The sequence below is a fragment of the Synechococcus sp. UW69 genome (assembly GCF_900474185.1).
Classification (GTDB): domain Bacteria; phylum Cyanobacteriota; class Cyanobacteriia; order PCC-6307; family Cyanobiaceae; genus Parasynechococcus.
The window spans coordinates 1-441492 of record NZ_UCNW01000008.1; the positions used below are offsets into that span (position 1 = coordinate 1).

Sequence of the window (441492 nt, forward strand, 5' to 3'; positions counted from 1 at the left end):
ACTTTCACCAAAGATTGTGTCACCGTGCGTACTGCCTCTTAGGTCATCATTTCCCATGCCTCCATAGAGGAGGTCTTTGCCTCCGGATCCTTTCAAAGTGTCATCGCCCGCTATACCTTTCAAAGTGTCATCGCCAGCTCCACCTTTCATCACATCATTGGATGTGACATGGAATTTGTCGCCTTCAAAAAAAAGATTATCCCCGTTGTTCAATGATTCACCATCTTCAACGCCAAGACCTTTAAGCATTGGTTGATTTGGATATAGATCCTTGTACTTGCAGTAAGCCCATCTTTCCAACCTTATGTCCCCCCATAGGGCGACTTCATTCTCTGTTAGAAGGTGTAAGTTTTGAATTCCCCATGTTTCCAGGTCTGTCCAATTTCTTGTTACTCCTAGCTCCGCCAGCCTTGATTTATCTTGAGCAATAGATGTGTCAAAGCCGTTTTTTTGACTTGGTGGCACTTCTGCGGCTATTAACTTTCCTTCTAAGTCAAAGGTGTAAACCTCAAAAAAGTTTTGATCCAGCCTGGCCTCGCTTCTTATATTGTAAGAAGGGTTCGCTATTGTCCTTCTATTTTTTGCAATAAGTTTAATGTATGATCCCTCCTTTTCTGCAGAGTGAAAGTCCCAGGGGACGGATGAATAAAGCTGCTTGGTGAATCTTCTGCCGTCAGAGAGAGTAAAAAATATTTTTTTACCATTTAGCTGTGTGTATATTTGTTGTGAATTATCTGAAAGAAGGCCAAGGCTTCCTTCGGTCTCAAAAACTGTTTGCTGTATATATGTTGTATATGTCATTTTAGGCGCAATTCTGGGTTTATTCCGTTACCTTTTGTCTGTATTTTGTCCATCAAAATTCTGTGTATTTGTGGTTTGTTGAATTGACGATTAGGGCTTCTCCTAATTTTCTTTTGTAATTCTACAGGTTTCAGCGCCTCTCCAACTCATCACCGCATCGGATCCGTTGACGGTCGAGTTTGCGTTGAATGTGCGGAGTGATTCCCAGTTCAGCGGTGTCCCTGAGGTGATCCATGACGCGGGTGAGGTGTTTGACGAGCTGAGGTGAGTGGATCACCAGCAGAGTTTCATCGTTGGTGTGTGCAGCAGAGGGTGACCAGTTGAAGGACCCCGTGATCACTTTGCGTTGCTGTGGTTGAGCTGACTACGAAATTCCAGTGCAATTTTCCGAGCCCTAACTACATGCACATCACGGCGTGAAAACCCCCATAGCCTCTCTGCAGCTCTAAGGCTCAGCAGAAGCTCCCCAGCAAGGGTCCACTTGTTGCCAGCCCACGCGGTGCAACTCCTTCCAGAGCTGCTCTCCTATGTCTTCGGATTCAGCGCTCTAAACCCAATCGTCCGAGTACTGCGTCCTTTTGGCTGTCATCACAGCGTTGTCCTCAGCGAGGTGCTCTGCTGCCCACATGCCTTTGACCTCATGGCAGACGCCTTCTCGGTCGCAAACCCTGTAGAGCTCGAAGCCCTCTGGAGAGGTGGTGAGTTTGGTCTTGGTCCCTTTCATGCCTCTATCTCTGCTAACCCAATAAATAGGCAGCAAATCGAGTCCCGTATGGGCAAGTTGAGACAAAAAGTTCGGCTCGTTACATAACCTTGGGTGGCTTAACGATTCGGGTTGCAGCAGGTAACGCTGCTCTATCGACGGTCAGCCGAACTTCAATCGTCGGTTTCACCCATTGCAGTTCACGTGTACTACTGCTTACCTGATGGATAGCGACAAGAGAAGTGGAATGTCGGTTGATCATTCGGTCGTTACGCAACGGACTGACCGCGACCCACTGATCCTGCACGTCAAAGCAGGGATGACCGTGATCGTTGAAGAGAACGGTGACTGGTGGATGGGGGATGTCGTGTTTGTCGAAGCTGGAGCAAGGAACACCAAGGTTCCGACCCTTTTCCAAGTGGCAAATGTGGACACCGGTTTTATCCGTTGGATTAACGCCGACCTGGTGACCCATATCGTCCCCAGAATCCACGAAGCAGTAGCTGCTTAACGCTGCCAGTCAACGCGATATAACTCCTGCAAGACCTGCTTTGCAGCGTCCCTACTTAGGTGCACGCGTGTCTTGAGGAGTGGTGTCTATGGAGATTCTGTGCTGCACTCCTGCCGAAACTGCTGCAAAGCCTGTCCCAGTCTTGTTTTTTCCGATCAGTTGGTATCGATGGTCAGAAGAGTTGGTATCAAAGATTTTTTAAACTGGATGCACCACCGGATTGAGCGGCGCGGTCGAGTCGACAGCCGGTATGCGTGAACCCGAGTCATGCGATCTGTTGAAGGCCATCAGCGCCTAATACCAACCAGATACCAACCGCTCAAAACCGCTCTAACCCCATCTATATAAACAAATGCTGCAGTTCAGCAAATATCAGGGACTTGGCAACGACTTCCTGATTGTGGAGGGCCGGCAGGGACAACTGCCCGATGCCATCAGTGATCCCGATCCCGCCTGGGTGCGCCATATCTGCGATCGGCGTTTCGGTGTTGGCGCGGATGGCCTGATCCTGGCGCTTCCACCTCAGGCCGAGGGTGAACTGCGCATGCGGATCATCAATGCCGATGGAAGTGAGGCCGAGATGTGCGGCAACGGCATTCGTTGCCTGGCGCGTTATCTGGCCGATACCGATGGAGATGCGCCAGGACGAAGTTGGGACATCGAAACCCTCGCGGGAATGATTCGCCCTGAACTCATGGCGGACCGCCAGTTGCGGGTGGATATGGGGCCTCCGTTCCTCACGCCGGAAGGCATCCCCACAACACTGATGCCGGAGGACGGTCTGCCCCAGGGGGTGCTGATGTTGGAGGACGATCAACTGAGAGTGGCCGCTGTTGGTATGGGCAACCCTCACGTGGTGGTTCCCGTTGAGGATCTCGCCAGCATTCCCTTTGAGGCCTGGGGAGCTGCCCTGGAGGTGCATCCAGCGTTCCCGGCCAAAACCAATGTTCATTTCCTTCAGGTTCACAGCCGTGAGCGTTTGGAGATCCGGGTATGGGAGCGGGGTGCAGGTCCGACCCTGGCCTGCGGCACCGGAGCCTGCGCCACCCTCGTGGCGGCAGTGTTGTTGGGCCTCGCCGATGACTGTGCCGAGGTTCTACTTCCCGGCGGTCCGCTGATGATCGAATGGCGCGATCGAAGCGGTTCGGTGCTGATGACTGGACCGGCGGAGGCAGTGTTTGATGGTGTCCTGACGCCAGAGTTGGTTCCTGGTCCGTCTGCCGTAGCTCCCCAGGTCAGTCCCGTTAACCAGGTCAGCACCAATCCCTCACCCGCCAAAGAGGTGACGCCTGCAGCGAGTCCAGAGGACGAAGCGGCCGCCCTGGAGCAGGTGCAGAACTTTCTGAACTCCACCTCTCTCGATTCGATGCTCAATCTCGCCAGTGAGTCACTGGAGCAACGCACCAAGGCGCGGTTCGAGCGTGACACGCCCTGAGCTGTATCTCGATGCTGCCGCCACGACACCGCCGCTGCCGGAGGTGATCGCAGTCATGCAGCAGCTCCAGCAAACGGCCTGGGCGAACCCCAGCAGTCTTCATGGAGCAGGGCTGGCAGCTGCGGAGGCCCTCGAACGGGCCCGCTGGTGTACTGCTGATCGTTTTGGTGTCAGCGCGGATCAGTTGATCGTCACCTCGGGGGCGACTGAATCCGTCCATCTCGCCCTTCTCGGCAGTGCCGCGGGTCTTGCTCCCGGCCGTGTGGTGATCTCTGCAGTGGAGCATCCAGCGGTGATCGCTGCGGCTTACCAACTCGAGGCCCAGGGATGGAGCGTTGCTGAATGGCCTGTCGATGGGCAGGGGGTGGTGCGACTGAACCAACTCGATCAGCTGTTGTCTGCTCCGACGCGGTTGGTGTCCCTCACAGCTGCCCAGGGTGAGATTGGTGCGCTTCAACCTCTGATCGAGGTTGCCCAGGCCTGCCGCGAGCGCGGCATCGTGATCCACAGCGATGCCACCCAACTCGTACCGCAGGGCTGTTTCCCGTTCGAGCGGCTCGGGGTCGACTTGCTGACCCTCTCCGCCCACAAGTTCCGTGGTCCCCGCGGCGTGGGCCTGCTGATTCGCGCCCCAGGTGTTGCCCTCTCACCGCTCCAGGGCGGTGGTGGACAGGAGCATGGCCTGCGCTCCGGTACTGAACCCGTCGCTCTTGTCAGCGGTATGGCAGAAGCTCTGAAGGTGCTTCCAAGCTTTGACCCCGTTACGCATCCCGTACCCCCTGGCAGCGCAGTGAAGATCCGTCGCCAACGCGATCAACTGCTTGAGCGCCTACTGGAGCTTCCCCAGCTCCGGCTTTGCGGCCCCCAGCTGTCAGGCCGTCTGCCCCACCACATCGCGCTGCTGGTGAAGTCGACCGATGGCATGCCTCTGCCGGGTCGCGATCTCGTGCGGCGGCTTGCAGCGGCGGGTGTGGCCTGCAGCAGTGGCAGCGCCTGCAGCAGTGGAAGCAGCTCAGACAGTGTCGTTCTCACGGCCATGGGGATTCCCGAGCCTGAACGGCAGTCAGGGCTGCGCCTGACCCTTGGCCCATGGCTCTCTGATCAGGACCTCGACGCCGTTCCAGGCCGTTTTGAATCCGTATTGAGGGCTTTTCCCTGACATGCTTTGGCGATGACTCAATCCGACGCCCCCTGTCTCGACCTCCCCGCGGATCTGCTTGCAGCCGAGGAGGCTATGTTGCAAGCCGCCCTGGCAGCGGTGGGTTCTGGCGACGGCCAACGCTGGGCAGCAAGCCTGCGTTTTGAGGGGTTGCGACTGCTGCCGGTGGCGGTGCGGCTGGCCCGTGCACTCATCGCTACCGGTCAGCAGCTGGTGATGGTCTGGCCCGACGCCGGCGCTGCAGCCCTGGCGCGGCGTGATGCGGAGGACCTCAAAGACGTGATCCTCGACTTCAATCAGCTGAAACGCTCGGACAGCACAACTCCCGATACGCGCCTGCTCCTCGCGGTGAATCCTTCGCCCGCTGATTACGAGGAGTTCCAGGCCTTGTGCGAAAACCATGCCGGAGTGATCCTGATGCTGAATGGACGTCTTGAAGACGCCGCTGTCGGGATCGGCAGCGTGGCCCGGGAGCGCCGCAAGGGTTTCGTGGCCAGTTGGCAACAGGCCTATTGGCTCCAGCCGTTGGATGGAGGAGCGTTGATGCGCTGCTTCCCCGATGACTGGCGTCTCTATCGCCAGGATCCCGATGGGTACCGGCAATTGGAGGTGCTTCCCGAACGCCCGGACCCTGACACCACCGCAGCTCTGCTGGCTGGGGAAGATCCTGACAGCATCAAGCAACAGCTCTCCGGAGTTGATCGCTTCCTTGATGGTCTTCGCAATTGAGATGCGGTTGGCTTGATCCAGGATCAGACACTCTTTAAGGTTCGTGCCCAAGCTCCCCTTCGATGGTGCTCAACAGGCTGCGATCCTTTTCTCCCATCGATGCAGTGGCAGCTGTTGTCGCCCTGGCAGCTCTGGGTGGAGTGATCTGGTCCCCAAAGCTCTCTAATGCAGTCGCGAAAGCGACTGGTGCCGTGAAGCCTGTGCAGGTCAGCGTGGATGTGCGTCATCTGTACAGCGCCAATCCTGAGCAACTGCTGAATTCAGCCCGGGAGGAAGCGGCGCTCAACATCGTGATACGGAACCAACCGGCCGGCCGTGTGACTTTGGTTTCGGTGGATGACCTCACCAATTCCCTGACGGCAGTTCAGCCCGATGGTTCGGTGGTTGTTGCTGATGCCCCCAGCACCGCCCTCCCCCGACACGCTCGTTTTGTGATGGAGGCCAATGCGGAGATCAAACCTTCAGGTGTTGTGATCGGCGGGACCAAGCTCAAGGTGGGTGTCCCCGTCGAGCTTGAAGGACGTCTCTACCGCTTAAACGGTGTCGTCAGTGGAGTGACGCCTCTGTGATGCGCTCTGCTCTATTCACCCTGCTTTTGCTGGCGCCCCAGTTGCCTCTGAGGGCAGCAACTCCGTTGCTGGCACCTCCACCGGTGGTTCAACGCCAAGGCCAGGCGCTGCTCTCCGGTGGAGCGCTTTGTCCCGCATTGCAATCGGCCCTGGAAACCGCAGTAGGTCCGGAAAAGCGGGTGTGGAGCGTCAGCGTTGTGGATCAACGCGGCCAGTTGCTGGCTGATTTGAACGGGGGGGTTCCCCGTGTTCCAGCATCCAATCAAAAACTGGTCAGCACGGCCTTTGCTCTGGATCGCCTCGGTCCCGACTTCAGGCTGAAAACGCAGTTGTTGCGTCATGCCGATGGGACGCTTGAAATTGTTGGGGAAGGGGATCCCGACCTCAGCATTGCGGAGATCCAGAAGTTCGCCATGGTGGCGCTCGGCCAGGGCGGCTCTCGCACCCCGACCAGTCTTTCAACAGTGCCTGTGCAGTTGATGGTGCGAGAGGAACCGCGGCAGCGCTGGTGGCCCGCCGACTGGGACCCGGCGGATCGCTCTTATGCCTATGGCGCTCCGATCACCCGCCTCGCTCTCACCAGCAATGCACTGCATATGGCGGTGATGGATCCAGCGGCACGGTTGCAGCGGATTCTGAATTCCACCATCCGTCAGCAGGGGGGGCAGATCCGTCTTCAGATGGTTGACCAGCAGACCCGAGAAGCGGTAACTGCGCGGAGTGATGAAGCGAGTGTGGTGCTGCATAGCGAGGATTCAGCGCCGATGCATGCTCTGCTCAGCCTTGCCAACACGGAGAGCCATAACTTCACCGCCGAAGTACTGATGCGCGAAGCCGCAGACGCCTGGGATGTCAATCGTGCGGCCCTGGCTACCACCCGTTGGATGCAGGCGCAGGGACTTCCCATGACGGGTCTACGGGTGAGGGACGGAAGTGGACTCTCAAGGGGCAACCGTCTCACCAGTCGTTCCCTCTCCGTTCTGCTGTGGCGCATGGCGCAACATCCCCTGGGGGCCTACTACCAGGCGTCGATGGCGATCGCCGGGCAGAGGGGAACGCTGCGCAACTACTTCCGGGGTACGTCGCTCCAAGGGCGTTTTTGGGGCAAAACAGGAACCCTGACCGGTGTTCGCTCGATTTCGGGAATTCTTGAAACCGCTGATGGGCCTCGATACCTGAGCATGATCGCCAACGGGGCCTATGCACCCAACAGCGTGATGGGTGAAATCCTTCTGGCAAGCCAGCGGGTCAGCCGTTGCCCCTCATGGAACGCAGGCGGGACGCCGCACGGTGTGCCCGACTAATCGGCACGGTCTTGGAGTCCTCTCCACCGTTGGCCGCAGGGGTAGCTGAACGGATGGTCTGAATCTTGGATAGCTCCTGACGCCCGGCCATGACCACCTGGGCCATTTCTTTCAAACGCACTTCCAGCTCGCCCAGGGTCTGTTCCGCGTAACGGTTAGCGCCATCCTGAACACCTGCAGCCTCCTGACGGCTGCGCTGGATCAGCGATTCGCACTGCTGCTGGGTCTGCTGGCGGAACTGAAGCGCATCGTTGTGGATCCGTTCGGCCTCGTCGCGGCCTTCCTTCTGAAGGCGCAGGGCTTCACGGCGGATGGTTTCCAGGTCCTGCAGTGCTTGTTGGCGGGTGTTCTCGTGTTGCTCAAGATGTTGACGCTTGAGCTCGGCAATCTCCTTCTCCATCGACTGAAGCTGAAGCTGCGCCTGCTGGCGGTTGGCTTCATGCTGATCTGCGTGTTGCCGCTTGAGCTCAACAGCGTTTTTCTCAATCTGCTGGATTTGTTTCTGGGCCTGTTGGCGGCTCGCTTCGTGTTGTTCGGCGTGCTGACGCTTCAGTTCAATCGCCTCTTGATCCAGCTGCTGGCGACGCTCCAGGGCCTCCTGCTCCAGCTGCTGCCGGCGGGCAGAGAACTGTTGCTCCATCTGTGCCAGCTTGCTTTGCATCTCCTGTTCGAGCTTGGCGCCCTGCTGACGCGTCGTTTGAAGCAGTTGCTCACACTGCTGGCGGGTCTGATCACGCATCTCATTCACCTGCCGCTCCGCTTCCTGGCGGATGGCGGCATTGTTCACCAGCTGTTCGCGCTGGCGCTGGGCCTGATCAACGATCTCCTCTGCGCTCTTGCGGGCGGTGTTAATGAACTCGTCGCGCCGATCAATCAGCTTGGCGGCACGCTCAAGATCTGTTGGCAGTCCTTCCCGTACGGCATCGAGAAGCTCCACGGCATCTGTTTCATTGACCAGACGTCCGCCGGTGAAAGGGAGTCGACTGCCTTCCAGAACAACTTCCTCCAACTGGTCGAGTTGATCGAGAACGGTGAACCGGACGTCGTTCATCTCAGCTGGTTGGGAAAGCCGAATTAAAGAGCCTGTTGAGGTCCTTCGCCACCTCTGGCGGCACCATGTGGTCGATGGATCCGCCAAAGCGGGCCACTTCCTTCACCACGGAGCTGCTGAGGAAGCTGTGCCGAGCAGTCGTGGCCATGAACACGGTCTCCAGATCCTCCGCTAGCGACCGGTTGGTGTGGGCGATCTGTAGCTCATATTCGAAGTCACTCATCGCTCGCAGGCCCCGCAGGATTAAGTCGGCGCGATGGGTGACAGCGCAGTTCACCGTGAGGCCATCGAAACTGATCACCTCAACGCCAGACAAATGGTGTGTCGATGTGCGGATCTGTTCGATTCGTTCTTCGATCGTGAAGGCAGGTCGCTTGCTCGGATTGCTGAGCACGGCAACGACCACTTCGCCAAAGAGACTTACCGCCCGCTCAATCAGGTCCATATGACCGTTGGTGAGGGGGTCGAAACTGCCTGGGTAGAGCGCCCGCATCGGGAATCAGCGATGGGCGGATCCTATGCAGCGGATTGCTGTTTAGATTTCGTCCATCGCACCCGTGCCATGAGCCTCGACGCTGACGCCAAGAAGGTCCTGCTCCGCAAGATCCCCCATGGGCTTTTCATCTGCGGCGTTCGCAACGGCGATGAGGTCAATGGTTTCACCGCCAGCTGGGTGACCCAGGGATCCTTCGAACCACCTCTGGTGGTGATGGGCGTTCGAGCCGACAGCAGCAGTCACGCCATCATCGAAGCCACCGGCAAGTTCTCCCTGAATGTGCTGCGGGCCGACCAAAAAGATCTGGCTGCCGTTTTCTTCAAGCCCCAAAAGGCGCTTGGTGGTCGTTTTGAGGCGGCACCTTTTGAAGAGGGAGAGCTCGGCTTGCCTCTCCTCACCGATGCCGTCGGTGGTGTGGAGTGCGAACTCGTGGGGTCGATCAAGCATGGTGACCACACGGTCTTTGTTGGAGAAGTGAAAACAGCGCGTCTGATCGCTGATGGTGATGCGCTGAATCTGGCCAGCACCGGCTGGAATTACGGCGGCTGAGCTGACGAGGTGGATCCAGCTCCAGCTCCCGGTTCACCGCTGCTGACGCAGCCTGAACGTCTTGAACACCGCCTGAAGGAGATTCCCGCTGAACCGGGTTGCTATCTGATGCGGGACGGCGACGACCGGATCCTCTACGTCGGTAAGTCGAAGTCCTTGCGCAGTCGGGTGCGCAGTTATTTCCGCAGTCGGCACGATCTGTCGCCACGGATCCGCCTGATGACGCGCCAGGTCTGCGAGATCGAGTTCATCGTGACCGACAGCGAGGCGGAAGCCCTCGTTCTTGAATCCAACCTGATCAAGAACCATCAGCCGCACTTCAACGTGCTGCTCAAGGACGACAAGAAATACCCCTACCTCTGCATCACCTGGAGTGAGGCCTATCCAAGGATTTTCATCACCCGTCGCCGTCGTTTCCGCAGTCCCCTGGATCGCTTCTATGGGCCCTATGTCGATGTTGGGCTGTTGCGTCGCACGCTGTTCCTGGTGAAACGCGTCTTCCCGCTGCGGCAGCGGCCACGACCGATGTATCCCGACCGCACCTGCCTCAACTACAACATCGGCCGTTGTCCTGGGGTTTGTCAGGAAAAAATCAGCTCCGAGGACTACCACCGCACCATTCGCAAGGTGGCGATGGTGTTTCAGGGCCGCAGCGATGAGTTGCAACAGCTGCTTCAGGAGCAGATGGGGCGTTACGCCGAGCGGATGGATTACGAATCGGCAGCCCGCGTGCGTGATCAACTTCAGGGTCTGGATCAGCTCACCGCAGACCAAAAGATGAGCCTGCCGGACTCTTCCGTGAGCCGTGATGTTCTTGCCCTTGCGTTTGATGATCGGCTGGCGGCCGTCCAGCTGTTTCAGATGCGGGCCGGGAAGCTGGTGGGACGTCTCGGCTACACCGCCGATGCGTCTGGTTTGGAGCCTGGCCTGATCCTGCAGCGCGTGATTGAAGAGCACTACAGCCAGGTGGATTCCGTTGAGGTTCCGCCCGAGCTTTTGGTTCAACACGCTTTGCCCCAGCAGACGCTGATGGAGGACTGGTTGTCGGAACAACGGGAGCGTCGGGTGCAGATCCACTGCCCGCAGCGCCAGCAAAAGGCCGACCTGATCGAACTGGTTCAGCGCAATGCTGAGTTTGAGTTGCTTCGCGCCAAGCAGGGGCAGGAGAAGCAGTCTTTGGCGACGGAGGATCTGGCGCAGCTGCTGGAGTTACCGACCCCGCCGCGGCGGATTGAGGGGTATGACATCAGCCACATCCAGGGCAGCGATGCCGTGGCCTCGCAGGTGGTGTTCATTGATGGACTGCCCGCCAAGCAGCACTACCGCAAATACAAAATCCGCAGCAGCAGCATCCGAGCTGGCCACAGCGACGACTTCATGGCGATGGCGGAAATCATGCGTCGCCGTTTTCGACGTTGGGCTCGGGCGAAAGCTGAGGGGGTGGATGTGGGGGCGCTGCGACACAAAGGCGGCAGTGCGCTGCAAACCGACGGCCTTAACGACTGGCCCGATGTGGTGATGATCGATGGGGGCAAGGGCCAGCTTTCCGCCGTGATGGAGGCCCTGCGCGAACTGGATCTACATGAGGATCTGAACGTCTGCTCGCTCGCCAAACAGCGCGAAGAGGTTTTTCTCCCGGGTGAAAGCCAACCGCTGGAGAGTGAACCGGACCAGCTCGGTGTTGTGCTTCTGCGCCGGTTGCGGGACGAAGCTCACCGTTTTGCCGTCACCTTCCATCGCCAGCAGCGGGGAGAACGGATGAAGCGGTCTCGCCTGTCTGACATCCCAGGGGTTGGGCCGAAGCGGGTGAAGGATCTTCTGGCCCATTTCCATTCGATCGATGCCATCCAGTTGGCGTCGATCGAGACCCTCTCCAAAGCACCTGGTGTGGGCCCCGCGCTGGCCCGCGATATCCATGACTTCTTCCACCCTTCAGAGGACGGGGACGACGGTGTTGACGGGGCTGCTTTAGAAGAACAGCCTCAGGAACTCTCCGCATGATCCGTCATCTCTGCATGGCCCTGGCAGGAGTGCTTCTATTCGCCACCCCGGTTTGGGCGTCTCCCGGCCTCTGCACAGGGCCTGTGTGTGCCGACGGCATCACCCGCAGTGCCAAGAATCATTGGCAGTTGGTGCTGCGTCTCAACGACCAGCAAGGCCATCACGAAAAGGTGGTGATGAATTGCCGGGCCGGCCAGCTGAGCCCCATGTCCGGTCCTGTGGACCGGGCCTATGCCACCGCCCTCGGTCGTCGTGCCTGCCGTCTTGCGGGTGAGGACAGCTGACGGTGGACCTCAGCCTCGTTTTTCCCCATCAGCTGTTTGAGCATCATCCTGCGATTCGTCCAGGACGGCCCGTTGCCCTGATCGAGGATCCGCTCTTCTTTGGTTCCGACCCCACCTGGCCGATGCAGGTGCATCGGCAGCGTCTTCTCCTTCATCGAGCATCGATGACGGCCTACGCCGAGATGCTTCAAGCCAAGGGCCTCACCGTTCTTCGCGTTCTGCAGGGGCAGGTGGGCGACACCGCTGAGATCCTGGCTGATCTTGTGGCCCAGGGATACCGCTCTTTTTATCTGGCGGATCCGGTGGACGACGTCCTCTCGAAACGGATCTCAGCCTTTGCATCGCGGCATCAATGCGGCCTAGAAATCGTCCCCACACCGATGCTGCTCACCCCAGCTGCGGTGATCGATGAACACTTCGCTGCTGGCAAGAAGCCCTTGATGGGTCGCTTCTACGAGATGCAGCGCAAGCGACTGGATCTGTTGATCGAACCTGAGGGTGGCCCCGTTGGCGGGCGCTGGAGTTTTGATGCCGATAACCGCAAGAAGCTGCCCAAAGGCATCGTTGTTCCTGATCCACCAGTGGAGCGCTCGACGGCAGCCGTTGACCAAGCGCGGCAGCAGCTGATCGAGGAGGGTGTGGCTGGTATCGGCAGCTGGGATTCGTTTCATTACCCCGTGACCCATTTGGATGCTGCCCGCTGGCTGGATGCGTTTCTCGACCAACGGTTGCGAGAGTTCGGGGCCTATGAAGATGCGATCAGCACCCAGCACCGGGTGATGTGGCACAGCGTGCTCACACCGATGCTGAACATCGGGTTGCTCACGCCACAACAGGTGCTGGATCGCACGCTCGAGCGAGCTGCGAGCGGCGATGTTCCCTTGAATTCACTTGAAGGATTTCTGCGTCAGGTCGTCGGCTGGCGGGAGTTCATGGCCGCGATGTACCGGCGCCATGGGGTGGAGATGCGAAAGGGCAATTTCTGGGGTTTCGAAGACCGACCGATTCCCTCTGCCTTCTACACCGCATCAACGGGCCTGCCCCCGATTGATGACGCCATCCGTCATGCGCTCGAGACCGGCTACTGCCACCACATCGAACGCTTGATGCTCCTGGGCAACGTGATGCTCCTCTGCGGATTCCATCCAACCCGGATCTACACCTGGTTCATGGAGCTTTTTGTCGATGCTTACGACTGGGTGATGGTGCCCAACGTTTATGGAATGAGTCAGTTCGCCGATGGTGGGCTGTTCACGACCAAGCCCTATCTGTCGGGTTCGAATTACGTGCGCAAGATGTCGGACTACCGCAAGGGGGAGTGGTGCGACACCTGGGATGGATTGTTCTGGACCTTCATCCACCGCCATCAGGACTTCTTCCGTCGCCAATACCGGCTGGCGATGATGGCCCGAAACCTGGATCGCATGGGCCCTGATGCTCTCTTGGCCCATCAGCGCCGGGCCAGCGATTTTCTTGACGGGCTCACCTGAACCCTGCGTAAGGTCGCTTCAGATCGGCTGTGTTGATGACGTTCTCGCCCGAGGCCTACCTCTGGTTCAAGACCCTGCACATCGTTGGGGTTGTGGTGTGGTTTGCGGGCCTCTTTTATCTGGTGCGCCTGTTCATCTACCACGTCGAAACCGAGGAGCTGGCGCCGGAACTGCAACAGCCGTTCCGGGATCAGTACACCTTGATGGAGAAACGTCTCGCCAACATCATCACCACGCCCGGCATGGCTGTGGCTGTCTCGATGGCCATCGGCCTGCTGTTGGCTCAACCGTCTTGGCTTCAGCAGGGCTGGATGCACGCCAAACTTGCTTTTGTGGCAGCCCTGCTGGCCTATCACGTGTTTTGTTATCGGCTTATGGGCCAACTGCACGCGGGCACCTGCGCCTGGTCGGGCAAGCAGCTTCGGGCTCTTAATGAGCTGCCCACCCTGCTGCTGGTGATCGTGGTGATGCTGGTGGTGTTCAAGACGCAATTCCCCACAAGCGCGGCGACCTGGTTCATCGTTGCCCTGGTGGTGTTCATGGCCGCGTCGATCCAGTTCTATGCCCGCTGGCGGCGTCTGCGGGCTGAAGCCTCTGCTAAAGCCTGAGATGACCCACCCCCTCAAGGCCGTCCTCGAGCAGGTGGGACCGTCGAGCTGCCCCACCACGCACAACTTTCACTGCCACACCGTCTGCAGTGACGGAAGCCTCGAACCGCTCGAGCTCATCCAACAGGCCACCGAGCTGGGGCTCCAGCACCTGGCGGTGACGGATCACCACAGCTCCCAGGCCCACAGGGAGATCCGTGCCTGGTTAGATCAGCAACGCGGCGCCGGTGCTGTGTGTCCCATGGTCTGGAGCGGGATGGAAATCAGTGCTTTGCTGAAGGGATGCCTTGTGCATGTGCTGGCCCTCGGCTTTGAGCTGCACCATCAAGCACTTCAGCCTTACAACCGCGGTGATGCCGTCGTTGGTGAACCGTTGCGTGCCGAGGCGGTGGTCAAGGCCATTCATGCCGCCGGCGGATTGGCGATCCTTGCTCATCCCGCCCGGTATCGCCTTGACCATGACGTTCTGATCAACGAGGCGGCTCGGCTGGGTTTCGATGGGGGTGAGGCCTGGTACGACTACGACATGCAAACGACCTGGTCTGCCAGCCCGTTGATCTGCGACTCCATCGATCGTCAGCTCGGCAACCTTGGCCTTTTGCGTACGTGTGGCACTGATACCCATGGAATTGACCTTCGTGGCCGCTAAGTTCGGTCCATCTCAGTTCCGGTCGACATGGGCTTCTTGGATCGTCTGCTGAAAAAGGATTCCGCAGAGTCCGACTCCTCGATTGAGCCTCGCAAGCCAGCGAAGGAGAAGCCGGCGGAGTTCTTCCTCGATGCAGATTCCTCATCCTCACTGGGGGATGTGAACTACATGCGGGAGTCGAAAACGATTCGCCGCACCTTCCCCGGCACGGCTGCCAGCCCCGGAACGAAGGAACAGATCATGGAGGTGGCTGCCGAAACCGAGAAGCTTGAGAAGCGCAGCGAAGGCCTTGGCGGTGTCGTCAAGAAGGATGAATCCGTCAACATCACAGCCGGCATTCCCAAGCCGGTGAAGAAAACCTTTGCTGAACAGGTGAGCACGAAGGAGATGAGCCAGCGCCTCAAGGGCACGGCCATCACCGGGGTGAATACCCCTGCTGCGGCTGATGCAGCTCCTGTCGGTCGCAAGGAAGAGCTAAAGGCCCCGGCGGAACCGACGGCCAAGGTTGGCTCCTCTGCACCATCCTCCAAGCCTGGATCGATCGATCCCTTCCGTCAGATGGTCCGCGATCTCAACAAATAGAGCTGCCCCGTTCAATCTTGGCTTCGCTGCTGTTCACCAGCCGTTGCAGCAGCTGCAACTGTTCAGCAGTTGCGGTACCCCAAAGGCCTCGATTTGAGGCTTCCAAAAGTCGTTCCGCCATATCCCTAAGCACCCAGGGATTGCTGGTGCCTAGGAACTCCTGGATCCTGGGCTGGTTCAACCACTGGTCACAGAGTGCTCCGTAACACCAATCGGGTACACGATCGGTGGAGGCGTCATAGGCGAACAGGTAATCAAGACTGGCCCCCATTTCGAAGGCCCCCTTGTAGCCGTGTTGCATCATTCCCTCGATCCAGCGGGGATTGAGCATCCGGCTGCGAATCACCTTGTCGATTTCCTTCTCGAGATGGTGCATCCGAGGCCGTTCATGGCGTGAGTGGTCCCCAAACCACAGCTGCGGACGCGCCCCGGACACCTCTTCCACGGCTGCACTCAGCCCACCCTGGAACTGGTAATAGTCGTCTGAATCGAGCAGATCATGCTCGCGGTTGTCCTGGTTGTGCAGAACCACCTGCACCCTGCCCAGTGCCTGCTCGAGTCCGGAGCGATCAAGGCTGGGAGCGTCGGAGCCGTCATAGGACCACTGACTCCAGCTGAGGAAAGCCTGCGCGAGGTCCGAGCGTGACTCCCAGCTGCCACTGTCGATCAGGGCCTGAAGACCGGCTCCATAGGCTCCTGGGGCTGATCCATAGATGCGGCCCTGGGGTCCCCCTTCACGGGTCAGACCCGCCAGAGGATTGACTGAGTCCGGTTCATCGAGCACTGCGACCATCGACTGGGCTTGATGCACCCAGCCCACCAACTGGGGAAAGGCATCGCGGAACAGTCCAGAGATGCGCAGCACAACATCCACTCGCGGTCGACCCAGCAATCGAGCCGGAATGACCTCGAGATCCACCAACCGCCGGGTGGGGCCATCCCAGACCGGCCGAACACCGATCAGGGCCAGCAGTTGGGCGATGTCTTCTCCGCCATTGCGCATCGTGGCAGTTCCCCAGACCGATAAAGCCATATGGCGCAATGGCTCCCCTTGCTCCAGCAGATGAAGGTCCAGCAGCTGCTCCGCTGACCGACGCCCGAGATCCCAGGCCGCTTCCGTGGGCAAACCCCGTAGGTCGACCGAATAAAAATTTCGGCCCGTGGGAAGCACATCGGGACGTCCACGACTCGGAGCTCCTGAGGGTCCTGCTGCAATGCGCTGGCCTTGAATGCCCCGCAAGAAGGCCGATTTTTCGGCGCCGGCACAACCGTTCAAGCGGGGCCAGAGCTCGTTGCGGAGGTTGAACAGGCAGCGATCATCCGGGTCCCAGTTCTTGAAGGGTTCGGCCAGCCCGTCGCTTCGTTCTCCGTGGACAACCTGTCGAATCAACAGAAGCGCCTGCTGCTCAAGCCAGTCACAGCCATCTCCGACCCGACGGCAATCCGAGCCGCCCAGCCTGCTTAGCCGGTTCTGGTCCGTCTCAGACAGCCGCTCACCTTCATCCTGTTGCCAGGGGTCGAACGCCAGGCTCGCTTGCTGGGCCATGGCCTGAAGCAACCCTGGCTGACCTTGCCGGGGCGGTCGGGCGAGTGCGATCAGCAGTTCATCGGCGGCGGCGGCAGAAGGAGCGACGCCGAACCGATGCAGCCCGGTGCGGATCTGCGATTCCTTCAGTTCGCAGAGATAGGTCTCTGCCTGATCCAGGCAGGTCTCAAGGAGTTCCGGTTGACGTCGAAGCTCCTCCTCACTGGGAATTCCAGGCCAGTTGAGGGTCAGCAAGGTGGCATGAACCGACTGTTCCAGCACCCGCGCCCGTTCACCCCCGAGCTGACGAACCTCTACCAGTTCATCGAGAAGCCCTTCTAAGCGCTGCAATGGTCCATGCAGACCTGCACGGCCGAGAGGAGGTGTGAGGTGGTCCAGAACGACGGCGTGTCCACGTCGTTTGGCCTGGGAGCCTTCTCCGGGGTCGTTGACGATGAAGGGATAGAGGTGGGGGATGGAACCGAGGGCCAGGTCGGGGCCGCAGTTCTCGCTCAGTCCCACCGATTTGCCCGGCAACCATTCAGAACTGCCGTGTTTTCCCACATGCAACATCACCTGCGTCTGATGCACCTTGCGTAGCCAGAGGTATTGGGCCAGATAACGGTGCGGTGGTGGAAGATCTGGTGAATGAAGATCAACGATCTGATCAGCGTCGTAACCACGATCCGGTTGGATCAACACCAGCACGTGACCGAAGCGCAGCCCGTGAATCGCAAAACCCTTGCTTCCGTCCAGATCGCAGGCGCTCTCCGGCGGGCCCCAACGGGACGCGATCAAGCGTCGTGCCGGCTCAGGAATTGTGCTCCACCAGTCCAAATAGATGGCAAGGGGAAGATGATCCAGTGGCGGTCGGTTCTGTCCCTCCGGTGCATTGGTCCGTCCGGCCAGCAGCTGTTGCATCAAGGCATCCCCCGTGCTTGGCAAAGACTCCGTCCCGAGGCCATAGCCCGCTTCCGCTAGCCAGGTGAGCATCCGCCACGTGCTGTCAGGAGTGTCGAGACCGACGCCATTGGCAACACGGCCATCCCGGACGGGATAGTTGGCCAGAACCATGGCGATACGACGGTCAGCGCATGGCGTCTGGCGCAGCTCGATCCAGCGGCGGCTGTGCTCTGCAAGCCATCCAATCCCCCTTGAATCCGGCTCTAGGGAGGGAATGGCTGTGGCTAGAGGTCCGGTGGCCTTCCGGTGGTCACGAAAAGCGCACGGGCGCGTGGTGATCCGCGCATCCAGTTCCGGCATCACAACCTGCAGCGAAAGATCCATCGGATTGAGCCCTTGGCTGCTCTCCAGCCACTGGGCGCGGCTGCGGCTGCTGCTGAGCAGCTGCAACACCGGTCGATCCAGGCGATCCCACAGCGGACTGCCCAAGCCGGCTTGTTCCGCCTGGACCGAGGCAAAAGACGTGCCTGAGATGACGAGCTCTGCCCGTTGCTGCAGGAGCAGGTCATGCACTCCGGCCTGGACTGCGGGGTCTCGCAAGCTGCTGACCCAGAGCAGACAGGGTCGCAGTCCCTGCCTCCGCAGGGCTTCATTCAAGGCATCCGCCAGGGCGAGATCACCTGCTTGAAACTGGGCTCGGTAGAGCACCACTCCCACCGTGGCCCCGGATTCATCCCGCCAGTCCCAGGGCATGGGGTCCGGGCATGGCACCACCGCAATGCTCTTTGGGGACGGTGGGCTGCCGTCAAGCAGGGCCTCGAGGCATCGCAGCAGTTGGCCCATGTTCTCGATACCTCCCTCCCGCAGTAGTGCCGACAGCTGATCAGCTAGTTCAGGGCTGCAGGAGCCAAGTCCATGGAGTTCGTTGGTCTGGTCGGCGGTTCCGGCCAGGACGATCAATTCCCGGTGCGGTGCATCACTGCACCATCGCTGCAGCTGCTCGAACCCGTAGCTCCAGTGCCCACGGCTTCCCAGCAGTCGAACCACGATCAACTGAGCAGCCTGGGCGGTGGTGTTGAGGTAGTGGTCCAGCTGAGCTGGGTGTTCGAGACAACTCAGGGGCAACGCGCGGATCCGCTCGTTCCAGGCCGGGATGAGTGGAAGGCAGGCGTCGAGGCAACTGATATCTGTGCCGGCGCTGGTCAAGAACAGCACATCTGCGCCTGGCTGCTCGACGAGCACCACGTCTTCGGGTGGGTCCAGACCCGGACAGGTGGCAAGACGATGCATGGCTCCATTCTCCGTCTCGTGGTGCCCGGTGGTGAGAAGATTCAGCGATCGGATTCATCAAGGTGATGCATCAGTTCCTGCCCTATGCCTGGTTCCAGGGCCAGTGCGTTCCCTTCGAGGAGGCCAGGATCTCCATCGCCACCCACGCCCTGCACTACGGCACCGGAGCGTTCGGCGGGATGCGGGCCATTCCCGATCCGCAGAACAGCGACACGATGCTGTTGTTTCGCGCTGATCGGCATGCACGCCGCTTGAGCCAGAGCGCCAGGTTGCTGCTGACTGATCTGAGTGAGGAGACAATCCTCTCCGCACTCACCGCAATGCTGAGGGCCAACAAGCCTGACCAGCCGATCTATCTGAGGCCCTTCGTTTACACCAGTGATCTGGGCATCGCTCCGCGACTGCACAACATTGAGACCGATTTCCTGATCTACGGACTCCCCCTGGGGGATTACCTCTCCCCGGAAGGGGTGAGCTGCAGGATCAGCAGCTGGACCCGCCAGGAGGATCGCTCGCTGCCGTTGCGCGGCAAAATCTCCGGCGCTTACATCACCAGTTCGCTAGCCAAGACGGAAGCCGTACAGAGCGGTTTCGACGAGGCCCTGCTGCTGAACAGCCGCGGCAAGATCAGCGAAGCCAGCGGCATGAATCTTTTCCTGGTGCGCGATGGCCAACTGATTACGCCTGGGGTCGATCAGGACATCCTCGAGGGGATCACCCGCGCCAGCGTGATTGAGCTGGCGAAAGCGATGGAGATCCCTGTGATCGAGCGGCCAGTCGACAAAACCGAGTTGTTCATCGCCGATGAAGTGTTTCTGTCAGGCACGGCCGCCAAGGTGACGCCGATTCGGCAGATCGAATCCACGGTTCTGAACGCCGAGCGTCCCGTGATGAATGCTTTGAAGACCAAGCTTGTGGCCATCACCGAAGGTCGGGACCCCGCCTATGAGCACTGGGTGACCCGTATTCCGATCGCCTGAAGTTCGTCCTGAGCTTTTCCTAGGATTAGCTGTCTTCCCGGGAGTGAACGGAATGGTGGTGGCGCATGCAACCCGGCAACTCACCACCTCCCGCTTCCTGGACCATCTGCACGGTCCCGACAGGCCTGTTCTGGTGTTCGACGGTGCAACAGGCACCAGCCTTCAGGACCTTGGTCTCACGGCTGACGATTTCGGTGGGCCAGAACTGGAGGGTTGCAATGAAAACCTCGCCGTCACCAAACCGGACGCGGTTAAGGCTGTGCACCGCAAGTTCCTGGAGGTGGGCTGCGATGTCATCGAGACCGACACCTTTGGTGCGGCATCCATCGTTCTGGCGGAGTACGGCCTTGAGGACAAGGCCTTTGAGCTGAACAAACGGGCGGCGGAGCTGGCCCGGGAGATCGCCGATGAATTCAGCACCTCTGACAAACCCCGATTTGTGGCTGGGTCCATGGGACCAACCACCAAGCTGCCCACCCTGGGCCACATCGACTTCGACACGATGCGGGCCTCGTTCCGCGAGCAAGCCGAGGGCCTGATTGCCGGCAACGTCGACCTGTTCATTGTTGAGACGTGTCAAGACGTGCTGCAGATCAAGGCAGCTCTGCAGGGCATTGAAGAGGCATTTGAGGCCACCGGTGAGCGGCGGGCGCTGATGGTGTCGGTGACCATGGAAACCACTGGGACCATGCTCGTCGGCACGGACATCGCAGCGGTGGTGTCGATCCTGGAGCCCTTCCCAATCGACATCCTCGGTCTGAACTGCGCCACCGGGCCCGAGCAGATGAAGGAGCACATTCGCTACCTCTCGGAGCATTCCCCCTTCACCGTCAGCTGTATTCCCAATGCTGGTCTTCCGGAAAACATCGGTGGTGTGGCTCATTACCGCCTGACCCCGGTGGAGTTGAAGATGCAGTTGATGCACTTCGTTGAAGATCTCGGGGTGCAGGTGATCGGTGGCTGCTGCGGCACCACTCCCGCCCACATCGGCAGCCTGGCAGAACTTGCTCAGGAGCTCAAGCCAGCGGAACGCCCATCCCGCTGGCACTGCGCCACGGCTGAGGACGTTCGCCCCAGCCTCAACTATGAACCGGCCGCATCATCGATTTACGGCGTCACGCCGTATTACCAGGACAACTCTTTTCTGATCATTGGCGAACGGCTCAATGCCAGCGGCAGCCGCAAGGTGCGTGAACTGCTTGCGGAGGAGGACTGGGACGGTTTGGTGTCGGTGGCCCGCGGCCAGGTGAAGGAGAACGCCCACGTGCTCGATGTCAACGTCGACTACGTCGGTCGCGATGGCGAACGGGACATGCATGCGCTGGTGAGTCGTCTGGTCACCAACGTCAACCTTCCCCTGATGCTCGACTCCACTGAGTGGCAGAAGATGGAGGCTGGCCTGAAGGTGGCTGGTGGTAAATGCATCCTCAATTCCACCAACTACGAAGACGGCGATGAGCGCTTCTTCAAGGTGCTTGAACTGGCCCGGCGCTACGGCGCTGCCGTGGTCGTCGGCACGATCGATGAAGACGGAATGGCCAGAACGGCTGAGAAGAAGTTCGCGATCGCCCAACGGGCCTATCGCGACGCCCTTGAATTCGGCATTCCGGCCCACGAGATCTTCTACGACCCTCTGGCGCTGCCCATCTCCACTGGCATTGAGGAAGATCGCCTGAATGCCCGGGCGACCGTCGATTCCATTCGAATGATCCGGGAGAACCTCCCAGGCGTTCACGTGGTGCTGGGAGTCAGCAATGTGAGTTTCGGCCTGTCACCGGCGGCACGGATCACCCTCAACTCGGTGTTCCTGCACGACTGCTGCCAAGCCGGCATGGATGCGGCCATCGTCAGCCCCGCCAAGATTCTTCCGCTGATCAAGATCAGCGAAGACCACCAGAAAGTCTGTCGTGATCTGATCAACGACAACCGGCGCTTTGACGAAGGCATCTGCGTTTACGACCCGCTCACCGAGCTCACCACGCTGTTTGAAGGCGTCAGCACCAAAGAAGCCCGGGCGTCAGGCCCCTCATTGGCGGATCTCCCAATCGAGGAACGGCTGAAGCAACACATCATTGATGGGGAACGCATCGGCCTGGAACCGTCTCTCAATGAGGCGCTGCAGACCTATCCCCCCCTGCAGATCATCAACACCTTCCTGCTTGATGGCATGAAGGTGGTGGGTGAGCTGTTTGGCAGTGGCCAGATGCAGCTTCCCTTCGTGCTGCAAAGCGCCGAGACGATGAAATCCGCAGTGGCTCATCTGGAGCCGTACATGGAGCAGATCGAAGGGGAGAGCACCAGCAAGGGCAAGTTTCTGATCGCCACGGTGAAAGGCGATGTGCACGACATCGGCAAGAACCTTGTCGACATCATCCTCACCAACAACGGCTATGAGGTGATCAACCTGGGGATCAAGCAGAGCTGTGAAGCCATCGTTGAAGCCCAGCGCGAGCACCAGGCCGATTGCATCGCTATGAGCGGACTGCTGGTGAAGTCCACGGCCTTCATGAAGGACAACCTCCAGGCCTTCAATGATGCAGAAATCGATGTTCCTGTGATCCTTGGCGGTGCGGCGCTGACGCCACGCTTTGTTCAGAAGGATTGCCGCGAGGTTTACGACGGCAAGGTGATCTACGGACGAGATGCCTTCGCTGATCTGCGCTTTATGGACGCGTTGATGGATGCCAAGCGGAACGACAACTGGACCAACTCCAAGGGATTCCTGGCAGACGCACCTCAGGGCGTTGGCTTGGATGAAGAATCGAAACTCTCTGAGGAGGCTGTCGAGGCTTCCGCCTCCGCTACGGATGCTCCAGCAGCGGATTTGCCTCCCGTCACCTCAGATCGATCTGAGGCTGTCCCCGCTGAAGACGCACCGAAGCCGCCCTTCCTGGGGTCTGCTGTGATCACCGAAGACGACATCGACATTGCCGAGGTCTTTGACTACCTCGACCGCAATGCCCTGTTCGCCGGTCAGTGGATGCTTCGCAAAACGAAGGAGCAGAGCCGGGACGATTACGAGGCGATGCTGGCTGAGAAGGCGGAGCCGGTGTTGCAGGAGTGGATGCAGCGCTGCATCGACGAGTCACTCTTGACCCCGCGGGCGGTTTACGGCTACTTCCCTGTGGGGCGCGATGGGAACAGCCTCAGGGTGTTCGATGCCGATGGCACGAGGGAATTAGGCCGATTTGATCTGCCCCGTCAACGGTCCGGCAACCGCTACTGCATCGCCGATTTCTTCAATGATCTGGATTCTGATGGACGCCCCACCGACGTGCTGCCCATGCAGGCCGTGACCATGGGACAGAAGGCGTCAGTTGTGGCGCAGGACTTGTTCAAGGGCGATCGCTACAGCGACTACCTGTACTTCCATGGTCTTGCCGTTCAGATGGCTGAGGCGATGGCGGAGTGGGTGCACGCGCGGATGCGTGCGGAACTCGGCTTTGCTGATCCCGACGGCATGGTGCTGCGGGATGTTCTGGCTCAGCGTTATCGCGGAAGTCGCTACTCCTTCGGATATCCCGCATGCCCCAATGTGGCCGATTCCAGGCAACAGTTGGAGTGGCTTGATGCCGAACGGATCGGCCTCACGATGGACGCCAGCGATCAGCTCGAACCGGAGCAGAGCACAACAGCACTCGTAGCTCTTCATTCGCAAGCTCGGTACTTCAGCGCCTGAGCCAAGCAGGACGTCCCATAACCTGAGGCGCCCTGTTCTGTTCACCATGGCCATTGCCGGACCTGATGGTGTTGATGCCGCCATCAAGGCGGGTGTTGATCTGGATGGAAGTCCAATTCCCGAAGCAATGCTCGCTCTCTACAACCAGGTGATGGATCTTGAGAGTCAGCGTGCTCGTAGTGGTGTTGTTAAGTCGATGCGCAACCGGGTGGTCAAGACCGGAGCCAAGCATTTCGACCAGGAGACTCTGAATCAGAGGCTGCAGGAGGCCGGATGGGAGGGTCTGAAGGACAAAGAGATCGCCTTCTTCTACGGATGATTCCGGACTGATAGAGAGACTGCCTCTGCCTGACTCAGTCCTGGCAGAGCTTCTCCATGGTGTCGATCACCTCCTGCTGAAACGACTCCAGGGCGCTGGACTCACTCAGGTCAAGGCCTTCCCCTGCGGCGTTCTGGGCCAGGTCCTGGAAATGAAAAGCTCCCTCTCCATTGGCAAGGAACTCGATCGGTGAGCTTTCGCCGCTCTCGCGAAATGCATCGCAGAGCGCCAGAAACGCAGCGTCTTCAGTGAACTCCCAATCCATCGAGTGGACATGACTGAATGACCTTTAACCCGCTCCCCCAGGGGTTCGTCAACCGTCTGGAGTGAAAATGTGCCAGTCCTTGGGCAGACTCCCCTTCTCTCCAGCAGTCAGATGTCCAGCAATAGCCCCGAATTTTCACCGGCCAGCAACGTTCTCGGGGAACCGCTTCAGAGTTGCAGTTGCGAGCCGATGACGGGCTGGTATCGCAATGGTCTCTGCCAAACCGATCCAACGGATCACGGCCAGCACAGCATCTGCTGTGTGATGACCGAACAGTTTCTTCGTTACAGCAAGGCCCAGGGCAATGACCTGATGACCCCAGTGCCAGCGTTTCAATTCCCCGGGTTGAAACCTGGGGATCACTGGTGTGTTTGTGCACCGCGATGGAAACAGGCCTATGAAGACGGCGTTGCGCCCCTTGTCCGGTTAGAGGCGACAGAAGACACAGCTCTGAACGTGGTCAGCCTCGAGCAGCTGAAGCAACACGCTCACCAGTCGATCGACTGACCATCCCAAGCGAGAAAGCTTCCTGACTTGGCTGGGGTCTGTTGAAGCAGCACCTCGACCAACTGCCGGGCAGCTCGCTCGGGTTTGAACAACTTCTCGGGGGCGACAAAGCTCTGGAACGGACGAGACAACGCTGTGTCCGTTGTGCCCGGATGCAACAGGCTGACTGTGGCCAGGGGCCAGCGGCGGGACCATTCAATGCTCAGAGAGCGCAGAAGCTGGTTCTGCGCCGCTTTAGCAGCCCTATAGCCGTACCAGCCGCCACTGCGGTTATCACCAATGCTGCCCACCCGGGCACTCAGGCTGGCGAAATGGAATGGTTGATCCCGCTCCAGTAGAGGTTCAATCGCTTTGGCCAGGAGGATCGGAGCAATGGCATTGATTCCGAATTGCTGCTCCAACTGGAAGCGGACGACCTGTTGAAGACGTTTTTCTGGATGAAGCTCAGGTCCGTGCAGACGGCCGGCGCAGTTGAAGACCAACCTCAGGGGCAGCGTCTGTGTACGCAGCGTTGCGGCCAGACCGTCCAGATCGCTGTCGTTCTCGATGTCCAAACGCAGCGAGCAGGCTGATGGCCCATGACGTCCAGCCGTCAGAACCTTGAGGCCAGGACAGGACCGCCTCAGTTCCGCCGCGACCGCCGAACCGATGCCACCAGGACCGACCACCAAGGCCAGGCCAACCCAATCGGTCGAGGACGCTTCGACCATGTGATCTTGCTGCGGAGAGGAGTCCGTCTAACGGAAATCGGGCATCATCGGCTGCAAGCTCCGTCGAGCACCTTTGGTGGCGAATCGCAGTCGTTACTGGCCCCCTGCAGCGCTCGGAGCTCTGCTCATGGCGGCCTTGGTGGGCTGGCTTGCACGACCTCTCCCTCAGCAAGCCGACCAGAAGCCTCTCAGCCTGCTTGAGCTGCTCGAGGATGAATCAACCGATGCTGGCGCAGCCCCATCCAGAACGGCGGCCGTTCAAACACCTAAAAACGTCGTTCCCAAGGTGCCACTGGGGGCTGAAGCCGTTCCACTGGATATCCGAGTTGGTCTGGTCAGCCAGACGCCGGTCACAGCTTTCTGGCCGGGTCGCAACGTCCTGTGTCGCAACCATGCGGGCTCAGTGGTCCCTGTCCAGCAGTTGGGCAGAACAATCGCTTCATCCACCCAACAGGAGATTCACTGCTCCGGAGGGCACGTTCAGATCAATCATCAGCGCTATCTGGGGGATGTATCTCTGCTCAAAAGCCAACGTGATTGGCTCGCCGTGATTTCCCTTGATTTGGAAACCTATGTGGCCTCGGTCGTTGGTGCAGAAATGCCCAGTCAGTGGCACCAAGAGGCCTTGAAGGCACAAGCTGTGGCAGCACGCTCCTATGCCCTGGCGCATCTTGCAAGACCAGCAACAACGGCATATCACTTGGGCGACACGACACGCTGGCAGGTGTATTCGGGTGAGACAAGCACCACCCAGGCCAGTCGATCAGCTACTTGGGAGACCCGAGGGATCATCCTCAGTTACGCCGGTGGCATTGTGGAAAGCCTGTATGCATCTAACGAGCATGTCAGTGCTGAAGCCCATGGCCATCTCGGCGCAAGCATGAGTCAAACCGGGGCCCAGCAACTCGCCCGTCAAGGACTCTCCTTCAATGCAATTCTTGGCAGGTACTACACAGGAGCCTCACTGGCACGGTTGAAACGGCATGACCAGTGAACTGCTCCGACAAGCGAATGGCGTTGCGGCTGAGGCCAAAGCATCCGGAGCTTTGGTTCCGCTCAAGACCTCGCTAACGCACCTGATGGGAGAGGGAGGCACCAGCTTTGAGCTGCGCCATCTCCTTAGCGCAACACCAAAACACTTGCGAGCCGCAGGCCCCAAGCCAAATCCTTTCCTCCCCTGGGATCAACGGCTGGAGGTGGAACGGATCGGCGATTCGCACATGGTGATTCTGAACAAATATCCGGTTCAGTCCGCCCACATGCTGCTGATAACCCAGACCTGGCAACCCCAAACCGGTTGGTTGTCCCTTGACGATTGGCGTGCCCTCGCCTTGGTCGATGCAACAACCACTGGATTGTGGTTTTTCAATAGCGGTCCCAATGCTGGCGCCAGTCAGCCGCATCGCCATCTGCAGTTGTTACCTCGAGCAGCAGGGGAACCGATTTGCGCAAGGCAAGATTGGTTCCGACGTTGTGCTGCAGATCCAACGGCCCTGGCGGGTGACCCTCTGTTCCGGAGCAGCCGTGTTGCACCGCTCACTTCACCTCTGACAGGTGAAACGCTCCACCGGATCTATCTTTCGCTTGCTGGAGAACTCGGGCTGGGATCCCCGTCAAACGACAGCTGTCCAAGGGGTGCCTATAACCTTCTGCTGTCACGCCAATGGATGGCCATTGTTCGGCGTCAAACAGAAGGCATTCGTGGTTTCAGCGTCAATGCCCTTGGTTTTGCTGGGTCCTTGCTGAGCACCGATGAATCCGATCGTGAATGGATTCATCGATCAGGGCCAGAAGCCCTGCTTCGAGCTGTTGTTGAAGCGGTCTGAAGTAAGTGAGTCAAAGAGGCTCAGGCCTTGGCCTTTGCTTTCTCCAACTGGCTGATGATCACGTCGCGATAGTCGGAAGCCAAGTCGTGAAATCCCTGTTCAATCAAACCGGCGATGACGTCGATGGCTTCGTCTTCGCACTCGGGAATCAGCACCACCCCACGATTACGACCGAGGATCATCTTCTGAATGATCGATTGCATTTTGCGTGGTTTTCCTGAGGGGTCGGCGAGAACCTCCTCGGCAGGTATAAACCGAGCACGGTGTTTATTTTTGGAATTGATCTGTGCGATGAAAAGATACTGATTTCCGTTGATTTCTACCAATCCTCTGAATTCAGAGAGCTTGTCGCTGGCATCAACACAACAGAAATTGTTGTTCTGTGATGGTGATTCGCCATCAAAGCCACGAATTCTCGAGATCATCGCGTCGGCGTCGAAGGATTCTTGACCCAGGCGGGTCACCAGCAATTCACAGATGGCGCGCTGATTCAAGACCACTAAGAAATGATCTCCATTAGACCCGTTCTCAGTGCCCCGCTTTGTAGCGAGAGGAACAGGTCTCAAGGAGTACCGAATGGAGTTTGTGCCGTGGTGGCACGGATGCCAAGGCTTACCCCGCTCTGCCAAGGCTGGAGATGAGATCGACTCGCATCCTTTGAACAAGAAATGCCTCCAGCGTCGGAACCGTCAGATTCAGGACAACTTGCATCTGGTCCGTCCCATTGCGCGCCATTACGCCCTGCAAACAGGCCTCGAGCAAGATGATCTCCTGCAGGTGGGCTGTCTCGGACTGATCAAGGCTTCAAACCGATTTGAAACCAAGCGAGGAACAACATTCCCCAGCTTCGCTAAACCGCATATCCGGGGAGCCATTCTTCACTTTCTACGGGACAAGGTTGGTGTAATCCGCCTTCCAAGAGCCGTTGAGGAACGGGCCATGAGGATGCTGCGAAGCCCTGAAGGCTGCTTAAACGCTGCTGATGCTCTGGTCGTTCACCAGTACCGCAGCAAGCATCACTGGGTGGAGTTCAACGATGACCTGGTCGATGACACACCGCAGGGGATCGAATTGGTCGCACGTTCAGAAGCGTGGCAGCGGGTTCGAGCAATGTTCCTGAGGATTGGAACAGATGAACAACGTGTCCTTCAGATGGTTGTGATCGATGGAATGAGCCTTAGGCAGACAGCGCGACAACTCGGGATTTCAGCGATGACGGTTCAACGACGCGTCAAACGCGGCCTGAGAAGCCTCGCGAGCCAATTGAACGAAGATCACGCCGGGGTTTGAGTGTCGCGGTCCATTTGTTCCTGGAGTGTCTTGATGGCGGCGTTCAGCGCCGAAAGTTGCCGTTCAGCACTATCCCTCCAAAAACGCAGCATCGACAGCTTCCGCTCCTGATGGTGCCGGCGCAAGGTTGCGTGATCAGTGGTGCCGCTGCAACAGAAAGGAGGAAGCATGTCAGCAAAAGCAATCCCTTAGATCCTGACGGATTTTCAGACGTGATGCGACTCCTCAATCACTTGGCTCTCGCAGGAGGTGGACCTACGGTGTGGATTCAAAACATCTGCACTGTGGTGTCGACGTCCAAGCGAACACCACAACACCACGCCGCATGAGTCTCAGACGAGTCCCAATATTGGTCTTGCTCTGCGTCTCGTTTGCGGGACTTGAGTTTGGTTTGCAGGGGAGGAGCGAGGCATACGTCGCCTTGATGGCTGGTCAACGTGCACGCCCCTTAAACGGGACGTTTAACAACGTCCCGGTTCTGCATTCAAACCAGCCGGAGATTGTCACTGGTCCAGGGATTCTGGTGAACACAGCGCCCGGATCGGCCATCGCTGCTGAGTCCAATCAGCCGCTTCGCAACGCCGCTTACTCCTTCAACGGTGAGTTCGGCGTTCACATGCATCACAAGTACTACCCCCAGGACCTGTCAAAGCTTGGTGGACGTCGATCCAGGGGCTTGATGACCCTGGCTCTGATTGCAACGAATCCTGGATCGAAGCCAATCACGCTTCAATTCGACCGTGGTTCCGTCAAAAACAGTTTTGAGGCGCCGTATCACCCAAATCGCCTGATGGGGGTGAAGCCCCTGGGGAAGCGTCCCTGGAATACAGGACCGGGTGATGCCACTGCCGTTCAACTGCTTCGCGGTGAATTAGACCGCAAACTGCCCGATCGTCTTGAGATACCCGCTGGAGGACGACGGGTCGTGGTACGAACCGTGCTGCCTGCCCGTGGCATCGCCAACGGTCTGTTGAGGGGACGCAGCAATGGTCCTTTCACCATGGCTGTCGTTGCTGCTGAGCAATCAGCACAGGATTCCGATCTCTTTGCGGTGTTGCAGTCAGGTCACTTGGCGCCTGGACGGATTTATCTCAACCGTATTCGTGAAATCCAGCTGGGCAGGGTCTTCTCGCGCGTGGCTGGAGTGGCTCTCGGCGATGCCTACAAGGCCGAGATCCACCATGATCTCGGTCAGGGGGCACTCCATGTTCCCCTTACCAGTACGAAGCGGCATCACTTCGGCACGCGCGACATTCAGGTCAATCCATTAACAACGCGGATGGTGGATTCCGCTTTGAACAACGTTGGCACCTACGGCGTTCGTTACGACGTGACACTCAACCTTTCAGGTGCGGGCCCCCATCAACTGGTGCTCAGTCACCCGGTTGTTTCCGGAAAGAAAACGTTCACTGCCTTCCGTGGATCGCTGCAGATTGTTCAGGATCAGACGCTTCAGGAGGTCCATGTCGGCATGCGCTCAGGCGAGAGCCTGGCCCTGGCGGATCTCAACCTGGCTCCTGGAACAACAAAGGCTGTCAAGGTGAGTTTGGTTTACCCAGCTGATGCCACACCTGGCCACCTGCTGAGTGTTGTTCCCGTACAGCAACTGGCCATGCTTCACCGGCGCCAGCAGCAACAGCGTGACGCCCAGGTCAAACTCGCTGAAACCAAATCTCGCAAGGTGGGTCCCAAAACCGCACCGCCACAACCCCCGCTTACGCCTGTTGTTGTGAAGCCAGCTCCCATGCAGCAGAAGCGCAACACCGCACCCCTTCCTTCGACGCCTGCGATCGTGCCTGCCACCAGTCCTCGCTACAGCGAGGTGATCCAATCGCAGCAGCAGTGGTTGCTTCAGCTGCAGGGTCGATAACCTTCGCTGAGCAGGACTGAACTTTTGAGCGGCGAGGACTCAAAACGTCAACGGATCTCTGTCGAGATGTCAGAGCCCATGGTCGAGTTGATTGACCAACTCAAGGGTGAATACGGAGCACGCTCTCGGGGGCGTGTGCTCGAAATGCTTTTGCAGGATCTGCTCGATCCAGGCGATGGGAGCACAGGCCCTGAGGAAACATCCGTCAAGGACGAAGGTGAACCAGAGGCGACAACCAGCACTGATGAGATAACGAGTCTGGTTTTGATTGGCTCCGGAAGTCTTCTCCACAATGCAGAACCGAGCCAACCTCCCGATTCCAGCGCACCTTCCGCCAACGTTTCTTCGGGCATTGATCTTCCAGGTTTCGTGAGCAAGCGAACCGGTCAGCTCAAAGCGACACTCCGGTCGCCGCAGCAACGAGATTCCGCTCAGAACGATCCCTTGGTTTCGACGGTTGATCCTTCTGATTTACGAGATGCCAGTGCTGCGGCTGAAGATCACTGGAGATCTCTGTATGGACAACCACCGGGCCCCACAGTGATCGAAGCCTCCATGACATGGCTAGCCCGCGACGTCTGGTCCAGCACTGACGCCAGTGATGGCCGGCCGTTCACCTGGTCTGCGGCCAATGCTGCTGTTGAGACGCTTTGTGCTGGCTGGGAGTCCCGTGACCCTTCCCTAGGCCGGGTGATGGCCGTTGCAGGTGCGCTTGAGGATCCATTCGCCACCTCATCCCTGGCGGAACGCATGCCGACGTTGATCCGCCGGTTTGTCAATCGTTTTCGTCGCAGCCGTCAGGTCACCTCCTTCGAAACTCTTGAGTCCACGATGACGGTCCACGGAGCGCTCAAGCTCTTAGGCCTGTCCACGCGAGCGGGCACAGCGGTGACCTTGAGCTCCATTCGGGATGCCTATAAACAGCGGGCCCTGGAAGAACATCCCGATGCAGGCGGATCAACCGATGCGATGCGTCGACTCAATGAGGCCTACCGACTGCTGCGCGAGCTGTACCGCAATCGCTAGCGCAATCGTCCAAGGCGAGACGCAAGCCTGGATCCTCAATGAGTCGCATCTGAGACCTTTGCGCTACCCCTTTTCTTCCGCCCCATGGCTCCGAACAATCAACCAGGCACTGAGAGCCAGCATCACCACCGATCCACTGAGTGCCAGTAGATCGGTGGCATTTTTCACCTCAAAACCAATTGTCTTTTTGAACGCTGCGACAATCAGGCCGACAACAATCACGTTGGAGAGATTGTTTTTAAGGCTTTGCAGGCTGTTCACCGAAAGGATGTTGGTGTGTTGTTCAGAGCCTCCTTCAAGGCGTGGATCAAGGTCTGAAATCACCAATTCATAGATGCCATAGCCAAAGATGAGCAAGGCAATGCCGATGACGAAATAATCAACACCGCCCACCATCTGAGCGATGGTTTTGGCAGCGAAGCTTTTTGTGCTGAAGGGCATTCGCATGATCACGAGAAAAGCGTTAAAGACTTCAATCGCACCAATAACGAAGCAGCCGACGCTGCCGAGAAGGCTCAGCACGACGGGAACAATGCTGATCAGACGAAATTTCCAGATGAGCCGCTCAAACCGCCTTTCAATCCAACGGGCGACCATGGGAAATTCACAGCAGCCTCCACGGCTAGCACAGAACACAAAACGAACTCACTTGTCTCACGCGTGACTCATTAGCAGTCTCGCCTCATGTCTTATGCGCGAGGCTTGCTAATTAATAAGATCCCAAAAAGCTGTTTTTTTATTGGATCATCCCTGAGATGGATTGCAAACCATTCCAGCGAACAATAGTTCCGTTTGTCGTTCGTCCATGTCCAGTCCAGCTCTTGTGCGCAAGTCGCTAGAAGCATTGATTGCAGCCGGTTTGAGGCTCGCGTACCTGCTGTAGACACAGGTACGCGAGTTTTTGGTGCTGGATTTCGAGTTTTGGGGCCTATTCATGTGTATCTCGATTCCCGTACTGGAATTATCGCAAGACTCGCGCTGCGTCTTGAGCGAGTCAGCTGGGATCGCTCTGTGACTTATTGATCTCAGCCGCGTCTCGTTGTGAGTCTTGCGCTTTGTCTCAAAAGAGATCGCTGGGCATTAAAAAACCGGGCTCAAGCGCCCGGTTTTAAGTGATGAGGATCCTTGGATCAGGTTGACGTTTGCATGCCTTGAATCAGGTAGTCGAAATAAGGCGACGTGAGCTTCACCTGCTGTTCCGACAAAAGCGCCAGGGAGGCGTCCTTCATGCACTTGATGGCTTCCACCATGCCTGGCATCGGAACACCCAGGCTGTTGTACATCTCGCGTGCGCCCACCAAGCCGATCTCCTGGATCATTTCGGTGCTACCCGCAAGGACTCCGTAGGTGACCAAGCGCAGGTACCAGCTGTAGTCACGCAGGCACTGGGCGCGCTGACGTTGACCGTAGGCATTGCCGCCGGGGGCGACGTACTCCGGCTTACGACCAAACAACTGCTTGGCAGATTCGTCGACGATCTTCTTTTCGTTCTCGGTCAGAACCTTGACCACGGACACGCGCATGGCGCCTTGGTCAAGGAAATCCACCATCGTGCGGAGTTCGCCACTGGTGGGATACCGCAGATCGTCATCGGCCTGGAGGATGAGATCCCGGACAACGCTCATGGAACTGGGCAGGCTTCGTGGAGTTTAGTGGTCTCGACCCGTTCACCCGACCCAACTCCGCCCGGGTGTTACGCCATTGCAATGGCAGGGAACCTTGAGCATGACCTACGCCGACAGCTCGAACAGCAGTGATCCGCGGCCGGGGCTCACCATCGAGGTGGAATCTGTTGACCTCGACCGTGACGGAAAAGGACTGGCCCGTTGGAACAACTGGGTGATTGTCGTGCCTGATCTCCTGCCAGGGGAGCGTGCCATGGTTCAACTCCAGCAACGCCAACGTTCCCGCTGGCTGAGCCGACGCGTTGAGCTGCTCTCCGTCTCCGAGGTTCGGCGCCGTCCCCCTTGCATCCTTGCTGACGACTGTGGTGGCTGCACACTGCAACGTCTCGATGATCCAGCTCAGACCCGTTGGAAAGAGCAACAGATCCAGCAGACCATGCAGCGGATTGGAGGAATCAACCTTGCACCCGCGGCTCCCTTGGTTGATGCCGACCGTTGCTTCGGCTATCGCAACCGAGCCCTGATTCCTTTGAAGCGAGACCAGAACGGACGCCTGAAAGCTGGATACTTCCGTCCCAGGTCCCACAAGATTGTCAATCTGAATCACTGTCCGGTGCTTGATCCACGTCTGGATGCACTGTTGGAACCCATTAAAAAAGACCTTGATGCAGGGGGTTGGCCGGCCGACCATGACCTCATCGATGCCCAAGGTTTGCGTCATCTCGGCCTTCGTTTGGCCAGCGCCACTGGCGATGTGTTGATCACTCTGATCAGCAGCCATGGCCAACTTCCTGGACTCCATGACCTTGCCCAGACCTGGGTTCAGCGATGGCCTGAGGTGAAGGGTGTCTGCCTGAACCTTCAACCGAAGGCCAACAATCTCGTTCTCGGTCGAACGACCCACTGCCTCGCCGGTTCGTCGACCATCGAGGAACAGTTCTGCGGCATCAAGCTTTCCCTGAGCAGCACCACCTTTGTTCAGGTGAACACATCACAAGCGGAACGCATTGTTCAGCGGCTGACTGACTGGCTGTCGTTTCAATGTGATGGCGGAACCGTGGTCGATGCCTACTGCGGTGTCGGAACCATTGCTCTACCCCTGGCAAAGGCTGGCTTTCATGTTCAGGGTTTGGAATTGAATCCCGACTCTGTGGAGCAGGCTCGGCTGAACGCCATGCACAACGGCCTTTCCTCACGCTGTGAATTTCATCCAGGTGATGTGGCGGATTTGCTCGCCTCTCAGCTTGAGAACTGCCAAGCCCTCGTTCTGGATCCACCCCGACGGGGCCTCGATCGCCGCGTGGTAGCCAGCATTCTTGAGCAACCTCCCGCAGTGCTGGCTTACCTCAGTTGTGATCCCGCCACCCAGGCAAGGGATCTCAAAGAACTTCTTGCACCATCAGGCCCCTACGAGCTGGAAACTCTTCAGCCCGTTGATTTCTTCCCCCAAACAACTCACCTTGAGTCGTTGGCGCTGATGAAGCGAATCAGCTCCTGAGCTCGGCCTGAAACTGCTTGCTTAATGCAGCCCGCACCTTGTCGTGCACCGGCTGGATTTTGTCGTCAGTCAAGGTTTCGTTCTTGCCGCGATAGCGCAGACGAAAGGCCTGGCTGACCTTGTTATCACCGAGTTGCGCACCTTCAAACCGATCCACCAACTCCACCTGCTCCAGCAGAGGCTTGCCCGCTTTGCGGATGGCTTGAATCAGGTCCGCAGCTGCACTGGAACGATCGACGACGACGGCAAGATCCCGCTCACTGAAGGGCACGGTTGGGTATGCCTTGAAGGACGGGGTCCAGCGGTTGCTGCGGGTGGCGGCATCCAACAGACGCGTCAGATCAAGTTCAAACAGATATGTCGCTTCGGGAAGATCCAGCTCCTCAGCCAGGGCAGGGTGGAGTTGACCGAAACAGCCGAGGGGACGACCCTCCAGGACCAGGGTGGCGGCCCGGCCGGGATGCAGTCGTGGATCGTCAGATAAGCGATGATCAGACAGCTCAAGTTGCAGGGTTTCCATCACCCGGGTCAGAACACCACGGGCCTGGAAATAGTCCGGTGCCTGTGGCTTCCCACTGGTTCTCCAGATGGAGAGGCGGCGATCTCCGCAAATCACGCCACCGAGTACAGCTGTTTGGTTCACCGCTTCAGCTGATCCGCTGTAGGTGTTGCCGATCTCGAAGACGGAACACCCGCGCTGGGATGCCTTCAGGTTGCGCACGCAGATCTGAAGATGTTCCTCCCAGAGATTGGTGCGCAGATGGCTGGTATCGGCCAACAAAGGGTTACTGATGGCGATGCGCTGTTCTTGCTCTGAACTCGGAACAAGCGACAGGGTGGTCACTTCCTGAAGGCCCGTCGCACAGAACAGCTGCCGTAAGCGCCGTTCCGCCTGCTGGCGCGGTGTCAGTACACCTGGTTCCAGCGGATCAGGCAGATGAGTTCCGAAACGGTCGAAGCCGACCAGACGCGCAACTTCTTCAATCAGATCAACTTCACGCTGCAGGTCTTGGCGTCTTGAGGGTGGCGCTATGACCTGCCACCCCTCGTCAAGGGCTGAGAGTTGACAGCCCAAGGCTGTCAAACAGGTCTCGATGCTGCGGTCGTCTAGATCTTCAGCGCCATCCGGCCCGACGAGAGGGCCAAGCAGTTGATGCAGTGCATTGCGCCGCAACATCACTGGTGCGGGTTCAGCAGGACCATCCCCACCAACCCAGCGGCCCGTCTCGGTGCAGGCCAACTCCTTGTTTAACAACGCAGAGGCCCGAGCCGAACAAGCCAGGGTCATCTCTACGGGCAAGCCTTTTTCGTAACGGCTGCTGGCATCCGTTCGCAACCCGAGGGCCCGGGCGGACTGGCGAACCCGCGGCGGTGCAAACAGGGCGGATTCCAGCCAGATATTCCGTGTCTGGGCGGTCACCCCACTCTCGAGACTCCCCATGACCCCCGCGACGGCCACAGGACGGTCATGGCAGGTGACGACCTGAACGCGGCTGTCGAGGCTGCGCTTCTGATCATCCAGACCCACAAAGGTTTCCCCGTCGCGAGCGGGACGGACGGCAAAACTCTGGGCATCCACCGGTTGCCCTGTTAGTTGTTCCAGCGCATCGGCATCAAAGGCATGGAGGGGCTGCCCCTGCTCCAGCATCACCAGATTGGTGACGTCGACCACTGCATTCACGCTGTTCACACCACCGCGCTCAAGCCGCTGCTGCAACCAGGTCGGTGACTGCTTGGAGCCATCCACGCCCTCGATCCTGGTGATCGAGTAAAAGCAGCCATCCAGTTCCGTGGTCAGCGGTGTGGTGCTCGGATCAAGATCCAGCTGGGGCAGGCTCAAGCTCCCACCGGTCAGGGCCGCCACCTCGCGAGCAATACCCACCATGGACAGGCCGTCGGGGCGATTGGCGGTGATCGCCAGCTCCAAGACGGTGTCATCAAGGCCCAGCAGTGGTGCCACTGGTGCACCCGTCGCAGGCAGCGTTGCCTGGAGCTCATCAAGGATGGCGATGCCGTCGGATTGCTCCGTCAGGCCCAGTTCCGTTAGGGAGCAGATCATCCCGTTGCTGGCAACTCCGCGGAGTTCGCCGGCCTTGATCGTCAAACCAACGGCGGGGAGGGTCGCTCCGACCATGGCGACTGGAACATGAATGCCGGCGCGAACATTGCTGGCACCACAGACGATCTGGATCGGCTCCTGGGCACCGACATCGACGCTGCAGACGCTGAGCTTGTCGGCATTGGGGTGTTTGTCCCGTTCGAGCACGTGTCCGACCACCACGCCCTGGGCGCGCGCGCTGAGGTCATCAACGTCGTCCACCTCAAAGCCCGCCATGGAGAGACGCTCCGACAGATCGTCCACGGATTCATTCACCTGGACCAGCTGTTTCAGCCAGGAGATGGATACCCGCATCGGATCAAAGCCAGACAGCGCGCGATCTTAGGAAGTCCCCCTTGGAGTGCTGCTCAGAGCCTGTCGGGTCAGGGGGTAAGCTCGATGTTTGTCAATTCGCTTCGCACCTGCGGCGCAACGTCCTTTATGGCCAAGAACAAGGGCGTCCGGATCGTGATCACTCTCGAGTGCACCGAATGCCGGTCCAATCCCGCCAAGCGTTCACCCGGCGTGTCTCGTTACACGACGGAAAAGAACCGCCGGAACACCACCGAACGGCTGGAGATCAAAAAGTTCTGTCCCCACTGCAACAAGTCCACGCTCCACAAGGAGATCAAGTGACCTTGCAGGTCCGTCTTTCCTCCATCCGTTCCTGAGTCATGTCCAGCTCCTTCTTCAAGAAGCGTCTCTCGCCGATCAAGCCCGGTGATCCCATCGATTACAAAGATGTGGATCTTCTCAAGAAGTTCATCACCGAGCGGGGCAAGATCCTTCCCCGTCGCCTCACCGGTTTGACCGCTAAACAGCAGCGCGATCTCACCAACGCCGTCAAGCGTGCACGCATCGTTGCCCTTCTGCCGTTCGTGAACCCCGAAGGTTGAACCTCGGGCGTTGAGCAACTCCATCCAACCCGGAGACACCGTCGCGGTTGTTCTCAAGGGTTCCCCACTCATCGGCCGTCTTCTGTCCATCAAGGGCAGCAAGGCGGTTGTTTCTTTTGGCGGTCAACGTCGGGATCAGGGCCTCCCCCTGCGAGACCTGATTGCTATCGATCCGGAGCATCTTTTCGATAACAGCGTTCTGCCCGCCCCCGAGCAGGTGCAGGACAGCGCCCCATCAGCCCGGGCTGTTGTCGAGGCCTGGCAGCTGTTGGAAACGGATCAACCGGGGGGAATGGCTCGACTCAGCCTCTGCGAACTGGGAGAGCTTGTACTAACACCCCTCAACCTCGAAGGTTTGGCAGCACTGTGGAGCTGGGTGCAGGGGTCCCAGCAGTTGTTCCGCTGGCGTCGAGACCGCTTGCTCCAACCGCTGACCCTCGAGGAGCGTGCCAGCCAGCGGCGCCAGCGCCGTTCTGAGCGCCAAGCGCAAAGGAAGGAAGAACGGCAGCTCGAGTTGCTCCGAACGGAGCGCAGTCTCACAACCGATGAACAAGCCGAGCTGGGGCAGATCTGGATCGAGCGCTTCAGCCATTGGATTCAGTTGCTGAAAGAGAATCCTGCGTCAGTCGGCTCAGACCTCGAGCTTCAGCAATGGTCTATCCCGTTGTCGATTGGGTCGGACGCCGCCGATCTGCGGCACTGGTTGATCGTGCGTGGATTGCTCGATCCCAATCAACCGATCGCCCTGAGAGGCAGCGTCTGGTCCCGCAGCTTTCCCACCGACCTGGAGGCGGAAGCGGAACGTCTCGTTGCGCTCTCTGATGAGGAGCAACCGGGGGATGAGCAACGCATCGACCTCACCCACCTGGCGACCTACAGCCTTGACGATGCGGGCACCCGTGAAATTGATGATGCGCTGTCGCTCGAGCGGCGAGATGGATGCGATTGGATCTGGATCCATATCGCTGATCCCAGTCGTCTCATTGGTGCCGACTCTCCACTCGATCTGGAGGCCCGACGACGGGCAACCAGTCTCTACCTCGCCGATGGGGTCATGCCGATGCTGCCCCTCGTGTTGGCAGCTGGCCCCCTCAGCCTTCGTGCCGGTCAGCGATGCGCTGCACTGAGTGTCGCCGTCAGGCTTGGGGACGATGGTGCGGTGGTAGAGCACCGCATTGCGCGCAGCTGGATTCGACCCCGCTACGGACTGACCTATGCCGACGGTGATGAGCTCATCGATTTGGCCCCCCCTGGCGATGAGGCTCTCTCGGATCTGTCTCGACTGTTGCTGCAGCGAATGCGCTGGCGTCGCTCCAACGGGGCTGTGATGTTTGACCGGCCGGAAGGACGCTTTCGCCGCTGCGATGAATCGCTGACACTGCAGGTGATTGACCCGTCACCCTCCCGCTTGATGGTGAGTGAAGCGATGCTTCTGATGGGGGCAGTTGTGGCCAGCTTTGGGCAACAGCACGATCTCCCGCTCCCCTACCGCAGTCAACCTGCAGCGGAGTTGCCCTCCAGCGATGAACTCGATCGGATCCCAGAGGGTCCAGCACGCGATGCGGCGATCAAGCGTTGCTTGAGTCGCGGCGTACAGGGCACGCGACCGATGCCCCATTTCAGCCTCGGATTGGCCGCCTATGTGCAGGCGACATCACCGATCCGTCGTTACGCAGATCTCGTGACCCACCGGCAGATTCTTGCGCAGCTCTCTGCTGTTCAACCGATGGGGGAGGAGCGTCTTGGTGAACTGATCGACGATCTCGACGACCCTCTGCGCCAATCCATTCAGATCAGTCGAGAGGATCAACGCCACTGGCAACAGGTGTGGTTCGCCGAGCGTCAAAGCACCGTTTGGTCAGCAGAATTCCTGCGTTGGTTGCGCCCCCAGGATCGATTGGCCCTGGTTCATGTCAGCGACCTGGCGATGGATCTGGTGGGATGTGTCGCCTCCACAGACCCAGCTCCAGGCGACACTCTGGAGCTCAGGGTGGGTTGTGCTGATCCCGTGCGTGGGGAGTTGCAGCTTCTAATCGGTTAATCCAGAACTCCGGTGATCCGGACCCAGGGTCCCCATGGATTTTTGATCCCGCGCAGGTTCAGCCTCTGACCTGAGTGATCAGTGGAGGCAAGCCAGTGATGAATCGCTGGTTCCAGGGTGATGAGAGGCCAGCTTTCATCAGCGCTCTTCAACTCGTATCCCTCTGCGGCGTTGCCAGTGAGCACGCCATTTAATCCGATCTCATGCCGCTGGTTCGGCGCTTGATTCAACCCTGGCTGTTTCAGATCTCTTGATGGCAGGCCTGCCAATTCGGCCCATGCATCCAGTTGATCCGGCTGAGCCAAGCCCTGCTTCTGGGCCTCCGCCCAGTGCGGATGCCAGTGGGGCCAGTCCCAGATCGGGAGCACTGCAGCCGGGGCTTGTGGCTCGTCAATCAGGGCTGACTGGATCTCATCGACCGCCAGATCGCCAATGGCACATCCCTGTCGAACGGCCAGGGCCGCTGCAAGACCAGCCACCTGGCCCAGATTCAGAATCAACGGCTGCAACCGGGTTGCCCCGTTGGCCATGTGACTGACGCTGACTCCTTTCTCCGCTGTCACCAGGTTGGTAACGGAATCAGAGATCAGGGCATCGAATGGGATGCAGAATGGGGTACCGCTCCAACGTCCTCCCCAGCGCACACTTTTCGGAGCCAGGGGCCAGTCTTCACCGGGATAGTGATGGTCATTGGCGTAGGTCCCCACAGCGATGCTGGTGCAGCGTCCCTTGGCATCGATCGGGAGCGGTCCACGAAGGGCGCCCGTTGAGATCGGCAACAGGTCGCGTTCCGTCACCGTTGTTCTGCCGATCAAGCGCCGACTTTCACGCCAGTACGGCATCAAAGCCAGGCTGGGGTCTTCTCCCGGAAAGGCGTTGCCGGGGCCAATCCAACCGCCGCTGCATTCCGACAGCGCAGCGAGAAAATCCTTGCTGTGACGCTGCATCTCATGGGCCAGATCTTCGCGTTCCTGGGCATCGGCACTGATGGCCCGACCGAGTCCGTTGTGCCAGTCATTGCCCTTCAGGGGCCAGTTCACCATGACCAGGCCCCCCGGCAGACGGCCATAGGTCACAGTTTTTTCAAGGCCAAAATTGGCAGTGCTGCGCTGAAAGGGGGCCCGTGGAATTGCATTGAGGTGCTGCTGAGCGAGCTCCCCATGCAATTGCCCCATCACCACCCACGTCGGTGACTGAACCGGTTGGCGTTGGAAGAACGTCTCGTTCTCAAGCCTTGATTGCTCAGGTGCGCTGGGTTCATCCCAGAGCTCCTTGGCTTCCCAACCCCAACGGAAAGGGGCCGAAGTCTGGGCCAGCAGATCACCAAGGTCACTGCCATCAATAAAGACCTTCGCTGCAACGGTCTCGACGCCATCAACTCTGAGGATCTGAACTGAGTGGATGTGCCCCTGAAGGCAATGGACTTGCTCCAGCCTGCAGTTGGCCCGCCACTCAAGCTTCGGCTCAGACGCCACCCAGCGTTGCAGGATCTGTTCCGCTGTCTGCGGTCGGTATCCGAAACAGCTCACCCAGTTGTGGTCCAGGCCCGTCGGTTCCTCCAGTTCCAGCTGCCGAAGAAAAGCGCCCCACAGTCCGGTCTGCCAGCAACTCAACTCATGGCCATCCGGAGCACAGACTCCAGCCGAGCTCACCATGCCTCCAAGCCATGGCCCTGGGGTGAGCAACGTCGTTTCAGCCCCTGATCTCGCGCTTTGCAGGGCGGCTGCGACACCCCCGCAGCCTCCGCCCCAAACCACCACATCGCGGTGCGTCATGGAAACGGGCTTTTGGAGTGGATCGCGATGGGCATGATCGTTAGAGTCTGGCGTCGCTGCGGTGCAGCGGAGTTCGAGTTTTTCTGATGCCTTACACCCTTACGACTCCGCTCTATTACGTCAACGATCGGCCCCATCTGGGCAGTACCTATACGACCTTGGCCTGCGATGCACTGGCGCGGTTCGAGCGCCTATGCCTGCAGGAGGTCACCTTCGTCACCGGCGTTGACGAGCATGGGCAAAAGATTCAACGCACGGCTGAACGACAGCAGCTCAGTCCTCAGGACCACTGCGACCGCGTCAGCAGCCGCTACCGCGACCTTTGGAAGCAGTGGGGGATTTCAGAGGATCGCTTCGTACGAACCACCAACCCGCGCCACTTGAAGTTGGTCGAGCAGTTCTATGAGCGGGTCAAGGCATCAGGCGACATCGTTGTCGGCAATCAGACGGGCTGGTACTGCGTCGATTGCGAGGAATACAAGGATGATCCTGCTGAGGCGGAGTCCCCGTCATGTGCGATCCACCGCAAGCCTCTGGAATGGCGCGATGAGGAGAACCTTTTCTTTCGGCTTTCCCGTTACCAGTCCGCCATTGAAGAGTTAGTGGCTCGGGACGACTTCATCGCTCCCGCCAGCAGACGTCAGGAGGTTCGAAATTTTGTCGCCCAGGGTCTGCGGGACTTCTCCATTTCCCGAGTGAATGTGTCCTGGGGGCTGCCCGTGCCCGATCATCCCGGCCACACCTTCTACGTCTGGTTTGATGCACTTCTTGGCTATCTGACCGCACTTCTCGATGACGGAGAACCGGTGTCTCTCGATCGACTCGGCTCCTGCGGTTGGCCCGCTTCCGTCCACGTGATTGGCAAGGACATTCTCCGCTTTCATGCCGTCTTCTGGCCTGCCATGTGCATGTCTGCGGGTCTGCCGGTACCGCAAAAGGTTTTCGGCCATGGCTTTCTCACCCGCGAGGGGCAAAAGATGGGGAAATCCCTCGGCAACGTGCTGGATCCAGAATTGCTGCTGGAGCGATGCGGCACCGATGCCGTTCGCTGGTACCTGTTGCGCGATATCCAATTCGGGGACGACGGTGATTTCCAACAGCAGCGCTTTGTCGATTTGGTCAATAACGATCTGGCCAACACCATCGGCAATCTTCTGAACCGCACCTCATCGATGGCGCGTAAGTGGTTTGACGACAGCGTTCCCCCTGCCGGGGCTGCCACTGACCCTGACCATCCCCTGGCTCTGAAGGCCGCTGTAACCGTCAGCACGGTGATGGACGCCATGCCGAATCTCGCCTTCAAGACCGCGGCCGAGTCGATTCTTCAATTGGCGATTGCAGCGAACGGCCATCTGAATGACACCGCTCCCTGGAGCCGAATGAAAGAACCCGGCCAAGAGGCCAGCGTGGGCGAAGATCTTTTCGCTGTGTTGGAGACCACTCGCATCGTCGGTCTTCTGCTCGCTCCGCTGCTGCCAGATCTCAGTCAGCGCATCCTGGCCCAGCTGGGGCAGTGTCTTGATTCCAATAACTGGTCGAATCAGCTGATCTGGGGCAGGCTGAGCTGCGGTTCCGCGCTGCCCAAACCAACCCCGGTGATGCAGCGGTTGGAACTGGATGAACCGCTTTGAGGGGAAGCATGCATTGCCTGTCTCGCTGTGGTCTGACAGCAGCCCTCGTGGCAACCTCGCTTCTGGCCGCCTGCAGTTCCAGCCGGCAGCTCACGATCGAACCAACGCCTTCGTTCGTCTTCCGATCTCTGGATTTGAGTCAGCGAGCCGACAATGGGAATCGCGACTGGGATTTGACCAGCCCAGAGGCGCGCTACGACCTGAGCAGTCGAACCATTCGCGCCCGGCGCCCCCAGGGGATCTTGTATCGCGACGATCAACCGCACTACCGGATCACCGCTGATCTGGCCACGGTGTTGAGGGATGGTGAACTCGTCATCCTTGAAGGCTCGGTTCATCTCCGTCAGTTGAACCAACGGGGGTTAACGATCAAGGGGGACAACCTGATTTGGACGCCCACTCAGTCGCGGATGGTGATCAATCAAAGGCCGATGGCGAGTGATGGCCAGACGCAAATCCGTTCCCGTGAACTGGCCTTTCAACAGGACACGGAACTCTTGGTCTTCGATGGCCCAACAGAGCTGAAACGTCGAGACGAGGCAAGCGATGACAGCACCCCCACAGACGACAATCCTGATTCAACAGTGGTGCGTGGTGGCAGCGGCACCTGGAATTTGCGGAGCGGTCTGATGCAGGCTCTGGGCCAGGTTGAGGCTGTTCGACGCGATGGCCGGAAGCTCAGTGCTTCAGGGTTAAGTGGCAACACCCGCGAGGGATTTCTCGATCTACAGGAGCCGGTGACGCTTCTTCTCGAGAACGACCGTGGCACCATCACCGCCGGCCGAACGCGCTGGTTGTTCTCTGCGCAGCAGCTCCAGTCCGTGCAACCAGTTCAGGCTGAATTGCAGAACAGCACAGTTCAAGGCAAGGGTTTCAAGCTTGATGAACGCAGCGGCACGGTGATCATCCCCAGCGACTGTCGTCTGCAGCAGAAGCAGGAAACCCTCACAGCTCGCCGTTGCAGTTGGAACTGGAACAGTGAACGGGTCGTGGCTGATGGAGATGTGGTGTTGCGCCGAAAGAAACCGGAGCAGACCACGCGGGCCTCAAGGATGGAAGCCACGATCACTGACGATGGGGAGATCCGTTTCGGCCAACCGGGTCAGCGTGTTGAATCAACGATCAAGCTGAATCCCAAGACCGATGCGAAACGTCCTCGGTCTCCAGTGTCGTTCTGAGTCGCTGGGCCCATCCCTCCAGCCATCGCTCATCTGAGCGGCTGAAACAACGGGGCGACCAGCCCCCCACAATCACCACCCCCTGCTGTCCCATGGGGCACACGAGAATTGCTGGAAGCGACTGCAGCATCCCGTCAAATTCGGCCCGACCGGGAAAAAGTGTGGTGTTCACGAGAGAGATGGTCTGTTCACGGTCCATGGCTCGCTTGGTGATGGCTCCTGGTTGGAAGGGGTCCTGACTGATCAGGCCCCTTCGCAACACAACCTGCTGACGCCAAAGCACCAGAACCGAAGCAGCTGGAGTCGCTGTCAGAAGCATGTGACTTCCCCAGGCCAGCTCCTGTTTCTGAACATCGTTGAGCTGCTCGAACAACACCAGTCCCTGCTCTCCCTTCAACGACACCTTCTCAGCTGATTTCGGGTTGGCCCTTGTCCAGAGAATGGCTACCAACATCAGTCCCACCGATGCCATACCTGCCAGAACCTCTGCCCTTTGGAGGTCTGGTGTGACCGTTCCCGCTAACCCCGCATTTGTCACGGTCAGACCCAGCAACAGGAGCGCACAGATCAGAACGACACGGGCGGGGGCTGGCATCAACGATGGGGGCTGTCAGAACGCAATCATCCTGCTCAAATACGGACACGTGTGTCCCTGCCATGACGACTCAAGAGGCCTTTGCCGCCATAGCGCTAGCCGCTGTTGCCTGTGATGGAAGACTCGGGAGGGATGAAGCACACGCCCTCCGCTGTCAACTGGAGTACCGATCCCTTTACAGCGACAGTTCTGAAGCTGCGATGGGGCAATTGTTTGATCGGTTGCTGCTGCTGCTGAGGGACCAGGGAGTTGATGGTCTGATTGCATCCGCCCTGCCCCAGCTCAACGCAAGACAGCAGCAGTCTGCCCTTGCCGTGGCGGCTCATCTTGTCCATGCCGATCGCAAGGTCACTTCGGAGGAGACCGAATTCCTGGATCAACTCACCTCTCAAATGTCTCTGCCCGTCAACGAGGCCCGCATGGTCGTTCAAGCAATTGAGGCCCTCAACCGCGACATGCTGGACAGCTAACGGCAGACTGAGGAAGTTATAACGCTTGATGGGATGTCCCTTTCCGCCCGACGCCTGTTGGCCAGCCTGCTTAGTTTCGGGATCTGTCTGCTTCTCTTGGCCCCTGCCAGCTTCGCGATAGCTCCTGCTGCCTTAGGCGGAAGCCTGCCGGAGACACTGGTGATCGACGAAGCGGATGTGCTCAGCCGTGCCAGTCGTGGCGAATTGGAGGCGAAGCTACGCAGTTTTGATGATCAACGGGTGGATGCCCGTCTGATCACCCTGCGTCGCCTGGATTACGGCATCAGTTTGAACAACTTTGGTGAGGAACTTCTCGAAAGCTGGAGTTCTCCGACTGGCAATCCTCTCTTGTTGATGTTGATCGAAACTCAGAACAAGAAATCCGCCGTGGTTGCGGATCAGGAGCTGGAAGCTCAGCTCCCCGCCAGCCTTCTTTCCAGTACCGCCCGCACAACGATGACTGTGCCCCTGCGGGAAGGGGACCGCTACCGCCAGGCTTCCGTGGATGGTCTGACGCGTCTTTCGACAGTTCTCTCAGGTGGAGAAGACCCGGGCCCCCCGCAGCAAATTGAACGCGTCACCCTGCCCACCAACATCCCAACCAAGGCGGAAACCGAAGAGAGCGATGCCACCAAATGGGTCATCATCCTTCTGGTGCTTGGAACCATCATTCCGATGGCGACCTGGTGGGTGTTCTCGCGCTGATTGAACGATTGAGATGAGCCGCCGTAACTGGATCAATTTATTCAGCTCCAATCAATCTGTTGAATTCTCCAGTGATCTTGAGCGTGGTTATGAGGCGGCTCTGCTCATTCAGAGTCTGGAACTGGAGTATTACGGAGACCGGCAGATCCGCCCTGACCTCAAGCTTTCCGTACCGAGAGCTGTTCAGGCCACGATTCTGCGCCGGTTTAAAACTGCACTGGCCATTTGCCGCAATTCAGCGGTCAATCTTTCTGAACAACGGGCGCAACTTGATTCTCAGGAGCTACGGCAACTCCAACTGATTGAAACCGTTGTCAGCCGCTATGGACCCCGACGTTCGAGTGGCTCACCCTCTATAAGTCGTTCACCGGACGCGCTGCCCCGTTCACTTCTGGGTGTCTTTGACAGTATTCGACTGCAGTTGGATCCCTCAACTGAGGACAATGTTGTTGCAGGCTATCGACGCCGTCGTGACAGCACGCTGATCTCCCTGCGTGTTCTGCTCTTGCTGATTCTGGTTCCCTTGCTGGTTCAGCAGATCGCCGGCACGTATCTGATCTCACCTGCGGTGAATCACTTTTCACCTGAACTTCCGTTCCTCAGTTACCCCAAGCCGCAGCTCGAGGAAAAGGCGGCTGAGAAGCTTCGCCTCTACAAACAGGAGCTGGAATTTGATGCGTTTTTAAAAGGTGTGCCGCCTTTGGATGATGTCCAGTTGCGTGACCAGCTCACCGAGAAGGCGACGGAGCTCAAACATGATGCTGATGAGGAGAGTCTGAAGGCGATCAAAAACGTCTTTGCTGATCTCGCAGGTCTGATCGCTTTTGCGGTTGTGTGCCTGATCAGTCGCGACGAACTGCGGGTTCTCCGAGGATTTGTTGATGAGGCTGTATACGGCCTGAGTGATTCCGCCAAGGCCTTCGCCATTATTTTGTTCACCGACATCTTTGTGGGTTATCACAGCCCTGAAGGCTGGTCTGTCTTGCTGGATGGAATCGCAGAGCATTTCGGCCTTCCATCCAGCCAGAGTTTCGTCAATCTCTTCATTGCGACCTTCCCTGTCGTGTTAGCGACGATCTTTAAGTATTGGATTTTCAGGTATCTCAACCGCGTCTCTCCGTCGTCCGTTGCGACCTTGAAAGGTATGAATGGCGGTGGTTGATCCAACGGCCGCTAACGAGCCCATGGTTTCAAGTTTCAACAACGGTTTGATTCTGGTCAGCGGGCCAGCGCGCAGTGGCAAGAGTCGGTGGGCAGAGCATCTGCTGCACAACCACCCTGATGTGACGTACATCGCGACGGCAGCTGCCCGACCAGAAGACCTTGAGTGGCAGAAACGTCTTGATGCTCACCGACAGCGTCGTCCTGAGCACTGGGCTGTAGCTGAATCCGGTGCTGAGCTGGTGGAGGTCATTGAGACCCTGTCGCCAGGTCAGTCCGTGCTGATCGATGCCCTTGGTGGTTTTGTCGCACATCATTTGGAGCTCGATGCATCCGCCTGGAATCTGTTGTGTGAACGACTGATCGCTGCCGTCACGTCATCGCGCTGCACTTTTGTGCTCGTGATTGAAGAGACAGGATGGGGTGTTGTTCCATCAACACGTATTGGTGGGCTGTTTCGAGACCGTTTGGGAGCTCTCGCTCAACAGTTGGATCGTGTTGCCGATGCTGCCTGGCTTGTTCTCCAGGGACGGGCTCTTGACCTTCATGCCCTTGGACGTGTGGTGCCATGACTGAGATGGAGCCACTGCGTATTGCACTGTTCGAGCCACAGATCCCACCAAACACGGGGAATATTGCGCGTACCTCTGCTGCCTTCAGAGTGCCGCTGACGCTGATCGAACCCCTTGGTTTCAAGGTCGATGATCGAAGCGTTCGCCGTGCCGGTCTCGATTACTGGCCGCACGTACAACTCTCCATCGCCTCAGATTTTCCGGCATTCCAGTCACAACTTCTGCCGGAGCAGAGGTTGATCGGCTGTAGTCGTCGCGGTGGTGCATCACTCTCCTCATTTGAATTCAAACGGGGTGATGTTCTGCTGTTTGGACGTGAAGACACCGGTCTGCCGGACCCGGTTCGCGAGGCCTGCAACACCATTCTGACGATTCCGATGCCCGGTGCCGCCGATGACGCTGGACAGGGTGGCGTGCGCAGCCTCAATCTTTCTGTGGCCTGTGCACTAGTGACCTACGTGGCTGGTCAGCAGTTGAGGTTGTGGTGATCACACCACTGCTCCAATCCCCCTTGCGCTGTGATGTTCGGCTCGTTACCTTCAGCGCGTCTGTTGGGTTTCATGCGCGCACTGCTTGCCGTAGCAACTGCTGTAACCCCTGTTTTGACGCTGGGAGTATGGAGCTCTCTGCCAGGAATTGCTGATAACGCCACGTTCAATCTCGCTGAATTACCCCCACTCCCAGTTGTTGAGTCTCCAGAGCCAGTTTCTCTCGCCAGCACAACAGACACCACAACCCGGCTTTGGTTCAAAGTTCTCTCGTCGACCCCACTGAACAGATTCGCTGATTTGCTTCGGCTGGACGCACAGAAGCTTGCGACGTTGAACAGCGTTTCTCCGGATCATGTTTTCGAGCCAACCAGTTGGCTTGCTCTTCCTGATTCAGCTCGGGTGGTTGCTGTGACTCTGTCGTCTCTCGATCGAGCCAGTGAACGCAAAACGCTTCCTGTTTCGGCCCCACCTCCAGTCAGCACTATCGCGAAAATTCAGCAGGGTGATTCACTCGCTGCATTTCTCAAGCGCCATGGCGTGACCCAAGCGCAGTTGAAGACCTTTAATCCCGGTGTTCAGCTCAATGCCTTGACGGTCGGTCGAGAACTTCAGATCGCTAACGCATCCTCAGGTCAGTCTGTTCTCGCTGTTCGTCCGCTCCGGAGCGGCGGTGCTGCCTGGCCTCAGCAAGCTCCATTGTCGACAGCTGACCAGCCTGACAGCCTGAAGCCGCCGATTGTTGGTTATCAGTGGCCGACAAAAGGTGTGTTCACCTCCGGTTATGGATGGCGTTGGGGTCGGATGCACAAAGGGATTGACATCGCCAACAACACAGGAACCCCGGTTATCGCTGCACGGGATGGCATTGTCTCCTTCTCCGGCTGGAGCGGTGCCTATGGCTATTTGGTTGAAATCGCCCATAGCGATGGTGAATCCACCCGTTACGCCCATAACAGTCGCCTTCTTGTCAAAAAAGGCCAGGTTGTTCCCCGTGGCGCGCGTATTTCTCTCATGGGAAGTACCGGTCGAAGCACAGGGCCCCACCTTCACTTTGAAATCCGTCGTGCCGGTGGTGCAGCTCTCAATCCTCTAGTCAAGCTGCCTGCTCGAAAGGCTTGAGCAGATAACGCTCCAGTCGGAAATAACAAGCATCTGGCTTGTCCCCAGGTTTGTCCAAAAAATGTCAGAGGGGAGACTTGAACTCCCGACCTCAGGGTTATGAATCCTGTGCTCTAACCAGCTGAGCTACTCTGACGCAGGCCCTTCAGGCCAGTCCCCATCATACATCTCGGGGTTCTGGCTCAGCGCATGTCGATGGCATTGAGTCGATCGCGAAATGACTTGGGCTGATCATCCAGGTTGGCTAGAGCATCCACCTGGACCGTCGGTCCTGGTGCCGTAGCTGGCTCGACGTTTCGCGCTGGCGCCGAACGACGGGGTGAACCGCGATTGACACCCATACTCCTGAGCTGACCTGATCGTTGGTCACGATCCAAGGGCTTTTTGCGCAGATCTCCCTTCAGCTGGTTCAGCAGACGAAAATGTCCGGTAGCGCTGAACTTTCGAAGCAGTGAAGGGTCCCAGCTCGTGAATTGGTCAGTCATCGTCTGAGTTTATGGCGACGGACGGCCATAGCCGTGATAGGTTGAAAAGTGAAACTGGAAGTCGAATCGACTACGTATTAAGTCGGTTGCGGCCTTCAGGTCATTCATTCTCCCTCCAATCATGACCGACAACGGTTGCCTGCGTGTTGGCCAGCAGGCCCCTGATTTCACAGCTACCGCTGTGGTGGACCAGGAGTTCAAGGAAATCACGCTGTCCCAGTACCGGGGCAAGTACGTGGTGCTGTTCTTCTACCCTCTGGATTTCACCTTCGTCTGCCCGACTGAAATCACGGCCTTCAGTGACCGTTATTCCGATTTCTCCAGCAAGAACACCGAAGTACTCGGCGTGTCCGTCGACAGCCAGTTCAGCCACCTGGCTTGGATTCAGACAGCGCGCAATCAGGGTGGCCTGGGCGACATCAACTATCCCCTCGTCGCTGACCTGAAGAAGGAAATCTCCACCGCCTACAACGTCCTTGATGACGCTGAGGGTGTTGCTCTGCGCGGGCTGTTCATCATCGATCCCGATGGTGTGATCATGCACGCCACCATCAACAATCTGCCCGTCGGCCGCAACGTTGATGAAACCCTTCGGGTTCTCCAGGCCTTCCAATACGTCCAGTCCAACCCCGACGAGGTTTGCCCTGCCAACTGGACTCCTGGTGAAAAGACCATGAAGCCTGATCCCAAGGGCTCCAAGGAGTATTTCTCTGCCATCGGCTGATTGCTTAAGCAGGCCCTTTCACCTGTTACCTCGGCCCTACCCCTCAAACGGGTGGGGCTTTTTTCATGAGTTGCTCTAAGGCAAGGGACAAGCTTTGATCCATGGCGATTGAGCGACCATCACTGACAACGATTCGTGCCAGAGAGGGCAAGCCCACCTTGCTGGTGCGCAGATAAACCGGTTCGACGTAGAGAAGACCTTCGCCAAGGGGAAGCACCAAGAGATTGCCCTGGACGAGTTCAAGATCCCCCTGATCCCAGAGGCCAAACACCTTGCTGACTTCCGGATCCTGATGAATCAGAGCCTGCACCTGTTCAGGACCCAGAATGTTCTTGTCTTTCGGGAAATCGATCAGCTCCAATTCACCGTAGTGCTCGCCATCGTTTCGGGCAGCCAGCCAGGCGGTGAGATTAGGCCGTGCCAGTGGTGTTAGAGGCTGAAGCAGGAGAAATTCCGAGTTGTCATTGCCCTGAACCTGAGCCGTAACGTGATAGGGCTCCACGTTGACTTTCTCGCCGCCATAAATCTCACTGGGGACCTGCCAGACATCATCACCGCTGTAAAAGATTCTTGGATCTTCGACGTGATATCGCTTTAGCTGGTTGACCTGAACATTGAAGAAATCCTCAGGCACTCTGAGGTGATCACGAACCAGCTGCGGCATGGACTGCATGGATTCAAACAAGCCTGGAAATGCGTCATCCCAGCCGTTCACAATCGGATCATCCTTCTCTGAGATATAAAGATGAATACTGCCGTTGTAAGCATCAACGATGGCCTTAACCGAGTTTCTTAAGTACCGATCAGAATCGTCGGAAGAGACCGCCGCACTGTAGGCAAGCGTGGAACTGTGGGTATAACCTTCAACGACCCAATACTGATGCTGTTGACGTTGAGCGGATCGTGCTTCCATCGTTCCAGCCGATTCGGGATAAGTCTCCGGGATCGAAATCAGATAAGGATCGCCACGGAAATCAATGAATGGAGCAATTGCTGAAACACGGCTTCTCACTTCACGACGGATCAATATTTTTGAATCAGCGGAGATTGCTTTTGTCGTCAGCAGTCGCGGCTCATGGAGATAAACCGCCGCTGCACAACGCTGAAGCCAGGATCCAATAGGGATCCCACCTGAACCTCGATAGTGGGTCTCAACATTGAGATCTCCCTCGGGATAATCGAATTCCGGAATCTCTGTTGGAGCAACTGCATAGGGAGATGGGAGCATCCCGTAGTAGAGAGCAGCATCGCCAACAGGGATCGCATCTCTAACCTCGGATTGATCGATTCCAAGTGCCTCATTTCCCTTGATTCGTGTTTCTGTACCGAGATCACTGATGAAATATGAGGGCAGACCATCGTTGCTGCGTTCGTTCACAGGGCTAACGGTGAATCCATAGCCGTGGGTAAAGATGAAATGGCGGTTCTGCCACGTTTTTGATCGCCTCGGTAACGCTGACTGATCCAATTCACGTGCAGAAACAATCACCTGTTGAGCCGAATCGCTGTCTTGATTGAGCGGATAACGGTCTACCGCCGCATTCGAGAATCGGTAGTAGACCCGAAGCTGTTGCAGTTGCCGATTGGCTTCCAGCAAGGGGGCGCTATCCCACAGGCGCACATTGCCCAGAGTGCTGGCACCTTGCTTCAAATCCATAGCACTGAGCCTTGTCTTTGGTTCATAGACCTGACGTTCAATGTGGTCCAGCTGGAAACCCCATCGGGTGGCCTTAATTGCGTCTGCCAGATAAGGAGCTTGCAGATTGATCTCCTGCGGTCGGACCAGGAGCCAACGCGTCAGTGGCGTGGCCACCATTTCCAGCGCCACGAGCGAAGCCAACGTGAGAACAAGTCCTTGACGCAGGCGTTGGCGACAAGGCAAGAGCAGTGCCAGTGCAATCAAAACGAGCAGCAGCGTGGCAGCAGCCCGTAGCGGAAGCGTGATGTGAGCCTGAAGCCAGCCGGCACCAGCCACCAGTCCGTGTTGGCTCCAAAGCAATTGGTGCCTTGATAACCAGACCAACCCGGCCATTTGCAAAACCAGAACAGCTGACAGGAATCTGAGCAACTGAAGCTGTCGCGTTGCAAAGGCCGGACTGGCCCAGTCAGAGATGGCTTGCGAGTTAGCGAGACAACGCCAGAGTTCAAAACAGATGGTGAACGCGGTGCTCAGCACCAGCAGCTCCAGCCCCAAATGCAAGCCCACGAAGCGTCCCAGGCCGAAGCTGACATCCGCACCAAGCCTGGGATCTTGCAGGGAACTGTTCGGGATCCAAAGGGCTAATGACCAGATTCCCCACGCTCGCGCGACGACAAAAACTAGTGAACCTGCAACGATCCGTGCCAGCCAGGGGCTCGTTCGACGCCAGGCCATCGCCACGGTGATGAGCACTGCTTTGATGACAATCACAGCAGCCGTGATTCCGTTGTCAGGCAACAGGCTCGGCACCCATTCCCTCAGCTGAAACGGATCACGGATGGTCAGTGCCACCAGATCAAGGGTCAGCATTGTGCTGATCAGAACCACACCGCCACTGAGCAGGAGTGCTGTCCCGTAGGACCAACCGGTCAGGCGCCATCCCTGAGCTGACGTCAGGTTGTGGTGCTTGAACTGTCTTGACCAGGTCCGTGCTGCCATCAGTGGCAGCAGCGCCAACCCCGCAAAGAGAAACTGCAGAAGCCAGCGCTTCAGGAGAACGTCTGTCCAGCCGAACTGCTCAAACCAGAGCCACTCGATCTGCATCCGGGCTGCGACAACAACCAGCGGCAGCAGAAGGAGGAGGCGTCTCATGGCAGTCCGGCGATCTCGCGGAATCGATCACCGTTGATCGTTTCCTCGGCAATCAAAACTTCAACCAGGTGGTCCATCAACTCGCGACGCTGTTCCAGCAGAGTGATGGCCTGCGCCAAAGCATTCTTGGCGAGCTGGCGGATCTGGGCATCAATGGCCTGGCCAGTTGATTCGGCATAGCCAGGCCGTTGGTTGAACCAGTCACGACCGAGGAAGACCTCCGCTCCTGGCCCCTCAAGCGCCATCGGTCCGAGATTGGAAAAGCCGAAGCGTGTCACCATCTCGCGGGCCAGTTGAGCCACCATCTGGAGATCTCCACTAGCCCCCTGGGTGATCTCGAGGGAGCCGAAGACCACTTGCTCCGCTGCACGTCCACCCAGTGCCACAACCAGATCCGCCAGGCAGGACGCGCGGGTGATCAAACCGGAATCGAGCACCTCTTCGTCTGGCATGAAGCGGGTGTATCCACCGGCTCCGCCCCGAGGAAGAATCGTGACCTTATCCACCGCATTGGCGGCCGGCAGAAGGGTCGCCACCAGGGCGTGGCCCACCTCGTGGTATGCGATGAGGCGTTTTTTTGCGGTGTCCTGCAAGGGTCGGTTGCTCAGCCCCATGGTGATGCGTTCCAAGGCACCTTCCAGCTGAAACTGGCCGATGCGGAGCATGTTCTGACGTGCCGTGAGGATGGCTGCCTCATTCAGAAGATTGGCAAGATCAGCACCAGAGAATCCGGGGGTCCGGCTCGCCCAATCCGACAAAGAGACGGAGTCATCGAGGGGTCTTGTTCTGGCGTGCACCGCAAGAATCGCCTCACGACCACGCCGATCAGGTAGGCCCACATCAATGCGTCGGTCGAATCGTCCTGGCCTCAGGAGAGCGGCATCCAGCACATCGGCGCGGTTCGTGGCCGCAAGAAGGATCACCCCGGAGTTCTCCTCGAATCCATCCATCTCCGTCAGGAGTTGGTTGAGGGTCTGCTCACGTTCATCGTTACCGCCGCCGATTCCAGCCCCACGCTGACGACCGACGGCATCGATCTCATCAATGAAGACGATGCAGGGGGATTTTTCCTTGGCCTGGCGGAATAGATCGCGAACTCTGCTCGCGCCGACACCAACGAAAAGTTCCACAAATTCGGACGCTGCCATGGAGAAGAAGGGCACTTCCGCTTCTCCTGCAATCGCCTTGGCTAAAAGAGTTTTTCCGGTCCCAGGGGGGCCGACCAGCAGCACGCCTCGTGGAATCTTGGCGCCAAGGCGAATGAACGCCTCAGGCTGCTTGAGAAAGGTGACAACCTCTTCAAGTTCGAGCCGTGCATCGTTGATTCCGGCGACATCCTCAAAACGAAGCTGCAGATCTTCCTGTGGTTTCAACCGGGGCTGACTGCGCCCAAAACCCAGGGCACGATTCGCCATCTGTGCTGAACGTTTCAGCAAAAAAGACAAACCGACCACCACCAGGAGCACCAGGAACAGGGTTCCCACCAGTTCTCGACCTGCTTGTTCGCGTCGCACATCCACGACCGTCAGGGATGTGCCAGAGCTCTCGGCAGCTCGCAGGATCTGATTGTCGTTCGCGAAGACGGGAACCGTGATTCGTCGCCCGTCGTTGTATTGGACCCTGACCTCCCTCTGGCCCGGCACGAGATCCAACTGCTTGATCTGTTTTGCGTCGATATCCCGCAGCAGGGTGGAATAACTCACAGTGTCCTGTTTCTTCCAGAACCCCTGAATCGAGGAAGGTTGAACCTTCTGAGGGGCAGCGGAATTACTAGAGCTGTTCGAACCTGGTGCCACGTCAACGCTGCGCTTTGTTGAGCCTAGCGATTTGACGCAAGGGGGTTTCAAACGAGACAATCCCTGTTTGGAAATTCACCAGGCGCAATGGCCGTCCCGAAGAAGAAAACATCCAAGGCCAAGCGCAACCAGCGCAGCGCCACTTGGAAGGCCAAGGCTGCCGTCGCCGCAAAGCGTGCAATGTCTATCGGCAAATCCGTGTTGAGTGGCAGGGCTCAGGGTTTTGTCTACCCAGTGAGTGAAGCCGAAGACGGCGAATCCTGAATCGCATTGGGGAGGTGGATTCGCCGCAAGGTTCGATCCAGATCCACCTCCACAACAACATCTGCCAGCGTGTCTTGAAAACTGCTCGATGGCAGCGAGCAGAGGATCATGCGGATGAAGCGATCCAATTCCGAGGCTGAGAGGGATGCTCCCTTTTGAGCCTGCAGGGTTGCTTCCTGTTGTCGTTTCCACAGCAACGGAGCGTTGAAATCCGTCGCTCGCAATTGCCAGAGTTGATCGAAGCCATCCCAAATGGCTTCGTACTTGGCGAGCACCGGCTGCAGCTTCTGGCGCCACTCCAGCTCCTGTGGACTCAAGGGCGCGTCGAGATGAGGCTCATCTGAGGAGAGGCCACCGGTTGCTCTGCAGCCGACAAACCAACCCTCAAGAATCAAAAAGTCGGCGTCACAGCGTCGCCAACCGTTGCGATCTCCACGGCCATTTCTCTTCGCTTTGTCAAAGCAAGGCATCAACACGTCTTGGCCCTGTCGCCATTGCAGAAGGCAATCCTGCAGAAGGTTCAGGTCATGGCTGCCCGGAAGTGCGCGGGGCACACCCCAGGGGTTACCGCGCATTGCTGCGTCAAGCTGATCGGCTTCGAAATAAAAATCATCCAGTGAAACCACTTGAATCGATAGGTCCAAGACCTTTGCGGCGGCTTCAATCCATTGCCCAAGGGTGGTCTTACCGCATCCTGGGAGAGCACTGAGCCCCACCAGACGGCGTTGCCCGCGCCATTGGTTCGCCAGACTCAGAAGGGGTAATCCAATCGACCACAACCAATCCGGTGCTGCTTCGGGATGCCAATGGTCGAGAGCAACTTGATGGCGCTCCGTTTTGCGCTGTTCTGCGAACCAGGTCACTGCATCACCCAGATCAAGGTGCTGGAGCAACCGTTGCTGGTCGTCGCTCGGAATCAAACGTTGGCCCTCAGGATCCAACTTTGAAGGCCTCCAAAACAACGGCATAAACAAAACCGAGCCGCAGGTTGTCGAGCCAGGGGAGTCGACGGCGCCAGAGCACCAGCAGTTCACAGGCAATTAGGGCATAGAGGGCTGTGAATGTTCTGACCCCTACGGCATTCGCCAGATGCACTGTGAGATTGCTGCCGATAAAAAAGCCAAGCAGAAGAATCAACAACGACGCACTACGTCGCCACCAGGGACCAGACCAATTGCGTCGAAGGACTGCTCCCCAACTCTTCTGCAGGCCCGCCAGGCGTGTGCGCTGGATTGAGCTCATCGATCAGGCACCGACAGCAGAGTCTCCAAATACTTCAGCGTCACTGTTCCGTCCTGGCAAGTGGGACCCGAACGTACGGTCGCCGGCTCCCCAGGTTCCCCAAGGTGATCCAGCACGGCAGCTGCATTTTTACTGGCATCACGCAGGGCAGACGTATCCCAGGGGGAGGGGGTGAGCAGACAACACAGACCAGCTGCAGTTGCAGCAGAAAGACCCGCCGCTGAATCCTCGACAGCGAGACTTGCCGCTCCATCGGCGCCACTGCGGTTGAGGGCCAGCAGGTAGCCGTCCGGTGCAGGTTTGCCTGCTGAAACGTCGTCGGATGTCACGACGCCATCGAAGTGAGGGATGTCGTTCTGAATCTGCTCGAGAAGGGCCATCACGGAGGCGGATCCGCTTGAAGTCACAATCCACTGCTGCACCCCGGCGCGGTTCAGCTCCTTCAGCAGTCTCCTGACACCCGGGCGCAACTTCACATGGCCCTGACGGACGCGCTCCAGGTAATGCAGCCTTTTGCGATCACGCACTTGTTCCAATTGATCCTGGCTGAGCATCACCCCACGGTCTTCAGCGTGGACCTTCAGCCTGCGGAGCCCTCCAGGAATTGCCAAAAGCGTGTTGTAAAGCTCTTCATCCCAATGAAACGGAAGATCTAGCTCCTCGAAAGTCTTGTTAAAGGCTGGGCGATGACCATCCATTTCCGTGTCGGCCAAGGTTCCATCCACATCCCAAAAAACCGCTGAAAGCCTGTTCACCTTGATGACCAGCAACGGCACAATGCTGGGACATCACCGCCTGTTGCGTTCCCTTGCCGGCTGTCCCCCTCCACTGGTCCTGGTCCCTTCCGGCTGTAGTGGAACCATCGCCATTGCTGGGGCTTGATTTACCGCTGGCGTTGCGGTGTGTTCTGCGACGCAGGGGCTTCACGTCACGATCCGAGGCGGAAACGTTCCTCTCACCGAGTGATCTGCCGCCCACCAGCGATCACTTCCCTGATCTGGACCAAGCCTGTGCGCGCTTGGTTAAGGCTTGCCGTGCCAGAGAACGCGTAGCCATCTGTGGCGATTACGACGCCGATGGAATGACCAGCACAGCTCTCCTTTTGAGAGCTTTGGGCCCCCTTGGCGCCGATCCAGAGCCAGCGATTCCGTCACGGATGGATGAGGGATACGGCCTCAACCCAGCCATGGTTCAGCGGCTCTATGACGACGGAGTGCGACTTTTGGTCACCGTCGATAACGGTGTTGCCGCACGGGAAGCACTCGATCTCGCCGCCAGCTTGAACATGCAGGTGATCGTGACTGATCACCACACCATCCCGGCGAAACGGCCGCCCATGGCTGCCCTGATTCACCCAGCGACTACACCGGACGGCTCTCCTTATCGGGGTCTGGCTGGGGTTGGACTGGCTTATGTGCTTGCCCATGCCGTGGCCGAAGCCCTGAACAAACCTGAGGCCATCCGCGTGGCTCGGGATCTGTTCTGCATTGGAACTGTGGCCGATATGGCCCCCTTGGTAGGCGCCAACCGAAGCTGGTTGCTGGAGGGACTGAATCATCTGCATCGTTCCGAGTGCAGGGGATTGCAAGCGCTGCAGCGTCTAGCTGGTCTCGGGGAACGTCCGCTGACGGCCGAAGACATCGGATTTCAACTTGCACCACGCATCAATGCCGTTGGTCGCTTAGGAGAACCGAAGCTCGTTGTGGATCTACTCACAGCGGAAGACTCTGATTCGGCCATGGCGCTGGCGCGACGTTGTGATGATTTCAACCGCCAGCGGCGCGATCTGTGCGATGCGATTGAAGCGGAGGCCGTGGCCCTCGTGGAAGCGGAGACAAGTGATGCTCTCCCGTCATTTCTTCTATTGGCTCAAAGCCACTGGCATCACGGGGTGATTGGCATTGTTGCTGCGCGTCTGATGGAGCGATATCACCGACCCACCGCTCTCCTTGCCGGCGATGGTGATGGCTGTCTACGGGCTTCGGTGCGTGGGCCCGTCGGATTTGCTGTGGATGAGGCCCTCTCCAGTTGCAGTGATCTGTTGTCCCGTTTTGGAGGTCATCCCGCCGCCGGAGGTTTCACCGTGAAAGCGGAGCATGTGCATGCCCTGCATGAACGCCTCTGCGAACAAGCGGATGGTTGGCTGATGACCCAGGCCCTCGGCCGACCCGTTCAACCCGATGCTCTGCTGCATTTAAACGACGTGAACTGGGAGCTCTGGCGGCATTTGCAATCCTTGGCTCCGTTTGGGATCGGTCATCCGAAACCGTTGTTCTGGTCACGGGGCGTCAACGTTGAGGAGCGCCGTGACCTCAAAGGAGGACACCTAGCCCTGAGGCTTCGCCAGGGAGACAGCGAGCGCCGAGCCATTGCCTGGCGATGGGATCCATCGGCGGTCGTACCCGAATCCTGTGACGTGGCTTACAGCATTTCGATCAACCGTTGGCAGGGCGAACAGCGTCTTCAACTGGAGCTCAAAGCAATTCGCGCCCATACGGAGCTAGTGCTGATCGACCGGGGGACACGTCAGTACACAGCTTGCTGGACCGAAATGTCAGGTCTCACGCTCACCAATGGTGATGGGAAAACCTTGCAGGCAAAGATTGAACAAGAAAAATCCCTCACCAGTGACGACGACCTGGCGAGGGATACACGTGTCGTTCAGTTGATGGAAGAAGCCTGTCTTGGATTGGGGCTTCGTCCCTAAGCCGAGGCGATCAGAGCGCGCCGCGGCGGTAGAAGAGGATGAAGATGACAGCGGGGCCGGCAATGGTGATCAACGCCAGGGCGGCAAAGTTGGCGATCAGGTGAATGTCAAAGCCCATGACGATGCAGCGCTGTCCGAAATCTTTTCACCTCCCAGGCTACGGGGCTCTGTCCCGAGATCGACGAATTCGTTCCGCTCTCTGTGATGGCTTGTCACAGCCTCAGCGATGACCAGAGAGAAGCTTCAGTGGACCTGCATCAAGCACTGCGGTGCCTGTTGTCGACTCGCTCCGGAGGAACGTGCTGATGCTCTAGCGGCTTTGAGCGAAGATCAACAGCGCACCTATCTAGCCATGGTGGGGGCAGATGGCTGGTGCATCAATTACGACACGGGCAGGCAGCGCTGCAGGATCTACGACGAGCGTCCTGATTTCTGCCGCGTCAGCGAGCTGGGGCGGTTGTTTCACGTTCCAGATGATGCACTCGACGACTTCGCCATTGCCTGTTGCAACCAGCAGATCCGCAGCACCTATGGCGGCCGCAGTGGCGTGATGCGTAGGTTCAAGCGCGCGCAGACAGCGGGAGGTCCTGTTGACCAGTGAGCAAACAAGCAGCGAGTCGCGGAGCTTCGCTGCCGTGCTGTTCAGCACCTTCACAACCGTTTTTGTGGCTGAACTGGGTGACAAGACGCAGCTGGCGACGCTGCTGCTCTCCGCCCAGTCCGGCTCACCGGTGTTGGTGTTCATCGGTGCCGCGCTGGCTTTGATTGCGTCCAGCCTTGTGGGAGTCCTCGTGGGTCAATGGTTGGCCAAAACGCTTCCTCCTGAGCGACTGGAGCTGATGGCTGGACTGCTGATGGTGGCCCTTGGCATCTGGCTGGGCCTGCAAGCCGCCCGATCTTTATGGCTAAGTGCTGCGAGTTGACGATGGATTTTCCCCTTCTGATTTCCACCTTCTTGACCGTGTTCTTGGCCGAACTCGGTGACAAGACCCAACTCGCCACCGTCGCCATCAGCGGCACTTCAAATCGCCCTCTGGCGGTGTTTCTTGGATCATCATCAGCGCTTGTTCTCGCGAGCTTGCTTGGAGCATTTGCAGGAGGATCCGTCGCCACAGTGATTCCCAGCGACCTTCTCCAGTTGGTTGCTTCCATCGGTTTTCTCGTGATTGGTGGTCGCTTGCTGCTGCCTCTGTTCAGCGATGCTGAAAACTCCACAGACGGGGATCAGACTTCAGAGCCTTAAACTGAAGTTCGAAGGGTTGACTCAGCACGGCCAGCTGTTCGGCGTCGGCCACCCCTTCCTTCTCTCCCGGCCCTGATGGTCGGTTCCTGCGTACGCCACGATGAAATTCACGGTTGCCGATCTGCTGGATCAGCTCTCTACAGAGCATCCTTCTGAACAAGACCAGCTGGCCAAGATCCTGAAGCTCAATAAGACGGATCAAGCGTCGCTGGAGCTTGCAATCGCCTCACTGGTGAAGCTCGGTGTCGTTGAACGATCGAGCGAGGGTGGACTCAAGCGCCCACTTGAAAATGATCTGATTGATGCCCGACTGAGGTGCAGTAGCAAAGGGTTCTGCTTCGCCATTCGTGATGACGGCGGTGAGGACATCTACATCCGGGATCATCAGCTCAACCATGCTTGGAATGGTGATCGCGTGTTGGTGCGTGTAACGCGCGAGGGCGGACGACGACGCTCTCCTGAAGGCGGCGTTCAGTGCATCCTTGAGCGTTCAACCCGCTCTCTGCTGGCCCAGGTGGAGCAACAGGGCCAGCAGCTACTGGCATCACCCCTTGATGACAGGGTGCTGGCTGGTATCGAACTGCCACCAGAGGATTCCGAACATCTACCTGGAGAAGAGGTCTCAAGCGTTGTCGAGGTGCACATTGACCGCTATCCCGTGGCCCAGAACGCTGCTGCCGGTCGTGTGGTGCGCTCCCTCCCGCTCAACGGCGGCCCTGCAGCGGATCGTGACCTCTTATTGACCAAGGCTGGGCTTCAAGATCGTCCGGCGGCACCCCGTAGTTCTGGCAAAACTCCTGCGGCGAAGGGCCGTGTCGATCTGACAGGACAACCCTGCCTCCTTCTCAAAGGCTGGAATCAGGAGGATGCACCGGGCTTGCCGGCAGTTCATGTTGAAGCCAAGGATGGCGGATGCCGTCTATGGATCCACGTTCCCAGCGTGGGCGAGCGAATCGGATTAGGCAGCAGCCTCGATGTTTGTCTGCGAGATCGCGGAGAAGCGCTTTGCCTCGGTGAGGTCTGGCACCCCCTGCTAACACCCGCGCTTCACAAAGCGACGAGCTTCGCCACCGGCACAGATGTCGAGGCCATCAGCGTGCGACTGGACATCGGAGCCAATGGTGAACTCTGCGACTGGGAGTTCATGCTCAGCACGGTTCGCCCCACAGCCGAAGTGAGCGCTGATCAATTGATCGCTCTGGCGGAACGCAAACCAAAGGCTCGAAGCATTCCGGCGGCACTTAAGCCCATCAAAGATCATTTGGCTCAACTGGAGACCTTGCGGTTCTGCAGCACTCTCCTGCTGGACTACGAGCGCAGCCTCGGGGCAGTGCAACTGGACCTACGCCCACCCCAGCTTGAGGCGCTTGGTGATCTACGCAGTGCGGATCCATCCGGTCTTCGTCATCGCTGGGTTGACGCCTTCAACCCGGAGGATCCCCATGCGTTCCTCCAACCTCTGCTGAGGTGTGCCGATCGTGCCTGGACTGCACACCGGATTGATCTCCAATTGCCCGGGATCAGCATTCAGGCTGAGGAACCCGATGGCAACGTCTTGACCGATGTTGCCAAGACGGCCATCGCCTTGGACCTCCCCCTTGAACTTGATGACGAGGGTTGTCCGTCAGCGTCTGAGCTGATCCAGGTGTTCAAAGACAGCAGCCAACGACGGGTGCTTGAACAACAGCTCAGTCACGCGCTCCCTCCACTCAATTTTGCGGCGTCCACGGAGACGTCCCATGCAGAACAGGAGCCTTCCCCAGCAGAGGAAGGTGATCCAGCCAGCCATGACGCGTCACTCACCCCTTGGACCTGTGCCACACAGCATTACGGACACCTTGTCAATCAACAGATGCTCGTTGCACTGTTGACGGACGCCAAAGATCGTCCAACCGTGCGTCACAAGACGCGTTTGAAGCTTGGTTGCAAGGGAGCAGGCGCTGATCTGACTTGGCCCTTATTCACTGCATCTCAGGACGAGAAATTGAATGGGTTGGTCAACGACCGCACGGTGCAGCGGCTCAATTCGTGTCGCCGGCAGGTGCTGGAGCTGGAAAAAGATCTGCTGTCGATGATCCAGGCCCGATCAGCACAACCGCTGATCGGCCAGCAGGTGGAAGGCCGTATCAGTGGTGTTCAGAGCTATGGCTTCTTCGTTGAAGTGGGCGAGAGTCGGGTTGAGGGCCTGGTTCATGTGAGCTCCCTCAACGATGACTGGTACGAATACAGATCACGACAGAATCGATTGGTCGGTCGCAAGAACCGTCAGACCTATCAACTCGGCGATCAGGTTCAGGTGCGTGTGATCAATGTCGATGTTCTACGCAACCAGATCGATCTCGAGGTCATCAGTCAGGGCGATGAAGTCTCCACCGAGCTTGAACCGTCTGAGCCGCTGCCTGTTTCCCTCAGCGAGCGCTGAGTGATGCATCCCTACGTTCTGGCCGTCACCGGTGCGTCGGCACAACCCCTTGCCGAGCGTGCCCTGCAGTTGCTTCTGCTGCGAGGGCGCTCTGTCCATCTCGTTCTCAGCCACGGCGCCCATGAGGTCTTCCGTGCCGAACAGGGGCTGTCCATTCCCGTGGATCCCCTGAAGCAAAACGAGTTCTGGAGAGACAGGCTTGGCGTGGAGAGCGGAGATTTGAGATGCCATCGCTGGAATGATCAAGCCGCCTGCATCGCGAGTGGCAGCTACCGGACACGGGCGATGGTGATCGTTCCTTGCAGCATGGGAACCGTTGGACGCATTCACGCCGGAATTGCCGCTGATCTGATCGAACGCTGTGCGGATGTTCACCTCAAGGAGCGCCGTCCGCTGGTGATCGCTCCACGGGAGATGCCCTTCAACCTGATTCACCTCCGCAACCTCACTGGTCTGGCGGAAGCAGGAGCAACCATTGCCGCTCCCATTCCGGCTTGGTACACCCGGCCAGAGTCGTTGAACGAGATGGTGGATTTTCTTGTGGTGCGCCTATTCGATGGGCTGGAAGATGATCTTGCTCCGTTGAATCGCTGGAGCGGTCCACTGGAATGAGCACGCTTCAGCGGCTACTGCTGATCCCCTGCCTGGCTCCTCTACTGGCGTTGCTCGCCTTTTCTGCGACCAATGTCGGAGACAAGACTCGGCTTCGCTTGCTGGTTTGGACGACCCCAGCCATGCCCCTGGGTGCGTGGACCGCGCTCGCCGCCGGTGGCGGCGCTGCAGGTGCAGCACTCACAGCGTTCCTGTTGTTGCCAGCGCAACGTCCTCTCAGTCGCAAGCGCCATTCCCCTGTTCATCCCGACGTCCAAGAGACGGAATCAGCCGTCAACGATTCGCCCCGCCGATCCACTACGACCCCAGGCCCTGAAAGGGATGTGCGCGAACCGGCCCCCACGGTTTCTGTGGCTTATCGCGTGATTCAGCGCCCTTCGTCTGAGCCCCGGCATCCACAAACCTCAGCCGTACCGTCTCCCTCACAGCAGTTCAGCGACTGGGGGGATGATCCTGAAGCGAACTGGTAAGCAACGCACCAGGCTGCTTAAAGTTGCCGCAGTAACCCTGGATCGGTGAGCGAAACCCCTGTCGAGAAGGAGCCTTCAGGTCAAGAGACCCCTGCCAAGCCTGCGGCGAAAGCAAAGCCTCCGAAACCGGAGGACAAACCCTTCCCAGAGTTCATCGACTCGCTGTTTGTGCCGGCCGTCGCCAAACAACTGGCTGATCACAACATCACACCAGAACGGCTGGAGCGCGTGGATGGTCAGCGTCCCGTGGTTGGAGGGGATTGCCCAATGGTCATCGGCGAACTCCCTGGTGGACGCCGCTTCTGGCTCTGCTTCTCCAAGGCAGATATCAACAGCACAAAGGTGATTGCCTTGGCTGACCCCGGCAGTGATCCCACCCTGTTGGAAAGCTTCCTGATCGACGAAAAGCGGATGTCTCTGCCCCTTTTGGTCTCCCGCCTATTGCAACGCCTCAACGGCCAAAAGTGGTTGGGAGGTAACTAACCGGTCGTTTTGAGCTCGGGGGTCGTCCTGACACGCCTACATTGGCAGGATCGTGAAACGCAACTGATGGTCCCTCCCACCACCGTGGCCGAAGGCAGCGCTGTAGCCATCAAGGATCCTGTCAAGGACACAATCCTCACCCCACGCTTCTACACCACCGATTTTGAGGCGATGGCGGCGATGGATCTTCAGCCGAACGAGGCTGAACTAGAAGCCATCTGCGAAGAATTCAGGAAGGATTACAACCGTCATCACTTTGTTCGCAACGAGGAATTTGAGGGAGCCGCAGACAAGCTCGACCCGGAGACCCGCAAGGTCTTCATCGAATTCCTGGAGCAAAGCTGCACCTCTGAATTTTCAGGATTCCTTCTTTATAAGGAACTGAGTCGTCGGATTAAGGCCAAAAATCCTCTTCTTGCTGAGTGTTTTGCTCACATGGCTCGTGATGAAGCCCGTCATGCAGGCTTCCTCAACAAGTCAATGAGCGACTTTGGTATGCAACTTGATCTTGGTTTTCTCACCGCCAATAAGGATTACACCTTTTTCAAGCCAAAGTTCATTTTTTACGCGACATATCTCTCTGAAAAAATCGGCTACTGGCGCTATATAGCCATTTTCAGGCATCTCGAAAAGAATCCCGAAAGCAAGATTTTCCCGATCTTTAACTTCTTCGAGAACTGGTGTCAGGACGAAAACCGCCACGGCGATTTCTTCGATGCTCTGATGAAGGCACAACCCGATACGGTTCGCGGTCCGATCGCCAAACTTTGGTGTCGCTTCTTCCTTCTGGCGGTATTCGCAACCATGTACGTGCGTGACGTTGCCCGCAAGGAGTTCTACGAGGCCCTTGGCCTTGATGCGCGCACCTACGACAAAATGGTGATCGAGAAAACCAACGAGACATCTGCTCGCGTCTTCCCCGTCGTCCTCGACGTCAAGAACGAAAAGTTCTGGACTCGCCTTGAGCGCCTTGTTGCTAACAACAATGCCTTGGAGCAGGCCGACGCCAGCGATTCCATTGCTCCCGTCAAGTTGCTGCGGAAGCTGCCGTTCTGGATCGGTAACGGTGCCGAGATGGCAAAGCTATTTCTGATGCCAGCGATCGACAGCGAGCGTTTTCAACCAGCCGTGCGCTGAGGGTTATTCCCCAGCCAAATTCAGGAGTTTCCTTGACCAACGCCTTTTCCAATCAGTGGCGCGGACTTATGGAGTCCCTCTTGCATCGCGGCAGTGCTGCAGGCGCCGATCTGGTGGAAGTATTCCTCGAGCGAACAGATCACATCGGTTTGCTAGCTGAACAGGATCGGATCACCAGTGTCAATCCATCCTTTGCTCGTGGGGCAGGACTGCGGGTGTTCCGTGAAGGACGCGATGGCTTTGTCAGCACCAATGACCTCAGTGAAGCGGGACTGAAGCGTGCTCTTGACCAAGCCCTGGCCATGCTGGGACTTGAGCCCCAAGACCTCAGCACTTCCGCAGGTTTTGAAGGATTGAAGGCCCTGACGGATCACGGCTTGGCGAAGGCGGATTGGCTTGATCGCTGCCCTTCCCTGGATCAAGCCAGCCAATGCCTGCTGCAGGGAACTGCTCATCTCGAGCGCTTGGGCCAGCACCTACAGGTTCGCCGCGGCAGTTACGCCCGCGATTGGCAGGAAGTGCTGGTCGCTGCATCAGACGGAACCTTCGCGAGAGACATTCGATTGCATCAGTCGTCGGGCTTATCAGTCCTGGCTGCCGACGGAGATCACCGATCCAGCATTGGCCGCCGCTACGGCAGTTCCGATCGCCCAGACGACCTACGTGACTGGGATTCCGAAGCCAGTGCAGCAGAGGTCTGCAACAGCGCCGGCACGATGTTGCGTGCCGATTACGTGGATGCTGGACAAATGCCAGCTGTGCTGGCCAATCGCTTCGGCGGTGTGATCTTCCACGAGGCCTGTGGACACCTTCTCGAAACAACTCAGATCGAACGCGGCACAACCCCCTTCGCTGACCGTGTAGGTGAACTCATTGCTCACCCGGCCGTCACCGCAATCGACGAAGGCTTGAGTGGTGGATCCTTCGGTTCTTTGTCCATGGACGATGAGGGCATGGAACCTGAACGCACTGTCTTGATCAAAGACGGTGTGCTGCAGCGCTTCATCAGCGACCGTGCTGGTGAACTGCGCACCGGCCACAAACGCACGGGAAGCGGTCGACGTCAGAGCCATGCGTTTGCAGCTGCCAGCCGGATGCGAAACACCTTTATCGATGCTGGATCCCATTCGCCTGAACAACTGATTGAATCCGTGGATAGGGGTCTTTATTGCAAGGCCATGGGAGGCGGGAGCGTTGGTCCGACTGGCCAGTTCAACTTCTCCGTTGAAGAGGGGTATCTGATTGAGAACGGCAAACTCACCAAACCCGTCAAAGGAGCAACGCTGATCGGTGATGCCAAAGAGGTCATGCCACGGATTTCGATGTGTGCCAATGACCTTGAACTGGCTGCAGGGTTCTGTGGTTCCGTAAGCGGCAGTGTGTTTGTCACCGTGGACAACCCCACATCAAGGTTGACTCGATCACAGTTGGGGGCCGCTGAGGATGACCAGCAACAACAGCCTCAACGCCACACATCTACGAGATCGACTCCAGACTCTCGCCTCGCGAGAAGGGATTCGCTGTTGGGACCTCGGTGCTGCATGCAGCGACGATTGCTCTGTTCAGGTTGACCGGGGTGAAGCTAAGCAACTCAAGGCATCACAGCGGAGTTCCATCACAGTTCGCGTCTGGAACAGCGATGGCCTGGTCGGCATCACCAGCACCACCGACCTCTCTGATGGAGGGCTAGAGCAAGCTCTGGTCGGGGCCCATGCGGCCAGTCGTTTTGGCAACCCCGACGAAATTCCTCAGTTTTCACCTCTGGCCACGGCAGCACTGCCAGAACTGGATCGACCACTGCAACCCCGCCAGGGAATCCTCCCCCTGTTGGACACGCTTCGGGACGCAGAAGCAGACCTCTTGAGCCGCCACCGGGCCATTGAAACTGTGCCTTACAACGGCCTGGCGGAATCTCTATCCCAGAGCCTCTATTTGAACAGTGATGGGGCTCTGCGCCAGATGGAGCGCACCCAAGCCAGCCTCTATCTTTATGCCCGAGCCGAAGAGGCCGGCCGCAAGCCGCGAAGTGGAGGAGCCGTTCGTCTTGGGCTCGGCAGCAGCGAACTTGATGTTCAAGGCTGCATCAGCGAAGCGGTTGAGCGAACAATCAGTCATCTCGACTATCGGCCTATCGACACCGGCACTTACCGGGTCTGCTTTACACCGGAGGCTTTTCTTTCCCTGCTTGGTGCCTTTAGCAGCATGTTCAATGCTCGTTCGGTGCTCGACGGTGTGAGCCTGAGCCAGCGTGATTCGATCGGTTCCAACGTGGCAGTTCCCTTCTTGAATCTGCACGATGACGGACTTCATCCTGGCCATATCAGTGCCGCAGCCTTCGATGGCGAAGGTACGCCAACCCGTCGTCTTTCCTTGATTGAAGGAGGAACACTGAAGAACTTCCTCCACTCTGAAGCCACAGCACGAGCATTCGGCGTTGAGCCCACCGGCCACGCGGGGCTGGGAGCCAAGGTTTCGGTAGGTCCGGACTGGTTCGTGGTCGGCTCCGATCCAGAGGTGACGAGCGGCAGCAGCCTGAATCACCGCACAGAATCCGGGCCATTCGTTTTGATCGAAGATCTTTCTGCACTGCATGCCGGTGTAAAGGCCACCCAGGGATCCTTCTCTCTGCCGTTTGATGGTTGGTTGGTCAAGAACGGCGAAAGGGTTTCGGTTGAAGCTGCAACGGTTGCTGGTGACATCCGCACTGTTCTCAACGGTATTGCCCACCTTGAATCTGAAGCCGAAGTGACCCACCGCGGCGTGAGCCCTCACGTTTGGGTGGATGGTTTGTCCATCACCGGCGAAGCCTGACGTTGAGGATTCTGTTCTGGGGAACACCGGCCTATGCGGTGCCCACCCTTGATGCCTTGCATAAGGCTGGGCACACGATTGTGGGAGTCGTGACACAGCCGGATCGGCGGCGTGGTCGAGGGAAGCAACTGGTTCCTTCACCGGTGAAAGCGAGGGCTGAACAGCTGTCACTTCCGGTGTTTACACCGGTACGGATCCGACGGGATGAAGATTGCAAGGAGGAACTTGCTGCTCTCGGAGCCGATGCCTCAGTGGTGGTCGCCTTCGGACAAATTCTCCCCAAGGATGTTTTGGAGCAACCTCCCCTGGGTTGCTGGAACGGTCACGGATCACTTCTGCCCCGCTGGCGGGGTGCTGGTCCAATTCAATGGGCCCTGCTTGAGGGTGACGAGGAAACAGGTGTGGGGATCATGGCCATGAAAGAAGGGCTCGACACCGGACCTGTACTGCTCGAGCAGAGGATTCCGATCCAGCTGCTGGATACCTCCATCGACCTGGCTGAACGGCTGAGTTCCCTCACTGCAGAGTTGATGGTGCAGGCCATGCCATTGATTGAAGCGGCAGGTCCAGGACGAGAGCAAGAGAGATTGGCAAGGCTGAAGGTGCGTGCTCAGGCAGAGGAGTCGAGCTATGCACGCATGCTGGAGAAGCAGGATTTCAGGTTGGATTGGTCAGCCCCTGCTCTAAGCATTCACCGCAAAGTGATGGGGCTTTATCCCGGAGCCTTCACCCATTGGCAAGGCAAACGGCTGAAGGTGTTGCGCTGTGAACCGTTGATCGAACGGTTGAAGGATCAACTCAGCACAAACAGCCGCCAACTTGTAGGCCAATGGCCCACCGGTGGACATGCACCAGGGACAATCCTGGCGGTGCTTGAGGATCAGGGCCTGGTGGTCAGCAGTTCCGGCTGTCCTCTTTTGATTCGCGAAGCTCAGCTGGAAGGTAAGGCACGCAGCACCGCTCCAGTTCTGTTACAGCAACTCAAGGCCACCAGAGGAGATCGCTTCGACGTGGATTGATTCAGGATTCCGTGTACAACGAACGCGCTTGAGTCCAGACCTGGTCGAGATCCTGTTCGGAAAGTTGAAGGGCTTCGGGGAACATGCTGGAGAGCCATTGCTGCCGTTTCAAAAGGCTGTCGGCCTCAAAGAATGTTTGCTGAGACGCGAGAACTCTAAATTTGAGAAATTCAAGCAACCGTGCACGAAGCCGAATCGTGTTCACGAGTTTGATACGTCTGCGTTCATCTTGAAGATGAATTGTGCAGCCTTCGTTCACGCCAGTCAATCGAGGTGCGATCAGCTCCAATGTTGTTGGAGGTTGCCAGTGGCGTTGTTTTGTTTCGGGATGGGGATAATAAATCCATCCCCCGACAACCTCAGCTTCTCGTGCCTTGATTTGCACACTCCAGAACGAGAACGTTTCAGGAGGATGGATCTCTGTCCACCGAACTTTCTCGAACAGGTGATCTGGATTCGAAAGTGAAACTTCTAGGGGTGAAAAGTCAACATTCAACGTGCCAAAATAACAGTTAGTTAGGTCGAGACCCAATGCCATGAATACAGGAGTTTGCATTCGAATCGTTCCATCCGGATAAGGAGATTCGTTGCTTGTTCCGGAAGCGACACCATGGCCAGCGCAGAGACGCCCAGTGAGCCATTCAGCGTTCATTGGTCAACGAAGTTCATGATGACTGCAGCTTTCACAGGGTCCCTCGGGCCACACAGCACAGCGCAACAAAGGGCTGCGGGCATTGAAACGACAGTTTGGGTCGCCGATGACCCAGCCGTGTCGCCAGGGCGTTGCATCAGCAGGCCGAGACTGAGGTTTGACCATTAAGGCTACTGACGCCATGACATAGCGCCCGTTGCGTAGGGCGTAGCGGTGGCGACGTTGCATCACTAGGAATGATTCATCCTTGACGACGAGCCATCGTCCAGGGTGTGGTGGGTCTGCAAGATCAACGCGGTTGATTAAATAATCACCACTGACGTGGCGAAGCTCAACAAGCATGGCTTTCGTCTTGATCGAGATCACTGGTTCGAATTGACATTCCCCAAGCAAACAAAACCAATACAACCAGAAGCGTTAACCAGTCGGGTTGATTCAAGTCTGGAACGATGACGTGAACGATCAACCTAAAGGCAACGAAAGCAACGGCAAGGAAACCAGCTGTTTCAAGGCGTGGGTACAGGTCAAGCCAGCGAATGAATAGGGCGGACGTGAAGCGCAAAGCCACGATCCCGATAAAGGCTCCTGCACTGATCAGCAGGATTTGATCACTGATTGCCACCGCTGCGGCGACACTGTCGATGGAGAAGGCAAGATCAGTGAAGGCCAGAAGCAGAACGGTCTTGAGAAAGGGACGTTCACTGCGATCAGATCCATCGGCATCCAAAGCAGAGGCCAAATCGTCCGACCGGCTTTTGAAGTGATCCACCACAAGCCAAACGAGATAGGCAGCGGCGAAGAGCTGAACCCAAGTATTTTGCAAAACCCATTGGGCGACAACGATCAGGGCGATTCGCAACACCAGAGCCATGCCAATACCAAGGTTGAGCGCCAGTCGCTCTTGCTCTGGCTGACGACTACTACGGGCAATGGCAGCAAGAGCGACGGCATTGTCAGCCGAAAGGATCAGCTCCAGGAGCACCAGCACGGGGAGTAGAGCAAAAATCTCTCCCCATTGGTCGGCACCTTCAAAGAAATCCGAAAGCGAGGGGAGCGAAGTGATGTCCATGGCGGCAGCCTAGAAAGTGCAAGCGCTGTTCCATTGCGATGCAGATCCGGGCCGAGCTGTGTCACGTCGATACCCTGCGATGCATCGTGAGGGTTGAGGCATCGACTGACGGGGCTGTTTTAGGCAGCGCACTTGGCGAAGCAGCCACTGCAGAAGAAGCTGAGGAAAGGGCGTTACAACGTCTCAACACCAGGCTTCAGATCAGTCCTCCACAACGGCTGGAACAGGTTGCTGTCAGTCCCCAAGACAACGAAAGCTCAAAGGCAGCAGAGCATGTCGCGGTAGAGCGGCCTCGAAAGATTGAGGCGCCCGAGCCTGTTGCTCCTGCCCCCTCTGCCACTCCACAGATTTCCAACACCCAAGATCCACCTTCGGAAACACCGACGGATCCTGACGATTGGAGCGACGAGCTCACCGCCATCGACCTCGAAATCAGACGCATCGGTTGGACGCGAGAGCAAGAGCAGGCGTACCTCACGCGAGCATTTGGCCTTGGCAGCCGCCACAAACTCACGCGCTACGCCGATTTGGTGGCCTATTTGCGACAGCTCAAGTTGATTCAAGCTAACGATGATGCCTCCACCGCCCCGGCGCCAATCCGCCGTGGAGACTTGCTGAACCAGGGAGATTCGATGTTGAAGCAGCTTGGCTGGAACTCAGATCAGGCCCGTGCATTTCTTCAACAACATCTCGGCTCGACAAGTCGACAACAGCTCAGTGATGAACAGCTGCTTCAATTCAACATGCTCTTGGAGGAGCAGACACTCAAGTCATCGTAATTACCGAGTTGTCAGCCTTCTACTGCAAGCTATGACTGACTTTTGAGGGTCTTCTGCTCCACCGGTGTTGGGCATGGGTAGAACGTTGCTATGGACTCCACGCTGTTGATGTGGATCACCCGGCTTAGCCCTAACTGCTTGGAACGCTGTGGGTTAAAAGATCGGCGCGGATCTCCATCATTCCTGCTTTGACAGACAGGAAACGGATACTAATTTTTACTCTGGACAATGAAACCTGACAACGAAATTATCGACCGACGCCACGAAGCTATTAGTTCGTACGCACTGGCAGCAGCGAAGCGGTCTAGGCAACCGATGAACTCAAAAGAAGTAACCGCCCAATCCACACGGGAAATTAGACGGTTCAACACTTCTCGTCGGGCCTCGCTCTACCCGGCTTTCAGGACAACGTGCTCCTGACCATCAAATAATGACTGGCAAGAGTCATTTTTAGAGAACATTGACGAGCAGTATGCGTAATCCGCATGAACAGGTTGGCTAATGAATGAAATCAAAGTTCAAACAACGTTTTAATCAAAGATTAAATTCTCCTAAGCCGCTTTGATGAAACTCCCCAATTTCTGCGCACGCATAGACATGTGATATTGCACTCTGCTTGAGAAGCAGAAAAAAGCCTGCAAGTCACAGGCTTTACTCAAAGCATACGAATAACACATAGCGACGCAATAGATGCACTTATTTATAAGAATGTGTTAGCGCCAGCCACTTACAGGAAACGACAGGCTGCTGGGAAAACCGACGCTCAGCTCATCGAAACAATTGACTCTTCAGCCTCCGAGTTCACACAGAAGCACGCTTATGAACAACGATGGACTCGTCCCTGTGTCGCCGACGTGAAGCAGACGGTAATGACCGCTACCCAACACGCAGCGTGGACCTTGACGCTCTACTCCAACAACGTCGATGACGTCCTCCGTCATCCGTTGTGAGAGTCGTTATCTGCGGAGTGAACGCCATGCCTATCTGCACTGATCGAAAGGGACTGGGGCGATGAGCTTCATCACGAACGGTGCGATCGACGGGTCAAGCGTTGGTCTGCTGGCATCGCACAGGTGTTCACTCAGCTAGAAGCTGGAACAGGCATGGTTTGGTCACTGACAAGAGAGTTAGACCTGAGCAGGGTGGGAACAATTAATTCCAGCCTCATGCTTGGACGACGTTCAGCATTCGTAGCCGCCTTGGCAGCAGTTCAAGCTGTTTCGATCGGAGCTGAGCCTGCCCATGCTGCTCAAAATTGCGGTGCGGGGGGGCATTGGATTCAGACAGGACCAGCTCTTGGCGCTGGCTATTGCAAGCAACACCACAAGCACAAGCATGATCACTACGTGTGTGCCATTGGTTATCACTTCGCAGGGAATGGTCGCTGCGTAAGGAATGGGACCTGGCGGACAGGCCGCAGACCCGTCGAATGGGGCCCCTACTACGAACCTCGGAACAAGTCAGGGAGCGTCTCCTTCCAGGGGCCGCACGGAGGAGAGATCAAGTTGACGTGGTGAAGAAGCGGCAGCATTGGCACGCCTATACCAACTAGGCCTATCAGAAATCTCGGAACAAGCCGACATTTTGTGGATCTCGGGAAAGTGCTCACTGCGGCACTACACCCACGCACTTTTCGGCCCATCATCGAGTCGTCGGGTCGCTAGGTGGACCCGAAAGCCGGGCAGAGCGATGCCCGACGAGAGCAGCGATTTGGCCTCGGCTTCGGCCGGGGTCAAGTCCGTTCTTCCTTAAGAAATTTGGTGGTGTATCGCAAGACACTCCCTGGGCAATCAAGCTACTTACGTGGCCGAATCGCTCCGGTGATGCATCACCGTCGGCCACACAACATTCACTGATTCTCGGCCGACACCGCATCGAATTCGAAAGCTGAACTCTCAGCCATCGCTCACGAAATACATGTAGAGCCGTTTTAAAACTAAGAGGTTCCAACCACCCCAGACCCAGGCCAACGCTCAAAGCCTGGGTTTTTTATTGCGTTTTCACAGCTAATCAACGCCAAACCAACTGCCAACAGGTTGAAGGCCTAGCTCTGCTATCGGCAACCCGCTGCGCTGCAACGCTTTGTAGTAGCGCTGAAGCGCGCGAGCAAGCCATTGCTTGCCTCAATAGAGCCTCGGCGATTCAACGAAACAAATGATCGAGCCGTCACTAAGTCAGCCCTTTACTGAGATTTATGTAAAACGACATGCTTCTGGACGAGTACGCTCTTGGATCAATCAAATACCAAGGCTTCGACAAATAAAAATAAGCAATTGGACTCAGGAATGTTCCAATTCACTGACTTAAAACAGGTTTGCGGCAGGGACAGATACGGCGTCCATGCCGATTGCGGCAGAGTGAATCGTCTAAAACTCTGCGCATTCCGGCCATTTCCCCTGCTTCGTTCCTGAAGGGGGAGATGGCCCCTGTCTGTGGCCCCAGACACAGAGCTTGAATTCATACCATAAATATGAAGCTTATCTTTGATGAACTCAAGAGGTATTTCTGATCCACAAGAGAGACTCAATAAAAACATGCAAAGCTTGCATGTTGAATAGCATTACTTGAATCAATATTACATGTCAGGACAACGACTGTAGACAGGAAAAACCTGTCGCTCCATGCAATCTCAGCCCAATTTTCCTTCAGCAATCGCGATCGTTGCGGAGAGCTGCTGATAATAAAGATTCAGCAGCATGGCAGCGACTCCTTTGATCTCATCATGATCGGAAGCTGATTCAATTGCCGCAGCAAATTTCTGCTTTTCAAATTGCTGGTGAAGCGGAAGCGTCAAGGCGGATCACCAACCAAGCCAAAACTTACATCAAAGCGCCCCAATACGACGGCATCAGTTGATACGTCAAGTATTTGACTCCCTCTGTAACATATGAAAAAGCTTGAGTCCTATGGATCATGCGATTGCACACTTCTCCTATGACCTCACCGCATTGCGTTTGGAATACAAAACCACATGTGATGCACTAACGTACTGGCGTGGCGGTGAACCTGCAGAACAACAGTTCCTTTTGGAAAAAAAGCAAGAAGTTTTTCGTGCTCTGGCAGAAGCCAGCTTCAGTGATCAGATCTGGCACTAAAGAAGTTCTATCACAAGCAGTGTCTTTAGGGTGTAGTTACTAAGGAAACTCCTCATAACAAAGCTGCTGGAAAGCAGATGTCAACTGCGATAACTAAACTCAAGCTTTGTCTTGGGTTTTTGATACTTAATAACGTTCATAACCTGAAGACCAGTATTTTCAGACTTCCTTTCTTCAGCAAGAGCCTTGAGAATCATAGAACCGCAAGACTGCCAGTCTTCATTCACTTCGATCAACTCTTTAGCCCGAAGATAGAAATGGGCAGCCTTCTCGAGGTGCTTGGATTTCTGGTCAATCGCTTTTGTCACTGTCGACTCTGTGATGGTCTTTGCAACGTGTGGTCTTATTATACCTCATGCTTTGACTAAAACAAATCCTGTTCAGCACCTCGCAAGCAACTCATGAGCAGAAAATATTTAAAGTGGTTAGTTCATTCCTTTGTCTCTACTCAAGACCGAAGCATAAGAGCACATATGCCTTAAAGTTTTGTGGCTGGTGATCAGGGCTGTTTTAACCAACTTTTGTTGACTGATTGAATCCGATTCAGGACATGAAGATTGACGCCTAAGTCTAGGTGACATTATCGACGAGTTGTCTTATACAGAGCACGATGAACGAGGGGGAAAGCGTAAGGCATTTGTTTAATTTCTTGTTTGATTTTCGAAAAACATGCAGCAGACCCATCTGAGTAATCCTGCTCGACAACACTTTCTTTTGCTTGCTCTAACGAAAAGCCTTCACGCAGTTTTGCCTCTAGATTGTAAGCCGCTTCATAACTTTGGCAGGGTCCAGCATGGACCAGTGATTGATCACTGAACAACATCAGTGATAAAACAATAACATTCAAGAAGGGGCGTCTGAATTCAACTAAAGCATGCATATTTGAATACAATCGAAGGAACTGATAATCAGTGATGGCAGGCTATTGCAAGGTTGCAATGAAGCTGATCAAAATCCTTTCGTTGTGATCAGTGCTAAGAGCTGTATCAGCAGTCACTTTTGGAAGTAGTTTGCCAAATCATATTCGGCCCTAAGTCTCCATTCAAGATCTCAATGTTTTCAATCGTTACCTTAGTCATGTTTGAGGGAGTAGTTGGCGTTAAAATTAAACATGGAAGACCACGACCGTCTTGTCCGGCAGTTGATCAGTGTGCTTCGGGACGATATGTCCGAAGCAGGGCGCGAACTCAGGAATCGAAGTGCTTGGGATCTTCAATGCCCTGTCGTCATCATCGACGCCCGTACCAACCCGCATCGAATCGTCCGAACATCTGTTCGAGGCGTTACTGGTGCGATAGCCACAAGCAACGTCATCGACGATCCATTGATGCGCTCATTCCTTGAGCGGTTGCGTGAGGTTGGTGCGGATGAAGCTCTTGATGAGTTTATGCATGGTTCTGAAGCAGAACGGTTCTCCGAACTTTGGGACATTTACAACGATGAAGCACAACAACAGGGCTTAGCGGTTTGGTCCCACAGTGACGCCGCAAAATTTGTGCTCAAGTCGAAATCGTGCTTTGACGATGGCCAATTGGCCTGCATTGCGATCACAAAGGCTGATGATCGTGATGCCCACGACGTTCTGACCTTCTCAGTCGACGCTTGCTGGTTGTCTTGAGATGTAGCGAACCTCTGGACTCAAGCCAGAGCTCCGAAGCTTCGTCCAACGCAGCCTCGCGGTTTCTCAGACGACCAGAGGGCTCCTGCAAGTCAGGAGCGGATCAGTTGCAATACAACCAATAGTGCAGAAGCTCCAAGAACCCAATAGAGCCAGCTCAGCTGGGGAATCGTGATCGCGAACACAAGCCCGATCACAAAAAAAATCAGAAAACGGCCGAGGGTCATGAATGCACCATTACTTCCCTATTGAACCGAAAACCAGGCGCTAGGCCAGCTTCTCTGATTTGGATCTCGGAGGTGGTTGGGGATTGAACATGATGGGTATGGATGACGCGACGAGTACTGCTCCCACAGTCAGCAGCACAAACAAAGGGATCGGACGTACCAGTGGTTGACGCTGTAAGGGAGTCGCGCAGCTGGAACAAAACGGAATAACCCCCTTCGGAGGGTGCAGCACAAGCGCTGGACCACAACAGCAAGACGGGCAGCGATAGCGCGGCATCGACCGGTGGAACGTAGCTGATCGCATCTTATTGATTGAATAGGGAGTACTTGCCATAAATTTTGTAGTTGCAGCAAAATCACTAACTTGTGAAACTAGTGAGTGCCGACTGGGTTGGTATTCAGCTAGATGGCGACGATGTAGTCAATCAATTAATTCTGATCGGCCATGGATGATCTGTGCTCTTGTGCCTAAGCCTGCGCCATTGGTGGTGATTGAGTGTCATCCGTCGGACCGATCAAGACGCAATAGCCAAGGCGACATTGAGAACTGCTAGCCCTACCAGGAACACGCCTGCCAGCAGGGACGCTTCGGGGAAGTACTTGGCGATAACAAAGCCAACCCCAAGGAATACTGACGAGAGCAGGACGGCTGTGAGGTCAGTCGCCATGAACAGGAGCTAATGGGCCAATTCAGCCTGACAAAACTTCTTCTCAACCGTGACTGTTTCAGGCCACCCACCCATTGACCAGATCAGATCCGTCACCTCATCGGCATCGATCCATGGAATGATGCCGGTAGCGACGACAGCACCTGAAAGAGAGAATGCACCTTCAGGTCACCTGCGCCATCCTCCCAAAACGAAGTTGCCCCGTCCGCTAGTCCCCACCCTTACCACTCCGTTCTTCTGCATAGATCACAAAGTGACCTGATCAGACATGAAGGAACGGAGCAGTACAGCTTTTAACAGGAGCGCCGTGCTCGACAGACATCCCTCATCGGCTGACCAGTACGACTGACCTTAAAGATCAACTACATGGCGCGAAAACTGCTTCCTGGCTCAAGGTCCCACGTCCAACCAGCGAGTGCTTCAATCTGTTGGTCGTCCGATTTAATCAACATCTCAGTAAACTCTTCCATGATTGGATTTAGATCCTCGTCATTGATATCAATGTCTTTGGCTGCTAATAAGTACTTTGAAACCAAAAGCTTTCGAACTGTATTGATGTCAATCTGAGGGTGAGCACTCGTGACGCGAGTGATGCGGTCAGTGTGCTTGGTCATTGTTGTAGGCATACCGGTTAAAAACTAGATTCGAACAGGCCGCTGCATGTAGCTTTCGTTGCTTTTACGGGGATCATTAGACGCACTCCAAGCATCTTTTGAGATTATTGAAGAGTTCCCATTAATAAGAAAACAAGAGCTTCAGGGTGATATTGGCTTTTTAATTTCAAGCCTCAAACCGCTAGAAGACTGATCTCGCCGCTGGGCTTCTAAGCCTGCACTCATTGCAAATAATTAGTAGTGCTGACAAGAGGCTCTCGTCTAGAGACCCGACGAGGTGAACGGGAATGCACCCAACGGTTCGCTTCCTGGGTTGTTGTAGTGACAGCTGGTTGGCTTTCAGCTCGAACCTCACTTGACACCTGTGGATTGCGAAAATCGGTGATTGCCGAAATCTCCTCCATGCCGCTCCGTTCTCTGGTGACCAAGTTGCGGGAAACTGCACTCACCGGTGAGCTCGATGAGCGCTCCAGCCGCGCCGATCGTCTGTTGATGCGCGGAGCAGGCCGTTGCAGCCGTGCACTGGTCTCCAGTGCACTCGCCCAACGTCGAGGCACGCCTCTACTGGTGGTGGTCCCGACGCTGGAGGAAGCAGGGCGTTGGACGGCACTGCTGGAGTTGATGGGCTGGAACCAGGCAAGTCTGTATCCCACCAGCGAAGGTTCTCCCTACGAACCCTTTGATCCCACAAGCGAAATCATCTGGGGACAACTCCAGGTTCTCAGTGATCTGTTGGGTGATCCCGATGCATCGTCATGGGCCATCGTGGCAACGGAACGTTGTCTCCAGCCGCATCTCCCACCTCCAGATGCGTTGAAGAGCACGACTCGCACGCTTCGTAAGGGTGATGAAGTCGATCTGGAAGAGCTGGGCGAAACGTTGGCCCAGCTCGGCTACGAGAGAGTCACAACAATCGAGCAGGAAGGAAGCTGGAGCCGTCGGGGCGACATTGTCGATATCTTCCCGGTGAGCAGTGAGCTGCCTGTTCGGCTTGAGTTTTTCGGAGAAGAACTCGACAAGCTGCGTGAATTCGACCCAGCAAGCCAACGGTCACTTGATGCAGTCGATGCTCTTCGACTAACTCCAACGGGGTTCGGACCACTTGTGGCCGATCAGCTGCGCACGTTGATGCCTGATGGATTGGAGCGACTCCTCGGGAATCAAGCCACAGAACAACTTCTCGACGGTGGCACGCCGGAAGGCATGCGTCGGCTGATGGGCCTGGCCTGGGAGCAACCAGCCTCCCTGCTCGACTACATCCCCGACACCACAACAATCGTCATTGATGAACGTCGCCATGGAGTAGCCCACGGCCAGCAGTGGCTTGCCCACGTTGAAGAGCATCACCTTGAAATGGCTGCTGAGGCAGGTCTGGATCAATTCGAGTGTGAACAGATCTGGCCTGCAGTTCTGCATCGCAACATCAACGCCGCCTATGGGTTGACCGAGGTCTTCCATGGCTTCGACATGGCAGAACTGCTGGAGGTCGACCAGCACGCCAACAGCTTCGATCTGGCCAGCCGACCTGTCCCGGCCTATCCCAACCAATTCGGGAAGCTCGGAGAACTGATCAAGGGATTTCAGACCGAACGCACAGCTGTTTGGTTGATCTCCGCTCAGCCAAGTCGAGCTGTTGCCTTGCTGGAAGAGCACGACTGCATCAGTCGGTTTGTTCCAAACGCGGGAGATACCAACGCCATCTCGCGACTGATTGAGCAGAACACACCCGTTGCTTTGAAAGTGAGGGGGACTGCAGAACTGGAGGGGCTGCAACTGCCGGCTTGGCGGATTGCACTGGTGACAGACCGTGAATTCTTCGGACAGCAAAGTCTGAGTTCGAGTGGGTACGTCCGTCGTCGACGCAAGGCGGCCAGCCGCACCGTCGACCCCAACAAGATGCGACCCGGTGACTTTGTGGTGCACCGGAACCATGGAATTGGACGGTTCAAAGCCCTGGAAAAACTTGCGATGTCCGGTGACATTCGCGACTACCTCGTGGTTCAGTACGCCGACGGAATTCTCCGCGTCGCAGCCGATCAACTAGGGAGCCTTGGTCGATATCGCGCCACAAGTGAAACGCCGCCTCAGCTCAACCGCATGGGTGGCAGTGCCTGGAACAAAGCCAAGGAACGGGCGAAGAAGGCGGTTCGCAAGGTTGCCCTTGACCTGGTGAAGCTGTACGCGGAACGACAGCAAGCAGCTGGTTTTGCGTTCCCAACAGATGGCCCCTGGCAAGTGGAGATGGAGGACTCATTTCCCTACGAACCAACGCCAGATCAGCTGAAAGCCACATCCGACGTGAAACGGGATATGGAGAAAGAGGAGCCGATGGACCGGCTTGTGTGTGGTGATGTTGGCTTCGGCAAGACGGAAGTCGCTATCCGCGCAATCTTCAAGGCAATCACCGCCGGGAAGCAGGTGGCAATGCTGGCACCGACAACGGTGTTAGCCCAACAGCATTGGCGGACGTTGTCGGAACGCTTTGCGCCCTATCCGATCAAGGTGGCGCTGTTGAATCGCTTCCGCACAGCATCGGAGCGAAAAAACATTCTGGACGGACTCAAGCAAGGAACCATCGATGCGGTGGTGGGAACGCATCAGTTGTTGAGCAAAGGAGCCGCCTTCCAACAACTAGGCCTACTTGTGGTGGACGAAGAACAGCGTTTCGGGGTCAACCAGAAGGAAAAAATCAAAGTGTTGCGGAAGGACGTGGACGTTCTCACGTTGTCGGCAACGCCAATCCCCAGAACGCTGTACATGAGTCTTTCGGGGGTTCGGGAGATGAGCCTGATCACGACGCCACCACCATTGCGTCGCCCGATCAAAACGCACTTGGCCTCACTCGATCCTGAAGCCGTACGAAGCGCCATCCGCCAGGAATTGGATCGGGGGGGACAGGTGTTTTACGTGGTTCCCCGTGTGGAAGGAATCGAAGAGGTGGCCGCTGGCCTAAGAGACATGCTGCCGGGCCTGAAACTGCTGGTGGCCCATGGCCAGATGGCCGAGGGCGAGCTGGAAAGCGCCATGGTGGCTTTCAATGCCGGCGAAGCCGATGTGATGCTTTGCACCACCATTGTTGAAAGTGGCCTGGATATCCCTCGCGTCAACACAATCCTGATAGAAGACGCACACCGTTTTGGCTTGGCCCAGCTGTATCAACTGCGGGGCCGCGTTGGTCGCAGTGGAATTCAGGCCCACGCTTGGCTGTTTTATCCCGGAAACGCCTCGCTGAGCGATAACGCCCGTCAACGACTGCGCGCCATCCAGGAGTTTGCCCAGCTGGGCAGTGGCTATCAGCTCGCCATGAGGGATATGGAGATCCGTGGGGTGGGCAATCTGCTCGGTGTGCAGCAAAGCGGCCAGATGGAAACCATCGGCTTTGATCTCTACATGGAAATGCTGCAGGAATCGCTGGCCGAAATTCAGGGGCAGGACATTCCCAGTGTTGATGACACCCAGGTGGATCTTCCAGTGACCGCCTTCGTACCTGCCGACTGGATCACCGACCCCGACGAGAAAATCGCTGCCTACCGAGCTGCTGCTGATTGCCTAACGGCCGAAGCTCTCGTGGAACTTGCCGCGGGTTGGGCCGATCGCTACGGGGCACTGCCTGCTGCAGTTGTTTCTCTTCTCCAGTTGATGGAACTCAAACTTCTGGCGAAGCGCTGCGGCTTCTCCAGGATCAAACCGGAAAAACCCAACGTGGTGTTCGAGACCCCCATGGAAGAACCGGCATTCCGCTTGCTACGCCAGGGCTTACCCCAGCACCTGCATGGCCGTTTGGTTTATCAGGCCGGCAGTGGCATCCAACACAAAGTGATGGCCCGTGGTCTCGGCGTGCTGCCCATGGAGAAGCAACTCGAACAGCTGATGGAGTGGCTTCGATTGATGGCGGCCCAGATTCCCGATGCCGATGGCAAAACCGAGGCGCAGCGGCAAGAGGAGCTGAGTGCCAAGAATGCGGAAGTGGTTGAGGTCTGAGGCCTGAAGTCAATTCTGAGAAAAACGTTACCAACCACGCAATTCTTCGTTACAATGGCTGCATCGAAAACCGTTGGACATGGGTGAATTCGTCGAAATCGGTGCCGGTGGCGTCTCTCTGCAACTGATCAGCGGCGTTTTCTGTGCCACTGCACTCGGTGTCTATGCACTGTTTCAACCTGGAGCGTCCGACGATGACGACTCCAACGGTGGTGGCGGTGGTGGCTTAATGCAGCCAATCTCCTGATTTACGGCAAGGCGTAACTCAGATTGGCTTTGCCTGGTTGGTATGTTGTGCCAACTTCTGAGAGAGAGATTCGTTCAGTCAACGCAGTGATGGCTTGTACGTATTGTGAATCTTTTTCTGTACCCAGGTCCTCAATTTTGAAGTTATTGATTTCCTTTTTCTTGACGAGGGCTTCAATATCAGGTTTGATCCCAAACTTGTGAATATCCGTTCCATTCGGAGTTAGATATTTAGCAACCGTTACAGTCATGCCCGAGCCGTCAGCAAGTCCGCGAACTGCTTGAACTACGCCTTTTCCGTATGTTTTGGCACCAACCAATATGGCGCGACCATTATCTTGAAGTGCGCCTGAAACAATTTCACTCGCACTCGCTGAACCCTGGTCAATTAAAATCACAAGAGGTTTATCTGTTAAGGCGCTACCTGTGGCACGCCTGACATCGCGAATGCCTTCACGAGTTTTGGTGCTTACAATAATTCCTTCATTGAGCCACTGACGTGTTATTTCCACACTAGCTTCGAGAAGTCCACCAGGATTACTGCGCAGATCAAGAACATAACCATCAGCGTCAGAATTCTCTAATTCTTTAATCGCAGTGCTCATTTCGCGAGACGCCTTAGCATTGAACTGCTTGAGACGAATATAACCAACCTTGTAACCTTTGGGAGAAGTGTTCATCGAGCTTTCCACTGCATTAATCTCAATGCGTGCACGTTCAAGTGAAAAATCAATAACATCACCATCTCGACGAAGACCCAGCACGACGCTCGTTCCCTCAGGTCCGCGAATTAGTTTTACGGCATCTCCAGTCGACATCCCTTCCGTAGACACCCCATCGATTGTGACAATCACGTCCTTGGATTGAACACCGGCCCGAGAAGCAGGTGTGCCTTCAATCGGCGAGACAACAACGAGTTCCTCGGTTTCTTTGTCGAGACTGAGCTGAATCCCAACACCTAATAGTTCTCCGGATGTGTCAATCTGCATCTCTTTAAATTCTTTTGGATCCATAAAACGGGTGTATGGATCATCAAGGCTTGAGAGCATTCCTCGGATAGCCTCATAAGACTCCGTGGTTCCCAGGTAGGATTTACTCAGCAAATCAGCACGTAATTTTCTCCAGCTGTTCTCGTTGAAATCACCTGAAGAGTCGAGGTAATCGCGATAAACTATTTGCCAGACCTGATCAATTACCTCTTTGGGACTGTCAGTGATCGAGTCAAGTTGGTATGAGTAAGGAAGCGAAAAGCCCGGTTTGCTGAACGTAACAGCCGTAGTGATGCCACCAACTCCGAGCAAAAGCAGAAGGGGTGTTGAACGAAGAAATGACTCCAAAAAGCGACCTCGAGTCATTTCGTCTCCATGCTTACTCTCTAGCCTAACGAGATCAGGCGGGCTCAACCCAGCGACCGTCCTCTTTGATCAACTGGATCAGAGCCTCAACGCCATCAGCTTCCGGAACCTTGCCGATTTCTTCGCGACCGCGATAAAGAGCAATGGTTCCGGGCCCTTTACCGACATAGCCATAGTCCGCATCAGCCATTTCTCCAGGGCCGTTGACGATGCATCCCATCACGGCGATATCAAGACCTTGCAGATGCTGGGTCGCATCCCGCACTTTGTGCAACACCTCCTCCAGATTGAACAAGGTGCGACCACAACTGGGGCAGGCCACGTACTCGACCATGGTTTTGCGCAGTCCCAGGGACTGGAGGATCGAGTAACAGACAGGAATTTCCTTTTCTGGTGCTTCCGTGAGCGAGACCCGCAAGGTGTCGCCGAGACCATCCGCCAACAAAGTGGCGATCCCCGCCGTGCTCTTGATCCTTCCGTAATCTCCATCTCCGGCTTCCGTTACCCCCAGATGCAATGGGTAATTGAAGCCTTCCTTGTCCATGGTGTCTGCCATCAGCCGATAGGCCGCAAGCATCACTGGAGCTCGCGAGGCCTTCATCGAAATCACGATGTTGTGGAAATCAAGCTCATGGCAGATCCGAACGAATTCCATCGCTGATTCGACCATTCCCTCAGGGGTGTCCCCGAAGGTGAAGAGCATCCGCTCGGCAAGCGAGCCGTGATTGACCCCAATTCTCAGGGCTTTGTTCTGATCCCGCAGCAGGGTGACTAGGGGTTCAAAGGTCTCGCGGATGCGTGCACCAATGGCCTCGAACTCTTCCTTGGTGAACTCCTGCCGGTCTGGATCGGGTTTATCGAAAACAAAAAGACCTGGATTGATTCGAACCTTGTCGACATGCTTGGCGACTTCCAGGGCGATCTTGATGCCGTTGTGGTGAACATCGGCCACAAGGGGAACCGTGCAACCCTGCGCCCTCAGCGAAGCCCGGATCTTGGCCATGGCTTTGGCATGACCAATGGAAGGTGTGGTCACCCGAACGATTTCGCAGCCGGCCTCCACAAGTCGCAAGATCCCGGCAACCGACCCCTCAATATCGAGAGTGTCCTCATTGATCATCGACTGCACCACGATCGGGTGCTCACTTCCCACAGGCACATCCCCCACCATCACGGTGCGGGTTACACGGCGGTGGATCTTGGTGTCGTAACGCCGATCCAGGGCAGTCATGGAGCTGAGTTGGAAGCAGTCCAAGGCTCGCACAGGCGATGACGAATCGCGGCGAGATCCTGTCGGGTCAGATCTAGGGGAGCACCTGCCGCTTTGGAGGGATTCCGCAGAAGATACGAAGGGTGAAAAATCGGCATCACAGCCCGTCCATTCCAGCTCTGCCACTGGCCGCGTAACTGGGTCATGCCTCCTTTGATCCCGAGGATTGCTTCCACAGCGGTTGCTCCGGTGAGCACAATCACTTTGGGGTTCATGGCCTCAAGTTGAAGATTCAGCCACGGACGGCAGGCGGCCAGCTCTGCTTTCTTCGGTCGCCGGTTATTCGGCGGTCTGCACTTGATGGCATTGCAGATGTACAAATCACGGGAGGGGTCAAGGTCCGCCTCCCGTAGCAATTGATCAAGCGCACGACCGGAGCGACCTACAAAAGGGATGCCCTGGTCATCTTCCTGAGCTCCTGGGGCTTCACCAATCAGCATCAGATCAGCGTTTGGATTGCCGCGACTGATGACGACTGTCTGGCGCGTGCTGGCCAGTTCACAGGCCGTGCAGAGGTGGCAATTCTCCAGGCTTGAACCGGTCATGACATCGAATCAGCAGAGGCCAAGGGAGCCAACAGCAACAGTGGATTGCCCTCAGGATCCTTGATCCAGGCCTCGGCACCAAAGGCTTCGACCCGCGCTTCCTCCAGAAGTGATCCACCACGCTCAAGGGCCGTGCTGAGAAGACTTTGAAGCTCAGGCAGCGGATCTAGCGATGGATCCAAACGTAAACAAGGAGCCAACGCACGCCCACGCGTGGGAAAAGAGCGCTTGCGCGAGGGCCTGTAGATCTCAAGCCGAGTTCCATTGCCAAACTCAACGACGCAGTGGTGGTCTGCCATCCCAGGAATCAACCTGGCCTGGAACAAGTCGCTGTAAAAGCGGCCAAGGTTGCCGGTGTCATCAGCGGCCAGAACCCAACTGATCTGCATCGCGTTCATTTGTGCGGTGACATCAAGGTTGTCTGCGACACCATTTGAGGCAGGATGATGTCGTTTTAAACGCGCCGCGGGGAGGTGCGTTACTGATGCCACGCCCGCCAGAACTTTCCGATCGGGCCGTGGCCCTGAAACCGTCCTTGACGCTGGAGATCAGTGCCAAGGCCAAAGCGCTCCGCGACAGCGGCAAAGACATCTGCAGCCTTAGTGCAGGAGAACCGGACTTCAACACACCCTTGTTCATTGTTGAAGCAGCACAGCGGGCACTCGCATCAGGCTTCACCCGGTACGGCCCCGCATCCGGCGATCCCGATCTACGTGCCGCGCTCGCACACAAACTGACTGTTGAAAACGAGATTCCAACCCAACCTGAGCAGGTTCTGATTACCAACGGCGGGAAGCAGGCGATCTACAACCTGTTCCAGGTTCTGCTCAATCCCGGCGATGAGGTGCTGCTCTCTGCTCCTTACTGGCTGAGCTACCCGGAGATGGCTGCCCTGGCTGGTGCCAGCACAACCATCATCCCCACGAAAGCTGATGAGGGATTCCACCTGGATCTCGACTTGCTGGAGCAGCAAATCACCACCCGCAGCCGTCTTCTGGTGATCAATTCACCCGGAAACCCCAGCGGTCAGGTCATGCCACGGGCCGAGCTCGAGGCTCTCGCCGAACTTGTGGCCCGTCACCCCCAGCTGATGGTGATGAGCGATGAGATCTATGAATATCTCCTGGCTGACGGCCAACAGCACTGCAGCTTTGCTGCGATTGCCGAGGAGATCCGCGATCGGTGTTTCACCGTGAATGGTTTTGCCAAAGGCTGGGCCATGACGGGCTGGCGCCTGGGATACCTCGCCGGTGATGCAGCCGTCATCAAGGCCGCCTCAGCACTTCAGAGCCAGAGCACCAGCAATGTGTGCAGCTTTGCCCAACGGGGTGCCTTAGCTGCGATTGAGGGATCCAGGGACTGCGTTCGAGAGATGGCGATCAGTTACAACCATCGGCGCACGTTGCTCACAGAAGGACTTCTGGCGCTGGATGGCATCACGTTGACTCCTCCGCAGGGTGCCTTTTATGCCTTCCCGCGCCTGCCCGACGGGGCACCGGATTCCATGGAGTTCTGTCGCCAAGCCCTCGAACAGGAAGGCCTGGCTGTCGTCCCAGGCCTCGCCTTCGGCGACGACCGTTGCATCCGTCTGTCGTGTGCCGTTTCGGATGAGACGATCAACGATGGTCTGAAGCGTCTGAAGCGACTGCTCAGTGCCATCTGATCCACTCTGATCCTCTACGACCTCTGTATGTCTGTACGAGAACAGCGGGCCGTGATCGCCACCGGCCTGATCACTGGCCTGGCCATCGCGGCCAGCTGTGCTGCTCCTGAAAAAGACGCCAAACAGGCCGTCTTGCAGATCGGAGCCATCCCAGACCAGAACCCGGAGAAACTGAATCGCCTCTACGGCGCGCTCTCAGAGGAACTCAGCGAAAAGCTGGAGGTTCCCGTTCGTTATGCACCGGTCAGTAATTACGCAGCGGCGGTCAGCGCCTTCCGCACCGGCAGCCTTGATCTGGTGTGGTTCGGCGGACTCACCGGCGTGCAAGCAAGACTTCAGACGCCTGGCGCCCGCGTGCTGGCACAACGGGATATTGATGCCGAATTCACCAGCGTGTTCATCGCCAATGGCGCAAGTGGTTTACGCCCATTTACCAGTGCAGACCAATTGGTTGAGCTGAAAGGACGCCGCCTGGCTTTCGGTTCAGAGAGTTCCACCTCAGGCCGCCTGATGCCCCAGTACTTCATGGGGGAAAACGGCGTAAAACCTGACGATCTCGAGGGTGGAGGTCCCGGCTTTAGCGGTAGCCACGACGCAACCATCGCCGTGGTGCAAAGCGGTGCCTATGAGGTGGGTGCCTTGAATGAGCAGGTCTGGCGCAGCAATGTGAAGGACGGTCGTGTTGACCCCGACAAGGTGAAGGTGATCTGGAGGACACCGCCCTACGTGGATTACCACTGGGTGGTGCGCCCCGATCTTGATGCTCGCTTTGGCGATGGCTTCACCGACAACCTGCAATCCACGTTGTTGGAGCTATCGGCAGACACAGAAAAAGGTGCCGCGATTCTGGAGTTGTTCGGAGCGGAACGCTTTATCCCTGCTGAGGACGGCGACTACGTGATGATCGAAACTGTGGGTCGGCAGCTCGGCAAGATCCGTTGACGGCTCTGCTGGAGCTGACCCAGGCCTGCTTGGGTCAACGGCTCCAACCGATCACATTGACGCTACGCGCGGATGAGCGGGTGGTTTTGCTCGGTGCCAGTGGCGCCGGCAAAACCACTCTCTTGAAGCTCTGCAACGGGGCCTTGAGACCCGATGCTGGATCGGTGCACTGGTGTGGGCAACCCCATCAACACCTGTCGCGGCGGCAACAGCGGCGCATCGGCACGCTCTGGCAGGACCTTCGCCTGGTGGAGGAACTGAGTGTCATCCAGAACATCAACAGTGGAGCCCTCGGACGCCATGGTCTGCTCTGGGCTCTTCGAAACTTGATGGGTCCCCTCGAACAGGATTGCTGTCTTGAGGTGATGAACCAGGTCAATCTGGATGCCTCACTCTTAAATCAGCCCGTTCGAGAGCTTTCGGGAGGTCAGCGCCAACGGGTAGCCCTGGCCCGCTTGCTGCGTCAGCTGCCTGAAATGGTCTTGGCTGACGAGCCCCTTTCGGCTCTCGATCCCACCCTTGCGGACGATGTCCTCAACACTCTTCTGCTTTTACCGGCGTGCCTGATCAGCCTGCATCGCCCCGATCTAATTCATCGATTTGATCGGGTTTTGGGGCTTCGTCATGGTGCCTTGGTGATCGATGCGGCCCCGGAGACGATTCATCGTGATCAGATGGAATGGCTGTACGCATCACCCTGAAACCGGCGCTGCCGCTGATCCCACTGCTACCTGGCCTGAGCCTGCTTGGCATCGTGGCTGTGCTGTTCAGGGACGGTCATGGCGGAGGGCTGCCTCTTCTGCAGGAGTTCGCGGCTGCAGCGGTGCATCCGTCACTCGATCCCGTTGTGTTGGGAAGCTTGCTGAACGGTCTTCAAATCACCCTGGTCATCGCGTTGCTGTCGTGGGGAATCAGCAGTGTTCTCGGCGTGGGACTCGGTCTCCTCTGCTCCATCACCGTTTCGGAGATTGTGACGGGTGTGAGCTGGCCAGCAGTGCTTCTTCGTCGCTGCCTGGCCCCCCTGCGAGCTGTTCATGAACTGATTTGGGGGCTGTTGTTGCTCCAGGTGTTCGGGCTGAATGGCTGGGTTGCTGTCTGCGCTATCGCCATTCCTTACACGGTGCTGATGGCGCGTGTGATTGCTGATCAGGTGGACTGTCATGTCTCCCCTGCCCTCCCCGTGCTCAAGGGCAGCGGCGCCGCACCATGGGCCGTCATCCTCACGGGGCTTGTTCCTCCCCTGGCGCAGCCGCTTTGCAACCACGTTGGCCACCGCCTCGACTGCGCGCTTCGCTCAGCACTCATTCTTGGCGTGTTCGGCCTCGGTGGCTTGGGTACGGACCTCAGTCTCAGCCTGCGCTCGCTCCAGTTTCAGGAGATGTGGAGTGGCCTGTGGTTGCTGGCCATCGCCATGGTGATTCTCGATCGTTGCCTTCGAATGCTGCGTGGCTGGTCGCGGATGCTGATCATTCCAGTGCTGAGCCCTTTGATCGCCATCGCCTGGGGCACACACCTGGATCTGCAGCTGTCATGGCCTGTCGGCCAGTGGTCTGTGCTCTTCGCCAACGTGATGGATGGGTCGCAAGGCCTGAGTGCTGCCCTTGAGATCTCTTGGCCAGCGGTGATTGCATCAACGTTATGGATCACTCTGATCGCCGGTTGCATTGCCACGGGCTTGCCTCCTCTGCTGCTTCTGGTTTGGCCTGGTAAGACCAGCCTCCGGATCCAGGAGTTGCTGTGGGGAGCGTTGCGACTACTCCCGGCCCCGCTCACAGCACTGCTGTTGCTGATGTTGGCCAAACCGAGTCTGGCCCTTGCAGGGCTGGCCCTTGGGCTTCACCACAGCGGTGTGATGGGACGGGTGCTGATGGACGACATTCGAAACACAGGGTTGCGTTCCGCCCAGACGCTGAAGTCCTGCGGCGCTTCCCCACGGGTTAGCTGGCTTTATGGACCGCTGGCTGATGTCAGCCGCCCTTACCTCACTTATGCGATTTACCGAATCGATGTGATCCTGCGCGACACCGCAATCATCGGACTCGTCGGGGGAGCCGGCCTTGGCTGGCAACTGATGGAAGCCCTCAGTTCCTTTCACTGGTGGTTGGTGTTTTGGATCGTGCTGACATCTGCTGTGCTCACGCTGCTGGGTGAGAGCCTGGGCGAACGTCTTCAGGGGAGCTGGAACAGCCGAGCCATGGCGTTATGAGCAGTTCAAACGAAGCCCCCCGTCAGTTGATCGTGTTGGGGGACAGTGGGGTGCATGGATGGGGGGACCGAGAGGAGGGCGGCTGGTGTCAGAGGCTTCGCATGCGCTGGATGAATCTGCCTGCTGCTCCAGTCGTCTATCCACTGGGCGTACGCGGAGACGGCTTGGAACGCGTCGCGTCCCGTTGGCGGAGCGAGTGGTCCTGTCGCGGTGAACTGCGCCGACAGACACCTGGCGGGTTACTGCTCAGTGTTGGGCTCAATGACACAGCCAGAGTTGGTCGGATCGACGGCAGACCGCAGCTAGAGGTGGATGCCTATGCCTTCGGCATCAGCCAGCTCCTCGGTGAAATGGGGCGGGAGATTCAGGTCTTTGTTCTGGGCCTCACCGCAGTGGATGAGCACGTCATGCCTTTTGCCGGCTGCCTCTGGTACAGCAATCGGCAGATCGCAGCGACAGAAGCAGCCCTGGCGGAACAATGTCGCGAGGCGGATGTTCCCTTCCTGCCCGTGCATCAGGAGATGCAGGAGGAGCCCGACTGGTTGACCTGGATGGAACCCGATGGGATTCATCTCAACGCCGAAGGACACCGCTGGCTGGACCAGCGCCTGGATCAGTGGGCGCCGTTACGCCAATGGGCCGGACTCGCTCCGCTTAACACATCAACACCTATCAGCATGTAAACGACCCCCACGAGAACGACTAATGTGTGAGCCTCCTGACATTGGTGATCAGACTTGGGACCTGACCGCTCTGCAGAACGCGCTTCCGGCAATCACCCTGCCCAGCGCAAAACCACACTCAAGTGGGACGACAACGGTGAACTGACTGCCGTTGATATGGCACGGATTATTGACAGGCTCACCCAGCCAGAGCTTCGACGTTGCGATCTGGACCCGACCTGAAACTCAGCTTGGCGCCATCGCCTGCTTTGCGGACTGGTAGAAGCTCAGATCAATGTCAGAGCGTCCTTCTGAATTCGCCATCGCCTCAACGCGTTTGCGGACAGCAGGACGTACGAAGAAAGGAACATCTTTTTTAAGGGCTGCCAGGGCATCTGGTTGCCAGTCCATCCGACCAAAACCGATGCACCCATGATCCGGCACGAAAGTGCCGAATTGCGGCACCAAAGGGGCGACCGGTTGAAAGCGAAGCATTGAACCGTTGGATCAGTTGCACTGATCCCTTGATTTCACAACGTCACCTGCGGCAGGAATCCCGCCGCGTGCTGCCCCCCTGCATTGCGCGGCGCAATCAACAGGTGCTTGAACACCTCGGTCTGGCCCACTGCGCGGCCCGTCGCCAACAGAAACGCGGGCCTGAGGAATTTGACGACCTCATTCAGGAGTCGCGGTTTGGGTTGATTCGAGGTCTTGATCTGTTTGATCCACAACGGGGCATCCGACCCAGCAGCTATCTCCTTTCTCGAGCCACAGGTCAGATCCTTCATTACCGCCGCGATCGTTCTCGAACGATCCGAATTCCCTGGAGGTTGCGGGATCTGTACGCCGCAGGGAAGAAGATTCAACTCGATCGCGAACAGAACCAGCAACCGAGCCTCAGCGATCACCAGCTTGCCGACGCACTCTCAGTTCACCCAGAGCGTTGGGCCGCCGCCGTTCAGAGCCATGGGGCTAGCCAGGTCTTCGACCTGAGTGCCAGCCATATGGATCCAACACAACCTTGCGAGGACGATGAGCAACTGAACTGGCTGAAGAGCGTGATGCACCAGTTGGAGGGCACGCCAGGCATCGTTGTGCAGGCCCACTTGATCGAACGCAAGAGCATCAAAGACCTGGCTGAAGCCTTGAACTGCAGCCGTGCCTCCTTGCGGATTCATCTGAAAGTGGGACTGAAGCTCCTGAGGCAATGGGCCCAGCGCGATGGTCTGATCCCCATCCAGACAAGCTGATCAAAGCGCCATCAGCAGCATGGCCAGGAGAGCGGCCAACAGGGTCTGGAGAGCATTGACCAGCTCATTGCTCAACCAGGCCACGCGATCCTGCACGAGGGCGCCAAGCAGGCTTTCGGCAAGGGTGGCCAGCAGACCAACCACCATCACCAGCCCAGCCAAGGGCCAAGAGGGAAGCAGCTGAAGCGCCAGCATGACGAGTGTCATCACAATGCTGCCGACGGCACTCGCCAGCGTTCCCTCGAGGCTGATGGCCCCCTCCGTTCCCGGAGGGACAGGGCGCAGGCTAGTGATCAAAACCGTGGTGCGACCGAAGCGTTTGCCGATCTCGCTGCCAAAGGTATCGGCGAGCTTGGCGGCGAAACTTGCGGCAAAACCAACCATCAGCAGCGCGCGGGGCTCGACACCGGCACCGATGAGCAACGCCAGGAACGCCCCAACCGCTGCCGAACCCCAGACATTTTCCGGGCCGCGCTGGCCACCGCGGGCTTCGGCGAGGCCCCGGATCTGCTTGTTCTGAAAACCGATCTTGGTGACCAGAGTTCCCAGGCTGAGATAGGCCACAACGGCAAGCCAGCCCGACCAACCAAGACAACCCCAAAGGATCGTGCCTAGCGCTGCCGCGTGCACCCATCCCCTGCGGGTGAGCAAGGGTGTTCGCTGCGCCAAAGCAATCAAGACCGTGTTCACCACCAGGGCCTGAATCCAGAGTCCAGACATCACACCGTGTTGCAGTGCCCTAAGCATCTCCTGCCTTCGGGCTTGGCAGAGGGAGAATCGGTTTCGTTCGTTCTCTGGTCGACCGGATGGTGTTCAACAGAAACAAGGGCTTTTTCCTCACCCTGGATGACGCCGCCGCTCCGGCCACCCTTGAGGTGCCTCAGAAAGAGGCTTCCCAGGAGAAGCAAGCAACACCTGAGCCCTCGGTAGCCAGCACCACACTGGAGGCTCCCAAGCCCACAGCCACTGCTGCTGCCGCTGCGGCTGCTCCCAAGGCCGCCCCTGCTCCCAAGGCCGCCCCTGCTCCCAAGGCTGCTCCTGTTGCCAAGGCTGCTCCTGTTGCTGAACCCAAGGGTGAAGACCGTCCGCAGTCCTCATCTGGGATGACCACTGCGGAAGCCATCGCAGCGGAACTCGCCGCAGCGGACGCATCACGTCCTGCCGTGACCTACACAACCTTCGCTCCCAGCAACCTCGCCCCAGGTGGCGGATTGCGCCAGCGTAGCCGTCGTCCCGGAGCCGCTCTGAAATCCTTCCGAGGAATTGCTCAGGATCTGTTCAAGAGCTGATCAGCCCATCGCGCCAACGCACCAGTTCCACCGCACCCGCAACCGCCGCTGTGGAACTTCGCAGGATCGACGATCCCAGCTGGATGGGATGAACGCTTGCTTCGGTAAGCAATCTTTTCTCCGCGGTCGTCCAACCTCCTTCCGGACCGATCACCAACCAGGTGAGTTGAAGGGGGTCGCCTTTTTGGATCAACCATTGATTCAACGCCGGAGGTTCTATCTCACGGGTCACACCCACCAGACGCTGGCCTTGGTCATCTCCCATCCATTGGGATAACTCCTCCACAGCAAGCAGCTGTGGCATCCACAACCGCTCGCACTGTTCCACAGCTTCACGAACGATGGAGGCCCAGCGCTCCGGTCGATGTTCGGCCTGGGGAACACAGCGCTCACAACGGATTGGCTGAATGCGATCAATGCCGAGCTCGCAAGCCATCCGGATCACCTCATCCATCCCCCGCCGCATCAGGGCCACGGCCAAACCAAGCTGAGGTTGAGGCGGCGCCTCAATGTGCACCGCGGTCGGGTCGATCTCAAGCAGGTTGGATTCCAGCAGTTTTGCGACTGATAGACGACCGCGACCATCGGTGACATCCACCCGTCCACCACAGCGCAAACGCAACACCCGCCTGAGGTAATGCTGCTCTTCGGTGTTGAGCAGCACTGGGCCACCGGCCATCAAACGATCCGGCGTCAGGAGCAGCCTGCGGCGTTCAGCCACCAGCAGGGAAAACGCTGTCGGGATGCTCTTCCACCGGCCAATTCTCGTTGATCCCACCAACGACAAGCTCCTCGAGCTGCACCACGTCGGAATCCAACTGGCGTAGCGCATTGATCAGCACGTCAATCGCGACACCATCCGAGGTCCCGAGATCCACCCAGCAACGTCCCCATTCCTGCTGGTACTCCAGCTGCCCCATGTTGTGCATCAGGGCCGGCATCGCCGACTCAGCAGCAGCATCGTCATAGGTCATCCAACTCAGATCAGCCCCTGCATCATGGACCTGAAGGTTCTCGGCATTGAAGCCACCGAGACGTCCGATGACATACCAGCTATCGAACACACCATCGACATAATTCCGCTCCCCTTGACTGGGTGGTTCCGAGAATCGAATCCACAACCAGCAATTGAAGGGATCGACTTCACGAAAACGAATGTCCATGGGGCCATCGCGACAGCTACATCATCGTTCAAGCTGATCAAATGCTCGAGCTCTCAGGCATCACCTATGCACCCGCGACGGCTGGTGCTCGCATCCTGGACGGTGTCAGTTTTCAGACGCAAAAAGGACGACCGCTTCTGATCGCTGGAGCCAGTGGTTCTGGAAAGACCTCGCTGTTGGAGATCATCAGCGGACTGGGGTCGCCAACATCCGGCAGCATCCACTGGAATGGCAGTTCCATGAAACGCCGGCAGCTTCGCTGGCTTTGCGGCATCGTCTTCCAGTTTCCGGAACGCCATTTCCTCGGTCTGAGCGTCGCTCAGGAACTGCGTCTGGGGCATCGCCGACTCGGCCATGAGCAGGAAAACAACGTGCTGGCACGCGTCGGACTCAGCCAAATCGGAACCACGACGGCACCGGAACGACTGAGCGGCGGTCAACAACGGCGGCTCGCCCTTGCCGTTCAAATGCTCCGAGGCGCTGAAGTGCTGCTGCTGGACGAACCCACCGCAGGCTTGGATTGGTCGGTCCGTCGCGACGTGCTCGATTTACTCGCCAGCCTGGCCCGTGACCAAGTGCTGATCCTGGTTACCCACGAACCTGAACTCTTCCAGGACTGGGACTGCCAGCGACTGCGGTTGCAGGGCGGTCGGCTCGAACCGATGACTACATTGCCCTGAGCTTCCGAGAGGACATGGCCGACCGGCTGGTACGCGCAACAGCCGCTGAAGGCGGTATCCGGTTGGTCGCGGTCTCAACAACAAACATCCTGCGGGAGGCAAGGGAGCGCCATGGGCTGTCGTTCCTGACCAGCGTGATGCTCGGACGGGCCATGACTGCTGGCCTGATGCTGGCCAGTTCGATGAAGGTTCGCCACGCACGGGTGAATCTTCGTTTTGGCTCAGACGGACCGATCAAAGGCTTGATGGTGGATGCCGGTCGCAATGGAACTGTTCGCGGCTACGTCGGAGAGCCTGCTCTTGAACTCGATCCCATCAAGGACGAGACAGGCCATTTCAGCTTCAACTTCAAGGAGGCTGCTGGCACCGGCTACCTCCATGTCATGCGTGACGACGGGAAGGGTGAACCCTTCAACAGCACGGTTGAGCTGGTCAGCGGTGGCATTGGCGAGGATGTTGCCTCCTATCTGCTGCACTCCGAACAAACCCCTTCGGCCGTGTTTGTGGGGGAACAGATCAACAGCCAAGGCATCCATGCCAGTGGAGGGCTCCTGGTTCAGATCCTTCCCAAAGCTGCAGAGGAGCCGGCCTTGGTTGAGCTGATCGAACAGCGTTGCCGCGAAATTTCAGGGTTCAGTCAGCAGCTTGCCGAAAGTGGCGACCAGCTTGAGGACCTTCTTCGGGATGTTTTTCCCGACCTTGATCCCAAGCCCCTCGACGATGCCGAAGCAAGTCAGGAACTTCGTTTCTTTTGCCCCTGCAGCCGTGAACGCAGCAAGGCTGCTCTACTGCTGCTGGGCAGACAGGAGCTCTCTGATATGCGTGACAAGGATGGAGGCGCCGAGCTGACCTGCCATTTCTGCAGCAACCGCTATGACGTCAGTGCTGCGGAACTGCAGGAGTTGATTGATGCGTTGCCGGAAGCCGCCTGAGGCTTAAGCCAGAAAAAGAGCAGCAGCCCATAGCAAGAGTCCAGCCGGCAGTGCTTGGATCTGAAGAGGACTAAGCGCCAGCTGCTCGAAAGCGGTGGGAGACAGCGCCAGATTCAGCAATGAGCCTGCAGCCAAACCAATACTCAGCACGAGCAATGTCCATCCCAGGGATGCCAGCGGGCGACGACCACGGCGGATCTGACTGAGGAACACACCGATCGTGGCCAGAGCAAGGACAAGCTGAATGCTGGCGGCAGAGATCACCAGAAGAACGACGGCGATGATCCCGGCGATGATTCGCACTGAACGCCCCTGCCCCTCCACGAGGGCCCAGTCCGGCTTGAGGCCGGAGAGAGATTGGGAGGGATCCGGCAACTTGTTGCGGAGGTTCGCAAAGACATTGGTCATCGGAACCTGGGCAGGCAGCGAAGGCAGCGATCCTGCGGACGCCTCCCGTTCAGATGCTGTCGCTGCTGCTGCGCTGACTTGACCCTGCTGACGGTCACGGAGACGGACCATCAAAACAGCGTCATAAGCCGCCTCGATTTTTGCCCTGGCCTGATCATCTCCTGAGACTTCGGCCAAACATCGAACCTTGGCTGCTTGAACCTGTTCAAAACCAGCATCACGACTCAGGCCGAGACGAACGAAAGGATCATCCGAGCTTGCGTCGGGACCAGATTCACCAAGGGCTGCCATCGCGTCGATCCGGTTCTTCAGATGAGCGTATCGGGGACCGTTCAGAACAGGGGCGCACCGTGACGAAAACCTTCGCTTCGCTCTAGCCGGCTGCGGCAACTGAGGGCATCCACGCGGTTCAACCAGGAACGACGCTTGATCAACGGCATTTGTGGAGGCAGGTGGTACCCCTCGAGCATTTCCACTGATTCGTCATCGCCGCGAAAACACACGTATTCCGTGCCACCGTCAGCGTTGTTCTTCAGCAGCCAGAACGTACTCACGAGAGTTGTCATCGCAGCACGATTCTGGCGAGCGGGACGCGCAGGTGTGGGTGAGGCGACCCACTGCGGACAACGTCGCAAGGGTCAAAGACTGATCGGCTCCACTCCACTCACCACAGGGGCAACACTGCTGAGTTCAAGATCGGGATGATCCTGCTTGAGTTGATTGAGATTCCACTCGTTCTTGAACAGCAGAACAGGACGATTCCAGGCATCGCGGACGGTTTTGCAATTAAAAATCCGACCCACCTTGTCGAGTTCGGTCCATCCGCCGTTGATCCAACGCGCGACCTGGAAACCCATTGGCTCCAGACGAGTTTCCACGCCGTATTCATTTTCGAGCCGGTGCTGAACAACCTCGAGTTGAAGTTGTCCGACAGCGGCCAAAATCGGATCCCGCTTGCTCTCATCCGTGTCGTAGAGGATCTGCACCGCCCCCTCTTCCCGAAGCTCGTTCACCCCTTTACGGAAATTTTTGAATGCCGAAGGGTTGGGGTTCCGCAGCCAGCTAAAAATCTCCGGACTGAAACAGGGAATGCCCTCATATTCGACTTTTGACCCCACATAAAGTGTGTCTCCGATGGAAAACATGCCCGGATTGTTGAGACCGATCACGTCTCCCGGATAGGCATCCTCGACAACGGCTCGGTCTTGACCAAAGAGCTTTTGGGGTCGTGAAAGGCGAATGGCCTTGCCCGTGCGGGCATGCTTCACCGTCATGTCCTTTTCGAAACGACCACTGCAGACCCGGACGAAGGCCACACGGTCGCGATGCCTAGGGTCCATGTTGGCCTGGAGCTTGAACACGAAGCCGCTGAAACCCTCCCGCAGCGGATCCACCAGGCCATCGCTGCTGGATCGGGCGATGGGTCGTTGCGCCATCTCGAGAAAGGCATCCAGGAAAGGGCGAACCCCAAAGTTGGTCATGGCTGAGCCAAAGAACACCGGAGTGAGCTCACCGGCATGCACCATCTCGATATCAAGCTCGGCTCCAGCCGCATCCAGCAATTCCATCTCTTCAATGGCCAGGTCCAGGAGCTCGGCTTCCACCAGCTCCCGCAGTTCTGGATCCTCCAAAGAAAGGCGTTGCTCGCTGGCCTGTTTACCTCGCTCAGCGCGAGTGAACAGAACAACCTCACGGCTGCGACGGTCGATCACACCGCGAAATTGTTCCCCACTGCCGATGGGCCAGTTCACGGCCCAGGGTGTCAGACCTAACTCCGACTCAATCTCATCGAGCAGGGTGAGCGGTTCCCGACCCGGTCGGTCCATCTTGTTGATGAAGGTGAAGATCGGGATCTGACGCATGCGGCAGACCTCGAACAACTTCCGGGTCTGAGGCTCGAGACCTTTGGCAGCATCCTCAAGCATCACGGCGTTATCTGCCGCAGCCAGGGTGCGATAGGTGTCTTCAGAAAAATCTTGGTGACCTGGGGTATCCAGGAGATTGATGGTGGTGGCGTCGTAATCGAACTGAAGCACCGTTGAGGTGATGGAGATCCCGCGTTGTTTCTCCAGTTCCATCCAGTCGGAGGTCACCTTGCGCTGTTCACCCCGCGCTTTCACGGCACCGGCCTGCTGAATGGCACCGCCATAGAGCAGCAATTTCTCGGTGAGTGTGGTTTTTCCCGCGTCAGGGTGGGAAATGATTGCAAAGTTGCGACGGCGATCCACCGCTGAAGCGAGCTCCTCCGTCAGATCCCCGTCCGTTGTCGTCAGGCTTCCGCTCATCGGCTTGGTTCAACCCACTAAGCCTGACACCACCAGATAACGGTCGTCCTCCGCGGCCACCGCCAACTGGTCGAGACCCACCGTGCGGAGCTCCGCGGTGACCTCCTGAGGTTCGAAGGCCGCTGCCAGAGAGGCCGCGAAGTCGTGCTGCAACACCTGTGGAGCAGTCGGTAGGTGCTTCAACAACAGTTGCTGGACCTCAGCAGACGACGCCGGCCGCCGAAGATCTCGATGAAAAACTCGGCAACCAGGAGCAGCCAAACCTCGGCTGACCCTCCAAAGAAGGTCGGGTTGATGCAAGTGATGCAACAGGCTGTTGCTGACAACCAAATCAGCCTTCCCCAGAAGAGTTCCTTGCAGAACCTCCTGGAGGGTCAGACAAATGAACGAAATTTCCAGGCTTTGCCGCTGCGCCCGTTGGCGGGCCAAGACCAACATGGCTTCTGCACCATCAATGCCAATGATTCGTGCATGGGGAAAGAGTTCGGCAAGCCGAAGCGTGATGTTGCCCGGTCCGCAACCCAGATCAACCACCAGCGGCTGAGGCGGCAAAGGTGATGTGCGATCGATGAGCTGCTGGACCCCCTCAACAGTGGCGCGATCGCCTGAACTGAAGTCAGCGGCGGCATAGGCCTGAACCTGCGCATCACCGTTCATCAACTCAGGTTCTAAGCACCGCTGCATCATTTGCTGCCGATTCAGAGGCCAGTTTGAACGGGACACTGTTGATGGTGGTGAAGAGACCTTGCCGCCACCATTGGTGGCGTTAGGGTTTCGCTACTTGTCCTTTGATCCAGCACCGCACGTGACTCTCACCCCAAACCGTGTGGAGACCTCTGAGGGACCTGTCGCCGGGTTCGGCGACTTCCCCGCAACAGCACCAGCTGCCAACCCGGTCTTCTACCGCACCTACAGTCGGAAAACCCCTGGCGGCCGTGAGAGCTGGAGTCAGGTCGGCAGCAGGAACCTGGAAGGTCTCCGTGAGCTGGGCAACCTCAATGCCGAGGAAGTTGCCCTCTTGGCACGCATGCAAGCCGAGAAGAAAGCTCTTCCCTCAGGCCGCTGGCTGTGGATCGGTGGAACCCGGTGGATCGAACAGCCCGAGAACTTCTCCGGCTCATACAACTGCACCTCCACCAACCTCGTCGACTGGAAAGCCTTCAGTCTGATGATGGACCTGGCGATGATGGGCTGCGGTACGGGCGCCATCATTGAGCCGCACCTGATCGATCGGCTTCCTGTGGTGCGCAACACCCTTGAAGTCCTCAGCGTCAGCGACATCGGCATTACACCAGCAGCCGAGCGTCAGGATGCCTGCAGCCACAGCATTGATGGCAACAAGGTGACCATCAAGGTGGGCGACACCCGCCGCGGCTGGGTGGACAGCTATCAGCTGATGTTGGAGCTCAGCAGCGATGAACGCTTCAACGGCGATCCGATTCAGATCGTTGTGGACCTCAGCGATGTACGCCCCGTCGGGGAAACCCTGAAAGGTTTCGGCGGCATGGCCAATCCTGTGAAGTTGAAGGATCTCTACGGTCGTGTGGCCCGACTGCTCAACAAGGCCAAGGGACGCCGCCTGACTTCGGTGGAGTGCTGCTTACTCATCGACGAAGCCGCTGTCACGATCGTTGCCGGCAACATTCGTCGCAGTGCTGGCATGCGTCAGTTCGCTGCCGATGACTTGGCCGCGGCTTCCTCCAAGGACAACCTCTGGCAGCAAGACGAGGACGGCAACTGGCGGATCGATCCCGAGCGTGATGCGCTCCGAATGGCCAATCACACCCGCGTTTATCACACCCGACCCACCAAAGAGGTGGTGCACGCGGCGGTGACCAAGCAGTTCCAATCGGGGGAAGGCGCCATCCAGTTCGCCCCCGAAGCCATTGCACGCTCCAATGCCGATCTGCTCAGCACCCCTGAACTGCGCAGTGAGTTCATCGAGATTTACTGCGACCAAGGTCGCGAAGAGGCCGGTCGTTGGCTGGTCGACAACCATGGCCCCATCGGAACCGAGGAGCTGGAGCACCGCCTCAGCCGTTATGGGCTGAACCCCTGTGGCGAAATCCTCGGTGCCGACTTCCACTGCAACCTCGCAGAGGTGCATCTCAACCAGATCGACCCCAGCGATGAGGAAGGGCAGGCCGACGCCTTCCGCGCTGGAGCCCTGTCGGTGGCCTGTCTGCTCAACCATCGTTTCGAGGTTGAGCGTTATCGCCAGAGCCGTGAGTGGGACCCGATCGTGGGTGTCAGCTTCACGGGTCTGTTCGACTTCTTTGTTCATGCCTTCGGATCTGAATGGCTGCGCTGGTGGGAAGCCGGACGCCCCGAGACCGAGGAAGGCCTTCGCTTCAAGGAGCAAGAAGCCGCATACCTGAGCCGCTGGAAAGAGATCGTTAATCAAACGGTGTGGGATTACTGCGACCGCCAGGGCCTACGTCGTCCCAACCGCTGCACCACCGTTCAGCCTGCAGGCACGAAGAGCCTGCTCACCGGAGCAGCCCCTGGCTGGCATCCCCCCAAGGCTCAGCGCTTCATCCGTCGGATCACCTTCCGTAAGGACGATCCTGTGGCCATGGCTTGCATGGACTACGGCTACACCGTCGTGCCGTCACAGTCCGACAAGGACGAGGACGGTCGTTTGCTGAACGATCCCTTTGATCCCCGCTGCACCGAATGGTTGGTGGAGATCCCGACCGAGGTTAGCTGGGCGAATCTGCCTGGAGCTGATGCCGTGGACATCAATGGCTTTAGTGCCATGGCTCAATTCGATTTCTACATGCAGGTGCAACGGCATTACACCGCTCACAACACCTCAGCCACGATCGAATTCAGGGAGCACGAAATTGAACCCTTGGCCGAGGCTCTGCATCAGGCGATGGAGAACGGAGAGGGCTACATCTCTGCGGCACTCCTGGCCCGATTCGATGCCAATGCCACTTTCCCCCGCTTGCCTTTTGAGCCAATCGATTTGGCCACATATGAGGAGCTGCAATCCGCTGTAGTGAAGCGTCGTGTCAGCATTGATTTCTTCGAGGCGCTACAGCGTTACGACCAGGGTGAGCTAACCGAAGCCGGCCCTGCAGGCTGTGACTCCGACAAATGTCTTCTTCCTCTGGCCAAGCCTGAGAGCTGACACCTCATCACGTCCCGATAGAGTTGTTAGGTGTCTTCCGAGGCACCTGACACCCTCTGGAGAGGTGGTCGAGTGGTTTATGGCTCTGGTCTTGAAAACCAGCGTGTCTTCACGGGCACCGTGGGTTCGAATCCCACCCTCTCCGCTTTCAACTACAAAGCACCCAGCGAGTGCTGGAGAGCGTTTGGCGGACATCCGCAACATTCCATTAATCGCCAGAACGAACGACCTCTGCTCAGCATCCATGCCCACTGGGACGACTTCACGGATCTAAGGAATTTGGACACTTAGCCGCTATTGCCACCAGACAGCTGCCTAGCTATGAGTACATGCGTACTGCAAGCAAAGCAAGAGATGTCCGTTGATCACAGCATCCTCACCGTCAAAGCTGACGCCCCGTTCCTTTATGTCTGCCCTGGGCACTTCGTGATCGTTGGTGGTGACCACATCGAACAGGGTGATTGGTGGATGGGCCAGGTGATTTTTTGCGAGGGAAGTGCTCGTCACCCCAAGATCCCGTCCCTGTTCCAAGTGGCTGATGTCGATACAGGAGCGATCAAGTGGATTAATGCCGACGAGGTGACGGATGTGATTTGGTCAATGGATGGATGGCCTACCAGCACCCCCATTTACGAAAAGCACAAGGGATGAGGTCACGAGAAACGTGCCTTCTCCGAACAGCTGGAGGCTGATTGAAAAGGGGGAGACAGTGCCTAACATCCACACACTGGTGACGGATCACTGATTGGCATCTCCAGCAATTCAGGAGATCTTGCAGACTCCTGCTGATGCATGGTTTGTTGTGCTGGGTGAATCGCGTCTCAGTGCAGCGGAATGGCGGTTCGCCCTCAGGTCATTTACGGCCAAGGTGGCGGTCTTCTGGTTGATTGAGCTGGCGTTCTGTGAATGGGATCCGCAAAGGCGAGTTTGCGATCTGGTGGAGAAGGGCTTCTTCCCCTGCCTAATCACGTATGCGGTGATGGATTTTCTGGTGATCCCGCCGCTCAGGCGATGCTGGCACCGTTGATGGAAGTGCTGGCCAACCCAGCGCTATCAGCACTCCGTCGAACATTCGATCAGGGCGTCAGTAAAGCACTCCCTTCCACCACAACAGGCATTGCATTGACGGCCTCAACAGACATCCAAGTCCAGGAGCTTGGTATATCGAAAATACTGTTGAAGTATCAAAGAAATGTTTGTGGTCGACGGTGATGCACCACCGGAGCGATTCGACCACGCGCTCACATTGATAGGCGTGGAGACAATATGGAGTTCAGCACCAAATCTCTTAACAAAGAACGGACTTGACCCCAGTCGAAACAAGGGTCAAATCTCAGCTCTCGTCGGGCATCGCTCTGCCCGGCTTCCAAGCCCCATTAGCAGCTTTGGCATGACCACTATGGGCCGAAAAGTGTGTGATTTCGTTGAAGACAGCGACAATTTTTCGACATTCACAAATTCCGTTCGAGTCTCGGAATGATTCCCCTCTAGATGGCCTAGCCATGGTCGGATAAATAGACCGCCTAGGCACTAGGCAGACTCAATCCATCAGCAGGCGAGGCTTCGCTGACGTGCCAAAACAACACGAAAATCTCTGCAGAACAAAATCGCAGGCCATACAGCTTTCAGGCTTTGGCACTTAGTAGAAAGTATGTATGTCGAATGATGGACCGGTATCGATTCTTGCAATCACTCAGGACTGCGCTTGAGCATGGGAGTGAAGCCAACGATTGCGAAATTCCGGCCAAGCTAGACATCTATCGTGGCTTGAGACTTGAGTGAGCTTGGCCTGCTTAGGACGGACGGTCGATGCTGCTTCCGTCGAAGTCGAAGATGTAAGCCGACTCCTCCGTCACCAGTTGGCGTATTTCCTGACGGGGGATATAAAGCAACTCTGTCTCGCCGGCCTTGCAGGCTTCTGCATGTCGACAGTAGTAACAGGCATAACCAGCACAGGGTTTCTCGACCCTGGGGTCTTGATCGACGCAATGCTCTTCCATCAAGGAGCGCACAAGACGACAACAGAAATGCTGCTTCTGGATTTCCATCAACGTGAAATCCCTCAGCACATCTTGCATGCTGCGGTTCACCGAGGCGCAATACGCTTTCAGCAAAGTGTGCTCTGACTCGGCCATTTTGACGTTGACCACCTTGTCAGCATGAATTGCAGCCGCACCCATAGCGTCTCCAAGACTATCAATACATTATGACGACACCGCAAGGGTGTTGAATTTACTTTTAAAAACACATCCAACTAACCACGATCAGAGATCGCTCATCAGACTCAAAACATCTGAGACAGTTGGCTTCGAATTCAACGATCGACAACAGAAAGTTTGCTGCGGCGAGCCTAAGCCAAGGCAGTGAGTCTGAAAGGGTGAACAACACTTTTCCACGATCAACAAAACAACTGGTTAATTGCACAGTTCACACTATTCATGACAGGAGCATGAACCCTAGAGCAAGGCTTCAACCATTGTCAGTTAGAATCAATCACAGCAGTAATAACTGGGTCAACGAACATAACAATCGCGTACTTCCAGCAACGTATTGCTACAGCAACAGTGATAACCACGAAGTTCCTGTCAACCATTCAACCACTCTGTTGCTCAGGTAATTCGAACAAACTAAGCGGGACGCTGATCATCAATATTGGAAACAATCATGTCTCTGAACAATTCATTTCTTCGCCCTTTTGACATCCACCCACAGCAAGAGCTCATTGAATTAATGCCCTGATAGAACCAGAGATGCACAGGGGTGGGGCCGGCCCTGCCCAACGACGCAACAGCGCAGAGACGATCTTGGCCGTAAGGACAGAACAAAGCGCAGAGCCTCCATCGAGCAACCCAAAAGCAACCCTGCAGCTACTCCGAAGTTGCTTCTGGGTAACTTGTAGGTACTCTTGAGTTGCTTCGACAGCACACGGGTCATGATCAAAACTTCCACCCGCGAAACCCAGGTCAAGCTCACGGTCTCGGTTCCACCGAGCCTTCATGTTCTGCTACGCAGCTGGGCCCTGTGCGAAGGCCGAGAACTCACCAGTGTTGTGCTTCAGTGCGTTGAGCACTCAGTGCGCCAACTCAAGAGCAATGGCTCTATTCCCAGCGCAGCCATCCGTGCTTACGAGGGTGCCTGTGATGAACGCTTGGCTGTGGGAGGTCTTTGATCGTGCAGATCGAACGGATGGAACAAGCTCTCCAGGCGCCGGTCATGGAAGCAGTGATTGCCCTAAGCGAACGGGTGCAAACTCTTCAGGACAATCCCGAGGGGCGCATCTACACCGCGTATCGCGCCATTGATCAAACTCTCACCCTTGGCTATTGCGACAACATCGAAGCGATTGATCAACAGATCCGCGATCGCGATTTTGTCGTCCTCGCTAGTCGTCGGGGAACCCGTCGTGAGCAGCGGTTGCTTCTGCTTACCCTCAAAGAAATTGGGATCACTGGCAGCTATAGCGATAACTGCTTTAAAGCCTCACCCCACACCTTGATTCATCTCAAACACCTCGGCTGGCCTCTTGGCCGCTTGAAGCACAGCATCAACAACAGCAAAACCCGCAAGCGGTTCAACTCTGAGCGGTGATTAAGGAACGACTGCGTTGAACTAACGAGGCCACAGCAGCTGGATCTAATGCAGCTCGATCACCTGAATCCATGGCGCGATAAAGGTCTGCAACGGCCCAGGCCTTGGAGGCCGGTTCATCGAGGTGTCGAGGGATGAGATGCAGATGAAGGTGTTGGGCACCTTCACCGAAGGCGATCGCATACACGCGCTCGCACCCGGTGATCTGCTTCACAAGATGACTGGCATCTCTTACTGCGCGTCCCCAGTCTGAGGCCTCCGCCTCAGAGAAATCCACAGGTCCAGAACAGTGGCGTAGTGAATCAAGCAAGAGCCAGCCGGAGAATGGGGCTGGGTCTGGGTGATGGCGCAGCACCCAGAGCTCAGACCGCAGAATCTCATAACGCTGTCGGGCTTCAGGGTCGGCATGCAGCTGACAAATGGCACAGCTTTCCACGGAGATGGTGTTCAACGGTGCAGGGTTCAACGGCGCACGGCTCCACGGCCGTTGCCGATCAAGCCGAAGTCAATGATGAGTCCGATCAAAACCACCAACAGTCCACTGAAGGAGGAGACTCCTCCAAACGACGCCTCAGCCCAGCAATACCCAAGAGTTGTTGTGGGAAGAAACAACAGGCCAAGAACGGGAAGGACTGGATTGGGAACACTGGTGCCAGTGAATGGCTGCAGAACGAAGCTGCTGTTGATCAACCACATCAACACCAAGACCAGGCGTGGGGCAAGCAAGCCAATCGCTGCCAGAAGACACATCGCGGTAAAGACGCTGAGTCATCCATAGCGCCGTCACCGGAGCAGGAAAGCCTCGTCACCAGAAGATTCAGGTTTCGAAGGAACAATTCATCGCTAACTCGAATGGAACCGAAGCATCCGGCAGCGACAGGAGGGTGCTGGAAAGCATCGCCAGGTCACCGGGTTGGGTCATTTCTGCCGGTTGCACCGCCGTCACCGCACGAGCCATGTCGGTGTTAACCCAACTGGGGCAGATCGCGGTCACGCGAATCCCCTGGTCCCAGCCTTCATTGCGCATGCTCTGACAAAGCGCCATCAAGGCGTATTTGCTGACGGGGTATCCCGCCATACGCCCCTTGACGCGCTTGCCACTCATCGAGACCAGAACCTGAATCCGCCCATGGCCACAGGACGCCAAGGATGGCCAGGCGGCGCGAGTCAGCCACCAGGGTCCCATCACATTGACGGACCAGAGTTCATCCAGGTCGCGCTCTTCGCCATTGGCAAACAGCAGCGGGGTGCGACGCAAAATTCCAGCACAATGAATCAGGGTGTCGATCTGTCCCCACTGGTGAATGGTGGCCTCCACCCAGGCTTCAGCACTCGCGGGGTCCCTGGCGTCGTAGGGGTGATGGGCAACACGGTCGACATCAAGTTCGGCTCCCCTAAGTGAATCTGGATCTCGCAAGCCGAGGCTGAGACGATGCCCCTCATCAAGGAGCCGCTTCGCAATGGACCGACCGATACCCCGACTGGCTCCGGTGAGCAAGACAGTGCGTTGCATCAGGTCACGTTCAAGAGTTGATTGAGAAGAGATTGTGGCGTCGATGCATCCACCAGGAGCGCTCGATTTGGCATCGTCATGAATCCTGTCGAGACGCAGTCATCCAGAAATCTCAGCAAAGCGTCGAAGTAGCCATTCACATTGAGCATGCCGATCGGTTTGGCATGAAAACGAAGCTGAGCCCATGTCAGTGCCTCAAACAACTCCTCGAGCGTTCCAAGACCACCGGGCATTGCAATTACCGCATCAGCCAACTCAATCATCCGCGCTTTGCGCTCATGCATCGAGCCCACAACATCCAGACGGGTCAAGCCGGTATGCACGACCTCATCGAGCATCAACGGCTCAGGGATCACCCCGATCACCTCACCACCCGAGGCCAGAGCGGCATCAGCAACAGCACCCATCAAGCCAATCCGAGCTCCGCCGTAAACCAGGGCGATGCCTTTGGAGGCAAGCAAGGCGCCCAACTCATTGGCGGCAGTCTGGAACAAGAGAGACTCTCCACTCCGAGAGCCGCAATACACAGCGATCCGATGCATGACGCCCTTGCCGTGATCCGTCCATCTTCTCCTGCAGTGGCTGGCAGAAGCGACATCAATGCAGACAATCGCTACCAATGGCACCTTGTGACCATGACCTCGTCTCGCCTTGAACTGCTGAGCCATCACCGGATTCGTGACCCAAGGCTCGGCCTCAATGAACCTTCCGGGCTGACATTGAACCTTGATGGATCAGCGCTCTACACCGTCAGTGATGACACCAAGGCGATTTTCCGCCTTGACCTCAAGGGAAGGGTTGCGGTCGCCGACTCGTTCTTCATCGGCCTCGACGACCTGGAGGGGATTGCTATCCGCAACGACGAAAGTGAACTGCTTGTGGTGCAGGAGGCGACAAATTCACTCGTGGTGGTGGATCTCTACACCCGGCGTGAACGCTCTCGCCGCCCCCTGTCAGCCATGCGCAACTACGACACCATCGCGGCCTATTTCCCAGATCCTCCAGACAACAATGGGTTAGAGGGAATCACCGTAAACACCAGCAACGACCACGTGTTTGTCGTCAAGGAGCAACGACCAGGTCTGTTGATCGAACTCGACCCCGCTCTCACAACCATTCTTTCAACGAGGGTGCTGCAAGCAGGCCAAGGGTTCACTCACCCCAGGCTCAAGTCCGACAAGATTGATTTTTCCGGGCTGAGTTACGACAGCAGGAATGACACGATCTGGATTGCCAGCGACAAAGGTCAGTGCCTGTTCCAATACGACTGGACACGTGATGTTGTTCTTCAGCGCCTTGATCTCACCATCAGCACTGGAGCCAAGGAAAGGCAGATCCGCAAACCCGAGGGCATTGCCTTCGATCCGCAACGGAACAGGATGTATGTGGTGAGCGATCGTGACGCTGATCTCTACGTGTTCAAAGTCCATGACGACAGCTGAGCAGCGCAGAGTCCTGATCACTGGTGCAAGCAGCGGGATCGGGCTTGAAGCGGCAAAGATCCTGCTGGCCCGTGGAGATGAGCTGACCATCCTTTGTCGTAATGCAGAACGGGCCGGTCAAACCCAAGCAGCGTTGTCTGGATCTGTTCAGACCTGTGTTGCAGATCTGGCAGACCTTGGGTCCGTCGCGAAGGCGATCGACCACCTCCGTCAGAGCCAAACAACATTTGATGCGATGGTGCTCAATGCGGGGTTGCAATACGCCGGACATCGTTCCCCCCGTTGGAGTCAACAAGGCATTGAACTCACCTTTGCGGTGAACCATTTGGCCCATCAACTCCTGGTTGAAAGATTGAAGGAGCACGCCCGAGCCATCGTCATCACCGCCTCTGAGGTGCACAACCCATCCACTGGAGGTGGGCGGGTTGGCCAACCTGCAGGACTCGGCACGATGGAGGGCATTCACCAGGGGCCAGGGGCGGCCATGGTGGACGGCATAAGCCCTTTCAATGCTGATAAGGCCTACAAGGACAGCAAGCTCTGCAATCTGCTGATGGCCCAGGAGATTCATCGTCAAAGTCCTGGAGTCCCCGTGATGGCATGGAGTCCAGGACTGGTAATTCCTCGGACATCAGACGGTTTTTTCAGAAACAGTCGCCAAGCCAATCCCATGGGGCAGGCCTTGTTTGGATTTGTCGCCCGAGATCTATTGAGATTGACGGAAAGCGTTGAACAGGCCGGAGGTCTTTTGGTGCAACTCATCGACGAAGAGCTCAACCAGCCTGGATTCACCTACTGGAGCAACGGGCTGCTGGGGCCTGGACGACATCAATTCAGCCCAACTGAACCTTCCGAAGAAGCATCCGACAGCAGCAAAGCGACGACTCTCTGGACGCTGTCGTCCAAACTGATCAAGGCGACGCTTTCAACATAAAACTGTTGTTCAGCCCCATAGAAAGACACACAGACAACAGAAGTACTGATCAACGATGCGGTTCCAACAACCGCAATCACCCCAAAGCTGATCGTGACGGCAGAACGTCGGATCAATTTCCCGTCACTGACGGCTCAACCAAAAGCCAAGCTGAGGACGGGGTCCATCAGCGGGGCGACGATCATGGCTCCAATGACGACAGCCGTGCTGTTGGAGATCAACCCAAGGGTTGCGATCACCGCTGAACTGATCAGAAGAATCAAAAAGCCAAGCGAAGGCTTGGATGATGCGATCCGTGCTTCGTACAGCTCAGTACGCGGGACACGACTTTCAAGATGCACCGCCCAATGCCCCGACAAGCTCTCCAGCAAGTGCCCCAGCGCCTTTCGCCTCTCAAGAACTCACGTTCCTGAATTGTGCACAGAGTTCTGAACGACACAGCAGACTTCACGACGATCACCATCACGAGATGACGGGAGTGCTGGCGGCCCTCGGTGCAGCCATGGCCTGGACTGGAGCCAGTGCTCTTTGGCGTTCGCTATCGGGTCGGGTGACGGCGATCCGGCTCAATGCTTTGAAAAACGGCCTGGCCAGCCTGGTGTTTCTGCCGGTACTGCTCATGCTTCCGCGGAGTACCGAGGGAGAAGCTGTGTTGCTGCTGCTGATCAGCGGCTTGATCGGAATTGCTGCAGGAGACAGCTTTTACCTGGGTGCTTTACGTCGACTCGGCACCCGTCGAACCCTCACCGTCGAGGCAAGCGGTCCGGTGCTGGCAAGCATCGCTGGAGTCCTTGTGATGGGGGACAGCTTGAGTTCAAGGAACTGGCTTGGCGCCATCCTGGTGTCGGGCGCGGTTGTGCTGATCGCGTTACAGGCCAAGGAAGCAAGCCATCAACAAGAGGGTGAAATCGGCACCGAACTGAGCAGCGGTCTGATGTTGGCCCTCGTCGCTGTGATCTGTGGTCTGAGCGGGGCCTTTCTTGCCCGTCATGTCTTGATCAGCTCAGAACTGACGCCACTGCAGACGGCAGCCATTCGCTTGCTGGGGGGATGGCTTGGTCTGATCCCCGTGATGAAGGGGGCCTGGAGAAGATCAGCAATGACACGGCAGGAGCAATGGAAGCTTGTGGTCGCCACCCTGATCGGAACCAACGGGGGCATCCTGTTGCAACAGGTCGTGTTGCAGACCATGCCCGTTGGACAAGGCGTCACGTTGATGGCTACGGCTCCGGTGATGGCTCTTTTTATTGGCCGAATGGAAGGTGATCCGATTCAGCTCCCCGGAGCTGCTGCTGCAGTGCTGGCCTTGGCCGGTGTGGCCTGCACAAGCAACTGAAGAGCGGTTTCAACGGCCGAAGCTGCAGTGTTGTTCAACGCCAGCACCACAAGATCAGCACCGCAGCCAACCTCAGGACGCCAGGCATGGCTGGGGGCAGCTTCAAACCAGCTGTTCAGCCGTGGCCCCACCATCTGGACTTGAAGCGGAAGCGCTTTGCCCTGCAACCAGACGCGCCCTTTCAGACGAAGCACCTGCTGATCACGAACGAGGTTGGGCAGCAGCTGCTCGAAAGCCTGCCGATCTAGGGCGCCTTCCACGCGAACGTTGCTACCGACCATCTCGACGTGGGTGTGGTCGTGATGATCGTGGTCGTGGTCGTGGTCGTGGTCGTGGTGGTGCTCGTCGTGGTGCTCGTCGTGGTGCTCGTGCTCATGGCTCTGATGCGTGGCCTGGTGCTCCAGTCCCAGCACAACAGCCGTCTCCACCTGTCCCTGAGAGACCGGAAGCAGAGCAGTTCCCGGTCGGACTTTGTTGCTAATTCCCTCCTTCACATCAGCCATCGCCGAAGCGTCCAGACGATCGGCACGACTGATCAAGACCAGGTCAGCGGCCTGGAGTTGATCCTCAAACAACTCGTCGATGGCGGTGAGGTGATCGAGGCTGGGATCCTCGGCGCGCTGACGTTCAAGCGCATCGGCATCAGCCACAGGGCTGCCCTGCGCAAGGGCCTCGCCATCCACCAACGTCACCACACCATTCACATGAACACGGCTGCGAATGGCGGGCCAGTCCAAGGCCTGAAGCAAGGGACGTGGCAAGGCCAGGCCGCTGGTTTCGACAACAATCCCATCCAGCTGATCCGCCCGTTCAAGCAACGTCTCCATCGTCGGAAGGAAATCGTCCTGAACCGTGCAACAGAGGCAGCCGTTGTTCAGCTCCACCAGGCGGCCGGCCACATCCTCCTCAGGGCAAAAGCCACAACTGCGGATCAGATCACCATCAAGGCCCACACTGCCAAATTCATTCACCATCACCGCCAAACGCTGGCCGCCGCGGGTGAGCAGATGGCGCAGCACAGTGGTCTTACCAGCCCCAAGGAAGCCAGTGATCACGGTCACCGGCAGACGTTTTGGCATGGGAACTTAAGGACGACAGCCCAGGCTCTCACGGGTTGACACCCCGCTGATCGGGTTGGAGCCATCAGCCCTTGCGCAAAGGGCCCGCTGCTGAGGCAGATCGATCACGGCGTTGGTGAAATCAGCACCATCAATCTGCGCGTCGGTAAAACGGCTCTGCATCATCATTGCGTTGGTGAAATTGGCACCACGCAGATCGGCGCCTTCGAAGTGACTGGCAAAGCCGACGACATCGGAGAGGTTGGCGTCACGCAGATCGGCGCCCTGAAGTTGAGAGGTGTTGATCACAGCTCCCCGCAAATCTGTGCCGCTCAGATTCACCTCCCGCAGATCGGCCTTGAGGAACTCTTTCTCCTTGAGATCGAGGCCGTGCATGTCGGAGCTGATCTCCTGAACTGCAAACTGTCCGCGGAGTTCCGGAGCCGTGATGGCCTCGGCCGACTCAGGCCAGAAGATGGTGCTGAGACCCAGCAGGATCACCGCCAGCAGCGAGGCCGTACGTCGAAGGGCGCCCATGAGACCGGTAATTTGAGCAATCACGTTATGGCAAACACCAGCGGAGCGAGTCGTTATGGCCATGAGCCTGCGGGTGGTGGTTCCACCCCATCCCCTAATCGGTCATTGGCTGACGATGCTGCGGCACCGGGAAACCCCTCCAGCCCTTTATGCCACTGCACTGCAGGAACTGGGCCGCTGGCTCACCTACGAAGCCCTGCGGGACTGGTTGCCCCATCGTCGCGACACTGTGCCCGGGATGGACGGAGACACCGAAGGCACCATCGTTGAGGCTTCTGTGCCCCTGATCGCCATCCCAGTTCTTCCTGGTGGCCTCGAGCTGTGGCAAGGAGGACGATCCGTACTACCTGATGCATCCCTTTGTTTAGGGACATGCCCGCAGGAGATTGAGGCGAACGCTGGGGTGATTCTGTTTATTGATCAGATCCGCGATGGCCAGGCCACACTCCAGCTCCTGCAGGAGCTGCAAAACAAGGGTGTTGATGGGCGACGTCTGCGTTTAATCACCGCGCTGTGTGCCAGTCCTGGGCTGAAGCTATTGGGAGAAACCGTTCCCGACCTGACGCTGCACACTGCTTGCATCGACGAAGGTCTGGGTGAACAAGGCGAGATTCGTCCGGGAATCGGTGACCCTGTGCGACGGCTCAACCTCAGACATTGAGAGCGTGACTAACCTTCAGACAGGTTGATTGCACCCATGGCCCAGCAGCACGACACGGGCTCAGGCACCCTGGCAACGCTGGTCACCGGAGCAGTGCTCGGTGCCGCTGGTCTGGCCTGGTGGCTCTTGAATGAAGCCGACAGGCGTAGGCGCTATGGAGTGCAGAAGTCGATGTTGCATGCGCCGCGAATGCAAGACGGCTCTGAAGTGCTGGACAGCTCACCCAACGGTCACCTCGAGGAACGGGTGGAAAAACTGAACGCTGAGATCGCCCGCGTTCGCGCCCAACTTGAAGGTCTTGGTAGCGAAGGATGAGCGCTCGGTAGGTTGGCTTAATCGCCACTGGTCCGCTCCGTTCCATGCTTCGCTCTGACGCCGTCACCAAGGGGATTCAGCGGTCTCCCAACCGGGCCATGCTGCGGGCCGTCGGTTTTGGAGACAGTGATTTTGGCAAGCCGATCCTGGGCATTGCCAACGGCTACAGCACCATCACTCCATGCAATGTGGGGCTGAATGACCTGTCTAAAAGGGCTGAGGAAGCAGCCCGACAGGCCGGAGGCATGCCTCAGATGTTTGGAACCATCACGGTGAGTGATGGCATATCCATGGGCACCGAAGGGATGAAGTACTCCCTGGTGAGTCGGGAGGTGATCGCCGATGCGATCGAAACTGCCTGCAACGGCCAGAGCATGGACGGCGTGCTGGCTGTTGGCGGCTGCGACAAGAACATGCCCGGCGCGATGCTGGCCATGGCACGGATGAATATTCCGTCGGTGTTCGTCTACGGCGGCACGATCAAGCCCGGCAAGCTTGGCGGCTGTGATCTCACGGTGGTGAGCGCTTTTGAAGCTGTCGGCCAGCTGACCAGCGGCAAAATCGATGAAGCGCAGCTCACCGCGGTTGAGAAAAATGCCTGCCCGGGTGCTGGCAGTTGCGGCGGGATGTTCACCGCCAACACGATGAGTGCCGCCATCGAAACAATGGGTCTCAGCCTCCCCTACAGCTCGACGATGGCTGCGGAGGACGAGGAAAAAGCCGACAGTGCAGCCCGCTCCGCTGAGGTGCTGGTCGAGGCGGTGAAAGCCAATATTCGCCCCCTCGATCTGCTCACCAAAGAAGCATTTGAGAACGCCATCAGCGTGATCATGGCGGTAGGTGGCTCCACCAATGCGGTGCTCCACCTGCTAGCCATTGCCCGCACAGCCGGTGTCGACCTGAGCATCGACGACTTCGAGCGAATCCGTCAGCGGGTGCCGGTGATCTGCGATCTCAAGCCCAGCGGTCGCTACGTAACCGTTGATCTGCACAATGCCGGCGGTATCCCCCAGGTGATGAAGCTTTTGCTCGATGCCGGATTGCTCCACGGGAACTGCCGCACGGTCGAAGGAAAAAGCCTGAAGGAGCTTCTGGCGGACGTTCCAGGAGAACCACCCACCGGGCAAGACGTGATCCGTCCACTCAGCGACCCCATGTACGCCAAGGGACATCTGGCGATCCTCAAGGGCAACCTGGCGACAGAAGGCAGCGTGGCCAAGATCAGCGGTGTGAAAACGCCTGTGCTCACTGGACCGGCCCGGGTTTTCGAAAGCGAGGAAAAATGCCTGGCTGCCATCCTCGACAAGCAGATCAAAGCCGGTGACGTGGTCGTCGTCCGCTACGAGGGTCCCGTCGGTGGACCTGGCATGCGGGAAATGCTGGCTCCCACCTCAGCGATCGTGGGACAAGGCCTTGGGGACAAGGTCGCTCTGATCACCGATGGGCGCTTCAGCGGTGGCACCTACGGTCTCGTTGTGGGCCATGTCGCTCCGGAAGCCGCCGTCGGAGGAACAATCGGCCTGGTTCAGGAAGGCGACAGCATCACCGTCGATGCCGACCAACTGCTGCTTCAACTGAACGTGGATGAGGCCGAACTGGAGCGTCGTCGTGCGGGGTGGACCAAACCGCAACCGCGCTATCGCAACGGAATTCTCGGCAAATACGCACGGCTCGTCTCCAGCTCGAGCCGAGGCGCAACAACCGATCACGACGACTGAGTCAAACGGCCGGTTGCACCAGAGACCTTAAGCGTCGACCCAGCGCCTCCAAAGGAGTGGCATCCTGCGGCGCCGAGCAACGTTGGCCCGAGGCCCCATCCATCCAAACCGGATGTCGCCCGTGCCAGAGCATTGGGCGTTCGGGTTGATCCCACCAGCTGATCATCAGATTGATCTCATCACCACTCCGATAAATCTCCAGCTCAAGATCCCGATCGGGATGGCGCTGGCCATCGCCATCCCGGCTTTCAATCCGCACATGAAGGTCGTCGAGTTGCTCCGGAGCTGAGGGGTCAATTAAGACCACCGCATGGCTCCATGGCTTGAGGCAAACGTCGGCCGCCTTGGCGATCAACACCAGAAGGTCCATCGGTTCAGGGCAAGGCGCGGATGGATCGAATCAGCATTCGTATGGAGCCGGGGCGAAAGCCTGGATTGAGATCGCCCGCATCGCCGAACTTGGAGTGCAGCACCTGAATGCGCGTGATGCCACTGGGATCGAAGCGCAACGGCAAACCAACTGGCTTGGCACGCACCGTGGGCCTGAGCTCAGTAAAAGGCACCACCACGCGGGTCACCCCATCGGGATCAGTTACTGCATCAACCACCCAGCGCAGACCACCAGGAATCAATTCGGTGAGTCCCATGGCCCCATCCCGGCAACCGATGGCAATCTTCAGCGTTCGACCCTCCCCCTCCACATCCAGCTGCAGAGCGGAGAAAGGAGAAAGGTCGAGCGGGGGTTGGAGGCGGGGCGAGCGACAGCTGACAAAACCGCCACCGGTTTCCACCAAATCTCCCTCCAGAACGAGTCCTTCTGGGGAAACATGACAACCCGCACGGGATCGGCCGCCCATGATGGTGTCATTGAGGCTGGCCCAGTCAGCGAAATCGCTGCCCTGGAAAAGAATCTGTTCAGAGGCCGGCGGCTGCATCCTGATCAGCAAGGATCAGCACATCACTAGCAGGCTGAACCAAGCGTGCGGGAGTGCGATCGGCGGACTCAGAAGGATCCAGCAGGCGCCGCAGGGCTTCTTGCTTGCCGGCCCCACTCACCAGAAAAATCACTTGTCGGGCGGCACTGAGCACAGGAGCCGTCAAGGTGATCCGATCTAACCCCTTGCCACGACCAATGGTTGTCCAGCGATCCACAACCGTTGGAGCATCCGTACCGGGAAAAAGGGAGGCGGTGTGACCGTCGTCGCCCAGCCCAAGCAGCATCACATCAAACACGGGAGGGACACCCGAACAAAGGCGAGAGACCTGTTCAGCAAAAGCGTGAGCGCTGGCCTCCGGGCTCTCAAGTTCCACCGTGGGCACAGGGTGGAAGGAGGAAGAAGCTCCAGGCCCAGGGGCGAGCAGGGTGCGGCGCAACATGCCCGCGTTGCTGGATTCATCCTCAGCAGCAACCCAACGCTCGTCACCCAGCACCACATCCACCCGATCCCAGGGCAGCCTCTCCTGACCAAGCAGTGAATAGGCACTGGCAGGGGTACTGCCACCAGAGAGTGCGATCTGGCATCGGTCTCTTTGATCCAAGGCAAGATCGATCTGGGCAGCGATTGTTTCGGCAGCCCGGCGGGCAAGGTCCTGGGGATCCCTCGCCCGCTCGACGCGGTAGTTCGTCATGGCTGACCGCTCAGCTGAGCCATTCGGTGTGGAACGTTCCCTCCTTGTCGACCCGTTGATAGGTGTGGGACCCGAAACAGTCGCGCATCGCCTGAACCAGGTTCTGGGGAAGGCGACCTGAGCGGTAGCTGTTGATGTAGTCGAGGGTGCTGCTGAAGCAGGGAACCGGAATGCCAGCTTCGGCAGCACCGGCAACCACCTTGGCCAGGCCGGGGAGACGGCGGTTGATCTGCTCGGCGAACCAAGGATCCACCATCAGGTTGGGCAGTTGGGGATCAGCGTCAAAGGCATCCTGAATCCGCTTGAGCAGGCGCGCGCGAATGATGCAGCCGCCTTTCCAGATCTGAGCGATGGAAGGCATGTGGAGCTCATAGTCGAGATCCTGGGACGCAATGCGTAGCAGTTCCATGCCCTGGGCATAACTGGCGATGCAGCTCAGCACCGTGGCATCCATCAACGGAGACATGGCATTGTCAGGTGTCCCCAGATCAAAGTCCTTGATTGCGGGACCCTTGAGGATGGATTCAGCCGCCATCCGTTGGGGCCTCATGGAGCTCATCACACGCGCATTGAGCGATGCATAGATGGTGGGAACCGAAGCACCCATCTGCAGTGCAGTCACCACAGTCCAGAGGCCCGTACCCTTCTGGCCAGCCTGATCCGTGATCTTCTCGACCAGATCGGTTCCATCTTCAGGATCCTTGGTGCGCAGACACACCTCCGTGATCTCCACCAGGTAGGACGACAGCTCCTCAGTGGCATTCCACTGACCGAGAACATCAGCCATCTGCACACCGGTCATTCCCTTGACCCGCTTCATCAGGTCGTAGCCCTCGGCCAGGATCTGCTCGATGCCGTACTCGATGCCGTTGTGGACCGTCTTGACCAGATGACCTGATCCACCGGGGCCGATGTAGGTGACACAGGGGCCATCCTCGACCTGTGCCGCCATCTTGTTCACGAGGCTCTCGATGGCCTCATAGGAGGCTTTCGTCCCCCCGGGCATCATGCTTGGCCCCTCCAAGGCGCCTTTTGCACCACCGGAGACACCCATGCCGATGAAGCCAAAACTCTTGCTTTCGAGCTGCTTCACCCGGCGTTCGGTGTCGTGATAATCGGAGTTACCACCATCAATCAGCAGATCTCCTTCTTCCAAATAGGGAGAAAGCTGATCCACCACAGCATCAACTGCGGGGCCCGCCTTCACCATCATCAAAATCCGGCGGGGGCGTTCAAGTTTGCCGACGAAGTCTTCAAGATCAGTGGCGCCCTGGATGTTCTTCTCCCTGCCGCGCCCATTCAGGAAGTCTTCAGTCTTCGCATAGGTGCGGTTGTAGACAACGCTGGAGAAGCCATTGCGCTCCGCATTGAGGACGAGGTTTTCCCCCATCACGCCGAGACCGATGAGGCCGAAGTGAGACTTGGACATGGTCTGGAGGACCACTGACAACTGTGCTCAGTGTGTTGAGGCCGGACCGCTTCGACCGCAAATCACACAAGTTATGTCAGGAATGGGCCATCAGATTTCGGGGCAGATGGCCTTCCTGACAAGGGTTCAAATCAACGATCAGATCACCGTGCCATCGGGAATGGTGGCGTTTTTCTGAACAACCACAATGCCGTTGCGGATGTAGAAGCCCTGATCCGAACGATCCGCTTCCTCGACGTTGTCCTTGTTGATGATCGAGACACCCGAACCGATGCGAGTGTTCTTATCGAGGATGGCTCGTTTCACAGTGGTGCCCTTACCCACACCAAGTGGGATGCCACCGCGTTCCTGAAGAAGAGCGCGCTCTTCACTCGATTCGAAGAAATCAGAGCCCATCACCAGGGTGTCCTGAAGGACGACGTCACTTTCGATCCGGCTGCGCACACCAAGAACACAGTGGTGGATGCTGCAGGACTTCAAAATTGAACCCTCTCCAACGATCGAATTGGTGATCTGAGCGTCCACAAGTTTGCTGGGGGGCAAATAACGGGGACGGGTGTAGATGGGGAACTTCTCGTCGTAAAAGCTGAAGGGAGGCTTCGGTTGTTGCGTTAGCGCCAGATTCGCTTCATAAAAGGCACCGATGGTGCCGATATCTTCCCAGTAATCGTCAAACACATAACTCTGAAGATTGTCGCCCCTCGCGAGAGCCTCAGGAATGACTTCCTTGCCGAAATCCTTGTGGCCGGGATGCTTGTCGAGCAAGTCAAACAGGGTTTGACGGCTGAAGACGTAAATGCCCATCGATGCCAGATACGGCCTCTCCTTCGCGGAGTCAGCACTCAGACCGAAGCGTGAGGTATCAACAGCCATCTCGACGAGTGAATCCCCCTTTGGCTTCTCACGGAACTCCTTGATGGTGCCGTTTTCATCCGTGCGCATCAGGCCAAAGGCTTCAGCCTGCTTGGAATCAACAGGAAGAGCGGCAACAGTGAGGGCCGCGCCTGTGCGGCGGTGATGCTCGATGAAGCGGCTGTAATCCATCCGGTACAGCTGGTCACCGGAGAGGATCAGATATTCATCAACATCCCACTCCTGAAAGAGCCATTGGTATTTGCGTACAGCATCGGCCGTGCCACCAAACCAAGAGGGGCTGTCGGGCGTCTGCTGGGCCGCGAGCACCTCAACGAAACCTCCACCAAAGGTATTACTGAGGTTGTAGGTCTGGCTCAGATGACGGTTGAGCGACGCACTATTGAACTGCGTCATCACGTACATCTTGTTGATGTCGGAATTGATGCAGTTACTGATAGGGATATCAATCAGACGATATTTACCAGCCAAAGGGACAGCCGGCTTAGCGCGCATTTTGGTGAGCGGATACAGGCGCGTACCGGCACCTCCGCCCAGAATGATGGCCAAAACACGCTTCATGCCGCTATCCCAAATCGGCGTTGCCGCAAGAACTTACTGGAGTTTTTGGCTTAAGAACCGTCTTCGGGAAGAATCAGTCGAGATTACTGGGATTCAGTTCGGGACTGAAAGGCTCAGCAGCTCAAGACGGCTCCAAATTGAACAGTCTTTCCACGATCCGAAGTGCCTGTTGACGATCCTGCCGTGTCTGCGGAGCCCGCAGCTGAGTGACTGGGGTGTGGAGGATCTTATTGATGATCCCCTTGCTCAAGGCCTCAACAACCTTGCGCTCTCTGGCTGAAAAATCAGGCCCCATCCTGCTAAGGGCCTTCTGCAGTTCCTCCGAGCGGATCGATTCCATGGAGGAACGCAGCTGGTTGATAGTCGGCACTGCCTCGAGGCTGTCCCACCATTCCAGGAACTGCTGCGCTTCCTGCTGAAGCAACTGCTCGGCCTCTCGAGCGATGGCTTGGCGAGCTTCCTGATTGCGGGCGACGACCTCCTGAAGATCATCCACATCGTGGGATTCAACGCCGTCAACCTCGGCAGCATCTGCAGCGATGTTGCGGGGCACCCCGATATCAATCAGGCGAAGCTTGCTGCGACGGTTCAGTGGAGCCAGCCGGGACGCGTCAATGATCGGGTCATCCGCAGCGGTACTGGTAAACACCAGGGAACAGGTGCTCAGATACTGATCCAGATCTGAGAGCGGCCTGCACTGAACCGGAAGATCAGGGAAATCGGCAGACAGCTGTTCGGCACGGGCAACAGTGCGGTTCAGCAGCACCACCCCTGAAGCACCCTTGGCCTGTAAGTGCTGAAGCAGCAGACGGCTCATGCGCCCTGCACCAACCACAGCGATCTGCTCACTTTCCAGGGTGACCAGTTGATCAAGACCACGGGACTGCCCAAGCTTCAGCTGGGCAAGCTCAACGGCCGCTGAACTGATAGAAACGGCTCCCGTTCCAAGGTTGGTCTCACTGCGGACCCGCTTGCCTGTAGTGACAGCCTGGGTCAGCAAGCGATTCAGGATCGGGCCCAATGATTTGTGCTCTTGCCCGAGCCGCATCATCTTCTTGACTTGGGAGAGGATCTGTCCTTCCCCCAGCACAAGACTGTCGAGACCTGCTGCCACCCGCATCAGGTGGTCGACAGCGTCTTCGTGGTGAAAGCTGAACAGGTGAGGGGTCAGTTCACCTGTCTCAAGGCCGGAATGACTGCTGAGGAAGTCGCTGACAGCAGACACGCCGAGGTCGGGGTTCCGAACCAGGGTGTAAATCTCAAGACGGTTGCAGGTGCTGAGGATCGAAGCCTCGAGCACCTGCTCATTACCGCGTAGCGATTGGAGCGACGTCTCCATGGTCTGCTCAGGGATGCTGAGCCGTTCCCGGATTTCCACCGGTGCCGTGCGATGACTGAGGCCGACGACGGCAATATGCATGGAGACGTTCCTCTCAACCAGTTAGTGACGATCAGCTCAGAGCAATGCTCTGGGCACCGTCTTTGATGTGCACGGTGTTGGTGAAGCGGCAGGTGTTGTCCAGGTTGCTAATCACCAGGCTGCTGGTGCGTGTGCAGTCCGTTTCGAACTTAACTCCATTGAAGAGCAGACCATCAGTGATGCCGCTTCCTGCGAAACAAACATGCTCACCGCAGGCCAGTTCCTCAGCTTCGTAGACCTTGTCGGGATCGGTGATACCCATCTCAGTCAGACGCGCCAGGTTGCCCTCTTTGGTCATGTCAGCCCATTCGGAAGTTTGAGCCACAGCCGGGTCGTAAACCAGCTGGCCCTGGAAATGGCCACCGAGAGCGCGCATGGCAGCAGCAGAGATCACACCCTCCGGTGCTGCACCAATGCCCATCAGGCAGTGGGTACCAGTGCCGGCAAAGCCACAGGCGATCGCAGCCTGAACGTCACCATCAGAGATGGGTTGGATCCGTGCACCGGTGGCGCGGATCTCAGCGATCAGATCCTTGTGACGAGCACGATCCATCACAACGATGGTCAGTTCGTCAGGGGCAAGCCCCAGGCATTCGCTGAGGATCTTGATGTTTTCAGTGGCCGACTTGCGGATATCCACTTTGCCCTTGGCTGCCGGGGGCGCAGCCAGCTTCTTCATATAGAAGTCGGGAGCATTGAACAGACCGCCACGGTCGGATGCCGCAAGAACGGCCATTGAGCCACGTTGGTTGTAGGCACAAAGATTGGTGCCTTCGCAAGGGTCAACGGCGAAATCGACGCCAGGACCATTGCCAGTACCGACCTCTTCTCCGATGTAAAGCATGGGAGCTTCGTCGCGTTCGCCCTCACCGATAACGATGCGACCTTGCATTTGAATTTGATTCATGCGCTTGCGCATGGCATCAACAGCCAATGCATCCGCTTCATCCTTCAGACCTTTGCCGGAGAGCGTGGCGGAAGCGATGGCGGCTTGCTCGACGATCTCGAGAATTTCCTGAATGAGGGTCTGATCCACGGGACTCCGGATGGGGTGGTACGGGTTGGCGAGATCTCCTGGACGGGCAGTTTGCCGCCGCCGCAGTGGATCTCGACGTCTGAGCGCGGCTCACTGTATCAGTGGTTGCAGGAGTCCCTAAAATCACTCGGCATTTCGCGCTCCACATCCATGAGCACCAAGCCCCTGGTGATCTCGCCGTCGATCCTGTCGGCTGACTTCGCACGCCTCGGCGAAGAAGTGAAAGCCGTGGACGAAGCAGGTGCGGATTGGATCCATGTGGATGTGATGGACGGGCGCTTTGTCCCAAACATCACCATTGGCCCCCTGATCGTCGAAGCGCTTCGTCCCGTCACCCAGAAGCCGCTGGATGTTCACCTCATGATTGTTGAACCGGAGAAGTACGTCCCCGACTTCGCCAAGGCCGGTGCAGACATCATTTCGGTGCAGGTTGAAGCATGTCCACACCTGCATCGCAACCTCGCTCAGATCAAAGACCTGGGCAAAAAAGCAGGCGCGGTGCTCAATCCCTCGACTTCCCTCGACACCCTCGAGTACTGCCTTGAGCTTTGCGATCTGGTGTTGATCATGAGTGTCAACCCCGGTTTCGGCGGCCAAAGCTTCATCGAAAGCCAGGTACAGAAAATTCGCGACCTGCGCCGCATGTGCGACGAAAAAGGTCTTGATCCCTGGATCGAAGTGGATGGCGGCATCAAGGGTGCCAATGCCTGGAAAGTCATTGAAGCTGGCGCCAACGCAATTGTTTCCGGCTCAGGGGTGTTCAACCAACCTGATTACGCAGAAGCCATCAAAGGCATCCGGAACAGCAGCAGCAAAGAAGCTGTTCTCGCCTGATCCTCAGGTCGTTCGCGTGAATAGCACCAAGCCCGGCATCCATTGCCGGGCTTTTTTATGGCCGGCAGACACCATGACCTCAAGCGAGGGCTCAGGTGGGATGGTGGCTTGAGGCCCCAAAAAGATTCAACGATCGAGGAATCCACAGTTTCATCATCTCCAAAGATTTGGAGCCACGGTGCAGCAAAAGAGACTCCGATAATTGTTTTATGAACGTTGAAGTCAAGCTGGTTGCAGCATTCCTAGCCCTGAATGCTGGTGTGATTGCACTAGCTGTCGCTGGATATGCCAAGGGAGGTATGAACATCAGTGCCGTGCTTCAACACTTGAGCTCATAAGCCAGATGAAAAAAGGCAGTGGCCCACCACTGCCTTCTTGTTGATAACACCGGTCTACAAACAACGTCCAGCTCTCCGGCGTCTCCACTTGAGTTGAAATACTGATGCTTCAACCAATCGCCTGAACGATGGTGGAACTGTCGAAGTCGGAGGCGTCCAATGCGTGACGACGGTCCAACTCAGCAGAATCTAGAAGCTGCCTGACTGGCCTAACAAGCCACACAGCCAGACGCTTCGTTCAGCTTCAAAGAACGCCAACAAGGTTGAGGCCATCCCTGCTGGCAGGGGTGGCCTTCCTTTTTGAACATTTTACTTGTGCATAGCTTGCTGACATCAATGGCAAACTGGCAGCACATTGAACAAAGTATTCGTCTTGCCTCTAAAGATCGTTTGATAGTACGAACAAGGCACCAGAAGGAAGTAGACGTCTGGTCGGCCGAACAACTTGAGGACGGCAATCACCACAATCAGTGATATTGACCACAAAACAGAAATCGATATTATGAAAGGATGAAATAACGCGATGACCCACAGGTCATGGCGCGAGATTCACACATAACCAAGGAGAAGACAATGAGCAGACGAGGAATCCATCCACTTTTAAGGGGTCTTGATCGGCCTCAACGGATCGCACCCTCCATACATCCCGTCCAGCCATCTGGTTTGGAGTCGGCACAGCGGAAACGTTATCTCCGATCAGAAGCGGAGGAAGCAGAGAAATCCACCACAACTCTCAGACATTGCTCATCTAATTGAGGTGAAATCGCTCTAATGAGGCGCAAGCCAATCCAGGAGACATCTCATCTCTGCTGGATTGATGCCTTGCTCGATGAGTACAACACCTTAAGGCTGACGACGGCTTCACCATCTTCATCAAGTTCCAGTGCATCAGCAGCTCCATAGGCAAGGTCGATAACCGTGCCCTTCTTGAAGGGTTAACGGTCGTTGATCACGACAATCACACTTTCATTGGTGTCTCCTCGCTTCACTTTGACCTTTGCTCCCAAAGGCAACTGGAAGTGGGCTGATAAGAAGAGTGTGGGGGAGAGTCCACGTGGGCCTCGATCCCCCTCAGAGGTGGGGAGAGTCCGTTAGGCCTCGATCCCCTTGTGGCGGCCGCTTTCGCTGCCAGACCCACAAGTCCACCATGGTGAACATCGGCAGGAGCTAGCCCACACCACAGGTTTTCTTCAGACTGACGACATGCAAGGTTGATCGCGCCTGTCGCAGACAGCAATCCACCGCTCTGGAGGGAAGATGTACACCATCCATCTCACCCCCTAGAAAAAATATCGTTAGCAATCGCGTCTTTTTGACACAGGCTTACTTGAAAGAGATGTTGGCCGTTTTGGAGAAGCCATGAATATCTCCCTTGAGAGCAATTAAGTAACTCAAAGTTGGTATTAAGTGGATAACTCCATGCACCGCAGTGGGTTTACAAAACTCATCAGAGAAATACACCAACCGCAACGTTGGGCCTTCTGATGGTCTTTAGGTTTCTTCTGTTGGCATTCGCCGGAGCAACCGTCGTCTCTGTGGCTAACTCAAAAAAAGACTTCGCCCTTCTCGCAGGCACGTTCCTCGTTGGCCTTGGTGCCCTAGAAGCAGTGATGCATGTCTTTGGCGGCTGACTGAGGGATAGAAGGGGCCGGGGTCCGGCCACATCGGGAGTGGATTGCCCACTTTCCACTCGACAACAGACATTGTCTATTCCGTTACGGAACCGGATGTTTTTAGAGAAGAGCGGAAATAACCCCAGTTAGCACTGAGCCCAAATCACATCCTCGTTAAACATCGCTCTGGATGGGATCCGAATTGAATAAGTACCCGTTAATCACCATGATGAGCGCGATTACCTGTGTGCATCGTGAATGTCAAAAGAGCTCATCGACATCAAAATCCACTGCGACATCTGGCATTACTGGTGACGGGATCCGAGGTGTATTCAGGCCCGTTCAGATAGATCACCTGCCATAGCGCGGTTCAGGATGACCTGCTTGATCATGGCGCGGTCTCGTTCCACGTAGATCCTCGCCATGTGATCTGGATTCGACTTGGAGCGCAGGTTATCCAGAGATTTCTCAAGCTTGCCAACAACCTCTTCAACGTGAGCGCCAGGGTTGTCTCCAAAGCTGTCGTAGTTGGCCAAGACCTTGTCGAGTTTTTTGATCAAGCGTGTGGCGGCAGTCATTGATGGAAAAAAATTCTCGACAATTTTGGTCGTAGAAAGCTCTGTTCAACAACCTCGTCAGGCCCTCCACATCTTCCATAAGGCAGTGGTGTGTCATTGATTACACCCTCGTCCTCGGATCCCCCATCAGATTCCTCCTTTCCATGGGGGCTATCTCTCTAGCTCTCGCACCGGGAGCAGACCCACAGGAGAAATGGGAGAAGAAGGGGGCTAAACAACCTGATCACAAGGGGGAACGAAAGACACCAAGAAGCATGTCTTCGTCAGGAAGGCGAAAGCCAATGAGCATCGGATAGCACTGGGAACACTTCTCCCCATTGCCAGCACAATCAACAACGCTGTCAAAACAGAGCAAACCGGATCACCCGCATCAAAGAATCAGCTAATCATTTAACGCGGACAGACAAGACCTTGCAAGAAGATAATGGCCACTAAAGCAAAACAGCGAAGATCAATATTCGACCCAGAAAACACCTATAAATCATCAAAATCCAAGAAAAAGATTACTCGCGCCGATCACGCATCGCCAAAAGTTCACCCCAAGGTAATTCATATTCAGTCATTACTTGACCGTGAATACACAAGAACGAAACAGAGCATGCGGAAGAAATATTTTCAAGACGGGTATCCCGAAAATTGAAATCTCTATCGGAAAGATAATCCGTGTCAAACAACACCATCATTGGCGTGACTACGCGCCAAAAAACCAGCCATAACTATGCAAACCGATGCCTAGAAGATTGACGCCGATGTAGCAAACAGCAATCACGACCAGCCCCACCACAGCCACAAAAGCTGGACGCCGGCCCTGCCAGCCGCGGCTCAGACGCGTGTGCAGATAAGCCGCATAGACCAACCAGCAGATCAAGGCCCAGGTCTCTTTCGGATCCCAGCTCCAGTAGCTTCCCCAGGCTTCGTTCGCCCATACCGCGCCACTGACAATGCCAACGGTGAGCATCAGGAAACCAACCGTGATGGTGCGGTAGCTGAGACTGTCGAGTTGCTCATTGGTGCTCAGCTGCACCGATTGCAGCTGAACAGCACCGCCATTCCCTATCGAGGCCGCCTGCCGAAAGCCACCACTGCCGATCGAACTGCTGCGCAGCTCCAAAGCCTGGTCGCGATCCGTGATCAGCACCGCAAGGGACAGAAGCGATCCCACCAGCAAGGCGGCGTAACTCACCATGATCACGCTCACATGCATCACCAGCCAGCTCGAGCGCAGCGCAGGCACCAGAGGAGCCGCTGACTGCAATTGATCTGGTAGAGCAAAGCTGGCAAAGGCAATGCAGCCGAGCCCCATCGGTGTGGCCGCTGCCGCAACGATCGGGGAAGGCCAGGCACGCTCCACCAGCAACTGGGTGAGTGTGCAAGCCCAGGCCAAAAAGCAGAGCGATTCGTAGAGGTTGCTGATGGGAAAGTGCCCGGATTGCCACCAGCGCAGAATCAACTGGGCCGTGAACAGAAGGTTGGCCATCGCAACCAGCAGGCGCACCAGACCTCCACGGGACTGGCTCGACACCGCCCAGAAAGCCAAAGGCATGGCCACCAGCAGCAATACGAAGCCGGCAAAACCAAGGCTGGTCACCAGCTCAAAAGGCGTGTTCAGCACACCATTTCACGAAGAAATGCCATTCTGACTCGGCAGATCAACGACTGGCCTGTTTCAGCATCAGACCACCCGCACCCAGAAACAAAACCACAGGAAGCCATGCCGCCAGGAGGGGGGGAAGGGTGCCCTTCACTCCCAGCGAACTGAAGCTGAAGCCGATCACGTAATAAACGGCGATGATCCCAAGCGTGAGCACGAACGAAAAGCTGCGGCTGCTGCGGTAACTGGGCTGAGCACCGAGGGTGGCTCCAAACAGGCCGAACACCAGACAAGCCATCGGAACCGTGAACTTCTCCTGGATCCGAACACGGATCTTGCGAGCTTCTTTGATACTTCCGGCCTCCTCATAGACCCTCTGAGCCTGCAAGGCTTCGCCCACGGTCATGTTGACGGCATCTTGCTCAATCCCAGCCAGACGTACGGGTCCGGAGCCAAGGGGATAGACATAACGATCAAAGTCGGCCTTGGTCGAACTGCCATTGGCCGCCAAGGTCAGAATCTGCCCATCGAGGAAATCCCAGCTGGCCTGATCCTCATTCCAGATAGCTCTGTCCGCACGCAACATCTGCGTGAAACCAGATCGAGAGAAATCCAGAACCGTCACATCCACCATTTCGCCGTCCTGAAACTTGCGGGAATAGAAGAGTTGGTTCAGGCCCTTGCCGTCTTCCTCACCCTGCGAATCGATGCGGGTGCCGAAACGGGGATAAATGATGTCGCGACCTGTCTCACTAGCGAGTGAGCGGCCCAACGCCCGCTTCAGGGTGACCTCTGCATAGCGTTGGCTTCGGGGAACCACCACGTCGTTGAGAACGAAGGTGAACAGGGTCATCACCATCGAAAGAACGAGGGCAGCACTGATCATCCGCACCGTGGTGACACCGAGGCTGCGCAGGGCGGTGAGTTCACTGTTCGCCGAAAGGCGGGTGAATACAAACAGCGATGCCATCAGGGTTCCGATCGGAACGGAGAAGGCAAGCCAACGCGGGATGCTGAACAGCAGAACCTGCACCGCGATCGTGATCGGCAGGTTCTTGTCGACCATCTGCCGCACCAGCTCAAACATCACCCCGCCGGTAAGCAGCAGAAGGGTGAACAGCGCGATAAAGAACAGCAGAGGCCCCAGGAGTTCCTTGAGCAACCAGCGGTCAAGGAGAGCCAGCCGCATCCAGGTGGCCCGTTTAAAACGTTCCAAAATCACAGCTGGAATCCCTCCCCGAGGTAGTAACGCCGCACCTGGGGATCGGCTGCGACCTCATCGGAGCGTCCTGCAGCCAACACCGCTCCATCGTTAAGGATGTAGGCACGATCGGTGGTGGCCAGCGTTTCGCGCACGTTGTGATCGGTGATCAGGATGCCCATGCCCCGTGACCGCAATCCCTCAATCAGCAGTTGAAGGTCGGCGACAGCCAGGGGATCGACACCAGCGAAGGGTTCATCCAGGAGGAGATAAAGCGGTCCATTGACACCGGAGGCCAGCGCTCGGGCAACCTCACAGCGACGACGTTCCCCACCGGAGAGTTGGAAGCCACGGCGGTTCATGAACGCCGTGAGATGGAAGTCTTCAATCAACTGCTGGCGCCGGTCCCGCCGTCGTTCAGGGCTGAGATCGGTCTGCTCAAGAGCAATATCCAGATTTTCGCGCACGGTGAGATTGCGAAAGACACTGGCTTCCTGGGGCAGATAGCCCACACCGAGACGGGCCCGTTGCGGCATGGGAAGGTCTGTGACACGCCGACCATCAATAACCACATCACCCTGATCAGGGCATAGCAGACCAATCACCAGGTTGAAGGTGGTGGTTTTGCCGGCTCCGTTGGGGCCGAGCAACCCGACCACCTCGCCAGGAGACAGCGCCAGATCCAGATCCTTCACCAGCTGACGCCCCCCCAATGTGATGGAGACGTTTGACAGTTCCAGGGTCATGGCGCCACCGGTGTGGTCGCGGGGGCGCCATCCAGCACAGGCTGGCTGGGCTGAAGTGTCCATTGACTAAACACCTGCTGGCCAGGAAGGGGATTGGCAATCGCCCTTCCTTCCTCCAACAGGTAGGTGAACCGATCGGCACGGAGAAGATTGCCGTCGGTCTGGATCACGTCGACATCACCACTCAGCACAATCCGATCTTCTTCAGTGAAGTACTGCGCCTGACGGCTTGTGGCCACCAGGCCCCGGTCGGCATGAACCAAGCGAACGTTGCCACTGGCAGTGATCACACCCGTGCTGTTGTCTGCCGATTGCAGGTCGGATTCGATCGTGATCACACCTGCTTCAGCAGCTTGCTGGGACTGCGCAGGGAACAGAGGGCAAAGTGCAGCCAGAAGAGGCAGAAAGAGAAGAAGGCCCCCGGAACGGAGCATCGCCTTGGCTGCCACGCAATCAATCCACAGTTGGTTGAGGTTACCGGCGCTTCAGCTCTGCAACCGCAAAACAGGGACAGTGCATGACTCGGGATCCCCATCCAGCTGAAGTGCTTCAAGACGTTGCTGCGCCGCACCGCACAACGCCTCAAGATCAAGACCCAGATCGGGCGTACCTGGACGTTTCAGCCGTCCAAGCGCTTCGCCGTAAAGGATCGTTGCACCTCGCCGGTTGCCCCGTTGAAGATGCAACTGCGCGACAGCAACCTGCAGGATTCCCTGCAGGCTGCGCCGCTCTGGATCAGCCGTTTCATGCCACAGCTCCTCAAACACATCGTGGGCGGCGTACCACTCACCTGCGTTGAAGAGCTCCAGGGCCTGATGAAAGCGGGGATCCGCTTGGGGCATCAGCGCTTGGCCTTCGCCGGCTTCTTGCCAGGAAGCTTGCGCAGACGAATCGACTCCGGCGTCACTTCGAGCATCTCATCAGGTCCGATGTATTCCAGGGCCCGTTCCAGGGTCATCTGAACCGGTGCTTGCAGCGTGTCCAGTTCCTCCGCACCGGCGGAGCGCATGTTGGTGAGCTGCTTGGTCTTGCAGACGTTGATCTCAAGATCCTGGGGTCGGTTGTATTCACCGATGATCATTCCTTTGTAGACCTTGGTTCCCGGGCTGATGAAGAACTGGCCACGATCCTCGGCATTCTTCAGCGCATAGAAGGTTGCCGTTCCTTCTTCGAAGGCGATCAAAACACCGTTCCGACGGGTGTCGAAGTCACCCATCATCGGGCGGTATTCATAGAAGGAATGGCTCATAATTCCTTCGCCGCGGGTGGCCCGGATGAATTCACCCCGGAAACCAATCAGACCGCGGGATGGAACGATGAATTCCAGCTGGGTGCGGCCGTCAGCACTGGTTTCCATGTTCTGCATTTCGCCCTTGCGGGTGCCCAGTTTTTCGATGCAGCTTCCAACCGCTGGTTCAGGAACATCCATCACCAGGGTTTCAACGGGCTCGCATGGGGTGCCATCGATGGTGCGGTAGATCACCTGAGGCTGAGACACCTGGAACTCATAGCCCTCACGACGCATGGTCTCGATCAGGATGCCGAGGTGGAGCTCGCCGCGACCACTCACGGAGAAACGGTCCGGTGAATCGGTGTCTTCGACACGCAGGGCCACGTTGGTGAGCAACTCACGCTGCAAGCGGTCACGCACCTGACGACTGGTGACGAACTTGCCTTCCTTACCTGCAAACGGGGAATCGTTGACGACGAAGGTCATCTGCAAGGTGGGCTCATCCACCTTGATCAGCGGCAGAGCCGTGGGTTCATCCGGGCAGGCGATCGTTTCGCCGATATTGACGTCGTCAAAACCAGCCACGGCCACCAGGTCTCCGGCGAACGCCTCTTCGATCTCGATGCGTTGAAGGCCTTCGAAGCCCAGCAGCTTGCTGATGCGACCCTTCTTAACGGAGCCGTCGTCCTTAATCAGAGCAGCATTCTGGCCCTGTTTGATTTTTCCGTTGTGAACGCGACCAATGATGATCCGGCCGAGGAAGTCGGAATAATCAAGGGTGGTGATTTGAAGCTGGAGGGGCTTCTCGGGGTCACCAACCGGCGGCGGAACGTGGCGAAGGATGGCATCGAACAGCGGACGCATGTTGTCGCTGTCGGTCTTCATGTCGGGCTTGGCGAAGCCTCCGAGACCACTGCCGAACAGATAGGGGAAATCACACTGATCGTCGTCGGCCCCCAGTTCGATGAATAGATCGAGAACCTTGTCGACGGCGGTCTCGGGATCCACACGGGCACGGTCGATCTTGTTGACGAACACGATCGGACGGAGCCCTTGCTCAAGGGCCTTCTTCAGCACGAAGCGGGTCTGGGGCATTGGCCCTTCATTGGCGTCCACGATCAGCAGACAGCCGTCCACCATGCCCAGCACGCGCTCCACTTCGCCACCGAAGTCGGCGTGACCCGGGGTGTCAACGATGTTGATCCGCGTGTCGTTGTATGTGACCGCAGTGTTCTTCGACAGGATCGTGATGCCCCGCTCACGCTCCAGATCGTTGGAGTCCAATACACAGGTGGGCACCGCTTCGTTGTCGCGGAAAATCCCTGACTGCGCCAACAGCGAGTCGACCAGAGTCGTCTTGCCGTGGTCAACGTGGGCGATGATCGCGATGTTGCGGATCGCCTTGTTGTTGGCGCTCATGCGGGCTGACCGTAAGAATTTGTGAAGAACGCCAAAGGCGCAGTGCGACAGGTTATCTCAACGTGAGAATCGACTGGTGCGCTCAGGACCCCTGATCCGCAGACTGCCGCGGGTGACCCCGAGCTGGTGGTGGATCCGCTCCTGAGACCACACGTCCTGGGTGGCCATTCGACCCGCCATAGCCTCGGCATAAAGGCTGATCCGACGGCGTGTGGCGGCAGCATCCTCATCGAGGAGTTCAAGCCGAATCCTGCGCACGCCTGCCCGCAGCAGCGACGGAAGCGCTTCCACCCCGGATTGCGCAGTCCCATTGAAGAGCGTGTTGCGACAGCCCAAATCGGCACGCAGGGGATGGTCAACGCCACTGCGATCCCTCAGCGTTACGTGGTGCTTCTCGCAGGGACGACCGCAGTCGGTGTGGTCTTTTCCGTCGGACAAAAAGGCACAGAACAGGCAATGCTCCATGTGGAACAGAGGCATGTGCTGATGCAGGGTGACCTCCAGCAAAGCTGGATCAACAGCAGCCGCCAAATCCAGCAACTGCTGAAGGTTGAGGTCGTAACTGGCGGTAATGCGCTGCAGCTTCCAATGGTCGCGATACCAGTGAAAACTCAGAGGATTGGCAGTGTTGAGGGAAAAGTCGCCGATGCAGGGGGCCAAAGGGGTCAACACCTCCAGCTGATCGGCATTGCGCACCAGAAAACCGTCGGGGCGAGCGCGAATGAGTGGCTCAAGGCTCCAGCGTTCGTCGGGTCGTGTGATCCGTGCCCCGGCCAGCCAGAGTCCATCCGGCCAGCAGCCTCGCCCCATTGCCACCGCTTCCCGTAGCTCTCGGGGCTGTTCAAGGTCCGCAACCACCGACTGGACCGGCAGGCCCTCGTCGGAGAGATTCACCAGTGTCTGCAACTGCTCAAGACTGCGCACCAGAACAACCAGACCCGGCGCCGTCTCGCTCTGCGGGGCGAGAGATTGGGGACACATCCTGGCCAGCAGCTGCTTGGCATCCGCCCGTTCGTAAGCAGCCGGGATAGAAGCTGAGCCTGTTGTGTCGTCCAGCGAGGCCTCCAAAAGCTCAAGCAAAGCCCTGCGCATGCGGTTCAGCTCAGCCACAGGCAGGAAAAGATCTCCCTGCAGCTGTATTTCCAGAGACTGAAGCGACCAGCCTGTACCCCCCAGCCGTCCCAGTTGCTCCTGGAGCCGTTCACGATCGAGGGGGCGCTGGGAGGCTTGCTGCAGCGGCATCATGCTGCTGAGCTTGAGATCCAAGCCCTGCGGGGCCAGCAATTGCAGTTCGAGCGGTGCATCCAGCCGACCGGACACCCGCAGTGCCAGATCCCGGGACCGGGCCTCCACCGTTCTGCGCGCAGCACGCTGCCAACGGGACTGCCAGTCGGGGTCGCTGGTGAGCCACACCGACGCTCCAGGGCTCAAGCCAGAGAGATCCGCACGATCCGGACCCAGCCGCAGCTTCCAGCGTTCGGCACCCATCCGCTCACACACCATGATCCGGCCACCGATTTCCCGTGGTGGTTGCAAGGGATCAGACGAATGTTGTTCCAACACGAGCCCCTGACCAGGATGCAGCTGCTCTCGACTGCGAAGGTGCAACCAACCGCCCCGCTCAACCCGAAGCAGCTGCCCCAGCAGGGGACCACGCTTTTTGCTCCAGCGGCCATGCACAAGGCGACGGTGGTTCACCCCCTCCAGCCAACCGGTGGAGAGCCCCCTGGAAAACGCCAGCTCCAGCTGGCGTTGAACCTGCGGAGCCGAGACGGGGATCTGATCCAAGCGTTGCCGGTAGGCATCGGTTACAGCAGCCACATAGGCCGCATCCTTTAACCGCCCCTCGATCTTCAGACTGGCCACGCCGATCCGCTGCAACTCCGGCAGGAGCTCCCAGGCAGCAAGATCCTGGGGTGACAGCAGATAGCGCTGATCTTCGAGAGCGTGGGGCTCACCATCCACCACCATTTCGTAGGGGAGACGGCAAGCCTGAGCACATTCGCCTCGGTTAGCACTGCGCTGGCCGAGGGATTCACTCGTCAGACACTGCCCGGAATAGGCGACGCAAAGGGCGCCATGCACGAAAACCTCCAACGGCATCACGAGGTTCCGCTGGGCTAGCTGCGCCTGCAGGCGCTCGAGATCACGAAGGGCAAGTTCACGGGCCAGCACAACCCGCTGACAACCAAGCGCTGCAGCCTGGGCAATCCCCGCTGAGCTCGTAATCGACATTTGGGTGGAGCCATGCACGCAGAGATTCGGCACCAGGCGCTGAGCCAACCGACAGAGCCCAACGTCCTGGACGATCACCGCATCAACAGCCGCCTCGTCGGCAGCAATCAGCAACTGCGCCGCTGCCGCAAGTTCATCACTGAACACCAGCACGTTGAAGGTGAGGAAGCCCTTTACATCGCGCTGATGCAGCCATTGCATCACCTCAGGGAGGTCATCAAGTCTGAAATTTTCCGCCCGCTGCCGAGCATTGAAGGCATCAACACCGAAGTACACCGCATCAGCGCCGGAGGCGACGGCCGCCTGCATCGCAGCCCAGTCGCCGGCAGGAGACAGCAGCTCAGGGACGGTCAAGGATCGCGCCTAGAGAAGCGACGGGCCGCCTCAAAGTGACGCAATGCATCCGCATTGCCCTCATAGCGCCAATGCCAGGGTTCGTACATCACACCCTGCTGATTTCCCTGAGGGAAGGACAGAACAAAGTGATATCGAGCGGCATGGTCCTGCAGCCAGCGAAAAGCGTTGGTGTCTTGAAAGCTCTGGGAAAGGTTGGTTTCAGGAACCCGGCCATCACCAAGATCAACGGCATAACCAGTGCTGTGCTCGGAGTAGCCCGGTGGAGCCGATACCTGGGCACGTTCCTCTGCAGTCTGATTACGTTCCGAAGCCACATCAAAAAAAATGGACTCCTGCAGGGCCAACGAGCGAAACCCGCTGAGCAAGCGGAGATCGACACCGTCGGCCGCAGCGGAACGCATCATCGTGTCGAGGGCATCGGCAGCCTCCAAATTCAGTTCAATCCCAGGTTGAAACACGATGAGTTGATCAGGTTGCGCTTCGCGATAAGGGAAGTGCCCCAATAGCCGTCCATCCGCATCGGGACGTTCACGAAATCCTGAAATCTCGAGGGTCTGCGTGGGTTGCCGTCGAGACAACAGGGTGGGAGCGACCAGCACCGCTACCAGGGTTCCAGCACAGACAAGTACAAGTCCAAAAAGCAGACCAGCAGCGCCATTTCCCTTTCGTTGACGCGGCGGTCTTGTCCGACGGGCGACCGGAATATCCTCCCGCTCGGTGCGTCGCGCAGAGGAGGCCCGAACCAAAGCGCTGATGCGTGTTGTTTCGATCGTAAAGGCACTGGCCAGTTCGACCCACAAAGGTCGTTGTGACAGTGATAGCTTCAAAAAACAATCCAGCGGAGACGGGCTGAGATGTTGCGAGTTGCGGTGATCGGCGGTGGCCCCAGCGGCTCCTGTGCTGCAGAGATTCTGGCCAAAGCAGGAATTCAGACCTGGCTGTTTGAGCGCAAACTCGATAACGCCAAACCCTGTGGAGGTGCCATTCCTCTCTGCATGGTTGAGGAGTTCGAGCTTCCGGACGAGATCATCGACCGCAAAGTGCGCAACATGAAGATGATTTCCCCTTCCAACAGGGAAGTGGACATCAAACTTGATCCCCTCGGCTATGACGACAACGCCTACATCGGCATGTGCCGTCGCGAAGTCTTCGACGCCTTCCTCCGCAACAGAGCCGCTGATCTAGGAACGACCCTGATCAATGGTCTGGTTCAGAAGATCGACACCGGTACCGACCGTCAGGGGCCATACACCATTCATTACGCCGACTACAGCGGCGGCGGCCCCACTGGCGAGCAGAAAACCCTCGGTGTCGATCTAATCATCGGTGCTGATGGCGCCAACTCACGGGTGGCGAAAGCCATGGATGCCGGTGATTACAACGTGGCCATTGCCTTCCAGGAGCGGATCAAGCTTCCGGCCGAGGAGATGACCTACTACGAGGATCTCGCCGAGATGTACGTCGGCACCGATGTGTCACCTGATTTCTATGCCTGGGTGTTCCCCAAGTACGACCACGTTGCTGTGGGAACCGGAACCATGCAACAGAACCAGAGCCTGATCAAGGGTCTGCAGAAGGGCATCCGTGAACGGGCCAACAAACGTCTCTTCCAGGGAGAAGTGATCAAGGTGGAAGCCCATCCAATCCCTGAGCACCCTCGTCCGCGACGGGTTGTAGGCCGAATGGCGCTAGTGGGCGATGCAGCTGGTTACGTCACCAAGAGTTCAGGAGAAGGGATTTATTTCGCTGCCAAGAGCGGCCGGATGTGCGCTGAAGCGATCGTGGAAATCTCCAACAGCGGTGCTTCCATCCCAACGGAAAAACAAATCAAGTCGACCTACATCAAGCGCTGGGATCGGAAGTACGGCGCCACCTATGCGGTTCTCGACATCCTTCAGCGCATCTTCTACCGCAACGACGCCGCCAGGGAGGCCTTCGTCGAGATGTGCGACGACAAGGACGTACAGAAGCTGACCTTCGACAGCTATTTGTACAAGCGGGTGGTGATGATGAACCCCTGGCAGCAGATCAAGCTCACCCTTCGCACTGTCGGCAGCTTGATCCGGGGCGAGGCCCTGGCTCCGTCCAAGTACAACCCTGTTCCCTCAGCAGTTGGTCGTTCAGACGGCGATTTTCTTGCCGAGGAAGCTTCACAGCAGATCAAGGCTCAGGCCACTGAGTCGAAAGGATCCAACTCCAAGGAAACGGAGTCGAAGGAAAAGGCCGGCGTCTCCTGAGGAGGCCGGCCCCAAACAACCCTGAAGCTGCTGGTTAGTTGCGCGGCTCCATCGCTTTGCCGGCAGCATCTTTGATCCGTTCAATCCCCTGCTCAATGTTTTTGGCGGGGGATGTTTCTTTCTTGGTCGTCGACCAGACGTTGACGGCGTAGATGGCTGCTGCCGCCACGATGATGGCCGCGATCACAGTTCCAAGGCCGTTACCTCCTTGGCGGATCACGACAGGCTGCTGCTGGGTGGTGTTGGTCTCTTGTTCAGGCATTCCAAAGGAATGGACTGGCTCCTACTTAGCCACTGGGGCCGGAGCTGCCATTTATTTGGATTGAATCGATTCAAATTCAGCCAACACAGAAGCCTGATTGCGCAGAACGGCCAGCAGGTTGAGGCGGTTGAGCCGCAAGTCGGGGTCTTCGACCATCACCATCACGCTGGTATCACCGTCGAAGAAGGCCTGAAGAATCGGGGTTGCGGCCACCAGCGCATCGGCTAGAGCTTGATACGACCGCTGCTGAGCCAAAGGTTGCAGCTGCTCCAGTGCGGCGAACAGATCCTGCTCACTGGCCGACTCGAAGCTTTCAGGCTGAACCACATCGCCAGCAACAAGCTGATCCCGTGCCAGTTCACCCTTTTCGGCCAGCTTGGCGGCCCGTTGAACAACCGCTTGCACGGCATCCAACTGGCCGCTATCCCGGAGAACACGCAACAGCTGAAGCCGCTGTTTCACGTCGAGAGGATCACTGAGCAAACGCTGGTTGGAAACGGCGTCTCCAGCAACAGCCTGCACCAGATCCGGAGCAAAGCCGTCGTCTTCCAGCTGGGAGACGATTCTCTGACGCATGAGCTGGCAAAGATCGTTGTGCAGCTGACTGGAGTCGACCGCAAAGGCCGGGAACAGGGCAGCCCACTCCGCCACTGCATTGGTCAAGAAGGCCATGAGGTCCAGGCGCCAACCCATCCCCCAGAGAATCTGCAAAACACCGTTTCCAGCACGGCGCAGGGCATACGGATCTGAGGATCCCGTCGGGCGCTCGCCTTTGGCAAAGATGCTGAGCAGCAGCTCCAGCCGTTCCGCCACGGCCACCACAGCCCCCGCAGGCGTTGCTGGCAGGTCATCACCGGCACCTCGGGGCAGATAGTGCTCCACCACAGCAAGGGCGACCTCGCGGGGCTCGCCCTCCTCCAGGAGGTACTTACCACCCATCAGGCCCTGGAGTTCCGGGAACTCGCCCACCATCTGACTCACCAGGTCGTTCTTGCAGAAATGAGCTGCTCGCTGGGCCGCATCCGTAACGGCTTGATTAAGACCGAGTTGCTTCAACAGCAAGCCAGTGAGCCGCTCGATCCGCTCGGAGCGGTCGAGAAGACTGCCCAGCCCTTCAGCGAAGGTGACTCGATCAAGGGCTTCACGCCGAGATGCGCTGGACTGACGTCGGTCAACGTCCAGGAAAAATTCGGCATCCGCAAGACGCGCTCCGAGAACGCGCTCATTGCCGCGGACAATCAGGGAGGCTGCCGGAGCCAAGCCGTTGCCCACCAGCAGGAACTGAGGACGAAGCACCGCATCAGCGGTCAGTCGCAGCGGGTCAGCCTCCAGGCCAGGCACTTGCAGTGGCACATAACGCTGATGGGCCTGCATCACCGTGCTGATCACTTCGGGGGGGAGCTGCAGGAAACGCTCAGCGATGGTTCCCTCGAGGACCCTTGGATCCTCGACAAGGTCGACGAGTTCCTCGAACAGGGACTCTGGACAGTCGGGAGTTCCGTTAGCGGCTTGAGCCGACTGATCAAGACTGGTACGGATCCGTTTGGCTCGCTCCGTGCGGTCAACAACAACACCTGCAGCGTCGAGGGTCTCAGCGAACACATCCGCCGATGCGATGGAGAGCGGCTCGTCACCATGAAGCCGGTGGGCACGGCTGAAGCGATCGCTGCGGACCTCAGGGTCAGCGCCATCCAGCACCACAGGAATGACCTTGGAGCCCTGAAGGGCGAGCAGCCAGCGGATGGGGCGACTGAAGCGCTGGGCTCCCGTTCCCCAGCGCATGAACCGCCGCCCTTGGAGGGCATCGATCCATTGGGGGATCAGAGCCTGAAGGAGATCAGCACTGGCTTGACCAGGGGTCAATACCGTTGCAAAGACGCAGGGGCCCTTTGGCGTCTCTCGCTGTTCCAGCGCTGAGGGATCGACACCGCAACGCTTCGCGAAACCGATCGCCGCAGGGCCGGGAATGCCGTCCTTGAAGGCTTGAGCCACGGGGGGACCTTTGCGGTCTTCCTGAAGATCAGGTTGTCCGTCTTCCAGATCGGCGACGGAGACCACCAGACGCCGGGGGGTGCCGAACACCGACACAGCCCCGTGCCCAAGCCTTGCCTCACGCAAGTCGCGACTGACCCGCTGCTCAAGCTGGGTCAGCGCTTGCTTGACGAAATCAGCGGGAAGCTCCTCGGTGCCGATTTCCAGAAGAAAGGTTGCCGTCACGCCAAGGTCAGAGCCGGAGGCGACTGTATTGGAAGCCGTTTCGCTACGTTCAAATCAAGAAGTCCTTTTCGGGGTGGGGGAAAGCTCCTTGACAGTGGCGGAAACCGGATCTCAATCCCTGTCTAAGGCGGAGCAGCGCAAGCTGGACAGCGACCATCTGCGCGACCCACTGCTGAGCGAGCTCAGCAACGATGAGGTTCGCTTCACAGAAGACGCCGTTCAACTGCTGAAGTTCCACGGCAGCTACCAGCAGCATCACCGCGAGCTGCGCAAAACCGACAAGGTCCGCAGCTGGCAGATGATGCTGCGGCTGCGCAGCCCAGGGGGACGCATCCCCGCCAGGCTCTTTCTGGCCCTGGATGAACTCTCCAATCGTCTGGGTGATGGAACCCTGCGGGCAACCACCCGCCAGGCCTTCCAGATGCATGGCATCCCCAAGGCTGATCTGAAAGAGGTGATCGGCACCATCGTTCGCAACTTGGGCTCGACCTTGGCGGCCTGCGGAGATATCAACCGAAATGTGATGGCTCCTCCGGCTCCCTTTGAGAAGGGCGGGTATCCCGTTGCGCGCCGCCTGGCAGATGAGATTGCGGATCTACTCAGCCCTGAGGCTGCTGAGGGGGCTTATCTCGATCTCTGGGTGGATGGTGACCTGAGCTATCGCTTCAAGCCCAGCCGCGCCGTTCGGAATGCCAGGAAGCGCCAGAGCGAAGATGGTGTGTTTTCAGGCAGCTCTGAGGAGCCTCTGTACGGGGACACCTATCTCCCCCGGAAGTTCAAGGTGGCCGTCACCGTGCCGGGGGACAACTCCGTGGATCTGCTCACCCAGGACATCGGTCTGGTGGCCTTTACCGATCCTTCAGGCGAGCTTCGGGGCTGCAACGTCTATGTCGGCGGTGGTATGGGTCGCACCCACAACAAGGAGGAGACCTTCGCCCGCACCGCAGACCCCCTTGGCTACGTCGAAGCCGCTGACGTTCTCGATGTGGTTCAGGCGATCCTGGCGTTGCAACGGGACCATGGTGACCGGGAAGTGCGTAAGCACGCCCGTATGAAGTACCTGATTCATGACAAGGGCATTCAATGGTTCCGCGAAACCCTTTGCGCTACCTACTTCAAGGGAGCACTCAAAGGTCTGCGCAATGAACCAAAGGCCAAACTGCTCGACTACCTCGGCTGGCATCGGCAGAAGGCAGGGATGTGGTTCGTGGGGCTGCCCCTGCTATGTGGACGCCTGAACGGTGATCTGAAAGCGGGACTGCGGCAACTCGTCGAGACCTACCAGCTGGAGATTCGTCTCACAGCCAATCAAGACCTGCTCCTTTGCAACATCGGTACCTCCCAGCGCGCCAGCATTCGCACGCAGCTTGAGGCGATGGGCTTTGAGGTGCCTGAAGCACCAGCCCGCCTCGCCAGACATGCCATCGCCTGCCCAGCACTCCCCACCTGCGGCCTGGCGATCACCGAATCGGAGCGCATCCTTCCAGATGTTCTTGATCGCCTGGATGCCCAGCTGCGGCGGCTCGAGATCGAGAAGTCGCTTCTCGTGCGCATGACCGGCTGCCCCAATGGCTGTGCTCGGCCTTACATGGCGGAGCTGGGATTGGTGGGCAACGGAGTCAACCAGTACCAGCTATGGCTCGGTGGGACCCCCAACCTCCAACGTTTGGCGCGTCCCTACATGGAGAAACTGCCCCTCGACGATCTTGAAAAGACCCTCGAACCGTTGCTGCTGAGCTGGAAGGCCGCCGGTGGTCGACGCAGCTTCGGGGATCACATCGAAAAGCTGGGGGATCAGGAGGTGAGCGCACTGTTAGCGGCCTCGGCATAGACCGCTACAGCAGCACCCTTGCGCCAGGCCCAGAGCTGATCACCGAACGAGTAGTGCCACCACTCGTTCGGGTGCTGGGCGAAGCCGGAAGCATCCATGACATCGGCCAGAAGCTGCCGACGTTGATGCCAGCAGCGGGCAGCGGGATCCTCCTGTCCGGCGTAATGCTCGGGCTCTGAAATCGCACCAATGGCATCGATCTCTCCACCCATCTCCAGCGGGATTCCCTCACGGCTACTGAGGGTGAGATCAACAGCGGCACCGGTGCTGTGGGGTGGCGGTGTGGCTGGATCGCGGCTGGGGGCGGCCCAGAACCGCCCCACATCGGCAACCACCCGGTCGAAGGCGTCCCCCGACATCAGTTCAACCCCGCGTTCGCGGCAGAGGTCGGCAATGCTGTGCTCCACCATGAAGGCCTGCACCGCGATCGGGCGCCACGCATCGAAAATGCTCAGGCGAAGGCTGGGGTCGTGATCGCTCAGACGCTGCTGCGCCTTCAGCAGACGCTGAACCACCCCTTGGCGCAATTGGAAGGGATTCCCTGAGGCCCCATAGGGTGCACCGAGCGCCATGTAGGGATGGGGTTCCATCCGCAAGAACTCCCGAGGGAGGTCTTGCAGCGGCTCACCGCACTCCTCGATCGGGATAGGGCTCCAGGGGCGCATCGAATCGTTGAGAGGGGATGGGTCAGTTCAGGGGGGTGCCGCCGCTGAGGCGACGCTGCTGCTCATCCAGGGTCTTGCGCAGCAGCGGGAGCTGTTCAAGGTCTGGATCGTGTTTCAGCAGCTCCTGAGCCGCCGTTCGTGCATCCTCCAGAACAGCACCATCATCGGCAAGGCTGGCCAAGGCCAGATCGGGCAGGCCCGACTGACGGGTCCCCAACACCTGTCCAGGACCGCGCAGACGCAGATCCATCTCAGCGATCTCAAAACCGTCGGTGGAGCGCACCAGCACATCCAGACGCTGGCGTGCCAAGGGATTGGAACTGCCATTGATCAGCAGGCAGTGGGAGGCGGCGGCGCCCCGACCGACGCGACCCCGCAATTGATGCAATTGCGCCAGTCCAAAGCGCTCGGCATGGTCGATCACCATCACGCTGGCCTCAGGTACATCCACGCCCACCTCCACCACCGTGGTCGACACCAGCACCTGGGTCTTGCCGGCAGCGAACGCGTTCAACACCGCCTGCTTGTCGACACTGGAAAGACGACCATGCAGGAGGCCGACAGCCAAGTCAGGGAAAACCTCCGAGGCCAACTCGGCATGGACTTCAACAGCCGAACGAAGCTCAAGTTTCTCCGACTCATCCACCAGCGGCAGGACCACATAGGCCCTCTGGCCAAGCTGCACCTCCTCACGGATCAGCTCATAGGCCTTCTCGCGCTTACCGGCCGTGAGCATGCTGGTGCGAATCGGTGTGCGACCTGGAGGTAATTCATCGATCTGGCTGACATCCAGATCCCCATGCATCGACAACGCCAGGGTGCGTGGGATCGGCGTCGCCGTCATGGTGAGCAAGTGGGGCTGCAACCCCTTATTGAGCAGACGATCCCGTTGGTGAACCCCGAAGCGGTGTTGTTCATCAACCACCACTAGCCCCAGGCGATTGAAAACGACCGGATCCTCAAGAAGGGCATGGGTCCCCACAAGAACCTTCAGAGAACCATTGGCCAAGTCATCCAATAGCTGACGGCGGCGTGGTCGTGGTGTGGATCCCGTCAACAAGGCGACGCTGACGTGAAGCTGAGGCAACCACTGGCAGAGGTTGCGGTAATGCTGCTCGGCCAGCACCTCCGTGGGGGCCATCAGGGCCCCCTGCCAACCAGAGGCGATGGTGCTGAGCAACGCCGCAATGGCGACCACCGTCTTTCCCGAACCGACATCCCCCTGCACCAGTCGGGCCATGGGTTCGGTGCGACCGAGATCGGCTTCAATTTCCTGAAACACGCGTTGTTGGGCTGCGGTGAAGCGGAAGGGAAGAAGGTCCATGAACTCCCCCACAAGCCCAGCGGCACTGGTCTGAAGATCGAGATCAGGCCCCGTCCGAGAGCGCAGCAGCTGACGTCGTCGCAACAGGCCCAACTGCAGCAGCAGAAACTCATCGAACACCAGCCGGCGGCGGCCCCGATCGAGGCTTTCACGATCCTTCGGCGCATGCAGCGCTTGCAGGGCATCCGCCAATGTCGCCAGCTCGAATCGCCGTTGCAGCTCAGCCGGAAGAGGATCGGGCCAGGTGGCCGCAAGGGGCAAGACCTGATCAATCAAGCTGCGGAAACGGTCAGCACCAACTCCTTCGGTGAGGGGGTACACCGGCAGAAGACGACCGATGCTGGCGGACTTCACAGGAGAAGAGGGGCTCTCCAGCACCTCGATCAACGGATCCTGGAAGGTGATGCCGTAGGGGCCGTCCTTGACCAGACCACTAACGGCCACGGTGGCACCAACGGGGTAAAGGCGCTGCTGACCTTTGAGGTACGCCGGAGAACTGAAGCGTTTGCCAGCCAGGAAGCGACTCACCTTCAGGCGACCTGTCGGATCCTGGAGCTGGAGCTCAATGATGGCGAGATTGGTGTTTCTTGGGCTGACAAATCCGTTGCAGCGGCGGATCGTCGCAACAATCGTGGCGGTCTCCCCCGACACCAGCGCCTCAATACGCCGCATCGCCGAGTAGTCGACATGATCACGGGGGTAGTAGCGCAGCAGGTCGCGCACCAGAAGCAGGCCGATCGATGCCAGCCGTGCGGCGAATTTCGGACCCACACCACGGATTTGCGTGATCGGACTATCGAGCTGCAACGGTGACGTTGGCCGTTCAGCGCCCTCTCCTGATTTCGAGGACGACTGAACCTTCAGCCTTGGCGCTGCCATGGGGGCCGAGGGTTCCAGGCGATGGCGCAGCTCATACAGCCACTGGCGAGCATCGGTGACCAGACGCCGGCGGGCAGGATCAGCCAACTCCGGATACTCGGCGAAACCAGCGCTGAGCCTGGTCATCCGATCGGTTACGCCCTGAGGGAAGGGCAGTGCCGGCGGTGCTGCAAGCTGCTGCTGCAGAAAGTCGTGAAAACGCTGCTGGCGACCCTGCAAATTGCAAAAGCCTCGGTCGGCCTCCAACCCCAGCGAACGCTGGATGGGAAGCATCCATGCCAGCAACAGCGACAGTTGCTCGCCGGTCAGTCCCCGCTCAGCTGCTGCGTTGAATCGGACGGGGTCTGCCAATGGTTTCGGGCCTCACGATCGAGGGAGCGACGCTGCCAGTGGCGTTGCTGCTGAACCATTGTGAGCAGAGCATGGTGGTGAGTGCGCAAACGCTTGCGGCACTGACGCAGTCGTGGGCTGTCGAACTCCAGATCGTTGCTGCGCAGAAGCACACAAAGAACATCCATGCCTTGGTCGAGATCACCGACGGCCAGAGGCAGCCTCAACCGCAACACATTTGTGGCCGTTGGCTGCGTTTCCACCTGACCCTTCAGGGCGGCGTCGAGAAGGCTGATGGGAAGAAGCGTCTGGGCTAACCCTGACCGCAACATCTGCACATTCACAGCGTGGGACAGGTTGCGAAGCCGTCGCTCAAGGGCCTGATCCATGGCATGGATCCAGTGCAACAGCGCATCCGGCTCACGGGGAAGGAATTGATCGTCGCCTTCAACTGATTGATCAAAACCGCCACTGGCCTCGACGGGCGTTTGTGCCTGCTGCATCGCATCACCGGCCAGCTCGAACAGCGAGCGGAGCACGTCGAGATCCCCTGAAGGTTGGCTGTCAGGTTGTTCAGGAAGAGGTTCAGCAACGGGGCCTGAACCTGTATCTCCCTGGGGGGAATCAAGGGGGGACGCCAGGCTCAAATGAATGGAGCCACTGGGTTCGTCCTGCTGCGGAGGAGACGATGGCGACTCGGATGCAGCGTCTCTGTTCAACGTCTGACGGCCGAGGTTCTGAAGCATGCTTCGACTGGCATGGGCCTGCTGCCGCCGCTGCTCTTGCTGCATCTGCTGAACAAGCTGCATCAGCTGCTCCACCGTGAGCAGGACGCTGCAGCGCTCAATCAGATTGTTGACCGACGCATGGAAGTTCTGGCGGGTCGAGTCTGGAAGCCGACTAAATCGGGAAGGATCAACCTCTCCGAGAAGATTAAACAGAGCCTGACGGGTGGCTCCTGGAAGCAGTTCACGCAGCACCTGCAGATAGAGAGCCTGCTCCCGGTAGAGGGCGATGGCCCGCAGCCGGCACAACCGTTGGAGGCGCGCCAGCTGATCTGCCGGGTCGTAAGCAGGCCTGACGTCCGGGTCGGACAATGGAATCAGCCGGCGTTCTGCATGGACGCCACTTCAGCGGCGAAATCGTTCTCCGCCACCTCGATGCCCTCACCAAGGGTGTAGCGGGTGAAGCGACGAACCTTCACGTTCTCGCCGATCTTGCCGGCAGCCTGCTTGACGAGATCAGCGACGGTGATTGAGCTGTCTTTGATGAAGGGTTGCTCCATCAGAGCGAGTTCCTTGAGGCGCTTGCCAATCCGACCTTCAACGATCTTTTCCTTCATCTGTTCAGGCTTTCCGTCGAGGTCGTCTCGGCCCATCTCAATCGCCTTCTCGCGCTCACGGATCTCGTCGGGGATCTCATCGGTGGTGACGTATTCCACGTTGGGGCATGCCGCCACTTGCATCGACACATCCCGAAGAAGTTCCTGGAACATGTCGCCACGAGCCACGAAGTCGGTTTCGCAGTTCACTTCGATCAACACACCCACCCGGGCACCGGTGTGGATGTAACTGCCGATCGCACCCTCGGCAGCGGTGCGTCCAGATTTCTTTTCAGCGCTGGCGATGCCTTTCTGGCGAAGCCATTCAACGGCTTTATTGGTGTCCCCATCCGTTGCGGCCAGGGCCTTTTTGCAGTCCATCATTCCCGCGCCGGTCTTGTCGCGGAGTTCTTTGACAAGCTTGGCGGATACGGCAGCCATCGGTCGGAAGGGAAGAAAAGGGTGGATGCGCCGTTCTCCGTCAACGGAGAACGGCGAGGTCGAGAAGGGAAAGGGTGATCAGGCGTCGGCGTCGCCGCCACGCTGATCGTTGGAACCGTGGCGACCTTCATTGATCGCGTCGGCCAAACGACCCAGGACAAGCTGAACGGAACGGACAGCGTCGTCGTTGCAGGGAATCGGAACCTCGCAGAGGTCCGGATCGCAGTTGGTGTCGAGCATTGACACCAGGGGAATGTCGAGCTTGCGGGCTTCAAGCACCGCATTGGACTCACGGCGTTGGTCCACCAGAACCACGACGTCGGGGAGACGACGCATGTTCTTCAGACCGCCCAGGTACTTCTGGAGACGCTCAAGTTCGCGACGAAGCACCGCACCCTCTTTCTTGGGGCGCATGGCAATGGCGCCACTGGATTCCATCCGCTCCAAATCCTTGAGACGGTCGATCCGGGCCTTCATCGTGGTCCAGTTGGTGAGCATTCCGCCCAACCAGCGCTGGTTCACATAGGAGGCTCCGCAGCGGGCAGCTTCGAGAGCAACCACTTCAGAAGCTTGCTTCTTGGTGCCAACAAAAAGGAAGCGCTTGCCGCTGCGAGCAGCGGAACGGGTCCACTTGTAGGCGTTATTCATGCAGACAGCGGTCTGCACAAGATCAATGATGTGAACACCATTGCGCGCGCAATAGATGTAGCGCGACATCTTGGGGTTCCAACGACGGGTCTGGTGCCCAAAGTGGGCACCAGCCTCCATCATCTCGGCGAGGGTGACGACAGCCATGGTTTGTGGGTTTCGGGTTCGCCTCCACCTGCCAGGGACCTGAACAACCAGCAGATGCTGGTGTCACGGTGCACCCGAAACGGGCAGGTGTGCGGAGTGAAAGGACCTATAGAAGGTATCAAAACGTTGATCAACGCAGTCCAGCTGCTTTGGCTTCGCGGAACAGGGCACGCACACCGATGCGATTCAGAGGCAGACGAAGCAGCTCCATCGCAGTCCCCTGGTAGCCATGACGAATTAACCAACGGAGCAGGGGGCGAAGGCTGGACGGATTAATCAGCCCCCCGAAAGTCAGAAGCTCCCAGAGGATCCGATGGAACCAGGTGAACTGGATGATCAGGCGCACCCGCCGGGTTGGATGTTTGCGGAAGAACACCAGCCCCATGCGGGCCCGTTCTCCCTCCACTTCCACAAGGCGAGGGATTTGATCCAGGCTCAAAGCAGGGTGCCAGTGATAGCCGACAGCGGCAGGACACTTCACCAACTCAACCCCCATCCGCCGCAGGCGCTCACCAAGTTCCAGATCCTCCCAGCCGTAGAGGCGGAAACCTGTGTCGAACAGGCCTGAGCGCTCCAACACCGCCCGATCGATGGCCACGTTCCCCGTAGCGAAATAGGCCCAAGACAAGTCCCTCAACTTGTGACGTTCGGAGCAGGGCGCCTCGAAGTTGGCCGTGTTGATCACAGCGCCATAGGTGAAACAAAGGCGATCACCCCGTTTCTTCCAGCACTGCCTCAGGGCTAGTGCGTGGGTCGCCAGAAAGGTCTCTGTGACCACCAGGTCACTGTCGATAAAAACAATGACGTCACCACGGGCATGATCGACGCCCCGGTTTCGCCCTTCCGCAGGACCACCATGCTCCTGCTCAATCAGACGCACATGGGGGAAACGATCCGACTGGTGCCGCAGCCACGACGGCGTTCCATCGGTGGAGCCATCGTCGACCACGACAACCTCGTAATCATCCAGAGCACCGTCGAGCTGCTGATCTTCCAGTGCCGAGAGGCATTTCTCGAGAATCGGGCGTCGGTTGTAGGTCGGAATAACGACGCTGACGAACATCGCGACAGCCGATGCAGAAGGAACCCACCCTACGAACAACAAAAAAGGGGCCCGAAGGCCCCTTTTTTCTGAACATTGCTTGGCAGATCAGTCCGCCGCGCCACCGTTGTTGGCGGTACCGGTCACGCCATTGCCAGCGCCTTCACCACGGCCATCGTTCCGCATCTTGCGCTTCTTGAACTTGCGGGCGTAGGCGCGGTTCCGCTCCTGCTTCTCTTTCTTCAGGTTTCTGCGCTTGGCCATGCGGAACTGCGGGCTCTTGAATCAACGCTGAGTCTACTCAACGGCATTCAACAGACGCCCATCCTCCATCTGGAGCACGCGATCGGCGACATCAACGATGCGTGGATCATGGGTCACCATCAGCACCGCACAGGACTGTTCGCGTGCAAGTCGGCGCAGCAGCTCCACCACCTCCCTGCCGGTGCGGCTGTCAAGGGCTGCTGTGGGCTCGTCCGCCAGGAGCAGCCTGGGATTAGCCGCAAGGGCACGGGCAATGGCGACCCGCTGCTTCTGGCCTCCTGACAAATCCTGAGGGACTTTGCCCATGTGGTCGTCCAATCCGACGGCACGCAGCCACTGACGGGCTTCATCCCGGCGGGCTCTGTAGCTGAGATCTGGCAGAAGATCAGATCCCATCTGCACGTTCTGTTCTGCGGTGAGGCAGCGCAAAAGGTTGTGCCCCTGAAAAATCATTCCAATGCGCCGGCGCACCTGCTGGCGTCGACGTCGGCCGGCCCCATGCAAGGGCTCACCGAGCACAGACACCTGACCGTGCTGAACCGTGCGTAGAGCGCCGATCAAGGTCAACAGCGTTGTCTTTCCACAGCCGGAGGGACCGGTCAGCAGCACCACTTCGCCCGGCTCAATCCTGAGACTGATGTTCTGAAGAACCTCACGGCGCATCGCCCCCTGGCCGAAAGCATGGGACAGCTGATCCACAACAACTGCGGTCATCAGAAGATCTCCGCCGGATCCGCATCGATGAGGCGACGCATGGCCAAAAGCGACGACAGCATGCACATCACCAGGATCATCACCAAAACGGTGAGCGCCCGCGAGAGATCCATGCCGACGGGCAGTTTGGTCGCGTCACGAACGAACCAGTACAAACCCTGCCCGGCCAGATAGGCGGGGACGTAGCCGAGAGCGGCCAGATAAAACCCCTCACGAACCACCACACCAAGCAGGTGACTGAGCCGGTAGCCCATCGCCATCAGGGTGGCGTACTCCGGCAGGTGGTCACTGACATCGGTGTACAACACCTGGTACACGATGACGCAGCCAACAACGAACCCCATGGCAGCGCCGAGGGTGAAGATGAAACCGATGGAGGTGCTGCTCTTCCAGTAGTTCTGCTCGAAATCGATGAAGCCTTGTTTGGTTAACACCGAAACATCCTTGGGAAGGCGCTTGCTCAACCGAGACACAACCTGCTCAGGGTCCGCTCCTGGCTTCAAGCGCACCAGACCCACTTCGATCGCCCCAGGCGGCTTCTGAGGCATCAGATCCAGAAACGTCTCGGTGCTCGTAAGCAGATTGCCGTCGGCACCGAAGCTGGTGCCCAGGCTCACCAGACCCGCCACCCGGACGCGGTTGCCAGCGATCTCGGTTTCCACCACCCGGCCATCGCGATACCAATCGGCAATAGGTCCGAATTCGGGGCGTGACAGCTGATCAAACAGGATCCGCCCTTTCTGTTTGAGAGCGTCAGTTTTCTCAGCAAGGGAGGGGTCGACGAAGAAGGGGTCATCGGGATTGAAGCCCAAGGCCAGGATCGACCGGTTGCGCCGCGTTTCGGGGTTGCGCCAGAGCATCAGCCCCCAGTGCACCGGGGTCACCCCCTCGACATCGGGATCAGCCAGGGTCTGAACCAGCCGCCGCCTGGGAAAGGCCTCCATGCTCACGGAGCTGGCGGAGCGGGGACTGATCAGGACGACATCGGCATCGAACAGCCGGTGCGCCGTGACGCTCGCATCGAAGAGGCCATCGCGAAAACCAAGCTGCATGAACATCAGAATCCCCGCGAAGCTGATGCCAGCAAGCGCCACCAGCAAGCGAACGGGCTGGCGCGTCAGCAACAGCCAGGAGAGAGGAATCCGACGCCCCCGCCAGAACCGGTTCATGGATCGAAGCGGGCAATCACCTTCAAGCCAGCCAAACGGCTGACTTTGGCTGCATCTTCAGGGTTGAGCACCACATCAACCACCACAACGCGGGCGTCGGCATCGCCGGTGGGATCGGTGGAGAGAACAGACCGTTGTTCCACCTGGGGACTGATGCGCAGCACGCGCCCGACAAGTTCACCGCGGAAGCCACCGTTCTCACTTATGAGGCGAACGGACTGGTCGGGGCTAATCCGAGCGATATCGGATTCATAGACCTCGATGCTGGCCTGCATGGCCTGGTTCGCACCCACGTCCATCACTCCCTCCACGCCAGGGCGCTCGCCTTCACGGGCGTGCAACTTGAAGACGACACCATCAATGGGAGAGATCAGCTGGCTCAGCTCGAGATCGGCCATGAACCCTTTGCGTTCAGCCAGGGCCTGATCCCGCTGTCCCTGGAGGCGCACCAGCTCCTCCCGCTTGTTGTCCACCAAAGACAACTCAGCAGCTCCCCAGTCCGCGGCTTGCGTGAAACGCTCAACCTCAATGGCCTGAAGACGGATCTCCTGGTCCAGGCTTCTCAGCTCAGCGTCAACACGCTCTAGGTCTGCCAGGAGGCCAACACGGTGATCAAACACCGCCAACACCTGGCCGCGCTTGATCGCATCTCCCTCGTTCACCTGAAGTGAGGCAACCCTCGGGGTCCCCGCCATTCCCGCGGTGGGAGCCGCCAAATTGCGAATGTCCCCCGCAGGCTCAAGTTGCCCCAAAGCAGCAACGGCTTGTGGACGAACCGATCGTTCAGCAGGGGGGGCAACAGGTGTTGGGGCCGGCGTTGGTCGAAGCAACCAGCCGCCCACTGCAGCGATGACCAAACTTCCAGCCACAACAGACCAGCGCTTGGGACTCATCACGGTTCGGGTGGATTGTCGAAGAGCAGCAAATCGATGTAGCGATCGGCCCAAGCCGAATCGAAGGCCTTCTCGAGAACGCGTCGGGTCTTGTCGTTGCGTTTCTGCTGAAGGCAATAGTTCAGCTGGCCCTCATATCGGCGAACTGTAGTGAGAGCAGTCGACGGATCGGGAGTCGCTTCGATCACGCTTGTTGCCATCACCTGCAGGTAGTGGCTCACCAGGTCATGAAAGGCCGTCTCCTCTTCCACACCATCCGGGCGAATGAAGCAGACCTTGCTGGAGAAGATGGCTGATCCCCACGCCGGTAGGTCCCGGACCTGCCGAAACGCAGGCCAGGGCTTGGCCTCGAGACGATTCAGCAACTGCTCCGGTAGGGCACCTGAGGTCGGAGAAAGATCGACGATGGCGGCGGAGATGCCAGCCGGGCCGGCCACGATGTCAGCCCCGAAAATCGGCAGGTCGTAGCAGGGATCCGGGAACCAAACGCAGTGGAGGATTTGAAGACCGTTCCCGAGTCGCGCGACCTCAAGATGCAATTTGCGAAGGCCAACACAGCGAAAGAGTTCATTCCCGATCGTCAGCCCTTCACCATCGAGCTTCCCCTTGATGAAGCGCAAATCATCATCACAGGGAAGGATCTCCAATCCGGGTAATCCTTGCCAGGCACTGCGAATCGACGCTGCCAAGGCATGCACAAGAGGATGCTGTCCTGGCGGTTGCGCCAGCGGCTTGGGCTGCATCGAAGAAGCAGGCACAGAATGGAACTTTGCCACGCAGTTCTGAACATTCCGTTCTCCGGCCCATCACTGGACCATTGGACTCTCCCCAACGGAGTGCGCTGCGTGACGGCAGACATGCCGGATGCACCCTTGACCTGTCTCGATCTTTGGTGCCGCGCAGGCAGTGCCAGTGAGCATCCAGGGGAAGAGGGAATGGCCCATTTCCTTGAGCACATGGTTTTTAAAGGAAGTGAGCGGCTAGCCGCAGGGGCCTTCGATGAGGCGATCGAGGCCCTGGGTGGCAGCAGCAATGCAGCCACGGGGTTTGACGACGTCCACTTTCACGTGCTGACACCACCGGATCGGGCCCGCGAAGCGTTGGATCTGCTGCTGGAACTTGTTCTGCAACCGAGCCTCGATCCAGGCGGGTTCAGTACAGAACGGGGTGTGGTTCTGGAGGAGATCGCGCAATACGCCGATCAGCCGAATGAGCAGGTGCTGCAACTGCTGCTCAGCAAAGGCTGTGACCAACACCCATATGGCCGCCCCATTCTTGGAACCCCTCACAGTCTGGAGGCCATGACCCCCGGCGCGATGGAGGCGTTTCACAAACGGCAGTACCGCGGTTCCAACTGCTGCCTGGCGGTGGCCGGCCCCGCATCCACTGAGCTGCGCTCCGCTATTGGCTCCTCGGCTCTGGCCGGACTCCGAAATGCCCCTGGCCCCTCAGCCATGTCAGCCCCTCTGAGCGTGCACCCCGGACGCCAGAACGTCGCGGTGGATCGCCTGGAATCAGCGCGACTGCTGATGCTCTGGGAGGCGCCCCAGGCCCAGGATCAGGGCGGCGTGATGGCGGCGGATCTCGCTACGACACTGCTGGGGGAGGGACGACGCAGTCGTCTCGTCAACCGCCTGAGAGAGGAGCTTCAGATCGTTGAAAGCGTGTCGATGGACCTCTCGGTTCTGGAGCAGGGGAGCCTGATCACCCTGGAAGTGATCTGCCCAAATGAGCATATGGACGCGGTTGAAGAGGAGGTCAACCGTGAGTTGCGCACCATGGCGCGCGAGCTTGTCACCGATCAGGAACTGAAACGGGGGCAACAGCTGGTGAGCAATGGGCTCCGATACGCGTTGGAATCGACGGGTCAGGTCTCAGGACTCTGCGCCAGTCAGACCCTCTGGGACCGTCAGCAGGACCTGCTGCACCCCCTTGCCTTCCTCCCAACGTGGACAGCGGAGCGGCTGCGCTCGGAGCTGTTTCCCAGGCTTCAACCCGAACAGGCCTTCGTCCTGACGGCCCAAGCCAAGTCGGAGCACGAATGAGCAACCCCGAACTTCTGGTCGAACCGGTCGCAACCCCGGGGATATTGGCCGCAAAACTGCTTCTCCCTTTCGGCAGCGCAGAGGACCCTGCTGGGGCTCGGGGAGCCCATGACTTGCTGGCGTCCCTGCTCAGCAGAGGCTGCGGAAATCACAACAACCTTGAGCTGGCTGACCTGGTGGAGGGATGCGGCGCCGGTCTGCGCTGTGATGCCCAGGAAGACGCCCTCATCCTGAGCCTGCGCTGCACGGTGGAAGATGCCGAGCATCTTTTGCCCCTACTGGCGCAAATGGTGCGAGCCCCCCACCTTGAGCCCGATCAGGTGGCCCTAGAACGTTCGCTCACGATTCAGGCCCTACAGCGGCAAAGGGAGGACCCCTTCCATTGCGCCACGACCGGCTGGAGGCAACTGACCTACGGCAGCGGTGGCTACGGCCATGACCCTATGGGCATCACCGAGGAGCTGATCGACCTAGATCGGAAGGTGCTGCTTCCCCTCGCCGAACGGCTGCCAGAGGCCTCCAGTGTTCTCGCCCTTGCGGGCAGCGTCCCGCAACACCTTGTCGATCAACTCCATTCGCTTGAGGACTTCCGCAACTGGCCCAAGGGCAGAGCCAAGGATTCCGCCAACCGACTGCCCTACGCCGAAGGAGTCGGCACCGAAACAATCCACCTTGAACCGATGGACTCCGAACAGGTGGTGCTGATGCTGGGTCAGGCAACGTTGGGACATGGCCAGCCGGATGAGCTGGCCTTAAGGCTGTTGCAGTGCCATCTAGGGGTGGGGATGTCGAGCGTGCTGTTCCAGCGCCTGCGTGAAGACCATGGAGTGGCCTACGACGTGGCAGCTCACTTCCCTGCCTTGGCCGGCCCCGCACCCTTTGTGCTGATGGCGTCAAGCGTGGAGGAACGGGCCAACCTCGCCCTGGACTTGCTGCTGACGATCTGGGAGGAGCTGCGCGAGCAACCCCTCAGCGAGGCAGAGCTTGAGCTCGCAAGAGCGAAGTACATCGGCCAGCTCGCCCAAGGACTGCAGACCTGCTCCCAAAGGGCTGAGCGGCGCGTTCAGCTTAAGGCGCAGGGCCTCCCTGAAGATCATGACCAGAGATGTGTTGATGCCCTTTCGCAACTGACACCGTCTGATGTTCGCGATGCAGCAGCGCGCTGGCTCGGCGAACCACGGCTCAGCCTGTGCGGAACCTCCGGAGCACTGGAGCAGCTCGCACGACGCTGGCAGCGCCGTGTTGCTGGTTAGTCCGCCTCAGCGGAATCCACGGGATCCAGCCGGTCGAGCGCAATCAGGAACGTGCCCCGACGGAAGCGGACCGCCACCGTGTCCATTGGATGGAGCGCAACCACCTCACCCACTTCACCGGCCGCCACCAGATCCGGGGGACGCAACATCGGCATCGGATCAGCGGATTTCAGGAAAGGAAGCTGCTGCTTCAGGAGCAGGCGATCACCAATCGATACCGTCATCTGAACTGGGCAGGATCTGCATTGTCGAGCAGGATGGGCCGAGTTGACGGATTGATGTGAGGGCTCTCGCCTCCTGGTGTGGTGCCCTGGCGGGTCTGCTGGCCATCCTCATTGGTGGTCTTGTGCCGGCAGCGATGTATCTGCCTGTGCCGGAACCAATTGTTGTTCCCCTGCCCGTGACCTGGCAGGTGCCAGCCCTCCTCCTCTGCGCCATGGTGAGCGGCCCGCGCGCCGGTGTGATGGCCGCCGTCGGGTATCTGAGCCTGGGACTGTTCAGCCTGCCGGTGTTCCATGGCGGTGGCGGGCTGAGCTACGTGCTGGAACCAGGTTTCGGCTATCTGGCGGGTTTTGTTCCGGCGGCCTGGCTCACCGGTCGCCTGGCGCAGCAGGACGGCATGAACGACCTGCCCAGACAGTCGCTGTCCGCCCTTGCAGGACTCCTGGTTCTTCAGATCTGCGGTCTCCTCAATCTCGCCATCGGGGCCATTTTGGGTCGATGGACGCTTGGATTTCTCGAGCTCCTGATGCAGTTTTCCATCGGCCCATTGCCTGCACAGATGCTGCTCTGCATCGGTGCAGGACTGCTCTCGGTTGTGTTGCGTCGGCTGTTGATCATTGAGTCATGAACAGAACCCTGCCGCGTCAATCCACCCTGCTCATTGCTCTTGTCATCGTTGTGGTGGACCAGGTCAGCAAGGGTTTGGCCTCCAGCGTTTTGCAGGATGGCAACACCCTTCCCCTGCTACCGCACCTGATCTCCCTGCAGTTGGTGCACAACACCGGAGCCGCCTTCAGCGTGCTGCGGGGATCCACTGCCCTCCTTGGACTTCTGAGCTTGGGGGTCGGCATCGGGCTGATTCTCTGGATCTGGCGACAAAGGGTTCTGCCGTTTTGGCAAGCACTTGCTTCAGCAGCGCTTCTTGGCGGCACCCTGGGCAACGGGCTCGATCGCTGGCGCCTGGGTTACGTGGTCGATTTTCTGGCACTCGAACCGATCGACTTCCCGATCTTCAACGGAGCCGATGTCGCCATCAATCTCGCTGTGCTCTGCTTCGGCATCGATCTTTGGACCCGTCGTGGTGACACCAGCCGTGGCTGACCCAAACTTGCCCTGAGGCTGGTGTGACGCAGGCATGAAACGTCAAACCAGGTTGCTCATCGGTCTTGCAGTTGCCTTTGTGGCACTTGTGGTGATCGGTGTTGCCGTTCAAACCATCCGCAGCCTGCTGTGGGATCTGAGTTACTTCCTGCCTCCCTGGCTGCTTACTCCGGTTCTGCTGCTGGGTCTTGTGCTGGTGGTGACTGTGGCAATGCAGGTGGGCTGGCCCATGTGGAAACGCTGGAAGTCACGCCCCCCTCAACACCCGCGGCAGCCAGCCGCCGCTCCCCAGAACCGCCGGGACGCCGCAAACACAAGCCTGGGCCATGTCGATCGTTTGATCGAACGCATCCAGGACGACATCAGCCGCCGGAGTCTGCAAAACGAACGCGATCGCGTCGCGGACGAACTGAAGCGAGGGGATCTGGTGGTTGTTGTGTTCGGCACCGGATCCAGCGGCAAGACATCGCTCATCCGTGCGCTGCTCAATGAAATGGTCGGCGATGTGGGTGCCCCCATGGGCATCACAAAAACCAGCCGTGCCTACCGCCTGCGTTTGAAAGGGTTAGAGCGTGGTCTGCAACTTGTCGACACCCCAGGGATCCTTGAAGCGGGAGAGGAAGGCCTCAGCCGCGAGGAGACGGCCCGTCGTCGGGCGGTACGCGCCGACCTGTTGATTGTGGTGGTGGACGGTGATCTCAGAGCCTCGGAATTCGCCGTTGTGCAATCCCTTGCTGGCCTCGGCAAGCGGTTGCTCTTGGTGCTGAACAAGCGAGATTTACGAGGTGTGGATGAGGAAAAACGGCTCCTACAGGTGCTTCGATCGCGCTGCCAGGGACATCTCAACACTGCCGATGTGGTGGCCTGCAGTGCATCTCCTCAATCGATTCCTCAACCCGGTCGTCGGCCCCTGCAGCCGATGCCTGACGTCAGCGATCTGCTGCAACGCCTCGCCGGCGTGCTTCATGCCGAGGGTGAGGAATTGATTGCCGACAACATCCTTCTCCAGTGTCGGTCTCTCGACAGCCGCGGTCGTGACTTGTTGAACGACCAGCGCTCCCGGGAAGCCAGACGCTGCATTGACCGTTACAGCTGGATGGGCGCGGGGATCGTCGCTGCCAACCCACTGCCAGGTGTGGATCTGTTGAGTACCGCAGCAGTGAATGCCCAGATGATTCTGGAGATGGCGAAGATCTACGGGGTTGAGATGTCCCGGGATCGTGCCAAAGACCTGGCCATGTCCCTAGGGCAAACCCTGGGCAAGTTGGGCATCGTCAAAGGGGCCATGTCCTTGCTGGGCACCAGCCTCAGCCTGAGTTTGCCCACCCTGATTCTTGGTCAGGTGCTCCAGGGGGTGGTCACCGCATGGCTCACCCGAATTGCCGGCAGCAGCTTTATCCGTTACTTCGAACAAGACCAAGACTGGGGCGACGGCGGGATGCAGACCGTGGTGCAACAGGCCTTTGAACTCAATCGGAGGGAACTCTCGCTGCAGCGCTTTCTGGCCAGTGCCATGCGGCAAGTGGTGGAACCGCTTCAGCAGTCGGCAGCGGGGCGCCTTCCGCCCCGGCCAGAGCCTCAGCAGGAGGGGGGAGCATCGGCCCCCGGGCATCCAGCACCGTGATCAGCAGCAGATAGATCACACCAATCGCCACTGAAATCGCACCGGTGACGATCGCAACCCAGCGTGAACCCTGCTTCTGTTCCGGCATGGGACCCCCTCAAACGAGGGCGATTGTGGACGATCAGGCTTCAGGCCAGCGATGCATTCAGCCGATCGGACAAGTCGCTGAGATGCTGAGCTGTGGTGTGCGGGTTACCCAAGACCGCTTTAAGACAGAAACGGTCGCCGTAGAAGGGTCTCGAGAGCATGTAGCCGTGAGAGAGAAGCATCTGGCGGGTCTCTTCACTCCAACAAGCGGCAGCGTCAATTCCCCCCTCCCTGGCCTGGAACGCCAGAAGATGAAGGTCACCCGACAACAGCGTCAGCTTGTTGGGATCCAACATGGAGGCAAAGGCCTTTCGCCGTTGCAAGGCACCGCTGAGGGTCGCTTCAATCCCAGCCTCACCCAGCTGACGCAGGCCAAGCCAGAGCTTGAGGATCTCCGCGGGCCGGGTTCCCTGTAAGCCGATCTCCCCACCGTGGTCCACCCCATTGGGCGCCTGCATGTAGGGCAATCCTGTTGAAAAGGCCTGGCGGAGGTGGGTGCGATCCCTCAGCAACAGCAGCGATGAAGCTTTGGTGATGCCCAGCAGTTTCTGAGGATTCAGAGTGATCGAATCCGCCAACTCCATGCCACGCATCAGAGATGCGTGGCTGGTGCTCAGGGCGAACACACCGCCGATGGCTGCATCCACATGCAACCAGACCCCTGCATCACGACAGAGAGCTGCAAGATCCGAGAGGGGATCAATGGCACCACGCACGGTTGTCCCAGCGGTGGCCACCACCGCCAGACAAGGCCGGCCCTGGGCTTGCAGTGTTGTCAAACGCTCGCCCAAAGCGTCAAGACAGAGGCCGCCGTCGGGGGCCACCGGAAGCATCTGGAGGGCATCCTCCGACAAACCCATCACCCTTGCCGCCTTGTTGATCGAGACGTGGGCGTCTTGGCTGCAAAGGAGCACGGGATCCCGCTGCATCGAGCCCAAAGCGGCCCGAGCCGAGACCAGTGCCATGAGATTGCTCAGGGTTCCACCACTCGCCAGAACGCCTCCGGATCCTTCAGGCAACCCAATCCTGTGGCAGAACCAGCGGCACAGATCATGTTCCAGGCCAGTCAGCCCAGGAGACAGTTCCTCTGCCAGGAGATTGTTGTTCAAGCCCGCGCAAACCATCTCCGCCGCAATGGAGGCGGTGAGAGGGGGCGGATCAAGATGAGCCAAGGCACCGGGATGAGACGGCTGGTAAGCCCCATCCATCACTTGCTGCAGATCACTCAGGAGTGATTCGACACCAGCTCCTTCCAGCCCGGGAGCCACCTCAGGCAAAGGGCGCATCAAGGGCACCGGGCCCGTTCGTTCAGCCGAGCCGATCCAACGGCAGAGCAGATCTGAACTGCGGTGCAAGAAGTCATTCAGTACCGGGTCTGCAGCCGAGGGGATGGCGAACGGAGCGAGCCGATCCGATGGGTGCTGAGACTCGGAACAGGCTTGCAACGGAGACCCGTGAACTTCAGTGATCTTCGCGTCTCGTGGGATGGTGCTCAAAGGACAGCGTGTAACGACGGTGGATCAGCGGGATGACTTGACTCGCTGGATGGACGTTCTGCTCCAGCGGGCCGAGGCCACTGGCACGGAAGGAGAGGTACCAGTTGCCGCGGTGATCCTGGATGGAAACGGGAAGGCCATCGGACATGGACGCAACAGACGCCAGAACCATATGGACCCCCTTGGGCATGCCGAACTGGTGGCGTTACGGCAGGCAGCGGTGGTGCAGGGCGATTGGAGATTCAACGACTGCACCTTGATCGTGACCCTCGAGCCCTGCCCCATGTGTGCGGGAGCCTTGGTGCAGGCCCGAATGGGAGCAGTGGTGTATGCCGCATCGGACCCTAAACGCGGTGGTTTGGGGGGCAGCCTTGACCTCTCCACCCATGCCAGTGCGCACCATCACATGGAGGTGGTGCGCGGTGTGCGCGAGGCTGAGGCGAGAGGGCTGCTGGAGCGCTGGTTCAGGCAGCGGCGGCTTCAGAACCGCTAAAGCGAGGTAGCTCTGTCTCAAACAGGTTGAGGAGACGGTTCACATTTTCTGGGTTGGAGTTGTACCCCATCAGCCCGATTCGCCAGATTTTTCCAGCAAGCGTGCCGAGACCACCGCCCACCTCGATCCCGTGGTTGTTCAGCAGGTGCTGACTGAAGGCCTTTCCATCCACACCTTCAGGGATGCGAACAGTGGTGAGCGTCGGCAGTCGACGGTCGGCCGGAACATGCATAGAAAGCCCGAGACTTTCGAGGCCGCTCCACAGCAATTCCGCATTGCTGCGGTGTCGAGCCCAGGCCTGATCTAGACCTTCTTCGGCCAACAGACGTAAGGCTTCGCGCATGCCGAAATTCATGTTGACCGGCGCCGTGTGGTGGTAGACGCGATCACTGCCCCAGTACTGATTAAGCAGGGACACATCGAGGTACCAATTGGGAACCTTGCCCTGACGGGCAGACATCTTGGCCTCGGCGCGAGGGCCCATCGTGAAGGGTCCAAGGCCCGGAGGGCAGCTCAATCCCTTCTGGCTGCAGCTGTAAGCGAGATCAACCTTCCACTCATCGATGTAAAGCGGAACTCCCCCCAAGGACGTGACGGTATCGAGCAGCAGCAAGCAGTCGTGCTTGCGGCAGAGATCGCCAATGCCGTCCATGGGTTGGCAGACACCCGTGGAGGTTTCGGCATGAACCATCGCCAAGATCGCAGGCTTGTGCTCGATCAGGGCCGCTTCGAGTTCATCGAGAGAAAACCACTCTCCCCAAGGCTTCTCAATGGTTTTGACATCAGCGCGGTAACGCCCCGCCATATCTGCCAGACGGAGGCCGAAATATCCCTTCACCGCAACAAGAACGGTGTCTCCAGGTTCCACGGTGTTGGCCAGGGTTGCCTCCATGGCGGCACTCCCGGTACCACTCATCGGAAGCGTGAGGCGGTTGTCCGTCTGCCAGGCGTAGCGCAGAAGTTCCTGCACCTCACCCATCAGCTCGACGTAAAGAGGATCAAGGTGACCGATGGGAGTTCGCGACAGCGCCTTCAGAACCGTCGGGTGCGCGTTCGAGGGGCCTGGTCCCAGAAGCAGTCGATCTGGAGTGCTGATCGGTGCAAAAGCTTTGCGATGACGATCGTCAACAGGAAGAAGAGAGTTGGTCGTCGCCAAAGCCCTGATCATTGGTTCGTGATGGTGAGCCTACGCAGTCATGCCCCTCAGAAGAGATGAGAGCTGCACGATTGCAATCTGTTCAAATCTTGCGCTGAACTTTTGCGTTCAACGTTGGCGAACATTGGTTTCAGCAAGGCCTTTGGCCAGGTGATCGAACGGCTGCAGAACAGTGGCGAGCTGCTCGGATGCCGCACCATTGGCCAGAAGCATCTCGGCCACGACTTCCCCGAGCAAAACAATGCTGCGAACAGTGGGGCCAGTAGGAACGCCAAGGCTCTTGTAGGTGTCGTCCAGCCCGTTGAGAACACGCTCATTGAGAATCGTGCTATCGCCGGCAACCAGGGCATAGCTGGCGTAGCGCAGGAAGTAATCCATGTCCCGCAGACAGGCAGCGAGCCGACGGGTCGTGTAGGCGTTTCCGCCAGGGAGGAGCAGGTCGGGCTCATCTCGGAACAGCCGCTGGCTGGCCTCACGCACAATTTCGGCGGCGGAACCGTTGATCAGCTCAACAGCCTGAATCCGCAGCGTGGATTCATCCAGATACGCATTGATGCTGTCGATCGCTGGACGATCGAAATAACGACCCAGTTGGTCGTAGCGACCGATCAGACCGCTGATTGCATCGCGCATTTCCCTGAATCTCCAGAGGATCCCCCGCGGACGCTAACACCGTTGAAGCGGGCAAATCCTTTGGCAGGCCTGCATTTCGGCCAAGTTGACAGAAACGGTTACGCAGTTGACTCCAGGCAGCTGGAACGTACCTCTTGATACAAAATGGTGACTTGTGGCTCTATACGGTCACATCACTGCACAATTCAGTCGAGCAGTCCTTTCTTATGTCGAAATCCCCCCAGGACGTCCTGCGCCAGATCAAGGACGAAGGCATCGAACTGATCGACCTCAAATTCACCGATCTGCACGGCAAGTGGCAGCACCTAACGGTCTGTACCGATCTGCTGGAGGAAGAATCCTTCACTGAAGGCCTGGCTTTTGACGGTTCATCCATCCGTGGATGGAAGGGCATCCAGGCCTCCGACATGGCCATGGTTCCCGACGCCAACACGGCCTGGGTTGATCCGTTCTATCGGCACAAAACCCTGAGCATGATCTGCTCGATTCAGGAGCCGCGCACCGGTCAGCCCTATGAGCGCTGTCCCCGCGCCCTGGCCCAGCGTGCTTTGAATCACCTCGCCAGCACGGGGCTGGCCGACATGGCCTTCTTCGGTCCTGAGCCTGAATTCTTCCTCTTCGACGACGTCCGCTACAACTCGGCCGAAGGTGGCTCCTTCTACAGCGTCGACACGATCGAGGCGGGTTGGAACACGGGTCGCATCGAGGAAGGCGGCAACCTCGCCTACAAAATTCAGGTGAAAGAGGGCTACTTCCCCGTTGCTCCAAACGACACAGCCCAGGACATCCGCTCCGAGATGCTTTTGCTGATGGGGCAACTGGGTATCCCCACCGAGAAGCACCACCACGAAGTTGCCGGTGCAGGCCAGCACGAGCTCGGCATGAAATTCGCTGAGCTCATCCAGGCAGCCGACAACGTCATGACGTACAAGTACGTCGTGCGCAACGTGGCCAAGAAGTACGGCAAGACAGCCACCTTCATGCCCAAGCCGGTGTTCAACGACAACGGCACAGGCATGCATGTGCACCAGAGCCTCTGGAAAGGTGGTCAGCCACTGTTCTTCGGCGAAGGCACCTACGCGAACCTGTCGCAGACCGCCCGCTGGTACATCGGCGGCATCCTCAAGCACGCTCCTGCCTTCCTGGCCTTCACCAACCCCACCACCAACAGCTACAAGCGTCTGGTGCCCGGCTTCGAAGCTCCAGTGAACCTGGTGTACTCGGAGGGCAACCGTTCCGCCGCTGTGCGGATTCCTCTCACCGGCCCAAGCCCCAAGGCCAAGCGCCTCGAATTCCGTTCCGGTGATGCCCTGGCCAATCCATATCTGGCCTTCAGCGCCATGATGATGGCTGGCCTGGATGGCATCAAGAACCAGATCGATCCCGGCGACGGCGAAGACCGCGATTTGTTCGAGCTTCCGGCTGAAGAGCTTTCGAAGATCGCAACGGTCCCGGCTTCCCTCAATGGTGCCTTGGAAGCTCTGAATGCCGATCGTGCCTTCCTCACCGCTGGCGGAGTGTTCAGCGACGACTTCATCGACAACTGGATTGACCTCAAATACGAAGAGGTTCAGCAGCTGCGTCAGCGTCCTCACCCCCACGAATTCACCATGTACTACGACGCCTGATCCGCACTCGTTGAGACCCACGACCCGCCTCGCAGGAGGCGGGTTTTTTTGTGGACTGCTTGGCACGCGGTTGCGCGTCACATCCGCTGGAATGGGTCTGTTGTCTGAATCCGCGATGGCGTCAACGCCCCTGAGCAAGCTTGCGTACCAAACGCTTCAGCAAGGCAAAAGCATCGCGGGCCTGGCTCACAAAGAGCTGAGCACCAAGCTGATGGAATGGGTGGCTCCCGATGCCGTTCCCAAAACTGAAGCAGTCTCCGCCGAGGTACTCGGAGCACTTCGCCTGGATATGGACAAACTCCAGGAACAGGATTGGCAGGAGGCTCAACAGGGGATCTATCCGGAGCAACTGCTCTTCGATGCGCCCTGGCTCGACTGGGTCAGCCGTTATCCACAGGTGTGGATGGATCTCCCCTCCACCTGGGATCGACGCCGTGAGCGCAACGTTCGCGATCTGCCACGGGACACGGAAACAGCGCTTTACCCCGACTACTACCTTCAAAATTTTCACCATCAAACCGATGGATATCTGAGTGATCACTCCGCCGGTCTCTACGACTTACAGGTTGAGATCCTGTTCAACGGCACAGCCGATGCCATGCGTCGACGGGTCCTGGCTCCACTCAAACGCGGCTTGAAGCATTTCGCTGACCGGGCTCCGGGCTCCCTGAAGATCCTTGATGTGGCCACCGACACCGGTCGGACGCTGCACCAAATCCGAGCTGCTGTTCCTCACGCGCAACTCATCGGGACCGATCTCTCCGAGTCGTACCTCCGTCAGGCCAATCGCTGGTTGAATGCCGGGGATGCCTCGCTGGTTCAGCTGATCCGTGCCAATGGGGAATCACTCCCCTTGGCTGATGGCTCGGTTCAAGCCGTGACCTGTGTATTCCTGCTGCATGAACTGCCAGCAGAAGCCCGCCAAAACGTTCTCAACGAGGCTTGGAGGGTGCTCGAGCCCGGCGGTGTTTTGGTTCTTGCCGACTCTGTGCAGATGGCAGATTCAGCCAAATTTGCCGCAGTGATGGAGAACTTCCGGCGTGTCTTCCATGAGCCTTACTACCGGGATTACATCGGTGATGACATCGACAAACGCTTAACAGCTGCAGGCTTCGAGGGAATCACAGCTGAATCCCACTTCATGACGCGGGTCTGGTCAGCACGCAAACCCACCAATGAAGAGACCTGATAAGCGGATTCCCTGACAGCGTCCCTTGCACGAACGCTTGCGAGCCATAGGGTAAATGCGATTACGAAGGGAACTTCATGACCAATCCCTTCCGGCTGCGTTGGCTTCAGGGCTGGACGTTTCAGGTCGTGCTGATGGAAGGTCACGTGCAAGTCGAAGCCCTTGGTTTCGGCATATGCCTGCGCACAGCTTTGCTGCCTGGGGAGAGCCCCCAAGCCGCGGCAGATCGTCTTGTTCTCTCTGAGGATCGCCGGCGGCGGGCCCTGCACAATGCATGGCTTCGCGGTCAGCACATGCCACAACCTTCAGGGGTTCATTCCACCGAGGAAGAAGCTCCCGCATCCAATTCTCTGGTGGTGGTTGCTTAGGCCCATCGCCAACCGGTTGAGCTGATCGATTTAGAGCTGAGACAGCAGCCAGGCCAGAGTGAAACCCGCTCCACCAAAGCGGAGTGCCTTCCAGAAACGCTGCCCCGATTCCGTTGGTACATCCCACCCCGCAAGCGGGTGGCTGATCAGGTTTGTGGCAAGTTTGCGGCGCTGGATCCAGCGTCGAGCGGCAACACCCGACCCAACATTGGACTGCCTTTGCCCTTGCAGCAGCAAGCGTGAACCATGGTGCAACCAACGCAGTTCACTGCGACATCGTTTGCCTTTGCGCTCTTCCAAGGCATTGAACCCACGTGCTCCGAAACTAGAGCGATCTGCTGATCAAGGGATGACACCGCCCCCCGCCCCATGGCCCGACTCCGCCAAAGGAAAGGCAGAGGAGCTCCATCAGCTGCTCCGCATTAGCGATCGCGAATGGCATCAACTGAAAAGCAACCGCAAGCGTCGTGGTGCCGAGTTATTGGCGGCAGCGTTGGTGCAATTACTCCGCCAGGGAGACCACACGGATGTCGAGCAACTAACCCAGCAAGCGCTTGGCTGGATTAAAGGAGAACTGAAGGATCCGGGCTGTCCCCGTCACTGACCGGGCGCCGGCAGGCCAGTTGAAGTCGGTTTCCCCTCCGACTCCAGCGGACATCGTCAAAACATTGATGAATGAGGAACAGTCCGCGGCCACTGGCAGCATCAAGCGCCGTCGGCAGGCTCGCTGTGCGGGACTGCTGCGGCAAGCCGCAGCCTTCATCCTGAACCTGCCAGACCAACCAGTTGGGCGTCAGGATCCGACGAACGCGAAGCTTCTTGGCTGGATTTTCATCATTGCCGTGGCGGACGGCATTCACCAGAGCCTCATGTAAACCCAACTCGATGCGCTGACTGGTGAACACACAGCCCACCGGCTCGGTGAGCAGCTCCAGCAGAGGGGCCAGCTGCAACGTGGACGGCAGTGTGAACTCAGCCCAGCGAAACCTCTTGGACGGCACAGTGGAGCACGTTGACGTCGGTCTTTTGAACTTACCGTTGTTAGATGTCCCCGTCAGGGTCTGCGGGCCACAAGCGCTGGATGATTCAGAACTGAATCCATCAACCGAACCCCCCTCAGCTGATTGATCAACGGCATGTGGCCCTCGGGAGCCTCGATCGACCAAGTGAATGCACCGGGATATCGGGTCCAGACCCCATCGCGTTTCCAGCCAATGCGGGGCCACAGGCGTTCGTAACGGCCATCGAGGGCGTCCAGTAGCTGGGACTGGACCGTAAAGCCAAAGCGGCCTTGGGAATAAACCGTCCAGAGCCGATCGAGACTGACCAGATCAATGCCCGACATCGGAGCCACTTCAGTGAAGTAGACGTAGCCCCGCTTCACAGCAGCATCCCCGGCCAAATCGCGCAGACACTGACTTGTGATGCGATCAGCTTCCTCAAAGTTTTGGTTGAGCAGCTCCTGCTGCAACGGCCCGTAATTCAGGCCAACTGCGGATTCAGCTGCCAGCCAGCCGGCATCTGGGGATTTGATCAGAGCGGCAATGGACTCAGGCTGGTGGCGCTGCAGCACCTGCAGAATCCAGCCTGCAGCCCAGTCATCACCGGCAGGATCGAAGCCAGAAAGAAGATCTGGCCCGACGGCAGCAAGGTCCTCAGATCGTGCTTCGACCTGCTTGATCAGAGGGCGTCGTTGGCGAGGTGTTCCCTTCGCGAAACGATCCAGCAGCTGGTCAACGCTGAGTTTGGTGGCGGGTGTGGAACCGGAGAGCATGAGTCGCAACCGGCCCCAACTGGCTCGGTGTTGGCCACTATGTCAGGCATGGGCGAGACAAGTTCAATCGAGATCCAGCAGCTTCGCGAGCTGAAAGGTCCGCTGGTGGATGTGCGCAGCCCCAGCGAATTTGCGAAGGGGCACTGGCCCGGGGCCATCAACCTGCCTTTGTTCAACGATGAGGAGCGGGCCGAAGTCGGCATCGCGTACAAGCAGCAAGGACGCAGACCAGCGATTCATCTGGGCCTTGAACTCACCGGACCCAAGCTCAGCAGCTTGGCCCATCAGCTGGAGACCCTTCGCGAGCTGGGCAATCCACGGATCTACTGCTGGCGTGGAGGAATGCGCTCGGCCAGCATGGCCTGGCTCGCGCAGCAGCTCGACCTCAAGCCAACACTTCTGCAAGGGGGTTACAAGAGCTACCGGCGCTGGGCCCAGAACCGATTTGAACGGAGATGGCCCCTGCGCGTCATGGGGGGGCGAACGGGAACTGGAAAAACTGATTTGCTGTTGGCCATGGCGGCTTGCGGAGTAGCCGTTGTTGATCTGGAAGGGCTGGCCCACCACCGCGGCAGCAGTTTCGGCGGCCTGGGCCTGCCGGATCAACCCAGTACCGAGCACTACGAGAACAAATTGGCTGAAGCGCTGGATCAGCACCAACGCCAGCGGGCAACGGCGATTTGGTTGGAAGCCGAAAGCATTCAAGTAGGGAGCTGCCGCATTCCCAAACCTCTCTTCGATCAGATGCAGCAGGCCCCTGTGCTGGAGATTCAGCGCGACCTGACCGAACGGGTCGAACAACTGGTGCAGGTGTACGGCCATCAAGGGGCGTCAGCTCTCGCTGAGGCGACCCAGCGGATCAGTCGACGACTCGGCCCGCAGCGCACCAAGGAAGCCCTCGAGGCGATTGCCAGGGAAGACTGGGCCAGCGCCTGCCGCGCCACACTCGACTATTACGACCGTTGCTACGACCACGAATTGGCGCGATCCCCCAAACGCGACAACATCGACCTATCGGGCCTCAGTGCTGATCAAGCCGCGCAGACGCTGATCAAGCACGGGTTTGTTGAAATCCCCGATTAAGATCGCTTCTACCGATGGGTCTAGAACGACGTGAGCGAAGCAGCGATTCAGTTCTTTCGGGGAATCAATGAGCCGGTGGTTCCCGATATTCGTCTGACCCGCAGCCGCGACGGTCGTACTGGTCAAGCAACCTTCCGTTTCGAGAAGCCTGCTGCGATTGCTCCAGAAACGATGGGCGACATCACTGGCATGTGGATGGTCGATGAAGAAGGTGAGATGGTCACCCGAGAAGTGAACGGCAAGTTTGTGAACGGCACAGCGAGTGCTCTTGAAGCCGTTTACTCCTGGAAATCCGAAGAGGATTTCGAGCGATTCATGCGCTTTGCCCAGCGCTACGCCGAGGCCAACGGCTTGGGTTATTCACAAAATCAGGATTCCAATCAGACTGACGCGGCCGACGATCAACAAGCTTGAGACTGCCCCACTGGCTGTCGTTAACAGCCTTGATCGCAGCGATCATCTTGCTGTGGTCCCTGCGCGAGCTGGTTCTACTGCTCTTTGCTGCAGTTGTTCTGGCCATGGCCCTTTGCACCCTTGTGGGCATCCTTCGAGAACGGAGGCCGATGCAACGGCCTCTGGCATTGATTCTCTGTATCGCCGGGTTGCTCTTGCTCGTCGCTGGGGCTGCAGGTGTTGTGGTGCCCCCATTCCTCGAGGAATTTGCCCTGCTGCTGCAGAAGCTGCCCGAAGCGGGTCAGACCCTCGTTCGGATGGGAGTCGATTGGATCGACACCATCAGCGAAGCCATCTATGGCGCCGATGCATTCCCCGACATCGATGAACTGGAACTGAGCGGTCCGCGACAACTCGTGCCCGATGGTTCATCACTGGCAGCAGGCGTGGGCAGCGGATTGCTGGGCCTGCTCGGTGTTGCGGGAAACCTCGGCAACGGGGTGCTGCGTCTGTTGTTCGTGCTGGCAGTCGCTTTGATGATCAGCATTCAACCCCAGGCCTATCGGAGCGTGGGGCTTCAGCTGATTCCCTCCTTTTATCGACGCCGTGGACGGCGAATCCTTGATCAGTGCGGTGCCGCTTTGAGTAGCTGGATGGTCGGCGTGCTGATCAGCTCACTGGCGGTCTTTGTGCTGTGCAGCATCGCGCTGACACTCTTGGGCGTGAAACTCGTTCTGGCCAATGCACTGCTGGCAGGACTGTTGAACGTGATCCCCAATGTGGGACCAACGATGAGCACCATCTTCCCGATGGCAGTCGCCCTGCTGGATGCCCCCTGGAAGGCAGCGGCGGTATTGGGGGTCTATGTGGTGATCCAAAACATCGAGAGTTACGTGATCACGCCTTCGGTGATGCACCACCAAGTGAAGCTGCTGCCTGGGTTGACCCTGGCCGCGCAGTTTTTGTTCACGCTGCTGTTCGGACCTCTCGGCCTGCTGATGGCTCTGCCTCTAGCGGTGGTGCTGCAGGTGATCATCCGAGAAGTCCTGATCCACGATGTTTTGGATCGCTGGAAACGTCTGGAGCCCGCAGGATGACAGCCGGCACGTTTCTTGTTGCTCTCACCCTGGTGGTGCTGGTGCTGCTGCTCTGGCACCTGCGCTGGGTGCTCCTGGTGCTGTTCGGCGCCGTGGTGGTTGCGGTGGCACTGGATGTGCTGATTGTTCAGGTTCAGAGGCGAACACGGCTGAAACGACCACAAGCCCTGGCTGCCGTGCTTGGGATTTTGCTGTTCGCAGGGGGGCTATTGGGACAGCTGCTGGTACCGGAACTCATCAGCCAGTTCCAGCAATTGGGTCGTGATCTGCCGCAGTTGTTCAGCAAGGTGTCTGATCTGCTGAGCAGCGAGCCACGCCTGGCGCAGCTGAATGAAGCGCTGGGTGAGGGCCTCAACTTGAAAGGGCTTCAACCATTGCTGGGCTTTGCAGGCGGTGCGGCGAATTCGCTGATTCAGCTGTTCCTGATGGCCCTGCTCGCGATCTTGTTGGCCCTGGATCCAAGTTCCCATCGGCGCATGGTCGTCGCCGTGACGCCCCGCCCCGCCCGGCAGCAGATGGAACTGTTGCTGGATGAATGCCGTCAGGCGCTGGGGGGTTGGCTCAGCGGCATGACCCTTTCCGCCACCAGCGTGTTTTTGCTCACCTGGGGTGGACTGTTGCTGCTCAAGGCACCCCTTGCTCTATTGAGCGCCCTGGTCTGCGGCCTGCTCACCTTCGTACCCACCATCGGCCCCACGGCGGCAACCCTTCTACCGACGGGATTAGCACTGCTGCAATCGCCGCAATTGATGGTCTCGGTGCTCGTTTTCCGGCTGGTGCTGCAGAACCTCGAGGCATTTCTGCTCACGCCATTGCTGCTGCGCAAAACCGTGAATCTGCTTCCCACCGTGGCCCTGACAGCCCAGCTCAGCCTTGGCGCCCTGCTGGGGCTTCCAGGCGTGCTACTCGCCCTTCCTCTGGTGGTGGTGATTCAGGTGCTGATGCAGCGCGTGGTGGTACAGCAGATCATGGATCGCTGGGCCTAAGACCAGAATCCACCCATGTATCCAGATGAACACCTTGTAGCAAGGGTCACACCTGAGACCAGAGCTGGCTAGGTACTTTTACGGTGTCGTGAGAGCGACGCGTCGAGCATTGGGGCTCTTGGGAGAGGGTCCCAATTTTTTTTGAACATGCACCAAGGGCAAGCGCATCAGGTCGAGCTTTCAACCCCCTAGAGCAGCTGACGTTTCTTCTTCTCACTTGAATCGCGTTCCCGTTCAACCGCTTGCCAATAGGCCGCAGACACCGCAACCTCTTGGCCGCGTTCAATTTTGTTCAGCCGTGATTTAAGAGCCTCAACCTCGGCGCGCAACCCGAACACCTCTTCATTGAGACCAGGATTCAATTCCATGAGACCTGAGCAACCAGTTGAGTCGTAGCTCAGGCGCAACAAGCAATGACGTTCACATTGATACCAACACCACCCCTTCCAGGCCAACGATCCAATAGCGTGTCCAACAGGTCTTGAGACGAATGGGATTGGACGTCATCTTCAATTTCTCTCGTTATGAGGAACTGAGGCAGGCCGTGAAGCAGCTGGTTCGAGAGAACCTCGATCCGGAATTACTGCACGAAGAAGCGCACGACCTGTTCGAATCGTGGTGGTCCTCGACCCACAGCCAGGGGCGTTGGAACACTGATGTGAAGCAACGCACCTGGGATTCAATCTGGCGTGAATTCGGCAATGGCTCCAGCTAGCCGAAACGACGCCACAGGGACGGTGAACCCAGCAGCACCACCACAGCCAACTGGTGATGTCGAATCGCATAGCCCAAGCCTGTGAGTGTGAACTGATCACTCAGGAGCTGCACTTCGGTGCGCAGATCGCCCAGGGCCAAGAGGATCAGAAGAATCGGAAACCACCGAGCAGGATGGCGTCGCCGTTGAGATTCGCCACTGCGATCAGTCACGGGAACGGTCCCAGAGCGTGAGCAGCGAGGGTGCCAGGGCGATGCTCGACCAGGAGCCCACCACAACCCCCAAGGCCAGAGCGATCGCAAACCAATAGAGCGTTGCTCCACCAAAGAACACCAGGGCCAACAGAGGAAGCAGGGTGGTTCCGCTTGTATAGAGGGTGCGGGTCAATGTGGCCGACACCGCTTGATCCACCTGTAAAGAGAGAGGCAGATCAGCTGCATCCTTGCTTCGTTCACGGATGCGATCAAACACAACCACCGTGTCGTTCACCGAATATCCAGCAATCGTGAGCAGCGAGACGGCGAAGAGGCTGTCGACCTCCAGTTGCAGCACAACGCCAAGCCAAGCGAACACACCACAAACGATGGCGACGTCATGGGCAAGGGCCACCAGGGCCAGGAAGGCGTAGCGGCGGTCGTAGCGGAAGCTGATGTAGGCCGCGATGCCACTGAAGGCGACCAGCAGAGAAATCAGGCTGCTGCGCAACAGTTGCCGACCCAAGCTGGGACCAATGGTGTCGACCGATTGACCACCGGAGAGGAACGGACCCGCGACCGGTTCAACCGCCTGGATCACCGCTTGGCCCTGGGCAGCCGACAGGGTTGGCAGCCGCAACAACAGTGACTGACCGCCATCCAACAGCTGAACCCGGGGCGCCCCCAGGTTGGGGAGAGGTTGCCCCTCCTCCACTGGCAGGTCCAGGCTGCGAATCACATCGGAGACCGCAATCGCCTTGAGCGCACCGCAGGAGTCATCACAACGGCGCTCCAACTGAATCTGCGTGCCGCCGGTGAAGTCGAGGCCCGGACGCAGGGGGGCCCGAATGGCGGGATCCAGCCAGCTGAGCAGCAACCCCAACAGGCTCACAAACACCACAAGGCCAGAGATCAGCCAGACCCTGCGCCGCATGCTGCTGAGGGACCAGCGCAGATTGCGGACCTCGCCCGCTGTTGCCGATGACGAAGGTTCAGTCATGGTTCAGGCGGTAGGAGAAGGAAGCTGCCGGGCGGGCAGGAAATTACTGGCACGACGAAGACCGGCGTAACCCATCAGGAAACGCAACAAGGTGCGGGTGCAGGTGAGGGCTGTGAACAGGCTCAGCAACACGCCGATGCCCAAAGTCGCCGCGAAGCCCTTGACCAGTCCCGTGCCAAGGAAAAAGAGAGCTGCACAGCTGATCAACGTGGTCAGGTGACCATCAACGATTGATGAAAAGGCCTCCGAGAAACCGGTATCAATCGAGCGAATCAGGGTGTTGCCCCGCCGCAGTTCATCTTTGATGCGTTCAAAGATCAGAACGTTGGCGTCCACAGCCATACCAATCGAAAGGATGAATCCAGCGATTCCAGGCAGGGTGAGCGTGACGGGGATCAAGGCATACACCGCCAAGTTGAACAGGGCATACAGGCTGAGAGCCATCACAGCCACAGCCCCAGGCAGGCGATAGGCCACCACCATGAACACGGCCACCAGAGCAAGGCCCGAGAGGGCGGCCACCAGGCTGCGGCGGATGTTCTCAGCCCCCAAAGTGGGGCCGATGGTGCGAACCTCGATCACCTCAACGGGGAGGGGCAAAGAGCCGCCCCGCAGCTTCACCTCCAGTTCGCGCGCCGTTTCCGCACTGAAATTGCCGCTGATGGTGGCTGCACCACCTGAGATTCCAGCGCTCTTGAACTGGGGACCAACACTGGCGGCACTGATCAGCTGATCATCCAAGATGATCGCCAGCAATCGGTCGGTGCCCGCAATCGACTTGGTGAGATCAGCGAAAGCCTCAGCACCCTCCCCATCGAAGTTGAGGGTCACTTCCCAGCTGGTTGGGTTGTTCTGTAGCGGTTGACGACCGGCCGTCACAAGCTGCTTACCCGTCAGGGCGGCTGGCTCAAGCATTGTGAGTAAATCGGCGTCGACCTTCTCGAGCAAGTCCCGAAGCTGCTCTTCCTCCGAGGTGGCCTCGCCCTCGAGCCCCAGAGTCTTCTGGGTTGTCTTGAGCTGATCCAGATCCAGCGGCGCCGGCGTTTCACCGCGGCGGATCTGATCCTCACGGAGCTTGAGAATGGCTTCCACCTGGGAGCGGAGCTGCCTCAGGCCACGGAATTCAGCTTCGGTATCGGGCTTCTGAGCACGAAACTCGAGCAGAGCCGTGTCGCCGAGAACCCTCGCAGCGGCAGTAGGGTCCTGTTCGCCAGGGAGCTGCAACACCAGCTGGGACTCACCCACCGTCTGGAGAGTCGACTCGGCCACACCGAGACCGTTGACCCGGCGATCGAGCACGGCTTTCACCGCTTCCATTTCCTCGGAGCCCACACGGGTGATCTCTCCGGCCGGCTTCACCTCAACAGTGAGCTGACTGCCGCCCCGCAGATCGAGGCCCAGTTCCAGCGGAGTACGAACTAAAAACATCCCGGCTGCGATCGCCAGGGCAAGAACAAGGGCAAACCAACCCTGAAAACGCGCCATCAATGTCAGATGTCCTTGTTGACCAACGCCTGAGCCGCCTCAACAATCTGATGCGGCTGAATGATCGTGAGATTCTCCAAGGATCCGTTGTAGGGGGTTGGAATGTCCTGACTGGACAGACGCATCGGACGGGCATCCAGATCGTCGAAGCACTGCTCGGTGATCAACGCGATCAGCTCGGCACCGATGCCGCCGGTCTTCATGCATTCCTCCACCACAATCACCTTGTGGGTCTTGCGAATGGAGCGGCTGATCGTCTCCATATCAAAGGGCTTGAGACTGATCAGATCGATCAGTTCAACGCTGACGCCGTCGGCTTCCAATTGCTCCACCGCTTTGAGGCAGTGGTGACGCATCCGGGAATAGGTCAGGATCGTGACGTCCGTACCTTCTTGCACCAGATCAGCCTGATCAAGGGCACAGGTGTAGTCGCCTTCGGGGAGCTCCTCGGTGAGGTTGTAGAGCAGAACATGCTCGAAGAAGAGCACGGGATTGTTGTCCCGAATCGCGGCCTTCATCAGGCCTTTGGCATTGGTTGGCGTGCTGCAGGCAACGATCTTGATGCCGGGCACGGCATGGAAATAGGCCTCAAGCCGCTGGCTGTGCTCAGCCCCAAGCTGACGACCCACGCCACCCGGCCCGCGCACCACCGTGGGGATGGTGAAGTTGCCGCCACTGGTGTAGCGGAGCATCCCCATGTTGTTGGAAATCTGGTTGAAGGCCAGGAGCAGGAAGCCCATGTTCATCCCTTCAACGATCGGGCGAAGACCGGTCATCGCCGCACCCACCGCCATACCGGTGAATCCGTTCTCGGCAATCGGCGTGTCCAGCACCCTGAGATCGCCGTATTTCTCCGCCAGATCCTTGGTGACCTTGTAACTGCCGCCGTAATGGCCGACGTCTTCACCCATCACACAGACGTGGGGGTCTCTGCCCATCTCCTCGTCGATGGCTTCCCGGAGGGCGTTGAAGAGAAGTGTTCCTGCCACGGCGTCCCTTTGATCCCGGCCAATCCGGGTGGTGACGCCAAGCTATCTCAGTCAGCGCAGGGTCAACCGCCGGCCGCAAAGGTGAACAGCAACAAAACTGAGAGAAGCATGGCTGGAGACAGAAGCAGCGCCAGCTGACCGAGGTCGTGGGGCGTCATCCAAACCCTGGCAATGGGCGGAGGCTAGGCAGGGTTCTGATCGCGAGCCGTAAAGAGACTGCGAAGAAACACCAGGGTCAGACCGAGAGCCACAAACCCGGTGCTGAACGTGGCCAGAAAGGACAAGCCCACCAGCAAGGTCTTCAGGGTGACGGCAATGTTTTGGGCAATCGGCGAGCTGTAGTGAGGTGGGTGAACAGCGAAGTACACCACCATCCGCCGGCTCCAACCCAGAGCAAGCCAAGCCAAGAATCCAGCTGTGAGCGCCCCAGAAAGAAAACTCAGCGGACCTTTGCGGGGATCCCGTGGCTCGGGGCTCTCTGTGGTCTTGGCATCAGTCATGACTCGATCCTCACGCCATCGCGGCGAAAGGCGCAAGACCACGCCCTTAATCCGGCACGTTCCAGCTGGGGAGCGAGATCGCCCTGGACCTGTTGACATGACTCCAGATCACGGAACAGCGCAAAGCAACTGGGACCTGATCCGCTCATCGCCACCGCCAGGCTGTGGGGAACGCTCTTCAACAGTTGAAGCGCCGAGCGCACAGCAGCTGTTTCGGGCGCCACCACCTCCTGCAGATCGTTGCGCAAAGACGGTGGACGATCGCTGCGCAAGGGGTTCAGCCAATCGTCCTGACGAAGGGCCTGCCGGCGGCGTTCAAACGCAGCCTCATCAGCGAGGTAGCGGGATTGGTTCAGCTCGCGGCAACGTTTGTAGGCCCATGGCGTTGAAACGCTCGCCCTGGGGTCTTTGACCAACAACACTGCCAGGGGTTCGTTGGTCGGCGGCACCGCCTCCAGCTGCTCCCCTCGGCCGAAACAGAGCTGACACCCTCCGGCGACACAGAAGGGCATATCAGAGCCGAGCTCAGCCGCCATCCGCTCCAAATCAGCGGGGCTATGGCCCAATCCCCAAAGGGCATTCAGACCCACCAGCGCCGCAGCGCCGTCGCTGGAACCTCCAGCCAGGCCAGCACCAATGGGGATGCGTTTCTCCAGATGAATCGACGCCCCCAATTCACTGAAGCCGGAACGATCCCGCAGCAGTTGAGCCGCACGGAGGATCAAGTTGTCGTCGCCAACACTGAGGCTGGCGTCATCGCAACTGAGGCTGACCCGCGCATCGGCGGTGTTCTCAAAGCTGAGACGATCCGCCAATTCGATGCTCTGCATCACCATGGCCAGCTCATGGAAACCGTCCGACCGCAGCCCCAGTACCTCCAGGTGCAGATTGACTTTTGCCGGGGCCGTCACCGTAATCATGGTGGTCGTTCAGTCGCCCCGATTCAAACCCCTGGCCAGGGCAACCCAGATGTCCGGAGCTAGTTCCTGGGGGCGCTGCTGAAGGCTGAAGCCAGCGGAGGCAGCCAAAGCCTGCAAGCGGTCGGGATCGGCCACGCCCGCCAGGGTGTTGCGCAGCATCTTGCGCCGCGCCAGAAATGCCTGCTTCAGCAGGGATTCCACCTGAGCAGCCAAGGCCGGCTCCACCCGCTTGGACGGCGGCAAAGGCTCCAGGCAGATCACTTCCGACTGCACCTTCGGAGGGGGCTGAAAACAGCGCGGCGGCACTGGACACACCGAACCACAGCGGGCAAGCAACTGCATTCGCACACTTAGGGCGCTGAAACTGCTATGGCCCGGACGGGCACGGATCCGCTCCGCCACTTCCTTCTGCACCAGCAACACAAGCCGTTGGTACGGCGGATCCACAGGGCGATCCAACCGCCCCACCAGCCGCTCAAGCAGAGGCCCTGTGATGTTGTAAGGGATGTTGGCCACCACTTTGTCGGCGATGTGACCGTCACTCAATTCGAGGGGCGCCTCGAGAACATCCCCCTGATGGAGGCTGAACCCAGGGTGATCAGCGAAACGATCCTGCAGACCGGCCACCAGATCGCGATCAAGCTCGATCGCATGCACTGCCCCCACATCCGCAGCCAGAAGACGCTCGGTTAAAGCCCCCCGACCAGGCCCCACCTCCAGCACGCGATCGGTCGGCTGAAGATCGGCAGCCTCAACAATCCGCTGCAGAACGGAGTCGTCACGCAACCAGTGCTGGCCGAAGCGTTTGCGGGCGTGATGTCCGGAGAAACCCATGGATCAACTGTGCATCAGCACAGCCGCTCCACATCCATCCAGCAGATCGTTTCTTGGGATGGCATCAACGGCACAAGGGCCAGTTTGATCCGGAGCAGCTTCTCGGCGCAGGTTGGATGCGCAGCTCTCCAGCAACTGATCGCACGCGCCATGCGGCGCCTTTTGGCGGGATGAAACGCATCCAGGCCGCGGCGGTCCCAATGACCGATGCGACGCCCTTTTACCTCCACCACCAACAGCTGCTGATGCTGTTCCAGCACCAGATCCAGTTCCCCCCAGCGGCAGCGCCAGTTGCGATCGAGCAACCGCCATCCCTTCGCTTCAAGCTGTTGCAAGGCCTGCTGTTCCGCCCAGCGACCGCTGCATTGAGACTCCACCGGCATGAACCATCACTTTCTTGTTCAAACCATTCCCCCCAGGAACGGTTCTAGGGTTCAGTGGTGATTGTTCCGCTCATGCGCAGACGCTTCGCGGCCCTTCTGGTCTCTTTTTTGGTCTTAACCGCTCAGTGGCTGGTGGTCGCTCCAGCCCATGCGGCCATGGATGTCGCCAAACAGGTCTTGATCGGTGCCGACTACTCCGACAAAGATCTGCGTGGGGCCACCTTCAACCTCAGCAACCTGCGCGAAGCCAATCTCTCTGGATCGGATCTACGCGGGGCAAGCCTGTACGGCGCGAAGCTGCAGGACGCCGACCTCAGCGGCACAGATCTGCGCGAAGCCACGCTGGATTCCGCCGTGATGACGGGAACCAACCTCTCGGATGCCGTACTGGAAGGATCCTTCGCCTTCAACACTCGCTTCAAGGATGTGGTGATCACAGGAGCTGACTTCACCGATGTCCCCATGCGCGGTGACCAACTCAAAAGCCTTTGTGCAGTGGCCGACGGCGTTAATTCAGTCACTGGCCGAAGCACCCGCGAAAGTCTCGGTTGCGCTTGAACCATGAGCTTTGATCCCCGCAGTCTGGAGCGCCTGCGTGAGTTGGGACGCCAGCTCCCCGAACGTTTGCCAGAACCCAAGCCCCCGGCGGCAGCCAAAGCAAGCCAGGCGAGCCACCGCGTCGAAACGGAAAAGGATCCCGAGGAACTTTTCCGGGAACTGATGAAGGCGAGCCAGGACGGCACGGTTCCTGAGCACCTCATGGCCCGCCTCAAACAGTTGGAAGCCCAACGCAAGCCGTCGGGGCAGTCTTCGTCCTTGAACAGCAGCAACGAGGTTCCAGGCCTGGCCGCCCCGACGCGTAGCCAGGCTGGACCGGGAAAAAACACCAAACCAAAACGGCCGAAGGTTGACCCGGGAAGCGAAGAGGAGAGCCTCTATGTGGCCTTCGGTCAGCTGCTTCTCGAGGACGAAGGAGATGACGTTTGAACCCGGCTCGTTGCCGGATTCTAGCGGTGGGCAAAGTGCGTCGCGGTTGGATTCAGGAGGGCATTGAGCTTTACCTCAAACGCCTGCCGGGATTGACCATCAGCGAGCTTCGGGACAGCACCCCGGACAAAGAGGCAGATGCGATCCGAGCGGCCCTAAGGCCAGACGAAACCCTGATCGCTCTCATGGAGCAGGGCGAGACCCTGGCGTCGGTTCCCTTCGCGCGACGACTCGAACAGTTCGGTTACGAGCGGCTGGTCTTTGTGATTGGTGGAGCCGATGGTCTGACCCCTGAGCTCAAGGCACAGGCCCACTGGCGCCTGAGCCTCTCTCCAATGACTTTCCCCCATGAACTAGCGCGACTGATGCTTGTGGAACAACTGTTCCGGGCCCAGGCGATTGTTCAAGGCAGCCCTTATCACCGCGCCTAAGATTTCTCGGTCGCTGCAGCTCTTTCTCTCTCCACCATGCGTCTGGCTCTGCTCTCCCCGATCCATGGCCAGTCAATTGATCACATTGCCCGACAACTGGAGAACTACAGGGTGTTTCTTACACCCTTTGAGTTGCGTCATTACTTCCACGTTTCTTTGGAGAGTCATCCAGACCTCCAATCCGACCTCACCGCCCTCGCCGAACGGGAGGGTCACAGCATCCACTTCACAAAACGAAGGCAGCCCACCTGGCGGCCCTGCACCGTTTATGCCCTGTGCGAACTAATCAAGACCGTCCTGTCCGACCACCACTGTCCTGACAAGGTGCTTATTCACACCGATACTGACCTTCTTGTCTCCAGCCAGGCGAAGAATCAACTCTCCAACCACCGTATCGGCTGCGGCAACAAGCCATTTCGGATTGACAGAAAAACCAGTTGGAGATGGAGATCAAAAGCTAAATCTGATCCTCACCTCAAACAATTTGTCAGGGAAATGTTGGACGACGACCCTTCAAAGCTCCGGGTTGGGCGGGTTTGTGGTACCTACATGCCCTGGTCGACCTTCAAAACTTTCGGGGTGCTCTTCAATAACTATTTCAACAACAACTACTTCAAGAGAAGGCCCAAACGCCACTGGCCCGTAACTGAAATCGCTATACCCAGCATTCTTCATCTTTTAGAGGGCCCAAAAGCCAACTTTCAACCTCCTTTGATCGAAGTACCAGACGGCAAAAAAGTGTCCTGCAAAAAAATCGATCGGTTGCTCCAAAGCGATCACAGCTTTGGACTCAAAAAAATTGCCAGGGATACAGACAGCGAAGCGTTCCAGTACGTGATGCGCCTGCAAAAACAAGCCTCGCAACACGCCTAAACCATGCTGCACGTGGTCGACAACCTGCTGCAACCCGAGGAGCTGCAACACCTGCGGGATCTTTGCGACATCCATGGCCGGCTCATGGAGCAGCATTCCGGCGATGCTCAGTTCAGCTGGCGACCCGAGAGCGGTGCCCCCCGCTCCATCCACGCGCCCGCCCAGCAAGCCATCGTCGATCGCTATCTCGACGAGGTTCTTCTCCCCCTAGCCACACCGTTCGCACCCCAGCGGGCCGGGATCGAGTGGTGGTGCAATACCAACAACGACCTCGATTGGCACATCGACAAGGACGAACTGGAAGGCCAACACAGCGGCCGCTATGTACTGCCGTTGCTGTCCACAGTGTTCTATCCCCACGTCAGCTGTGCTGGAGGTGAACTTCTGGTCGCCGACAACCCCCCGATCAGCAACGGCTATCAGGGTCCCCTGCCAACGTTCCGGTCTGTGATCTCGATCCCGCCTGTGGTGAACCGTTTGGTGCTCTTCTCACCCGGAATCCTGCATCGCATCAACCCATTCGAAGGCGAGCGCTACTCCGTGGCCGTGAACATCTGGGCTCAACCGCCCCTCACCACAACTGCTGCAGAGCCACCGGCTTGAATTTCTCAATCGATACGGTCCAGGCCCGCGGAGAAAAGGTCTGCAGCGCCGCTTTGAATGCAGCCGTATCACCCGTGTTCAGCCAGTCCGCCTTAAGCCTGGGCACATCCTCCGGCAGCCGCTCCATCGGCAGCTCCACCAGCAGCAGACTGTCTGCTCCAGCAGCACGCTGCAGAGAGCCCTGATCGCTGCGCTGGAAGACCCGCAGCAGCAGCTCCAGCACCAAGACATGACCCAACTCTTCCGGAGCCTCACCCTGCGGAGCCACCTCTTTCTGAGAGCGTCCCCCCAGAGGCAACGCCCGCTGCCCCTGCTGATCGATCAACGCCATGGCCACGAGATAAGGAGAGTCAGCCAATACCAGAACCCGAAGACCACCATCCTCACCGGACCCTCCCCATACCGATAAGTACATGTGTACTATTTAGCCAGCTGTTGCTGTTGCCGTGGAGCTCCAACACAGTCCGCTGCCCCTGCAACCAAGGCGAACTCGGCTAACCCTGCCCCTAGCCAATGAATGCGTTGCCGCTGGGTTCCCATCCCCCGCCGATGACTACATCGATGTGGGGATCGACCTCAATGAACAACTCATCCGGCATCCCACCAGCACCTTTTTCCTGCATGTCAGCGGCAACTCCATGACCGACGCCGGCATCCACGACGGTGATCTCCTGGTGGTCGATCGCAGCCTCGAACCGCGACCGGGGAAGGTGGTCGTGGCTGTGCTTGACGGTGGCTTCACCCTCAAGCGCCTGGTGCGCCATCGCGGCAGGTTGCGCCTGGAAGCCGCCCATCCGGACTATCCCCCGCTGGAGCTTCATCGCTGCGGCGAGGTTCAGATCTGGGGCGTCGCCATTCATGTGATCCATCCGCTCTGAGGCGACATCGCCATGTCTCAGGCCACGGCCCTGATCGATGGAAACAATTTCTATGCCTCCTGCGAGCAGAGCCTGGACCCGGCCCTGATCGGCCGGCCCGTGGTGGTGCTGTCCAATAACGACGGCTGCATCGTGGCGCGCAGCGCCGAAGCCCGTGCCCTGGGGATCCGCATGGGGACGCCGTACTTCAAGGCGCGTCGAGAGCTTGAACGGCACAACGTGGTGGTGCGCAGTTCGAACTACGCCCTTTATGCCGATATGAGCCAGCGGATGATGAGCCTGCTGGAGGCCCACTGTGAAGAGCTGGAGGTGTATTCGATCGACGAAGCCTTCGGTCGGATTCGTCGTCCCAGCAATGGTGATTTACAAGGTTGGGCCCGGCAGCTGCGGGCACGGGCCCGACAGAACCTCGGCATCCCAATCGCCATCGGCCTGGGGGCCAGCAAAGGACAGGCCAAGCTGGCCAATCGCCTGGCCAAACAGACCCCGAACCGTGCCGGGACGTTCGACCTCGGCCAGTGCGATAACCCTGATCACTGGCTGGAAACGATTGCGATCGAGGATGTCTGGGGGATCGGTCGTCAATTGGCCCATTGGTGTCGACTGCGGGGCATCAGCAACGCAAGACGCCTGCGGGACATGCCGAGCGGTGAGCTACGCGCCAAATGCGGCGTGGTGGGTCTGCGTCTGCAACGCGAACTGCGCGGCCATGCCTGCCTACCGCTGGAGCTTGCACCGGCACCGAAGCAGGAAACCTGCGTGAGCCGCAGTTTCAGCCGACCCATCACCAGCGAGGCTGAGCTGCACCAGGCGATCACGACCTATGTGGTGCGCGCCGCCGAGAAATTGCGCAAGCAACGGCAGCGGGCGGCAGCCCTCACCATCTACACCCGCACAAGCCCGTTCGCTCCTGGCTTTTACAGCCAAGCGGCCAGCACGCAACTGGATCTACCGAGCAATGACACGGCCGTGCTGCTGCAAGCAGCGCGACCCTTGGTGGCACGAATCTTTCGCCCCCACCGTCAACTGGCCAAGGCCGGCGTGCTGATGCAGCACCTGCAGAGCCATGAGATCCTCCAGACCCATCTGATGGTGCCGATGAGTGAAGAGCAGCAGCAGAAACGGGAATGCCTGATGCAGACCATCGACCAGATCAATCGGCGTTACGGGCGTGGAACCCTGCAATGGGCAGGCTGCGGACTGCAGCCGAGCTGGTTGATGCGACGGGAGCAACTCAGCCGAGCCGCCACCACCCGTCTGCAGGATCTACCCGTGGTGAGGGCCTGAGCCCATCGATCACGGCTCACCCAGAAAACGGCAGGCCGGGAGGCTGATCGCCACCTGATCCACACCGTCGAGGAAAGCTTCAGCGTCGACCGCCCGCGTGCGCACAAAACTGGTTCGAATCTCTTCCAGCTGGGCCATGGCGTCGTCACGACTCAGGCCTGTGGAGGTGTGAGCAAGACTGCAAAGGGATGTCGCGACACCACGACCGAAGCCGCGTGAACTGGCCTGGCGCCGCACCGCCGACAGCAGCATGGGCACCACGAGACCACCCAGCACGAGAACAAACACAATCACGCCCCAGAGGCGACCGCCACGCACCCAGTAAGGAACCAGATAAAGACCGCTATTGGCAGGAGATGGGGTGGCAGAGGGAGGCTCAGAGGGAGGAGGGTTCATCACTCAGGCCTCCTGCAGCAACTGAATGACCTGTTCACGTGTGCTGAGCAGCAACACCATCCGCTCACCATGGGCATTGAGGCCAGTCTGCTCCCGCACCAGATCGGTGCTAGCCAGCGCCAATCCTCCGGTTTCGGTGAATAACACCGGCAACGTGCCGTGGTGTCCCCGCATGCCCTGTAGATCCAACGCCTGACGCACGGCCCGCTGCGCTTTGTCAGAGCCCAAGCGCTCCACGAAGGCCGGCCAGAGGTGGTTCACCGGAGCGAGAGCCGCGAAATCAAGCTGCGTATCAGACATCAAGACGGCAACAACGCGAGGGCTTCACTGATCATCTGCGGGGTGACAGCGATGCGCTCAAGCGGATCGGCATTGTCGAGGTAGGCGTCAAACGAAGCGAACCGCTCGATCACCGGATCAGCTCCCTCGGCGGCACAAGCTTCGACCCAATCGCCCTCCTCCGGCTTCACCGCGATGTAGGCCTGCAGCGCTTCCTCGAGATCACCGCCGTCGCCGACGCCATCGCCATGCCAGATCGCTTCGAAGAATTCAGACATCTCAACGCGACGGACAGGTCTTGATGCAGTTTGCCGAGAACATTGGCAACCTCACCACACATCGAAGCCAAGAACCATGGCCCATGGCTCAGGCGGCGGGAGGAACCGCATCCCCTGAGGTCTCCGCAGCAGGGGAATCGACCGCAATGGTGTAGCTCGCGCAACGCTGCTGATCCAGATGGCCGATGTGCTTTCTCTCGGTGTAATAAAGCTCCTGGTAACGCAGCGCATCACGGTTGAGGTCATCGAACAAGGCCTGAATCCGTAGCTCCATGTCCACGTTGCTCTCGTCTGACGAGGCTTCCTGATCAATCAATACGGCGATACAGGCCTCCAGGGTCTGCAGGCGCTGACCACCCCAGGCCTCCAGCAGATGCCGGCAGCGCTTAAGGCTTTTCTGGCGCTCCAGCAGAGCAGCGATGCCTCGCAACTGCTCCAACGGCTCCGCCAAAGCAACAAGCTGCAATTCACCGGGCTCCAGGAGAGGCGTCAGGCGGGAGACCAGCGCACTGCTCTCCAGCAACAGCTGATCGGTGAGCAGGCGTGGCAGATCCATCACATCAAGACCCTCGCCGTCGTCGTCGCATCGGCTGATCGCCTCCAACCGCCCCTCACCCAGGTTGGTCTCCTCTAGATCCGTAATGGCCGCCCAGAGATGGCGGTGATGGGGGATGGCGAAATCCTCCAGTTCCCGCGTGCGCAGTTCCTGGCGAATCGTGGCCCGATGCCGAGGGCAATGCAGATACAAACGCAGCAGGTCTGCCTCGCAACGCTCCCGCTGACCGGATTCACCCGGCTGCTCATGGCGACTGGAGCGCCCATGCCAACGCTGGCCCTTCACCTGCTGGCGCAGATCGTCCTCGAGCTGAAGCGCCAGCCGTCCCTGCCCACCACTGAGCCGCTCCGCCACCCGTTGGAGGTAGTGGGTTCGGACAGCGGACTGGGGCAGTTTGCCCAGCAGCCCCACCAGGGCCGTCACCGCCTGCTGAAACTGGTCAGCCCGGCTGAGGTCTCTCGCCTCAAGAACCTGCTCGATCTGCCAGTCGAGCCAGAGGGGGGCCTGATCCAGCAGAGCGCGGTAATCGCCGGCCCCGTTCTGTTTGAGGTATTCATCAGGGTCCTTACCGGACGGGAGGTGCAGAACCCGCAGCTCCAGCTGGCCCTGCATGGCCAGCTGCTCCACCTCGCCAATGGCCCGATTGGCCGCACGGACACCGGCGCCATCGGCATCAAAATTCAGAACGATCCGCTTGCTGTCGCTGACGCGGCACAACTGGGTGATCTGCTGACTGCTCAGAGCCGTGCCAAGGGAGGCAACGGCGTTGGTGATGCCGGCGGCATGCAGTGCAATCACATCGAAGTAGCCCTCCACCACCACAGCCCTGTCGTCCTTACGGATGGCATTGGAGGCTTTGTCGAGGCCAAACAGATGCTTTCCCTTCTCAAACACCTCGGTCTCGGGAGAGTTGAGGTACTTCGGTTCGCTGCCATCAAGACTGCGCCCCCCGAAGCCGATCACCCGACCCTGACGGTCATGGATCGGAACCATGACCCGATGGCGGAAGCGGTCATAAAAGCCATTGCCGCCCTTGCGAGGCACCACCAGACCAGCGGCCTCAAGGAGCTCGGGAGCCAGCCCCTCCACCTGTTGAAGATGCTTCAGAAGGCCATCCCACTCATCCGGCGCATAGCCGAGCTGAAATGACTCCTGGGTGGCGAGGCTGAGACCTCTGGCGTCGATGAGGTATTTGAGGGCCTCTGCGCCCGTGGGAGCCAGCAACTGGCTGCGAAACCAGCCGGCGGCCAGAGCCAGGGCCCGTTGCAGCTTGTCCCTACGGGAGAGCTGCTGCCGCAGACGCTCCTGCTGCGGACCATCCACCGTCTCGATCGGGAGCTGGTAACGCCGCGCCAGATCCAGCACGACATCACTGAAGCTCTGGCGTTGGAACTCCATCAGGAACTTGATGGAGTTGCCCCCGGCACCGCAGGAGAAGCAGTAGTAGAACTGCTTTGCGGGAGACACCGTCATCGACGGTTTGCTGTCGTCATGGAACGGACAGATCCCGACGAATTCCCGTCCCTTCTTCTTGAGCACCACGTGCTCGCCCACCACATCAACGATGTCGGCCCGTTCCTTGACGGCCTCGATCGTTCTTGGGTGCAGGCGGGCATTCACCATCAGTTCATTCTGCGAAGTCGCAGGGTTCCGTGCACCCCGTCATCAGAACACCCATGGCCGAAACGCAGAACGAACAAGCCTGGTGGAACCGGGAATCGGTGCGGGGCAGTCGGGCTCTGATCCTCAGCTCTCTGGCCTTCAGTCTGATGACGGTCTGCGTCAAGCAGCTGAACAGTCGTCTTCCGGTGGTGGAAATCGTGCTGAGCCGAGCGCTGATCAGCATCGTTCTGACCGTAGTTGGGCTACGCCTCGCCGGGGTTTCTCCCTGGGGCCATCGACGCGGGCTGTTGGTGGCCCGTGGGCTGCTGGGCAGCCTGGCCCTGCTGTGTTTCTTCGAGGCGATTGATCAGCTGCCACTCGCCTCGGCAACGGTGCTGCAGTACACGTACCCCACATTCACGGCCCTAGCGGCGCTGCTGCTGCTTGGCGAACCGCTCCGACGACGCATCAGTGGGGCGGTTCTGCTGGGCTGGATCGGCGTCACGCTGGTGGTGCAACCGCAGTGGCTGACGGGAACAGCACAGCCGGCTCAGCTCATCCCTGCCCTGATCGGCATTGCTGGCGCTCTGATGACCGCCCTGGCCTACGTCAGTGTGCGGCGGCTGTCGGAAACCGAACACCCGCTGGTGATCATCCTGTATTTCCCGATGATCTCGGTTCCCTTAACCCTGCCCTGGGTGCTGCATCAGGGGGTGTGGCCCAACGGCATCGAGTGGTTCTGGCTCCTGGGAGTCGGCGTGATGACTCAGCTTGGCCAGATTTGGGTCACCGAAGGCCTGCGCTGTCTGCCCGCCGCACGAGCGACGTCGATCAACTACGTGCAAGTGGTCTTCGCCGCTGGCTGGGGCTGGCTCTGGTTTGCTGAATCGGTGAATGCCTGGCAGGTGGGTGGGGGAATGCTTGTGCTGTCCGCCACCCTGATCAGCCTGTCGGCCCGGAGTTAGCTCGACTCGAAGTAGACCTCAGGCCTTGTCCAATCCCAAGGGATAGGTGAGCCAGGCCTGACGGTCATCCGTTCCACCCTTGGGGCGGACCAGGCGCCAGCTCTGCCCGCGGGAGCCCCGTTGCAGAAACAGCTCAAACGGGCTGTCCACCTGAACGCGGTCACCGGGCAGCTGCCAATCGAACCGACCCGAAACCCTCAAGCCCTGCTCATCGCCCAGGGCGAAGCTTTCCTGGTCTTCGACCCGCACACGACTAACGCTGGGGGCGATGGGCATCGGGGTGAGGTCCAGGGAGCTGGCGATAGCCGTCTGGGTGAGCTGAATCTGCAGGGCCAGCGCTTCATTCAATAGAGCGCGTGGCGGTTGGGATCCACTGCAGGCCGTGAGGGAAACCACGATCGACAAAACGCAAAGCGCCTGAAGAAACCTTTGCAAGACACGCTTCAAAAGAGACACAGGCAATGACAGCTGCGGCAACATGACGCGGTTGGAACCTCTCCCCATGATCGGCTGGCTGCAAGGACGACCGATGGAGTGCTGGACTCAAGGCAACCGTAGCGGCGTTCTGTTGCTTTGCGGTGGTGTCGGGTATGAGGTGCATCTGACGGAGCGGCATCAGCAGAACCTCTCTGCTGAAAGCGATCTAAACCTGTGGATTCATCAGGTGCAGCGGGAGGACGGCAGCAGCCTCTATGGCTTTCCTCTCCGTCAGGAGCGGGATCTGTTCAGGCTGCTGATCAGCGTCAGCGGTGTCGGTCCCCAGGCCGGTCTGGCCCTGATGCAGGAATGCAGGCCCCAAGAACTGGTGGAAGCGATCAGCAGCGGTGATCTGCGCCGACTTTGCAAGGCGCAGGGCATCGGCAAACGCACAGCAGAGCGCCTTGCGGTGGAACTCAGGGCCTCCATCGCGGCATTCGCGGGCGTTAATCCAGCTCCCTCCCTGGCTGAAGGAATCAGCTCAGAGCAGATGCCAGAGAGCGGGGCCGACGTCGAAGCAACCCTGGCAATGCTTGGTTACGACGATCTCGAAATCCGTCGCGCCATCCGTGCCATCGCCGAGGGTGCAGATGGCCCCCCGCCTGCCGGAGGCGACCAGGACGCTTGGCTGCGGGTCTGCCTCCAATGGCTAAGTCGCGAATCGGCCTGATCCGTCCCTCGCAAAGGTAAGCTGGTTGTTTGCACTGACAGGGCCGCCCCCCGCGCATGTCGCTTGATACCACCGAGAAGCAGCAGCTGATCAACACCCACCAGACCCACGGCACCGACACCGGTTCGGCCGAGGTCCAGGTGGCCATGCTGAGTGAGCGGATCAACCGTCTCAGCAGCCACCTGCAGAACAACATCCACGACTTCTCCTCGCGTCAGGGGCTGCTCAAGATGATTGGCCGTCGCAAGCGTCTGCTGAGCTACATGCGCAGCAAGAGCGAGCAACGCTACGCCGATACGATCGCCAAACTGGGCATCCGCGGTTAATCGAACTGCCCCATGGCTGAGCAACGCAATGCCCTTCCCTTCGAGCCCAAAGGGTCTGGGAAGGGAAGCAAGCCTGCCTCTGGGGCTCCCAGACAGGAAGCCATTCCTCGGTATGTGGCCGATCGAATGGCTCGTCGTGTCGCTGTGTTCACAGGACTCCCGTCTCTCGCAGGGATGGGAGTTTTTGTTGGCAGCTACGTCGTCGTCACCCGTGGCATCGCCGATATCGCTCCGGGGCTCACACTCGCAGGCTCCGGCTTGTTTTTCCTCCTAGGGCTGGTGGGACTCAGCATTGGCGTGTTGACAGCCAGCTGGGATCCCGAACCAGGTTCCCTTTTGGGCTTTGAGAACTTCAAACCCAATGTCCAGCGGATGCGTGAGTCGATCCGGGCCCAGAAGCAACAGCAAAGGGAATCAGAGCCCTGAACAGTGCTCTTCTGATGACCTAATCAACATCAAGTGAGAACCAGACGATCGCTGCTGCGGGCTTCAAAGGCTTGGTTGCGCAACGATTCGATCGCTGCATCGACATTTTTTACGCAGAACTGAGGGCCAAGTCGCACGTAGCGAACGGTCTCGCCATGACGCACCTCGGCGACCACAGGCACTTTGACGCCCAACTCATCCCGTTCGGGACGATGTTGGTTCAGGCATTCCCGCAACTTGTGCTGAATGGCGATGTCACTGGCCTGATCAGAAGGGAGCTGAACCAGAAGCAGATTGAGCTCATCAACGGCGCGGCAGTCGTCAATGATCAGCTGCACGCGCTCGTCACGCCGATCCACCCCAGCCCACACCAGCAAGCGGGCTTCGGCCATCAGATGATCCGCGAGGCGGGCGTAGCTCTTAGGGAAAACAACGGCTTCGCAGCTTCCGGTGAGATCCTCGAGCTGAAGAATCGCCATGCGGTCGCCCTTACGGGTGGTGACCTGGCGCATCTCCGCCACCATCGCGATGGCACTCACCTTTGTTTTATCCGGCTGCTCCTCAAGGGATCCCAGGCCGATGGGCGCCAGCAGTTTCGAGGAGGGCGTGAGCTGTTTGAGGGGGTGATCTGACAAGTAGAAGCCCACCAAATCTTTTTCAAGGCGCAGCTTTTCTGTCGGGGGGTAATCCGGCACCGGTGCAGCTTTGGGGGCATGGCTGAGATCAGCCGGGCCAGCGTCATCGGATGCAGGGGCCATCAAATCGAAGAGATTGCCCTGACCGCTGTCACGGTCCTTGGCCCGTGAGGAGGCCCAGTCGAGGAGCAGGTCCAGATCGGCCATCAGCTGGGCACGATTGGCCTGCGGATCCATGGCATCCAGGGCGCCGCAGTGAATCAACGATTCCAGGCCACGACGATTGAGCACCGAAGATGGGATCCGATCACAAAGATCGGCCAGGGAGTGGAAGGGCCCATCGCTATCGCGGGCGGCGATCAACTGCCGAATCGCTCCGTCACCAAGGTTGCGAACAGCGGAGAGTCCAAACAGGATTCGATCGCCGTTGGGGGTGAAATCGGTCAGGGAGGCATTCACATCCGGAGGCATCACCTCAATCCCCATTGCATTGCAATTGGAGATGTAGCGCTGCACCTTGTCGGCGGCTCCGGCATTCACCGTGAGCAGGGCCGCCATGTAGGCCACCGGATAGTGCGCCTTCAGATAGGCCGTCTGATAAGTGACAGCGCCGTAGGCCGTGGAATGGCTCTTATTGAAGCAATATTCAGCGAAGAGAACCATCTGATCGAACAGTTCGTCGGCGACCTTTTCATCAACGCCACGCTCACCAGCTCCTTTGACGAAGATGCCGCGATGCTTCTGCATCTCTGAAACTTTTTTCTTGCCCATCGCTCGTCTCAGCAGATCGGCCTGACCCAGGGAATAACCAGCCAGATCCTGAGCGATCCGCATGATCTGCTCCTGATACACCATGATCCCGTAGGTCTCCGACAGGATCGGCTCCAAGATCGCGTGGGCGAAATCAATCGCCTCCCGCCCGTGCTTGCGGTTGATGAATTTGGGAATCAATCCAGCATCGAGAGGGCCCGGTCTGTAGAGAGCGAGGATTGAGGAAATGTCTTCCAGAGAAGACGGCTTGAGATCGCGCACGATCTGCCGCATGCCACTGGATTCCAGCTGGAAGATCCCCTCAAGGTCACCGCGAGCGAGAAGAGCAAAGGTCTCTTCATCCTCCGGCGGGAGCTTGTCGGGATCGACGCGGGTTCCACTGCTGACCTCCACCAGCTCGAGCGTCTTTTCGATCATCGTGAGGTTCTTCAACCCCAGGAAATCCATCTTCAACAGACCCATGGATTCCACGTCTTCCATGAAGTACTGCGTGATCACCTGACCATCGTTGTTGCGCTGCAACGGCACAAGCTCATCCAGAGGGTCAGCGGCAATGACCACCCCGGCTGCATGTACACCAAAGGTTTTATTGGTGCCCTCAATCCGCATCGCCATATCCACCCAACGCTTGACCGTTGGATCCGACTCGTACTTCTCGCGGAACTCGGGATTGGGTGATTCCTCACCGATCATCGCCTTGAGCTTGGCGGGCTTGCCGCGAACCACCGGGATCAGTTTCGCCAGACGGTCGGCATCGCCATAGGGAATATCAAGCACCCGGGCCACATCCTTCAGAACAGCCTTGGAGGTCATCCGGTTGAAGGTGATGATCTGGGCCACCTTGTCTTCGCCGTAGCGCTCGGTGACGTAGTCGATCACCTCACCACGGCGTTCAATGCAGAAGTCGGTGTCGATATCAGGCATCGACTTGCGTTCCGGGTTGAGGAAACGCTCGAACAGGAGGCAGTTGGTGATCGGATCAATGTTGGTGATCCCAAGGCAGTAGGCGACAAGCGAGCCTGCAGCAGAGCCCCGGCCAGGGCCCACAGGAATGCTCTGTTCCCGGGCAAAGCGGATGTAATCCCAGACCACCAGGAAGTAGGTGGGGAATCCCATCTGCTCCATGATCTTGAGCTCGTGGCTCATGCGCTCGGCGTAGTCGTCGGGCAGAGGAGCATCGACACCGAGCTCGAGGCGATCCCGCAGCCCTTGCTCCGTCACCTCCCTCAGGTAGCTGACAGGGGTATGCCCTTCGGGAATCGGGAAGCGGGGCATTTGGTAGCGCCCGAGGATGTCGTAGGGCTCCACCTTGTCGGCCACCTTGACGGTGTTGGCAATCGCCTCCTGGACCACCTCAGGCTCCAGATGGTCACCGAAGAGACACCCCATCTCCTCTTCGGTCTTGATGTATTCGGTTCCCGTGTAGCGCAGTCGCTTCTCATCGGTGATCAACTTTCCGGTAAGCACACAGAGAAGAGCGTCGTGGGCTTCGACGTCCTGCTTGCTCAGGTAATGGGCATCGTTGGTCGCAACAATCTGGATGCCGAGTTCCTTGGCGATTTTGACGATCTCGACGTTGACGATCCGATCTTCCGGAGATCCATGGTCCTGGATCTCGAGGTAGTAGTCATCGCCAAAAACCTCCTGGTACCAGGCCGCCACCTTGCGTGCCACATCAGGACGACCACGCAAAATCGCCTGGGCAATCTCGCCACCGAGGCAGGCCGTGGCGATGATCAGCCCCTCGCTGTGTTGCTTCAGCAGCTCCTTGTCGATGCAGGCACGGGAAAAAATGCCGCGTCCCCGCATCCCCCGCAGATGGCTGATGCTGGTGAGCTTGACCAGGTTGCGGTAGCCCGTGGCGTTTTTGGCAAGCACCACCAGGTGGTACCGCTTCTCTTTCTTGGGTTGCGGATCATCAATGGACCCGTTGATCACGTACATCTCGTTGCCGATGATCGGCTTGAGATCGGTGCCCTGACAAAGCTTCAGAAGCTCGATAGCGCCATACATCACGCCGTGATCGGTCAGGGCGATCGCTGGCATGCCCAGTTGCTTCGCCCGCTCCACCATGGCCGGCAACTGCGACGCCCCGTCGAGAAGGCTGTAATCGCTGTGGTTGTGGAGAGGGACGAATGCCATAGGGTCAGACTAGGACCCAACGCAAGATCCAGCGTTCACGGAGAACGAAACACCCCACATGTGGCGGAGCTCAGGGAACCAGAGCGGCTTCAGGGCGTGAAGCGAACACCTGCGCTGCCTGCTCGTACTGGTGCGCCACCTGGAGCAGACGCGGTTCGTCCAAGACATTGCCGATCAACTGCATCCCAATCGGCAAACCCGCCGCACTGAATCCGCAGGGAACACTGATCGCAGGCAACCCGGCCAGGTTCACCGGAATCGTCAGCAAGTCGGCGAGGTACATCGCCAGAGGGTCATCAGCATGGGCGCCAGCCTTGAACGCGGTGGACGGTGCGGTTGGCGTGAGCAGCACATCAACACTCTGGAACGCAGCATCAAAATCACGCCGGATCAGGGTGCGCACCTGCTGGGCCTTTTTGTAATAAGCGTCGACGTATCCGGCGGAAAGGGCATAGGTGCCAATCAAGATCCGCCGCTGCACCTCCGCACCAAACCCCTCAGCACGGCTTCGTGCTGTCATCGCGGCAAGGCTTTCGGCGTCGTCCGCACGAAAGCCGTATTTGACCCCGTCGTAACGCGCCAAATTGGCAGAGGCCTCCGACGGCGCAATCACGTAATAGGTGGCGATGCCGTCGTTGAAACGGGGGCAGCTCACCTCCACCAGCTCAGCGCCAAGAGCCTCCAGCTGAGCAGCAGAGGCCTGCACCGAAGCCTTGACCTCAGCATCGAGGCCTTCGGCATCGAAGCACTCCTTGATCACACCAACCTTGAGACCCTTGATGGGCTTGTTCAGGCCGGCACTGAAGTCCGGCACAGCCGCATCAAGGCAAGTGGAATCACGGGGGTCGGGCCCTGCGATCACCTGAAGCAGTTCGGCCACATCAGCCACACTTCCTGCAAAGGGACCCACCTGATCCAAGGAACTGGCAAAAGCCACCAGACCCCAACGACTGACGCGGCCGTAGGTGGGTTTAAGACCCACAACGCCACAAAACGACGCAGGCTGACGGATGGAGCCTCCGGTGTCGGAACCCAGAGAAGCAACGCAACTCCCTGAAGCGACGGCCGCAGCACTGCCACCGGAGCTTCCGCCCGGTACATGGGCTGTGTTCCAAGGATTCTGAGTCGCACCAAAGGCCGACGTTTCCGTGGAGCCGCCCATGGCGAACTCATCCAGATTCGTCTTACCCACCAGCACACCTCCGGCTTGCCAAAGCCTTTCGGTCACTGTTGATTCGTAGGGAGGCACAAACTGTTCCAGCATGCGGCTGGAGCAGGTGGTGCGAACCCCTTTGGTGCAGAGGTTGTCTTTAACGGCCAGTGGCAATCCAGCCAGAGGGCCGAGGGTCTCTCCAGCGGCCCTTGCTTCATCGATGCTGGATGCATCAGCACGGGCTTTTTCGCTCGTCACCTCAACAAAAGCATTGAGAGACGGCTCAGAGTTTTCGAGCCGCTTGAGGTGTTGATCAACGAGCTCACGGGAGGAAATCTCACCGCTCTGCAGTTGCTGACGCCACGCGCTGATCGTCATGTCCCTGCGATCCATTGCAGGGAGGACGCTATCAGCCGCTTGATCAGCCCTCAGCCGTGATGGTGAGGGGCTCGGAGCGACGGGTCCGCAGCAGGGAGTGGCTGATCGACTGAGGTTGCTCAGACTTGACGTCGTCAAGGAAGGAAGTCAGCTCGTTTTCCAAACCTTTGCGGGTGACAAACGGACCGAACCAGTAGGTCACATCGGGACCTGATGTCTGAATCCGAGCCCACCAGGCGACCCCAAGGCCATTGGCAAGGCTGCGCAGCGGCCGGATCAGGGGACTCATGGGAGGGGTAAAACGACCTCAAGGCATTGTGCCTCGTGAACCGGCAAAACCGAGCTGTTTTCAGGGAGATAGCTGGATATTCTGATCGAACTCCGGCGCAGCAGCTTGTTCAGACGGATGGAGATCCAGATCAATCCGCTGGTCAGGAACCTTCTCCACGGGTTGTTCAGGCGGTTCAGACGCCTCAGTGGACGTCTCTACCCCAGCGATTTGGGGACGTCGAATCGGGGGTGACGGCGCCTGGCCGTGAATGTCCTTCATCCAATTGCGACGCGCCACTTCATAAACGCAAAGTGCCGTAGCAACGGATGCATTCAGGCTTGGGGTAATGCCCCGCAGCGGAATGCGGACCAACTGATCACAGTGACGCCGGGTCAAAAGCGACAAGCCCTGGTCCTCTGACCCGGTGACCAGCACCAATGGGCCGCTGAGATCAACATCCGTGAGGGTCACGTCCCCTTCTGCCGCAAGGCCCACCACCCTGTATCCCGCATCCTTGAGCTTTTCCAACGACCGGTTGAGGTTGACCACACGCGCGACCGGAAGGTGTTCAAGGGCACCGGCTGCCACTTTGGCGGCCGAACCGGTTAACCCAGCACTCCGGCGCTGGGGAATCACCACACCATGGGCTCCCATCGCCTCGGCGGAACGCACGACAGCACCGAGATTGTGGGGGTCCGTGACACTATCCAAAGCCACCAATAAGGGGGGTTCCCCAAGATCCGAACAGCCATCGATGAGGCTTTCGAGATCGAGGGTTTCAGCAGCTGCCGTCTGAAGGGCGATGCCCTGGTGAACGGAACCACCTGTGATCTGTCCAAGCCGAGCCCAGGTCACCTCTTCCACCAAGACCCCAGACGCCTTGGCATCGCGCAAGAGCTGGAGAAATTTGGCCGCACTGCGCATCTCCGGGGTGCACCAAATGCGATGAATGGGTCGTCCTGCCTCCAGCGCGGCTTGGGTGGCATGGCGCCCCCAAATCAGATCATCTGCCGGAGGTATGGCCGCTGCGGCCTCCGGTGCTGCATCCAGTCGCTGGGAACGTCCATTGTCGTAGCGCGATCGGGGGCGCTGGGACGGCTGGCGCCGTTCATCCCCGGAGCGACGACGATCGCCGTAACGATCATTCCGATCCCGAAATCGTCCGGGCCCTGAACGGTCGTTCTGAGATTCCGTACGAAAAGCATTCTGATCCCGGTCGAAGGAACGGGATCGATCCCCGAATCGCTCTCTGGGGCGATCATCAGATCGATTACCGGGTCGATCTCCGAATCGCTCTCTGGGGCGATCACCGGATCGATTGCCGGGTCGATCTCCGAATCGCTCTCTGGGGCGATCATCAGATCGATTACCGGGTCGATCTCCACCCCGAGGACGCTCCCAGCCCTCATCCCTCGGCGCTCGTCGGTCGCGAAAACTGCTGCCATCTCGACCAGGTTTGGCGTAAGGCGAACGACCACCGTCGGAACGACGATTGCTGGGCATGGGCCGACCGTTGCCAGAGCGCCCCACCGAGGAGCGGCCAGCGGATGGACGTCCACTGGGAGGCCTGCCTCCTGGAGGTCGTCCACTTCCACTCCCTCCTGGCCCCGAACGACCATCGCGGGATGGGCCGCTGGAGCGGCGTTCAAAGCGAGGGCTCATGGTGTGCGAGGCAACGTTATGGGTTGGATCCGGCTTGCTCCAGGTGATCGAAGAGCTCAGCAAGCCGGGCTGGATTGTTCAGAAACAGCCAGCCAACCATTGTCTCAAACCCCGTGGCCCGTCCATACACAGCGGCCTCGGCTCGGCGCGGACCACGGCCTGCACTGTTGCGCCCCCGACGGACCAGATCGAGTTCCTGGGAATCCAGGAGTTGACGGTCTTCCAGCCAAGTCAACAAACGGGATTGGGCATCGGCGCGAACATCGGCCACAACAGCACGATGCAAATGATCGGAACGGCCGGGTCTGGCTCCATGGCGGAGCCGTTGATGGAGCTCCCAGACGGCATCTCCGATCCAAGCCAGCTGCAATGGGCCCAATTGATCGTTCAGACCACTGGGTGACTGATTGCGAATCCAGTCGCTCAAGCGGCCAATTGGTTCAGAGCTGTCGGAAGATCCTCCACCAGATGGAGGAACTCTTCGAGCCGCACCAACTTGATCGTCTGCATCACACGGGTGTTTCCCACAAGGAGAAACGACCGTTTGGCATCCGTGCATTGTTTGGCCAACTGCACCAGGGCACCAAGGCCTGATGAGTCGAGAAAATCGATCTTGCTTAGATCGAGAACAGCTGGAAGCTTGTTGGCTTTCAAAACATCGGCCACGTACTCCATGAACTGCTTCTCGGAGTACGCATCCAATTGGCCGGTGAAGTGAAACACCAAACAGCCATCCTTCTGTTCAAATCCGCCCCGTAGAGAGACGGTCAGTCGCTGCAGTTCGCTGATGGGATCAAGCCCCCCAGGCATCATCGGCACGAAGTGTAGTGATGCTGAGCCTGGGCAACCACCTCATCAACGGCGATCGGCCATGAGCGTCACAAAGCGGGCGAAATGATGATCCGCGTCATGCGGTCCAGGACTGGCTTCCGGGTGGTATTGCACACCAAAAACGGGCTTGTGACGGTGAGCAATGGCCGCCACGGTGCGGTCGTTCAGATTGAAATGGGTGACATCAATGGCGTCGGTATCCAGAGATTCGGCAGAGAGGGCAAACCCGTGGTTCTGACTGGTGATTTCAACCTGCCCCGTGGTGCCACAGGGATGATTCAAACCACGATGGCCATAGGACAGCTTGAAGGTCTTGCCGCCGAGTGCCAGGCCGAGAATCTGATGGCCCAAACAGATCCCAAACAGCGGTAGATCGGCCTCCTCCAAGAGAGTCTTGGCCAGGGCAATCCCATAGCTCACCGCCGCAGGGTCTCCAGGACCGTTGGAGAGAAAGACACCATCCGGGCGATGGGAACGAACCGTGGCCAGATCGGTGTCTGCAGGGAGAACAGTGACGTCACAGCCATGGGCGACCAGGCGATCGAGAATGGCTCGTTTAATTCCAAAATCAACCGCGACGACGCGGAAGGGGGCGTCGCTTCGACGCTGCAGGCGCTGATCGAAGCCAACACTGCAGGGTTGATTCCACTGGTAGGGCTCACGGGTGGTGACGCGATCTGCCAGGTTCAGTCCTTCCATCGAAGGCGCCTGCTTCAAGAGCTCAAACAACTGCGCAGGTGTCTGGCCGTCACTGCTGATCACACCATTCATGGCACCGGCCTCGCGCAGATGACGCACCAGCGCACGGGTGTCTACACCGCTGATACCCACCAGTTGATGGCTCTGCATCCAGGTATCGAGAGTCTGTTCACAACGCCAGTTGCTGGGCGACGGCGCCAGCTGGCGTGCGATCACACCAAGGGCGTGGGGACGATCGGCTTCCTGATCGTCGGCATTCACCCCGGTATTGCCGAGTTCGGGATAGGTGAAGCTCACCAGTTGTCCGGCATAGGAGGGATCCGTCAGCACCTCCTGATATCCGGTCATCCCGGTGTTGAACACCACTTCACCGATGGTTGTACCGCGATGGCCAAAGCCGACACCGGTCAGAACCGTGCCATCGGCAAGGACGAGATAGGCCTTGTCTGATGGGGAGTCGGGCATCGGAGGGCCGCCGAAGGGCATCAGTCACTCATTCTCCATCTCCATCGGACAGGGCATCCCGCAGAGCGACAAGCTTCTCCCAGGCCTTGCCCTCTCGCAGAACCGTCATGGCCTGTGCAGCAGCAGCCGTGAGATCGGTTTGCAATCCAGCGGCCCAAAGCACCAATGCCGTGTTGAAGGCAACCACCTCCGTTTGAGCGAGCGATCCATGCCCTTGCAGAACATCTCGCAGGATCTGCTGATTCACCGAGCAGTCACCACCACGTAGCAAATCGAGGCCGGCACCCGTCAGGCCCAGATCTTCAGGGCAGACCTCCTGGCTGCTGATGCCCCCCGATTCGATCAAACGCAAGGCGTTGGGGCCAGCCAAGGAAGCCTCATCGAGACCGCCAGCGCCGTGAACCACAACGGCACGGGTCAATCCCAACTGCTGGAGGGCACCTGCCATGGGATCGAGAAGCTCCGGACGGGCCACACCAAGAACCTGGGCCTGGGGCTGCAGTGGGTTGACCAGTGGACCCAGCAGGTTGAACACAGTGCGAACGCCCAGACGGCGTCGTAATGGAGCCAGATTGACCAAGGCTGGATGCCAGGCCGGAGCAAACAAAAAGGTGACACCGGTTCCAGGCAGAGCCTCCACCACCTTGTTTAAGGGTGCCTTGAGGTTGAGACCGAGCCCTTCAAGAACATCGGCTGAGCCCACCTTGCCGCTGGCGCTGCGGTTGCCGTGCTTCGCCACATTCACTCCACAGGCGGCGGCGGTGAAGGCGACAGCAGTTGAGATATTGAACGTGTCTGCACCGTCACCACCGGTGCCGCAGGTGTCGACCATCGCCAAATTGGGCCGGGCGCAGGGAAGTGGACACGCTTCCCTCAAAACAGCTGCCATGGCCGCAAGCTCATCGGCCACCATTCCCTTGGCTCTCAGACCAGCGAGGAACGCCCCTGTTTGAACGGGCTCGAGCTCCTCGGCCAGCCAGGCATGCATCAGGGCGGTGGCCTCATCGGAGCTGAGGTGGTTGCCCTGCAGCAGGTGGTCCAAGCGAACCGACCAAGAGCGCGTGTCTGAGGACATGGAAGAGAAGCTGGCAGTAAAAAACCCGGGTGCGAGGCACTCCGGGCCAGGTGATGGGGACGTCTCCACTATCCCTCAGATGAGTGGCGGACGACCAGCGGTTCAAGACGGATGCCTAGGTTGGCGGCCCAACGGGACCCACGAGCTCGCATGGCTGCCCTACGTCTCGACTTGATCGGCCGCTACTTGCGACCCCATCGACGCACCGTCCTGCTGGGAGCCATTGCACTGGTTGTGGTCAACATCCTGCGGGTGACGATCCCGATGGAGGTCCGCAGCGTCGTGGATGAGCTGCAAGAGGGATTCAGTTACGCCGGGGTCCTGCGCCAGGCGGGATGGGTCGTGCTTCTTGCGAGCACCATGGGGGTTATTCGACTGGTCTCGCGCCAACTCGTCTTCGGCGTGGGCCGGCAGGTGGAAGTGGAGCTGCGTCAGCGCTTGTTCGAGCACATGCTTCGCCAGGAACCCGATTGGATTCAGAGCAAGGGCAGCGGAGAGGTGATCAGTCGCGCCACCAGCGATGTGGAAAACATCCGGCGCCTGCTCGGATTCGCGATTCTCAGCCTGACCAACACGCTGCTGGCCTATGCGCTCACGCTGCCCGCCATGTTGGCGATCGATCCATGGCTAACCCTGGCCGCCGTCGGTCTTTACCCCGTGATGCTCAGCACGGTGAGGCTGTTCGGCGGGCGCATGATGCGTCAACAACGTGCTCAGCAGGAAGAACTATCGGCGCTCAGCAATCTGATTCAGGAGGATCTGTCGGGCATCGGGGCCATCAAGATCTACGGCCAAGAGGCTTCGGAACAGGATGCCTTCGCGACGCGCAACCGCCGTTATCGCGATAGCGCCATTCGTCTGGCGAGAACACGGAGCACCTTGTTCCCTCTGCTTGAGGGGATTTCGTCCATCTCTCTCCTGTTGCTGCTGGCCATCGGCAGCGGTCAACTCGAATCCGGTCGATTGAGCATTGGTGGCCTGGTCGCCCTCATTCTTTATGTGGAGCAACTTGTATTCCCGACCGCACTGCTGGGATTCACCCTCAACACCTTCCAGACCGGACAGGTCAGCCTCGAGCGGGTGGAAGAGTTGCTCCGACGCGAACCGAAGATCAAAGATCCAGAGCAACCCACCGATCGACCTCATCCAACGAACCAACGCAAGGGTCGCTTTGAAGCCCGTGACCTGACCGTTCAATACGAGGGTGCGGAGCACAACACGCTCAACGGCCTGAGTTTCTGCATCGAACCGGGAGAGTTGGTCGCCGTTGTTGGTCCGGTGGGATGCGGCAAGACCACCCTGGCTCGCTCCTTCGGGCGCATGGTTCCTCTCGAGCCCGGGAAGCTGTTCCTGGATGGGGTGGATGTAACCCAGATGCCCCTGCAGGAGTTACGCCGTGATGTGGCGATTGTTCCCCAAGAGGGCTTTCTTTTCACCAGCACCCTGGCGGACAACCTCCGGTATGGCGACCCTGCAGCCACAGATCAACGGGTTGAGCGGGCAGCAGGCCAGGCCCGTCTCGCTGATGACATCAAGGGATTTCCAGATGGCTTCGAAACGATCGTTGGGGAACGCGGCATCACCCTGAGTGGTGGTCAGCGTCAACGCACAGCGCTCGGACGGGCCTTGCTGATGTCGGCCCCGGTGTTGGTTCTCGATGACGCCTTGGCGAGTGTCGATAACAACACCGCAGCAGCCATTCTCGATTCGATCCGGGCGCAGGACGATCGGACCATCGTGATGATCAGCCATCAACTTTCTGCAGCCGCTGCCTGTGATCGCATCCTCGTAATGGAGAGCGGGCGCATCGTGCAGCAGGGACACCACAGCGCGTTGATTCAGCAACCAGGGGTCTACAAGCGACTTTGGGAGCGTCAGCAAGCGGCGCAACAGCTGGATGCGATGGCTTCCTGAAGAATCTCCGAGCTGTTTCTGACAATCGCCGTGTCCATGGCTTAGCTGTGGTGACGGCAACTTCTTCCATGACCAGCGGATCCCCCTTCGCGGTGCGCTGCACGCTCACCTTTGGTGACATCTACGGGCAGGTGCTGGCTTGGATGGCAGTGATTTTTGTGAGCTTGGCCTCTGGCCTCGCCCTGATGGGGTCATCGCGCCCGGTGTTTGCGCTTGTAGGTGTGGGACTCATCCTGGTTCTCAGCCTGCCTTTTCTCCTTTTTGCATTTGTCACAACGCTTCTGAACCATATTCAACTGGAACCACAAACACCAAAAGCTTCAGAGAGCTGAAAGCGAAAGCCTCAATTCAATCCACAAACACCGACGCTACTTCGCTACTGAACAAGCAATAAGAAGACGATAAATCACTATTTTCAGACTATTTCGATGCCATCAACAACAGAGCACTGAAGACAATTTCCAGTGAGCAATCCCGAACGGTCTTCCGTTGATCTGCCACCAAGCTAATAACAAAATTCATCCATTCGTCAAAGACTCCATGGTCCGGCGACATTCTCCACCTCACTTTTTGAACAGATTAAAAAACGTGTGATCAACGACATCAATCTGATAAACAGTTCGAAGCAGACACAAATCTGATTGCAACCTGATTCAAATTCACTGTCCGCTCGTTTCTCTCAAACCCAGCTCTTTCTAGCCAGCCATTGAGCCGGAGGGATTTCATCTCTATCAGGTCATCCAGCCACGACAAATCTTTGACGTGGCGAAGCATCGCGCCGTTGTATCAGCTGCCTAAGCTTGGATGATCGACAGAATCAACATGCTGCCCTCTTGGTTGTCTCCCCGCGGCGGCGCTGAAGCATCTGAACCAGCAATGCACGCTGTTCTGGGGACACCGCTCAATGCCCCATTGATGGCGGACCAAGAGGAGGCGATCTTTGCGTGCGGATGCTTTTGGGGAGCTGAAAAAGGGTTTTGGAGGCTGCCGGGAGTCGTGACCACTGCCGTGGGCTACGCGGGCGGTCAAACGGAACAACCGACCTACAACCAGGTCTGCTCCGGCAGAACAGGGCACACAGAAGTGGTCCGCGTGGTTTGGAGTCGCCCCGCTCTGGACTTCAGCGACCTGCTGAAGCTGTTCTGGGAATGCCACGACCCCACCCAGGGCAATCGGCAAGGCAACGACACCGGCACCCAATACCGATCAGCCATTTACACCTTCAACCAGCTGCATCTTCAACAGGCCCAGGCCAGCCGAGACGCGTATCAAGTCGCCCTTTCCGCCAAGGGCTATGGCGCCATCACCACCGAAATCCTGGCGGATCAAACCTTTTACTTCGCCGAGGAGTATCACCAGCAATACCTCGCCAAACCGGGAAGCCGCCCCTACTGCTCCGCGATGCCAACCCAGACGCTTCTCGGCGACTTTGAAGGCTCCAACTACAAACTCCCGAAGCAGGTTTGGGACAAGTACGACTGGTCCATCAGTCACTGCGTGCTCCGATCTGACAACAGTCCGATCGCGCTGGCCTGAGGAGATCCGGCTCCTGCACGGCCGCAAACACGCTGCGAAAAAACAGTCGTTTCGGCCAGGATGTTCAAGAACCCAATCAATGGCATGCCCGAGCCCTTGTCTGATCGGCAGGTGATCCTGGCCATAGCGGTAACGCTGATTTTGGTTCTCGGCCTGATCCTCGGCAGTGTCTCCCTCAACCGAGAGCAGCAAGCTCCATTTCTCTGGCGGGAGACGCCTCAACCCAAAGTGACACCATTGGCAATCTGACCACCTGCCCAGAAGCAGGTTGCCTCCTAGTGCGATCGTGGATGCAGAGGGACCCCTCCGATCTGCAGTGAGTGCGCGGCCTGATCCATCCGAGCAGCGACAACTGCATCCTCTGCCCAGAGGGCTGGTTGAGCTCTACGGCTTGATTGCCGTTCTTGTTGTGCTGATCCCTGAGTGGTTGGCGGATGGAACTCTGAATCTTGGCCAAGCCAAAGGCCCTGCGGCACTCCCCATGCGGTCTAGGGCTTGGCGCACCCTTCCGGAACTCCGTTTGGCCGCGATGAGCTTGGCCGAGCTCCGTAAGGCCGCCTCAGAACTGCGTCTGTATCACTACGGATCAGCAAGTCGAGACAAGCTCACCACTCGGTTGCTTCGACGACTCAGACGCCGGGATGCACTGTGATAACTTAAATCTGACGGGGCGTGGCGCAGCTTGGTAGCGCACCACTTTGGGGTAGTGGGGGTCGTGGGTTCAAATCCCGCCGCTCCGATTTCAACCGTTTTTTTCCCCACCTGAAACCCAACGTTTCAGGCTCTGAGCCGGCAAACATGCCGGCTCTTTTTTGTGTTCAGTGACGGCCAGTGCGGGTCATCACGAGATGCCTGGATGCATCAATCTGAAGCCAACCCTCATCACGTAACTGACCCAACACACGGGTGACAGTCACCCGCGTCGTGCTGAGTGCACTGGCGATCTCCTGATGGGTGAGGCGGAGATTCAGCCGCAAACCATCATCACAGGGCTCACCAAAGTCCCTAGCAAGCAGCTCGACAAACCCCCGGACCCGCTCTTCAACGCGGCGCAAGCCCAGCAGAGCCAACATCGATTCCGCCTGGCGGTAACGGGCCGTCATGGCCTTCGCCAAGGCGAGAGCCAACTGCGGTGACTGCTCCACTTCAGCCAGATTGCAGCAGAGCAGATCGCAATCCGTCAGCGCAACAGCGTCATAGGCCTCCACATTGGTGAAAGCAGCACCAAAGGGTTCATTGGGCCCCACAAGGCCAAGCACCAATTCATCCCCATGAACTGAAACGGCACCCAGTTTCACCATGCCGCGCACCACAAACCAAACGCTGTTTTTCAGGAGTGGAATCAAACTCCCTGATGTGACATGAACGACATTGTTTTTTTGATAGCTGCCTTCAAGAAACGCCTTGAAGCCCAGAGCTGTTGAAGACAGATCAGAGGACGGAGTAGCAAGCATTTGGAATTCCATGAATCCACGAAAACTGTATTGAGGACAACATCGATTCCCAACAAAGAGGTGGGAGAGGTTTGGTTAAGAAGGCTCTAACGTTGATTCAAAATGCGGATTTTCATAAAAAAAGGGCCCCGAAGGGCCCTTTGAAATTTGGTTTTTAAAAAACCGACTCAAGCCAAGATCACTGACCAATCTTTTTGACTGCGGCCTTTGATTTGGCCAGGATGTCACCCTTCAGAGGAACAAACCCCAGGGAAGGAGCTTTGTCCTGAGCCTTGCTGCTCAACATGTAGTTGAAGGCTTCCTGCACCACTTTGGCGTTTTTGCCGTTGCCGGTTTTGTAGGCCAACACCCAGGTCAGCGTTGCAATGGGGTAAGCGCCCTTAGCGGTGGGGTTGGGATTCTTGCCTGCAAGATCCTTGTCGAGGCTGATGCCGTTCAGGGCACGGGCGCCAGCAGCAACGGAGGGCTTGAGGAACTCACCCGCCTTGTTCTGGAGAGCAGCGGCCTTGACATTGCCCTTGATGTAGGACTGATTCACATAACCGATGGCACCCACGCGGTTCTGAATCACACCGGCAACACCGGAATTACCTTTGGCGCCGACACCAGCAGGCCACTTGACGGACTTACCAGTACCCAGGGTCCAGGTCTTGGAGAAAGCCTCCATGGAGTTGGTGAAGGCCTTGGTGGTGCCGGAACCGTCAGAACGATGCACCCAGGTGAGAGTGCCGGCTTTGCAGCCCAGCTCTTTCCAGTTCTTAACCATGCCCATGGCGACCTTGACGGCCTGCTCCTGGGTGAGTTTCAGGTTGCAGCCGGGCTTGTTGTAGCCGAAGGCGATGGTGCCACCCACCATCGGGATCTGAACAACACCACGGCCGACCTTGGCCATATCCTTCTTCTTCATCGGATCATCCGATGCGCCGAAGTTCACGGTCTGGTCGATGAAGGCTTTACGGCCGGAACCGGAACCGACAGCCTGATAGTTGACCTGAGGGCCACCAGACTTGGCCAGGTCAGCGAACCAACGCTGGTAGATCTTGGCAGGGAAGGAAGCACCAGCGCCGTTCAGCTTGGGAGCTGCCGAAGCGGAGATGCCTGCTCCCAGAACAAGCAGGGAAGAGGCAAGAAGGGCTTTTTGTGCGATGCGCATCACAACCGAAAGAGAAACGAGGCTGTTGCAATCCAGGCTTAATCGCAGCAAGGACGACCTGTCGTTATGCGCCCATTAACGCTGGTTAAGGTTCCCCTAAAAGCTCTTTAAGTCATCAAAAAACCCCGGTTTGGACAGTCCAAACCGGGGCATGAATCCAGCAAATCAATGGTTTGCGTTCAGGGCTGAATGCCCTCCACTGCACTGCGAGATTTTTCGAGGATGGTTCCCCGGAGAGGGACAAAGCCCAAGGCCGCAGCGCCTTCCTGGGTGGAGTCTTCCAGCATGTAGTTGAAGACGTTCTGCACAGCTTCAGCTTTGGCGCCATTGCCCTCGGCGTAGGCCAACACCCAGGTGAGTGTCGCGATGGGGTAGGCACCAGCGGCCTCAGGGTTCGGATTGCTGCCAGCCAGATGCTCATCAAGCTCAATGCCGTTAAGGGCTTTGGCACCAGCTTCCACGGAGGGTTTGAGGAATTCACCGGATTTGTTCTGCACCGCAGCAGCCTGCACATTTCCCTTGATGTACGACTGATTCACGTAGCCGATCGCGCCAACCCGATTGTCGATCACCCCGGCCACACCGGAATTGCCCTTAGCACCCACGCCCACCGGCCACTTCACCGATTTACCGCTGCCGAGGGTCCAATCCGGTGAAAAAGTCTGCATCGAATTGGTGAAGGCCTTCGTGGTGCCGGATCCATCGGATCGATGCACCCAGGTGATCGTGCCGGCTTCACAACCAAGCTCCTTCCAATCACTGATGCTGCCGATGGCCACCCCCACTGCCTGCTGCTGGGTGAGCTGAAGCTCGCAACCCGGCTTGTTGTATCCGAAGGCGATGGTTCCCCCCACCATGGGGATCTGGACCACCCCTCGGCTCACCTGATTGCGGTCGGCCTCTTTGATCGGGTCGTCTGAAGCAGCGAAATCGACGGTGCCATCGATGAAGGCTTTGCGACCGGAACCGGAACCCACCGCCTGGTAGTTCACCTTGAGGCCGCCGGAGCCGGCCAGATCGGCAAACCAGCTCTGGTACACCTTGGCGGGGAAGGAAGCTCCGGCTGCATTGAGGCTGGACACACTGGAGCTGCCACCACAGGCGGCAAGACCGACAGCAAGGACGCTCAGGCTTGAGACAGCCAGGGAACGATGTGCCAAAACCTTCGTTGTGATTTTGACCATCCTCCCGCGTCGTGGATCCAATCTCAGAGCGTCGGAACAACGGTGATCGGAGAAACGGTGATCGGAACAACGGTGAGACGGGTTGCCACCGCGTAGCAACGCAGCCAGCGGTTCACACGTCTGCGATGGATCGCGGGAACCTCGCCGATCAATTGACTGAGTTCATCAGCGCCCATGCGTCGCAGGGCCCGCACATCCACATGCCACAGCGCTTCCGCTTCACGAATCAAGCGCGCCCAGGTGCGGACCTGCTGCCATTGGCGCAAGCGAGAGCGAATGGGGCGTTGATGGGGATGCAGAAATGCCGTCATGTCTTCAGAGTGCTGCCTCAAGCAGCACTGTCTGCAAAATCACCCAGAGCCTTTCGGAGTGCTGAAGCAAAAGCGCAGTCTCAGGCGCTGAGGCGATCAGCCTCCAGCTCCACGGGGGCGACAGGAAACTCCAGCGCTGCAATCTCGCGATCACTCAACCGACGGGTCCAAGCACCCTTGATCGGATCGTTCCAGCGGAAGCCGGCCGCTTTGGCCAGATGGCGTTCATCGAACGACACCCGAGCGCGCATCAATTGGCGGGGTTCCAAGCCCCGCTCCAACAGCTGCTCCAGGTCATCGCAACGCGCGAAGACCTCTGCGATGTAGATGCAATCGCTCAGGGCACGGTGAGCTGCCCAGACCGGGACGCCATAGGCCAAGGCAAGGTCCCGCACCGATGGCCGTGAGCGCAGCTGACGCTCAGCCGGCCAGCGAATGTCCTCCATGGTGCAGAGCCATGGCGTGGTGGTGGCCGGAACAGAACCAAGACCGAACCACTGGCGATCGAAGGCTGCGTTGTGAGCGACCAGCAGATCAGCCGCGCTGAGCAGATGCTCGAACCACACCAGCGCCTGTTGCCAGGGTTGTGGGCGGCGGGTGACGGCGGCGGGAATCCGGTTAATCGCCTCCGCAGCATTGGATTCAACCGGCAGGAGGAAGGATTGCTGGGCCAGCACCGAGCGACTCGGTACATCGAAAAGAATGCAGCCCACCTCAAGACACTTGTCTTGAAGCGGATCCAAGCCTGAGGTTTCGGTGTCAATGATCAGAAGGGTGGAGGGGGAGCCCTCGACCGAATCCTCAGTCCGATCGCCATTGGCGGCGGGCACAACGTCTGGCGGAACCACAGAAGGTGAATCCGAAGCTGAGACCTGAGAATCTGTCGGCGTTGGAGCGGCTTGGGGCTGTGAAAAGCCTGCAAGAAAGTTGAGCTGCTCAGGCATGGCGCGATGTCTGCTCCCGCCCCTGATTCTCCCGCCCCGGGCAAGGAGCCTGCTGCCTAAGGTTCACACTCTTCACTTTGATCGGATGGCCCTCGGGATCGGCGACCGTCTTCCCTCCTTCAGCCTGGAGGATCAGAACGGTGACCTTCGCACTCCCGCTTCGGTGCAGGGCCGTTGGCTGGTGCTGTTCTTCTATCCCAAGGACGACACACCGGGATGCACCGCCGAGGCATGCAGCTTCCGCGACAACACAGAGAGCTTTGCTGCACTCGATGCGGAGGTCTGGGGCATCAGCGGTGATGACGCCGTCAGCCATCGCCGTTTTGCCACCCGCCACAACCTGACGTTCCCGTTGCTGTGCGACCGCAACAACGCCCTGCGACGCGAAATGGGAGTTCCTAAAGCCCTGGGCCTTTTGCCCGGTCGTGTCACCTACATCGTTGATGGCGAGGGGGTGATCCGACACACCTTCAGCAACCTGCTTGATGGCCCGGCCCATGTACGGGAAGCACAGCATGTGCTGAATCAGCTGCGCGGCTGAGCATGGTCAACTGGCGTCAGCTGGGTCCGATCTGGCAGCTGCGGCCTGCCGAACCAACTGGGCTGATCGAATTCATCGGCGGCAGCTATCTGGCAGCGACACCGCAGCTGAGCTATCGGAGGTTGCTGGAAGACCTTGTGGCCGATGGCCTCGCTGTGCATGCCTGGGCCTACGTGCCTGGATTTGATCATCAGCGGCAGGCCCGCGATGCCTGGAGCGCCTTCCGCTCGGCGCGACGCCAACTGGAGGAGCGATGCGGAGCCCTGGCAAGTCCACTTCGCCTCGGCCACAGCCTGGGTTGCAAGCTTCATCTGCTGGCCCCCGATGGGGGACGCGGCAGCAGAGCACTGATCGCCCTGAGCTTCAACAACTTCAACGCCGACCGTTCGATTCCGCTGCTCGGCGAACTCGCGCCACGGCTAGGGGTGGACACTGAATTCAGTCCCAGTCCAGCCGAAACGCTTCGCTTGATCGGCCGCCACTATCAGCAGGAGCGGAATCTGGTGGTGCGATTCGGGCGTGATGAGCTGGATCAAAGTGGCGACCTGATTCAAGCGCTGAAACAACGACCTTCGGATTCCAGCTCAACCCTTGAGCTTCCCGGGGATCACCTCACCCCTGCCAGTGCTGGGCTGCGACGCAGCTTTCTCGGGGACTGGGCGGATGACCCCAAACGGGTGGCGGTCATCCGACAGTTGAGCAGAACCATCTGCAGCTGGAGCAGCTGAGCCTCTGCGGCCCCGAGGCAATCAGGCCCTGAGTCGATCCAGAACGGAGCGGTCTTCCAGGGTGCTGGTGTCGCCACTGACCTCCTGACCGGCCGCCAGGGCACGCAAGATCCGGCGCATGATCTTGCCACTGCGGGTCTTGGGCAGGGCATCACTGCAACGGATCTCATCCGGCCGCGCGATCGGACCAATTTCCGTTCCGACATGGGCCCGCAACTCCTTCACCAGGGCGTCATCGCCGTCACGGCCAGCCTCGAGGGTGACAAAGGCGACGATTCCTTCGCCCTTGAGGTCATCGGGTCGTCCCACCACTGCCGCCTCTGCCACAGCGGGGTGACTGACCAGTGCCGATTCGATCTCCATCGTGCCGAGGCGGTGGCCCGAGACATTGATCACGTCATCGACGCGACCCATGACCCAGAAGTAACCATCTGCATCCCGGCGAGCGCCATCCCCAGCGAAATAGAGATAAGAGCCATCGGCAGGACGGATGTGCTCCCAGTAACTCTCGCGGAAGCGTTGGGGGTTGCCGTGCACGGTGCGCATCATCCCGGGCCATGGGGCACGCACCGCCAGATAGCCGCCTTCATCGGCACCACAACTGTTGCCCTCCGCGTCGATGATGTCGGCCTGAATACCCGGCAGAGGCAGGGTGGCGGAGCCTGGCTTGGTGGGGGTTGCTCCCGGCAGAGGGCTGATCATCACTCCACCGGTTTCGGTCTGCCACCAGGTGTCGACGATCGGACAGCGATTGCCTCCGATCACATCGCGATACCACATCCATGCCTCCGGATTGATCGGTTCGCCGACCGTGCCCAAGAGGCGGAGGCTGCTCATGTCGAACTGATCAGGAACGGATCGACCGTTCTTCATGAAAGACCGGATCGCTGTAGGAGCCGTATAGAAGATCGTGATCCCATGCTTCTGAATTAACTCCCAGAAGGCGCCGGGCTTGGAGGGGCGCGGTGCGCCTTCATACATCACCGTCGTTGCACCGTTCGATAAGGGGCCGTAAACGATGTAGCTGTGGCCGGTGATCCAGCCCACATCGGCGGTACACCAGAAGACATCCTCATCACGGATGTCGAAGATCCACTGGAAGGTGAGGTGGGCCCAAAGGTTGTAGCCGGCGGTGGTGTGCACAACACCCTTGGGTTTGCCCGTGGAGCCGGAGGTATAGAGAACAAAGAGGCGATCCTCGCTGGCCATGGGCTCAGCGGCGCAGTCGGCACTCTGGCCCTCCACCAGGTCATGCCACCACTGATCGCGACCGGCGACCATCTGCACGTCCTGCTTGGTGCGCTGCACAACGAGCACTCCGGTCACAGAGGGGCAGGCACCATCGGCAAGAGCTGCATCCACCGCGGGTTTAAGCGACACCGGTTTGTCCTTGCGGAAGCCGCCATCGGCGGTGATCACCGCTTTCACTTCACCATCATTGATACGGTCCCTGAGGGCTTCAGCCGAAAAGCCACCGAACACCACTGAATGGGGTGCGCCAATACGAGCGCAGGCCAGCATGGCGATCGCCGCCTCAGGCACCATCGGCATGTACAGCGCCACGAGATCGCCTTTGCCGATCCCCATGGCCTTCAGACCGTTCGCGGCTTTGCAGACCTCAGCGTGCAATTCCCGATAGGTGAACCGGCGTACATCGCCCGGCTCCCCTTCCCAAATCAGCGCTGTTTTCTGTGCCGTTGGCCCGTCGAGATGTCGATCCAGGCAGTTGTAGGAGAGGTTGGTGGTTCCTCCCTCAAACCAGCGGGCGAAGGGGGGATTGGACCAATCGAGCACGGTGTGGAAGGGCTCGAACCAGTGGAGTTCACGGCGGGCGGCATCGCCCCAGAACGCATCAGGATCCTCTTGGGCCGCATCGGCCATCGCCCGATAGGCATCCAAACTGCCGATGCGGGCTTTGGCGGAGGTGTCTGCTGGCGGCTCAAACACCCGCTGCTCCTGCAGGACGCTTTCGATGGTGGTGTTGGAGTCGGTCACAGCAGACTGCGCGGTGCATCTCCTCGAAGGGTAAGGAGCAAGACCCCGCTTGATCCATGTCCCGTATCAATCCGTCGGACGATGCAGCGGAGGATGGAGCGGACGATGCGAAAAGATTGAGCTGGGCATCGCCGTTCCGGGATGAAATTTCCACCTGCCGCTTGCCTGTTCGATCTGGACGGGCTTCTGCTCGACACCGAACCGCTGCATGGCCGGGGCTGGTCGGAAGCCGCGGCCCATTTCGGCACACGGCTGAGTGAGGCTCAATTGATGCAATTGAAGGGCCGTCGCCGACTCGACTGCGCAGCCCAGGTGAATGCATGGCTGGCCACACCGGTGGGCGTGGAGGCCCTCTTGGCTGTGCAGCAGCCAATCGTTCGTGCCCTGCTGCCCAATGCCTCCGCGTTGCCCTCAGCGCAGGAGCTGGTAGCGCTCTGCCACAGCCGAGGAATTCCCATGGCTCTGGTCACCAGCAGCAGCCGCGTCGCCGTTGAATTCAAAGCAAGCCCTCACCCCTGGCTCGAGCAAATCCGGGAACGGGTTTATGGCGATGACCCTGACCTTGCAGCGGGCAAACCCGACCCCGCACCCTTCCTGCTTGCAGCACAGCGGCTGGGGCTCAACCCACAGAACTGCTGGGCCCTTGAGGATTCACAGGCCGGAAGCCAGTCGGCTCACCGTGCCGGATGTCAGGTCTGGCTGGTGAATGCATCCGGTACAAGTGACCCTGACTTCACCACCAATCCCTGTGAAATCAACAGTCTTGCCGTTGTTTTAAAGCTGTTGATCAGTACAGACGGCTGAGAACAAAGTCCGGCAATTCCATCAAGGCTCTCTGGGAGGGAGACTCCGGCAGCCAAGCGATCGATTCACGGGATTCGCGAGCAAACGTTTCGGCAAGATCTCGGGTGCGTTCAATCGCTTTAGACGCCCGCACCATCTCAAGCGCTTGGTCAAGGTCACCGGGCTCTGAAAACTGGCGATCGATCAGCGGTTGCAGCGATGGATGCTCCTCAAGGGCGTAAAAGGTGGGAGCGGTGAGATAGCCACTGGCGAGATCACTTGCCGCTGGCTTTCCGAGCTGCTGGTCGCTTCCAGTGAAATCAAGGATGTCGTCAACAACCTGGAACGCCAGACCAAGCTGGCGACCAAATTGATAAAGGTTGTCGAGCTGTAACGGAGAGCAGCCGCTGAGAACGCCTGCAGCGCGGCAACTATTGGCAATCAACGATGCCGTCTTGCAGTAACTCTTTTCGAGGTAGGTCTCAAAGGTCTGGGCTGTGTCGAAGCGGTACAGGCCCTGTTTGATCTCACCATCCGCGAGATCCATGATCACGCGGCTGAGCAGCTTCACCACTTCGAGGTCATCGAGGTTGGCCAGGTGCCAGCTGGCCTGCGCGAAGAGAAAGTCTCCGGCGAGAACAGCGACGCGGGCGTCAAAGCGGCTGTGCACCGTGTCCACGCCACGCCGGGTCGAGGCTTCGTCCACCACATCGTCGTGAACGAGCGAAGCGGTATGGATCATCTCTGTGATCTCAGCCAACCGTCGGTGGCGGGGTGAAAGCTCACCCTTGTCGGACAGAGCCCTGGACAGCAGCAGGACAATCCCCGGTCGCAAACGTTTACCGCCGGCGCTGAACAGGTGCTCCGCTGCGGCCTGAAGAATGGGATGACCTGCCCCAATCAGGCTGCGCAGGTCTCCGAGCAGGGTTTCAAGGTCGTTCTCCACCGGTTGGAGTAGCTCGGTGACGGTGCTCATGACTCCCCTCGGCGCCGCGATCCTAGTGGCCCCATGCTCAGTCCTGCAGCAGCTGGAGGCTGACGGCAGGCCGCTGCCCCAGCCAGGGGGTGGCGCGCATCGCGAAGCCATCGGGGTCAGCAGTGACACAGAACCGGCAGCTCTCCAATGAAAACGGGCTTTGGATCTGCGAGATCCGGTCTGGTGGCCCTAGGAGCGCGTCCAATTGACGGGCCACTCCCATCGCCGGATCAACGATCTGGACAGACTCCGGAAGCATCTGCCGCAACAGAGGCACCAGCAACGGGTAATGGGTGCACCCCAACACGATCGACTCGACTGAGGCCGCGAGCAAAGGTTCGAGATAAGCCTGCGCCGCTCGGCGCAGGTCTTCAGAGTTCATATCGCCAGCTTCGATCAGTGGAACAAACGCAGGACAGGCCTGCTCAATCACGACCGACCCGGGGTGAAGCGCTTCGATGCTGGCCCGATAAGCCGAGGAGGCAACGGTGGCCGGCGTGGCCAGCACACCAACCCGGCGGGTTTCCACCATCGCAGCGGCTGCACCAATCAGACCGATGACCGGAGCCCCGGCCTGGCCCTCAGCCACATCCCTCGCCAAGGCGTTGGTGGTGTTGCAGGCCATCACCACCGTGGTCACCTGCTGGTCACTCAGCCAACCCACCACTTCAGCAGCAATGCGACGGATGTCATCCGGTTGACGATTGCCGTAGGGCACCCGCGCCGTGTCACCGAGGTAGACGCAGGGAACCGCCCCATGACGTTCAAGCACGCGCCGGAGAACCGTCAGGCCACCGAGTCCACTGTCGAAGAATCCCAGCAGTTGAGGCGTCATCGCACCTCCTGCTTGAGGTAATTGAGAATGCCGGCCGCCAGTGCCAAGGCCAACCGGCGGCGATGGTCAGCGTTCGCAAGACGTGGCGCATCAATCGCTCCAGTGACAAATCCCATCTCCACGAGGGCAGAGGGCATGGTGGTGCGACGGATCACGAAGAATCGACCTCGCCTGACACCACGATTCGGTGTGCCGGGAGACACATCCATCATCTGCTGCTGCAGATAGGACGCCAGGCGTCCAGATCGGGGGTCCGAGAAGAAAAAGGTCTCGATCCCATTCACATCCGGACGGTTCATGCTCAGCGCATTGGCATGAATGCTCACAAAGGCGGTTGCACCTGTTCGATTCGCCAGGGACACCCGCGGCGGAAGGTCCACATCCACTTCACGCGTACGGGTCATCCGAACATCCACGCCGCGCGCCCGGAGCAGGTCTGCAACCTGCAGCGACACATCAAGAACCACGTTGGTCTCGCGCAAGCCACCAATGCCGATCGCCCCAGGATCTGGACCACCGTGACCAGGGTCGATCACGATGCGATAGCGATTACGGGCGACCGTCGGCAGCCCCGAAGGATCGACCGGCGTTCGGGTGGGACGGAATCCACCCGGCGGGAGCCAGGCCGTAGCGCGACCCGTCAAATCGCCTTCGCCAAAGTCATCGAGCCCACGGGTGGGGAGACCGGTGAAGACCAGTTCCCAGCGATCCGGAGCGGTTCCACGCAAACGCAAATCGTTGGGGTTGAGATCCACATCTGGACGGAATTCCACGACCAGACGGGTGGCACCGACGCGGGGCTTCCCCAGCCGAATTTCTCGGACGGCGCCCCGACCAGCCAACCGCCGCGGGAACTTCAACTCCCCAGGAATATCAATCCAGACCCGGGTTCCACGACCATCGCTGGCAGCCTGAAAAAAGGCTTCCAACCGAGCGTTCCGGCTCGTGCGCAGCTTGAGCACCCCCTCTTCGGTGAAGGCCCAGGCCGCCAGGGCACTAGCAGCTCTGGCGGGCAAGCCCTGGGTGAAAGCAGTGCACTGCAAGGCCGCGGCCAGAAGCCAGGCCAGTCGTCGGGACGACGCTGGAGGCATGGTGCTCAGAACAGGGCGGGCTGACGATGCCGAAGGCTCGGCATCTGGCCCCGAACATGACCGAGGTGATTGGTGTTGACCGGAGCAATGGCTGCTCCAGCCTGAACACCCGCATCGGCAAGGACCGTGCCCCAGGGATCAATCACCAGAGCGTGTCCGTGGCTCTGTCGGCGACCGTGGTGGACCCCCGTCTGCGCTGGGGCAAGCACATAAGCCGTGTTCTCGATGGCCCTGGCCTGAAGAAGAACCTGCCAGTGGTCTTTTCCGGTGAACGCGGTGAATGCTGCAGGAATCATCAACAGATCTGCGCCGGCGCCGACGAGGTGGCGATAGAGCTCAGGAAACCGCACGTCGTAGCAAATGGACAGCCCCACCTTGCACAGACCAGGAATGTCGACAACAGGAGGTAAATCACGCCCCGGGTTCACCGTTGCCGACTCGCGGTAGGTGTTGCCGTCCGGCAGGTCGACATCAAACAAATGAATCTTGTCGTAACGGCCCAGGAGCATGCCGTCACGGTCGACGAGCTCTGAGCGGTTCAGCGTGCGTGATCCATCACCCACAGGCACAGGAAAGCCCCCACCAAGAAGCGCCACCTGATACCTGCGCGCCATGGTCACCAAAAAGCGACTGCACTGTTCAGCCAGCGTTGGGGCCAGTGCCAGGCGCCGGCTGTCCTCCCCCATAAAGGCGAAATTCTCGGGGAGACCAATCAGTTCGGCACCACGGCGTGCAGCCAGATCGATCTGCTCCTCAGCAGCATTGAAATTGAGCTCCGGATCCTGACTGCTCGTTAGCTGAACAGCAGCCGCCAGGAAGTCGCTCACATGAACTGATCAGATCGTCGAATTTTACTGAGAGTCAGGCCGCCCGAAGCACCCCGGGTTCGACCTGTGTCGGAACGACACTGAGCTGATCAAGACCAGCACAGCAGCGGAAGTCATCATCGTGATCCCCCAGGCCAATCAAACGCTGGCCATGGGTCGCCGTGCGAAGGCACGCTTCTGGATCGGATTGCCACTGACGCCAGAGGGAAACGGCAGAGGTGAGTTCATCGTTGGCGGCGTTGCTCCCCGTGGGATCCAGCTCAAGCAACCGATGGGCCAACGCTCCAGCAGCGAGTGAATCTTCTAAGGAATAAGCACCCTCCCAACCGCTGCCAACAATTGCTAAGTGGCTGGGTTGTTTCGCCAGCAGACGCTGCGCAACGGCTTCGCGATTCGGCAGCGCCGCCGTCAAAAGCAGGGGGACTTCTCGCACACGATCCAAGGCACGCGTGCCATTGGTGGTACTCATAAACAGACGCTTGCCAGCCACCCGCTCCGGCACGACCGCAACGGGCGAATTGCCAAGGTCAAATCCCTCCAGCATCTTCCCCCCGCGCTCACCAAGCAGAAGACGCGAGTCAGCGGGCCACGCGGCTGATTCCGCCCGGAGGTCGTCGAGGCTGGCGAAGGCCTGCACGGCCTCAGCACCGTTATGCAATGCCCAGGCAATGGTGGTGGTGGCCCTCAACACATCAATCACCACCGCCGCATCAGGGCGAAGGTCCTGCGGCATTTCTGCCGGCACATGGAAGTAGGAGATCTGCATGGCCACGCTGAACACCGGCGTGCGACACAGTACCGAGACCGCTTGCGCCAAGACCGTCATCCCATGGCCATGTTCCAATCCGGTCCGGCCACCAGAGACCTGCGGGGCTTCCTGAAGCTCCTTGAGGACCGTGGTCAGTTGCGACGGATCACGGCACCTGTAGATCCCGACCTCGAGCTGGCAGCCATTGCCGACCGGGTCCTGAGCCAGGGAGGTCCGGCCTTGCTGTTCGAGAACGTGATCGGCTCCTCGATGCCGGTGGCCGTCAACACCCTCGGCACCGTGGAACGGGTGGTCTGGAGCATGGGTCTCGAACGGGCTGAACAACTGGAGGAGCTGGGTTCACGTCTCGCTTTGCTTCAACAACCCAGACCACCCAAAGGCCTCCAGGAGACCAAACAATTTGCCCGCGTCTTCTGGGATCTGGTCAAGGCCAAACCCGACCGCGACCTCACACCCCCCTGCCGGCAGCAGGTGTTTCGCGGCGATGAGGTCAATCTCGACAACATTCCCCTGATCCGCCCCTGGCCAGGTGATGCAGGGGGTGTGATCACCCTTGGCCTGGTGATCACCAAGGATCCCGAAACCGGGGTCCCCAACGTGGGCGTCTATCGACTTCAAAAACAGTCGTTGAACACGATGACCGTGCACTGGCTGAGTGTGCGTGGAGGAGCACGCCACCTGCGCAAAGCCGCAGCCATGGGCAAGAAACTTGAGGTAGCGGTGGCCATCGGAGTGCACCCGTTGCTGGTGATGGCCGCTGCAACGCCAATTCCCGTGCAGCTGAGTGAATGGCTGTTTGCGGGGATCTACGCCGGTGAGGGCGTTCGTCTGGCTCCCTGCAAAACAATCGACCTGCAGGTGCCCAGCCACAGCGAAGTAGTGCTGGAAGGAACGATCACTCCTGGCGAAGTGCTGCCGGATGGGCCCTTCGGAGATCACATGGGGTTCTATGGCGGTGTGGAGGACTCACCTCTGGTGCGCTTCCACTGCATGACCCAACGGCGTGATCCGGTGTTTCTCACCACCTTCAGCGGCCGCCCTCCGAAGGAAGAAGCGATGTTGGCTATCGCGCTGAACCGGATCTACACACCGATCCTGCGGCAGCAGATTCCGGAAATCACCGACTTCTTCCTGCCGATGGAAGCGCTCAGCTACAAGCTGGCGGTGATCTCGATCGACAAGGCTTATCCGGGGCAGGCCAAGCGTGCTGCCATGGCGTTCTGGAGTGCCCTGCCGCAATTCACTTACACCAAATTCGTGGTGGTGGTGGACAGCCACATCAACGTGCGCGATCCACGCCAGGTGGTCTGGGCCATCGCGGCCCAGGTGGATCCCCAACGTGACCTCTTCACCCTGGAGAACACGCCCTTCGACACGCTGGACTTCGCTAGCGAACAACTGGGCCTGGGAGGACGACTGGCCATCGATGCCACCACCAAGGTCGGACCCGAAAAGAACCACGACTGGGGCGAACCTCTGAGCCGTCCGGCGGATCTGGAACAACGGGTCAGCGACCGCTGGTCTGAGCTGGGTCTGGATGACCTCGGCGACGACGACCCCGATCCCAGCCTGTTCGGCTATGCCCTCGACCGACTAATTCAGGGCCTGAAGACCGGCCAATAGGATCAGCCCAACGACGTTGCGACCTTGAGCGGCACAGGCCAATCCGATGACCCCCGTGAGCTCAAGGCCGGAGGAAGCCTCAAGGGACGCGTGAAAGTCCCCGGCGATAAATCGATCTCGCATCGATCCCTGCTGTTTGGCGCCATCGCCGAGGGCACCACAACGATCGATGGCCTGCTCCCAGCAGAAGACCCCCTAAGTACAGCCGCCTGCCTGCGGGCGATGGGCGTCACCATCAGCCCCATCACCGACGGCGGCATCGTCACCGTTGAGGGCGTGGGCCTGGATGGATTGCAGGAGCCCGCAGAAGTACTCGACTGCGGTAATTCCGGCACCACCATGCGACTGATGTTGGGTCTGTTAGCGGGCCGCGACGGTCGACATTTCGTTCTGGATGGCGACGCATCCCTGCGCCGCCGCCCGATGCGTCGTGTGGGCCAGCCGTTGGCCTCGATGGGTGCTGATGTGCGCGGCCGTGATGGGGGCAACCTGGCCCCTCTTGCGGTGCAGGGGCGACGCCTCAAAGGAACCGTGATCGGTACGCCGGTGGCCAGTGCTCAAGTCAAGTCGGCCCTGCTCCTAGCCGCCCTCACGGCGGAGAGCCCGACCACCGTCATCGAACCGGCGCAGTCCCGCGATCACAGCGAACGGATGCTGAACGCCTTCGGCGCTGATCTGACGGTGGGCGGCGAAATGGGTCGGCACATCAGCGTGCGTCCCGGCGCCACCCTGCATGGCCAGAACGTGGTTGTGCCCGGGGACATCAGCTCAGCAGCCTTCTGGCTGGTCGCTGGAGCCCTCATTCCAGGAGCCGATCTCACCATCGAGAATGTGGGGCTCAACCCAACACGTACCGGAATCCTGGAGGTGTTGGAGCAGATGGGTGCACAGATCGACGTGCTCAACCCCCGCGATGTGGCGGGCGAACCTGTCGGCGACCTGAGGGTGACCCACGGACCCTTGAAACCGTTCCACTTCGGCGAGGAAATCATGCCCCGCCTGGTGGATGAGGTGCCCATCCTCAGTGTCGCCGCCTGTTTCTGCGACGGCGAAAGTCGGATCAGTGGGGCGTCTGAACTGCGGGTCAAAGAAACCGATCGTTTGGCGGTGATGGCCCGCCAGCTGAAGGTCATGGGGGCCGACATTGATGAACACGAGGACGGCATGACCATCCGCGGCGGGCGACCACTCAAGGGAGCCGTGCTGGACAGCGAAACCGATCACCGGGTGGCGATGAGCCTTGGCGTCGCAGCAATGCTGGCCGATGGGAACTCCAGCCTGGCGAGAAGCGAAGCGGCAGCCGTGTCTTATCCCTCGTTCTGGGACGAGCTTGAGCGGCTCCGCTGCTGACCTCGGCGCTCTCCGCGTCTACACGACAGCGGATGGAAGCTTCAGCCTGCACAGTGATCATTTTGGAGAGGCTTTTCACAACTCCGCGGGAGCTCTGAACGAGGCCCGAGCCAAGTTCGTCCAGCCTGCGGAGCTGCAGCGCTTCCGCAACGGCCATGCCCTAAAAATCCTGGATGTGTGCCTGGGGCTTGGGTACAACACGGCCGCCGTGCTGGAGGCCCTGCCGACGGCAGAACCCGTCGTTCAATGGTGGGGACTGGAACTGGACCGACGGCCCTTGGAACAGGCCCTGGACCAGACGAGCTTCCACTCCCTTTGGCCAGCGCCTGTGCTGGCCAAGCTTGAAGCCATCCGCGATCAGGGCGGCTGGCAGGAGAACAACAGCCGCGGGATTCAGCTCTGGGGGGATGCCCGTTCGATGCTCGAGGAGATTCCTGAGGGTGTTCGCTTCGATCTGATCCTTCTGGACGCCTTCTCCCCCCAGCGCTGCCCGGAACTGTGGAGCGAGGAATTCCTAGGAGCCCTGGCGCGACGCCTGGAGCCGCAGGGGCGGCTACTGACCTACAGCCGTTCTGCAGCGGTGCGGGCCAGCCTGAAGCGAGCAGGCTTGCGTTTGTTTTCACTGCTTCCAGCCCCGGGCGAGGGGGCGGGCTGGAGCAGCGGCACGCTGGCCACGCCACCGGACTCCGCCTGTCCGCAGGACGGACCCGGTTGGCGCCCCCTGTCGGCCATGGAGTGGGAACACCTGCAGACGCGGGCGGCCGTGCCGTTCCGCGATCCCCATGGCAATGCCACGGCTGATGCCATCCTTGAGCGACGCCGTGATGAACAGGAGCATTGCGGCTATGAACCCACCAATGCCTGGCAAAGGCGCTGGCGCGGGGACAGGCCGTCCTGAGCCCGGTAGATTCCGCCCGTCTTCCCCCTGCTCCGCATGCTCGCCGTAGCCGTTCTGGCCGCTGGAAAAGGCACCCGCATGAAGAGCGCACTCCCCAAAGTGCTCCAACCCCTGGCGGGAGCCACCCTGGTGGAACGGGTGCTCGCCAGTGCCCGCAACCTGCAACCGGAACGGCGGCTGCTGATCGTGGGACATCAAGCGGAACGGGTGGAGCAGCAGCTTGCCCCGCTCGGAGCCCTGGAATTTGTCCTGCAGCAGCCCCAGAACGGCACGGGCCATGCCGTTCAGCAACTGATTCCCTCGCTGGAGAGCTTCGAAGGCGAACTTCTCGTGCTCAATGGCGACGTGCCACTGCTGAGAAGTGAAACAGTTGAGGCTTTGGTGCAGCACCACCGGACCAGTGGTGCCGATGTCACTCTGCTCACGGCAAGGCTCGCTGATCCCACCGGTTACGGGCGTGTGTTCGCGGATCCCGACGGACGGGTGAGCGGCATCATTGAGCATCGCGATTGCACCGACGAGCAACGCACCAACAACCTCACCAACGCGGGCATCTACTGCTTCAACTGGAGGGCATTGGCCAACGTTCTGCCAAAGCTCAGCACCGACAACGATCAGGGGGAGCTTTACCTCACCGACACGGTGGCGATGCTGGCGAAGGCCATGCACCTGGAAGTGGCTGACGCCGATGAAGTAAACGGCATCAACAACCGACGGCAACTGGCCCAGTGCGAGGCCCTGCTGCAACAGCGGCTGCGCAACCACTGGATGGACGAAGGCGTCACCTTCATTGATCCCGAAAGTTGCACCCTGAGTGAAGGCTGCAGCTTTGGCCAGGACGTGGTGATCGAACCGCAGACTCACTTCCGCGGTGACTGCGTGATTGGCGACAACTGCCGGATTGGCCCGGGCAGCCTGGTGGAGAACGCGTCTCTTGGGGCCAACGTCAACGTGGTGCACTCGGTGGTGCGGGAGGCCAACGTGGGCAACGATGTCGCCATCGGCCCCTTTGCCCACCTCAGGCCGGCCGCGGACGTCGGCGATGGCTGCCGAATCGGCAACTTCGTCGAGGTGAAGAAAAGCCAGCTAGGTGCTGGCACCAAGGTGAACCACCTCAGCTACATCGGTGACGCCAATCTCGGGGACAACGTCAACGTGGGCGCCGGCACGATCACCGCCAACTACGACGGGGTGAACAAGCACCGCACCGTGATCGGCAGCAACAGCAAAACGGGTGCCAATTCCGTGCTGGTGGCCCCCGTCAACGTCGGGGAACAAGCCACCATCGGCGCCGGATCAACGATCACCAAGGATGTGGCCGATGGAGCACTGGCGATTGGACGCGCCCGCCAGATGACCAAGGAGGGCTGGGCCGAACGAAAGGTTTAGAACAGCTCTCTTACAGCCGTGGCAACAGCGGAATCAACCGCTCCAGGGCAACGCCTCGGCTGGCCTTCAGCAGGAGCACATCTCCGGAGGTCAGCCAGGCCGAGAGGGGAGCTGCTGCTGCTTCCGGGCTAGACACCAGCTGAAGATTGGGCAGCGATGCCGCCACCTCAGCCATCGCCGCCCCCTCCGCACCAGCATCCACAAGCACTAGGCCGTCCAACCCATGCTGAACGGCACGGGCCGCGACCTCACGATGTAACTCGAGGCTGCGTTCCCCAAGTTCCAACATGGTTCCCAGCACGGCAAAACGACGCCCCGGTTGAGCAGCCAACAGGTCAAGGGCCGCTAGAACCGCCTCGGGCGAAGCGTTGTAGGTCTCATCCAGGAGAGTCAACCCACCCTGTTGCAGGCGGCGGTTGCGCCCGCCAGGCACCATCACCTGCATCCCCGGCAACGCCTTGCGGGATACACCCAGCTGATCGGCTACAGCCACGGCCAGCAGCAGATTTCGGGCGTTGTGGCGCCCCTCAAGCTGTAGTGGGAGACGATCACCATCGATCAGCAACTGATTCCCATCAATGGCACCGATCAGATCGGCATCAGCCAGATCAGCATCGACCTGGGGATCGTCGACAAGGCGAACCCGCAACACGCGGCCGGACCAAACCGCTGCCAGGGCTCTCTCCAGCAGAGGATCACCGGCGGGAATCACCACGGTTCCCTTCGGATGAAGCCCAGCGGTGATTTCACACTTTGCGGCCGCAATCGCCTCGCGACTGCCGAGACGACCAATGTGGGCCGTTCCGATGTTGGTAATCACCGCCAGATCGGGCTCCGTGCAACGGGAGAGACGTTCAATCTCCCCAGGCCCTCGCATGCCCATCTCAATCACCAGGGCACGGTGATCAACATCGGCCTTCAACACCGTGAGTGGCACACCCACGTCGTTGTTGTTGTTGCCTTCACTGGCCTGAATCGGCCCCAGCGGTGCCAATGCCGCCCGTATCAATTCCCTCGTTGTGGTTTTGCCCGCCGAGCCTGTGACAGCCACCAGGGGTTGAGCCAGGGAACGGCGATGCAGCAAGGCCAACTGCTGATAGGCCAGGAGTGTGTCGTCGACCCGCCAATGCAGCAGATTCGGCGGCAGCGGCTGAGCCCAGCTGCGGTTCACAACAGCGGCCTGACCCTCCCGTTCAGGGAGTTGATCGAGGAAGTGATGGCCATCAAAACGCTCACCAACCAGGGGGACAAAGAAATCACCCACCTGGAGCTGACGGCTGTCGGTACAGACTCGTCCCAAGGCGGTATCGGGTTCAAACGTACCGCCCTCAGGTGTTCCCCAGGCATCGATCAGCTGACGCAGCGTCAGGGTCATGCCACCAACCCGAGATCAAAGAGGATCATGCCGCCCCCAACCCGAGCCGACCGCCCCAGCAGTTCGCCCTGTTCACTGAGCAACTGAAGACTGGAGTAGTCCAGATCGAGGGCGGATTGCAGCCAGCTGGAGGCGAGGGTCTGACGCTGGTCGACCGCCATCTGCTCCCACACGTCGACGGACAACTCCAACAGCAAGCGATCCTGCTCCGGAACGGGCTTGGCAGAACGAAGGAGTCCCTCGGGAACAGCTGTGTCCTGAAACAACTCAAAGAGGGGATCAAAACTGAGTTGGGGCTGGGAAGGCTCCTCTTGTTCCAAAGCCAGCGCGGATTGCACAGGCTCAGGCACGGGTGAAGGTTCCTCCGCCATGGGCTGTGGTGCTGGAATCAACTCAAGATCGGGCACCGCAAGGGGAGACTCCTGTGGCATCTCGACCGACTCCTGACGTGGATCGGTGCTGGCATGGGTCTGCCACCAACGCAGGCCCGCTACGGGAAACAACAACAGCAATACCAGCAGCAAGGGCCAAAAGCTGGGGGCCAGATCCCGAGGCCAGAAGCCTGGGACCGATAGCTCACCTTCTCGGTTGCGGCGCCAGAGCTCCTGGAACCGCAGCCGCAGATCGGCAGCCATGGCCTGCAGATTGCGTCCGAACTCCCGCCAAGGGCTGACGTAGGGAGCCGGAAGGTTGCCTGACAGCTCCCCGCTCTGGGGCTCAGATCGGGCCTCAGATTGGGAGTCAGATCGGGCGGGCTCGCTCAAACTCAACTGGATCGACGACCGAAGAGACGGTTCAGAGGATTACGACCAGCGGAGGGCATCCCAGAGGGAGCGATGGCCTCTTCAGGCTGGTCCTCAGAACGGGATGGATCTGCGGATTGCCCCTGAGAGAACTGTTCCACAAGGGCAGCATCCGGTGTGGGCTCTTTGATTCCACAGACGTCCTTGTACATGAGGTCGTAATCGACAGCGGAACGATCCCAGCTGTAGTCCTCATTCATGCCGCGTTTCTGCAGCTCGACCCAGCTATCGCGATGGCGGAAGGCCTCCCAGGCCCGCACCAAGGCCGTGTAGAAATCAATCGCTTCAAAACGATCGAAGCAGAATCCAGTGCCGCTCTCGGCAGCGGGGATGTGAGGCGGAACCGTATCGACAAGACCACCAACCTTGCGGACCACGGGGACCGACCCGTAGCGCATGGCATAAAGCTGGCTGATGCCACAGGGTTCAAAACGGCTGGGCATCAGGAAGGCATCACTGCCGGCGTAAATCAACCGCGACAGATCATCGTCATAGGTAAGGAAGACGGCGCATCTGCCTGGGTGACGCGAAGCGAGTTGCCAGAGACCGGATTCCAGCCCGCGATCACCGGTCCCCAGTACAACAATCTGCGTGTCGGTGTAGGCCAACAGTCGATCAGCAACCTGCAGCAGAAGATCGACTCCCTTCTGGTCGACGAGACGACTCACCATGCCGAGAACAAAGGCGTCCTGCCTCACCTCGAGCCCCATCCGCTCCTGGAGCACTTGCTTGCACACCGCCTTGCCGGACAGATCATCGGCACTGAAATTCGCCGGCAATGATCTGTCGGTCGCAGGATTCCAGGCATCGAGATCGATGCCGTTCAGGATGCCGCGCAGTTTGCCCGAAATGAAGTTGAGCAGACCCTCCAACTTTTCGCCGTACTCCGCCGTGCGGATTTCCTGGGCGTAGGTGGGAGAGACCGCATTGACGCGTTCGGCGTAAAGGAGAGCCGCCGCCATCGTGTGGTCCCCTTGCATGTACCAGGGGCACCAGGTCATCCGATCGAGTTTCCAGCGCCAGGGGCCCTGGTACTTGAGGTTGTGGATCGTGAACACCGTGCTGATTTCCGGGTCCTGATGCATCCACACCGGGATCATCCCGGTGTGCCAGTCATGGCAGTGCAGCACCTGGGGTTTCCAGACATTCCAGGAAAATTCAGCAGCGGCGCTGGCGAAAAAGGTGAAGCGCCAGTCCTCGTCGTCACCGCCGTAGACGCGCTCAGGGTCGAACACCGGGTGACCCACCAAGTAGATGGTCATCCCATTGGTGGGGTGCTTTGTTTCGTAGACGGCAAACTCAGTGCCCATCGTCTGAGCCCGCCAGATCGGATCCGCCGGCACGTTCAGGCGATTCCAAAGCTTGGCGTAGCCCGGCATGATCAGGCGCACGTCATGGCCGAGCTTGGCCAATGCCGGTGGGAGGGACCCGACCACATCGCCCATCCCTCCGACCTTGATCATCGGGGCGCATTCCGCTGCAGCGAAAAGGATGCGCATGTCTGAGATCGGCGTTGGCGCGGCGACTTTAAGGGGAATTTACGAATCTGTTACGTCAGGGGAGCACTGTCACCTGAGTTCCAAGCGACACCTGGCGATACAGGGCACTCACATCCTCGTTGTAAAGCCGCACACAGCCATGGGAAACGGCCCGTCCCACCGTCCAACGGTGGGGGGTGCCATGGAAGCCCGTGGTGGTGCATCCCTTGATCGTGATCCAGGCCTCTCCGTCATGGGCATCACGGCCCATGCAGTCACGATGGAAGGCGATCCAGTGGCTCCCCAAAGGATTGTCTGGCCCCTGCTCCTCAACGCGCTCGCCAGTGACTGGATGGACCCACACCGGATTTGGGATCTTCTGCAGCACTTCAAAACGGCCGGAGGGGGTCTCCCAACCAGGCATGCCGATGGCCACAGGGAAGGCGTTGCGCAAGTTGCCGTTATCGAGCAAGAACACACGGCGACGGCCGCGCAGCATCACGACATGGCGATTGGATTGCCCACGCAAATCCTGAGGGAGTGACGCCAGGCCAGCCGGGACTGAATCCATGGCGGCCGCCTGAAGCAGAGGCAGCGGATCCGGCAGAGGAAGAGGCAGCATGCCCGTCAGGGTAACCAGCCTGTTTCTGAAAAATCCGGCGGCCTCTTCTCAAGAAAGGCATTGCGCCCCTCCTTGGCTTCATCAGTTCGATAGAAGAGATGGGTGGCATTGCCGGCCAACTCCTGCAGCCCGGCGAGGCCGTCGGTTTCGGCATTGAAGGCGGCCTTGAGGCAACGGATGGCCGTGGGGCTGTGCTGCAGCACCTCCCGGGCCCAACGCACCCCCTCCGCCTCCAGCTGATCCAACGGCACCACGGCATTAACAAGCCCCATCTCCAGAGCCTCCTTGGCGCCATAGCGTCGGCAGAGAAACCAGATTTCACGGGCCTTGCGCTGACCAACCACCCGCGCCAGGTAGCCCGCACCAAAGCCGCCGTCGAAACTGCCGACCTTGGGTCCGGTCTGGCCAAACACGGCGTTGTCGGCGGCCAAGCTGAGGTCGCAGAGCAAATGCAGCACCTGGCCACCGCCCATGGCGTAGCCAGCCACCAGAGCGATCACCACCTTGGGCAGGCTCCGGATGATGCGCTGCAGATCCAGCACGTTCAGACGCGGCAGGCCGTCCTCGCCGACATAGCCGCCGTCACCGCGAACACTCTGATCACCGCCGGAACAGAAGGCATAACCACCATCAGGGGCCGGGCCCACGCCGGTGAACAGCACCACACCGATGTCACGGTCATCCCGGATGCGCGTGAAGGCATCACAGAGCTCCATCACCGTCTGCGGGCGGAAGGCGTTGCGCTTGGCGGGGCGGTTGATGGCCACGCGAGCCAGGCCGTCTGCGCAACGGTCCACAAGGATGTCCTGGTAACTGCCCCACGGAGTCCATTGCGCGGTTGGCGCACCGGGGAGCACCTGACGCATGTCACTCATCGGGTTCAGAGCTCGGTGCTTTCATTCTGAGCAGCGGCGCGCAGCTGCTGACGCAAGGCGGCATCACGACCACGGTCGGTGCACAGCCGCAACAACACCGGTCGCTTCTGCGACAACCCCCATGCCAAGGCCTCCTGGAGGTCATCCAGACAGGCCACCTGGCGCCCAGGGACCCCATGGGCTGCCGCCAAGGCCAGGGGATCCACCTGCTGGGGCATGGCGAAGAGTGATTCGAAGCCCGGTGTGGCAATGGGCAGCTGCTGAAAAATGCCACCACCGCCGTTATCGATCAGCAGCACCAGCAGTGGAGGTGGGGTTGCTGCAGAGGAGCCATGCAACCAGCCGTTGCTGTCGTGCAGCAACGCAAGATCACCGGTCACCAGAGCCAGCGGGCCAAGATTCACCGCCAGGCCCATGGCAAGGGACAAGGTGCCATCAATGCCGGAAGCTCCGCGGAAACTGAAGCAACGGTGGCTGCTGCTGGCAGGGCCGCTCCAGGTCAACCAGTCACGCACCGGTGAGCTGGCGGCCAACATCACCGGCAACTGACCTGGCAGCAGCTTGGGAAGCCAGTAGGCCAGGGCGGGTTCGTTGACCGCGCCGCTCAAGGGCAGCTGGGCCTCGATCCACGGCGAGAGATCATTTCTCCCCGCCGATGGCTTCTGCGTTGCGTCCGGGTCAGGGTGTTGGGCCATCCAGGCAGCCATGCCTCCAGACCACTGGCTGGCGCACCGCAGCGGATCAAGGGGCCTTGGATCTCCTTCCGTGATCAACAGCTGTGGGCCCTGATGGCGCTGAAGCCAGGCCTCCAGCCGCCGGCTGGCGGGCATCGGCCCAAGCCGCAACACCTGAGCGTTCTCAGGCAAGGCCAGCTCATCCAACTGCAGCTCCCAATGCTCGATGCGGTTGGGGCACTCGGCGGCAAGGGCGGCGAGCGGATCCGCCAGCACAGGCCAGCCGCTGACGTTCAACCAACGACGCACAGCTTGTTGGTAGGGCGCCAAAGCAGGCGAAAGTCCACGCCAAGGCCCGGCAATCACGACCCCAGGGCGCTCAGGATCAAGGCGAGGCGGAGGCGCAATCTCGGGCGAAAGCTCAGGGCAAGCCGTGGGTAAACAGGCACCCGAGACGAGCTGTTGTTGCTGCTCGAGAGTGGTGTGCAGCGGCTCCTCGAAGGGCAGGTTGAGCTGCACAGGGCCCGGTGGGCCACTGCCTGCCCCCTGGACTTTTTGCCAGGCCTGAACCGCCAGGGCGTTGAGGGCTTCGTTGGTCTGCGCATGAACACCTTCTGCCGCTCCACTGCCGACCCAGCGGCAGGCCGCGAGGAGGAAAGATTCCTGATTAACGGTCTGGTTGGCGCCGCAGTTTTTGAGCCGGGCGGGGCGATCCGCCGTGAGCAGCAGCAAAGGCTGACAGGAACGGTCCGCCTCCACCGCAGCGGGCAGCAGGTTGGCCACCGCGGTGCCGGAGGTGGTGACCACCGCCACGGCACGTCCATGGGCGGTCGCCATGCCGAGAGCCAGAAACGCGGCCGACCGCTCATCGATGGCCGTGACCAACTGCAGCTTCTCCTGGGACGCCAACACTCCCGCCGCTGTTGCCAGGGGGCCGGACCGGCTGCCAGGGCAGAGCACCAGCTGCTTCAGCCCCTGGAGGCACAACGCCTCAAGCAAGGTGAGCGCGGCCTGCAAATTGGTGCGGGCGGTGGACAGTGCAGCAGGCCAGGCTGGTGTGATCTTCGGTCAACGATGACCCAACCCACGACACCCGCTCCAGGGGACGACAGCAAGGGCTTCTGGCGCAATCTGATTCTCTGGGCCCTGCTGGCCCTGCTGCTGCGCTGGTTTGTGGTGGAACCGCGGTGGATTCCCTCCGGCTCGATGCTGCCCACCCTGCAACTGCAGGACCGCATCCTGGTGGAGAAAGTCAGGCCACGCCTGGCTCGCAGCCGCCACGGCCATCTGCACCGGGGCGATGTGGTGGTGTTCGCTCCGCCGGAGCAGCTCGTGGCCGCTGGCTATGACGCATCCGCAGCGCTGATCAAACGGGTGGTGGGCCTGCCTGGCGATCAGCTGGAAGTACGCGACGGGACCCTGATTCGCAATGGATCACCGCTGGTGGAGCCCTGGCTGAGGGAAGCGATCGATTACGACATGGCTCCGATCACCGTGCCGGCGGATCAACTGTGGGTCATGGGTGACAACCGCAATGCCAGCCTTGATTCCCATCTCTGGGGATCACTCCCAGAAACCAATGTGCTGGGCACGGCGGTTTGGCGGTATTGGCCGCTGCAGAGGTTCGGTCCGATACGGATCCCCGACACCAGCGCTGGCGGTTGAGACCGAGGGCTTGCGTTAGTGTCAGGGCCGTGATGTACATCACAGAGAATGTTTAACCCCGAGTTTCTGACAACTGACAGCAGTGACGGTCAAGCGGGGAACAGCCTGATCCAGTACTTGCAGGAGCAATCGCCAGACACTTTGCAGCGGGTCGCCAAATCAGCAAGCAACGATATTCAAGACATCATTCGCCATAACGTTCAGGGGCTGCTGGGAATGCTCCCTGGCGAGCACTTTGAGGTGAAAGTGACAGCCAACCGCGACAACCTCGCCAACATGTTGGCCTCAGCGATGATGACTGGGTATTTCCTGCGCCAAATGGAACAGCGCAAGGAGCTGGAAGAAACGCTGTTCGCTGATGAACAGATGGCGATCGAGCCGGAAGACGAGCTCAAGCTTTGATCACGGGCTGATCAGGCACGACGCCCAGATCCAGCAAACGCTGATCAATGGATCCAAGAAATTCCCAGTTCTCTGAACTGGGGGCCCAGTCCCGCTGTTGCAATGACGTGAGCAGTTGTTCAACGGTTTCGGGCGTGAATGTGACTGGCGCGCTGTAGTGGGCCGGCACCAGCCAGCGCAACTCAGCCAGGCCACCCAGCTCGTGCAACCAACGCAGAAGTGCGGCCTGTGCCCTAGGCAACACCAACCGCTCGAGCACCGGGGCCACCTGCAGCCTTGGGGCTTCGCTGCCCATCAAGCCATCGGCTGCAGCCTGCCAACCCGGCAGCCAGCGGAAGGGATACAGACCGAAGTGAGCCCGCAGAGAGCGAAGCCCTGGCTTGAAGGCGTCCCGCAGCAGCTCCGGAAGAGAAGGAACCTCCAGCGGTTCCGGTCTCAGATAGGAGGCAAAGAGAACCAATCGGGCCCAGCCGCGGCGGCGGGCCTCTGCCGAATCGGTGAGAGGCTCATCTCCGCGTTCACGGGCATGGAACAACAGCGGCGTTGGGTCGAGATCGAACAAGGCCGGGGGGTCAGCACTGATGCCCACCAGGGCGTCGGTCACCAACAGAGCTCCTGACGGGCGATGGAAACAGGACACTTCCTGGAAGCGACCGACGCCAAGGTCGAGCGGTCCCAACGACAACCACTCACAAACATCGCCATGGGGGAGACCATCGTCGAACAACACCTTGGTGCGGCCTGCCGGAACGCCCAGCCAGGCCAGGGGCAACTGCACCGGAAAGCTCCACTGGCCCGGACACACCCACACCTCCGCATCAGGGAAGGCGCGTGCCAAGGGGCCTAGGGGAAGCTTGTGCTCCAAACCAGACGCGGTGGGCAGCACGATCGAGCGCACCGGACCGTGCTGTTGTTCAAGGCCGGCGATGGCTTGGCGGACCTCTCCGGTGGGCGGCAAGGGGTTCACCAACATCAAGCCACCGGGCACCTTGGCCACGGTGAGCCGCACGGGCACCGCCACGTAATACACGCCTTGAAGCTGCTCAAGGCTCCAGAGCTGGCCTGGGATCAGCTCCCTGAACACAGTGCGACGGCGGCCATAGGGGTAGAGGGGCAGCAGCGGCCAGAAACCCCAGCGCTGATCCGCAGGATTCACACCAGCTCCAGCCACCACGCTCCCCATCAATGCAGTGATTCTGCAGAGGAATCGATCAGGCCAGGGTCAAACCACCCACCGCGGCGCAAAACAGGACCACCCGCCACGCCGGTTGCCGCCAGCTCACCAACAGCACAAACGCCACCAAGGCCAGGCTGAACTCAGCTCCGCCGCGGATGCCTGTTTGCCAGACGGGTTGAAACAACGCCGCCAGCAGAATGCCCACCACCGATGCATTGATGCCCAGCAAGGCTCGACGCATTGGAGCCAAACGGCCCAAGTCACTCCAGAAGGGCAAGAGCCCGCCAATCAACAAGAACGATGGGAAAAAGAGAGTAATGAGCGCCATCACAGAACCGGCGATGCCCTGAAGCCCAGGCTGCAGATCAAAGCCAAGAAAGGCCGCGAAGCTGAACATCGGCCCTGGCACCGCCTGGGCGGCGCCGTACCCCGCCAGAAACTGCTGCAGGTCGATCCAACCGTTGGGCACCAGCGCTTGCTCCAACAGGGGAAGCACCACATGGCCACCGCCGAACACCAAGGCACCCGTGCGCAGGAATCCACTGAGCTGCTGCACCAGCAGCGGCCTCGCCTCAGCGGACAGCCAGGGGAGAGCCACCAACAGCAGAGCTGCACAGGCAAGCAACCCCAGCGCCACCGAGCGCCGCAGCGGAACCATGAGACGTTCAGGCGCCAATGGCTCCAGCTCAGGTGGCGGCAGAGCACACAACCCCACCAACCCACCGAGCAGTAAGGCCAACAGCTGAGCCCAGACACGAGGCACCAACAGCACCAGCACGGCTGCCCCCACCATCAAGCTGGCCCGCTGCCGATCGGGGGCCAGTTTGCGCTGCAGGCCCAGAACGGCTTGGGCCACCACGGCCACAGCCGCCACCATCAAGCCATGCACCCAGCCCCCGTCGATCCAGGTGGGATGGGCTAAGAGCAGCGACGCCGCCAGCACCATCAACACGGCGGAGGGCAAGGTGAACCCCGCCCAGGCCGCCAGACCGCCAAGCCAACCGGCCCGCATCATCCCCAGACCCATGCCCACCTGGGAACTCGAGGGTCCAGGCAACAGTTGACAGAGCCCAACCAGATCGGCGTAGGCCTCAGCGGTGATCCAACGCTCCCGCTGCACAAAACGCTCGTGAAAGTAACCGAGGTGCGCCACGGGGCCTCCGAAGGACGTCAGCCCCAACACGAAGAACTGAACAAACACCTGCAGCGGCCTGGGCATCAAGCTGCCCATCTCAGGCAGGGAACAGGCGTCGGTTCCGATTGGCAATCGCCACCAAGGAGAGCATCACCGGAACCTCCACCAGCACACCAACAACCGTGGCTAAAGCCGCCCCGGAGTTCAAACCGAACAGGCTGATTGCCACCGCAACCGCCAACTCAAAAAAGTTGGACGCGCCGATCATGGCCCCAGGTGCCGCAATTGATCGCGGTTGGCCTGCTGAGCGCATCCAAAACGCTGTGATCCAGAAGATCAGATAGGCCTGGAGGATCAGGGGAATGGCGATCAAGACGATGGCCAGCGGATTGGCAAGGATCGCCTGGGCCTGGACCATGAACAGCAGCAACACGGTGGCGATCAAGGCGCCAATCGCTAAGGGCTTGAGCCGCGTCTCCAACCGCTCAATTCGGCGAGAACTTCGCAAACTCACCCGCGTCAACCACCCGGCCACCAGGGGAACCACGACGAACAAACCCACTGCTGTGAGCATCGTGTTCCAAGGCACCAGCACATCCGAGACCCCCAGCAGAAGCGCCGCAATCGGCGCGAAAGCAAACACCATGATCACGTCGTTCAGCGCGACCTGCACCAGGGTGTAATTGGGATCGCCATCGCTGAGGCGACTCCACACAAACACCATCGCCGTACAAGGCGCGACCCCGAGAAGAATCATCCCGGCCACATACTCCTGGCCAACAGCTGCCGGGATCCAGGCGGAAAACACACCACGGATGAACAGCCAGGCAAGGGCTGTCATGGTGAGCGGCTTGATCAGCCAGTTCACGACAGCCGTCACCAACAGCCCCCGTGGCTGCTGGCGAATCGCTCCGATGGAGGAAAAATCGACCGCCAACATCATTGGAAAAATCATTCCCCAGATCAGCACCGCGATCGGCAGATTGATCCCCACGACCTCCAACGCCGCGATTCCACCCGCCAGATCGGGGAACAACGCTCCAAGACCAACCCCAGCCACGATCGCCAGGGCGATCCAGAGAGAGAGGTAGCGCTCAAAAAGGCCCATTAATCCATCAAGGGATCTTGATGGAATGAGCCTATAGCGACGAAGTCCCCGCTCAAAAGCGAAGCAGCAAAAGAAGCCGAAGATTATCAAAGCGATAAGATCAGACCAAAAGACTTATTATTTGGGCACTGATAAGCAGGTCGCAATCAATCCTTATTTACCCCTTAACCTACAACAACAGGAGAGAGTTAAATTTCCAGATATCGAGCTCGACAGAGAAGGCGAATGGAAGACCTGTTAAATATTAAGCAGCTATCAGTGTCTTTTGGAGATGACAATTATGCAGTTCAAGATATCAACTTTTCAATCCAGGATGGAGAATTTGCAGTTCTCCTGGGTTCATCCGGGGCCGGCAAATCAACACTGCTTCGCTCTTTGAATGGATTGGTTCAACCGTGTGCAGGAAGCATTCATTCGCGGCACCACGGAGAAGTCAGCTCATGCTCCAAACGGCAGCTCCGCGCCCACCGGCGGGATACGGCGATGGTGTTCCAGCAGCATCAGCTGATTGACCGCTTATCAGTACTGGACAACGTGCTGATGGGGCGATTGGGGTACCACTCCTTCCTGCGTTCACTGCTTCCACTACCGGAGAGCGATCGTCAAAAAGCCCTTTCAGCCATTGAACGCGTTGGCCTGATCGACAAGGCACTGGCCCGCGTCAAAGACCTCAGTGGTGGCCAGCAGCAGCGCGTTGGAATCGCTCGGGCCCTTGTGCAGGAACCACGCCTCATCCTCGCGGATGAGCCGATCGCCAGCTTGGATCCAGAGAGTTCGCTGCAGATTCTTTCGCTGTTGAAGGACATCTGCCAACGCGATCGGATTGCTGTTCTGGTGAGTCTGCACCAAGTGGAATTCGCGCGTCAGTTTGCCGATCGAATCATTGGCATGGCAGCTGGTCACATCATCTGTGACCAACACTCCTTGACCCTTGAGGACAGCGACATTCACGCCCTGTATCGCCACAAGATCGAGGCAGCGGTTACCTAAAAAACCGCCGTCTCGAGTTCAGGCTTGCTCTTCATTTCTTCACCATGTTGTCCCAAGCTGCGCGTTTTACAGCCGTCGCTTTCTCCTCTGCTGCGATTTTCCTGGTTGGTTGCTCCAGCCAAACAACGACTGGTAAGTCTGCCGACACCAGTGATCCCGACAAGCTGATTGTTGCCCTGATTCCGGATGAAAATGCCGCAACGGTGATTCAGGACAATCAGGGGCTCAAGGATTTCCTCAATCAGAAACTCGGTAAGGAGATCGAACTGGTGGTCACCACCGATTACTCCTCCATGATCGAGGCGGCCCGCAACGATCGCATCGACCTGGCCTATTTCGGACCGCTGTCGTACGTCTTGGCCAAAACCAAGAGCGAGATCGAACCGTTCGCCGCACGGATCAAGGGTGGCACCAAGACCTACAACTCGTGTCTGATCGGCAACACCGAAGCCGGTGTGACCGACTTTGAAGCGATCAAAGGCAAAACCTTTGCCTTTGGAGACCCAGCTTCAACCTCCAGTCGCATGTTCCCGGAACTGACCCTCAAAGAGAATGGCCTCACCAAGGGTGAGGACTACGAGGGGGTGTTCCTCGGGGCACATGACGCTGTGGCCTTGGCGGTTCAGAACGGTAATGCTCAAGCCGGTGGGATGGCCTGCCCGATTTTTGAGTCGATGAAGGAGAAGGGCAAAATCGACGACACGAAAGTGACGTTGATCGCCAAATCAGCACCGATCCCGCAGTACCCCTGGACGATGCGCTCGTCGTTGAAGCCCGAACTGAAGGAGACCATCAGCACCACCTTCATTGAGCTGAACGACGAGAGCGTCCTGAAGCCCTTCAAGGCCGATGGATTCGCCGTGATTACGGATCAGGACTATGACGGCATCCGCAAGGCGGGTGATCTTCTGGGCCTCGACCTCGGCAAGTTCGTCAACTGAACAGGTACCTCCGTCCCGATGGTTCACACCATCGGGACATTTTTTATCTCCCGTTATGAGCGCTTCCGTTGATTCCTATCGCGCCATTCTTCGGCGCCATGAGCTGCGATGGCGGCAGCAATTCCTCCGTGTTCTGGTGATTCTCACGGCGGTGGTTGGTTCCCTGTCCGTTGTGGGCCTGTTTGATCCGAATCGAATCGCCACCGGGGTGCCGGCGATTTTGAACTTGCTGCCTGAAATGTTCCCACCGGATTTCGGGCGGTGGCAGTTCTGGATCAAGCCCTTGATCGACTCGATGGCCATGAGCATCGCGGGCACCTCAATCGCTGTTTTCTTCTCACTGTTGCTCTGTTTCTTCGCAGCAAGAAACACCAGCCCCAGCCGTGGCTTGTACGTCATGGCCACCGCAATACTCAACGTGACCCGAGCCGTTCCCGAGCTAATTCTCGGCATGATTCTTGTGGCCGCCGTGGGCTTCGGAGCACTGCCCGGAACGCTGGCCCTCGGTCTTCACTCCGTTGGCATGCTCGGCAAGTTCTACGCCGAGGCGATCGAGCTGTGTGATCAAGAACCGATCGAAGCCGCCCGCTCATCAGGGGCATCTGAACTGCAGGTGATCGTTCACAGCATCCTTCCCCAGGTGTTCCCAGCCATGGCGGATGTCACGTTCTACCGCTGGGAATACAACTTTCGAGCCTCGATGGTGGTGGGCGCCGTGGGTGCCGGCGGCATTGGCTTGGAAATCATCAGTGCCCTGCGGATCATGGAGTACCAACAGGTCTCAGCCCTGCTGTTGGTGGTGCTCGTGGTGGTTACGGCGCTCGATTCAATGAGCAATGCCCTGCGCCATTGGATGGTGCAATGACAACCCTCGTAAGCCATCAACACCGGCCCCATCTGGTGGTCACGAACTATGTGCAAGAGGAGGTCATTGACTTCCTCTCCGAATTCGCACGGGTCACCGCCAATCGCAGCCGGGAACCCTGGAGCCGTCGATCTTTGCTGGAGGCAGCAGCGGACGCCGACGGCCTGCTGATGTTCATGCCGGATTGCGTCGATGCCGACTTTCTTGATCACTGCCCGCGGCTGCGCTCGATTGCCGGAGCCCTGCGTGGTTTCGACAACTTCGATCTCTCCGCCTGCGATGCACGGGAGATTCGCTATCAATTCATCCCCAATTTGTTGGCGGCACCAACGGCAGAACTCACCGTTGCGATGCTGATCAGCCTGGCGCGATCCATCCCGGCAGGGGACGCCTTTGTGCGCACAGGTCAGTTCCCTGGATGGCGGCCGAACTTCTACTCCAAAGGAGTGATTAACAGCACAGTTGGCATCGTGGGAATGGGGCAACTCGGCCTTGAATTCGCCGAGCGCATGCGGGGCTTCGGCGCAACGATCCTCTACAGCGATCCCATTCGTCTTGATCGCCAATCTGAGCAACGTCTTGAACTGCAGCATGTGGAGTTCAACGACGTAATTGAACACAGTGATCACCTGGTGCTGATGGTGCCGCTCACAAACGACACGCTGCATCTGATCAATGCGGATGTATTGGCCCGTTGCAAGCCGGGAGCGGTGCTGATCAATCCATGCCGCGGCTCGGTGGTGGATGAACAGGCTGTTGTGCAGGCACTGCAATCGGGCCAGCTGGGGGGCTACGGAGCAGATGTTTTTGAGATGGAGGACTGGGCCCGACAGGACCACCCCAATTCCATTCCCCAGGCCTTGCTCGATCAACGCGATCACACCGTGCTCACGCCGCACATCGGTTCGGCCGTCCAATCGATCCGCGACGACATCGCCATGACGGCGGCCCGCAATCTCAAGGCACTTGTTCAGACCACCCTGTTGCCGATCAGATGACCAACATCACAACGCACTGGGATCCGAAGGATCTCCTTCAATTCAAAGGGCTTCATCAGCAAGACGGTGTCGTTCATGTGCCTGGCTTGGTGGCAAGCGAAGCCATGGCCGAGCTGTTGGCTTGGGTTGACGACATCTCCAACGCGTCAACCTTGGGGCGCCACTACTTCGAAAGCACAGCCCACGGCCGGGTCAAAGCGCGAACCGAAGACTTCGCCAAGGATCACCCTCCACTGCATCAGTTCCTAACCCAAGGGCGGGTGCACGACGTGCTCGAAGCATTGTTTGGCGAGCCACCGGTGCTGTTCAAGGAAAAGATCAACTACAAGCACCCCGGTGCAGCCGGGTATGCCCCCCATCAGGATGCACCGGCCTATCCGTATGGATCCCTGCACATCACGATGCTGCTGGCCTTGGATTCAGCTGATACCAGCAATGGTTGCTTGGAATTCGCCAAGGGGGCCCATCACAACGGGGTGATTGGAGTGAATGCCGATGGATGTCTACCGATTGAGCAGGCATCTCAACTTGAATGGACGCCGATGCCTGTGGCTGCTGGAGACGCTGTGTTCTTCAACTCCTTTGCGCCGCACCGCAGCGGCACCAACCGCTCTGATCGTTCACGCCGCGCGCTGTACGTCACCTACAACGCCAGCTCCGAAGGCGATTTGAGATCGGAGTACTACGACCACAAAAAGCAGGCGCTGGCTGAAGGGCGCGTCAGCTTGATCAACCATTTTCTCGGGGAGGACGTCTCATGACTGCACTGGCCGACCACGCCATGGAATGGATGAAATCCATGCAAGCGGGGGGTCGCGAAGAGCGCGTTGATCTGCTCTTCGCCTATCTCAACACCCACGGGCAATCCAGCTACGACCCATCGGTGACGCAGCTGGAGCATGCTTTGCAGACAGCACTTCTGGCACACCAGGAGTCGCACCAGCCCCACATGGTGGTGGCATCACTGCTTCATGACATCGGCCATCTGATGATCGATGAACACGATGAACGGGGAGATTTCCTCGATCAAGACTGTGCCCATGAGGCCGTCGCAGCCCGAGCACTCTCGGTGTTCTTCCCTGCGCAGGTCGTTGCCCCCGTACAGCGTCATGTCTCAGCCAAACGGCTGCTGTGTTCGCTGGATGAGACGTATTACGCGGGGCTATCGGATGCGTCGAAACGCAGTTTCGCTGTGCAGGGTGGAGAACTGAGCCGTTCAGAAGCGATGCGTCTCTTGGAATTGGAGGGGATGAACGATGCCATGGCGCTGCGGCGCTGGGACGACCGGGCCAAGGTTCACGGGGTTGAAGTGCCCGACTTGGATGCCTACCGGCAGGTCGTCTTGGACCATCTCCTGTAAAGCAGGATTCAAGCGAGGTCAGCTGTCTGGGAGTTGCACACCATTGATCCCAGTTGCACACAATTCCAGGGACAAATTAGGGACAAGCCCCTCAGGCCTATTCCTGTAACTAGGAGCTAAGTGGCAGCAGCGGCCAGAAACCCCAGCGCTGATCCGCAGGATTCACACCAGTTCCAGCCACCACGCTCCCCATCAATGCAGTGATTCTGCAGAGGAATCGATCAGGCCAGGGGCAAACCGCCAACCGCGGCGCAAAACCACCCTGCGTCAACCATCCAAACGACTCAGAAAGAGCTCGATGACCATCAAACAGAGGTGAGTTGAGCCGATTCGAACGGCATCCAGTCGTTTGTATGGCTCTCCTGAAATGGAATGGCTAACTCTGAAGACAGCAAGTTGCTTGCCGCCCGATGCGTCGGATTGAACTTGGTCTTTTGGTGTTAGCTCTTTTCGGTTTAGGAGGCGTCACAGGACTCCCTGCTCAAGCGGCACAACCCACCTACTGCGAATCCAACGTCGGATCACCCAGTGATCTGAAGGAGTTGAAACACGGGCTCCTGCAGGGCTACCTCGATCCGAAAACGCTTCCCGACTCCCTCAAACTGCTTGCTCCGCCGCCGGCACCTGGATCAGCAGCACAGGCACTCGATGAAGAGATCTCCAAGGACAATTTTTCACATGAAGGTACTGCACGCTGGAGTCAAGCAGCGACAGATGCCGATCTTCACTTCCCTGCCGCCGCATCGATTTTTTCCTGCAGTGTGGGCATCGAGATTTCCGAAGAACGCACACCAAGGCTTTACACGCTCCTTCGCCGATCACTCACCGATGCGGGATTGGCGTCCTACAAAGCCAAGAACCACTACCAGCGATCAAGGCCGTTCATGAGCAATGGGGAGTCGATCTGCACCCCTGATGATGAGAGTGCTCTGCGGTCCGACGGCTCCTATCCATCCGGGCACACCTCTGTGGGCTGGGCCTGGGCTCTAATCCTCAGTGAGATTGCCCCCAACCAACAGGATCAGATCCTGCAACGGGGAATGGATTACGGAAGGAGCCGAAACATCTGCAACGTGCACTGGCACAGCGACGTTCAAGCGGGGCAGCTCATTGGCGCAGCAACGGTCGCACAACTGCATGCCAACCCCGTATTCCGTGCTGATCTGCGGGCTGCACGCAAAGAAGTGAAGGTGCAGCAAGCCACCAACAACATTGCCAACTCGATCAGCTGCAAGCGGGAGCAAGCGGCATTGCAGCCCTAACCAACCAAGAAGAAGAAACAAACAACAACAACACAAGCAGACAACATCTCCAAGGCTGAGCCATGCCCTCCACCATTGTCTTGAATGCCGATCCAGATGTTTGCCCCGCCATGGGGACCTGGATCACCAATAACACCCAGCTGCTCTCAGGTTTTTCTCTTCTCATCGCCGAAGACGTGATCGAGGAGCTCACCCTGCGCCATGAATTAGGTGGGCTTTCGATCATTCCCTGTCGTGCCATCCGTGACGGTGGGGATATCAGCATGGCGGCCAAGGTCCTCGAAGGAGAGATCAGTGGCCTGGTCCATTTCCCGGCTCCACCTGAACAAATGAGCAGGGATGTGCTCGCCGAACCACTGGTTCGTGCGGCCCTGCTCTGCGACTTGCCGATCGCCCTAAATCCAGCCACGGCATCCGCCCTGTTGCAAGGCATAAAACGCAGTCGGCGGGGCTATCTGATTTTCAATCCAATCTCCGGTCAAGGGGATCCTGAGACAGAACTCGCCGAGATTCGAAGTCATCTCGAACCACAATTCATGCTGCAGGTTTGGAAAACCCAGCCGGATCTTGATCCTGCCGAGCAAGCTAAAGAGTTGATCAAGGAGATCAAAGCATTCGATGCCGAAGGAGATGGCGAATCGATCATCATTGCCTCGGGCGGTGATGGAACCGTTGGTGCCGTTGCCAGTGCCCTGCAGGGCAGTGATATCCCTCTAGGCATTATTCCCCGTGGCACAGCCAACGCCTTTTCCGTTGCCCTGGGCATCCCCACAGGAGTGAAGGCCGCCTGCACCAATTTGCTTTTGGGCAATCTGCGACGGGTCGATGTGGCCTTGTGCAACGACCGGCCCATGATCCTGCTGGCTGGCCTTGGCTTTGAAGCGGGGATGGTGGATAAAGCCAGCCGTGAACTGAAAAACATCCTTGGCCCGATGGCCTACATCTTTTCTGGTGCCCGGCAGCTGGTGGATCAACAACCATTCCAAGCCACCCTGCAGATCGATGGCAACGAATACCAGCTGGATACGAGCGCCATCACCGTGGCCAATGCCGCACCAGCCAGTTCGGTGATGGCGCAGGGGTTCGGAGAAGTGATTCCCGATGATGGGCTTCTTGAAGTGATTGTGGCCACTCCCAAAGACCGCATTGGTGGTTTTTCGGTGCTGTCCAGCCTCGCCTGGTCGGCCATCAAAAGCAGCAACGCCAACCACAGCAACATTGCCTGTTTTCGAACCAAGCAGATTCAAATCAAGTTGAACGACGTTCAAAAACTGGTGATTGATGGAGAAGTGCTCGATGCACAAACCGTCACGGTGAGCGTGAACCCTCAAGCCTTGCAAGTGGTGGCACCCATCCCACTGAAATTTTGAATTTCGCCAGCGATCCCCCCCTTCAACGCAAGATCAGCCAGATGGGCAAGCGCGTGCGCTGGCAGCATCCGGAGCTGATACGTCGCGGGATCGATCAAACCCGACTCGTAATCAACAACGCCAATGGCACCCCTGCAGCGCACGATGCCTTTCACTTCTTAGTTCTTGGCGACAGTGGCACTGGCCGTCATCGGCGGCACAGCCCACCCCGTCGAATTGCGGAACGACTTCTGCCCCACAAAAAAGGCGCTGCCTTTTTGCTCCACACCGGAGATGTGGTGTATCTGGTGGGGGCTGCTGATCAGTACCGCGACAACTTTCTGAAGCCCTACAGGGAGTGGCTCCATCACAGTGAGGATTGGCAAACCATCAGCCATGAGGGGCTTGTCTTCAACCAACCCTTCCTTCCGGTTCCGGGAAATCACGACTACTACGACCTCTCCATTCCGGTGGCATTGATTGCAGGTGTCACCCTGCCATTGCGGCGGCATCTGCAATGGATGCATGACATCGACGCCGGATGGCGCGGCTCACGGCAGGGGGAAACCTATGCCCGCGCATTCCTTGATGTTCTCGCCGACATCCCCTTAACCCATCTCGGCGATCACCTTGACAAGCACTACGACGTCTCGTGGGACGGAAAACGATGCCTGCGCTACCAACCCGGGATCAACACTCGATTGCCCAACCGCTACTACCGCTTCCGGCATTCGGGTGTTGACGTTTTTGCAATCGATTCGAACACACTGTTGACAACAGCCAAGCCGTCGACAAGCAACGTTAAACGTCGGCAAGAGCTACGCAGTCTTGAACAACAACAAGCCAATCTCTATAGAGATTTGGCGAACAGCAATCTCAGCGAAGAGAATCGCGATGCACTCCTCGATGAACTTGAAACGCTTCAGGAGGAATGCTTCGATCTTCAACGCCATTTCAGGCCCAGTGCATCCGTTGATCAAGAGCAACTGACCTGGCTCAAGCAAGGGCTAATCGCGTCCCATCGTGATCCCGACGCACGTGGACGCATCTTGACGATGCATCACCCCGCTTATGTCACAGAAAAAACCAAATGGAGTCAGGCCGATACGCAGGCGATTCGCAACCACCTCAGGGATGTCTTCGACGAGGTTGCTTCATCTCTTGGGGGCGCCCTTAATTCACCTTTAGTAGATCTTGTTCTCAGTGGCCATGCCCACTGCATGGAGGTGCTGCGTACCCATGAAACCGGACACGCCGATCGCGAGATCAACTGGGTGATCTGCGGCGGAAGCGGCTATGGGCTCCGCATGCAACGGCGTGAGGGCCCTGAGCTGATCGAACAGGGCGAGGCAGGAAACAGCAGCGTGATCGCCAGCAACAACCTCTTCATCGGACGGAACTGGAATGGCACTGCTGAAGGAGATGCCTACAGCGGCCTGCGCATCGACATTGCTGAGGGAAAGCCGCTCAGGATGTCCTTAACACCGTTGGTGTCGTCCCGAACCAGCAAGGGATGGATTGATGCAGAACCTGCTCCAATCACTCTGGGGGGGTAGGTCGTGAGCAAGACAAAGCTCATACAGGGTTCAACATCTCCGTGCGCTGCGCTGTGATATTGAAGCCAGCTCATATTCCTTGATAATGAATGCCGTAACCAGAGGGCTGTAGGGAAGACAAAGCGGATGTCGAAAAAACGTCAAGAAGCTCTGTAGGCACGTTGAAGTTGCTCAGTATTCACCCCAATTGCACCAGAAATCATGAACAACTCAGGGCCCAGCTCCTCAGATCTGTTCCAACAACTGGGAGCTAAGTAGCAGCAGCGGTAAGAAACCCGAGCGCTGATCAGCAGGATTCACATCAGCGACGACTAGAGCGCTTGGAGTGAACGTGTTTGGACGACAAATGCAACAGGCTGGATGCCTTGTCTTGCTCCTCCACCTTGGTGAGCTTTTTCACAAGGATCCACGTGTCTTGGGCAGACATCTCCCCATCCTGCTCCCATTTGATGCTCGACAGCTCTGCGGGGGACATCAAGAGCTGTCTTGGGGGCAACAAGCTAAGGAAACAAGCTTGGTGGCAACCGACAAAATCCGACACTTGTCACTTAAGAAAATTGGAGATTGGTTTGCCTGGTTACAGCTTTCGGTGCTGGACAACAAAAAAGCCCCAGCCGAACGGACTGGAGCCAGGCGATGGGGAACTTTCGAAAGATACCGGCCCTGCATCAACAAGCAAGACGGGAGACACCACATCTAGTGTGATCAGCCCTCAGATGCGGGTCTAGCCTGAAAAAACACCAGATCTAGGGGACGAGCAGAAGCCCCCTAATCGAGGCCAATAGCGGTCAGTGCGTGCCGAACCAGGAACAACAGGAGCCAAGACGCATCGTCAAAAGCGTCAGCACACCAACCGCTGCAGCCACAAACGACAGACCCATCAGCTGCTGACGACGCTTCTCTCTGATGACCTCGATCGATTGGCTGCCGTTCAAGCTGTAAGCGCCGGTTCAAGCATCTTAACGATTTTTAGTAACGAAAGCTACTAAGGCTGTGATTAAGGGTGAAATGACCTAAACGCGTCTGCGACGAACGACGTCGACTTCAGGTCCCCACACAAAACGACATTCTCTGTAATCGCAGCCAAGAGTTTGGCCTGATACACCTCTTTCAGATCTTGGCCGAGACCATGAGCGACCTGAGCAAGGAACAGGAACAAGCCATTGCTCGGTCGACCATGTATCTCTTCGCAGCAATCCTGACGATCCTGATGGTTTCCCTTGCAGGACTCTTCCTCAGTGCCGAACTGGAGCAGCAAGCCCAGATCAAAGAGGCGACATCAGTGCAGATCTCACGCCAAGCCGAGGTCGCTCCTCAATCCCAACGACCTTGGACACGATGGAAACAACAACGACCCGCAATGTTGCCTGTGAAAATCCATGCTTTACACGAGCCCAGCAAGGTCTTTGAACTGAGGTTCTCATCGCTCACTTGAACCAAAGGGGAGCCAAGCAAAAAACGGAGGCTTTCACGCGTTTCAGGGTGCAGCGGCGAAGCGGCGACTGCGGGCAGTCAATTGGGTGCGCGCTCTGAGATGGCGATGCCGACGACAGGGCCTTGCGTAGAGATCAGAGCTGTTTTTCCAGGAACGTGGATAGGGCCAGCTTCGTTTGACCGCCGGCGAATTTGTTGTTCTGCAACACCACCAAGAGTGGAGCCACAGGGCTGTCATGCCACAGATCAAACCTGTCATAGCTGCATGATGAAACCCTCTGGGGCGACGTCAAGCGCAGATCTGAAAGCGAAGCCTCGCTGAGATTCCTCGCTCAGACCCCAACCATCGGGTGTTGCATCAACTCTGCATAAATGAGTGATAAGGCCAGTTGCCAAGACCCCGGAGGCCGATGCAGAACGGGAGCATCGGATCCGCAGCCATGGCCAAGCGTCGCTTTCTCGACAAGCAACCACTCACCCAGGCAGAAGGGCTAACCGCCCTGATCATGATGGGGGTGGGTCTAACCCTGGGCGGCATCAGCGTGACCATCTTCATGGCGTTAAGTGCTGCAGCCCAAGGGTCTTGGCAGGAACTTTGGCTCTCCGGTCAGCTGAATTTCTGAGCTCAGGGCATCCAAGGCAACCGGATGCCGAAAGCCTCCAACGGATCCATCACGAGTTTGTTCATCGCCCGCCCCAGCAGCACTTGGGGCTCTTCGGGACGAATCGGAAGCACTTCATGCTCTCGACTCGTCGCGCGATCCATTCCTTTGAGCACACCACTCCGTATCAAGGCATTGGCTGCCTCAAGGCCGCAGACATAGGCACGTTCCTGGCACAGTCCCTTGGCACCGTGCTCCCGGTCTCCCATCCGCACCCAGTCGCCAGCGCAGACCACGGATGGCAACGATGTTTGCAGCGGCGGACGTTGGCTGAAACTGCCAGGTGAGAACAACGACACCGAACCCGGGTAACGCCGCACCTCAAACTCCAGAGCCCGCGCCAACCGAAAACCCGGCACCGCCTGCGGCAGAAGCTCTTTCATCAGGGTGTCGACGATCTCGTGATCACTCAGAGCCGCAATCGCTGTGGCGTTGTAGAAGTCGCTGGCAACGACGGACCCCTGAGGAGCACGACCACCCCAGAGATCCGTTTCATCTCCTTTCTGCAGCTGGTCGAGCATGAAGAAGGTGGCACCCGAACCCTGCAATGGCGCAAAGCGCGAGAAGACATTGGCGGGATCGTCGACTGCGACATAGCGATCCAGCCACAACCGCACCGACACCACATCAATCGCGCCCAATGTGCCGGCAGCCACCAGCTCCGGTAGGGCTCCCGCACAGCACGGCGACTGCTCCATCAGAGCATTCATGCCCTTGGAACCCACCGCCAGAACAACCGCATCGACATCGTCGATCACACTTGTTCGTCCCGTTGCGGGCGAACGGACCTCCACAGACTGGATCGCTGCTGCCTGGTGATCGAGATTGAGACAAGTTGCCAGTGTGCCTCCCTGAACTGTGAGCTGACAACGGTCCAGCAAGCGTTCCGCCAATGGAGCGATCAACCGCTCTGCGATGGTCCCAGAACGAATCCAGCGCACATCGAAGGAGTCCTGATGCGCCAAGGCGTAGTAATAGAGCAGCTCCATGGTGACGGCAGCGGATAAGTCTTCGGGTGGCTTGAACAGCCCCACCAGAAGAATCGGACGCAAAAACTCATTGATCATCCGCTCACTGATCTTCAGTTGGCGGAACAGCGTCAGCGCATCGATGGCGTCATAACGCCGGAATGTTGCCTCACTGCGATTGAGATCAAGCATCGCCACCAGAAGCCCGGCGATACTCAATCGATCGGCAACTGGAAGGCGCTTGAAGTTCTTAACCGTCGCCATGGCCTGCCCCAAAGGACTGGGGAGCTGCCACCCATCACCAAACACCGGTGCGGTGGCCTCCAAACCATCGGGAGACCAGAAGGCACTGGTCGTGAAGTCGGTAAACACATGCTCGAGCTCGAGCTCATGGGTCAGCGCATTGATGTTGGGGTAATCCCTCCAGAAACCACGGGTACCGGCTTCAAAAGGGTTGCCAGATGCGGTGCGCGTTGGCGTACGACCTGTTGGATCCGCCATCCCATCGATCAGGGTGACCCGCATGCCTGCTTCACAGAGGGCTTTCGCAGCACCCCAGCCCGCCCAGCCAGCACCGATCACCACGACATGGGAGGACTCAGCCTGCGTGACCTTGGATTGCTCAGGCATCGAACCTTCAGAGATCGAATGAACCGTCTCCGCATCATGGAGCTCTGAGGCCGGCAACGGTCGCCATCTCCACTGAGCAGAACGGCTCAATAGCGTTGTCTCGAATGTTCAAAACCATCCGATGAATCCCGACACAAGCGCACGCTGGCCTGTTCTTCTTCCCTTGGTGTTGTTCTTCGGGGGGATCGGTGCAGCGGCAGCGATGACTCAGTTGCTGGGATCGTTCTGAAATTCAGCTCGTCATCAGACCAATTTCAAGGCGTGCAGAACCTGCACTCGGATGCCTCCCAAGCGGACCCATGCCCGCAGTGCATCGGCTTTGCAGGTGTAGGGCCTCCAGTCGTCCTCATAAATACGCCGTTGAATGTGACGCACCACCCGCTCAGCAACAACACGGTCGCTGGGCACCTTCAGCACGACCTGCTGACCGTTGACCAAGAGCGTCTCAATCATTTTTTAGGAGGTTTGATCAGCTCGCCGGTCTGCAACGACACCACGGCGAAGCTACCCACAAACACCAACGCCACCAAAACCAGAAAGACAGCTGTGAGATTGCTGATCTCCAGCTGCCCGAGCATGAAGGCGAAAAGACCTGGCATCAAAAGCAGCGACGACGTCTGAACTTAAACCGACTGGTCAGTGGTGAGAGTTCCCAGAACAACGCCGGCCATGGACAAGCCGATCGCAAGCATCACAACGGTTTCGATCATGCGTTTTCACCAGAGGAGCTCGCGCTGAGCACGGCAGCAGATCGGGAGGACTTCACCGCAGGTTGCGCTGAAGAGGCAGATAAATCATTGGACTGCCAGGTTGAAGCAGCTGAACAACGGGTCGGATTTTTTACCCCCCAGGAAATACGGCCCATCACCAAACATTCAACTGGAGCAATGATTGCGGCAACCGATTGGCCTGTCTGTTCGATCGGCAACCGACGCCGTGGGTGATCGCCATACAAGCGTTCACGGATCTGAACAGTCGCCTGGCCATAGGCCGACCCGCCACCTCTGCTTTTTCAAACGCAGCCAACAGGGGGATTGCTGCCTGCATCACATCGACCCAAAACCATCCAAGATTTGGCTCGCATCCTGAGCAAGCCGTTGTTGACGACGATCCACCTTCACCAACAACGCGGTATGCATGGTGCCCATCTGCCGCAGCATTGAGGAGAGTTCAACACTGAACTCGACGGCACCTGCTGAGAGATTGTTGAGTTCATCTTCATGGCTTCTGGCTTGACCCTCCGTGATGATCACGTAGGCATGGCGGCGCGTGGCTTTCGCTGCAGCCTCGGCTGGAACCCCCTCAAACGGGAGAATTCCTCAGGCGAAGAGGCGGTTGCGGAACGGTTGCGATCCGCGTCAACAACACACACCGACATGCCCTGTTGAGCCCATACAGAGGCCAGATGATGACTGCTGCAGGTTTTTGCCACACCTCCCTTTTGGCCCAAAAAAGTCAACAACAGAATTCGTTCAAATGCGCGGAATGATCGCGTCGTTAGGAAAGAACTCCTCAAACACACAAATGCGGTCGGCCCAACGCGCCTCCACTTCCAAGCGCATTAAGCGGTTTCGCACCCACATCAATGTGTCCACATCAATGGGCTTATGAAGCTTGTGTTGCTGTGCCTTCACCCAATCATCTTTGCTCTGAGAGCTTTTCATGACATCTAAAACAGTGTGCCTACACGGTACGAACGGAGGCTTAAGGCGCTAGCAGCTTCACACTAAGTAAGCATCAAAGAACACTTGATTGCGTGCGAACTGTTCACCATGACAACAAGTTAATGGAAGCTTTGAGTCCAGAACAAACCGTCAGAGTTTGAACCACCAGATCGGTAGCCGATCCATCATTCCGTCACACCAAGCAGCGACAAGATGAAATCAGTTCCTGAAACGCTGAGATGACGCAAACCACTGCCTACCCCACTCTGTTGCAGGCCATCACCAAGGCGGCTCAAAAAACGCCGCAACTCAAACCTCGCCCGGTGCATACACCGCCAAACGGGCGCGGAAGCAATTGAATGAAAACCGCTGGAATGCATCCAAGCGGGGTTATTCAGGCCTGGGCTAAACAAAATTGCAGCTGTGTAACAGCACGAACGACACGTGGGTTGATATCGCCTCTATAAAGGTTGTGTAGCAACAGCTACGCAACTACGTTCACCCCGCCTTAGGCGAGGCGCAGTTCGATTCAGGCCATGGAACGGGGACCTGAGCTTGCTTCGAGGAACTCATCATGACCCTGACCTATCGCGGCCAGAAGTACACCAAGAACAACGCAGCTGCTTCCAGCAACCAGCGTTCTGTTCTCGTTTATCGCGGTCAGAAAGTCGCTCGCTGACCTCAGCACAAAACGCTCGATCAAGTCCCGCTTAGGCGGGACTTTTTTTATGGCTGTTTCGTCGTGGGATCAGGCTGCTTGGCTTTCCAACGTTCAAACCAAACCGCCACACCCAAGGAGATACCGATCGCGATGCCTGCACCGATGCAGACGACCCCAAATTCCACTGGCATGCAATCGCCCCAACTTGATCTCAATCATCGGACAAGACCGCTCAGAAGTCGCGATCCATCGCTAAGCATTGGTTTCTTCAAGGCGTGCTGGAACGATGTTCCTAATTCATAATTCGCACGAACAAGCCAATCTCCTGGCATCAGCACTGGTGCAAGTCCACAGAGTTGAAGGCCACTGGTACACGTCTTTTCAACAGGACCTTGCCCACACCCTTTTCCTGAAGCTGCTTGACGCTGAGATTGACTTCTCCGGCCATCCCGGAATTGAGGTTGAAACGTTGGCAGAGACGTTGACGCAAGCACCGGAGCGCCAAGAGCTGTTGGAACTGCTGATCGCCTTCGAAATGCTTTGCAATCCAATCCCGGAGACGTTGAGTAGGGACATTGATCATTGGGCAGACGCACTGAACATCAACAGCGAGATCCTGAACCTCGCCAGGGAATTGGCACACAACGCCATCACCCAGGCAACAACAGATTTTTACCGCTGCAACTGGATCGGAGAAGGCGATGATCAAAGCGATCCCGTCTTTCAGGATCTCTTGAAAAAATACGGTGATCACGCCTACGGCGTATGTGTCACGGCGGATCCTGATGAGTTTGCACGCTGGGACAACCTCAAAAACTGTTCCCAGGGCAGCCTTGGACGCAGTCTCTGGGAGTTTTACCAATCAAGAGGATTCAAACTTCCCGGTGAACTTGGTGCCGGTAACGCAGCACTCGCGCATCACGACTGGATCCATCTGATTGCTGGGTATGACACCACCCCCATCGGAGAATTGGAAGTCACAGCATTCATGGCTTCTTCAAGCCGCTCAGAGGGAGCAACCCTTGGCTTTATAGGAGCAATCAGCATCTTGGAAACTGGGTTGCTGCATAGCTTCTACGGCGCCGACAAATTTGGGAGAGCGCTCTCAGCCGACGATGGAATTGAGCGTATCGCTCAGGCAATCAGCAGAGGCAAAGCCTGCAATGTCGACCCGCTCATCGACCTTGACTATTTCAAGTATGCAGACACACCGCTAACAAACATCCAGAAGGCCTGGTGGAGCTGAGTTAGTTCACCAAGCGTTGATACGCTTCATTAACACGGCGAAAAGCCTCTGCCGAACCGCCAAGGTCGGGATGGTGCTGTTTCACCAATTTTCGGTGAGCCTGCTTGATCTCGGAGAGTGACGCGTTGGCGTCCAACCCGAGGACATCTAAAGCTGCAATCCGTGGATCACGGGGATGTCCAAAGTCCACACGATCTGTTCGCCTTTGATCACTTCGCGTGCGACGTCCCTGCCGCTTGGAGCTGAATTGTTCCTGGTGCTGACGCAGCTGTTCAACCACCCGTCGTGGATCCTCATCGAGCCACTCGCTGGCCCGAACGCCGAACATCGCAAACGCCGCCAAGACTGCCGTTGTTTGTTTGCTCGCCTTGGATCCAACCGCTACCCGAAGATCAGTCCCTAAACCAGGAACCAGACGATCGAGTCGCTGTTCAAGGGTCAGATGAGAGGGGAAACTGCTGCGATTGAGCTGATCAATCAAAGACTCCAACCCGCGCTGACGCAGGACACTCCATCCCGGCTGTTGTGAAAGGGACTGCCCCCAAGCCTGCACCTGGTGGCTGCTGATGCGCGGCGGAGCTTGGGCCGATGGCTCACTCCAAGAGCGGTGGGAAGTCGTTTCGGTTCGGAAGCGTTGGCGTTGCTGCCGCTGCAGTCGGTCCAACTCACTGTTGAGCCGCAACACCTCACGTCGAAGGGCATCGTTCTCCGCCAGCAACGCCTCAACATTGCTGGTAACCCGTTGTTCAGAACGTCCGCCAGACCAGTGACGCGGATCAAAACCCAAAGCGTTTCTCCCGTCTCACCACGGCAATAGCTCACCATTGGCATGCCAGAAGCTGCCGCTGTTGGCCATGGTCAAGGCATCAATCCGTGCCAACAGACCCTCCACCGCCTGCTCCGGGTGAATACCGCTTGGATTGAACTGGATCATCCGAGTACGCACCAATCCAGGATGCAAAATTGCAACGGCGATGCCGAGTGGCTCCAGATCGATCGCCAATGATTTTCCGGCCATATTGAGGGCCACCTTCGACATCCGATAGCCATAGGAACCTCCAGATGTGTTGTCATCAATGGAGCCCATACGGCTGGTCATCAACACCAACTTGGCACCACGGGGCATCTGATTCAGCAAAGCCCGGGCGAGCAGCAGAGGAGCAAGGGCATTCACCTCAAACTGCCGAAGGATTCCCGTGGGATCCAGATCGGCCAACCGCATCGACTGCAGGATTCCGGCATTGAGGATGACGCCATCAAGCGGCAAGCCCGTCAAGCGGTGCACCAGATCATCGATGCATTGGCTGTCACTCAGTTCAAGGCCGGCTTCAACACGCACCCCTAGATGCTCCAATTCATCACTGCTTTGACGGCAGACCGCCACCACCTCCTCGCCCCGGGCCTTGAGCTGACGGCAGTATTCCAACCCGATCCCACGGTTCGCGCCGGTGACCAGGAACGTCGACATGGGGAAATTTCAGCCACCGCCATCCTGCCCGCTCTTCCATCGATCCACCGAAGAGATCAAACGATTCGATTAATCGGATAGATCACCATCAACGCCGTACTGATGCAAACACTGCTTCACCGTGAGTACCGAAACTGTGCCGCCGGTCTCCGCATTGACGAGCAAATACGGGCAGCCTCGAAGAACACAGCGACGTCGTGCGTCGATGTAGGCATCAAAAGCGTGAGCATGGGAACACTCCTCCACCCAACCTTCGCTACTGAGATACCGCGTGAGAATCATGTCCAAAGTCCTCGAGGCCACTGGTTATGGCTCAGGACATCCCCCATCCCAAGAAGTGACCTGAAGTCTTCGGGATCACAGCGGCACTGAAGACACCAAATCAAAGCGATTCAAAAGGATTCAGCCGATCCCTGCACAACGGTGACCACCTGATTCCAGGTGGCATGAACCACGCGATAGGTCTTCAAGGTGGCACGTGATTTGGTGCGGGCATTCACAAAGGCTTTGAACTCCGTTTTGAAGCAGATCTCCTGAATCCATTGCCCCCCTGAATCAAGCCTCTCGATGCAATACATCAGACAAAAGTCGTTAAAAACATCACAACCGCAAAACTTTTGCTGAGCACAAAATCAAAAGGTGTAGTTCGGGATTGGGGCAAGAAAAAGCCCCCGCGGTTAACGGAGGCTCAGGTGGTGTGAGGAGTCGACGTTTTTTTGACAAAGGCCGACACTGAGTTTCATAGCCCGATTTCACCGCGGCAGCACCACCAGCCACAAAGCTTTATCGGCTCAGAGATAAAGAACACTGTCGCGACAGCGCTGGAGGGCCTCACGAACAGCGATCAGCGCAGCTTCATCAGGCCTCTGCAGTCCAGCCGGCACAACAATCAAATCATCTGGATCCAACCGGACCCTTGCCGAAAACCAGGTGCCAGGGCCTGGAACAGATGCACGGCAGATCGGCTCCTGCCTTTCATCCAAACGGCGCTCAATCAACCAACCGTCCACACGGTCTAAGGGCTGGAACGCCGTTGCCTCAAAGGCAACAGGCGAAATCAGGATCAGCAGCAACACACGCACTGGCTGCATCACAACGCTGGAGCGGCGGAAGCACACCCATCGTCACAGAGAGCACCGGTTCGGCAGGGCCATTGCGTTAGAAGGGCGGCGTCGAGAAATCGTCGATGCCGTTATTTCGCTGTGAGGGATGCTCGATGCGCATCGAACGATCGATGGAGGCCTACTGGCGCAACAAGGGGAAATTGCTGTGCTCCTCATGCCTAGACCGCCAGGACATGCCTCTAAAAACGACCGAGGACGGCCACAAGGATGGATCTTCCGGATTCCGTGACAACAGCAACAAAAGCTGACGCCATCTGTGGAAATGATGGCTGAGAAATTCTTTCCCGAACCATGGGTTTCCTCGCCGTCGCCGGATGCATGCTCTTGGCCACAGCCATGTCTGCAGCACTCACCACCAAGCCTTCGAAAGCCTGAGCGCTCTGTAAGCAACTCACCAGCATGAAAGAAACCGGGCAATGCCCGGTTTCTTTTTTTGGCTCGACGCTGATGTGCAGATCAATCACAACGAAGGCATAACGGCACTCCCATAGCCATGGCTCTTTTCTTTCACCAAAGAGATTTAGAAGTGCAAAACAAGCGTGCAAGTGGAACCCGCGTGGTTGTAGATCCTTGATCCCACGAAGGATTTCCATGGCGAGCATCAGTCGAATCTGCGCCACCTCCAAGGGCTCAACAATTGATGCCATCGGTCAAGGCCGTTATCGCGTCTGCAATCGTCAGGAGGTGTGCTCAGAAGTAGAAGGCCTTTGGCAGGCCTATGAGACCCTGCGGCGCCAAGAACAATCCTTAGGTTGATCCACGCAATCAAGAATAGGTATCAACACTTACAGCGCCACTTTGTTCAGTACGTAACACTTAGTTCACCCCGGTGAGGGGTAATGCGTCGACTCCGGGAGGGCTTAGGGAACCCTCCTTTTTCATGCGTGGTCTTCAGAGGTTCAGGCTTCCTGCGCTGTCTTCGCCGAACTCCAAATACAGACACCGGGCGTCTTCGGCTCGCCCACAATCAATCAGGTGTTGAACCCGTTCACGCCACCATTGCGACACACCAGAACTCAACTCCTTGTTGGGCAGACCTCCGAAAGATTCACTCACAGCAATCATTCGTGTTGAACAACGCTAAGGAAGATTATTGATGCACCGATTTGGGCTGTTACCTGCTGTTAGCAGCTGTTGTTACCCAACCGAATCGTTCTGCAAAATCGACAACAAAAATCGGTGTGTAGCCGTTCAACCGCCTGAAGAGCAGCCCTCGTGATTGACACGACCAGGCGGGGCGGATGGGGGCTTTCAGTGCTGAACCTCAACCGAAAGTGTTGCCGTTCCAGCCCCAGCAGCTGGCCTGGACATCTTCAAAGCCGATGTAAACCCGACTGGCGGGGATCCCGGTGCGCACCTGGATCAGTTCACAGAATGCGGCCGTCATCGCCGGTGGCCGGAGTGCGCCGATCGATTTCACCTCCACATAGGCGCAGGGCTCGTGGCTTCCGGCGAAGGTCATTGGTACTCCCGTCTCCAAGAGGGTCATCACGTACGCCTCCGGCTTGCCCGTTTGATTGGCCAACTCGGAGGAAAGCTCCTGCAGCAAAGCCGATCCATCCTTAAGCGCCGGCAACGATGTGCGCACATTGATGAGGGGCATTGCGGCAAGAAAGCTAGACAAAGCTTGGCACTCTCCAACAGCGAGTGCCAAGCATGACTAACGATCAACATCAAACATTTCCAAAAGAAAAGATCCTCAATCTGAACAGCGTGCTTCAAAAAAAGCTCGTAAGTTCCCTAACAAAGTGATCAGTGCCATGATCCTTCTTCATTTCTTTGGCCTGGGAGATGTTCTGCGCCGTTTTGAACTTGAGCAGATCACAGGCCTAAAATTGATGGGCTTCAGGCCTCTCAGCCTCGACGAGTTGATGCATTGGTCACAACACATTGCCGATCAACAAGACTGGGATGTTGATTCGATTCGGCAAGATGTCATCAGCATTTGGCTTGATCAAGCCGAAGACATCACCTGCTGGAGACAGCGACTGGATCGGGCGCCGACCGAAGTGGAACTGCTGGCAGGCATTGGCGATCAGAACACATGGAGAGATCATTGGGAAGGCATGCTGCGCCAAACACCACGTGCCGGCTGGCAATAACGAGCGAATTCAATGACAACCTGCCCACCGATCAGCGGCCGCGAACAGGACGTTGCGGCCTTGATGCTGAAGCCACGTCAGGCCTGGTCAACCAGCCCGATCAAGTTTGAGCAACTCCGTTCGGGATTTGCCTGTGCTCTCCACATGCACCAACCGACGGTGCCAGCGGGAGCGGGCAACACATTGATTTCCCATCTTCAGTACATGCTGGATCACCCCAACGAAGGTGATAACCACAACGCTGAACCCTTCGCACATTGCTACCGCCGTCTTGCCGAGCTCCTGCCAGAACTGATCAACGAGGGCTGCGCCCCAAGAATCATGCTCGACTATTCGGGCAATCTGCTCTGGGGAATCGAACAGATGGGGCGTCGCGATATCGGCGACGCACTTCATTACCTGGCCTGTGATTCCCTGATGCAGGAGCACGTGGAATGGCTTGGAACGTTTTGGAGTCATGCCGTTGCCCCATCAACACCGATCCCAGACTTGAAACTGCAGATCAGCGCCTGGCAACAGCAGTTCGAGGCCTGTTTCGGCAGAGCAGCATTGGAACGCGTCAAGGGATTTTCCCCACCGGAGATGGCACTACCGAACCATCCCGACACCTTGTTCGAATTTGTCAAAGCCCTGAAGGATGCCGGATATCAGTGGCTATTGGTCCAGGAGCACAGCGTCGAGCGCATCGACGGCAGCCCACTGCAGCGCGACCAGTGCTTTGTTCCCAATCGGCTTGTTGCCAGGAACAGCAAAGGCGAGGAAACCTGCATCACGGCGCTTATCAAGACCCAGGGCTCAGACACCAAGCTGGTGGGGCAAATGCAGCCTTATTACGAGGCGCTGGGCTGCGACCGCCAACAGCTCGGCGAGGTCGATGTGCCATCGCTCGTCAGCCAGATTGCCGATGGAGAAAACGGGGGCGTGATGATGAATGAATTCCCTGAGGCGTTCCGTCAGGCCAATCGCCAAATCCGTGACAACCCCAATGGCACCGTTGCCATCAACGGCAGTGAATACATCGAAGCCCTTGAGCGGAGCGGGGTGAATCCCACCCACTTCCCGACCATTCAGGCTGTTCAGCAACACCGCCTCTGGAGAGAGGCCGGGGTCAACGCCACTGCAGACGGTATTCAGAGTGCGATCAACAGGCTGAGTGCCGCCGATGCCGACTTCAACATGGAGGGTGCGTCTTGGACCAACAACCTCAGCTGGGTGGAGGGTTACGCCAATGTGCTGGGCCCCATGAATCAACTGAGTGCCCAGTTTCATGCGCTGTTTGATCAGACAGTCGACAGAGACTCCTCGATCACCTGCACGCAGGCCTATCAAGAGTCGCTACTCCATGTACTGCTGCTGGAAACCAGCTGTTTTCGGTACTGGGGGCAAGGCGCTTGGACCGATTACGCCCACGAGATCCATCGCCGCGGAAACGAACGCCTCAGTCAGGAGGATTGTTCCAAGCTGTGCAGCTAAGCGGCCACAGCCGCGAACCAAAAACTGAGAAATGCTTTACAGAGCGTTACATGCGTGTAACGTGGGTGCAGTAGCAGGTCAAGTCATGGGCGACTACACGACGGCGATCATCGCCATGGTTGGCATTGGCGTTGTCCTCACCGCAGCTGTCGTGTTCGCCTTGATGCAACCCAGCGACCTCCCCCCTATCGACGAGAACCGCAACTAATCATGGGGATCGGTACTGAGCTTCTGATGGCTATTGCTGAAATCGGGATCGCACTTTTGGTCGCGATTTCTCTTCCTGTCGCCGAGTCACCGAACTGATACTCAGGCGACACCTTTCAAGCGAAACTCAAGGTAAATCGAAGCTGCATCCCTCTCTCGATCAAGTTCGACTAAATCGCTGCATCTTGTTTGCATCCAGCCATCTGTCTCTCTCCAGATTTCAAGCCGATAACGTCGTTCGAGATTTTGTCCGGATCCTTCCATTGCTTCACTACGAGCTTCCCTAAAACGTAGTGAATTGATGATGACATCGTTTTTGATGTCAACGTTTACCCACCGAGGTGTTTCAGAGTTGATGCCCAGGAGCCAAAGAACTCGGCACGTTGAGTAAGTCTTGTTCAAGATCACGCAGCAGAAGCGCCAGCCCCACCCCCATCAGTGCGAGAGCAGCACCTCGCTCCTGATCGCCAGCAGCCTCAACGGATCGAGCGAGCTCAAGATGTTGCGACCAGGAAAAGTGCATGAAAGCCATCAATCAATCCCATCCTGAGAAATAACCAGACGAGACAGACCAAAAAGCGACAACAGGCAATGCTCTGTCATCAAAACCATGTATGCAGCAGAACACATCCGACCTGAAACGTACCTGTTGTTACGACGACGCAGGAGCAGACAGATACTTTGAGCCCAACTTGCCGACGTCACCATGGAGCCCATTGCTCTGACACTTGGCCAACAGTTCGACTTGGAACAGCGGACTCGAGACATCAGCACGATCACAGATGTCAAAGAGCTTCAGGAGATGAGCAAAGACCTGCTCTTGGCATGGCAGAAGGAGATCGCACGCTCACGGGCTGCAGCCTGCTCACAACTCAAATAACGTTTGATTAAAGTTGTCGCACTTCTTGGGTGAGCTGTGAACCTAAGTCTGCCTCAGCAATTCGAAGCTGAATCGATCAAGCGATCCATCGATGACACCAATGACCTGGAAACGTTGAAAACCCTTGCCAGAGAACTTGCTGATCTTTACGTGCGACAGAGAGCAGCAACAGCATGGGTGATTGCTGAGCGTTAGCCGCTACACCTTGCTGTCTTTGCGCCAGCGTCGTTCCAAGCGCAGACGGGCTTCATCAACCGTTTGTTGATTGAAAGGGGCAGCTTTCTTGCGGTAAGGACGCGTAATCGACCAAAACTTGACTGCAGAAGCAAACGCCACAACCAACCAGGCCAGCACAATCCAGCTTGGATTCGACATCGTCTCCCACGCATCATCACCATGATGGCGAAGCTGGTGCCCATCAGCTCTATCGGACCTCCAACCAGCACAAACGTGGATCCTGAAGCTCGTCAACTCGTGATCAGCCAGCTTGTGGTGATTGCAGTGCCGGTAGGAACCCTGTTCGGGGTCTGGATTTGGATGCTCAACTGGAGCGGTCGTTCCCGCAGAGACCAGTGACCTTTCTTGCCGGCCTACTGGCTCCAATCCTGATGTTGTTCCATCTCGTCGGCCCCGTTCCTGCCGATTTGGGAGTCAGCAACGGTGAGCTCCGTGCTTGCAAGACGACCGCTCACTGCGCAAGGGAAGTCTGGGCGAGCTCAGATCCAACCGCAGATTTCAACAAGCTGAACACGTTGGTTCGGCAGAGGCCCCGAATGGTTGTCGTCAACGAGAAAGAGGCCTACTTCCATGCGGAGGCAAGCAGCGCATTCTTCGGCTTCATTGACGACCTAGAAGTATTCGCAGACGAGGACAAGAGCCAGATTCAGGCACGCTCCGAGTCTCGGATCGGTGACTCTGACCTTGGTGTGAATACCGCAAGGATTTCGGAGCTGCGGTCGGCCCTCGAGCGCTGAAGAATCCTCACACCTTGGCTCGACGCATATTGCGCACATCCAAGATCAACTCCTTGATACCCGCCACGAATCCGACAGCAGCTATCACCACAATGCCGGCGACTAGCACAGTTTCCACAAGAGCGCGAGGATCAAACCAATCAGACACGGCATGAACCATTGATCTGAACTCGTATTAGCCAGATCCCGATAAAATGCCACGACGTGGCGCGATCGAACAACACAAAACGTCAGACATGCACGAGATCATCTGCCCCAACTGCAACACAGCCTTCAAGGTGGATGAAGCCGGCTATGCCGACATCCTGAAACAGGTCAGAGATAGAGACTTTGAACAACAACTGAATAAACGACTTGCACTGGCGGAACAAGACAAGCGCAATGCCATCGAATTGGCCATTGCCAAAAAAGACACAGAAATGCAGACGCTTGAAGCCCAACTCAAGCAAAGTGCGATGCATCAAGAATTAGCGATTAAAGATGCTGTCAATAAAGCCGAGAAGCAGCGAGATCGCATCGCCGCCGAACTACAGCAAATGCGTGAACAACAGGCAACACAGCAACGCCTCGCAGAGACCAGATTCGCCAAAGAGATGCAGGCGGTGACGCTTCAGAAAGATAGTGAGCTTCGTGATTTGCAGGCACAGCTGAATGCCGGTTCGATGCAACAGCAGCTAGCAGTGAATGAAGCGGTGAGCACGGTTGAGAAGCAACGAGATGCTCTCCAAAGCGTTTTAAACGAAACAGAGCTGAAGCATCAACTGGAATCACAATCGCTCAAGGAACGCTATGAAACCCAGCTCAGTGACCGAGATCAAGCCATAGAACGACTGCGCGACATGAAAGCGCGACTCTCCACCAAAATGGTGGGAGAAACCCTTGAACAGCACTGCGAAACCGAATTCAACCGCATTCGTGCTGCTGCTTTCCCGAAGGCCTACTTCGAAAAAGACAACGATGCCCGCAGTGGCAGCAAAGGCGATTATATCTTCCGCGACCAAGACGAACTCAACAATGAAATCATCTCAATTATGTTTGAGATGAAAAACGAAGCCGACACAACAGCCACCAAGAAGAAAAACGAGGATTTTCTCAAAGAGCTCGATAAAGATAGAAATGAAAAGAACTGCGAGTATGCAGTTCTTGTATCGCTCCTCGAGCCCGAAAATGAATTGTATAATTCAGGAATTGTTGATGTTTCTCATCGCTATACAAAAACCTATATCATTCGGCCGCAGTTTTTTATTCCATTTATCACGTTGCTACGCAATGCTGCCATGAAATCGCTTGAGTACAAGGCAGAGCTTGCCCTTGTAAAAGCTCAGAATATTGATGTAACTAACTTCGAGAACGATCTCGAAACCTTCAAAACGGCATTCTCGCGAAACTACGACCTTGCCTCGAGACGCTTCCAAACCGCGATTGATGAAATCGATAAATCCATTGATCATCTCCAAAAGACTAAGGATGCGCTGATGGGAGCTGATCGAAATCTTCGCCTCGCCAATGACAAAGCGCAGGATGTCACCGTTAAAAAGTTGACCCGCAGAAATCCAACGATGGCAGCCAAGTTTGCCGATTTAGACAATTCAGCTGACCAACAATCCGCCTAAACGATGCCTTCCAGCCCACGCGACCGCATCGGTGAGGTTTACGGCAAGCTCACTGTCGTGCGCGCTTCCGAACGTCGAACCAAAGCAGGGAACGTTTACTGGTGGTGCCGCTGCAGCTGTGGAGCAGAGCGAGAGGTACCCAGCGACAAATTGTCGCTCAACACAGCGCGTCGCAAACCCACCGTGAACGCTTGCGAGCGTTGTGCGAGAGAACTCCAGATTGAAGGGGTTTATCGCAAAAACGATCGGGAGGAAAAAGAACGCCGCCAAGCAGCTGTTGAGGCCAGATCGAAATTGGTAGGACAAGTTCCCGAGCGCTGGCTGAAGCTGCCCCTCACTGATGCTCATGCTCGAGAGCAAGGGAAAAAACTCTTTTTTCGCGGAACAACCTGCCTTCGTGGACACTTGGCGCCCTATCGCATCAACGGCGGCTGCTTGGCTTGTTCTGGTCAGATGCCATCCGCGGCAAATTCGCCATCAACCAGGCCCACAGTGTCATGATTGCGGCGCCGAATGCCAATAATGCTAGGAGTTTGGATTCCATTTAAAGAAAGTCGAAATCGTCTTCAGAGTCACCAGAAAATGCATTCATAACGAGTGCAGAAAAAGGGACAAATACGGCTGCAAGCACAAGTATTTCCACGGGCTTAGGAGGAGTCGATTCAACTTAACTGGGATTACTTTACAAAAAGTCATCAGCGCTACCGTTCCGCTGGGGTGAGTTCAAATACTCAATTCTCTGCCGTCATAGGCATTTCACTCTGTTGTCAGCCGTGAGGGCCGAATCAGACTGAGCTGAGTCGCAAGACGAAGATGCCAAAGATGCTTAGAGCGGCCTCGGAAAGAATCCGCAGCCTGCTGAAGCCGCCGGTTCAACAGAGCATTTCCGAAGACCGGCTCCGCAATGATCGGCAGAGCTACTTCGCCATGACCCGAGCCCTGATCGATGCCCAGCTCGAATGGCGTGATCCTGAACTCACCTCACGCTTGTGGCAAGAGGTGGTCGACCGTGACATGGATCGTGGTCGCATCCTTCAACTCCTCTTCAGCGGTGAGGCACCCCATGACGACGAAGCTCTACAAAGGTCTGACATGGCCTATCTCCAGCTGATCGATCCCAAGGATCCCTGAAGGAGCCTTCCTTCAAATCTCAAAGACGGTCCCCAGAAGCATGGCGGGATGGGTGGATTCTCCTGCTGTGCTGCGTTCCAGTTGAACCGCCATGACGCAATGGGCAAGGAATCGAACTGCCGATAGAACAGCCAGGCCAATGCACAGGGGGCAGTGCGTGATGGTCAAGACGAAGACCTGCTGAAGGTGATGGACCTATCCCAAAGCAGAAGCGTGGAAGCGCCACCATCTCTTCAACAAGCGTCACGCAAAAGAATGCAGGCAGCAAAGCAGTCCATAGGTCTTAAAGCCGAAGCGGGGCATCAGACCATTGAGCCACTGCTGAATTGCTCAGCGCGTTTCGAGCTGACTCGCCAAGGCTTGTCACGCCTTGCAGGGGGGGGATGGCTGTTAAAGTCGATGTTTATTGCTCTCTTTCGGGGAACGGATGAGTCAGGTCACAGTCGGCGAGAACGAAGGTATTGAATCCGCGTTGCGTCGCTTCAAACGCTCCGTCGCCAAAGCCGGCATCTTTTCTGATCTGCGTCGGATCCGTCACCACGAAACCCCCGTTGAGAAGTACAAGCGCAAGCTGAAGCAACGCTCCCGCAACCGCCGCCGCTGATCCGGCCACGTCGATTCAACAAAACGGGCCCTAGGGCCCGTTTTTTATGAGCCATCAATTGCCCATAACAGACAACGCCGAGGGAATCGGTTTCACCAGAAACGTCCAGGGCTTGTGTACTGCTTGAACTGCACGTCTCCTATGGGCGGAATGTCACGGTACGTCTCTGTTTTCGCCAGACTTAATCAACGCTTTAGACCGACAAAAACCACCCGATGGTGTTGTTCAACCCATTTTGTCCCATCAGTGCAGCAAAAATTGCCGGCCTGAAGGCCACCATCGTCTTGCTGTTGGTGTTGCTGATGAAGTCAAAACTGCTTCGAATCAAAATGTCTCTTCTGGGCTCTTTTCTGGGATTCGCCATGTTGGTGGGCTTCCTGTTGAGCGCTGGAGTTTTGACAGTGATCAGCGGCGGAGCCATTGCCTACGCCGCCATGCAGAACCGGAGCAACTGAGTCATGCGCAACCGTCTTCCCTTGTTCAGTGGTCTTGCTCTGGCAACACTCGGTGTTTCAGGCCTGGCCGGTGGAGGTCTGCTTTGGAATTTTCAGGGTCGCACTTTGGGGCTCGGCAGCACCGTGACATCGTTGGTGCTTTTGGGGATCAGCTTTGTATTGCTGCGACCTGAACCGCAAGTTCTACCCGTTGCAGCCAGCGAAGACACCCAGCCGATCAAAGTCAGAGCTCCTCAGGCTTCACTCCTCGGCTTGATCCTCGCCACCATCGGAACCCTTGGCATGGCTGGTTCGGGGCTGCTTTGGAATTTTCAGGGCCTGGCGTTTGGACTCACTGGCACCCTGACTGCCGCAGTGGCTCTTCTGCTGAGTCTTGTCTTTCTCTGGCCCCTCGGCTCAACCAAACTGACCAGACAAGGTGACACCTCGTCTGTTGCAATCAAGCCAATCAAGGTGGAAGCGGTTTCGCAAAACCCAACACCCACACCGACCACTGCTGAAGCCATTGCCGAAGTGTTGGCAGCTGAACAGAAAGAGAGTTCAGAACCGACACTCGTGAATTACGCCCCTCTGCATCTTCTTCCAGGGCAACGTTTATCAACACGTGCCAGACGCGGAGGAAGTTCTCTTGGTCGTTATCGTTCGATGGCTAAAGACCTTTTCCGGAGCTGACGTCTCGCCAGACATTGCGGAGCTGGCGATGCCATGGAGTGATGTTGACATCACGTCGATGCTCTCTCTTTAACGATCCATCAACACTGAATCCAGCTTCTTCCATGTCCCGTCGGAGACGTCGGGTGATAGGGATAAGCAAAATTGACAGAACTAAAGCCGCAAGCAACAAAAAAGGAAGTAGAGAAAGCAGCCAAATAGTGCTCACCAGAGTGATCGTTGCGGCAAGACCAGTTTTCAGCCAACGAGGCATGTTTATTCCCCGTTGGCCAGGCAGCTGTTTCATGTTTCAGAATGTTCACTCAGTTGGTAAAAAATCCTCTCAAGTTCACGGCGAAAAGCCCTGGAATTGAGTGGTTCCCCTAAGCGTCTGCGACGATTTTTTTTCAGCATGACTCGAATCCAACTGATCTGCAGTGCAATCAGCAGAGAGGAGATGATCAGAAAGGGTGTCGCGAAATCATTCCACTCCATCCTTGCTCAATAACTGGATTGAGGCAGGGTGAAGCCAGACTGCATATGTCCAAAATCCAGCAGCACGTAAGTCAGCCAGATCAATACTGCTGCGACTCCAGCGCCGGCAGCAACCTTGGCCAATGAACGACCAATCATCTCCAACAGACTGACCTCTTTCATCGCGTTGAACCAACTCTTTCGATTCTGACGCCTCTCCACCCCAAACCGAAGCCAGCCAACAAAAAAGCCCCGCAAGGCGGGGCTAAGTCAAACGAACAAGCGAGGTGTTCAGCGTCCGACAACTGCTTCTTCAAGAACACCGCTCTTGGAGAAGCCTTCATTCAGCTCAGCAGAAAACTCCATGTCTGGCTCGAGACGACGAGCAATGAGCTCATCAATGGAGAACACACCTGGGCCACAGGCCAACACGGCAACAGCTGCCGCGAAGTAGAGCCCGAGGAGCTCGAGGAGATAGATGTTGAAGCCAGCTGTGACGATGGCGTGATAGATGGCGACGGAGATGGTTCCCGCAACAGCCAATGCCCCCATCCGCGTCAACAATCCTGTGATCAGCAACCAGCTTCCGATCACTTCCGAGAACGCCGCGACATAGGAGAGCAAGATCGGAAAGGGCAGATGCAACGGACGAACGAATGCATCGGCAAAATTTTCGATATTGGCGAGCTTCTCGTAGCCGTGGTGAATCAGCAGAGCCCCCGTGAACACCCGGAGGACAAGCAGACCAAGGTCGCCTGCAATGGGACGGGAAAGAATGGCGCGAATCACTGCAGAGCTAATCGACTACACACAACTTAAATAAGTTGTGTGTTGCAGTGCGGGTCCGCGCCAAGGGGCGGACCGCTGATGAGTACTTCTACTCAGCTCGCCTGGGCGACTCAGTCGTCATAGACCAGGCACTCAGGCTCATCGGGATTTTGCTCACAGAACAGTTCCAGGGGAGAGGGGTCATGGGGATCATCGGGGAATTCCTTTTTGTGATCCAACAACCACTGCAGCTCTTCCGTGAGATGACGCACTTTGCCGTCGTTGTGATCAGACAGGGCCTTGAGGAACTCCTCTTGATCCTTCTGAATGTGCTCGTCAATCGTTTTCATGACTTGGTCCGTCATCTGGCTGACATTGGGTTGTTAGCGAAGACGACCCATTTCGATCAGTCGGTAGATCTACCTTTGTGGTCGAAAGCACACAACAGATCCTCCCAAGAACCCATCACGTCCTGTGACATCGCGGTAGCCATCTGACGCTCCCCGAAGGAAAGTCAGGGAGGCTGATCATCCAGTGCATGCCGTTTTCCGATCGCAGTGTTCTGACAGGACTTCTTGTCTTTGCCATAGGGGTTGTGCTCGGCATCGGGATTGGTTCGGCTAGCGCCGTATCGGCCCTGACCCAGGGGGCACCCGATGTTCTCCAGACATGGTCGGGTGTTGTGGCACTCCCTTGAAGGCTTGACTCCGCATCGTTTCCCGCCTATCAGATGCTGAAATCGGGTGAGCTGCGCGATGTTGTCAAATGACCGAATGATTTTCAGTCGTGAGAAAAGAACGATTCGGCAATTGCTTAATCGACTGCAGCGGATTTTGTTTGGCTAGTTAGCGCGTTCCAATACTGATATTGCCAACACCAATCAGATGTTCGAGTCGCGCTGTGAGCTTCAACTCAGTGCGATCAAAGCCATCCTGATTTCCCGAAACGTAAGCAAGCTCTTCTGTGGTGATCACCTGGTGGGTGACAGCATCAAGGTAAATCTGAACCAGGGACATCCTCAACGTCACCATTCGAAGGCCATCCTGGCAACACTGGAATGCAAACGGCGAATCGGGCCGCGAACGACAGAACTATGGATCGGCAGACCATTCAGAACCTGATCAAGCAATGCAGCGTGGGACTGTTTGATCTGGCCTGTGCCGTCAGCGGACATCCAAGCTGGGATCTGAGCCTGCCTGTCGGAGTGATCGATGCAAGACGCACCAAACCGAAACTGATCGTGAGTGCAATCGGCACGATCAACTCGACGTTGAAGGCCTCATCCACCATTGCTCACCCTTTGATGGTGCAGCTGTTCGAGCGTTTTGAAGACGTGGGCTTGGAACAAGCTCTCACCGAAATGAAGAACGGAGAGGAGGGAGAGGCTTTCGCAGAGGTTTGGCAGGCTTACAGGGATGAACGCCGTAGCGGTGATGCCCCAATGTGGAGCATCGAAGACGCCACGGCCTTCGTCGTGCAGTCTCGTGAGGCCCACGCTGACCGAGAGGTGGCATGCGTCGCCGTTCTCCCTGGGGAGCCCCATCGCATCATCACGTTTTCGGTGCCCATTGCCTTCCTGACACGAGATTGAACAGGCCTATCGCGATGCGCCAAGCCAAGCAGGCATGAGTGTTTCCGAACTGCTAACCCAAATCGCCCTCTTGGGTATTGCCATTGGAGCCAATGGCCTATCAGCACTAGCGGGCGGTGGCGCTGGACTGGTTCAACTCCCAGCGCTCATCCTTCTTGGCCTTCCATTTGCCATGGCACTGGCCACTCATAAGGTTGCCAGCGTTGCTCTGGGGCTCGGAGCGACGGGGCGTCACTGGCGAGCCAGCAGCCTTGACCTCAAACGCTCTGCAGTGGTGCTCGGTGCCGGTTTACCGGGGGTCTGCTTGGGCGCCAGCATGGTTCTTGCCCTGCCAGATCAAGCGGCCACCGCAAGCCTCGGTCTGCTGACGCTGGGGCTAGGGGTTTACTCGGCGCGGAAACCAGATCTGGGAACGATGGACGCGCCCCGCCCCCTGACGGCCAGCACCGTCGGAGTCGGAGCCTGCGGACTGTTCATTATTGGAATCCTCAACGGTTCGCTGACCTCGGGGACAGGTTTGTTTGTCACCCTTTGGCTGGTGCGCTGGTTCGGACTGAGCTACGCGAGAGCCGTAGCCCACACGCTGGTTTTGGTGGGGTTGGGATGGAATGGAGTGGGAGCGCTGGTGCTGGGTTTGAGCGGAGAGATCCGCTGGGACTGGCTGCCAGCACTGGTTCTCGGATCGCTCATCGGAGGCTTTCTGGGCGCCCACTACTCACTTGTGAAAGGAAGTCGTCTGGTCAAACGATCCTTCGAAATCTTGGCGCTGCTGATGGGGGGATCTCTTCTAATCCGCTGTCTCTGAATCGGAGCCCTCAAGGAAACGCCCAGAGAATCGCGTTGCCAGTACCACCGTTGCAGCCCCGTAGGCAATGAACGTCACCGCCTGACCAGCACTGGCTGTTTCATAGACCTCACCCGTCAGCAGCATCCAGTCCATCAGGGACGCCACAGTTCCCCAAATCACCACCCAGACGGACACATAAGCAACGCCACGAAAGGTCCGATCCACAAGCCCAGGGGTTAATCCTCTCAACGCTAAGGGAAGCTGGTTGAACAAGGAGGGCCGGCGGCTCCCGTAATGTCGGTGATTGATCCGATTGAGGGGATGCCGAAGAAACGCCGCAAGCTCAACAAGGACATGGAAGCGGAAATGGCCGCTGCCAAGCGAAAAATTGAGCTAGTGGGCGCGCTGATCAACGACATCCGGAATGAAGACATCCAGGCTGAGTACCTCGGCGCCTTCACGCAGATCCGAAGCGCCGTGGTGAATCTCATCGCTAAGTACACCACCGACGGATTCTGCGAAGAAACAGAAGGCCTGCTCGCGCTTTACAAGGGGCTGATCCAACAATTTGAAGAGGAGTACGAGCTCTGAAGCGGAGATCACGTCGGTCGTCATGGGAACAGGCACTGACGTAGCGCACCGTTTAAGTTCATCGACCTTTGTTCCAAGCCATGGCTCTTCGCCAGAACGACCCGCAGGTGTCACCACTGCGGCTGAAGATCACAGTTTTGATCGCCGGCTTCGGGCCACTGCTCGCCGTCGGCCTCTGGCTGCAGTCCAAAGGTTTTTTCAACTGACGCCATGCACCGTTTTCTCGCCACCGCTGGACTGCTGTCCCTCGGCATGCTCCCCAGCCTGAGCTGGGCCGAAACCGTCAACTTGACCCTGCGCAACGGCGACAGTCTTCACGGGGAACTGATTGAGCGGAATTCAGAGGATGGAACGATGGTGCTCAACCACCCCCAGTTGGGGCGGTTGGAACTCACCGCAGAACAACTCCAACCGGCCGAAACCAAGCCCCTCTGGACAAGCTCTATATCCGCGGGTCTGATCGGCAATGAGAAGGACGGCGACAGCTCCATGTCGATCAGCTTCACCGGAAAAACCCGCTACAAAGATGAACAGCAGAAGCTGTCGTTGAGTGGCAGTTTCAATGCAAGTAAGTCGAAGGATTCGGGGGAGGCACTCTCCATCGATACGGAGAAGGGATCTGCGGAACTCCGATACGACAAACCCATCGGATCCAACCTCGATTTGTTTGCTCTGAGCAGTTACCAGTACAACGGCACCAATGATTCCGGGGTGAACACCGTGCTGGGAAACATCGGTGTGGCTTTCCCACTGATGAAGTCAGAAACAACTGATTTCACCGTGTCCATCGGTCCTTCGGTGCAGTGGAGCGGAGGAGGCATCACCTGTGCCAGCGACACGTTTTGCGGCAACACCTACGGCGGCGCAACGCTCACCGCAGATCTCAGCTGGAAACCCATGCCAACGCTGAAGTTTGGACTTCAAAACCAATTCACAACGGTCTGGGCGAACGAGATTCAACCAGGCAACACCCTTACCGCTGAGGTCCGTTACTACCCCGCCGTGAACAGCAAGTTGTTCACAACATTGCGGGTTCAATCGATTTACCAAAGCATGAGCACTCCACAGGTGAACAACACCATCACAGCTCAGGTGGGCGCCGACTTCTGATGACAACACCACCCATGCTTCAACCGCCGCTGGACGCAGAACAGATCCGTGCCCTGTTCACCAAGCCCTACGGAACACCCGGGCCCACAGCTGCACAATGGAAGGCTGTTTACGCCGACGACGTTCACTTCACCGATCCAACCCAGGAACGGCAGGGAATTGACGCTTACATCCTTGCCCAGGAAGGTCTGATGCAGCGCTGTGATGACGTTTTCCTGGAAACAGAAACGGTGGCGGTGAACGGAGAAACAGCCTTCGTTGAATGGCGCATGGGCCTAAAAATCAAAGGGATTGAATTCATCTATCCCGGCGCAACCCGACTCAGCTTCAATCCAGATGGAAAGATCGGGGATCATCGTGATTATTTCGATTTCGTCGGTCCCACATTCGCTCCTGTTCCTGTGATTGGTGGGCTGGTGCGATGGCTGTACAAACGGTTCGTTGCCTGAAACAGCACAGCAGGGGCATCTGTTGATCGGTCCCCCCGGCAGTGGAAAGTCCACCCTCGCCGGGATCCTCGCTCCATTGCTCCGTGCAAGGGTGATCTCCAACGACGCGCTGAGGAAACAGCTTTGGGGGGACGCAAACGTTCAAGGTCCCTGGCCTGAACTCGAACCCCTCCTCTATGAAGCCATCGACAGCGCCCTGGCTGCTGGCGAGAACGTGCTTTTGGATGCCACCCATGCGCAACTCAGCTGGCGCCAACGGTTGATGCACAGAGATTTAGGGGTGAGGCGCCTGAAGTGGATCGGCTGGTGGCTACAGACACCGCTGGACCGCTGCCTTGTCTGGAACCAGTGCCGTGAACGAATGGTGCCGGAACAGGTGATTCATGCGATGCACCGAACGCTGACCAGCCGTGCTGATCGACCCGATAAGAGAGAGGGATTCTCAAGTTTGATTCGCCTCAATCTCGCCAGCTCAGACCACCAAGAACAGATCAATCGAGCAGTTCAAACCATTCTTGGCCATGAAGAAAGGTAAGCAGGTCATGCACGCCCCTTTGAGTCCCATCAACGTGATTTGAACAGCATCAGTGCCATGACTCTCGGAGAACTGTTTCTGGAAGCCATGTCCACCGGCGTGATCACCAACGGTGAAATGGCGTGGGTGACCGACCGACAAGATCAATTCACGCGAACCGAGGAAGCCGTCGCGCAGCGACTCGGCCGACTCATCGACGAAGGCACGATTCAGCTGGGTTGCCGCATGCCGGCGGCCTGAGCAAGGGCAGTGCCTTGATGCAGTGCCCTAATGACGCGCATTTCCTGCCGCTACACCGGCGACCTGCACTGCTCAGCAGAACATGGGCCCTCAGGCGTGGCATTGCACACCGATGCACCGCCTGATCACGACGGACGTGGTGAAAGCTTTTCACCAACAGATTTGTTGGCCACCGCTCTTGGCACCTGCATCTTGACCGTGATGGGAATCACGGCCAAACGCCGAAATTGGACGGTTACTGATGCAGAAGCATCGGTGGAAAAAATCATGAGCCAATCGGGGCCCCGCAGGATCGAGACACTTCGGGTCAGCATCACCCTGCCGATAGGGTTGTCAGAGGAGCAGGTTCAGTTGTTCAAACGTGTTGTGAATGACTGCCCTGTGAAACGCAATCTTGAGCCATCCATGACGATTGATTTGATCTGGTGCTGATCATCCGCATCGATCCAAAGACGGGTTTAAAGCGGAGATAAGAAGAGCAAGAGGAGGAATCGTGAGACTTCACTTCATACCGATTCATGTCTTCCGAGAAACTCCATCGGTGACCTTCTTTGATGCTGGGGTCCCAGGGAGCAATGGCACCGACGTGGTCGCCCACCATGGCGCCGCCACATCCCCCCCCGATCAAGACGGCTCAGAGCAGTACTACGTCCACCGTCATCAGGTGGACAACAACCTGGTGTTAGAAGGAGCTCGTACTTTCACGCTGCTCAATCCAGCCTGGGATCACCCCCATCACATCATTCATTTGATCCGCGCGATGGGTGCTCTCCAAATCCCGATCGGGACCTACCACCGCTCAGTTTCCAGCATCGACGGCAGTCTGGTTCTGAACCAGTCCATGCGTGATCGCGAATTTGATTACAGAACGGAATTCATCCCCATACGACTTCAAGCACAAGAGGATCTCCGGAAAGCAAAAGCAACGGTTCCATGGATCTGGAGCTGGAAAGATGGGCACATCTGCAGAGATCACGGATCTCAGTGATGGTGTTTCCGTCGTCGTGAATGACGACGAATGCGCTTCACCAATCGGTCGCTGATGGCGTTATCCGCTGCACACTCCAGCTGATTCCAGCGCCATCCCAGCAAAGACAGCAATAAGACGATTGCAATTGCGATCAACCAACCCACGGCTACAGCTCAGAGTGACAGCTCAGAGACAAAGACTGCTGGTCCAGAGTTCTTCCTCGTCACCGAGATGTGTCCGAACGCAGGTGGTCACGCACTCACCATCATCAACCGAACAGGTGGTGATGCACTCAAGGCATGCCTCAACAGAATCCCAGGTTCCAGCCTGCTGTTGCTCCATGGCGCTCTCAACCGACTGAAGGAGTTGTAGGTCGCCGATGGATCTCTGTCACAGCTTCCATGAAGACGAGTGAAGGAGGCGGGTTTTAGCGCTGACCGTCCTGATCGAGGCTGAATTCCAGCAATGCTGCCGTGAGCAAGGTCTTCATCGTCTGCAGTGCCTCCTGCTCCCTTGGATCCGGCCCCCCAGGCCATTTCTCGAGATGAAAGCTCACCGAGCGATGGAGCAGGCGAACAGCCTCGAGATCAAGATCGAACTGGAGCGTGGCGCGGGACTCACTCATATCCACATTCTCCCTAACGCCGGCTCACCATGGCCAGATCGTTGACAGCGAGAAACCTAGGGAGTAGTACACAATTACTACACTCATGGCTATGGAGTCCTTGAACGTACCCCTTGCTGGGACTTGGCCACCGATGGGCGCAGGGCAGCTACGGCCCAGTCGATCCCTCATGGTGTGCCTCACCTGCCAGCACTTTCAGCACACCCTTGCCGAGGCAGGAGTCACTCAGCCGGTCTGCGCACGCCATCAACAATTGCTCCCCCAGGGAGCACACCTTGATCACCGCTGCCACCAGTGGATGCAGCGACTGGAGAAGGAGATCGGCTGGTGCCCAGAGGGGGCCTAATTCGCTTCAAATCCTGCACAACCACAAACAAAAGCCCCCTCGTGAGAGGGGGCTTTCCGATTCAGTTGATCTGAATCGTTTGGTCTGTTCCAGAAGGAACAGGTTGATTCCAGATCAACCGATGGCAGGAGCCTGCAGAGCCACAGGAGTGGACTCAACAGCAGCCAGGTCGAGGGGGAAGTTGTGAGCGTTGCGCTCGTGCATCACTTCCATGCCGAGGCCGGCACGGTTGATCATGTCGGCCCAGGTGTTCAGGACGCGGCCCTGACTATCCAGGATGGACTGGTTGAAGTTGAAACCGTTCAGGTTGAAGGCCATGGTTGACACGCCCATGGACGTGAACCAGATGCCGACAACAGGCCAAGCACCCAGGAAGAAGTGAAGGCTACGGCTGTTGTTGAAGGAGGCGTATTGGAAGATCAGGCGACCGAAGTAACCGTGGGCAGCCACGATGTTGTAGGTCTCTTCCTCTTGGCCAAACTTGTAGCCGTAGTTCTGGGACTCGCTCTCGGTGGTTTCACGCACCAGGGAGGAGGTCACCAGGGAGCCGTGCATGGCGGAGAACAAGCTGCCGCCGAAGACACCTGCGACGCCCAACATGTGGAAGGGGTGCATCAGGATGTTGTGCTCGGCCTGGAACACCAACATGTAGTTGAAGGTGCCAGAGATGCCCAGGGGCATTGCGTCAGAGAAGGAGCCCTGACCGAAGGGGTAAACCAGGAAGACAGCAGAGGCTGCAGCAACAGGTGCGCTGTAAGCAACGCAGATCCAGGGGCGCATGCCCAGGCGGTAGGAGAGTTCCCACTCACGACCCATGTAGGCGTAGATGCCGATGAGGAAGTGGAAAACAACCAGCTGGAAGGGGCCGCCGTTGTACAGCCACTCATCGAGGGAAGCAGCTTCCCAGATGGGGTAGAAGTGCAGGCCGATGGCGTTTGAAGAAGGAACAACAGCACCGGAGATGATGTTGTTGCCGTAGATCAGGGAGCCAGCGACAGGCTCACGGATGCCATCGATATCGACAGGGGGTGCTGCGATAAACGCAATGGTGAAGCAGATGGTGGCCGCCAAGAGGCAGGGAATCATCAGTACGCCGAACCAACCCACATAAATGCGGTTGTTGGTGTCGGTAACCCACTGACAAAAGGCTTCCCAATTGCTCTGGCGTCCGCTGCGAATTGCGGTGGACATAGAAGAAAAGAAGACGAATGAACCTCTCCCCAAAAAATGGGGACAGGTGGACCAAGCCTATGGACGGAACCTTCCGTTACATGAGATTTAAACAATCAGAATCAGGTCTCAAGCAATCTTCATTAAGCACTTCATGAAGCATTCATGAAGTTGCATGAAGCAGCCAATCGCGTGATTGCTGAACGAAGCCGTTCCAGTTCAGCCGCTCCTGCTCAGCGGCCCGGGCCACGAGCAACGGGGCCTGCTGCTTCAACGCCACAAGATCCAGCTCATCCACACCCGCATTGACCGCCAGCCAATCCGCCATGGAACGTCCCACCACGCGGGTGAGATAGGCCGCACTGAGGGCTTGCATCGCTCCAGCGATGAGCCAGCTCCCCCCATCCAACTTGGCCAGACCCAGCAAGGTTTGTCCGGTCCACTCCACCACGCCCTGGGCCAGCGCCACACGCGCCAGCTGCGCCGCCGCTTCCCTGAGCACATCTGGCTGCAGCGACGTTCCCCAGATCTCTCCCATCTCCTTGATCATCAATCCGTTGGCCACCGCGACGGCAAGAAGATCAAGGCTTGGGACTGGGGATGCCAACACAGAACCGGCAACCACCCATTGGGTGCGTTGCTGGATCTGCAGAAAGCGCTCACGCCGGAGCGACTCCAAGTCGCGCTGCCAGCGCCGGTGAAGATCAGCCAAAAGCCGCGGCCGCGTCTCGGAAGCCGCCTGTTTCAGCAAACGGCGCAAAGGCCCCAAAGCAGCCCGAAGCGACATCGACGGATCATGAACCAGAATTCGCTCACGCCAGCGATCGGGGAGATCAGCGACGAGAGCAGAGATGGCATCAGGCGACGCTTCCTGACCCTCGGGAGTCACAAGCAGCCAGGCGGGTTGATCATCCGGCAACTGCTGAAGCCAAAGCAGGTCTGAGGCCAGCAATGGAGTGCCCAGGGTGAACAGAATCAGGTCCTGATCCACCAGCCCACGAGGCCAACAGCGGCTGCCGTCAGTGATCAAGGGATGGCACAACGACAGGCTCAAAGACACCGAGCCTGCAAGAGATCGGCTGAGGTCCTCTGCGTTTGGTCCCTGATGGTCCCCCAGGGCGACCATCGCCATACGCACAGGACCGCTGCGCTCCACCACCAACTTCAATTCAGCGCGTCGGGCTAGATCCGCGGATGGTTGCTGCTCAAAACGTGCGAACTGATCCAGCACCTCCTGGCAGCGAGCAATCCATCCATCCAGAGACACCGGTGCTGCGAACCGCGGTTTGCTGGGCTTGCGGCCGAGCCAGATCACCACGCCACCAGCAGCCAGGAGGCCCAGTCCTCCGCCGGGAACATGCATGACATCACTGATCAGCCAGTGTCCAGCAAGCAGGCCAGCTCCAGCCACAGCCAGCGGCCGCAGCAGCGACGTTGGTGGCATCACCAGATCTGGCAATGAAGCCGGGAATTTCAACAGAGAGTCTGTTGTAGCAGTGGCCCTTCTTAGCTCAACCCAACTCCTGACACCAGGACTTCAGGTCAGAGGGAAGACTTCTCCATAACTTGGGAAGAAGACGGGTTCAGCCATGACACAAAGTCATCCCAACCCGATGGTCGACAACCGCAAGGGGGTGCGCAGGGTTCTCATGGTGGCTCTGGGCCTGAACATCACCATGTCGCTTCTGAAGCTTCTGGTGGGGGTCATGAGTGGATCCCTGGCGGTGATCGCGGATGCCATGCACAGCGCCACCGATGCCCTCTCCAGCCTCACGGGACTGGTCACGAACAAGCTCTCCGATCCACGGCCGGATCGCGATCATCCCTATGGACATCGCAAATACGAGGCGGTCGGAGCCCTCGGAATCGCAGGTTTCATCCTGTTCACAGCCATCGAAATCCTCATGCGTTCAGGGGAGCGGCTCCTGGAGGGGCTGCCTCCCATTCGTGTCACGGGCCAGGAGCTTGTGCTGCTCACCCTTGTGCTGGGGTTCAATCTCCTGCTTGCGGGGTATGAGCTGCGGGAAGGTCGGCGACTCAACAGCAACCTGCTCAAGGCGGATGCCCAGCATGCAGCGAGTGACGTCTGGACCACCGTGGTGGTGCTGGTGGGCATGGCAGGGGCGGTATGGCTGCAGGTGAGCTGGCTCGACGTTGCTTTGGCGATCCCCATGGCTCTGCTGCTGATCCGTGTCTGCTCGCAGGTGCTGCGCAGCACCTTGCCCTGGCTGGTGGACCACATGGCGATTGCCCCCGAGGCCATCTACGCCGAAGCGATGTCCACCGCCGGGGTGATGAATTGCCACGACATCGCCAGCCGCGGCGTGCTGGGTCAGCAGATCTTCATCGAAATGCATATGGTTGTCGATGCCGACGACCTCACCAAGGCGCACCAGATCACTGAGCAGGTGGAGGATCGCTTGGAGGAAACCTTCGGCCCGGTGCGGTGCACCATCCATCTGGAACCAAAGGACTACGTGGAGGACTGGATCACCTACACCGGTGCCCATGGCTGAAGCCGACACCGAAGTGACGCCGCTCGCCGGGCTGACAGAGCGTCAGCAGAGGGGCCTGATCGACGTACTCGACGAAGTCCGCCGCGCCAATGGCTGGTCTTGGCAACTGCCAGTTTTGCTTCAGGAACGCTGCTGGCTGAGGCTGTCCAGAACTCCCCTCACGGAGCTGCATCGCCTACTTCCCCCGGATGGGCGTGATGAAGCCCCGGAACTGGTGCATTACCGGCGCCTGCTTCAGCAGGGGATGGATCCACTCTTGGCCCAGCAGAGCTGCTGGCATGACTTCGGCATGGAGGACTGCCAGAGAGCTCTCCGGGAGTATTGGAGCAGCCGGGACACGGCCATCCACGGATGGACTGCCCAGCGGTACCGACAACTGGTGAGCAGCTACCGCGAGCGGATCGAACGGGGGATCACGGCTGTTCCGATGCTGGTGCTCGCTCGAAAGAACAGCGTTGAATGCCACCAGCTGCTCTGGATCACCGAAAACACCCCGGTGATGCGTCACACTTGCGCCTGATTCCAGGCCATGGGCCATGAGTGATTCCTACAGCGATCCCCAACATCAGGCGGGACAGGGAGACGGCGGCCGTGACGGCCAGCGCAGTCGTGGCAACCGTGCCGGCGGCCGCGAAGGCGGAGGCTTTCGAATTCGTCTGAGCGACAACGAAATGCGCTCGGCAAGGGCGCTACAAGAGGCATTCAATCTCCGCTCCACCGTTGCGGTCCTTGGTTTCGCGGTCCGCAGCCTGGGGCAGATGTTGGAGGACGGCCAACTCGACGCCCTGATCGAGCAGCAACGCAATCAGCCCGCCCGGAGTGGCCGCCGCGATGGCGGTGGTCGTGATGGAGGTGGTCGCGATGGAGGTGGTCGTGATGGAGGTGGTCGCGGTCGCCGGTTCGACGACGAGCGCAGCAGCAGAGGTTCCCGTCCGAACCCGTTTGCTCGCCCTGCCAAACCCCAACCCGAAGCACAGGTTGAACCAGTCGCGGAATCGACGGTGGAGTCGGTCGTGGAGTCTGAAGCGGCCCCAAGCGACGACACCAGTTCGACCCCCGTTGCGGATGGATCGGCCTTAGATGTGTCGACGGACGAGACCAAAACCGAAACGACCGAGGACTGATTGATGAACCGGCCAAGGGTTCTTTCTGGGGTGCAACCGACAGGAGCGCTGCACCTCGGCAATTGGCTTGGTGCCATCCGCAACTGGGTTGACCTGCAGGAGAGCCACGACACCTTCGTCTGTGTGGTGGATCTCCACGCCATCACCGTTCCCCATGACCCCAGCCGTCTGGCTGAGGACACCCGCTCCACGGCTGCGCTCTACCTGGCCTGCGGCATGGACCCCAAGCGCTGCTCGGTGTTTGTGCAGAGCCAGGTGGCAGCCCACAGTGAACTCTGCTGGCTCCTGAATTGCGTCACACCGCTCAATTGGCTGGAACGGATGATCCAGTTCAAGGAAAAGGCGGTGAAGCAAGGGGACAACGTGTCCGTGGGTCTGCTGGACTACCCGGTTCTGATGGCCGCCGACATCCTTCTCTATGACGCTGACCTTGTGCCCGTCGGTGAAGACCAAAAGCAGCACTTAGAACTGGCGCGTGACATCGCTCAGCAGCGCATCAATGCCCGTTTCGGTGACAAGGAAACGCCTGTACTCAAGGTTCCGAAACCTCTGATCCTCAAGGAGGGCGCTCGGGTCATGAGCCTGACTGATGGTCGCAGCAAGATGAGCAAGAGCGATCCGAATGAGGGAAGTCGCATCACGCTGCTGGACCCTCCAGAGCTGATCACCAAAAAGATAAAACGCGCCAAAACAGACCCCCTGCGGGGACTTGAATTCGACAACCCGGATCGACCGGAAACTGACAACCTCTTGGGGCTTTACGCGATCCTCAGCGGCAAGGGACGGGATCAGGCCGCCAGCGAATGCGCCGAGATGGGATGGGGGCAGTTCAAACCGATGCTGGCCGAAGCCACAGTGAACGCCCTGGAGCCCATCCAGGTGCGCTATCGCGAGCTGATGAGCGACCCCGCGGAGCTCGACCAGGTGCTGAGCACGGGACGCGAAAAAGCCGAAACCGTGGCCAACGCCACGTTGGAGCGGGTTCGAGAGGCCCTGGGCTTTGCCCGACGAGCCTGATCACGACCAAAGACAACCATCAGCTGCTCTTATCAATACAAGGGATACGGCCTCTCCCCATACCCCAAGAGATTTGACGGAAACAATCGCAGCGACAGCAATGAGTCCCGGAAGACTCTCAGGACGCTCTCACTTGCGTAGACACAGCGATATCACCATGTCAACCCCTCAGGAGCCGATCTCGCGCGGAGGCATCGTGGGCCAGCACTGTGACCGTCCACCTGATTGTCCTGCGTGCGTCATCTTTTTTCTGCGTCCAACAAAACCTCTCGTTGGAGCCGACCTCTGGTCGGTGCAGCGCTGACCGCAGGAATGGTTCTTTGCGCAGGAGCATCACAGCCCCCCCAAAGCACCCCAGATCTCCTGACAGATATCGGCCCCAGCAGTCGCGCCTCCCTGTCGTCAGGTAACGAGGGAGGCCGCTACGAGTTAACGCCTGAGCGACGCGCATTGCTCAACACCATCCGCTACGCCGAAGGCACCTGGAAAGACGGTGAAGACAAGGGCTACCAAATCATGTACGGGGGAGGTCAGTTCCAGGACCTCTCCCGTCATCCAGAGCGGGTGATCGTGAAGCGCTACACCAGCGCCGCTGCGGGTGCTTATCAGTTCCTGCCCAAGACCTGGAAAGGTGTAGCCCAGGAACTCAGGCTGTCCAGCTTCGAACCCAGGCACCAAGATCAGGCCGCACTACATCTCGCGGAGCGACGGGGTGCTCTGGATGAGATTGATCGGCAGGGTCTTACCAAGGACGCCATGGCAAAGCTGGCACCCGAATGGGCATCCTTCCCAACCAAAGCCGGTCACTCCGCCTACGGGCAACCGGTGAAGAGTCATCAGGAGCTGGCAAGCTTTTACAGCAGCAACCTGCGCCAGCTGAGAAGTCAGCTGGGTGCCTGAGGAGAACGGGAGGAACCCAGCTTCGCGGCCAATGCCCACACCTCCGTGACCAAACCGTGCCAGGGGTTCATGACCTCCATGGAAACGGCCATGGGCTGTGTTGAGGCAGCCACCAGGGCACGTGTGGCAGCAATGGCCTTCATTCCCTCCTGCAGTCGCCGCTCCATGCTCTGACGCTCCTGGTGCGACATCACCGCATCCGGACAGGCCTGGAGAAGCTCCTCCCCGCGCTGAAACCAGTGCTCGAAGTCATCGAGAAGGGAAGCCAGCAGCTCGTCCAGCAGAGCACCGGCGTCCCGATTGGTTGACTCGCCCACGTGATGCCCTCGGGTCTCGCCCATAGGATGGCGGGCCTCGTACCTGAACCGGTGAGCAGCGCTGCAGCAACCACCCCAGCCCCCTCAGCACCAGTGGTTCTGCCCAAGACCAGCGAAAGCGATCAACTGCTCAAAATCCGCCACTCGATGAGCCACGTGATGGCCATGGCTGTGCAGCAGCTGTTTCCCAAGGCACGCGTCACCATCGGGCCTTGGACCGAAACCGGGTTTTATTACGACTTCGACAATCCCGATCCCTTCACAGAGGCTGATCTGAAGGCCATCAAGAAAGGGATGATCAAGATCATCAACAAGAAACTTCCCCTTGAACGGGTTGAGGTGAGCCGCGGCGAGGCCGAAGCAAAAATCAAGGCCCAGAACGAGCCCTACAAGCTGGAGATCCTCGAAGGCCTTCAGGAGCCCATCACCCTCTACACCTTGGGTGAGGCCTGGTGGGACCTGTGCGCAGGACCTCACGTGGACCACACGGGGCAGCTCAACGCCAAGGCCTTCGAGCTGGAAAGCGTGGCAGGCGCCTACTGGCGAGGCGATGAAACCAAAGCGCAGCTGCAGCGCATCTACGGCACAGCCTGGGAAACCCCCGAACAACTGGCGGAGCACAAACGCCGCAAGGAAGAAGCCCTGCGCAGGGATCACCGACGCATCGGCAAAGACCTCGACCTCTTCTCCATCGAGGATGAAGCCGGTGCCGGCCTCGTGTTCTGGCACCCCCGCGGCGCCCGCATGCGCCTGCTTATCGAGGAGTTCTGGCGTCAAGCCCACTTCGAAGGCGGATACGAGCTCCTCTACACACCTCACGTGGCCGACATCAGCCTCTGGAAGACATCAGGCCACCTCGACTTCTACGCCGAAAGCATGTTTGGGCCGATGGAGGTGGACGAACGGGAATACCAGCTCAAACCGATGAACTGCCCGTTCCACGTGCTCACCTATGCCAGCAAGCTGCGCAGCTATCGGGAACTGCCGATTCGCTGGGCCGAACTCGGGACCGTTTATCGCTACGAGCGACCGGGCGTGATGCACGGCCTGATGCGCGTGCGCGGCTTCACCCAGGACGATGCTCACGTGTTCTGCCTCCCGGAACAGATCAGCGACGAGATTCTGAAAATCCTCGATCTCACCGAGCGCATCCTCTCCACCTTCGATTTCAGCAACTACGAGATCAACCTCTCCACCCGACCGGACAAGTCGATCGGAGATGACGACGTCTGGGACCTCGCCACCAAGGGACTGATCGAGGCCCTGGAACGCAAGGGCTGGGCATACAAGATCGATGAAGGGGGCGGCGCCTTCTATGGCCCGAAGATCGATCTCAAAATCGAAGACGCCATCGGCCGGATGTGGCAGTGCTCGACCATCCAGCTGGATTTCAACCTGCCGGAACGCTTCAAGCTCGACTACATCGCCGCCGACGGCAGCAAGCAGCGTCCGATCATGATCCACCGCGCCATCTTCGGCTCGCTGGAGCGCTTCTTCGGGATCATGACCGAAAACTATGCCGGCGATTACCCGTTCTGGCTGGCCCCTGAACAGGTGCGACTGCTGCCGGTCACCGACGAAGTGAAGCCCTACGCCGAACAGCTGCTGGACCAGCTCACCAAGGCCGGGGTACGCGCCACAGTCGACCGCAGCGGCGACCGCCTCGGGAAGTTGATCCGCACCGGCGAACAGATGAAGATCCCTGTTCTGGCCGTCATCGGTGCGAAAGAAGCGGAGCAGAACGCTGTGAGCCTGCGCAGTCGCCGGGATGGTGATCTCGGGGTCACAGCAGTGGCCGACCTGCTCAGAGCTGCCCAGACGGCCAACAACCAACGCGCTGCAGGCCTGGAGCTGAATTGATGACGGAGTCCCCTGTGAACAACCTGGCCGATCTCGCGCGTTTGCGTGGAGCACCAGAGCTGCTTCCTCAGACCAGAGATCAGCTCCGCCAAGAGCTCAACCAGGCGATGGCCACCGCCCATTGGTTCACCATTGGCGTCATGGCCCCCTCCATGGATCAGGCGCTCTCAGCGCTGCGCAATCTGGAGCAAAGCCAACAGTGGGACTCCATGGAGCTTGTCGACAGCCCGGAGGGACCGGGTCCTGTTTTTCTGAAAGCCAACCAGAGGGGGGGGACAATCCGGATTCGGATCGAGCACGGCCTCGGCGAAGGAATTCTGATCAGTGGGCACGGCGAGGACGAAACCACGCAAAGCACCACCTGGGGACCACTTCCACTGGACTTCTTCTCCTGACCTTCCCACGCTGGTAGGAGATACCGCGGGTTTGTATGGCCACCCCCACACTCCTTGCAGGGGACATGGGAGGCACCAAGACCCTGCTTGCTCTTTACGAGAGTGACGGGAGTCAGCTTCGCCTGCTGCATCAGCAGCACTTCCGCTCCGGGGAATGGTCTTCTCTCGAGCCGATGCTCGGCAGCTTCCTCAACGATCGTCCAGCCGATCTTGCTGCTCCTGCTCATGCCTGCATCGCCGTCGCCGGTCCGGTACGTCAAAGGGAGGCTCGGATTACCAATCTGCCCTGGCGACTCCGGGAGGCCGACCTGGCTCATGCGGCGGGATTGGAACGTCTCGAGCTGGTCAACGACTTCGGCGTGCTGATTTACGGACTGCCCCACTTCAATGACAGCCAGCAAGTGATCCTTCAAAACGGTGAACAGGATCATGGCCCCCTGGCGATTCTTGGTGCCGGCACCGGTCTTGGTATGGCACGGGGACTGCGGACCGAACAGGGCTTGGTGGCAGTGGCAAGCGAGGGAGGGCACCGCGAGTTCGCCCCGCGCAATGAAGCGGAATGGAACCTGGCCTGTTGGCTCAAACAGGATCTAGGCGTCAGCAGGCTGTCGATCGAGCGCATCGTGAGTGGCACCGGCCTGGGGCATGTGGCCCACTGGCTGCTTCAAAAACCCGATGCCGGAATGCACCCCCTGCGCAGCGTTGCCGAAGCCTGGCGACGCAACAGCCCCAACGATCTTCCAGCACAGGTGAGCCTCGCTGCTGAAGAGGGAGACCCTTTGATGCAGCGCGCATTGCAGTTATGGCTGGAGGCCTATGGATCAGCGGCAGGCGACCTTGCCCTGCAAGAACTCTGCACAGGAGGCCTCTGGGTCGGTGGTGGCACCGCATCAAAACAATTAAAAGGACTGCGATCCGAAAACTTTCTCAACGCGATGCGCGACAAGGGACGCTTCCGCGAGCTGATTGAAGGGCTGCGGGTCACGGCCGTGATCGATCCAGATGCCGGACTGTTCAGTGCCGCCTGCCGCGCACAGATGCTGGCGGAGTCAGGTGGGACACTGGCCTGAGCAGAGGATCAGCGATGTCGCAGCCGCGCATCGGTCAGAAAGTGGTCGTTGACGTCCCGGCAACCACCGCCAATCTCGGACCAGGCTTTGACTGCCTCGGTGCTGCCCTCGATCTGAACAACCGTTTCGCGATGCGTCGGATCGAAGGCGGTGGTGAACGGTTTGAGCTGATTATTGAGGGTTCGGAGGGCAGCCACCTCCGCGGTGGGCCAGAGAATCTCGTTTACAGAGCGGCGCAACGGGTATGGAAGGCGGCTGGGCTCGAACCCGTTGCGCTGGAAGCACGGGTTCGGCTTGCGGTGCCACCGGCACGGGGACTGGGCAGCAGTGCCACGGCGATTGTGGCCGGATTAATGGGGGCCAATGCCCTCGTTGGTGAACCCCTCTCCAAGGAGAAGCTGCTGGAACTGGCCATTGATATTGAAGGGCACCCCGACAACGTTGTGCCTTCTCTTCTGGGAGGGCTCTGCATGACCGCCAAGGCTGCATCCCAGCGCTGGCGAGTGGTTCGTTGCGAATGGACGCCGAGCGTGAAGGCCGTTGTTGCGATTCCATCGATTCGCCTCAGCACCAGCGAAGCCCGCCGCGCCATGCCCAAGGCCATCCCCGTTGGCGATGCAGTGGTGAACTTGGGTGCCCTGACGCTGCTGCTGCAGGGGCTCCGCACCGGCAATGGTGACCTGATCTCCGACGGCATGCATGATCGTCTGCACGAGCCCTACCGCTGGCGTCTGATCAAAGGCGGTGACCAGGTCAAACAGGCGGCGATGGACGCTGGAGCCTGGGGTTGCGCGATCAGCGGTGCAGGGCCGAGCGTCCTGGCGCTCTGCTCGGAAGACAAAGGCCCAGGCGTCAGCCGCGCCATGGTCAAAGCCTGGGAAGCGGCGGGAGTCGCCAGCCGTGCACCGGTACTGAATTTGCAGACCTCAGGCAGCCACTGGCAACCTGCGGAAGATGAGTAGATCCACCTAAACCGAGGGTTCAGCCCTGTTAGCTTTGTTAAAGATTGCAGACAGGGAATGGACGCTGGGTTAGCAGAGCTTGCTGTCTCGAGCAGTCCATTCCCCTGGTTATCCCTGATTGTGTTGCTGCCGGCGGCAGCAGCCCTGGTGCTGCCACTGGTGCCAGCCAGCGAGGACAAGCCATCCCCGGCGCCCAGGATCATCACGCTCATCGTCCTTCTGGTCGATCTGCTGCTGATGATGGGGGTGTTTGCCACCCGCTTCGACCCCAGCGCTGAAGGCCTCCAGTTGGTGGAACGTGTGAGCTGGCTCCCGGCCCTCGGCCTGGAGTGGTCCCTTGGTGTGGATGGTCTTTCCGCGCCTTTGGTCGTTCTCAGCGGCCTGGTGACCTTGCTCTCAGTAGCCGCCAGCTGGTCGGTTGAGCGCAAACCAAGGCTGTACTTCGCCCTGATGCTGGTTCAGGCCTCTGCCCAGGGCCTGGTCTTTCTCTCCCAAGACTTCCTGCTCTTCTTCCTTGCCTGGGAATTGGAGCTGGTTCCCGTTTACCTGTTGATCGCTATTTGGGGCGGACAGAACCGCCAATACGCCGCGACCAAATTCATCCTTTACACAGCGCTTGCCTCCTTGCTGATCCTGATCAGTGGTTTAGCGCTGGCCCTTTCGGGCGATTCCTTTACGTTCAACCTCACTGAACTGGCCGCTCGCTCCCCCGGCGGCAGCTTTGGTCTGTTGTGTTACCTGGGCTTCCTGATCGGCTTCGGCGTCAAACTGCCGATGTTCCCTCTGCACACGTGGCTCCCGGATGCCCACGGTGAGGCGAATGCGCCGGTGTCGATGCTTCTGGCAGGTGTGCTCTTGAAAATGGGCGGATACGCGCTGCTCCGCTTCAACGTGCAGATGCTGCCGGATGCGCACTACACCCTCGCTCCTGCACTGGTGATCCTCGGGATCGTGAACATCGTCTACGGCGCCCTCAACGCCTTTGCCCAAGACAACGTGAAGCGCAGGATCGCTTGCAGCTCAGTCAGTCACATGGGATTTGTCCTTGTCGGGATCGGTGCCGTGGATGCACTGGGGATCAGCGGCGCGATGCTGCAAATGGTCAGCCACGGCCTGATCGCCGCCGCGATGTTCTTCGTGACAGGGGTGTTTTACGAGCGAACAAAAACTCTCTCAATTCCAAACATGGGCGGGTTGGCGAAAGCGTTGCCCATCACCTTCGCCTTCTTCCTGGCCAGCTCCCTGGCATCGCTGGCGCTGCCAGGTATGAGCGGCTTTATCAGTGAAATCACCGTGTTCCTTGGCATCACCAGCCAGGAAGCCTTCACCTCACTGTTCCGATCGATCACCGTGCTTCTGGCCGCCATCGGTCTTGTACTCACACCGATCTATCTGCTCTCCATGTGCAGGAGAGTGTTCTTTGGCCCAAGGATTCCTGCACTTGCCAGCGTGAATGACATGAGGCCTAGGGAATTGATCATTGGCCTCAGCCTGCTGGTACCAACCCTGGTGATCGGAATCTGGCCTCGCGTCGCAATGGATCTCTACGAGGCCTCCACCAATGCCCTCGCCCTGCAGTTCATCGCCAGCTGAAATGACGACCTCTATTTCCCCCCTCCTTCGCGGCAAAGGGCTACCCGAGTTTCAGGCCATTTCGCCAGAGCTGGTCAGCCAAGACATTCCTGTTCTCCTCGAACAGCTCGATCGAGCCTTCAGTGAGCTTGAGAAATCTCTGGAATCAGCCTTAGCGGGCCCGTCCCGACTCTCCTGGGACGCGGTCATGCAGCCGCTTCAGGCCATCGGCGAACGGCTGCGGTGGAGCTGGGGTGTGGTGTCTCACCTCAATGGCGTCTGCAATTCTCCCGAGCTACGCGATGCCCATGCCACCCAGCAGCCCGATGTTGTGCGTCTCAGCAACCGCCTGGGGCAAAGCCAGATTCTTCATCGGGCCCTGGAATCACTGCAAAGCAGTCCTGCCGATCCGCTGAACGCAACCCAACAGAGGATTCTGAAATCAGAGTTGCTGTCGATGCAGCAGCGCGGGGTTGGCCTCAGTGGCGATGAGAAAGCAGCTTTCAACCGCACCAGTGAGCGTCTGGCCGCACTCTCCACCCAGTTCGGAAACCACGTCCTCGATGCCACGCAGCAGTGGACCCTGAAGCTCACCCAACCCAACGAGGTGGAAGGCCTGCCGCAAAGGGCTTTGGAAGCGCTGGCCGCAGCAGCGCGTGAGGCAGGGGACGCTGAGGCTTCCGCTGAATCCGGCCCCTGGCTGCTCGGGCTGGACATGCCCCGCTACCTGCCGTTCCTGACCCATGCCAAAAACCGTGCCCTGCGAGAACAGGCCTATCGCGCTCACGTGGGTCGAGCAAGCGAGGGAGAACTCGATAACCGTGCGTTGATTGAAGAAATCCTGACCCTGAGGAGAGAACAAGCCGCTCGCCTGGGCTATGCCCACTGGGCTGATCTCAGCCTCAGCGCCAAAATGGCCGATGACGTGCCGGCGGTCGAAGCACTCCTGGAAGAACTCCGCGCTGCGGCCTATCCAGCAGCGGAGCAGGAACTGCGGGATCTCCAAGCCATCGCCAGGGAACACCAAGCCCCGGAAGCCGATGACTTGGCCCCCTGGGATGTCGCGTACTGGTCAGAGCGACTGCGCCAATCCCGTTTCGACTTAGATCAAGAAGCTCTGCGCCCCTGGTTCCCGCTGCCGAAGGTTCTCGACGGTCTGTTCAGCCTCTGCTCACGGCTGTTTGACGTGGAGATTGTCGCCGCCGATGGCGAGGCACCGATCTGGAACGACGATGTTCGCTTCTTCCGGGTGAAACGCTCGGATGGCACACCGATCGCTGGCTTCTACCTGGACCCCTACAGCCGGCCGGCGAGCAAACGCGGTGGGGCCTGGATGGATGAATGCCTCGGCCTGAAGAAGCAACCGGATGGATCGGTGGTGCTGCCGGTGGCCTATCTGATCTGCAACCAGACTCCACCTGTCGGAGACACCCCCAGCCTGATGAGCTTCGAGGAGGTGGAGACCCTCTTCCATGAATTCGGCCATGGTCTCCAGCACATGCTCACCACCGTTGAAGAACCGGAAGCCGCCGGCATCAGCAACGTGGAATGGGATGCCGTTGAACTCCCCAGCCAGTTCATGGAGAACTGGTGCCTCGATCACGCCACATTGATGGGCATGGCGCGCCACTGGCAGACCGGTGAACCTCTGCCTGAGGCTGAATTCAACAAGCTACGTAGCAGTCGCACCTTCAATGCGGGACTGGCCACCCTCCGGCAGGTTCACTTCGCCCTCAGTGACCTTCGCCTCCACAGCAAGTGGACTCCGGAGCTCGGCGTTACGCCCGACGCGCTGCGCCGTGAGATCGCCGCGACCACCACAGTGATGGCTCCGATCCCAGAGGATCAATTCCTCTGTTCCTTCGGCCATATTTTTGCGGGCGGTTATTCAGCCGGGTACTACTCCTACAAATGGGCTGAAGTGCTGAGTGCGGATGCCTTCTCAGCATTTGAGGAGGTGGGTCTGGATCATGAGGATCGGGTTCGTGAAACCGGAGCTCGCTTCCGCGACACCGTGCTCAGCCTGGGTGGTAGCCGCTCCCCTTCGGAAGTCTTCGAAGCATTCCGCGGCCGCTCTGCAAGCACCGAGGCGCTGATTCGCCATTCCGGCCTGGTTGCCGCGGCCTGAACTCAGTCGCGCAACGTGCTGCAAAGCCGTCGAAGGGCGGCGGGATGGCTAATCAACTGCTGATGGGTCCAAACGGGGAGGCCCTCGCGACGACCCATCGGCAGAACGGCCCTCCAGCCTGGACACACCATCAGATCCCAGCGGCAAAAGAAGCTGCAGCACTCGATACCAGCCAGGGCCTTGGGCTGTCCATTCAGTTGCCGTAACAGGCGACTGCCCACTTTCATGTCTGCAGCGCCGGCCAGTAGCGGGCGGGGCACCAGCTGGGCGGCAAGGGTGCCCTGCTGTGGACTGCCCACGCTGAAGAAGCGCCTGGTGCGCTGCACCCCCCCCAGCTCCTGCAACCAGATCCTCCCGATCACTCCCCCCATCGAGAACCCCAGAAGATCAACTTCGGTGTCTGAACCGAAGCGCTCCTGAATGTGCTGATCCAAGCGAGACGCCAACTGACGTAAGGGGACCCACCCCAGACCATGGGGAAGGTGCGGCGCAAGCAACGGTCGATCCGGCTGGTCAAGCTCCTGAATCAGGCGGTGAAAGAGGCGGGGCGTGTCCCAGAGACCATGCACCAACACGAGGGGAGTGGTCACAGCGCCGACGTCCCCCCGTGACGCGAGCGTTCCACGAACACCCGACCGTTGAACCCTGGAACCGGTGCAGCACATTTGGTCAGTCGCAGCCAGACCGGGATGGGCCCGTACAGCGTTTCCAGACGATCCAGTACCTGCTCGCTGAAGTGCTCGATCGTGAGGCAATGAACCTGCTGGGACAGAGCTTGCAGGGCCTGAATCGCCACGCTGTAGTCAAGGCTCCGGCTCAGGTCGTCAGCTCCGGCGGCGGCAGTCAGATCGAGCTGAACACTGAAATCAAGGCTGAACCACTGGCCATCCCGGCGTTCGTGCTCCAACACCCCGACATGGGCCCACAAGCGGAGCTCCCGCACCCCGATGCAATCCATCAGAGGGGCCGGTCGATGTGGGTGAAGGCACGGCTGCCGTTGGCGTAGTCGGCAGCGATGTGGCCCTCGCCGCGCAACCGGTAGCGGTACGTCACCAGCCCCTCCAGACCGACCGGTCCCCGGGGCGGCAGGGTCTGGGTGCTAATTCCCACCTCAGCGCCGAATCCGTAGCGGAAACCATCGGCAAACCGGCTCGAGCAGTTGTGATAAACCCCGGCGCTGTCCACCGCCGCAAGGAAGCGATCAGCAGCCTTGGAATCCTCGGTGAGGATCACTTCGGTGTGACGCGACCCGTAAGAGCGGATGTGGTCGGTAGCTGCCTCCAGATCATCCACCAGCTTCACTGCCAGGATCAGATCCAGATACTCCGTGCTCCAGTCCTCCTCCGTGGCCGCTTCAGCCACACCAAGGGCCATGCTCTCCGCATCGCCCCGCAGCTGAACCCCGGCAGCCGCGAATGCCGGCAGTGCTGCAGCCAGAAAAGGCTTGGCAATGGCCCGATGCACCAGCAACGTTTCGATGGCATTGCAGGCTGCGGGGTACTGGCTCTTGCTGTCCACCGCCACCCGAACGGCTTTATCGACGTCGGCAGCAGCATCCACGAAGAGATGGCAGACCCCATCGGCATGGCCGAGCACCGGGATGCGGGTGTTGTCCTGGATGAAGCGAACCAGTTCGTTGCTGCCCCTGGGGATGATCAGATCCACGAGGCCATCCAGACGCAACAACGCCAGGCTCTCCTGACGTGTGGTGAGCAGCGCGAGGGCATCGGCAGACACCGGACTTGCCGCCAGACCTGCCTGCAAGGCTTCCATCACGGCCTCGTTGGTGCAGCGCGCCTCACTGCCCCCCTTCAACAGGGCACCATTTCCCGAACGGATCGCCAGGGACGCGATCTGCATGACCGCATCAGGCCTGGCTTCAAAGATCACACCCACCACCCCAAGCGGGACGGAAACCCGTTCCAGGACCAATCCGTGATCCAGCTCCCTATGCAACTGGCGACAGCCCAGTGGATCGCTCAGGCTGGCCACCTTGCGGACGCCATCAATCGCTGCAGCCAACTTGGTTTCATCCAGCTTCAGCCTGGCCATCAGGGCCGGTGCCAGCCCCTCGGTTGCAGACCGTTCAAGGTCTTGACGATTGGCAGCCAGGATGCTGCCGGCACGCTCGGTCAGGGCATCCGCCATCGCCTGGAGCGCCAGCGCCCGTTGGCCGTCATCGGTCTGCCCCAGATCAACAGCAGCACGGCGGACAGCCGCTGCACGCTGCAACAGCGCGGCGGAAGGCTCTGGAACGCTGGACATCAACGCAATCAATCTGGAGCCATCATCCCGTTCAGCCGCTGCAGGGCGAGCCGCGCAGCCCCAAGGCGTCCGGCGCCATTACCAAGGCAGGCGGCTTCGATGCGCAACCCCTCCCGCGACACGGCCTGAACCCGCGACTCCACTTCGCGTCGTACTGACGGGAGAAAGTGATGCGCTGCACCCGCCAGCCCACCACCCAGCAACACCAACTGAGGGGTAAAAACGTAAACCAAAGAGGCAACGCCACAGCCCAGACACTCGCCGTAACGATTCCAGACCTCAAGCGCAGCCGGATCACCGACATCGGCCTCTGCACTGAGCTGGCGGGGATCGCGATCGCAGAGCCGCCGCAGGCCCGTGATGCTCGCGAACTGCTCCAGGGAGCCACGGTTGCCGCTGTTGCAGGCCGGACCATCGGGCTGCAACCCGATCAGCCCCGGTTCCGCCGCAGCACCGTTGTGGCCCGTAAACAACTCCCCCTGCAGGAGCACCCCCCCACCCACACCGGTGCCGAGAGTGAGCAGCACCACATCCTCCACACCCTGGGCAGCACCGAGCCAGGCCTCACCCACCACAGCACAGTTGCCGTCATTAGCGAGGGTGACCCGGCGATTGAGCCGTGACTCCAACCAGTCCGCCAGCGGCACGTCCTCCCAACCGGGCAAGTTGATGCAAACCCGCGCCACCCGGGCTGCCGCATCCATCGGACCAGGAAGCCCGATTCCAACAGCCTCGGCCTGGTGCTCCGGGTCGATCTTTGCGATGGCCTCACAAAGGGCCATGGTCACGGCGCCAGGAACGGCGGGCTGCGGTGTGGGCCATTGCGCCTCCGCTAGCACCGTGCCATCGGAAGAGATCCGAGCCAGCTTGATCGCCGTGCCCCCAAGATCCACACCGATCACCTGTGCAACAGGCATGACTCAGAACCGGAAGAACACCTGCAACTGGCTCTGCCAGGTGCCGTTGGCATCCACAGCCCCAGACACGGTGGTGTTCGGCGTCAGCCGATAGGAGACGGTTGCCTGGGGAGGAACATCGGTCGTGTTCGGTGCAGCCAAAACGGAGAGGTCGAACTTGTCGGTCAAATCCACTCCGAACTCGGTCACCAGTGTGAATGTCGGCGGGACCCGGCCTGAGGTGCGCTCTTTCTCCGACTTGACATCGGGGGTGACGTAGGTCGGGAAAATTGCCACCTGAAGCCTTTGCCCCATGGCATCGGTCAAGGTGCCCAGCACAGGAGAGAGCAACGACTGGCCCACAACTGTGGCCAGAGCGGCACCACTGCTTCCGCCCAAAGCCGACAGGGAATTACCGCCGATCAAGCCCAGCAGCTGCTGCTTGCTCATGGGTGGTGAGCTGCGTAAAACAAGGTTGTCGCTGCCAACCAGACGATTGGCCGGGCCAGTGGCCTGCACCGTGATCTTCACCAGCCGGAGCTGACCGCCTCCTGGGTAAGCACTGCCAGTGCCGTTGGCATCAAACAAGTTGGAGCTGGTGATCTGATCGCTGCTGCCCACGCTGACGGTGTCGGACACCCTGGATTTCATCGCGATATCGACATAGGGAACGAGCCCTAAGGAGGGTGTGAACACAGCAACATTCGCTGCCTGCGGATCCAAAGTGAACGTCGGGGAAAACGGTGGTATCGAGATCCGGCCGGAATTGAGCCGGATCACACCTCGCGCCTCCAAGGAGGGATCCAGGGGGCCGTTCAATGTCACCGCCCCTCCCCCTTTGAAATTGAGGAATGGTGGATTCAGCACCTGTAGATCAGGGCCGAGAGCAAGGCGTAAATTCTCGAAGCGAATCGCTGGCAGATTCGGCATGAACCCTTTCTGCTGATCCGGGCCCTGGATGGGTGTGTTGGGTCCCATCAGAACCAGAGGTTCCTGGAAATCCCACTTCTCCTCCAAAAGTTCGCTCACAGATTGGGAATCGGGCTGCACCGCTGCCGTGGGTCCCTCCACACCAGTGGGAATCAAACCTTGAAGTCCACCCCGCCGCACCCGTCCGAAGAATCCTGACTGCGGCCGAAGCGTGCCTCGAGACAGGGTCAGATCTCCAGAGAGGACGGGTTGCACCAAGGCACCGGAGACCTGCAGTTCTCCATCGGCCTGGAACTGCACAATCGGCTGGCGAATCTGACCTTGGCTGAGTTGCAAGGTGAGGGGTGGAGCATCGCTCCGGGGAGCAAACAGGCCAAGCGTTCCTGAACCACTCAGCTTGCCGCCGCGGCCCACCTCGGCCTCAAGGCGTTGCACCAACACCCGATCGAAATCGAAGAGAACCGAGGCGTTGATCCGGCTCAGCGCCTGTTCACCGATGCTGAGGTCACCGTTGGTGACGACTAGGAAGCCATTGGCTTGGGGTTGCTTCAGGGGCCCGCGCAACAGAAGTCGCAGATCCGTGCCCCCTTGCTTGACCGTCAGCGAATCGCCCGCAAGAAGCGTCAATACGCCAAGGGCATCCCCATGGCTTTCGATCTTCAGGTTCAGATCGGCATCAGGGTCGAAGGGAACGACCCCCGAAACGATGATGGGTTCCTTACTGTCCCCCCCCCTCAGGGCGAGATCCAGGCGGATCAATTCACGGTCGACGATGACCGATCGCTGCTCCAACTGCAGGGGTTGGCCCGCCAGACTTGCGGACTCGAGCACCAAATCGGAGACCAGCAGGGGCGCATCTCCGCTGAGGTCATAAATGCCGCGGATGCCAACGCTGCCGCGCAGCTGCGGCGGAACAGGTGCCAGCAACGCCAGCAGCGATAACGGAACCTGCAGCAGAGAGAGGTCACCGGATCCTCCGAACAGCGGGCCACGCAATGTGGCGACCATGGGTTCGAGCTGGAGAGCCTTGGCCTGGTCGTCCCCTTCAATCCACAGATGGGCCTTGGCGATGAGATCGGCCTTGAGATGCTTTGGATCAGGACCCTGGATCGTTCCCGAAACATTGACCCGTCCTTCCAAGCGCTCCAGCTCTGGTCCTTTGCTGGGATGGGCAAGGGCATAAGCCTCGAGAGCCCGTCGCGATTGCGCCAACGCTCGTAACTGCCCATCGAGGGAACCGCCGAAAGTATTGATGAACAAAGTTCCGAGATCCTCGGCACGCCCAGCGGCCAGACCGGGATGGGTGTCGTTCCCTCTCAATTGACGGGAAATGAGCGTCAGCCAGGTGACATCAAGACCTTCCGCCTCGATCTGGCTATGCATCCGCCCACCTAGACCTCCACGGCCCTTCAGCCGGATGCTGCCAACCAGGGGAATAAGCGTTGCATCTGCCTGAAAACGTCCATCCGTCAGGGATCCCTCCAAATTGAGGCTCTCCATGGCGACTCCTGCCAAGGAGGGTTCAGCGATCGCTGCAGACCCACTGACCGCGAACGGGGCCATGGCCAGGCTCCCCTCACCCGTCAGCTGGCCAGCCAGCGCTTTGGGCTGGTTGACCGGCGCAACGATGAATCGAAGACCATCGATGTTGAGGTCCGCTGCACTCCATCGGTAGCGGCGTTGCCCACCTCTGGGCGCCAAACCGTCCAGGCGCAACTGCCCCTCACCACGGTCCAGACGCACGGCCTGAGGCCAACCATCTGCAGCGAGCTCGGCCACGAGCGAGCCGGGCACTGAGGGCTGCTGGGCCGCCATCTCAAGGCGAACGCCACGGCCGAGCACACCACTGAGGCGCCCTTGCCAACGCTCGGGAACCTGCAAGGCCCCGAAGCGGGGTTGGTCCAGCATCAGCCTGATATCTGGCTGCAGGGCTGACAGTGCACCGTTCAGTCGCCCCCGCGCCGCCACCCGGCCGTTCAAAGGCGTGCCGACCAAGGGGCTGAAGCGGCTCATTTCCAGAGGTTTGAGTTCAAAGCCGCTCTGCAGTTCACCGGCTTGAAACCGCCCCTGCTCCAGTTGCAGAGGCAGGCGCGCTTCCGCCCGCAGCATCGGGCTGGTGAAGCGATCCAGCACCAGAGCCGAATCACCCGTGGACCATCGGGTCTGGAACGACCAGCGCTCCAGAAGAGGATTCACCGCCTGGCCAAGCTTCAGGGTCAGATCCGGTGAGGCCAAAGCACCACTGACGTCAACGGCTCCAAGGATCGGAGCGGTTTGACCCAACCCTGCCTGAAGCGACGGGACGGCAGACCAGAAGCGGGGATCAATCTGCAGCTCGGTGCTGCGCAGATCCAGGTTGGATCCAATCGTTCCAGCAAGCCCGAAGCGAAGTCCAGGGGCGCTGAGCCGGAGCCGGTCCACCAAAACAGCCGGTTGCTGAGGTTGAAGCCAAGGGGTGCGCCACTGACCATCCAACGTCAGAGCCGTGTTGAGGCCCATGGTCTCCGGCAGCTGGAGCTGACCATCGGCGCTCCACCGGGGCTCCTCCCAGGGGCCCTGAATCCGGAGCTTCAAGCGATCCTTGCTCGCGGGGCTGACATCTGAGCTGCGAACTTCAGCGCGAAGATCAAAGCGTTTGTTCAAAGCCACGGAGCCTGAGGCCAGAGCCTCAAACGATCCGAAACGCAGTGTTGCGGGCTCCAACTTCAGTTGATCACCCTTGCAACCAATGCTGAGGCGACGGCTCTGGACTGACGCAAGTTTGAGACGGTTCAGCCTGACTCCACCCCGGCAGTTCAAGGCGCCACCGGTCCAGCTGATCTGGATATCGCCCTGCAGTTGTCCTGAGGCAGCCAAATCCCCCGCGGGGGCCATGACCGTCCCGAACGGTTGCAGGTTGAGCCGATCCAGCCGACTGCGCAGCCTGAAGCTGGGGCGATCCCAGTGCCCTTGACCATCCAGGCGCAACGAGCCTTTGGAGTCGACCCAGCGCAGTGAAGATTCGGTGCTGAAAAATGCCTCCCCCAGCAGAACCGAGCCCTGGCTGCGGAGTTCAAGGGTCTGCCGCTGAGGGCCGAAACGCAGCCACGCGGGATCAGCCAACTTGTACTGAAGCCCAAGCCTCGGCAGGTCGCCTTCGCCGCTTGCAGGACCAAAGGTCCAGTAACGACCTGCCTCATTGGCCTCTAACTGGCCGCGCAGCTTGTGCAGGGTGATCTGAAGAACCGGCTGCAACCGCCGAAGACTGGCTAGGGGCGCAAGGCTGACCTCAAGTCCCGCCAGGCTCAGTTCAGAACGATCCACCTCTGACGGCAGGATCCGACTGGGGCCAATAGCCATCCCCCAGGGGCGTAATCCCTGGTAGGTGCCGAGTTTCAGCGGATGACCAAGAGGAGCCGAAAGAGCTCGCTCCAAGGTGGGACGGAAGCGGTCAACGGTGTGCTCCGCAACACGATCAAGGGCGATGAAACCCGCTGTTCCAGCACCGATCAGAACGAAACTGCCCGCTGCGAGCAAGGCTCTGCGCCGCGTTTTCCCCATCAGACGCGACGGACATCCCGGAATCTCGCGCAATATAAGGAGACTGTTTTCAGTCCACCAGACCCCATGTCCTTCGATCAGCTGTTGCTCACTGCCGCTCCCTGGCTGGGCTGGTCCGGTCTTGGGCTGGGATTGCTGACAGCTGTTGGTTTCCTCGCCCGTTGGGGCATCCGTTTTCGCCTGGTCGGCGTCAGCAGCTTCACGTTGTTGCTGGCGGTCAGCTGCTGGGCATTCGGCGTGAGCTATACCCCCCCCGTAGTGGTGGAGGGCGCTGTACGGGCACCGATCGTGTTCGACAACGGCAACGACCTGGTCGTGGCACAGGTGCCTACCGACCTGGCGCCCTCAACAGTCCAGGCCACCCTGGAGCAACTGGAAGGGAACCTGCGTGGCTCCGGCCGCAGCAGCAGCACTGTGCTGGTGCGGTTGCGGGGAATCCAGACAGAAGGCGACGGCCAGGGCCGCCCCGTCATCCTTGGCGAGGTCAGCAAGACCTTTCGTTGATGCCGAACTTCAACGACACAATTCAGGAGCTTCCCCAGTCGTTTCGCAGGGAAAAACAGGAGCTTGATCAAGCCGGCATCAACCACTGGTCGTCCATCCGTGACCTCACGGATCTGGAGTTGAGCCAACTGGCCCGCAGCGGTCAGGCATCGGCCCGCAATCTCAAACGGCTACGGGGCATGGCGCACTTGGTCTGCGGGTTGGATCTTCCCCCCCAGGACGCGGCACTGCTAATGCATGCCGGCATTGCCACGCCGGCCGCTTTAGCGGCGTGCAGCCCCGAGCGCCTCGTACGCCAGACCGGCAGGCTGGAGCGCAGCCTCGGGACCAAAAGGCCAGCCGTCGTGGATCTGAAGGTGGCCGGCGACTGGATCCGACGCGCCAAACAACTTGCGAACTGACCCCAACAGCCCTGACTTGATGTCAAATCCTGCGTAAGAAGAATTTATGAGGTTGTCCCCCCTGCGCACAGCTCTGTTTGCTTTGGCTCTGATCGGATCTCCCGCACTTGTGGGTGCTGCTGATTCAGATTTGCTCAACAGCGTCAAACGCAATCCTGAAAAAGCCAAGGCGATGTGTCGTTCATTCCGGGACATGAACGACAACGGCCAGTCGGCCTACTCCAAGAAAGCCACCCGCGAGGTCGCCACAAGTCAGAACCTGAACTTTCAGGATGCGGAAATCCTGGTGACCTACGTCGTGGGGATGCATTGCCCCGATGTCCGCTGAGACCAATGGAGTTCACTGCCGCCATGCGGCGCTGACGCTTCCTGATGGCGTCGTGCTGCAGTCGAGGCTGTGGCACCCCAGCCGGGGCGGACCCTGGCCTGCCTTGCTGATGCGGCAACCCTATGGAAGCCGCATCGCCTCAACGGTCACCTACGCCCATCCAACATGGTGGGCCTCCCATGGATTCCTGGTCGTCGTTCAAGACGTGCGAGGTCAAGGGGAATCGGAAGGCAGCTTCGGGGGGTTTGGTCAGGAAGCGGCCGACACCACCGCCACCCACGCCTGGGTTCGCCAACTGCCGGAATGCAATGGCCGCCTTGGGGCCTACGGGTTTTCGTATCAGGGATTAACCCAGCTCACCGCAGCTGAATCCACGCCGCCACCGGATTGCACAACACCGGCGATGACCGGACTGGACGAACGTCGCCACTGGAGTTGTGAAGGAGGCGCCCACTGGTGGCACCTAGGACTCGGCTGGGGGCTCCAGCTCGCCGCTCTTCAGGCACAGCGACGCGGAGATGCAACGGCCTGGCTGGAAATCCGCAGAAGCCTGGAAGACAACCGTTACCTGCGGGACGGGCCTGCACTGCTGCAACGCCATGACCCTGATGGCATGGCTTGGAGATGGTTGCAAAGCGACCCGGCCCAGGAGCAGCAATGGACGGTTCATCACCCCCCCGTGAGCTGGCTCCAACGCCCGATGCTGTTAATCGGCGGATGGTGGGACCCACATCTGGCAGGCCTTCTCGACCTCTGGTGTCGCAGCCAAGCCGCTGGAGGCCAGCCATCACTCCATATCGGACCGGCCTCCCACCTGCAGTGGTGGCCGGAAACCCAGCAGCTCTTGCTGCAGTTCTTCCAAGAGCACTTACAGGATCGACCACCACTGGAGCCGGCGCCAACCAGCCAGCTCTGGAACATCACGGACCATCACTGGGACGCCATCCCCGCACCAGACGCGCTCGAAGCGATCTCATGGGGACTGCGAAGCCAGGGACTGGCCTGCATCGATCCACACGACGGTGCGCTCGTGACGGATGGAGAGGGAGAGGGCGGCGTCAGCATCGTTCATGACCCCTGGCGACCGGTTCCAGCTATTGGTGGACACCTCGGAACAAGCCCGGGCCCCGTGGACCGCTTTGCGGTTGATCAACGCAGCGACGTCGCAACATTCACCTCTGCACCTTTGGGGGCTGAACTTCTGCTGTCGGGTCAGCCGTTGCTGCTGCTGAACACCCAAGCAGACCAGCCAGGCTTTGATCTCTGCATCAGCCTGTCGCGCCTGCCTGCTGACGCCAACACAGTTGAGCAACTGAGTACGGGCGTCCTGCGAGTTCGAGGGGAAGGGGCGCTGACATCAGCCATCCGCAACGTGACACTTCAACCCCTTCAGGCCGCACTGGCTCAGGGAGATCGCTTGCGGATCTCAATCGCAGCAGCAGCGTGGCCTGCCATTGGCGTCAACCCTGGGCACGACGGCGTGCCCTGCGGAGCACCAAGCCCGGAGCATCGTGTGGTGACGCTGACACTCGAGCTTGCTGACTCCACCCTGCAGCTGAACCCCTTTGCCTCCGGCAGACTGAAGCTCGACTGATGTTTGTGCTTTGAAGCTCTCTGCTGCCCTGCTGGCCATCGCTCTGTCAGCCCCGATCGGGTTGATCAGTCCCGCAGCAGCGGAGGAGCTAACCAGGACTGAACTCACACCAGCCCAGGCAACAGCGGCCGCCGAAGTCCTGCTGGAGGCTCTGAAGGAACGCCAAGGGAACGTGATGCATGGCGCCCTAGCCGCTCCAGTCCAGACCAGTGTTGATGTCAAGACCGTCCAGGCTCGCCTTGACCAACGCGTAGCCATCGAAGCGAGCCGCATTGTCAGCGTGATTCCCGGCTACAACACGACCACAATTGACGCTGTCGTGACCACCGCATCCGGGGACGAAGGGATGCTGATGGTGCTGGACGAGGACGGCAAGCTACTCGCCTGGAAGTGGACCGATCAGATCCAACCCATCGAAACAACAGCGCTGGAATTCACCCGGGACCTTGCGGCAGGCCGTTGGATTGCCGCAAGGTCCAAGATGTCCTTGCAACTTCAGGAAGAGCTGGCTCCTGGAGACCTGGAACGCAAGTGGACCAAGCTCAGCCGAGTCGCTGGTGGTTTCCGCAAGGTCAAGGACGCCGTAATCGCCCACCAGGGGGGGGATCAGCAACTCGTCCTCGTGGCTGTTGCCTTCGGCAAGGCCACATCCAACTTGTTTGTGATCTTCGACGAACGTGGTCGGATCATCAACGTCGACATTTCCAGGGACTTCGTCTGAAGATCAGCGGATTTGTTTCGTAAATCAGGCTTAACATCGCGCCCAATTCTTAGGTCTCCCATGGGTGTCGCCGCAGTCCTCGACTGGATGGTGCAGGACGGCGAACGGTTGGCGAATTGTCGCCATGACCACCCGTTCGCGGTGCTCGGTCCCCAGCCCTCGGATCAGGGTTGGACCGTGCGGATGTGGATGCCAGAGGCCCAAAGCGTGACCCTGCTGGTGGCTGGCGAACAAATCGCCATGACCACGCCGAACCACCCCTGGGTGTTTGAGGCAGAGATCGGCAAGGACCCTGGCCTGGACTACCGGGTCCGAGTCGAACGAGGCGGCATCGTTCACGAACAGCACGATCCCTGGGCCTTCCGTGGTGAATGGATGGGCGAAATGGATCGCCACCTGTTTGCTGAGGGCAACCATCACCACATCTGGCAAAAGATGGGTGCCCACCTCACCGAGCGAGAAGGCATCACGGGTGTGATGTTCTGCCTTTGGGCTCCCAACGCTCTGAGCGTCTCAGTCATCGGAGATCTGAACTCCTGGGACGGACGCCACCACCCCATGCAACAGCGTCTCGGGGGCATCTGGGAATTGTTCATTCCCGGACTCAATGAAGGGCATCTCTACAAATACGAAATCCGCACCCAGGACGGCCACTGCTACCAAAAGGCTGATCCCTACGGTTTCCAGCACGAAGTCCGCCCGGACAACAGCTCCGTGGTGGCCCGCCTGAACGGATACAGCTGGGACGACCAGGAGTGGATGCAGAAGCGGGACAGCAGCAACGCGCTGGATCAACCCATCTCGGTGTATGAAATGCACCTGGGCAGCTGGATCCACGCCTCAGCGGAGGCGCCGTGGATTCAACCTGACGGGACCCCCCGCAAACCGGTCCCTGCGGCGGACATGAAGCCCGGTGCTCGCCTCCTCACCTATGCCGAGCTCGCCGATCGCCTGATCCCCTACGTCAAGGAGAGGGGATTCACCCACATCGAGGTGATGCCGATCACCGAGCACCCCTTCGATGGGTCGTGGGGCTATCAGGTGACGGGTTGGTACGCCCCCACCAGCCGCTACGGAACGCCTGATGAATTCCGGGCCTTCGTAGATCGCTGCCACGCCGAAGGGATCGGGGTGATCATCGATTGGGTTCCTGGCCATTTCCCGAAGGATGCCCATGGCCTTGCTTTCTTCGATGGTGCACACCTTTACGAACACAGCGATCCACGGATCGGGGAGCACAAGGAATGGGGCACCCTGATCTTCAACTACAGCCGCAATGAGGTTCGCAATTTCCTTGTTGCAAATCTGATCTTCTGGTTCGAGCAATTCCACATCGATGGCATTCGTGTGGATGCGGTGGCCTCGATGCTGTATCGCGACTACCTGCGTCCCGATGGGGAATGGCTCCCGAATGAGAACGGCGGGCGGGAAAACACCGAGGCGGTCCGCTTCCTCCAACAAGCCAACCACGTGCTGTTCCAGCACTACCCCGGAGCCCTCTCCATTGCGGAGGAATCAACAACCTGGCCGATGGTGACGCAGCCAACGGACATCGGAGGGCTCGGATTCAACCTCAAATGGAACATGGGTTGGATGCACGACATGCTCGATTACTTCGAGCTGGACCCGTGGTTCCGCCAGTTCCATCAGAACAACATCACCTTCTCGATCTGGTACACCTACACCGAGAACTTCATGTTGGCGCTGAGCCACGATGAAGTGGTGCACGGCAAAAGCCATCTCCTGCACAAAATGCCAGGAGATGACTGGCAGAAGTACGCCAACACAAGGGCTTTGCTGGCCTACATGTGGACGCACCCCGGCAAGAAGACGATCTTTATGGGGATGGAATTCGGCCAGCGGGCCGAATGGAACGTTTGGGGGGATCTGGAGTGGGATCTGCTCAACTACGAACCCCACAAAGGCATCCAGCGACTGGTGGATGACCTCAACGTTCTCTACAAGGCGGAACCGGCCCTGTGGCGTGACGACTTCGACCAGTTCGGCTTCCAGTGGATCGACTGCAATGACAACCGCCACTCCGTCATCAGCTTCATGCGTCGGGAGAGCAGCAGCGGCACCTGGCTCGTGGTGGTGGCGAACTTCACTCCCCAAAGCCACTCCCAGTACCGCGTGGGCGTTCCACTCGCGGGCTTCTACGAGGAGATCTTCAACTCCGATGCGGCCAAATACGGCGGTAGCAACCTCGGCAACATGGGCGGCAAACCGACGGAAGAGTGGGGCATCCATGGCTACGAGAACTCCCTGGATCTCTGCCTGCCACCGCTGAGCCTGATGGTGTTCAAGCACGACCCGAAACGCAGCCTCAGCAGCAGCGAACCTGACAACATCCTGTGACGAAGGTGATGACTATCAGGGGGTGAAGCGCTAGTGGAGCCTTTGATTCAGGTAAGTTTTCGGCTGACCTGACCGGGCTTGATGAGCGACTCTTTACCCCTGCTCCTGCGTGCTGCGCGAGGTGAATCGGTGGAGCGTCCTCCGGTTTGGATGATGCGCCAAGCCGGGCGCTACATGAAGATCTACCGGGACCTGCGGGACAAGTACCCCAGCTTCCGTGAGCGGTCCGAAAACCCAGATCTCTCCTATGAGATCTCGATGCAGCCGTTTCGTGCCTTCAAACCCGACGGCGTGATCCTGTTCTCCGACATCCTCACGCCCCTGCCGGGGATGGGGATTGACTTCGACATCATCGAGAGCAAAGGTCCCCAGATTGGCGACCCCATCCGGAGCATGGCCCAGGTGGATGCCCTGCACCCGCTGAACCCAGCCGAGTCGATGCCCTTCGTGGGAGAAGTTCTGGGACGTCTCCGCGAAAGCGTCGGAAACGAGGCGGCTGTTCTTGGTTTCGTCGGTGCCCCCTGGACCCTCGCCGCCTACGTGGTGGAGGGCAAGAGCAGCAAGAACTACGCGGTGATCAAGGCCATGGCCTTCCGCGAGCCTGACATGCTTCACAAGCTGCTCGACCACTTCGCTGAGTCGATCGCCAATTACCTGCGCTACCAGATTGATTCCGGGGCTCAGGTGGTGCAGATGTTTGATTCCTGGGCTGGCCAGCTGAGCCCTGCTGATTACGACACCTTTGCTGCGCCTTATCAGAAAAAAGTGGTGGATCTGGTCAAGCAGACACACCCTGATACCCCCTTCATCCTCTACATCTCCGGTAGCGCCGGTGTGCTCGAGCGGATGGCCAACACCGGCGTCGACATCATTTCGCTGGATTGGACGGTGGACATGGCCGAAGCCCTGGCGCGGTTGCCGGAGCACATCGGTGTTCAGGGCAATGTGGACCCCGGCCTGCTGTTCGGCACCCCAGAGGCGATCGAGGCTCGCATCGATGACTGCGTCCGCAAGGCCCGCGGTCGCAAGCACATCCTCAACCTGGGCCATGGAATCCTGCCGGGAACTCCCGAGGAGAACGGTGAAGCCTTCTTCCGCTCCGGCAAGAGCGTGATGGACCGTCTCGGGGCTGCCGTTTGACCCGCATCCTGGTGACCGGCGCCAGCGGCTGCGTCGGTCAGTACGTCTCCCGCTGGCTGCTGGAGAATTCCGAGGCAGAGTTGCTTCTCTGGCTGAGGGACCCCGCCAAGCTCAATGCTGTTCCTGCAGACCACCCACGCATCCGCCTTCTGGTGGGGGATCTTCGGGACACAGACCGGTTTGCCCATGAGCTGGCAACCATCAACCGGGTGATCCACACCGCCACAGCCTGGGGTGATCCCGAGCGGGCCGAACAGGTGAATGTGGTGGCCGTGAAGCGGATGCTTGAGCTTCTGGATCCAGCCAAGCTGGAACAGGTCATCTATTTCTCAACGGCCAGCGTGCTCGACCGGCACCTACGTCCCCTGCCGGAAGCTCTGGCCTACGGCACGGAATACATCCAAACGAAGGCGCGCTGCCTCAGGGATCTTGAACAGCACCCCCTGGCCAGCAAAATCATCGCGGTGTTTCCCACCTTGGTGTTTGGCGGACGGGTCGATGGGACCAGCCCCTTCCCCACCAGCTATCTCACCGAAGGCTTGGCTGAAGCGAGCCGTTGGCTGTGGCTGGCCCGTTGGCTGCGGGTGGATGCGAGCTTCCACTTCATCCATGCGGAAGACATCGCACGCATCTGCGGCCTGTTGTCAACACATCCCCATGAGCCAAACCGTGAGCCCGGTCAAGGGGCGCTGCGCCGTGTGGTCATGGGTCAACCAGCCATCTCGGTGAACGACACCGTGGCTACTCTCTGCCGGTGGCGAGGTGTTGCTCGCACGCCAGGCATTCCGCTCTGGCCATGGCTGATTGAAACCCTGATCCGCGTTCTCCCTATTGAAGTGAACGCTTGGGACCGATTCAGCATTCGGCAGCGCCACTTCATTCACGACCCGGTGACGCAGCCGGAACGCTTCGGTGGCCGCAGCCATGCCCCGGACTTAGCAACAGTTCTTAGTGATTCCGGCCTACCCAATCGCGGAAGCCCGAGAGCTTCGCGTAAAATCTCTGGATCGACATAGCTCTTTCATGCGCTCCGTCATCCGCACCGTTGCAGCTGCTTGCTGCGCCTTCCTGATGCTGATTGGCCTCAACGTTGGCAGCGCTCAAGCCGCCACCGTTGAGGTGAAGCTCGGCACAGACGCCGGCATGCTCGCTTTCGAACCTGCCACCGTGAACATCAAGGCAGGCGACACCGTCAAGTTCGTCAACAACAAATTGGCACCTCACAACGCTGTCTTCGAAGGCAACGATGAGTACAGCCACTCTGATCTCGCCTTCAGCCCCGGCGAATCCTGGGAAGAAACCTTCGCTACCGCTGGCACCTTCGACTTCTACTGCGAGCCCCACCGTGGTGCTGGCATGGTCGGCAAGGTGATCGTCGAGTGATTCCAAAATTTCTCTAGAAATTAAGGTTTCATCCCAACTGAACTGACAACCCTGAGCTGTGTGTCAATCACAGCTCAGGGTTCTTTTTTTTGCCAGAAACGATGGATACCTTGGAGTATTGAACGGATTTTGATGGCACGCGCTGCAGGCCTGATCCTGACGCTCTTGATGATCGTCGGTTCGACTGATCTGCTGTCAGCCCCGGCGATGGCGATGGACACCTCAGCCTTTGAGCAAGGCGAGCAGATTTTCAACAGCAACTGCGCGGCCTGTCACATGGGAGGCGGCAATGTGATCAGCGCCAAACGCACGCTGAAGATCAGCGACTTGAGCAACCACGTTGAGGCCTACACGAGCGCCCCTTTGGAGGCTCTGGAGCATGAAATCGAGGATGGCCTCAATGCAATGCCCGGCTATGCCGACAAACTGAGTGAAGAGGAGATCATTGCGGTGGCCACCTACGTCGAACAACGGGCTGAATTGGGCTGGTAAGTGCGATGAGTCGTGAAGCTCTTCAAGATTTTCTGCGGGCGATCGAGCATCACCAGGGATTGCGACGCGATGCTGCGCGTTGCAGCGATGACATCGAATTGCTGGCCCTGGCCCAGCGCCATGGCTTCGACGTGATCCAGCGAGATCTCCGCGACGATGCTCAGGAATCAGCCATCACTCGCTGGTTTAAAACCAGCAGGATCCAACGCTCCTTTCAATCACCACCCTCTCAATCAAGACCGTCCTGATGGCCGTTGTCACCCTGCTCAGTGATTTCATTGATGGCACCAGCATGGCTCTGGCCGAAGACACCGATGCCGCCGATCTGAACGCCTTCATGACCGCCAATCAAGGCCGGCTCTGGGCAAGCGTGCAACAACGCCGAAGGCAGCGACGTCAAACCGTCGTGCGCCGCGGCCCTGGAACGGTGTACTTCGCAGCGAATGCCACCGGCGCAGCCACTGTGGAGCGCTACCTCAGCAGCGAAACAGGATCAGAAGAGGAAGCCGCCGCCATGCAGGCCATGCAGGCCGCAGGGGTGGAAATTGCACCCCATGTGGGGGCTGACCGCGAGCGCGATGCACTGCTCAACGGTCAATTGCGGGGGCTGACCGACCAAGCCAAGGCCGAGGGTTTCGGCTGAACCAACCGACCACGACCCAATGACGCTTCCCGACAACCCCCTGGGCCTAGAGAGTTTTGAGGAACTGGTCGACTGGACCGTCTCCTACCTCCACTTCAAACACGCACTTGAGGTCATTGCCTTCACCCCAGAGATCGCGACGGCCTACCTGAACAACTTCAGCGACTTCAAAAGTCGCTACGCCACGGAGATGAAAAAGCAGGACATCCTGGAAGCCCGTCTTCCCAAGGAGATGCGAGAGACGATTGAGGCCGAAAACGCTCACCGTGCATTGCTGAGGCAGCTCCTCAACGGTTGATCAAGCATCAACTCAGCGCACGTCCTGACTCGCCAGATCAGACCCTGAATGAGACTGAATCTCACGAAGCGGGATGGGCCTGTTTGGCAGCCTTCAGCACACCGAGGTAGAGGTCTTCGTCAATCTCGCGGATGTCGTACTCCGTCGGCTTCACCCCGTGATGGTGCTCATGGACGACCATCCAACAGCTGCGCTCCAACTCTCCGCCAGCTGTCGACGACAGCGCCAAACTCTTCTGGACGAGAGACTCCACCAGCTGTGGATCAGACATCGGCCCTTCTCAGTTCGGCGAACTCTAAAAACCCATTCCGGTTTGCCGCCCCGTGGTGAGAGCACCCAACCGAATTCTTCGGTTTGCCCCCTCGGGCCTCGCATCAATCGCCATACGGTGAACGGAGTTTGAAGCGCATCAGAGATGCAACCCACGGCGGAACAGTTCACTGAAAAAGCCTGGGCCGCCATCGTCGCCGCCCAGCAACTGGCGCAAACCAGCAAACATCAGCACCTTGAAACGGAGCATCTGCTGCTGGCTCTTCTGCAGCAGAACGGTCTGGCTGGCCGAATTCTGAGCAAAGCAGGTGTCGACGTCGCCAATTTCCAAGCGTCGGTCGAGACCCATCTCAAGCAGCAACCCAGCCTTGGATCTCCACCGGAATCAGTCTTTCTGGGACGTTCCCTGAACAGCTGCCTGGATCGAGCAGAAACAGCCCGTGATGGATTCAGCGACAGCTACATCGCTATCGAACATCTGTTGCTGGCCTTGGCAGACGATGAGCGCTGCGGAAGGCAACTGCTCAGCCAAGCGGGCGTTGATACCACCAAACTCAAAGAAGCCATTACTGCTGTGCGAGGCAACCAGACGGTGACCGATCAGAACCCAGAGGGGACCTATGAATCCCTCGAAAAGTATGGGAGGGACCTGACGGCAGCTGCCCGTGACGGCAAGCTAGACCCGGTGATCGGGCGGGACGAGGAGATCCGACGCACGATCCAGATCCTCAGCCGACGCACCAAGAACAACCCCGTGCTGATTGGCGAACCGGGGGTTGGCAAAACCGCAATTGTGGAGGGACTGGCACAGCGGATCGTCAACGGTGACGTACCGCAGGCCTTGCAGAATCGTCAGCTCATCGCCCTCGACATGGGGGCCCTGATCGCTGGAGCGAAATACCGAGGCGAGTTTGAGGAACGCCTCAAAGCTGTGCTCAAGGAGGTCACCTCCTCCGAAGGCCAGATCGTGCTGTTCATCGATGAAATCCACACGGTGGTGGGCGCAGGAGCCACCGGTGGAGCCATGGACGCCAGCAACCTGCTCAAACCGATGCTGGCCCGGGGAGAACTCCGCTGCATCGGTGCCACCACCCTTGATGAGCATCGACAGCACATCGAAAAGGACCCTGCCCTGGAGCGACGCTTCCAGCAAGTGTTGGTGGATCAACCCACGGTGGAAGACACGATTTCCATCCTGCGCGGTCTCAAAGAGCGCTATGAGGTGCACCACGGCGTCCGCATTGCCGACAGTGCCCTGGTGGCTGCTGCTGTCTTGAGCAGCCGCTACATCGCTGACCGCTTTTTGCCCGACAAAGCGATCGATCTGGTGGATGAATCCGCCGCGCGCCTGAAGATGGAGATCACCTCCAAACCTGAGGAGATCGATGAAATCGATCGCAAGATCCTGCAGCTGGAGATGGAAAAGCTCTCCCTCGGCCGTGAATCCGACAGTGCCAGCCAGGAACGGCTGCAACGGATCGAACGGGAACTGGCGGAACTGGGCGAACAGCAAAGTTCGCTGAATGCCCAGTGGCAGCAGGAGAAAGGCGCCATCGACGAGCTCTCTTCGCTTAAAGAAGAGATCGAACGGGTGCAGCTGCAGGTGGAACAAGCCAAGCGCAGCTACGACCTCAACAAAGCGGCGGAACTGGAATACGGCACCCTGGCCTCGCTGCAGAAGCAGTTGCTCGAGCAGGAAGCCCAGATCGCCTCGGAGGAGCCTGGTGAGAAAGGCTTGCTGCGGGAGGAGGTGAGTGAAGACGACATTGCCGAGGTGATCGCCAAGTGGACCGGGATCCCCGTGGCGCGGCTGGTGCAGAGCGAAATGGAGAAGCTGCTGCAGCTGGAGGATGACCTGCATCAGCGGGTGATCGGCCAGAACCAGGCCGTCACCGCGGTGGCGGATGCGATCCAACGATCCAGGGCAGGCCTGAGCGACCCGAACCGCCCCATCGCCAGCTTCCTCTTTCTCGGCCCCACCGGTGTTGGCAAGACCGAACTCTCCAAAGCACTCGCCAACCGGCTGTTCGACAGCGATGACGCGATGGTGCGCATCGACATGTCGGAGTACATGGAGAAGCACACCGTCAGTCGTTTGATCGGTGCTCCCCCAGGCTATGTGGGTTATGAAGCAGGGGGCCAGCTCACCGAAGCGGTGCGTCGTCGGCCCTACGCCGTGATCCTGTTCGACGAGGTGGAGAAAGCCCACCCCGATGTCTTCAACGTGATGCTGCAAATCCTCGATGACGGCCGCGTCACCGATGGGCAAGGCCGCACCGTGGACTTCACCAACACGGTGCTGATTCTCACCAGCAACATCGGCAGCCAATCGATCCTTGAGCTGGCCGCTGATCCCGAGCAGCATGAAGCGATGGAAGCCAGGGTGAATGAAGCTCTCCGGGCCCATTTCCGGCCGGAATTTCTCAATCGTCTGGACGATCAGATCATCTTCCACAGCCTCAGGCGGGAGGAACTGCGCCAGATCGTCACCCTCCAGGTGGAACGCCTACGCAAGCGGCTGGCTGACCGCAAGCTGGAGCTCAGCCTGAGTGAAGGGGCCGCCGACTGGCTCGCCAGTGCCGGATATGACCCTGTCTACGGGGCACGACCGCTGAAACGGGCTGTTCAACGGGAACTTGAGACTCCCATAGCAAAAGCGATCTTGGCGGGGCGCTATCGCGAGGGAGAAGCCATCCATGTAGAGATGGAGTCAGAACAAATTCGCTTGCTTTGACAAAAGAAGCTAACGGTGTCTTTTAGGGCTTATTTACGGCTGGGCTTACCGTTATGTATGACCGTTTCACCTTCTGTTGAAGTGACGCGCACGGTTCCCCCGCTCATTTGGACACCTGTGTAAAAACCGTTGATTTTTTCTACGGAGCGTCCTGGAACACCAGGTTGTACGGGATCCCCGATCATCAGTTCCCCGCGAACATGATTGAGATGGTCGAAGTTCTGCGTGAAGGAAAAGGCAAATCCCTCAGGACAGATGTTGAAACGGTTGTGTCCTAATGGATCGCTCGGCATGCAGCCTGCAATAGCGTGTGGAGCATCGACAGCAGCTCCACAAACCATAAGAGCTCCCGACGTGAGTGTGATGGCTGCAGTCTTCAGGTAATGGTTCATCAGAAAGCATCCTTGAAGTCTTTGGGCTGCTCCACGCCAAATGTTGAGTTATTCAAGCCTGGCTGGAAGACATTGGGTGCATTGTTCTGCAGTTCTAGCACTGTTGACTGATCAGCTGCATCGGGTGTGCTTGTTGACTCAGGCTGAGGAGTCGATTGGGGTATACCTAGGTTGTTGGAATCTATTTTTTCATCAGCGGCGTTGTTGCTTAGAGATTGGCAGCTCAAGGAAATCTGATTAACAATGCCAGTGTTTTGAAGAGCCAAGCATTCATAATTTTCTGTTTTTTCTTCACTCTCTGGAATGCTTTGGCATTCAACGATGGGCCATGACGTAATTAAACAGCCGAGTTTTTGATCTTCCCCACTTCCTGCCTTCCAGCAGGCTCCTGTCGCATCATGGTTGCCAATGCAGTAAACCGTCTGCGTAGGATTGGCAGATGCTTCAGAGAAGCTGACAGCTGGGTTGAACAGCAGAAAAATAAGGAAACAAAGACCTCGCACCGTTAAGTTGTAATGTTTGATCTGGATTGATCTTGACGTGGATTAGTCGGTTGACAAGCGTGGAGTCTTGGCAATTCCGGCAGGTTTCGAATTGGTCGTTGACTTAGGGGAAGTTTTTCCATGAGCGTAGAGGGACCGCACCATGCCATTTTTTGTGATCATGGGCTCACCCTCTTCTATAACGCATTTTTTGAGGGCGGGGAATTTGACGGGGTCAACAACGATTCCGTCTTTTGCCAATGAGACACACGTCTTGATCAGAGAAAGTTGTGTTGATATCACCCGATCTTTTGCTATTTGACGCGCCATCGTTTTGCAATCTTCGATTGCGCTGGAGCCAAAGGGAATGGTCATTCCTACGGTTCCGTTAAACGATTTATTTCGGGATCCGTTGAAAGTGAACTCGTCAAAATTATCAGTATTTACTTTTCCCGCATTAGTGAGCATATAGAGCGATGGCGTTCTGCAAATAATTCCAGGCCCATAGCCAAAATCATTGTTAAACGCTGTGTTGGTTTGGTAGTTAATATTGGTTCCCCCCGTGGTGACTGAGGAGGCTGCGGGGGCTGCTGTGTTGCTTACGGTTGTATTGTTATTGGTCGCTTCTGCGTTGGCATGCTGGTTAAAAGCGCACAAAAAATTAATCGCAATCAACAATAAGGCGTGCAAAGTGAAGATATGGTTTCGCCTGTGAAGCTTGTAAGACACTGCACAATTGTATTTCCTGTGATTTTATGGCAGTGCTGACGTCCTTGCAACCAATTCCGCTTTGTGCTCATCTCGAGTGTTTCGGCGGTTATGAATGCAGTCGTCTTGTTAAATGGTAATAACTGATACAAAAATCTAATTGCGTATTGTTCTTGTTGGCTCTTGCGATTTATTCCCTTCTTGTAGGGCTTTTGGCTTTATTTTTGCAGTGCCGAGCTGATTTTATTATTATTTATTTGGCTTAGAAGTTTTGGCTGAAGCTGCTTGTGAAGGCGCTTTGTTGTTGTTGGACTTTAATATTCAGTTCGTGAACCGCCATCGATGAGGCTGTGCCCTTGATGGGTTTTGAAGGGTCAGGATTCTCTATGGATTCCATCTCGGATGTGAATTTTGTGCCAGGTCCAAAAAGAAAAACATTCCTCGATTGAATCCCGTTGATGCTCATATTCCCTCCCCCTGGAGTCACGGTGAAGTTTGCGTTCGCATTGCCTTTGCTGTCTCCAAAAGCGTCGTCAATATAGCTGCCGGGTAGCAGATTCACTGTTGCACTGTTCTTTGTGCGTACGTTGCTGTTGGTGTCAATTGAATTCCGTACACCAAACGAATTTGTAATTGAAATTTGAAAATCTCTTGCGGAGCTTCCAGAGATTCTATTCATTTGTTGGGCGGATGTCCTGGCGCTAAAAAAGAGCCCAAAAATCGAGACCAATATTATTAATAAATTGTATTTAGTTCGGGACATACTGAGTATCCCGCTTTAGAAATTCTGAGAGAATGCGCTACTGAAAGATGTGTTCGAAATATCAACATTGATGTTGCTGTTCACATTGGCTGCAGCAGATGCGTTGGACACGTTGGTGGCTGCATCGCTGGCGTCGCCTGAGTTGGTTAGCGATGTGTTGAAGGACGTTACAGCAGGGTCAAGGGTCATGTCGAATGCTGACGACATACCAGTCAGGCTTGTGCTGCCCTCAGCAAACTGAGCTTCGTCGACGGAATCGACATTTCCTGTCGTCCCTCCCGCACTGTTGAAGTTGGTGGTGCCGCCGCCCACGGTGCGAACGTTCTTGATGTCAGCCGCAATCGAAGGTACGCCCCCCTCTTCAGCTGATGCGCCCAGAACCGTGGAGATTTTGCCTTCAAGTGGCTTTAAGGAAGCTTTGCTTTCAATAACCGTTCCCGACATGCCGCTCATGCTGGATGTCACGCCAAATGCGTTGCTCGTTCCAACCGAAAGGGTTGCTCTGGAGCCGTTGGACACATTGATGGTGACCGATTGGCCGGGCCCCGCTAGCTGCTCTGGTGGAAGATCTGGTGCTGTTTGGGCTTGCGAAGTAGGCGCAAAAGCCAAGCTTGCTGCAGCAATTGCAGTAGCAATAGATAAGCGCTGAAAATCAACCAATGGGATTTCCACTTGGCTAGCCCTTAGACCTACGACTCAATCGTATACACACACTGAGCAAAAATCCGTTGTGTATTTGGCCTTAATCAGGCCTTCGATCAATATTTTGTATCAGAAAGAACTTAATTGGCAATTTGGTATTCAATCGAACAATGGCAACATTGCGGATCTTGCATATTCATAAAATTTTTTGTAGCAAAATGGACATTTTTCGACGATTCAGTACCAAAACGAGCATGCGATTAACGCATATTCCAAGTATTCGACAGACTTTCCGTATCACGAGGAACTTAATTGGCAATTTAGTATCCAAATGAACACTAAGACTATGCGCATCACGCATGTTAAAAATTGTCTTGTAGCGGAAATAACATGTTCCGAAATTTTGGTAGCGCAATGAACATGCAAATCACGCATATTCCAAAATTAGGTATACCTGCGCTCTTTTAATCGGCAAGCCAGGTCTAATGTGAATGTGTTGGCGTATATGCGCTAGCACACTCTCAATTGGTTGCAACCCCATGAGAAGACCACTTCTATTGGCTGCAGCGCTTTCCAGCGCAGTGGCCGTCGCCCTCGGCAGCAGCCCTGCCAAAGCCGACATGTTCAACATCAATGCTGCCGCTCCTGGCACGCTGACCTTCAGTGGCAGCGGCACCGCTCAGTTCAACAACTCGCTGGGCACCAACAACAGCTTCCAGGTGGGCTCCGCCACAAGCCTTGGCGTCAACGCTTCCACCTCATCGACTCCTGAATATGCAGTGACGTCGACAGCGACTTTGAATCTGGACACCACGTCCAACATGTCGCAGACCATCGGCACCTCCGGCGCTGGGCAATCGAAAACAGCCACCAGCACCCGTGCGCATGATGTGTCACGGAGCGCGATGAGCAGCCGCGGCTGGGAAAGCGAGTGGGAGTACGGTCGCGAGTACGAGAATCGTGCTGGTCAAACCACCACGTATGACTCCCAAGCTTCATACGAAGCCGCTTACAACTCTGAGTACAACGCCGAATACCAAAACGCATACTCTCAGGTCAAGTCCACCGAGTCGAGCTCGACATCGGATGGAACCATCAGTGGCGCTTTCAAAACGGTTGAGTACAGCCGATCCAACGCCTCAGGGGCAGCTGCAGACTGGGAAGCAAGTGCATCAGCTAGCGCCGAAGCAAAATACGGCAATAGCTATGACAGCTCGAGCGGCAATTATTCGTTCGCATCCGAAGCTGACTGGCAAGCCGCATACGACGCCGAGTACAACTCCGCTTACTCCCGCGCATCTGCGGGGGCCAGCAAGTACTCCAATAGCAACGTGACGGTGAATGGCATCGGTTCAGATGCCGACATCGTCGCTGCTAGCGGTTCGACCTTCACCACAGATATTGGTGCAGGTAGTGGTACCGCTTCTGGCTCGACATCCACTGCACAGGGTTCAGCTGGAGCCAGCTTGAGCACAGTGTCTTTGGCCAACCAGTCGCAGTCCCAGACGGCATCAGCCTTCATTCAGTCGTTCGGTGGAACAACCACAGCTCCGGCTCAATAAGGTCTTACGCTTAATTCAACCCAAGCCCTCCCTCGCGAGAGGGCTTTTTTTTGCTCAAAAACTTCAGATAATTGGGTCTATCATCTAGAGGCAAAGAATTTCATGCAGCAGCCAACTCAAGATTTACATTGAGCCGCGAACCATTGCCCTGGTCCCTCCTGCCCTAGGGCACTCGCAATTTTCCAATCGGCGCAAGCACCCTTTAAGTCACCAGTCATTTCCCGTGTGATCCCTCGATTTCGATAAGCATCTGCCAAGCGGGGATCCAAGCGAATGGCTTGGCTGAAATCACTGATGGCAGCTTGATTCTGCTGCAAAGCGCCACGGGTGACACCACGATTGGAGTAGGCCTTGGCATAGCCAGGGTCAATAGCGATAGCTCGATCAAGATCATTCAACGCCTCTTGAAATTGACCCATCCGGCCTTTCACCAGAGCCATCGCTGCAAAAGCTTTTGCATGCTTTGGATTCAAGTTAATGGCCTTCTGAAAATGCTGAATAGATTGCTGGTTCTGCTTGAACATTGATGCGATGCGGCCCTGATAATAATGATAACTGGGATCTCTTTTGTCCTTGAAATTGCGCATTAAGGACGCCGCTTTTTGGGTCTGCCCGAGATCAAGATAAAGATCAACTTTTGAATATTTGCCGTTAACACTTGGAGAGGCGTTGGCCAAATGAGCTTCGACTAAGAAACAAAAAAGAATTAAAGATAGTCTTTTTTTAAATTTGAATTTCACTACCTTCTTGGCAAACGAGGCGACGGTCATTGTTCGACTCAGTGTTTGCTGCAAAAGCTTTGTGAGTAATTTTACTAACAGGATGGGAAATTGCTAGCCATCCAGCGAGCTCGCAACAGAAGCCCCCACCGCTAAGGCATGAACCAAGGAGGCGTTGATTGGTAAACAGCCGCATTGTTGCTGTTCTCCCGCGCCTCCACGCCATAGCAACAGGTGCGGCCACTGTCCCGCTCCTGCAGCAGCTCGTTGGCCCAGGTCCAGATCAAAGCCGCCGTTGCCTCCATGCCCACGTTCTCCATCACGCGGAGATCAATGGCCTGGAGGTCGTGCAGCCGCTGCCATTCCGCCAGCAGGGGATCGTCTGCATTCACCAGAAAAGTGTGGTCGAACTGCTGCCGCAAGCGTTGTTCGAAGGGGCGCAGGCTGGAGAAATCAACAACAAACCCGCAGGCATCCAGCTCCGTTGCGGCGAACCAGAGGTTGAAACTGCGGCTGTACCCATGCACGAAGCGGCAATGGCCCTGGTGGCGCCACTGCCGGTGACAGCAGGGATAGCCGCTGAAGGCTTTGCTGCAGCTGTAGGGGGTCGGAGAAACGAGCAAGGGGTGAAACGCGGAATGGAGCACGCTGCGGGAAGATTCAGGCGTTGCCCGAATGTCCGAGGCCTGATGCAGCCCCTCAGCCCCGCCTTCATTGACCAACTCCGTTTTAACGAAGCGGGGCTGATTCCAGCTGTGGCCCAGGACTGGCTGGATGGGGCCGTGCTGATGGTGGCCTGGATGAACCGGGACGCGATTGAAGCCACCCTGCGCAGCGGTGAGGTGCATTACTGGAGCCGCTCACGCCAGGAGCTCTGGCACAAAGGGGCCACAAGCGGTCACATCCAGACGATGCGGGAGATCCGCTACGACTGTGATGCCGACGTGCTGCTGGTGACCGTGGAACAGTCTGGAGATGTGGCCTGCCACACCGGCTCCCGAAGCTGTTTCTACGAAAACAGCGATGCCCGAACGGCCGGTGGAGCCGAGGCTCTAGCGCCGCCAACGGATGCCTGCACCGAACTGTTCCGAGTGATCGAGGGGAGACGAAAGCAGCCGGAGGAAGGCAGCTACACCAACAAGCTGCTGGCGGGTGGAGACAACAGCATCCTCAAAAAAATCGGTGAGGAGAGTGCTGAATTCGTGATGGCCTGCAAAGACGACAACGCCGCCGAAATCGCTGGCGAGGCTGCGGACATCGTCTTCCACATGCAAGTGGCCCTGGCCCATCACGGCGTGAGCTGGCGGCAGGTGCAGGAAGTGCTGGCAGCGCGCCGCGGCGCCCCGCGCCGCCACTAAGGCAGACAGGGGCTGTCGCTGCTGATCACCACGTCATCGCCGAGCTTCACGGTGTCCAACAACACCCCCATGGTGAGCTGTCCGGCATTGATGCACCCTCCCGTCACCGCCTTACCGATCCGGGTCTCGTCGTTGGTGCCGTGAATGGCGAAGCTGTACCAGCGGAAGACGCCGTCGTAGGTGTTGAAACGAAAGGGCTGCTCGGTTGCCGGCACCGGAGCCAGGCTGATGTAGCCGATGCCGTACTCACCGGTTTCCCCATCGCCTTTGAAGTCGATGGAGTTCATGTTGCTGAAGAGGGTTTCGCGCAGCTCCTCCTCCGTTTTTCCGGATTGCTCCACCAGTGAGGGGTCCATCTCGAAGCGGTCGTTGCTGAGGATGGCGTTGACCTGAAACGTTCCGAGCGGTGTGACGCCCTCTTCAAAGGTGGTGCCTTCACAACCGATGCCATGGCGACCATGGCCAACGGTGAAGCGCAAGGGTCCCTCAGCACGATCCAAAACACCTTCACTGGCTGCTGGATTGCTGCCGTTCAGCTGGATCCGAATCGGTTCCCGAACCTGAGGGTCCTGCAAGGAGGTGCCGGTGTCAGAGCGGCACCCCACGAGGCTCGCCATCAAGCCTGCCATCACGAAAGAACGGAGCAGGTCCACACATCGATCACGACTGAAGGCAGCATGCCGCGCCCGGATGGCGACGTCACTCCAGTGATTCAGATTCGGCCGGTTGGATGGACTGTCGAATCGTCGAACCGAATCGGGAGGGCTGCTGCATCACCCAGTCCAGCGTGAGGCGATCACGCTCCGATGGCACCAACACTGGACGTTCGCCTTGGCTGATCGCCAGGACATCGGTGGGCACCGAACTGTGGCCCCAGAGCCCGAAGGCATGGCCAAGTTCGTGCAAGGCCGTGGCCTGCAGTGCTTCAGCCCGCAAGCCGGGGGAAACCATCACCTTCACTTGAGGTTCAAGCCTTCGGCGGCCACTGCGCTGAGCATCCACAACCTGAAGTTGTGTGCGTCCGTTGCTGGCCCGCCACACCCCTGCCACCTGGCGACGGGCCGGACGCTGCCGATGAATCAGCACATTGGCCTTTTTCGGACTGTCCACCAGCGTGAGTGGAACCAATGCACCCCAGGTGGTCAGCGCCGAGGACACCCCATCCAGCCAGCGTTGATCCCAACGGTTGGCCGGTGTGGCAGCTGCGGGCTGAACCCATATGCACCAGTGCTTCAACACCGGAGGCCCCAAGGAGGTGGTTGCAATGGAGGAGGCATAGCCTGGACGCTGGCCTGGAGCCTGACGTTCCAGGGCAACCTGCAGCGTTCGAACCTGTTGTTGCGGCGGGCAGAGGTCGGGTTGCATCAGGCGGCGGGCAGACCGACTCCACGGGCCATCAACGTCGCCATCAGGGGGATGCTGGCGAAACCGACAAGTTCAATGTTGATGATCCAGGCCAGACGACCCGCCAGGGCCTCGCTCACCTTTGGCAGTTCACCTTTGCGGAGGGGAATCGCCCAAAGGATGTAGGTGATCGTGGGGTAGAGCGACAGCCCACCGACGGAGAGGTACAGGCCCACCTTCCACCAGAAGAGAGGGTTCTGTGTGTAGAACTCGGCACCTTGGCCGAAGTGGATCACCCGCAGGATGCCACTCACCAACAGAGCCAGGGCAGCAATGCCGTAAACGATGTCGGTGATCACCATCGCCGTCGCTTCCTGGCGATTCGGATTGGCTTTGATCAGCTTCCGCTCCAGCACCAGGGCACCGAAACAGAGCATGAAACTGAGGTAGTGAACGTAGGCAACGCCAGCGTTTTTGGCGATGTCGGACGTGAGAGCGACGGCCAGGGGCATTGGCGTAGCAACAGAAGGTGCGGCGACCTTAGCCACCCAATTGAATTAACAATGAAAGATTCACTTCATCAACAGGAAGAAAGAGTGTAATAACGCAAAAAGTGTTAATTCGGGAGTCTTTATTATGACCGCCAGAAAAAAACACTTTGGTTCTAGGTTCAATTCAGCCGTATCGTCATGATGACGAGTTCTCTGAGTGCTTTTCTCGGCGAAATTGGTCGCCATCAGCTGCTCACCCCAGAGCAAGAACTGATGATGGGGAGGAAGGTTCAAGCGATGGTTGCCATCACCGAACGCTGTCATCTTGCTGGCGGGAATGGCCCAGCATGTGAGTACAGCGATAAAGAAAAAGGAGTGATTCGCCGTGGAGAACGGGCCAAGAATCAGATGATCACCTCAAACCTTCGCCTGGTTGTCAATCTGGCGAAGCGCTATCAGGGCAAAGGCTTGGATCTTCTTGATCTCATTCAGGAGGGAACACTCGGGCTGACCCGTGCTGTGGAGAAATACGACCCCACCCGCGGCCATCGTTTTTCGACCTATGCCTATTGGTGGATCCGTCAGGGCCTGAACAGGGCGCTCTCCACCCAAAGCCGCACAATTCGCATTCCCGTGAATGTGAACGAAAAGCTCACCAAGCTGCGGGCGGCCAAGGCGCGCTTGATGCAGAGGAATGGCCTGAGCCCTACCGGGGAACAATTGGCGGAGTTCATGGAGATCCCCATCGCTGAAGTGGAAGACCTCTTGGCCTGTGAACTTCGCAGCGTCACCGTCAGCCTGCAGGGGGTTGTGAAATCGAAATCCGATCCCTCAGAGCTGGTGGACGTGCTGCCCAGCGAGGAGCTGCCTCCGATGGAACGGGCCGAAATCGCTGAGCGCACAGCCTCGGTTTGGTCGTTGCTGGCCAAAGCCAATCTCACCCCGAAAGAGCACACCGTCGTGACCTTGCGCTTCGGGCTGGATGGCACCAACGAATGGCGCACCCTTGCAGAAGTGGCTCGCCACATGAACTGTTCACGGGAATATTGCCGTCAGGTGGTGCAGCGGGCCCTGCGCAAACTGCGCAAGACCGGAATTCAGAACGGACTCGTGGAATCCACACTCTGAACATCGGCTCACACAGCTAGCGCTTTGCAGCTGATGTGGTGAGAGTGAAGCAATCTGGCTCCCTCCGCATGACCAACCATGCAGCTCGAACCACCGTTGAAGCCGACGTGCTTGAACGGGAAGTCATCGACGAGAGCCTGCTGCGCCGGCTATTGCAGCGGGCTGGCAGGGGTCTTGCCGCCCCTGCCCTGGAAGCTCTGGAGTTGATGCTTGACCCAGAGACTCCCTCAGCAGCGCGACTGACGATGCTCGCAGCCCTGAGTTATCTGTTGATGCCAGCTGATCTCATTCCCGACCTGCTGCCTGTGGCAGGTTTCAGTGATGATTTGGTCGCGCTCTCAGCAATGGTGGGACTTTGGAGCAATCACGTCACCCCGTCGATCCGCATGCGAGCTCGCCGCAAACTGGATCGATGGTTTCCCCTTGCGCACTGAATCGCTGAACTGAATCGCTGAACTGAGTTGCTGATTGATGACTGGCTGGACCCCTGAATTTGAAGCGGATCTCACCCTGCTGCTGAAGGATTGGTTGAAACACCAGGGGCGTTCGCAGGCCGACCTGCGGCGAAACCTGCGCGCCGTGTCGACCCGAATGCCCGCACTGCTGGAGGTGCTGGAACGAGAACACAAACTGCGCGGACTGTCCGGACTGGCTGATCGGCTCTGCAGCGTCGAAGCCGAATGGCATGGCCAGCCATCAGCAGACAACAACGGCGTCGCAGCAGCAGAGGTGGATCCTTTCGGTCAACTTGATCTGCTTTTGCAGGAAATTCGAGACGACTGCTCCGATTAAGGGACATCACGGGCAAAGTGGTGGCTCAGACATCGCTCCGATGACGCCTACACAACTCCTTAGTGCCTCCTTCTGTTTGACCATGTCGGTATGCGGCGCTTCGTCTGCCCTGGCCCAGACAGAAGGCTGGCTGAGGGGACCTGGCAGCGCAACAGGCAAAGACAGCAAGATCGAGGCCACGAATTGCGTCACTGCAGAAGACGGCTCGATGACCTGTGACACCAAAGTAGTTAACCCGGCCAGCAACACCAAAGCACGGCCCTACTACAACCCCTTCAACGACTGAGACCCGTGAGCGGACCCACCCGATCGAAGAGAACGTTTCTTGGTTTTGTTGATGCTGGTGAGCGCGAGGTCGCCCGACTTCTGACCCTGATCACTTCTGTTGTGATCGCTGCAGCGATCATCCAACTGATGATTTCTCTGGGCTCCAAACTGCTGACTGGATCAGCGGCGACGTGGTTAGGCGACGATCTCATCAAGATCCTCGGCGATCTGCTCACCGTTTTGATCGCCCTGGAGGTGCTGCAAAACATCACCAGTTACCTACGCCGCCATGTGGTGCAGATCGAACTGGTCCTGGTGACTGCTCTCACCGCAGTGGCCAGGAAAGTGATCGTGCTGCCTTCAGGTGCTGAAAATAAACCCCAACTTTTGGTTGGTCTAGGTATCGCTGTCGTCTCTCTCTCCGCCGCTTACTGGTTGGTCAAACGTGCCAATGCAACTCCCACGAAGACACGGCTTGGGCGTGGGTCTGCCAGCAAACTTGAACACCAAGACTGAGGGCTGTCGGCCAAAGAGGAAGGCCGCCCCTCCCGCTGGAAAGACGGCCTAACTCGCTCGTTTGCGCATTGCAATCGACCTCATATTCAGTGTCTGATGCCTTGGGAAATCTCCTCCAGCAATGGAACTGAGACAGGAAAGGTCGAAGCGTCTGGCTCAAGGCACCCTGGGGCCATGGGGTCCAGGTGTGAAGCAACTCTCCTGCGGGGCACCTCCGAACGATGCAGAGGAGAGTCGACTGGCTTGACGCTCTTCATTGTCGCGCCAGACGAATTGCTTCCGAATGGGTGGAAACTGTTGGAGCAGGGGCCAGAAAGTCAGTCTGCTTCTGCGATTTGCTCAGGTGGAGTGTCGGCCGTCATGGGCTCCTCCGATCTCGATACACACACTCTCGTCAGCGATAACGGCAACGGCAATCAGCTGTCGTGCTCATTGCCTTTTAGGGCCGGAACACCCCATCCTGGGAATGGCGTGCCTGAACAGACTTAAGGGGCATCCCAGTGCAGGGCCAGCCAGAGCGTTCCAGGATCAGGGTCCGTGCGCTCGACCCGGTGGCGTTGATGGGGCGGAAGTGAAAGATGATCTCCAGGGCTGAGATCCACAATCCGATCGGGGTTCTCCAGCGCAACACAGGCGCTACCCCGCAGGACAAGCACCCATTCGTGTTCGGACTGATCCATCCATTCGTCGCTGGGGGATCGGTAGTCATTCGATGCGATCAGCATCAATCTCCAAGTCTCGGCGGACGCCAGCACCCGCATTGATTCCTCCCCGGGAGGTGGGCAAGGGGTCACCAGCAGATTGGCGTCCCCCCCCTGCCCATGGTCACGCTCTCCCCAGCGTCGACCAATGTCGAATCCCCAGGATTGGGCGAGCTGCACAACCTGATTGTGGTCAGCACAGTCCGCCAGCTTTTGACGACTGCTGGAGTCCTGCTGCACACGCTCCGCAAGGGACTGAAGTTGGGAGATCTTGCTGAGGAAACGGATCAGATCCTGTTCCGCCATGGAGGGACCACACAGCTTCAATAGTGATCCTGACAACAGACCAATTCAGGGATGGGCGCAAAAGTCAGAAGATCCTGACGATCTATTTCATGCCTTCTGCAACCAAGGCTCTCACCATCAGCGATCTGGAAGCAGGCTTCTCCACCTACTGCTTGGCCCTGAGACGCCTTGTCGCGGATGGACGCGACCTAGACGCCATTCGCCGGACTGTCTGCTGGGATTACCTGCAAAGACTGCACAGCTCCCTTCCTCAGGATTACCGCTCTCCAGACGAACTGATTCAGCGGTACCAAAGGGAGGCATCACCTGCTCAAGCAGACTGATCGAAGCCACAACATCCCTGTGCTGAGCCATGTCCTGCGCTACTGCATTGGTGCATGTCTGCTGCTGCTGCTGAGCCTCGGAACAGCTGAAGCCACTGCCGCTGCCGTTCCAGATGCCCAGCAAGGAGCGGTGTTGTTCGAACAGCACTGCGCGGGATGCCACATCAACGGCGGCAACATCATTCGCCGTGGAAAAAACCTGAAGCTGAAGACCCTCGAGCGTGATCACATCGCAACGGTGGACGCCATCGCAGCCATCGCCCGTGAAGGGCGAGGCCAGATGAGCGGTTACGCAGACGTTCTCGGGACGGATGGTGATCAGCTTGTGGCGGAATGGATCCTGATGCAGGCTCAGAACGCCTGGACCCAGGGATAAACCTCGAGAGCCGTCCAGATTCCCTGCTTCCAATAAATGTCGTCCTCAACGAGCTTGCGCACGACGGAGATGTCGTCTGCCTCGAAGATTCCGAAAACGTGGGTGCTTCCTTCAGTGGGCCCAAGAGTGACAAGCATTCCCTGCTTTTTAAGATCCTGAAGACGAGCAAGGTGTTCATCTCGATAGGGAGCACGCTTCACAAGAGCATCCGTGCAGTAAGTGCCCCACAAGACGAAACGTGCCATAGCAAAAGATGAAATACCGAAGAACTTTTCAGTAAAAAGGATGGCATAGCGGATTGACCAAACGCTATGTTGTGAAGGTTGATTTCTCACGAAAGCGATGCTCACTGGGAGCGACCTTCTCAATAAAGTCAAAGACCTGGGTGATGTCAGCAAGTCTGATCTGGTTCGTGCCTGTGGCTATGTGTCCCATAAAAAGGATGGTGGCGAACGTCTGAATTTCACAGCTTTCTACGAAGCCCTCTTGGACGCCAAAGGCGTCAGTCTTGGTACCGGCGGTGTTGGCGGTGTCGGCAAAGGTGGCCGCAAGCTCAGCTATGTGGCCACAGTGCAAGGCAACGGCAACTTGCTGATCGGCAAGGCGTATACGGCTCTTCTTGACCTCACGCCTGGAGATGAATTTGAAATCAAACTAGGCCGCAAGCAAATTCGTTTGACGCCTGTTGGTGAAAGCGACGAAGACGAAGAGTGATGCAGCCACAGGTGCTGAGAGCACAAGTGTTCTCTCTCTGGTCGAGACCTTTTCAACCCCGACCATCGTCGGGGTTTTTTCATGCCATCAGCGTGATGGAGGCCACTAAGGCTGATCAGCAGCGACGCGCAATTCAGCGCAAAAACGACCAGCCTCCTGAGCGATTTCGCCAGGAGATGCTGCAGCCATCCTTTTCACAAGCGCACTTCCCACAATCGCTCCATCGGCACCCCAGCCACGAACCTGGCGCACCTGCTCAGAGCCTGAAATTCCAAAACCAACGGCGACAGGAACGGGTGAGGTTTGTTTCAGCTGCTGGACCAACCCTTCAACTCTGCTTTCCATTTGGGCCCGCTCACCGGTGACACCGGTGACACTCACCAGATAAGTGAAACCTCGGCTGCATGTCGCAATCCGACCCATTCGATCTTTGGGTGTGGTGGGTGCAACAAGAAGCACGAGATCCAATCCGTATCGCTCTGCAATTGTCGACAACCGCTCCGCCTCTTCGAGAGGTAAATCAGGCACCACCAGCCCCGCCGCACCGGCCTCCGCTGCGGACTGGCAGAACGCCTCCATTCCCACATTCAGCAGCGGATTGGAGTAAGTGAACAGAATGACGGGAATCTGCAATTTCCCTTTCAAGGACCGCAGCATGTCCAGAACCGCCTTGGGCGTGGTTCCAGCGGCAAGGGCCCGGGAAGCGGCGGCCTGAATGACCGGTCCATCAGCGAGAGGGTCGCTGTAGGGCATCCCCAGTTCCACCATGTCGGCCCCGGCACTTTGCAGGCTGAGGAGCACTTCAGCGGTCACAGAGAGATCAGGGTCGCCAGCCATCAGGAACGGCATCAGAGCGAGGCGACCGTCCTGCTTCAGCTGCTCAAAGCGCTGGGCGATGGAAGAGGACTGCTGATTGGGCATCTCGGTCAACCGACCAGGAACAAACCTCGAAAGCCTATGAGTCGGCGGGAGCGTCACCGTCCGAAGCAACCGAGGCATCCGCTCCGATCTTGCGCAACAGCGCCTGCTGCTCCTCCTCTGGGAGAGCGTCAAAACGAGCCTGAAGTGCGTCAGCCTCCTGCTTGTCGTACACCTCGCGGTAGCGACGCCGCTGATTCATATAGGTCATTTGGCCGGTCACAACCCGAAACAGGTAGGAACTCGTCCAGACCACAACGATCACCACCAACAATGTCTGGGCAGCAATCCCTGCCGAGAAACCTTCAAAGCCCGCAGCTTGAAAGCCCACTTGCCCAACTCCTCCCAGCAGAAGGACGGCAAGTCCGATCAGAAGAACCTTTCCTCGCGTCAATTCAGACGTCTCCCTGCCCGCTGAGACGGAAATTGAGGAACGGAGCGAAAAGAATCATCCCCGGGAAAAAGAAGAAGACCATCCCATAAATCCCCAGACGCTCCAGCTTGCCCATCTGATGCCAGCGCTGATTCATCCAGGCGAAAAGGGCCAGCGGAATGACCACGAGGTACAAACCGCCCAGCACGACGTAGGCCAAAAGAACCAGCAGTGTGTCCTGTGGGACTTGATGGAGCAGGGACGAGAGGTCCAAGGCCTGAGGACAGCTGAGGGAAATCTAAGATGTCTGGGCGGGGGCATGGCGGAATCGGTAGACGCACGCGACTTAAAATCGTTTGGGCCGAAAGGCCTGTGGGGGTTCAAGTCCCCCTGCCCCCACCACCCGCTTTCAAGACGGCAGTAACTCGGCGAGCTTGGTGCGGAAATCTCCCTTGGGCATACCGCCCTTGAGTTCCCCTTTGATAGAGAAATCGCCATCGGGATCGCTCACCAGCAGGTAGGTCGGCCACCCCATACCCTCCTTGTTGGGGTACTGCTTGAGCAGGATCTTGCGGTATTTGCGGTACATCTCGGTGTCCTGCAGCATCACTGAGATAAAGCTGCAGCCGAGTTCCTCCGCCACTTTTCCGTCGTAATGACTCATGCGGTGACAGGTTCCGCAGTCTTCAGAGCTGAACTTGATCAGGTGCATCGGCGACGGCCCAAGAGAGGATCTCTCCAGCATGGAAAGGAACCAGTCCATTCACAAGTTCCGGCACAAGATGATCACGCCGTTGCAACGTGATGCGGCTGCTGTTGGCTGGCAGGTTGTAGAAAGCTGGCCCGTTCAGGCTGGCGAATGCTTCTAAATGGGCAAGGGCACCCTCTTCATTGAAGACTTGGGCGTAGCTCTCCAAAGCGAAGGGCGCATTGAAAATGCCGGCGCAACCGCAGGAACTCTCTTTTGAGGCCCGCTCGTGAGGTGCCGTATCAGTGCCAAGAAAGAAGCGGGGGTCACCGCTGGTGGCAGCCCGGCGTAGGGCCTGACGGTGACCTTCCCGCTTGGCGACGGGAAGGCAGTAGAAGTCACTGCGCAACCCTCCGGCAAACATCGCGTTGCGGTTGATATGCAGATGGTGGGGGGTGATCGTGGCCGCGAGATGGTGATCCGCGGAGCTGACGTACTGCACAGCCTGCTCGGTGGTGATGTGCTCGAACACAACCTTCAGCTCGGGATGACGAACCCTCAGGGGTGCCAAATGGCGTTCAATGAAGACCGCCTCACGGTCGAAAATATCGATATCGGAATCCGTGACCTCTCCATGGATCAGCAACGGCATGCCGATCCTGGCCATCGTCTCCAGCACTGGATCGATCTGCAGCAGATCCGTCACTCCAGCTGCTGAATTGGTGGTTGCGTTGGCGGGATAAAGCTTGGCAGCGGCAAACACTCCCTCTCTAAAGCCAGTCTCGAGCTCGGAGGGATCGATCGAGTCGGTGAGGTAGGCCGTCATCAACGGCGTGAACTCCAGATCAGCGGGACACGCGGCCTGAATACGCGCGCGGTAAGCCCGCGCCGAAGCAACGGTGGTCACCGGAGGGCGCAGATTGGGCATCACGATCGCCCGACGAAAACGACGGGCTGTATGGGCCACAACATGCGTGAGCATCTCGCCGTCACGGAGATGCACATGCCAATCATCCGGAGCGATGATCGAAATCTGATCAGTCATTCAGCGCCAAACCATTGACGGCAAGACGCAAGGCCACGAGGCGATCGGCGCTGATGTGGCTCTTGGGAACACGATCAAGCAGCTTGAGCTTCTGAAGCCGATTTTCTGTACTTCCCGTTGCAACGACCAGGTAAACCCTGCGCCCTTCTTCTATCGCTTCCTTAACCGCATTCTCGAGAGCGATCGCAGCGGTGACCCCGAGGTGGGATACCTCTGAGAGGTCGAAGACCACCGCCTGACAATTGCCGATGGCGTTGTGCTCGCGAGCGATCGCTTTCGCCACACCGAAGATCATTGGGCCGGCGAGCTGAAACAACAGGACCTTGCCGGAGGCCTGATCCAGCAACACCTGTTCCTCTTCAGTCAGCTCCACATCGTCATCGGCGGTGCTGATCGTTTTCACTTTTCTGGACTGCAAAGCGCTCATCCGATCAATGGTGAGAACGTTGGCCACGAAGACGCCAATCCCCACCGCAGTAATCAGATCCACCAACACCGTGAGCGCAATGACGCCGTAGGTGATAACCGCAGCTTTAACCGAAAGGTGATGGGCCCGTTGAAGGAAATCCCAGTCGATGATGTCGATACCCACCTTCAGGGCGATCCCCGCCAGAACAGCAAGGGGGATCGTGGAGGCGAGGGGAGCGGCGGCCAGAACAACCACCACCAAAATCCCCGCTCGGACAATTCCAGAGAGGGCCGAACGTCCGCCAGCCTGAATGTTGACCACGGTGCCCATGGTGGCGCCCGCCCCAGGGAGCCCTCCGAAGACACCCGAGGCGATGTTCGCCAGTCCCTGGCCCACCAGTTCCTTGTTCGAGTTGTGCTCGGTGCGGGTGAGGCTGTCGGCCACCACGGAGGTGAGCAGCGCATCGATGCACCCGAGCATGCCCAACACAGCCGCATCAACGAACATCAAGCGCAGCTGCCCTCCAGAGAAGGTGGGCACATGCAGGCTGGGGAGCTCGGCATTGAAGGGCGGAATGGTCTTGAGGCCAGCGTCTTGAAACAAGGTCAGCGACAGAACCGTTCCCAAGACCAGAGCCAGGAGCTGCGGCGGACAGAAACGCTTGACGTTCGCTGGGGTGAACCAGAGGATCGCGACGGTGATCAAGGCCAGAGCCAGCTCCATCGGCTGCACGCCAGCGATCAACCCGGGCAAATTGGACAAGGTCCCCATGACCCCGCCCGATGCGGTCTGACCGAGGAAGGCCGGCAGCTGGAGAATCACCAGGATGGCTCCGATCCCCGACATGAAGCCGGAGATCACCGTGTAGGGCATCTGGGTGACATATCGACCCAGACGGAACACGCCGAAGAGGATCTGAAACAGGCCCGCCAGGATGACCACCGTGAAGGCCATGGCCATGGCGGTTTCCTTGTCCGGAGCCGTGGCGGTGAAGCTCAGGATTACAGAGGTGAACACCACGGTCATCGGACCAGTGGGTTCAGAGATCAAGGTGGGTGTGCCACCGAAGACGGCAGCCACCAAACCGATGATCACGGCTCCCCAAAGTCCCGGTGCTGGGTCGCCCGTTGCGGCGACCCCGAAGGCCAGGGCCATCGGAAGGGCAATCACCGCGGCGGTGACGCCACCGAAGGCGTCACCGCGCAGATTGCTTGTGGAAATCCGATTCAACAAAAGTTCTGGCACTGAACCGCAGCGCCTGACATTAAGTGGAGTCACGACAAAGCAGAATCCCCTCACACAACTGATCCCTCCCCATGCCTGAATTTGTACAGGCCACGATCGAAGTGCTGCTGGGGATCGGGCTGCTGTTCGGCGGCGGAGAGCTGTTCGTTCAGGGGGCCGTCGCCATGGCGGTGATCTTCGGCATTCCCCAGCTCGTGATCGGGCTCACAGTGGTTTCACTGGGCACCAGCGCGCCAGAACTGTTCGTCAGCCTCAGTTCAGTGCTGCAAGGGGCTGACGCCCTCGCCGTCAGCAATGTGGTGGGCAGCAACATCTTCAACGTGATGGTGGTGCTGGGCAGCAGCGCCCTTGTTCTGCCGTTGCGTGTCGAAAGCCGACTGGTGCGGCGGGACGTCCCCCTGATGATTGCGATCTCAGCGGCGGTTTGGGGCATGGCCTCCGCAGGACGGGTCACCTGGCAAGCGGGCCTGGCGTTGCTGTTGGGACTCTTGATCAACACCATCTGGGAGATCCGCACCGCCCGTGAACAACCGGACGACAGCGGTAGCGCTGAACCCGACATCGAAGAGGACGCGGCGAGCGGCGGTTGGACCCTGGCCGTCCTGCGACTGCTCGGGGGCATTGGCATCCTCACCATCGGATCACGGGTGCTGGTGAGCGGAGCCACGTCAGCCGCCACCTACCTGGGAGTCAGTGAGGCGGTGATCGGTCTGACGATCGTTTCAGCCGGAACCTCGATGCCGGAATTGATCACCTCCCTCGTTGCCGCCCTGCGGGGGCGCACCGATCTGGCGATCGGCAATGTGGTGGGCAGCTGCTTGCTGAACCTGCTGCTGGTGCTGGGAGGAGGAGCCTTGGTCGCCGCTGGCCGTGGGCTGGAGGTCAGCCCCGAATTGATTCAGGACGACCTGCCAGTGATGTTGCTAACGAGCCTGGCCTGCATGCCGATCTTCTGGACGCGCGGACGGATCAGCCGACTGGAAGGGGGGCTGTTGCTGGGTTTGTACATTCTCTACATCGTTGACAACGTTCTACCGAGAACAACTCTGGCCAGTTGGTCGGATGAATTTCGGCTGTTGATGCTCTGTCTTGTGCTGCCGATCGTGATGATCGTGATCATGACCCAGGCCTTGGTGTTCTGGAGAACGAGGACCTAGCGGCATCCGAGTGCTCCCCGTGATGAGACGGATGGAGTTGTATTTCCTCATCCAGGGATGACCCTCTGATTAGCCGTGTTCATCCTTGAGGCAGATGATGCTCGGCTTGCCGATGCTTGAGCTGCTTCCCCCGCTCAACGACAAGAATCTTCCCTGGATCGACGTCATCCATCCCATCGTTGTTCACTTCGTGATCGCGATGGCATTGATCACGGTCGTGTTCGACGTCATTGGTGTGATCAGCGGCAAGAAGAACCTGTTTGAGGTGAGCTTCTGGAACCTGATCGTCGCCACCGTTGCGATCTTCGTGGCCATCATCTTCGGCCAGGTGGAAGCCGGTCTCGCCAATCCCTATGGCGCGTCCCGGGACATCCTCAACATCCACAGCACCATCGGCTGGTCCCTCGCTGGTGTACTCGCCCTGCTCACAAGCTGGCGCTACGTCGCCCGGCAGAAAGACCCAGCGATCTTGCCCAGGGGCTTTCTCATCTTTGACGTCGTGCTGGCGGGTCTCGTGATCACGCAGGTGTACCTCGGAGACAAGCTGGTCTGGGTTTACGGGCTGCATACGGTCCCCGTGGTTGAAGCCATCCGTCAGGGAGTGGTCTCGTGACGCTCTTCGCCGCGATCGCATCGCCGATCAACGACATTGCCGACTCCCTCGGCGCCAACAACCTTCCCTACGCGATTCCGCTGCACCCCAACCTGGTGCACCTGACCATCGGGTTGTTTGCGATCGCCATCGCCTTCGACTTCGCCGGTGCGTTCTACCCGTTGGAAAAACGGGTGTTCCGCTTTCTTGCTCTACCAGTCACCCGCAGCGGCTTCCACGACGTGGGCTGGTACAACCTCGTGGCCTGCAGCGGCATCAGCTTCTTCACCGTGGCAGCGGGGTTCTACGAAATGCTGCTGGCGGTTCCATTACCGGGCATTCGCAGCATCCTCGGCCAGACCGCCATCGACACGATGCTCTGGCATGCCATCGGTGGCGTCGCGATTCTGCTGGTGATCGTGGCCATGGCCATCTGGCGGGGTTACCAACGTTTTGTTTGGCGCAAGGACTTGGGCCGTCAGGTGACCTGGCTGTATCTGCTTTGCGGCACCGCCATGCTGCTGGTCATGGGCCTGCACGGAAGCCTTGGCGCCTGGTTGGCCAGTGACTTCGGGGTGCACATCACCGCAGACCAGTTACTGGCTTCCGGTGCCGATCTGCAGGAGGCATTGCCATGACCACCACCGCCCCCAAGAACGGCCCGAACATCGGCGCCATCGTGATCATCAGCATCGCTGTTGCGATCAATCTTGTGATCGCCAAACTGATGGCGACATGGTCCTACAGCTGGTTCCCACCGCAGGCCTCCAGCGCAGCGTCCTACGTCGACGATCTATTCGCCCTGGAGACCGGCATCGGCTCCTTCATTTTCTTTGGCTGCACCGGTGTCATGGGCTGGGTTCTGTTGTTCAACAGAGCCGGCAAATACGACGAGAGCGACGGTGCGCCGATTGAGGGCAACACCAAACTCGAGATCATCTGGACGATCATTCCTCTGGTGACGGTCTTCGTGATCGCCACCTACACGATGAACGTGAACATGAAGCTTCAGACCCTTGGTCCGAAGCAGAAGTACGCCATCGGCACCGATCCCACCGCCCTCATTGCAGTCGATCCCACCGCGGACATCGGACCAATCGATGTGATTGCCCGCCAGTGGAGCTGGGAGTTCGTCTACCCCAGCGGCGTGCGCAGTTCAGAACTGCACATCCCAGTGGATCAACGGGTGAATCTCAGGCTGATCTCGGAAGACGTGCTGCACAGCTTCTTTGTGCCGGCCTTTCGACTGAAGCAAGACATCATCCCCGGCAGCATCATCTCCTACAGCCTCACGCCTACCAAGGAGGGGAGGTTCCGGTTGAGGGACGCCATGTTCAGCGGCGCCTACTTCTCCCAGAACCAGACAGACGTGATCGTCGAATCCGAGCAGGCCTACGACGGCTGGCTGAAAGCCACAGCCCAAAAGCCACTACAACCCGGCCTCGATCCAGGGCGACCGCTGTACGACCGACGTCTCAGTCGAGGCGACAAGGGCTGGGCAACGGTGCCCCCCGCGCCTGCCCCGATGGTGAACGACCCCGGCGATCCCTCCATCCCCCACGACGCCTGAGACGCGCCATGACATCCACGAACTACGACCCGCGCATCCTCAAGGCTCCTCACCCCGTCCCAGGGGCCCCGGATAACTGGAAGCGCTTCTTCAGCTTCAACACCGATGCCAAGGTGATCGGCATCCAATACATCGCCACGTCGTTGTTCTTCCTCTTGGTGGGAGGACTGCTGGCGATGATCGTGCGGGGTGAACTGATCACACCGCCAGCGGATCTGGTGGATCCGAGCGTTTACAACGGCCTCTACACCATGCACGGAACAGTGATGCTGTTCCTGTTCCTTTTTCCGATCCTCAATGGCTTCAACAATCTGTTGATCCCCACGATGATCGGCGCGCCAGACATGGCGTTCCCGAAGCTCAATGCTGCCGCGTTCTGGTTGGTGCCCGTGTTTGCAGCGGTGTTGATGGGCAGCTTCTTCGCACCCGGTGGGCCGGCGTCATCGGGATGGTGGTCCTACCCACCGATGAGCCTGCAGAACCCATTGGGACACTTCATCAATGGAGAGTTCCTCTGGATCCTGGCGGTGGCGTTGTCAGGCATCTCCTCAATCATGGGTGCCGTCAATTTCGTAACGACGATCATCCGGATGCGGGCTCCAGGCATGGGCTTTTTCAAGATGCCGGTGTTTGTTTGGACCGCTTGGGCCGCCCAGACCATCCAACTGGTGGGGCTGCCGGCCCTCACCGGAGGTGCGGTGATGCTGCTGTTCGACCTCAGCTTCGGCACCAGCTTTTTCCGGCCTGAAGGCGGCGGTGATCCGGTGTTGTTTCAACACTTCTTCTGGTTCTATTCCCACCCAGCTGTATACGTGCTGGTGTTGCCGGTGTTCGGCATCTTCTCCGAACTCTTCCCGGTGTATGCCCGCAAGCCACTGTTCGGCTATCGATTCGTGGCGATCGCCTCCTTCGGCATCACCTTCCTCAGCCTGATCGTGTGGGCCCACCACATGTTCTATACCGGCACGCCGAACTGGATGCGCCATATCTTCATGTTCACCACGATGCTGATCGCCGTTCCCACAGGGGTAAAGGTGTTCGCCTGGCTGGGAACGCTCTGGCAGGGCAATCTGCGCCTGAACACACCGATGCTGTTCTGCCTGGGTGGCTTGTTTAACTTCATTTTCGCCGGGATCACCGGCGTGATGCTGGCCACCGTGCCGATCGACATTCACGTGGGCAATACCTACTTCGTGGTGGCCCACTTCCACTATGTAATCTTCAACACGATCGGCTTCGGGGTCTTCGCCGGGATTTACCACTGGTTCCCCAAATTCACGGGCCGGATGTATTACGAAGGGCTCGGCAAAGTTCACTTCGTGCTCACCTTCATCGGTGCCACGCTCAACTGGTTACCTCTGCACTGGGCTGGACTACTTGGCATGCCTCGTCGTGTCGCGTCCTACGACCCTGAATTCGCGATCTGGAACGTGCTCGGCAGCATCGGCGCCTTCATGCTCGGCGTCGCCTCCATCCCCTTCATTCTCAACATGGTGAGCTCATGGGCCCGGGGGCCGCAGGCTCCCCCCAACCCCTGGAGAGCCATCGGCCTGGAATGGCTGCTGCCCTCACCGCCCCCGGCCGAAAACTTCGAAGACGACATCCCCACCGTGATCAGTGAGCCCTATGGCTACGGCCTCGGGCACCCCCTCGTTGAGGACGAGGAGTTCTACGTGCGCCGTTCCCAGGAGGCCTGAACCGATGACCAGCGTCAATCCCGACCTGCAGCTCAATCACACACCCGGGCATGTGAAGCACGACGGCCACAACATGACCGGCTTTGTGATTTTCCTCTGCTCTGAGAGCGTCATCTTCCTCGCCTTCTTCGCCGGCTACGCGGTGCTGAAGCTCACAGCTCCGCAGTGGCTACCGGACGGCGTCGAGGGGCTGGAGGTGCGCATGCCCCTGATCAACAGCGTGGTCTTGGTGAGCTCAAGTTTCGTGGCCTATGCCGCCGAGCGATATCTGCACAAGGGCAACCTCTGGGGCTTCCGCGCGGTCTGGCTGCTCACCATGGCCATGGGCTCCTACTTCGTTTACGGCCAATACCTCGAATGGTCGGAGCTCAGCTTCAGCCTCAGCAGCGGTGTGTTCGGAGGATTGTTCTATTTGCTGACGGGCTTTCACGGTCTTCACGTCATCACCGGCATCCTGCTGATGGGACTGATGTTGGCGCGTTCTTTCGTCCCAGGGAACTACGACAAAGGCGAGATGGGCGTCGCTGCGGTGAGCCTGTTTTGGCACTTCGTCGACGTGATCTGGATTCTTCTCTTCCTTCTGATCTACGTCTGGCAGTAATTCCATGATCATCGACGACAACCACTACGACGTCATCGTTATCGGCAGCGGTGCCGGAGGAGGCACCCTGGCCGGAGCCCTGAGCCGACGCGGCAAGAACGTGCTCGTGCTGGAGCGCGGCGGGGCGATGGCCCTCGAAGACCAGAACGTCGCCGACGTGGATTTGTTCCGCAAGGATCGATATCACCCCAAGAGTGAGCGCTGGTTCGGACCCGACGGCGATCCCTTTGCACCGCAAACCACCTATGCACGGGGAGGAAACACCAAGATCTGGGGGGCGGTGCTGGAACGCATGCGCGAACAGGATTTCGGCGAGGTGGCGCTCCAGGACGGAGTATCGCCGGCGTGGCCCCTGGATTACTCCGAACTGGAGCCGTACTACGAGCAGGCCGAGACCCTGTACAGGGTTCACGGCAAAGCAGGCATTGACCCCTGCGAGCCCCAGCGAAGCACGGGCTATGAACGTGCGCCGAAGCCGGTGGAACCCTTTCTGGAACCCCTTCGTTCCGCTCTCCAACGCCAAGGCTGTCAGCCCTACGACATGCCGATCAGCTGGTCAGACGACCGGGACGATCCCAGCGGCGATTCCCAGTTGTTTGGTCTGCAGGTGGGTGATCCCGAACGGCTCACCGTGCGTGACAACGCCCGGGTACTGCGCCTGCATGTGAATCCAGGTGGCAGAGCCATCCGAGGCGTGGAGGCTGAGGTAAACGGCGATTCATGGCTGTTCAGTGCCGATGTCGTGGTCATTGCCACCGGTGCCATCAACACGCCGGCCATCCTGATGCGCTCGGACAATGCTCACCATCCCAAGGGCATCAGCAACGGATCGGATCAGGTGGGGCGGAATCTGATGAATCTGCAGCTCACCTCGATCCTGCAGCTGGCCACAGAACGCAACAGCGGCCGCTATGGGCGCTCGCTGGGGATCAACGACTACTACTGGGGAGACAAGAACGTCAGTTTTCCGCTAGGGCACATCCAGGCCGCCGGTGGCGTTCTGCAGGACGCGTTGTTCGCCGAGTCACCACCGGTGCTGTCCCTGGTGACCAAACTGATCCCCGACTTCGGGCTCGAGCGGCTGGCCTCCCGCTCTGTGGCCTGGTGGGCCATGACGGAGGTGCGTCCAGATCCCCACAACAAGGTGTGGCTCAACAACGAACAGATCCGGATCAACTACATCCCCAACAACCGGGAAGCCCATGATCGCCTCGTGTACCGCTGGATCGACACGCTGAAAGCCGTGGAGAACGATCCGGTGACCAAAGTCGTTTTAAAGGCACCCACCCATGCGCGAGGAGAAGCCCCCTTGAGTGTCGTGGGCTACAGCTGCGGCACGTGTCGCATGGGCGAGGACCCATCCAACTCGGTGGTGGATCCCAACGGCAAATGCCATGAACTGGAGAACCTCTACATCGCCGACAGCAGCATTTTTCCTAGTTGCCCAAGCATTGGTCCCGGGCTCACGGTGATCGCGCTGGCCCTGCGGCTCGCCAATCACCTGGCCTGATTAGGGCACCGTTATTAGGGCACTGTTGTTAAGGCACTATTGCCTACATCGTCACGAACTCCTCTGAGACGGAGGGATGCAACGCCATGGTGCGATCGAAATCAGCTTTGGTGGCGCCCATCCCAACGGCAATGGCGGCCATCTGAATGATCTCCGCCGCATGCTCGCCCACCATGTGGCAGCCAAGCACCCGATTGGTTTGCTTCTCCACCACCAACTTCAGTAGGCAGCGGGGGCCGGAGGCTGGCAGTGCCCGCGCCATCGAACGGAAGCGGGCCCGATGCACGACGACGCCGTCCTCGCCATGGCGTTCAGTCGCCTCCTCTTCCGATAAGCCAACGGTCGCCAGCTCTGGATCACTAAACACGGCACTGGCCACCAGATCGTGGTTCACCTGCCGCTGACGCGAACCGAAGACGCTGTCGGCAAAAGCACGACCTTCATCAATGGCGACAGGCGTGAGGTTGACCCGGTCAGTGACATCGCCGACGGCATGAATGTGAGGAACTGAGGTGCAGGATTGGGCATCCACCTTGATCCGCCCGTTGTCCACCGCAACACCAGCAGCCTCCAGCCCCAGATCTGCAAGCCATGGGCGACGGCCAGTGGCCATCAGCACACCCCCACAGTCGAGGGACTGACCATCCCCCAGTCGCGCAGTCAGCGCACCGGGGTTCCCCTCCACAGCCACCACCGTCTGACCCAGCAGGACCTCAATGCCCTGATCACGCATCCCGCTGAGGACTGCATCCGCCAACTCCCCATCAAACCCGCGCAGAAGACGGGGGCCGCGCACCACCTGGGTGACCGCAACACCGAGGCCTCGCAGGATGCAGGCGAACTCACAGGCGATGAATCCTGCGCCGACCACCACCACGGCCGCAGGGACATCCTCAAGCTGGAACATGTCATCACTCACCCAAGTTTTTTCAATCCCTCGGATCTCAGGCCGTGCCGGACGGCCACCCACTGCCACCAGAAAACGGGGTGCTGAAAGCTCCGTCTGAACGGGCCCACCGCGTTGATCGGAGATGCCCATGCGATCCGCTGCCGTAAAGCGGCCCCAACCGGAGATCAGCTGAACGCCGGCCTTCTCCAGAAATCCAAGGTGGAGCGCATTGAGCCGATCCACCTCGGCGCGCACGCGCCGCAATAGGTCAGGTACATCGGAGCGCACGGATTGGATGTGCAGCCCATAGGCCGATGCATCCGCCAGTTGATGCCGGGCCTGGGCGCCGTAGACCAAAAGCTTCTTGGGAACACAGCCGCGGATCACGCAGGTGCCCCCAACGCGATCCCCCTCCACGATCGCGACGCGGGCTCCATGGCTGGCAGCGCGTTTTGCGGCAGCAAGCCCACCGGACCCCGCCCCAAGAACAATCAGATCCAAATCAGTGCCCATGACAGCGGTTTGCTTCCCTCCATTCTTCTTCCCACGGGGGTGACGGAGACGACGGGCATATTCGTAAAGATGGAGTTATGGTCCAGGGAAGAGGGGCCGTTGAAGCCCAAGACGAATCGGTTGTATTCACGCCGCGTTCTTAGACCATGAAAAATCCTTCCAAACGTCGCAGGCAGTCGCCTGACCCTGAGCTGCAGCAAAAGCGGTTGCAGCGTCGCGAAATCGCGATGATTATCACCAGCGATGACATGACGTTGCGGCTCAAGCAGCTCGCTGAGCAGGGCCGCCAGCAAGACTGTCTGGCGCTGATGCATGAACTTGGCGACTGGCAGTCCTATGGACGGACCACGCTTTCGCCGATCCTGCATGCCCCCTACATCGGAATCAGCTGAACCACTGAGTTGGTTGGAACTGGCCGGGCTGGCGAAGGCTGAACCGGATCGAATTGAAGGGCCGACCAGTGCCCAGGCCAACTTGCGCTTGTTCGGTCAGCCTGAATCAAGCCTGATGGTCACGCTTTACCGCGACCATCACGCCTGGTGTCCCTACTGCCAAAAAATTTGGCTGTGGTTGGAGTTCAAGCGCATCCCCTACCGGATCCGCAAAGTCACCATGCGTTGCTATGGCCCAAAAGAGCCATGGTTCCTCGAAAAAGTGCCCTCAGGGATGTTGCCCGCCCTCGAGCTGAACGGGCAGCTGATCACGGAAAGTGATGAGATCCTGCTGGCACTCGAACAGCAGTTCGGCCCCCTCGGCATGGCAATGACGTCGCCGGACGCCCTCGAGCTGCGCCGTCTCGAACGTCTGCTGTTTCAGGCCTGGTGCATCTGGCTGTGTTCGCCACGATTGAGCCCCAAGCAACAGACCCTGGCCCGGGACCAGTTTCAGGGGATCGCCCTGCGCTTCGAAAGTGAGCTGAATCAGGTTGAAGGTCCGTTTCTGCGGGGGCAGGAGCCACAAACCGTTGATCTGATCTTTGTTCCCTACGTGGAACGCATGAATGCATCTCTGGCTTACTACAAGGGATATCGCCTGAGGGCTGAGCATCCCGCGATTGACCGCTGGTTCCATGCGTTGGAGCAACTGGAGACCTACCGCGGCACCCAAAGTGACTTTCACACCCATGCCCATGACCTTCCTCCCCAGATGGGCGGATGCTGGTCGGACGACGCAACGGAAGCGCAACGCCTGGCCGAACGGATCGACCGAGGCGATGGCCTTGGCGAAGACGAAGCCTGCTGGGTTGGGGTCAATCAAGCCGATCAGGCCAGCATCGCTCTCGGCAGGGTCCTCCGACACCAGCAGCGGCTACGGGAGGTCAATCCAATGGGTGCTGATGCCTTTGACCGGCCCCTGCGCTGTGCACTGACCCAGTTGATCCACAACACTCCATGCCCTCCTCCATCTGGAAGTGCGGCGGGGCTCCGCTACCTGCGCGATCGAATTTCAGTTCCGAGAGATATGCCCTTACCGGCAGCTCGTTTGCTGCGTCGGGCGCTCGAATCCACCGCGCAACTGGACGGGCCTAAGCAAGCCAAGCCTCTCCCGGTGCGGGATCGCTTTGATCAGGATCCCCGTCCCTTCATAAGTGGGTCATAGTGCGGTGGCGCCAAAACTGAGTCGTGCCCCTGCGGCTGCCTGCCTACCAACCGATTCCGGCCCCCGATCAGGAAAACAAACTGATCGAGGTGTCAGCGGCACAGTTGCAGCCGACCCAATGGTGTGTGGGGCTGGCTGAGATCTGGTCACGCGAGAGTGATTTCGCCCAAGACACACGCCAGCAGCGTCTTGCCTACCTGCGCGGCAAACCCGTCCCCCTGATCCGCTCTGCCGATGGCGCCATGTGGATGCTCGATCGTCACCACCGGCTGCGGGGCTTGATGGGCATTGACCCAGGCGCCACCACCTGGGCTTATGTGGTGCAGGAGCTAGCGACAACTGATAAAAGTGCCGTGCTGTCGTTTCTGCAAAGCCAAGGGTGGCTTTATCTCTACGACGGTCGGGGCATCGGTCCCCGCCCAACCGAGCTGTTGCCCACCAGCCTGATGGGGCTCGAAGACGATCCCTACCGAAGCCTGGTCTGGAAGCTCAAGCAGGAAGGCTGGATTAAACCCCAACCGCTGATCCCGTATCACGAATTTCGTTGGGCAGCCTGGCTGCGCACCCGTCCCCTGCCACCCTTCAGCTCCAAGCGATTGGATCCGGCTCTCGCGGCAGCACGCCAGCTGGTCTGCTCTGCGGCAGCTCAAGACATGCCGGGCTGGAAAGGCGACAAGAAAGCCTGCCGCTGATCAGCGCTTCTTTCGGGAATCGATCTGCAGAAGATCCTTCACTTTCTGCACCTGACCTGCGAGCTGGGGATCGGACGCCAGTTTTTTCTCGACTTGCTCAATCGCGTACATCACCGTGGTGTGGTCCTTTCCGCCGAAGTTGTCGCCGATTCTCGGCAGGCTGAGGTCGGTGCCCTGGCGCATGAGGTACATCCCCACCTGACGGGCCTGGCTGACGGCACGGCGACGGGTGCTGCTGCACATTTCCTCGGCCGTGACATCAAACACTTCAGACACCTTGTCGATCACCTGTTGCGGCGTGACCTCCACCCCCTGACCGGTGGGGTCCAGCATTGGCGCCACCGATTCCACGGTCATCGGCAACCCTGTGATTGAGGCGAAGGCCACAGCCCGGGTCAGGGCCCCTTCCAACTCGCGGATGTTCGAAGTGAAGCGCCCAGCGATGTACTGGATCAGATCCCGGGGCAGCGACATGCGCTCTTGCTCCGCTTTCTTCTGGAGGATCGCCATACGTGTCTCCAGATCAGGTGACTGAATGTCAGCGATCAGCCCCATCTGGAAACGGGAGATCAGGCGCTGCTGCAGGCGTGGAATCTGACTGGGGGGACGATCACTAGCGATCACCACCTGCCGCCCAGCCTCGTGCAGGGCATTAAAGGTATGGAAAAACTCTTCTTGGGTGTACTCCTTGCCTTCGATGAATTGAATGTCATCCACCAGGATCAGATCGGCGGCGCGATAGCGATCGCGAAAGGCCTGCATGCCGTCCTTGCGGATGGCCTGGATCAGGTCATTGGTGAAGGTTTCGGTGGAGACGTAGGCCACGCGAGCCCCGGGATCGATTTCCAGCCGGTAATGGCCAATGGCTTGCATTAAGTGGGTTTTCCCCAAGCCCACGCCGCCGCAGATGAACAGGGGATTGAACTCCCTGCCTGGCGCTTCGGCCACGGCAAGAGCCGCCGCATGAGCCATTCGGCTGTTGGGGCCGACCACGAAACGGCCGAACACATATCGGGGGTTGAGCCCGGGCAGGTAGCGCCGCGGTGAGCCGCTCCGGGCCGGAACCGACACTGATTCCTGAGCGGCCGCAGGCGGTGCTGCATCACTCGCAGCTGCGGAGTCATCACTGGTTTCCTGGAGCGGCAGGGCGGTTTCCGCCAGGACGGTCACCTGAACGGGCTGACCGCTGATGCTGCTGGCCAGCTCCGCGATCGTGGGCAGCAGCTGCTCCCGCAATCGGACGCTGGCGAACGGATTGGGGGCCAGAAGCTTCAGCTCTCCATTGGCAAAGCCACTGCAACCCGTCGGGCGAATGAAGGTCTCGAAGGTGGGCTTGCTCAGCTTTGCCTGCAACCCATCTCGCACCTTGATCCAGAGCTCTTCGCCCGTCTGCACCTAGAACCGCCATGCACCCGAGCGCTGAATCTACGCATGCCGATCCGCTCAGGCCGTCTTAAATGCATCAGCACACATCTCGTCGTGATGCCCAACGCCCAGCATTGGTTCGCCATCGCCCTGGCCGGGAGCGCACTCTCCGGTTGCAGCCTGGTGAGGGACCAGCTGGGCCTGACCCCCAAAGCACCGATGGCACTGCCTCCGGTGGTGCACGATCAGCCCCGCAGCGCTCCACTACAGCCGGGAGACAACGTGATCGTGAAGGCTGTGAACCGCGTCGGACCTGCCGTAGTGCGGATCGATGTAGTCAAAGAGGTGAACAACCCCTTCGGTGGGATCTTTGGCATGGGACCGTCCAGCCAGCGTCAGCAAGGCCAGGGATCCGGATTCATCACCAGGGGCAGCGGCCTGATCTTCACCAACGAACATGTCGTGCGCGGAGCGGATCAGGTGGCGGTGACCCTTCCGGACGGACGCAACTTCAAGGGCAAGGTGCTCGGCACAGACCCACTGACCGACGTTGCAGTGGTCAAGGTGGTGGCTGACAACCTTCCGGTGGCGGCCCTGGGCAACTCCGACCAGCTCAGGCCGGGGGAATGGGCGATTGCCATCGGCAACCCATTTGGTCTCAACAACACCGTGACCGCCGGCATCATCAGCGCGGTAGGCCGACTGAATGCGATCAGTGAAGGCCAGCGGATTCCTTACATCCAGACCGATGCAGCCGTGAATCCCGGCAACAGCGGAGGCCCCCTGATCAATGCCGCCGGTCAGGTGATTGGCATCAATACGGCGATTCGGACCGCCCCTGGAGGCGGTTTGAGTTTTGCCGTTCCAATCAACCTGGCGAAGCGCATCGCGCAGCAGATTGTGAGCACCGGCCAGGCCTCCCATCCCTTCATCGGGGTGCAGCTCATGAACCTCACCCCGCAGCTGGCACGGGAGATCAATGCCACCAACAGCGCCTGTACGGTTCCTGAAGTGAATGGCGTCCTAGTCAAGGATGTGGTCAGCGGCACTCCGGCTGCTGCCGCTGGCATCCGCCAGTGTGATCTGATTCTCAGGGTGGAGAACAAGACTGTTCAGACGCCCACCGAAGTGCAACTCGCCGTGGATCGCGGCCAGGTGGGAGAACCGATGGAGCTCACCCTCCAACGCAATGGAGAGGAGCTGATGGTGCAGGTGCGCCCGCGGGAACTGCCTCGGAACAACTGAGATGCTGCAGATCATCGTGATGGCCCGATGGCCATCACCGGGCCGATGCAAACGCCGCCTGTCCCGTGATCTCTACAACAGGCTGGACTTGTCCAACAGCAGCGAGCGCGCGGCCCGGATCCAGAAGCGTCTTACCGTGCACACCACCGCTGTGGTGCGCGGGCTCGCCGACGCGATGGTGATCGAGCCGGTGCTGGCGGTGAGCGGGCTTGGACCCAACGCCGCCGGACGCTGGGGACAACAGCTGGGGTTTCCGCTTGTGCGGCTGCAGGGGCAGGGGCAACTCGGCACCCGATTGCGACGGCAATTGATGCAAGGCCATCGAAGCGGCATGCCATCCCTCGTGATCGGCACGGATCTGCCCGAACTCAATCCCGATGACTTGAAGCGGGCCATCGAACAGCTGCAAACCCACGATTTGGTGCTGGGCCCAGCCTCGGATGGTGGCTACTGGCTCCTAGGGATCGGAGAGAACCTGATCCATACCCCCAAGCACTGGCCGCTGATCGGCATTCCCTGGGGCGGTCCGACGGTGCTGGAATCAACCCTGAAGGCTGCGAGCGCGCATGCAATCTCCACCGCACTGTTGCCCAGGAGGAATGATCTGGATCACTGGAGTGATCTGAAGCCATGGCAGGGCTGAGCGTCGTGATTCCGACCCTGGAGGAAGCCAACAGGCTTCCGCTGCTGCTGGCGGATCTGCAGCGTTGGCAAGGGGAGTTGGAGATTGTTATCTGTGACGGTGGAAGCAGGGATCAGACCCGACAAGTGGCTCACCTCGGCGGCGCCACCGTGCTCGTCAGCCCGACTGCGGGACGAGGTCCGCAACTGCGCTGGGGCGTCGACCACAGCTGTCATTCCTGGGTGCTGGTGCTGCATGCCGATAGCCGACTGCCTGGCTCCTGGCACCTCAGGGTGGAGGAGATTCTGAAAACACCGCAAGCGCGCTTCAGCGCCTGGAGCTTCGAATTCAAAGTGCATACAGAGGCGCGGCCCATGCTGTGGCTTCTGGAACGAATGGTGAACTTGCGCAGCCGTTGGCTGCAGCGTCCCTACGGCGATCAGGGACTGCTCATTCATCGCAAGCTGTATCAGCGCATCGGTGGCTACCGCCCGCTGGCACTGATGGAAGACCTGGACCTGGTGGAACGCCTCAGCAAGATCGCGACCATCCGCTCGTTGAACTGTGCCCTGCTGACCAGCGCTCAGCGCTGGCAGGAGCGGAGCGTGCTGATGCAGGCCTGGCGCAACGCCCGTCTGCGATGGCTATGGCGTCAGGGGCGATCAGCAGATCAGCTGTTGCGGATGTACCAACGCTGAACGATCCGATCAGTTGGCGTACCAGAAGGCACAGCGATGGCCCTGGGGCTCCAGATCCCAACCCTGGCCTTGATAGAAGCTCACGACGCCGGGGTCAGCGAACAGGCTGACGCGCTCTGTTCCCATCTGAGCCAAGGCGTCGAGGATGTACGCCATCATCTGCTTGCCAAGTCCATTGCCCTGATACAAGGGGTGCACCGCGACGTCCCAGACGGTGGCTTCGAAAACACCATCCCCGGTGCAGCGCGCAAAACCAATCAAACGAGGAACCCGAGCGTCGTGACGCCACAGCCCGACTTTGAGCAGGCTGTGAGTCAATGCTTTGCGGACCCGTCGAATCGGACGGCGGCTCCAGCCCACCGCTTCCAGGAGTTGCTCGAGCTCCACCAGATCAAAGGGGTACTCCTGGCTAAAGACCAAAGTGAGCTGGTCGTTGGCACAGGGGCAGAGACGGGCCCCCTGGCCGTACTGCTGCAGCAGAGGCTCGGCAGGTATAGGCAGAGAGGAACCGATCACAAACGCGCCAACCCCCGCTCCTGCAGCTCTGCGAGCTGGGCATAGAGGCCACCTCGGGCCCTGAGCTCGTGATGGGTGCCCTGTTCGATCAGTTCACCTCGGCGCAACACAAGGATGCGATCGGAGGCTTCCACCGTGGCGAGACGGTGGGCAATGACGATGGCGGTCCGTTTTTGCAGAAGACGATCCAGATCGGCCTGAAGCGTCGCCTCCGTTGAAGGATCCATGAAGGCCGTGGCTTCATCCATCACCAACACCGTTGGATTGCGGATCGCCACCCGAGCCACCGCCAGCAATTGACGCTCTCCTGAGGAAAGATTGCCGCCACGCTCCCGCAGTTCCGTCTCCAATCCGTTGGGGAGTCTGGACAACAGGTCGTTGAGACCGAGCTCAGCACAGACCTGAACAAGCTCCTGATCACTGACCGGAGCATTCAATCGAAGATTGTCGGCCACATTGCCGCTGAACAGGAATGTGTCTTGCAGCACGACCCCCAGTTCACGCCGCAGATCTGCCATCGGGATGCTGCGGATGTCACGTCCATCCAGAAGAATGCGCCCCTGCTGGGGGTCATAGAGACGGCAGAGCAGACGAATGATGGTGCTCTTTCCGGAACCCGTGGGGCCCACCAGCGCCACATGCTCACCAGGAGCGATGCGGAAGGAAAGATTGCGGAGGATGGGCTCATCCGGCCGGTAAGAGAAGCTCACGTTGTCGAAGATCACTTCGCCGCCACCGCCAGCAACGTGAGGATCAACCCCCTTGGCCTCGGCGATTTCGAGGGGCTGCTCCATCAACTCACCGATTCGTTCCACAGCAGTCAGTCCGCCCTGAATCTGCGTGAAGCGCTCGGCCAGTTGACGCAAAGGATCAAACAAACGCTGTGAATAAAGGATGAAGGTGGTGAGGGTGCCCAACCCCATCACGCCACTGGTCACCATCCAGCCCCCCAGAGCCAGCACCAACGCAATGGCTCCGAGCGCGACCCATTCAAGAAAAGCGGAAATGCTGCTGTCGTAAAAGATGGTGCCGTTGACAGCGTTGCGGTAAGCCGTGCCCGTGCGGAGGAAGCGGGCACTGTTGACCGTTTCGCGGCGATACATCTGAACCACCTCAAGGCCCTGGAGGTTCTCCTGAAAGTCGGCGTTGAGCTGGGAGAGCTCTTCTCGAACGCGGTAGTTGGCCTTGCGGTAGCGACGCTGCAGCCAGAGCACAGCAAGCGTCACGGGCACCTGCGTGCACAGCAAAAGCAGCCCGAGCCTCCACTCGATGAAGAGCATCGTCGAAGCAATGACCAGAAGGCTCACCAGATCACCAAGCACCCCCACAGCACCACTGCCGAACACCTCGGCCAGAGCATCCACGTCACTCGTGAGCCGCGTGAGCAACTTGCCGACCGGCATGCCGTCGTGAAAGCGCAAAGACAGCGACAGCGAATGCTCAAAGAGGTCGTCGCGGATGCGAGCGGTAAGGCGTTGACCGACGGCCTGAATGTTGAAGCTCTGCACCCCCTGCAAGCAGAGCCTCAGCAGCACCGAGATGAAATAGAGCCCGATGATGACGCGGATCGATCCGGAAAGACTCAGCCCCGAAAGCCACGGAAGACTGGGTTCTCCGCGCAAGACACTGACAGCCTGGCCGACGAGAAGTGGCTGAACGGCACCCGCAAAGGCCACGGGAACCAGCAGCACCAGGGTGACCAGAAGACGCCGACGATCCCGCACGAGATAACGGCCCAGACGACGAACCCGGCGCCAATCCGCAACAGCTCCCATCAGCTGGGACTCCCGACGGGCGTTCCTGCGGCGCGGATCGCCTCAACGATGGAGGCAAGGGGACCATGGTCCAGGCGAATGGACAGCGGATGCCCCACCAGCCGAGCCGTCGACTGGAACAGGTCCTCGATGGCAATCAAGCCGTTGTCCCGCAGGGTCCGACCCGTAGCCACAAGATCCACAATCGCTTCCGACATCCCTGTGATCGGCCCCAGCTCCACCGAACCATTGAGATGCACCAACTCGACAGGAAGATCGAGTGCATCGAAATATTCCCGGGCGCAGTGCGTGAATTTGCTGGCTACCCGGCAATGGGGAGGGAGATCTGCGGCACGGGTGTAACCACTGCTCTCCTGAACCGCCACGGCCATTCGGCAACCGCCAAAGCCAAGATCCACCAGTTGGGCGACGGGAAGCTGATGTTCCTTGAGCACGTCGTATCCCACCACGCCCAGTTGGGCCTGGCCGTAGGCCACGTAAGTGGGCACATCACCGTTACGAACAAGCAGGGCCCTGGCACGTCCGCAGGGGGTGGGCACCATCAACTGGCGATTGTTCTTGTCGAGAACAGCTGAGAAATCAAGACCTGCCGCCGCAAATCGGGCGACCGAATCCTTAAGTAGCGCTCCTTTGGCCAACGCGACGGTGATCATGGGTCCAGCGCTGACCGGTTAACCAGGCAGGACTTTAACGATGCATTCCTCACTTCATGCCCTGCCGGTGCTGCAAGACAACGTGATCTGGGTCTGGGTGAAGGGAGCGGAGGCCGTTGTGATCGACCCCGCCATCGCCTCTCCGGTGCGTGACTGGCTGGAGCAACGCCAGTTAAAACTGGCCGCTGTGCTGCAGACCCATCACCATTCCGACCACATCGGAGGAACACCGGATCTGCTGAAGCGTTGGCCCAAAGCCGAGGTCATTGCATCCAGAGCTGACCGGGAGCGGATTCCTTTCCAAACCATGCCGGTGGGGGATGGTGACCAGCTCACCGTGCTGGGAGAGCAGGTGGACGTCATGGATGTCGCCGCCCACACCAGGGCCCACATCGCTTTTTTCATCCCGAACCTGCAAGACGAGGCCATGGGCCCCGTCTTGTTCTGCGGTGACACCTTGTTCGGAGCAGGCTGCGGCCGCCTGTTCGAAGGCACCGCTGAACAGATGCATGAAGCCCTGCAAAAGCTGGCCAGCCTCCCTGACGAGACCAAGGTTTGTTGCGCCCATGAATACACAGAGGCCAACCTGCAATGGGCCGTTGAGCAACGCCCTGAGGAAACGGTTCTGGCTGACCGCTTGCAGGAGGTGCGAACCCTTCGTTCAAAAGGCGCCCTCAGTCTTCCGAGCAGCATCGGTGTAGAACGTCGCACCAACCTGTTCCTGCAAGCCAAAACAGCCACCGAGTTGGGGGTGCTGCGCACACGGAAGGATCAGTGGAGACCGGGGATGCCCCAACGCGAAGAACGGGATCACCAACGGCGATGATCATGGTGAACGCGTGAAGAAACACCCCATGAGCGCTAAGGCCATCACCACTCAAGACGCGCCTGCACCGGTTGGGCCCTACAACCAAGCCGTCCTTGCCGGCGAGTGGCTCTACTGCTCTGGGCAGATTCCGCTTGATCCAACCACTGGGGAGATGGTGGGAAACGGTGATGTCGCCGCGGAAACGCATCAGGTGCTGAAGAACCTAGTCGCTGTCTTAAAAGAGGCCGGAGCCACGCCTAAGCAAGTGGTTCGCACAACGGTGTTCCTGGCAGACCTCAGCGACTTTCAGACCGTCAACGGCATCTATGCCGAAGTGTTTGGGAGCGGGGTCAGCCCAGCACGGGCCTGCGTTCAAGTGGCAGCACTCCCCAAGGGAGCAAGGGTGGAAATCGACTGTGTCGCATGGCTTGGAACCTGAGCCTGACCCACGGGGGCATAGGTTGGAACTGGCTTCAGTGGTCCTATGCCTCAGGCGAAACTCACCATCGGTGAATTAGAGGCGGGCTATCCGATGTATTGCAAGGCGCTGAGGCGCCTCCTCCAGCAAGGGAAAACAGCTCAAGATATTGAACGCACCGTCTGCTGGGGACATCTTGAAACCCTGAACCGCTGCCTTCCAACCCGTTACAAATCACCCTCCTACCTGCTGGCCCTGATCCGCCGCGATCTGGAAAAGCCTCAGGAAACCTGAAACTGATCAACTCAGAGGTTTCCCATACATCACTAGGCGAACGCTTCATTTTCAAGCGAAAAACACAGTTAAACCAGGGTGAGAAGCAAGGTCCTGGGAATGACCCGCTGTATTTTTCGCAAACCAAAACGGCAATTCAGGTTCAGTCAGTGGCTTGCCGTGACAATGGTGATGCTGGGGGCTGCCCTGTGCCTGGAACTGCAGGCAGGGCTGAGCCCCGACCAGGAAACACGTGAGACGTCACCCTTAGTGGGCCAGCTTCACCATCCTTGATCGAAAACTGCTCTTAGCGAAGGGGGAGCATGACAATGCAGGGATGACCATTGAAAAGCTCGAGCAGCTTGCCGCGGTGATCGTGACGGCTGGCCTTGTCGCCGGCAATTTCCTGTTGTTCACCCCCTGGCGAGATGGCCGAGATCCGAGACAGCAACATCCTGAAAGCTCGATGCCTCAGAACTCGAGATCGCTTCGATTCATCGGCATGAATACAGATTCCAATGGAACAGATCAGCGACTAACAAGCACTCAAAGAGCAGATAACCAAAAGCAGAACAAATAGACCAACACCTGAACCATCCATAGCACCAGTAAAAATCAAAAAGAATCCACGCGAATAACTGGCCGAAACGGAAGGCAGCTTGCGTTTGTAACGACAAGGGTAAAGTACCTATTGCATTCAAATGTGAAAGGAGTAGAGAAGATACAGCCGAGGACAAGAAAGATGAGGAAAACTACACTCATTCCTCAAGAGGTCTATGCATCACGAACCAATCCAAAAGCAGGCGGAGTTAATCTTTCACTAAGCACAAAAAAAGAGAAACTCAAGACCTATCACGCAAAGCAAGACATTGCCTAGAACCGGCAAAAATACAAAATCAATCAGAAAGACCGAGCTGAGCGATACTTGATCTAATTCCAAATAAATACTCCATGCTGAAAATCAATGAAAGGAAAAATTGTTGTTCTCGACACGAATGTGCTACTCCATGACCCCGAAGCTCCACACCGCTTTGGAAACTTGAGAGTCGTGATTCCAATGCAGGTGGTCGAAGAAATTGATCGATTCAAAAAAGATCACTCTGAGAAAGGAAGGAATGCCCGCAGGATTTCAAGACTCTTGGATTCCTATCGACAGCGAGGAAGCCTTGCTGATGGCGTGCTGATTGAAGGCACTGACAAGGGAATGCTGCAAGTGATTTTCTGTCAGACCAACGCCCTCAAAGAATTACCTCCAGAGCTGGGGGTTGGCGGCGGCGACAACAACATCCTCGCGGTGGCCTTGGAGCAGATGCGATGCAGTGGGCTGAAAGAGGCGCCTGAAGTTGTCCTTATCAGCAAAGACATCAATCTGAGGATCAAGGCTGATGCGGTGGGATTACAAGCCGAGGACTACATCAACGACAACGTCTCCATCGACGATTTGTACTCAGGATTCCGTGAGCTCAGTACAGATGCTCAGACGATGAAGACACTGCATGACGAAGATCAACTCCCTCTCGCAGCAGTAACAGATAGCGAAGAACAACATCTCCAAGCCAATGAAGGCGTAGTGATGGTGGATCAGCACAACGACAGCCACACCCTGCTTGCCCGTCATCAAGGCAACAGCAACACCCTCAAACCTCTGTACTGGCTGAATCGCGCCCATTTGGGGCGGATCAAGGCGCGAAACCGAGAGCAAAGCTTCGCGCTGGATTTGCTGCTCGATCCATCCATCGCACTGGTGACGTTGGTGGGCAAGGCAGGAACAGGCAAAACATTGTTGGCCCTGGCAGCAGGTTTACACCAGGTCGCTGATACCCATCAATACGCACGATTATTGGTGACGCGCCCGCCGATCTCACTCGGGAAAGACATTGGCTACCTGCCGGGAACGCTTGAAGAAAAACTTGGTCCATGGATGAAGCCGATCATCGACAACATTGACTTCATCACCGGCACTTCACCTGGCGATGACGCTGAACAGACGAAAAGACAAAAGCAGCGAGAGCCACGTAACGCCTGGGCAGACCTCCAAGGCATGGGCTTACTGGAGGTTGAAGCCATCAACACCATTCGTGGGCGATCGATTCCCAATCAGTTCCTGGTGGTGGATGAAGCGCAAAACCTAACTCCCCTGGAAGTGAAGACCATCGTCACGCGGGTGGGCGAGGGCACCAAGGTTGTCTTCACCGGTGATCCCTATCAAATCGACAATCCCTATGTCGATGCGGAAAGCAACGGGCTCACATGGCTGGTCGAAAAGCTCAAAGGTCAGCCCCTCGTGGGACACATGACCCTCACGAAGGGAGAGCGCAGTGAACTTGCTGAGCTGGCCGCAAACATCCTCTGATTCATAACGACATAACCAAGAACTCATCACCATGACTCAATTTGCTAATTACTCAAAACCCGAGCAAACAAATCTGGATGCCATTCTGAAATCAACAACCTACAAAATCGCCCATGAAGATCCAGAATTACTGAACAGCAGCGCCATGCGAGGTGTGAGAATGCTGCTTGAGATCACCAAACCAGATCTTCATCTGCAAACAGCCGGCATTGAATCAACCATCATTGTTTTTGGTGGAGCCAGAATTATCGATAGAGAAACTGCAACACAGCGACTCAAGGAAGCAGAACAACACCTGAGTAAAGATCCAGGATCTTCAAGCTTAAAAAGACAGGTAATTCATCATCAACAGTTAGTGGAGCTATCTCGTTTTTACGATTCAGCCCGTGAATTCGCCCGCTTAGCATCTCAGCATGGCCAAGGCAACAAAGAAAAAGACCATGGATGCTCATCACACGTGATCGTGACCGGCGGTGGGCCAGGCATTATGGAAGCAGCGAACCGTGGCGCCTTTGAAGCCGGATGCCGATCGATCGGACTCAACATCTCCCTACCGTTTGAACAACACCCAAACCCCTACATCACTCCAGACCTTTGCTTTAATTTCAATTATTTCTCTCTTCGAAAATTCCATTTTGTGATGCGCTCCATTGGAGCCATTCTCTTTCCAGGTGGATTTGGCACGCTGGATGAACTGTTTGAGCTACTCACCTTGAGACAGGTTGGTACAAAAGGAAGCATGCCAATTGTCCTCTTTGGCAAAGACTTCTGGAAGCGGCTTGTTGATTTTGAATACCTCGCTGAGACAGGCTTGATTTCAGGTGATGACTTGAAATTAATTCATTTTTCCGATACTCCAGAAGAGGCCTGGGACTACATACGAAGCCACACGGCATCAACCAGACAATGAAAACCCCGCCATTGCTGACGGGGCGAAGTGTTTGAGGCTTTATCGGGAGATGGATAGAGACAAACAGTGCCTTGCTCTTATCAATTCAAGCCAAGGCCTAACGTTGGTCTTCAAAGCACTCTCGCCACAGCTGGAATACGTCTGAGCTGACCAGCAAGACCGAACGAAACAATAGTCGTCACAACGGTTGCAGATATTGCAATGAGCCAAGGGTTGATTCCGATAAAACCAATTGCCATCAAAACCCCCACAAGAATCAATGAATGAATAACATACGCTCCATAGCTGTTAACTCCAGCGGTTGCCAACCATTGGCCAAAGCGATCTTCATTGCGCTGGAACCACAAGATTAGATAGGAGAGAATTCCCCATGCGATGAAGGGATGGAAGAATTTACCAAGAAAGACTAATTTTGCCGGCTTATCCACCAGGCCAGGATTGAATGACAGAGTCAGGGCAAGGCCAAGGAAAAATAGGATTAAAAACATGGAAAAGCGGAACCACTTCACAACAAGATGAGTGTCGAGTCTTTCAAACCAGCGATGGAACGACGCCTTACATCCCGCAAAAAACAAGAATGCATATGTAAAAATGTGCATTCCTTGTACGCCCAGACCATTTAAAGGTGACTTCACTAAAGCAGACCAGAGTTCGGTTTGCGTTGTCATCACCACTTCAAGAGACCCTAGAACCACAGCACTGATCAACCATGAACGCATCCTTGGCGTGGAAACAGATGTATCGACTGCATATTGATCTCCTCTCAGCGCCACCCAGGCACAATAGAGCAAATCAAACGCAAACAGAACGACTAAAAACCACAACACAATTACGGTATTAAAAGGAAGATCACTCAATGGCAATTTCGCAAAAGGGCTGGCCGGCGAGAGCCTGCTGAGCAGAATTAAGCTGTTGTTAATCAACAGCATGCCAACCAAGAAGGGAACACCAAGTCGAAAGAGGCGGTCTTTCAAATAGTGCACCACTCCCTTCTTATGCACTGAGCGAGGAACAAAATATCCAGAGATCAAAAACATCATCGGCATGATGAAAGAATTTATCGCATACATGTACCAGGTGAAAAATCCTTTAAAGAATGGACCAACAGATTCCTCAACCGGAATGCGAACTCCCAACCAGCCAATACCCCCTCCAAAAGCTATTGGGACATGGAGTGCAATGACGAGAGCAACCACCACTGCCTTGATTTGATCCAGATAAAGCGAACGCTTCACAGTCATTGATTGTCGAACGGTTATAGATCTAGTTTCACCAGGGATACCAGGTTATTGCTCCCCCATATGGGTGATACCTACCTGAGAAGTGAGTGAGTCATGAAGCCAATATGTGTCATTGAATGCTTTTGCATGGCAGTGCAACGCCCCTCGAATACTCCGTCGCGGCTACGGCCTGCGAACAACTGCCAAATCCGGGGGGGGGGGGTACTCAATTTCAGCAGTCCCATCCACCAGTTGAGGGATGCGGGCCTGCGGGGACCCGGGTCAAACTTTCCGCATCAACAAACCATCAATGAAATATCTGCCACACCTTATGGCCCTCCTGCTGGTCGGGAGTACTGCTGCTCACGCACGCGTAAAGGATCACTTCGAGAAAGCTGTTATGGAGTGCATATCAAATCCAAGTGAGATGAATTGCAAAATGGCGGCAGAGTCAGCCGATCAATATGCCTACAGGTTGAGAAATAGCGATAAGAAGTGTCTTACCGTCGTCGCTGTTGTTGGTGCTACAGCAGTAACAGCACCATTTATGGGCAAACCCGAGCTGCTGATCGATGAATGGAACCGTTACCAAGAAGGATGCGGTTGAGGAATGTTGAAAGCAACCAGATCTCCATACCGGTTAAAGACTCACTCCCAGGTGGCAACCCAGCAACCTGTCTGGTCTTCGTGCGTCAGGAACGGGTAAAGCCAGACCAGCAACAGCTTCTCCACCACTGGCTCCCCAAGGTCTTTGCGCGCGCCCAGAAAAGATCATTCTCATGGACCAGCCTTCGATGGATTGGGTCTTGGATCTAAACACCACCGGCGCAGCCGTTCCATTTGTTGCAGGGGCGTTCCCAGAACACACGCAGTTGTCCCCTGGGTGACTTGAAGATCAGTCCACCTTCCTCGGCGATGCGTTCGTAGCTCTTGCCCTGCTGGTCAGCAGCGAAGAAGTAAGCGACATTGTCGCGATAAACCCTGACGTTGCCTTGTCGTTGGCTGAAGCCGCATTCCTTCAGTTCAGTCGGTGAGAAACCTCTCTCCTGGGTAAAACACCAGACATCAGCAGTGTCGGCACGGGCTGGTGCAAGCAGGGCGGTGATGGCGATGGCTGCAGCGGCCAGTGTTGTGCGAATCATCGTGTCCAAGGGCATGGGTGGGTGTACTTCCAATCAACCGCAGCGTGGACACTGGCGACCAGGTCGCCCAGCAGCGAAAGGGCAATGCGAGTGTCTTTGGATATCGGACAAACGTGACTGCCTTGAGGTTTCCCCTAGGTGAGTAAGCAATAAAAAAAACCCAGGAGGGAAGAGAGGTCTCCTGGGTTGGGTGTTTCGTCCAGTGCCAGTTAAAGAGGATTCTTCAGATTTGTTCTGAGGCTCCGCTGAGAGTTTTTTTGGCTTCAGGCGCTTGCAGACTCAGACCTTGTTTCCTTCGTCGTCCCAATACTCGATCCTGTTCACGTCCAGGTCTTCTTGCTTCAGCTTGGCGACGATCTCCTTTGCTCTTGCTCTTAGGTACAACTCGTCGGTCACCAGACTTTGATAAACGATCTCCTCCAGCGTCTCTTCAGGAGCTTCTGAGACGATCTGCTTCACATCGTCCTTGCTCAGCTTCACGTCAGTTCGGATGCTGACGGTCTGGTCGAAGTCGAACTCGATTTCGTTGATTACCGATTCCATTTGCTGACTCTGTGTTGTGGTGAGAATCGCTGCTTGTCGTAGAAGGTAGCCCGCACCGGTTGATTGTTCTGCCTGACGGCAGTGAACCCAAAGCAGGGGGGATGGTGTCTTTGGAAGTTCCCGCCGCAGGAAACCGCCATCCAATGGAGCGGAGTCAGTTCAGCGTTATCAGGATGGATTGCCCAGGCGCGTCACTCCCCTGCTGGATTAGCGCGTTGGTAGTAGCCCTGTCCTGCGGGATTGCGCTGCTGAGCCTCAACAGTCGAAGGCATCAGCCCATTCACCGCCAGAAAAGCGGTCGCGCCCATAAGGGCACCTGCCAGACCACCGACAAAACCAGCAGCAACAGTGCGATGTAGACCTTTCATCAATTCAATTCATCTGACGACAAGGTCGCCGAAAAGGCTTGGCAGCACCTCCCCCATTCGAGCCATTGTTTTGCCTGATGTCAGGGGCACCACCCACCAGTTGAGGGAGATATGGCCCACGTGTCGCGCCCGGTCTTCTTAAGCCGTACTACAACTACAGGATTAGCTATTGAAAATTCATAGCAAATTACTACTATTGAATTGAAAATCTTACGCACAAAAAATCTCAAAGAATGGAATGGTTTGAACATCTTCTGACACATACAGCTGACGTATTACGCTTAATCCTTGAGTACCTATCCGTTCTCTGTGTTGGCGTTGGCCTGATTGCAGTATTCAGTTCACGTGGACCACTTCGGAGCATCCTTCGGCGACACCTCCCTCCTCATCTTTTACAGCGTGGACCATTAACAGCAGCCCGCTTGACGTTCGGTGGATGGCTTGCTTTGGCACTTGAGTTTCAACTTGGAGCTGATGTGGTGCAAACCACAATCAGCCGGGAAGCATCCGACTTGATTGCACTGGGCGCTGTGGCAGTAGTGCGAACATTTTTGAATTATTTTCTTAGCCTTGAACTCCAAGAGAAAAAGCCAACCACGTAAAATGGAATTAAAATGATCAAACCAAGGGGTGATTTAGACGGCTATATCCCTCAAATAGATAACCCAAAACCACCACCATTGGTGAATGGCTGAAGTGTGAGAGGTTTTATCGGGAGATGGATATCGACAACAACGCCCCCTGCTTTTCCCTTGCGGGTCTTGTATGGCTTAAGCCTGCTTCAGAGACGCCCTCAGCAGGCTTAAGGCTTCCCAACAAGCTGATTAGACATCAGCAATACATTTGCAAGTAAGAGAGATGACCTTGGTCCAGATGGCAGTGGTCCAGATGGCAGCCGCAATGACGATTTCAATCATGATCATTGGTCTTGTTCTCTCTGAGCCAACCCTCACAGATCCAGCTGGCAACCATCTCCCCCATTCGGGTAGTTGTTCTGCCTGGTTTCAGGGCTTCTCCTCCCCAATTTGGTGAGGATGCTTTTTTGTGCCCAAAGCACTGATCAGTTGACAACTACCGGATTCGAACAGCGCTGGTTCTTCGTCGAAGTCATCCTGTATTTGGAAGTTCCCAAACCTCGATCCAATGGTTATCAACAACCATAAGGCGCTATTGTGAGAACTGACTCTTCTTCTCATCCGGAACAGCAAGCACAGCATTACTCAACTAGTGCTGCACATTGTCACCAGCCTTTTTTGAACATCAGGTGAGTTTGCTTCCTCCGAGCACCCAAAGCAGAAACAGGAGAGCAATCCAAGGGGTCATGAACGAGCAATAGGTCTTGGCTAATACCAAGACAACACAGGCTCCAATTGCTGTTCTTAGTGGATACTTGATCGTTTGCATAAGAGGGGTGTGATGAACCGGCTTTTTGTTCATTGATCTTGGTTGCTGCCTTGGGGCCAGGCTTTAACCACCAAAAGAGCAACCGCTATCCCAAGCGCAACATCGACAAATCTTGCTCCAGCTGTAATCCAAACCATAGATTTATTGGGATCGCTAACGACCACTGTTAGGGCTATGGCACCAAACCTTAGTGAGCTTGGGTGCAGCCTTGCAGCACGACACAGCAACCCCAACAAAGCGATAGCTAGCCCGTAATTGATGAGGTTGTATGCGGTAAAACTAACTTGCAGTGCTGCTAGAACAACGCCAATGAGAGTGCCTACAAGACGACGACGGGCCGTGGCTACAGCACCTTCAAAAGCATCTAAAGAGCAAACGATTGCGGAGATAGGCGCCCAATAAGGGTCTGGCAAATGAAGAGCTTGAGCTAAGCCCATCGAGACGACTGCAGCGACCGCCGTTTGAAGTGGGCTGCTGATAAAGGGATGCATGAATACCTAACGAATTGATGGCAAGGAGCACCGCCAGCCTGTTGTCAACATCTTGTCCCACGCTTCAATGGCGCCGTGCCAAAGCATTCAACTAAGGGTTGGCAATGCTGGTGAGCGTGGCGGGACCCAGCGATAGGTGCTTCGAGCAACCCACTGCACATGAACTAAAACCAAGTCGGTTTTGAACTGACAGACAAGCTGCTGCCTCAGGATCCACAAACTCCAGCAAGATCCAATCCTGGAGTGAGTGCGGATTGAGTTAGCGGAAGAAATACTGCAAAGTATCTGAAACAGTGCACTTCAACACTTGTTTTTGAACTAACTAGGGTGTTCCACTTGGTAAAAACCTAGTGGAGCCAAGGAGATTCGAACTCCTGACCCCCTGCATGCCATGCAGGTGCTCTACCAGCTGAGCTATGGCCCCATTGCGACGTGGAAGCTTCGCGCGACCGGCGTCGTGTGAGAGTTTACACCGCGAAGGCCTCAGACCTGACGCCAAACAGCGACTAGGCGACCTTGCACCTCGACCTGCTCGGCAGGGAGCTCAATCGGTTGATAGGCAGGATTGGCTGCTTCGAGAACCACCGTGGCGCCCTGGCGATGGAAGTGCTTCAGCGTGGTGCCACTACCGGCCACCAGAGCGCTAACAACCGTGCCGTTGCGCAGCCGCTGGGGATCCTGAACAGGCTCCATCAGCACCACATCACCATCAGCGATGTGGGAATCGACCATCGAATCTCCATTCACCGTCAGCGCGAAGAGACCACGGGTCTCCAGCACAGGCGCCAAGTCCAGGTGCTCCTGAACATCATCAAAGGCCGTGACCAGACCACCTGCAGCGACGGCCCCAAGAACCGGGATACCCGCCTCCCCCACCATGTCACCCAATAGCTGCAAGGTGCGTGCCTGGCCCTCCTGCCAGGTGATCCATCCTTTCTGCTGGAGATGACGCAACCGGCTTTGGATTGGAGCGGGAGAACGAAGCCCCATCGCCTGCATCATCTGGCGAATCGATGGACTATGGCGATGCGTGCCGATGTAGTCAGCCAGCCAGTCGTAAAGCTCTTGCTGAGCAGAGGTGAGAGGCTCCTGAAGGGCACGAGTCACCGCAGAAAAGGTTCGGGCAATACATTTGTACCGTTCCTTCCCCGGCTCCGCAACCGCTGATCCAGGTCAGACGAGCTTCCACACCGCTGGCTCTGGGATGCTCGGCGCCACCTTGAGATCTTGGGGTTCCTTGAAGACCACGCGCCATTCAGGAACACGACAGGTGACGTAACCGGGATGTTCAATCACCAGACCCGGTTCATCGGTTTGGGTCGCCACCCAGCCCGACATCCAGTGCCCCTCCTCAGACAGGCCACCTTTGAACCAGACCCAACAACGTTCCTTGCGCATCACGAGGCTCTTCAGCGGTTCTTGTAGTTCTCAAGCTGTTGCGGGCACGCAGCCATCAAATAACCCATTAATTGCCCCGTGATCCGGGCCCGCTCCTGATCATTCGGAGCTGTAGGGATGTCCTCATATCGCATCGACGTGTCTCGCTCAAACAACGCTTTGAGCTGAGGGTCCGGCAACGCATAGAACGCATCCACGCCCATGGCGCAGATCTGCTCTCCTGTCCATCGGGCAATGGTGCTCTGCTGTTTTTTGCTGGTGGCTTGTACCGCTGAACCCGTACTGGCCGTAACCATCAACAGCAGCAAGAAACACCAGACCACCTTCACAGACCTCCCATCAACACCGCCAACAGAGCCTGTTGTGCATGCAGGCGGTTTTCCGCTTGATCGAAGATGCGGCTTGACGTTCCCTCCATCACTTCGGCACTGATCTCCTCGCCGCGGTGGGCTGGCAGGCAGTGCAGAACGATTGCTTCTGAGGACGCCAGATCCATCAGGGCTTGATCCACGCAGAAACCGGCAAAGGCCTGCTCACGCTGAATCTGCTCAGCTTCTTGGCCCATCGAGGCCCAGACGTCGGTGTAAACGGCTTCAGCACCGGCCACAGCCTCCCGGGGATCTGTCACCACATCAATCGATGCCCCATGCTGCGCCAGGGATCGTGCCTGCTCGAGAACGCCCGGCAGAGGTTCGAAGCCCTCTGGACAGCCAATCCGCACATTCACCCCCAGCAAAGCACCGCACAGCATCAGGGAATGGGCGACATTGTTGCCATCGCCCACATAAGCCAGGGTCTGCCCTGCAAGATCGCCATGGGCTTCCTGCATGGCGAGGAAGTCAGCCAAGGCTTGGCAGGGATGTTCCAGATCGGTCAAGGCATTGATCACCGGAACAGACGCCCAATGGGCGTAATCCACCAGCTCCTGCTGCGCGAAGGTTCGAATCGCCAGAACGTCGCAATACCTGCTGAGAACACGGGCCGTGTCCTCCAGGGGCTCCCCGCGGCCGAGCTGCGTCACAGAAGGATTGAGGTCAACCGTTTGACCACCGAGGCGGGCCATGGCCACCTGAAAACTGACGCGGGTTCGGGTGGACGCCTTGCTGAAGATCAGACCCAGCACACGGTTGCCGAGATCGATCCGACGATCACCGCTCTTCAGTTGTGCAGCCAGATCCAGCAACGCCGCTGTTTCATTGGCGGAGAAATCCGCCGACGACAGGAAATCACGGCCGCAGAGCGGAGAGAGGACAGCAGCAACACCCGCAGGAGCGGTAGCCATCGCAACGGTTCAAAGGACAGTTATCGGGGATGAGGCCCGCTGCCGTCAAGCGGTCACGCCTGAAGGCAGCACACTCGCCTCGAGCATGTTCTTGAGGTCATCCCCCTCAATGACCTCTTTTTCAAGGATCTTCTGAGCGATCGTTTCCAGCAACGCCATGTTCTCCCGCAGGATCGCCAGGGCATCGTCATGGGCCTGGTCCACGAGCCCGCGAACCTCCTTATCGATGGCCTGAGCAGTGGCGTCGCTCACGGAACGCCTCGGGTTGTTGCCACCCCCCAGGAAACGACCACCGCCCTGCTTGTCGTAGGCAAGCGGCCCAAGGGTGTCGCTCATGCCGTAGGTGCCCACCATCTGCTCAGCCAGATCAGTGGCTCGCTGCAGGTCATTGGCAGCACCTGTGGTGATCTTGCCGAACACAATCTCCTCGGCGGAACGACCTCCCAGCAGGGTGGCAATCTGACCCTGAAGTTCCTCCTTGGAATTGAGGAAGCGTTCCTCCGTCGGCAACTGCAAGGTGTAACCGAGAGCGCTCATGCCGCGGGGCACGATCGAGATCTTGGCCACTTTGCTGCCACCTGGCATGAGATGACCCACGATCGCGTGGCCCACTTCGTGATACGCGACCACCTTCTTTTCGTCGTCTTGAAGAACGCGGCTCTTCTTCTCAAGGCCTGCAACGACACGCTCAATCGCCTCACCCAGGTCTTGCTGCTCGACGCTGGTGCGCTGTGCCCGAGCTGCTAACAAGGCGGCTTCGTTGACCAGGTTGGCAAGGTCAGCACCTGCAAAACCGCTGGTGGCTTGGGCCACGCTGTCGAGGTCAACGCCGGAGGCGAGCTTCACCTTCTTGGCATAGATCTCGAGGATGGTTTTCCGTCCAGACAGATCCGGACGATCCACCAGAACCTGACGGTCGAAACGACCCGGACGCAGCAAGGCTGCATCGAGCACCTCTGGCTGGTTGGTGGCAGCCAGCACGATCACCGGTTTGTCCTGAGCGGCGAAACCATCCATCTCCGTGAGCAGCTGGTTGAGGGTCTGCTCCCGCTCGTCATTGCCTCCCACGACACCCATGGAGCCCGAGCGGCTCTTGCCGATGGCATCGAGTTCGTCAATAAAAATGATGCAGGGCGCCTTCTTCTTGGCTTCTTCAAACAGGTCGCGCACCCGGGCTGCACCGGCACCAACGAAGAGCTCAACGAACTCCGAACCAGAAATAATGAAGAACGGCACCTCCGCTTCACCGGCGACGGCCTTTGACAGCAGGGTCTTGCCGGTGCCAGGGGGGCCGACGAGCAGCACGCCCTTCGGGATCCGGGCACCGATCTCGGCGTAGCGCTCAGGCCTCTTGAGGAAATCAACGATCTCCGTAAGTTCCTGCTTCGCCTCATCAACGCCTGCAACGTCAGCGAAGGTGATTCGCGACTCTTCATCGGGCACATAAACCTTGGCTTTGCTCTTGGTAAAGCTCAAAGCGCCCTGCGCACCACCCCCCATCGAGCGACGGGCGAAGAACTGGAGCACCAGGATGAAGATCAGTGGAGGCACCACCCAGCTCAAAATGGTGGTGAAAATGTTGGGCTTCTTCGGGGGTGCTGCAGCGAATTCAACGCCTTTGGTTTCCAGGCGCTGCGGCAAATCCATATCGAAGATCGGCGTCGTGGCCAAGACCGGAGGCGTGCCCTCCTCGGGATCACTCAGCTCGTAGCGAATCTGGTCCTGAGTGATGAACGCCCGCTTCACCGCGCCGTCATTGACCTGGTCAATAAACAGGGAGTAGGGCACCCGGGGCACCTGCTGCATGCCGTTGCTGGGAATGAAGCTGCTGAGCAGCAACAACACTCCGAAACCAATCAGCACCAGGTTGATGATTCCGAAGCGACGGTTCGGCTGGTTGTCGTCCTGGCGGATCGGCATGGATGGCCTGAAATTCCCGACACGCTACGAGGGATCTCTTGCAATCAATGGGTGTGAGAACCGAACGGCACCTAGGTTCTGGCCATGTGCGGTCGCTATTGCCTCGAAACGCCTCGCGCTGAACTGCAGCGGGTGCTGAACAGCTGGCTTCGGCCGGACGACAGCGCATGGCTGGCCCACTACGCCCCCCGCGACTTGATCCGGCCCCAGGAGCCGGTGCTTGCCGTGCGGCGTGAGCATGGCGAAGATCACCTCTCCCACATGCTTTGGGGTCTGCTTCCGGGCTGGGTCAAGGACCCGCTTCAGGCTCCACGACCGATCAATGCCCGCGCAGAAACCATTGCGGAAAAAGCCTCCTTCCGCGGTCCATGGCGTCATCACCGCTGCCTTCTTCCCAGCACGGGTTTTTTTGAGAAGGGACATCTGATCCGTCGCAAAGACCGGCAACTGTTCTGGCTGGCCGGCGTCTGGGACAGATGGATTGGGCCCGATGGCAGTGAAGTGGAGACCTGCTGCGTGATCACGACACGACCGAACAGCATGGTGAAGCCGTTGCACGATCGAATGCCGGTGATCATTCCCGACGGCTTGGAAAGCATCTGGCTCGAACCTGGAGATGGGGCCCACCGTCGCGCCCTCGAGCCGATGCTCACGCCATCGCCACCCGACCCATGGGAATGCCGAACGCTGAAGCCAGCATCCAGCAAGAACAACCACCAGCAACTGTCCCTCCTGGACTGAACAGCGCTTGACAGCCGTCGCTTGTTGCCGACCCTGGGGGCAGCCGCAGTTGCCAACGTGCTGGTGGGACTGGTTCAGCGAATCCTGCTGCGCGATGGCACACAGCTGAAACTGCTGCTGCTCTGCACCCTGATCGCCACCGTTGGCTTCGCCTTTCCTCGCTTGGACTGGGCGACATACATCGGCTACACCCTGATTGCCTTACTGCTTACGCAGGTCATGGTGGGGAGCAGCAACGCTCCGGATTGGAGTGATGCTCTGTATCGCGGTCTGGGACTGTTCGCAGTTGCCACGATGTGGCTCTGGCTTCTCACACCCCTGGAGCTGATCTACAGCGGCATGCCGCTGGCCCTGAGCTGGAGCGTGCTGGTGGGCTGGAGCGTGATCCGCCTGGTAACACGCCTCGCCAGCACAAAACGCGTTACCGAAGCGCTGCTTATGGGCGCCACCGCGGGGTATCTGCACATCGGCCTCACCGCAGGGCTTGTGATGAGTGCCCTGGAGACCATCCAGCCCGGCAGCTTCGAACCCCTGAACCTGACCAATTTCAGCGATACCAGCGTTCTGGCCAGCGCCCGCATCTTTTCAGCGATCAACTACTTCGCCTTCGTTTGCCTCACCACCGTCGGTTTCGGAGACATCAGTCCGGTGCTGCCCCTCGCTCGAATGGTGAGTGTGGCCACGAGCGTCGCCGGACCGCTCTACCTCGCTGCCGTGATGGGCGTGCTGATCGGCCGCTATGCCAGCAGCCTTGAGCGACAATCCAAAGACCAGTGAGCACCAGCAAAAATGCAGCCACAGCAGTAGTTCTCAAGAATTGAGCGCAACGCCTGAATCGACTTGAAGCATCAAAAAGGTTGCTCTGTGCGCACGCCTATGCGCACAATGGCGTCAGATCTGAAGCGGCCGATCATGCCCACCAAGACCCCCACATGGGTCACCGCGATGCGCCAAGGACTGAAGGGCCAGAACGGCGAGGGGTGGATGGTGCGCGACATCCGGGGGCGCATCCAGCTGACCTGCCGATTCGACGACGGGCAGCGAAGCAGCGCGGTGACGGAGCTGGCCTGGGCCGGCGCGAGCCAGGCCGACCTTCTGGCTCTGGCGGCACGGATCAAGCCGATGGTGGCCGCCGGCAAGACGGTGAAGGAATCAGTCGCTCTCCTCTCCAGCACCCCCACCGGTGCCGATGGCGCCACCGATTGGCCCGCGGTGGCCGAGGCATTCCGGAAACACAAGCTGAACTCCGGGCAGGTCTCCGAGCGGACCTGGCGGCGGAATTACAGCCGGCACGTCAACCGCGCCGTGGCGTTGCTCACCACCAAGCCGAAGCCCACCAGCGGGCCCGGCCTGCTGAAGGCCATGGTCGAGACCCACTTCCCTGATGGGAAGGGTTCAGGCCTGACCGATCGCCGGACCTGCATCCAGTACCTGGCGCAGATGCTGCGCTTCGCCGTGGAGGACTGCGGCGCTGACCTGCGGTGGCTGCCGCCGGCGGAGCTGAAGCTGCTGATCGGCATGAGGGCGAAGAAGAAGGCGCTGACAACCCCGATCAAGGACGACCAGATCGCTCGCCTGCTCGAGGGCACCACCGACCCGCGCTGGCGGACGGCCATCGGCCTGGTGGCCTGCTTCGGGCTGCGCCCCGTTGAGCTCCACCTACTCAGCGTCACTGGGCAGCTGCTGCACTGCGACTACCGGAAGCGGACGGGCCAATGCCCCGAGGGCACCCCACCGCGGGACATCGTGGGGTTGGATCCCATCGGCCAGGAGGGACTGTCAGCCAACCTGCTGGCGGTGCTGGCCGAGCAGGGGGATGAGGCGCTGCCCACCGGCTGCCGCGGCCCCCGAGCCGGCGATGCGTTCTATCTCCACTGCAACCGCAGCGAGGTGTTCGCGCAGCTGAAGGAGGAGACAGCCTCCACACCGCGAACCGACGGCAGCGGGGACAAGCTGGTGCCGTACAGCCTCCGACACGGCTACGCCCTGCGGGCCCATGAGGTCTACGGAATCACCCCGCGCCGAGCCGCTGCGCTGATGGGCCACAGCCTCGAGACGCACAGCTCTACTTATGGCGCCTGGACCGATCGGGAGATGGTGGAAAGCACCCTGGCCGATGTTCAGGCCCAGGTAGAACGTCGGCGACTGGAGGCGCTGGTGCGATGACTGAACAGAAGAAGCCCAGGGCCCTCACTTACACCGAGATGATGAACGGCGGCCGTCAGCAGATGGATGCGGCTGAACACAACCGCGAAATGGATCTGCAGCGGCGGACAGAAGAACTCGAAGCGAAGGTGGAGCACCTAAAGAAATCACTCGAGGAATGCCATCAGCCGGCAAACAGGAACGAGGTTTTTTGAGGAGTTATTAATCAGGGCCTGGATCTTTCCGAGCTCGTGAACACTGCTGATAGCGGCTTGACGCCACTTGTTGCACCATTCGTAGCGTTTGTGGTTAACATGAACCTGTCAACGAATGATGGCTCCGGCCAGATTTCACCTCAAGTACTTCTGTCACTTGCAGGTTCGTACTGAGTCAACTTCCTTCGGCCTTCAGTAAAGGTGTCCCCTGCGGGTTCGGAAAGCGACTTCACTCTTTCTTGAAAAGGGTGCCATCCAGCGGATGGTCAGGCTGATGAGAAGACGATCTCAGTTCACCGTCTTGGCGACGCTATGAAACGAGACCGTTTTGCTCAGAAAAAGACACGGACACGCCGCATCGACGGTGTGGATGTTCATGCTGCCAAAGGTCAACCGCTGGAGTTCGATCTCGAGGTCATCGAGAGTGCGCGAAAGCAGTTTCCGGATTGGGATGGCGCACGCCTGAAGAGTTTCTTCAACGGAATCGGAGGGCGCCATCAGCAAATAGCCAAGTTTGTGCGGACCAAGGCGAATCAATAACCCTTAACAATGCCAATCACAGACGGGGTTCTAAGAACTCCCGATGCGGTGCAGGCACTCGGCAGATCGAAGTCGCAGTTGTTGCGATTGATCGATGCCGGCGTCCTGACGCCAGGGGTCCATTTTTTTCGGGGACCCTTCAGAAACAGCCCGATCACATGGGACATCAGTGCATGCCAGCAGCGTTTCGCTGACCTGGCACGAATGCCCGTTCCATCGCAATCCGGAGAGCCAGCGGAACTGGATTCCCTGCTCGAGGAAATCAAAAATGAGACCCCCAATTAGCCATGACAACCGCACAAAAGATCGCCATGGCCGATCGACTCCGCTCTGCGGTGATCGAGGCCATGGATGAAGTCCTCAATCTCGAGGAACTGTCCACATTCATGAGGCTCGGCCAACTAATGAATCAGGGCGCCCATGCCGACGATTGCATCGAATGGAGCACCGACGGCACCTCCGGCTCGGCCATGGCCCAGCTCGAGGTTCAACTCCGCAACCACAACGGCATGGACGCGACCTGTGATCAGCGGGCCCGCGAGCTGCTGGCCCTGATCCGGCTGGGCCAGACCACCCTCCGCGTCATCTCCGACGGAGAAGACGAATGGGGCGGCGCCATCGCAACCGCACAGCAGTGGGGGAGGTCATGACCCACTACGAACCCGGCGATCAGGTCGAGGTGAACATCATTCCCACCTGCTTCGAAAACACTCCACCGATCTGGGTCCCTGCTGTGGTGACCAGCCCAACCCATGAGGAATACGGCTGGACGGGTGCGCGGACTCTCAGCAACAGCCAACACCCCGGCATCAGTCGCGGCCCCGGTTGGAACCAAGACGAGATCCGCCGGAGGGAGTCATGAACGTCGCCGACGTAATCACAAAGGACATGTCCGTTGTGGACGGCTGCCGTGCCGCGGCCGTGATGGTGGCGGACCAACGGCTGACATCCGCCATCCCCGACATCGGAGGGGATTGTGAGCCAAGCCGTCAGTGGGGCGATCCTGATTTCACCCTCGAGGACGCTGCCATCGCTGCATTCCTTGGCTCAGGTTGTGAGCAGTTCAGCCGGCATCAACAACTGCTCGGTACTGAGTGGAACGACGACCACCTGGGGGCCTTCACCCATGGGTTCATTACCGTGGCCCGCGCATGCCTCTGGCCGGGAGGGATCCAGTGACGAATCCGCCGAAGCCTGCCGGTGCGGAGCAGGCAGCAGGGGGCAGTGAACTCACTGATGACGAGGTCAAGGCGCTAAAGAAGAAGCGGGCCCTGGACGACAAGCGCCTGGCCGGCATCACCATCGTGCGCACCGCCGAAGAACTGCCGGAGGGGTTTCAGCACTGGGGTGGCTACGCCGAGAAGTTGGTCCCCAGTTATCTGATCCCCTGGACCTGCGCAAGCGGCCGCACGGTGATCCAGCTGCAGCCAGAAACGCCCCCAATCAACAAGGAGGGGCGGCCCATGAAATACCTGTTTCCCAAGGGCTGCGGCGGCGTGGTCGGCATTGTCGCCGGCAGCGAGAAGACCGTGCTGGATCCATCAGTGCCATTGCTGGTGGTGGAGGGCACCTTCCAGGGCAGAGCTGTGGCAACGGCGCTCGAGGGCAGCGAGAGCAGCTTCGCCGTTGTGCAGATCAGTGGCTGCAATGGCTGGATGACCGGGGGCGAGCCCTCACCAGAATTTGGCCAGATCCCGATGCGCGGTCGGGAGGTGTTCTTCTTCCCAGATGCAGACGTGAGCACCAATCGCGACGTTTACGACGCCGCCAAGTACCTGCGGGAAAATCTGCTGGGTGAATTCCTCGCGAGGGATGTTCGGATCATCCATCTCCCTGGCCGCGGCAACGACGGAGCCGACGATCTACTGAGTCGCCATGACGCCGGCCACAACCTGGAGATGGTCCTGCAATGGATCGAGCTGGCGCGCGGTCTTGAGGGAAAGCTGGGCCCGGCACCACGAAAGCGCCGGCGTAACTCAGGCTTCTTCAACGCTGAGGGCAACTTCCAGCCGGCCACGTTCTGGGAGCACCTGCAGAGCCACCACCGTCTAGCTCTCAACGGCGACAAGTCGATCGCCGTCTACGAGGGTGGCGTCTACCTGAACAGTGACTCTCGCCGCTGGAACAACGCGGTGGAGCAGGCCCTGGGCAACAACTATGTGCCGCAGTACCTGAACACCGTCACCGACCTGGCGCTCACCAGCCTGAAGACCAGCGGCCGCGAAGTGCCGCAGTTTCTCAGCGAGCCCCTGCTCAACGTGAAGAACGGACTGGTGGACCTCCGCACCGGTGAGCTGCGTGACCACACCCATGAAGTGGTGACGTTGCAGCAGCTGCCAGTTGATTGGGACCCGAAGGCCTCCTGCCCCACCTGGGAGTGGCTCATCAACAGCGCGCTGCCGGGTCAGATCGAGCGGCTGGAGGACGTGATCTCCCAGTGCATCGACTGGAGCCAAGCACCGGTGAAAATCCTGATCCTCTACGGCGAGGCCAGGGCCGGCAAAGGTCTGATCCTCCGAGTGATCTTGTGGCTGCTGGGCAGCAACAGCTGCAGCGCCGTCACCCTCCACCAGCTGGCGGAAAACCGCTTCATGGCGGCGGAGCTGTTTGGCAAGCGAGCCAATGTCGCCGGCGAGCTGAAGCCAGAGGAGGTGAAGGACATCTCCCTGGTGAAGATGCTCACCGGTGAGGATCCGGTCCAGGGAGACAAGAAATACGGCCAGACCTTCAGTTTTTTCAATTACGCGTTTCTGGCCTTCAGCTGCAACAAGCTGCCGCCAATCAACGAGACCACCAAGGCATTCAGCTCACGGGTCTCACCTTTCCGCTTCACCGTCGGCCATAACGGCAAAGAGGATCGATCTCTGGGGGACAAGCTCAAAGCGGAGCTGCCCGGGATCTTGGTCCGCCTGGTTACGGCCTGGCAGCGCCGGCAGGCGCGGGGCAACTTCATGCCCACCGACAAATCCACTGCCGACCACTTCAACGAAAACATCGACCATGTGGCTCGTTTCATCCGCGAGCGCACCGTGCCGGTGGATCAGCTGCGAGATGGAATCAAGCGCGCCGAACTGTTCCTCGAGTTTCAGCGGTGGTGTGAGGAGGAGAACCTCACGATGGTGGCCCGCGGCAGCCGAAACACCTTTTTCGAGAAGGTGCGGAACAACGGCGGCATCGAGGGCAAAGACGCGAAAGGTATTAACCGTTGGCGTTATCGGTTAAGGCGGCCGGAAGATAAGGATCCGAGCGAAACGTCAACTCCTGAAGGACCGAACGGCAGTTCTGTGGCCGAGAACGGCAGTTCAGTTTCAGAAACTGCCGTTGCCAAACCCGCCACTGCAACAAGCGAAGTGAGGGGAAAACGGCAACAACGGCAAAAGCCAGTAAAAAAGTCAGAGATCGATTCCGGCGCCTTAAACAACCAACCCTCTTCAGAAAACCGCTATAGCCAGGGTTGTCCAGAACTGCCGTTAGTGCCGTTCCTTTCGGAGATCACTCCGGCGAGCCCCGAGCCATACAAAGGCGAACCGCCCACCGGCATTAACTACGTCTGCCGAGCCTCCGATCTGCCTGATCCCGATGGGATGGCCCTATCGCTCGGGTTCGATCTGGAGACCTTCAACCGCCGCACTGACCTCTGGCGGCACAAGGCCAGCCTCAGCCCATCACTGGGCGGTGAAATCCGCCTGGCTCAGCTGACCGGTGCTGACAGCAAAACCACGCTGGTCATCGATGTGGCCGTCATCGGCCAGCCGGCCATTGATTGGCTTCGCACGTTGGTTCGTAATCCCAACCGAACCCTGGTGGGCCACAACCTGCTGTTTGAAGCCACCTTCCTGATTGCTGCCGGCATCCGGCCGCTCTGCAAGTGGTGGGACACGATGCTGGCCTGCCAGATCATTGGTGACCTGCCCAGCAACAGCCTTGCCGCGGCCTCGGCTCACTACCTGAAGCGGGAGCTGGACAAAACCGAACAGACCAGTGATTGGGGCAATGGCCTCACCGCCAGCCAGCTCCGGTATGCCGCTCTCGATGCCGTGGTGGTGCTGCCGCTAGGCCGTGAGCTCCACAAGCAGCTGCATGAAACCCAGCAGGTGGAAGTCCACCGGGTGGATTGCTCAATGATCAGCGCGTGCGCCGACGGGCAGGTCAGAGGCCTTGCCGTAGACATTCCCGCTGCCATTGCCTCCCAGAAGCGAGCCACCGCTGAACGCAAAGCATTGGCTGCTGAGCTGCACCAGACCCTCAACCTCGAGAACTACCGCAATCCGCTGAAGCTCAAAGAGGCCCTGGCCCAGCACCTTGGAGAGGAGATCGAAGACACCAAAGACCGGACGCTGAAGAAGTTCAGGCCTGATCCAGTCATCGAGCAGCTGCTCCAGCTGAAGACCCTCGATCAGGAACTCAAAGAGGTGAAATGGCTACTCGAGGAAGCCGATCTCACCGATGGTCGCGTCAGGCCTTGTTACCGGCTCATTGGTGCCAGCACCGGCCGCATGTCCACCAGCGCGCTGATCCGAGATACCAACAGCCACGTTCCCTCTGACACCGAACGGTTCAAGACCGGCAAACGCAAAGGCGAACCCAAGCCCGTGAAGCTCGGCCAGTGCGGTTTCAACTTCCAAGGCATCACCGGTGATCGGAAGTTGGCCCTCGGCACTGGCAACCCCGACACCGTGCTGATGGATCTCGACTGGTCATCGATTGAGATCCGCCTCCAGGCCAGCCCTGAGCTCTACAACGACGAAGGTCAGCGCAGGATCCTGCTCGATGGCATCGACCCACACGCCTACATCGCATCGCAGGCCTGCGGCAGAGAGATCACTAAGGCCGACCCCGAACGCTCCACCATCGGGAAGATGGCCAACTTCTCCCTGGCTTACGGCTGCGGCATAGCCGGCCTTCGCACCCTGCTCTCCCGTGCTCGAGGCACCCGCGTCACCGAAGCCGAAGCACGCAAGGTTTACGAGGCCTGGCATCAGTTCCACCCGCAGATCAGTCGGCAGATGCGGCAGTTCGACAGCGGCACCACCCTCGAGGTGCGCAGCCTGCTCGGCCGGCGCATGACCTACCGCGATCACGTCGCAGGAGCCGATGGCATCCGCCTCATGAGGCCTCTGGGTCGCACCAATGGCATCAACTTCCCCATCCAAGGCTCAGGCCGTGACCTGCTCGCTGCTGCTCTAGGTGACCTCTGGCCCGCGTTAGATCCGTTCCCCGGTGTTCATATCGTCGGCCTGATCCATGACGAGATCCTCCTCGAGGTTCCCAGGGATTTAGTGGATCAAGTCAGAGAGATCGCATTGGCCTCTATGACCTCTCAGAGGCTGCAAAAGCAATATCTGGGGGACATTCCCCTCGAAGCTGATTGCAACGTCGCTGAGACCTGGGGAGAGGCTCATTGACGGGGTCTCACTTGGCCCATGATTTTGCTGAGCAAGGACCACCCGTAAAGCGCCCCCCACAGATGTCGAATTTGTAGGGCGACCCATCTGGATCACCTTGGTACAGAACTTTGTCATGAGGAGTGAACCTCACGACCATCTGGGTCGCATATCCACCGATGTATTCGGAGTAACCGTATTGCCAACCACGCTCAGATTCAAAGTGGTTGCCTGCAACTGCGCTTGAGCATTGCCTGGCAAGCTTTTGAACTTCACATTTGCCCTTGTAGCAAATTTGCATGAGCCCCACTGCAGGACCACAACCTGCTTGAGCTGGAGGCAAAAGACAAATGACAAGCCCAGCCAAAACAGGGCCAGGAAGAAGCCATTGAAGCGACTTCATAAGGCAAAAAACTGCACTACAAATCGACTATCGAGCGCTACGAGAGAACTGTCATCCCCCAAAAGAGGGAGAGCCATAATGGAGCTATGGGAAAGAAGAGCGACAAAGCAGAAATTGATCGGCGGATTCACACTGTCGTCAAACTTCTGTCGTCGGCAAAAACAAACAGCTACATCCTGCAATTCTGCACGGAGGAATGGGGGGTACAGAAACGACAAGCCGAGACCTATGTGCAACGCGCAAGAGAGATCATCAGGGAGGATTACTCAGTAGAACGCTCTGACTTCCTTGGTACGCGACTAGCCCTGCTCGATGAAATCATCGAAGCCAGCATCCGCTGCAAGCAACACAGCAATGCCGTTGGTGCCTTGAAGCTTCAGGCGCAGCTGACCCGGCTGCTGGAAGGCAGCTGAAGACTCAATGGGTTTCATAAACAAGAGCAAGGTTCAGACAACCTCATTAGACGAAACTGGTCATTAAGTTACTTCCATTCGAGTGCTGCTGGGTTGTTGACGAAGTCCCCAGTGGGATGGATACGCGTAGCTAATTCAAGAGTGGAGACATCAACGCAAGGCATTTCAGTAACCATGGAGTTCTTGTGGCTACCTCCACTGTTCTTCTTCTGACTGAAAACGACCTCCCCTTTCAAGGGATCGCCCGGGCCCTTAACAGTGATGTCTATCTACCACATGTAATTCCAACTCTTGATGCCGCATTTTTCTTAAAAGATTGAACCTGGCTTTCCAGAAACTTCGATCCGCAATATTGCATGCCTGTACTTATGCAGCAATGATTTTTTCGATCATAGGTCTTGCAGTTGTATTCGCAGAAATCTATGTAATCGGATGTCGTGAGCTTAGTTGAATCGTTGTGATTTGAATTGATTAAGCCACCGCTACCACCAAGCAACCTAAGCGTCTCCAGCGCTTCAGCAGTAGTCATATCTTGGTTGTTATTTGCAGCATATTGAGGCAGAAAAGGTGGTAGTGTTTTCTGCTTTGGATTTCTCGCGGCCTCCCTGTGTGATGGGTAGGTCAGCTTGTAATTGTAACCCCACTTTTTGCATCCATCATGACGCCATGAATAATAATTATATTTATCTAGATAAAGACCGCCGTTTTGCTTCGAGCCAATGAGAATTAAGTCGTATGCTTTGGCAACATGCTTACAAATTAAATCCCGATCCCAGTTCTCTTTTGACTTTTTAAGCTCAGAATTCATTAAATCCCGATGACGTGCAAATTCTGGATACCAGGGCTGTTGATTCAGTGGTCCGCCTGTTCCGGGTTTCCTGTCAGCGAGAGCAGAGGGATAAGAAAAGCAGGCAAGAATGCCAACAAACAAGGAAAATAATTTCCATTTCGAGAAGCGTGGATTGATGAATCTAGTTTGATTCATGTGACGGTGGGAGACCCCAACAATGTGGCTAGATTAGCGTCATTCTTGCTGCTGTACTCCTTACCCAGAGGTGAAATCTTACAATCATCATTTTATCTCAACAAGATTTCTGATCCTACCCCCGAGCCAAAATACTCCACCATTGCTCCAGGAGCTGCGTGTGTGAGTTTTTGTCGGGAGATGCATAGCGACAATCACAACGCCCCCTGCTTTTCCCCGATGGGTTTTGTATGGCTTTCAGTCTTTGAGAGGGGACATCAGGCTTCCCGGCTCAGTAGTCAGCACTCGGACTCGACGCCAAGCTCACAAAGTTGTCGTGAAATTTGTTTTTGCTCTGCCTGTGCTCCAGCAAACTCTTCTTGCATTTCTTGTTACCACTCATTTATTTCTTGGACTGCTTGCTTCTGTGTTGAATTAAGAAGTGGTGCCGTTACCACATAGTATTGATTGCCGTCAAGCTCCACATTCCATTCGACGGGGTACAGGCCTCCAAAACTTGCGTATATATCTGTTGTACAACTCGCTACAACTTTGCCCCCCATGGTCTGTGTATACGGATTAGGTGATGCAGGCTTTGTTTCACCAATCTTTAGGATCTTGTTTCCGGATAACTGGCTTTTCAGGGCGTCTTTGACTACCTCAAGTAAGTACCGTTGATTATCCTTGCAGTGATGACTTTCATTTTTGATAGTGGCAACATATTTGCTTCTGTTGGAAGGCGATGAAGCTTCTGACTGACTTGCCTGAAATGTTGAGTTTGTTTTGCTTACAGCAGCCGTTTGTGGGTATTTTGAACCAATGTATCCGCCTATCGCAAGGAATGCTGCCAATCCGGCTGCACTAATAAGTGCTTTATTTAATGTTTTCTGGCTCAAGGGTTTCATTTGATTCCTGTGTGTTGTGAGGCTCTCGCCCCGTAAACACACCATCTCCGTTCCAGCTGGGAATCACCTCCCCCAGAAGAACCATCTTTTTAAACCCCGCTCCCCCCAAAGAGGTGAGATACAGACGTACTACTAAGGCTGTTAGCCCTTGTCTTTCTTCAGCTTCTCGAAAGCAGCTATCACGTTCGCAGTAGCGACCGCTTGAGGCTCCCCAGTGTCCTGCATCCGCTTCTCCACCAGTTTCTCTATGAGCTTTTGAGTGGAGTCTATTGAGAGTGTCAGAGGTGGGGGTCCACTTATAAGCGCAGGTCCAGTCTTTGCAGCTTCTGAGTGGGTGGGAGCCAGGTGTCAGGAGAACCTGCCGTAGTTGGCATGAGCCAAGAAGCTGGCATTGCCCCAGCTAACAGACGCAGCAAATCGGCTTAGATACTTAACTGCATCTATGACTATCTCGAAACCCAGGGGGATGATGAAGGAAAGAAGACTCTCGCTTTTATCGAGAAGCGCCTCAAAGGGAATCTTGAATTGCTTGGGGATTTCAAGGATTCGGAGATCCTCGACGTGATGAGGTCTAATTAAGTAGTTTGAAGACACTTATTAACGAACACATGTTGATTAATTTCTAACCAAGAGAGAGCACGAGAGAAGATTTTTTCAATGAAGTACTGGGATATGATCTGCAAAATCACTCTATCCATCGACATCTTGAGGTTTTGTAGTTAAACCTGTTGCTTTTATAAATATGCTGAAGGAATATTAAATCACAAACTTCTACGCCGAGAGTGCTTCTGGTCGTCACGTATCCTTCGTAACATGCATAAGAGGCCACGTGGTGTTTATTCTCAAGCAACTGCTCATGAACGGATGCGGATGGTCCGGTACTTAATTTTTCACTTTTTTCTTCAATTCTATCGATCTCATCCAGCAATTCTTCGCGCCTTTTTATGGGGTTGAAGCCCTCTGATAGATCAGGGTGATCGGGGCTCAAGATAAATACAACACCGCCTTCGCCAAACCCAAGATAGTTATTAACATCGCGCAATTCTTCATACAAAGATTGCTTCTGGTCGTCCAGAGATCTGTATGATTCTTGTATAGAAGTTAATTCTTCTTGAAGCCGTTGTTCTAAAACAGGATCAGCAGGCTGATTAGGCCTGTAGACTCTTTCTATTTGGCACCTCATTAACTGTTCAAAAGTACGTTCATTACCATCATCCCAATTTACTTTATTGGCAGCATCTTGAAGTTCCGTTGGCGTGTCAATCTTGCCCCTTACTGGTTTTAAAACAGGATCGCTTGACTCCTTGTTAATTGAATAATTTTTATCGCCTGAGATTCTCTCTCTTTCTATGCGCTCTTCTGTATGAATAGATGCCCAAAAAATTGCAACGCTCGTAAAGCCTATTGTGACTGCTGACAATATCTGCGCCTTGGTAGGTTTAAACATCAGCCTCACTTGGTACTAGAAAAGTGGAATAATTAATTAGCATAAACAAAGCAGCCCACGTACAGAGATTCTGGCATGAATTCTTAGGAAATCGAACTGGAGGAGTGTGATGTGAACATTGTCCATCAAAATCATTCTCGCAGCGGATCAAGAAATCTCATCGCAGCCCCCACTACTCAAACATATTTAGACAATTCACTATACTTAAATTTAGGCTTATAATTCTTTTTATAATGAGTTTTTAGTGCCTCCCTCACCTCAGTGTACCTGCTGAGAGCCCGCTTTCGATTTTGAAGCAGTGAAAGCGAACTGGTGCCATCATGCCTTCGTTGAGTTTCGCTTTAATGTCCATGCCGCGTTTCAGGCATTCTGCTTCGCTTTCGAAATGATGTTCAACGAGTTTTGTCATGCCCAGCTCCCATGATCCTTTCCAATTAACTGCATCTGGTGGAGCAGCATAGAGAGCAACGATTAGAAGCCACATAATCTTCAGTTCAAGGCTACGGGCAGTGAGCTGTCAATAGATTACTTGGAATTAGTATTGTATCAAAAATTGCGTGGACAATGGGGTTTTTATATGTAGTTTCGCCAAAAGCTGTATCAACAGAAGATGCCAAAAGTTGACGAAGAATCTCTGGTTGAGAGTTTTCTGGAACTGATGCAACGACCCTTCTCCCACTAGTCAGCATTCCATGTACCATTCCCTGTTCCTGTTTAATCAATGCTCTCTCTAGTTCACCTTTATTCGCTTTTTCAAGCAGCTGTCCAATACTTAGTTGCTCAATTGATTTTAATTTGTTGCATTCCGTGCTTGCTGTAATTGCATTGTAAATATTGAGCGCGGAGCAAAATACAACTATCACGAATAGCCCTGCCTGAAGTTTTTTCGGTCTAAGAGCTTCAATCATTTGCTTAGCAAGTTGTGCCATAAATGATTTGTATTATTTCTATGTGTACAGCATGGCAAGAGAACCCTTTTACGGCATCAACCTTTGAATAATTTTTATGCCGGTCACAGGTGGCATGTCCACTTGATTGGGGATGCAGTGCTGTCGCATAAGCTCAGTTCTAACAGGTGCTTTTGTCATTGCGGAGATTTAAAGAGTCGATGATTTAATGAAGGTGGCCTTCTGAGGATTCTTCTTGCGCCAGGCTTTAACGCGTGCCCGCTCGCACTCGCGGCAGTTGGACTTGAAGTTGCCGTTGCGTGCGTAATGCCCGAAGAATTCACGGGTTGCGGGGAAGGTCTTTGCACAGAGGGTGCAGCGCTTCTGAGTGATGCTCTCCATCAGGCATCAGCGATCAACTTGCAGGCGGCAACGCTGACCGGAATCCAGACGACGACGAATAGGGCAAGGACAGGCATTGGTCTTCATCTATCTGCATTCACGGTCGCTGGGGAGGCACCCTTTTCGCCTCCCCCATCCGAGTGATTTTTTGCTCAGCCCTCCTCCCCCGGGTTCAGGTATTTGGTGGAGTGCGGCAATGCCTCTTGATCACTGGCCATTTCGGCTATTTGGCTGAGCCCGGGCATGTTGAACTTTCCGCCCTTTGCCCACTCGGCATAGAGAGCGGCACCCATCGTGACTTCAGCCGTGAAGCGAATGAGCGTGACGTTGTTATGGCCCGTGCTGGTGCTGCTCTCAATGCGGGTATTGATGTGCTGGCTGCCATTCACAAGGTCTTCCTTACGGGGCTTCAGCGAAAGCCCCCAGTCCTTGGTATTGAGCTGATCTGACGGTTTCGGCACGGATGTGATGCAACTGAAAGCACCATCTCCGTCTTGGCTGAAAAACACCTCCCCCAGGCGAGGGATGAGGAAAACCGGCCATCAGCGGAGGGATGGGTATTGCTGCCCTCTTGCGCGGGAAACGTCAGCCGATAGACAGGTTCATCTGCGCATGGGCCGGGTGTGATGACCCGGCTTTTTTGTGTCTATCGAACGGGCGGCCTGCACCGCCGCCAGCCTGTTCTGAGCATCTTGTCCCACGCCTCAACGGCGTTGTGCCGAAGCATTCGCCTGCGGGTCTGCGGCACGGGCGGACGAGGCGGAACCCAGCGGTAAGTGCGCACCGCAACCCACTGCGCATGGACCGTGGCTGAGTCAGGTTTGAACTGACAAAGCAGTTGCTGCTCAGGACTCACCAGCCAACCCTCACCGCCCGGTTTCTCCGGCGGGGGATTGGTAGCGCGGTCCTTGTTCGCCATGGGGTGGAGTCTGGCCAGCTCCGTCGCCAAACTGAAGCGTTGCCAACAAACGCCCATGTCGATCCCCTGGGGTGATCACCTCGACCTGGCCCGATGTGTGTCCCTGATCGGGGAGAACGACCTGGGGGAAGCCACCACCGCCATGGGCCGATGCTTATTCCACCTGCAGCGGGATCTGCTGCTGGAGACCTGGAGCGTGCGCACAGAAGAACCGCCGATGGCCCTCCCTTGCGCACAGATCTGCGCAAAGCTACCGGCAGATCACTTGCAATAACTAGAAAAAGAGGCCGCTATGCCAGCAGCCTCGACCGGCAATCCAGAGACCAGTAAGCACCAGTCAAAATTAGAGATGAATGGGGGTGAGCCAGGCACCAGCCAAGCGAGACGGTCAAGGTCTGGTGACCACCACGGCCCGTCGGCAGAAGAAACCGGCCCGGAGCGATGTTGAGGGGATCCTCGGGCAGGGCGAACCGTCCAAGTTGACTAGCCGTAGGGTCCAAAGCGCGTCGCACAGGCGGCACCACACTGCGCACCCAAAGCGATGGCCTTCGCCAAGGACCATCGCGCGGCAAGGCCGGTGACCACCCCCGCCGCAAAGCTGTCTCCGCAGCCATAGCTCTCCACCACTGGCCCTGGGAGTGGCGCTGGGTCATAGCGCCCGCCAGGAAGACTGAGGCCCCCTGCGGCACCCTCCGTGCGAATCAACGTGTGGGGAGCTGGGTTCAACTGCTCCGGCTCCACCCGCTCACCCGGATCAAGCCCACTGCCAATCAGGGCGTCGAGGGACACCTTGGCCTCTTGAAGCACAGGCAAACGAACCCGCGGAGTCGCGGCAAGGACTGCAGCAGAGCGGCAGGCTTTCAACAGAGGGGCGTCAGCTGCCGTGACGAAGAGGCCGTCGCACTCGCCCAGGGTCTCCCAGGGCAGGTCATCGTCGAGCGATGGGGTCAGCCGCTCGCCGATCACGGTGATCGCCCGGTCCCCCTCACCATCGACCAAGCTCAGGCCCCGCCGGGTTGGTGCCTCCCTCCAGGCGACATGCACCTCAAGGCCCAGATGTTCGAGCCGCTTAACGCAGGCTTCGCCGACCGAATCACGGCCTAGGGCCGTAAAGAACTGGACGGGCTGCTGCTGCAACCGTGCCATCTGCACAGCAACGACAGCACCACCGCCGGCGGGTTCCTGCAGGGTCCGCAGGGCGTGACCAATGGCCCCTGGACGGGGCAATTGATCCACCGCCAGAAATTCCACCCACTCGACATGGCCGACGACGGCCAAGCGCAAGGGCGGCAGGGCTGAGGCGGAAGACAAAGGCAGTCCCAGACGGCTGGAGCCTCATCCTCTCTGGTGATTCGGCCCGGATCAGACTGACCGCTGCAGCAGCTCACGCATGCCGATGCCGGGAGTTCCTCGAAGGGAGCTGAGGCTCGATTGATTGGATGGGGTGAGGGATGGGTCGTGCTGCCCTCTTGCGCGTCAGATGTCAGCCAATAGGCAGGTTGATCTGCACATGGGCAGGGTGTGATGAACCGGCTTTTTTGTGCCTATCGAACTTTCTCTTACTGGTGCTTGGATGCTCCGATGGGGCAATGTGACACAGCCATTTGCCGCATGATTGCTGCTATTGCGGTCTGATTGTTGAATGCGCGATAGACAGAGAGCTGTTTGCTCAATTCGTGGCATTCCTTCTGTTGGGAGTCCATGAGTCAACCCTTGGTACAGAAATCATGGCCTCAGTAAGCATGGGGTAAATGTGCCAAGTGCCACAAAATGACATTGACGTGCGTCGAAGGCTTCAGCGACCAGACTAAGCATTAATGCTCCTAAAAGTTTTGTGTGATCAATGATGCAGAACCACCGCAATCAGCCTATTAAGGTTTAGTTGGCAAGCGAGATGGCTATGGGATTTACTATTCCAACGTTCTCAATCGGAGTCGTTTTGTATATTTTCTTTCACTTTTTACTGGGTGGTGTATTCAGCTAGTTCACGCAGCCTGGCTTGATCAATCAGACCTTGACCGCTGCCACGAGGCCCGCCGTCGCGTTGGCTTTGGCAACCGATTGGCATAAAGAAGAGCGACCGCCCAATCAACCCCAGGAGATTGGACGGTTCACCCCCTCTCGTCGGGTGTGGAACAACCCGGCTTTCAGGATTTCGCTTCCTAACGGTTCAATGCTGGTCAAAAAAGAACGCACCTGCGCTCTATATGCGGCATTCGCATGCCAGCATCAGCCTTGGTTCTGAGGGGTGTTCCCGTAGAAGATTCCAGCGACAACCAATATCAAGCCAGCGAGGGGCAAAACGAACGGAACCATTCCCTAGGGATCCACGAAGGATTTAAGAGGAACACGATGTGAGCGGATCGCCTTGGCAAATATCACTTTTGAAAGTGCATGGCGCGGTTTCTCCTGCGGGGGATTGGTGGCGCAATCCTGATTCGGCATGGCGCGGAGTCTGGCTGAATCAGTCAGTCGCTTACTGCAACAGGACGGAACCACATCACCGAGCGATAAGTAATGCGGTTCCGCCACCGGTAGCCCTGCATTCATAACCACCGGCTCTTCGTTCATATCCCTGGCAATTGCCGGAATTACGCATCACTTACTACAGAACGCAATCCTTTAAATAGGCCTTCTCCAAGCCCTAACCAAAAGCAGGGGCATAGAAGTATGGGGTGGAGGATTGACGACCCTGCTAAGAAAGGTCGTCAACGCTGAGTTTCCCCACTCAGGCTCCACCGAGTCAAAGATGGCTCAAAAGAACTGACGAGTCAGTGCTTTGGCTGAAATCTGAGGAGATATGGCTATCGCCGGGACAGATTGTGTTTTTTGGGTGAATGTTTCTAGACAATCCTCATCAGGGTCGAATTCGACAGCAGTTGGGCAGCAGAGATGCAAGCCATGGCCGAGCGCAGCCGTTTGCATTCGGACTGCAGCGACTTTGTACCCACGGGAACGGATCAGCGTCTAGGGCCTTAGGCCGTTGCTTTGACGACGAAAGCCATAACAAGGACTGCAATCGCAACGGTTCCACTGAAGTAAGCAACGTTCGTGTGGAGTCCTTTCATGCAGCCTCTGTGGTTTCAATGAGTCTGCTGTTTTTTCTCTCGCCGGTGGCTAAGGCTTAATGCCTAAATCCTCCTCAAAGAGGAAGACCGCCCTTCCCGATGGAAAGACGGCCTAGCTCGGTCGTTTGTGCATGTTGAACCCGTGAGTTGTTCAGGGGTTGAGAAGCCAGCCCACCTACGACAGGAATGGGGTGACCTCTCCTATTGCTCGCTTCCGACACCCCCGCTTTCCAAAGACAGGGGCCATGCCGCATGCCATTGCTGGCGAGAGGCGAAGTGTCGGGCTCTTCAAGCGTCTGGGGCCAAGGTTCCAGGTGGTGGACTCTCTGACTCTGGTGAGTGCCCCCCGACGAGACGGTGCCGGGATTTAGGGCAAGCCCATGGATGGTGAGAAAGCTTGTGGAGCAGTGGCTTGAAAAGTCAGGCGACTTCTGCGTTTTGCTGTGGTGGAGTGTCGGCCGTCATGGGCTCCTCCTATCTCAATGAACACACTCTCGTCAGCGGTGCAAGGTCTGGCAATCAGCTGTCGTGCTCATTGCCTTCTGAGGCTGATCGACCGATTGTGGGGGTGGCGTGCCAAGCCCAGTTTCCGGTCAACACTGACGAGGCAGATAAGTCGTCAGACTGCACGCCATGCCGCGCATGGACGACGCCACAAATACAAATACCCCGACAGAGAAACCGGTCGCCCAGGGATGCCTGGTGAGCCTTGTAGCCATCGTGTTGTCCCAGAACAATCCTTGAACAAAGACGGGAAGATTTATTGCTCCCAATCATGTGCTGTTGGTCTTGACAGGAATAACAAATTTTGCTTCCTCTATGGCTATAGCCAATTATTCGCAGCAGCCGCCTTGATGCAAGGGGATCACTGTTACGTCGTTGACGACATTTGAATCAATCAGTACCCGTACTTGTACGCCACCATTGGGTTCTTGGCCTAATTCCACAGCTAGGCCAACAAGTTCTTCACCGTCAGGTTGCGTGTAGCTCAACAGCTCAACCCGTGCAGGTTCTTTGGGAATGGACATCAGCATCTCTAAAAGCAGTTCAACGCTGGTCTGACTCCCTGCATCGTCAGAAGGGAGTCAGTGGTGTACCAGCGCCCAATGGCTGTGGATCCATTGGATGGAGGTCTTGGGGACTCCGGAGCCAACATGAATGCTGCCAAGGGGACAGCACCGTGCAAATGAGTCACTGACAGCGATCAAATGAGTCGTAGGAGAGTTGTGGCGCTCTTCACCACCAATCCAGTGACCATTAAAAAACCCCATCTTTCGACGGGGTGAAGCGTGAATGAAAAACGTGCATTCAACCCATTTCTCTTCCCCACAGGAATCAATGGAGCCCAGCCAACTTGCTTACACCAGTCATACTTTCACCTCACGGAAGTTGGTGGAGTAAGGGAAGCGATAGCCAAGCTCCATCTCCTCCAGCTGTTCTTCAGCCAGATAAAGGCTGCGGGTGAAGAAGCACAAATTCTCGCTATTACACACCAAAAATTTACCGTCGTCGATTCTTTGAATGGACGAACCTCGCGGGGTCTGAGCAATCAGATCTTCTGAAGCCATTGAACTTGCCAAGAAAGCCCCTTCGTCATGGCTTTAATCATCAAAGCCATGGCGTTACAACGCTCACAGTTCGAGAATTTTCCAGCCTATGGAGACCAGCCCCATACGTGCGGCGAAGAGAATTCTGCGAACTATTGGTAGCAATAGATACTCAAGTTAAGCATTGAGAAGAATTTCTTAGTGTCACCAGCAAATGAGCTAAAAACAGGCTCACCGAAAATAGGCAGCATGAAGTGGCTTCTCTCAAAACTAGGGCTGTTAAGACAAGAAAAAAACACCCAAACCTTGAAGAGAGACCTCTCCTTCCTCAAAGCCTCGGCCAAGTCCAATACAATTAGTTGCGAATGGGGCCTGAGAAAGCAGACGCAGCAATTAATAAGTCAGAGCCAAGGCACGACGCTAATGATAAGAATTAGAGATGCATCAGGCGATGGAACTATTGCCAACAAATCCATTGAAATTGGACGTCATGCCACGCAAGCTCAGATCAACACCCCTTTTCCAAATGGTCTAATCCTTCTCGAGCTTGGCTACAAAACGCCGGAAGGAGATTTCATTACCCTTGAATATACATTTATAGACCTTGGACCTAAAAAATGCACGACGCCAGAACCAACGAATTGGTTTACAAATGAATCAAAGAATATCCACCAAGAGATGTACGACTTAGCGACCCGAGGAGTGACACTTGGCGGATCCGAGCGAATAAGAGTCGAACAGCAAACCACCGGCCAATAGGCATAATTATTCGAAACCGCACCATAACAACCGCGTGCACGAGGCTTTGGGAGTCAGTCAGATCCAAACCCTTTCTTGGGGGCTTTGCTGATCTGAGGCTTAGGCTTAGGCTTATTACTTTTTGACATCACAAGTGCATCATCCTTGAATATCTTACCTTCAACCCAAACCGTCAACGCATAAACAAGGATGAGCGCTGGAACAAGAACTAGCCATTCGTTCTGAAATTCGTAAGGAATTTGTCTAACACCAAATACAGTTAGATACCCTGTAGCCAGCGTGAGAATGAGGCGTCGAATGGTGCCAGAGTTCAACTCTTTCCAGCCAGATCCTTAATGCTACCAACTAGATCCAACTTCAGCATCTATCTATCTCTGATCTTATATTAATTTCATTTTCCATGAATCAACTCGTCTAAACCCTGCACATTCTTGGAATGTCATCACTAAACTCATTTCCGCCCACTTTTAATTGCTTCATCTGCTCCAAGCAGGCATTACGACTACATTCATATGGATTCAACTTGAAGTCACATTTTGAGCCTTCACTCTTTTCACTTACTGACTTAGGAGCAAATCTTCCCCAGCAAGTTAGTTATTGAGGATCTTCCACTCCATTACTGGCTTGTGCTCAGCAAGCCGCGTCAAAAGCTTCTCAGTTCTCTTCACGAGATTTTTTCACGGCTATGCCGGCTTCAACCGCTGTTCCAGCGGCCAGAGCGATTAACCCAACCAGTCCAACCAATTGGTTTTGAATGTCCTGGGCACCCTCTGCTCCTTGGCCAAGCACTGCCCCAAGCACGAACCAGGTCGTGGCCAGAGCAGATGTAATCCAGTAGGCCTTCCAGCGGCGCTGGTACAGGTACCCGGCGCCTAAACCCGGCACCACGTTCAAGGTGACGGCCACCCAGCCTGCGGATGCGGCGAGGATCTCTCTTTTGGTGGGTGCCATATCGACAGGTGTTTCTAACCATCTTTGCGGACTTCGACACCTGCCGTGCGTCGTGGCGCTCTTAACCGGGAGCGAGACCTGCTGCAGAAAAGCTGGCGCATGCGCACGGAAGAGCAACCGATGCCCCAGCTATGCGTACAGATCTGCGCACAGACTCCGACAGATCAGCTGCAATAACTAGAGAACAAGGCAGCTATGCCAAAAGCCTTGAACGCTGGCAAACAAAACAAAAACGAATCAACCTGAAACTCAGACAGTGGACTCACATACAAGACCCAGTCAAAAGACTTCCACCTCAATCACCTCCAGAGCTATCAACATCGATCGCTACACAAGGGCTGCCAATCCCACGCCATAAAGAATTCCACTGCACAGCAGACCCAGGAGCCAAGCCACGGATCGAGCGATGGGCACATTGAAGAGATAAGCACTGATGTAAGCAACACGTAGCGCTGGATGCGCCAAAGCAACAGCGACGGTGATGGACGGAAGTGTGTGTCCGTTCAAAACAGCAACAACAGCAAGCAGTGCCGCAGGTGCATGGATCGTGAAGGCTTCAAAACTGTTTTGCTGTGCCCAACTAGCACGCTTTCCCCACGCCGGAAAGCGATCAAACATGGAACGAAGAGCGGCCAGATCCTTGATTTCAAGCCTTGCGCTGAATCGAGCGATGTAGAGGAGGAGGATGCTGATCAGCAGCGTGGCGAACGACAGAACCAATGACCACAGATAAGGCGCGGCACTTGAAACATTCGATTGCGACAAATCTGACACCAACATTCACAAATCAAGTCTTCTTCAAGGCTAAAGACTTTAGGCTCAAAAGCAACTTAATTTGATGTCTCACGAAGGCTTGCGATGAACGCCGCCACGCAAATACCCCATATCACTCCTTTAACAATAATCCCATTAATATCTTCAATGGGATGATCTGGCCGAAAAGTTGCCCCACGAAGATATGCTTCTAGGTGCGCGAAGAAGGGCACGAACATTCCTCCTGCCGAATATCCCCAAGCACCAGCCAAGTAAATCGTGGACTGTGCAAGCTTCGCAGTGCATGCAGCAGCAGCAAGGATCAGCAAAACCCCCGACCCATAATCCTCAAGCATCGTTGTTGCATTGATCGCAAAGTAATCAAGGCCTCGACGTGCTGTTTCTCCAAGAATAAATATTGTCCCCATGGCGTAGGCCATGGCCTGAGTGCCCTTCATGCATTCATTTGATTCAAATTTCATTCTGAGGGCTGATGCCGAATTGTGCATGCAGCTCACGTTGCACAGCTGCATTGTGCGAGAACAATCCGATCGTTCCCTGAACTAGAGACCCAAAGTTGTTCATCACCTGAGGGGGAGACTCACTGAAGAGGAATGGATTCAGGAGCTGCTGCGCCAACGCAGCAACCAGTCCTGCCCCAGCGGCTCGCACTGGTGCCATCCCCCCTGAAGCACCTCATCCATGGCGCTGAAGTCAAGATCTCCCAGGGGGGTGCGAGCTGCTACGCCCCCCATCAGCTTCGGTGCCAACACCGCCGCAATCTCCTGCACACAGCCCTGTCGGATCGCCGCGGCTGCCAACTCGGGGCCGCATTCCCACAGAACCTGGTTAAAACCGCGCTGCGCCAGCGCCTCCATTAGCTGCAACGGATCACAGACCGAAAGCCCAAGCCCCTCAGGGCCGGATGGCAGACGTTGGGGATCAGCATCGGGCCCGTGAGCCACCAGGGTCGGCGCCACCGCGGTGTCCCAGAGCTGCGCCTGATCCGGTAAATCCAAACTGCGGCTCAGCACCACCCGCAGCGGTTCCGGTGAACGCCTGCCCCGGCTGGTGAGCAGCGGATCATCGACGCGAACCGTGCCGCCCCCCACGATCACAGCATCCATGCCACTGCGCAGCTGATGCACCCAATCACGCGCCAGTGAGCCGCTGATCCATTGGCTAGCGCCATTGGGCAAGGCGGTGCGGCCATCCAGGCTCATGGCCCACTTCAGAATTCCGAAAGGCCTGCCGGTACGTACGCGATGCAGGAAAGCCCTGTTCTGCTGCAGGGCCTCGTCGCGCAGCACTCCGCTGATCACCTCCAGGCCAGCCTCACGCAGCTGGCGAATCCCCCCCCCATCCACACGAGGGTCTGGATCCTCAAGAGCAACCACAACACGACGGATACCGGCTTGCACCACCGCCTCACTGCAGGGGGGAGTGCGGCCGTGATGGCAGCAAGGTTCCAAGGTCACCACAAGGGTCCCTCCACGGGCCGCAGCGCCGGCTTGCAGCAGGGCACCCACCTCGGCATGGGCATCACCGGCCCGCGCATGAAACCCCTCGCCGACGAGACGCCCATCCCGATCCAGAACCACAGCCCCCACCAGGGGATTGGGGCTGGTGTGACCTTGGGCAAGGGCAGCCAGGGCCAGCGCCCGCCGCATCCAGATCTCCCACATCAGCTGAGGGGAAGTTCCTGCAGCGAGCGCCATTCACCAACGACGTAGGGAGGTACGGGCAACTCGGTGAAGACTCCCGTCAACGCCAAGCGAAGCGGCCGGTTGTTGCTGAGATCGTTCAGCAAGGGATCGAGGGCAAATTCAGCCGCCGCCTCACGACCATCCGTGGCCAGAACCGGATTGGCCATGGTGATGTCATCCAACAGCCATTCGCGTCGACCCGCCAGCACCTGAAGACCCACCGGGTGATCCAGACGCAATCTTCCGGGATAGCCCACAACGCGCAAGACAACTGGCTGACCAGGAGGCCCCTCGCGATAGGCCACCGCCTGCCAGCTGTCGTAATCGAGATCCCGCAGGCTCTCCAGAGAGCGCACCATGGCGACGCCGGTCTCACTCTCGTGTTGGTGAACCTGGGCCCAGGCCATCCCTGGCGTGAGCAACAACAGCCCAAGAGCGGCCATCAGACAACACAGGAGACGGCGCATACCGGAAAAATCAGTCAGAGAATTCTCACAACAAATCATCCCAATAGGTGAGTTTGACCAACAATTGACCGATGAAGCTCGACTTCAACTCAGCTCGGGGCCTCGGCGCGACCCTCCGAACACTCGGCTTTGAGATTGATGTGGCTCAATTGAGCCAGGGCGCTCTCGATGGAGTCTTCCACCTGGGTGGTTCGCGGCAGCTGCCGGTCTTGTCGATCCAGACCAATCAAGACCTAGTGCTTCACGGCAACAGGCGCTCGGGGATGCTGCCCATCAGCTTGAACACCACCGATCAGCAGCCGGTGGTTCGTGGCGAGGAAACTCATCCGGGCTCCCTTCATGGTTTTCATGCAGGCCTGACAGACACTTTTTTTCTGCTTCCCTCAGGGGCTCACATCCAGGTGGCGCTCGTCTCGCAGACAAGGCTTGAACAGCTCGCCACCACCACCGGCGACCACCAAGTGCTTGAGGTCATCCATGGTTCCAATTCCGCCAACCTCCACCCCCCAACGGTTTCAAGAAATCAGCGCGTTAATCCAGGACCAACTGATGGGAGTGGCCCAGGAGGATCTGGTCGAGGTCGCGATGCTTGAAGCCTTGACACCGCATGAGCTGAAGGGAACAGCGAGTGGTGAACTCGGCGTGGGGACCGCCCTAATGAAGGATCTGGTCAGATGGGGGTTCGAAAACAGCCGCCAGGCCATCACGCTTGATGATCTAAGCGCAACGATCTTTGCCTCACGCTCCTCCATCGTTCAGCACTGTCGTCAGACCTTCGGCATCGGTCCCATGGCGCTGCTCAAACAGATCCGGCTCGCTCAGGTGCAACACGCCCTGGGAGAGCCGGACGTGCAACACGCCATCTGCTGTCGAACGGTGCAAGAGGTTGCCTCCCATTACGGCTTTCAAAGTCGCAATCACTTCGCTCGGGATTACCGCAACCAATTCGGAGAATCCCCAAGAGCGACACTTCAACGGGCATCCGATCCGGGGATTGGACTCCAGTCGGTCTCGGTCGCCCAGAGTCCCCAGATCGCCATGGCCCGGAGGTAATGACAGGCCCGGTAGGTGTTCACAGCAGTGATGGCTTCAGGGGTGCGGAACTGCAAGCCGCCGGAATACACCTGCTCGACCACCGCGGAGCAGATGGCTTCCGCCGTCTGCTTCTCGCCCATCAATCGGTAGTAGCTGGCAATCCCGAAGTTGATCCCCGTCCACACCTCCAGGGGGTGGGTGCCATTGGGATCCAACGGAGTGCCATCCCGGCGTAAGCCGTTGGCTACACCAAGGGATCCGCCATCAAAGGCCTCGAAACACGCCTCTTTGACGGCCTTCAACGTGCTGCGACTGTTGCTGTCACTCACCACCGGCGGAAGACCTAACAAGCGTGCATAGAAATCTCCGCAAAGCTGATCGGCCATGACCACCGGCGTGCCGCTCTCGGCATCGATGTCGTAGTACTCGCCGTTCCAGAGCAACTTGTCGAAGTTGCCACGGGATTGCTCCAACCAACCGCTGAATTCCTTCTGCTCGGCTGAGGTATCAAGACCTGTCTTGAGCTGCAGAGTCTGGGCAATGGCAAGAGCAGCCTCGAGAGCCGCGATCCAGAGGGCACCGCAATAGGCACTCACCCCCTTCAGAGGCCAGTCATCGAAGGTCTGATCTGGAGCACCGCCGTTGTCGGGCAAGCCATCATCGTTGACGTCGAAGGTCTTGAGGTAGCGGAGGGCCTCGACAGCCGCCGGCCAGCAGTCGGCCAAGAAACGAATGTCTTCACCGCTGGGCGCCAGCTTGAACGTGCGCCAAACCTGCAGAACAAAATCACTGCCGAGATCTTTCCAGAGGTTGCAGTCCTGATAAGCGGTGTAGTTGGTTGCATCCCAGGGAATCTCGTTGGGAGCCCCCAGATCATGGGGCGTGGCTCCCTTCACCTTGCGGTCTGCCTCCACCCGGCCTTTGCCCTGGGTGAAATACCAACCGATCGGCCGCTGCGTGGCATCCGCCGCCGGAATCGCCCGGGCAAAACTGCGCAACACGGCCTTGTCGAGCTCGGGCCAGAGCTGCAGCAACGCAAAGGATCCGTAGAGACGAACATCAAGACTCTCGTACCAGGCGTAGTCGAGGCACTCCAGAACGCCGAAGCGGCCGTGGGGGTCATCGGCTGAAGCCGCGCTCCAGAGACTTCCGCCACTGCAGAGGTCGTAGAGCTCATTGAACAGAGCCATCCGCAGCGGTTCCGGCAGGTCCTTGCGTTGCAGCACCGGCTGCTGCCAGGCCTCAATCTGCTGGCGCCACGTCTGCCAGTCGCGCAGCGCTTCAGCCGCAATGGCAACCGCCTGATTGCCATCAGCACCGAAAAAGTCGGTATAGCGGCGCAGAGCTTGGCTGCCGGTTGCAAAAGCCGTCACGGGAAGATCCCAGCTAATCACCACCGGGATCTCGATGCTCTGCCCGGGAGCCAGCTGACACTGCACCGCCAGAGCCGCGCTAAGGGGATCATCGGATCCACTGCGTCGATCGTTGTTGCTCTCGGGGATGGAGCCATCGGCACTGAAGCTGTCCCACAACTCACGGCCATCGCCGCTGGGATTCCATCGGCTACAGCGCTGGACGGTCACACCAGGCTGCTCGGCCGTGGCGATGCACCACTGCCCCTCGCCTTCGGCGACGGGGGGTTTGGAGACGTTGCCCTCCAGCACCACCCCCTTGAGGGAGCCATCCTCAACGCAACGATTGCGCTGACCGTTGGTCATGCCGATGGCCGGGGCGTAATTGTGCTCGGGGCTTCCGTCATCGCGGAAGTGAACCTCGGCCGAGGCATCGGTGTTGGTGAACCAGCCCGTGGTGTTGCGCCAACTCAACAACAACGACAAATCCAGAGGCTGGTCGGTGGGATTGCGCAGCGTCCAGACGAACACCGCGACCGGATAACTGGTGCGCTGATAGTCCCCAGGCAGGATCGGACTGAAGGCCTCACATCGCACCTCGGCGTCATAAACGCCCTCGTAGCTGGTCCAACTCAGCGGGTAACGGGCGGCGTAGGTGCCGGTGCTGCGTTCCGGCGTGCTGGCCGGATACCACTCCCAAGCCTTTAGGGGCTGGCCAGCCTCCGGACGCGACGCATCCTGATGGGGCTGAACCGCCAGGGCATGAGCCCGCTTGCCCCGACCATTCTCCTCAAACAGAGCGAACTGGCAGTCGGGCAGCACCCCAAACCAGTGCTCACCACCATCGAGGTGCCAGAGGTTGATGTTGCCGTCGGGGGCACGACCGAAGCAGCCCGCCCCGAAGCCCCCAAGCGGCATGCCGTGGTTGGGGCCGTCATCGAGGTTGCTGGCGTAGCGAACCGTGTAGGGCTTATCCCAGCCCAGGCCGAAGGGATGGCTCCAGCAGGCCTCCGGTGGTTGCCAATTGGAGGTTTTGGCGCCGCGGCCCAGCAGGGAGTTCAGAGCGGACCAACCGAACGAAGCCATGCAGGGGCCGAGAGTCGCCCCAGATTGCCAGGTTTACCGCGATCAGCCAGCGGTTCAGATCAGCCCGTGGACAAGGATGATGGATTGTCCTCGGCGTCGAGCAGGGCATCCAGCGTGACCGCCGTGCGAACCAATGATTGGTAACGCTGGAGGCTGCGCCGGTTCTGATCCAGCCAACGACCGGGGGCCGCCCCCTCTAGGTCGGGCTGATCAGGATCGAGCAAGGGGAGATCGTCCTCCCGCGCAATCAGGGCGATCACAAGTTCATGCAAACGCTGACGGCGATCGTGGGATGGGGTCATGCCACCTCCATCAAGTCGTGCAGGCGCTGTTGCGCTTCAACGGGCAGGGTCACAGGATCGGCGATGTAGCTCCGAGCTTGGGCAATCCGAGCCTGAATCGGTGCCTCCGCCACGAACCAACTGCTGAGCCCAAGTTCGTCATAAATCCGCTTCACCGCCGCAAGGGGTTGGCTGACCAGCGCGTCGTAGGGCAGCTCAATCAACTGACCCTGAGGGATCCGATGCCGAGACGCCTCAAAGGCCTGGAGTAGCTGGCGATGGGCCGCCACCGTTTCCTCCACCTGGGTCACGGCATCGGGCACGGGCTGGAGCCCCACCAAGCCACCCAATCGCTGCTTCACCTGAACCAGCGAACGGATCGAAGCCTGCGGATCACGAGACAGCACCACGAACCGCGCCTTGGGGAAATGCCGCAGCACCAGCTCCACCCGGGCGGAATGAGCACTGTTCTTGATCAACAGACCAGTCTTGCCCTGGCCGTCGTGGAGCCAGGTGAGCTTGGTGAAGAGCAGCCACTCTCGCTCAAACGCACGGGACAACCCCAGAACGTTGCGACGGAAAAACCATGTGTAGGCCTGTGGGAAAGCTATCCCCGCCATGTTGGTGTCCATGGTGAGTCGTGCCAGACCGACCTCATCTTCCTGGGGATCGTCCGGTCCCCAGGGCACCGCATCGATCGGCCGCTGCCGCGTCATGAACGCTTTGAGTACCGAACGAATCCAGGGTTTGAGCAGCAACGCCACCTGCGGCGCCATGGTGAGGCAATTGCGTGCCGTCGCCAGCGTGGGATCAGAGGCCAGCAACTGATGCAGATACGTCGTGCCACTGCGCCAGTGACCAATCACCACAATCGGATCATCCGGGAGCTCAGCCTTGTGCAAACGACGTGCAAAAAGCCATGACTGCACCCAAGCCAGGGGCTCAACCATCAGCCCACTGATCCCCATCACCAAGCTCACCCTCCAGCAGGAGAGTGCCGGGCGACGAAGCTGCAAGCCTCGAAGCAGCACCGCAGGGCGGACGAACCCTCCAGCAACCAAGCGATCCCACAGCAGGTCTCCCCGTGCCATAGCCCCACAAACCCTGACACCAGAATGACGGGATGATCGATGTGATCGGTACCGACGCGGGGGCTCCAGCCTCGCTGCCCGCTCCACAGCAGAAGCTGCTGCGGACTGCCGCGCTGATTGCTGCGCCACAACGGTTGCAAGCCGCTGTGAGGGAGTGGCTGGGGGACGACCTGCAGGAACTGATCAGCAGCGACGACCCGCGGGCTCTCGTGGGCAGCCTGCAATCAAGACCGGCGGCACAACCTGTGGTGGTGCTCGCCAGCGGAGATCCGCTCTGGTTCGGCCTAGGGCGCATCCTTTGCGACCGCATCGGTGCGGAGCGGCTTCGGTTTCATCCCGCCCCCACATCGCTGCAACTGGCCTTCGCCCGCATCGGTCGCCCCTGGCAGGACGCCGACTGGGTCAGTCTGCATGGACGGGACCCCGAGATCCTGGCCAGCGCCTTGCAAAAACGACCGGCGGCCGTGGCGGTATTGACGGACCCCAACCAGGGTGGCGCTAGCACCGTGCAGCACATGTTGCGCAGCAGCGGCCTTGAAGCCAGCACAGACCTGTGGCTCTGCGAAAACCTCGGGCATGCCGATGAGCGGGTGCAGCAGATCGCCCCAGGCACGGCCCTGCCGGAGGATCTGCATCCGCTGCTGATTGCACTGCTAATCGCACGGGAACCCGCCGTGCCGGATCTGCATGAGCTGCCGTTGTTCGGGCTCGATGACGGGCTCTACCTGCAGCACAGCGATCACCCCGGACTGATGACCAAGCGGGAGGTGCGCGTCCAACTGCTGGCCGAACTCGCCTTGCCTGAGCACGGCGTGCTCTGGGATCTGGGGGCGGGTACCGGCAGCGTCGGACTGGAAGCTCTGCGCCTGCGCCCACGGCTGCAACTGCTGGCAGTGGAACGGCGCGCCGGTGGCGCTCAACTGATCCAGCGCAATGCGCAACGGCTCGGGGTCAGCCCCGCAGCAGTGCTGGAAGCAGACGCCATGCAGGTCATGAATGGCGCCCTTCCCAAGGAGCTCAGCCATCCAGATCGTGTTCTGCTCGGAGGCGGAGGGGCGCAACGGGAGCGCTTGCTGCAGCTGGTTGTGGAGCGTCTGCGGTCTGGAGGCGTTGTCGTGATTCCCCTGGCCAGCCTGGAGGCGTTAGCCAGCGTTCGGCCCCTGCTCGAGAACGCCGGGTTAGCGGTGCGCGTGCAACAGCTGCAGGCCTGGCGAGGACAACCACTAGGGGACGGCACACGCCTGGCTCCGATGAACCCAACCTTGATCGTGACTGGAACGAAGCGGAGCTGAAACAGCCTCAGTCCGAAGACATAACGGCTCAATCTGAACCGGATCTCCGATGTCAATCCCAAGGCGTTGAGCCTCCCCCGCACCGATTTCGATCACCGCATCGACAAAATCGGCTCGTCCGTTGCCATCCGCATCTGCGGAATAGGACCGACAAGGCAATGCAGCGCAAGCTGGAACAGCGCGGACCAGATCGAGCACGCGACCGTCTCGAACAAAGATCATGTCGAGAGGCGCGATTGTGTTGAACATCCAGAAACGCTGCGGCTGCGGGGTGGAAAAGGGGAACCACATCCCACGCAAGGGAGGCAGGGCAGGCCGCCGCATCAACCCCAGCCGCTGTTGTTCAGGACCGCGGGCCACCTCGAGATCGATGCAGCGCTGGTTCTCCACACACCAGCGGGCGGCAATCGGCAGCCACTGTGGGGGCGGCTCAGGGGGCAGAGCATCCATGACCGCTCAAGCCTCCGGCAACACCTGGCCAAGGCAGTAGCCCCGGCCGCGCACGGTGTGCAGCAGACGGCGCTCACCGCCGGCCTCCAGCTTCTGGCGCAGATAACGCACGTACACCTCAACGACATTGCTGCTGGACCGCTCCCCTTGCCAGACCTCCCGGAGCAACGCGTCGCGACTCAATACCTGGCCCCGCCGCCGCAACAGCACCTGCAGAAGCATGAATTCACGGGCCGTCAACGCCACCACACGCTCTCCCCGGCGCACCGTTCGCGTGGTGGGATCAACGCTGAGATCATCGATCTGAAGCAGCACCGGTCGCTGACCCGACCGCTGCTGGATCGTGCGGTGCAGGCGCAGACGCAGCAGCAGATCGCTGGGCCCGATCTCCGACAGCCAGAAATCGTCCGCGCCGGTTCCAAGGCAGGCGGCGCGCGCTTCAACGCTGTCGCGTTCCAGATCCAGCAGGATCGGCATGGCCCCGAAACGGTTGCGCAGATCCTGAATCAAAGCGGCCTGATCGGCCGCCAGCACGGCAGCCACAGGGGATTCACCCGGTTCAGGGGCATGGGCCGAAGGCCCGGCAGTGAGCCAGTCGAGGGTGGCGTAGCCGGATGCAGCCAGACGGGGCGCCAGGGATATCGCCGACGGGCCTGCCAACAGCAACAGGGGATCAGCGTTCATTCCCGCTCAGGTTTAGCGATGTGGGGCAGACCCCAACCCAGTTTGTTGCGCAGCACCTGGAAGAACTCGTGGTCGGCGAGGCGCACAAAGCGCACGGGATGGTCGCTGCGACGGATTAGCACCCGATCTTCCGGCCAGACATAGCAACCTGCACTGCCGTCCACCACCATCATCAGGCGCTCCGGCGTGGCGGGAAACACAGTGACGGGCTCACGGTCGCTGAACACCAAGGCGCGGGACGCCAGGGAATGGGGCGCGATCGGGGTGAGTTGCAGCACCGGACAATCGGGCGTGATCACAGGCCCACCAGAGCTGAGGGCATAGGCCGTGGATCCCGTCGGCGTGGAGAGGATCACACCATCGGCAGCGATGTCCACTGGGGCATGGCGGCCAATGGCGATCTCGAAGTGACACATGCTCGTAAGCGGCTCACGGTGCAGTGCCATCTCGTTGAGAGAAAGCGCCTCCCAACGGCGTTGATCGCCCCGCATCACACTCACCACGAGGTTGCTGCGTTCCTCGATCGTCCATTGCTGGGTAAGCACCACGTCGAGGGCCCGGTCCAGATCATCGAGATAGGCCTCCGCCAGGAATCCCAGATGACCGGTGTTGATCGTGAGAATTGGGATCCCTATAGGTGCGGTCTGACGCGCTGCGGAGAGAACCGTGCCGTCACCACCAAGCACGATGGCCAACACCATCGATTGGTCGAAGCCCTGAGGCACGCAGGCGCTGTAGCCCCGAAGCCGCAGGTGCTGATCGGGGTTAGCAAAGCCCACCATCCCCCCGGAGCTGCTGGCCCGCTCCACGGAATGGCCGGCTGCCTCTAGGCGCTGCTGAATCGTGTCCGCCGTCTGCACCGCCAGCGGCTTGCCGTCATTGACGATCAGTCCAATGCGGGGCACTGACCGCCTCAGATGCAGAACGAGATCACTTTATGAGCCTTGGCGGAAACGGAATCAGGCTGGGCTGCATTCGACACAGAGGCCCTCCGTGGGGCGGTACAGGGCCTGGGACGATTCGAGCGTTTTTATTTGTCGGCCAACAAAAAACCTCTAATTTTGATGGGATTTCTACCCAGATCGGCATGCGTCGCCTTCTTCTCCCGCTCGCTTTTGCCATCCCTGCACTGTTCAGTACAGGTGCTCAAGCGTCGGAAGATCTGGCTTGGTCTTACACCCCTTGGGTGACTCAAGACTTGCTTGCTCAAGCCGAGGGTGATGAGACTGCTTCAGAGGGAGAGGACGATGACAACGACTGGCGGCTTTACCTCGATCTCTACGGATTTCTACCGCACGAGAATGAAGGGACTATCAAGCTGGATGGAAACACCAACAAGGGCAATTTGAGTCTTAGCGACATTCTTGAGAATGTTTCCAGCATTGCGACAGTTCGTGCAGGTGTGGAACGAGGGCGCTGGGGCCTGCAAACGGGCATTTTTCACGGAGCTGTTGACTTCAACGACAGTGGATCGAAATATGTAACGCGTGATCACTCACGCGTCCGGAAACTCACCGGCGACAAAGTGACGCGCAAACTCACCCTCAAAGGTGATGTCGAAGGAGATTTTCACCTCGACCAAACCTTGATCGATCTCGCTGTGCGCTACCGCGCGGGTGATGTTCAGCGACCAAAAATGGACCAAGGAAGCTTCAGCTTTGTTGGCTTCGCAGGAGCACGCCTCGTGGATGGCACCATCAAAACCGATATCGACGTTGAGTTGTCTGCGTCCTACGAGGGCCCAATCGTTAAGGCTGAACGCTCCAAGAAGCAAAGCTTTGGCGATTCCTGGTCACACACCTGGGTGCAGCCATTGATCGGAATGTACGCCACTTATGCCTTCAGCCCTGACTGGCAAGCTTTTATGTATGCGGACGCCGCTGGTTTCGGTCTGGCCGGTGAAAAGGATCTCAGCGGGAACGCACAAGCAGGCATCGCCTACGCAGTCGGAAATTCAACCCAGATTTCGCTGTCGTACAAAGTCTTCGGCCTGGAATATTCAGCCTACGGCAATGACAACGGATACAAGACCTTCTCCCACGGACCCAACATTGGCATTCGCTTCCTCTTTGACTGAGACTGAACAAGAATCGGGATATGACTCCATCGCATCCCGATTCTTGTTTGGGTCATTTCAATGAGAAAGCTTCAGATGAATACTCAACGGTTGTCTTGTCTGATTGAACTTGCAACAGGAACAGCATTGCTGCTGACGCCTGGGCTGGCGATGACGCTGATCGTTGGATCATCCCTTCCCAACGGCGGGAATCAGATGGCCCAACTGTTTGGAGCCGCAATCATCTGTCTCGGGTTGTCCTGTTGGTCCAACAACCAATCGTCAGGCCAAGGTCTGAGGCCAAGCATTGGACTGACGATGTACAACATCATCAGCGGCCTCCTGCTGGCTATTTTCGCTTTCTCAGGCGATGCAAGGGCCTCTGTTGCACTCCCTGCAGCCCTGCTTCACATCGCACTTGGCGTCGTTCTACTCAGGAGAGAACTCAAGGGCCGGCATTCATACCAGCCCTAACGGTCGGCAGCGCAGCGAAAACCCATGTGACAGGTTGCTGTGTCCAGCGTTTGGCCCATCAAGGCAGAGGGCCGAAACCGATGGCAGTAATTGTCGGCGCAAAGAAATGAACCGCCCTTGATGACACGTCGTTCCTGCTCACCTTCAGGAACCGCGTACGGCGTTGACGTCCACTCCCAGACGTTCCCGCAAACGTCAACAAGTCCGTAGCCGTTGGCAGGGAAGCTTCCAACGGGTGATGTCCAAAACCAACCATCGGTCTCTTGGTTGTTCCAAGGGAAAGGGCCCTGCCAGACATTGGCCAGCCAACGACCATCAGGAGTCTTGTCGGCACCCCAGGCGTAGTCCTGATCCACCAAACCACCACGCGCCGCAACCTCCCACTCGTCTGCCATAGGCAACCGTTTGCCGGCCCAATCGGCATAAGCAAGGGCGTCCTCGAAGGCGACGTGGACAACGGGATGCTGCATCAATCCGTCGAGGTTGGTGTCAGGCCCCTGGGGATGGCGCCAGTCAGCACCAGCAATGAGCGCCCACCAGGAAAGAGGTTCACTGCGATCCACCGTTGGGGGCGGCGGCAGGAAAACAACAGACTCGGGGATCTGCTCTTCAGGCGGAAGATCCGGATACAGCGTTGGATCAGGAGGACGCTCCGAAACCGTTTTGTAGCCGGTGACGTCCACGAATTGCAGAAACTCTGCGTTGGTGACCGGTGCATGATCGATCTGAAATGAATCAATCGACACCTGTCGGATGGGAGCCTCCTCGGGGTAAAAGCGATCGGAGCCAACTTGATAGTCACCGGCCGGGATGGCGATCATTCCATCCCGGCAATTCGACATCGAACTAGACACGATCAGCCTTGCTTGGCATCAGTGTCTTTGGGGTAGATCTGAAGTGTCACCTTGTCGATCTGGCCGCCATAGGCGCTGTAACGACGGGGCCCGATGGTCTTGATGGTGACCGCTGAGCCACGGTCGAGACCAACATCAGCACCTTCATCAATGGAGAAACGCGATGCAATCGTCTTCTCCAGGCGGCCTTCAGCGACAACCTGGCCGTTAAGTTTCAAGCGAAGATCAGCTCCCTTTCCAGCGCCACCGCCGTCGTAGTCGAGTTCGAAACGAATTTCGGATTTACCGGCGGGCAATGGCTTTTTGCTCGTCAGAGTGATCAGCTCTCCCATGTAGTTATAGGTATAGGAGGGCTTGTTGTTTTGAACATAAAGCGACCATCCACCAAATCGACCACCCTGGGAGAAGATCACGCCATCTTCTTCGCCACCTTTCACATCAACAAAGGCCGTAACACTGTTCGACACGTTCTTAACATTGAGAATCGAGTCTTCGACCATGTTCCAGGCATAGGGATACAAATCCATGGAAGTCCGATCACCCAAAAGTGTCGGCCGGCCAGCAACAGAAGGGACTAGGCGCTCAAGGAGACGATCATCAAGGGGCAGCACCTGATTTTCAATCGCCTCTTCCATGAACTTCTTCTTCATGGCTTCAAGGCGTTCCGGCTCCTGATCAGCAAGATTATTCGAGAGACTGAAATCCTTGGTGGTGTCGTACAACTCCCAACCATCATCTGCCGCAACCGTATTCATTCTTTCAGGCGCCATCCAGGGATACATGATTGTTGCCCGCGCCATCCAGCCGTTGTGATAAATGCCTCGGTTGCCGATGATCTCGAAATACTGCGTGTTGTGCTTTTCTTTGGCATCCGGGTTGTCGAACGTATAGATCAGGCTGGTTCCCTGCATGGGAATCTGTGGGATGCCATTGATTGTCTTGGGCATTGGCAAATTGGCGGCCTCAAGGATCGTTGGTGCCACGTCATTCACATGAGAGAACTGCGTCCGAATACCACCAGCTTTATTGATGCGCTCGGGCCAATGAATGACCGTTCCGTTGCGGGTGCCACCGAAATCGCCAGCAACCTGCTTGGAGAGAGCAAAGGGTGAATTGAAAGCGATTGCCCAAGCCATGTGATACATGGGATAGGTGGTTGGACCACCCCATTCATCGAGCTTGGCCTCCTGTTCGTCTGGCGTTTCTCCAACACCGTTGAGGTAATGGTTCCAGTTCCAATGACCAGTCCGATCCCCCTCAACACTGGCACCGTTATCACCAGTGATGTAAATCACCAAAGTGTTATCGAGCTCGCCGAGCTCGTCGATCGCCTGGATCAGACGGCCAGCTTCATAATCAGAGTATTCCGTGAAAGCAGCAAAAACCTCGGCTTGACGCGCATAGATTTTTTGCTGTTGCGGCGTGAGGCTGTCCCATTTGGGAATACTGTCTGGCGCCTTGGCCATCTGAGTGCCTTCGGGAACGATCCCTGCCTTGATCTGATTCTGAAGATTGCGCTCTCGAAGCACATCCCAGCCTTCGTCGAACTTGCCTTTGTACTTGGCAATCCATTCCTTGCTCACATGGTGAGGGGAGTGAGAACCGGCGGATGAGTAATAGATGAAAAATGGTTTATCTGGCTTGATCGCTTTCTGCTGCCGCATCCAACCGATCGCCTGATCGGTCATGTCTTCAGTGAAGTGGTAACCCTCTTTCTGAGGTGCATCGACAACGGTAACGCCATCATGAATCGTGGGTTCCCACATGTTGTCTTCGGCTCCGACAAAGCCGTAGAACTTCTCAAAGCCCTGCCGCGTTGGCCAACGGGTTTGAGGACCGGCTGCTGTTGTCTCACGGCCTGGCGTTTCATGCCACTTACCGAAGGCAGCTGTGTTGTAACCATTCAGTCGCAGGATTTCTGCAACAGGCACCGCATAATCCGGCACCACAGTGGAGTTACCTGCATATCCAGTTGCAACTTCTGGAATCGATCCTGTATTAACTTTGTGATGATTACGGCCGGATTTCAACGCCGCGCGGGTTGGAGCACAAAGGGCTGTGGTGTGAAATTTGTTGTAGCGAAGTCCATTGTTGGCGAGCTTTTCCGCCGTCGGCATGTTCACCGCACCACCAAAGGCTGAGGGTGCGGCATAGCCCACATCATCAAGAAGGATGATCACCACATTGGGGGCATCAGCTGGTGCTGTGACCTCCCACTGGGGAGGCAAAGGCACCTCTGAAGGAAGAACCTTGGTGACCTTTTCAGGCCTTGGCTCAGCGATCGGCAGCTTCGTGCGATCAAACTGAGCGCTGTTGGCCTTGTTTTGAATCCCGAGTTGAGTTGAGCAGGCAGCAAGAGCAAGAATGCCACCTCCCAAAGCAATCTGACGGAGTTTCATAAACCGAGAAACCAAGTAGTTCGTTATTTCACGCTAGCCATGCCAAAACGTACGAACTAAAAATTGATGGTTGAAATACACGGAAAATTCCGAATAAGTCCTTTTCGTACCAACAAGGCTGTTGTCATCCCTGAAGACTCTTGGCAATGCCCACCGCTGCTGAGGAACCGCTGGCGATAGCTCCCTCAATAAAGCCACGCCAGGCTTGGGCATGGTCGCCAGAGGCAAACACAAGATGGCCCTCCTGTTGAGGCAGGGCATTGGCAAACCTTGCGATCGTGCCGGGCCGATACGTGCACCAGGATCCCTGGGACAAAGCATCGTCCCCCCAGTCGTGACCAAAGGTCGACAGCAGCTTGACGCCTGGAAGGAATTCTTCGAGAACAACTTGCCATTTATCAACGGACTTATCCAAAGCACCGGGTTCGAGGCTGAATCCAGCAAGAACGGAGTGTTGTTCGCCGCGCTTGTAGGTGAAGCTGCCGATTAGGGGGGAATCCGTTGAACGCGACAGGGTCATCACCGCACCGGGATCCCCCTCCACCTCAAAAAACACCTTGTAGCCACCACCAACATGCTTGAGGGTTGAGGCCTCTTGCTTCGCAGCAGACAACGGTGGTTCGAAGCTGACACTGTTCAGCAGATTCAACGGCACAGTGACGACCGCACGCTTGGCATGGACAACATCACCGTCGGTTGTGGTGACCACAACCCCAGCCTCCGATTGCTGAACTGAAGCAACAGACGTGTTCAGCGCCACATCGAACCCACCATCCTCAGTGATGGCATTAACCAATTCCCCCGTTCCATTGGTGAACTTGTAACGGGCGGCAGTGTCGTTAAACAATTCATAGTTCCAACCCGTCAGCGACCAACAGCGCATCATCTCCACATAGGAGGCGTTCTCGGGTTGGTTCATCGACAGGATCTCGAGGAATCCACCGATCGATGTACGTTGCAGAGGGGTGAGCTCCAAGGCCGCAAAACGATCAGCAACGCTCTGTGAATCATGGACACAGATCGCATCCCAACAGTGATGCTGATCGTAGGGACGCTCCCAAACCTGCTTGGCCTCCGCAAAGAACAGCTCAAAGCCCTGGAGGAATTCAGCGAGCTGATCCTCCTGAAGGTCGTGCACCTGCCCGTTCACCTTGATGGCAACCCGCTCGGCGACACAGCCAGGGGTTTCCTGAACCTCCAAGCCATAGCGCTCCTTTTCTGCCCAAACAAAGGGTTGGGTCCAGTGAATCCAGGTTCCGCCCAGCTCAACATGGAACCCATTCACCTCCTTGTGCCAAGTACGTCCACCAAGGCGATCACGGGCCTCGAGCAGCAACACATTGAAGCCGCGATGTTTGAGATCACGGGCCGCCGTAATCCCTGCGAAACCACCGCCAATCACAACGACATCAACTGAGCGAGGCATCAACAGAAAGGCAAAGGGGAACAGGACAACAAACAAGATTCATCGGTGGATGCAGCACCCACCAATGAGTTCCAAGGGAATCGATCAGAGCTGTTCGATCGCGCCGAGTTTCCAGCTGCGATCAAACCACTCCTGACCAGGGCCATAGAGGCGGAAGATGCCGAACCAACCCTTGCCGGGAACCGTCTTCACCCAGTTGGCTTCTTGCCCTGCAGGGGCTTCAGGGCCGAAGTAGAGATCAATGCTTCCGTCAGCATTTTTCGCCATCTCGGGATTGCGCTTGTTGTTTTTGCTGGGATAAGGCATCTCCTTGCTCTGCAACATCGAGCGGGTTTGCGGGTCGTAGACCACAAACGACCAGAAGCGCTGAGCCGGGGGATTGGCCGGGATATTGACTTTGTAGGTTTTGGAGCCATCCAAATAGGCACCGCTGCTGTCCCGAGAGCTGAAGGTGTACTGCGAACCCACGCCTGGAAGTTCCAGCACCATCGCCGGTGTATTCACCGTGGCGAGGTAGAAGAACAGCGTGCGACCGTCCATGTCACGCCCACCATTGCCGCCATCGACGAGATATTCATGGTTGCCTCCAGGGAATCCGGTTTGCCAATAGCCAGCCTTGCCGGGGTAGATGTAGGCCTTGGGGTCTTGCGGGGCAAACAGAATCGAACGAGCCGTGGCATTACCAATGGCAACCGCATCAGTCAGCAGGGCTTTTTGTTCCCATGACGGATTGAATGGCTTGCCTTTTTGAATCCCGATCGCCGATGCCATCCCCAAAAGCTCAGGCGAGAACATCTCTGAGGGCTCGCGCTGGATCACCTCATCCAGTTCCTCGTAAAACTTGAAGTCGTTGGCATGGATGGTGTTCACATCTGACCCGGTGAGGTTGGTGAACGTGTTCGCAGGAGGGTTGCTCCTTTGAGCGAAGGGATACACCTTGAGGCCATTTTTGAATGCCGACTTCGCCGTATCAGGCTTGCCTTGGTCATCAAGGAAACCTCGAAGGATTAGCCAGTTGATCTTGCTGGGCGTTTTGGCAACGAAGTAGCCATTGGTGTTAGCGGGTGCTTGATGACCAGGGCCAAGAATCAGATACTTGCCGCCTTTGCCTTTGTCTGGGCCAGGGCCGCCCATGTCGATCACAAAGCGGAAGAAAGCGTCATTGACCGTGCCAGGACCCGTCCCCGGTGGAACTTCGACCACCACAGGACCATCACTGAGGTCTAAAAATGCGGAGGCATACACCGTATCGGTGTTGCCAGTGAGCCAGAGAGACGTGGAGCTCATCAGCTCCTCAAACAAACCAATGTCGCGATTCGGCTTCAAGCCATAGCCATCACGATGCCCGACGTAGAGCATCTCCAGAGATGCAGCCGGCATGAAATTCAGGAAGGTCTGCACCCCACGCCCGAGATCAACCTGCCGGCGAGCTGCCTTTTTTGTGGCTTCATCGGGGAAGCCATCGAAGTAGCGAAATGTGCCGATGCGGGTACGAACAACATCTGGCGTTAAGACATCTTCAGGAATCGGCGTGTTGTAATTCTTGGGAGTGACATCCTTCGCTTGAACCGAAAGTGCAGAGCTTCCGATCAAAAGAGTGGAAGCCAAGAGAGCTGAAACAGAATTGAGGCCTTTCATGACAAAACAATGAGTAAAAGTGGGAAGTAGTAAACCGACCGTTCAATCGAGCACTTCGATGTTGTTCAGCTTCCAGGTTTGATCAAACCAGGGTTGCAACGGGCCATAGAGCCGAAAGGCCGTAAACCACCCTTTTCCAGGTACGGTTTCAATCCAATTAGTTTCCTTACCCACAGGAGCTTTGGGTCCGAAATACAAATCCACGGAACCATCAGCATTGGCGACCATATCTTTGTTGCGCTTGTTGTTCTTAGCGGGGAAGGGCTGACTGGTTTGCAGCTGAGATCGCGTCTGGGAGTCATACACAACGATGGACCAGAAATCCTTGGCAGGTGGATTCTCGTCAATGGTTAATTTGTATGATTTCCCACCATCAAGAACAGCACCATTTTCATCCGTTCCAGCAATGGCATATTGAGAGCCAACGCCAACCATTTCCAGCACCATGGCCGGAGTGTTGACGGTGTAAGCCCAGAAGAAATTGTTGCGGGCATCAAGATTTCGGCCTCCCCGGCCACCATCTTTGAGCCACTCGTAACTTCCCCCTGCGAAAGCTGTGAACCACTGGGGATTGCCCTCATAGGTGTATGCATCTGCAGCGCGAGGAGTCACCATGTCGGAGCGCACATAGGCCACACCCACCTGAACGGCTTCCTCCATCAAGGCCCGATCCGCTGCTGAAGGATTGAAGGGCTTTCCTTTTTCCATCCCGATACCAGCAGCCAAACCACGAATTTCCGGATCGAGGAAATCGATGGGCTCACGCTGAATCACCCGGTTGAGTTCATTGAAGAATTCAAAGTTGTTGGCATGAACCGTATTGAATACCTTGTCTCCACCTTGGATGAAGGTCATCTTGGGCGGATTATTCTTCTGCGATAACGGATACATCCGTAAACCATTCTTATAGTTGGCAACTGCCTGGTCGGGCTTGCCCTCATCATCCAGGAAGGCCCTGAGAATCAACCAGTTGGAATAGGTGGGTGAGCGGAAAACAAAATAGCCATCAGTGTTTGCAGGCTCTTTATCATCTGGCCCCAGAATCAAGTATTTCCCACCCTTGCCTTTGTCGGGGCCAGGGCCACCTGTATCGGCGACGAAGCGGAAGTATGCATCATTGATCGTGCCAGGCCCAAGACCAGCTGGCACCTCAATCACCAACGGGCCTGTCTGCTGAAGATTGAAAAAAGCCGAACCATAAACAGTATCTGTGTTACCGGTTAAAAACAGGGGATTGGAATTCAGCGGTGACATCAAATTCACCTTGGTGTGATCATCCACACCGATTTGTTCATGGCCATGGCGCAGCATTTCAATGCTTGCCGCAGGCATCAACGTGAGGAAGGTCTCGTAGGCCCGAATAAATTTGAGATTATCGAAACTCGCCTTCACCGTTTCCGGATCAGGCATGCCATCGAAGAAGTTGAAGGTGCCAACCGACGTGCGCACCTTGTCTGGTGTGGACAGCTCTGATGGGATCGGAGTGGTATATCCGGCTGGAATGGCATCAGCCCCTGCTTTCGCTCCGGTGGGCACACCGAACAAAACACCCGACAGAGCAAGGAAAGACAGTCCCTTGGAGGCACCCTTCATCCATGTTGCGCTCAGCATGCGATGCAATCGACTTCTTTTTCAAGCTAGGCAGAGAAAGAAGCTCGGTCAGCGGTCGATGGTCCGAAAAAACCTTGATTAAACAGCAAAATGAGAAGAGGCCTGCATGGGCCTGAAGACCCTCCGCAAACCAAGTCAAGTCAACAAAAGACTTCAAAACATCAGCAATGATCAAACGCGCCGATTCATTTGAACTCCAGCTCAGGCCGGATCCATGAACCATCGAAATAGGCGGGCTTCGGGTTGTAGATCCGCAAGGTGGCGTTCCACCCCGGGTAGATCTCCAGATGGTTGTCTTGGTTGCTGTCTCCACCCAAGTTGATCACCACATCACCAGCCGCGTTGGGCTTGGCAAAGGCACTGTTGAGGTTGAAGGAGCTGCCACTGGGAAAGCCATCCTTGTCGTAAACCGTCAACGACCAAAAGGCATTGTCCCCGTTGGGAACATCCTGCATCGTCAGCGTCTGAGGCTCAGTGGATGTGGGTGTGTAGAACAGATAGACAGCACCCTCCTTGGGCAAGCCACCGATGCCAACAGCAACTCCCATGTTGTTTTGCTCTGGGGTGATTTCGCCGGGGCGACCGAAAAGCGATTCAGACTTCACGCCTTTCTCATTGCGCTCCTGGTTGTAAGCAGCACGGAGAACCAGCATCTGCTCAAGATCCCATTGATTGGGTTGAACAAATTCGCCTGTGTCGGCCTGGTTGACCGTCAACTTGGCTTGCAAAGCCTGGGCCTGGGCCACATCCTCTGGATCCTGGATGTTCACACCCGTGCGGAATGCCACCAGTGCAAAGCGGCTTCCCACCTCATCCTGCTTCAGGGTGTATTCACCAGGCTCTTTTTCCACATACACATACCCCTGGCCATTCACCACCATGGCGCTCTGGTAGCGGCCGTTGGTTTGCGGAAGCATGAAGGTGGCCGGGGTGGTGAGATCAACAATCAACCAGGAATACAAGGTATCGAAATTGATCCGAATCACTGTGCGATCGGTGGGGTCTGCTGTCTTCCCGTCGTTCCAGATCGTTCCCAACCCCCCAGTACAGGTTTCAGCTGCAACTTTGGCAATGTATTTGGCAAACACCGTCTGAGTTTCGGCATCGGCATAGTTGGCCTTGGTAACGGGCACCACCTCATTGCTTGCTAAGACCACGGCGGGCTGTGGGCAAGTGGATTCAGCCACGGCTGAACCTGGTGCTGAAGCCAGGCCAGCGACGGAAACCAGAAGACCGGCAAAGATGGACGAGGTGGTCTTTAAAGAAGAGGACAGCAAGACAGTGATCACTATTTAGGTATCGATAATTAGATACAGGAGAAGAGGCTCGTAATTTCACAGTCTCTTCTCCTGATCAGAGTCACTTCTTAGCCGTGGGAATAAGGAACTGAACCTGGGTGCGGATCGTCCAATCCCCCATCAGCTCTTCCCCACCAATTTCAGGCTTAATGGCGTTGTAGTAAGCATGCAACGACACATTGATGGGTTGCTTACCAAGTGTGAATACTCGTCCAACACCAGCACCGACAGGGACCGTCCATCCGTTGTCCTCATTCTCCCAATCCGCAGTAATAATGGGTGAAACCGATAGATACCAACCCTCGGGAAGATTGTAGTTAATGAAAGGTTGGATCAACATTTTGTTCACATCTTTGCGGTCATCATCTCCCGCGAAAGACCACATATTGTTCACCAAGCCACCGACAACCCAAGGCCCTTTGGTGTAAACACCAACGAGCGCAGGGCCGGCAGTCCACTTGCCGGTGCTCAGCGGGATCTTGTTGGAAGGAAAACTGAGGGTGGGACCGAAACCAAAGGTGAAATCCCCCTCCAGGGTGGGCACAAAAAAACCGGTGGGATTGACATCACCAACACCAAAAGTGTATTTCTCCCTCCAACCATCAAAGTAAGGTTCACCTGCTGGGGTGAGGTCGAACTTTGGTTTGGCGAATGGGGCGTTAATGAACGGAACAATGGTGCGCGTCACAAGCGTCCAGTCGTCACTCAACTTGAACGGAAAAACAGGTTGAACGTTGACCACATTCATGACCCTGTCATGCTTGGCATCGGGGTCCACCGAATTCGGTGCCCACTGGGTCCCAGGTGTGGCATTCCACTGGAAGGGAATGCTGATCATGCTGGCGATGGGATTTTGTGCCGCTTTGGCCAGAGCTGCTTGATCCGGGCCAGCGGCTTCTGCTGCAACAACACCAGGGGCTTTGTCTTCCGAGGCAATCTGCTGAGCCTGAGCGATTTCGTCTGGCTCCGTCTCTGTCAGAGGGCTGTAATCAAAACGGGATTGAGCCTCGACCTCGCTGATCTCTTGCGCAGTTGAACAAGTTCCAGCAAGAGCGGAAACCGCAATCGTGCTGAGCAGAAATCGACGAAGCATGAAGGCTCCTAAAACTGTCTAATTTTGACGAGCTAAACAGCAGAGGCGGTACAAATCGGTCGGTTATCGCGAGACTCAACAAGAGAACCGTCGGATCTTTTCAGTGAGGCAGCGGCTTGCCGTCATTGGCGATCAGTCCGACGGGACTGGCATAAGCCCATCCGTACGTGATCTGTATCGAAACGCTGCGCAAATTTCTTTTTCTGCTTAGACCAAAAAAAACGTATTGACGTCCATGAAAGCCTTCAAAACGCTTGGGCAGGTCCTCGCCCTGAGTGCACTGGCTCTTGGTACCGCAACTGGATCTGTCGAAGCCCGAGGGCATTCAACCTTGAACGGGCAGATCTCCTTGAAGGGTCAGCCCGTGAGCGACTCATCCATCACCCTCTGGCAAACCCAAGCCGGGCAATCCCCCAAACAACTGAGCACCCATCGCTCGAACAAAAGTGGTGCGTTCAGTGTCAAGGTTCGAGATACGCAAGGGGTCGTCCATTACCTCGTGGCCCAGGGGGGCGACATCGGCGGATCCAGCGCCGACCAACTCACCATGCTCACGGTGCTCGGCGGAGATGAGCATCAGCAGGTGGCCATCAATGAGCTCACCACGGTTGGTTCGGTTTGGCCCAATGCTCAGCTGCTTGAAGGCACAGCTTTGGAAGGGAGCCAAAGCGCCTTAGCGATCGGATCGAGCCAAGTGGAAAACCTGGTGGACCAGAGCACAGGACGCTTTGGAGCAACGTTGCTGAAGAGCACGAACCTGCTGAATTCTGAGACTGCAGCTCGGATGAATGTGCTCTCAGATCTGATTGCTTTGTGCGGGCAACCGACGCAATCTCGAGCGTGCGATCAGCTGCTAGCACTGACAAATTCAGAGAACACACTCTCGGCGATGACATCCATCGCCCAACAACCGTGGAAGAACGCCGGCGCGCTCTATCAGCTGTTCCAAAGCGCATACCCGATCAACAAAGCGACACAGCTGCGCACAACTGCAACCGCTCCCTATTTGCTGTTTCAACCCAAAAGCTTTTCCCTCTCCCTGGTTTTTGACGGTGGCGGTGCTTTAGGGCTCGGGAAGTTGATGTTTGACGGCAAAGGAAGCATGTGGAGTGGAACCAACTGGATGCCGGGATCTCAATCCGGCGTGGTGAACAACATCGGCGGAGGTGTGACCCACTTCGGCCCCGGTGGCACACCCCTCTCGCCAGCGATTAGCGGTTACAACGGTCAAGGCATCAACGGTGTGGGCTGGGGGACCGGCGTCTCAGAAAAATATGCCTGGGTTGGTGCATTCAACAACATGGTTGGGGTGTTCGACCTCAAAGACGGCAAAGCCCTCGGGCCAGCCACCATTGATGGGGAAGTGGGTCAGCTTCAGGGCGTCGCCACAGCCGCCAACGGAGATGTATGGATTGCCGACAACACCGCAAACCACATGATTCATTTCCCAGGTGGCGATTACACCCAGGGAGAACGAATCACAATTGATGGCCTCCAAGCACCCTTCGGTGTTGCCGTTGACGCGCAAAACAGAGTGTGGGTGAGCAGCAGTTACAACAACAAACTCACCGTTTTCCCAGGGGACGCTCCTGATCAGGCCAAAACGATCGAAGTGAACCTTGGGGCACGTGGTGTTGCCGTTGACTCAACAGGGCACGTGTGGATTGCCCAGCAATCCAATTCTCCTCAAGGAGCACTACCTCCAGGCGCGAAAATGCCGCCCAACATCCCCGCCAATGCACCACAACCCAAGACCATCATGGAGGAGTTTGAGGCCGGTGCTGAATACCTTTTAACCAACCCCAACATCACGCAAACTGGCATGGTTGGGTTGATTTCACCCGACATGAAAATTCTCAAGCAGGACATCGCCAAAGGCACCGCTTATATCCCATGGGGTGTGACAATCGACGGCAATGACAATGTCTGGGTTGGCAATTTATATGGTCAAAGCTTGACTCACATCTGCGGCGTCAATCCCGCCACATGCCCCGCAGGAAAAACCACTGGGGATGTGATTCACAACTACCAAAGCGGCGTTATTCAAATGACCACCGATGTGATCGTTGATGACGCTGGAAATCTCTGGAGCGCCAACAACTGGTTCGACGGTGAAGTCGTGATCAACCCCACCTACAGGGGACGCACCTCCACATTTGGAGGGGGGCAGGGATTCGTTGTGACCTATGGCGTTGCCGGACCGGTTCAGAACCCCCTCATGGGTCCTGTGCGCAAGCCACGCTGATGGCTTCGTTGGCCTCAATCGTCAGATTTCTTCCGTTCCAAACCCCGATGCGTCTCAACCGCCTGCTTGGCCTCGCCACTGCCTGTTTACTTGCTCCGCTTGCACTGCCATCTACCGCAGAAGAAGCCGCAGACAAGGACAACGACACCCGCGTGTATGTGGAGGCCTACGGGTTCTTCCCCCTGGAAACCCACTCCAAAACCACACTGGACAACAACAGCACCAAAGAAACGCTGGATCTCAGCGATGTGTTGGACATGCTCACCGGTGTGTTCAGCGGCAAGGTGGCTGTTGAGAAAGGTCGCTTTGGCCTGCAAGCAGGACTGGACCATCTCAGCTTCAGCACATCCGAGACGGTCTCGTCCTGGAACAGCTCGAACCCCATTCAGAACGAACGCCACCCGCTCCTGCCGGAGCGGAGGGTCAACTCCAAGGGAACGATTAAGTCGGTCACCGACACCGAGCAAACCATTTTTGATCTAGCCCTGCGCTACCGCGCCGGTGAGATTCAAAAGCCAAAGATGACGCCAGGTTCGGTCAGCTTCATTGGCTTTGCAGGGATGCGATTGATCGACGCCTCATTGGACATGGACGTGTCGTTCAAAGACGATGTCACCGTCGAGGGAATCCTTCCCTCAAGGCAGCTTCAACGCGACATTGCCGATGCAGCCAGTGAGACGTGGCACAACACCTGGGTGCAGCCCCTCGTTGGCATGAACACCACCCTTGCTCTGGGTGAAGACTGGCAAGCCTTCCTGGCCATGGATGCCGGTGGTTTTGGGCTCAACGGAAAACAGGATCTGTCAGGAACCATCGAGGCGGGTGTGGCCTACGCCCTGGGCAATTCCGCCCAGATTTCCCTGGCCTATCGCTACTTCGGGATCGACTACTCAGCCCACAACGGACGCGACGCCTACTCCTCCACACAAAACGGGGTTTCAATGGGATTCCGCTGGTTGTTTGACTGAGCTTTTATCCAGGGAGACCTGAGTGTTTATCCACTCACGGGGCTTAATGGGCTTTTGGGTTTGATGTGGCCAACCCAGCGGATCACCAAAAGAACCAGGGTGAACACAAGAAAAGGTGCATAGAAATCAGCTGGCCCTTTCTTCACATGGCTCACATACGTGAGGGCGAATTCAGCCCAAATCCAATAGGAGCCAATCACGTGCAATCGCTTCCAGTGCTTCATACCCATCCATCGCTGGGCCGCATTCGTCGACGTCAGGGCCATCAAGGCAATCAACAGATACGCCACACCCCCAACCAGCCACTTCCCTGCGGGCTGCTCACTCAGGAATGGATCCGGAAAATCCAGAGACATCGCAAGGATCAAGGCCAGATGAATCGCGTGGGACGACGCGAAACTCAACCCGATCCAGCGCCTGTTCTGAAGCATCCACTGACTCAGGGATGACGGCCAGAGGCGTTGCACACTCGAAGCCACAAAGGCCATCGAAAAGAGAACTAGGGAGCTACGTCCCGTTGCATCGATGCCTGCTGTGACTGACGTTGACGTCCAACCAGAGACGCCGAAATGCAGCGCCAGACCCGCCACAATCGCGAGCGTCGCCAAGGCGGTCAGTCGCCAGCCAAGACGTGCCATCGACTCTCCCCTAAATCTCTTTTTTAAACACGCTGTTCAGCGTTGCCAACGGCAAGTCGAAGACACCACCGAGGAGAGCAGGGAGCGGAGAGACGCTTGGCTCTGTTCAAGCTTCAGAGTCAGCGCCTCTAAAAAACAGTATTTGCCCCTCAGAACTGCTCCAGGAAACGCAGATCGCTGGTGTAAAGCCGGCGGATGTCATCGATGCCGTGACGCACCATGCAGAACCGCTCCACACCCAAGCCCGCGGCGAAACCGCTGTAACGCTCAGGATCCAGCCCAAGGCCTTCCAGAACAGCGGGATCGACCATGCCGCAGCCCATCACCTCCAGCCAGCGGCCGCGCCACTGCACATCCACCTCAGCTGAGGGCTCAGTGAAGGGGAAGTAGCTGGCCCGGAAACGCACCGGCAGGTCGCCGAAGAAGGCCTTGAGAAAGGCCATAACGGTGCCGCGCAGATGACTGAAATCCAGGCCTTCATCGATCGCCAGCACCTCCACCTGGTGGAACACCGGCGAGTGGGTGGCATCGACGGCGTCCCGGCGATACACGCGCCCGGGAGCCACGATGCGCACCGGCGGCGGATTCTGTTCGAGATGGCGGATCTGCACGGGTGAGGTATGGGTCCGCATCAGCAGGTCAGCCCCGAGATAAAAGGTGTCCTGCATGTCCCGGGCTGGATGATCCTCGGGGATGTTCAACGCAGTGAAGTTGTAGTGGTCCTGCTCCACCTCAGGCCCCTCAGCCACGCTGTAGCCGAGGCCCAGGAACAGATCGACGATCTCTTCTGTAGTGGTGATTAGGGGATGGCGATGCCCCATCGGCACCCCTGAAGCCGGAGCGGTGACATCCAGGCTTTCCTTGGCAATCCGCTCCGCCATGGCCGCCTGCTTCACGGCTTCAAGCCGCTCACCCAACAGAGTCTGCACCTGCGTTTTCAGCACATTGGCGCGCTGACCCACCAGGGGGCGCTCCTGACCGGGCAACTTGCCCATGGCACCCAGCACACCGGAAATGCGGCCTTTCTTGCCCAGCAGCCCGACCCGCAGCTGCTCAAGCGCAGCGGCATCGGCCGCCTCGGCGATCTCGGCCGCAGCCTGCTGCTCGAGGGCATCGAGTTGATCGGTGAGCTGCTGCAGGGTGACCGGTGCGCTCACAGGAACGTGTCTGACAGCTGCCGACTGTAAGCAGCCAAGCCGCTTAGGTTCATCCCAGTGCAATTGCCGCCATGACCCCGCTGCGGATCCTGATCAGCAATGACGATGGGGTCTTCGCCGACGGCATCCGAACCCTGGCCGCTACTGCTGCAGCCCGTGGCCATCAGGTGACGGTGGTCTGCCCGGATCAGGAACGGTCCGCCACCGGCCATGGCCTCACCCTGCAGACCCCCATCCGCGCCGAGCGAGCCGACGAACTGTTTGCTCCAGGAGTCACCGCCTGGGCCTGTAGCGGCACCCCTGCCGACTGCATGAAGCTTGCCCTGTTCGAACTGGTGAAGGAGAAGCCGGACCTGGTGCTCTCCGGCATCAATCACGGCCCCAACCTGGGAACAGATGTGTTCTGCTCCGGCACCGTTGCAGCAGCCATGGAGGGCACCCTGGAAGGCATTCGATCGCTTGCGGTTAGCAGCGCCTGCTTCCAATGGCGTCAATTCCAAGCCGCCGCAGACCTGGCCCTGGAAGTGAGTGAGCAGGCCATCGAGGACCAGTGGCCCGAAAACCTTCTGCTCAACCTCAACATCCCCCCCTGCTCTAGGGAGGAGATGCGTGGACTGCGCTGGACCCGTCTCTCGATCCGGCGTTACGACGAGCAATTCAGCCGCCGAGAAGACCCCCGTGGCCGCGCTTACTACTGGCTGGCCGGGGAAGCGGTGCAGGATCTTGAATCGGCCGGAGAAGGCCCCCGGGATTGGCCCAGTGATGTAGCCCAGATCCATGCCAATTCTCCTTCCCTCACGCCGATCCAACCCGACCTGTTCTGGCGGGGGCCACTCAGTGGCCTCCCAAATCTCAAGCTGAACGATCAGCTGGTGCGCTAGATCGACTTTCCAAAAGTTGCTGACAGGGAGTCAGAAACTGTTTGGCGCCTGGAGGACAACTGAACATGTCCCAAAGAATCAAGCCACACAGGCGATTACAACCATCAGCGTTCTGCACAAACGTCAGGGGCTCAATGCACTGGGAAAGACTTGACTGAGCCGAAAAGCCGCAGCGAGTGAACAACTCAAAGGCTTTTCACAAGGAATTCATCCAGGTGTTTTGCCATGACTTCTGACTTCGCCTGGGTGCAAACCGATCAAGTGGCTTGCACCCAGGATGAAATGAAAAGCTCAGATCAAAGACCAAGGAACATTGCAGGAATTCGGTCGAGTGCGTGAATGCCAAGCATTTGTGACACTACATTCACCAGCATTCCAGCGAGGTGAGCACCACCCACGAGAGCCAAACCACGCCACAGCTTTTCATAATTTGCGGGTGGCTTGCCTCCCAGCCATGCAGCAGACATTTGTACATATTCTGGCGCCGGCGGCACATGAATAGACATGGATACTCCGCCAGCAAGATTGCTACGGAGCAAGCTATCGCTCCCTTTCGATCGATCACTGCTTGCAAAACCTTGCTCAAGAGCCGCAATTCGAACAAAGTTTTGCATCGACATTCCACTTGCAGAAGTGAACGATCGAACATAAGGAATCGTATTATCCCCAAAGACTTCTGAATACTCCGCAGAATCAATAATGGAGTCAATCAGCCCATCGAACCCATACTCAGATTGGATCGCAGCTGAACTAATAACTTCTTGCTGATTCAGAGGTGGTCGGCCAAGCAAATGCTTGAAATTCAACTCAATCCCTCTGTAGGCAGAAACTTTAAAGAAATAACGGGATTTATACAACTCACTCTTAGCGAGACGACGAACAAATTCACGAGCACAAAGACGTCCGTCGGTGAATTCTGCTTCTAGAGAATCACAGCGCTCATAGGCCATGACATGTGCATTACCCAGAACCTGCCGGTATGCGGCATCAATACACTCGCGCAGAGCCTCTCCATCTGTCGGAGAAAAACGATCAAACGTGACCCGATGCGGACATTCAACATGGTCCCTTGGACCTACACCAATACGCATCTGTGCACATGATTGCCTCAGATATTCGGCATTCGTCAGAGCGGCTGGACTCATCCCCCTGCGGGCCTGAGACGACGCAAAACTAACGTCCATTGACTTGGACTCAGCGCCGAACCTGAACTTGGGTGAGAGGGAAGCGTTCATTTAAAGCAGAATTACTGAAAGCCTTTGCCAAGCAATTGCGAGCACGAAAGACCGTTGAAGGCGCAACTCCAACAGGAGCGCATTGAAAACTTAGTTGTGAAACAACAATTTCCTCTGAACGCGAAAAAAAATTAAATTAAAGAATAATTAGTTATCTTTAGTTTCTTAAAGCCTTGCAGCATCGCTGAGAAGCGACTGCTTTGAAGATCCACACAGTCCTGGACGCAAGCCAATTCAGCCTTCAACAGTTCAGCGAGATTTGCGCATCAAGACATCAAGCGAAGAGCTTTGGCTTGCAACCAAACCCAATCATCGAGGCTCGACCTGATGCCTCTCTCCCCAGATCAGAACCACGAAAAAGCCTTAAGGCATTAATTCACTGATGGAGAGGCAACCGGAGCCAAAGGGATCCATTCATTGCGTGCGATAAACCCGTTGCAGCAGCCACAGGGAGAACAACACACCGATCAGATGGGCGAACAGCACCTGGGTGTTGCTGAGCACGGACAGCATTTCCAATGACGTAATCGCCAGGTTGTCGGCCATGCCGCGGCCGCCGATGGCAATACCGGGGGTCTGCATCGAAGCCTGCACGAACAGACTGCCGGCGAGGGCCTGATAGCCGATCGTGGCGAAGGTGAGGCCCAGCAGATCCGCCAGCAGCCCCCGCTTGATCAGCCGTGCCACCTCCCCCCGACTGGGTCGGGCAGCACTGTCGATGGCCCGACCGGCACGAACGATCAGCCAGCCCTGCCAGAGGCTGAAGAGCAGCACGAGGAAGGCCAGGGAGGTGAGCGACAGTCCAGGCCCTAGCCCTACAGCACGTTCGGAATTGCGGGCCAGGCTGCCGCCAATGTTGTTGAACAGGAGAACACCCACCACAACGATGCCGAGAACCACCTGAATCCAGAAACGGATCCATCCCATCCGACGCACGCCGAAGGACAACTTCTGGAAATCGAGGCGGTCGGCCATGCCCTGGTGCTCGGTCGTTCAAACTTGCCACCAAAGCGCACCTTCTGCACCTCCTTGATTCCGCTCTGCTCTCCAGAGGAGGCCCGTCGGCCAACAGCCCTCGCTCTGGGGAGTTTTGATGGCCTCCACGCGGGCCATCGTCGTGTGATCGATGAGGCCATCCAGGGCATCCCAGAGGAGGCCGTTCCCTCGGTGGTGAGCTTCTGGCCCCATCCCCGTGAGGTGCTGTTCGGCGAAGCACGCCTGAGGCTGGATCTCCCAAGCGAAAAACTCGCCCTGCTTGAACCCCTTGGCATCCAGCAGCTCGTGCTGGTGCCCTTCACCCGGGAGCTCGCTCAGCTGAGTGCGGAAGAGTTCGTCAAAACCGTTCTATTGAGCACCCTTCAGGCCAGGCGCATTGCGGTGGGCACCAACTTCCGCTTCGGCCATCAGCGGCGGGGCGACGCCGAGATGCTGGAACGGCTCGCCGCTCGCGGAGGCGTTGAGGTGAAGGTCGTGCCCATCGTTGAAGACCGTGAGGGCCGGATGAGCAGCAGCAGAATCCGCGCGGCCCTCGAGCAGGGAGATCTAGAGGCAGCCAAAGGCTTGCTTGGCAGGGCTTACCGCTTTCAGGGCCGGGTGGTGCGGGGCCGAGGCCTGGGGCGAGAACTGGGCTGGCCCACCGCCAATCTCCAGGTGGATGGCCGCAAAGCACTTCCAGGGCTCGGTGTCTACGCCGCCTGGGCCCAACTGGATGGGGCAGGCGAGCGCCTGCCAGCCGTGATGAACCTCGGCCCCCAACCCACGATCGATCCCACATCTCCCTCTGCCGTGGAGGTGCACCTGCTGGATCAGAGCCTGGAGCTGGAGGGGCGGCACCTGGGCGTCGAGCCGGTGCAGCGCCTACGCGGCCAGACCAAATTCAGTGGTCTCGAGGAGCTCAGCAGCCAGATCGGCCGCGACGCAGCCCAAGCCCGCAAGATCCTTCAGACAGGCTCTCAGGCCACGGTCGGATAGGCATTCACCAGGCCCCAGACGATGAACACGCCGATGCCACCGAGAAGAACGATTCCCCAGACCAGAACGTGCATGGTGCTTTCAGAACCACCGTTCTCCATGACCGACGCAGAAACCGTTGCCCACAGGGTGCCATGAATCCGACCCCTAGCGAGACATCCCTGGATACACGGGTGGCACGCCTGATCGATGCCAACCTCGACCGTGCCCGGGAAGGCCTGAGGGTTGTCGAGGACTGGTGCCGCTTCGGCCTAGAGCAGCAGGACTTGGTGGTGCGCCTCAAGGACTGGCGACAACGGCTGGGACGGCTACATCACGACAGCTACAAGCAAGCCCGCTCCACCAGCACCGACACCGGCGCCGGACTGGAGCATCCAGCCCAACTCGACCGCCACAGCCCCGATCACGTGGTGGCGGCCAATTGCGCCCGGGTGCAGGAAGCACTGAGGGTGCTGGAGGAGTACGGACGCAACATCGACCCTGCCCTGGCCGCTGAAGCCGCTGTGATCCGCTACGGCCTTTACGACCTGGAGGTGGTCTGCCTCAACGCCACCCTGCGGGCCAGGCGACGCACCAAGCTTCAGGACTGTCGCCTCTGCCTGATCACAACCCCCTGCGATGACCTGAGCGATCGGGTGGAGGCCGCCCTGCAGAACGGGGTGAGCATGGTGCAGTACCGCTGCAAAGCGGGGAACGATCTCGAACGCCTGCAAGCGGCCCAGCAGCTGAGGCAGCTCTGCAACCGCTTCGGGGCGCTGCTGATCATCAATGACCGAGTTGACCTGGCCCTCGCGGTGGATGCAGATGGGGTGCACCTGGGCCAGGAGGACATGCCCAGCGACGTGGCACGCTCTCTGCTGGGGTCCGCGCGTCTGCTGGGCCGCAGCACCCACAGCATCGATCAGGTTCATCAAGCTCAGCAGGAGCCGATCGACTACCTCGGCTTCGGCCCCATCCACTCCACGGCCGTCAAACCCGAGCGATCCCCTGTTGGCATGGAACTCTTGGCGCAGGCCACTGCGATCAGCCAACGCCCCGTCTTTGCCATTGGTGGAATCACGCTGGCCAACCTGCCGGCACTGCTCTCGGCCGGGGGCCAGCGCGCGGCGGTGATCGGCGCAATCATGCATGCAGATGACACCGGGCAGGCCTCGCGGCAACTGCTCCAGCACCTGGACCACGCCACGTTCTGAGCCATGCCTCTCACCCTGATGGTCAACGGTGAAACCCGCGTGCTGGATCCAGCGCCGACACCCGCCAGCCTGGCGGCCGTTGTTGCCCTGCTGGCCAACAACCCCAAGCTGGTGGTCACGGAGCACAACGGCGTGATCGCACCCCGCAGCCGTTGGGACAACATCGTGGTGAAGGATGACGACACCCTTGAGATCGTCACCATCGTGGGTGGTGGTTCCTAGAGTCGCCGGATTGATGCTGTGGGCGCTGCTGTGGCCACCCCCCGACTGTTGACACAACCCCGACGACTGCTCGCATCACTACTTTTGCCGCTCGTGCTTGTGGGACTCTGCCTGTTCCAGGCACAGCCGGCTGATGCAGCCCGCGGTGGGCGCATGGGCGGGGGCAGCTTCCGCGCTCCTTCGATGCCCCGATCCAGCGGCGGTAGCTATGGCGGTGGGTATCGCGGCGGTGGTTACCGCGGTGGAGGGATGGGCTTCCCCTTCATCATTCCGATCTTTGGATTCGGTGGCGGTGGTCTGTTCGGGCTGCTGATCCTGATGGCCATCGCGGGTGTGCTGGTGAACGCCGTCCGGGGCGGCGGCGGCGCCCCAGCCATCGGAGGTGCTGCTGCGGCTCCAGCCATACCGCGCAACGTGAACATGATTCAGGTGCAAGTGGGGCTGCTGGCCAGTGCCAAATCCCTTCAGGACGATCTGCGCTCTTTAGCTGCCTCCTCCGACACCAGCAGTTCAGCCGGCCTCCAAAGGCTGCTTCAGGAAACAACCCTGGCCCTGCTACGCCAACCGGACCTCTGGGTCTACGCCAATGCAGAGAGTGGAAGTGTTCCGTTCAGCTCCGCTGAATCGACCTTTAATCGCCTCTCCATGAACGAGCGCAGCAAACTGGACGCTGAGCTCACCAGCAATGTCGGTGGTCAGCGGATGAGCGACACCAGCAGCAGCGCTGGCGAGGCAGATGCCACCAACGAATTCATCGTCGTGACGCTTCTCGTCGCGTCAACGGCAACCGCCAAGCTCGGTGGAGCTGACACCGGGGAAGATCTACGCCAGACCTTGCGCATCCTCGGTTCCACAGCCTCCACTGAATTAATGGCCCTCGAAGTGATCTGGCAACCGGAGGGGCGCGGTGATGTGCTCAGCGCCAACGACCTCGTCACCGCCTACCCCAATCTGCAGCACCTCTGAAGAACTAAAGATTTTCTTCGCCGATTTTCTGGGTTTCTGGGTATTCCTTCTCAGGAATCAGTCTTAATTTGCTGATAACCAAATTTGGACTTCCGGCGTTGGCCCCCGACCCCCGCTCCATGGAATGGCAACAAGATGGCGAGCTGGCTCGGGCTGATCTGGATGCTCTTGTAAATGCACTGCTGCGCGTGGAGTGCGACCGCAACTCTGCCGAGCTGCAGCGACTGGGCCAGATTGATCCACCTGCTGCTGCTGCCGCCTAAACAATTAGCCCAATTCAGCGGGCTCGACTCCTCTGAGGATCCGCAATGCAGCCATCGCGGCACCGTAGCCATTGTCGATATTCACCACCGTCAACCCGGGGGCACAACTGGCGAGCATCCCTTCCAAAGCGGTCCTCCCCCCTGAGCTGATCCCATAACCAACCGAGACCGGGACGCCAATCACCGGCTGGGAGACAAGACCGGCCAGTACCGTCGGGAGGGCGCCCTCCATCCCTGCGCAGGCGATCAGGATCCGAGCCGTTGCCAAACGGGGAAGTTGATCGAGAAGGCGATGCAATCCGGCAACGCCAACATCCATCACAGGGTCAACGCCAATGCCATGGCAACGCAGGGCAAGAGCGGCTTCAGCCACCACAGTGCGATCACTGCTGCCTCCACTCAGCACCACCACCTCAGCAGGAGGCGGTGGTGCAGGAGGCAGAGAGCCCAAGGTCAGGCAGCGGGCATCAGGGTGCAGCTCAACCTCCGGCAACATCTCGAACACCCGTGCCGCCTTCTTGGCATCCACCCGGGTCACGAGCCCCAACTCTCCTGCTGTGGCAAAGGTCTCGAGGATGGCGATGATCTGATCGGCCGTTTTGTGTTCCCCCCAGATGGCCTCAACCATGCCCAACCGCTGGCGGCGCCGCAGATCAAGACGAGCATCAGGGATGTTCACTGCGGCAACAGTTCTCCCTCAAACACAAGGGGAAAGGGGTTGCCCTGGTTCTGTCCCGTGTGCTCACAGGCCAGCATCTCGAAGCGCGCCTGAACCCTCTCCACCTCCGCAGGAGGAATGGATTTCCAAGCCTCACGACTGCTCCAACGAATCAGCAGCGTCCCCTCCTCAGTTGCCGGATCCCAGAAGAGATCACGACCCAAAAATCCAGGCTGGTGCTTCAGCCAAGGCTCCCAGCTGCCGCGTTCCGCAACCATCCAATCCTCACGACTCTCCTGGGGCACCTTCAGCCGCAGGTGCTCAATCACGGCCACCTTGACACCAACTTGAAGGTCGGCCCATGCCTGATCCCGTGCCTCCGAAATCCCTCCCAACAACAGAACCAGTGCCAAACAAGGTCCGATGACCCTAAGCAAAACAAGCCTGAGTCGATGCACGATTCAGCTCCTCTGCAGAAGTGCCACAGCCTGGCAACTGATGCCCTCTTCCCGTCCTTCTGGACCCAAGCCTTCGTTCGTGGTGGCCTTCACACCCACAGCGTCAGCGGCAATTCCGATGGTTGATGCCATCGTGCTGCTCATCGCCGCGATATGCGGTTTGAGCTTCGGGCGCTCGGCAATCACAACTGCATCGATATTCACCACCGACCAGCCACGCTCTTTGACCAGCTTCACCACTTGATCCAGCAGCTTCAAGCTGTCGGCTCCTTTCCATTGGGGATCGGTCGGTGGGAAGTACTTGCCGATATCGCCAAGGGCTAGGGCCCCGAGCAACGCATCCATCACGGCATGCACCAGCACATCGGCATCACTGTGACCATCAAGACCAAGACCGTCGGGATGCTCCAGGCTCACGCCCCCGAGGATGAGGGCCCGTCCGGGCACCAGCCGATGGATGTCGTATCCGTTGCCGATGCGCAGCTCCATGCCGGGGTCTAGGGGGTCGAAAGGGACATCCATTGTTGCGGCCTGCCAGCGGGAGAACAGGTCGGGCCGCCGTTCGCGGGTCCGCTGCTCCCGCTGCTCCTGACGCCACCGAGCGATGGCACCGTGGTCGCCACTGCGCAGCACATCGGGGACGGTCATGCCGCGGAAGTCAGCGGGGCGGGTGTAATGCGGGTGTTCGAGGAGGAGTGCACTGTGGCTTTCCTCCACCAGCGAATCAGCCGTCCCCACCGTGCCGGGAAGTAGGCGAACAACACCGTTGATCACCGTCATCGCCGGCAGCTCACCGCCAGTGAGGACGAAGTCACCCATCGACACCTCCTCATCCGCCAAGCCGCGAATCCGCTCGTCGAACCCCTCGTAGTGTCCGCAGAGGAAGACCAGTTGATCGTGGTCGGAGGACCAGCGTTGCAAATCCTGCTGCTGTAGGGGACGCCCCTGTGGTGACATCAACAGCACCCGGCTGCGGGAGCTACGGGGGATTTCCTCCATCGCGGCGAACACCGGTTCCGGCTTGAGCACCATGCCGGCACCACCGCCATAGGGCTCGTCATCCACCTTGCGATGGCGATCGGTGGCGAAGTCCCGGGGATTGTGCAGGTGCAACTCGGCAATTCCTGCCTTGAAGGCACGCCCGATCACCCCCAGCTCCAGCAGAGGGGCAAACGCCTGCGGCGCCAGACTCACCACATCCAGGCGATAGGGCGCCATGCCGCCTCAGGCCGCGGGTTTGGACACCCTTCGGATGTCCGTGCAGAAACTGCCCTGAACCGGTGTTCCTTGCGCATCAACAGCTGTGGTGCTGCGCAGGCGCAGGTTGACCCGCGTGAACCAGATCCTCTCCTGCACACACACCCCGTCGGCCCGGCTGAGGTTCAACTCCATGCTGCCGTCGGGCCAGAACCTCCAGCTACCAGGAGCATCACCATCCAGGATCAGCTTTCCATCAGCGGCGAAGGTGAGGGTGCTGCAGGTCCCTCCAGGGGCCTGCACCTGCAGTTGACCGAGAGCCCCCTGCTCTTCCACGCAGCGGACAGTGAGTTCACCCCGCTCGCTGCTGTGCCAGTCGTCATCACCTCCGGCAGCCAGCTCAAAACAGCTGCGAAGGCTCATCCACTCACCGTCGCAGAGATTCAGAAAGGAGGCAGGGTCTTCCGGGGGAAAGGCTTGTTCGCTCATCAGCCCATCTTCTCAGCCGGGTCACCAGCTGATGGGGAGAAAGGGATAAGGGCGGTTCCAGCCATAAAGCGCAAGCCGCTGCTGTCCCTGGGCGGCAGCACCACGACGGTGAAAGCCGAAGACATCCGCCAGCACCAGGGTGTTCGCTGGGCAGGTCAAGGCAACGGGCTTGGGCAGCCCCAGCTCTGCCAGGGATTCTTCACGAATGCGGAACGATCCAGAGACATCCGGCTGCCGCCGTTGTTCAGCGGCAGCGGTGGCCGTGGCCTGCTCCCAACGCAGGCGAGGCGCATCGAGGCGATGGCTACCCGGCACGTATTCGAAGGGTCCGTCCTGGCGTTGCACCGGCCGCAGAAAAAACCAGAACTTGAGAGCACGAAAGAACGTGTCGCGATGCAGATCCTTCTGCAAATCGTGCGTCCGGGTCTCCTCGCCATGCACCGTCAGGTAGATGTCCAGCTTGCGCGGATTCATGGGCAGCCCAATGATCTGACGCGATCCCTCATGGAGCCGCTGATCGTGGGAGAAGGCAGCGGCCCGAGGCATCTGCTCGGGATTGATGTGGAGAAAACGGTTGAGGGTTCCACCATCGAAACGGTCAAAACCTCCAGGAAAGGGTTGTTTCGGGCGAAAGCCAGGCCGGGTGTTGTCTGGTGCTGGATGGGAGCGTGACGCGCAACTGACCACAGCCTCCACCTCGTCACGCAAGGCATCAAACTCGTGTTGCGGCAGAAAGTTCTCCAGCACCACAAAGCCATCCCGCTCCAGGCTGGCCAGTTGAACTGGGCGAAGCAGACGTCTCCAGAGGCAAAGCGTCTCCGCCAGCTGCACACGGTGTCGATGCAGCTGGCAGCGTCTGTTCAGACCAGGGTGACCGACCCAGGGATCCCGAAAGCTCTTGGTGCGCGTCAGCAGCGAAAGCATGAGCGGGACATTACGTGCTCATGCCCCATCGGAAGGGACTCACACACATACGTGTAGCAGGCGTTCAGTGGTCCCCTGTGTACCCAAGTTCAGCCAAGCGGGCAGGTTTGCTTCGCCAATCCGGCACCACCTTGACGAACAGCTCCAGATACACCGGGCCATCGATGAGCACCTGCATCTGCAGACGCGCCCCCTGACCGATCGTTTTAAGCATCGCCCCGCCTTTGCCGATCAGGATTCCCTTCTGACTCTTGCGTTCCACCAGAACCGTGGCCAGTACTGCGGTCCGCCCCGTTCCTTTGCCCTTGGCCGGCATCTCCTCAATTCGATCAATCGTGACGGCGACGCTGTGGGGCACCTCTTCTCGCGTATGGAGAAGCACCTGCTCACGAATGAGTTCCCCCAGCAGCACCCGCTCCGGTTGATCACTCACCATCTCGGGTGGATAGAGCTGAGGTCCCAAGGGCAACTGAGCCGCCATCGCCGCTGAGAGCTCTTTGCAGCCATCTCCTGACAGGGCGCTGCAGCGGTGCACCGGCCAGTTGGTCTCCTCCAGAAGGGCGCTGTAGGCCTCCTCCGACTCGGTCTGATGCTCTGCGGCCACCTTGTCCCACTTGTTGAGGGCCACCAACACCGGCAATGACTGCTGCTGCAGCAGATTCACGATGAAGGCATCGCCCCGGCCAGGGCGCTCGCACCCCTCCAGAAGCAGCACCACCAGGTCCACCTCACCGATGGCACTGCGAGCACTCTTCACCAAGCGTTCCCCTAGCAAGTGGTGGGGCTTGTGGATGCCAGGGGTGTCCACAAGAACCATCTGAGCCACCTCCGTGGTGAGGATCGCCCGCAGGCGGTTGCGGGTGGTCTGGGCCACAGGGGAGGTGATCGCCACCTTTTCCCCCACCAGCTGATTCACCAGCGTGGATTTGCCCACGTTCGGGCGACCGATCAGTGCGATGAAACCAGAGCGGTAATCCTCTGGCAGCGGAGTTGGGTGCATGTTCCAAGTCTGCGCCGCCGTTGAATCGTTCAATAGCCTGAGGGGAGGATTTCGAGAGGGCCATGCCGGATCAGCAGCCCACCTTCCAGCAGGCGATGGAGATCACTGCCGCTTGGCTGCAGCAATGGGACAACGAGGAGATCAGTGATGAAGTGCTGGCCGACCGCATCGGTGAAATGGTGGCCAGCCGCGATGGCGCCCGGGGATTTTTCGTGGTGAGCCTGGCGGGAGACAGTGTGCTCATGGATCGGTTGCCCGACGCCGTTGTCGGGCAACTGCGCAGCGCTGGTGATGGAGTGGTTGATCTGAGCGTCCGCAATCTGGCCATGAGCACTGCCATGGCCGTTCAGCACCGACGCTCGGGGGATGCAGCTCAGCAGGCCGGTTCGGAGCGGGTCACCAGCCGCTGCATCGAACTGCTCAGGCTGCTGGAGCCGGCAGACGTGAAAGAGCGCCTGGAGCAACTGCTGGCCGCAGCCCTCGACAACCGCGGCGAGGATGTCCCCTTCCTCAAGAAGTGGGGATATGACGCCGAGCAGAAGCAAGCCATCGGAGACAGCGTTTATGCCGTGGCAGAGGGCTGAGCCACAAAAAAGCCCCGAACTGGCCGGGGCAAGGGATTCATTCTGGGCGGGCGTCAATCGCGACGACCACCGCCGTTGAGCACGATGATCAGGCGCAGGATGAAGATGAACAGGTTGATGTAGGTGAGGTACATGCTCAGGGCACCTGCCAGGTATTGGTCATCCCGGTAGGAGCGGGGCATCGTGTAGAAGTCGACGAAAGCAGCGCCAACGAACAGCACGGTGCCAAAGCCGGCGATCATCAACTCAAAGCTGGTGCCATGGAAGATGGTGGGGGCAAAAATCCCGCCAATGAACTGGACGACCATCGCCAGAATCAGGCCGATCAAGCCGAGGCCAACCACGCCGGAGAGGGCCTGACCGACGGAATCGCTCATGCGACGGCCAACGATCGACGCAATCACAAAGGTGATGCCGGTGGCCAGAGCAGCGGTGCCGACCGCACCGATACCGGCGACGGCTCCAGCGAAAGCCACGAGACCACTCAGGGTGAATCCCGTAATCAGGCTGTAGATCGACAACAGCGGCAAGGCTGTGGCGTTGTTCCCCTTCATCGCCACGTTCTGCGCGACGAAGAACAGAACCAGGTTGCTGATCACTGCCACCCAGAACAGGGGCATGAACAGCGGGGTGGCCATCATCGACAGACCACCGATCACCCCGATAGAGGTGAGCACCATGCCGCCACCGACGTAGGGCAGCGCTTTATTAACAACGTTGGGCCCGACAAGGGCGCTGGATTGCGCCTGGCGGATCGCCTCCTGGAAATTGCTGCTTGCTGGCATGTCGACCAGGTCACCAAAGAGTCCACACATCCTGCCAGCGATGGCAAGGGGGTGGAGTGTGGATGTCCCTATCGACGCTGAGGCTTGGCTGTTTTGCGTTCGTCCCGTCGGGCATAGGCCTCGACAACCCGCTGGACAAGAGGGTGACGCACCACATCGGCCGAGGTGAGACGACAGACAGACACGCCTTCCACACCATCCAAAACGTCGGAGGCCTCCACCAGACCGCTCTGCACGGTGGCTGGAAGATCCACTTGTGTGATGTCGCCCGTCACCACCATCCGAGAACGCTCTCCGAGACGGGTGAGCACCATGCGCATCTGGGCAGGCGTGGTGTTCTGAGCTTCATCAAGGATCACAAAGGCATCACTGAGGGTGCGGCCCCGCATGTAGGCCAGCGGAGCGACCTCAATCACCCCCTTCTCCAACAGCACGCTTGTTTTCTCGGCTCCAAGAAGGGAATGCAAGGCGTCATAGAGCGGGCGCAAATAGGGATCGACCTTCTGCTGAAGGTCGCCCGGCAGGAACCCCAGCCGTTCCCCAGCCTCGACAGCCGGCCTGGTGAGAATCAAACGCTCCACCTTGCGTTCGGTGAGCATCCGAACAGCAAGAACGGTGGCCAAGAAGGTTTTTCCTGTGCCCGCAGGCCCGAGCGCAAAGGTGAGATCGTGGCGCTCCATGGCATCCACATATTTCTTCTGTCGCAGGGTGCGCGGTCGCAGCAGATTGCCCTTTTGGCTCTTTGCCAAGACCTGCTCACCCATGGCGGCATGGTCATCGCCGCGGCCGGTGTTGAGCGCTCCAAGAGCCGATTGAAGATCCACCGGAGAGACCGACTGACCCTCCTGCCAGATCGGGCGCAGCAGTTCCACAACCGCAGCGGCCCGTTCAATCTGCGTCGGCCGCCCGGTGATCACCAACTGAAGACCCCGCAACACCATGGAGGCTCCTGTCAGAGCTTCGAGGCGATGCAGGGTTGTTTCTGCTTCACCGGCCAAAGCCAATGCAGCATCGGGATCAGGCAGGTCGAGAACGAAACGGCCGCGTTCGCCGTCGTCAGACACCGGAATGATCAGCCCTCGGTGGATTCGGCTTCAGCGGAATCGGAAGCAGCCGCTTCAGCTTCAGCAGCCTTGGCATCAGCAGCATCCTTAGCGGCCTGCTTGGCATCAGCCTCACGCTTGGCCGCTTGCTTGGCCTTACCGACAGTTTCTGCAGAACGCACGGTCTTTTCAAGAAGACCGCCGCGCTCGAGCAGCGTGCGCACGACATCGGTGGGCTGGGCACCCTGACCCAAACGCTCACGGATGGCCTCGGTATCGAGACGCGTTTCCTTCGTCCGCGGGTTGTAGAAGCCCAGCTCCTGGAGGGGACGACCGTCCCGACGAGAGGTGCTGTTACAGGCCACGAGGCGGAAGCTCGCTTCCCGCTTCTTGCCAAACCGCTTCAGGCGGAGCTTGATCATCGTGGCCCTGGAATGAAGGAAAAGAGGTGGTCCGGCGGCGCCTAAACGCCCGCCAAACAACCACCATACCGTTCCGCCTTCACAGATCCCCGAAGCCTTTCTTCTTCTTGGCCGGTCGCTGCCGCTTGGGCGGTCCGCCGCGACCGGGGCGGCCACCGGCAGCAGGCATGCCACCCATTCCTGGCATTCCACCCATCCCCGGCATTCCACCCATCCCTGGCATTCCAGGCATGCCACCCATTCCTGGCATACCGCCCTGACTCATCTGCTGCATGAAGCCACGCATTTTCTGGAAGTCGGCCAGCACCTTGTCCACATCAGCGGGCTGATGACCGCTGCCGCTGGCAATCCGCCGACGTCTTGAGGGTTGACCCGCCAGCAAGTCGGGGTTTTCCCGCTCCTGCTGTGTCATCGAGCCGATCATGGCCTCGATGCGCTTCAACTGCTGCTCTCCCTGCTTGAGCATGCCGTCGTCGATTTTGTTCATGCCCGGGATCATTTTCATCAGGCCACCGAGCGAACCCATGCGCTTGATCAAGCGCATCTGCTTCACGAAGTCCGAAAAGTCAAACGTCGCCTCCTGAAGCTTCTTCTGCATCTTCTCGACGTCGGCGAGTTCGACCTCCTTCTGGGCCTTCTCCACCAGCGTCAGCACATCACCCATGCCGAGGATGCGACTGGCCATCCGTTCGGGATGGAACGGCTGCAGCGCCTCCACCTTCTCGCCAGTACCGATGAACTTGATCGGCTGACCGCTCACCTTGCGGATCGAGAGGGCCGCACCGCCGCGGGAGTCACCGTCGAGTTTGGTGAGAACTGCTCCAGTAATGCCCACCTGATCGTGGAAGGCACGGGTGAGCTCGGCCGCCTCCTGGCCAATCATCGAATCCACCACCAGCAGCACCTCATCGGGCTGCACGGCGGAACGGATCCGCACCATCTCCTCCATCATCTCGGTGTCGATCTGGAGACGGCCGGCGGTGTCCACCAGGAGGGTGTCGAACCCCTCCTGCTTCGCTTTAGCCAAACCAGCCGCGGCGATGTCCTCTGGCTTGGCTTCAGCTCCGAGGCTGAACACCTCCACATCGATCTGAGCACCCAACGTCTTGAGCTGCTCGATAGCCGCTGGCCGATAGACGTCGGCACCCACCATCAGGGCTCGACGTCCCTGGTCCTTGAGGTGCAGACCAAGCTTGGCCGTGGCGGTGGTCTTACCCGCACCTTGGAGGCCAGCCATCAGCACGACGGTGGGAGCCTCGGCCGCCTTGGCCAAAGGAGCGTTATCACCCCCCATGACCTCCACCAGCTGCTCATGGACCACCTGGATGAACTTTTGATCCGGGTTGACCCCTCGCACCACTTCAGCGCCGACGGCTTTATCGCGGACCTCAGCGACGAAGTCCTTCACCACCGGCAGGCTCACATCCGCTTCAAGCAACGCCCGACGGACGTCCTTCAGCGCCCCATCGACGTTGCTCTCGCTGATCGTGTCCTGTCCCCGCAGCCCCTTGACCGCATCCTCAAAACGGGCTGAAAGCTCGTCGAACATCGGCGTAAAGCCCCTGGATCAATGAAGTGATCGTAAAAAGCGACGGTCCTGCTACTCAGGATCCCGGCATGTAGTCATGCAAACGCCATTGGGTTCCGTCCCTGCCGAGCACATAGGTCACGCTGAAATCACTCGGTGCTGTCTCTTCGATGACAGCACCATCAGCACCCTGGAGACGATCGCTGTAGGCCACCTGGGCCCGCAGCTCAATTCTCAGAGGTTTTCTGTCCAACACTTCGATGCTGGTAATTGAGGCATCAATCGACTTAGACCGCCCTGCGGCCGCGTCAACGGCCCGTTCACGCTCCACGCGCTTCAACAGGGGGTCCCTCGCCACAACGGAGAGGTCCGCCGGCTGACCGGACAAAGCCAAAGCCTTGGCATCGAGCCATCCCTGCACCAAAGCCTGCAGCTCCGCTTCCGTCGGCGCATCGCTAACGAGCGGTTTGGAGGGAGCGGAGGGCCGCAGGGCCGGCTTCAGGCTCGCGACGGGCTCATCGGCCGACCGCGATGGAAAAACGTCGACTATTTGCTCTTCAACGTCTTTCTCTTCAACGTCTTTCTCTTCAACCTCCGTGGTTTCTGAAATCGTTTCCGGTACCAGTGGCGCGTAATCCAAATTGCGTCTGACGAGGGCGAGGCCTCCAACGGCGATCCCGAGCAGCGCCAGAGCCGCAGCAGCAGAACGTACCCAGCGTTGCTGCAAGAACGGCAGCGGCACGGCCAAGTCTTCGGACTCAGCATCCGGATCCGGTTCACCCAGGTCGAACGAGGAATCGAGTGATGCCGTCCCTGCTGTTGACCAGTCCAGGGGCATCTCTTCGGTAAGGGGCTGGCGCGAGGCCTTGCGATCGAGACGATCGACGTAACCCTGCACATCACGATCGGCAAACCAGGCATCTAGGTCAGCTACCGATGCGTCGACATCGCGATAACCGGGCAAGACATCGCGCTCAAGCCAGGCTCGGCAGTACTCACATTGGGCAGCGAGCCGGTCACCGGGATGATTCAGGAACCAGGCCTGCAGGTCTGCATCACGCAGAACAGCGAAGTGCCGCTCGGCATCCTTGACGTTGCCCAACAGCAGATCCAGACAGCCCATCAGCGGCATGGGGTCGAGGTCGGCATTGGCAAGCGTTTGTATCCGCTCGCGCGCCTGCTCGAGGAACTCGGGCTTACGCCGCGAGAAACCAGCGGCGGTCAGCGCCAGAACCGTGAGGAAACCAGCATCAGCAGCGCCTCCCTCAAACCAGCGACTGAACAGATCGATCTGCTCCTGAACCGTCAAAAAGCGGCGGATCTGGTGAAAAAACGATTCAAAATCGGCCTGAGTCAGGCTTCCTTGGTGATCGCCATCTACCTCGGCAGCCTCCAGACCACCACGGGCCACGACCAACTCATCCAGCAGGGTCAAGCCCCGTTGGTGTGAGTCCTGATCACCAAGATCACGGCTGAGCAGATCCAGAATCCGGAAGGGTGTGAGCGCCTGCAACGCGTCTTCCAGCAGGCGCTGCTGATCGGGCAGCTTGCCCATCCGCTGTTGCAGCTGGATGCCGTCGATCAGCAGTTGAGCAGCCGACTCATAGCGACGTTGGTCCTGCTCCTCCAGCGCAGCATCGCGACAGGCCAGGGCAGCCAGGAGAGTCAGATCCGCTTCACGGCCGCTGCCAAGGGCTGGTGCCTGAGGAGGCTGGAGCCCCTGCCGTGCCAGTTGAAAAGCCTCAACAGCCCCGTGGGCCTCCCAGAGCAGAATCAGACCGGCCACCTCGCTGCTGGTCGGGAGATCCAACCCCACCGTTCCGTTCGGATGGGATTCACTGAGGCGTAGCAAGGCAGCTTCGTAGTCAGCCCTGTCGGAGGGGTCGGTCAGCAGGTCGGCGGATCGACGCAGGAGGTCGGCCCGCTGGAGCAGCGCTTCGTGGGTGAATCCCTGGTCCGGCGGACTGTCGCAACGGGTTTGCAACCGGCGCAGAATCGCTTCTGGCTCTGCCGATGGACTGACGCCCAGGAGTCGGAAATGATCAATGGGCAGATCCAACAGCAACGCTGCGAGGAGACGCGGATCTTAGTCAGTGTCTGGGGTTTTGCCCATCGCTCATCGGCTGGCCCTTAAAGTTGACTTCAAATCATTAGGTGGACATGGGTCAGGACCTCGCTGTCGATTCCGCTCCGATTGGCACTGCGACTGCTGGTCCCCACGCCGAACGGCTCTCAAAACTGGTCACAGCACAACGGGCCAGCGTGGACCGGGACACGGGCCTTGACCTCTACAGGGACATGACCCTGGGCAGGCGCTTCGAGGACAAATGCGCCGAGATGTACTACCGCGGCAAGATGTTCGGCTTTGTTCATCTGTACAACGGTCAGGAAGCTGTCAGCACCGGTGTGATCGGTGCCATGAAGCGTCAGCACGACTGGTTCTGCAGCACATACCGCGATCACGTCCATGCCTTGAGCGCCGGCGTACCCGCCCGCGAGGTCATGAGTGAACTCTTCGGCAAAGAGACCGGTTGCAGCAAAGGTCGCGGCGGTTCGATGCACCTTTTTTCCAAGGAGCATCACCTGCTTGGTGGTTTTGCCTTCATCGCTGAAGGGATCCCCGTGGCGCTCGGGTCGGCCTTCACCAGCCGGTACAAACGCGATGCCCTCGGCGATGCCTCCAGCAACTCAGTGACTGCTGCGTTCTTCGGTGATGGAACCTGCAACAACGGTCAGTTTTTCGAGTGCATGAACATGGCGCAGCTGTGGAAGCTGCCGATCATTTTCGTGGTCGAAAACAACAAGTGGGCCATCGGGATGTCCCACGACCGGGCCACCAGTGATCCAGAGATCTGGCGCAAGGCCAGCTCCTTCGGTATGGCCGGTGAGGAAGTGGATGGAATGGACGTTCTGGCGGTGCGGGCAGCAGCCCTACGGGCCGTAGAACGGGCCAGGGCCGGCGAAGGTCCGACCCTGTTGGAATGCCTGACCTATCGCTTCCGTGGGCACTCCCTCGCTGATCCAGACGAACTGCGCGCGGAGGAGGAAAAGCAGTTCTGGGCCAAACGTGATCCCCTCAAAGCTCTGGAACGGGATCTGACAGACGCAGGCCTGGTGAATAGCGATGAACTACGCGCGATCGAGAAGGAGATCGACGGAATCGTTCAGGACTGTGTTGACTTCGCCCTCTCAGCACCAGAGCCCGACCCATCGGAACTCACGCGCTACATCTGGGCTGAAGACTGATTCAGCTGAACTGGTTCAGTTTTAAGAAGCCGGATCCGAGCCGGCTCAGATGCCGCTCGGAAGTCGACGGGTGAGATTGCGAAGCTTCCGCAAGGCCTTGAGTTCAACTTGGCGGACACGCTCCCTGGACACTTCCATGAGACGTCCGATTTCAGCGAGGGTGTGACGTTCGTTGCCCTCAAGCCCGAAGCGCATGCGCAGAACATGCTGCTCCTGCTCACTCAAGTGACTCAGCCAGCGGCCCAGTTGTTCGTGGTGAATACGTTGCTCAACGATGTCGAGCGGCTCATCGAGGGATGAATCAGCAATCAGATCACCGAGGAAGCTGCGGCCCTCCTCGCCGTTGACGGGAGCATCCAGGCTGCTGGTGGTGAGGGCCTGGCGCAGCAGCGAATCCAGCTCATCCAATGGAATATCCATGGCTTCAGCGATCTCCACGCGGCTGGGCATGGCGCCCAGCTTGTGAGCGAGATCAAGGCTGACCTTACGGATCGTGGTGAGCCGCTCACTCAGGTGAACCGGCAGTCGAATCGTGCGCGACTGACAAGCAATGGCTCGGGTCATGCTCTGGCGGATCCACCAGAAGGCATAAGTGGAAAATTTGTAACCCCGGGTTGGATCAAATTTTTCAACAGCACGCTCCAGCCCGAGGGAGCCCTCCTGAATCAGATCGAGCAATTCAAGACCCTTGCCCTGATATTTCTTGGCAACACTGACAACCAAACGAAGGTTGGCCTTCATCATCCGCTCTTTGGCGCGCCGACCGATCCTCAGGAGACGACGCTGCGCCGTCGTGAGTTCTCCATCCGCAAACTCGCGGGAGCCGTCTTCGGTGAGGGCCATCATGGCTTGCACCTGATTGCCCAGCTCGATTTCCTCAGCTGGTGTGAGAAGAGGGATTCTGCCAATGGTGGCGAGGTACCAGCTGACAGGGTCGCTGCTGCGCCGACGTTGAGTCTCCAGCGGCTTGGATGCGGTGGACACCATGGGTGCTGCGGAAGTGTGATGACTTTCCTACGAACAGAAAGAATGTCGATGTGTTTTCAGCAACCCTTCAGATTCAGAACAGCAAATCGAAACATTTCAGATTTGCGAAAGATTTAAAACCAGCAAAAGCTCTGTGGACAGAAGCAAGCCGAGTGAACAAAAAGAGTCATTTGTTCAGACTTTGTTGAACATCGTTGTTTGCTTTTTCTGACACCGCGCTGCAAGGATTTTCAAACAATCCGCAATCGCCGAAGCATCACTTGATTGAGCACGACGTGCCGCCAAACCATGCAAAGCCGTGCTGGCAACAAAGCTTTGAAGCCCTGGCTGCTGCTGTGCCGCGACGACCTGGGCACCCCAACCAGTCACAAAACCGGCCAGCAGGTCGCCGAGTCCAGTGCGAGCAACCCGAGGAGACGTGCCTGTCAGCACAACCGCCGCACCCGATGAATCCGCCAGTACCGAATGCGCACCCTTCAGCAAAATGCAACAACCGCTGCAGCGCGCTGCTGCGATCACCCTCTCCAGCGCATCACCCTCGCCACAATCAGGAAACAAACGCGCGAACTCAGCAGCGTGGGGGGTCAGCCAGGTTGGACCCTGACGCTGCAACAGCCAGCGCCACCCCTCCGAACTGGACGCCAGGGCATTGATCCCATCTGCATCGAGCACCAGCAAACCAGCGACGGTGCGCAGTTGCTCCGACCACGGGTTCCACCACCGAGACGGGTTGCCAAGCCCGGGGCCGACCAACACCGCATCCAGCCGGTCTGGAATCAGCCCCTCCTCCAGTTGCATCACCTCCGGCAACACCTGCCACAAATTCGATTGAAGACAAGGCGGCACAACGGCCTGAACGCAGCCGCAGCCACTGGCCATGGCCCCCCGCAGCGCGAGATGTGCTGCTCCGGGGTAGCGATCACTGCCCGCCACCACCAGACAGCGGCCCCGTTCGTACTTCATCGCTGTGGGCGGCAGCGCTGGTAACGGGGCCGTACAGGCCTCTCCAACCGGCAGGCGGCGCGGCAAGACCGCAGCGGCGTTGCCCATCACCGCAGGCGGCAACCCCAGATCAATCCGCACCAACGCCCCAACCCAAGGACGGGCTGGGTCCAGACACAACCCGCGCTTCAACCAGCCAACGCTGAGGGTGGCCGAAGCACAAGCCGCCTGCTCCCCCAACACAGTTCCGTGGTCCGAACAAAGACCTGACGGCACATCCAGGCTGATCAGCGCACCAGGCTGCAACTGCTGTCGGCACCGAAACAGATCTGCCAAGCAGTCGGGCAGCGCCCTGCTCTGACCAAGCCCGAAGATCGCGTCCAGCCACAGCGCTGCGTCGGCTGGATCCGGGTCTTGACGCAGGCGCCGCAGACCGAGCCACTCCCCATGGCGCAGATGGTCAGCGGTGAGTTGCTTGCGAATGGCAAGGGGACACCACAGCGAAACCTCAATGCCAGCCAGATGCAACTCCCTCGCCACCACCAGGCCATCGCCACCGTTGTGGCCCGGCCCGACCAAAACCAACACGCCATTCCGCAGCAGATCCCGGCGCTTCAGCAGCCAAGACGCCATCGCAAGCCCCACCTTCTCCATCAATGCGGCGACGGGCATTCCGCTGTCGAACAGGCTCTGTTCCAGACCCCGCATGGACGAGGCATCCACGAGCAGATGATCGGAATCAGCGGGAGGCCACACCACTCGCAGGTTGCCGGGACCTCACTATGGAGAGAACTCCCTGCGCCGCCCATGGCCATCGGATCCACCACAACCCGCGCTGGTGAGGCCGCTCTTGAGCGTCTTAGGCAATGGCCTGGAGAGCATCGCGTGGCCGTTGGTCTCTCCGGCGGTGTCGACAGTTCCCTTACAGCGGCGCTGCTGGTGGAAGCGGGTTGGCAGGTGGAAGGCCTGACCCTTTGGCTGATGAGCGGGAAAGGAGCCTGTTGCGCTGAAGGACTGGTGGATGCGGCCGGCATCTGTGAACAGCTGGGCATTCCCCACCACGTGGTGGACACGCGGGAGACGTTCCAACAGGAGATCGTCCAACGGCTGGTGGACGGCTACCGCGATGGGATCACGCCACTGCCCTGCTCCCAATGCAATCGGTCGGTGAAATTTGGACCGATGCTCAATTGGGCCCTCCAAGAGCGGAACCTGCCCCGCATCGCCACCGGCCACTACGCCCGGATCCGTCATGGGGGCGATCAACAGCGTCATCAGTTGCTGCGGGGCCTCGACGGTCGCAAGGACCAGAGCTATTTCCTCTACGACCTTCCCCAGGAGGTCTTGGGACGCATCGTTTTTCCCTTGGGAGAACTAACGAAGCCCGACACGCGGCTCGAAGCTGCCCGACACGGTCTGCGTACTGCAGAGAAACCAGAAAGCCAGGATCTCTGCCTGGCGGACCACCACGGATCCATGCGGGCGTTCCTTGATGCCTATCTGCCACCCCGCCAAGGGGAGATCGTGCTGGGCGATGGAACCGTTGTGGGCGAGCACGACGGCATCGAACACTTCACCATTGGTCAGCGCAAGGGGCTGGGTGTGGCCTGGCGAGAGCCGCTTCACGTCATCCGCCTTGACGCTGCGATGAATCGGGTGGTCGTCGCTCCTCGCGCCGAAGCGGGCCGAGACAGCTGCGTGGTGGGCGCGGTGAACTGGGTCTCAATCGACCCCATCCAGGTCCCACAAAACATTGAGGTTCAGGTGCGTTATCGCAGTGCACCGGTGCGTGCAGAGCTGGTCCCCCTGGAGTGCACCGAGGCGGATCAGCAACGGGAGCGTCCTCACCGCTGCCGTTTGACCTTTGAAGAGGAGCAGTTCTCCATCACCCCAGGACAAGCTGCGGTCTTCTACGACGGTGAAGTCGTGCTCGGTGGAGGGCTGATCCAACGGGAGTAAGCCGTGGCGCGCTTACGAACCTGAATGAAGGTCTGCGCCACGCCGGGGGCCTCAGGTGGAAGCAACCATTCCACCCTTCCATCAGCCGAAATCAGCGCACTCGGACCCGTGTTGCCAACGCTGAGCAAATCGCGTCCGCTCTCGATCGCCCTTAACTGCGCCAGAGCCAGGAACTGCTTCTGCAACTGACGGGGATAAGGGTCGAGGTTGGCAATCGCGAGGAGCCAGGTCGCGCCATTTGCAGCGGCGCGTGCCAGTGCCAGGCCATCAGCAATCTCATAACAAATGGCCACAGCAGCCGGGGGCTCAACCACGGCCATCGTGCGGGGAGCCGGGCCAGGGGCCAACCCACCCACCGCAGACAATCCCGCCGTCAGGCCGGCAGGCAGCGGGGGCATCCATTCCCCGATCGGCACCAAACGATGCTTATCAGCCAGGGGGACGGGAAACCGGTCCGGCGGCTCGTACAGCAAAAGAGAGCTGCGTTGCTGACCTCGCACCCAACGAAATCCTCCACTGATCAGGGGAATGTCTGGAGCCTCCGGCGGCACCAGAAAATTCGCAGGCAGAGCCCCTTCCGGAGCCACCACAGCGACAACGTCGTTCGTCTCCAGCTGACGCATCGCATCCACCAGCCGCGTGGGCAACGCTTGTTGACGCTCCAGATTGAATTTTTCTCGTGTCGGAACAGCGGGCTGCCAGACCCCCATTGCGACGGACCCGACCGACGGCGGCGTCGCCCACAACAGCAGGCTCCCCAACCCATGGGCCAGCAGCACGCTGGCCAATCCGATCAGACCCCAGCGTCGCCAAGCCGCGGGCTGCTCGAAGAGCGCCAGCAGGCAACAGCCCCACCACAACTGCAGCAACGTCAACCCTCCGGAGCCGAACCAGCGGGCCACCCCCGCCAAGGGGCGGTCCCAGGGCAGGGTGGTGCCGCCGACGCCGATCCAGAACAGCGGTGACCCCGACAGCACCAGCTCAGCCAGGGCCCAGAGCCCAGCCAGCAGCATCAGCCGCCAAAACCACGGCCAGTGGCGAGGTAATAGTCGCGCCAGAACAGACCACCCGGCGACGAGCAGAGCGGCAAGGATGCCGCAGGCCAGCCAGAGGGACAGCGCCACAGGCAGGCTGAGCGCGGTGGGGACTCCCATCCAGGTGAGCGGATGCAGGGCCAGCAACCAGCCGTGGCTGATCAAAACGGCAAGCAGAGCCCAAAAAGCCGACCAACGGGGGCGCTCAACCACGGACCAGAGCAGCGCCAGAGCAGGAACCATCAGCAGTGGCCCGCCCAGGGATGGAGCCACTCCAGCCAGAACGCCCCCGAGCAGAGCGCGCCATCCGGGATGCAGTTGGTGATTGCCCATGGTCAGCAGTCCCGGCCGGGGGCATCCTGGATCGGACCCGCCCGCCTGTCGCTATGGATCCCGCGAATCCTCTTCAGCAGTTGCTGCTGCGCGGCCTGGGGACGACCACCCTCGTCGCTGAACGTCTACGAGGCGTCACCCAGAACTGGGTCAGCAGTGGCCGGCTTGATCCGAATGAAGCCTCCGCCCTGGTGGATGACGTGCTCAAGGCACTCCGCGGTGAAACGCCCGAACTGGAGCAGCAGATGGGGCGCAACCTGGAAAGAAATCGCGACAACCTGCTCCAAGATTTTGGCGTTCCCAGTCAGAAGGAAGTGGATGAACTGCGAGGACGCATTGATCGGCTTGAGCAGCAGCTGCGGCAGATGAACCGGCCTGAGTGAACACCGGCGATGCGGACCAGAGGCCAGAATTAGAGCAACAGAAGCCTTTCCGTGCGCGACATCATCATCAGCACAACGGTCTGCGTGGCCTGCCTTCTCCTGGCCTTGGTCAGCCAGATCGTGGCCCCCTCCACTGTTGACGCCGCCCCCGTACAGCCAGCTGCCGTGCGGTCCGAGGCTTCGAAACCACAACGGGCCTTGAGCTTCGAACTCGACCCCGACGACCCCAATCCGACCCTGTTTGCCATGGCCAACGATTCCGCTCGCGCCGACGCTTCGGCCCTCGGCGGCCCGCTCGATGCCCCTGACACCACCATCACAGCCAGTGGTCTGAAAATCACTGAGCTGGAGGTGGGCACAGGTGAGGAGGCAAGTGCAGGCCAGACGGTGGTGGTGCACTACCGCGGCACCCTGGAGGACGGACAGCAGTTCGATGCCAGCTACGACCGGGGCACCCCCTTCAGCTTCCCCCTTGGTGCTGGCCGGGTGATCAAAGGATGGGATGAAGGTGTCGCCGGAATGAAAGTGGGCGGCAAACGCAAGCTGGTGATCCCCTCCGACCTGGCCTATGGCACCCGGGGCGCCGGTGGGGTGATTCCTCCCAATGCAACCTTGATTTTCGAGGTGGAACTGCTCGACGTGAAGAAGTGAGCGGAAGCTAGGCTCAACCCAAGCCAATTCCGCTCTGAACCGATGCTGCGCACGGCCCTTTCCGCCATTGCATATGCCCTTCCTGCCCCCGTGGCAGAAGCCCATTGCGACGGTCCTTGTGGTGTTTACGACCCGGCTTCCGCTCGTGTGGCAGCCGAAGCAGTGCTGTCCATGACCAAGAAGCTGAAGGGCCTTGAGGCCCCCGCCGCGGGTGACGCGGCTGCTTTGGCCGCCTACAACAACACCTTCGGTCGCTACGTCGCCATTAAGGAAGAGGAAGCACAGAAGACCAAGAAAGAGTTGTTGATCCTCTGGACCGACTACTTCAAGCCCGACCACCTGGCCACCTTCCCTGATCTGCACGACACCTTCTGGAAAGCAGCCAAGCTCTGCAGCGCCTGCAAGGTGAACATCGATCAGGCCAAGGCAGAGGAGCTGATGGCCGCCGTTGAAAAAATCCACGGCATGTTCTGGCAGTCCAAGTGTCGTTCCGACGCCTGGGTCACCGCATCCTGAGTTCGAACAGGTCCAATGCCCCTATCGCAGCAGCAGGCCTTCGGGATCTGTTGCTGCTTTTTTGTGGCCGTCGGCTGCTGCTACGCATCGAAGGGCGATCGATGCAGCCCACCCTTGAACCGGGAGACCGTGTTCTGGTCAGCCGTCTGAACTCGAACTCGACCCTGCGTTTGGGATCCGTGCTCGTGACATGGCATCCTCACCGATCGGACATTCGTCTGATCAAACGCCTCAACAGAATTGAACCCAACGGGTTGTGGTTGCTGGGAGATAACCAAGCCGAAAGCACCGATAGCCGCCAACTCGGGACGGTGGCGACAAGCTTGCTGATCGGGGAGGTGGTGGCTCGTCTCACCACCAGAGGGTCAGAACAAGACCGGTGAGGTCTTCTGAAGCCAGATCGCCCCAGTGATGATCGAAAGAGCTCCGGTGCCACCCACGAGGAAAGGCATCAGCCGGGCACCACTGCGAAGGGTGAGGAAGGACACCACCGAAACCACGGCCACCATGGCGCCGATGGATCCAAGCAGATAAGCCACCAAATAGCCCACAGCAGCGTGAGGCGGCAGAGCCAGGGCAGGAATCACCGCCAGCAGGTGACTGGCACCCGCCAATCCATGCAGCAAGCCCAGCCCTGAGGATGCATGGACGTGACGGCGGTGGTTGCTGGCACCGCGCACATGCAGGTGGAGATGACGATGCTCATGGGAACCGTCATGAAGATGATCATGGGTGTGCAGTTCAAGACCGAACGCGGTGCGGACCGCCAGAGCACCCACCACCAGCAGGGCCACACCCACAAGGAATTCCGCCCAAGACGACATGGCCTCCACGTGGGCCAGGTCTTTGAGGCCAATGGCGATCAGGGCCAGAACCACGACTCCGGCGGAATGACCGGCCCCCCAGGCCATGGCATGCCGAAAGGCCGACAGAGGCTTGTTCAGGGAGAAGGGCGCCATCGCCACCAGGTGATCTGCACCACCCACCACATGCACGGCCCCGGCGGCAATGCCGGTCAAAAGGCTAATCAGCACAAAGAACCGCCTGAATGTCTCAATTCTACATCAGCAGGAAGAAGCCATCGGCGTTATCAAGCCTGGATCAGTTGCACCAGACCCGCCTCAATATCCGGCTGCCGCATGAGAGCTTCCCCCACAAGCACCGCACCTGCACCGGCGGACTGAACCCGATCGAGATCAGCACGGCTGAACAGACCCGACTCACTCACAAGCAGCGCTTCCTCTTGCTTCAACCGGTCATCGAATTCGTTGAGCAGCCGCTCAGTCGTACCCAAATCCGTCTCAAAGCTGGTGAGATCGCGATTGTTGATTCCAATCAAGGGGAACCCGCCAATGTTGAGCACCCGGTCCAGTTCAGTGGCGTCGTGGACTTCCACCAGCACCGTGAGGTCCAAGGCCGCTGCGGCCTTGTTCAGATAACGAAGATCCTGATCCGACAGGATGGCAGCGATCAGCAGCACCGCATCAGCCCCCGCGGCCCTGGCCTGAAACAGCTGATACGGACTGAGCACAAACTCCTTGCAGAGCAGAGGAAGGTCGACGGCCCGGCGAACCTCCACCAAAACATCGAAGCCCCCCTGAAAAAAGGTCTTGTCGGTGAGCACCGAGAGACAACTCGCGCCGCCGGCGGCATAGGCCTTGGCAATCGCGACCGGATCAAAATCCTCGCGAATCACTCCTTTGCTGGGACTCGCTTTTTTCACCTCAGCAATCACCGCCGGTTTCTTGGCGGCAGCTTGAAGAGCTCCAAGAAAATCCTTCGTAGGAGGCAGCTTGGCAATCTGCTGCTTCAGCTTGTCCAGGGGGACCTTGTCGCGGGCCGCATCAATCTCACGGTCTTTTTCCCAGACAATTTTCTCGAGGATGTGACGCGGCTCCTCTTCATCGTGAGGCACCGCATATTCGAGATGAGCAACCCTCACCTTGGGATTGGGGGGACGACGGCGGAACTCCATGGATCAGGACAAAGCTTGAACGAGAAACGGGTGCGTGGGATCAGGCGGCCAACTGGGCGGCAGCCTGTTTGTAAGCAACTTCCACCACCTCACTAAGGGTGGGGTGTGTGTGCACTTCAGTGGCGAGCTGACGAACGCTCTGACGCCGGGCGACAGCATTGGCCACCTCCTGGATCAGATCAGCGGCATGAAGCCCATAGATGTGGGCCCCCAGCACTTCACCGCTGGTCTTGTTGAACAGCAGCTTCATCAGGCCGTCACTATCCAGTTCAGCCAGAGCTTTGGAATTGGCTTTGAAATAGCTGCGAACGGACCCGAGCTGGAACCCATCCTTCTCGGCCAGGGCTTTGGCATCCGCTTCGGTCAGACCCACAGAGCTGATCTCAGGATGAGTGAAGGTGGCTGCCGGAATGCTGCGGTAGTCGATCTCGCGCGCGTGGCCAAGGATGTTGTCCACCGCCACGGTGCCTTGCGCAGCAGCGGTGTGCGCCAGCATCAGCTTGCCGGTCACATCACCCACGGCCCAGAGATGTGGCAGCGGCTCACCGTTGACCAGCACCCGCATGGCGTCGTCAATCGGAACAAAGCCCCGGTTCGTCTCCACATTGAGAGACTCCAAGTTGAGGCCCTTGCTGCTGGGAACGCGCCCCGTGGCCACCAGAACGGCATCCACCTCAAGGGTTTCCACCAGTTCACGGCTGTTGAAATCAGCCAGTTCGATCTTCACGGGGCAACCCGGGGTGACCTTGCGGGCCAGGACTCCGGAGCGGGCATCGATATCGCGACCATCAATCAGATGACGCCCAGCGATCTTGGCGATGTCTGGATCAAAGGTGGGCATCACCTTGTCCATAGCCTCGATCATCGTCACTTCGCAACCGAGGGCGGTGTACACATCAGCGAATTCAAGGCCGATGTAACCGCTGCCGATGATCGCGATCCAGCGGGGTAGCCACTCCAGGTTGATGGCCTCGTCACTGGTAAACACCGTGCGCCCATCGGTTTCGATTCCAGGTGGCACAAAGGGGTCCGATCCTGTGGCGATGATGACGTCCTTTGCGGTCAGAACCCTGTCGACGCCGCTGGGTTCCCGCAGCCCGACTCTCTGGCTGCCCTCGAGACGGCCATGCCCCCTGAGGATCGTCACCCCAGCCCGTTCCAGGGTCTTGGTGAGGTTGGTCCGAATGGTTTGAACGAGCTGATTGGCGTGGTCAGCGATCTTTTGCCGCTCGAAACGCACAGGAGCGGCATGAATGCCGAAGCTCGATAGGTGCTTGTCGTCCGCCAGCTCCCGCACCTTTCCGCTGGCGGCAAGCAACGCCTTGGAGGGAACGCAGCCCCTGTTCACACAGGTGCCTCCCATGTCGCGGGATTCAACAATCGCCGTCTTCAGGCCATGGTCGGCGGCATGTTTGGCGGCATCGAAGCCGCCATAGCCGGCACCAATAACAATGACGTCGAAGTCGAAGCTGGCGTCGCTCACCCGAACTGCTGCGATGTGGCGGTCATTGTCGCTCTTCGCCGCTCCAGGAGGAGAGGAACCGCGGCAGACGCCACATTCAAGGATTCAACGCGTGAGCTGTGGGGAAGCGTGACGGCATGGGTACAGCAGGCCTGCAGATCCGGATGCAGGCCTGCACCCTCGGTTCCCAGCACCAGCGCCGTCGGCCGTCTCCAGTCGAGATCCCAGTAGGGAGATGGGGGATCACCTTTCGTCGGATCCGGTACCAGGGTGGCTACCACCTGCAATCCCGACGCCACCAGCTGCTGGAGTTGCTGCTGAAGCAGCTGGATCGCCATCTCTTCGCTGGGGCCAAAGCGTTGATGCGGCAGTTGAAGCAGAGCACCAGCAGACGCCCGCAGAACTTTCGTCCCCAGGGGGTCAACACCACCGCCCATCCAGACCGCGTTCACATCAGCGGCAAGCGCCGTCCTCAACAACGTGCCCAGATTGCCGGGATCCTGAATGCGATCCAGAACCAGGACGAAGTCCAACACCGACGGAACGGTGGGCAAAGCCTTCAGTGGGCTCAGACAGGCAACGCCATCGGGTGTGACCGTTGTTAGCGCTGCCCGCAACACCTCATCGGTGACAATCCGCCATCGCGCCTGGGAACAACGTTCGGCGAGTTCCGGATGACGCTCCAGCCAGACCTCCGTTGCGATGATTTCCTCCGGCGCCTTCCCTCGCGCCAGAAGCTCTTGCAAGAGATGGGTGCCCTCCAGGAGCAACAGCCCTTCGGCCTCACGCCCAACACGGGTAGCCAAGCTTCTAAGACGCTTGACCAAGGGATTGCGTCGGCTGCTGATCAGGGGGGAGGAGGATTCCAGAGAACGAATCAGAACTCTGCGTGTTTACGCACGTTCAAGCCTTTGTGAACGCTGAGATTTTCGCCTTCGAGCTCAAGCCCATTAATGGCTGCGATTTCGCCCTTAATCCCTTCCGCCGCAAGATTTTCAATCAGCTTTTTAATGACCTGATCTTCCACAGTCGTGTGGTCGATGGAGTCGGGGGTTAGAAGCTCAATGAACTTTCCAACCTTGGAAGCAACCACCTCCGAGGCGTTGGAGATCTTGAGAACGATCATTGTTGCCGGGAGAAGCTTGACTTCCGACAAACTAGTGCGGATGGGGAGACTTGAACTCCCACGATGTTGCCACCACTAGTACCTGAAACTAGCGCGTCTACCAATTCCGCCACATCCGCTGGCGTGTCGAGATTCGACCGGATGAACATAGGGCATCACCGATCCCTAGATCCAACACCCTGGAAGCAAACTGTCCAGTTTGAACGCCGGCCGTCTAGACGGTCTCAGAGAGTATTGGCAAAATCCTCTTATCGGGGATCGGGCAATTGATGATGGCTGTTGCAGAAGCGTCTCAGGAGAGTCTCAAGCAACGCCTGAACGTCAGTGGCGGCCACGACCTGAACGGCACGCTTCGCGTCAGCGGGGCGAAGAACTCCGCGCTGGTGCTGATGACGGCCAGCCTCCTGAGTCAAGAGACCATTGAACTCACCAATATTCCTGCCCTGACAGACATCGATGGCATGAGTGCCATCCTTGAATCGCTGGGAGTGCAGGTTGATCGAGCCTCTGACCGCATTCGCCTTACCGCCTCCGAACTGAGTGGTTCAGCTCCGCCCTACGAACTGGTCAACAGCCTGCGCGCCAGTTTCTTCAGCATCGGACCTCTGCTGGGACGGCTGGGACATGCCCGGGTTCCCCTTCCAGGGGGATGCCGCATCGGAGCACGTCCTGTCGTCGAACACATCCGCGGCCTGAAAGCCCTCGGCGCCATCGTCAATGTGGAGCATGGGATCGTCACGGCGTCCGTTCCGGGCACTAAAAAACGCCTGTCAGGAGCTCAGATCGTTCTCGACTGTCCCAGCGTCGGAGCCACGGAAACCATCTTGATGGCCGCCGTTTTGGCGGAAGGGGTCTCAACGATTGAAAACGCCGCCCAGGAGCCTGAAGTGCAGGACCTGGCCAACCTGCTCAACACCATGGGAGCTCGCGTCACCGGAGCTGGTGGCCCGGTGATCACCATTGAAGGGGTGGAACAGCTCCGAGGATGCAGCAACTATCCGGTCATACCCGACAGGATCGAAGCAGGAACTTTCCTGATGGCTGCAGCGATCACTCGCTCACAACTGGTGGTAGAGCCCGTTATTCCGGAGCATCTCAGCGCTGTGATCCAGAAGCTCCGGGACTGCGGCTGCTCCATCGATATCAACGGGAGGTCCGTCACGATCACACCAGGTGAGATCACCGCTGTGGACATCACCACCCAACCTTTCCCAGGGTTCCCAACCGATCTTCAGGCACCGTTCATGGCCCTGATGTGCACGGCCAAAGGAACAAGTGTGATCAGCGAAAAGATCTACGAAAACCGTCTGCAGCATGTGGCCGAACTTCAGCGCATGGGAGCGTCCATTCGTCTCAAGGGCAGCACTGCCATCGTTGAGGGAGTGGCCCAGCTCAGCGGGGCCCCCGTCACTGGCACCGACCTTCGTGCAGCCGCGGCCATGGTTCTGGCAGGCCTTTCAGCCAAAGGCATCACCGAGGTGTCTGGCCTGAAACACCTCGACCGGGGTTACGACGACCTCGAAAGCAAGCTCAGCGCTGTGGGTGCTGAGGTGAAGCGCAACATCCCCTGAAGCGGGGCCCTTCAATCAATACAATCCCTGTGCGGGAGCCTGGCGGAATTGGTAGACGCAGCTGACTCAAAATCAGCCGGCCACTGGTCTTGGGGGTTCAAGTCCCCCGGCTCCCATCCATCCGCTGTGATGAACACCTACGGCCGTTTTCCTCTGGCTTTGGCCAAAGGGAAGGGTTGTTGGGTCAAAGACACGCAAGGTCGGAGATACCTCGATGCGGTCGCTGGCATCGCGACCTGCACGCTGGGCCACAGCGACAGGGCAATGCATCGCGCTCTGCGCAGACAGCTGGGACGACTCCAGCACGTATCAAATCTCTATCAGATTCCTGAACAGGAGCAGCTAGCGAGCTGGCTGGTGAACCACAGCTGCGCCGACAGCGTGTTCTTCTGCAATTCCGGCGCCGAAGCCAATGAAGCCGCCATCAAGCTGGCTCGTAAACATGGCCATCAACGTCGAGGCATTCAACAGCCCGTGATCCTCACGGCGGCAGCCAGCTTCCATGGCCGCACCCTCGCTGCTGTTACAGCCACTGGTCAACCCAAATACCACAAGGGTTTTGAACCCATGGTGACCGGGTTTGATTACTTCCCCTACAACGATCTCTCGGCCCTAGAAGCCCTGATCAACCGCTATGAACAAGTCGGCCCCTCCATCGCGGCTGTGCTGGTGGAACCCCTCCAAGGGGAAGGTGGCGTCAATCCCGGAGACCGCGCGTTCTTCTCACGCTTGCGCGAGATCTGCACACAACGGAACATCCTGCTGATTCTCGACGAGGTGCAGGTGGGCATGGGACGAAGCGGCCGCTTGTGGGGCTACGAACAACTGGGCATTACCCCTGACGCCTTCACCCTGGCCAAGGGGCTGGGGGGTGGCCATGCCATCGGCGCCCTGCTGGTGAACGCATCAGCTGACGTGTTCGAACCCGGAGACCACGCCAGCACTTTTGGCGGCAATCCCTTCGCGTGCCGGGCCGGGTTGACGGTGGCGACCGAGATCGAACGGCGGGGGCTACTCAACAACGTCACAGCCCGCGGTGAACAGCTGCGCGACGGACTCCAAGAACTGGTGAAATGTTTCCCAGAGCACCTGGAAACAGTGCGGGGTTGGGGCCTACTGCAAGGCATCGTGATCCGTGAAAGCAGCAGCTGGAAGGCTCCTCAGCTGGCTCAAGCCGCCATTGATCAAGGCCTTCTGCTGGTAGCGGCCGGGCCCTCCGTGCTGCGCATGGTTCCCCCCCTGACCATCAACCAGCGCGAGATCCGCGAACTGCTGCGCCGTCTGGCGGCGACCCTCTCCAGCCTCAGCTGAGTGGATGAGCTCTCTGATCTGATCCCACGCTTCGACCTGCGTGGCATGGATCTGCAGTTGGATCGCATGCATGCGGCCCTCCACGAGCTTGACCATCCATGTCAGGCGGTTCCCGCGATTCAGGTGCTTGGCACCAACGGCAAGGGGTCCATCGTCAGCTTTCTGGAATCAGCCCTCTGTGCCGCAGGACTCCGCTGCGGGGTCACCACCTCCCCGCACCTGGTGAGCTGGTGCGAACGGATTCGGATCCAGGGAGAGCCGATTGCCGTTGAAACGCTGCGATCCCAGTTGCAGGCTCTCCAACCCCTCAACGAACGGCATCGGCTGACCCCCTTTGAACTGCTCGTGACCGCAGCATTTTTGGAATTTCAACGGCACGCCTGTGAACTCATGGTGCTGGAAGTAGGCCTGGGGGGACGGCTTGACGCCACAACAGCGCATCCCCACCGGCCCGTGATTGCCGTCGCCAGCATTGGACTGGATCACTGCGAACACCTGGGCAACAACCTCACCGCCATCGCGATGGAGAAGGCGGCGGCGATCCCCCCGTACGCCACCGTGATCAGCGGGGCACAAGATCCCGCCGTGCAGACCGTCCTGGACGAGACGTGCCGAAAGCAGCAGGCCAACCTGACGTGGGTGCAGCCCCTGGAATCATCCTGGGAGCTGGGCCTGGCAGGAGAAATCCAGAGAAGCAACGCCGCTGTAGCCCTTGGAGCTTTAAAGGCCTTGTCGAGCTTGGGCTGGACCCTGCCTGAGGCAGTGATCCGTGAGGGGTTCGCGACAGCCCGCTGGCCCGGTCGTCTGGAGACCGTGCGTTGGAGGGAACACCGGCTTCGCCTTGACGGAGCTCACAATCCACCCGCCGCGGTGCAGCTGGCCGAGGAACGCGTTCATTGGACCAGCGCATCCATAGGTGTGGTCTGGATCCTGGCCATTCAGGCCCACAAGGATGCTGCCGCCATGCTCCAGGCCTTGCTACAGCCCCAGGACCAAGCCTGGATCATTCCAGTACCGGGCCACAAAAGCTGGTGCCGAGCGGCCCTCCTCAAGGAACTCCCAGACCGCGGCAACCAGTTGCAAGAGGCCGACAGCCTTGAAACTGTGCTGAACCAACTCAACAGCGATGGATGGCCAACGCCGATGCCAATTGTTGCCGGATCGCTGTATCTGATCGGGGACCTGTTCGCTCGCGGCGTTGTAACGGCAGAGTGAACGCAGCTTGCGCGTGGACTGTGCTGCGAATTTCCTGGCTGCTGAGCCTTCTCATGCCCCTCCTGTTGATGGGAACTCCGGCCCAAGCCCTAGACACCTCCGCCGGGGCGGGGTTGCAGGACAGGGCCTTGTTCCAGGAAAAGGTGGATTACACGCTCACCAACCAAAGCAACGGAGATTTCCAGGGACAGAACCTGGCCAACACATCCTTTGCAGGAGCCGTTGGCCGCGGCGCGAATTTCCAAGGCGCCAACCTCCATGGGGCGATCCTCACCCAGGGGGCCTTTGCCGAAGCTGATTTCCGCGATGCTGATCTCTCCGATGCATTGATGGATCGCGCCGACTTCGTGGACACCGATCTACGCAACGCCGTGCTCACGGGGATCATCGCGTCAGGCAGCAGCTTCAGTAATGCCCAGATCGAGGGGGCTGATTTCACCGACGCCCTGCTCGATCGTGATGATCAACGCCGGCTTTGTCGGGAGGCGGAGGGCATCAACCCCAGCACCGGAGTCGCCACCTTCGACAGCCTCGGATGCTGATCGTCAGAGGCGCTCCTCCCAGCCCCGCAGCTTGCCTGGATTGAGCAGGCCAGCGGGATCAAAGCGGTGCTTGGCCGCCACCTGATCAGCGTCGATGACGCCAAGGCCGCCATCCTCCACCGTGATCACATGGGGGTTGAACAGCACGGCACCCACTGCCCTGCAGTCGTCCATCAATCGGTCCAGCTGCTCAGCCCCCCGCCACCGCACCAGCGGCAGGGCGGCCAAGCGTGGACAGCCCTGCTGGCGCACAAGCTCGAGATGCCAGATCAGGTCGTCTCCCCACCGCTGCCTCAACGCTGCAATTGCTGGAGCCTCCGGCTGCGGCAACAGCATCTGCAGGTAGGTCCATCCCGGCTCTGAGGCCCGCACATGCAGGGTGGTGTGATTCCAGCTCAGCTCACGCAATCCATTGCCCCCTGAGAGATCTTCAGGCCCGAGATCCCGCAGGGTGGCCCCGGCTGACTGCACCATTCGTTGCAGGCTGGTGAGCCCATCCGGCGCGACGAGCAACAGCAACCTGTGGGCAGATACGGCAGGACCTCCCCAACTGGGCATCCGCGACAGAAGCGGCTGTTCAAGCAGGGTTCCTAGATGAAGATCCAAGGCGGATACCGCGACCCTATGCATCAACTCAATCGCCTGCTCCCAACGCTCGCAGTCCACACTCACCTGTTGCCAGTTGACCACTGGAGCGGTGGCCAATCTGAGGGCCGTAATGATGCCGTTCGTGCCGTAGGCATGGTTCAACGCTTCGGCATCCACCTCGCCGATCTGATGGCGTTGGGCATCGGGACGGAGCGGTACAACCTCCATCCCGAGCAAATGGCCTGGATCGCGCAAAAAGCCCCAGCGCAACGAACCGATGCCACCGGAGCCCCCAGCAACGAAGCCACCGATGGTGGCGCTGCGCCAGGTGCTCGGCATCAAGCGCAGCTGGCGCCCATACCTGCGCAGCTCCTGATCCAGATCGCGCATCACACAGCCCGGTTCCACGGTGACCACCCCCGTCGCCGCATCAATTGATCGGATCTGACACAGGGATGTGGTGAGCATCACCACGCCTCCTTGCAGGGGCACACATTGGCCGTAATTCCCCGTACCGGACCCGCGCAGGGTCAGGGGAACCTGATGCTCGGCGCAGGCTGAGGCAAGCCGTTCAACGGCCTCCACAGTGCGAGGCCGGGCCACCAAGTCAGCACGACATGGTTCCAGTCGTGGTGTCAAAACCGGGGAGTACTCGAAGGCATCCCGGGAAAAACGCTGAAGGTCTGCTGGTTCAGCCAACAGCTCAAGATCAGGGACAACGCTGAGGGCTTGCCGCAGGGCGATTAAGGCTTCGGCGCGACCCATGATGGTGCTGAACTCTGGTCAGGGTCTAGCGCCCGGAGACGACACCCAGTGGCCGTTTACGAGAACCTGGCGCTGCGGGGGACATCGCATCAGATCCGACCATCCCTGGCCCTCCATGCAGATCAGATCCGCAGGAGCACCAGCCCGCAGCACCCCATCCCATTCCAGTTGAAGAATGGCCGGCGGTGCCGTCGTGAAGGGGGCCAGGCCCAGGCGCTGCCACGGCAACAACTGGGTCAACGGCATCGACGCGGCCAGCAGGGCCAATGGATCGAAATCGCCTCCGGGGAACCAGGGGTCGGCCACGTTGTCACCCGCTACCGCCACCGTGACGCCACAGCGTTGCAACTGACGGATCGGGGCTTGCGGACGCTGAAGCGGGGTGGCGTCGTCCGATCGCGCTAGCAACCAGGCATTGGTGAGGGGTAGTGCGATCACGCGGAGCTGTGCTGCCGCCATGCGCTCTCCCAACCTTGCCAAGCGTGGAGGCGGCAGCAGAGAAAGACTGCTGGCATGGCTGCAGGTGACAGGAACCTGGACGGGCACGCGCCGCAGAGCCTTCAGCAGCTGAACCATGCCCTCGGCCGGGCCATGGTCGGCCTCATCAATGTGCAAATCAACGCCGCAGCTGTGGCGATCGGCAAGGCGCAACAACTCCTCCAGCTGATGAGTCACCGCAGCCGATCCACAGG

General features: G+C 58.3%; 499 protein-coding genes, 7 tRNA genes and 4 pseudogenes (1 of these 510 only partly in view). 251 read left to right on the top strand and 259 right to left on the bottom strand.

From position 1 onward, the window contains the following. From DXY29_RS13635 to DXY29_RS13325, 3 genes and pseudogenes are all read right to left on the bottom strand, one after another. A pseudogene (locus tag DXY29_RS13635) lies at positions 1-801 on the bottom strand (calcium-binding protein); the annotation flags it as partial. Positions 802-931: 130 nt separating this feature from the next. Then, entirely contained in the window at positions 932-1141 is a 210-nt protein-coding gene (locus DXY29_RS03670) for a phospholipase D-like domain-containing protein (protein WP_115023039.1), read from the bottom strand. Between the two features lie 207 nt (positions 1142-1348). Further along, positions 1349-1525, bottom strand: a complete 177-nt coding sequence (locus DXY29_RS13325; protein ID WP_170952103.1) for a hypothetical protein — start codon at positions 1523-1525, stop codon at positions 1349-1351. A 226-nt stretch (positions 1526-1751) separates the two neighbouring features. Between DXY29_RS13325 and DXY29_RS03680 the strand changes: the two genes are divergently transcribed. After that, positions 1752-2015, top strand: coding sequence for a DUF3104 domain-containing protein (locus DXY29_RS03680; RefSeq protein WP_115024160.1), 264 nt, complete (start codon positions 1752-1754; stop codon positions 2013-2015). On the opposite strand, the pseudogene DXY29_RS13915 reads toward DXY29_RS03680, so the two are convergent. Next, positions 2012-2089 (bottom strand): annotated as a pseudogene (locus DXY29_RS13915) (hypothetical protein); the annotation flags it as partial. The gene DXY29_RS03680 and the pseudogene DXY29_RS13915 overlap by 4 nt on opposite strands. A gap of 278 nt (positions 2090-2367) precedes the next feature. On the opposite strand from DXY29_RS13915, the gene dapF reads away from it, so the two are divergent. The 5 genes from dapF (at position 2368) to dacB (ending at position 7211) form a co-directional block, all read left to right on the top strand. After that, the gene (gene dapF / locus DXY29_RS03685; protein ID WP_115023043.1) at positions 2368-3450 is read left to right on the top strand and encodes a diaminopimelate epimerase; all 1083 of its coding nucleotides are present in this window, start codon (positions 2368-2370) and stop codon (positions 3448-3450) included. Further along, entirely contained in the window at positions 3437-4609 is a 1173-nt protein-coding gene (locus DXY29_RS03690) for a cysteine desulfurase family protein (RefSeq protein WP_115023044.1), read from the top strand. The genes dapF and DXY29_RS03690 overlap by 14 nt, the downstream gene beginning before the upstream one ends. Before the next feature lie 12 nt (positions 4610-4621). Further along, positions 4622-5338, top strand: coding sequence for a DUF1995 family protein (locus DXY29_RS03695; protein ID WP_115023046.1), 717 nt, complete (start codon positions 4622-4624; stop codon positions 5336-5338). A 62-nt stretch (positions 5339-5400) separates the two neighbouring features. Then, a complete protein-coding gene (locus DXY29_RS03700) occupies positions 5401-5907 on the top strand; it encodes a DUF4330 domain-containing protein (RefSeq protein ID WP_115023048.1) in 507 nt (168 codons plus the stop codon). Continuing rightward, positions 5907-7211: a D-alanyl-D-alanine carboxypeptidase/D-alanyl-D-alanine-endopeptidase gene (dacB, locus tag DXY29_RS03705; RefSeq protein WP_115023049.1), complete on the top strand. Its 1305-nt coding sequence runs from the start codon at positions 5907-5909 to the stop codon at positions 7209-7211. The genes DXY29_RS03700 and dacB overlap by 1 nt, the downstream gene beginning before the upstream one ends. On the opposite strand, the gene DXY29_RS03710 is transcribed toward dacB, so the two are convergent. Both DXY29_RS03710 and coaD read right to left on the bottom strand, forming a co-directional pair. Further along, positions 7156-8262, bottom strand: coding sequence for a hypothetical protein (locus DXY29_RS03710; RefSeq protein ID WP_115023051.1), 1107 nt, complete (start codon positions 8260-8262; stop codon positions 7156-7158). The two genes, dacB and DXY29_RS03710, sit on opposite strands and share 56 nt — an antisense overlap. Before the next feature lies 1 nt (position 8263). Next, positions 8264-8755, bottom strand: coding sequence for a pantetheine-phosphate adenylyltransferase (coaD, locus tag DXY29_RS03715; RefSeq protein ID WP_115023053.1), 492 nt, complete (start codon positions 8753-8755; stop codon positions 8264-8266). Between the two features lie 69 nt (positions 8756-8824). Here coaD and DXY29_RS03720 point away from each other — a divergent pair, with 69 nt between their 5' ends. The 7 genes from DXY29_RS03720 to DXY29_RS03750 are packed head-to-tail and all read left to right on the top strand — an operon-like array spanning position 8825 to position 14921. Then, on the top strand, positions 8825-9307 hold the full coding sequence (locus DXY29_RS03720) for a flavin reductase family protein (protein ID WP_115024162.1): 483 nt from the start codon (positions 8825-8827) through the stop codon (positions 9305-9307). A gap of 9 nt (positions 9308-9316) precedes the next feature. After that, positions 9317-11308, top strand: coding sequence for an excinuclease ABC subunit UvrC (uvrC, locus tag DXY29_RS03725; protein ID WP_115023054.1), 1992 nt, complete (start codon positions 9317-9319; stop codon positions 11306-11308). After that, the gene (locus tag DXY29_RS03730; RefSeq protein ID WP_115023056.1) at positions 11305-11592 is read left to right on the top strand and encodes a hypothetical protein; all 288 of its coding nucleotides are present in this window, start codon (positions 11305-11307) and stop codon (positions 11590-11592) included. The genes uvrC and DXY29_RS03730 overlap by 4 nt, the downstream gene beginning before the upstream one ends. Positions 11593-11594: 2 nt before the next feature. After that, positions 11595-13082, top strand: coding sequence for a cryptochrome/photolyase family protein (locus tag DXY29_RS03735; RefSeq protein ID WP_115023058.1), 1488 nt, complete (start codon positions 11595-11597; stop codon positions 13080-13082). Positions 13083-13117: 35 nt separating this feature from the next. Further along, positions 13118-13690, top strand: a complete 573-nt coding sequence (hemJ, locus tag DXY29_RS03740) for a protoporphyrinogen oxidase HemJ (RefSeq protein WP_115023060.1) — start codon at positions 13118-13120, stop codon at positions 13688-13690. A 1-nt stretch (position 13691) separates the two neighbouring features. Continuing rightward, positions 13692-14339 carry a PHP domain-containing protein gene (locus DXY29_RS03745; protein WP_115023062.1) on the top strand — a complete coding sequence of 216 codons (648 nt, stop codon included), beginning with the start codon at positions 13692-13694 and terminating at the stop codon, positions 14337-14339. A 27-nt stretch (positions 14340-14366) separates the two neighbouring features. After that, the gene (locus tag DXY29_RS03750; RefSeq protein ID WP_115023064.1) at positions 14367-14921 is read left to right on the top strand and encodes a hypothetical protein; all 555 of its coding nucleotides are present in this window, start codon (positions 14367-14369) and stop codon (positions 14919-14921) included. Here the strand turns inward: DXY29_RS03750 and cobN are convergent. Then, on the bottom strand, positions 14911-18639 hold the full coding sequence (gene cobN / locus DXY29_RS03755) for a cobaltochelatase subunit CobN (protein WP_115023066.1): 3729 nt from the start codon (positions 18637-18639) through the stop codon (positions 14911-14913). The two genes, DXY29_RS03750 and cobN, sit on opposite strands and share 11 nt — an antisense overlap. Positions 18640-18704: 65 nt before the next feature. Between cobN and DXY29_RS03760 the strand changes: the two genes are divergently transcribed. Genes DXY29_RS03760 through DXY29_RS03770 form a run of 3 tightly spaced genes read left to right on the top strand, consistent with a single transcriptional unit; the run spans position 18705 to position 23617 of the window. Next, positions 18705-19619, top strand: a complete 915-nt coding sequence (locus tag DXY29_RS03760) for a branched-chain amino acid transaminase (protein ID WP_115023068.1) — start codon at positions 18705-18707, stop codon at positions 19617-19619. A gap of 52 nt (positions 19620-19671) precedes the next feature. Then, entirely contained in the window at positions 19672-23298 is a 3627-nt protein-coding gene (metH, locus tag DXY29_RS03765) for a methionine synthase (protein ID WP_115023070.1), read from the top strand. 46 nt (positions 23299-23344) lie between these two features. Beyond that, the gene (locus tag DXY29_RS03770) at positions 23345-23617 is read left to right on the top strand and encodes a DUF4090 family protein (RefSeq protein WP_115023072.1); all 273 of its coding nucleotides are present in this window, start codon (positions 23345-23347) and stop codon (positions 23615-23617) included. A gap of 34 nt (positions 23618-23651) precedes the next feature. On the opposite strand, the gene DXY29_RS03775 is transcribed toward DXY29_RS03770, so the two are convergent. Then, positions 23652-23882 (bottom strand): hypothetical protein, encoded by a 231-nt coding sequence (locus DXY29_RS03775; RefSeq protein WP_115023074.1) that lies wholly within the window; start codon positions 23880-23882, stop codon positions 23652-23654. A gap of 111 nt (positions 23883-23993) precedes the next feature. Here DXY29_RS03775 and DXY29_RS03780 point away from each other — a divergent pair, with 111 nt between their 5' ends. After that, positions 23994-24389, top strand: coding sequence for a DUF2237 family protein (locus DXY29_RS03780; protein ID WP_115023076.1), 396 nt, complete (start codon positions 23994-23996; stop codon positions 24387-24389). Here DXY29_RS03780 and DXY29_RS03785 read toward each other — a convergent pair. Next, on the bottom strand, positions 24371-25099 hold the full coding sequence (locus tag DXY29_RS03785) for an SDR family NAD(P)-dependent oxidoreductase (RefSeq protein WP_115023078.1): 729 nt from the start codon (positions 25097-25099) through the stop codon (positions 24371-24373). The genes DXY29_RS03780 and DXY29_RS03785 overlap by 19 nt on opposite strands. A 76-nt stretch (positions 25100-25175) precedes the next feature. Between DXY29_RS03785 and DXY29_RS03790 the strand changes: the two genes are divergently transcribed. Then, on the top strand, positions 25176-26093 hold the full coding sequence (locus DXY29_RS03790) for a SpoIID/LytB domain-containing protein (protein WP_244279301.1): 918 nt from the start codon (positions 25176-25178) through the stop codon (positions 26091-26093). Then, entirely contained in the window at positions 26083-26925 is an 843-nt protein-coding gene (locus DXY29_RS03795; RefSeq protein WP_115023080.1) for a DUF4922 domain-containing protein, read from the top strand. Before DXY29_RS03790 ends, DXY29_RS03795 begins: the two co-directional genes overlap by 11 nt. 20 nt (positions 26926-26945) lie before the next feature. Here DXY29_RS03795 and DXY29_RS03800 read toward each other — a convergent pair whose 3' ends face one another. Further along, the gene (locus DXY29_RS03800; RefSeq protein WP_136987715.1) at positions 26946-27419 is read right to left on the bottom strand and encodes a hypothetical protein; all 474 of its coding nucleotides are present in this window, start codon (positions 27417-27419) and stop codon (positions 26946-26948) included. A 37-nt stretch (positions 27420-27456) separates the two neighbouring features. Between DXY29_RS03800 and DXY29_RS03805 the strand changes: the two genes are divergently transcribed. Continuing rightward, positions 27457-28215 (top strand): sigma-70 family RNA polymerase sigma factor, encoded by a 759-nt coding sequence (locus DXY29_RS03805; protein WP_136987716.1) that lies wholly within the window; start codon positions 27457-27459, stop codon positions 28213-28215. Here DXY29_RS03805 and DXY29_RS03810 read toward each other — a convergent pair. Further along, positions 28200-28385, bottom strand: a complete 186-nt coding sequence (locus DXY29_RS03810; RefSeq protein WP_115023087.1) for a hypothetical protein — start codon at positions 28383-28385, stop codon at positions 28200-28202. The two genes, DXY29_RS03805 and DXY29_RS03810, sit on opposite strands and share 16 nt — an antisense overlap. 155 nt (positions 28386-28540) lie before the next feature. Between DXY29_RS03810 and DXY29_RS03815 the strand changes: the two genes are divergently transcribed. Both DXY29_RS03815 and DXY29_RS03820 read left to right on the top strand, forming a co-directional pair. Then, positions 28541-30085 (top strand): DUF3370 family protein, encoded by a 1545-nt coding sequence (locus DXY29_RS03815; RefSeq protein ID WP_115023089.1) that lies wholly within the window; start codon positions 28541-28543, stop codon positions 30083-30085. Between the two features lie 78 nt (positions 30086-30163). Next, positions 30164-31111 (top strand): molecular chaperone DnaJ, encoded by a 948-nt coding sequence (locus tag DXY29_RS03820; protein ID WP_170952104.1) that lies wholly within the window; start codon positions 30164-30166, stop codon positions 31109-31111. A gap of 63 nt (positions 31112-31174) precedes the next feature. Here the strand turns inward: DXY29_RS03820 and DXY29_RS03825 are convergent, their stop codons facing one another. Both DXY29_RS03825 and DXY29_RS03830 read right to left on the bottom strand, forming a co-directional pair. Next, positions 31175-31708 (bottom strand): YqhA family protein, encoded by a 534-nt coding sequence (locus tag DXY29_RS03825; protein WP_115023093.1) that lies wholly within the window; start codon positions 31706-31708, stop codon positions 31175-31177. Between the two features lie 533 nt (positions 31709-32241). Then, complete coding sequence (locus DXY29_RS03830) at positions 32242-32736, bottom strand: allophycocyanin subunit alpha-B (protein ID WP_115023095.1); 495 nt, start codon at positions 32734-32736, stop codon at positions 32242-32244. Positions 32737-32836: 100 nt separating this feature from the next. Between DXY29_RS03830 and rlmD the strand changes: the two genes are divergently transcribed. Beyond that, on the top strand, positions 32837-34234 hold the full coding sequence (rlmD, locus tag DXY29_RS03835) for a 23S rRNA (uracil(1939)-C(5))-methyltransferase RlmD (RefSeq protein ID WP_115023097.1): 1398 nt from the start codon (positions 32837-32839) through the stop codon (positions 34232-34234). Here rlmD and pheT read toward each other — a convergent pair. Next, on the bottom strand, positions 34224-36647 hold the full coding sequence (gene pheT / locus DXY29_RS03840; protein WP_115023099.1) for a phenylalanine--tRNA ligase subunit beta: 2424 nt from the start codon (positions 36645-36647) through the stop codon (positions 34224-34226). The genes rlmD and pheT overlap by 11 nt on opposite strands. 126 nt (positions 36648-36773) lie before the next feature. Between pheT and rpmG the strand changes: the two genes are divergently transcribed. From rpmG to DXY29_RS03855, 3 genes are read left to right on the top strand one after another with little or no spacing between them, the layout of a single operon-like run. Then, a complete protein-coding gene (gene rpmG, locus DXY29_RS03845; protein ID WP_006851071.1) occupies positions 36774-36968 on the top strand; it encodes a 50S ribosomal protein L33 in 195 nt (64 codons plus the stop codon). Between the two features lie 38 nt (positions 36969-37006). Continuing rightward, positions 37007-37228: a 30S ribosomal protein S18 gene (gene rpsR / locus DXY29_RS03850; RefSeq protein ID WP_006041316.1), complete on the top strand. Its 222-nt coding sequence runs from the start codon at positions 37007-37009 to the stop codon at positions 37226-37228. A gap of 10 nt (positions 37229-37238) precedes the next feature. Continuing rightward, positions 37239-39269, top strand: a complete 2031-nt coding sequence (locus DXY29_RS03855) for a ribonuclease catalytic domain-containing protein (RefSeq protein WP_115023101.1) — start codon at positions 37239-37241, stop codon at positions 39267-39269. On the opposite strand, the gene DXY29_RS03860 is transcribed toward DXY29_RS03855, so the two are convergent. After that, positions 39266-41044 (bottom strand): FAD-dependent oxidoreductase, encoded by a 1779-nt coding sequence (locus tag DXY29_RS03860; protein ID WP_115023103.1) that lies wholly within the window; start codon positions 41042-41044, stop codon positions 39266-39268. The two genes, DXY29_RS03855 and DXY29_RS03860, sit on opposite strands and share 4 nt — an antisense overlap. Before the next feature lie 86 nt (positions 41045-41130). Between DXY29_RS03860 and DXY29_RS03865 the strand changes: the two genes are divergently transcribed. After that, entirely contained in the window at positions 41131-42675 is a 1545-nt protein-coding gene (locus DXY29_RS03865; RefSeq protein WP_115023105.1) for a methionine--tRNA ligase, read from the top strand. Between the two features lie 47 nt (positions 42676-42722). After that, positions 42723-43853 carry an LPS export ABC transporter periplasmic protein LptC gene (lptC, locus tag DXY29_RS03870; RefSeq protein WP_244279302.1) on the top strand — a complete coding sequence of 377 codons (1131 nt, stop codon included), beginning with the start codon at positions 42723-42725 and terminating at the stop codon, positions 43851-43853. On the opposite strand, the gene DXY29_RS03875 is transcribed toward lptC, so the two are convergent. After that, complete coding sequence (locus DXY29_RS03875; RefSeq protein ID WP_115023109.1) at positions 43798-44448, bottom strand: cofactor assembly of complex C subunit B; 651 nt, start codon at positions 44446-44448, stop codon at positions 43798-43800. The genes lptC and DXY29_RS03875 overlap by 56 nt on opposite strands. 62 nt (positions 44449-44510) lie before the next feature. Here DXY29_RS03875 and DXY29_RS03880 point away from each other — a divergent pair, with 62 nt between their 5' ends. From DXY29_RS03880 to DXY29_RS03905, 6 genes are all read left to right on the top strand, one after another. Continuing rightward, the gene (locus tag DXY29_RS03880) at positions 44511-44918 is read left to right on the top strand and encodes a hypothetical protein (RefSeq protein ID WP_115023111.1); all 408 of its coding nucleotides are present in this window, start codon (positions 44511-44513) and stop codon (positions 44916-44918) included. A gap of 33 nt (positions 44919-44951) precedes the next feature. Continuing rightward, positions 44952-45623 (top strand): photosystem II repair protein Psb32, encoded by a 672-nt coding sequence (psb32, locus tag DXY29_RS03885; RefSeq protein WP_115023113.1) that lies wholly within the window; start codon positions 44952-44954, stop codon positions 45621-45623. Positions 45624-45636: 13 nt separating this feature from the next. Then, the gene (pxcA, locus tag DXY29_RS03890; RefSeq protein ID WP_115023115.1) at positions 45637-46785 is read left to right on the top strand and encodes a proton extrusion protein PcxA; all 1149 of its coding nucleotides are present in this window, start codon (positions 45637-45639) and stop codon (positions 46783-46785) included. Between the two features lie 22 nt (positions 46786-46807). Beyond that, on the top strand, positions 46808-47356 hold the full coding sequence (gene cobU, locus DXY29_RS03895) for a bifunctional adenosylcobinamide kinase/adenosylcobinamide-phosphate guanylyltransferase (protein WP_115024166.1): 549 nt from the start codon (positions 46808-46810) through the stop codon (positions 47354-47356). Then, on the top strand, positions 47353-47844 hold the full coding sequence (locus tag DXY29_RS03900) for a tRNA (cytidine(34)-2'-O)-methyltransferase (protein WP_115023116.1): 492 nt from the start codon (positions 47353-47355) through the stop codon (positions 47842-47844). Before cobU ends, DXY29_RS03900 begins: the two co-directional genes overlap by 4 nt. Positions 47845-48255: 411 nt before the next feature. Beyond that, positions 48256-48966 (top strand): peptidoglycan DD-metalloendopeptidase family protein, encoded by a 711-nt coding sequence (locus DXY29_RS03905; protein ID WP_371411062.1) that lies wholly within the window; start codon positions 48256-48258, stop codon positions 48964-48966. Positions 48967-49028: 62 nt separating this feature from the next. Here the strand turns inward: DXY29_RS03905 and DXY29_RS03910 are convergent. Beyond that, a tRNA-Met gene (locus DXY29_RS03910) sits at positions 49029-49102 on the bottom strand. A 46-nt stretch (positions 49103-49148) separates the two neighbouring features. After that, a complete protein-coding gene (locus tag DXY29_RS03915) occupies positions 49149-49451 on the bottom strand; it encodes a hypothetical protein (RefSeq protein WP_115023118.1) in 303 nt (100 codons plus the stop codon). A gap of 121 nt (positions 49452-49572) precedes the next feature. Here DXY29_RS03915 and DXY29_RS03920 point away from each other — a divergent pair, with 121 nt between their 5' ends. Then, on the top strand, positions 49573-50175 hold the full coding sequence (locus DXY29_RS03920) for a peroxiredoxin (protein WP_115023120.1): 603 nt from the start codon (positions 49573-49575) through the stop codon (positions 50173-50175). 43 nt (positions 50176-50218) lie between these two features. Here the strand turns inward: DXY29_RS03920 and DXY29_RS03925 are convergent, their stop codons facing one another. Together DXY29_RS03925 and ftsH (DXY29_RS03930) are read right to left on the bottom strand one after the other, a co-directional pair. Next, on the bottom strand, positions 50219-52966 hold the full coding sequence (locus DXY29_RS03925; protein WP_115023122.1) for a UPF0182 family protein: 2748 nt from the start codon (positions 52964-52966) through the stop codon (positions 50219-50221). Next, complete coding sequence (ftsH, locus tag DXY29_RS03930) at positions 52963-54762, bottom strand: ATP-dependent zinc metalloprotease FtsH (protein WP_115023124.1); 1800 nt, start codon at positions 54760-54762, stop codon at positions 52963-52965. Before ftsH (DXY29_RS03930) ends, DXY29_RS03925 begins: the two co-directional genes overlap by 4 nt. 87 nt (positions 54763-54849) lie before the next feature. On the opposite strand from ftsH (DXY29_RS03930), the gene rpmF reads away from it, so the two are divergent. Further along, on the top strand, positions 54850-55026 hold the full coding sequence (gene rpmF / locus DXY29_RS03935; RefSeq protein ID WP_115023126.1) for a 50S ribosomal protein L32: 177 nt from the start codon (positions 54850-54852) through the stop codon (positions 55024-55026). On the opposite strand, the gene DXY29_RS03940 is transcribed toward rpmF, so the two are convergent. Genes DXY29_RS03940 through DXY29_RS03950 form a run of 3 tightly spaced genes read right to left on the bottom strand, consistent with a single transcriptional unit; the run spans position 54990 to position 57044 of the window. Further along, positions 54990-55946, bottom strand: a complete 957-nt coding sequence (locus DXY29_RS03940; protein WP_244279303.1) for a phosphoribulokinase — start codon at positions 55944-55946, stop codon at positions 54990-54992. The two genes, rpmF and DXY29_RS03940, sit on opposite strands and share 37 nt — an antisense overlap. Positions 55947-55956: 10 nt before the next feature. Then, entirely contained in the window at positions 55957-56268 is a 312-nt protein-coding gene (locus DXY29_RS03945) for a DUF565 domain-containing protein (RefSeq protein WP_115023130.1), read from the bottom strand. Further along, positions 56265-57044 (bottom strand): HAD-IA family hydrolase, encoded by a 780-nt coding sequence (locus DXY29_RS03950; protein WP_115023133.1) that lies wholly within the window; start codon positions 57042-57044, stop codon positions 56265-56267. The genes DXY29_RS03945 and DXY29_RS03950 overlap by 4 nt, the downstream gene beginning before the upstream one ends. Positions 57045-57076: 32 nt before the next feature. Between DXY29_RS03950 and recJ the strand changes: the two genes are divergently transcribed. Continuing rightward, on the top strand, positions 57077-58975 hold the full coding sequence (gene recJ, locus DXY29_RS03955) for a single-stranded-DNA-specific exonuclease RecJ (RefSeq protein WP_115023135.1): 1899 nt from the start codon (positions 57077-57079) through the stop codon (positions 58973-58975). 10 nt (positions 58976-58985) lie between these two features. Here recJ and psb30 read toward each other — a convergent pair whose 3' ends face one another. After that, positions 58986-59093 carry a photosystem II reaction center protein Ycf12/Psb30 gene (gene psb30, locus DXY29_RS03960; protein WP_115023138.1) on the bottom strand — a complete coding sequence of 36 codons (108 nt, stop codon included), beginning with the start codon at positions 59091-59093 and terminating at the stop codon, positions 58986-58988. Between the two features lie 108 nt (positions 59094-59201). Between psb30 and DXY29_RS03965 the strand changes: the two genes are divergently transcribed. The 11 genes and pseudogenes from DXY29_RS03965 (at position 59202) to fmt (ending at position 69172) form a co-directional block, all read left to right on the top strand. Beyond that, complete coding sequence (locus DXY29_RS03965) at positions 59202-59576, top strand: YkgJ family cysteine cluster protein (protein ID WP_115023140.1); 375 nt, start codon at positions 59202-59204, stop codon at positions 59574-59576. Then, positions 59566-59898, top strand: a complete 333-nt coding sequence (locus tag DXY29_RS03970; RefSeq protein ID WP_115023142.1) for a TMEM165/GDT1 family protein — start codon at positions 59566-59568, stop codon at positions 59896-59898. Before DXY29_RS03965 ends, DXY29_RS03970 begins: the two co-directional genes overlap by 11 nt. A gap of 2 nt (positions 59899-59900) precedes the next feature. Beyond that, positions 59901-60218 carry a TMEM165/GDT1 family protein gene (locus DXY29_RS03975; RefSeq protein WP_115023143.1) on the top strand — a complete coding sequence of 106 codons (318 nt, stop codon included), beginning with the start codon at positions 59901-59903 and terminating at the stop codon, positions 60216-60218. 100 nt (positions 60219-60318) lie between these two features. Continuing rightward, the gene (locus DXY29_RS03980; RefSeq protein ID WP_115023145.1) at positions 60319-62640 is read left to right on the top strand and encodes an RNB domain-containing ribonuclease; all 2322 of its coding nucleotides are present in this window, start codon (positions 60319-60321) and stop codon (positions 62638-62640) included. A gap of 3 nt (positions 62641-62643) precedes the next feature. Continuing rightward, on the top strand, positions 62644-63252 hold the full coding sequence (locus tag DXY29_RS03985) for a flavin prenyltransferase UbiX (RefSeq protein WP_115023147.1): 609 nt from the start codon (positions 62644-62646) through the stop codon (positions 63250-63252). Beyond that, complete coding sequence (locus tag DXY29_RS03990; protein ID WP_115023148.1) at positions 63249-63722, top strand: hypothetical protein; 474 nt, start codon at positions 63249-63251, stop codon at positions 63720-63722. Before DXY29_RS03985 ends, DXY29_RS03990 begins: the two co-directional genes overlap by 4 nt. A gap of 45 nt (positions 63723-63767) precedes the next feature. Next, positions 63768-64205: a DUF2996 domain-containing protein gene (locus tag DXY29_RS03995; RefSeq protein WP_115023150.1), complete on the top strand. Its 438-nt coding sequence runs from the start codon at positions 63768-63770 to the stop codon at positions 64203-64205. 66 nt (positions 64206-64271) lie between these two features. Further along, complete coding sequence (gene acsF, locus DXY29_RS04000) at positions 64272-65342, top strand: magnesium-protoporphyrin IX monomethyl ester (oxidative) cyclase (protein ID WP_115023152.1); 1071 nt, start codon at positions 64272-64274, stop codon at positions 65340-65342. A gap of 32 nt (positions 65343-65374) precedes the next feature. Then, positions 65375-66783, top strand: a pseudogene (locus DXY29_RS04005) (TldD/PmbA family protein). A gap of 2 nt (positions 66784-66785) precedes the next feature. Beyond that, positions 66786-68153 (top strand): TldD/PmbA family protein, encoded by a 1368-nt coding sequence (locus tag DXY29_RS04010; protein ID WP_115023153.1) that lies wholly within the window; start codon positions 66786-66788, stop codon positions 68151-68153. Between the two features lie 2 nt (positions 68154-68155). Continuing rightward, complete coding sequence (fmt, locus tag DXY29_RS04015; RefSeq protein ID WP_115023155.1) at positions 68156-69172, top strand: methionyl-tRNA formyltransferase; 1017 nt, start codon at positions 68156-68158, stop codon at positions 69170-69172. A gap of 1 nt (position 69173) precedes the next feature. Here fmt and DXY29_RS04020 read toward each other — a convergent pair whose 3' ends face one another. The 3 genes from DXY29_RS04020 to DXY29_RS04030 are packed head-to-tail and all read right to left on the bottom strand — an operon-like array spanning position 69174 to position 70893. After that, complete coding sequence (locus DXY29_RS04020) at positions 69174-69824, bottom strand: hypothetical protein (protein ID WP_115023156.1); 651 nt, start codon at positions 69822-69824, stop codon at positions 69174-69176. A gap of 3 nt (positions 69825-69827) precedes the next feature. Next, positions 69828-70166 carry a DUF6464 family protein gene (locus tag DXY29_RS13665; RefSeq protein WP_115023158.1) on the bottom strand — a complete coding sequence of 113 codons (339 nt, stop codon included), beginning with the start codon at positions 70164-70166 and terminating at the stop codon, positions 69828-69830. After that, positions 70156-70893: a DUF475 domain-containing protein gene (locus DXY29_RS04030; RefSeq protein ID WP_115023159.1), complete on the bottom strand. Its 738-nt coding sequence runs from the start codon at positions 70891-70893 to the stop codon at positions 70156-70158. Before DXY29_RS04030 ends, DXY29_RS13665 begins: the two co-directional genes overlap by 11 nt. A gap of 38 nt (positions 70894-70931) precedes the next feature. Here DXY29_RS04030 and DXY29_RS04035 point away from each other — a divergent pair, with 38 nt between their 5' ends. Beyond that, positions 70932-71672, top strand: coding sequence for a hypothetical protein (locus DXY29_RS04035; protein ID WP_115023161.1), 741 nt, complete (start codon positions 70932-70934; stop codon positions 71670-71672). 2629 nt (positions 71673-74301) lie between these two features. Here the strand turns inward: DXY29_RS04035 and DXY29_RS13330 are convergent. Further along, the gene (locus DXY29_RS13330) at positions 74302-74466 is read right to left on the bottom strand and encodes a hypothetical protein (protein WP_170952105.1); all 165 of its coding nucleotides are present in this window, start codon (positions 74464-74466) and stop codon (positions 74302-74304) included. Between the two features lie 112 nt (positions 74467-74578). On the opposite strand from DXY29_RS13330, the gene DXY29_RS04045 reads away from it, so the two are divergent. Beyond that, on the top strand, positions 74579-74767 hold the full coding sequence (locus DXY29_RS04045; protein WP_115023165.1) for a hypothetical protein: 189 nt from the start codon (positions 74579-74581) through the stop codon (positions 74765-74767). 80 nt (positions 74768-74847) lie between these two features. Here DXY29_RS04045 and DXY29_RS04050 read toward each other — a convergent pair whose 3' ends face one another. Next, entirely contained in the window at positions 74848-75075 is a 228-nt protein-coding gene (locus DXY29_RS04050; RefSeq protein ID WP_115023167.1) for a hypothetical protein, read from the bottom strand. 272 nt (positions 75076-75347) lie between these two features. After that, positions 75348-75590: a hypothetical protein gene (locus tag DXY29_RS12985; RefSeq protein WP_170952106.1), complete on the bottom strand. Its 243-nt coding sequence runs from the start codon at positions 75588-75590 to the stop codon at positions 75348-75350. A gap of 270 nt (positions 75591-75860) precedes the next feature. Here DXY29_RS12985 and DXY29_RS04055 point away from each other — a divergent pair, with 270 nt between their 5' ends. Beyond that, positions 75861-76385 carry a hypothetical protein gene (locus DXY29_RS04055; protein ID WP_244279304.1) on the top strand — a complete coding sequence of 175 codons (525 nt, stop codon included), beginning with the start codon at positions 75861-75863 and terminating at the stop codon, positions 76383-76385. Positions 76386-76477: 92 nt separating this feature from the next. Here the strand turns inward: DXY29_RS04055 and DXY29_RS13825 are convergent, their stop codons facing one another. From DXY29_RS13825 to DXY29_RS04065, 3 genes are all read right to left on the bottom strand, one after another. Next, positions 76478-76612, bottom strand: coding sequence for a hypothetical protein (locus tag DXY29_RS13825; RefSeq protein WP_256377595.1), 135 nt, complete (start codon positions 76610-76612; stop codon positions 76478-76480). A 515-nt stretch (positions 76613-77127) separates the two neighbouring features. Then, positions 77128-77280, bottom strand: coding sequence for a hypothetical protein (locus DXY29_RS13335; RefSeq protein ID WP_170952107.1), 153 nt, complete (start codon positions 77278-77280; stop codon positions 77128-77130). 362 nt (positions 77281-77642) lie between these two features. Next, positions 77643-77894, bottom strand: coding sequence for a hypothetical protein (locus DXY29_RS04065; protein ID WP_136987718.1), 252 nt, complete (start codon positions 77892-77894; stop codon positions 77643-77645). A gap of 402 nt (positions 77895-78296) precedes the next feature. On the opposite strand from DXY29_RS04065, the gene mfd reads away from it, so the two are divergent. Further along, positions 78297-81875 (top strand): transcription-repair coupling factor, encoded by a 3579-nt coding sequence (gene mfd, locus DXY29_RS04070; protein ID WP_115024170.1) that lies wholly within the window; start codon positions 78297-78299, stop codon positions 81873-81875. 79 nt (positions 81876-81954) lie between these two features. After that, positions 81955-82122, top strand: coding sequence for a hypothetical protein (locus tag DXY29_RS13340; RefSeq protein ID WP_170952108.1), 168 nt, complete (start codon positions 81955-81957; stop codon positions 82120-82122). 1 nt (position 82123) lies between these two features. Here DXY29_RS13340 and DXY29_RS04075 read toward each other — a convergent pair whose 3' ends face one another. Genes DXY29_RS04075 through DXY29_RS04090 form a run of 4 tightly spaced genes read right to left on the bottom strand, consistent with a single transcriptional unit; the run spans position 82124 to position 85689 of the window. Then, complete coding sequence (locus DXY29_RS04075) at positions 82124-83476, bottom strand: S41 family peptidase (RefSeq protein WP_115024172.1); 1353 nt, start codon at positions 83474-83476, stop codon at positions 82124-82126. Between the two features lie 34 nt (positions 83477-83510). Continuing rightward, complete coding sequence (ispG, locus tag DXY29_RS04080; protein WP_115023187.1) at positions 83511-84707, bottom strand: (E)-4-hydroxy-3-methylbut-2-enyl-diphosphate synthase; 1197 nt, start codon at positions 84705-84707, stop codon at positions 83511-83513. Further along, on the bottom strand, positions 84704-85291 hold the full coding sequence (locus DXY29_RS04085; RefSeq protein ID WP_115023190.1) for a uracil-DNA glycosylase: 588 nt from the start codon (positions 85289-85291) through the stop codon (positions 84704-84706). Before DXY29_RS04085 ends, ispG begins: the two co-directional genes overlap by 4 nt. Beyond that, complete coding sequence (locus DXY29_RS04090; protein WP_115023193.1) at positions 85288-85689, bottom strand: VOC family protein; 402 nt, start codon at positions 85687-85689, stop codon at positions 85288-85290. Before DXY29_RS04090 ends, DXY29_RS04085 begins: the two co-directional genes overlap by 4 nt. 86 nt (positions 85690-85775) lie before the next feature. On the opposite strand from DXY29_RS04090, the gene DXY29_RS04095 reads away from it, so the two are divergent. From DXY29_RS04095 to DXY29_RS13345, 6 genes are read left to right on the top strand one after another with little or no spacing between them, the layout of a single operon-like run. Next, positions 85776-86954, top strand: a complete 1179-nt coding sequence (locus DXY29_RS04095) for a pyridoxal phosphate-dependent aminotransferase (RefSeq protein ID WP_115023195.1) — start codon at positions 85776-85778, stop codon at positions 86952-86954. A gap of 27 nt (positions 86955-86981) precedes the next feature. After that, on the top strand, positions 86982-87896 hold the full coding sequence (locus tag DXY29_RS04100) for a putative selenate ABC transporter substrate-binding protein (RefSeq protein ID WP_115023196.1): 915 nt from the start codon (positions 86982-86984) through the stop codon (positions 87894-87896). Next, entirely contained in the window at positions 87893-88597 is a 705-nt protein-coding gene (locus DXY29_RS04105; RefSeq protein ID WP_115023198.1) for a phosphonate ABC transporter ATP-binding protein, read from the top strand. Before DXY29_RS04100 ends, DXY29_RS04105 begins: the two co-directional genes overlap by 4 nt. Continuing rightward, a complete protein-coding gene (locus DXY29_RS04110) occupies positions 88576-90102 on the top strand; it encodes an ABC transporter permease (protein ID WP_115023200.1) in 1527 nt (508 codons plus the stop codon). Before DXY29_RS04105 ends, DXY29_RS04110 begins: the two co-directional genes overlap by 22 nt. Beyond that, positions 90099-90785 (top strand): GDSL-type esterase/lipase family protein, encoded by a 687-nt coding sequence (locus DXY29_RS04115; protein ID WP_115023202.1) that lies wholly within the window; start codon positions 90099-90101, stop codon positions 90783-90785. The genes DXY29_RS04110 and DXY29_RS04115 overlap by 4 nt, the downstream gene beginning before the upstream one ends. A gap of 54 nt (positions 90786-90839) precedes the next feature. Continuing rightward, complete coding sequence (locus DXY29_RS13345) at positions 90840-91007, top strand: hypothetical protein (protein WP_170952109.1); 168 nt, start codon at positions 90840-90842, stop codon at positions 91005-91007. 3 nt (positions 91008-91010) lie between these two features. Here DXY29_RS13345 and DXY29_RS04120 read toward each other — a convergent pair whose 3' ends face one another. Further along, complete coding sequence (locus DXY29_RS04120) at positions 91011-91259, bottom strand: PCP reductase family protein (RefSeq protein ID WP_371411063.1); 249 nt, start codon at positions 91257-91259, stop codon at positions 91011-91013. Between the two features lie 29 nt (positions 91260-91288). Here DXY29_RS04120 and DXY29_RS04125 point away from each other — a divergent pair, with 29 nt between their 5' ends. Continuing rightward, on the top strand, positions 91289-92014 hold the full coding sequence (locus DXY29_RS04125; RefSeq protein WP_170952110.1) for a sigma-70 family RNA polymerase sigma factor: 726 nt from the start codon (positions 91289-91291) through the stop codon (positions 92012-92014). Here DXY29_RS04125 and DXY29_RS04130 read toward each other — a convergent pair whose 3' ends face one another. After that, positions 92015-92734, bottom strand: a complete 720-nt coding sequence (locus DXY29_RS04130; protein WP_170952111.1) for a TIGR00297 family protein — start codon at positions 92732-92734, stop codon at positions 92015-92017. A gap of 86 nt (positions 92735-92820) precedes the next feature. On the opposite strand from DXY29_RS04130, the gene DXY29_RS04135 reads away from it, so the two are divergent. Beyond that, on the top strand, positions 92821-93303 hold the full coding sequence (locus DXY29_RS04135; RefSeq protein ID WP_115023208.1) for a hypothetical protein: 483 nt from the start codon (positions 92821-92823) through the stop codon (positions 93301-93303). Here DXY29_RS04135 and DXY29_RS04140 read toward each other — a convergent pair. Beyond that, a complete protein-coding gene (locus DXY29_RS04140) occupies positions 93293-94024 on the bottom strand; it encodes a 16S rRNA (uracil(1498)-N(3))-methyltransferase (protein WP_115023210.1) in 732 nt (243 codons plus the stop codon). The genes DXY29_RS04135 and DXY29_RS04140 overlap by 11 nt on opposite strands. Then, entirely contained in the window at positions 94017-94466 is a 450-nt protein-coding gene (locus tag DXY29_RS04145; RefSeq protein WP_115023212.1) for a DUF3531 family protein, read from the bottom strand. The genes DXY29_RS04140 and DXY29_RS04145 overlap by 8 nt, the downstream gene beginning before the upstream one ends. A gap of 41 nt (positions 94467-94507) precedes the next feature. Here DXY29_RS04145 and DXY29_RS04150 point away from each other — a divergent pair, with 41 nt between their 5' ends. Further along, positions 94508-95146, top strand: a complete 639-nt coding sequence (locus DXY29_RS04150) for an ABC transporter ATP-binding protein (protein WP_115023214.1) — start codon at positions 94508-94510, stop codon at positions 95144-95146. Positions 95147-95160: 14 nt separating this feature from the next. Continuing rightward, positions 95161-96078, top strand: coding sequence for an Hsp33 family molecular chaperone HslO (gene hslO / locus DXY29_RS04155; protein ID WP_115023216.1), 918 nt, complete (start codon positions 95161-95163; stop codon positions 96076-96078). Positions 96079-96081: 3 nt separating this feature from the next. Here hslO and DXY29_RS04160 read toward each other — a convergent pair whose 3' ends face one another. The 4 genes from DXY29_RS04160 to DXY29_RS04175 all read right to left on the bottom strand — a co-directional run bounded on the left by DXY29_RS04160 (position 96082) and on the right by DXY29_RS04175 (position 99458). Beyond that, positions 96082-96777: a CPP1-like family protein gene (locus DXY29_RS04160; RefSeq protein WP_115023217.1), complete on the bottom strand. Its 696-nt coding sequence runs from the start codon at positions 96775-96777 to the stop codon at positions 96082-96084. 41 nt (positions 96778-96818) lie between these two features. Continuing rightward, positions 96819-97052 (bottom strand): hypothetical protein, encoded by a 234-nt coding sequence (locus DXY29_RS04165; RefSeq protein ID WP_115023219.1) that lies wholly within the window; start codon positions 97050-97052, stop codon positions 96819-96821. A 72-nt stretch (positions 97053-97124) separates the two neighbouring features. Continuing rightward, on the bottom strand, positions 97125-98771 hold the full coding sequence (locus DXY29_RS04170) for a peptide chain release factor 3 (RefSeq protein ID WP_115023221.1): 1647 nt from the start codon (positions 98769-98771) through the stop codon (positions 97125-97127). 9 nt (positions 98772-98780) lie between these two features. After that, positions 98781-99458 carry a class I SAM-dependent methyltransferase gene (locus tag DXY29_RS04175; RefSeq protein ID WP_115023222.1) on the bottom strand — a complete coding sequence of 226 codons (678 nt, stop codon included), beginning with the start codon at positions 99456-99458 and terminating at the stop codon, positions 98781-98783. A gap of 118 nt (positions 99459-99576) precedes the next feature. Here DXY29_RS04175 and nrdJ point away from each other — a divergent pair, with 118 nt between their 5' ends. The 4 genes from nrdJ (at position 99577) to DXY29_RS04195 (ending at position 102934) form a co-directional block, all read left to right on the top strand. After that, complete coding sequence (nrdJ, locus tag DXY29_RS04180; RefSeq protein WP_115023224.1) at positions 99577-101907, top strand: ribonucleoside-triphosphate reductase, adenosylcobalamin-dependent; 2331 nt, start codon at positions 99577-99579, stop codon at positions 101905-101907. 58 nt (positions 101908-101965) lie between these two features. Continuing rightward, positions 101966-102052: transfer RNA gene (locus DXY29_RS04185), tRNA-Ser, on the top strand. Between the two features lie 209 nt (positions 102053-102261). Beyond that, positions 102262-102558 (top strand): DUF3104 domain-containing protein, encoded by a 297-nt coding sequence (locus tag DXY29_RS04190; protein WP_115023226.1) that lies wholly within the window; start codon positions 102262-102264, stop codon positions 102556-102558. 121 nt (positions 102559-102679) lie between these two features. Then, positions 102680-102934 (top strand): hypothetical protein, encoded by a 255-nt coding sequence (locus DXY29_RS04195; protein ID WP_244279305.1) that lies wholly within the window; start codon positions 102680-102682, stop codon positions 102932-102934. Positions 102935-103700: 766 nt separating this feature from the next. Here DXY29_RS04195 and DXY29_RS04200 read toward each other — a convergent pair. After that, positions 103701-104087, bottom strand: a complete 387-nt coding sequence (locus DXY29_RS04200; RefSeq protein ID WP_115023227.1) for a hypothetical protein — start codon at positions 104085-104087, stop codon at positions 103701-103703. A gap of 752 nt (positions 104088-104839) precedes the next feature. On the opposite strand from DXY29_RS04200, the gene DXY29_RS04205 reads away from it, so the two are divergent. Both DXY29_RS04205 and DXY29_RS04210 read left to right on the top strand, forming a co-directional pair. Then, the gene (locus DXY29_RS04205; protein WP_115023229.1) at positions 104840-105076 is read left to right on the top strand and encodes a hypothetical protein; all 237 of its coding nucleotides are present in this window, start codon (positions 104840-104842) and stop codon (positions 105074-105076) included. 17 nt (positions 105077-105093) lie between these two features. Continuing rightward, positions 105094-105495 carry a hypothetical protein gene (locus DXY29_RS04210; protein ID WP_244279306.1) on the top strand — a complete coding sequence of 134 codons (402 nt, stop codon included), beginning with the start codon at positions 105094-105096 and terminating at the stop codon, positions 105493-105495. On the opposite strand, the gene DXY29_RS04215 is transcribed toward DXY29_RS04210, so the two are convergent. The 4 genes from DXY29_RS04215 to DXY29_RS04230 all read right to left on the bottom strand — a co-directional run bounded on the left by DXY29_RS04215 (position 105479) and on the right by DXY29_RS04230 (position 107550). Next, positions 105479-105961, bottom strand: a complete 483-nt coding sequence (locus DXY29_RS04215) for an HIT family protein (RefSeq protein ID WP_244279307.1) — start codon at positions 105959-105961, stop codon at positions 105479-105481. The genes DXY29_RS04210 and DXY29_RS04215 overlap by 17 nt on opposite strands. Next, entirely contained in the window at positions 105958-106245 is a 288-nt protein-coding gene (locus DXY29_RS04220; protein WP_115023232.1) for a hypothetical protein, read from the bottom strand. The genes DXY29_RS04215 and DXY29_RS04220 overlap by 4 nt, the downstream gene beginning before the upstream one ends. A gap of 67 nt (positions 106246-106312) precedes the next feature. Further along, positions 106313-107008 (bottom strand): SDR family NAD(P)-dependent oxidoreductase, encoded by a 696-nt coding sequence (locus DXY29_RS04225; RefSeq protein ID WP_115023235.1) that lies wholly within the window; start codon positions 107006-107008, stop codon positions 106313-106315. After that, entirely contained in the window at positions 107008-107550 is a 543-nt protein-coding gene (locus DXY29_RS04230; protein ID WP_115023237.1) for a TIGR00730 family Rossman fold protein, read from the bottom strand. Before DXY29_RS04230 ends, DXY29_RS04225 begins: the two co-directional genes overlap by 1 nt. Between DXY29_RS04230 and DXY29_RS04235 the strand changes: the two genes are divergently transcribed. Then, the gene (locus DXY29_RS04235) at positions 107545-108450 is read left to right on the top strand and encodes an SdiA-regulated domain-containing protein (protein ID WP_244279308.1); all 906 of its coding nucleotides are present in this window, start codon (positions 107545-107547) and stop codon (positions 108448-108450) included. The two genes, DXY29_RS04230 and DXY29_RS04235, sit on opposite strands and share 6 nt — an antisense overlap. Continuing rightward, complete coding sequence (locus DXY29_RS04240) at positions 108437-109384, top strand: SDR family NAD(P)-dependent oxidoreductase (RefSeq protein WP_115023238.1); 948 nt, start codon at positions 108437-108439, stop codon at positions 109382-109384. The genes DXY29_RS04235 and DXY29_RS04240 overlap by 14 nt, the downstream gene beginning before the upstream one ends. Before the next feature lie 134 nt (positions 109385-109518). On the opposite strand, the gene DXY29_RS13920 is transcribed toward DXY29_RS04240, so the two are convergent. Beyond that, positions 109519-109647, bottom strand: a complete 129-nt coding sequence (locus tag DXY29_RS13920; RefSeq protein ID WP_371411064.1) for a hypothetical protein — start codon at positions 109645-109647, stop codon at positions 109519-109521. A gap of 206 nt (positions 109648-109853) precedes the next feature. Between DXY29_RS13920 and DXY29_RS04250 the strand changes: the two genes are divergently transcribed. Continuing rightward, a complete protein-coding gene (locus DXY29_RS04250) occupies positions 109854-110720 on the top strand; it encodes a DMT family transporter (RefSeq protein ID WP_115023240.1) in 867 nt (288 codons plus the stop codon). Here DXY29_RS04250 and cobW read toward each other — a convergent pair. Both cobW and DXY29_RS04260 read right to left on the bottom strand, forming a co-directional pair. Further along, complete coding sequence (gene cobW, locus DXY29_RS04255; protein WP_115023241.1) at positions 110657-111799, bottom strand: cobalamin biosynthesis protein CobW; 1143 nt, start codon at positions 111797-111799, stop codon at positions 110657-110659. The two genes, DXY29_RS04250 and cobW, sit on opposite strands and share 64 nt — an antisense overlap. A 6-nt stretch (positions 111800-111805) precedes the next feature. Continuing rightward, positions 111806-112315, bottom strand: coding sequence for a pentapeptide repeat-containing protein (locus DXY29_RS04260; protein ID WP_115023243.1), 510 nt, complete (start codon positions 112313-112315; stop codon positions 111806-111808). 55 nt (positions 112316-112370) lie between these two features. Here DXY29_RS04260 and DXY29_RS04265 point away from each other — a divergent pair, with 55 nt between their 5' ends. From DXY29_RS04265 to ilvD, 3 genes are read left to right on the top strand one after another with little or no spacing between them, the layout of a single operon-like run. Then, on the top strand, positions 112371-112976 hold the full coding sequence (locus tag DXY29_RS04265; protein ID WP_115023245.1) for a uracil phosphoribosyltransferase: 606 nt from the start codon (positions 112371-112373) through the stop codon (positions 112974-112976). Positions 112977-113012: 36 nt separating this feature from the next. Further along, a complete protein-coding gene (locus DXY29_RS04270) occupies positions 113013-113291 on the top strand; it encodes a hypothetical protein (RefSeq protein ID WP_115023247.1) in 279 nt (92 codons plus the stop codon). Positions 113292-113335: 44 nt separating this feature from the next. Further along, the gene (ilvD, locus tag DXY29_RS04275; RefSeq protein ID WP_115023249.1) at positions 113336-115009 is read left to right on the top strand and encodes a dihydroxy-acid dehydratase; all 1674 of its coding nucleotides are present in this window, start codon (positions 113336-113338) and stop codon (positions 115007-115009) included. Between the two features lies 1 nt (position 115010). On the opposite strand, the gene DXY29_RS04280 is transcribed toward ilvD, so the two are convergent. The 7 genes from DXY29_RS04280 to glpX form a co-directional block, all read right to left on the bottom strand. Continuing rightward, the gene (locus DXY29_RS04280; protein WP_115023251.1) at positions 115011-115379 is read right to left on the bottom strand and encodes a hypothetical protein; all 369 of its coding nucleotides are present in this window, start codon (positions 115377-115379) and stop codon (positions 115011-115013) included. Positions 115380-115383: 4 nt separating this feature from the next. Beyond that, complete coding sequence (locus DXY29_RS04285; protein WP_115023253.1) at positions 115384-115944, bottom strand: CIA30 family protein; 561 nt, start codon at positions 115942-115944, stop codon at positions 115384-115386. Continuing rightward, the gene (pgl, locus tag DXY29_RS04290; protein WP_115023255.1) at positions 115925-116638 is read right to left on the bottom strand and encodes a 6-phosphogluconolactonase; all 714 of its coding nucleotides are present in this window, start codon (positions 116636-116638) and stop codon (positions 115925-115927) included. Before pgl ends, DXY29_RS04285 begins: the two co-directional genes overlap by 20 nt. A gap of 10 nt (positions 116639-116648) precedes the next feature. Then, a complete protein-coding gene (gene gndA, locus DXY29_RS04295; protein WP_115023257.1) occupies positions 116649-118067 on the bottom strand; it encodes an NADP-dependent phosphogluconate dehydrogenase in 1419 nt (472 codons plus the stop codon). Between the two features lie 138 nt (positions 118068-118205). Then, positions 118206-119501, bottom strand: coding sequence for a glucose-1-phosphate adenylyltransferase (locus DXY29_RS04300; protein WP_115023258.1), 1296 nt, complete (start codon positions 119499-119501; stop codon positions 118206-118208). A gap of 121 nt (positions 119502-119622) precedes the next feature. Continuing rightward, positions 119623-120921 (bottom strand): glutamyl-tRNA reductase, encoded by a 1299-nt coding sequence (locus tag DXY29_RS04305; protein ID WP_115023260.1) that lies wholly within the window; start codon positions 120919-120921, stop codon positions 119623-119625. A gap of 31 nt (positions 120922-120952) precedes the next feature. Beyond that, positions 120953-121957 (bottom strand): class II fructose-bisphosphatase, encoded by a 1005-nt coding sequence (gene glpX / locus DXY29_RS04310; protein ID WP_115023262.1) that lies wholly within the window; start codon positions 121955-121957, stop codon positions 120953-120955. Between the two features lie 150 nt (positions 121958-122107). On the opposite strand from glpX, the gene rpe reads away from it, so the two are divergent. Beyond that, the gene (gene rpe, locus DXY29_RS04315; RefSeq protein WP_115023263.1) at positions 122108-122791 is read left to right on the top strand and encodes a ribulose-phosphate 3-epimerase; all 684 of its coding nucleotides are present in this window, start codon (positions 122108-122110) and stop codon (positions 122789-122791) included. Between the two features lie 2283 nt (positions 122792-125074). Here rpe and DXY29_RS04325 read toward each other — a convergent pair. The 9 genes from DXY29_RS04325 to DXY29_RS04365 all read right to left on the bottom strand — a co-directional run bounded on the left by DXY29_RS04325 (position 125075) and on the right by DXY29_RS04365 (position 134900). After that, a complete protein-coding gene (locus tag DXY29_RS04325; protein WP_115023265.1) occupies positions 125075-125320 on the bottom strand; it encodes a hypothetical protein in 246 nt (81 codons plus the stop codon). 691 nt (positions 125321-126011) lie between these two features. Further along, positions 126012-126932 carry a c-type cytochrome biogenesis protein CcsB gene (gene ccsB / locus DXY29_RS04330; protein ID WP_115023266.1) on the bottom strand — a complete coding sequence of 307 codons (921 nt, stop codon included), beginning with the start codon at positions 126930-126932 and terminating at the stop codon, positions 126012-126014. A 37-nt stretch (positions 126933-126969) separates the two neighbouring features. Next, positions 126970-128100, bottom strand: coding sequence for an LptF/LptG family permease (locus DXY29_RS04335; RefSeq protein ID WP_170952112.1), 1131 nt, complete (start codon positions 128098-128100; stop codon positions 126970-126972). A gap of 29 nt (positions 128101-128129) precedes the next feature. Continuing rightward, entirely contained in the window at positions 128130-128858 is a 729-nt protein-coding gene (gene lptB, locus DXY29_RS04340) for an LPS export ABC transporter ATP-binding protein (protein ID WP_115023268.1), read from the bottom strand. Beyond that, positions 128855-129292, bottom strand: coding sequence for an LptA/OstA family protein (locus DXY29_RS04345; protein WP_115024184.1), 438 nt, complete (start codon positions 129290-129292; stop codon positions 128855-128857). The genes lptB and DXY29_RS04345 overlap by 4 nt, the downstream gene beginning before the upstream one ends. A 51-nt stretch (positions 129293-129343) precedes the next feature. Next, positions 129344-129700, bottom strand: coding sequence for a DUF309 domain-containing protein (locus DXY29_RS04350; protein ID WP_115023270.1), 357 nt, complete (start codon positions 129698-129700; stop codon positions 129344-129346). Next, the gene (gene typA / locus DXY29_RS04355) at positions 129700-131508 is read right to left on the bottom strand and encodes a translational GTPase TypA (protein ID WP_115023272.1); all 1809 of its coding nucleotides are present in this window, start codon (positions 131506-131508) and stop codon (positions 129700-129702) included. The genes DXY29_RS04350 and typA overlap by 1 nt, the downstream gene beginning before the upstream one ends. A 57-nt stretch (positions 131509-131565) precedes the next feature. Next, the gene (locus tag DXY29_RS04360) at positions 131566-134097 is read right to left on the bottom strand and encodes a U32 family peptidase (protein WP_115023274.1); all 2532 of its coding nucleotides are present in this window, start codon (positions 134095-134097) and stop codon (positions 131566-131568) included. After that, on the bottom strand, positions 134094-134900 hold the full coding sequence (locus tag DXY29_RS04365; RefSeq protein ID WP_244279309.1) for a M15 family metallopeptidase: 807 nt from the start codon (positions 134898-134900) through the stop codon (positions 134094-134096). The genes DXY29_RS04360 and DXY29_RS04365 overlap by 4 nt, the downstream gene beginning before the upstream one ends. Positions 134901-134954: 54 nt before the next feature. On the opposite strand from DXY29_RS04365, the gene chlP reads away from it, so the two are divergent. Further along, a complete protein-coding gene (chlP, locus tag DXY29_RS04370; RefSeq protein WP_115023276.1) occupies positions 134955-136337 on the top strand; it encodes a geranylgeranyl reductase in 1383 nt (460 codons plus the stop codon). A 34-nt stretch (positions 136338-136371) separates the two neighbouring features. On the opposite strand, the gene DXY29_RS04375 is transcribed toward chlP, so the two are convergent. After that, on the bottom strand, positions 136372-136599 hold the full coding sequence (locus DXY29_RS04375; RefSeq protein ID WP_244279310.1) for a hypothetical protein: 228 nt from the start codon (positions 136597-136599) through the stop codon (positions 136372-136374). 51 nt (positions 136600-136650) lie between these two features. Further along, positions 136651-138816 (bottom strand): glycine--tRNA ligase subunit beta, encoded by a 2166-nt coding sequence (gene glyS / locus DXY29_RS04380; protein ID WP_115023277.1) that lies wholly within the window; start codon positions 138814-138816, stop codon positions 136651-136653. An 88-nt stretch (positions 138817-138904) separates the two neighbouring features. On the opposite strand from glyS, the gene DXY29_RS04385 reads away from it, so the two are divergent. Next, positions 138905-140647 carry an NADPH-dependent assimilatory sulfite reductase hemoprotein subunit gene (locus tag DXY29_RS04385; RefSeq protein ID WP_115024190.1) on the top strand — a complete coding sequence of 581 codons (1743 nt, stop codon included), beginning with the start codon at positions 138905-138907 and terminating at the stop codon, positions 140645-140647. Here the strand turns inward: DXY29_RS04385 and DXY29_RS04390 are convergent. The 11 genes from DXY29_RS04390 to DXY29_RS04440 form a co-directional block, all read right to left on the bottom strand. Continuing rightward, the gene (locus DXY29_RS04390; protein ID WP_115023279.1) at positions 140611-141312 is read right to left on the bottom strand and encodes a M15 family metallopeptidase; all 702 of its coding nucleotides are present in this window, start codon (positions 141310-141312) and stop codon (positions 140611-140613) included. The genes DXY29_RS04385 and DXY29_RS04390 overlap by 37 nt on opposite strands. 22 nt (positions 141313-141334) lie before the next feature. Next, positions 141335-143788, bottom strand: coding sequence for an ATP-dependent DNA helicase RecG (gene recG, locus DXY29_RS04395; RefSeq protein ID WP_244279346.1), 2454 nt, complete (start codon positions 143786-143788; stop codon positions 141335-141337). 32 nt (positions 143789-143820) lie between these two features. Further along, entirely contained in the window at positions 143821-144942 is a 1122-nt protein-coding gene (locus DXY29_RS04400) for a hypothetical protein (RefSeq protein ID WP_115023282.1), read from the bottom strand. A gap of 5 nt (positions 144943-144947) precedes the next feature. Further along, a complete protein-coding gene (gene tsf / locus DXY29_RS04405) occupies positions 144948-145607 on the bottom strand; it encodes a translation elongation factor Ts (protein WP_115023284.1) in 660 nt (219 codons plus the stop codon). Positions 145608-145685: 78 nt separating this feature from the next. Beyond that, positions 145686-146402 carry a 30S ribosomal protein S2 gene (gene rpsB / locus DXY29_RS04410; RefSeq protein ID WP_115023287.1) on the bottom strand — a complete coding sequence of 239 codons (717 nt, stop codon included), beginning with the start codon at positions 146400-146402 and terminating at the stop codon, positions 145686-145688. Between the two features lie 130 nt (positions 146403-146532). Then, on the bottom strand, positions 146533-147465 hold the full coding sequence (locus tag DXY29_RS04415; protein ID WP_115023288.1) for a glycosyltransferase family 2 protein: 933 nt from the start codon (positions 147463-147465) through the stop codon (positions 146533-146535). A gap of 87 nt (positions 147466-147552) precedes the next feature. After that, entirely contained in the window at positions 147553-147708 is a 156-nt protein-coding gene (locus DXY29_RS04420) for a hypothetical protein (protein WP_006850288.1), read from the bottom strand. A 33-nt stretch (positions 147709-147741) separates the two neighbouring features. Then, positions 147742-148422 carry an ATP-binding cassette domain-containing protein gene (locus DXY29_RS04425; protein ID WP_115023290.1) on the bottom strand — a complete coding sequence of 227 codons (681 nt, stop codon included), beginning with the start codon at positions 148420-148422 and terminating at the stop codon, positions 147742-147744. After that, positions 148422-149591 (bottom strand): ABC transporter permease DevC, encoded by a 1170-nt coding sequence (gene devC, locus DXY29_RS04430; RefSeq protein ID WP_115023292.1) that lies wholly within the window; start codon positions 149589-149591, stop codon positions 148422-148424. The genes DXY29_RS04425 and devC overlap by 1 nt, the downstream gene beginning before the upstream one ends. After that, on the bottom strand, positions 149588-150484 hold the full coding sequence (locus tag DXY29_RS04435; protein ID WP_115023294.1) for an HlyD family efflux transporter periplasmic adaptor subunit: 897 nt from the start codon (positions 150482-150484) through the stop codon (positions 149588-149590). The genes devC and DXY29_RS04435 overlap by 4 nt, the downstream gene beginning before the upstream one ends. Further along, the gene (locus DXY29_RS04440; protein WP_115024192.1) at positions 150484-151227 is read right to left on the bottom strand and encodes a phycocyanobilin:ferredoxin oxidoreductase; all 744 of its coding nucleotides are present in this window, start codon (positions 151225-151227) and stop codon (positions 150484-150486) included. Before DXY29_RS04440 ends, DXY29_RS04435 begins: the two co-directional genes overlap by 1 nt. An 18-nt stretch (positions 151228-151245) precedes the next feature. On the opposite strand from DXY29_RS04440, the gene DXY29_RS04445 reads away from it, so the two are divergent. Then, positions 151246-152529 carry a pitrilysin family protein gene (locus tag DXY29_RS04445; protein WP_115023295.1) on the top strand — a complete coding sequence of 428 codons (1284 nt, stop codon included), beginning with the start codon at positions 151246-151248 and terminating at the stop codon, positions 152527-152529. After that, positions 152526-153782: a pitrilysin family protein gene (locus DXY29_RS04450; RefSeq protein ID WP_115023297.1), complete on the top strand. Its 1257-nt coding sequence runs from the start codon at positions 152526-152528 to the stop codon at positions 153780-153782. Before DXY29_RS04445 ends, DXY29_RS04450 begins: the two co-directional genes overlap by 4 nt. On the opposite strand, the gene DXY29_RS04455 is transcribed toward DXY29_RS04450, so the two are convergent. After that, complete coding sequence (locus DXY29_RS04455) at positions 153779-154006, bottom strand: NAD(P)H dehydrogenase assembly family protein (protein ID WP_115023299.1); 228 nt, start codon at positions 154004-154006, stop codon at positions 153779-153781. The genes DXY29_RS04450 and DXY29_RS04455 overlap by 4 nt on opposite strands. A gap of 56 nt (positions 154007-154062) precedes the next feature. On the opposite strand from DXY29_RS04455, the gene DXY29_RS04460 reads away from it, so the two are divergent. From DXY29_RS04460 to DXY29_RS04470, 3 genes are read left to right on the top strand one after another with little or no spacing between them, the layout of a single operon-like run. Then, the gene (locus tag DXY29_RS04460; protein ID WP_115023300.1) at positions 154063-154632 is read left to right on the top strand and encodes a biotin transporter BioY; all 570 of its coding nucleotides are present in this window, start codon (positions 154063-154065) and stop codon (positions 154630-154632) included. Further along, a complete protein-coding gene (lspA, locus tag DXY29_RS04465) occupies positions 154629-155105 on the top strand; it encodes a signal peptidase II (protein WP_115023302.1) in 477 nt (158 codons plus the stop codon). The genes DXY29_RS04460 and lspA overlap by 4 nt, the downstream gene beginning before the upstream one ends. Positions 155106-155139: 34 nt before the next feature. Beyond that, positions 155140-156729 (top strand): YcjF family protein, encoded by a 1590-nt coding sequence (locus DXY29_RS04470; protein ID WP_115023303.1) that lies wholly within the window; start codon positions 155140-155142, stop codon positions 156727-156729. A 128-nt stretch (positions 156730-156857) separates the two neighbouring features. Here the strand turns inward: DXY29_RS04470 and DXY29_RS04475 are convergent, their stop codons facing one another. Beyond that, positions 156858-158261 (bottom strand): aminotransferase class V-fold PLP-dependent enzyme, encoded by a 1404-nt coding sequence (locus tag DXY29_RS04475; protein WP_115023305.1) that lies wholly within the window; start codon positions 158259-158261, stop codon positions 156858-156860. Positions 158262-158301: 40 nt separating this feature from the next. On the opposite strand from DXY29_RS04475, the gene DXY29_RS04480 reads away from it, so the two are divergent. Further along, positions 158302-158805: a nucleoside deaminase gene (locus tag DXY29_RS04480; RefSeq protein WP_115023307.1), complete on the top strand. Its 504-nt coding sequence runs from the start codon at positions 158302-158304 to the stop codon at positions 158803-158805. On the opposite strand, the gene DXY29_RS04485 is transcribed toward DXY29_RS04480, so the two are convergent. Together DXY29_RS04485 and DXY29_RS04490 are read right to left on the bottom strand one after the other, a co-directional pair. Further along, positions 158777-159973, bottom strand: coding sequence for an alanine--glyoxylate aminotransferase family protein (locus DXY29_RS04485; RefSeq protein ID WP_170952113.1), 1197 nt, complete (start codon positions 159971-159973; stop codon positions 158777-158779). The two genes, DXY29_RS04480 and DXY29_RS04485, sit on opposite strands and share 29 nt — an antisense overlap. A 96-nt stretch (positions 159974-160069) precedes the next feature. Continuing rightward, positions 160070-160594, bottom strand: coding sequence for an allophycocyanin subunit beta (locus DXY29_RS04490; RefSeq protein ID WP_115023308.1), 525 nt, complete (start codon positions 160592-160594; stop codon positions 160070-160072). A 206-nt stretch (positions 160595-160800) separates the two neighbouring features. Here DXY29_RS04490 and glnA point away from each other — a divergent pair, with 206 nt between their 5' ends. From glnA to DXY29_RS04505, 3 genes are all read left to right on the top strand, one after another. Then, positions 160801-162222 carry a type I glutamate--ammonia ligase gene (glnA, locus tag DXY29_RS04495; protein ID WP_115023310.1) on the top strand — a complete coding sequence of 474 codons (1422 nt, stop codon included), beginning with the start codon at positions 160801-160803 and terminating at the stop codon, positions 162220-162222. Positions 162223-162337: 115 nt separating this feature from the next. Beyond that, positions 162338-163411 (top strand): class I SAM-dependent methyltransferase, encoded by a 1074-nt coding sequence (locus DXY29_RS04500; protein ID WP_115024195.1) that lies wholly within the window; start codon positions 162338-162340, stop codon positions 163409-163411. Between the two features lie 77 nt (positions 163412-163488). Continuing rightward, positions 163489-163779 (top strand): copper-binding protein, encoded by a 291-nt coding sequence (locus DXY29_RS04505; RefSeq protein ID WP_115023312.1) that lies wholly within the window; start codon positions 163489-163491, stop codon positions 163777-163779. Between the two features lie 30 nt (positions 163780-163809). On the opposite strand, the gene DXY29_RS04510 is transcribed toward DXY29_RS04505, so the two are convergent. After that, on the bottom strand, positions 163810-164079 hold the full coding sequence (locus DXY29_RS04510) for a hypothetical protein (RefSeq protein ID WP_115023313.1): 270 nt from the start codon (positions 164077-164079) through the stop codon (positions 163810-163812). A 49-nt stretch (positions 164080-164128) separates the two neighbouring features. Between DXY29_RS04510 and DXY29_RS04515 the strand changes: the two genes are divergently transcribed. Further along, entirely contained in the window at positions 164129-164383 is a 255-nt protein-coding gene (locus DXY29_RS04515) for a DUF6439 family protein (protein ID WP_115023315.1), read from the top strand. Here the strand turns inward: DXY29_RS04515 and DXY29_RS04520 are convergent. Further along, positions 164343-164780, bottom strand: a complete 438-nt coding sequence (locus DXY29_RS04520; protein ID WP_115023317.1) for an ATP-binding protein — start codon at positions 164778-164780, stop codon at positions 164343-164345. The genes DXY29_RS04515 and DXY29_RS04520 overlap by 41 nt on opposite strands. Positions 164781-164833: 53 nt before the next feature. Next, entirely contained in the window at positions 164834-165553 is a 720-nt protein-coding gene (locus DXY29_RS04525; RefSeq protein WP_115023319.1) for a GUN4 domain-containing protein, read from the bottom strand. 39 nt (positions 165554-165592) lie between these two features. On the opposite strand from DXY29_RS04525, the gene mnmH reads away from it, so the two are divergent. The 4 genes from mnmH to DXY29_RS04545 are packed head-to-tail and all read left to right on the top strand — an operon-like array spanning position 165593 to position 169112. Further along, positions 165593-166636 carry a tRNA 2-selenouridine(34) synthase MnmH gene (gene mnmH, locus DXY29_RS04530; protein WP_115023320.1) on the top strand — a complete coding sequence of 348 codons (1044 nt, stop codon included), beginning with the start codon at positions 165593-165595 and terminating at the stop codon, positions 166634-166636. A gap of 30 nt (positions 166637-166666) precedes the next feature. Next, positions 166667-167050 (top strand): photosystem II reaction center protein Psb28, encoded by a 384-nt coding sequence (gene psb28 / locus DXY29_RS04535; protein WP_115023322.1) that lies wholly within the window; start codon positions 166667-166669, stop codon positions 167048-167050. Further along, entirely contained in the window at positions 167047-168126 is a 1080-nt protein-coding gene (locus tag DXY29_RS04540; protein ID WP_115023323.1) for an AI-2E family transporter, read from the top strand. The genes psb28 and DXY29_RS04540 overlap by 4 nt, the downstream gene beginning before the upstream one ends. Next, positions 168123-169112 (top strand): AI-2E family transporter, encoded by a 990-nt coding sequence (locus DXY29_RS04545; protein ID WP_115023325.1) that lies wholly within the window; start codon positions 168123-168125, stop codon positions 169110-169112. Before DXY29_RS04540 ends, DXY29_RS04545 begins: the two co-directional genes overlap by 4 nt. A 188-nt stretch (positions 169113-169300) precedes the next feature. Here DXY29_RS04545 and DXY29_RS04550 read toward each other — a convergent pair whose 3' ends face one another. Beyond that, on the bottom strand, positions 169301-169480 hold the full coding sequence (locus DXY29_RS04550) for a hypothetical protein (RefSeq protein ID WP_115023327.1): 180 nt from the start codon (positions 169478-169480) through the stop codon (positions 169301-169303). Positions 169481-169602: 122 nt separating this feature from the next. Between DXY29_RS04550 and DXY29_RS04555 the strand changes: the two genes are divergently transcribed. Next, a complete protein-coding gene (locus DXY29_RS04555) occupies positions 169603-169827 on the top strand; it encodes a hypothetical protein (protein ID WP_115023329.1) in 225 nt (74 codons plus the stop codon). Here the strand turns inward: DXY29_RS04555 and DXY29_RS04560 are convergent. From DXY29_RS04560 to DXY29_RS04595, 8 genes are all read right to left on the bottom strand, one after another. Then, positions 169824-170039 carry a hypothetical protein gene (locus tag DXY29_RS04560; protein WP_115023330.1) on the bottom strand — a complete coding sequence of 72 codons (216 nt, stop codon included), beginning with the start codon at positions 170037-170039 and terminating at the stop codon, positions 169824-169826. The two genes, DXY29_RS04555 and DXY29_RS04560, sit on opposite strands and share 4 nt — an antisense overlap. Beyond that, positions 170032-171021 carry a protein translocase subunit SecF gene (gene secF, locus DXY29_RS04565; RefSeq protein ID WP_115023332.1) on the bottom strand — a complete coding sequence of 330 codons (990 nt, stop codon included), beginning with the start codon at positions 171019-171021 and terminating at the stop codon, positions 170032-170034. Before secF ends, DXY29_RS04560 begins: the two co-directional genes overlap by 8 nt. Positions 171022-171024: 3 nt before the next feature. After that, positions 171025-172506 (bottom strand): protein translocase subunit SecD, encoded by a 1482-nt coding sequence (secD, locus tag DXY29_RS04570; protein ID WP_115024197.1) that lies wholly within the window; start codon positions 172504-172506, stop codon positions 171025-171027. Between the two features lie 5 nt (positions 172507-172511). Beyond that, the gene (locus DXY29_RS04575; RefSeq protein WP_115023334.1) at positions 172512-173495 is read right to left on the bottom strand and encodes a pyruvate dehydrogenase complex E1 component subunit beta; all 984 of its coding nucleotides are present in this window, start codon (positions 173493-173495) and stop codon (positions 172512-172514) included. Positions 173496-173677: 182 nt separating this feature from the next. Then, the gene (locus DXY29_RS04580; protein ID WP_115023336.1) at positions 173678-173995 is read right to left on the bottom strand and encodes a DUF3082 domain-containing protein; all 318 of its coding nucleotides are present in this window, start codon (positions 173993-173995) and stop codon (positions 173678-173680) included. Further along, positions 173992-174915, bottom strand: coding sequence for a 4-(cytidine 5'-diphospho)-2-C-methyl-D-erythritol kinase (gene ispE / locus DXY29_RS04585; RefSeq protein ID WP_115023338.1), 924 nt, complete (start codon positions 174913-174915; stop codon positions 173992-173994). Before ispE ends, DXY29_RS04580 begins: the two co-directional genes overlap by 4 nt. A 9-nt stretch (positions 174916-174924) precedes the next feature. Next, complete coding sequence (rsmA, locus tag DXY29_RS04590) at positions 174925-175749, bottom strand: 16S rRNA (adenine(1518)-N(6)/adenine(1519)-N(6))-dimethyltransferase RsmA (RefSeq protein WP_115023340.1); 825 nt, start codon at positions 175747-175749, stop codon at positions 174925-174927. Between the two features lie 14 nt (positions 175750-175763). Continuing rightward, the gene (locus DXY29_RS04595; RefSeq protein ID WP_115023341.1) at positions 175764-176132 is read right to left on the bottom strand and encodes a YraN family protein; all 369 of its coding nucleotides are present in this window, start codon (positions 176130-176132) and stop codon (positions 175764-175766) included. Between the two features lie 72 nt (positions 176133-176204). On the opposite strand from DXY29_RS04595, the gene DXY29_RS04600 reads away from it, so the two are divergent. From DXY29_RS04600 to DXY29_RS04620, 5 genes are read left to right on the top strand one after another with little or no spacing between them, the layout of a single operon-like run. Further along, on the top strand, positions 176205-176690 hold the full coding sequence (locus DXY29_RS04600; protein ID WP_115024199.1) for a pentapeptide repeat-containing protein: 486 nt from the start codon (positions 176205-176207) through the stop codon (positions 176688-176690). Between the two features lie 3 nt (positions 176691-176693). After that, the gene (locus tag DXY29_RS04605) at positions 176694-177119 is read left to right on the top strand and encodes a hypothetical protein (protein ID WP_115023343.1); all 426 of its coding nucleotides are present in this window, start codon (positions 176694-176696) and stop codon (positions 177117-177119) included. Next, positions 177116-177550, top strand: a complete 435-nt coding sequence (locus DXY29_RS04610; protein WP_115023345.1) for a 23S rRNA (pseudouridine(1915)-N(3))-methyltransferase RlmH — start codon at positions 177116-177118, stop codon at positions 177548-177550. The genes DXY29_RS04605 and DXY29_RS04610 overlap by 4 nt, the downstream gene beginning before the upstream one ends. Before the next feature lie 36 nt (positions 177551-177586). Beyond that, positions 177587-178423: a hypothetical protein gene (locus DXY29_RS04615; protein ID WP_115023347.1), complete on the top strand. Its 837-nt coding sequence runs from the start codon at positions 177587-177589 to the stop codon at positions 178421-178423. A gap of 3 nt (positions 178424-178426) precedes the next feature. After that, complete coding sequence (locus DXY29_RS04620; RefSeq protein WP_115023348.1) at positions 178427-179026, top strand: 2OG-Fe(II) oxygenase; 600 nt, start codon at positions 178427-178429, stop codon at positions 179024-179026. On the opposite strand, the gene DXY29_RS04625 is transcribed toward DXY29_RS04620, so the two are convergent. Then, complete coding sequence (locus DXY29_RS04625; protein ID WP_244279311.1) at positions 178995-179384, bottom strand: hypothetical protein; 390 nt, start codon at positions 179382-179384, stop codon at positions 178995-178997. The two genes, DXY29_RS04620 and DXY29_RS04625, sit on opposite strands and share 32 nt — an antisense overlap. Positions 179385-179472: 88 nt before the next feature. Between DXY29_RS04625 and DXY29_RS04630 the strand changes: the two genes are divergently transcribed. After that, the gene (locus tag DXY29_RS04630; RefSeq protein WP_115023352.1) at positions 179473-179904 is read left to right on the top strand and encodes a LexA family transcriptional regulator; all 432 of its coding nucleotides are present in this window, start codon (positions 179473-179475) and stop codon (positions 179902-179904) included. A gap of 12 nt (positions 179905-179916) precedes the next feature. Then, a complete protein-coding gene (locus tag DXY29_RS04635; RefSeq protein WP_115023353.1) occupies positions 179917-181191 on the top strand; it encodes a Y-family DNA polymerase in 1275 nt (424 codons plus the stop codon). A gap of 9 nt (positions 181192-181200) precedes the next feature. On the opposite strand, the gene DXY29_RS04640 is transcribed toward DXY29_RS04635, so the two are convergent. From DXY29_RS04640 to dnaG, 4 genes are all read right to left on the bottom strand, one after another. Continuing rightward, positions 181201-181587 carry a hypothetical protein gene (locus DXY29_RS04640; protein WP_115023355.1) on the bottom strand — a complete coding sequence of 129 codons (387 nt, stop codon included), beginning with the start codon at positions 181585-181587 and terminating at the stop codon, positions 181201-181203. A gap of 3 nt (positions 181588-181590) precedes the next feature. Beyond that, on the bottom strand, positions 181591-181887 hold the full coding sequence (locus tag DXY29_RS04645; protein ID WP_115023356.1) for a hypothetical protein: 297 nt from the start codon (positions 181885-181887) through the stop codon (positions 181591-181593). Next, a complete protein-coding gene (locus DXY29_RS04650) occupies positions 181887-182144 on the bottom strand; it encodes a hypothetical protein (RefSeq protein WP_115023358.1) in 258 nt (85 codons plus the stop codon). Before DXY29_RS04650 ends, DXY29_RS04645 begins: the two co-directional genes overlap by 1 nt. Before the next feature lie 88 nt (positions 182145-182232). Further along, positions 182233-184323, bottom strand: coding sequence for a DNA primase (gene dnaG, locus DXY29_RS04655; RefSeq protein WP_115023360.1), 2091 nt, complete (start codon positions 184321-184323; stop codon positions 182233-182235). A gap of 53 nt (positions 184324-184376) precedes the next feature. On the opposite strand from dnaG, the gene DXY29_RS04660 reads away from it, so the two are divergent. Then, entirely contained in the window at positions 184377-185267 is an 891-nt protein-coding gene (locus tag DXY29_RS04660; RefSeq protein WP_115023362.1) for a DMT family transporter, read from the top strand. Positions 185268-185285: 18 nt separating this feature from the next. Here the strand turns inward: DXY29_RS04660 and DXY29_RS04665 are convergent, their stop codons facing one another. Continuing rightward, positions 185286-185747 carry a hypothetical protein gene (locus tag DXY29_RS04665; protein ID WP_170952158.1) on the bottom strand — a complete coding sequence of 154 codons (462 nt, stop codon included), beginning with the start codon at positions 185745-185747 and terminating at the stop codon, positions 185286-185288. Between the two features lie 22 nt (positions 185748-185769). On the opposite strand from DXY29_RS04665, the gene ruvA reads away from it, so the two are divergent. Genes ruvA through DXY29_RS04680 form a run of 3 tightly spaced genes read left to right on the top strand, consistent with a single transcriptional unit; the run spans position 185770 to position 187166 of the window. Further along, positions 185770-186414: a Holliday junction branch migration protein RuvA gene (ruvA, locus tag DXY29_RS04670; RefSeq protein WP_115024200.1), complete on the top strand. Its 645-nt coding sequence runs from the start codon at positions 185770-185772 to the stop codon at positions 186412-186414. A gap of 56 nt (positions 186415-186470) precedes the next feature. Next, on the top strand, positions 186471-186740 hold the full coding sequence (gene rpsO / locus DXY29_RS04675) for a 30S ribosomal protein S15 (RefSeq protein ID WP_006851408.1): 270 nt from the start codon (positions 186471-186473) through the stop codon (positions 186738-186740). Between the two features lie 12 nt (positions 186741-186752). Then, a complete protein-coding gene (locus tag DXY29_RS04680; protein WP_115023366.1) occupies positions 186753-187166 on the top strand; it encodes a PAM68 family protein in 414 nt (137 codons plus the stop codon). A 29-nt stretch (positions 187167-187195) separates the two neighbouring features. Here the strand turns inward: DXY29_RS04680 and DXY29_RS04685 are convergent, their stop codons facing one another. From DXY29_RS04685 to trpD, 8 genes are all read right to left on the bottom strand, one after another. After that, on the bottom strand, positions 187196-190714 hold the full coding sequence (locus DXY29_RS04685) for a DNA polymerase III subunit alpha (RefSeq protein ID WP_115023367.1): 3519 nt from the start codon (positions 190712-190714) through the stop codon (positions 187196-187198). 70 nt (positions 190715-190784) lie between these two features. Beyond that, positions 190785-192260: an Asp-tRNA(Asn)/Glu-tRNA(Gln) amidotransferase subunit GatA gene (gatA, locus tag DXY29_RS04690; RefSeq protein ID WP_115023369.1), complete on the bottom strand. Its 1476-nt coding sequence runs from the start codon at positions 192258-192260 to the stop codon at positions 190785-190787. A gap of 28 nt (positions 192261-192288) precedes the next feature. Further along, positions 192289-192534, bottom strand: coding sequence for a DUF1816 domain-containing protein (locus DXY29_RS04695; protein ID WP_115023370.1), 246 nt, complete (start codon positions 192532-192534; stop codon positions 192289-192291). A 60-nt stretch (positions 192535-192594) separates the two neighbouring features. After that, complete coding sequence (gene rlmB, locus DXY29_RS04700) at positions 192595-194178, bottom strand: 23S rRNA (guanosine(2251)-2'-O)-methyltransferase RlmB (RefSeq protein ID WP_115023372.1); 1584 nt, start codon at positions 194176-194178, stop codon at positions 192595-192597. 16 nt (positions 194179-194194) lie between these two features. Further along, a complete protein-coding gene (locus tag DXY29_RS04705) occupies positions 194195-194605 on the bottom strand; it encodes a Mini-ribonuclease 3 (RefSeq protein WP_115023373.1) in 411 nt (136 codons plus the stop codon). Further along, positions 194602-194991 (bottom strand): STAS domain-containing protein, encoded by a 390-nt coding sequence (locus tag DXY29_RS04710; protein ID WP_115023375.1) that lies wholly within the window; start codon positions 194989-194991, stop codon positions 194602-194604. The genes DXY29_RS04705 and DXY29_RS04710 overlap by 4 nt, the downstream gene beginning before the upstream one ends. Before the next feature lie 42 nt (positions 194992-195033). After that, the gene (gene carA, locus DXY29_RS04715; protein ID WP_170952114.1) at positions 195034-196194 is read right to left on the bottom strand and encodes a glutamine-hydrolyzing carbamoyl-phosphate synthase small subunit; all 1161 of its coding nucleotides are present in this window, start codon (positions 196192-196194) and stop codon (positions 195034-195036) included. Between the two features lie 7 nt (positions 196195-196201). Further along, a complete protein-coding gene (gene trpD / locus DXY29_RS04720) occupies positions 196202-197248 on the bottom strand; it encodes an anthranilate phosphoribosyltransferase (RefSeq protein WP_115023376.1) in 1047 nt (348 codons plus the stop codon). Between the two features lie 150 nt (positions 197249-197398). On the opposite strand from trpD, the gene DXY29_RS04725 reads away from it, so the two are divergent. From DXY29_RS04725 to DXY29_RS04750, 6 genes are all read left to right on the top strand, one after another. Continuing rightward, entirely contained in the window at positions 197399-199162 is a 1764-nt protein-coding gene (locus tag DXY29_RS04725) for an ABC transporter ATP-binding protein (protein ID WP_115024204.1), read from the top strand. A gap of 68 nt (positions 199163-199230) precedes the next feature. After that, on the top strand, positions 199231-199494 hold the full coding sequence (locus tag DXY29_RS04730; RefSeq protein ID WP_115023378.1) for a hypothetical protein: 264 nt from the start codon (positions 199231-199233) through the stop codon (positions 199492-199494). Between the two features lie 490 nt (positions 199495-199984). Then, positions 199985-200698 (top strand): peptide-methionine (S)-S-oxide reductase MsrA, encoded by a 714-nt coding sequence (gene msrA / locus DXY29_RS04735; RefSeq protein ID WP_115024206.1) that lies wholly within the window; start codon positions 199985-199987, stop codon positions 200696-200698. Between the two features lie 60 nt (positions 200699-200758). Then, a complete protein-coding gene (locus DXY29_RS13350) occupies positions 200759-200947 on the top strand; it encodes a hypothetical protein (protein ID WP_115023379.1) in 189 nt (62 codons plus the stop codon). Positions 200948-201014: 67 nt separating this feature from the next. Then, positions 201015-201350 carry a hypothetical protein gene (locus tag DXY29_RS04745; RefSeq protein WP_115023381.1) on the top strand — a complete coding sequence of 112 codons (336 nt, stop codon included), beginning with the start codon at positions 201015-201017 and terminating at the stop codon, positions 201348-201350. A gap of 14 nt (positions 201351-201364) precedes the next feature. Then, positions 201365-201438 (top strand) — tRNA-Pro (locus DXY29_RS04750). A gap of 78 nt (positions 201439-201516) precedes the next feature. On the opposite strand, the gene DXY29_RS04755 is transcribed toward DXY29_RS04750, so the two are convergent. The 5 genes from DXY29_RS04755 to DXY29_RS04775 form a co-directional block, all read right to left on the bottom strand. Beyond that, positions 201517-202152, bottom strand: a complete 636-nt coding sequence (locus DXY29_RS04755; RefSeq protein ID WP_115024207.1) for a Crp/Fnr family transcriptional regulator — start codon at positions 202150-202152, stop codon at positions 201517-201519. A gap of 178 nt (positions 202153-202330) precedes the next feature. Beyond that, the gene (pstS, locus tag DXY29_RS04760) at positions 202331-203305 is read right to left on the bottom strand and encodes a phosphate ABC transporter substrate-binding protein PstS (protein WP_115023382.1); all 975 of its coding nucleotides are present in this window, start codon (positions 203303-203305) and stop codon (positions 202331-202333) included. Positions 203306-203484: 179 nt separating this feature from the next. After that, positions 203485-204489 (bottom strand): phosphate ABC transporter substrate-binding protein PstS, encoded by a 1005-nt coding sequence (gene pstS, locus DXY29_RS04765; protein WP_115023385.1) that lies wholly within the window; start codon positions 204487-204489, stop codon positions 203485-203487. Between the two features lie 23 nt (positions 204490-204512). Beyond that, positions 204513-204800, bottom strand: coding sequence for a hypothetical protein (locus DXY29_RS04770; protein WP_115023387.1), 288 nt, complete (start codon positions 204798-204800; stop codon positions 204513-204515). Between the two features lie 80 nt (positions 204801-204880). Beyond that, positions 204881-205744: a 3'-5' exonuclease gene (locus DXY29_RS04775; protein ID WP_115023389.1), complete on the bottom strand. Its 864-nt coding sequence runs from the start codon at positions 205742-205744 to the stop codon at positions 204881-204883. Between the two features lie 85 nt (positions 205745-205829). Here DXY29_RS04775 and DXY29_RS04780 point away from each other — a divergent pair, with 85 nt between their 5' ends. Further along, positions 205830-206285 (top strand): peroxiredoxin, encoded by a 456-nt coding sequence (locus DXY29_RS04780; RefSeq protein ID WP_115023390.1) that lies wholly within the window; start codon positions 205830-205832, stop codon positions 206283-206285. Between the two features lie 2 nt (positions 206286-206287). Continuing rightward, positions 206288-207013, top strand: coding sequence for a DUF1350 family protein (locus DXY29_RS04785; protein ID WP_115023392.1), 726 nt, complete (start codon positions 206288-206290; stop codon positions 207011-207013). A gap of 21 nt (positions 207014-207034) precedes the next feature. Here DXY29_RS04785 and acs read toward each other — a convergent pair whose 3' ends face one another. Continuing rightward, positions 207035-209008: an acetate--CoA ligase gene (gene acs, locus DXY29_RS04790; protein ID WP_115023394.1), complete on the bottom strand. Its 1974-nt coding sequence runs from the start codon at positions 209006-209008 to the stop codon at positions 207035-207037. 141 nt (positions 209009-209149) lie between these two features. On the opposite strand from acs, the gene DXY29_RS04795 reads away from it, so the two are divergent. Then, positions 209150-209812 carry an HAD family phosphatase gene (locus tag DXY29_RS04795; protein ID WP_115023396.1) on the top strand — a complete coding sequence of 221 codons (663 nt, stop codon included), beginning with the start codon at positions 209150-209152 and terminating at the stop codon, positions 209810-209812. Here DXY29_RS04795 and sds read toward each other — a convergent pair. The 5 genes from sds to DXY29_RS04820 are packed head-to-tail and all read right to left on the bottom strand — an operon-like array spanning position 209796 to position 214286. Continuing rightward, positions 209796-210767, bottom strand: coding sequence for a solanesyl diphosphate synthase (gene sds / locus DXY29_RS04800; RefSeq protein WP_115023397.1), 972 nt, complete (start codon positions 210765-210767; stop codon positions 209796-209798). The genes DXY29_RS04795 and sds overlap by 17 nt on opposite strands. Positions 210768-210804: 37 nt before the next feature. Further along, the gene (gene murI, locus DXY29_RS04805; protein WP_115023399.1) at positions 210805-211602 is read right to left on the bottom strand and encodes a glutamate racemase; all 798 of its coding nucleotides are present in this window, start codon (positions 211600-211602) and stop codon (positions 210805-210807) included. Next, positions 211599-212693 carry an N-acetylmuramoyl-L-alanine amidase gene (locus DXY29_RS04810; RefSeq protein ID WP_115023401.1) on the bottom strand — a complete coding sequence of 365 codons (1095 nt, stop codon included), beginning with the start codon at positions 212691-212693 and terminating at the stop codon, positions 211599-211601. Before DXY29_RS04810 ends, murI begins: the two co-directional genes overlap by 4 nt. A gap of 5 nt (positions 212694-212698) precedes the next feature. Next, positions 212699-213520 carry a carbon-nitrogen hydrolase family protein gene (locus tag DXY29_RS04815; protein WP_115023402.1) on the bottom strand — a complete coding sequence of 274 codons (822 nt, stop codon included), beginning with the start codon at positions 213518-213520 and terminating at the stop codon, positions 212699-212701. 34 nt (positions 213521-213554) lie between these two features. Further along, complete coding sequence (locus DXY29_RS04820) at positions 213555-214286, bottom strand: 2-phosphosulfolactate phosphatase family protein (RefSeq protein ID WP_115023404.1); 732 nt, start codon at positions 214284-214286, stop codon at positions 213555-213557. Between the two features lie 63 nt (positions 214287-214349). Between DXY29_RS04820 and DXY29_RS04825 the strand changes: the two genes are divergently transcribed. Genes DXY29_RS04825 through glmU form a run of 4 tightly spaced genes read left to right on the top strand, consistent with a single transcriptional unit; the run spans position 214350 to position 219549 of the window. Next, complete coding sequence (locus tag DXY29_RS04825) at positions 214350-215912, top strand: UbiD family decarboxylase (protein WP_115023405.1); 1563 nt, start codon at positions 214350-214352, stop codon at positions 215910-215912. A 24-nt stretch (positions 215913-215936) separates the two neighbouring features. Continuing rightward, entirely contained in the window at positions 215937-217262 is a 1326-nt protein-coding gene (gene aroA, locus DXY29_RS04830; RefSeq protein ID WP_115023407.1) for a 3-phosphoshikimate 1-carboxyvinyltransferase, read from the top strand. Continuing rightward, complete coding sequence (locus DXY29_RS04835; protein ID WP_115023408.1) at positions 217243-218160, top strand: tRNA (5-methylaminomethyl-2-thiouridine)(34)-methyltransferase MnmD; 918 nt, start codon at positions 217243-217245, stop codon at positions 218158-218160. Before aroA ends, DXY29_RS04835 begins: the two co-directional genes overlap by 20 nt. Before the next feature lie 36 nt (positions 218161-218196). After that, the gene (gene glmU / locus DXY29_RS04840) at positions 218197-219549 is read left to right on the top strand and encodes a bifunctional UDP-N-acetylglucosamine diphosphorylase/glucosamine-1-phosphate N-acetyltransferase GlmU (RefSeq protein WP_115023410.1); all 1353 of its coding nucleotides are present in this window, start codon (positions 218197-218199) and stop codon (positions 219547-219549) included. 10 nt (positions 219550-219559) lie between these two features. Here the strand turns inward: glmU and murF are convergent, their stop codons facing one another. The 6 genes from murF to menD are packed head-to-tail and all read right to left on the bottom strand — an operon-like array spanning position 219560 to position 226393. Then, positions 219560-220924, bottom strand: coding sequence for a UDP-N-acetylmuramoyl-tripeptide--D-alanyl-D-alanine ligase (murF, locus tag DXY29_RS04845; protein WP_115023411.1), 1365 nt, complete (start codon positions 220922-220924; stop codon positions 219560-219562). Then, positions 220921-221688, bottom strand: coding sequence for a hypothetical protein (locus DXY29_RS04850; protein ID WP_244279312.1), 768 nt, complete (start codon positions 221686-221688; stop codon positions 220921-220923). Before DXY29_RS04850 ends, murF begins: the two co-directional genes overlap by 4 nt. Positions 221689-221690: 2 nt before the next feature. Continuing rightward, positions 221691-223226, bottom strand: a complete 1536-nt coding sequence (gene glgA / locus DXY29_RS04855; RefSeq protein WP_115023415.1) for a glycogen synthase GlgA — start codon at positions 223224-223226, stop codon at positions 221691-221693. 55 nt (positions 223227-223281) lie between these two features. Beyond that, complete coding sequence (locus DXY29_RS04860) at positions 223282-223827, bottom strand: L,D-transpeptidase (RefSeq protein WP_115023417.1); 546 nt, start codon at positions 223825-223827, stop codon at positions 223282-223284. Between the two features lie 5 nt (positions 223828-223832). Then, complete coding sequence (gene menB, locus DXY29_RS04865; RefSeq protein ID WP_115023418.1) at positions 223833-224702, bottom strand: 1,4-dihydroxy-2-naphthoyl-CoA synthase; 870 nt, start codon at positions 224700-224702, stop codon at positions 223833-223835. 5 nt (positions 224703-224707) lie between these two features. Beyond that, entirely contained in the window at positions 224708-226393 is a 1686-nt protein-coding gene (gene menD / locus DXY29_RS04870; RefSeq protein ID WP_115023420.1) for a 2-succinyl-5-enolpyruvyl-6-hydroxy-3-cyclohexene-1-carboxylic-acid synthase, read from the bottom strand. A 57-nt stretch (positions 226394-226450) separates the two neighbouring features. On the opposite strand from menD, the gene lepB reads away from it, so the two are divergent. Further along, on the top strand, positions 226451-227041 hold the full coding sequence (gene lepB / locus DXY29_RS04875) for a signal peptidase I (protein ID WP_115023421.1): 591 nt from the start codon (positions 226451-226453) through the stop codon (positions 227039-227041). Between the two features lie 48 nt (positions 227042-227089). Continuing rightward, positions 227090-227443: a DUF760 domain-containing protein gene (locus tag DXY29_RS04880; RefSeq protein ID WP_115023423.1), complete on the top strand. Its 354-nt coding sequence runs from the start codon at positions 227090-227092 to the stop codon at positions 227441-227443. Here the strand turns inward: DXY29_RS04880 and DXY29_RS04885 are convergent. Genes DXY29_RS04885 through arsB form a run of 3 tightly spaced genes read right to left on the bottom strand, consistent with a single transcriptional unit; the run spans position 227433 to position 230863 of the window. After that, complete coding sequence (locus DXY29_RS04885; RefSeq protein ID WP_115023424.1) at positions 227433-228626, bottom strand: DUF4336 domain-containing protein; 1194 nt, start codon at positions 228624-228626, stop codon at positions 227433-227435. The genes DXY29_RS04880 and DXY29_RS04885 overlap by 11 nt on opposite strands. A 28-nt stretch (positions 228627-228654) precedes the next feature. After that, positions 228655-229839, bottom strand: coding sequence for a chromate efflux transporter (chrA, locus tag DXY29_RS04890; protein ID WP_115024244.1), 1185 nt, complete (start codon positions 229837-229839; stop codon positions 228655-228657). A gap of 13 nt (positions 229840-229852) precedes the next feature. Next, on the bottom strand, positions 229853-230863 hold the full coding sequence (arsB, locus tag DXY29_RS04895; protein WP_115023426.1) for an ACR3 family arsenite efflux transporter: 1011 nt from the start codon (positions 230861-230863) through the stop codon (positions 229853-229855). Positions 230864-231088: 225 nt separating this feature from the next. On the opposite strand from arsB, the gene phnC reads away from it, so the two are divergent. The 9 genes from phnC (at position 231089) to DXY29_RS04940 (ending at position 240184) form a co-directional block, all read left to right on the top strand. After that, on the top strand, positions 231089-231853 hold the full coding sequence (gene phnC / locus DXY29_RS04900; RefSeq protein WP_115023428.1) for a phosphonate ABC transporter ATP-binding protein: 765 nt from the start codon (positions 231089-231091) through the stop codon (positions 231851-231853). A gap of 44 nt (positions 231854-231897) precedes the next feature. Continuing rightward, positions 231898-232794 carry a phosphate/phosphite/phosphonate ABC transporter substrate-binding protein gene (phnD, locus tag DXY29_RS04905; protein WP_115023429.1) on the top strand — a complete coding sequence of 299 codons (897 nt, stop codon included), beginning with the start codon at positions 231898-231900 and terminating at the stop codon, positions 232792-232794. Between the two features lie 55 nt (positions 232795-232849). Then, positions 232850-233659, top strand: coding sequence for a phosphonate ABC transporter, permease protein PhnE (gene phnE / locus DXY29_RS04910; RefSeq protein ID WP_115023431.1), 810 nt, complete (start codon positions 232850-232852; stop codon positions 233657-233659). Next, positions 233656-234657 carry a phosphonate dehydrogenase gene (locus DXY29_RS04915; RefSeq protein ID WP_115023433.1) on the top strand — a complete coding sequence of 334 codons (1002 nt, stop codon included), beginning with the start codon at positions 233656-233658 and terminating at the stop codon, positions 234655-234657. The genes phnE and DXY29_RS04915 overlap by 4 nt, the downstream gene beginning before the upstream one ends. After that, positions 234654-235418, top strand: a complete 765-nt coding sequence (locus DXY29_RS04920) for a phytanoyl-CoA dioxygenase family protein (protein ID WP_115023435.1) — start codon at positions 234654-234656, stop codon at positions 235416-235418. The genes DXY29_RS04915 and DXY29_RS04920 overlap by 4 nt, the downstream gene beginning before the upstream one ends. After that, positions 235415-236017 (top strand): HD domain-containing protein, encoded by a 603-nt coding sequence (locus DXY29_RS04925; RefSeq protein WP_244279313.1) that lies wholly within the window; start codon positions 235415-235417, stop codon positions 236015-236017. The genes DXY29_RS04920 and DXY29_RS04925 overlap by 4 nt, the downstream gene beginning before the upstream one ends. 410 nt (positions 236018-236427) lie before the next feature. Continuing rightward, the gene (locus DXY29_RS04930) at positions 236428-237279 is read left to right on the top strand and encodes a phosphatase PAP2 family protein (RefSeq protein WP_115023437.1); all 852 of its coding nucleotides are present in this window, start codon (positions 236428-236430) and stop codon (positions 237277-237279) included. A gap of 62 nt (positions 237280-237341) precedes the next feature. Then, on the top strand, positions 237342-238649 hold the full coding sequence (locus DXY29_RS04935) for a YegS/Rv2252/BmrU family lipid kinase (protein WP_115023438.1): 1308 nt from the start codon (positions 237342-237344) through the stop codon (positions 238647-238649). Continuing rightward, a complete protein-coding gene (locus DXY29_RS04940; RefSeq protein ID WP_115023440.1) occupies positions 238646-240184 on the top strand; it encodes a metallophosphoesterase in 1539 nt (512 codons plus the stop codon). The genes DXY29_RS04935 and DXY29_RS04940 overlap by 4 nt, the downstream gene beginning before the upstream one ends. A 301-nt stretch (positions 240185-240485) precedes the next feature. Here the strand turns inward: DXY29_RS04940 and DXY29_RS13355 are convergent, their stop codons facing one another. Together DXY29_RS13355 and DXY29_RS13360 are read right to left on the bottom strand one after the other, a co-directional pair. Beyond that, positions 240486-240659: a hypothetical protein gene (locus DXY29_RS13355; RefSeq protein ID WP_170952116.1), complete on the bottom strand. Its 174-nt coding sequence runs from the start codon at positions 240657-240659 to the stop codon at positions 240486-240488. Positions 240660-240972: 313 nt separating this feature from the next. Continuing rightward, a complete protein-coding gene (locus DXY29_RS13360; RefSeq protein ID WP_166016626.1) occupies positions 240973-241119 on the bottom strand; it encodes a hypothetical protein in 147 nt (48 codons plus the stop codon). Between the two features lie 194 nt (positions 241120-241313). On the opposite strand from DXY29_RS13360, the gene DXY29_RS04950 reads away from it, so the two are divergent. Both DXY29_RS04950 and DXY29_RS04955 read left to right on the top strand, forming a co-directional pair. Further along, positions 241314-241619 (top strand): hypothetical protein, encoded by a 306-nt coding sequence (locus DXY29_RS04950; RefSeq protein WP_136987719.1) that lies wholly within the window; start codon positions 241314-241316, stop codon positions 241617-241619. A gap of 409 nt (positions 241620-242028) precedes the next feature. Further along, positions 242029-242241: a hypothetical protein gene (locus DXY29_RS04955; protein ID WP_226423290.1), complete on the top strand. Its 213-nt coding sequence runs from the start codon at positions 242029-242031 to the stop codon at positions 242239-242241. A 2-nt stretch (positions 242242-242243) separates the two neighbouring features. Here the strand turns inward: DXY29_RS04955 and DXY29_RS04960 are convergent, their stop codons facing one another. From DXY29_RS04960 to DXY29_RS13670, 4 genes are all read right to left on the bottom strand, one after another. Continuing rightward, positions 242244-243935 (bottom strand): FAD-dependent oxidoreductase, encoded by a 1692-nt coding sequence (locus DXY29_RS04960; protein ID WP_256377601.1) that lies wholly within the window; start codon positions 243933-243935, stop codon positions 242244-242246. Positions 243936-244121: 186 nt separating this feature from the next. Then, positions 244122-244331, bottom strand: a complete 210-nt coding sequence (locus DXY29_RS04965; protein WP_115023445.1) for a hypothetical protein — start codon at positions 244329-244331, stop codon at positions 244122-244124. Beyond that, entirely contained in the window at positions 244328-244477 is a 150-nt protein-coding gene (locus DXY29_RS13365; protein WP_170952117.1) for a hypothetical protein, read from the bottom strand. The genes DXY29_RS04965 and DXY29_RS13365 overlap by 4 nt, the downstream gene beginning before the upstream one ends. Before the next feature lie 447 nt (positions 244478-244924). Then, on the bottom strand, positions 244925-245131 hold the full coding sequence (locus tag DXY29_RS13670) for a hypothetical protein (protein WP_244279314.1): 207 nt from the start codon (positions 245129-245131) through the stop codon (positions 244925-244927). A gap of 6 nt (positions 245132-245137) precedes the next feature. Here DXY29_RS13670 and DXY29_RS13830 point away from each other — a divergent pair, with 6 nt between their 5' ends. Beyond that, positions 245138-245266 (top strand): hypothetical protein, encoded by a 129-nt coding sequence (locus tag DXY29_RS13830; RefSeq protein WP_256377602.1) that lies wholly within the window; start codon positions 245138-245140, stop codon positions 245264-245266. Here the strand turns inward: DXY29_RS13830 and DXY29_RS13925 are convergent. Next, positions 245266-245400 (bottom strand): annotated as a pseudogene (locus tag DXY29_RS13925) (hypothetical protein); the annotation flags it as partial. The gene DXY29_RS13830 and the pseudogene DXY29_RS13925 sit on opposite strands and share 1 nt — an antisense overlap. Further along, a complete protein-coding gene (locus DXY29_RS04975; RefSeq protein WP_115023448.1) occupies positions 245351-245542 on the bottom strand; it encodes a hypothetical protein in 192 nt (63 codons plus the stop codon). The gene DXY29_RS04975 and the pseudogene DXY29_RS13925, both read right to left, overlap by 50 nt. Positions 245543-246116: 574 nt before the next feature. Here DXY29_RS04975 and DXY29_RS04980 point away from each other — a divergent pair. Next, the gene (locus DXY29_RS04980; protein WP_115023449.1) at positions 246117-246221 is read left to right on the top strand and encodes a DUF4278 domain-containing protein; all 105 of its coding nucleotides are present in this window, start codon (positions 246117-246119) and stop codon (positions 246219-246221) included. Between the two features lie 241 nt (positions 246222-246462). Beyond that, positions 246463-247449, top strand: coding sequence for a hypothetical protein (locus DXY29_RS04985; protein WP_136987720.1), 987 nt, complete (start codon positions 246463-246465; stop codon positions 247447-247449). A 1-nt stretch (position 247450) separates the two neighbouring features. Here the strand turns inward: DXY29_RS04985 and DXY29_RS04990 are convergent, their stop codons facing one another. The 6 genes from DXY29_RS04990 to DXY29_RS13370 all read right to left on the bottom strand — a co-directional run bounded on the left by DXY29_RS04990 (position 247451) and on the right by DXY29_RS13370 (position 250643). Next, positions 247451-248236 carry a J domain-containing protein gene (locus DXY29_RS04990; protein WP_115023453.1) on the bottom strand — a complete coding sequence of 262 codons (786 nt, stop codon included), beginning with the start codon at positions 248234-248236 and terminating at the stop codon, positions 247451-247453. Positions 248237-248251: 15 nt separating this feature from the next. Further along, on the bottom strand, positions 248252-248917 hold the full coding sequence (locus DXY29_RS04995) for an SDR family oxidoreductase (protein ID WP_115023455.1): 666 nt from the start codon (positions 248915-248917) through the stop codon (positions 248252-248254). 69 nt (positions 248918-248986) lie between these two features. Further along, entirely contained in the window at positions 248987-249199 is a 213-nt protein-coding gene (locus DXY29_RS05000; RefSeq protein WP_115023457.1) for a hypothetical protein, read from the bottom strand. Between the two features lie 110 nt (positions 249200-249309). After that, positions 249310-249495: a hypothetical protein gene (locus tag DXY29_RS05005; RefSeq protein WP_115023459.1), complete on the bottom strand. Its 186-nt coding sequence runs from the start codon at positions 249493-249495 to the stop codon at positions 249310-249312. A gap of 213 nt (positions 249496-249708) precedes the next feature. Then, positions 249709-250008, bottom strand: coding sequence for a hypothetical protein (locus tag DXY29_RS05010; RefSeq protein WP_115023461.1), 300 nt, complete (start codon positions 250006-250008; stop codon positions 249709-249711). A gap of 212 nt (positions 250009-250220) precedes the next feature. After that, on the bottom strand, positions 250221-250643 hold the full coding sequence (locus DXY29_RS13370; protein ID WP_170952118.1) for a hypothetical protein: 423 nt from the start codon (positions 250641-250643) through the stop codon (positions 250221-250223). Here DXY29_RS13370 and DXY29_RS13375 point away from each other — a divergent pair. Beyond that, positions 250633-250797 (top strand): hypothetical protein, encoded by a 165-nt coding sequence (locus DXY29_RS13375; RefSeq protein ID WP_170951148.1) that lies wholly within the window; start codon positions 250633-250635, stop codon positions 250795-250797. The genes DXY29_RS13370 and DXY29_RS13375 overlap by 11 nt on opposite strands. Before the next feature lie 135 nt (positions 250798-250932). Here DXY29_RS13375 and DXY29_RS13380 read toward each other — a convergent pair whose 3' ends face one another. Together DXY29_RS13380 and DXY29_RS05020 are read right to left on the bottom strand one after the other, a co-directional pair. Next, a complete protein-coding gene (locus DXY29_RS13380; RefSeq protein WP_170952119.1) occupies positions 250933-251097 on the bottom strand; it encodes a hypothetical protein in 165 nt (54 codons plus the stop codon). Positions 251098-251305: 208 nt separating this feature from the next. Next, positions 251306-251644, bottom strand: coding sequence for a phenylpyruvate tautomerase MIF-related protein (locus tag DXY29_RS05020; protein ID WP_115023466.1), 339 nt, complete (start codon positions 251642-251644; stop codon positions 251306-251308). Positions 251645-251801: 157 nt separating this feature from the next. Here DXY29_RS05020 and DXY29_RS05025 point away from each other — a divergent pair, with 157 nt between their 5' ends. From DXY29_RS05025 to DXY29_RS13835, 3 genes are all read left to right on the top strand, one after another. Next, positions 251802-252143, top strand: coding sequence for a hypothetical protein (locus DXY29_RS05025; protein ID WP_115024252.1), 342 nt, complete (start codon positions 251802-251804; stop codon positions 252141-252143). 12 nt (positions 252144-252155) lie between these two features. Continuing rightward, complete coding sequence (locus DXY29_RS05030) at positions 252156-253616, top strand: glycosyl hydrolase family 57 (protein WP_115023468.1); 1461 nt, start codon at positions 252156-252158, stop codon at positions 253614-253616. An 85-nt stretch (positions 253617-253701) separates the two neighbouring features. Continuing rightward, positions 253702-253824 carry a hypothetical protein gene (locus DXY29_RS13835; RefSeq protein ID WP_255453054.1) on the top strand — a complete coding sequence of 41 codons (123 nt, stop codon included), beginning with the start codon at positions 253702-253704 and terminating at the stop codon, positions 253822-253824. Between the two features lie 345 nt (positions 253825-254169). Here the strand turns inward: DXY29_RS13835 and DXY29_RS13385 are convergent, their stop codons facing one another. Then, positions 254170-254346 (bottom strand): hypothetical protein, encoded by a 177-nt coding sequence (locus DXY29_RS13385; RefSeq protein ID WP_170952120.1) that lies wholly within the window; start codon positions 254344-254346, stop codon positions 254170-254172. Between the two features lie 183 nt (positions 254347-254529). On the opposite strand from DXY29_RS13385, the gene DXY29_RS13390 reads away from it, so the two are divergent. Then, positions 254530-254703: a hypothetical protein gene (locus DXY29_RS13390; protein WP_170952121.1), complete on the top strand. Its 174-nt coding sequence runs from the start codon at positions 254530-254532 to the stop codon at positions 254701-254703. Positions 254704-254901: 198 nt separating this feature from the next. On the opposite strand, the gene DXY29_RS13395 is transcribed toward DXY29_RS13390, so the two are convergent. Further along, positions 254902-255078: a hypothetical protein gene (locus DXY29_RS13395; RefSeq protein WP_170952122.1), complete on the bottom strand. Its 177-nt coding sequence runs from the start codon at positions 255076-255078 to the stop codon at positions 254902-254904. 24 nt (positions 255079-255102) lie between these two features. Between DXY29_RS13395 and DXY29_RS13400 the strand changes: the two genes are divergently transcribed. Together DXY29_RS13400 and DXY29_RS05045 are read left to right on the top strand one after the other, a co-directional pair. Further along, the gene (locus DXY29_RS13400; RefSeq protein ID WP_170952102.1) at positions 255103-255279 is read left to right on the top strand and encodes a hypothetical protein; all 177 of its coding nucleotides are present in this window, start codon (positions 255103-255105) and stop codon (positions 255277-255279) included. 32 nt (positions 255280-255311) lie between these two features. Next, complete coding sequence (locus DXY29_RS05045) at positions 255312-255677, top strand: DUF1499 domain-containing protein (protein ID WP_115024254.1); 366 nt, start codon at positions 255312-255314, stop codon at positions 255675-255677. 7 nt (positions 255678-255684) lie between these two features. Here the strand turns inward: DXY29_RS05045 and DXY29_RS13405 are convergent, their stop codons facing one another. Further along, on the bottom strand, positions 255685-255825 hold the full coding sequence (locus DXY29_RS13405; protein WP_170952123.1) for a hypothetical protein: 141 nt from the start codon (positions 255823-255825) through the stop codon (positions 255685-255687). A gap of 88 nt (positions 255826-255913) precedes the next feature. Here DXY29_RS13405 and DXY29_RS05050 point away from each other — a divergent pair, with 88 nt between their 5' ends. From DXY29_RS05050 to DXY29_RS05060, 3 genes are all read left to right on the top strand, one after another. Then, on the top strand, positions 255914-257290 hold the full coding sequence (locus DXY29_RS05050; RefSeq protein WP_115024255.1) for a DUF2130 domain-containing protein: 1377 nt from the start codon (positions 255914-255916) through the stop codon (positions 257288-257290). A 3-nt stretch (positions 257291-257293) separates the two neighbouring features. After that, the gene (locus tag DXY29_RS13680; RefSeq protein WP_115023474.1) at positions 257294-257791 is read left to right on the top strand and encodes an early protein (E6); all 498 of its coding nucleotides are present in this window, start codon (positions 257294-257296) and stop codon (positions 257789-257791) included. A gap of 312 nt (positions 257792-258103) precedes the next feature. Next, positions 258104-258421, top strand: coding sequence for a hypothetical protein (locus tag DXY29_RS05060; protein ID WP_115023476.1), 318 nt, complete (start codon positions 258104-258106; stop codon positions 258419-258421). 12 nt (positions 258422-258433) lie between these two features. On the opposite strand, the gene DXY29_RS13410 is transcribed toward DXY29_RS05060, so the two are convergent. After that, positions 258434-258589 carry a hypothetical protein gene (locus DXY29_RS13410; protein WP_170952124.1) on the bottom strand — a complete coding sequence of 52 codons (156 nt, stop codon included), beginning with the start codon at positions 258587-258589 and terminating at the stop codon, positions 258434-258436. A gap of 259 nt (positions 258590-258848) precedes the next feature. Here DXY29_RS13410 and rpsU point away from each other — a divergent pair, with 259 nt between their 5' ends. The 3 genes from rpsU (at position 258849) to DXY29_RS05075 (ending at position 260152) form a co-directional block, all read left to right on the top strand. Further along, positions 258849-259025 carry a 30S ribosomal protein S21 gene (gene rpsU / locus DXY29_RS05065; RefSeq protein WP_009790002.1) on the top strand — a complete coding sequence of 59 codons (177 nt, stop codon included), beginning with the start codon at positions 258849-258851 and terminating at the stop codon, positions 259023-259025. 215 nt (positions 259026-259240) lie between these two features. Beyond that, complete coding sequence (locus DXY29_RS05070; protein WP_115023478.1) at positions 259241-259480, top strand: hypothetical protein; 240 nt, start codon at positions 259241-259243, stop codon at positions 259478-259480. Positions 259481-259483: 3 nt separating this feature from the next. Continuing rightward, positions 259484-260152, top strand: a complete 669-nt coding sequence (locus DXY29_RS05075; RefSeq protein ID WP_115023480.1) for a hypothetical protein — start codon at positions 259484-259486, stop codon at positions 260150-260152. A 480-nt stretch (positions 260153-260632) separates the two neighbouring features. Here DXY29_RS05075 and DXY29_RS13415 read toward each other — a convergent pair whose 3' ends face one another. The 3 genes from DXY29_RS13415 to DXY29_RS05100 form a co-directional block, all read right to left on the bottom strand. Next, a complete protein-coding gene (locus DXY29_RS13415; RefSeq protein WP_170951142.1) occupies positions 260633-260788 on the bottom strand; it encodes a hypothetical protein in 156 nt (51 codons plus the stop codon). Between the two features lie 108 nt (positions 260789-260896). Further along, positions 260897-261394, bottom strand: coding sequence for a DoxX family protein (locus DXY29_RS05095; protein ID WP_115023486.1), 498 nt, complete (start codon positions 261392-261394; stop codon positions 260897-260899). A gap of 110 nt (positions 261395-261504) precedes the next feature. Then, positions 261505-261723 (bottom strand): CP12 domain-containing protein, encoded by a 219-nt coding sequence (locus tag DXY29_RS05100; protein WP_115024259.1) that lies wholly within the window; start codon positions 261721-261723, stop codon positions 261505-261507. A gap of 188 nt (positions 261724-261911) precedes the next feature. On the opposite strand from DXY29_RS05100, the gene DXY29_RS13420 reads away from it, so the two are divergent. Beyond that, positions 261912-262070: a hypothetical protein gene (locus tag DXY29_RS13420; RefSeq protein ID WP_170952125.1), complete on the top strand. Its 159-nt coding sequence runs from the start codon at positions 261912-261914 to the stop codon at positions 262068-262070. Positions 262071-262218: 148 nt separating this feature from the next. Here DXY29_RS13420 and DXY29_RS13425 read toward each other — a convergent pair whose 3' ends face one another. Next, positions 262219-262389, bottom strand: coding sequence for a hypothetical protein (locus DXY29_RS13425; protein WP_170951140.1), 171 nt, complete (start codon positions 262387-262389; stop codon positions 262219-262221). A 77-nt stretch (positions 262390-262466) separates the two neighbouring features. On the opposite strand from DXY29_RS13425, the gene DXY29_RS05105 reads away from it, so the two are divergent. After that, positions 262467-262964 (top strand): hypothetical protein, encoded by a 498-nt coding sequence (locus DXY29_RS05105; RefSeq protein WP_115023487.1) that lies wholly within the window; start codon positions 262467-262469, stop codon positions 262962-262964. A gap of 34 nt (positions 262965-262998) precedes the next feature. After that, positions 262999-263769 carry a sulfite exporter TauE/SafE family protein gene (locus tag DXY29_RS05110; protein ID WP_115023488.1) on the top strand — a complete coding sequence of 257 codons (771 nt, stop codon included), beginning with the start codon at positions 262999-263001 and terminating at the stop codon, positions 263767-263769. On the opposite strand, the gene DXY29_RS05115 is transcribed toward DXY29_RS05110, so the two are convergent. After that, positions 263752-263976 (bottom strand): hypothetical protein, encoded by a 225-nt coding sequence (locus DXY29_RS05115; RefSeq protein ID WP_115023489.1) that lies wholly within the window; start codon positions 263974-263976, stop codon positions 263752-263754. The genes DXY29_RS05110 and DXY29_RS05115 overlap by 18 nt on opposite strands. A 96-nt stretch (positions 263977-264072) precedes the next feature. Between DXY29_RS05115 and DXY29_RS05120 the strand changes: the two genes are divergently transcribed. The 9 genes from DXY29_RS05120 to DXY29_RS13430 all read left to right on the top strand — a co-directional run bounded on the left by DXY29_RS05120 (position 264073) and on the right by DXY29_RS13430 (position 268018). Continuing rightward, complete coding sequence (locus DXY29_RS05120; protein WP_115024260.1) at positions 264073-264342, top strand: hypothetical protein; 270 nt, start codon at positions 264073-264075, stop codon at positions 264340-264342. A gap of 80 nt (positions 264343-264422) precedes the next feature. Continuing rightward, positions 264423-264548 carry a hypothetical protein gene (locus tag DXY29_RS13840; RefSeq protein WP_255453056.1) on the top strand — a complete coding sequence of 42 codons (126 nt, stop codon included), beginning with the start codon at positions 264423-264425 and terminating at the stop codon, positions 264546-264548. A gap of 4 nt (positions 264549-264552) precedes the next feature. Further along, positions 264553-265452: a DUF481 domain-containing protein gene (locus DXY29_RS05125; protein WP_115023490.1), complete on the top strand. Its 900-nt coding sequence runs from the start codon at positions 264553-264555 to the stop codon at positions 265450-265452. A gap of 14 nt (positions 265453-265466) precedes the next feature. Beyond that, complete coding sequence (locus DXY29_RS05130) at positions 265467-265901, top strand: nuclear transport factor 2 family protein (protein ID WP_115023491.1); 435 nt, start codon at positions 265467-265469, stop codon at positions 265899-265901. Then, the gene (locus DXY29_RS05135; RefSeq protein WP_115023492.1) at positions 265894-266436 is read left to right on the top strand and encodes an AAA family ATPase; all 543 of its coding nucleotides are present in this window, start codon (positions 265894-265896) and stop codon (positions 266434-266436) included. Before DXY29_RS05130 ends, DXY29_RS05135 begins: the two co-directional genes overlap by 8 nt. A 57-nt stretch (positions 266437-266493) precedes the next feature. Next, the gene (locus DXY29_RS05140) at positions 266494-266676 is read left to right on the top strand and encodes a hypothetical protein (RefSeq protein WP_115024262.1); all 183 of its coding nucleotides are present in this window, start codon (positions 266494-266496) and stop codon (positions 266674-266676) included. 30 nt (positions 266677-266706) lie between these two features. Further along, positions 266707-267108 (top strand): OsmC family protein, encoded by a 402-nt coding sequence (locus DXY29_RS05145; RefSeq protein WP_115023493.1) that lies wholly within the window; start codon positions 266707-266709, stop codon positions 267106-267108. 109 nt (positions 267109-267217) lie between these two features. Beyond that, positions 267218-267664: a hemagglutinin gene (locus tag DXY29_RS05150; protein WP_350223188.1), complete on the top strand. Its 447-nt coding sequence runs from the start codon at positions 267218-267220 to the stop codon at positions 267662-267664. 213 nt (positions 267665-267877) lie between these two features. After that, the gene (locus tag DXY29_RS13430; protein WP_170952126.1) at positions 267878-268018 is read left to right on the top strand and encodes a hypothetical protein; all 141 of its coding nucleotides are present in this window, start codon (positions 267878-267880) and stop codon (positions 268016-268018) included. A 55-nt stretch (positions 268019-268073) separates the two neighbouring features. Here DXY29_RS13430 and DXY29_RS05155 read toward each other — a convergent pair whose 3' ends face one another. Beyond that, positions 268074-268271 carry a hypothetical protein gene (locus DXY29_RS05155; protein WP_115023495.1) on the bottom strand — a complete coding sequence of 66 codons (198 nt, stop codon included), beginning with the start codon at positions 268269-268271 and terminating at the stop codon, positions 268074-268076. 133 nt (positions 268272-268404) lie between these two features. Between DXY29_RS05155 and DXY29_RS05160 the strand changes: the two genes are divergently transcribed. Continuing rightward, entirely contained in the window at positions 268405-268617 is a 213-nt protein-coding gene (locus tag DXY29_RS05160; RefSeq protein ID WP_226398469.1) for a galactose oxidase, read from the top strand. Positions 268618-268731: 114 nt separating this feature from the next. On the opposite strand, the gene psbA is transcribed toward DXY29_RS05160, so the two are convergent. Further along, the gene (psbA, locus tag DXY29_RS05165; protein WP_115023497.1) at positions 268732-269808 is read right to left on the bottom strand and encodes a photosystem II q(b) protein; all 1077 of its coding nucleotides are present in this window, start codon (positions 269806-269808) and stop codon (positions 268732-268734) included. 142 nt (positions 269809-269950) lie between these two features. Then, positions 269951-271231: a YcjF family protein gene (locus DXY29_RS05170; RefSeq protein WP_115024264.1), complete on the bottom strand. Its 1281-nt coding sequence runs from the start codon at positions 271229-271231 to the stop codon at positions 269951-269953. A 145-nt stretch (positions 271232-271376) separates the two neighbouring features. Here DXY29_RS05170 and DXY29_RS05175 point away from each other — a divergent pair, with 145 nt between their 5' ends. From DXY29_RS05175 to DXY29_RS05195, 5 genes are all read left to right on the top strand, one after another. Continuing rightward, positions 271377-272303 (top strand): cation diffusion facilitator family transporter, encoded by a 927-nt coding sequence (locus DXY29_RS05175; RefSeq protein WP_244279316.1) that lies wholly within the window; start codon positions 271377-271379, stop codon positions 272301-272303. Beyond that, a complete protein-coding gene (locus DXY29_RS05180) occupies positions 272296-272823 on the top strand; it encodes a hypothetical protein (protein WP_115023499.1) in 528 nt (175 codons plus the stop codon). Before DXY29_RS05175 ends, DXY29_RS05180 begins: the two co-directional genes overlap by 8 nt. 16 nt (positions 272824-272839) lie before the next feature. Beyond that, the gene (locus tag DXY29_RS05185; RefSeq protein WP_115023500.1) at positions 272840-273427 is read left to right on the top strand and encodes a hypothetical protein; all 588 of its coding nucleotides are present in this window, start codon (positions 272840-272842) and stop codon (positions 273425-273427) included. A gap of 3 nt (positions 273428-273430) precedes the next feature. Then, complete coding sequence (gene trpS, locus DXY29_RS05190) at positions 273431-274444, top strand: tryptophan--tRNA ligase (RefSeq protein WP_115023501.1); 1014 nt, start codon at positions 273431-273433, stop codon at positions 274442-274444. 312 nt (positions 274445-274756) lie between these two features. After that, positions 274757-275344 carry a glycoside hydrolase family 104 protein gene (locus DXY29_RS05195; protein WP_244279317.1) on the top strand — a complete coding sequence of 196 codons (588 nt, stop codon included), beginning with the start codon at positions 274757-274759 and terminating at the stop codon, positions 275342-275344. Here DXY29_RS05195 and DXY29_RS05200 read toward each other — a convergent pair. Beyond that, positions 275329-275685, bottom strand: a complete 357-nt coding sequence (locus DXY29_RS05200; RefSeq protein WP_115023502.1) for a DUF2605 family protein — start codon at positions 275683-275685, stop codon at positions 275329-275331. The two genes, DXY29_RS05195 and DXY29_RS05200, sit on opposite strands and share 16 nt — an antisense overlap. Positions 275686-275688: 3 nt before the next feature. Here DXY29_RS05200 and thrS point away from each other — a divergent pair, with 3 nt between their 5' ends. From thrS to DXY29_RS05230, 6 genes are read left to right on the top strand one after another with little or no spacing between them, the layout of a single operon-like run. Next, positions 275689-277521: a threonine--tRNA ligase gene (gene thrS, locus DXY29_RS05205; protein ID WP_115023503.1), complete on the top strand. Its 1833-nt coding sequence runs from the start codon at positions 275689-275691 to the stop codon at positions 277519-277521. After that, positions 277521-277916 carry a DUF1824 family protein gene (locus DXY29_RS05210; protein ID WP_115023504.1) on the top strand — a complete coding sequence of 132 codons (396 nt, stop codon included), beginning with the start codon at positions 277521-277523 and terminating at the stop codon, positions 277914-277916. Before thrS ends, DXY29_RS05210 begins: the two co-directional genes overlap by 1 nt. Before the next feature lie 35 nt (positions 277917-277951). Continuing rightward, complete coding sequence (locus tag DXY29_RS05215) at positions 277952-278986, top strand: ROK family protein (protein ID WP_115023505.1); 1035 nt, start codon at positions 277952-277954, stop codon at positions 278984-278986. A 14-nt stretch (positions 278987-279000) separates the two neighbouring features. Next, a complete protein-coding gene (gene thrB, locus DXY29_RS05220) occupies positions 279001-279948 on the top strand; it encodes a homoserine kinase (protein ID WP_115023506.1) in 948 nt (315 codons plus the stop codon). A 57-nt stretch (positions 279949-280005) separates the two neighbouring features. After that, a complete protein-coding gene (locus DXY29_RS05225; RefSeq protein ID WP_115023507.1) occupies positions 280006-281541 on the top strand; it encodes an NAD(P)H-quinone oxidoreductase subunit 4 in 1536 nt (511 codons plus the stop codon). Between the two features lies 1 nt (position 281542). After that, entirely contained in the window at positions 281543-283648 is a 2106-nt protein-coding gene (locus tag DXY29_RS05230; protein ID WP_115023508.1) for a M3 family metallopeptidase, read from the top strand. Positions 283649-283650: 2 nt separating this feature from the next. On the opposite strand, the gene DXY29_RS05235 is transcribed toward DXY29_RS05230, so the two are convergent. From DXY29_RS05235 to DXY29_RS05255, 5 genes are read right to left on the bottom strand one after another with little or no spacing between them, the layout of a single operon-like run. Then, positions 283651-284238: a triacylglycerol lipase gene (locus DXY29_RS05235; protein ID WP_115023509.1), complete on the bottom strand. Its 588-nt coding sequence runs from the start codon at positions 284236-284238 to the stop codon at positions 283651-283653. Beyond that, positions 284235-284606 carry a dihydroneopterin aldolase gene (locus DXY29_RS05240; RefSeq protein ID WP_115023510.1) on the bottom strand — a complete coding sequence of 124 codons (372 nt, stop codon included), beginning with the start codon at positions 284604-284606 and terminating at the stop codon, positions 284235-284237. The genes DXY29_RS05235 and DXY29_RS05240 overlap by 4 nt, the downstream gene beginning before the upstream one ends. Then, on the bottom strand, positions 284606-285913 hold the full coding sequence (locus DXY29_RS05245) for a glutamate-5-semialdehyde dehydrogenase (RefSeq protein ID WP_170952128.1): 1308 nt from the start codon (positions 285911-285913) through the stop codon (positions 284606-284608). Before DXY29_RS05245 ends, DXY29_RS05240 begins: the two co-directional genes overlap by 1 nt. 8 nt (positions 285914-285921) lie before the next feature. Continuing rightward, entirely contained in the window at positions 285922-286830 is a 909-nt protein-coding gene (locus tag DXY29_RS05250; protein WP_115023512.1) for an ROK family protein, read from the bottom strand. Positions 286831-286833: 3 nt separating this feature from the next. After that, positions 286834-291279 carry a translocation/assembly module TamB domain-containing protein gene (locus DXY29_RS05255; protein ID WP_115024267.1) on the bottom strand — a complete coding sequence of 1482 codons (4446 nt, stop codon included), beginning with the start codon at positions 291277-291279 and terminating at the stop codon, positions 286834-286836. 66 nt (positions 291280-291345) lie between these two features. On the opposite strand from DXY29_RS05255, the gene DXY29_RS05260 reads away from it, so the two are divergent. From DXY29_RS05260 to DXY29_RS05320, 13 genes are all read left to right on the top strand, one after another. After that, complete coding sequence (locus DXY29_RS05260) at positions 291346-291783, top strand: DUF2518 family protein (protein WP_115023513.1); 438 nt, start codon at positions 291346-291348, stop codon at positions 291781-291783. Continuing rightward, positions 291783-292184 carry a DUF4332 domain-containing protein gene (locus DXY29_RS05265; protein ID WP_115023514.1) on the top strand — a complete coding sequence of 134 codons (402 nt, stop codon included), beginning with the start codon at positions 291783-291785 and terminating at the stop codon, positions 292182-292184. Before DXY29_RS05260 ends, DXY29_RS05265 begins: the two co-directional genes overlap by 1 nt. A 46-nt stretch (positions 292185-292230) precedes the next feature. After that, positions 292231-292512 (top strand): hypothetical protein, encoded by a 282-nt coding sequence (locus DXY29_RS05270; RefSeq protein ID WP_244279318.1) that lies wholly within the window; start codon positions 292231-292233, stop codon positions 292510-292512. Further along, a complete protein-coding gene (locus DXY29_RS05275) occupies positions 292502-294106 on the top strand; it encodes a CocE/NonD family hydrolase (protein ID WP_115023515.1) in 1605 nt (534 codons plus the stop codon). The genes DXY29_RS05270 and DXY29_RS05275 overlap by 11 nt, the downstream gene beginning before the upstream one ends. Positions 294107-294116: 10 nt before the next feature. Continuing rightward, positions 294117-294827, top strand: a complete 711-nt coding sequence (locus DXY29_RS05280) for a DUF3887 domain-containing protein (RefSeq protein ID WP_115023516.1) — start codon at positions 294117-294119, stop codon at positions 294825-294827. A 60-nt stretch (positions 294828-294887) separates the two neighbouring features. Further along, on the top strand, positions 294888-297185 hold the full coding sequence (glgB, locus tag DXY29_RS05285; protein WP_115023517.1) for a 1,4-alpha-glucan branching protein GlgB: 2298 nt from the start codon (positions 294888-294890) through the stop codon (positions 297183-297185). 81 nt (positions 297186-297266) lie between these two features. Next, positions 297267-298325 carry a uroporphyrinogen decarboxylase gene (gene hemE, locus DXY29_RS05290; protein ID WP_115023518.1) on the top strand — a complete coding sequence of 353 codons (1059 nt, stop codon included), beginning with the start codon at positions 297267-297269 and terminating at the stop codon, positions 298323-298325. Next, positions 298322-299341 carry an NAD(P)-dependent oxidoreductase gene (locus tag DXY29_RS05295; RefSeq protein WP_115023519.1) on the top strand — a complete coding sequence of 340 codons (1020 nt, stop codon included), beginning with the start codon at positions 298322-298324 and terminating at the stop codon, positions 299339-299341. The genes hemE and DXY29_RS05295 overlap by 4 nt, the downstream gene beginning before the upstream one ends. 7 nt (positions 299342-299348) lie before the next feature. Further along, positions 299349-299708 (top strand): plastocyanin, encoded by a 360-nt coding sequence (gene petE / locus DXY29_RS05300; RefSeq protein ID WP_115023520.1) that lies wholly within the window; start codon positions 299349-299351, stop codon positions 299706-299708. A gap of 132 nt (positions 299709-299840) precedes the next feature. Further along, complete coding sequence (locus DXY29_RS05305) at positions 299841-300200, top strand: c-type cytochrome (protein ID WP_115023521.1); 360 nt, start codon at positions 299841-299843, stop codon at positions 300198-300200. A 5-nt stretch (positions 300201-300205) separates the two neighbouring features. Next, positions 300206-300448, top strand: a complete 243-nt coding sequence (locus DXY29_RS05310) for a Nif11-like leader peptide family natural product precursor (protein ID WP_170952129.1) — start codon at positions 300206-300208, stop codon at positions 300446-300448. After that, positions 300448-300843, top strand: a complete 396-nt coding sequence (locus DXY29_RS05315) for a hypothetical protein (protein ID WP_115023523.1) — start codon at positions 300448-300450, stop codon at positions 300841-300843. Before DXY29_RS05310 ends, DXY29_RS05315 begins: the two co-directional genes overlap by 1 nt. Before the next feature lie 19 nt (positions 300844-300862). Next, positions 300863-301141 carry a hypothetical protein gene (locus DXY29_RS05320; RefSeq protein WP_115023524.1) on the top strand — a complete coding sequence of 93 codons (279 nt, stop codon included), beginning with the start codon at positions 300863-300865 and terminating at the stop codon, positions 301139-301141. A gap of 61 nt (positions 301142-301202) precedes the next feature. Here DXY29_RS05320 and DXY29_RS05325 read toward each other — a convergent pair whose 3' ends face one another. After that, positions 301203-301412 (bottom strand): hypothetical protein, encoded by a 210-nt coding sequence (locus DXY29_RS05325; protein ID WP_115023525.1) that lies wholly within the window; start codon positions 301410-301412, stop codon positions 301203-301205. A 144-nt stretch (positions 301413-301556) separates the two neighbouring features. Here DXY29_RS05325 and clpB point away from each other — a divergent pair, with 144 nt between their 5' ends. Beyond that, positions 301557-304145, top strand: coding sequence for an ATP-dependent chaperone ClpB (clpB, locus tag DXY29_RS05330; RefSeq protein WP_115023526.1), 2589 nt, complete (start codon positions 301557-301559; stop codon positions 304143-304145). A gap of 29 nt (positions 304146-304174) precedes the next feature. Here clpB and DXY29_RS12990 read toward each other — a convergent pair whose 3' ends face one another. The 5 genes from DXY29_RS12990 to DXY29_RS05345 all read right to left on the bottom strand — a co-directional run bounded on the left by DXY29_RS12990 (position 304175) and on the right by DXY29_RS05345 (position 307150). Then, positions 304175-304537: a hypothetical protein gene (locus DXY29_RS12990; RefSeq protein ID WP_136987721.1), complete on the bottom strand. Its 363-nt coding sequence runs from the start codon at positions 304535-304537 to the stop codon at positions 304175-304177. After that, the gene (locus tag DXY29_RS12995) at positions 304537-305040 is read right to left on the bottom strand and encodes a hypothetical protein (RefSeq protein ID WP_136987722.1); all 504 of its coding nucleotides are present in this window, start codon (positions 305038-305040) and stop codon (positions 304537-304539) included. The genes DXY29_RS12990 and DXY29_RS12995 overlap by 1 nt, the downstream gene beginning before the upstream one ends. Positions 305041-305082: 42 nt before the next feature. After that, positions 305083-305748, bottom strand: a complete 666-nt coding sequence (locus DXY29_RS05335; protein WP_115023527.1) for a hypothetical protein — start codon at positions 305746-305748, stop codon at positions 305083-305085. Positions 305749-305989: 241 nt separating this feature from the next. Next, positions 305990-306406: a hypothetical protein gene (locus DXY29_RS05340; RefSeq protein WP_136987723.1), complete on the bottom strand. Its 417-nt coding sequence runs from the start codon at positions 306404-306406 to the stop codon at positions 305990-305992. Between the two features lie 99 nt (positions 306407-306505). Continuing rightward, a complete protein-coding gene (locus tag DXY29_RS05345) occupies positions 306506-307150 on the bottom strand; it encodes a hypothetical protein (RefSeq protein ID WP_170952130.1) in 645 nt (214 codons plus the stop codon). Between the two features lie 563 nt (positions 307151-307713). Between DXY29_RS05345 and DXY29_RS05350 the strand changes: the two genes are divergently transcribed. Then, complete coding sequence (locus DXY29_RS05350; RefSeq protein ID WP_136987725.1) at positions 307714-308694, top strand: hypothetical protein; 981 nt, start codon at positions 307714-307716, stop codon at positions 308692-308694. 116 nt (positions 308695-308810) lie between these two features. Here the strand turns inward: DXY29_RS05350 and DXY29_RS05355 are convergent, their stop codons facing one another. Together DXY29_RS05355 and DXY29_RS05360 are read right to left on the bottom strand one after the other, a co-directional pair. Beyond that, positions 308811-309464 (bottom strand): tetratricopeptide repeat protein, encoded by a 654-nt coding sequence (locus DXY29_RS05355; RefSeq protein ID WP_115023534.1) that lies wholly within the window; start codon positions 309462-309464, stop codon positions 308811-308813. A 101-nt stretch (positions 309465-309565) separates the two neighbouring features. Next, on the bottom strand, positions 309566-310036 hold the full coding sequence (locus DXY29_RS05360; RefSeq protein WP_115023536.1) for a 6-carboxytetrahydropterin synthase: 471 nt from the start codon (positions 310034-310036) through the stop codon (positions 309566-309568). A 66-nt stretch (positions 310037-310102) separates the two neighbouring features. On the opposite strand from DXY29_RS05360, the gene hisIE reads away from it, so the two are divergent. Then, a complete protein-coding gene (gene hisIE / locus DXY29_RS05365; RefSeq protein ID WP_115023538.1) occupies positions 310103-310771 on the top strand; it encodes a bifunctional phosphoribosyl-AMP cyclohydrolase/phosphoribosyl-ATP diphosphatase HisIE in 669 nt (222 codons plus the stop codon). On the opposite strand, the gene DXY29_RS05370 is transcribed toward hisIE, so the two are convergent. Genes DXY29_RS05370 through DXY29_RS05380 form a run of 3 tightly spaced genes read right to left on the bottom strand, consistent with a single transcriptional unit; the run spans position 310768 to position 312627 of the window. Then, a complete protein-coding gene (locus DXY29_RS05370; protein ID WP_115023540.1) occupies positions 310768-311424 on the bottom strand; it encodes a L,D-transpeptidase in 657 nt (218 codons plus the stop codon). The genes hisIE and DXY29_RS05370 overlap by 4 nt on opposite strands. A 46-nt stretch (positions 311425-311470) precedes the next feature. After that, positions 311471-312136, bottom strand: coding sequence for a peptidase (locus tag DXY29_RS05375; protein ID WP_115023542.1), 666 nt, complete (start codon positions 312134-312136; stop codon positions 311471-311473). Continuing rightward, on the bottom strand, positions 312136-312627 hold the full coding sequence (locus tag DXY29_RS05380; protein ID WP_115023543.1) for a DUF2214 family protein: 492 nt from the start codon (positions 312625-312627) through the stop codon (positions 312136-312138). The genes DXY29_RS05375 and DXY29_RS05380 overlap by 1 nt, the downstream gene beginning before the upstream one ends. A gap of 180 nt (positions 312628-312807) precedes the next feature. Between DXY29_RS05380 and DXY29_RS05385 the strand changes: the two genes are divergently transcribed. The 5 genes from DXY29_RS05385 to DXY29_RS05405 all read left to right on the top strand — a co-directional run bounded on the left by DXY29_RS05385 (position 312808) and on the right by DXY29_RS05405 (position 315309). Beyond that, on the top strand, positions 312808-313734 hold the full coding sequence (locus DXY29_RS05385; protein ID WP_115024271.1) for a sigma-70 family RNA polymerase sigma factor: 927 nt from the start codon (positions 312808-312810) through the stop codon (positions 313732-313734). Between the two features lie 68 nt (positions 313735-313802). Then, entirely contained in the window at positions 313803-314168 is a 366-nt protein-coding gene (locus tag DXY29_RS05390) for a YkvA family protein (RefSeq protein WP_115023545.1), read from the top strand. A gap of 37 nt (positions 314169-314205) precedes the next feature. Beyond that, positions 314206-314526, top strand: a complete 321-nt coding sequence (locus DXY29_RS05395) for a hypothetical protein (protein WP_115023547.1) — start codon at positions 314206-314208, stop codon at positions 314524-314526. Between the two features lie 40 nt (positions 314527-314566). Further along, positions 314567-314812, top strand: coding sequence for a hypothetical protein (locus tag DXY29_RS05400; protein ID WP_115023549.1), 246 nt, complete (start codon positions 314567-314569; stop codon positions 314810-314812). Positions 314813-314817: 5 nt separating this feature from the next. Beyond that, complete coding sequence (locus DXY29_RS05405) at positions 314818-315309, top strand: phosphate-starvation-inducible PsiE family protein (RefSeq protein ID WP_115023551.1); 492 nt, start codon at positions 314818-314820, stop codon at positions 315307-315309. Between the two features lie 485 nt (positions 315310-315794). Here DXY29_RS05405 and DXY29_RS05410 read toward each other — a convergent pair whose 3' ends face one another. Next, positions 315795-316316: a Nif11 domain/cupin domain-containing protein gene (locus DXY29_RS05410; protein WP_115023553.1), complete on the bottom strand. Its 522-nt coding sequence runs from the start codon at positions 316314-316316 to the stop codon at positions 315795-315797. A gap of 89 nt (positions 316317-316405) precedes the next feature. Between DXY29_RS05410 and DXY29_RS05415 the strand changes: the two genes are divergently transcribed. Together DXY29_RS05415 and DXY29_RS05420 are read left to right on the top strand one after the other, a co-directional pair. Continuing rightward, the gene (locus DXY29_RS05415; protein WP_115024272.1) at positions 316406-316639 is read left to right on the top strand and encodes a DUF3136 domain-containing protein; all 234 of its coding nucleotides are present in this window, start codon (positions 316406-316408) and stop codon (positions 316637-316639) included. A 19-nt stretch (positions 316640-316658) separates the two neighbouring features. Next, positions 316659-317015, top strand: coding sequence for a c-type cytochrome (locus DXY29_RS05420; RefSeq protein ID WP_371411065.1), 357 nt, complete (start codon positions 316659-316661; stop codon positions 317013-317015). Here DXY29_RS05420 and DXY29_RS05425 read toward each other — a convergent pair. After that, positions 316991-317260, bottom strand: coding sequence for a YciI family protein (locus tag DXY29_RS05425; RefSeq protein WP_115023555.1), 270 nt, complete (start codon positions 317258-317260; stop codon positions 316991-316993). The genes DXY29_RS05420 and DXY29_RS05425 overlap by 25 nt on opposite strands. A 97-nt stretch (positions 317261-317357) precedes the next feature. Between DXY29_RS05425 and DXY29_RS05430 the strand changes: the two genes are divergently transcribed. After that, on the top strand, positions 317358-317729 hold the full coding sequence (locus tag DXY29_RS05430) for an AbrB family transcriptional regulator (protein ID WP_115023557.1): 372 nt from the start codon (positions 317358-317360) through the stop codon (positions 317727-317729). Between the two features lie 105 nt (positions 317730-317834). Here the strand turns inward: DXY29_RS05430 and trpA are convergent, their stop codons facing one another. The 3 genes from trpA to DXY29_RS05445 are packed head-to-tail and all read right to left on the bottom strand — an operon-like array spanning position 317835 to position 319294. Then, positions 317835-318650 carry a tryptophan synthase subunit alpha gene (gene trpA / locus DXY29_RS05435; protein ID WP_115024276.1) on the bottom strand — a complete coding sequence of 272 codons (816 nt, stop codon included), beginning with the start codon at positions 318648-318650 and terminating at the stop codon, positions 317835-317837. Positions 318651-318684: 34 nt separating this feature from the next. Beyond that, on the bottom strand, positions 318685-319041 hold the full coding sequence (locus DXY29_RS05440) for a DUF3007 family protein (protein ID WP_115023559.1): 357 nt from the start codon (positions 319039-319041) through the stop codon (positions 318685-318687). Between the two features lies 1 nt (position 319042). Then, positions 319043-319294, bottom strand: coding sequence for an NAD(P)H-quinone oxidoreductase subunit L (locus DXY29_RS05445; RefSeq protein WP_115023561.1), 252 nt, complete (start codon positions 319292-319294; stop codon positions 319043-319045). Between the two features lie 39 nt (positions 319295-319333). On the opposite strand from DXY29_RS05445, the gene DXY29_RS05450 reads away from it, so the two are divergent. After that, positions 319334-319422 (top strand) — tRNA-Leu (locus DXY29_RS05450). 7 nt (positions 319423-319429) lie between these two features. On the opposite strand, the gene DXY29_RS05455 is transcribed toward DXY29_RS05450, so the two are convergent. From DXY29_RS05455 to DXY29_RS05465, 3 genes are read right to left on the bottom strand one after another with little or no spacing between them, the layout of a single operon-like run. Next, positions 319430-319732 (bottom strand): thioredoxin family protein, encoded by a 303-nt coding sequence (locus DXY29_RS05455; protein WP_115023563.1) that lies wholly within the window; start codon positions 319730-319732, stop codon positions 319430-319432. Then, positions 319707-320753 carry a dihydroorotase gene (pyrC, locus tag DXY29_RS05460; protein ID WP_115023565.1) on the bottom strand — a complete coding sequence of 349 codons (1047 nt, stop codon included), beginning with the start codon at positions 320751-320753 and terminating at the stop codon, positions 319707-319709. The genes DXY29_RS05455 and pyrC overlap by 26 nt, the downstream gene beginning before the upstream one ends. Next, complete coding sequence (locus DXY29_RS05465; protein WP_115023567.1) at positions 320746-322395, bottom strand: SulP family inorganic anion transporter; 1650 nt, start codon at positions 322393-322395, stop codon at positions 320746-320748. Before DXY29_RS05465 ends, pyrC begins: the two co-directional genes overlap by 8 nt. 83 nt (positions 322396-322478) lie before the next feature. On the opposite strand from DXY29_RS05465, the gene DXY29_RS05470 reads away from it, so the two are divergent. From DXY29_RS05470 to DXY29_RS05500, 7 genes are all read left to right on the top strand, one after another. Further along, positions 322479-323564, top strand: coding sequence for a calcium/sodium antiporter (locus DXY29_RS05470; RefSeq protein ID WP_115023569.1), 1086 nt, complete (start codon positions 322479-322481; stop codon positions 323562-323564). Between the two features lie 112 nt (positions 323565-323676). Next, positions 323677-324177 carry a DUF2231 domain-containing protein gene (locus DXY29_RS05475; protein ID WP_115024278.1) on the top strand — a complete coding sequence of 167 codons (501 nt, stop codon included), beginning with the start codon at positions 323677-323679 and terminating at the stop codon, positions 324175-324177. Continuing rightward, positions 324174-324794, top strand: a complete 621-nt coding sequence (locus DXY29_RS05480; RefSeq protein ID WP_115023571.1) for a DUF2231 domain-containing protein — start codon at positions 324174-324176, stop codon at positions 324792-324794. Before DXY29_RS05475 ends, DXY29_RS05480 begins: the two co-directional genes overlap by 4 nt. Further along, a complete protein-coding gene (locus DXY29_RS05485; RefSeq protein WP_115023573.1) occupies positions 324791-325726 on the top strand; it encodes a cytochrome c oxidase subunit II in 936 nt (311 codons plus the stop codon). The genes DXY29_RS05480 and DXY29_RS05485 overlap by 4 nt, the downstream gene beginning before the upstream one ends. A gap of 8 nt (positions 325727-325734) precedes the next feature. Then, complete coding sequence (locus tag DXY29_RS05490) at positions 325735-327423, top strand: cbb3-type cytochrome c oxidase subunit I (RefSeq protein ID WP_115023575.1); 1689 nt, start codon at positions 325735-325737, stop codon at positions 327421-327423. A 4-nt stretch (positions 327424-327427) separates the two neighbouring features. Then, entirely contained in the window at positions 327428-328024 is a 597-nt protein-coding gene (locus DXY29_RS05495) for a heme-copper oxidase subunit III (RefSeq protein WP_115023577.1), read from the top strand. A 4-nt stretch (positions 328025-328028) separates the two neighbouring features. Next, entirely contained in the window at positions 328029-329534 is a 1506-nt protein-coding gene (locus DXY29_RS05500; RefSeq protein WP_115023579.1) for a GMC oxidoreductase, read from the top strand. A 43-nt stretch (positions 329535-329577) separates the two neighbouring features. On the opposite strand, the gene gorA is transcribed toward DXY29_RS05500, so the two are convergent. Then, positions 329578-330936 (bottom strand): glutathione-disulfide reductase, encoded by a 1359-nt coding sequence (gene gorA / locus DXY29_RS05505; RefSeq protein ID WP_115023581.1) that lies wholly within the window; start codon positions 330934-330936, stop codon positions 329578-329580. Between the two features lie 146 nt (positions 330937-331082). Between gorA and DXY29_RS05510 the strand changes: the two genes are divergently transcribed. From DXY29_RS05510 to DXY29_RS05520, 3 genes are read left to right on the top strand one after another with little or no spacing between them, the layout of a single operon-like run. Further along, positions 331083-331328, top strand: coding sequence for a hypothetical protein (locus DXY29_RS05510; protein WP_115023582.1), 246 nt, complete (start codon positions 331083-331085; stop codon positions 331326-331328). Then, positions 331303-332535 carry a glutathione S-transferase family protein gene (locus DXY29_RS05515; protein WP_115023584.1) on the top strand — a complete coding sequence of 411 codons (1233 nt, stop codon included), beginning with the start codon at positions 331303-331305 and terminating at the stop codon, positions 332533-332535. The genes DXY29_RS05510 and DXY29_RS05515 overlap by 26 nt, the downstream gene beginning before the upstream one ends. 23 nt (positions 332536-332558) lie before the next feature. Then, positions 332559-333227, top strand: a complete 669-nt coding sequence (locus tag DXY29_RS05520) for a ParB-like protein (RefSeq protein WP_115023586.1) — start codon at positions 332559-332561, stop codon at positions 333225-333227. Here the strand turns inward: DXY29_RS05520 and dnaA are convergent, their stop codons facing one another. Then, entirely contained in the window at positions 333228-334622 is a 1395-nt protein-coding gene (gene dnaA / locus DXY29_RS05525) for a chromosomal replication initiator protein DnaA (RefSeq protein ID WP_115023588.1), read from the bottom strand. An 87-nt stretch (positions 334623-334709) separates the two neighbouring features. Between dnaA and DXY29_RS05530 the strand changes: the two genes are divergently transcribed. The 3 genes from DXY29_RS05530 to DXY29_RS05540 are packed head-to-tail and all read left to right on the top strand — an operon-like array spanning position 334710 to position 337157. Beyond that, complete coding sequence (locus DXY29_RS05530; protein ID WP_244279347.1) at positions 334710-335837, top strand: trypsin-like peptidase domain-containing protein; 1128 nt, start codon at positions 334710-334712, stop codon at positions 335835-335837. Between the two features lies 1 nt (position 335838). After that, a complete protein-coding gene (locus DXY29_RS05535) occupies positions 335839-336480 on the top strand; it encodes a TIGR04282 family arsenosugar biosynthesis glycosyltransferase (protein ID WP_115023592.1) in 642 nt (213 codons plus the stop codon). Further along, positions 336468-337157: a TIGR04283 family arsenosugar biosynthesis glycosyltransferase gene (locus DXY29_RS05540; protein ID WP_115023594.1), complete on the top strand. Its 690-nt coding sequence runs from the start codon at positions 336468-336470 to the stop codon at positions 337155-337157. Before DXY29_RS05535 ends, DXY29_RS05540 begins: the two co-directional genes overlap by 13 nt. Positions 337158-337166: 9 nt before the next feature. Here DXY29_RS05540 and DXY29_RS05545 read toward each other — a convergent pair whose 3' ends face one another. Genes DXY29_RS05545 through hisG form a run of 3 tightly spaced genes read right to left on the bottom strand, consistent with a single transcriptional unit; the run spans position 337167 to position 340101 of the window. Beyond that, positions 337167-337670: a GNAT family N-acetyltransferase gene (locus DXY29_RS05545; protein ID WP_115024279.1), complete on the bottom strand. Its 504-nt coding sequence runs from the start codon at positions 337668-337670 to the stop codon at positions 337167-337169. Beyond that, a complete protein-coding gene (locus DXY29_RS05550) occupies positions 337670-339448 on the bottom strand; it encodes an ABC transporter ATP-binding protein (protein ID WP_115023596.1) in 1779 nt (592 codons plus the stop codon). The genes DXY29_RS05545 and DXY29_RS05550 overlap by 1 nt, the downstream gene beginning before the upstream one ends. Continuing rightward, positions 339448-340101 (bottom strand): ATP phosphoribosyltransferase, encoded by a 654-nt coding sequence (gene hisG, locus DXY29_RS05555; RefSeq protein WP_115023598.1) that lies wholly within the window; start codon positions 340099-340101, stop codon positions 339448-339450. The genes DXY29_RS05550 and hisG overlap by 1 nt, the downstream gene beginning before the upstream one ends. Before the next feature lie 40 nt (positions 340102-340141). Here hisG and gloB point away from each other — a divergent pair, with 40 nt between their 5' ends. The 6 genes from gloB (at position 340142) to DXY29_RS05585 (ending at position 344863) form a co-directional block, all read left to right on the top strand. Continuing rightward, a complete protein-coding gene (gene gloB / locus DXY29_RS05560; RefSeq protein ID WP_115023600.1) occupies positions 340142-340927 on the top strand; it encodes a hydroxyacylglutathione hydrolase in 786 nt (261 codons plus the stop codon). 28 nt (positions 340928-340955) lie between these two features. Continuing rightward, the gene (locus DXY29_RS05565; RefSeq protein WP_115023602.1) at positions 340956-341348 is read left to right on the top strand and encodes a RidA family protein; all 393 of its coding nucleotides are present in this window, start codon (positions 340956-340958) and stop codon (positions 341346-341348) included. 45 nt (positions 341349-341393) lie between these two features. Continuing rightward, entirely contained in the window at positions 341394-341621 is a 228-nt protein-coding gene (locus DXY29_RS05570) for a DUF3136 domain-containing protein (protein ID WP_115023604.1), read from the top strand. A gap of 316 nt (positions 341622-341937) precedes the next feature. Continuing rightward, positions 341938-342180, top strand: a complete 243-nt coding sequence (locus DXY29_RS05575; protein ID WP_115023606.1) for a hypothetical protein — start codon at positions 341938-341940, stop codon at positions 342178-342180. Between the two features lie 384 nt (positions 342181-342564). Then, positions 342565-343953, top strand: a complete 1389-nt coding sequence (locus tag DXY29_RS05580; RefSeq protein WP_115023608.1) for a PhoH family protein — start codon at positions 342565-342567, stop codon at positions 343951-343953. A 31-nt stretch (positions 343954-343984) separates the two neighbouring features. Beyond that, positions 343985-344863, top strand: coding sequence for an LOG family protein (locus DXY29_RS05585; RefSeq protein WP_115023610.1), 879 nt, complete (start codon positions 343985-343987; stop codon positions 344861-344863). A gap of 110 nt (positions 344864-344973) precedes the next feature. Here DXY29_RS05585 and DXY29_RS05590 read toward each other — a convergent pair whose 3' ends face one another. Then, on the bottom strand, positions 344974-346104 hold the full coding sequence (locus DXY29_RS05590; protein WP_115023611.1) for an acyltransferase: 1131 nt from the start codon (positions 346102-346104) through the stop codon (positions 344974-344976). 238 nt (positions 346105-346342) lie between these two features. Between DXY29_RS05590 and DXY29_RS05595 the strand changes: the two genes are divergently transcribed. Then, positions 346343-346690, top strand: coding sequence for a hypothetical protein (locus DXY29_RS05595; RefSeq protein WP_115023613.1), 348 nt, complete (start codon positions 346343-346345; stop codon positions 346688-346690). A gap of 205 nt (positions 346691-346895) precedes the next feature. On the opposite strand, the gene DXY29_RS05600 is transcribed toward DXY29_RS05595, so the two are convergent. The 3 genes from DXY29_RS05600 to DXY29_RS13435 form a co-directional block, all read right to left on the bottom strand. Further along, a complete protein-coding gene (locus tag DXY29_RS05600; RefSeq protein WP_115023615.1) occupies positions 346896-347240 on the bottom strand; it encodes a hypothetical protein in 345 nt (114 codons plus the stop codon). Positions 347241-347504: 264 nt separating this feature from the next. Continuing rightward, entirely contained in the window at positions 347505-347912 is a 408-nt protein-coding gene (locus DXY29_RS13685; protein WP_244279319.1) for a hypothetical protein, read from the bottom strand. Between the two features lie 47 nt (positions 347913-347959). Then, the gene (locus DXY29_RS13435; protein ID WP_170952131.1) at positions 347960-348136 is read right to left on the bottom strand and encodes a hypothetical protein; all 177 of its coding nucleotides are present in this window, start codon (positions 348134-348136) and stop codon (positions 347960-347962) included. Between the two features lie 233 nt (positions 348137-348369). Between DXY29_RS13435 and DXY29_RS13845 the strand changes: the two genes are divergently transcribed. Then, positions 348370-348738 (top strand): DUF1622 domain-containing protein, encoded by a 369-nt coding sequence (locus DXY29_RS13845; protein WP_115023617.1) that lies wholly within the window; start codon positions 348370-348372, stop codon positions 348736-348738. Positions 348739-349569: 831 nt separating this feature from the next. Here DXY29_RS13845 and DXY29_RS05615 read toward each other — a convergent pair. The 7 genes from DXY29_RS05615 to ftsH (DXY29_RS05645) all read right to left on the bottom strand — a co-directional run bounded on the left by DXY29_RS05615 (position 349570) and on the right by ftsH (DXY29_RS05645) (position 354631). Further along, entirely contained in the window at positions 349570-350031 is a 462-nt protein-coding gene (locus DXY29_RS05615) for an aromatic acid exporter family protein (RefSeq protein ID WP_115023619.1), read from the bottom strand. A gap of 351 nt (positions 350032-350382) precedes the next feature. Then, positions 350383-350455, bottom strand: a tRNA-Ala gene (locus DXY29_RS05620). A gap of 59 nt (positions 350456-350514) precedes the next feature. Further along, positions 350515-351138 (bottom strand): transcriptional repressor LexA, encoded by a 624-nt coding sequence (gene lexA / locus DXY29_RS05625; RefSeq protein WP_115023621.1) that lies wholly within the window; start codon positions 351136-351138, stop codon positions 350515-350517. 66 nt (positions 351139-351204) lie between these two features. Further along, on the bottom strand, positions 351205-351429 hold the full coding sequence (locus DXY29_RS05630) for a hypothetical protein (protein WP_115023623.1): 225 nt from the start codon (positions 351427-351429) through the stop codon (positions 351205-351207). 11 nt (positions 351430-351440) lie between these two features. Next, positions 351441-351752: a hypothetical protein gene (locus DXY29_RS05635; RefSeq protein WP_244279321.1), complete on the bottom strand. Its 312-nt coding sequence runs from the start codon at positions 351750-351752 to the stop codon at positions 351441-351443. Positions 351753-351754: 2 nt separating this feature from the next. Then, complete coding sequence (argF, locus tag DXY29_RS05640; RefSeq protein ID WP_115023625.1) at positions 351755-352711, bottom strand: ornithine carbamoyltransferase; 957 nt, start codon at positions 352709-352711, stop codon at positions 351755-351757. A gap of 45 nt (positions 352712-352756) precedes the next feature. Further along, positions 352757-354631, bottom strand: coding sequence for an ATP-dependent zinc metalloprotease FtsH (gene ftsH, locus DXY29_RS05645; RefSeq protein WP_115023627.1), 1875 nt, complete (start codon positions 354629-354631; stop codon positions 352757-352759). A gap of 84 nt (positions 354632-354715) precedes the next feature. Here ftsH (DXY29_RS05645) and DXY29_RS05650 point away from each other — a divergent pair, with 84 nt between their 5' ends. From DXY29_RS05650 to DXY29_RS05665, 4 genes are all read left to right on the top strand, one after another. After that, on the top strand, positions 354716-355372 hold the full coding sequence (locus tag DXY29_RS05650; RefSeq protein ID WP_115023629.1) for an SOS response-associated peptidase: 657 nt from the start codon (positions 354716-354718) through the stop codon (positions 355370-355372). Between the two features lie 81 nt (positions 355373-355453). Next, positions 355454-356149, top strand: coding sequence for a potassium channel family protein (locus DXY29_RS05655; protein WP_371411072.1), 696 nt, complete (start codon positions 355454-355456; stop codon positions 356147-356149). Positions 356150-356257: 108 nt separating this feature from the next. Continuing rightward, positions 356258-357538, top strand: a complete 1281-nt coding sequence (locus DXY29_RS05660) for a hypothetical protein (protein WP_170952132.1) — start codon at positions 356258-356260, stop codon at positions 357536-357538. Further along, entirely contained in the window at positions 357535-357732 is a 198-nt protein-coding gene (locus DXY29_RS05665) for a hypothetical protein (protein WP_115023633.1), read from the top strand. Before DXY29_RS05660 ends, DXY29_RS05665 begins: the two co-directional genes overlap by 4 nt. Positions 357733-358020: 288 nt before the next feature. Here the strand turns inward: DXY29_RS05665 and DXY29_RS13000 are convergent, their stop codons facing one another. Continuing rightward, on the bottom strand, positions 358021-358230 hold the full coding sequence (locus tag DXY29_RS13000) for a hypothetical protein (RefSeq protein WP_136987728.1): 210 nt from the start codon (positions 358228-358230) through the stop codon (positions 358021-358023). 329 nt (positions 358231-358559) lie between these two features. Here DXY29_RS13000 and DXY29_RS05680 point away from each other — a divergent pair, with 329 nt between their 5' ends. The 5 genes from DXY29_RS05680 (at position 358560) to DXY29_RS05700 (ending at position 364472) form a co-directional block, all read left to right on the top strand. Continuing rightward, entirely contained in the window at positions 358560-358922 is a 363-nt protein-coding gene (locus DXY29_RS05680; protein WP_115023638.1) for a hypothetical protein, read from the top strand. Further along, positions 358919-359134, top strand: coding sequence for a hypothetical protein (locus DXY29_RS05685; RefSeq protein ID WP_115023640.1), 216 nt, complete (start codon positions 358919-358921; stop codon positions 359132-359134). The genes DXY29_RS05680 and DXY29_RS05685 overlap by 4 nt, the downstream gene beginning before the upstream one ends. After that, positions 359131-359451, top strand: a complete 321-nt coding sequence (locus tag DXY29_RS05690; RefSeq protein ID WP_115023642.1) for a hypothetical protein — start codon at positions 359131-359133, stop codon at positions 359449-359451. Before DXY29_RS05685 ends, DXY29_RS05690 begins: the two co-directional genes overlap by 4 nt. Next, positions 359424-363677, top strand: a complete 4254-nt coding sequence (locus tag DXY29_RS05695) for a phage/plasmid primase, P4 family (RefSeq protein WP_115023644.1) — start codon at positions 359424-359426, stop codon at positions 363675-363677. Before DXY29_RS05690 ends, DXY29_RS05695 begins: the two co-directional genes overlap by 28 nt. 468 nt (positions 363678-364145) lie before the next feature. Continuing rightward, positions 364146-364472, top strand: coding sequence for a hypothetical protein (locus DXY29_RS05700; RefSeq protein WP_115023646.1), 327 nt, complete (start codon positions 364146-364148; stop codon positions 364470-364472). A gap of 265 nt (positions 364473-364737) precedes the next feature. On the opposite strand, the gene DXY29_RS13005 is transcribed toward DXY29_RS05700, so the two are convergent. The 8 genes from DXY29_RS13005 to DXY29_RS05725 all read right to left on the bottom strand — a co-directional run bounded on the left by DXY29_RS13005 (position 364738) and on the right by DXY29_RS05725 (position 369996). After that, positions 364738-365457 carry a hypothetical protein gene (locus DXY29_RS13005; RefSeq protein WP_136987729.1) on the bottom strand — a complete coding sequence of 240 codons (720 nt, stop codon included), beginning with the start codon at positions 365455-365457 and terminating at the stop codon, positions 364738-364740. 371 nt (positions 365458-365828) lie between these two features. Next, positions 365829-366341, bottom strand: a complete 513-nt coding sequence (locus DXY29_RS13010) for a hypothetical protein (protein ID WP_136987730.1) — start codon at positions 366339-366341, stop codon at positions 365829-365831. Between the two features lie 685 nt (positions 366342-367026). Then, positions 367027-367788 carry a hypothetical protein gene (locus DXY29_RS13015; protein ID WP_136987731.1) on the bottom strand — a complete coding sequence of 254 codons (762 nt, stop codon included), beginning with the start codon at positions 367786-367788 and terminating at the stop codon, positions 367027-367029. A gap of 253 nt (positions 367789-368041) precedes the next feature. Further along, the gene (locus tag DXY29_RS05710) at positions 368042-368197 is read right to left on the bottom strand and encodes a hypothetical protein (protein WP_170952133.1); all 156 of its coding nucleotides are present in this window, start codon (positions 368195-368197) and stop codon (positions 368042-368044) included. Between the two features lie 91 nt (positions 368198-368288). Further along, complete coding sequence (locus DXY29_RS13020) at positions 368289-368717, bottom strand: hypothetical protein (RefSeq protein ID WP_136987732.1); 429 nt, start codon at positions 368715-368717, stop codon at positions 368289-368291. Positions 368718-368885: 168 nt separating this feature from the next. Next, positions 368886-369077, bottom strand: coding sequence for a hypothetical protein (locus DXY29_RS05715; RefSeq protein ID WP_115023651.1), 192 nt, complete (start codon positions 369075-369077; stop codon positions 368886-368888). A 152-nt stretch (positions 369078-369229) separates the two neighbouring features. Further along, entirely contained in the window at positions 369230-369538 is a 309-nt protein-coding gene (locus DXY29_RS05720) for a hypothetical protein (protein ID WP_136987733.1), read from the bottom strand. Between the two features lie 185 nt (positions 369539-369723). After that, positions 369724-369996 carry a DUF1651 domain-containing protein gene (locus DXY29_RS05725; RefSeq protein ID WP_115024286.1) on the bottom strand — a complete coding sequence of 91 codons (273 nt, stop codon included), beginning with the start codon at positions 369994-369996 and terminating at the stop codon, positions 369724-369726. 55 nt (positions 369997-370051) lie between these two features. Between DXY29_RS05725 and DXY29_RS05730 the strand changes: the two genes are divergently transcribed. Further along, positions 370052-370270 carry a hypothetical protein gene (locus DXY29_RS05730; RefSeq protein WP_115023654.1) on the top strand — a complete coding sequence of 73 codons (219 nt, stop codon included), beginning with the start codon at positions 370052-370054 and terminating at the stop codon, positions 370268-370270. Between the two features lie 209 nt (positions 370271-370479). On the opposite strand, the gene DXY29_RS05735 is transcribed toward DXY29_RS05730, so the two are convergent. From DXY29_RS05735 to DXY29_RS05745, 3 genes are all read right to left on the bottom strand, one after another. Further along, positions 370480-371313: a PfkB family carbohydrate kinase gene (locus DXY29_RS05735; RefSeq protein WP_115023656.1), complete on the bottom strand. Its 834-nt coding sequence runs from the start codon at positions 371311-371313 to the stop codon at positions 370480-370482. A gap of 2584 nt (positions 371314-373897) precedes the next feature. Continuing rightward, positions 373898-374098: a hypothetical protein gene (locus tag DXY29_RS13445; protein WP_166016487.1), complete on the bottom strand. Its 201-nt coding sequence runs from the start codon at positions 374096-374098 to the stop codon at positions 373898-373900. A 333-nt stretch (positions 374099-374431) separates the two neighbouring features. Then, on the bottom strand, positions 374432-374632 hold the full coding sequence (locus DXY29_RS05745; RefSeq protein ID WP_115023659.1) for a hypothetical protein: 201 nt from the start codon (positions 374630-374632) through the stop codon (positions 374432-374434). Positions 374633-374860: 228 nt separating this feature from the next. On the opposite strand from DXY29_RS05745, the gene DXY29_RS05750 reads away from it, so the two are divergent. Next, on the top strand, positions 374861-375370 hold the full coding sequence (locus DXY29_RS05750; RefSeq protein WP_115023661.1) for a hypothetical protein: 510 nt from the start codon (positions 374861-374863) through the stop codon (positions 375368-375370). A gap of 53 nt (positions 375371-375423) precedes the next feature. On the opposite strand, the gene DXY29_RS05755 is transcribed toward DXY29_RS05750, so the two are convergent. The 7 genes from DXY29_RS05755 to DXY29_RS13450 all read right to left on the bottom strand — a co-directional run bounded on the left by DXY29_RS05755 (position 375424) and on the right by DXY29_RS13450 (position 379477). Next, positions 375424-375684, bottom strand: a complete 261-nt coding sequence (locus DXY29_RS05755; RefSeq protein ID WP_115023662.1) for a hypothetical protein — start codon at positions 375682-375684, stop codon at positions 375424-375426. Positions 375685-376024: 340 nt separating this feature from the next. After that, positions 376025-376321 carry a hypothetical protein gene (locus tag DXY29_RS05760; RefSeq protein WP_115023664.1) on the bottom strand — a complete coding sequence of 99 codons (297 nt, stop codon included), beginning with the start codon at positions 376319-376321 and terminating at the stop codon, positions 376025-376027. Between the two features lie 327 nt (positions 376322-376648). Then, positions 376649-377101: an MAPEG family protein gene (locus DXY29_RS05765; RefSeq protein ID WP_115023665.1), complete on the bottom strand. Its 453-nt coding sequence runs from the start codon at positions 377099-377101 to the stop codon at positions 376649-376651. Positions 377102-377151: 50 nt separating this feature from the next. Then, positions 377152-377532, bottom strand: a complete 381-nt coding sequence (locus DXY29_RS05770) for a hypothetical protein (RefSeq protein WP_115023667.1) — start codon at positions 377530-377532, stop codon at positions 377152-377154. A 162-nt stretch (positions 377533-377694) separates the two neighbouring features. Continuing rightward, complete coding sequence (gene ribD / locus DXY29_RS05775) at positions 377695-378759, bottom strand: bifunctional diaminohydroxyphosphoribosylaminopyrimidine deaminase/5-amino-6-(5-phosphoribosylamino)uracil reductase RibD (RefSeq protein WP_115023668.1); 1065 nt, start codon at positions 378757-378759, stop codon at positions 377695-377697. Then, positions 378759-379247 carry a DUF3122 domain-containing protein gene (locus tag DXY29_RS05780; RefSeq protein WP_115023670.1) on the bottom strand — a complete coding sequence of 163 codons (489 nt, stop codon included), beginning with the start codon at positions 379245-379247 and terminating at the stop codon, positions 378759-378761. Before DXY29_RS05780 ends, ribD begins: the two co-directional genes overlap by 1 nt. 89 nt (positions 379248-379336) lie before the next feature. Next, entirely contained in the window at positions 379337-379477 is a 141-nt protein-coding gene (locus DXY29_RS13450) for a hypothetical protein (RefSeq protein WP_170952135.1), read from the bottom strand. Positions 379478-379724: 247 nt separating this feature from the next. Here DXY29_RS13450 and DXY29_RS05785 point away from each other — a divergent pair, with 247 nt between their 5' ends. Further along, positions 379725-380300, top strand: coding sequence for a helix-turn-helix transcriptional regulator (locus DXY29_RS05785; protein ID WP_115023671.1), 576 nt, complete (start codon positions 379725-379727; stop codon positions 380298-380300). Here DXY29_RS05785 and DXY29_RS05790 read toward each other — a convergent pair. The 3 genes from DXY29_RS05790 to DXY29_RS05800 are packed head-to-tail and all read right to left on the bottom strand — an operon-like array spanning position 380219 to position 384092. Beyond that, a complete protein-coding gene (locus DXY29_RS05790) occupies positions 380219-382720 on the bottom strand; it encodes a GH116 family glycosyl hydrolase (RefSeq protein ID WP_115023673.1) in 2502 nt (833 codons plus the stop codon). The genes DXY29_RS05785 and DXY29_RS05790 overlap by 82 nt on opposite strands. 59 nt (positions 382721-382779) lie before the next feature. Further along, positions 382780-383022, bottom strand: a complete 243-nt coding sequence (locus tag DXY29_RS05795) for a hypothetical protein (RefSeq protein ID WP_115023675.1) — start codon at positions 383020-383022, stop codon at positions 382780-382782. Next, positions 383019-384092: a sulfotransferase gene (locus DXY29_RS05800; protein ID WP_115023676.1), complete on the bottom strand. Its 1074-nt coding sequence runs from the start codon at positions 384090-384092 to the stop codon at positions 383019-383021. The genes DXY29_RS05795 and DXY29_RS05800 overlap by 4 nt, the downstream gene beginning before the upstream one ends. A gap of 32 nt (positions 384093-384124) precedes the next feature. Here DXY29_RS05800 and cbiE point away from each other — a divergent pair, with 32 nt between their 5' ends. Further along, positions 384125-385384, top strand: a complete 1260-nt coding sequence (cbiE, locus tag DXY29_RS05805) for a precorrin-6y C5,15-methyltransferase (decarboxylating) subunit CbiE (protein WP_115023678.1) — start codon at positions 384125-384127, stop codon at positions 385382-385384. On the opposite strand, the gene DXY29_RS05810 is transcribed toward cbiE, so the two are convergent. Genes DXY29_RS05810 through DXY29_RS05820 form a run of 3 tightly spaced genes read right to left on the bottom strand, consistent with a single transcriptional unit; the run spans position 385316 to position 387423 of the window. Further along, on the bottom strand, positions 385316-385834 hold the full coding sequence (locus DXY29_RS05810; protein WP_115023679.1) for a DUF192 domain-containing protein: 519 nt from the start codon (positions 385832-385834) through the stop codon (positions 385316-385318). The two genes, cbiE and DXY29_RS05810, sit on opposite strands and share 69 nt — an antisense overlap. Before the next feature lie 6 nt (positions 385835-385840). Further along, the gene (locus DXY29_RS05815) at positions 385841-386518 is read right to left on the bottom strand and encodes a response regulator transcription factor (RefSeq protein ID WP_115023681.1); all 678 of its coding nucleotides are present in this window, start codon (positions 386516-386518) and stop codon (positions 385841-385843) included. Then, entirely contained in the window at positions 386515-387423 is a 909-nt protein-coding gene (locus tag DXY29_RS05820; RefSeq protein WP_115023683.1) for an NAD(+) kinase, read from the bottom strand. The genes DXY29_RS05815 and DXY29_RS05820 overlap by 4 nt, the downstream gene beginning before the upstream one ends. 182 nt (positions 387424-387605) lie before the next feature. Here DXY29_RS05820 and DXY29_RS05825 point away from each other — a divergent pair, with 182 nt between their 5' ends. Both DXY29_RS05825 and DXY29_RS13455 read left to right on the top strand, forming a co-directional pair. After that, on the top strand, positions 387606-388595 hold the full coding sequence (locus tag DXY29_RS05825; protein WP_115023684.1) for a hypothetical protein: 990 nt from the start codon (positions 387606-387608) through the stop codon (positions 388593-388595). Between the two features lie 90 nt (positions 388596-388685). After that, positions 388686-389048, top strand: a complete 363-nt coding sequence (locus DXY29_RS13455) for a hypothetical protein (protein WP_115023686.1) — start codon at positions 388686-388688, stop codon at positions 389046-389048. On the opposite strand, the gene DXY29_RS05835 is transcribed toward DXY29_RS13455, so the two are convergent. The 7 genes from DXY29_RS05835 to DXY29_RS05865 all read right to left on the bottom strand — a co-directional run bounded on the left by DXY29_RS05835 (position 389045) and on the right by DXY29_RS05865 (position 399367). Next, positions 389045-389890 carry a formylglycine-generating enzyme family protein gene (locus tag DXY29_RS05835; protein WP_170952136.1) on the bottom strand — a complete coding sequence of 282 codons (846 nt, stop codon included), beginning with the start codon at positions 389888-389890 and terminating at the stop codon, positions 389045-389047. The genes DXY29_RS13455 and DXY29_RS05835 overlap by 4 nt on opposite strands. Positions 389891-389904: 14 nt before the next feature. Next, entirely contained in the window at positions 389905-392301 is a 2397-nt protein-coding gene (locus DXY29_RS05840) for an arylsulfatase (RefSeq protein WP_115023689.1), read from the bottom strand. Positions 392302-392425: 124 nt separating this feature from the next. Further along, positions 392426-393727 (bottom strand): NAD(P)/FAD-dependent oxidoreductase, encoded by a 1302-nt coding sequence (locus DXY29_RS05845; protein ID WP_115024288.1) that lies wholly within the window; start codon positions 393725-393727, stop codon positions 392426-392428. A gap of 84 nt (positions 393728-393811) precedes the next feature. Beyond that, on the bottom strand, positions 393812-395365 hold the full coding sequence (locus DXY29_RS05850; protein WP_115023691.1) for a DUF1254 domain-containing protein: 1554 nt from the start codon (positions 395363-395365) through the stop codon (positions 393812-393814). Between the two features lie 42 nt (positions 395366-395407). Then, a complete protein-coding gene (locus DXY29_RS05855) occupies positions 395408-396976 on the bottom strand; it encodes a DUF1254 domain-containing protein (RefSeq protein WP_244279322.1) in 1569 nt (522 codons plus the stop codon). 185 nt (positions 396977-397161) lie between these two features. Then, positions 397162-398163 carry a DUF1254 domain-containing protein gene (locus DXY29_RS05860; RefSeq protein WP_371411066.1) on the bottom strand — a complete coding sequence of 334 codons (1002 nt, stop codon included), beginning with the start codon at positions 398161-398163 and terminating at the stop codon, positions 397162-397164. Positions 398164-398335: 172 nt separating this feature from the next. After that, positions 398336-399367 carry a neuromedin U gene (locus DXY29_RS05865; RefSeq protein WP_115023695.1) on the bottom strand — a complete coding sequence of 344 codons (1032 nt, stop codon included), beginning with the start codon at positions 399365-399367 and terminating at the stop codon, positions 398336-398338. Between the two features lie 364 nt (positions 399368-399731). Between DXY29_RS05865 and DXY29_RS05870 the strand changes: the two genes are divergently transcribed. Then, a complete protein-coding gene (locus DXY29_RS05870) occupies positions 399732-401612 on the top strand; it encodes a hypothetical protein (protein WP_371411067.1) in 1881 nt (626 codons plus the stop codon). 47 nt (positions 401613-401659) lie between these two features. Then, positions 401660-402580, top strand: a complete 921-nt coding sequence (locus DXY29_RS05875) for a hypothetical protein (RefSeq protein ID WP_115024291.1) — start codon at positions 401660-401662, stop codon at positions 402578-402580. Positions 402581-402606: 26 nt separating this feature from the next. On the opposite strand, the gene DXY29_RS05880 is transcribed toward DXY29_RS05875, so the two are convergent. Both DXY29_RS05880 and pheS read right to left on the bottom strand, forming a co-directional pair. Then, positions 402607-403218, bottom strand: a complete 612-nt coding sequence (locus tag DXY29_RS05880) for a ferric reductase-like transmembrane domain-containing protein (protein WP_115023698.1) — start codon at positions 403216-403218, stop codon at positions 402607-402609. 149 nt (positions 403219-403367) lie between these two features. Beyond that, entirely contained in the window at positions 403368-404375 is a 1008-nt protein-coding gene (pheS, locus tag DXY29_RS05885) for a phenylalanine--tRNA ligase subunit alpha (RefSeq protein WP_115023701.1), read from the bottom strand. Between the two features lie 71 nt (positions 404376-404446). Here pheS and surE point away from each other — a divergent pair, with 71 nt between their 5' ends. Continuing rightward, positions 404447-405256 (top strand): 5'/3'-nucleotidase SurE, encoded by an 810-nt coding sequence (surE, locus tag DXY29_RS05890; protein WP_115023703.1) that lies wholly within the window; start codon positions 404447-404449, stop codon positions 405254-405256. A 296-nt stretch (positions 405257-405552) separates the two neighbouring features. Here surE and DXY29_RS05895 read toward each other — a convergent pair whose 3' ends face one another. Both DXY29_RS05895 and DXY29_RS05900 read right to left on the bottom strand, forming a co-directional pair. Next, complete coding sequence (locus tag DXY29_RS05895; RefSeq protein WP_244279323.1) at positions 405553-406401, bottom strand: phycobilisome rod-core linker polypeptide; 849 nt, start codon at positions 406399-406401, stop codon at positions 405553-405555. 504 nt (positions 406402-406905) lie between these two features. After that, positions 406906-407466 (bottom strand): DUF3611 family protein, encoded by a 561-nt coding sequence (locus DXY29_RS05900; RefSeq protein WP_115023707.1) that lies wholly within the window; start codon positions 407464-407466, stop codon positions 406906-406908. A 54-nt stretch (positions 407467-407520) separates the two neighbouring features. Here DXY29_RS05900 and DXY29_RS05905 point away from each other — a divergent pair, with 54 nt between their 5' ends. The 5 genes from DXY29_RS05905 to DXY29_RS13460 all read left to right on the top strand — a co-directional run bounded on the left by DXY29_RS05905 (position 407521) and on the right by DXY29_RS13460 (position 411106). Beyond that, positions 407521-408462, top strand: a complete 942-nt coding sequence (locus DXY29_RS05905) for a bifunctional riboflavin kinase/FAD synthetase (protein ID WP_115024293.1) — start codon at positions 407521-407523, stop codon at positions 408460-408462. Between the two features lie 134 nt (positions 408463-408596). Next, the gene (locus tag DXY29_RS05910) at positions 408597-409655 is read left to right on the top strand and encodes a thiamine phosphate synthase (protein ID WP_115023709.1); all 1059 of its coding nucleotides are present in this window, start codon (positions 408597-408599) and stop codon (positions 409653-409655) included. A 3-nt stretch (positions 409656-409658) separates the two neighbouring features. Further along, positions 409659-409877: a sulfur carrier protein ThiS gene (gene thiS / locus DXY29_RS05915; RefSeq protein ID WP_115023711.1), complete on the top strand. Its 219-nt coding sequence runs from the start codon at positions 409659-409661 to the stop codon at positions 409875-409877. An 18-nt stretch (positions 409878-409895) separates the two neighbouring features. Next, a complete protein-coding gene (locus tag DXY29_RS05920; RefSeq protein WP_115023713.1) occupies positions 409896-410843 on the top strand; it encodes a DUF1517 domain-containing protein in 948 nt (315 codons plus the stop codon). 119 nt (positions 410844-410962) lie between these two features. After that, on the top strand, positions 410963-411106 hold the full coding sequence (locus DXY29_RS13460; RefSeq protein WP_170952137.1) for a hypothetical protein: 144 nt from the start codon (positions 410963-410965) through the stop codon (positions 411104-411106). A gap of 4 nt (positions 411107-411110) precedes the next feature. On the opposite strand, the gene larB is transcribed toward DXY29_RS13460, so the two are convergent. The 6 genes from larB to era form a co-directional block, all read right to left on the bottom strand. Further along, positions 411111-411785: a nickel pincer cofactor biosynthesis protein LarB gene (larB, locus tag DXY29_RS05930; RefSeq protein WP_115023717.1), complete on the bottom strand. Its 675-nt coding sequence runs from the start codon at positions 411783-411785 to the stop codon at positions 411111-411113. Beyond that, a complete protein-coding gene (locus DXY29_RS05935) occupies positions 411782-412177 on the bottom strand; it encodes a TIGR03792 family protein (RefSeq protein WP_244279324.1) in 396 nt (131 codons plus the stop codon). Before DXY29_RS05935 ends, larB begins: the two co-directional genes overlap by 4 nt. Positions 412178-412225: 48 nt before the next feature. After that, positions 412226-413440, bottom strand: a complete 1215-nt coding sequence (gene trmD / locus DXY29_RS05940) for a tRNA (guanosine(37)-N1)-methyltransferase TrmD (RefSeq protein WP_115023721.1) — start codon at positions 413438-413440, stop codon at positions 412226-412228. Between the two features lie 6 nt (positions 413441-413446). Beyond that, the gene (locus tag DXY29_RS05945) at positions 413447-413908 is read right to left on the bottom strand and encodes a phycobiliprotein lyase (protein WP_115023723.1); all 462 of its coding nucleotides are present in this window, start codon (positions 413906-413908) and stop codon (positions 413447-413449) included. A gap of 21 nt (positions 413909-413929) precedes the next feature. Beyond that, on the bottom strand, positions 413930-414832 hold the full coding sequence (locus DXY29_RS05950) for a phytanoyl-CoA dioxygenase family protein (protein ID WP_115023725.1): 903 nt from the start codon (positions 414830-414832) through the stop codon (positions 413930-413932). A 64-nt stretch (positions 414833-414896) separates the two neighbouring features. Beyond that, the gene (gene era, locus DXY29_RS05955; RefSeq protein ID WP_115023727.1) at positions 414897-415832 is read right to left on the bottom strand and encodes a GTPase Era; all 936 of its coding nucleotides are present in this window, start codon (positions 415830-415832) and stop codon (positions 414897-414899) included. Positions 415833-415894: 62 nt separating this feature from the next. Between era and DXY29_RS05960 the strand changes: the two genes are divergently transcribed. After that, positions 415895-416416, top strand: a complete 522-nt coding sequence (locus DXY29_RS05960; RefSeq protein WP_115023728.1) for a hypothetical protein — start codon at positions 415895-415897, stop codon at positions 416414-416416. Between the two features lie 53 nt (positions 416417-416469). On the opposite strand, the gene DXY29_RS05965 is transcribed toward DXY29_RS05960, so the two are convergent. From DXY29_RS05965 to DXY29_RS05985, 5 genes are all read right to left on the bottom strand, one after another. Further along, positions 416470-417201 (bottom strand): Bax inhibitor-1 family protein, encoded by a 732-nt coding sequence (locus DXY29_RS05965; protein WP_115024294.1) that lies wholly within the window; start codon positions 417199-417201, stop codon positions 416470-416472. Positions 417202-417269: 68 nt separating this feature from the next. Further along, on the bottom strand, positions 417270-418265 hold the full coding sequence (locus tag DXY29_RS05970; RefSeq protein ID WP_115023730.1) for a PhoH family protein: 996 nt from the start codon (positions 418263-418265) through the stop codon (positions 417270-417272). Between the two features lie 8 nt (positions 418266-418273). After that, complete coding sequence (gene rpsP / locus DXY29_RS05975; RefSeq protein ID WP_115023731.1) at positions 418274-418666, bottom strand: 30S ribosomal protein S16; 393 nt, start codon at positions 418664-418666, stop codon at positions 418274-418276. Positions 418667-418745: 79 nt separating this feature from the next. Further along, positions 418746-420215, bottom strand: a complete 1470-nt coding sequence (ffh, locus tag DXY29_RS05980; protein ID WP_115023733.1) for a signal recognition particle protein — start codon at positions 420213-420215, stop codon at positions 418746-418748. A 55-nt stretch (positions 420216-420270) separates the two neighbouring features. Continuing rightward, the gene (locus DXY29_RS05985) at positions 420271-422253 is read right to left on the bottom strand and encodes an ARC6/PARC6 family protein (protein ID WP_115024296.1); all 1983 of its coding nucleotides are present in this window, start codon (positions 422251-422253) and stop codon (positions 420271-420273) included. A 101-nt stretch (positions 422254-422354) separates the two neighbouring features. Here DXY29_RS05985 and pdhA point away from each other — a divergent pair, with 101 nt between their 5' ends. Continuing rightward, on the top strand, positions 422355-423440 hold the full coding sequence (pdhA, locus tag DXY29_RS05990) for a pyruvate dehydrogenase (acetyl-transferring) E1 component subunit alpha (protein WP_115023735.1): 1086 nt from the start codon (positions 422355-422357) through the stop codon (positions 423438-423440). 45 nt (positions 423441-423485) lie between these two features. Here the strand turns inward: pdhA and DXY29_RS05995 are convergent, their stop codons facing one another. Both DXY29_RS05995 and DXY29_RS06000 read right to left on the bottom strand, forming a co-directional pair. Continuing rightward, positions 423486-424427, bottom strand: coding sequence for an RpoD/SigA family RNA polymerase sigma factor (locus DXY29_RS05995; protein WP_115023736.1), 942 nt, complete (start codon positions 424425-424427; stop codon positions 423486-423488). A 174-nt stretch (positions 424428-424601) separates the two neighbouring features. Beyond that, positions 424602-426125, bottom strand: a complete 1524-nt coding sequence (locus DXY29_RS06000; protein WP_115024297.1) for an NAD(P)H-hydrate dehydratase — start codon at positions 426123-426125, stop codon at positions 424602-424604. 51 nt (positions 426126-426176) lie between these two features. Here DXY29_RS06000 and mnmA point away from each other — a divergent pair, with 51 nt between their 5' ends. Further along, positions 426177-427328, top strand: coding sequence for a tRNA 2-thiouridine(34) synthase MnmA (gene mnmA, locus DXY29_RS06005; protein ID WP_115023738.1), 1152 nt, complete (start codon positions 426177-426179; stop codon positions 427326-427328). Here mnmA and lnt read toward each other — a convergent pair. After that, the gene (gene lnt / locus DXY29_RS06010; protein WP_115023739.1) at positions 427280-428695 is read right to left on the bottom strand and encodes an apolipoprotein N-acyltransferase; all 1416 of its coding nucleotides are present in this window, start codon (positions 428693-428695) and stop codon (positions 427280-427282) included. The genes mnmA and lnt overlap by 49 nt on opposite strands. Positions 428696-428748: 53 nt before the next feature. Between lnt and DXY29_RS06015 the strand changes: the two genes are divergently transcribed. Genes DXY29_RS06015 through sodX form a run of 4 tightly spaced genes read left to right on the top strand, consistent with a single transcriptional unit; the run spans position 428749 to position 430628 of the window. Further along, positions 428749-429078 (top strand): phasin family protein, encoded by a 330-nt coding sequence (locus DXY29_RS06015; protein ID WP_115023741.1) that lies wholly within the window; start codon positions 428749-428751, stop codon positions 429076-429078. Between the two features lie 51 nt (positions 429079-429129). Beyond that, complete coding sequence (locus tag DXY29_RS06020) at positions 429130-429729, top strand: FKBP-type peptidyl-prolyl cis-trans isomerase (protein ID WP_115023743.1); 600 nt, start codon at positions 429130-429132, stop codon at positions 429727-429729. Positions 429730-429771: 42 nt separating this feature from the next. Then, entirely contained in the window at positions 429772-430245 is a 474-nt protein-coding gene (sodN, locus tag DXY29_RS06025) for a superoxide dismutase, Ni (RefSeq protein ID WP_115023744.1), read from the top strand. A gap of 50 nt (positions 430246-430295) precedes the next feature. Further along, entirely contained in the window at positions 430296-430628 is a 333-nt protein-coding gene (sodX, locus tag DXY29_RS06030) for a nickel-type superoxide dismutase maturation protease (protein ID WP_115024299.1), read from the top strand. Here sodX and DXY29_RS06035 read toward each other — a convergent pair. The 6 genes from DXY29_RS06035 to DXY29_RS06060 form a co-directional block, all read right to left on the bottom strand. After that, a complete protein-coding gene (locus tag DXY29_RS06035) occupies positions 430611-431279 on the bottom strand; it encodes a hydantoin utilization protein A (RefSeq protein ID WP_115023746.1) in 669 nt (222 codons plus the stop codon). The two genes, sodX and DXY29_RS06035, sit on opposite strands and share 18 nt — an antisense overlap. Before the next feature lie 56 nt (positions 431280-431335). After that, positions 431336-432220 (bottom strand): indole-3-glycerol phosphate synthase TrpC, encoded by an 885-nt coding sequence (trpC, locus tag DXY29_RS06040; protein ID WP_115023747.1) that lies wholly within the window; start codon positions 432218-432220, stop codon positions 431336-431338. Between the two features lie 40 nt (positions 432221-432260). After that, positions 432261-433703, bottom strand: a complete 1443-nt coding sequence (lpdA, locus tag DXY29_RS06045) for a dihydrolipoyl dehydrogenase (protein WP_115023749.1) — start codon at positions 433701-433703, stop codon at positions 432261-432263. Beyond that, on the bottom strand, positions 433700-434488 hold the full coding sequence (locus tag DXY29_RS06050; protein WP_226397857.1) for an RNA methyltransferase: 789 nt from the start codon (positions 434486-434488) through the stop codon (positions 433700-433702). Before DXY29_RS06050 ends, lpdA begins: the two co-directional genes overlap by 4 nt. Positions 434489-434559: 71 nt before the next feature. Then, entirely contained in the window at positions 434560-434808 is a 249-nt protein-coding gene (locus tag DXY29_RS06055) for a hypothetical protein (protein WP_115024300.1), read from the bottom strand. A 35-nt stretch (positions 434809-434843) separates the two neighbouring features. Continuing rightward, positions 434844-434927: transfer RNA gene (locus DXY29_RS06060), tRNA-Leu, on the bottom strand. A 150-nt stretch (positions 434928-435077) separates the two neighbouring features. On the opposite strand from DXY29_RS06060, the gene murA reads away from it, so the two are divergent. From murA to DXY29_RS06085, 5 genes are all read left to right on the top strand, one after another. Then, entirely contained in the window at positions 435078-436379 is a 1302-nt protein-coding gene (murA, locus tag DXY29_RS06065; RefSeq protein WP_115023752.1) for a UDP-N-acetylglucosamine 1-carboxyvinyltransferase, read from the top strand. A 33-nt stretch (positions 436380-436412) separates the two neighbouring features. Next, positions 436413-436495: transfer RNA gene (locus DXY29_RS06070), tRNA-Leu, on the top strand. A gap of 13 nt (positions 436496-436508) precedes the next feature. Then, complete coding sequence (locus DXY29_RS06075; RefSeq protein ID WP_115023753.1) at positions 436509-437690, top strand: aspartate aminotransferase family protein; 1182 nt, start codon at positions 436509-436511, stop codon at positions 437688-437690. Further along, positions 437691-438905, top strand: coding sequence for a folylpolyglutamate synthase/dihydrofolate synthase family protein (locus DXY29_RS06080; protein ID WP_115023759.1), 1215 nt, complete (start codon positions 437691-437693; stop codon positions 438903-438905). A 53-nt stretch (positions 438906-438958) separates the two neighbouring features. Beyond that, positions 438959-439447: a pentapeptide repeat-containing protein gene (locus DXY29_RS06085; protein ID WP_115024302.1), complete on the top strand. Its 489-nt coding sequence runs from the start codon at positions 438959-438961 to the stop codon at positions 439445-439447. A 3-nt stretch (positions 439448-439450) separates the two neighbouring features. Here the strand turns inward: DXY29_RS06085 and DXY29_RS06090 are convergent, their stop codons facing one another. Both DXY29_RS06090 and DXY29_RS06095 read right to left on the bottom strand, forming a co-directional pair. Further along, on the bottom strand, positions 439451-440800 hold the full coding sequence (locus tag DXY29_RS06090; protein WP_115023760.1) for an FAD-binding oxidoreductase: 1350 nt from the start codon (positions 440798-440800) through the stop codon (positions 439451-439453). A gap of 18 nt (positions 440801-440818) precedes the next feature. Further along, a protein-coding gene (locus DXY29_RS06095) for an amidohydrolase family protein (RefSeq protein WP_115023762.1) crosses the window boundary here: on the bottom strand, positions 440819-441492 show its 3' portion. Its footprint extends 607 nt past the window's final position; 674 of the gene's 1281 nt are visible here — the last part of the coding sequence; its start codon lies off the right edge, out of view — the gene reads right to left on this strand; it ends in the stop codon at positions 440819-440821.

Bases quoted from the DNA above. Each gene is read 5' to 3' on its own strand.
- DXY29_RS13325 (WP_170952103.1), bottom strand. From the start codon at position 1,525: ATGAAAGGGACCAAGACCAAACTCACCACCTCTCCAGAGGGCTTCGAG.
- DXY29_RS03680 (WP_115024160.1), top strand. From the start codon at position 1,752: ATGTCGGTTGATCATTCGGTCGTTACGCAACGGACTGACCGCGACCCA.
- dapF (WP_115023043.1), top strand. From the start codon at position 2,368: ATGCTGCAGTTCAGCAAATATCAGGGACTTGGCAACGACTTCCTGATT.
- DXY29_RS03695 (WP_115023046.1), top strand. From the start codon at position 4,622: ATGACTCAATCCGACGCCCCCTGTCTCGACCTCCCCGCGGATCTGCTT.
- DXY29_RS03700 (WP_115023048.1), top strand. From the start codon at position 5,401: ATGGTGCTCAACAGGCTGCGATCCTTTTCTCCCATCGATGCAGTGGCA.
- dacB (WP_115023049.1), top strand. From the start codon at position 5,907: ATGCGCTCTGCTCTATTCACCCTGCTTTTGCTGGCGCCCCAGTTGCCT.
- DXY29_RS03710 (WP_115023051.1), bottom strand. From the start codon at position 8,262: ATGAACGACGTCCGGTTCACCGTTCTCGATCAACTCGACCAGTTGGAG.
- coaD (WP_115023053.1), bottom strand. From the start codon at position 8,755: ATGCGGGCGCTCTACCCAGGCAGTTTCGACCCCCTCACCAACGGTCAT.
- DXY29_RS03720 (WP_115024162.1), top strand. From the start codon at position 8,825: ATGAGCCTCGACGCTGACGCCAAGAAGGTCCTGCTCCGCAAGATCCCC.
- DXY29_RS03730 (WP_115023056.1), top strand. From the start codon at position 11,305: ATGATCCGTCATCTCTGCATGGCCCTGGCAGGAGTGCTTCTATTCGCC.
- hemJ (WP_115023060.1), top strand. From the start codon at position 13,118: ATGACGTTCTCGCCCGAGGCCTACCTCTGGTTCAAGACCCTGCACATC.
- DXY29_RS03745 (WP_115023062.1), top strand. From the start codon at position 13,692: ATGACCCACCCCCTCAAGGCCGTCCTCGAGCAGGTGGGACCGTCGAGC.
- DXY29_RS03750 (WP_115023064.1), top strand. From the start codon at position 14,367: ATGGGCTTCTTGGATCGTCTGCTGAAAAAGGATTCCGCAGAGTCCGAC.
- cobN (WP_115023066.1), bottom strand. From the start codon at position 18,639: ATGCATCGTCTTGCCACCTGTCCGGGTCTGGACCCACCCGAAGACGTG.
- DXY29_RS03760 (WP_115023068.1), top strand. From the start codon at position 18,705: ATGCATCAGTTCCTGCCCTATGCCTGGTTCCAGGGCCAGTGCGTTCCC.
- metH (WP_115023070.1), top strand. From the start codon at position 19,672: ATGGTGGTGGCGCATGCAACCCGGCAACTCACCACCTCCCGCTTCCTG.
- DXY29_RS03770 (WP_115023072.1), top strand. From the start codon at position 23,345: ATGGCCATTGCCGGACCTGATGGTGTTGATGCCGCCATCAAGGCGGGT.
- DXY29_RS03775 (WP_115023074.1), bottom strand. From the start codon at position 23,882: ATGGATTGGGAGTTCACTGAAGACGCTGCGTTTCTGGCGCTCTGCGAT.
- DXY29_RS03780 (WP_115023076.1), top strand. From the start codon at position 23,994: ATGTCCAGCAATAGCCCCGAATTTTCACCGGCCAGCAACGTTCTCGGG.
- DXY29_RS03785 (WP_115023078.1), bottom strand. From the start codon at position 25,099: ATGGTCGAAGCGTCCTCGACCGATTGGGTTGGCCTGGCCTTGGTGGTC.
- DXY29_RS03795 (WP_115023080.1), top strand. From the start codon at position 26,083: ATGACCAGTGAACTGCTCCGACAAGCGAATGGCGTTGCGGCTGAGGCC.
- DXY29_RS03810 (WP_115023087.1), bottom strand. From the start codon at position 28,385: ATGCTTCCTCCTTTCTGTTGCAGCGGCACCACTGATCACGCAACCTTG.
- DXY29_RS03815 (WP_115023089.1), top strand. From the start codon at position 28,541: ATGAGTCTCAGACGAGTCCCAATATTGGTCTTGCTCTGCGTCTCGTTT.
- DXY29_RS03820 (WP_170952104.1), top strand. From the start codon at position 30,164: ATGGTCGAGTTGATTGACCAACTCAAGGGTGAATACGGAGCACGCTCT.
- DXY29_RS03825 (WP_115023093.1), bottom strand. From the start codon at position 31,708: ATGGTCGCCCGTTGGATTGAAAGGCGGTTTGAGCGGCTCATCTGGAAA.
- DXY29_RS03830 (WP_115023095.1), bottom strand. From the start codon at position 32,736: ATGAGCGTTGTCCGGGATCTCATCCTCCAGGCCGATGACGATCTGCGG.
- rlmD (WP_115023097.1), top strand. From the start codon at position 32,837: ATGACCTACGCCGACAGCTCGAACAGCAGTGATCCGCGGCCGGGGCTC.
- pheT (WP_115023099.1), bottom strand. From the start codon at position 36,647: ATGCGGGTATCCATCTCCTGGCTGAAACAGCTGGTCCAGGTGAATGAA.
- rpmG (WP_006851071.1), top strand. From the start codon at position 36,774: ATGGCCAAGAACAAGGGCGTCCGGATCGTGATCACTCTCGAGTGCACC.
- rpsR (WP_006041316.1), top strand. From the start codon at position 37,007: ATGTCCAGCTCCTTCTTCAAGAAGCGTCTCTCGCCGATCAAGCCCGGT.
- DXY29_RS03860 (WP_115023103.1), bottom strand. From the start codon at position 41,044: ATGACGCACCGCGATGTGGTGGTTTGGGGCGGAGGCTGCGGGGGTGTC.
- DXY29_RS03865 (WP_115023105.1), top strand. From the start codon at position 41,131: ATGCCTTACACCCTTACGACTCCGCTCTATTACGTCAACGATCGGCCC.
- DXY29_RS03875 (WP_115023109.1), bottom strand. From the start codon at position 44,448: ATGCCAGCCCCCGCCCGTGTCGTTCTGATCTGTGCGCTCCTGTTGCTG.
- DXY29_RS03880 (WP_115023111.1), top strand. From the start codon at position 44,511: ATGACGACTCAAGAGGCCTTTGCCGCCATAGCGCTAGCCGCTGTTGCC.
- psb32 (WP_115023113.1), top strand. From the start codon at position 44,952: ATGTCCCTTTCCGCCCGACGCCTGTTGGCCAGCCTGCTTAGTTTCGGG.
- pxcA (WP_115023115.1), top strand. From the start codon at position 45,637: ATGAGCCGCCGTAACTGGATCAATTTATTCAGCTCCAATCAATCTGTT.
- cobU (WP_115024166.1), top strand. From the start codon at position 46,808: ATGGTTTCAAGTTTCAACAACGGTTTGATTCTGGTCAGCGGGCCAGCG.
- DXY29_RS03900 (WP_115023116.1), top strand. From the start codon at position 47,353: ATGACTGAGATGGAGCCACTGCGTATTGCACTGTTCGAGCCACAGATC.
- DXY29_RS03915 (WP_115023118.1), bottom strand. From the start codon at position 49,451: ATGACTGACCAATTCACGAGCTGGGACCCTTCACTGCTTCGAAAGTTC.
- DXY29_RS03920 (WP_115023120.1), top strand. From the start codon at position 49,573: ATGACCGACAACGGTTGCCTGCGTGTTGGCCAGCAGGCCCCTGATTTC.
- DXY29_RS03925 (WP_115023122.1), bottom strand. From the start codon at position 52,966: ATGAGACGCCTCCTCCTTCTGCTGCCGCTGGTTGTTGTCGCAGCCCGG.
- rpmF (WP_115023126.1), top strand. From the start codon at position 54,850: ATGGCCGTCCCGAAGAAGAAAACATCCAAGGCCAAGCGCAACCAGCGC.
- DXY29_RS03945 (WP_115023130.1), bottom strand. From the start codon at position 56,268: ATGAGCTCAATCCAGCGCACACGCCTGGCGGGCCTGCAGAAGAGTTGG.
- psb30 (WP_115023138.1), bottom strand. From the start codon at position 59,093: ATGGGCTTTGACATTCACCTGATCGCCAACTTTGCCGCCCTGGCGTTG.
- DXY29_RS03965 (WP_115023140.1), top strand. From the start codon at position 59,202: ATGACCAGAGAGAAGCTTCAGTGGACCTGCATCAAGCACTGCGGTGCC.
- DXY29_RS03975 (WP_115023143.1), top strand. From the start codon at position 59,901: ATGGATTTTCCCCTTCTGATTTCCACCTTCTTGACCGTGTTCTTGGCC.
- DXY29_RS03980 (WP_115023145.1), top strand. From the start codon at position 60,319: ATGAAATTCACGGTTGCCGATCTGCTGGATCAGCTCTCTACAGAGCAT.
- DXY29_RS03985 (WP_115023147.1), top strand. From the start codon at position 62,644: ATGCATCCCTACGTTCTGGCCGTCACCGGTGCGTCGGCACAACCCCTT.
- DXY29_RS03990 (WP_115023148.1), top strand. From the start codon at position 63,249: ATGAGCACGCTTCAGCGGCTACTGCTGATCCCCTGCCTGGCTCCTCTA.
- acsF (WP_115023152.1), top strand. From the start codon at position 64,272: ATGGTCCCTCCCACCACCGTGGCCGAAGGCAGCGCTGTAGCCATCAAG.
- DXY29_RS04010 (WP_115023153.1), top strand. From the start codon at position 66,786: ATGACCAGCAACAACAGCCTCAACGCCACACATCTACGAGATCGACTC.
- DXY29_RS04020 (WP_115023156.1), bottom strand. From the start codon at position 69,824: ATGAACGCTGAATGGCTCACTGGGCGTCTCTGCGCTGGCCATGGTGTC.
- DXY29_RS13665 (WP_115023158.1), bottom strand. From the start codon at position 70,166: ATGCTTGTTGAGCTTCGCCACGTCAGTGGTGATTATTTAATCAACCGC.
- DXY29_RS04030 (WP_115023159.1), bottom strand. From the start codon at position 70,893: ATGGACATCACTTCGCTCCCCTCGCTTTCGGATTTCTTTGAAGGTGCC.
- DXY29_RS04035 (WP_115023161.1), top strand. From the start codon at position 70,932: ATGCAGATCCGGGCCGAGCTGTGTCACGTCGATACCCTGCGATGCATC.
- DXY29_RS04045 (WP_115023165.1), top strand. From the start codon at position 74,579: ATGGATCATGCGATTGCACACTTCTCCTATGACCTCACCGCATTGCGT.
- DXY29_RS12985 (WP_170952106.1), bottom strand. From the start codon at position 75,590: ATGTTGTTCAGTGATCAATCACTGGTCCATGCTGGACCCTGCCAAAGT.
- DXY29_RS13825 (WP_256377595.1), bottom strand. From the start codon at position 76,612: ATGACCCTCGGCCGTTTTCTGATTTTTTTTGTGATCGGGCTTGTGTTC.
- DXY29_RS13335 (WP_170952107.1), bottom strand. From the start codon at position 77,280: ATGGCGACTGACCTCACAGCCGTCCTGCTCTCGTCAGTATTCCTTGGG.
- DXY29_RS04065 (WP_136987718.1), bottom strand. From the start codon at position 77,894: ATGACCAAGCACACTGACCGCATCACTCGCGTCACGAGTGCTCACCCT.
- mfd (WP_115024170.1), top strand. From the start codon at position 78,297: ATGCCGCTCCGTTCTCTGGTGACCAAGTTGCGGGAAACTGCACTCACC.
- DXY29_RS13340 (WP_170952108.1), top strand. From the start codon at position 81,955: ATGGGTGAATTCGTCGAAATCGGTGCCGGTGGCGTCTCTCTGCAACTG.
- DXY29_RS04075 (WP_115024172.1), bottom strand. From the start codon at position 83,476: ATGACTCGAGGTCGCTTTTTGGAGTCATTTCTTCGTTCAACACCCCTT.
- ispG (WP_115023187.1), bottom strand. From the start codon at position 84,707: ATGACTGCCCTGGATCGGCGTTACGACACCAAGATCCACCGCCGTGTA.
- DXY29_RS04085 (WP_115023190.1), bottom strand. From the start codon at position 85,291: ATGACCGGTTCAAGCCTGGAGAATTGCCACCTCTGCACGGCCTGTGAA.
- DXY29_RS04090 (WP_115023193.1), bottom strand. From the start codon at position 85,689: ATGAACGCGATGCAGATCAGTTGGGTTCTGGCCGCTGATGACACCGGC.
- DXY29_RS04095 (WP_115023195.1), top strand. From the start codon at position 85,776: ATGCCACGCCCGCCAGAACTTTCCGATCGGGCCGTGGCCCTGAAACCG.
- DXY29_RS04100 (WP_115023196.1), top strand. From the start codon at position 86,982: ATGTCTGTACGAGAACAGCGGGCCGTGATCGCCACCGGCCTGATCACT.
- DXY29_RS04110 (WP_115023200.1), top strand. From the start codon at position 88,576: ATGGCTGTACGCATCACCCTGAAACCGGCGCTGCCGCTGATCCCACTG.
- DXY29_RS04115 (WP_115023202.1), top strand. From the start codon at position 90,099: ATGAGCAGTTCAAACGAAGCCCCCCGTCAGTTGATCGTGTTGGGGGAC.
- DXY29_RS04120 (WP_371411063.1), bottom strand. From the start codon at position 91,259: ATGCTTCGCTTTCAACCGGTCGCCCCTTTGGTGCCGCAATTCGGCACT.
- DXY29_RS04130 (WP_170952111.1), bottom strand. From the start codon at position 92,734: ATGTCTGGACTCTGGATTCAGGCCCTGGTGGTGAACACGGTCTTGATT.
- DXY29_RS04135 (WP_115023208.1), top strand. From the start codon at position 92,821: ATGGTGTTCAACAGAAACAAGGGCTTTTTCCTCACCCTGGATGACGCC.
- DXY29_RS04145 (WP_115023212.1), bottom strand. From the start codon at position 94,466: ATGGACATTCGTTTTCGTGAAGTCGATCCCTTCAATTGCTGGTTGTGG.
- DXY29_RS04150 (WP_115023214.1), top strand. From the start codon at position 94,508: ATGCTCGAGCTCTCAGGCATCACCTATGCACCCGCGACGGCTGGTGCT.
- hslO (WP_115023216.1), top strand. From the start codon at position 95,161: ATGGCCGACCGGCTGGTACGCGCAACAGCCGCTGAAGGCGGTATCCGG.
- DXY29_RS04160 (WP_115023217.1), bottom strand. From the start codon at position 96,777: ATGGCAGCCCTTGGTGAATCTGGTCCCGACGCAAGCTCGGATGATCCT.
- DXY29_RS04165 (WP_115023219.1), bottom strand. From the start codon at position 97,052: ATGACAACTCTCGTGAGTACGTTCTGGCTGCTGAAGAACAACGCTGAC.
- DXY29_RS04170 (WP_115023221.1), bottom strand. From the start codon at position 98,771: ATGAGCGGAAGCCTGACGACAACGGACGGGGATCTGACGGAGGAGCTC.
- DXY29_RS04175 (WP_115023222.1), bottom strand. From the start codon at position 99,458: ATGATGCAGCGGTGCTTAGAACCTGAGTTGATGAACGGTGATGCGCAG.
- DXY29_RS04190 (WP_115023226.1), top strand. From the start codon at position 102,262: ATGTCCGTTGATCACAGCATCCTCACCGTCAAAGCTGACGCCCCGTTC.
- DXY29_RS04200 (WP_115023227.1), bottom strand. From the start codon at position 104,087: ATGGGTGCGGCTGCAATTCATGCTGACAAGGTGGTCAACGTCAAAATG.
- DXY29_RS04205 (WP_115023229.1), top strand. From the start codon at position 104,840: ATGATCAAAACTTCCACCCGCGAAACCCAGGTCAAGCTCACGGTCTCG.
- DXY29_RS04210 (WP_244279306.1), top strand. From the start codon at position 105,094: ATGGAACAAGCTCTCCAGGCGCCGGTCATGGAAGCAGTGATTGCCCTA.
- DXY29_RS04220 (WP_115023232.1), bottom strand. From the start codon at position 106,245: ATGTGTCTTCTGGCAGCGATTGGCTTGCTTGCCCCACGCCTGGTCTTG.
- DXY29_RS04225 (WP_115023235.1), bottom strand. From the start codon at position 107,008: ATGCAACGCACTGTCTTGCTCACCGGAGCCAGTCGGGGTATCGGTCGG.
- DXY29_RS04235 (WP_244279308.1), top strand. From the start codon at position 107,545: ATGCATGACGCCCTTGCCGTGATCCGTCCATCTTCTCCTGCAGTGGCT.
- DXY29_RS04230 (WP_115023237.1), bottom strand. From the start codon at position 107,550: ATGCATCGGATCGCTGTGTATTGCGGCTCTCGGAGTGGAGAGTCTCTC.
- DXY29_RS04240 (WP_115023238.1), top strand. From the start codon at position 108,437: ATGACGACAGCTGAGCAGCGCAGAGTCCTGATCACTGGTGCAAGCAGC.
- DXY29_RS04250 (WP_115023240.1), top strand. From the start codon at position 109,854: ATGACGGGAGTGCTGGCGGCCCTCGGTGCAGCCATGGCCTGGACTGGA.
- cobW (WP_115023241.1), bottom strand. From the start codon at position 111,799: ATGCCAAAACGTCTGCCGGTGACCGTGATCACTGGCTTCCTTGGGGCT.
- DXY29_RS04260 (WP_115023243.1), bottom strand. From the start codon at position 112,315: ATGGGCGCCCTTCGACGTACGGCCTCGCTGCTGGCGGTGATCCTGCTG.
- DXY29_RS04265 (WP_115023245.1), top strand. From the start codon at position 112,371: ATGGCCATGAGCCTGCGGGTGGTGGTTCCACCCCATCCCCTAATCGGT.
- DXY29_RS04270 (WP_115023247.1), top strand. From the start codon at position 113,013: ATGGCCCAGCAGCACGACACGGGCTCAGGCACCCTGGCAACGCTGGTC.
- ilvD (WP_115023249.1), top strand. From the start codon at position 113,336: ATGCTTCGCTCTGACGCCGTCACCAAGGGGATTCAGCGGTCTCCCAAC.
- DXY29_RS04280 (WP_115023251.1), bottom strand. From the start codon at position 115,379: ATGGACCTTCTGGTGTTGATCGCCAAGGCGGCCGACGTTTGCCTCAAG.
- DXY29_RS04285 (WP_115023253.1), bottom strand. From the start codon at position 115,944: ATGCAGCCGCCGGCCTCTGAACAGATTCTTTTCCAGGGCAGCGATTTC.
- pgl (WP_115023255.1), bottom strand. From the start codon at position 116,638: ATGACGAACTACCGCGTCGAGCGGGCGAGGGATCCCCAGGACCTTGCC.
- gndA (WP_115023257.1), bottom strand. From the start codon at position 118,067: ATGTCCAAGTCTCACTTCGGCCTCATCGGTCTCGGCGTGATGGGGGAA.
- DXY29_RS04300 (WP_115023258.1), bottom strand. From the start codon at position 119,501: ATGAAGCGTGTTTTGGCCATCATTCTGGGCGGAGGTGCCGGTACGCGC.
- DXY29_RS04305 (WP_115023260.1), bottom strand. From the start codon at position 120,921: ATGCATATTGCCGTCGTCGGCCTCAGTCATCGCACGGCACCGGTGGAA.
- rpe (WP_115023263.1), top strand. From the start codon at position 122,108: ATGAGCACCAAGCCCCTGGTGATCTCGCCGTCGATCCTGTCGGCTGAC.
- DXY29_RS04325 (WP_115023265.1), bottom strand. From the start codon at position 125,320: ATGACTGCCGCCACACGCTTGATCAAAAAACTCGACAAGGTCTTGGCC.
- DXY29_RS04335 (WP_170952112.1), bottom strand. From the start codon at position 128,100: ATGCGGCTGGCTCTCCTTGACCGCTGGTTGCTCAAGGAACTCCTGGGG.
- lptB (WP_115023268.1), bottom strand. From the start codon at position 128,858: ATGACCCTGGAACTGTCAAACGTCTCCATCACATTGGGGGGGCGTCAG.
- DXY29_RS04345 (WP_115024184.1), bottom strand. From the start codon at position 129,292: ATGCTCCGTTCCGGGGGCCTTCTTCTCTTTCTGCCTCTTCTGGCTGCA.
- DXY29_RS04350 (WP_115023270.1), bottom strand. From the start codon at position 129,700: ATGCCCCAAGCGGATCCCCGCTTTCATCAGGCCCTGGAGCTCTTCAAC.
- typA (WP_115023272.1), bottom strand. From the start codon at position 131,508: ATGAGCGCCAACAACAAGGCGATCCGCAACATCGCGATCATCGCCCAC.
- chlP (WP_115023276.1), top strand. From the start codon at position 134,955: ATGTTGCGAGTTGCGGTGATCGGCGGTGGCCCCAGCGGCTCCTGTGCT.
- DXY29_RS04375 (WP_244279310.1), bottom strand. From the start codon at position 136,599: ATGCCTGAACAAGAGACCAACACCACCCAGCAGCAGCCTGTCGTGATC.
- DXY29_RS04390 (WP_115023279.1), bottom strand. From the start codon at position 141,312: ATGCGCCCCTGGAGCCCTATCCCGATCGAGGAGTGCGGTGAGCCGCTG.
- recG (WP_244279346.1), bottom strand. From the start codon at position 143,788: ATGCTTCCCATCCAGCGTTCGCTGGGGTTGGAGGCCGACCGAGGCTTT.
- tsf (WP_115023284.1), bottom strand. From the start codon at position 145,607: ATGGCTGCCGTATCCGCCAAGCTTGTCAAAGAACTCCGCGACAAGACC.
- rpsB (WP_115023287.1), bottom strand. From the start codon at position 146,402: ATGGCTGTCGTCACCCTCGCCGAGATGATGGAGGCTGGTGCCCACTTT.
- DXY29_RS04415 (WP_115023288.1), bottom strand. From the start codon at position 147,465: ATGTTCGTCAGCGTCGTTATTCCGACCTACAACCGACGCCCGATTCTC.
- DXY29_RS04420 (WP_006850288.1), bottom strand. From the start codon at position 147,708: ATGGCCAAGCGCAGAAACCTGAAGAAAGAGAAGCAGGAGCGGAACCGC.
- DXY29_RS04425 (WP_115023290.1), bottom strand. From the start codon at position 148,422: ATGACCGCAGTTGTTGTGGATCAGCTGTCCCATGCTTTCGGCCAGGGG.
- devC (WP_115023292.1), bottom strand. From the start codon at position 149,591: ATGAACCGGTTCTGGCGGGGGCGTCGGATTCCTCTCTCCTGGCTGTTG.
- DXY29_RS04435 (WP_115023294.1), bottom strand. From the start codon at position 150,484: ATGAGTCCCAAGCGCTGGTCTGTTGTGGCTGGAAGTTTGGTCATCGCT.
- DXY29_RS04440 (WP_115024192.1), bottom strand. From the start codon at position 151,227: ATGCAGCCCAAGCCGCTGGCGCAACCGCCAGGACAGCATCCTCTTGTG.
- DXY29_RS04445 (WP_115023295.1), top strand. From the start codon at position 151,246: ATGGAACTTTGCCACGCAGTTCTGAACATTCCGTTCTCCGGCCCATCA.
- DXY29_RS04450 (WP_115023297.1), top strand. From the start codon at position 152,526: ATGAGCAACCCCGAACTTCTGGTCGAACCGGTCGCAACCCCGGGGATA.
- DXY29_RS04455 (WP_115023299.1), bottom strand. From the start codon at position 154,006: ATGACGGTATCGATTGGTGATCGCCTGCTCCTGAAGCAGCAGCTTCCT.
- lspA (WP_115023302.1), top strand. From the start codon at position 154,629: ATGAACAGAACCCTGCCGCGTCAATCCACCCTGCTCATTGCTCTTGTC.
- DXY29_RS04470 (WP_115023303.1), top strand. From the start codon at position 155,140: ATGAAACGTCAAACCAGGTTGCTCATCGGTCTTGCAGTTGCCTTTGTG.
- DXY29_RS04480 (WP_115023307.1), top strand. From the start codon at position 158,302: ATGGTGCTCAAAGGACAGCGTGTAACGACGGTGGATCAGCGGGATGAC.
- DXY29_RS04485 (WP_170952113.1), bottom strand. From the start codon at position 159,973: ATGATCAGGGCTTTGGCGACGACCAACTCTCTTCTTCCTGTTGACGAT.
- DXY29_RS04490 (WP_115023308.1), bottom strand. From the start codon at position 160,594: ATGCGCGATGCAATCAGCGGTCTGATCGGTCGCTACGACCAACTGGGT.
- glnA (WP_115023310.1), top strand. From the start codon at position 160,801: ATGTCGAAATCCCCCCAGGACGTCCTGCGCCAGATCAAGGACGAAGGC.
- DXY29_RS04500 (WP_115024195.1), top strand. From the start codon at position 162,338: ATGGCGTCAACGCCCCTGAGCAAGCTTGCGTACCAAACGCTTCAGCAA.
- DXY29_RS04505 (WP_115023312.1), top strand. From the start codon at position 163,489: ATGACCAATCCCTTCCGGCTGCGTTGGCTTCAGGGCTGGACGTTTCAG.
- DXY29_RS04515 (WP_115023315.1), top strand. From the start codon at position 164,129: ATGACACCGCCCCCCGCCCCATGGCCCGACTCCGCCAAAGGAAAGGCA.
- DXY29_RS04525 (WP_115023319.1), bottom strand. From the start codon at position 165,553: ATGCTCTCCGGTTCCACACCCGCCACCAAACTCAGCGTTGACCAGCTG.
- mnmH (WP_115023320.1), top strand. From the start codon at position 165,593: ATGTCAGGCATGGGCGAGACAAGTTCAATCGAGATCCAGCAGCTTCGC.
- DXY29_RS04545 (WP_115023325.1), top strand. From the start codon at position 168,123: ATGACAGCCGGCACGTTTCTTGTTGCTCTCACCCTGGTGGTGCTGGTG.
- DXY29_RS04550 (WP_115023327.1), bottom strand. From the start codon at position 169,480: ATGGAATTGAATCCTGGTCTCAATGAAGAGGTGTTCGGGTTGCGCGCC.
- DXY29_RS04555 (WP_115023329.1), top strand. From the start codon at position 169,603: ATGGGATTGGACGTCATCTTCAATTTCTCTCGTTATGAGGAACTGAGG.
- secF (WP_115023332.1), bottom strand. From the start codon at position 171,021: ATGACTGAACCTTCGTCATCGGCAACAGCGGGCGAGGTCCGCAATCTG.
- secD (WP_115024197.1), bottom strand. From the start codon at position 172,506: ATGGCGCGTTTTCAGGGTTGGTTTGCCCTTGTTCTTGCCCTGGCGATC.
- DXY29_RS04580 (WP_115023336.1), bottom strand. From the start codon at position 173,995: ATGACTGATGCCAAGACCACAGAGAGCCCCGAGCCACGGGATCCCCGC.
- ispE (WP_115023338.1), bottom strand. From the start codon at position 174,915: ATGATTACGGTGACGGCCCCGGCAAAAGTCAATCTGCACCTGGAGGTA.
- rsmA (WP_115023340.1), bottom strand. From the start codon at position 175,749: ATGGGTTTCTCCGGACATCACGCCCGCAAACGCTTCGGCCAGCACTGG.
- DXY29_RS04595 (WP_115023341.1), bottom strand. From the start codon at position 176,132: ATGCCGGTGGAGTCTCAATGCAGCGGTCGCTGGGCGGAACAGCAGGCC.
- DXY29_RS04600 (WP_115024199.1), top strand. From the start codon at position 176,205: ATGCGCAGACGCTTCGCGGCCCTTCTGGTCTCTTTTTTGGTCTTAACC.
- DXY29_RS04605 (WP_115023343.1), top strand. From the start codon at position 176,694: ATGAGCTTTGATCCCCGCAGTCTGGAGCGCCTGCGTGAGTTGGGACGC.
- DXY29_RS04615 (WP_115023347.1), top strand. From the start codon at position 177,587: ATGCGTCTGGCTCTGCTCTCCCCGATCCATGGCCAGTCAATTGATCAC.
- DXY29_RS04620 (WP_115023348.1), top strand. From the start codon at position 178,427: ATGCTGCACGTGGTCGACAACCTGCTGCAACCCGAGGAGCTGCAACAC.
- DXY29_RS04635 (WP_115023353.1), top strand. From the start codon at position 179,917: ATGTCTCAGGCCACGGCCCTGATCGATGGAAACAATTTCTATGCCTCC.
- DXY29_RS04640 (WP_115023355.1), bottom strand. From the start codon at position 181,587: ATGAACCCTCCTCCCTCTGAGCCTCCCTCTGCCACCCCATCTCCTGCC.
- DXY29_RS04645 (WP_115023356.1), bottom strand. From the start codon at position 181,887: ATGTCTGATACGCAGCTTGATTTCGCGGCTCTCGCTCCGGTGAACCAC.
- DXY29_RS04650 (WP_115023358.1), bottom strand. From the start codon at position 182,144: ATGTCTGAATTCTTCGAAGCGATCTGGCATGGCGATGGCGTCGGCGAC.
- dnaG (WP_115023360.1), bottom strand. From the start codon at position 184,323: ATGGTGAATGCCCGCCTGCACCCAAGAACGATCGAGGCCGTCAAGGAA.
- DXY29_RS04660 (WP_115023362.1), top strand. From the start codon at position 184,377: ATGGCCGAAACGCAGAACGAACAAGCCTGGTGGAACCGGGAATCGGTG.
- DXY29_RS04665 (WP_170952158.1), bottom strand. From the start codon at position 185,747: ATGTTGCCGCAGCTGTCATTGCCTGTGTCTCTTTTGAAGCGTGTCTTG.
- ruvA (WP_115024200.1), top strand. From the start codon at position 185,770: ATGATCGGCTGGCTGCAAGGACGACCGATGGAGTGCTGGACTCAAGGC.
- rpsO (WP_006851408.1), top strand. From the start codon at position 186,471: ATGTCGCTTGATACCACCGAGAAGCAGCAGCTGATCAACACCCACCAG.
- DXY29_RS04680 (WP_115023366.1), top strand. From the start codon at position 186,753: ATGGCTGAGCAACGCAATGCCCTTCCCTTCGAGCCCAAAGGGTCTGGG.
- DXY29_RS04685 (WP_115023367.1), bottom strand. From the start codon at position 190,714: ATGGCATTCGTCCCTCTCCACAACCACAGCGATTACAGCCTTCTCGAC.
- gatA (WP_115023369.1), bottom strand. From the start codon at position 192,260: ATGGATCGCAGGGACATGACGATCAGCGCGTGGCGTCAGCAACTGCAG.
- DXY29_RS04695 (WP_115023370.1), bottom strand. From the start codon at position 192,534: ATGAGTCCCCTGATCCGGCCGCTGCGCAGCCTTGCCAATGGCCTTGGG.
- rlmB (WP_115023372.1), bottom strand. From the start codon at position 194,178: ATGAGCCCTCGCTTTGAACGCCGCTCCAGCGGCCCATCCCGCGATGGT.
- DXY29_RS04710 (WP_115023375.1), bottom strand. From the start codon at position 194,991: ATGATGCCTGGGGGGCTTGATCCCATCAGCGAACTGCAGCGACTGACC.
- carA (WP_170952114.1), bottom strand. From the start codon at position 196,194: ATGCCCTTCGGCGGCCCTCCGATGCCCGACTCCCCATCAGACAAGGCC.
- trpD (WP_115023376.1), bottom strand. From the start codon at position 197,248: ATGTCCTCAGACACGCGCTCTTGGTCGGTTCGCTTGGACCACCTGCTG.
- DXY29_RS04725 (WP_115024204.1), top strand. From the start codon at position 197,399: ATGGCTGCCCTACGTCTCGACTTGATCGGCCGCTACTTGCGACCCCAT.
- DXY29_RS04730 (WP_115023378.1), top strand. From the start codon at position 199,231: ATGACCAGCGGATCCCCCTTCGCGGTGCGCTGCACGCTCACCTTTGGT.
- msrA (WP_115024206.1), top strand. From the start codon at position 199,985: ATGCTGCCCTCTTGGTTGTCTCCCCGCGGCGGCGCTGAAGCATCTGAA.
- DXY29_RS13350 (WP_115023379.1), top strand. From the start codon at position 200,759: ATGTTCAAGAACCCAATCAATGGCATGCCCGAGCCCTTGTCTGATCGG.
- DXY29_RS04755 (WP_115024207.1), bottom strand. From the start codon at position 202,152: ATGCTTGCTACTCCGTCCTCTGATCTGTCTTCAACAGCTCTGGGCTTC.
- pstS (WP_115023382.1), bottom strand. From the start codon at position 203,305: ATGCGCATCGCACAAAAAGCCCTTCTTGCCTCTTCCCTGCTTGTTCTG.
- pstS (WP_115023385.1), bottom strand. From the start codon at position 204,489: ATGGTCAAAATCACAACGAAGGTTTTGGCACATCGTTCCCTGGCTGTC.
- DXY29_RS04770 (WP_115023387.1), bottom strand. From the start codon at position 204,800: ATGACGGCATTTCTGCATCCCCATCAACGCCCCATTCGCTCTCGCTTG.
- DXY29_RS04775 (WP_115023389.1), bottom strand. From the start codon at position 205,744: ATGCCTGAGCAGCTCAACTTTCTTGCAGGCTTTTCACAGCCCCAAGCC.
- DXY29_RS04780 (WP_115023390.1), top strand. From the start codon at position 205,830: ATGGCCCTCGGGATCGGCGACCGTCTTCCCTCCTTCAGCCTGGAGGAT.
- DXY29_RS04785 (WP_115023392.1), top strand. From the start codon at position 206,288: ATGGTCAACTGGCGTCAGCTGGGTCCGATCTGGCAGCTGCGGCCTGCC.
- DXY29_RS04795 (WP_115023396.1), top strand. From the start codon at position 209,150: ATGAAATTTCCACCTGCCGCTTGCCTGTTCGATCTGGACGGGCTTCTG.
- sds (WP_115023397.1), bottom strand. From the start codon at position 210,767: ATGAGCACCGTCACCGAGCTACTCCAACCGGTGGAGAACGACCTTGAA.
- murI (WP_115023399.1), bottom strand. From the start codon at position 211,602: ATGACGCCTCAACTGCTGGGATTCTTCGACAGTGGACTCGGTGGCCTG.
- DXY29_RS04810 (WP_115023401.1), bottom strand. From the start codon at position 212,693: ATGCCTCCAGCGTCGTCCCGACGACTGGCCTGGCTTCTGGCCGCGGCC.
- DXY29_RS04820 (WP_115023404.1), bottom strand. From the start codon at position 214,286: ATGCAGATCTCCTACTTCCATGTGCCGGCAGAAATGCCGCAGGACCTT.
- DXY29_RS04825 (WP_115023405.1), top strand. From the start codon at position 214,350: ATGGCCATGTTCCAATCCGGTCCGGCCACCAGAGACCTGCGGGGCTTC.
- glmU (WP_115023410.1), top strand. From the start codon at position 218,197: ATGCTCGCCGTAGCCGTTCTGGCCGCTGGAAAAGGCACCCGCATGAAG.
- murF (WP_115023411.1), bottom strand. From the start codon at position 220,924: ATGACCCTGACGCTGCGTCAGCTGATCGATGCCTGGGGAACACCTGAG.
- glgA (WP_115023415.1), bottom strand. From the start codon at position 223,226: ATGCGCATCCTTTTCGCTGCAGCGGAATGCGCCCCGATGATCAAGGTC.
- DXY29_RS04860 (WP_115023417.1), bottom strand. From the start codon at position 223,827: ATGCTGCCTCTTCCTCTGCCGGATCCGCTGCCTCTGCTTCAGGCGGCC.
- menB (WP_115023418.1), bottom strand. From the start codon at position 224,702: ATGAGTGACATGCGTCAGGTGCTCCCCGGTGCGCCAACCGCGCAATGG.
- lepB (WP_115023421.1), top strand. From the start codon at position 226,451: ATGACCCAACCCACGACACCCGCTCCAGGGGACGACAGCAAGGGCTTC.
- DXY29_RS04880 (WP_115023423.1), top strand. From the start codon at position 227,090: ATGTTTAACCCCGAGTTTCTGACAACTGACAGCAGTGACGGTCAAGCG.
- DXY29_RS04885 (WP_115023424.1), bottom strand. From the start codon at position 228,626: ATGGGGAGCGTGGTGGCTGGAGCTGGTGTGAATCCTGCGGATCAGCGC.
- chrA (WP_115024244.1), bottom strand. From the start codon at position 229,839: ATGCCCAGGCCGCTGCAGGTGTTTGTTCAGTTCTTCGTGTTGGGGCTG.
- arsB (WP_115023426.1), bottom strand. From the start codon at position 230,863: ATGGGCCTTTTTGAGCGCTACCTCTCTCTCTGGATCGCCCTGGCGATC.
- phnC (WP_115023428.1), top strand. From the start codon at position 231,089: ATGGAAGACCTGTTAAATATTAAGCAGCTATCAGTGTCTTTTGGAGAT.
- phnD (WP_115023429.1), top strand. From the start codon at position 231,898: ATGTTGTCCCAAGCTGCGCGTTTTACAGCCGTCGCTTTCTCCTCTGCT.
- phnE (WP_115023431.1), top strand. From the start codon at position 232,850: ATGAGCGCTTCCGTTGATTCCTATCGCGCCATTCTTCGGCGCCATGAG.
- DXY29_RS04915 (WP_115023433.1), top strand. From the start codon at position 233,656: ATGACAACCCTCGTAAGCCATCAACACCGGCCCCATCTGGTGGTCACG.
- DXY29_RS04920 (WP_115023435.1), top strand. From the start codon at position 234,654: ATGACCAACATCACAACGCACTGGGATCCGAAGGATCTCCTTCAATTC.
- DXY29_RS04925 (WP_244279313.1), top strand. From the start codon at position 235,415: ATGACTGCACTGGCCGACCACGCCATGGAATGGATGAAATCCATGCAA.
- DXY29_RS04930 (WP_115023437.1), top strand. From the start codon at position 236,428: ATGCGTCGGATTGAACTTGGTCTTTTGGTGTTAGCTCTTTTCGGTTTA.
- DXY29_RS04935 (WP_115023438.1), top strand. From the start codon at position 237,342: ATGCCCTCCACCATTGTCTTGAATGCCGATCCAGATGTTTGCCCCGCC.
- DXY29_RS13355 (WP_170952116.1), bottom strand. From the start codon at position 240,659: ATGTCCCCCGCAGAGCTGTCGAGCATCAAATGGGAGCAGGATGGGGAG.
- DXY29_RS04950 (WP_136987719.1), top strand. From the start codon at position 241,314: ATGAGCGACCTGAGCAAGGAACAGGAACAAGCCATTGCTCGGTCGACC.
- DXY29_RS04955 (WP_226423290.1), top strand. From the start codon at position 242,029: ATGCAGAACGGGAGCATCGGATCCGCAGCCATGGCCAAGCGTCGCTTT.
- DXY29_RS04965 (WP_115023445.1), bottom strand. From the start codon at position 244,331: ATGATTGAGACGCTCTTGGTCAACGGTCAGCAGGTCGTGCTGAAGGTG.
- DXY29_RS13365 (WP_170952117.1), bottom strand. From the start codon at position 244,477: ATGCCAGGTCTTTTCGCCTTCATGCTCGGGCAGCTGGAGATCAGCAAT.
- DXY29_RS13830 (WP_256377602.1), top strand. From the start codon at position 245,138: ATGGCGGCGCGTGGCTTTCGCTGCAGCCTCGGCTGGAACCCCCTCAAA.
- DXY29_RS04975 (WP_115023448.1), bottom strand. From the start codon at position 245,542: ATGAAAAGCTCTCAGAGCAAAGATGATTGGGTGAAGGCACAGCAACAC.
- DXY29_RS04980 (WP_115023449.1), top strand. From the start codon at position 246,117: ATGACCCTGACCTATCGCGGCCAGAAGTACACCAAGAACAACGCAGCT.
- DXY29_RS04995 (WP_115023455.1), bottom strand. From the start codon at position 248,917: ATGTCGACGTTCCTGGTCACCGGCGCGAACCGTGGGATCGGGTTGGAA.
- DXY29_RS05000 (WP_115023457.1), bottom strand. From the start codon at position 249,199: ATGATTCTCACGCGGTATCTCAGTAGCGAAGGTTGGGTGGAGGAGTGT.
- DXY29_RS05005 (WP_115023459.1), bottom strand. From the start codon at position 249,495: ATGTATTGCATCGAGAGGCTTGATTCAGGGGGGCAATGGATTCAGGAG.
- DXY29_RS05010 (WP_115023461.1), bottom strand. From the start codon at position 250,008: ATGCAGCCAGTGCGTGTGTTGCTGCTGATCCTGATTTCGCCTGTTGCC.
- DXY29_RS13375 (WP_170951148.1), top strand. From the start codon at position 250,633: ATGGCGAGCATCAGTCGAATCTGCGCCACCTCCAAGGGCTCAACAATT.
- DXY29_RS13370 (WP_170952118.1), bottom strand. From the start codon at position 250,643: ATGCTCGCCATGGAAATCCTTCGTGGGATCAAGGATCTACAACCACGC.
- DXY29_RS05020 (WP_115023466.1), bottom strand. From the start codon at position 251,644: ATGCCCCTCATCAATGTGCGCACATCGTTGCCGGCGCTTAAGGATGGA.
- DXY29_RS05025 (WP_115024252.1), top strand. From the start codon at position 251,802: ATGATCCTTCTTCATTTCTTTGGCCTGGGAGATGTTCTGCGCCGTTTT.
- DXY29_RS05030 (WP_115023468.1), top strand. From the start codon at position 252,156: ATGACAACCTGCCCACCGATCAGCGGCCGCGAACAGGACGTTGCGGCC.
- DXY29_RS13835 (WP_255453054.1), top strand. From the start codon at position 253,702: ATGGGCGACTACACGACGGCGATCATCGCCATGGTTGGCATTGGCGTT.
- DXY29_RS13385 (WP_170952120.1), bottom strand. From the start codon at position 254,346: ATGCACTTTTCCTGGTCGCAACATCTTGAGCTCGCTCGATCCGTTGAG.
- DXY29_RS13390 (WP_170952121.1), top strand. From the start codon at position 254,530: ATGGAGCCCATTGCTCTGACACTTGGCCAACAGTTCGACTTGGAACAG.
- DXY29_RS13395 (WP_170952122.1), bottom strand. From the start codon at position 255,078: ATGTCGAATCCAAGCTGGATTGTGCTGGCCTGGTTGGTTGTGGCGTTT.
- DXY29_RS13400 (WP_170952102.1), top strand. From the start codon at position 255,103: ATGGCGAAGCTGGTGCCCATCAGCTCTATCGGACCTCCAACCAGCACA.
- DXY29_RS05045 (WP_115024254.1), top strand. From the start codon at position 255,312: ATGTTGTTCCATCTCGTCGGCCCCGTTCCTGCCGATTTGGGAGTCAGC.
- DXY29_RS05050 (WP_115024255.1), top strand. From the start codon at position 255,914: ATGCACGAGATCATCTGCCCCAACTGCAACACAGCCTTCAAGGTGGAT.
- DXY29_RS13680 (WP_115023474.1), top strand. From the start codon at position 257,294: ATGCCTTCCAGCCCACGCGACCGCATCGGTGAGGTTTACGGCAAGCTC.
- DXY29_RS05060 (WP_115023476.1), top strand. From the start codon at position 258,104: ATGCCAAAGATGCTTAGAGCGGCCTCGGAAAGAATCCGCAGCCTGCTG.
- rpsU (WP_009790002.1), top strand. From the start codon at position 258,849: ATGAGTCAGGTCACAGTCGGCGAGAACGAAGGTATTGAATCCGCGTTG.
- DXY29_RS05070 (WP_115023478.1), top strand. From the start codon at position 259,241: ATGGTGTTGTTCAACCCATTTTGTCCCATCAGTGCAGCAAAAATTGCC.
- DXY29_RS05075 (WP_115023480.1), top strand. From the start codon at position 259,484: ATGCGCAACCGTCTTCCCTTGTTCAGTGGTCTTGCTCTGGCAACACTC.
- DXY29_RS13415 (WP_170951142.1), bottom strand. From the start codon at position 260,788: ATGAAAGAGGTCAGTCTGTTGGAGATGATTGGTCGTTCATTGGCCAAG.
- DXY29_RS05100 (WP_115024259.1), bottom strand. From the start codon at position 261,723: ATGAAAACGATTGACGAGCACATTCAGAAGGATCAAGAGGAGTTCCTC.
- DXY29_RS13420 (WP_170952125.1), top strand. From the start codon at position 261,912: ATGCCGTTTTCCGATCGCAGTGTTCTGACAGGACTTCTTGTCTTTGCC.
- DXY29_RS13425 (WP_170951140.1), bottom strand. From the start codon at position 262,389: ATGTCCCTGGTTCAGATTTACCTTGATGCTGTCACCCACCAGGTGATC.
- DXY29_RS05105 (WP_115023487.1), top strand. From the start codon at position 262,467: ATGGATCGGCAGACCATTCAGAACCTGATCAAGCAATGCAGCGTGGGA.
- DXY29_RS05110 (WP_115023488.1), top strand. From the start codon at position 262,999: ATGAGTGTTTCCGAACTGCTAACCCAAATCGCCCTCTTGGGTATTGCC.
- DXY29_RS05120 (WP_115024260.1), top strand. From the start codon at position 264,073: ATGCCGAAGAAACGCCGCAAGCTCAACAAGGACATGGAAGCGGAAATG.
- DXY29_RS13840 (WP_255453056.1), top strand. From the start codon at position 264,423: ATGGCTCTTCGCCAGAACGACCCGCAGGTGTCACCACTGCGGCTGAAG.
- DXY29_RS05125 (WP_115023490.1), top strand. From the start codon at position 264,553: ATGCACCGTTTTCTCGCCACCGCTGGACTGCTGTCCCTCGGCATGCTC.
- DXY29_RS05130 (WP_115023491.1), top strand. From the start codon at position 265,467: ATGCTTCAACCGCCGCTGGACGCAGAACAGATCCGTGCCCTGTTCACC.
- DXY29_RS05140 (WP_115024262.1), top strand. From the start codon at position 266,494: ATGACTCTCGGAGAACTGTTTCTGGAAGCCATGTCCACCGGCGTGATC.
- DXY29_RS05145 (WP_115023493.1), top strand. From the start codon at position 266,707: ATGACGCGCATTTCCTGCCGCTACACCGGCGACCTGCACTGCTCAGCA.
- DXY29_RS13430 (WP_170952126.1), top strand. From the start codon at position 267,878: ATGTGTCCGAACGCAGGTGGTCACGCACTCACCATCATCAACCGAACA.
- DXY29_RS05155 (WP_115023495.1), bottom strand. From the start codon at position 268,271: ATGAGTGAGTCCCGCGCCACGCTCCAGTTCGATCTTGATCTCGAGGCT.
- DXY29_RS05160 (WP_226398469.1), top strand. From the start codon at position 268,405: ATGGGCGCAGGGCAGCTACGGCCCAGTCGATCCCTCATGGTGTGCCTC.
- psbA (WP_115023497.1), bottom strand. From the start codon at position 269,808: ATGTCCACCGCAATTCGCAGCGGACGCCAGAGCAATTGGGAAGCCTTT.
- DXY29_RS05170 (WP_115024264.1), bottom strand. From the start codon at position 271,231: ATGCCACCAACGTCGCTGCTGCGGCCGCTGGCTGTGGCTGGAGCTGGC.
- DXY29_RS05175 (WP_244279316.1), top strand. From the start codon at position 271,377: ATGACACAAAGTCATCCCAACCCGATGGTCGACAACCGCAAGGGGGTG.
- DXY29_RS05180 (WP_115023499.1), top strand. From the start codon at position 272,296: ATGGCTGAAGCCGACACCGAAGTGACGCCGCTCGCCGGGCTGACAGAG.
- DXY29_RS05185 (WP_115023500.1), top strand. From the start codon at position 272,840: ATGAGTGATTCCTACAGCGATCCCCAACATCAGGCGGGACAGGGAGAC.
- trpS (WP_115023501.1), top strand. From the start codon at position 273,431: ATGAACCGGCCAAGGGTTCTTTCTGGGGTGCAACCGACAGGAGCGCTG.
- DXY29_RS05195 (WP_244279317.1), top strand. From the start codon at position 274,757: ATGGTTCTTTGCGCAGGAGCATCACAGCCCCCCCAAAGCACCCCAGAT.
- DXY29_RS05200 (WP_115023502.1), bottom strand. From the start codon at position 275,685: ATGGGCGAGACCCGAGGGCATCACGTGGGCGAGTCAACCAATCGGGAC.
- thrS (WP_115023503.1), top strand. From the start codon at position 275,689: ATGGCGGGCCTCGTACCTGAACCGGTGAGCAGCGCTGCAGCAACCACC.
- DXY29_RS05210 (WP_115023504.1), top strand. From the start codon at position 277,521: ATGACGGAGTCCCCTGTGAACAACCTGGCCGATCTCGCGCGTTTGCGT.
- DXY29_RS05215 (WP_115023505.1), top strand. From the start codon at position 277,952: ATGGCCACCCCCACACTCCTTGCAGGGGACATGGGAGGCACCAAGACC.
- thrB (WP_115023506.1), top strand. From the start codon at position 279,001: ATGTCGCAGCCGCGCATCGGTCAGAAAGTGGTCGTTGACGTCCCGGCA.
- DXY29_RS05225 (WP_115023507.1), top strand. From the start codon at position 280,006: ATGGACGCTGGGTTAGCAGAGCTTGCTGTCTCGAGCAGTCCATTCCCC.
- DXY29_RS05230 (WP_115023508.1), top strand. From the start codon at position 281,543: ATGACGACCTCTATTTCCCCCCTCCTTCGCGGCAAAGGGCTACCCGAG.
- DXY29_RS05240 (WP_115023510.1), bottom strand. From the start codon at position 284,606: ATGGATTGCATCGGGGTGCGGGAGCTCCGCTTGTGGGCCCATGTCGGG.
- DXY29_RS05245 (WP_170952128.1), bottom strand. From the start codon at position 285,913: ATGTCCAGCGTTCCAGAGCCTTCCGCCGCGCTGTTGCAGCGTGCAGCG.
- DXY29_RS05250 (WP_115023512.1), bottom strand. From the start codon at position 286,830: ATGCCTGTTGCACAGGTGATCGGTGTGGATCTTGGGGGCACGGCGATC.
- DXY29_RS05255 (WP_115024267.1), bottom strand. From the start codon at position 291,279: ATGGGGAAAACGCGGCGCAGAGCCTTGCTCGCAGCGGGCAGTTTCGTT.
- DXY29_RS05260 (WP_115023513.1), top strand. From the start codon at position 291,346: ATGTCCTTCGATCAGCTGTTGCTCACTGCCGCTCCCTGGCTGGGCTGG.
- DXY29_RS05265 (WP_115023514.1), top strand. From the start codon at position 291,783: ATGCCGAACTTCAACGACACAATTCAGGAGCTTCCCCAGTCGTTTCGC.
- DXY29_RS05270 (WP_244279318.1), top strand. From the start codon at position 292,231: ATGAGGTTGTCCCCCCTGCGCACAGCTCTGTTTGCTTTGGCTCTGATC.
- DXY29_RS05275 (WP_115023515.1), top strand. From the start codon at position 292,502: ATGTCCGCTGAGACCAATGGAGTTCACTGCCGCCATGCGGCGCTGACG.
- glgB (WP_115023517.1), top strand. From the start codon at position 294,888: ATGGGTGTCGCCGCAGTCCTCGACTGGATGGTGCAGGACGGCGAACGG.
- hemE (WP_115023518.1), top strand. From the start codon at position 297,267: ATGAGCGACTCTTTACCCCTGCTCCTGCGTGCTGCGCGAGGTGAATCG.
- petE (WP_115023520.1), top strand. From the start codon at position 299,349: ATGCGCTCCGTCATCCGCACCGTTGCAGCTGCTTGCTGCGCCTTCCTG.
- DXY29_RS05305 (WP_115023521.1), top strand. From the start codon at position 299,841: ATGGCACGCGCTGCAGGCCTGATCCTGACGCTCTTGATGATCGTCGGT.
- DXY29_RS05310 (WP_170952129.1), top strand. From the start codon at position 300,206: ATGAGTCGTGAAGCTCTTCAAGATTTTCTGCGGGCGATCGAGCATCAC.
- DXY29_RS05315 (WP_115023523.1), top strand. From the start codon at position 300,448: ATGGCCGTTGTCACCCTGCTCAGTGATTTCATTGATGGCACCAGCATG.
- DXY29_RS05320 (WP_115023524.1), top strand. From the start codon at position 300,863: ATGACGCTTCCCGACAACCCCCTGGGCCTAGAGAGTTTTGAGGAACTG.
- DXY29_RS05325 (WP_115023525.1), bottom strand. From the start codon at position 301,412: ATGTCTGATCCACAGCTGGTGGAGTCTCTCGTCCAGAAGAGTTTGGCG.
- clpB (WP_115023526.1), top strand. From the start codon at position 301,557: ATGCAACCCACGGCGGAACAGTTCACTGAAAAAGCCTGGGCCGCCATC.
- DXY29_RS12990 (WP_136987721.1), bottom strand. From the start codon at position 304,537: ATGAACCATTACCTGAAGACTGCAGCCATCACACTCACGTCGGGAGCT.
- DXY29_RS05340 (WP_136987723.1), bottom strand. From the start codon at position 306,406: ATGAATAGAATCTCTGGAAGCTCCGCAAGAGATTTTCAAATTTCAATT.
- DXY29_RS05355 (WP_115023534.1), bottom strand. From the start codon at position 309,464: ATGACCGTCGCCTCGTTTGCCAAGAAGGTAGTGAAATTCAAATTTAAA.
- hisIE (WP_115023538.1), top strand. From the start codon at position 310,103: ATGCAGCCCCTCAGCCCCGCCTTCATTGACCAACTCCGTTTTAACGAA.
- DXY29_RS05375 (WP_115023542.1), bottom strand. From the start codon at position 312,136: ATGCAACCCGACCTCTGCCCGCCGCAACAACAGGTTCGAACGCTGCAG.
- DXY29_RS05380 (WP_115023543.1), bottom strand. From the start codon at position 312,627: ATGCCCCTGGCCGTCGCTCTCACGTCCGACATCGCCAAAAACGCTGGC.
- DXY29_RS05385 (WP_115024271.1), top strand. From the start codon at position 312,808: ATGACGAGTTCTCTGAGTGCTTTTCTCGGCGAAATTGGTCGCCATCAG.
- DXY29_RS05390 (WP_115023545.1), top strand. From the start codon at position 313,803: ATGACCAACCATGCAGCTCGAACCACCGTTGAAGCCGACGTGCTTGAA.
- DXY29_RS05395 (WP_115023547.1), top strand. From the start codon at position 314,206: ATGACTGGCTGGACCCCTGAATTTGAAGCGGATCTCACCCTGCTGCTG.
- DXY29_RS05400 (WP_115023549.1), top strand. From the start codon at position 314,567: ATGACGCCTACACAACTCCTTAGTGCCTCCTTCTGTTTGACCATGTCG.
- DXY29_RS05410 (WP_115023553.1), bottom strand. From the start codon at position 316,316: ATGGCGGAACAGGATCTGATCCGTTTCCTCAGCAAGATCTCCCAACTT.
- DXY29_RS05415 (WP_115024272.1), top strand. From the start codon at position 316,406: ATGCCTTCTGCAACCAAGGCTCTCACCATCAGCGATCTGGAAGCAGGC.
- DXY29_RS05425 (WP_115023555.1), bottom strand. From the start codon at position 317,260: ATGGCACGTTTCGTCTTGTGGGGCACTTACTGCACGGATGCTCTTGTG.
- DXY29_RS05430 (WP_115023557.1), top strand. From the start codon at position 317,358: ATGCTCACTGGGAGCGACCTTCTCAATAAAGTCAAAGACCTGGGTGAT.
- trpA (WP_115024276.1), bottom strand. From the start codon at position 318,650: ATGCCCAATCAGCAGTCCTCTTCCATCGCCCAGCGCTTTGAGCAGCTG.
- DXY29_RS05455 (WP_115023563.1), bottom strand. From the start codon at position 319,732: ATGCACCTGATCAAGTTCAGCTCTGAAGACTGCGGAACCTGTCACCGC.
- pyrC (WP_115023565.1), bottom strand. From the start codon at position 320,753: ATGACTGATCAGATTTCGATCATCGCTCCGGATGATTGGCATGTGCAT.
- DXY29_RS05470 (WP_115023569.1), top strand. From the start codon at position 322,479: ATGCCTGAATTTGTACAGGCCACGATCGAAGTGCTGCTGGGGATCGGG.
- DXY29_RS05475 (WP_115024278.1), top strand. From the start codon at position 323,677: ATGCTTGAGCTGCTTCCCCCGCTCAACGACAAGAATCTTCCCTGGATC.
- DXY29_RS05485 (WP_115023573.1), top strand. From the start codon at position 324,791: ATGACCACCACCGCCCCCAAGAACGGCCCGAACATCGGCGCCATCGTG.
- DXY29_RS05490 (WP_115023575.1), top strand. From the start codon at position 325,735: ATGACATCCACGAACTACGACCCGCGCATCCTCAAGGCTCCTCACCCC.
- DXY29_RS05495 (WP_115023577.1), top strand. From the start codon at position 327,428: ATGACCAGCGTCAATCCCGACCTGCAGCTCAATCACACACCCGGGCAT.
- DXY29_RS05500 (WP_115023579.1), top strand. From the start codon at position 328,029: ATGATCATCGACGACAACCACTACGACGTCATCGTTATCGGCAGCGGT.
- gorA (WP_115023581.1), bottom strand. From the start codon at position 330,936: ATGGGCACTGATTTGGATCTGATTGTTCTTGGGGCGGGGTCCGGTGGG.
- DXY29_RS05510 (WP_115023582.1), top strand. From the start codon at position 331,083: ATGAAAAATCCTTCCAAACGTCGCAGGCAGTCGCCTGACCCTGAGCTG.
- DXY29_RS05515 (WP_115023584.1), top strand. From the start codon at position 331,303: ATGCCCCCTACATCGGAATCAGCTGAACCACTGAGTTGGTTGGAACTG.
- DXY29_RS05530 (WP_244279347.1), top strand. From the start codon at position 334,710: ATGCCCAACGCCCAGCATTGGTTCGCCATCGCCCTGGCCGGGAGCGCA.
- DXY29_RS05535 (WP_115023592.1), top strand. From the start codon at position 335,839: ATGCTGCAGATCATCGTGATGGCCCGATGGCCATCACCGGGCCGATGC.
- DXY29_RS05540 (WP_115023594.1), top strand. From the start codon at position 336,468: ATGGCAGGGCTGAGCGTCGTGATTCCGACCCTGGAGGAAGCCAACAGG.
- DXY29_RS05550 (WP_115023596.1), bottom strand. From the start codon at position 339,448: ATGGGAGCTGTTGCGGATTGGCGCCGGGTTCGTCGTCTGGGCCGTTAT.
- hisG (WP_115023598.1), bottom strand. From the start codon at position 340,101: ATGATCACCGTCGCGTTGGCCAAAGGAGCGCTACTTAAGGATTCGGTC.
- gloB (WP_115023600.1), top strand. From the start codon at position 340,142: ATGCATTCCTCACTTCATGCCCTGCCGGTGCTGCAAGACAACGTGATC.
- DXY29_RS05565 (WP_115023602.1), top strand. From the start codon at position 340,956: ATGAGCGCTAAGGCCATCACCACTCAAGACGCGCCTGCACCGGTTGGG.
- DXY29_RS05570 (WP_115023604.1), top strand. From the start codon at position 341,394: ATGCCTCAGGCGAAACTCACCATCGGTGAATTAGAGGCGGGCTATCCG.
- DXY29_RS05575 (WP_115023606.1), top strand. From the start codon at position 341,938: ATGACCATTGAAAAGCTCGAGCAGCTTGCCGCGGTGATCGTGACGGCT.
- DXY29_RS05580 (WP_115023608.1), top strand. From the start codon at position 342,565: ATGAAAGGAAAAATTGTTGTTCTCGACACGAATGTGCTACTCCATGAC.
- DXY29_RS05585 (WP_115023610.1), top strand. From the start codon at position 343,985: ATGACTCAATTTGCTAATTACTCAAAACCCGAGCAAACAAATCTGGAT.
- DXY29_RS05590 (WP_115023611.1), bottom strand. From the start codon at position 346,104: ATGACTGTGAAGCGTTCGCTTTATCTGGATCAAATCAAGGCAGTGGTG.
- DXY29_RS05595 (WP_115023613.1), top strand. From the start codon at position 346,343: ATGCGGGCCTGCGGGGACCCGGGTCAAACTTTCCGCATCAACAAACCA.
- DXY29_RS05600 (WP_115023615.1), bottom strand. From the start codon at position 347,240: ATGCCCTTGGACACGATGATTCGCACAACACTGGCCGCTGCAGCCATC.
- DXY29_RS13435 (WP_170952131.1), bottom strand. From the start codon at position 348,136: ATGAAAGGTCTACATCGCACTGTTGCTGCTGGTTTTGTCGGTGGTCTG.
- DXY29_RS13845 (WP_115023617.1), top strand. From the start codon at position 348,370: ATGGAATGGTTTGAACATCTTCTGACACATACAGCTGACGTATTACGC.
- DXY29_RS05615 (WP_115023619.1), bottom strand. From the start codon at position 350,031: ATGCATCCCTTTATCAGCAGCCCACTTCAAACGGCGGTCGCTGCAGTC.
- DXY29_RS05630 (WP_115023623.1), bottom strand. From the start codon at position 351,429: ATGCGCAAGGAACGTTGTTGGGTCTGGTTCAAAGGTGGCCTGTCTGAG.
- argF (WP_115023625.1), bottom strand. From the start codon at position 352,711: ATGGCTACCGCTCCTGCGGGTGTTGCTGCTGTCCTCTCTCCGCTCTGC.
- ftsH (WP_115023627.1), bottom strand. From the start codon at position 354,631: ATGCCGATCCGCCAGGACGACAACCAGCCGAACCGTCGCTTCGGAATC.
- DXY29_RS05650 (WP_115023629.1), top strand. From the start codon at position 354,716: ATGTGCGGTCGCTATTGCCTCGAAACGCCTCGCGCTGAACTGCAGCGG.
- DXY29_RS05660 (WP_170952132.1), top strand. From the start codon at position 356,258: ATGGCGTCAGATCTGAAGCGGCCGATCATGCCCACCAAGACCCCCACA.
- DXY29_RS05665 (WP_115023633.1), top strand. From the start codon at position 357,535: ATGACTGAACAGAAGAAGCCCAGGGCCCTCACTTACACCGAGATGATG.
- DXY29_RS13000 (WP_136987728.1), bottom strand. From the start codon at position 358,230: ATGGCGCCCTCCGATTCCGTTGAAGAAACTCTTCAGGCGTGCGCCATC.
- DXY29_RS05680 (WP_115023638.1), top strand. From the start codon at position 358,560: ATGACAACCGCACAAAAGATCGCCATGGCCGATCGACTCCGCTCTGCG.
- DXY29_RS05685 (WP_115023640.1), top strand. From the start codon at position 358,919: ATGACCCACTACGAACCCGGCGATCAGGTCGAGGTGAACATCATTCCC.
- DXY29_RS05690 (WP_115023642.1), top strand. From the start codon at position 359,131: ATGAACGTCGCCGACGTAATCACAAAGGACATGTCCGTTGTGGACGGC.
- DXY29_RS05695 (WP_115023644.1), top strand. From the start codon at position 359,424: ATGCCTCTGGCCGGGAGGGATCCAGTGACGAATCCGCCGAAGCCTGCC.
- DXY29_RS05700 (WP_115023646.1), top strand. From the start codon at position 364,146: ATGGGAAAGAAGAGCGACAAAGCAGAAATTGATCGGCGGATTCACACT.
- DXY29_RS13005 (WP_136987729.1), bottom strand. From the start codon at position 365,457: ATGAATCAAACTAGATTCATCAATCCACGCTTCTCGAAATGGAAATTA.
- DXY29_RS13010 (WP_136987730.1), bottom strand. From the start codon at position 366,341: ATGAAACCCTTGAGCCAGAAAACATTAAATAAAGCACTTATTAGTGCA.
- DXY29_RS13015 (WP_136987731.1), bottom strand. From the start codon at position 367,788: ATGTTTAAACCTACCAAGGCGCAGATATTGTCAGCAGTCACAATAGGC.
- DXY29_RS05710 (WP_170952133.1), bottom strand. From the start codon at position 368,197: ATGACAAAACTCGTTGAACATCATTTCGAAAGCGAAGCAGAATGCCTG.
- DXY29_RS13020 (WP_136987732.1), bottom strand. From the start codon at position 368,717: ATGGCACAACTTGCTAAGCAAATGATTGAAGCTCTTAGACCGAAAAAA.
- DXY29_RS05715 (WP_115023651.1), bottom strand. From the start codon at position 369,077: ATGGAGAGCATCACTCAGAAGCGCTGCACCCTCTGTGCAAAGACCTTC.
- DXY29_RS05725 (WP_115024286.1), bottom strand. From the start codon at position 369,996: ATGGCGAACAAGGACCGCGCTACCAATCCCCCGCCGGAGAAACCGGGC.
- DXY29_RS05730 (WP_115023654.1), top strand. From the start codon at position 370,052: ATGTCGATCCCCTGGGGTGATCACCTCGACCTGGCCCGATGTGTGTCC.
- DXY29_RS13445 (WP_166016487.1), bottom strand. From the start codon at position 374,098: ATGCTGATGTCCATTCCCAAAGAACCTGCACGGGTTGAGCTGTTGAGC.
- DXY29_RS05745 (WP_115023659.1), bottom strand. From the start codon at position 374,632: ATGGCTTCAGAAGATCTGATTGCTCAGACCCCGCGAGGTTCGTCCATT.
- DXY29_RS05750 (WP_115023661.1), top strand. From the start codon at position 374,861: ATGAAGTGGCTTCTCTCAAAACTAGGGCTGTTAAGACAAGAAAAAAAC.
- DXY29_RS05760 (WP_115023664.1), bottom strand. From the start codon at position 376,321: ATGGCACCCACCAAAAGAGAGATCCTCGCCGCATCCGCAGGCTGGGTG.
- DXY29_RS05765 (WP_115023665.1), bottom strand. From the start codon at position 377,101: ATGTTGGTGTCAGATTTGTCGCAATCGAATGTTTCAAGTGCCGCGCCT.
- DXY29_RS05770 (WP_115023667.1), bottom strand. From the start codon at position 377,532: ATGAAGGGCACTCAGGCCATGGCCTACGCCATGGGGACAATATTTATT.
- ribD (WP_115023668.1), bottom strand. From the start codon at position 378,759: ATGTGGGAGATCTGGATGCGGCGGGCGCTGGCCCTGGCTGCCCTTGCC.
- DXY29_RS05780 (WP_115023670.1), bottom strand. From the start codon at position 379,247: ATGCGCCGTCTCCTGTGTTGTCTGATGGCCGCTCTTGGGCTGTTGTTG.
- DXY29_RS05785 (WP_115023671.1), top strand. From the start codon at position 379,725: ATGGTTCCAATTCCGCCAACCTCCACCCCCCAACGGTTTCAAGAAATC.
- DXY29_RS05790 (WP_115023673.1), bottom strand. From the start codon at position 382,720: ATGGCTTCGTTCGGTTGGTCCGCTCTGAACTCCCTGCTGGGCCGCGGC.
- DXY29_RS05795 (WP_115023675.1), bottom strand. From the start codon at position 383,022: ATGACCCCATCCCACGATCGCCGTCAGCGTTTGCATGAACTTGTGATC.
- DXY29_RS05800 (WP_115023676.1), bottom strand. From the start codon at position 384,092: ATGGCACGGGGAGACCTGCTGTGGGATCGCTTGGTTGCTGGAGGGTTC.
- cbiE (WP_115023678.1), top strand. From the start codon at position 384,125: ATGATCGATGTGATCGGTACCGACGCGGGGGCTCCAGCCTCGCTGCCC.
- DXY29_RS05810 (WP_115023679.1), bottom strand. From the start codon at position 385,834: ATGGATGCTCTGCCCCCTGAGCCGCCCCCACAGTGGCTGCCGATTGCC.
- DXY29_RS05815 (WP_115023681.1), bottom strand. From the start codon at position 386,518: ATGAACGCTGATCCCCTGTTGCTGTTGGCAGGCCCGTCGGCGATATCC.
- DXY29_RS05825 (WP_115023684.1), top strand. From the start codon at position 387,606: ATGCGTCGCCTTCTTCTCCCGCTCGCTTTTGCCATCCCTGCACTGTTC.
- DXY29_RS05835 (WP_170952136.1), bottom strand. From the start codon at position 389,890: ATGTCGAATTGCCGGGATGGAATGATCGCCATCCCGGCCGGTGACTAT.
- DXY29_RS05840 (WP_115023689.1), bottom strand. From the start codon at position 392,301: ATGAAACTCCGTCAGATTGCTTTGGGAGGTGGCATTCTTGCTCTTGCT.
- DXY29_RS05845 (WP_115024288.1), bottom strand. From the start codon at position 393,727: ATGCCTCGCTCAGTTGATGTCGTTGTGATTGGCGGTGGTTTCGCAGGG.
- DXY29_RS05850 (WP_115023691.1), bottom strand. From the start codon at position 395,365: ATGAAAGGCCTCAATTCTGTTTCAGCTCTCTTGGCTTCCACTCTTTTG.
- DXY29_RS05855 (WP_244279322.1), bottom strand. From the start codon at position 396,976: ATGCTGAGCGCAACATGGATGAAGGGTGCCTCCAAGGGACTGTCTTTC.
- DXY29_RS05865 (WP_115023695.1), bottom strand. From the start codon at position 399,367: ATGCTTCGTCGATTTCTGCTCAGCACGATTGCGGTTTCCGCTCTTGCT.
- DXY29_RS05875 (WP_115024291.1), top strand. From the start codon at position 401,660: ATGCGTCTCAACCGCCTGCTTGGCCTCGCCACTGCCTGTTTACTTGCT.
- DXY29_RS05880 (WP_115023698.1), bottom strand. From the start codon at position 403,218: ATGGCACGTCTTGGCTGGCGACTGACCGCCTTGGCGACGCTCGCGATT.
- surE (WP_115023703.1), top strand. From the start codon at position 404,447: ATGACCCCGCTGCGGATCCTGATCAGCAATGACGATGGGGTCTTCGCC.
- DXY29_RS05895 (WP_244279323.1), bottom strand. From the start codon at position 406,401: ATGAGTCCAGCCGCTCTGACGAATGCCGAATATCTGAGGCAATCATGT.
- DXY29_RS05900 (WP_115023707.1), bottom strand. From the start codon at position 407,466: ATGGCCGACCGCCTCGATTTCCAGAAGTTGTCCTTCGGCGTGCGTCGG.
- DXY29_RS05910 (WP_115023709.1), top strand. From the start codon at position 408,597: ATGAATCCGACCCCTAGCGAGACATCCCTGGATACACGGGTGGCACGC.
- thiS (WP_115023711.1), top strand. From the start codon at position 409,659: ATGCCTCTCACCCTGATGGTCAACGGTGAAACCCGCGTGCTGGATCCA.
- DXY29_RS13460 (WP_170952137.1), top strand. From the start codon at position 410,963: ATGGAATGGCAACAAGATGGCGAGCTGGCTCGGGCTGATCTGGATGCT.
- trmD (WP_115023721.1), bottom strand. From the start codon at position 413,440: ATGGCGCCCTATCGCCTGGATGTGGTGAGTCTGGCGCCGCAGGCGTTT.
- DXY29_RS05945 (WP_115023723.1), bottom strand. From the start codon at position 413,908: ATGAGCGAACAAGCCTTTCCCCCGGAAGACCCTGCCTCCTTTCTGAAT.
- DXY29_RS05950 (WP_115023725.1), bottom strand. From the start codon at position 414,832: ATGCTTTCGCTGCTGACGCGCACCAAGAGCTTTCGGGATCCCTGGGTC.
- era (WP_115023727.1), bottom strand. From the start codon at position 415,832: ATGCACCCAACTCCGCTGCCAGAGGATTACCGCTCTGGTTTCATCGCA.
- DXY29_RS05960 (WP_115023728.1), top strand. From the start codon at position 415,895: ATGCCGGATCAGCAGCCCACCTTCCAGCAGGCGATGGAGATCACTGCC.
- DXY29_RS05965 (WP_115024294.1), bottom strand. From the start codon at position 417,201: ATGCCAGCAAGCAGCAATTTCCAGGAGGCGATCCGCCAGGCGCAATCC.
- rpsP (WP_115023731.1), bottom strand. From the start codon at position 418,666: ATGATCAAGCTCCGCCTGAAGCGGTTTGGCAAGAAGCGGGAAGCGAGC.
- ffh (WP_115023733.1), bottom strand. From the start codon at position 420,215: ATGTTCGACGAGCTTTCAGCCCGTTTTGAGGATGCGGTCAAGGGGCTG.
- pdhA (WP_115023735.1), top strand. From the start codon at position 422,355: ATGGGTCAGGACCTCGCTGTCGATTCCGCTCCGATTGGCACTGCGACT.
- DXY29_RS05995 (WP_115023736.1), bottom strand. From the start codon at position 424,427: ATGGTGTCCACCGCATCCAAGCCGCTGGAGACTCAACGTCGGCGCAGC.
- mnmA (WP_115023738.1), top strand. From the start codon at position 426,177: ATGGCCATCGGATCCACCACAACCCGCGCTGGTGAGGCCGCTCTTGAG.
- lnt (WP_115023739.1), bottom strand. From the start codon at position 428,695: ATGGGCAATCACCAACTGCATCCCGGATGGCGCGCTCTGCTCGGGGGC.
- DXY29_RS06015 (WP_115023741.1), top strand. From the start codon at position 428,749: ATGGATCCCGCGAATCCTCTTCAGCAGTTGCTGCTGCGCGGCCTGGGG.
- sodN (WP_115023744.1), top strand. From the start codon at position 429,772: ATGCTGCGCACGGCCCTTTCCGCCATTGCATATGCCCTTCCTGCCCCC.
- trpC (WP_115023747.1), bottom strand. From the start codon at position 432,220: ATGGAGTTCCGCCGTCGTCCCCCCAATCCCAAGGTGAGGGTTGCTCAT.
- DXY29_RS06055 (WP_115024300.1), bottom strand. From the start codon at position 434,808: ATGATCGTTCTCAAGATCTCCAACGCCTCGGAGGTGGTTGCTTCCAAG.
- murA (WP_115023752.1), top strand. From the start codon at position 435,078: ATGATGGCTGTTGCAGAAGCGTCTCAGGAGAGTCTCAAGCAACGCCTG.
- DXY29_RS06075 (WP_115023753.1), top strand. From the start codon at position 436,509: ATGAACACCTACGGCCGTTTTCCTCTGGCTTTGGCCAAAGGGAAGGGT.
- DXY29_RS06085 (WP_115024302.1), top strand. From the start codon at position 438,959: ATGCCCCTCCTGTTGATGGGAACTCCGGCCCAAGCCCTAGACACCTCC.
- DXY29_RS06090 (WP_115023760.1), bottom strand. From the start codon at position 440,800: ATGGGTCGCGCCGAAGCCTTAATCGCCCTGCGGCAAGCCCTCAGCGTT.